Source organism: Amycolatopsis sp. lyj-90 (genome assembly GCF_046549035.1).
Lineage (GTDB): Bacteria > Actinomycetota > Actinomycetes > Mycobacteriales > Pseudonocardiaceae > Amycolatopsis.
Map to the genome: position 1 here is coordinate 57,672 of NZ_JAJPWP010000008.1, position 444,928 is coordinate 502,599.

361 protein-coding genes, 1 tRNA gene, 1 rRNA gene, 3 pseudogenes and 1 riboswitch (1 of these 367 running past the window's edge) are annotated in these 444,928 nt (G+C 69.0%); of the genes and pseudogenes, 197 read left to right on the forward strand and 169 right to left on the reverse strand.

What is annotated here, in order from left to right; all coding sequences use genetic code 11:
• Positions 1-77: the end of an EamA family transporter gene (locus ACLJPX_RS29350; RefSeq protein WP_410603589.1), read on the forward strand. Its footprint begins 847 nt before the window's first position; only the last 77 of its 924 coding nucleotides appear in the window; its start codon lies off the left edge, out of view; the stop codon is at positions 75-77.
• Here the strand turns inward: ACLJPX_RS29350 and ACLJPX_RS29355 are convergent.
• Entirely contained in the window at positions 28-6,372 is a 6,345-nt protein-coding gene (locus ACLJPX_RS29355; protein ID WP_410603591.1) for an SDR family NAD(P)-dependent oxidoreductase, read from the reverse strand. The genes ACLJPX_RS29350 and ACLJPX_RS29355 overlap by 50 nt on opposite strands.
• 213 nt (positions 6,373-6,585) lie before the next feature.
• The gene (locus ACLJPX_RS29360; RefSeq protein WP_410603593.1) at positions 6,586-7,806 is read right to left on the reverse strand and encodes a cytochrome P450; all 1,221 of its coding nucleotides are present in this window, start codon (positions 7,804-7,806) and stop codon (positions 6,586-6,588) included.
• A 134-nt stretch (positions 7,807-7,940) separates the two neighbouring features.
• Here ACLJPX_RS29360 and ACLJPX_RS29365 point away from each other — a divergent pair, with 134 nt between their 5' ends.
• Complete coding sequence (locus ACLJPX_RS29365) at positions 7,941-8,876, forward strand: ATP-binding cassette domain-containing protein (RefSeq protein WP_410603595.1); 936 nt, start codon at positions 7,941-7,943, stop codon at positions 8,874-8,876.
• A 41-nt stretch (positions 8,877-8,917) separates the two neighbouring features.
• A complete protein-coding gene (locus ACLJPX_RS29370; RefSeq protein ID WP_410604056.1) occupies positions 8,918-9,667 on the forward strand; it encodes an ABC transporter permease in 750 nt (249 codons plus the stop codon).
• Here ACLJPX_RS29370 and ACLJPX_RS29375 read toward each other — a convergent pair.
• The 3 genes from ACLJPX_RS29375 to ACLJPX_RS29385 form a co-directional block, all read right to left on the reverse strand.
• Positions 9,651-12,815: a BTAD domain-containing putative transcriptional regulator gene (locus tag ACLJPX_RS29375; protein ID WP_410603597.1), complete on the reverse strand. Its 3,165-nt coding sequence runs from the start codon at positions 12,813-12,815 to the stop codon at positions 9,651-9,653. The genes ACLJPX_RS29370 and ACLJPX_RS29375 overlap by 17 nt on opposite strands.
• A 95-nt stretch (positions 12,816-12,910) precedes the next feature.
• Positions 12,911-13,468 carry a YbhB/YbcL family Raf kinase inhibitor-like protein gene (locus ACLJPX_RS29380; RefSeq protein ID WP_410604057.1) on the reverse strand — a complete coding sequence of 186 codons (558 nt, stop codon included), beginning with the start codon at positions 13,466-13,468 and terminating at the stop codon, positions 12,911-12,913.
• A 124-nt stretch (positions 13,469-13,592) separates the two neighbouring features.
• Positions 13,593-14,348, reverse strand: a complete 756-nt coding sequence (locus ACLJPX_RS29385) for an NBR1-Ig-like domain-containing protein (RefSeq protein ID WP_410603599.1) — start codon at positions 14,346-14,348, stop codon at positions 13,593-13,595.
• Between the two features lie 254 nt (positions 14,349-14,602).
• Between ACLJPX_RS29385 and ACLJPX_RS29390 the strand changes: the two genes are divergently transcribed.
• Positions 14,603-15,421 (forward strand): peptidoglycan-binding domain-containing protein, encoded by an 819-nt coding sequence (locus tag ACLJPX_RS29390; protein ID WP_101612816.1) that lies wholly within the window; start codon positions 14,603-14,605, stop codon positions 15,419-15,421.
• Positions 15,422-15,473: 52 nt separating this feature from the next.
• Here ACLJPX_RS29390 and ACLJPX_RS29395 read toward each other — a convergent pair whose 3' ends face one another.
• From ACLJPX_RS29395 to ACLJPX_RS29405, 3 genes are all read right to left on the reverse strand, one after another.
• Positions 15,474-17,030, reverse strand: a complete 1,557-nt coding sequence (locus ACLJPX_RS29395) for a PQQ-binding-like beta-propeller repeat protein (RefSeq protein WP_410603601.1) — start codon at positions 17,028-17,030, stop codon at positions 15,474-15,476.
• A 79-nt stretch (positions 17,031-17,109) separates the two neighbouring features.
• Positions 17,110-17,328, reverse strand: a complete 219-nt coding sequence (locus tag ACLJPX_RS29400; RefSeq protein WP_101612818.1) for a hypothetical protein — start codon at positions 17,326-17,328, stop codon at positions 17,110-17,112.
• A 41-nt stretch (positions 17,329-17,369) separates the two neighbouring features.
• Positions 17,370-17,987, reverse strand: coding sequence for a TetR/AcrR family transcriptional regulator (locus tag ACLJPX_RS29405; RefSeq protein WP_410603603.1), 618 nt, complete (start codon positions 17,985-17,987; stop codon positions 17,370-17,372).
• Between the two features lie 67 nt (positions 17,988-18,054).
• Between ACLJPX_RS29405 and ACLJPX_RS29410 the strand changes: the two genes are divergently transcribed.
• The 3 genes from ACLJPX_RS29410 to ACLJPX_RS29420 all read left to right on the forward strand — a co-directional run bounded on the left by ACLJPX_RS29410 (position 18,055) and on the right by ACLJPX_RS29420 (position 20,043).
• Positions 18,055-18,696 (forward strand): MSMEG_1061 family FMN-dependent PPOX-type flavoprotein, encoded by a 642-nt coding sequence (locus ACLJPX_RS29410; RefSeq protein ID WP_410603605.1) that lies wholly within the window; start codon positions 18,055-18,057, stop codon positions 18,694-18,696.
• 13 nt (positions 18,697-18,709) lie between these two features.
• On the forward strand, positions 18,710-19,615 hold the full coding sequence (locus ACLJPX_RS29415) for a PDR/VanB family oxidoreductase (RefSeq protein ID WP_410603607.1): 906 nt from the start codon (positions 18,710-18,712) through the stop codon (positions 19,613-19,615).
• Between the two features lie 131 nt (positions 19,616-19,746).
• Complete coding sequence (locus tag ACLJPX_RS29420; protein WP_101612821.1) at positions 19,747-20,043, forward strand: DUF1540 domain-containing protein; 297 nt, start codon at positions 19,747-19,749, stop codon at positions 20,041-20,043.
• A 67-nt stretch (positions 20,044-20,110) separates the two neighbouring features.
• Here ACLJPX_RS29420 and ACLJPX_RS29425 read toward each other — a convergent pair whose 3' ends face one another.
• From ACLJPX_RS29425 to ACLJPX_RS29435, 3 genes are all read right to left on the reverse strand, one after another.
• Complete coding sequence (locus tag ACLJPX_RS29425; protein ID WP_410603609.1) at positions 20,111-20,803, reverse strand: FG-GAP repeat domain-containing protein; 693 nt, start codon at positions 20,801-20,803, stop codon at positions 20,111-20,113.
• Between the two features lie 169 nt (positions 20,804-20,972).
• Entirely contained in the window at positions 20,973-23,159 is a 2,187-nt protein-coding gene (locus ACLJPX_RS29430) for an RICIN domain-containing protein (protein ID WP_410603611.1), read from the reverse strand.
• A 157-nt stretch (positions 23,160-23,316) separates the two neighbouring features.
• On the reverse strand, positions 23,317-24,201 hold the full coding sequence (locus ACLJPX_RS29435) for a helix-turn-helix domain-containing protein (RefSeq protein ID WP_410603613.1): 885 nt from the start codon (positions 24,199-24,201) through the stop codon (positions 23,317-23,319).
• 254 nt (positions 24,202-24,455) lie between these two features.
• On the opposite strand from ACLJPX_RS29435, the gene ACLJPX_RS29440 reads away from it, so the two are divergent.
• Together ACLJPX_RS29440 and ACLJPX_RS29445 are read left to right on the forward strand one after the other, a co-directional pair.
• Entirely contained in the window at positions 24,456-25,808 is a 1,353-nt protein-coding gene (locus ACLJPX_RS29440) for a hypothetical protein (RefSeq protein WP_410603615.1), read from the forward strand.
• 136 nt (positions 25,809-25,944) lie between these two features.
• Entirely contained in the window at positions 25,945-26,403 is a 459-nt protein-coding gene (locus tag ACLJPX_RS29445) for a hypothetical protein (protein WP_410603616.1), read from the forward strand.
• On the opposite strand, the gene ACLJPX_RS29450 is transcribed toward ACLJPX_RS29445, so the two are convergent.
• Positions 26,324-26,983, reverse strand: coding sequence for a TetR/AcrR family transcriptional regulator (locus ACLJPX_RS29450; protein ID WP_410603617.1), 660 nt, complete (start codon positions 26,981-26,983; stop codon positions 26,324-26,326). The two genes, ACLJPX_RS29445 and ACLJPX_RS29450, sit on opposite strands and share 80 nt — an antisense overlap.
• A 77-nt stretch (positions 26,984-27,060) precedes the next feature.
• Between ACLJPX_RS29450 and ACLJPX_RS29455 the strand changes: the two genes are divergently transcribed.
• From ACLJPX_RS29455 to ACLJPX_RS29565, 23 genes and pseudogenes are all read left to right on the forward strand, one after another.
• Positions 27,061-27,771: an alpha/beta fold hydrolase gene (locus tag ACLJPX_RS29455; RefSeq protein WP_410603619.1), complete on the forward strand. Its 711-nt coding sequence runs from the start codon at positions 27,061-27,063 to the stop codon at positions 27,769-27,771.
• A gap of 384 nt (positions 27,772-28,155) precedes the next feature.
• Positions 28,156-29,187, forward strand: coding sequence for a VanH-AOV family D-lactate dehydrogenase (gene vanH / locus ACLJPX_RS29460; RefSeq protein WP_410603621.1), 1,032 nt, complete (start codon positions 28,156-28,158; stop codon positions 29,185-29,187).
• Between the two features lies 1 nt (position 29,188).
• Positions 29,189-30,232: a D-alanine--(R)-lactate ligase VanA-Ao2 gene (gene vanA-Ao2, locus ACLJPX_RS29465; protein ID WP_410603623.1), complete on the forward strand. Its 1,044-nt coding sequence runs from the start codon at positions 29,189-29,191 to the stop codon at positions 30,230-30,232.
• On the forward strand, positions 30,229-30,837 hold the full coding sequence (vanX, locus tag ACLJPX_RS29470; protein ID WP_101612828.1) for a D-Ala-D-Ala dipeptidase VanX: 609 nt from the start codon (positions 30,229-30,231) through the stop codon (positions 30,835-30,837). Before vanA-Ao2 ends, vanX begins: the two co-directional genes overlap by 4 nt.
• Positions 30,838-33,132: 2,295 nt before the next feature.
• Positions 33,133-33,930, forward strand: a complete 798-nt coding sequence (locus ACLJPX_RS29475) for a helix-turn-helix domain-containing protein (RefSeq protein WP_410603625.1) — start codon at positions 33,133-33,135, stop codon at positions 33,928-33,930.
• A 204-nt stretch (positions 33,931-34,134) separates the two neighbouring features.
• A complete protein-coding gene (locus ACLJPX_RS29480) occupies positions 34,135-35,022 on the forward strand; it encodes a prephenate dehydrogenase (RefSeq protein ID WP_410603627.1) in 888 nt (295 codons plus the stop codon).
• A 145-nt stretch (positions 35,023-35,167) separates the two neighbouring features.
• Positions 35,168-37,114 (forward strand): ABC transporter ATP-binding protein, encoded by a 1,947-nt coding sequence (locus ACLJPX_RS29485; RefSeq protein WP_410603629.1) that lies wholly within the window; start codon positions 35,168-35,170, stop codon positions 37,112-37,114.
• Positions 37,111-46,526: pseudogene (locus tag ACLJPX_RS29490) on the forward strand (amino acid adenylation domain-containing protein). Before ACLJPX_RS29485 ends, ACLJPX_RS29490 begins: the two are co-directional and overlap by 4 nt.
• A gap of 528 nt (positions 46,527-47,054) precedes the next feature.
• Complete coding sequence (locus ACLJPX_RS29495) at positions 47,055-59,267, forward strand: amino acid adenylation domain-containing protein (protein ID WP_410603631.1); 12,213 nt, start codon at positions 47,055-47,057, stop codon at positions 59,265-59,267.
• Positions 59,268-59,293: 26 nt separating this feature from the next.
• Positions 59,294-64,873, forward strand: coding sequence for an amino acid adenylation domain-containing protein (locus ACLJPX_RS29500; protein WP_410603633.1), 5,580 nt, complete (start codon positions 59,294-59,296; stop codon positions 64,871-64,873).
• 13 nt (positions 64,874-64,886) lie between these two features.
• Positions 64,887-65,096: an MbtH family protein gene (locus ACLJPX_RS29505; RefSeq protein WP_101612835.1), complete on the forward strand. Its 210-nt coding sequence runs from the start codon at positions 64,887-64,889 to the stop codon at positions 65,094-65,096.
• A gap of 517 nt (positions 65,097-65,613) precedes the next feature.
• Complete coding sequence (locus ACLJPX_RS29510) at positions 65,614-66,789, forward strand: cytochrome P450 (protein WP_101613805.1); 1,176 nt, start codon at positions 65,614-65,616, stop codon at positions 66,787-66,789.
• 22 nt (positions 66,790-66,811) lie between these two features.
• Positions 66,812-67,969 carry a cytochrome P450 gene (locus tag ACLJPX_RS29515; protein ID WP_410603636.1) on the forward strand — a complete coding sequence of 386 codons (1,158 nt, stop codon included), beginning with the start codon at positions 66,812-66,814 and terminating at the stop codon, positions 67,967-67,969.
• Positions 67,959-69,155, forward strand: coding sequence for a cytochrome P450 (locus ACLJPX_RS29520; protein WP_410603638.1), 1,197 nt, complete (start codon positions 67,959-67,961; stop codon positions 69,153-69,155). Before ACLJPX_RS29515 ends, ACLJPX_RS29520 begins: the two co-directional genes overlap by 11 nt.
• Before the next feature lie 486 nt (positions 69,156-69,641).
• Positions 69,642-70,883, forward strand: coding sequence for a cytochrome P450 (locus ACLJPX_RS29525; protein WP_410603640.1), 1,242 nt, complete (start codon positions 69,642-69,644; stop codon positions 70,881-70,883).
• Between the two features lie 17 nt (positions 70,884-70,900).
• Positions 70,901-72,058, forward strand: coding sequence for a glycosyltransferase (locus ACLJPX_RS29530; RefSeq protein WP_410603642.1), 1,158 nt, complete (start codon positions 70,901-70,903; stop codon positions 72,056-72,058).
• A gap of 35 nt (positions 72,059-72,093) precedes the next feature.
• Entirely contained in the window at positions 72,094-73,320 is a 1,227-nt protein-coding gene (locus ACLJPX_RS29535) for a glycosyltransferase (protein ID WP_410603644.1), read from the forward strand.
• A 45-nt stretch (positions 73,321-73,365) separates the two neighbouring features.
• Positions 73,366-74,601, forward strand: coding sequence for a glycosyltransferase (locus ACLJPX_RS29540; protein WP_410603646.1), 1,236 nt, complete (start codon positions 73,366-73,368; stop codon positions 74,599-74,601).
• A 68-nt stretch (positions 74,602-74,669) separates the two neighbouring features.
• Positions 74,670-75,449 carry a class I SAM-dependent methyltransferase gene (locus ACLJPX_RS29545; protein WP_410604058.1) on the forward strand — a complete coding sequence of 260 codons (780 nt, stop codon included), beginning with the start codon at positions 74,670-74,672 and terminating at the stop codon, positions 75,447-75,449.
• Positions 75,450-75,469: 20 nt separating this feature from the next.
• On the forward strand, positions 75,470-76,609 hold the full coding sequence (locus ACLJPX_RS29550; RefSeq protein WP_410603648.1) for a glycosyltransferase: 1,140 nt from the start codon (positions 75,470-75,472) through the stop codon (positions 76,607-76,609).
• An 82-nt stretch (positions 76,610-76,691) separates the two neighbouring features.
• A complete protein-coding gene (locus ACLJPX_RS29555; RefSeq protein WP_410603650.1) occupies positions 76,692-77,516 on the forward strand; it encodes a PIG-L deacetylase family protein in 825 nt (274 codons plus the stop codon).
• Between the two features lie 43 nt (positions 77,517-77,559).
• Complete coding sequence (locus ACLJPX_RS29560; RefSeq protein WP_410603652.1) at positions 77,560-79,413, forward strand: ArnT family glycosyltransferase; 1,854 nt, start codon at positions 77,560-77,562, stop codon at positions 79,411-79,413.
• 64 nt (positions 79,414-79,477) lie between these two features.
• Positions 79,478-80,518 carry a methyltransferase gene (locus ACLJPX_RS29565; RefSeq protein WP_101612846.1) on the forward strand — a complete coding sequence of 347 codons (1,041 nt, stop codon included), beginning with the start codon at positions 79,478-79,480 and terminating at the stop codon, positions 80,516-80,518.
• A gap of 490 nt (positions 80,519-81,008) precedes the next feature.
• Here ACLJPX_RS29565 and ACLJPX_RS29570 read toward each other — a convergent pair whose 3' ends face one another.
• Positions 81,009-82,295, reverse strand: coding sequence for a PLP-dependent aminotransferase family protein (locus ACLJPX_RS29570; protein WP_410603654.1), 1,287 nt, complete (start codon positions 82,293-82,295; stop codon positions 81,009-81,011).
• 233 nt (positions 82,296-82,528) lie between these two features.
• On the opposite strand from ACLJPX_RS29570, the gene ACLJPX_RS29575 reads away from it, so the two are divergent.
• The 15 genes from ACLJPX_RS29575 to ACLJPX_RS29645 all read left to right on the forward strand — a co-directional run bounded on the left by ACLJPX_RS29575 (position 82,529) and on the right by ACLJPX_RS29645 (position 100,173).
• The gene (locus tag ACLJPX_RS29575; RefSeq protein ID WP_410603656.1) at positions 82,529-83,359 is read left to right on the forward strand and encodes an alpha/beta fold hydrolase; all 831 of its coding nucleotides are present in this window, start codon (positions 82,529-82,531) and stop codon (positions 83,357-83,359) included.
• Positions 83,356-85,089 carry an amino acid adenylation domain-containing protein gene (locus tag ACLJPX_RS29580; RefSeq protein ID WP_101612849.1) on the forward strand — a complete coding sequence of 578 codons (1,734 nt, stop codon included), beginning with the start codon at positions 83,356-83,358 and terminating at the stop codon, positions 85,087-85,089. Before ACLJPX_RS29575 ends, ACLJPX_RS29580 begins: the two co-directional genes overlap by 4 nt.
• Before the next feature lie 14 nt (positions 85,090-85,103).
• Positions 85,104-86,294 (forward strand): cytochrome P450, encoded by a 1,191-nt coding sequence (locus ACLJPX_RS29585; protein WP_410603659.1) that lies wholly within the window; start codon positions 85,104-85,106, stop codon positions 86,292-86,294.
• A 127-nt stretch (positions 86,295-86,421) separates the two neighbouring features.
• Positions 86,422-87,465, forward strand: coding sequence for a 4-hydroxyphenylpyruvate dioxygenase (gene hppD / locus ACLJPX_RS29590; RefSeq protein WP_410604059.1), 1,044 nt, complete (start codon positions 86,422-86,424; stop codon positions 87,463-87,465).
• Entirely contained in the window at positions 87,462-88,562 is a 1,101-nt protein-coding gene (locus ACLJPX_RS29595; RefSeq protein ID WP_101612852.1) for an alpha-hydroxy acid oxidase, read from the forward strand. The genes hppD and ACLJPX_RS29595 overlap by 4 nt, the downstream gene beginning before the upstream one ends.
• A gap of 14 nt (positions 88,563-88,576) precedes the next feature.
• Complete coding sequence (locus ACLJPX_RS29600) at positions 88,577-90,001, forward strand: NDP-hexose 2,3-dehydratase family protein (protein WP_101612853.1); 1,425 nt, start codon at positions 88,577-88,579, stop codon at positions 89,999-90,001.
• A gap of 1 nt (position 90,002) precedes the next feature.
• Positions 90,003-90,980: an NAD-dependent epimerase/dehydratase family protein gene (locus tag ACLJPX_RS29605; RefSeq protein WP_410603661.1), complete on the forward strand. Its 978-nt coding sequence runs from the start codon at positions 90,003-90,005 to the stop codon at positions 90,978-90,980.
• Entirely contained in the window at positions 90,977-92,086 is a 1,110-nt protein-coding gene (locus ACLJPX_RS29610; RefSeq protein WP_410603663.1) for a DegT/DnrJ/EryC1/StrS family aminotransferase, read from the forward strand. The genes ACLJPX_RS29605 and ACLJPX_RS29610 overlap by 4 nt, the downstream gene beginning before the upstream one ends.
• A 24-nt stretch (positions 92,087-92,110) precedes the next feature.
• Positions 92,111-92,728, forward strand: a complete 618-nt coding sequence (locus tag ACLJPX_RS29615) for a dTDP-4-dehydrorhamnose 3,5-epimerase family protein (protein ID WP_410603665.1) — start codon at positions 92,111-92,113, stop codon at positions 92,726-92,728.
• Positions 92,729-93,155: 427 nt separating this feature from the next.
• A complete protein-coding gene (locus tag ACLJPX_RS29620; protein ID WP_410603667.1) occupies positions 93,156-94,853 on the forward strand; it encodes a phospholipid carrier-dependent glycosyltransferase in 1,698 nt (565 codons plus the stop codon).
• Positions 94,854-95,083: 230 nt separating this feature from the next.
• Complete coding sequence (gene dpgA, locus ACLJPX_RS29625) at positions 95,084-96,184, forward strand: 3,5-dihydroxyphenylacetyl-CoA synthase DpgA (RefSeq protein WP_101612857.1); 1,101 nt, start codon at positions 95,084-95,086, stop codon at positions 96,182-96,184.
• Positions 96,178-96,840, forward strand: a complete 663-nt coding sequence (gene dpgB / locus ACLJPX_RS29630) for an enoyl-CoA-hydratase DpgB (protein WP_410603670.1) — start codon at positions 96,178-96,180, stop codon at positions 96,838-96,840. Before dpgA ends, dpgB begins: the two co-directional genes overlap by 7 nt.
• Entirely contained in the window at positions 96,837-98,063 is a 1,227-nt protein-coding gene (gene dpgC, locus ACLJPX_RS29635; RefSeq protein WP_410603672.1) for a (3,5-dihydroxyphenyl)acetyl-CoA 1,2-dioxygenase DpgC, read from the forward strand. The genes dpgB and dpgC overlap by 4 nt, the downstream gene beginning before the upstream one ends.
• Positions 98,060-98,857: an enoyl-CoA-hydratase DpgD gene (gene dpgD, locus ACLJPX_RS29640; RefSeq protein WP_410603674.1), complete on the forward strand. Its 798-nt coding sequence runs from the start codon at positions 98,060-98,062 to the stop codon at positions 98,855-98,857. Before dpgC ends, dpgD begins: the two co-directional genes overlap by 4 nt.
• 227 nt (positions 98,858-99,084) lie before the next feature.
• Positions 99,085-100,173, forward strand: a complete 1,089-nt coding sequence (locus ACLJPX_RS29645) for a 3-deoxy-7-phosphoheptulonate synthase (RefSeq protein WP_101612861.1) — start codon at positions 99,085-99,087, stop codon at positions 100,171-100,173.
• Here the strand turns inward: ACLJPX_RS29645 and ACLJPX_RS29650 are convergent, their stop codons facing one another.
• A complete protein-coding gene (locus ACLJPX_RS29650) occupies positions 100,174-100,575 on the reverse strand; it encodes a winged helix-turn-helix transcriptional regulator (protein ID WP_410603676.1) in 402 nt (133 codons plus the stop codon).
• Positions 100,576-100,603: 28 nt separating this feature from the next.
• Here ACLJPX_RS29650 and ACLJPX_RS29655 point away from each other — a divergent pair, with 28 nt between their 5' ends.
• The gene (locus ACLJPX_RS29655) at positions 100,604-101,185 is read left to right on the forward strand and encodes a hypothetical protein (RefSeq protein WP_410603678.1); all 582 of its coding nucleotides are present in this window, start codon (positions 100,604-100,606) and stop codon (positions 101,183-101,185) included.
• Between the two features lie 7 nt (positions 101,186-101,192).
• Here ACLJPX_RS29655 and ACLJPX_RS29660 read toward each other — a convergent pair whose 3' ends face one another.
• Both ACLJPX_RS29660 and ACLJPX_RS29665 read right to left on the reverse strand, forming a co-directional pair.
• A complete protein-coding gene (locus tag ACLJPX_RS29660) occupies positions 101,193-101,438 on the reverse strand; it encodes a hypothetical protein (RefSeq protein ID WP_410603680.1) in 246 nt (81 codons plus the stop codon).
• Between the two features lie 61 nt (positions 101,439-101,499).
• On the reverse strand, positions 101,500-102,402 hold the full coding sequence (locus ACLJPX_RS29665; protein WP_410603682.1) for an oxidoreductase: 903 nt from the start codon (positions 102,400-102,402) through the stop codon (positions 101,500-101,502).
• 95 nt (positions 102,403-102,497) lie between these two features.
• Between ACLJPX_RS29665 and ACLJPX_RS29670 the strand changes: the two genes are divergently transcribed.
• Positions 102,498-103,154, forward strand: coding sequence for a DNA-binding response regulator (locus ACLJPX_RS29670; protein WP_410603684.1), 657 nt, complete (start codon positions 102,498-102,500; stop codon positions 103,152-103,154).
• A gap of 1 nt (position 103,155) precedes the next feature.
• On the opposite strand, the gene ACLJPX_RS29675 is transcribed toward ACLJPX_RS29670, so the two are convergent.
• Complete coding sequence (locus ACLJPX_RS29675) at positions 103,156-103,515, reverse strand: winged helix-turn-helix transcriptional regulator (protein WP_410603686.1); 360 nt, start codon at positions 103,513-103,515, stop codon at positions 103,156-103,158.
• A 91-nt stretch (positions 103,516-103,606) separates the two neighbouring features.
• Between ACLJPX_RS29675 and ACLJPX_RS29680 the strand changes: the two genes are divergently transcribed.
• The 3 genes from ACLJPX_RS29680 (at position 103,607) to ACLJPX_RS29690 (ending at position 106,248) form a co-directional block, all read left to right on the forward strand.
• Positions 103,607-104,446 carry an SDR family oxidoreductase gene (locus tag ACLJPX_RS29680; RefSeq protein ID WP_410603688.1) on the forward strand — a complete coding sequence of 280 codons (840 nt, stop codon included), beginning with the start codon at positions 103,607-103,609 and terminating at the stop codon, positions 104,444-104,446.
• A gap of 247 nt (positions 104,447-104,693) precedes the next feature.
• Positions 104,694-105,005 carry a hypothetical protein gene (locus ACLJPX_RS29685; RefSeq protein ID WP_410603690.1) on the forward strand — a complete coding sequence of 104 codons (312 nt, stop codon included), beginning with the start codon at positions 104,694-104,696 and terminating at the stop codon, positions 105,003-105,005.
• A gap of 34 nt (positions 105,006-105,039) precedes the next feature.
• Positions 105,040-106,248: a peptidoglycan-binding protein gene (locus tag ACLJPX_RS29690; protein ID WP_410603692.1), complete on the forward strand. Its 1,209-nt coding sequence runs from the start codon at positions 105,040-105,042 to the stop codon at positions 106,246-106,248.
• Positions 106,249-106,323: 75 nt separating this feature from the next.
• Here the strand turns inward: ACLJPX_RS29690 and ACLJPX_RS29695 are convergent, their stop codons facing one another.
• Together ACLJPX_RS29695 and ACLJPX_RS29700 are read right to left on the reverse strand one after the other, a co-directional pair.
• Positions 106,324-106,734, reverse strand: a complete 411-nt coding sequence (locus tag ACLJPX_RS29695; protein ID WP_410603694.1) for a hypothetical protein — start codon at positions 106,732-106,734, stop codon at positions 106,324-106,326.
• A 115-nt stretch (positions 106,735-106,849) separates the two neighbouring features.
• Entirely contained in the window at positions 106,850-108,508 is a 1,659-nt protein-coding gene (locus ACLJPX_RS29700) for a hypothetical protein (protein ID WP_410603696.1), read from the reverse strand.
• A gap of 206 nt (positions 108,509-108,714) precedes the next feature.
• Between ACLJPX_RS29700 and ACLJPX_RS29705 the strand changes: the two genes are divergently transcribed.
• The gene (locus tag ACLJPX_RS29705; RefSeq protein WP_199193075.1) at positions 108,715-109,068 is read left to right on the forward strand and encodes a hypothetical protein; all 354 of its coding nucleotides are present in this window, start codon (positions 108,715-108,717) and stop codon (positions 109,066-109,068) included.
• Positions 109,069-109,132: 64 nt separating this feature from the next.
• Here the strand turns inward: ACLJPX_RS29705 and ACLJPX_RS29710 are convergent, their stop codons facing one another.
• From ACLJPX_RS29710 to ACLJPX_RS29735, 6 genes are all read right to left on the reverse strand, one after another.
• The gene (locus tag ACLJPX_RS29710) at positions 109,133-110,344 is read right to left on the reverse strand and encodes an amidohydrolase family protein (protein WP_410603698.1); all 1,212 of its coding nucleotides are present in this window, start codon (positions 110,342-110,344) and stop codon (positions 109,133-109,135) included.
• A 350-nt stretch (positions 110,345-110,694) separates the two neighbouring features.
• Complete coding sequence (locus ACLJPX_RS29715; RefSeq protein ID WP_410603700.1) at positions 110,695-111,546, reverse strand: hypothetical protein; 852 nt, start codon at positions 111,544-111,546, stop codon at positions 110,695-110,697.
• Between the two features lie 209 nt (positions 111,547-111,755).
• Positions 111,756-112,493, reverse strand: a complete 738-nt coding sequence (locus ACLJPX_RS29720; RefSeq protein WP_410603702.1) for a hypothetical protein — start codon at positions 112,491-112,493, stop codon at positions 111,756-111,758.
• A 135-nt stretch (positions 112,494-112,628) separates the two neighbouring features.
• Positions 112,629-113,186, reverse strand: a complete 558-nt coding sequence (locus ACLJPX_RS29725) for a hypothetical protein (RefSeq protein WP_410603704.1) — start codon at positions 113,184-113,186, stop codon at positions 112,629-112,631.
• Between the two features lie 39 nt (positions 113,187-113,225).
• Complete coding sequence (locus ACLJPX_RS29730) at positions 113,226-113,429, reverse strand: DUF397 domain-containing protein (protein ID WP_101612877.1); 204 nt, start codon at positions 113,427-113,429, stop codon at positions 113,226-113,228.
• 23 nt (positions 113,430-113,452) lie between these two features.
• Complete coding sequence (locus ACLJPX_RS29735; RefSeq protein WP_410603706.1) at positions 113,453-114,316, reverse strand: helix-turn-helix domain-containing protein; 864 nt, start codon at positions 114,314-114,316, stop codon at positions 113,453-113,455.
• Positions 114,317-114,569: 253 nt separating this feature from the next.
• On the opposite strand from ACLJPX_RS29735, the gene ACLJPX_RS29740 reads away from it, so the two are divergent.
• On the forward strand, positions 114,570-115,406 hold the full coding sequence (locus ACLJPX_RS29740) for a hypothetical protein (RefSeq protein ID WP_410603708.1): 837 nt from the start codon (positions 114,570-114,572) through the stop codon (positions 115,404-115,406).
• Position 115,407: 1 nt separating this feature from the next.
• Here ACLJPX_RS29740 and ACLJPX_RS29745 read toward each other — a convergent pair whose 3' ends face one another.
• Together ACLJPX_RS29745 and ACLJPX_RS29750 are read right to left on the reverse strand one after the other, a co-directional pair.
• Complete coding sequence (locus ACLJPX_RS29745) at positions 115,408-115,872, reverse strand: hypothetical protein (RefSeq protein WP_410603710.1); 465 nt, start codon at positions 115,870-115,872, stop codon at positions 115,408-115,410.
• A gap of 76 nt (positions 115,873-115,948) precedes the next feature.
• Positions 115,949-116,953, reverse strand: a complete 1,005-nt coding sequence (locus ACLJPX_RS29750) for a teichoic acid biosynthesis protein C (RefSeq protein WP_410603712.1) — start codon at positions 116,951-116,953, stop codon at positions 115,949-115,951.
• Between the two features lie 173 nt (positions 116,954-117,126).
• Between ACLJPX_RS29750 and ACLJPX_RS29755 the strand changes: the two genes are divergently transcribed.
• Entirely contained in the window at positions 117,127-117,444 is a 318-nt protein-coding gene (locus ACLJPX_RS29755) for a hypothetical protein (RefSeq protein ID WP_410603714.1), read from the forward strand.
• A 29-nt stretch (positions 117,445-117,473) separates the two neighbouring features.
• On the opposite strand, the gene ACLJPX_RS29760 is transcribed toward ACLJPX_RS29755, so the two are convergent.
• Positions 117,474-117,860 (reverse strand): winged helix-turn-helix transcriptional regulator, encoded by a 387-nt coding sequence (locus tag ACLJPX_RS29760; protein WP_410604060.1) that lies wholly within the window; start codon positions 117,858-117,860, stop codon positions 117,474-117,476.
• Positions 117,861-117,983: 123 nt separating this feature from the next.
• Here ACLJPX_RS29760 and ACLJPX_RS29765 point away from each other — a divergent pair, with 123 nt between their 5' ends.
• Positions 117,984-118,817, forward strand: a complete 834-nt coding sequence (locus tag ACLJPX_RS29765; protein ID WP_410603716.1) for an enoyl-CoA hydratase/isomerase family protein — start codon at positions 117,984-117,986, stop codon at positions 118,815-118,817.
• A 20-nt stretch (positions 118,818-118,837) separates the two neighbouring features.
• Here the strand turns inward: ACLJPX_RS29765 and ACLJPX_RS29770 are convergent, their stop codons facing one another.
• On the reverse strand, positions 118,838-119,404 hold the full coding sequence (locus ACLJPX_RS29770; RefSeq protein ID WP_410603718.1) for a CGNR zinc finger domain-containing protein: 567 nt from the start codon (positions 119,402-119,404) through the stop codon (positions 118,838-118,840).
• A gap of 82 nt (positions 119,405-119,486) precedes the next feature.
• Here ACLJPX_RS29770 and ACLJPX_RS29775 point away from each other — a divergent pair, with 82 nt between their 5' ends.
• On the forward strand, positions 119,487-120,863 hold the full coding sequence (locus ACLJPX_RS29775) for an MFS transporter (protein ID WP_410603720.1): 1,377 nt from the start codon (positions 119,487-119,489) through the stop codon (positions 120,861-120,863).
• 44 nt (positions 120,864-120,907) lie between these two features.
• On the forward strand, positions 120,908-122,029 hold the full coding sequence (locus ACLJPX_RS29780; protein WP_410603722.1) for an epoxide hydrolase family protein: 1,122 nt from the start codon (positions 120,908-120,910) through the stop codon (positions 122,027-122,029).
• A gap of 28 nt (positions 122,030-122,057) precedes the next feature.
• Here ACLJPX_RS29780 and ACLJPX_RS29785 read toward each other — a convergent pair whose 3' ends face one another.
• Positions 122,058-122,933, reverse strand: coding sequence for an AraC family transcriptional regulator N-terminal domain-containing protein (locus ACLJPX_RS29785; protein ID WP_410603724.1), 876 nt, complete (start codon positions 122,931-122,933; stop codon positions 122,058-122,060).
• Between the two features lie 94 nt (positions 122,934-123,027).
• On the opposite strand from ACLJPX_RS29785, the gene ACLJPX_RS29790 reads away from it, so the two are divergent.
• Positions 123,028-124,032 carry an aldo/keto reductase gene (locus ACLJPX_RS29790; RefSeq protein ID WP_410603726.1) on the forward strand — a complete coding sequence of 335 codons (1,005 nt, stop codon included), beginning with the start codon at positions 123,028-123,030 and terminating at the stop codon, positions 124,030-124,032.
• Positions 124,033-124,474: 442 nt separating this feature from the next.
• Positions 124,475-126,091, forward strand: coding sequence for an amidase (locus tag ACLJPX_RS29795; protein ID WP_410603728.1), 1,617 nt, complete (start codon positions 124,475-124,477; stop codon positions 126,089-126,091).
• Between the two features lie 46 nt (positions 126,092-126,137).
• On the opposite strand, the gene asnB is transcribed toward ACLJPX_RS29795, so the two are convergent.
• Positions 126,138-127,964: an asparagine synthase (glutamine-hydrolyzing) gene (gene asnB, locus ACLJPX_RS29800; protein WP_410603730.1), complete on the reverse strand. Its 1,827-nt coding sequence runs from the start codon at positions 127,962-127,964 to the stop codon at positions 126,138-126,140.
• A 181-nt stretch (positions 127,965-128,145) separates the two neighbouring features.
• On the opposite strand from asnB, the gene ACLJPX_RS29805 reads away from it, so the two are divergent.
• Positions 128,146-129,444 carry a polyketide synthase gene (locus ACLJPX_RS29805; RefSeq protein WP_410603732.1) on the forward strand — a complete coding sequence of 433 codons (1,299 nt, stop codon included), beginning with the start codon at positions 128,146-128,148 and terminating at the stop codon, positions 129,442-129,444.
• A 39-nt stretch (positions 129,445-129,483) separates the two neighbouring features.
• On the opposite strand, the gene ACLJPX_RS29810 is transcribed toward ACLJPX_RS29805, so the two are convergent.
• Complete coding sequence (locus tag ACLJPX_RS29810) at positions 129,484-129,936, reverse strand: SRPBCC family protein (protein WP_410603734.1); 453 nt, start codon at positions 129,934-129,936, stop codon at positions 129,484-129,486.
• 273 nt (positions 129,937-130,209) lie between these two features.
• On the opposite strand from ACLJPX_RS29810, the gene ACLJPX_RS29815 reads away from it, so the two are divergent.
• From ACLJPX_RS29815 to ACLJPX_RS29845, 7 genes are all read left to right on the forward strand, one after another.
• Complete coding sequence (locus ACLJPX_RS29815) at positions 130,210-130,413, forward strand: cold-shock protein (protein WP_044855193.1); 204 nt, start codon at positions 130,210-130,212, stop codon at positions 130,411-130,413.
• A gap of 428 nt (positions 130,414-130,841) precedes the next feature.
• Complete coding sequence (locus ACLJPX_RS29820; protein ID WP_410603736.1) at positions 130,842-132,182, forward strand: ATP-binding protein; 1,341 nt, start codon at positions 130,842-130,844, stop codon at positions 132,180-132,182.
• Positions 132,179-132,607: a roadblock/LC7 domain-containing protein gene (locus ACLJPX_RS29825; RefSeq protein WP_005153253.1), complete on the forward strand. Its 429-nt coding sequence runs from the start codon at positions 132,179-132,181 to the stop codon at positions 132,605-132,607. Before ACLJPX_RS29820 ends, ACLJPX_RS29825 begins: the two co-directional genes overlap by 4 nt.
• Positions 132,604-132,957 carry a DUF742 domain-containing protein gene (locus tag ACLJPX_RS29830; RefSeq protein ID WP_020634220.1) on the forward strand — a complete coding sequence of 118 codons (354 nt, stop codon included), beginning with the start codon at positions 132,604-132,606 and terminating at the stop codon, positions 132,955-132,957. The genes ACLJPX_RS29825 and ACLJPX_RS29830 overlap by 4 nt, the downstream gene beginning before the upstream one ends.
• Positions 132,935-133,531 carry a GTP-binding protein gene (locus ACLJPX_RS29835; protein WP_410603739.1) on the forward strand — a complete coding sequence of 199 codons (597 nt, stop codon included), beginning with the start codon at positions 132,935-132,937 and terminating at the stop codon, positions 133,529-133,531. Before ACLJPX_RS29830 ends, ACLJPX_RS29835 begins: the two co-directional genes overlap by 23 nt.
• Positions 133,528-134,907: a cytochrome P450 gene (locus ACLJPX_RS29840; protein ID WP_410603741.1), complete on the forward strand. Its 1,380-nt coding sequence runs from the start codon at positions 133,528-133,530 to the stop codon at positions 134,905-134,907. Before ACLJPX_RS29835 ends, ACLJPX_RS29840 begins: the two co-directional genes overlap by 4 nt.
• Positions 134,889-135,995, forward strand: a complete 1,107-nt coding sequence (locus ACLJPX_RS29845) for a cytochrome P450 family protein (RefSeq protein WP_410604061.1) — start codon at positions 134,889-134,891, stop codon at positions 135,993-135,995. Before ACLJPX_RS29840 ends, ACLJPX_RS29845 begins: the two co-directional genes overlap by 19 nt.
• A 75-nt stretch (positions 135,996-136,070) precedes the next feature.
• Here the strand turns inward: ACLJPX_RS29845 and ACLJPX_RS29850 are convergent, their stop codons facing one another.
• Together ACLJPX_RS29850 and ACLJPX_RS29855 are read right to left on the reverse strand one after the other, a co-directional pair.
• Positions 136,071-136,721 carry an SRPBCC domain-containing protein gene (locus tag ACLJPX_RS29850; RefSeq protein WP_410603743.1) on the reverse strand — a complete coding sequence of 217 codons (651 nt, stop codon included), beginning with the start codon at positions 136,719-136,721 and terminating at the stop codon, positions 136,071-136,073.
• A gap of 153 nt (positions 136,722-136,874) precedes the next feature.
• On the reverse strand, positions 136,875-138,461 hold the full coding sequence (locus ACLJPX_RS29855) for a helix-turn-helix domain-containing protein (protein WP_410603745.1): 1,587 nt from the start codon (positions 138,459-138,461) through the stop codon (positions 136,875-136,877).
• Positions 138,462-138,591: 130 nt separating this feature from the next.
• On the opposite strand from ACLJPX_RS29855, the gene ACLJPX_RS29860 reads away from it, so the two are divergent.
• From ACLJPX_RS29860 to ACLJPX_RS29885, 6 genes are read left to right on the forward strand one after another with little or no spacing between them, the layout of a single operon-like run.
• Positions 138,592-140,469, forward strand: coding sequence for an SIP domain-containing protein (locus tag ACLJPX_RS29860; protein WP_410603747.1), 1,878 nt, complete (start codon positions 138,592-138,594; stop codon positions 140,467-140,469).
• Between the two features lie 28 nt (positions 140,470-140,497).
• Positions 140,498-141,481 (forward strand): ABC transporter substrate-binding protein, encoded by a 984-nt coding sequence (locus ACLJPX_RS29865; RefSeq protein WP_410603749.1) that lies wholly within the window; start codon positions 140,498-140,500, stop codon positions 141,479-141,481.
• Positions 141,478-142,524 (forward strand): FecCD family ABC transporter permease, encoded by a 1,047-nt coding sequence (locus ACLJPX_RS29870; protein WP_410603751.1) that lies wholly within the window; start codon positions 141,478-141,480, stop codon positions 142,522-142,524. Before ACLJPX_RS29865 ends, ACLJPX_RS29870 begins: the two co-directional genes overlap by 4 nt.
• Positions 142,521-143,615 (forward strand): FecCD family ABC transporter permease, encoded by a 1,095-nt coding sequence (locus tag ACLJPX_RS29875; protein WP_410603753.1) that lies wholly within the window; start codon positions 142,521-142,523, stop codon positions 143,613-143,615. Before ACLJPX_RS29870 ends, ACLJPX_RS29875 begins: the two co-directional genes overlap by 4 nt.
• Positions 143,612-145,264 (forward strand): ABC transporter ATP-binding protein, encoded by a 1,653-nt coding sequence (locus tag ACLJPX_RS29880; RefSeq protein ID WP_410603755.1) that lies wholly within the window; start codon positions 143,612-143,614, stop codon positions 145,262-145,264. The genes ACLJPX_RS29875 and ACLJPX_RS29880 overlap by 4 nt, the downstream gene beginning before the upstream one ends.
• Positions 145,261-147,009, forward strand: coding sequence for an ABC transporter ATP-binding protein (locus tag ACLJPX_RS29885; protein ID WP_410603757.1), 1,749 nt, complete (start codon positions 145,261-145,263; stop codon positions 147,007-147,009). The genes ACLJPX_RS29880 and ACLJPX_RS29885 overlap by 4 nt, the downstream gene beginning before the upstream one ends.
• Positions 147,010-147,108: 99 nt before the next feature.
• Here the strand turns inward: ACLJPX_RS29885 and ACLJPX_RS29890 are convergent, their stop codons facing one another.
• Entirely contained in the window at positions 147,109-147,303 is a 195-nt protein-coding gene (locus tag ACLJPX_RS29890; protein ID WP_410603759.1) for a hypothetical protein, read from the reverse strand.
• 38 nt (positions 147,304-147,341) lie between these two features.
• Here ACLJPX_RS29890 and ACLJPX_RS29895 point away from each other — a divergent pair, with 38 nt between their 5' ends.
• On the forward strand, positions 147,342-147,863 hold the full coding sequence (locus tag ACLJPX_RS29895; protein WP_410603761.1) for a hypothetical protein: 522 nt from the start codon (positions 147,342-147,344) through the stop codon (positions 147,861-147,863).
• Between the two features lie 443 nt (positions 147,864-148,306).
• Positions 148,307-149,584: a hypothetical protein gene (locus ACLJPX_RS29900; protein ID WP_410603763.1), complete on the forward strand. Its 1,278-nt coding sequence runs from the start codon at positions 148,307-148,309 to the stop codon at positions 149,582-149,584.
• A 192-nt stretch (positions 149,585-149,776) separates the two neighbouring features.
• On the opposite strand, the gene ACLJPX_RS29905 is transcribed toward ACLJPX_RS29900, so the two are convergent.
• The 5 genes from ACLJPX_RS29905 to ACLJPX_RS29925 all read right to left on the reverse strand — a co-directional run bounded on the left by ACLJPX_RS29905 (position 149,777) and on the right by ACLJPX_RS29925 (position 154,667).
• On the reverse strand, positions 149,777-150,154 hold the full coding sequence (locus ACLJPX_RS29905; RefSeq protein ID WP_410603764.1) for a hypothetical protein: 378 nt from the start codon (positions 150,152-150,154) through the stop codon (positions 149,777-149,779).
• 314 nt (positions 150,155-150,468) lie between these two features.
• The gene (locus ACLJPX_RS29910) at positions 150,469-151,467 is read right to left on the reverse strand and encodes a hypothetical protein (protein ID WP_410603766.1); all 999 of its coding nucleotides are present in this window, start codon (positions 151,465-151,467) and stop codon (positions 150,469-150,471) included.
• A 780-nt stretch (positions 151,468-152,247) separates the two neighbouring features.
• Positions 152,248-152,967, reverse strand: a complete 720-nt coding sequence (locus ACLJPX_RS29915) for a hypothetical protein (protein WP_410603768.1) — start codon at positions 152,965-152,967, stop codon at positions 152,248-152,250.
• Between the two features lie 295 nt (positions 152,968-153,262).
• The gene (locus ACLJPX_RS29920) at positions 153,263-154,321 is read right to left on the reverse strand and encodes a TIGR02391 family protein (protein ID WP_410603770.1); all 1,059 of its coding nucleotides are present in this window, start codon (positions 154,319-154,321) and stop codon (positions 153,263-153,265) included.
• 273 nt (positions 154,322-154,594) lie between these two features.
• Positions 154,595-154,667: transfer RNA gene (locus ACLJPX_RS29925), tRNA-Ala, on the reverse strand.
• Between the two features lie 268 nt (positions 154,668-154,935).
• Here ACLJPX_RS29925 and ACLJPX_RS29930 point away from each other — a divergent pair.
• Entirely contained in the window at positions 154,936-157,089 is a 2,154-nt protein-coding gene (locus ACLJPX_RS29930; RefSeq protein ID WP_410603772.1) for an RICIN domain-containing protein, read from the forward strand.
• 104 nt (positions 157,090-157,193) lie between these two features.
• Positions 157,194-157,751 (forward strand): HdeD family acid-resistance protein, encoded by a 558-nt coding sequence (locus tag ACLJPX_RS29935; RefSeq protein WP_410603774.1) that lies wholly within the window; start codon positions 157,194-157,196, stop codon positions 157,749-157,751.
• Here the strand turns inward: ACLJPX_RS29935 and ACLJPX_RS29940 are convergent, their stop codons facing one another.
• Entirely contained in the window at positions 157,752-158,471 is a 720-nt protein-coding gene (locus ACLJPX_RS29940; RefSeq protein WP_410603776.1) for a hypothetical protein, read from the reverse strand.
• Between the two features lie 32 nt (positions 158,472-158,503).
• Here ACLJPX_RS29940 and ACLJPX_RS29945 point away from each other — a divergent pair, with 32 nt between their 5' ends.
• From ACLJPX_RS29945 to ACLJPX_RS29975, 7 genes are all read left to right on the forward strand, one after another.
• Entirely contained in the window at positions 158,504-160,159 is a 1,656-nt protein-coding gene (locus ACLJPX_RS29945) for an FAD-dependent oxidoreductase (RefSeq protein ID WP_101612919.1), read from the forward strand.
• Positions 160,156-161,577, forward strand: coding sequence for an ATP-binding protein (locus ACLJPX_RS29950; protein WP_101612920.1), 1,422 nt, complete (start codon positions 160,156-160,158; stop codon positions 161,575-161,577). Before ACLJPX_RS29945 ends, ACLJPX_RS29950 begins: the two co-directional genes overlap by 4 nt.
• A gap of 154 nt (positions 161,578-161,731) precedes the next feature.
• On the forward strand, positions 161,732-162,820 hold the full coding sequence (locus tag ACLJPX_RS29955) for a hypothetical protein (RefSeq protein ID WP_410603778.1): 1,089 nt from the start codon (positions 161,732-161,734) through the stop codon (positions 162,818-162,820).
• Positions 162,820-163,974: a toxic anion resistance protein gene (locus ACLJPX_RS29960; RefSeq protein WP_410603780.1), complete on the forward strand. Its 1,155-nt coding sequence runs from the start codon at positions 162,820-162,822 to the stop codon at positions 163,972-163,974. The genes ACLJPX_RS29955 and ACLJPX_RS29960 overlap by 1 nt, the downstream gene beginning before the upstream one ends.
• Positions 163,971-165,593, forward strand: coding sequence for a substrate-binding domain-containing protein (locus ACLJPX_RS29965; RefSeq protein WP_410603782.1), 1,623 nt, complete (start codon positions 163,971-163,973; stop codon positions 165,591-165,593). The genes ACLJPX_RS29960 and ACLJPX_RS29965 overlap by 4 nt, the downstream gene beginning before the upstream one ends.
• Positions 165,590-166,183 (forward strand): hypothetical protein, encoded by a 594-nt coding sequence (locus ACLJPX_RS29970; protein WP_410603784.1) that lies wholly within the window; start codon positions 165,590-165,592, stop codon positions 166,181-166,183. The genes ACLJPX_RS29965 and ACLJPX_RS29970 overlap by 4 nt, the downstream gene beginning before the upstream one ends.
• 135 nt (positions 166,184-166,318) lie before the next feature.
• Complete coding sequence (locus ACLJPX_RS29975; protein WP_101612925.1) at positions 166,319-167,419, forward strand: peptidase inhibitor family I36 protein; 1,101 nt, start codon at positions 166,319-166,321, stop codon at positions 167,417-167,419.
• Between the two features lie 30 nt (positions 167,420-167,449).
• Here ACLJPX_RS29975 and ACLJPX_RS29980 read toward each other — a convergent pair whose 3' ends face one another.
• The 8 genes from ACLJPX_RS29980 to ACLJPX_RS30015 all read right to left on the reverse strand — a co-directional run bounded on the left by ACLJPX_RS29980 (position 167,450) and on the right by ACLJPX_RS30015 (position 176,846).
• Positions 167,450-168,244, reverse strand: coding sequence for an LmeA family phospholipid-binding protein (locus ACLJPX_RS29980; RefSeq protein ID WP_410603787.1), 795 nt, complete (start codon positions 168,242-168,244; stop codon positions 167,450-167,452).
• Between the two features lie 46 nt (positions 168,245-168,290).
• Complete coding sequence (locus ACLJPX_RS29985) at positions 168,291-168,545, reverse strand: hypothetical protein (protein ID WP_101612927.1); 255 nt, start codon at positions 168,543-168,545, stop codon at positions 168,291-168,293.
• Between the two features lie 234 nt (positions 168,546-168,779).
• A complete protein-coding gene (locus ACLJPX_RS29990) occupies positions 168,780-169,127 on the reverse strand; it encodes a hypothetical protein (protein WP_410603789.1) in 348 nt (115 codons plus the stop codon).
• A gap of 246 nt (positions 169,128-169,373) precedes the next feature.
• Positions 169,374-170,783 carry a M28 family metallopeptidase gene (locus ACLJPX_RS29995; RefSeq protein ID WP_410603791.1) on the reverse strand — a complete coding sequence of 470 codons (1,410 nt, stop codon included), beginning with the start codon at positions 170,781-170,783 and terminating at the stop codon, positions 169,374-169,376.
• Between the two features lie 32 nt (positions 170,784-170,815).
• Positions 170,816-171,838 carry a HEAT repeat domain-containing protein gene (locus tag ACLJPX_RS30000; RefSeq protein ID WP_410603793.1) on the reverse strand — a complete coding sequence of 341 codons (1,023 nt, stop codon included), beginning with the start codon at positions 171,836-171,838 and terminating at the stop codon, positions 170,816-170,818.
• Entirely contained in the window at positions 171,839-172,510 is a 672-nt protein-coding gene (locus ACLJPX_RS30005) for a HEAT repeat domain-containing protein (protein ID WP_410603795.1), read from the reverse strand. It abuts the gene before it with no gap.
• A gap of 797 nt (positions 172,511-173,307) precedes the next feature.
• The gene (locus tag ACLJPX_RS30010; protein ID WP_410603797.1) at positions 173,308-175,668 is read right to left on the reverse strand and encodes a LuxR C-terminal-related transcriptional regulator; all 2,361 of its coding nucleotides are present in this window, start codon (positions 175,666-175,668) and stop codon (positions 173,308-173,310) included.
• Entirely contained in the window at positions 175,665-176,846 is a 1,182-nt protein-coding gene (locus ACLJPX_RS30015) for a molecular chaperone DnaK (RefSeq protein ID WP_410603799.1), read from the reverse strand. The genes ACLJPX_RS30010 and ACLJPX_RS30015 overlap by 4 nt, the downstream gene beginning before the upstream one ends.
• Before the next feature lie 294 nt (positions 176,847-177,140).
• Here ACLJPX_RS30015 and ACLJPX_RS30020 point away from each other — a divergent pair, with 294 nt between their 5' ends.
• The 3 genes from ACLJPX_RS30020 (at position 177,141) to ACLJPX_RS30030 (ending at position 181,315) form a co-directional block, all read left to right on the forward strand.
• Complete coding sequence (locus ACLJPX_RS30020; protein WP_410603801.1) at positions 177,141-178,220, forward strand: IniB N-terminal domain-containing protein; 1,080 nt, start codon at positions 177,141-177,143, stop codon at positions 178,218-178,220.
• Positions 178,221-178,346: 126 nt separating this feature from the next.
• The gene (locus ACLJPX_RS30025; RefSeq protein WP_410603803.1) at positions 178,347-180,113 is read left to right on the forward strand and encodes a dynamin family protein; all 1,767 of its coding nucleotides are present in this window, start codon (positions 178,347-178,349) and stop codon (positions 180,111-180,113) included.
• Entirely contained in the window at positions 180,110-181,315 is a 1,206-nt protein-coding gene (locus ACLJPX_RS30030) for a GTPase (RefSeq protein ID WP_410603805.1), read from the forward strand. Before ACLJPX_RS30025 ends, ACLJPX_RS30030 begins: the two co-directional genes overlap by 4 nt.
• A gap of 92 nt (positions 181,316-181,407) precedes the next feature.
• Here ACLJPX_RS30030 and ACLJPX_RS30035 read toward each other — a convergent pair whose 3' ends face one another.
• Positions 181,408-181,809 (reverse strand): PPOX class F420-dependent oxidoreductase, encoded by a 402-nt coding sequence (locus tag ACLJPX_RS30035; protein ID WP_410603807.1) that lies wholly within the window; start codon positions 181,807-181,809, stop codon positions 181,408-181,410.
• Between the two features lie 140 nt (positions 181,810-181,949).
• Here ACLJPX_RS30035 and ACLJPX_RS30040 point away from each other — a divergent pair, with 140 nt between their 5' ends.
• The 5 genes from ACLJPX_RS30040 to ACLJPX_RS30060 all read left to right on the forward strand — a co-directional run bounded on the left by ACLJPX_RS30040 (position 181,950) and on the right by ACLJPX_RS30060 (position 187,659).
• Positions 181,950-183,167: a glycosyl hydrolase family 8 gene (locus ACLJPX_RS30040; RefSeq protein WP_410603809.1), complete on the forward strand. Its 1,218-nt coding sequence runs from the start codon at positions 181,950-181,952 to the stop codon at positions 183,165-183,167.
• Positions 183,168-183,326: 159 nt separating this feature from the next.
• Entirely contained in the window at positions 183,327-184,289 is a 963-nt protein-coding gene (locus tag ACLJPX_RS30045; protein ID WP_410603811.1) for an ABC transporter substrate-binding protein, read from the forward strand.
• Positions 184,276-185,175, forward strand: coding sequence for an amino acid ABC transporter permease (locus ACLJPX_RS30050; protein WP_410603813.1), 900 nt, complete (start codon positions 184,276-184,278; stop codon positions 185,173-185,175). The genes ACLJPX_RS30045 and ACLJPX_RS30050 overlap by 14 nt, the downstream gene beginning before the upstream one ends.
• Entirely contained in the window at positions 185,168-185,935 is a 768-nt protein-coding gene (locus tag ACLJPX_RS30055) for an amino acid ABC transporter ATP-binding protein (protein WP_410603815.1), read from the forward strand. The genes ACLJPX_RS30050 and ACLJPX_RS30055 overlap by 8 nt, the downstream gene beginning before the upstream one ends.
• Positions 185,932-187,659, forward strand: coding sequence for an aminotransferase class V-fold PLP-dependent enzyme (locus ACLJPX_RS30060; protein ID WP_410603817.1), 1,728 nt, complete (start codon positions 185,932-185,934; stop codon positions 187,657-187,659). The genes ACLJPX_RS30055 and ACLJPX_RS30060 overlap by 4 nt, the downstream gene beginning before the upstream one ends.
• Positions 187,660-187,746: 87 nt before the next feature.
• Here the strand turns inward: ACLJPX_RS30060 and ACLJPX_RS30065 are convergent, their stop codons facing one another.
• Entirely contained in the window at positions 187,747-188,916 is a 1,170-nt protein-coding gene (locus ACLJPX_RS30065) for a macrolide family glycosyltransferase (RefSeq protein ID WP_410603819.1), read from the reverse strand.
• 284 nt (positions 188,917-189,200) lie between these two features.
• On the opposite strand from ACLJPX_RS30065, the gene ACLJPX_RS30070 reads away from it, so the two are divergent.
• The 7 genes from ACLJPX_RS30070 (at position 189,201) to ACLJPX_RS30100 (ending at position 195,763) form a co-directional block, all read left to right on the forward strand.
• Positions 189,201-190,754, forward strand: coding sequence for an alpha/beta hydrolase (locus ACLJPX_RS30070; protein ID WP_410603821.1), 1,554 nt, complete (start codon positions 189,201-189,203; stop codon positions 190,752-190,754).
• A gap of 144 nt (positions 190,755-190,898) precedes the next feature.
• The gene (locus tag ACLJPX_RS30075; protein ID WP_410603823.1) at positions 190,899-191,801 is read left to right on the forward strand and encodes an ABC transporter ATP-binding protein; all 903 of its coding nucleotides are present in this window, start codon (positions 190,899-190,901) and stop codon (positions 191,799-191,801) included.
• A complete protein-coding gene (locus ACLJPX_RS30080; RefSeq protein WP_184900712.1) occupies positions 191,798-192,529 on the forward strand; it encodes an ABC transporter permease in 732 nt (243 codons plus the stop codon). The genes ACLJPX_RS30075 and ACLJPX_RS30080 overlap by 4 nt, the downstream gene beginning before the upstream one ends.
• Before the next feature lie 20 nt (positions 192,530-192,549).
• A complete protein-coding gene (locus tag ACLJPX_RS30085) occupies positions 192,550-193,179 on the forward strand; it encodes a hypothetical protein (protein WP_410603825.1) in 630 nt (209 codons plus the stop codon).
• On the forward strand, positions 193,176-193,499 hold the full coding sequence (locus tag ACLJPX_RS30090) for a transcriptional regulator (protein ID WP_020634259.1): 324 nt from the start codon (positions 193,176-193,178) through the stop codon (positions 193,497-193,499). The genes ACLJPX_RS30085 and ACLJPX_RS30090 overlap by 4 nt, the downstream gene beginning before the upstream one ends.
• The gene (locus tag ACLJPX_RS30095) at positions 193,486-194,802 is read left to right on the forward strand and encodes a DNA polymerase IV (RefSeq protein ID WP_410603828.1); all 1,317 of its coding nucleotides are present in this window, start codon (positions 193,486-193,488) and stop codon (positions 194,800-194,802) included. Before ACLJPX_RS30090 ends, ACLJPX_RS30095 begins: the two co-directional genes overlap by 14 nt.
• A gap of 100 nt (positions 194,803-194,902) precedes the next feature.
• Positions 194,903-195,763 carry a hypothetical protein gene (locus ACLJPX_RS30100; RefSeq protein ID WP_410603830.1) on the forward strand — a complete coding sequence of 287 codons (861 nt, stop codon included), beginning with the start codon at positions 194,903-194,905 and terminating at the stop codon, positions 195,761-195,763.
• Here ACLJPX_RS30100 and ACLJPX_RS30105 read toward each other — a convergent pair.
• The 5 genes from ACLJPX_RS30105 to ACLJPX_RS30125 all read right to left on the reverse strand — a co-directional run bounded on the left by ACLJPX_RS30105 (position 195,760) and on the right by ACLJPX_RS30125 (position 201,064).
• On the reverse strand, positions 195,760-196,824 hold the full coding sequence (locus ACLJPX_RS30105) for a glycoside hydrolase family 88 protein (RefSeq protein WP_410603832.1): 1,065 nt from the start codon (positions 196,822-196,824) through the stop codon (positions 195,760-195,762). The two genes, ACLJPX_RS30100 and ACLJPX_RS30105, sit on opposite strands and share 4 nt — an antisense overlap.
• A gap of 88 nt (positions 196,825-196,912) precedes the next feature.
• Positions 196,913-197,560: a FadR/GntR family transcriptional regulator gene (locus tag ACLJPX_RS30110; protein WP_410603834.1), complete on the reverse strand. Its 648-nt coding sequence runs from the start codon at positions 197,558-197,560 to the stop codon at positions 196,913-196,915.
• On the reverse strand, positions 197,557-198,555 hold the full coding sequence (locus ACLJPX_RS30115; RefSeq protein ID WP_101612949.1) for an ABC transporter permease: 999 nt from the start codon (positions 198,553-198,555) through the stop codon (positions 197,557-197,559). The genes ACLJPX_RS30110 and ACLJPX_RS30115 overlap by 4 nt, the downstream gene beginning before the upstream one ends.
• Complete coding sequence (locus ACLJPX_RS30120) at positions 198,552-200,084, reverse strand: sugar ABC transporter ATP-binding protein (protein WP_410603836.1); 1,533 nt, start codon at positions 200,082-200,084, stop codon at positions 198,552-198,554. The genes ACLJPX_RS30115 and ACLJPX_RS30120 overlap by 4 nt, the downstream gene beginning before the upstream one ends.
• Before the next feature lie 20 nt (positions 200,085-200,104).
• Positions 200,105-201,064 (reverse strand): substrate-binding domain-containing protein, encoded by a 960-nt coding sequence (locus tag ACLJPX_RS30125; RefSeq protein WP_410604062.1) that lies wholly within the window; start codon positions 201,062-201,064, stop codon positions 200,105-200,107.
• A gap of 322 nt (positions 201,065-201,386) precedes the next feature.
• Between ACLJPX_RS30125 and ACLJPX_RS30130 the strand changes: the two genes are divergently transcribed.
• On the forward strand, positions 201,387-202,523 hold the full coding sequence (locus ACLJPX_RS30130) for a CapA family protein (protein WP_410603838.1): 1,137 nt from the start codon (positions 201,387-201,389) through the stop codon (positions 202,521-202,523).
• 71 nt (positions 202,524-202,594) lie between these two features.
• Here ACLJPX_RS30130 and ACLJPX_RS30135 read toward each other — a convergent pair whose 3' ends face one another.
• Positions 202,595-203,620, reverse strand: a complete 1,026-nt coding sequence (locus tag ACLJPX_RS30135; protein WP_410603840.1) for a family 2 encapsulin nanocompartment cargo protein polyprenyl transferase — start codon at positions 203,618-203,620, stop codon at positions 202,595-202,597.
• An 11-nt stretch (positions 203,621-203,631) separates the two neighbouring features.
• Positions 203,632-205,020 (reverse strand): family 2B encapsulin nanocompartment shell protein, encoded by a 1,389-nt coding sequence (locus ACLJPX_RS30140; protein ID WP_410603842.1) that lies wholly within the window; start codon positions 205,018-205,020, stop codon positions 203,632-203,634.
• Positions 205,021-205,493: 473 nt separating this feature from the next.
• Between ACLJPX_RS30140 and ACLJPX_RS30145 the strand changes: the two genes are divergently transcribed.
• The gene (locus ACLJPX_RS30145) at positions 205,494-206,258 is read left to right on the forward strand and encodes a hypothetical protein (protein WP_410603844.1); all 765 of its coding nucleotides are present in this window, start codon (positions 205,494-205,496) and stop codon (positions 206,256-206,258) included.
• A 13-nt stretch (positions 206,259-206,271) separates the two neighbouring features.
• Positions 206,272-207,492 (forward strand): DUF6923 family protein, encoded by a 1,221-nt coding sequence (locus ACLJPX_RS30150; protein WP_410603846.1) that lies wholly within the window; start codon positions 206,272-206,274, stop codon positions 207,490-207,492.
• Position 207,493: 1 nt separating this feature from the next.
• Here ACLJPX_RS30150 and ACLJPX_RS30155 read toward each other — a convergent pair whose 3' ends face one another.
• A complete protein-coding gene (locus tag ACLJPX_RS30155; protein ID WP_410603848.1) occupies positions 207,494-208,510 on the reverse strand; it encodes an autoinducer 2 ABC transporter substrate-binding protein in 1,017 nt (338 codons plus the stop codon).
• Between the two features lie 270 nt (positions 208,511-208,780).
• On the opposite strand from ACLJPX_RS30155, the gene ACLJPX_RS30160 reads away from it, so the two are divergent.
• Positions 208,781-209,242 (forward strand): DUF4396 domain-containing protein, encoded by a 462-nt coding sequence (locus ACLJPX_RS30160; RefSeq protein ID WP_410604063.1) that lies wholly within the window; start codon positions 208,781-208,783, stop codon positions 209,240-209,242.
• 564 nt (positions 209,243-209,806) lie between these two features.
• On the opposite strand, the gene ACLJPX_RS30165 is transcribed toward ACLJPX_RS30160, so the two are convergent.
• The 4 genes from ACLJPX_RS30165 to ACLJPX_RS30180 all read right to left on the reverse strand — a co-directional run bounded on the left by ACLJPX_RS30165 (position 209,807) and on the right by ACLJPX_RS30180 (position 216,945).
• Positions 209,807-211,027 (reverse strand): glycoside hydrolase family 88 protein, encoded by a 1,221-nt coding sequence (locus tag ACLJPX_RS30165; RefSeq protein WP_410604064.1) that lies wholly within the window; start codon positions 211,025-211,027, stop codon positions 209,807-209,809.
• 96 nt (positions 211,028-211,123) lie between these two features.
• Positions 211,124-212,509, reverse strand: a complete 1,386-nt coding sequence (locus ACLJPX_RS30170) for an FAD-binding oxidoreductase (RefSeq protein WP_410603850.1) — start codon at positions 212,507-212,509, stop codon at positions 211,124-211,126.
• A 143-nt stretch (positions 212,510-212,652) separates the two neighbouring features.
• A complete protein-coding gene (locus ACLJPX_RS30175) occupies positions 212,653-213,876 on the reverse strand; it encodes a hypothetical protein (protein WP_410603852.1) in 1,224 nt (407 codons plus the stop codon).
• A 117-nt stretch (positions 213,877-213,993) separates the two neighbouring features.
• Positions 213,994-216,945 (reverse strand): BTAD domain-containing putative transcriptional regulator, encoded by a 2,952-nt coding sequence (locus ACLJPX_RS30180; protein ID WP_410603854.1) that lies wholly within the window; start codon positions 216,943-216,945, stop codon positions 213,994-213,996.
• Between the two features lie 142 nt (positions 216,946-217,087).
• On the opposite strand from ACLJPX_RS30180, the gene ACLJPX_RS30185 reads away from it, so the two are divergent.
• Both ACLJPX_RS30185 and ACLJPX_RS30190 read left to right on the forward strand, forming a co-directional pair.
• The gene (locus ACLJPX_RS30185; protein ID WP_101612962.1) at positions 217,088-217,744 is read left to right on the forward strand and encodes a hypothetical protein; all 657 of its coding nucleotides are present in this window, start codon (positions 217,088-217,090) and stop codon (positions 217,742-217,744) included.
• Between the two features lie 43 nt (positions 217,745-217,787).
• Complete coding sequence (locus ACLJPX_RS30190; protein ID WP_410603856.1) at positions 217,788-219,359, forward strand: alkaline phosphatase D family protein; 1,572 nt, start codon at positions 217,788-217,790, stop codon at positions 219,357-219,359.
• Positions 219,360-219,924: 565 nt separating this feature from the next.
• Here the strand turns inward: ACLJPX_RS30190 and ACLJPX_RS30195 are convergent.
• Both ACLJPX_RS30195 and ACLJPX_RS30200 read right to left on the reverse strand, forming a co-directional pair.
• Positions 219,925-220,929, reverse strand: a complete 1,005-nt coding sequence (locus ACLJPX_RS30195) for a winged helix-turn-helix domain-containing protein (protein WP_101612964.1) — start codon at positions 220,927-220,929, stop codon at positions 219,925-219,927.
• Between the two features lie 49 nt (positions 220,930-220,978).
• The gene (locus ACLJPX_RS30200; RefSeq protein WP_410603859.1) at positions 220,979-222,163 is read right to left on the reverse strand and encodes a glycoside hydrolase family 105 protein; all 1,185 of its coding nucleotides are present in this window, start codon (positions 222,161-222,163) and stop codon (positions 220,979-220,981) included.
• A gap of 158 nt (positions 222,164-222,321) precedes the next feature.
• Between ACLJPX_RS30200 and folP the strand changes: the two genes are divergently transcribed.
• Entirely contained in the window at positions 222,322-223,188 is an 867-nt protein-coding gene (gene folP, locus ACLJPX_RS30205; protein ID WP_410603861.1) for a dihydropteroate synthase, read from the forward strand.
• Here folP and ACLJPX_RS30210 read toward each other — a convergent pair.
• On the reverse strand, positions 223,185-224,705 hold the full coding sequence (locus tag ACLJPX_RS30210; RefSeq protein ID WP_410604065.1) for a sensor histidine kinase: 1,521 nt from the start codon (positions 224,703-224,705) through the stop codon (positions 223,185-223,187). The two genes, folP and ACLJPX_RS30210, sit on opposite strands and share 4 nt — an antisense overlap.
• A gap of 258 nt (positions 224,706-224,963) precedes the next feature.
• Here ACLJPX_RS30210 and ACLJPX_RS30215 point away from each other — a divergent pair, with 258 nt between their 5' ends.
• From ACLJPX_RS30215 to ACLJPX_RS30235, 5 genes are all read left to right on the forward strand, one after another.
• The gene (locus tag ACLJPX_RS30215; RefSeq protein WP_101612967.1) at positions 224,964-226,025 is read left to right on the forward strand and encodes an ABC transporter substrate-binding protein; all 1,062 of its coding nucleotides are present in this window, start codon (positions 224,964-224,966) and stop codon (positions 226,023-226,025) included.
• 16 nt (positions 226,026-226,041) lie between these two features.
• Complete coding sequence (locus ACLJPX_RS30220) at positions 226,042-226,824, forward strand: ABC transporter ATP-binding protein (protein WP_410603863.1); 783 nt, start codon at positions 226,042-226,044, stop codon at positions 226,822-226,824.
• The gene (locus tag ACLJPX_RS30225) at positions 226,811-227,713 is read left to right on the forward strand and encodes an ABC transporter permease (RefSeq protein ID WP_410603865.1); all 903 of its coding nucleotides are present in this window, start codon (positions 226,811-226,813) and stop codon (positions 227,711-227,713) included. The genes ACLJPX_RS30220 and ACLJPX_RS30225 overlap by 14 nt, the downstream gene beginning before the upstream one ends.
• Before the next feature lie 27 nt (positions 227,714-227,740).
• A complete protein-coding gene (locus ACLJPX_RS30230) occupies positions 227,741-228,757 on the forward strand; it encodes an iron-siderophore ABC transporter substrate-binding protein (protein ID WP_410603867.1) in 1,017 nt (338 codons plus the stop codon).
• Between the two features lie 116 nt (positions 228,758-228,873).
• A complete protein-coding gene (locus ACLJPX_RS30235) occupies positions 228,874-229,803 on the forward strand; it encodes an acyl-ACP desaturase (RefSeq protein ID WP_410603869.1) in 930 nt (309 codons plus the stop codon).
• A gap of 90 nt (positions 229,804-229,893) precedes the next feature.
• Here the strand turns inward: ACLJPX_RS30235 and ACLJPX_RS30240 are convergent, their stop codons facing one another.
• Positions 229,894-231,540 carry a DEAD/DEAH box helicase gene (locus ACLJPX_RS30240; protein ID WP_410603871.1) on the reverse strand — a complete coding sequence of 549 codons (1,647 nt, stop codon included), beginning with the start codon at positions 231,538-231,540 and terminating at the stop codon, positions 229,894-229,896.
• Between the two features lie 300 nt (positions 231,541-231,840).
• Here ACLJPX_RS30240 and ACLJPX_RS30245 point away from each other — a divergent pair, with 300 nt between their 5' ends.
• Positions 231,841-233,166 carry a serine hydrolase domain-containing protein gene (locus ACLJPX_RS30245; protein WP_410603873.1) on the forward strand — a complete coding sequence of 442 codons (1,326 nt, stop codon included), beginning with the start codon at positions 231,841-231,843 and terminating at the stop codon, positions 233,164-233,166.
• Between the two features lie 25 nt (positions 233,167-233,191).
• Positions 233,192-234,922: an acyl-CoA dehydrogenase gene (locus ACLJPX_RS30250; RefSeq protein WP_410603875.1), complete on the forward strand. Its 1,731-nt coding sequence runs from the start codon at positions 233,192-233,194 to the stop codon at positions 234,920-234,922.
• A 69-nt stretch (positions 234,923-234,991) separates the two neighbouring features.
• Here ACLJPX_RS30250 and ACLJPX_RS30255 read toward each other — a convergent pair whose 3' ends face one another.
• Complete coding sequence (locus tag ACLJPX_RS30255; RefSeq protein WP_410603877.1) at positions 234,992-237,382, reverse strand: Tex family protein; 2,391 nt, start codon at positions 237,380-237,382, stop codon at positions 234,992-234,994.
• Between the two features lie 162 nt (positions 237,383-237,544).
• On the opposite strand from ACLJPX_RS30255, the gene ACLJPX_RS30260 reads away from it, so the two are divergent.
• Positions 237,545-239,044 (forward strand): chitinase, encoded by a 1,500-nt coding sequence (locus tag ACLJPX_RS30260; protein ID WP_410603879.1) that lies wholly within the window; start codon positions 237,545-237,547, stop codon positions 239,042-239,044.
• A 62-nt stretch (positions 239,045-239,106) separates the two neighbouring features.
• On the opposite strand, the gene ACLJPX_RS30265 is transcribed toward ACLJPX_RS30260, so the two are convergent.
• The 3 genes from ACLJPX_RS30265 to ACLJPX_RS30275 are packed head-to-tail and all read right to left on the reverse strand — an operon-like array spanning position 239,107 to position 243,394.
• Positions 239,107-240,759 carry a GMC oxidoreductase gene (locus ACLJPX_RS30265; RefSeq protein ID WP_410603881.1) on the reverse strand — a complete coding sequence of 551 codons (1,653 nt, stop codon included), beginning with the start codon at positions 240,757-240,759 and terminating at the stop codon, positions 239,107-239,109.
• Complete coding sequence (locus tag ACLJPX_RS30270) at positions 240,756-242,213, reverse strand: flavin-containing monooxygenase (RefSeq protein ID WP_410603883.1); 1,458 nt, start codon at positions 242,211-242,213, stop codon at positions 240,756-240,758. Before ACLJPX_RS30270 ends, ACLJPX_RS30265 begins: the two co-directional genes overlap by 4 nt.
• A 53-nt stretch (positions 242,214-242,266) precedes the next feature.
• A complete protein-coding gene (locus tag ACLJPX_RS30275) occupies positions 242,267-243,394 on the reverse strand; it encodes a winged helix DNA-binding domain-containing protein (protein ID WP_410603885.1) in 1,128 nt (375 codons plus the stop codon).
• A gap of 80 nt (positions 243,395-243,474) precedes the next feature.
• Between ACLJPX_RS30275 and ACLJPX_RS30280 the strand changes: the two genes are divergently transcribed.
• Positions 243,475-244,503 (forward strand): AraC family transcriptional regulator, encoded by a 1,029-nt coding sequence (locus ACLJPX_RS30280; RefSeq protein WP_101605709.1) that lies wholly within the window; start codon positions 243,475-243,477, stop codon positions 244,501-244,503.
• Here the strand turns inward: ACLJPX_RS30280 and ACLJPX_RS30285 are convergent.
• Positions 244,430-245,095 (reverse strand): TetR/AcrR family transcriptional regulator, encoded by a 666-nt coding sequence (locus ACLJPX_RS30285; RefSeq protein ID WP_410603887.1) that lies wholly within the window; start codon positions 245,093-245,095, stop codon positions 244,430-244,432. The two genes, ACLJPX_RS30280 and ACLJPX_RS30285, sit on opposite strands and share 74 nt — an antisense overlap.
• Positions 245,096-245,220: 125 nt before the next feature.
• On the opposite strand from ACLJPX_RS30285, the gene ACLJPX_RS30290 reads away from it, so the two are divergent.
• Positions 245,221-245,499 (forward strand): hypothetical protein, encoded by a 279-nt coding sequence (locus ACLJPX_RS30290; protein ID WP_410603889.1) that lies wholly within the window; start codon positions 245,221-245,223, stop codon positions 245,497-245,499.
• A 280-nt stretch (positions 245,500-245,779) separates the two neighbouring features.
• Here the strand turns inward: ACLJPX_RS30290 and ACLJPX_RS30295 are convergent, their stop codons facing one another.
• Genes ACLJPX_RS30295 through paaI form a run of 3 tightly spaced genes read right to left on the reverse strand, consistent with a single transcriptional unit; the run spans position 245,780 to position 248,039 of the window.
• On the reverse strand, positions 245,780-246,373 hold the full coding sequence (locus tag ACLJPX_RS30295) for a TetR/AcrR family transcriptional regulator (protein WP_101605712.1): 594 nt from the start codon (positions 246,371-246,373) through the stop codon (positions 245,780-245,782).
• Positions 246,370-247,659: a phenylacetate--CoA ligase PaaK gene (gene paaK, locus ACLJPX_RS30300; protein WP_410603891.1), complete on the reverse strand. Its 1,290-nt coding sequence runs from the start codon at positions 247,657-247,659 to the stop codon at positions 246,370-246,372. Before paaK ends, ACLJPX_RS30295 begins: the two co-directional genes overlap by 4 nt.
• The gene (gene paaI / locus ACLJPX_RS30305; protein ID WP_101605714.1) at positions 247,656-248,039 is read right to left on the reverse strand and encodes a hydroxyphenylacetyl-CoA thioesterase PaaI; all 384 of its coding nucleotides are present in this window, start codon (positions 248,037-248,039) and stop codon (positions 247,656-247,658) included. Before paaI ends, paaK begins: the two co-directional genes overlap by 4 nt.
• A gap of 220 nt (positions 248,040-248,259) precedes the next feature.
• Between paaI and paaZ the strand changes: the two genes are divergently transcribed.
• Genes paaZ through paaE form a run of 6 tightly spaced genes read left to right on the forward strand, consistent with a single transcriptional unit; the run spans position 248,260 to position 253,923 of the window.
• A complete protein-coding gene (gene paaZ, locus ACLJPX_RS30310) occupies positions 248,260-250,290 on the forward strand; it encodes a phenylacetic acid degradation bifunctional protein PaaZ (protein ID WP_101605715.1) in 2,031 nt (676 codons plus the stop codon).
• Positions 250,287-251,228, forward strand: coding sequence for a 1,2-phenylacetyl-CoA epoxidase subunit PaaA (gene paaA, locus ACLJPX_RS30315; RefSeq protein WP_410603894.1), 942 nt, complete (start codon positions 250,287-250,289; stop codon positions 251,226-251,228). The genes paaZ and paaA overlap by 4 nt, the downstream gene beginning before the upstream one ends.
• Positions 251,228-251,512: a 1,2-phenylacetyl-CoA epoxidase subunit PaaB gene (paaB, locus tag ACLJPX_RS30320; protein WP_101605717.1), complete on the forward strand. Its 285-nt coding sequence runs from the start codon at positions 251,228-251,230 to the stop codon at positions 251,510-251,512. The genes paaA and paaB overlap by 1 nt, the downstream gene beginning before the upstream one ends.
• 1 nt (position 251,513) lies before the next feature.
• Positions 251,514-252,371: a 1,2-phenylacetyl-CoA epoxidase subunit PaaC gene (gene paaC, locus ACLJPX_RS30325; RefSeq protein ID WP_410603896.1), complete on the forward strand. Its 858-nt coding sequence runs from the start codon at positions 251,514-251,516 to the stop codon at positions 252,369-252,371.
• Positions 252,365-252,853 (forward strand): 1,2-phenylacetyl-CoA epoxidase subunit PaaD, encoded by a 489-nt coding sequence (paaD, locus tag ACLJPX_RS30330; RefSeq protein ID WP_101605719.1) that lies wholly within the window; start codon positions 252,365-252,367, stop codon positions 252,851-252,853. The genes paaC and paaD overlap by 7 nt, the downstream gene beginning before the upstream one ends.
• Positions 252,853-253,923, forward strand: coding sequence for a 1,2-phenylacetyl-CoA epoxidase subunit PaaE (gene paaE, locus ACLJPX_RS30335; protein WP_101605720.1), 1,071 nt, complete (start codon positions 252,853-252,855; stop codon positions 253,921-253,923). Before paaD ends, paaE begins: the two co-directional genes overlap by 1 nt.
• 52 nt (positions 253,924-253,975) lie before the next feature.
• On the opposite strand, the gene ACLJPX_RS30340 is transcribed toward paaE, so the two are convergent.
• Together ACLJPX_RS30340 and ACLJPX_RS30345 are read right to left on the reverse strand one after the other, a co-directional pair.
• The gene (locus ACLJPX_RS30340; RefSeq protein ID WP_410603899.1) at positions 253,976-255,541 is read right to left on the reverse strand and encodes an ABC-F family ATP-binding cassette domain-containing protein; all 1,566 of its coding nucleotides are present in this window, start codon (positions 255,539-255,541) and stop codon (positions 253,976-253,978) included.
• A gap of 212 nt (positions 255,542-255,753) precedes the next feature.
• Positions 255,754-256,420 (reverse strand): annotated as a pseudogene (locus tag ACLJPX_RS30345) (HNH endonuclease); the annotation flags it as partial.
• A gap of 179 nt (positions 256,421-256,599) precedes the next feature.
• Between ACLJPX_RS30345 and ACLJPX_RS30350 the strand changes: the two are divergent.
• Positions 256,600-257,688 (forward strand): dihydrofolate reductase family protein, encoded by a 1,089-nt coding sequence (locus ACLJPX_RS30350; protein WP_410603901.1) that lies wholly within the window; start codon positions 256,600-256,602, stop codon positions 257,686-257,688.
• Between the two features lie 200 nt (positions 257,689-257,888).
• Here the strand turns inward: ACLJPX_RS30350 and cobN are convergent, their stop codons facing one another.
• From cobN to ACLJPX_RS30375, 5 genes are all read right to left on the reverse strand, one after another.
• Entirely contained in the window at positions 257,889-261,470 is a 3,582-nt protein-coding gene (cobN, locus tag ACLJPX_RS30355) for a cobaltochelatase subunit CobN (protein WP_410603903.1), read from the reverse strand.
• Positions 261,471-261,523: 53 nt separating this feature from the next.
• Positions 261,524-261,599, reverse strand: a riboswitch (cobalamin riboswitch).
• A gap of 397 nt (positions 261,600-261,996) precedes the next feature.
• Positions 261,997-262,662: a Clp protease N-terminal domain-containing protein gene (locus tag ACLJPX_RS30360; RefSeq protein ID WP_410603905.1), complete on the reverse strand. Its 666-nt coding sequence runs from the start codon at positions 262,660-262,662 to the stop codon at positions 261,997-261,999.
• Positions 262,659-262,904, reverse strand: coding sequence for a helix-turn-helix transcriptional regulator (locus ACLJPX_RS30365; protein WP_101605726.1), 246 nt, complete (start codon positions 262,902-262,904; stop codon positions 262,659-262,661). The genes ACLJPX_RS30360 and ACLJPX_RS30365 overlap by 4 nt, the downstream gene beginning before the upstream one ends.
• A 3-nt stretch (positions 262,905-262,907) precedes the next feature.
• Positions 262,908-263,759 carry an ABC transporter permease gene (locus ACLJPX_RS30370; protein WP_410603907.1) on the reverse strand — a complete coding sequence of 284 codons (852 nt, stop codon included), beginning with the start codon at positions 263,757-263,759 and terminating at the stop codon, positions 262,908-262,910.
• A complete protein-coding gene (locus ACLJPX_RS30375; RefSeq protein WP_101605728.1) occupies positions 263,756-264,664 on the reverse strand; it encodes an ABC transporter ATP-binding protein in 909 nt (302 codons plus the stop codon). Before ACLJPX_RS30375 ends, ACLJPX_RS30370 begins: the two co-directional genes overlap by 4 nt.
• Positions 264,665-264,762: 98 nt before the next feature.
• On the opposite strand from ACLJPX_RS30375, the gene ACLJPX_RS30380 reads away from it, so the two are divergent.
• From ACLJPX_RS30380 to ACLJPX_RS30390, 3 genes are read left to right on the forward strand one after another with little or no spacing between them, the layout of a single operon-like run.
• Complete coding sequence (locus ACLJPX_RS30380) at positions 264,763-265,860, forward strand: precorrin-3B synthase (RefSeq protein ID WP_410603910.1); 1,098 nt, start codon at positions 264,763-264,765, stop codon at positions 265,858-265,860.
• Positions 265,857-266,480 (forward strand): precorrin-8X methylmutase, encoded by a 624-nt coding sequence (locus ACLJPX_RS30385; protein ID WP_101605730.1) that lies wholly within the window; start codon positions 265,857-265,859, stop codon positions 266,478-266,480. The genes ACLJPX_RS30380 and ACLJPX_RS30385 overlap by 4 nt, the downstream gene beginning before the upstream one ends.
• Positions 266,477-267,982, forward strand: coding sequence for a precorrin-2 C(20)-methyltransferase (locus tag ACLJPX_RS30390; RefSeq protein ID WP_410603912.1), 1,506 nt, complete (start codon positions 266,477-266,479; stop codon positions 267,980-267,982). The genes ACLJPX_RS30385 and ACLJPX_RS30390 overlap by 4 nt, the downstream gene beginning before the upstream one ends.
• Here ACLJPX_RS30390 and ACLJPX_RS30395 read toward each other — a convergent pair.
• Positions 267,973-268,602, reverse strand: coding sequence for a LuxR C-terminal-related transcriptional regulator (locus tag ACLJPX_RS30395; protein WP_233224285.1), 630 nt, complete (start codon positions 268,600-268,602; stop codon positions 267,973-267,975). The two genes, ACLJPX_RS30390 and ACLJPX_RS30395, sit on opposite strands and share 10 nt — an antisense overlap.
• A 94-nt stretch (positions 268,603-268,696) precedes the next feature.
• Between ACLJPX_RS30395 and ACLJPX_RS30400 the strand changes: the two genes are divergently transcribed.
• Both ACLJPX_RS30400 and helR read left to right on the forward strand, forming a co-directional pair.
• Entirely contained in the window at positions 268,697-272,368 is a 3,672-nt protein-coding gene (locus tag ACLJPX_RS30400; protein ID WP_410603914.1) for a hypothetical protein, read from the forward strand.
• Positions 272,369-272,476: 108 nt separating this feature from the next.
• Positions 272,477-274,654, forward strand: coding sequence for an RNA polymerase recycling motor ATPase HelR (gene helR, locus ACLJPX_RS30405; RefSeq protein WP_410603916.1), 2,178 nt, complete (start codon positions 272,477-272,479; stop codon positions 274,652-274,654).
• Between the two features lie 64 nt (positions 274,655-274,718).
• Here helR and ACLJPX_RS30410 read toward each other — a convergent pair whose 3' ends face one another.
• Entirely contained in the window at positions 274,719-276,767 is a 2,049-nt protein-coding gene (locus ACLJPX_RS30410; protein ID WP_410603918.1) for an RICIN domain-containing protein, read from the reverse strand.
• Between the two features lie 231 nt (positions 276,768-276,998).
• Here ACLJPX_RS30410 and ACLJPX_RS30415 point away from each other — a divergent pair, with 231 nt between their 5' ends.
• Genes ACLJPX_RS30415 through ACLJPX_RS30425 form a run of 3 tightly spaced genes read left to right on the forward strand, consistent with a single transcriptional unit; the run spans position 276,999 to position 282,393 of the window.
• The gene (locus ACLJPX_RS30415; protein ID WP_410603920.1) at positions 276,999-278,057 is read left to right on the forward strand and encodes a hypothetical protein; all 1,059 of its coding nucleotides are present in this window, start codon (positions 276,999-277,001) and stop codon (positions 278,055-278,057) included.
• Between the two features lie 29 nt (positions 278,058-278,086).
• A complete protein-coding gene (locus ACLJPX_RS30420; RefSeq protein WP_410603922.1) occupies positions 278,087-282,067 on the forward strand; it encodes a glycohydrolase toxin TNT-related protein in 3,981 nt (1,326 codons plus the stop codon).
• Entirely contained in the window at positions 282,067-282,393 is a 327-nt protein-coding gene (locus ACLJPX_RS30425) for a hypothetical protein (RefSeq protein ID WP_410603924.1), read from the forward strand. The genes ACLJPX_RS30420 and ACLJPX_RS30425 overlap by 1 nt, the downstream gene beginning before the upstream one ends.
• A gap of 84 nt (positions 282,394-282,477) precedes the next feature.
• On the opposite strand, the gene ACLJPX_RS30430 is transcribed toward ACLJPX_RS30425, so the two are convergent.
• Genes ACLJPX_RS30430 through cbiE form a run of 5 tightly spaced genes read right to left on the reverse strand, consistent with a single transcriptional unit; the run spans position 282,478 to position 289,269 of the window.
• Complete coding sequence (locus ACLJPX_RS30430) at positions 282,478-285,597, reverse strand: arabinosyltransferase domain-containing protein (protein ID WP_410603926.1); 3,120 nt, start codon at positions 285,595-285,597, stop codon at positions 282,478-282,480.
• A gap of 33 nt (positions 285,598-285,630) precedes the next feature.
• Positions 285,631-286,377, reverse strand: a complete 747-nt coding sequence (locus ACLJPX_RS30435) for a cobalt-precorrin-6A reductase (protein WP_410603928.1) — start codon at positions 286,375-286,377, stop codon at positions 285,631-285,633.
• Complete coding sequence (locus ACLJPX_RS30440; protein ID WP_410603930.1) at positions 286,374-287,369, reverse strand: Gfo/Idh/MocA family protein; 996 nt, start codon at positions 287,367-287,369, stop codon at positions 286,374-286,376. Before ACLJPX_RS30440 ends, ACLJPX_RS30435 begins: the two co-directional genes overlap by 4 nt.
• The gene (gene cobM, locus ACLJPX_RS30445) at positions 287,366-288,127 is read right to left on the reverse strand and encodes a precorrin-4 C(11)-methyltransferase (RefSeq protein WP_410603932.1); all 762 of its coding nucleotides are present in this window, start codon (positions 288,125-288,127) and stop codon (positions 287,366-287,368) included. The genes ACLJPX_RS30440 and cobM overlap by 4 nt, the downstream gene beginning before the upstream one ends.
• On the reverse strand, positions 288,124-289,269 hold the full coding sequence (cbiE, locus tag ACLJPX_RS30450) for a precorrin-6y C5,15-methyltransferase (decarboxylating) subunit CbiE (protein WP_410603934.1): 1,146 nt from the start codon (positions 289,267-289,269) through the stop codon (positions 288,124-288,126). Before cbiE ends, cobM begins: the two co-directional genes overlap by 4 nt.
• A 59-nt stretch (positions 289,270-289,328) precedes the next feature.
• On the opposite strand from cbiE, the gene ACLJPX_RS30455 reads away from it, so the two are divergent.
• Genes ACLJPX_RS30455 through cobC form a run of 4 tightly spaced genes read left to right on the forward strand, consistent with a single transcriptional unit; the run spans position 289,329 to position 294,247 of the window.
• On the forward strand, positions 289,329-291,293 hold the full coding sequence (locus tag ACLJPX_RS30455; RefSeq protein WP_410603936.1) for a putative cobaltochelatase: 1,965 nt from the start codon (positions 289,329-289,331) through the stop codon (positions 291,291-291,293).
• Complete coding sequence (gene cobO, locus ACLJPX_RS30460; protein ID WP_101605739.1) at positions 291,293-291,907, forward strand: cob(I)yrinic acid a,c-diamide adenosyltransferase; 615 nt, start codon at positions 291,293-291,295, stop codon at positions 291,905-291,907. Before ACLJPX_RS30455 ends, cobO begins: the two co-directional genes overlap by 1 nt.
• Positions 291,901-293,235 carry a cobyrinate a,c-diamide synthase gene (locus ACLJPX_RS30465; protein WP_410603938.1) on the forward strand — a complete coding sequence of 445 codons (1,335 nt, stop codon included), beginning with the start codon at positions 291,901-291,903 and terminating at the stop codon, positions 293,233-293,235. The genes cobO and ACLJPX_RS30465 overlap by 7 nt, the downstream gene beginning before the upstream one ends.
• Complete coding sequence (gene cobC / locus ACLJPX_RS30470; protein ID WP_410603940.1) at positions 293,228-294,247, forward strand: Rv2231c family pyridoxal phosphate-dependent protein CobC; 1,020 nt, start codon at positions 293,228-293,230, stop codon at positions 294,245-294,247. Before ACLJPX_RS30465 ends, cobC begins: the two co-directional genes overlap by 8 nt.
• Here cobC and ACLJPX_RS30475 read toward each other — a convergent pair.
• Positions 294,228-295,112 carry an NAD(P)-dependent oxidoreductase gene (locus ACLJPX_RS30475; RefSeq protein ID WP_410603942.1) on the reverse strand — a complete coding sequence of 295 codons (885 nt, stop codon included), beginning with the start codon at positions 295,110-295,112 and terminating at the stop codon, positions 294,228-294,230. The genes cobC and ACLJPX_RS30475 overlap by 20 nt on opposite strands.
• Positions 295,113-295,175: 63 nt before the next feature.
• Here ACLJPX_RS30475 and ACLJPX_RS30480 point away from each other — a divergent pair, with 63 nt between their 5' ends.
• Both ACLJPX_RS30480 and ACLJPX_RS30485 read left to right on the forward strand, forming a co-directional pair.
• Positions 295,176-295,574, forward strand: a complete 399-nt coding sequence (locus ACLJPX_RS30480) for a MerR family transcriptional regulator (protein ID WP_101605743.1) — start codon at positions 295,176-295,178, stop codon at positions 295,572-295,574.
• A 59-nt stretch (positions 295,575-295,633) separates the two neighbouring features.
• A complete protein-coding gene (locus ACLJPX_RS30485) occupies positions 295,634-296,254 on the forward strand; it encodes a hypothetical protein (protein WP_410603944.1) in 621 nt (206 codons plus the stop codon).
• Positions 296,255-296,264: 10 nt separating this feature from the next.
• Here ACLJPX_RS30485 and ACLJPX_RS30490 read toward each other — a convergent pair whose 3' ends face one another.
• The 3 genes from ACLJPX_RS30490 to ACLJPX_RS30500 are packed head-to-tail and all read right to left on the reverse strand — an operon-like array spanning position 296,265 to position 298,636.
• On the reverse strand, positions 296,265-297,011 hold the full coding sequence (locus ACLJPX_RS30490; RefSeq protein WP_410603946.1) for an adenosylcobinamide-GDP ribazoletransferase: 747 nt from the start codon (positions 297,009-297,011) through the stop codon (positions 296,265-296,267).
• Positions 297,008-298,021, reverse strand: a complete 1,014-nt coding sequence (gene cobT / locus ACLJPX_RS30495) for a nicotinate-nucleotide--dimethylbenzimidazole phosphoribosyltransferase (protein WP_410603948.1) — start codon at positions 298,019-298,021, stop codon at positions 297,008-297,010. The genes ACLJPX_RS30490 and cobT overlap by 4 nt, the downstream gene beginning before the upstream one ends.
• 9 nt (positions 298,022-298,030) lie before the next feature.
• Positions 298,031-298,636: a bifunctional adenosylcobinamide kinase/adenosylcobinamide-phosphate guanylyltransferase gene (locus ACLJPX_RS30500; RefSeq protein WP_410603949.1), complete on the reverse strand. Its 606-nt coding sequence runs from the start codon at positions 298,634-298,636 to the stop codon at positions 298,031-298,033.
• Positions 298,637-298,672: 36 nt separating this feature from the next.
• Here ACLJPX_RS30500 and ACLJPX_RS30505 point away from each other — a divergent pair, with 36 nt between their 5' ends.
• Together ACLJPX_RS30505 and ACLJPX_RS30510 are read left to right on the forward strand one after the other, a co-directional pair.
• The gene (locus ACLJPX_RS30505; RefSeq protein ID WP_410603950.1) at positions 298,673-299,605 is read left to right on the forward strand and encodes a cobalamin biosynthesis protein; all 933 of its coding nucleotides are present in this window, start codon (positions 298,673-298,675) and stop codon (positions 299,603-299,605) included.
• Positions 299,602-301,059 (forward strand): cobyric acid synthase, encoded by a 1,458-nt coding sequence (locus ACLJPX_RS30510; protein WP_410603951.1) that lies wholly within the window; start codon positions 299,602-299,604, stop codon positions 301,057-301,059. The genes ACLJPX_RS30505 and ACLJPX_RS30510 overlap by 4 nt, the downstream gene beginning before the upstream one ends.
• A 33-nt stretch (positions 301,060-301,092) precedes the next feature.
• Here the strand turns inward: ACLJPX_RS30510 and ACLJPX_RS30515 are convergent.
• A pseudogene (locus ACLJPX_RS30515) lies at positions 301,093-301,653 on the reverse strand (TetR/AcrR family transcriptional regulator); the annotation flags it as partial.
• 60 nt (positions 301,654-301,713) lie between these two features.
• Here ACLJPX_RS30515 and ACLJPX_RS30520 point away from each other — a divergent pair.
• Positions 301,714-302,523, forward strand: coding sequence for an SDR family NAD(P)-dependent oxidoreductase (locus ACLJPX_RS30520; protein ID WP_410603952.1), 810 nt, complete (start codon positions 301,714-301,716; stop codon positions 302,521-302,523).
• Here the strand turns inward: ACLJPX_RS30520 and ACLJPX_RS30525 are convergent.
• A complete protein-coding gene (locus ACLJPX_RS30525; RefSeq protein ID WP_410603953.1) occupies positions 302,520-303,311 on the reverse strand; it encodes a CbtA family protein in 792 nt (263 codons plus the stop codon). The two genes, ACLJPX_RS30520 and ACLJPX_RS30525, sit on opposite strands and share 4 nt — an antisense overlap.
• A gap of 14 nt (positions 303,312-303,325) precedes the next feature.
• Complete coding sequence (locus ACLJPX_RS30530) at positions 303,326-303,532, reverse strand: CbtB domain-containing protein (RefSeq protein ID WP_101605752.1); 207 nt, start codon at positions 303,530-303,532, stop codon at positions 303,326-303,328.
• A 286-nt stretch (positions 303,533-303,818) separates the two neighbouring features.
• Between ACLJPX_RS30530 and ACLJPX_RS30535 the strand changes: the two genes are divergently transcribed.
• Positions 303,819-304,712: an ROK family protein gene (locus ACLJPX_RS30535; protein WP_101605753.1), complete on the forward strand. Its 894-nt coding sequence runs from the start codon at positions 303,819-303,821 to the stop codon at positions 304,710-304,712.
• On the opposite strand, the gene ACLJPX_RS30540 is transcribed toward ACLJPX_RS30535, so the two are convergent.
• The 4 genes from ACLJPX_RS30540 to gltB all read right to left on the reverse strand — a co-directional run bounded on the left by ACLJPX_RS30540 (position 304,702) and on the right by gltB (position 313,435).
• The gene (locus ACLJPX_RS30540; protein WP_410603954.1) at positions 304,702-305,487 is read right to left on the reverse strand and encodes a DeoR/GlpR family DNA-binding transcription regulator; all 786 of its coding nucleotides are present in this window, start codon (positions 305,485-305,487) and stop codon (positions 304,702-304,704) included. The genes ACLJPX_RS30535 and ACLJPX_RS30540 overlap by 11 nt on opposite strands.
• 296 nt (positions 305,488-305,783) lie before the next feature.
• Entirely contained in the window at positions 305,784-307,196 is a 1,413-nt protein-coding gene (locus ACLJPX_RS30545; protein WP_410603955.1) for a Dyp-type peroxidase, read from the reverse strand.
• Between the two features lie 253 nt (positions 307,197-307,449).
• The gene (locus ACLJPX_RS30550) at positions 307,450-308,901 is read right to left on the reverse strand and encodes a glutamate synthase subunit beta (protein WP_410603956.1); all 1,452 of its coding nucleotides are present in this window, start codon (positions 308,899-308,901) and stop codon (positions 307,450-307,452) included.
• Entirely contained in the window at positions 308,894-313,435 is a 4,542-nt protein-coding gene (gene gltB / locus ACLJPX_RS30555) for a glutamate synthase large subunit (protein WP_410603957.1), read from the reverse strand. The genes ACLJPX_RS30550 and gltB overlap by 8 nt, the downstream gene beginning before the upstream one ends.
• Positions 313,436-313,994: 559 nt before the next feature.
• Here gltB and ACLJPX_RS30560 point away from each other — a divergent pair.
• The gene (locus ACLJPX_RS30560) at positions 313,995-314,669 is read left to right on the forward strand and encodes a YigZ family protein (RefSeq protein ID WP_410603958.1); all 675 of its coding nucleotides are present in this window, start codon (positions 313,995-313,997) and stop codon (positions 314,667-314,669) included.
• Positions 314,670-314,908: 239 nt separating this feature from the next.
• On the opposite strand, the gene ACLJPX_RS30565 is transcribed toward ACLJPX_RS30560, so the two are convergent.
• The 3 genes from ACLJPX_RS30565 to ACLJPX_RS30575 form a co-directional block, all read right to left on the reverse strand.
• Positions 314,909-315,481 (reverse strand): GNAT family N-acetyltransferase, encoded by a 573-nt coding sequence (locus tag ACLJPX_RS30565; RefSeq protein WP_410603959.1) that lies wholly within the window; start codon positions 315,479-315,481, stop codon positions 314,909-314,911.
• A gap of 40 nt (positions 315,482-315,521) precedes the next feature.
• Complete coding sequence (locus ACLJPX_RS30570) at positions 315,522-315,791, reverse strand: hypothetical protein (protein WP_410603960.1); 270 nt, start codon at positions 315,789-315,791, stop codon at positions 315,522-315,524.
• A gap of 131 nt (positions 315,792-315,922) precedes the next feature.
• Positions 315,923-316,402: an Lrp/AsnC family transcriptional regulator gene (locus ACLJPX_RS30575; protein WP_410603961.1), complete on the reverse strand. Its 480-nt coding sequence runs from the start codon at positions 316,400-316,402 to the stop codon at positions 315,923-315,925.
• A gap of 111 nt (positions 316,403-316,513) precedes the next feature.
• Here ACLJPX_RS30575 and ACLJPX_RS30580 point away from each other — a divergent pair, with 111 nt between their 5' ends.
• Positions 316,514-317,572 (forward strand): Glu/Leu/Phe/Val dehydrogenase dimerization domain-containing protein, encoded by a 1,059-nt coding sequence (locus tag ACLJPX_RS30580; RefSeq protein ID WP_410603962.1) that lies wholly within the window; start codon positions 316,514-316,516, stop codon positions 317,570-317,572.
• Here ACLJPX_RS30580 and ACLJPX_RS30585 read toward each other — a convergent pair.
• The 7 genes from ACLJPX_RS30585 to ACLJPX_RS30615 form a co-directional block, all read right to left on the reverse strand.
• Entirely contained in the window at positions 317,514-318,764 is a 1,251-nt protein-coding gene (locus ACLJPX_RS30585; protein ID WP_410603963.1) for an ABC transporter substrate-binding protein, read from the reverse strand. The genes ACLJPX_RS30580 and ACLJPX_RS30585 overlap by 59 nt on opposite strands.
• Positions 318,761-319,918 (reverse strand): branched-chain amino acid ABC transporter permease, encoded by a 1,158-nt coding sequence (locus ACLJPX_RS30590; RefSeq protein WP_410603964.1) that lies wholly within the window; start codon positions 319,916-319,918, stop codon positions 318,761-318,763. Before ACLJPX_RS30590 ends, ACLJPX_RS30585 begins: the two co-directional genes overlap by 4 nt.
• The gene (locus ACLJPX_RS30595; protein ID WP_101605764.1) at positions 319,911-320,789 is read right to left on the reverse strand and encodes a branched-chain amino acid ABC transporter permease; all 879 of its coding nucleotides are present in this window, start codon (positions 320,787-320,789) and stop codon (positions 319,911-319,913) included. Before ACLJPX_RS30595 ends, ACLJPX_RS30590 begins: the two co-directional genes overlap by 8 nt.
• Entirely contained in the window at positions 320,786-321,562 is a 777-nt protein-coding gene (locus tag ACLJPX_RS30600) for an ABC transporter ATP-binding protein (RefSeq protein ID WP_410603965.1), read from the reverse strand. The genes ACLJPX_RS30595 and ACLJPX_RS30600 overlap by 4 nt, the downstream gene beginning before the upstream one ends.
• Positions 321,559-322,368, reverse strand: a complete 810-nt coding sequence (locus ACLJPX_RS30605; RefSeq protein ID WP_410603966.1) for an ABC transporter ATP-binding protein — start codon at positions 322,366-322,368, stop codon at positions 321,559-321,561. Before ACLJPX_RS30605 ends, ACLJPX_RS30600 begins: the two co-directional genes overlap by 4 nt.
• 179 nt (positions 322,369-322,547) lie before the next feature.
• Positions 322,548-323,189 carry a response regulator gene (locus ACLJPX_RS30610; protein ID WP_174720380.1) on the reverse strand — a complete coding sequence of 214 codons (642 nt, stop codon included), beginning with the start codon at positions 323,187-323,189 and terminating at the stop codon, positions 322,548-322,550.
• On the reverse strand, positions 323,159-324,328 hold the full coding sequence (locus ACLJPX_RS30615; RefSeq protein WP_101605767.1) for a GAF domain-containing protein: 1,170 nt from the start codon (positions 324,326-324,328) through the stop codon (positions 323,159-323,161). The genes ACLJPX_RS30610 and ACLJPX_RS30615 overlap by 31 nt, the downstream gene beginning before the upstream one ends.
• 86 nt (positions 324,329-324,414) lie before the next feature.
• Between ACLJPX_RS30615 and ACLJPX_RS30620 the strand changes: the two genes are divergently transcribed.
• The gene (locus tag ACLJPX_RS30620) at positions 324,415-327,189 is read left to right on the forward strand and encodes an FAD-binding and (Fe-S)-binding domain-containing protein (protein ID WP_410603967.1); all 2,775 of its coding nucleotides are present in this window, start codon (positions 324,415-324,417) and stop codon (positions 327,187-327,189) included.
• 266 nt (positions 327,190-327,455) lie between these two features.
• Here ACLJPX_RS30620 and ACLJPX_RS30625 read toward each other — a convergent pair whose 3' ends face one another.
• Complete coding sequence (locus ACLJPX_RS30625; protein WP_101605768.1) at positions 327,456-328,001, reverse strand: hypothetical protein; 546 nt, start codon at positions 327,999-328,001, stop codon at positions 327,456-327,458.
• A gap of 51 nt (positions 328,002-328,052) precedes the next feature.
• On the opposite strand from ACLJPX_RS30625, the gene ACLJPX_RS30630 reads away from it, so the two are divergent.
• Positions 328,053-328,613 (forward strand): TetR/AcrR family transcriptional regulator, encoded by a 561-nt coding sequence (locus ACLJPX_RS30630; protein ID WP_410603968.1) that lies wholly within the window; start codon positions 328,053-328,055, stop codon positions 328,611-328,613.
• 76 nt (positions 328,614-328,689) lie between these two features.
• Positions 328,690-329,892, forward strand: coding sequence for a cytochrome P450 (locus ACLJPX_RS30635; RefSeq protein ID WP_410603969.1), 1,203 nt, complete (start codon positions 328,690-328,692; stop codon positions 329,890-329,892).
• Here the strand turns inward: ACLJPX_RS30635 and ACLJPX_RS30640 are convergent.
• Together ACLJPX_RS30640 and ACLJPX_RS30645 are read right to left on the reverse strand one after the other, a co-directional pair.
• Complete coding sequence (locus ACLJPX_RS30640) at positions 329,873-330,787, reverse strand: phosphotransferase family protein (RefSeq protein ID WP_410603970.1); 915 nt, start codon at positions 330,785-330,787, stop codon at positions 329,873-329,875. The two genes, ACLJPX_RS30635 and ACLJPX_RS30640, sit on opposite strands and share 20 nt — an antisense overlap.
• 41 nt (positions 330,788-330,828) lie before the next feature.
• Complete coding sequence (locus tag ACLJPX_RS30645; RefSeq protein ID WP_101605772.1) at positions 330,829-331,395, reverse strand: TetR/AcrR family transcriptional regulator; 567 nt, start codon at positions 331,393-331,395, stop codon at positions 330,829-330,831.
• A gap of 113 nt (positions 331,396-331,508) precedes the next feature.
• On the opposite strand from ACLJPX_RS30645, the gene ACLJPX_RS30650 reads away from it, so the two are divergent.
• Genes ACLJPX_RS30650 through ACLJPX_RS30665 form a run of 4 tightly spaced genes read left to right on the forward strand, consistent with a single transcriptional unit; the run spans position 331,509 to position 334,969 of the window.
• Positions 331,509-332,699: a cytochrome P450 gene (locus ACLJPX_RS30650; RefSeq protein WP_410603971.1), complete on the forward strand. Its 1,191-nt coding sequence runs from the start codon at positions 331,509-331,511 to the stop codon at positions 332,697-332,699.
• A 2-nt stretch (positions 332,700-332,701) separates the two neighbouring features.
• Complete coding sequence (locus ACLJPX_RS30655; RefSeq protein ID WP_410603972.1) at positions 332,702-332,917, forward strand: ferredoxin; 216 nt, start codon at positions 332,702-332,704, stop codon at positions 332,915-332,917.
• Between the two features lie 53 nt (positions 332,918-332,970).
• Positions 332,971-334,191: a GNAT family N-acetyltransferase gene (locus ACLJPX_RS30660; RefSeq protein ID WP_410603973.1), complete on the forward strand. Its 1,221-nt coding sequence runs from the start codon at positions 332,971-332,973 to the stop codon at positions 334,189-334,191.
• A 58-nt stretch (positions 334,192-334,249) separates the two neighbouring features.
• Complete coding sequence (locus ACLJPX_RS30665) at positions 334,250-334,969, forward strand: nuclear transport factor 2 family protein (protein WP_410603974.1); 720 nt, start codon at positions 334,250-334,252, stop codon at positions 334,967-334,969.
• On the opposite strand, the gene mtnA is transcribed toward ACLJPX_RS30665, so the two are convergent.
• Positions 334,941-335,906 (reverse strand): S-methyl-5-thioribose-1-phosphate isomerase, encoded by a 966-nt coding sequence (mtnA, locus tag ACLJPX_RS30670; RefSeq protein WP_410603975.1) that lies wholly within the window; start codon positions 335,904-335,906, stop codon positions 334,941-334,943. The genes ACLJPX_RS30665 and mtnA overlap by 29 nt on opposite strands.
• A 48-nt stretch (positions 335,907-335,954) precedes the next feature.
• Between mtnA and ACLJPX_RS30675 the strand changes: the two genes are divergently transcribed.
• Complete coding sequence (locus ACLJPX_RS30675) at positions 335,955-336,362, forward strand: RidA family protein (protein WP_410603976.1); 408 nt, start codon at positions 335,955-335,957, stop codon at positions 336,360-336,362.
• Positions 336,363-336,884: 522 nt separating this feature from the next.
• Here ACLJPX_RS30675 and ACLJPX_RS30680 read toward each other — a convergent pair.
• The 4 genes from ACLJPX_RS30680 to ACLJPX_RS30695 form a co-directional block, all read right to left on the reverse strand.
• Positions 336,885-337,343: a YfbM family protein gene (locus ACLJPX_RS30680; protein ID WP_410603977.1), complete on the reverse strand. Its 459-nt coding sequence runs from the start codon at positions 337,341-337,343 to the stop codon at positions 336,885-336,887.
• 9 nt (positions 337,344-337,352) lie between these two features.
• Entirely contained in the window at positions 337,353-338,147 is a 795-nt protein-coding gene (locus ACLJPX_RS30685; RefSeq protein ID WP_410603978.1) for a PIG-L family deacetylase, read from the reverse strand.
• A gap of 73 nt (positions 338,148-338,220) precedes the next feature.
• A complete protein-coding gene (locus ACLJPX_RS30690; RefSeq protein WP_410603979.1) occupies positions 338,221-338,913 on the reverse strand; it encodes a dienelactone hydrolase family protein in 693 nt (230 codons plus the stop codon).
• Positions 338,910-339,794 carry an arginase family protein gene (locus ACLJPX_RS30695; RefSeq protein ID WP_410603980.1) on the reverse strand — a complete coding sequence of 295 codons (885 nt, stop codon included), beginning with the start codon at positions 339,792-339,794 and terminating at the stop codon, positions 338,910-338,912. Before ACLJPX_RS30695 ends, ACLJPX_RS30690 begins: the two co-directional genes overlap by 4 nt.
• 74 nt (positions 339,795-339,868) lie before the next feature.
• Here ACLJPX_RS30695 and ACLJPX_RS30700 point away from each other — a divergent pair, with 74 nt between their 5' ends.
• A complete protein-coding gene (locus ACLJPX_RS30700; protein ID WP_410603981.1) occupies positions 339,869-341,221 on the forward strand; it encodes a TrpB-like pyridoxal phosphate-dependent enzyme in 1,353 nt (450 codons plus the stop codon).
• 80 nt (positions 341,222-341,301) lie between these two features.
• Here ACLJPX_RS30700 and ACLJPX_RS30705 read toward each other — a convergent pair whose 3' ends face one another.
• The 3 genes from ACLJPX_RS30705 to ACLJPX_RS30715 all read right to left on the reverse strand — a co-directional run bounded on the left by ACLJPX_RS30705 (position 341,302) and on the right by ACLJPX_RS30715 (position 345,802).
• Positions 341,302-342,516: a GGDEF domain-containing protein gene (locus ACLJPX_RS30705; RefSeq protein WP_410603982.1), complete on the reverse strand. Its 1,215-nt coding sequence runs from the start codon at positions 342,514-342,516 to the stop codon at positions 341,302-341,304.
• A 139-nt stretch (positions 342,517-342,655) separates the two neighbouring features.
• Positions 342,656-343,867 (reverse strand): MFS transporter, encoded by a 1,212-nt coding sequence (locus ACLJPX_RS30710; RefSeq protein ID WP_410603983.1) that lies wholly within the window; start codon positions 343,865-343,867, stop codon positions 342,656-342,658.
• A gap of 81 nt (positions 343,868-343,948) precedes the next feature.
• Positions 343,949-345,802, reverse strand: a complete 1,854-nt coding sequence (locus tag ACLJPX_RS30715; protein WP_410603984.1) for a VanW family protein — start codon at positions 345,800-345,802, stop codon at positions 343,949-343,951.
• 288 nt (positions 345,803-346,090) lie between these two features.
• Between ACLJPX_RS30715 and ACLJPX_RS30720 the strand changes: the two genes are divergently transcribed.
• Both ACLJPX_RS30720 and ACLJPX_RS30725 read left to right on the forward strand, forming a co-directional pair.
• Entirely contained in the window at positions 346,091-346,594 is a 504-nt protein-coding gene (locus ACLJPX_RS30720; protein ID WP_410603985.1) for a metallophosphoesterase family protein, read from the forward strand.
• An 18-nt stretch (positions 346,595-346,612) separates the two neighbouring features.
• Positions 346,613-347,605, forward strand: coding sequence for a PHP domain-containing protein (locus tag ACLJPX_RS30725; protein ID WP_410603986.1), 993 nt, complete (start codon positions 346,613-346,615; stop codon positions 347,603-347,605).
• A gap of 47 nt (positions 347,606-347,652) precedes the next feature.
• Here ACLJPX_RS30725 and ACLJPX_RS30730 read toward each other — a convergent pair whose 3' ends face one another.
• Positions 347,653-348,504, reverse strand: coding sequence for a chitosanase (locus ACLJPX_RS30730; protein WP_410603987.1), 852 nt, complete (start codon positions 348,502-348,504; stop codon positions 347,653-347,655).
• A 106-nt stretch (positions 348,505-348,610) separates the two neighbouring features.
• Positions 348,611-349,567, reverse strand: a complete 957-nt coding sequence (locus ACLJPX_RS30735) for an ArsR/SmtB family transcription factor (RefSeq protein ID WP_410603988.1) — start codon at positions 349,565-349,567, stop codon at positions 348,611-348,613.
• Positions 349,568-349,713: 146 nt separating this feature from the next.
• Here ACLJPX_RS30735 and ACLJPX_RS30740 point away from each other — a divergent pair, with 146 nt between their 5' ends.
• A complete protein-coding gene (locus ACLJPX_RS30740) occupies positions 349,714-350,103 on the forward strand; it encodes a hypothetical protein (protein ID WP_410603989.1) in 390 nt (129 codons plus the stop codon).
• A 3-nt stretch (positions 350,104-350,106) separates the two neighbouring features.
• Here the strand turns inward: ACLJPX_RS30740 and ACLJPX_RS30745 are convergent, their stop codons facing one another.
• Complete coding sequence (locus ACLJPX_RS30745) at positions 350,107-351,288, reverse strand: saccharopine dehydrogenase family protein (RefSeq protein ID WP_410603990.1); 1,182 nt, start codon at positions 351,286-351,288, stop codon at positions 350,107-350,109.
• A 19-nt stretch (positions 351,289-351,307) separates the two neighbouring features.
• Positions 351,308-351,949, reverse strand: a complete 642-nt coding sequence (locus ACLJPX_RS30750) for a GOLPH3/VPS74 family protein (RefSeq protein ID WP_101605788.1) — start codon at positions 351,947-351,949, stop codon at positions 351,308-351,310.
• Positions 351,950-352,151: 202 nt separating this feature from the next.
• Here ACLJPX_RS30750 and ACLJPX_RS30755 point away from each other — a divergent pair, with 202 nt between their 5' ends.
• From ACLJPX_RS30755 to hrpA, 6 genes are all read left to right on the forward strand, one after another.
• Positions 352,152-353,624: an APC family permease gene (locus ACLJPX_RS30755; protein ID WP_410603991.1), complete on the forward strand. Its 1,473-nt coding sequence runs from the start codon at positions 352,152-352,154 to the stop codon at positions 353,622-353,624.
• On the forward strand, positions 353,621-354,181 hold the full coding sequence (locus ACLJPX_RS30760; protein ID WP_410603992.1) for a GNAT family N-acetyltransferase: 561 nt from the start codon (positions 353,621-353,623) through the stop codon (positions 354,179-354,181). The genes ACLJPX_RS30755 and ACLJPX_RS30760 overlap by 4 nt, the downstream gene beginning before the upstream one ends.
• Before the next feature lie 49 nt (positions 354,182-354,230).
• A complete protein-coding gene (locus tag ACLJPX_RS30765) occupies positions 354,231-354,542 on the forward strand; it encodes a hypothetical protein (RefSeq protein ID WP_410603993.1) in 312 nt (103 codons plus the stop codon).
• A gap of 41 nt (positions 354,543-354,583) precedes the next feature.
• A complete protein-coding gene (locus tag ACLJPX_RS30770; protein WP_101605792.1) occupies positions 354,584-355,801 on the forward strand; it encodes a cation:proton antiporter in 1,218 nt (405 codons plus the stop codon).
• A 13-nt stretch (positions 355,802-355,814) separates the two neighbouring features.
• On the forward strand, positions 355,815-356,978 hold the full coding sequence (locus ACLJPX_RS30775; protein WP_410603994.1) for a lactate 2-monooxygenase: 1,164 nt from the start codon (positions 355,815-355,817) through the stop codon (positions 356,976-356,978).
• A gap of 69 nt (positions 356,979-357,047) precedes the next feature.
• The gene (hrpA, locus tag ACLJPX_RS30780; RefSeq protein WP_410603995.1) at positions 357,048-360,929 is read left to right on the forward strand and encodes an ATP-dependent RNA helicase HrpA; all 3,882 of its coding nucleotides are present in this window, start codon (positions 357,048-357,050) and stop codon (positions 360,927-360,929) included.
• A gap of 164 nt (positions 360,930-361,093) precedes the next feature.
• Here the strand turns inward: hrpA and ACLJPX_RS30785 are convergent, their stop codons facing one another.
• Complete coding sequence (locus ACLJPX_RS30785; RefSeq protein ID WP_410603996.1) at positions 361,094-362,791, reverse strand: bifunctional 3'-5' exonuclease/DNA polymerase; 1,698 nt, start codon at positions 362,789-362,791, stop codon at positions 361,094-361,096.
• Between the two features lie 150 nt (positions 362,792-362,941).
• Here ACLJPX_RS30785 and ACLJPX_RS30790 point away from each other — a divergent pair, with 150 nt between their 5' ends.
• Positions 362,942-364,576 carry an acyl-CoA synthetase gene (locus tag ACLJPX_RS30790; RefSeq protein ID WP_410603997.1) on the forward strand — a complete coding sequence of 545 codons (1,635 nt, stop codon included), beginning with the start codon at positions 362,942-362,944 and terminating at the stop codon, positions 364,574-364,576.
• Here the strand turns inward: ACLJPX_RS30790 and ACLJPX_RS30795 are convergent.
• Complete coding sequence (locus ACLJPX_RS30795; RefSeq protein WP_174720381.1) at positions 364,573-365,523, reverse strand: hypothetical protein; 951 nt, start codon at positions 365,521-365,523, stop codon at positions 364,573-364,575. The two genes, ACLJPX_RS30790 and ACLJPX_RS30795, sit on opposite strands and share 4 nt — an antisense overlap.
• Before the next feature lie 261 nt (positions 365,524-365,784).
• Between ACLJPX_RS30795 and ACLJPX_RS30800 the strand changes: the two genes are divergently transcribed.
• The 5 genes from ACLJPX_RS30800 to ACLJPX_RS30820 all read left to right on the forward strand — a co-directional run bounded on the left by ACLJPX_RS30800 (position 365,785) and on the right by ACLJPX_RS30820 (position 370,534).
• Positions 365,785-367,035, forward strand: coding sequence for a S8 family peptidase (locus tag ACLJPX_RS30800; RefSeq protein WP_410603998.1), 1,251 nt, complete (start codon positions 365,785-365,787; stop codon positions 367,033-367,035).
• A gap of 100 nt (positions 367,036-367,135) precedes the next feature.
• A complete protein-coding gene (locus ACLJPX_RS30805; protein ID WP_101605798.1) occupies positions 367,136-367,888 on the forward strand; it encodes an SDR family oxidoreductase in 753 nt (250 codons plus the stop codon).
• The gene (locus ACLJPX_RS30810) at positions 367,885-368,949 is read left to right on the forward strand and encodes a phosphotransferase family protein (RefSeq protein ID WP_410603999.1); all 1,065 of its coding nucleotides are present in this window, start codon (positions 367,885-367,887) and stop codon (positions 368,947-368,949) included. Before ACLJPX_RS30805 ends, ACLJPX_RS30810 begins: the two co-directional genes overlap by 4 nt.
• Positions 368,950-369,606: a histidine phosphatase family protein gene (locus ACLJPX_RS30815; RefSeq protein ID WP_410604000.1), complete on the forward strand. Its 657-nt coding sequence runs from the start codon at positions 368,950-368,952 to the stop codon at positions 369,604-369,606.
• A 10-nt stretch (positions 369,607-369,616) separates the two neighbouring features.
• Complete coding sequence (locus tag ACLJPX_RS30820) at positions 369,617-370,534, forward strand: SMP-30/gluconolactonase/LRE family protein (RefSeq protein WP_410604001.1); 918 nt, start codon at positions 369,617-369,619, stop codon at positions 370,532-370,534.
• Here ACLJPX_RS30820 and ACLJPX_RS30825 read toward each other — a convergent pair.
• Entirely contained in the window at positions 370,526-370,996 is a 471-nt protein-coding gene (locus ACLJPX_RS30825; RefSeq protein ID WP_101605802.1) for a VOC family protein, read from the reverse strand. The two genes, ACLJPX_RS30820 and ACLJPX_RS30825, sit on opposite strands and share 9 nt — an antisense overlap.
• A gap of 62 nt (positions 370,997-371,058) precedes the next feature.
• Between ACLJPX_RS30825 and ACLJPX_RS30830 the strand changes: the two genes are divergently transcribed.
• Positions 371,059-372,009 (forward strand): helix-turn-helix transcriptional regulator, encoded by a 951-nt coding sequence (locus tag ACLJPX_RS30830; RefSeq protein ID WP_410604002.1) that lies wholly within the window; start codon positions 371,059-371,061, stop codon positions 372,007-372,009.
• A gap of 30 nt (positions 372,010-372,039) precedes the next feature.
• On the opposite strand, the gene ACLJPX_RS30835 is transcribed toward ACLJPX_RS30830, so the two are convergent.
• Genes ACLJPX_RS30835 through ACLJPX_RS30850 form a run of 4 tightly spaced genes read right to left on the reverse strand, consistent with a single transcriptional unit; the run spans position 372,040 to position 375,777 of the window.
• Positions 372,040-372,867: an enoyl-CoA hydratase family protein gene (locus tag ACLJPX_RS30835; RefSeq protein ID WP_410604003.1), complete on the reverse strand. Its 828-nt coding sequence runs from the start codon at positions 372,865-372,867 to the stop codon at positions 372,040-372,042.
• Complete coding sequence (locus ACLJPX_RS30840; protein ID WP_410604004.1) at positions 372,864-373,556, reverse strand: SDR family NAD(P)-dependent oxidoreductase; 693 nt, start codon at positions 373,554-373,556, stop codon at positions 372,864-372,866. Before ACLJPX_RS30840 ends, ACLJPX_RS30835 begins: the two co-directional genes overlap by 4 nt.
• Positions 373,553-375,055, reverse strand: coding sequence for a benzoate-CoA ligase family protein (locus ACLJPX_RS30845; RefSeq protein ID WP_410604005.1), 1,503 nt, complete (start codon positions 375,053-375,055; stop codon positions 373,553-373,555). The genes ACLJPX_RS30840 and ACLJPX_RS30845 overlap by 4 nt, the downstream gene beginning before the upstream one ends.
• A complete protein-coding gene (locus tag ACLJPX_RS30850; protein ID WP_410604006.1) occupies positions 375,052-375,777 on the reverse strand; it encodes a creatininase family protein in 726 nt (241 codons plus the stop codon). Before ACLJPX_RS30850 ends, ACLJPX_RS30845 begins: the two co-directional genes overlap by 4 nt.
• Before the next feature lie 48 nt (positions 375,778-375,825).
• On the opposite strand from ACLJPX_RS30850, the gene ACLJPX_RS30855 reads away from it, so the two are divergent.
• From ACLJPX_RS30855 to ACLJPX_RS30870, 4 genes are all read left to right on the forward strand, one after another.
• Entirely contained in the window at positions 375,826-376,647 is an 822-nt protein-coding gene (locus ACLJPX_RS30855; protein ID WP_410604007.1) for a PaaX family transcriptional regulator C-terminal domain-containing protein, read from the forward strand.
• On the forward strand, positions 376,644-377,426 hold the full coding sequence (locus ACLJPX_RS30860; RefSeq protein WP_101605809.1) for a tryptophan 2,3-dioxygenase: 783 nt from the start codon (positions 376,644-376,646) through the stop codon (positions 377,424-377,426). The genes ACLJPX_RS30855 and ACLJPX_RS30860 overlap by 4 nt, the downstream gene beginning before the upstream one ends.
• Entirely contained in the window at positions 377,423-378,613 is a 1,191-nt protein-coding gene (locus ACLJPX_RS30865; protein ID WP_101605810.1) for a kynureninase, read from the forward strand. Before ACLJPX_RS30860 ends, ACLJPX_RS30865 begins: the two co-directional genes overlap by 4 nt.
• 117 nt (positions 378,614-378,730) lie before the next feature.
• Entirely contained in the window at positions 378,731-379,801 is a 1,071-nt protein-coding gene (locus tag ACLJPX_RS30870; RefSeq protein ID WP_410604008.1) for a Glu/Leu/Phe/Val family dehydrogenase, read from the forward strand.
• A gap of 86 nt (positions 379,802-379,887) precedes the next feature.
• Here ACLJPX_RS30870 and ACLJPX_RS30875 read toward each other — a convergent pair whose 3' ends face one another.
• Both ACLJPX_RS30875 and ACLJPX_RS30880 read right to left on the reverse strand, forming a co-directional pair.
• On the reverse strand, positions 379,888-380,076 hold the full coding sequence (locus tag ACLJPX_RS30875) for a DUF5302 domain-containing protein (protein ID WP_076164687.1): 189 nt from the start codon (positions 380,074-380,076) through the stop codon (positions 379,888-379,890).
• A 76-nt stretch (positions 380,077-380,152) separates the two neighbouring features.
• Entirely contained in the window at positions 380,153-381,118 is a 966-nt protein-coding gene (locus tag ACLJPX_RS30880) for a winged helix-turn-helix transcriptional regulator (protein ID WP_410604009.1), read from the reverse strand.
• Between the two features lie 131 nt (positions 381,119-381,249).
• Here ACLJPX_RS30880 and ACLJPX_RS30885 point away from each other — a divergent pair, with 131 nt between their 5' ends.
• Positions 381,250-382,722 (forward strand): carotenoid oxygenase family protein, encoded by a 1,473-nt coding sequence (locus ACLJPX_RS30885; RefSeq protein ID WP_410604010.1) that lies wholly within the window; start codon positions 381,250-381,252, stop codon positions 382,720-382,722.
• Positions 382,723-382,866: 144 nt separating this feature from the next.
• Positions 382,867-384,090: an acetyl-CoA acetyltransferase gene (locus ACLJPX_RS30890; protein WP_410604011.1), complete on the forward strand. Its 1,224-nt coding sequence runs from the start codon at positions 382,867-382,869 to the stop codon at positions 384,088-384,090.
• Here the strand turns inward: ACLJPX_RS30890 and ACLJPX_RS30895 are convergent.
• Both ACLJPX_RS30895 and ACLJPX_RS30900 read right to left on the reverse strand, forming a co-directional pair.
• Positions 384,006-384,404 carry a hypothetical protein gene (locus tag ACLJPX_RS30895; protein ID WP_410604012.1) on the reverse strand — a complete coding sequence of 133 codons (399 nt, stop codon included), beginning with the start codon at positions 384,402-384,404 and terminating at the stop codon, positions 384,006-384,008. The two genes, ACLJPX_RS30890 and ACLJPX_RS30895, sit on opposite strands and share 85 nt — an antisense overlap.
• Before the next feature lie 92 nt (positions 384,405-384,496).
• Complete coding sequence (locus tag ACLJPX_RS30900) at positions 384,497-385,366, reverse strand: alpha/beta fold hydrolase (protein WP_410604013.1); 870 nt, start codon at positions 385,364-385,366, stop codon at positions 384,497-384,499.
• Positions 385,367-385,427: 61 nt separating this feature from the next.
• Here ACLJPX_RS30900 and ACLJPX_RS30905 point away from each other — a divergent pair, with 61 nt between their 5' ends.
• Positions 385,428-386,165 carry a TetR/AcrR family transcriptional regulator gene (locus tag ACLJPX_RS30905; protein WP_410604014.1) on the forward strand — a complete coding sequence of 246 codons (738 nt, stop codon included), beginning with the start codon at positions 385,428-385,430 and terminating at the stop codon, positions 386,163-386,165.
• Positions 386,166-386,264: 99 nt separating this feature from the next.
• Here ACLJPX_RS30905 and ACLJPX_RS30910 read toward each other — a convergent pair whose 3' ends face one another.
• Together ACLJPX_RS30910 and ACLJPX_RS30915 are read right to left on the reverse strand one after the other, a co-directional pair.
• Positions 386,265-386,897 (reverse strand): TetR/AcrR family transcriptional regulator, encoded by a 633-nt coding sequence (locus tag ACLJPX_RS30910; protein ID WP_101605817.1) that lies wholly within the window; start codon positions 386,895-386,897, stop codon positions 386,265-386,267.
• Between the two features lie 200 nt (positions 386,898-387,097).
• Entirely contained in the window at positions 387,098-388,468 is a 1,371-nt protein-coding gene (locus tag ACLJPX_RS30915; RefSeq protein WP_410604015.1) for a sensor histidine kinase, read from the reverse strand.
• Between the two features lie 77 nt (positions 388,469-388,545).
• On the opposite strand from ACLJPX_RS30915, the gene ACLJPX_RS30920 reads away from it, so the two are divergent.
• The 3 genes from ACLJPX_RS30920 to ACLJPX_RS30930 are packed head-to-tail and all read left to right on the forward strand — an operon-like array spanning position 388,546 to position 390,829.
• Positions 388,546-389,061, forward strand: a complete 516-nt coding sequence (locus ACLJPX_RS30920; protein ID WP_233224295.1) for a lipoprotein ABC transporter ATP-binding protein — start codon at positions 388,546-388,548, stop codon at positions 389,059-389,061.
• Positions 389,058-389,717 carry an ATP-binding cassette domain-containing protein gene (locus ACLJPX_RS30925; protein ID WP_410604016.1) on the forward strand — a complete coding sequence of 220 codons (660 nt, stop codon included), beginning with the start codon at positions 389,058-389,060 and terminating at the stop codon, positions 389,715-389,717. Before ACLJPX_RS30920 ends, ACLJPX_RS30925 begins: the two co-directional genes overlap by 4 nt.
• On the forward strand, positions 389,714-390,829 hold the full coding sequence (locus ACLJPX_RS30930; RefSeq protein ID WP_101605821.1) for an FtsX-like permease family protein: 1,116 nt from the start codon (positions 389,714-389,716) through the stop codon (positions 390,827-390,829). The genes ACLJPX_RS30925 and ACLJPX_RS30930 overlap by 4 nt, the downstream gene beginning before the upstream one ends.
• Here ACLJPX_RS30930 and ACLJPX_RS30935 read toward each other — a convergent pair.
• From ACLJPX_RS30935 to ACLJPX_RS30955, 5 genes are all read right to left on the reverse strand, one after another.
• Positions 390,826-391,527: a response regulator transcription factor gene (locus ACLJPX_RS30935; RefSeq protein WP_101605822.1), complete on the reverse strand. Its 702-nt coding sequence runs from the start codon at positions 391,525-391,527 to the stop codon at positions 390,826-390,828. The genes ACLJPX_RS30930 and ACLJPX_RS30935 overlap by 4 nt on opposite strands.
• A 76-nt stretch (positions 391,528-391,603) precedes the next feature.
• Entirely contained in the window at positions 391,604-393,088 is a 1,485-nt protein-coding gene (locus ACLJPX_RS30940; RefSeq protein ID WP_410604017.1) for an apolipoprotein N-acyltransferase, read from the reverse strand.
• Positions 393,089-393,157: 69 nt separating this feature from the next.
• Positions 393,158-393,964, reverse strand: coding sequence for a sugar phosphate isomerase/epimerase family protein (locus ACLJPX_RS30945; RefSeq protein ID WP_410604018.1), 807 nt, complete (start codon positions 393,962-393,964; stop codon positions 393,158-393,160).
• The gene (locus tag ACLJPX_RS30950; protein WP_410604019.1) at positions 393,964-395,115 is read right to left on the reverse strand and encodes a dihydrodipicolinate synthase family protein; all 1,152 of its coding nucleotides are present in this window, start codon (positions 395,113-395,115) and stop codon (positions 393,964-393,966) included. Before ACLJPX_RS30950 ends, ACLJPX_RS30945 begins: the two co-directional genes overlap by 1 nt.
• A gap of 78 nt (positions 395,116-395,193) precedes the next feature.
• Complete coding sequence (locus ACLJPX_RS30955; RefSeq protein ID WP_410604020.1) at positions 395,194-396,234, reverse strand: LacI family DNA-binding transcriptional regulator; 1,041 nt, start codon at positions 396,232-396,234, stop codon at positions 395,194-395,196.
• Between the two features lie 38 nt (positions 396,235-396,272).
• Between ACLJPX_RS30955 and pip the strand changes: the two genes are divergently transcribed.
• The 3 genes from pip (at position 396,273) to lpdA (ending at position 399,959) form a co-directional block, all read left to right on the forward strand.
• Entirely contained in the window at positions 396,273-397,685 is a 1,413-nt protein-coding gene (gene pip, locus ACLJPX_RS30960; protein WP_410604021.1) for a prolyl aminopeptidase, read from the forward strand.
• Positions 397,686-397,748: 63 nt separating this feature from the next.
• Positions 397,749-398,522, forward strand: a complete 774-nt coding sequence (locus ACLJPX_RS30965) for a lysophospholipid acyltransferase family protein (RefSeq protein ID WP_410604022.1) — start codon at positions 397,749-397,751, stop codon at positions 398,520-398,522.
• Positions 398,523-398,573: 51 nt separating this feature from the next.
• Entirely contained in the window at positions 398,574-399,959 is a 1,386-nt protein-coding gene (gene lpdA, locus ACLJPX_RS30970) for a dihydrolipoyl dehydrogenase (protein WP_410604023.1), read from the forward strand.
• Positions 399,960-400,020: 61 nt separating this feature from the next.
• Here lpdA and ACLJPX_RS30975 read toward each other — a convergent pair whose 3' ends face one another.
• On the reverse strand, positions 400,021-400,251 hold the full coding sequence (locus ACLJPX_RS30975; protein WP_410604024.1) for an AMED_5909 family protein: 231 nt from the start codon (positions 400,249-400,251) through the stop codon (positions 400,021-400,023).
• Between the two features lie 122 nt (positions 400,252-400,373).
• Between ACLJPX_RS30975 and ACLJPX_RS30980 the strand changes: the two genes are divergently transcribed.
• Entirely contained in the window at positions 400,374-401,117 is a 744-nt protein-coding gene (locus tag ACLJPX_RS30980) for a DUF5919 domain-containing protein (protein ID WP_410604025.1), read from the forward strand.
• Between the two features lie 10 nt (positions 401,118-401,127).
• A complete protein-coding gene (locus ACLJPX_RS30985; RefSeq protein ID WP_410604026.1) occupies positions 401,128-401,598 on the forward strand; it encodes an NUDIX hydrolase in 471 nt (156 codons plus the stop codon).
• On the opposite strand, the gene ACLJPX_RS30990 is transcribed toward ACLJPX_RS30985, so the two are convergent.
• From ACLJPX_RS30990 to ACLJPX_RS31005, 4 genes are all read right to left on the reverse strand, one after another.
• On the reverse strand, positions 401,595-402,968 hold the full coding sequence (locus ACLJPX_RS30990) for a hypothetical protein (protein ID WP_410604027.1): 1,374 nt from the start codon (positions 402,966-402,968) through the stop codon (positions 401,595-401,597). The two genes, ACLJPX_RS30985 and ACLJPX_RS30990, sit on opposite strands and share 4 nt — an antisense overlap.
• Positions 402,965-404,803, reverse strand: a complete 1,839-nt coding sequence (locus tag ACLJPX_RS30995; RefSeq protein WP_410604028.1) for a hypothetical protein — start codon at positions 404,801-404,803, stop codon at positions 402,965-402,967. Before ACLJPX_RS30995 ends, ACLJPX_RS30990 begins: the two co-directional genes overlap by 4 nt.
• A gap of 1,068 nt (positions 404,804-405,871) precedes the next feature.
• Positions 405,872-406,243, reverse strand: a complete 372-nt coding sequence (locus tag ACLJPX_RS31000) for a PH domain-containing protein (RefSeq protein WP_101605830.1) — start codon at positions 406,241-406,243, stop codon at positions 405,872-405,874.
• A 28-nt stretch (positions 406,244-406,271) separates the two neighbouring features.
• Positions 406,272-406,748 carry a hypothetical protein gene (locus ACLJPX_RS31005; RefSeq protein WP_410604029.1) on the reverse strand — a complete coding sequence of 159 codons (477 nt, stop codon included), beginning with the start codon at positions 406,746-406,748 and terminating at the stop codon, positions 406,272-406,274.
• 78 nt (positions 406,749-406,826) lie between these two features.
• Here ACLJPX_RS31005 and ACLJPX_RS31010 point away from each other — a divergent pair, with 78 nt between their 5' ends.
• Positions 406,827-407,597 (forward strand): hypothetical protein, encoded by a 771-nt coding sequence (locus tag ACLJPX_RS31010; protein ID WP_101605832.1) that lies wholly within the window; start codon positions 406,827-406,829, stop codon positions 407,595-407,597.
• Here the strand turns inward: ACLJPX_RS31010 and ACLJPX_RS31015 are convergent.
• The 3 genes from ACLJPX_RS31015 to ACLJPX_RS31025 form a co-directional block, all read right to left on the reverse strand.
• Positions 407,590-407,886, reverse strand: a complete 297-nt coding sequence (locus tag ACLJPX_RS31015) for a hypothetical protein (RefSeq protein WP_101605833.1) — start codon at positions 407,884-407,886, stop codon at positions 407,590-407,592. The two genes, ACLJPX_RS31010 and ACLJPX_RS31015, sit on opposite strands and share 8 nt — an antisense overlap.
• A gap of 76 nt (positions 407,887-407,962) precedes the next feature.
• Positions 407,963-409,048 carry a winged helix DNA-binding domain-containing protein gene (locus ACLJPX_RS31020; RefSeq protein WP_410604030.1) on the reverse strand — a complete coding sequence of 362 codons (1,086 nt, stop codon included), beginning with the start codon at positions 409,046-409,048 and terminating at the stop codon, positions 407,963-407,965.
• A 1-nt stretch (position 409,049) separates the two neighbouring features.
• The gene (locus tag ACLJPX_RS31025; RefSeq protein ID WP_410604031.1) at positions 409,050-410,186 is read right to left on the reverse strand and encodes an epoxide hydrolase family protein; all 1,137 of its coding nucleotides are present in this window, start codon (positions 410,184-410,186) and stop codon (positions 409,050-409,052) included.
• A gap of 63 nt (positions 410,187-410,249) precedes the next feature.
• Between ACLJPX_RS31025 and ACLJPX_RS31030 the strand changes: the two genes are divergently transcribed.
• Entirely contained in the window at positions 410,250-411,203 is a 954-nt protein-coding gene (locus ACLJPX_RS31030) for a helix-turn-helix transcriptional regulator (RefSeq protein ID WP_410604032.1), read from the forward strand.
• Here the strand turns inward: ACLJPX_RS31030 and ACLJPX_RS31035 are convergent.
• Positions 411,181-411,642, reverse strand: coding sequence for a GNAT family N-acetyltransferase (locus tag ACLJPX_RS31035; protein ID WP_410604033.1), 462 nt, complete (start codon positions 411,640-411,642; stop codon positions 411,181-411,183). The two genes, ACLJPX_RS31030 and ACLJPX_RS31035, sit on opposite strands and share 23 nt — an antisense overlap.
• A gap of 100 nt (positions 411,643-411,742) precedes the next feature.
• Here ACLJPX_RS31035 and ACLJPX_RS31040 point away from each other — a divergent pair, with 100 nt between their 5' ends.
• Complete coding sequence (locus ACLJPX_RS31040) at positions 411,743-412,654, forward strand: NADP-dependent oxidoreductase (RefSeq protein WP_410604034.1); 912 nt, start codon at positions 411,743-411,745, stop codon at positions 412,652-412,654.
• A 50-nt stretch (positions 412,655-412,704) separates the two neighbouring features.
• On the opposite strand, the gene ACLJPX_RS31045 is transcribed toward ACLJPX_RS31040, so the two are convergent.
• Genes ACLJPX_RS31045 through pstC form a run of 4 tightly spaced genes read right to left on the reverse strand, consistent with a single transcriptional unit; the run spans position 412,705 to position 417,249 of the window.
• Positions 412,705-414,270, reverse strand: a complete 1,566-nt coding sequence (locus tag ACLJPX_RS31045) for a substrate-binding domain-containing protein (protein ID WP_410604035.1) — start codon at positions 414,268-414,270, stop codon at positions 412,705-412,707.
• Entirely contained in the window at positions 414,267-415,085 is an 819-nt protein-coding gene (locus tag ACLJPX_RS31050) for a phosphate ABC transporter ATP-binding protein (RefSeq protein ID WP_410604066.1), read from the reverse strand. Before ACLJPX_RS31050 ends, ACLJPX_RS31045 begins: the two co-directional genes overlap by 4 nt.
• 23 nt (positions 415,086-415,108) lie before the next feature.
• Positions 415,109-416,260 (reverse strand): phosphate ABC transporter permease PstA, encoded by a 1,152-nt coding sequence (gene pstA, locus ACLJPX_RS31055; protein WP_410604036.1) that lies wholly within the window; start codon positions 416,258-416,260, stop codon positions 415,109-415,111.
• Positions 416,260-417,249, reverse strand: coding sequence for a phosphate ABC transporter permease subunit PstC (gene pstC / locus ACLJPX_RS31060; protein ID WP_410604037.1), 990 nt, complete (start codon positions 417,247-417,249; stop codon positions 416,260-416,262). The genes pstA and pstC overlap by 1 nt, the downstream gene beginning before the upstream one ends.
• 257 nt (positions 417,250-417,506) lie before the next feature.
• On the opposite strand from pstC, the gene ACLJPX_RS31065 reads away from it, so the two are divergent.
• From ACLJPX_RS31065 to ACLJPX_RS31075, 3 genes are all read left to right on the forward strand, one after another.
• Positions 417,507-419,861, forward strand: coding sequence for a hypothetical protein (locus ACLJPX_RS31065; protein WP_410604038.1), 2,355 nt, complete (start codon positions 417,507-417,509; stop codon positions 419,859-419,861).
• Positions 419,858-420,784 (forward strand): sortase, encoded by a 927-nt coding sequence (locus ACLJPX_RS31070; protein ID WP_369862503.1) that lies wholly within the window; start codon positions 419,858-419,860, stop codon positions 420,782-420,784. Before ACLJPX_RS31065 ends, ACLJPX_RS31070 begins: the two co-directional genes overlap by 4 nt.
• A gap of 199 nt (positions 420,785-420,983) precedes the next feature.
• Complete coding sequence (locus ACLJPX_RS31075) at positions 420,984-422,876, forward strand: S8 family serine peptidase (RefSeq protein WP_410604039.1); 1,893 nt, start codon at positions 420,984-420,986, stop codon at positions 422,874-422,876.
• A 65-nt stretch (positions 422,877-422,941) separates the two neighbouring features.
• Here the strand turns inward: ACLJPX_RS31075 and ACLJPX_RS31080 are convergent, their stop codons facing one another.
• Together ACLJPX_RS31080 and ACLJPX_RS31085 are read right to left on the reverse strand one after the other, a co-directional pair.
• On the reverse strand, positions 422,942-424,033 hold the full coding sequence (locus ACLJPX_RS31080) for a substrate-binding domain-containing protein (protein ID WP_410604040.1): 1,092 nt from the start codon (positions 424,031-424,033) through the stop codon (positions 422,942-422,944).
• Positions 424,034-424,190: 157 nt separating this feature from the next.
• Positions 424,191-424,598: a DUF1508 domain-containing protein gene (locus tag ACLJPX_RS31085; RefSeq protein ID WP_101605845.1), complete on the reverse strand. Its 408-nt coding sequence runs from the start codon at positions 424,596-424,598 to the stop codon at positions 424,191-424,193.
• Positions 424,599-424,819: 221 nt separating this feature from the next.
• Between ACLJPX_RS31085 and ACLJPX_RS31090 the strand changes: the two genes are divergently transcribed.
• Positions 424,820-425,560: an SDR family oxidoreductase gene (locus ACLJPX_RS31090; RefSeq protein WP_410604041.1), complete on the forward strand. Its 741-nt coding sequence runs from the start codon at positions 424,820-424,822 to the stop codon at positions 425,558-425,560.
• Here ACLJPX_RS31090 and ACLJPX_RS31095 read toward each other — a convergent pair.
• The gene (locus ACLJPX_RS31095; RefSeq protein WP_410604042.1) at positions 425,557-426,591 is read right to left on the reverse strand and encodes an SDR family oxidoreductase; all 1,035 of its coding nucleotides are present in this window, start codon (positions 426,589-426,591) and stop codon (positions 425,557-425,559) included. The two genes, ACLJPX_RS31090 and ACLJPX_RS31095, sit on opposite strands and share 4 nt — an antisense overlap.
• A 71-nt stretch (positions 426,592-426,662) precedes the next feature.
• Between ACLJPX_RS31095 and ACLJPX_RS31100 the strand changes: the two genes are divergently transcribed.
• Positions 426,663-427,562: a LysR family transcriptional regulator gene (locus tag ACLJPX_RS31100; RefSeq protein WP_410604043.1), complete on the forward strand. Its 900-nt coding sequence runs from the start codon at positions 426,663-426,665 to the stop codon at positions 427,560-427,562.
• On the opposite strand, the gene ACLJPX_RS31105 is transcribed toward ACLJPX_RS31100, so the two are convergent.
• Entirely contained in the window at positions 427,542-428,987 is a 1,446-nt protein-coding gene (locus tag ACLJPX_RS31105; RefSeq protein ID WP_410604044.1) for an ABC transporter substrate-binding protein, read from the reverse strand. The genes ACLJPX_RS31100 and ACLJPX_RS31105 overlap by 21 nt on opposite strands.
• Positions 428,988-429,087: 100 nt before the next feature.
• Between ACLJPX_RS31105 and ACLJPX_RS31110 the strand changes: the two genes are divergently transcribed.
• The 3 genes from ACLJPX_RS31110 (at position 429,088) to ACLJPX_RS31120 (ending at position 432,020) form a co-directional block, all read left to right on the forward strand.
• Entirely contained in the window at positions 429,088-430,425 is a 1,338-nt protein-coding gene (locus ACLJPX_RS31110; RefSeq protein ID WP_410604045.1) for an LVIVD repeat-containing protein, read from the forward strand.
• Positions 430,426-430,439: 14 nt separating this feature from the next.
• Positions 430,440-430,880: a hypothetical protein gene (locus ACLJPX_RS31115; protein ID WP_410604046.1), complete on the forward strand. Its 441-nt coding sequence runs from the start codon at positions 430,440-430,442 to the stop codon at positions 430,878-430,880.
• Between the two features lie 66 nt (positions 430,881-430,946).
• The gene (locus tag ACLJPX_RS31120; protein WP_410604047.1) at positions 430,947-432,020 is read left to right on the forward strand and encodes a hypothetical protein; all 1,074 of its coding nucleotides are present in this window, start codon (positions 430,947-430,949) and stop codon (positions 432,018-432,020) included.
• Here ACLJPX_RS31120 and ACLJPX_RS31125 read toward each other — a convergent pair.
• The 7 genes from ACLJPX_RS31125 to ACLJPX_RS31155 all read right to left on the reverse strand — a co-directional run bounded on the left by ACLJPX_RS31125 (position 431,986) and on the right by ACLJPX_RS31155 (position 441,018).
• Positions 431,986-433,455, reverse strand: a complete 1,470-nt coding sequence (locus ACLJPX_RS31125) for a sensor histidine kinase (protein ID WP_410604048.1) — start codon at positions 433,453-433,455, stop codon at positions 431,986-431,988. The two genes, ACLJPX_RS31120 and ACLJPX_RS31125, sit on opposite strands and share 35 nt — an antisense overlap.
• Positions 433,452-434,141: a response regulator gene (locus ACLJPX_RS31130; protein WP_410604049.1), complete on the reverse strand. Its 690-nt coding sequence runs from the start codon at positions 434,139-434,141 to the stop codon at positions 433,452-433,454. Before ACLJPX_RS31130 ends, ACLJPX_RS31125 begins: the two co-directional genes overlap by 4 nt.
• Positions 434,142-434,246: 105 nt before the next feature.
• Positions 434,247-434,795, reverse strand: coding sequence for a DUF4232 domain-containing protein (locus tag ACLJPX_RS31135; protein ID WP_410604050.1), 549 nt, complete (start codon positions 434,793-434,795; stop codon positions 434,247-434,249).
• Between the two features lie 26 nt (positions 434,796-434,821).
• Positions 434,822-436,600 carry a choline/carnitine O-acyltransferase gene (locus ACLJPX_RS31140; RefSeq protein WP_410604051.1) on the reverse strand — a complete coding sequence of 593 codons (1,779 nt, stop codon included), beginning with the start codon at positions 436,598-436,600 and terminating at the stop codon, positions 434,822-434,824.
• Entirely contained in the window at positions 436,597-437,445 is an 849-nt protein-coding gene (locus ACLJPX_RS31145) for a class I SAM-dependent methyltransferase (protein ID WP_174720382.1), read from the reverse strand. The genes ACLJPX_RS31140 and ACLJPX_RS31145 overlap by 4 nt, the downstream gene beginning before the upstream one ends.
• Positions 437,446-437,461: 16 nt before the next feature.
• On the reverse strand, positions 437,462-438,313 hold the full coding sequence (locus tag ACLJPX_RS31150; RefSeq protein ID WP_410604052.1) for an arpA protein: 852 nt from the start codon (positions 438,311-438,313) through the stop codon (positions 437,462-437,464).
• Positions 438,314-438,462: 149 nt separating this feature from the next.
• Positions 438,463-441,018 carry a bifunctional FO biosynthesis protein CofGH gene (locus tag ACLJPX_RS31155; RefSeq protein WP_410604067.1) on the reverse strand — a complete coding sequence of 852 codons (2,556 nt, stop codon included), beginning with the start codon at positions 441,016-441,018 and terminating at the stop codon, positions 438,463-438,465.
• A gap of 194 nt (positions 441,019-441,212) precedes the next feature.
• Between ACLJPX_RS31155 and ACLJPX_RS31160 the strand changes: the two genes are divergently transcribed.
• Entirely contained in the window at positions 441,213-442,754 is a 1,542-nt protein-coding gene (locus ACLJPX_RS31160) for a transposase (RefSeq protein WP_410604068.1), read from the forward strand.
• Between the two features lie 36 nt (positions 442,755-442,790).
• Here the strand turns inward: ACLJPX_RS31160 and ACLJPX_RS31165 are convergent, their stop codons facing one another.
• Positions 442,791-443,549, reverse strand: coding sequence for an SDR family oxidoreductase (locus tag ACLJPX_RS31165; protein ID WP_410604053.1), 759 nt, complete (start codon positions 443,547-443,549; stop codon positions 442,791-442,793).
• Positions 443,550-443,557: 8 nt separating this feature from the next.
• Positions 443,558-444,355 (reverse strand): alpha/beta fold hydrolase, encoded by a 798-nt coding sequence (locus ACLJPX_RS31170; protein WP_410604054.1) that lies wholly within the window; start codon positions 444,353-444,355, stop codon positions 443,558-443,560.
• Between the two features lie 471 nt (positions 444,356-444,826).
• Between ACLJPX_RS31170 and ACLJPX_RS31175 the strand changes: the two genes are divergently transcribed.
• Positions 444,827-444,928, forward strand: a 16S ribosomal RNA gene (locus ACLJPX_RS31175); the annotation flags it as partial.

The window sequence follows — 444,928 nt, forward strand, 5'->3', positions numbered from 1 at the left end:
TCGCCGTCGCCCTCTCCGCCTTGACGCTCAGCCAGACATTGACCGCCGTTCGCGCAGGAGCCCGGCGAGTTCGATGACCGTCGGGTGGTCGAACAGCACGCGTGCGGGCAGTTCCAGCCCGGTCAGGTCGCGGAGCCGGGTGCGCAGGTCGATGACGGCCAGCGAGTCGAGCCCGAGGTCGGTGAACGGTTTGTCCTCGGGGATCGTGTCCGGATCCTGGTGGCCGAGGACTTCGGCGAGCTCGACGCGGAGCAGGTCTCGCAGTTCGTCCTCCGAGGGTCGCTCCGGCCAGCGCCGGTCCGGCGAGGGCGGCGCCGGTCTCGACGCGGGGCGTCCGAGTCCGTCGGCGATCGGGGGCAGGTCGGCGGCCGTGGGGTCGAGCCGGGCGGCGATCAGGACCGGTTCGGCATGCCCGATCGCGGCATCGAACAGGGCCAGCCCCTGCTCCAGGGTCAGCCCGGCCACCCCGGAGGACTGGATGCGATGCCTCGCCGCGTCGGGAATCAGCGAGCCGAGCCCGGCCTCCAGATCCCAGAGGCCCCAGACGATCGACGTGGCGGGCAGGCCTTCGGCGCGCCGTCGGACGGCCAGCGCGTCGAGAGAGCGGTTCGCGGCGGCGTAGTTCGCCTGCCCGGCGTTGCCGAAAGTGCCTGCCAGGGAAGAGAACAGCACGAAAGCCGAAAGCGGGAGATGCCGTGTCGCCTCGTGCAGGACCTGGGCGGCGTCGGCCTTCGGGCGGAAGACGGTCTCGAGCCCCGCGGTCGTCTGCGCGGTGAACGCGGCGTCGGCGACGACCGCCGCGGAGTGCACGACGGCGGTCAACGGCGGATCGCACGAGTCGACCAGATGCCGGACGACAGCCGGATCGGCGATGTCGCCGTCGACGATCCGCACGTCGGCGGGCAGCCGGAGGAGCTCTTCCGCGCCCGGTGCGGCGAGGCCGCGACGGCTGACGAGCAGCAGATGCCGGATACCGTGCGCGGACACGAGATGGCGGGCCAGCGCCGCGCCGAGCGCACCGGTGCCGCCGGTGATCAGCACGGTGCCCGCCGGATCGATCGGCCGGGCGGACGCGGGCGCGGTCCGGGCGATCCGCAGCGCGTGCGGTACGCCGTCCCGGATCGCCAGCTGGGGTTCGGGGTTGCCGCCGACGAGTTCGCGCACCTTCTCCACGGGGACTTCGGCGCCTGCTTCGACCACGGTGACCAGGCTGCGGTACTCGGTCGAGGCGGCCGTCCCGAGCCCGAAGACCGCCGCTCCCACCGGATCGGTCGCGGTGCGGGTGACCACGACCGTGCGTTCCCCGCGCGGGACCGTGTCCTGCAGCGCGGTGAGCACGGTCCGGACGTCGTCACCGTCGATGATCCGGACGTCGTCGGCGCGCGCGGCCGGGACGGGGACCCAGTGCGGGCGGTAGAGCATCGTGCTCTCGGCGGGAAGTGGCCGGGTGAGCAGGGATTCGACCACCGCGACGGGCATGCCATCGGGGTCGAAGAGTTCGACGCGGGCTTCGCCGGGACCTGTCCGTACACAGTGGACTCGAACCCGGCGCACGGCGGGGGTGAAGACGTGGACGCCGCTCCAGAGGAACGGCACGCGCACCTCGGCGTCCGCCGGTTCGGCCAGCGCCAAGGTGTGCACGGCCGCGTCGAGCAGCACGGGATGGATGCCGAACCGGCCGTCGACGCCCTCGGGGAGCGCGACGTCGGCGAACAGTTCGTCGCCGTCCTGCCACAGGCCCGTCACCGCGCGGAAGGCGGGACCGTACTCGCGGGCCGCGTAGGCCCGGTCCAGATCGACGGATTCGGTGGCGGGAGGCGGCCACTCGCCCTTCCACGGCTGCGCGAAGACGTCGGACGGGCACAGGCGGCCCGTGGCGTGACGCGTCCAGTCGCCCTCGTCCTTGGCGTAGATGTCGATCCGGGTCCCGTCCACGACCACTTGGAGCGCGACGTCGGCGGTCTTGCCGAGCCGCAGCGGAGCCTCGATCGTCAGCTCCGCCACCCCCGCTTCGCCCGCGTGCAAGGCGATCTCAACGAAAGCGGTGGCGGGGAACAGCGTCGTGCCGCCGACGACGTGGTCGGCGAGCCAGCCGTGCGCGCGCACACCCGCCGAGCCGCCGTGCACGATCCTCGGCGAGTCGGGTGCGAGCAGCGCCGGGCCGAGCATCGCGTGCCCGCCGTCGTCCGGGCTCCGGCGCGGTTGCGGGTCGAGCCAGAAACGCTCGCGCTGGAAGGGATAGGTCGGCAGGGTGAGCAGGCGCGCACCGCCGCCGAACACCGCTCGCCACGAGACCGGCACTCCCGCGGTGTGCAGTTCGCCCACCGCCTCCAGTACTCCCTGCTCGGTGTCCATAGTGGACACCGCGGGGAGTACCGCTCCCGCGATCCGGCTGAGCGTGGCCGACGGGCCGATCTCCAGGCAGATACCGGTTCCCGCCGCGGCCACGGTGTCCAGCGCGTCGGCGAACCGGACCGTGTCCCTGGCGTGCCGCACCCAATGGTCCGGGCCGAGGCCGGTGATCGCGCGGCCGGTCAGCCCGGAGACCAGGGTGGTTTCCGGGCTCCGGTGGGTCAGCCCGGCGGCGACCTCGCGGAACTCGGCGAGCATCGGATCGATCAGCGGCGAATGGAACGCGTGGCTGACGCGCAGCCGCGTGGAACCCGGCCACTGGGCCGCGATCGCTTCCGTCACGCTCTCGGTTCCGGACAGGACAAGGGATCGGGGACCGTTGACCGCGGCGATCGCCACCTGGTCGGCGAATTCCCCGACCAGCGGCGCGACCTCGTCCTCGGCCGCCCGGACCGCGATCATGACGCCCCCGGGTGGCAAAGCGGCCATCAGACGGCCGCGCGCGGACACCAGGATCCCCGCGTCTTCGAGCGACAGGACACCGGCGACGTGCGCGGCGGCGATCTCCCCGATCGAGTGCCCGGCGACGACGCCCGGCCGGACACCCCACGATTCCAGCAAGCGGAACAGGGCGACCTCGAACGCGAACAGCGCGGCCTGCGCGTGGTCGGTCCGGTTCAGCGCGTCGCCGCCGTCGAACGCGACGTCGCGGACCTGCCCACCCAGCGCCTGGCAGGCCGCGTCGAACGCCGCGCGGAACACGGGGAAGCCGTCCGACAGCACTTTCCCCATTCCCGGGCGCTGTGCGCCTTGCCCGCTGAACAGGTACGCCGCGGTCGCCGGGGCGCGCACGGTCCGGCCGCGGCGGTCACCCGTGACGAGCGCGTGCAGTGCGGTGAGATCGCCGGACGGGACCATCGCGCGGTGTTCCAGTGGGGTGCGGGTGGTGAGGGTGAACGCGATGTCGTTCGCGTCCCGGCCGCCGGCCGTCGCCAGCAGCCCTGAGGCGACCGCTCGCAGCGCGCCCTCGTCGGCGGCGCTCAGCAGCCACGGCGCCGTAAGGGACGCCGCGTGTCCGGTCTCGATCGGCGGTGGCGCTTCCGTGACGACGACGTGCGCGTTCGTGCCGCCGATCCCGAACGCGGAAACCCCCGCGTGCCGGGGTTTCGGTCCGGCGGGCCAGTCCTGAGCTTCCGCGAGCAGGGTCACGTCACCCGCGGACCAGTCGACACGAGGACTCGGATCTTCGGCGTGCAGCGACGGCGGCAACTGCCCGTGCCGCAGCGCTTCCACCATCTTGATCACGCCGGCCACCCCGGCCGCCGCCTGGGTGTGCCCGATGTTGGCCTTCACGGACCCGAGCCACAACGGCCGGTCGCGTCCGCCGCCGTACGCGGCGATCAGCGCCTCCGCCTCGATCGGATCGCCGATCGGGGTGGCGGTGCCGTGCCCTTCGACGGCGTCGACGTCCATCGCCGACAGGCCCGCGTCGGCCAGCGCGGACGCGATCACCGCCCGCTGCGCCCGCCCGCTCGGCGCCGTCAGCCCGTTCGACGCCCCGTCGGAGTTGACGGCCGAGCCGCTCACCAGCGCCAGGACCGGATGCCCGTTCCGGCGGGCGTCCGACAGCCGCTCCAGCAGCAGGACACCCGCCCCTTCGGCCCAGGCCGTGCCGTTCGCGCCCGCCGCGTAGGAGCGGCACCGGCCGTCCGGGGAAAGGCCACGCTGGCGACTGAATTCGAGGAACGTGCGCGGCGTCGACATCACCGTGGAGCCACCCGCGACGGCTAGCGAGCATTCCCCGGCCCGCAGCGCGCGCACGGCCCAGTGCAGCGCGACCAGCGAAGAGGAGCACGCGGTGTCGACCGTGATCGCGGGGCCGGTCAAGCCGAAGGTGTAGGAGATCCGGCCGGACGCGAGCGCGTGCGAAGACCCGATGCCCAGCCGTCCTTCCAGCTGGTGCCCTTCGAAGCGGCTCGCGTAGTCCTCGTGCATCACCCCGACGAACACGCCGGTGTCGCTGCCCCGCACCGTGGCGGTGTCGAGACCGGCGCGTTCGAACAGCTCCCACGACGTCTCCAGCAGCAGCCGTTGCTGAGGGTCGGTCGCCAGGGCCTCGCGCGGGGACATGCCGAACAGGGCGGGGTCGAAGTCCGCTGCGTCGTAAAGGAATCCGCCGCGGCGGGTGGTGGACCCGCCGATCCGGCCCGGGTCCGGGTCGTACAGCGCCGCCGGGTCCCAGCCCCGGTCGGCCGGGAAGTCGCCGGTGGCGTCGACGCCGCCCGCCACCAGGTTCCACAGGTCTTCGGGCGAGGTCACGCCGCCGGGGAACCGGCACGCCGTCGCGACGATGGCGATCGGTTCGTCGGCGCGAGCGGGCGTGGTTTCCGTGCTGGCAGGGCGGATTTCCCCGGACAGCAGCCGTTCCAGTTCGGCGATGACCGCCGCCGGGGTGGGGAAGTCGTAGACGAGCGACTGGGGAAGGTCGCGGCCGGTCGCGTCGGCCAGCCGGTGCCGCAGGTGCACGCCGCCCACCGACGTCAGGCCCAGTTCGGCGAAGGGCCGGTCACGCCATCGCTCGCCGAGGTCGTCCTCGCACAGTTCGGCGGTCGCCTCGCGCACCAGCGCTTCGACGTCGTCGGGCCGGGGGACCCGCAACGCGTGCCGCTTCGCTTTCCCTGACGGCGTCCGGGGAAGGCTCTCCATCCGGTGGAAGGCCACCGGGACCTTGAAGGGGGACAGCCGGCGGTGGCACAGGCGCCGCACCTCGCCGAGGTCCAGCTCGGCGGAGCCGGAAACGAGGAACGCCACCGGTACCGCCCCGAGGACCTCGTCGGGTCTTCCCGTCACGAGAACGTCGTCCACGTCCGGGAATTCGGCGATGACCGCTTCGATCTCGGTCGGGTGCACGTTCTGGCCGCCGCACACGATGACGTCGTCGGCCCGGCCGTCGATCGTGAGCCGCCCTCCGTCGAGCCTGCCCGCGTCACCGGTCCGGTACCAGCCGTTCACTCCCGCGGCGCTCGGCGCCACGCCGGGACCCCGCACCTCGACCTGCCCGTCGACGACGCGGATCTCCATCCCCGGCAAGGGAGTCAGCTCGTCCTCGCCGGGGAGCTGGACGGCGATCTTGCCGCTGGTCTCGGTACTGCCGTAACCGTCGAGGACGGGGATGCCGAACAGTTCCCGCACAGCGGCGCGGACCGGCGGGGTGCAGGGCGCGCCCCCGGAGAGGCACAGGCGCGGCGCGGGCAGGGAATCCCGGATCTCCTGCCGCAGGTTCAGGAAGGTCGCCGGGACACCGGCGAGGACGCTGCCGGGATGCGCCGCGAGCGCTCCCGGCAGATCGTGGCCGACGATCCTGGTGTGCGTGCCCAGCGCGATCGTCCCGGCGAAAGCCAGCGACAACGCATACGCGTGGTGCAGCGGAAGCGGCCACAGAACGGTGTCGGCGCCGGAGATCCCGTACATCGGGCCGTAGCAGGCCGCCGACGACCAGAGAACCGCACGTTGCGTCGTCAGCACGCCCTTGGGGTGGCCGGTCGTGCCCGAGGTGTACAGCAGCCAGGCGGGTTCGTCGAGGCCGAGGTCGTCCCGCGGCTCACCCCGGGCGGGTGCCGGCTCGTCCTCGGCGAACACCACCCGCAACAGCGGCCGCTCGGACTGAAGCTCGCGCACGATCGCGGCGTGCCTTTCCTCCGTGACCAGCAGACCGGCGCCGGAGTCGTCCACCAGCCGCGTCAATTCGGCCGCCGTCGACCGCGTGCTCACCGGAACGCCGATTCCGCCCGCCCGCAGCACCGCCAGGCAGTATTCGGCGAATTCGACGCGCCCGCCCAGGTGCACGAGTACCCGGTCGCCGCGGGCGATTCCCAGCCCCGTCGCCAACCGGCCGCTCGAGTCCAGCAATTCCCCGGAAGTGAGGGTCCGGTGCGCATCGGTGAACACGGGCCGATCGCCCGGCAATTCCTTCAGCAACGTCACCAATGGCCGCAGCGGCCCGCCGCGAATCTCGGTCATTACACGAAGGTATAGCGGCGTTGCCGCACGCTGGTCCGAACGGACGACGCCGCGAACGCGACGAAGTCCTTTCGTGCCCGATCGTGCAGCATCCGCCGACGAATCGCGCAGGGTCCGGGTCACTGCGGCTGCGGAGGGCGATCACGTAGTCCGTGAAGGCCTCCTTCACTACCTTCAGGGTAGGCAAGGAGGCCTTCACGGACCTGCGACCACCTACCGGTCCGATTCCCCCCAAGTGACCGGCAATTCGTGCACGCCGTAGATGTTCATGTCGGTCTTGAGCTTGACCTCGTCGGCGGGGACGGCGAGCTCGAGATCGGGGAAACGCCGCAGCAGCCCCTCGAAACCCGCGCGCATCTCGATCCGCGACAACTGCTGGCCGAGGCATTGGTGGACGCCGTGGCCGAAGGACAGCAGGCCGCGGGCGTTGCGGTGGATGTCCAGGGTGCCGGGGTCGGTGAAGCGCCGCGGGTCGTGGTTGGCGGCCAGCAGCGACACGACGACGGTCGATCCCGCGGGGATCGTTTCGCCGCCGAGTTCGAGGTCTTCGGTGGCGTAGCGGAAGAAGATGTCGGCGACCGACAGATACCGGAGGAGTTCCTCCACGGCACCGGGGAGCAGTTCCGCGTCGGCCCGCAGTTCGGCCAGCTGGCCGGGGTTCTCCAGGAGCGCGAAAGTGCCCAGCGCCAGCATGTTGGCCGTGGTCTCGTGACCGGCGAGCAACAGCAGGAACGCGGCGCCCGCCAGCTCCTCGATGGTGAGGTCTTCGTAGCGGCCGAGGTCGGACAGGATGTCGTCGCCGGGTGTCTCGCGCTTGCGCGTGACCAGTTCGGTGAGGAAGGTGTTCATTCCGATGAACGCGGCCATCTTCTCTTCCATCGTCTGGTCCCTGACCATGAGCTGGGCGGAGTCGGCCTGGAAGTTCTCCCGGTCCTCGTAGGGGACACCGAGCAGTTCGCAGATCACCAGTGACGGCACCGGTAGCGCGAACTCCTTGACCAGATCGACCGGCGGGACGAGGCCGGCCATCGCGTCCAGCTGCCGTTCGGTGATCTCGATGATGCGCTCTTCGAGCTGTTTCATCCGCTTCACGGTGAAAGCGCCGGTGAGCCGTTTCCGCAGCCGGCCGTGGTCCGGCGGGTCCATGGCGACGAACATGCCGGGCATCGGCGGGGAAGGTTCGGTCTGGGCGGGCATCCCCGGTGTCTCGTAGGGCAGGTGGAGGATGCCGATGTCCTGGCGGGAGCTGAACCGGGTGTCGGCCATCATCTGCCGGACCTCGTCGTAGCCGGTGACGAGCCAGCCCTCGTGGCCGTCGGGGAACACCATGGGACTCACCGGGCGGGCGTCGCGCAGCCGGGTGATCTCGCGGGGCGGGTGGAAGGGACCCGCGTCGCGCTGCATCGGGAGGCCCTGCGGGACGGTCTGAGTCATCGGGTTCGCCTTTCGTGGTGGTTGTGACGACCACCTTTCGTGCGAGGCCTGACACGTGCCTGACACGGCGCTGACACCACCCGTGTCAGCGCCGTGGCGGGGGCGTGTCAGCCGGGCCGCCCACAGTGAGACCCATGAAAGATTCAGCGATCACGGTCTCCGGGCTGCGGAAGACCTTCGGCGACAAAGTCGTGCTCGACGGCATCGACCTGGATGTCCCGGCGGGCACCATCTTCTCCCTGCTCGGCCCGAACGGGGCGGGCAAGACGACGACGGTGAACCTCCTGACCACCCTGATGAAGGCCGACGGCGGGACGGCGATGGTCGCCGGGCACGACATCACGACCGGCGCCAAGGCGGTGCGCGCGGCGATCGGCGTCACCGGCCAGTTCGCGGCGGTGGACGAACTGCTGACGGGGCAGGAGAACCTGCAGCTGATGGTGGACCTGAACCGGCGGGCCTCCGGCGGCAAGCGGGTCGTGACCGAACTGCTGGAGCGGTTCGACCTGGTGGAGTCGGCGCGGAAGCCGGCGTCGACCTACTCCGGGGGGATGCGCCGGAAACTGGATCTGGCGATGACGCTCGTCGGTGATCCGCGCATCATCTTCCTCGACGAGCCGACCACGGGGCTCGACCCGCGCAGCCGCCGCACGATGTGGTCGATCATCCGCGAGCTGGTGGACGGCGGCGTGACCATCTTCCTCACCACCCAGTACCTCGAGGAAGCCGACCAGCTCGCCGACCGGATCGCGGTCCTCGACGGAGGCCGCCTGGTCGCCAGCGGCACCCCCGCCGAACTCAAGCGCCAGATGCCCGGCACGCACGTCCGGCTCCGGTTCACCACGGTCGCCGAACTCGACGCGGCGGCACGGATCTTCCCCGGCTCCACGCGGGACGACGAGGCGCTCGCCCTGCGGGTCCCCAGCGACGGCGGGACGAAATCCCTGCGCTCGCTCCTGGACACGCTCGACGAGCACGCGATCGCGGCCGAAGAGTTCTCCGTCCACACCCCTGATCTCGACGACGTTTTCCTCGCCCTGACGGGCCACAGCACGGAGGCAGCCAAGTGACCACCCGGACCGCGACCACCGAGACCACGACCACTCACACCATGAGCGCCAAATCGCCTTCGCTGGTGATGTTGCGCCGCAACTTCAAACATCTCACCCGCAACCCGACCTCGGTCTTCAACGCGATCCTGATGCCGGTCGTGATGATGCTGATGTTCGTGTACGTGTTCGGAGACGCGTTCAGCGTCGGCGTCGACTACATCGACTACGCGACGCCGGGCTTGATGCTGCTGGCCGTCTGCTACGGGCTCGGCGCCACGGCGACGGCGGTGAACTCCGACATGACGAAGGGCATCATCAACCGCTTCAAGGTCATGGACGTCTCTCGCGGCGCGGTGCTGACCGGGCACGTCATCGCCAGCGTGCTGACCAACCTGGTCGCCATCGCGGCGCTCACCGGAGTGGCCTTCCTGCTGGGTTTCTCCCCTGCGGCGGGTTTCCTCGAGTGGCTCGGCGTGGTCGGGATCGTCGTGCTGCTCGGTTTCGCGGCGGGCTGGCTCACGGTCGCGCTGGGCTTGGCGGCGAAGTCCCCGGAAACCGCGGGGATGGCCTCCGTACCGCTGATCATGCTGCCGTTCTTCAGCAGCGCGATCGTGCCGGCCGAGAAGATGGGGCCCGGACTCCGGGAGTTCGCGCAGTACCAGCCCTTCACCCCGATCATCGAGACCCTGCGCGGCCTGCTCAACGGCGCGCCGGCGGCGGGCGACGTGATCCCCGCCCTCGGCTGGTGCGCCGGGATCGCGCTCGCCGGCTACCTGTGGGCGTCCTCGACGTTCAAGAAGCGAGCGTGACCTCGACCAAGTGCTTCCAGTCCATCCGGCTTCCCTCCTGCGCCGCCTCCGCGAACTTCGCTTCGCCGAGGCGGCGCAGCACTGTGCCCTCGATCCTCGTCACGTCCGGGTGGGAGCGATCCGGCAGCCCGCGCAGCTCGTCGGCCGCCCCGAGCAGCCGCGCGGCCTGCTCGGGCTCGTCGCGGCGCAGCGCGAGGTCCGCGACGCCGACGAGCATGTGGGCGATCAGGGGCACGTGCCGTACCTCGGCCGCAGCCTGGCAGGCCGACTCCCGGTGCGCGCGGACTTCCTCGAGATCGTCGGAGAGATACCCCAGCAGGTCGTGGGTGATGGCGCGGACGTGCCCGAGGCCCGCTTCCTCGCCCATCACGCTCGTCGCGAGGGTGAGCTGCTGCTTGGCTTCCTCGGTTTCCCCGCGCCAGTAGGCGAGTTCCGCCCGGGAAAGGGCCAGCATGCCCAGCGCCCCCGGCCAGGTGACCCGTTCGGCGTACCGCTCCGCCTCGGCCGCGGCGGCCGCGCCGGCGTCCGCGTCGCCCAGCAGCCAGAACAGCTGCGCCTGGCGTGACCGCAACCGGATGAGATCCTCGACGGAACCGACCTCGGCCACGACCGTGACCGCCTGCTCGTAGTACTCGCACGCGGTGGCGAACTCGCCGCGCGTGGCGAGCCGGTCCGCCAGTTCGGTCAGGGCGAACGAGATCCCGAACCGTTCGCCGATGGCGCGGAACTCGGCGAGCGCACGCTCGAGATACGTTTCCGCGTCCGGTCCGGGGTGGCCGAGCGTGATCCGCATCTTGCCGAGGTGCAGCCTGCCCAGCGCGCGGACCCAGGCGTTTTCGTCCTCCAGCACCGGTTCCCAGGCGGACAACGTCTCATCGCCCCGCAGCATGCGTTCCAGCGGGACGATGAGACCCAGCAGCGGGTGATTCGCTTCGGTGGTCCGGCTGAGCCGGTACGACTCGTGGATCCATTTCGCCGCGGTGTGTTCGTCGGCGAAACCGGAACTCACGAACAGCGAGACGAGTCCGTACACCACGGCCCCGACCCCGTCGGGTACCTCGCCGGGCGTTTCGACGGCCGCGCTGACCAGCTCCATGCCTTCCGCCCGGTGCCCGCTGAGCCACCAGTACCAGCCGCAGGCCGCCGCGAGCCGCATCGCCGACGGTGCGTCACCCGCCGCGAGCGCGCCGCGCATCGCGGAACTGATGTTGTCGTGCTCGGCGTTGAGCTTGGCGAGCCATTCCAGCTGCTCGGTACGGCGGAGCATCGGCTCCGCGGCCTCGGCGAGCTCGGTGAAGTAGGCGAGATGCGCCTCGCGCGCCAGCGCCGTTTCGCCCGCTTCGGCGAGCCGGTGTTCGGCGTATTCCTTGATCGTGCCGAGCATCCGGTAGCGCGGCGCTTCGTCGCCCGCGGCGACGAGCAGCGACTTTTCGGTCAGCGCGGTGAGCAATTCGAGCACCTCGTACTGCTCGACGGCCTCGCTCACGCAGACCCGCTCGGCCGCTTCCAGGCTCGCCCCGCCCGAGAACACCGAGAGCCGGGACAGGACCGTCCGTTCGGCTTCGGTCAGCAGCTCCCAGCTCCAGTCGACCATGGCGCGCAACGTCCGGTGCCGGGGCAACGCGGTGCGGCTGCCGCCGGTCAGCAGGCGGAAGCGGTCGTCGAGCCGGTTGGCGAGCTGGTCGATGGACATCGTGCGCAGCCTCGCCGCGGCCAGTTCGATCGCGAGCGGCATCCCGTCGAGCACCCGGCACACCCGGGCCATCGTGGCCAACGTGGTCTCGTCGACCACGAGATCCTTGCGCACCGCGCCCGCCCGGTCCCGCAGCAGCTTGACGGCGGGGGAGGATTCGATCTCGCCGGGACCGGCGTGCCGGTCCGGTACGCCCAGCGGCACGACGGGCCACAACGCCTCGCCGGTGATGCCGAGCGGTTCCCGGCTGGTCGCCAGGATCCGCAGCCGGCGGCATTCCCCGAGCACCCGATGCGCGAAGGCCGCCGCCGACTCGATCACGTGCTCGCAGTTGTCGAGGATCAGCAGTACTTCCCGCTCGCGGATCGCGGCGATGACCCGTTCGGTGGGTTCGGCGTTCGGCGAGTCGCCGAGCAGCGCGTCCCGCAGCCCGAGCCCGGCGAGCGTCGCCTGGGCGATGTTCTTCCCGCCCCCCTGCCCTTCGGGCCCGCCCCCCTGATCCCCGTCCGCGCCGATGGCCGCGAGTTCCACCAGCCAGGCCCCGTCCGGCAGATCGCCGAGCAGGGTTCGCGCGGTTTCCGTGGCCAGCCTGGTCTTTCCCGAACCGCCGGGCCCGATCAGGGTGGTGAGCCGGTGTTCGGTGACGAGTTCGCGGACCGTGGCGACATCGGCGTCCTTGCCGACGAAACTGGTCAGCTCGGCGCGCACGTTGGTCTTGCGGTTCTCCTCGCGCCGTCCCAGCTCGCCCCGCAGCAGCGCGACGTGCACCGCGGACAGCTCCGGCGAAGGGTCGACGCCCAGCGCGTCGGCCAGGGCTTCCCTGGTGCGCTGGTACACGAGCAGCGCTTCGGTGTCGCGCCCTGTCGCCGCGAGAGCCCGCATCAGCGCGGCGACGAGCCGTTCGCGCAGGGGATGCGCGGCCGCCAGGTCGGTCAGTTCGGTGACCAGTTTCGCGCCGTGGCCGAGGTCGATCTCCGCGTCGAACCGGTCTTCCAGTGCCGTCAGGCGCAGCCCGTCGAGCCGGGTGACCGCCGCGTCGAACGCCTCGCTGTCTTGCAAACCCACGTCCTGCATGGCCGCGCCGCGCCACAGGGCGAGGGCTTCGCGCAGCCGCTCCGGTTCTTCGTCGCCCCGAGCCTGGCCGACGAGACGTTCGAACCGCACGGCGTCGACGGCGTCGGGCGCCACCTTCAGCCGATAGCCGTCCGTCTGTCCCTCGACGGCTCCTTCCGGTAGCACCTTTCGCAGCCGGGAAACCAAGCGCTGCAAGGCATTCGTCGCGTCGGCGGGCGGCTGTTCGCCCCAGATCCAGTCGACGAGCGTCGCTTTCGGGACCACACGGCCCGGTTCGAGCGCGAGGGCGATCAGCAGCCCGCGCAGCCGGGCGCCCGGCACGTCGGCGAGGACGCCTTCATCCGTGCGAACCTCGAAAGGGCCGAGCATCCCGATCTGCATTGGGCCGATTTTGCCACGGGTGATCAGCCCGCCTCCGGCCGCGGACTCGGGACTGATCAAGGGATGGCTCTGTGTATGCCGCCGATGTCACCGAGCTACGACTCGCCGCTGATCCTCGCCGTGCCGAGCGAGGCCGCGGTGATCGCCCTGGCGGCGGTCTGCGTCGACGAACTGGAAGTCAAGCCGGTCAGCGAAGCCCGGTCGAGCGCGTGCACGACGAACTCGTAGGTGTTCACCGTCGAGGGCGAGCACGGTCCCTGATAGCCGTAGAGACTGGCGCTTCCGCGGTAGTAGATCTGCCGGGCGCCCGCGGGCACCGAAGGCCGGTACGCGTGCTCGACGTTCTGGGGGAGCGAGGTCGCGGTCACCGGGATGTCGTAGATGACCCAGTGGATGAGGTTGGCGTTGTCGAGGTCGCGCATGACGATCGCGTAGCTCTTGGCCGCCGCGGGAGCGCCCGACCAGGCCAACGGTGGCGACTCGTTCCTCTTGGCAGGATCCTGCCCGCCGCCGCTGGTGCACTCGTGGACTTTCGGCATGACGCCGCCGTTGGCGAAAGCGGTACTGGACAAGGTGAACGCGTTTTGTCCCGCCGACGCCGCCGTGGCGGGCGCGAGGCCGGTGGCGCCGAGGACGACCAAGGCGCAGAACACGATTCTCGTTGTTCTCACTGGAGACTCCCGAGGCATTTGGGTTCCGGTGCGCAGAATTCAGCGTAGGCAGCCCGGAATGCGGCGGCTAGCGCACTTTCCCGGTCGAACGAGGTGTTTTCGGCGCTCAAGCGCGGACGAGGACGGAGAAGTAGATCGGCTTGTTGGCGGGGAACAGTTCCCGGTCCTGTTCGTCGACCATCTTCCAGAAGATCTTGCAGTCGACCGGGGCGGTCGCCGGAGTGCTCACGGTGACCGTCACCTGCACGTGCCCCTGCGGCGCGGTGTCGTTGACCGGGATCCGCTCCGGGGTGCGGCAGGTGCCCGGCGCGACCGGGAGGTCGGTGCGGCGCAGGTACCGCTTCCGCCATTCGACCGTGCCGGTGTTCTTGATCTCCCACACCTTCACGAACTGCGTGCCCGGCTTGACCGCGGTGTCGTCGGGGATCGTCACGTCGGTGATGAAGCCGGCCGAGTCACCGGGATGGGGTGGCCGCGCGTCCTGCTCACCCGGCAGCAGGATGACGACGACGGCGGCGATCGCGGCGACGAGGACGAGGGCCAGCGGCGCCAGGACGCGTTTGGACCGCCATCTCGGCGCGGCGGGCGCGGGGGCCGGTTCGCGGCCGGCGGACAGCACGAGCTGGACACCCTGCCAGCGGGCGTGCCATTCCTCTTCGTCACCGTCGCAGGCGCGGACGAACTCGCGGACGGTCTCCCACGGCTGCAGCCGCCTGCCGGTGACGGTGAGGTGCAGGGTCGCGTGGGAGACGGCGCCCGACTTCGCGGCCATCTTCCGGAACGACGGCTCGCCTGCCCGCGTCCGCAGCTTCCGCAGCTCGGCCATGAACGCTTCCAGCTCCGGTGTCCGTTCTCCCGGCACGCTCCCCCTCGCGATCGTGTCAGACGTGACAACGATTTTCGTCACTCTGCGCGGCCGGGTAACTATATCGCGAACTCCGCTCCGATCGCCGCGCCGACCAGCGGGATCAGCCGGGCCGTCACCCTGTCAAACGCTGTCAACCTGCGGTTTTTGACGTCAGACGATCCGTACAGGTGGTTCCGGACGACCCCTCCGGCAGGCCAGTGTCGAACACGAGCTGTTCACAGGGAGCAGCACCGAGTGAAGGAGCAGTCATGCGCAAGGTGGCAACCGCCGCGATGTTCACCGCTCTGGCCGGAGCCGCGTTCGGGATGACGGCGGGACAGGCCGCGGTGGCGGCACCGTCGGTCAACATGGAGGCCGTGGTCAAGGCCGCCATGTGGGATCCCTACAAGGCCGACCAGGCGATCACGCCGGGTTCCGGTCCGAGCGTCAAGGTCGTCGAGGAGGCGCTGGCGGCGAAGAACCTGCTCGACAAGAAGCAGGTCGACGGGCACTTCGGCACTTCGACGGTGAAGGCGTACGCGAAGTACCAGAAGTCGCTGGGGCACAGCGGCCTGGCCGCCAGTGGTCTGCCCGGTAAGGGCTCGCTGGCCGAACTGGGCAAGGGCCGCTACACGGTGACCGCGCCGTTCGGTGTCGGGGCGAAGACCAGCCTGGACGGCAAGACGGTGAACAAGCGCACCGCCGACATGATCGCGGCCGCGGAGAAGAAGGCCGGGGTCAAGTTCACCGTCACCCAGGGCTCGTACAACGCCGGCGGGGTCGGCGCCTCGGGCGGGACGCACGACGGCGGTGGCGCGGTCGACATTTCGGTGAACAACATCTCCAACAAGACCGCCGCCGTGAAGGCGCTGCGTGAGGTCGGGTTCGCCGCTTGGCACCGCACCCCGAGCCAGGGCAACTGGGCGGAGCACATCCACGGCATCGCGATCAGCGACACCGACATGTCGCCGCAGGCGCAGGCGCAGGCCGGTGACTACTTCAAGGGCCTCAACGGCCTGGCGAGCCACGCCAAGGACGACGGCCCCCAGGTGAAGAAGGTGACCTGGGAAGAGTTCAAGCGCGGATGACCTCGCGGTCGGTTCGAGCACGTGAAGGCCCCCTTCCTCGCGAAGGGGGCCTTCACCCCGTCGCGGGGAAGCCGAACACCGGGGCGTCACCGCCGCGCGCCGCGACGAGGACGCCGGGCGCGGGGACGAGCGCGTGTCGTGCCCTGCTCGACAGCAGGCCGATGGTCGTGTCGTCGGGGGACGGCCAGTCGACGGGGAGGCTCGACGCCGTCGACCCATCGAGTTCCTGGCGATGCACCACCAGCTTGCCGCCGGGGTCGGCGCACAGGCGCAGGTACGCCGTCCGGGTGGTGGCGTGCGCCCGCCGGTCCGGGCAGGCGGCGAGATCGACGGCCACCCCGCCGTCCAGCGTGGCCGCGGTGATCTTCCCGTTCTCGTCGCGTTCCGAGACGGCCACCGGGCCGAGCGTGACCCGCTTCGGCGCCCTGGGGTCCATTGTGGACACGATGGTGCCGGTGGCGGCGTCGAGCACGACGTCGGTGTTGTCGCCGGTGGCCAGGCCGGAGTACCGCAGGGCCAGGGAAACGGTGCCGCCACCGGGTGCGGCGTGCAGGTAGTAGTCGGCCTTCTCATCGGACGGCCGCGTCACCGGTAGCCGGTGCTCCCAGCGCGGTGTGCCGGTCCGTTCGTCCAGGCCGAGCACGCTGAGCCGGTCTTGGCACAGCAGCGGCGCCAGCACCACGTCACGGCCGCTCGCGGGCAACGCGAACGGCGAGACGCAGCCCGCGGGCGCCTGCCACGACCACCGTGTGTTCCCGCCGCGCAGGTCGAGGGCGTCGACACGGAAGTTGACGTCCCCCAGATGCACGAGCGACGGCAACACGGCGGAGGTCGGTGCGAGCAGGTCCGCGCCGTGCACGTCCTCGATCAGCTTCTCCTGGAGCGGAACTCCGGTGAACGCGTCGAGAACGGTCAGGTGATGGCGGTCCGTGCCGCCGCCGGAAGGGGCGTAGACGGCCAGCAGCAGAAGCCTGTCCGGCGTGGGGACGAGCGCGCGGACGTGGGCACCGGGACGGGCGTAGGTCCAGCGCACCGCGCCGGTCGGCCCGTCGAGCGCGGTGATCTCGCCGCCCGAGCCGGCGACCGCGACCCCGGCACCCGCCGCGACCACGTCCAGCACCTTGGCGGGCGACGTCCACTTCCACGGTGACGTCGCCACCTTGTCGGCGAGCGGGGGTGCCGCGACGGTCGTCGCCGTCGTGGATCGCACCGCCAGCGCGGGGACGACCGTCACCGCGGTCACCGTTCCCGCCGCGAGCGCCACCACCAGCGGGACCGCGAACCACCACCGGGCAGGCCGGGGGAGTGCGGCCGCCACCAGCGAGACGACGGCGGCGACCACGAGCACCGCCGTCGAACTTCCTGGTGTGCCGCTGCCGAGATCGGTGCTCAGGCAGTAGATCGCCCAGCCCGCGGCGCCCGCGGCGCAGACCAGCGCGGAGATCTTCGTCCCGCGGGACTTTCCGAATGCCAGCAACGCCGCCAGTACCAGCGCCGCCGCGACCAGTGTCACTTCGAGATCCGGCCGGTCCGGGCGGACCGCGTCACCGGAAAGGAAGACCGCCAGCACCGCGCAGCCCGCGGCGAGCGCCGCGACCACCGCCCCCATGTCTTTCGCCCCTCAGCCGCCTGCCCCTACCGGTGCATCGTCACCCGGCCGGATCCGGTGCGGGACCGTGGAAATGACGTCATGACCCGGCGTTCGTGCGACGCCGGGTGCGCACGACGCCGATCCACAGCAGAACGGAGACGACGGCACTCGGCACCGCCGTCAGATAGACCGGCCAGGCACGGAACCCCGACACCCACAGCATCGCGGCCAAGCCGACGGTGATCAGCGTCCAAGCCAGCGCGAGAGTGTCACCTCTCCGTTTCCAACGTGCGATGTGTCCGCGTACCGGGGTCATGCTGGTGGGTACCCGCTTTTCGCCTGGTCAACCCCCGAAAATCAGGTGCGGAGGTAACCGGTGATCATCGCCACGAGTTCGTTCTCGAGCCGGGTGGTGTCGATGGAGCCGGGCGCGGCGATGAGCTGATGCACGGTCAGTTCCACAGTGGACGCGACGAGCCTCGCCGCCGTGTCCTTGTCCTGAACGCGGACTTCGGGGTGGCCGTCGAACAGTTCGCGCAGGTCACCGATCATCTCCCATTCCAGCCCGGTGACCCGCTCCAGCACTTCGCTGGAGCGGGGTGCCTGCTCGATCATGATCCGCAGCAGCTGCGGATCGTCGAGATGGTTGTCGATCACCGTGTGCACGAACTCCCTGATGATGGTCTCGAGTGGCTCCTTTGCTTCCTTGTGCCGTCGGAGCGTCGCGCTGGCCTGGTCTCCGTCGAGGTGACGGGTCAGCAACTCGGCCAGGATCGCGTCCTTGTTCGGGTAGTACTGGTACAGCGAGCCGATCGAGATCCGCGCCCGTTCGGCGATCCGGTTCGTCGTCCCCGCGGCGTAGCCGAACTCGGCGAAAATGTGAGCAGCGGCGGTGAGGATGCGCTGCCTGGTCAGCTCGGCCCGGACCTGGCGCGGCTGTTTACGTGGCTTGATCCGTCGTTGCTCCGACGTCATGGCACTCCCCGTGAAGCGGCCTGAAAGCGAGTAGCGAACAGACTGAACAATTGCTCATAATTGTGCCATGACCAGCAGTGATCTCGTGAACGAGACGCGTCCGCGCCGGATCTCCTACGAGGAGGTGCGTGCCAGGCTCGGGGAACCCGAGGCCATGATCAAGGCCAAGGTCCACGACCGCGTCGACCGGCACGGCCACCGGTTCATCGCCCATTCCCCGCTCGTCGCGATGGCCACCGCGGACGCGACGGGCCTGCCCGACTGCTCACCTCGCGGCGACTACCCGGGCTTCGTCAAGGTGCTCGACGAGCACACCCTGGCGATCCCCGACCGGCCGGGCAACAAGCTCGCCGACTCCTTCCGCAATCTCGCCGAGAACGACGGGATCGGCTTGATGTTCGTGATCCCCGGCATGCGGGAAGTGTTCCGGGTCAACGGGCGCGGGTATCCCACCGACGAACCGGACGTGCTCGCCCGGATGCGGACCGAGGGCAAACCGGCGGAACTGGCGATCATCGTGGAGGTCGAAGAGGCCTTCTTCCACTGCGGACGCGCGCTGGTCCGATCCCGGATCTGGGATCCCGCGAGCCAGGCGCTCGCCGAAGAACTGCCGGGCGCCGGCGCGATCGCCGTCGAGCAGATGGGGCTCGACCTCGATCCGGCGGTACTGGAGAACATGCTCGAAGCCAGCTACCGGCAGTTGTACTGAGGTGATCTCGTTGATGCAGCGGACGATTCTCGATCACGTGGAGCCGGTCGCCGAAGGCACCGTCTCCCTGGTCCTGCGCGGTGCCGAGGGCCCGCTGGCCCCCTGGGAACCGGGGGCGCACGTCGATCTGGCGTTGCCGAACTGGCTGACCAGGCAGTATTCGCTGTGCGGGGATCCGGCCGATCGGGGCCGCTACCGGGTCGCCGTCCGGTACGACCGGCTCAGCCGGGGCGGCTCGGAGTACATCCACCTGTTCCTGCGCGCGGGTCGTCCCCTTGAGGTTTCGGTGCCGCGCAACAACTTCCCCTTGCTGCCCGCGCCGGAATACCTGTTCGTCGCCGGTGGTATCGGCGTCACGCCCCTGATGCCGATGCTGGCCGCGGCGGTCGAGGCGGGCGCCGCGGCCACGCTGGTGTACGTCGGCAGGTCGACGGCCACCATGCCGTTCGCCGCCGACCTCCGGGCCGCCTACGGAGACCGGGTGCGCGTCCACGCGACCGAGGAGCACGGCAGGCCCGATTTCGCCGCACTGGCGGCCGGACTCGGCCCGCGAGCGCTGGTTTACTGCTGTGGCCCCGCGTCCATGCTCGACGCGGCCGAGGCGGCGTTTCCCGCGCGAGGACTGCACCTCGAACGCTTCCAGCCGGTGGTCAAGGAGTTCGCGCCGAACGAACCGTTCGAGGTGCGTTGTGTCCGATCAGGACGGACGGTGCCGGTCGCGGCGGAAGAGTCCCTGTTGAACGCGTTGAATCACGCGGGCTATCCGATACCGTCCGGTTGCCGCGAAGGGGTTTGCGGCAGCTGCGAGATCAGTGTCGTCGGTGGCGAACCGGAGCACCGCGACGACATCGGGGCGCCGCCGGGACGGATGTACTGCTGCGTCTCGCGCGCGTCGTCCCGGCTGGATCTCGACCTCTGACATGGGAAACACCCCGGGCGGCCCGGTAGCTTCCCCGGGTGGTCATTCCCGTCTCGAATTGCCGGTGGCACGAGGCGGTGTAACCCTGGTCATACCGAACGACACCACCACCACGAAGCACAGGAGTCGTTATGACCACCACCGAAATGCCCGCTGTCCACGAATGCACGGTCAGCGGATGTTCTTACAACCACGACGGTTGTCACGCTTTCGCCATCACGGTGGGCGGAGGCAATGGATCCGCCGATTGCGGAACGTTCGTCCCGCTCAACACCAAGGGTGGACTCGATCGGGTGACCGCACAGGTCGGTGCCTGCTCCCGGTCCGATTGCCGTCACAATTCCTCGCTGGAATGCACCGCTTCGAGTGTTCGCGTCGGACCCGGTCAGGGCGACCACGCCGCGAACTGCCTGACCTACGCGCCGTAGCTCGCGTACTCGTGAGTGGTAAGGACGGTTCTAACCGTCCTTACCACTCACGAGCATTCGACCCAGGTCAGCTGCCGGTCTGGCCGCAGGTGGCGGCGTCGGTGCCGAGGATCGGGTCGGTCACCGGGCGCTTGCTGATGGTCTGGGTGTTCTGGGTGGTCAGCGCGCCGTCGCGCAGGGTGTAGGTGGTGCGGGTTCCGCTGTAGGTGAGCGGTTCGGCGCTGACGTCGTCGGCTTCGGCGGCGACGACCTCGAAGGTGCGGCCACCACCGTTCAGCGGGGTGCACTGGTAGCCGAGGTGGGCGGCGACGCCACCGCCTTCGGCGATCGACAGCGGCTTGCTGTCGTTGTCGACGACCTGGCTGAGGTTGCGGCCGTCGTAGTGCAGGGCGGTGAAGAAGGTGGTGTTCGCCCCGACGGACTGGGTGACGATGAGCTCGGCGCGGCCGTCGCCGTTGAGATCGGTGACGCGCGGTGCCTCGAGCGGTACGGAGCCGTCCGCGGGCAGGTGGATCGAGGTGAACGCCCCGTTCACGGTGGCGGAGATGACCTGGTCGGTGGCGCTGGTCAGCTGCGCGGTGACGGTCTCGATCTCGCCATCGCCGTCCAGATCGGCCACCGTGGTGACCGGGTCGTTGGCCGGGGCGGCGGCCAGCGGGTTGCCGAGCGGGTGCGCCAGCGCCGGGGCGATGGCGGCGAGGCCCAGGGCCGCGGCGATGCCGGTGATGGTGGCGGTGCGGATGATGCCGGTGTGGTTCATGATCTCTCCCTCCACGCTTACGGTGATCTTTTCACCGAAAGTGTTCTCATAAGGGGAGACGGTCACGGGGCGGGGAAGTGCAGTGAGCGTGTGATGTGCCACACAAGCGCAACCCGCCTCGAAACGCCGTATGGCCCACCCCGGGCAGGGGCGGGCCACACGAGGGCGCCTAGCTGATCGCCCACAGTTGGAGCGCGGAGCCGGTGTCGGCCCGTTGCGTGACGGCGGCACCGTCCGAAGTGGACGCCGTGGTCAGTAGCAGACCTGACCGGACGCTGGTGAGCTTGTAGCTCCCACCAGGCTGTTTCGCCGCGGTCCAGCGCTGGTTGGGACCGCCGGTGCACGTCCATTGGATGACGCGCGCCCCTGCGGTGGCGGCTCCGCCTTCGACGTCGGCGCACAGTTTCGAATGCGTGTTCGTCAGCGTGTAGGAACCGTCGGACTGCCTGGTGAACAACCATTTCTGGTTGGCGCCGTTGTTCGGCGCCCAGGTGACAAGGGGAGTCCCGGTGGCCGTGGACGAGTCCGGGTCGTCGAGGTTCTTGCCGGACGCGGCCAGGGTGCGGACCCCGTCGAGCGTGCCGGTGCCCGCGCCGGCGTCGGTGAACTTCAGCGTCTGCTCGGCCGCGGTCCGGCCACCGCCGACGGCGCTTCCGGTGGTGTCGGTCCAGGACCGGAGCGGGGTGGTTTCCGCCAGGCGTGACGTCTTGCCGGAAAGGCCGAGTACGAGCCCGCTATAGCGGTTCACCAGCCGGAAGGTCCCGGCGGTCGAGGTGGACGGGATGACGAACCACTGCTGTCCGACCGTCGAGGAGGAGGTGACAGTGGGTTTCGCGCCCCAGGCCCGGCCTGCCTGCACGGCGTCGACGCCGAGGAACTGGCCGGTCGCGGCGTTGACGACGCGGTACGAGCCGTCACCGTCGGCGGAGAACTGCCACGCCTCGCGGTCGGAGCCGGTCGTGCCCGCGACCGACGTCGTCGCGCTTCCGGTTCCCTGCGCGAGAACGCGGCCGTCACCGAGGCCGACGCGGTACTTGCGGGAAGTGTCCACAGGGGACGGTGCGGGAGCGGAGGACGTGATGGTCTGGGTCGTGTACTCGCCGCCCGCGTTGCCGGAACACGCCACCGCGCAGTAGGACCGGAACTGCTTGCCGATGATGGTGGAGTTCGTCTTGTTCGCCGCGTCGACGAACCAGCGGTACCAGGACTGGTTGGTGTAGCTCCCGGTGTCGCCGATCAGCCGCCACTTCTGCGTCGTCAGATCGTCGGTCACGTAGTACCGCTGCGGGACGACGCTGTCGACGGCCTCCGGCGCGCCGATGTAGAGCCCGAGGTGTGCGTTGTAGGCGATGTTCATGATGAACAGATCCGATTTGCGCGGCAGCTGCCCCGCGGCGATCTGCTGGCTGACGTTGCCGGTGTTGGCCGGGTCGTAGTCGTCCGCGACGGGCGTGTAGCCCTTGTCGCCCGCCGAAGAGGCGGGAACCATGTTGCTTTCGCGGCCGCCGACGCCGGGCTGGGTCCAGCCGCCGTCGAACCACTTCTGCCACGAACCGGACGACATCTTGCCCGAGATCGGCGCGCGGGCGACGTGCGCCAGCCCGGTCATCGGGCCGCCGGCGCCCGCCTTCGGCACGATGCGCGAGCCGTAGTAGACGTAGAAGTACCCGGACGCGGTGTCGACGAACAGGCGCGGGTCGCCGTCGCCGTAATCGAACGTCTGGTGGGGGAAGGCCGACGTGTCACCGCGTTTGGTGCTGTAGGGCGAGGTGATCGCGTGGTCCTTGATGGCCCAGGTCTTGCCCTGGTCCTTCGACACGGCCCAGTCGATCGCGTCGTAGTGGGAGAACGAGTACGCGCCGAACGGCTCGGGGGTGAACTCGTTGTGGATCAGGCCGTACCAGTCACCGGTGTCCGGATCGACCCAGGTGCCGACGAGGTCGCAGAAGTTGCGCTGCGAGTAGCCCGACCCGGCGGGCGGGTCGGTGGATTCCTTGCCGGTGGGGCTGTTGTTGCAGCGCCAGGTCGTGTCGTGGTTGCGGTCGGCGGGGTTCGCCGGATTCACCGCGTCGCTGATCGGGTTCTTGGTGAAGCTGTCGAAATCGCGCCCGCTGAAGAACTCCCACTCGCGCGGCTGGTCCGCGCCGTAGAGCGCGGCCGCCTGCTGGAAGTAGAACGTGCCGTCCTTGTCGACATAGGTACTCGCCGGGGTGTCGGTGGTCGGGCTGAACGACTTCTTGGCGTCGACCGTGATGGTGTACGTCGCGTCCGGCGGCGCGGCGTCGGACGACACCGGTACCACCATGGTCGCCGCCACGGCCAACGCCGTGGCGCCGAGAAGAGGCAGGGTCCGCATGACTCTCTCCCAAGGGTGACCCGCACCACAGTTGGCGGGGCGGTCGCCGATGTTATGAACGTTATTGCGCGTAAGTCAACGCTTTCACTCAACTTCACGCGTTGGTCATGCACTTATTGCGCGGAAAGTCCAAGCGGTGCCGAGCGGAAGTCCAAGGTCAGTCGTCCGGCACCAGCGGCGGGTCGTCGGGGGAGGGGATCTGCGAACTCCAGCCGCCGGGGACGGCCTGGACGCGCGACTCGCGGAACCGCCCGGGGGAGACGCCGACCCGGCGGGTGAAGAGACGGGTGAAGTAGGCGGCGTCCTCGTAGCCGATCGCCTGCGCCACCCCTTGAATCGGCAACCGTGTGGTGGCCAGGAGTTCCTTCGCGCGGTTGAGGCGGAGCGTCAGCAGGTGATCCTTCAGTCCCGACTCGGTGCTCCGGCGCACGGCCGCGCGCAGTTCGGGCAGCGTCATGCCGCGGCGGGCCGCGATCTCGGCGACGCTGATCGGCAACAGGGCGTCGCGCGCCAGTGCCTCCAGCAGGGAACCTCCGCTGGGCGTGCGGTCGGCGCGGGCCCGCCGCAGTGCCACCAGCAGGTGGTGCACGGCCGCCGAGGCGTCGACCTGGGCCAGCGGGCTGCCGCCTCGCGCGCAGCGCACGATCCGGCTCACGACGTCACGGACGACCTCGACATCGCTCAGTGGCACCACCGGCGCCTCGGGGGTGACGTAGCCGAGTTCCACGTACGCGTCCACGGCACTGCCGTCGAAGTCGACGAAACAGTCTTCCCAGCCCTGCGCGGGATCGGGCGCGTAATGGTGCCCGACCTCGGGAACGAGCCACAGCAGGGCGGGCGCGACGACCTCCTGCCGTTCCCCGCCCGCCACGGCGAACCAGCCGCGTCCCTTGGACACCACGACGGCCACGTAGTGGTCGAGCACGCGCGGTCCCACGGCGGGCAGGACGCCGTGCTGCAGTCCGACGCCGAGGCACACCAGGCCCAGTCGTCGATGCACGGCGGACGGTGTGAAGTACCGCATCCAGGTCCGGTAACCCATCCCCGCATCTTCGCGCACCGTGCGAACACGAACACGGTGAGGGATTGAAGTGAGAGACGGACGGCTCGGATAAGCGAAACATTTTCGAGTGCGCGGATGATCCGAAAAAGGGGATTTCGCTCACCGGGGCCGGTGATCACGGCGAAATCCATCGCCGCGCTCCGGCGTCTGCGGGACCTCGGGAATTTCAGGTATATGTGGAAGGGACAGCGCCGCCGGGGAGGACGGCATGGCGCGTCAGGCAAGGGGGATTCATGTTCGACGCACGTATTTTCGCCGATCAAGTCAGTCCGGCGGCCAAGCCGAAGATCAGGGTTCTGTTCTACACGGATCTCATCGGTTTCAGCGGTAACGGCGGCTTCTCGCTGGGTATTCTTCGCGATCTGATCTTGGCGAACCAGCCGTTCTTCGCGCAGTTCCAGATCGATCTGATCAATCGGCACGAGGGCGGCCACGCCGCCAAAAAACTCACTTCCGCGGTACTCGGCGGATATGAGCAGGTGTGGTTCTTCGGTCTGCTGCAGAGCAATATGCCGGGAGAACCGGAGAACGAGCTCGTGGACGCGGAGGTCGCGGCGCTGCGCACCTGGATGGACGCCGGCGGTGGCGTGCTGATCACCGGCGACCACTCCAACCCGCGTCCGCCGGGAGCGGATCCGTCGCTGCCCGACTACCTGAACCTCGGGCGGGCGCTGGGGCACCGGGTCCCGCGGGCTGGTGAGCTGCGGGTGTGGAACGACCGGCCGGATTCGAGCATCGAGTTCAGCCACAACACCCACCAGCCCGACCCTTGGGGCAGTGACATCAACAACCCGATCCCGAACGACCTCGACCCGTACCCGCAGGAGCTGATCCTGCGGAAGCGGCTCGGCAGGCCGCATCCGTTGTTCCAGGGCAGGCGCGGTCCGATCACCATCTTCCCGGACCACATGCACGAGGGGCAGTTGCTCATTCCCGAGCGGTTGCCGGTGGAGGTGTGGCCGACGGGTCGCGGTGGGCAGCCGAAACCCGAGATCGTCGCGCACGGCACCGACAAGCGCAACGGCCAGGTCTACGGAGTGTGCAGTGTGTACGACGGCGCGGCGGCCGGGGTCGGGCGGATCGTCGCGGACGCCACGTGGCACCACTACTTCGACTTCAACCTGTGGGGTTTCGAAAAGGACGGTGAGGTGCTCGACAGACTCACCGAGTTCTACGTGAACCTCACGCTGTGGCTGACGCCGAAGCCGGTCAAGCTGGAGGTGAACGCCGAGCTGCTGTACTGGCTTTCGCGGAGCTTGAGCGTTCGCGCGGTGTTGCCGGAGGGCTTCCGGGTGCCGGGGATCACCGCGGCGGGCCTGGTCCGCGAGGTCGCCGGGCAGGGTGTGCTGGACGACCTCGTCTGGCCGCTGGAAGGTACGCCGTCGGTGCCGGAGGAATTGTTGCTGGGCGCCGTCGTCAAGGAGTCCGTCGCCGCATTGGGCGATGGGGACTTCGAAGCGTTCGACACCGCCGGTGTCGTCGAACGGGGTCTGCGGGCGGGGGCCGAGGAGTACGCCGCCGAGTTGCGAACAGCGCTCGGCGACGTCGAAGGCCTGAGCGAATTCATTTCGCAGGGCATTCGCTGACCTGAGTGGGGGCTCGTGAGTGGTAAGGACGGTTAGAACCGTCCTTACCACTCACGAGACGTCGTTCACTCGATACGGTCAAAGCGGCGTCGTACCGCGGCCGGTGGGTATTCCTCTGAAAACGGAGGAGACAACCATGCCCGACAACGAACTTCCGGGGTTCCTGATCATCGGCCTGATCTTCGTCGTCGCGGACGGCCAGATCCTTTATCGCGGCGCCCGCCGTTCTTTGAGCGGGCCGGACGGCGGCGGATCGGTGGCCTGGATGGTGGTGACCGTTTTCCACCTGGTCGCGTTCGGGATGCTGGCGCTGCTCGCGGTCGTGGCCCCGGAGTGGTCCGGATCCACTTCCGCGTTCATCGGCAGGCTGGGCGTCTTCCTGCTGCTCATGGCCGTGGCCCACGTGCTCACCCTGTCGGTGCTCGCCGGCAGGCGCCGGGATCGCGCCGTCGAATCCGGCTATCGCAAGACCACCACCGGGCCGGTGACGACCGACGCCGCCGCGCAACCGACGGTCACGCCGGTGCCGGGGCAGGAGGGCCGTCCTCCGCGGGTGAGCCCGGATCTCGGGGACCGCGGTCCGTATCAAGCCTGAGCGCGAACCGGAGCTGGCGCGCCCACCAGCGCACCTGGGGGGCCGGATCGTCCGACGCGGCGCCCGCCAGCCCGGCGCTGCGCCGGAAGGCGCTTCCGTAGAGGGATTCCATCGCCATCGCCTGGTGCAGGGCGGCGACGGCGAGCCGGGTGTCGTCCAGTGAACTGCCGGGTGGGCGAAGCCGGTGGAGGGCGTCGACGACCGGGGCGAGCATCCCGCTGCCGGGATCCCGCCATCCGGCCGTGTGCAACGCCACCGCGAGTTCGCCGTAGCCGTGCCGGTACAGGTCATGGAGCGCCTCGACGAGGTCGAGCAGGTCGGCGTCGTGGTCCAGCCATCCTGCGAGGAGCTCCTGAAGCGCGTCTCTGAGGCGCCTGCCGCCGTGCCGGAGCAGTTCGGCGAGCAGCTTCTCGCGGTTGCCGAAGTGATGGGCGACCCCGGCGTCGGTCATGCCGACCCGCGCGGCCACCGCGCGCATCTGGACGGCGGCCAACCCGGACTCGGCGAGCAGGGAAGCCGCGGCGTCGAGGATCAGCCGCCGGGCCTCCTCGGGAGTCCTTCGTGCTCGGGGGGTCGTCACGATCGGGATCGTACCTTGATGCACCAAGGTAAGTGCGCTACCTTGGCTGCTCAAGGTAATCGGGGTGGGAGAAGGCGATGACCGAAATCAGTCTCGACCTGGGGGAAGTCACCTTGCAGGGCACGGTGACCGGCACCGGCCCGACGGTTCTGCTGCTCCACGCGGATGGGGAGCGACGTGAGGTTTGGGCGCCGGTCGCGGCGATACTGGCCCGCCGCGGGCTCCGGGCGGTGGCCTTCGACCTGCGCGGTCACGGGAGAAGCTCCGGTAGGGCCACCACGCTCCGGACCCTCGCCGACGACGTGGTCGCGATGATCGACAGCCAGCCGGGACCGATCGTCCTCGTGGGCGCCTCGATCGGCGGGCTGGCCGCCATCGCCGCCCTCGCGGACCCCGCCGTCGCGGACCGCGCGGCCGGACTCGTGCTGGTCGACGTCGTACCCGATGTACCGCCGGCCCGGGCGCGCTCGTGGCTCGACTTCCACGGACTCGGCGGCCGCTACACGCGTCTCGTGGACGACGTCCTTGGATCGGGCGCCGCCCTGTTCGCGACGGCGGGGGCCCTGGACCTGCCGATCCTCGTGGTGCACGGCGGGCAGGGATCCCCGCTCGAAGACTCCGACGTGCGGCGTCTGCGCGCCGCCAACCGCCGGGTCACCGTCGCCCGGGTCCCGGCCGCCGGTCATCTCGTGGCTCGCGACGCCCCGGACGAGCTCGCGAGGCTCGTGTCGGCCCACGCCCTCGCGTGGCGAAGTTCGGACAACCGACCGAGTGAATACGCAGAGTGAATGCGACCCGGGGGAATTCTTCGCTCCGGCAAAGCCGCTTTCTCGGGAATCGCCGAATCGCGCGTTTCGGGCATCGAACGGTGCTAAGGTCTGCGGCACTGGTCAGGCGGGGGTGGGCGGTGCTCGGGGCTGAGGTCTTGATCACTTTCCGGCCTGGATCTGTGGTACCCGTCACTGGCCGGTTTCGGTCCGGCGGCCGGGCGGGCAAGATCAGTCCTCAGGTGGCCGCGGAGCAGGTGGGGAGCGCGGACGGGCCCTTCGAGCAGGGGCTCACCACGGACGATCGACACGGCGTGCACACGGCGCTACCAAGCGGTAACATATTGTCGGCGCCTCGAAAACCCCATCTGAGTCGGCAATACCGTGCTGCCTACAATGTCCGGCATGACCTACAGCGAACCAGCGCGATCAGCTGCCCCCCGCACCGGATCGCTGGCGTCCGCGTCCTCCTCGGCCGTCTTGGCGAGGGGAATCACGATTTATGGATGTGGACAGGACGAGGCCGCTCTCTTTCGGGAGATGGCGCCTCGTTTCGGTGTAACGCCGACCATCGTCGAGGCGCCGGTATCCGAGGCCAATCTCGAACTGGCGATCGGTAATCGTTGCATCAGTGTCGGTCATAAGACCCCGATCTCGAATTCCCTTCTTCTCGCGCTCGGCAATGCCGGAGTGGAGTACATTTCCACCAGGAGCATCGGTTTCAACCACATCGACGTGGAATACGCCGCGAGCATCGGGATCTCCGTCGGCAACGTCGCCTACTCGCCGGACAGCGTGGCCGACTTCACGCTGATGCTGATGCTGATGGCGGTGCGCGACGCCAAATCCATCATCCGCCGCACCGAGGTGCACGACTACCGGCTGAACGAGGTGCGCGGGAAAGAGCTGCGCGACCTGACCATCGGGGTGGTCGGGACGGGGCGCATCGGGGTCGCGGTCCTGGACAGGCTGCGCGGCTTCGGCTGCCGGGTGCTGGCCTACGACACGCTGCGCACCGCCGACGCCGATTACGTTTCTCTCGATGAATTGCTGCAGCAGAGCGACATCGTGACCCTTCACGTACCGCTCAACACGGATACGCGCCACCTGCTCGACGCCCGGAACATCGAGCAGATGAAGGACGGCGCGTACGTCATCAACACCGGACGTGGTCCGCTCATCGAAAACGAGGCCCTCATCGCGGCCCTGGAAAGCGGAAAACTGGGCGGCGCGGCACTGGACGTCGTCGAAGGAGAAGAGGGCATCTTCTATGCCGACTGCCGGAACAAGGCCATCGACGGCAAACCGCTGCTGCGGTTGCAGGAACTGCCGAACGTGCTCATCAGTCCGCATACCGCCTACTACACCGACCACGCTCTGAGTGACACCGTTGAAAATTCCATCATCAATTGTCTCAAATTCGAAAGCGGGAAGTAGCATGGATAGGTTGAAAATCGGAATTCTGTTCGGCGGGCTTTCCGAAGAACACCCTATCTCCATCAAGTCCGCGCAAGAGGTCGCGAAGAGCCTCGATCTCGAAAAGTACGAGCCGTTCTACATCGGGATCACGCTGAGTGGTTCCTGGATGCTGTGCGACGGCCCCTCGCCCGACTGGGAGCAGACCGGCAACTGCCGTCCGGCCGTCCTGTCGCCGGACCGCGGCGTGCACGGGCTGCTGGTCCTGGACGAGGGCAAGTACGACACGATCGCCCTGGACCTGGTGCTGCCCGTCCTGCACGGCAAGTTCGGTGAAGACGGCGCGATGCAGGGCCTGCTGGAGATCTCCGGCATCCCCTACATCGGCTGCGACCTCCCGAGCTCCGCCATGTGCATCGACAAGGCGCTCACCTACTCCGTCGTCCGAGGCGCGGGCATCGCGACGCCGAACTTCTGGATCGTCACGTCGGACAACGACATCGACGCCGACGAGCTGAACTACCCCGTTTTCGTGAAGCCGGCCCGCTCGGGTTCGTCCTTCGGCGTCAGCAAGGTCTCCTCGAAGGAAGAGCTGCCCGCCGCCCTGGCGGAGGCGCGTCAGTACGACGGCAAGATCCTGATCGAAGAAGCCGTCATCGGCAGCGAGATCGGCTGCTCCGTCCTCGGCAGCGGCGAGGACCTGATCACGGGCGAAGTGGACCGGGTCGCGCTGACCCACGGGTTCTTCAAGATCCACCAGGAAGAGAGCCCCGAGACCGGTTCCGAGAACTCGAGCTTCATCGTTCCCGCGGACATCCCGGAGGCGTCGAGCACGCTCGTCAAGGAGACCGCGAAGGTCATCTACCGCGCGCTGGGCTGCAGTGGGCTCGCGCGGGTCGACCTGTTCCTCAAGGAAGACGGAAGCGTCGTCCTCAACGAGGTCAACACCCTCCCGGGCCTGACCTCGTACAGCCGGTACCCGCGGATGATGGCGGCCGCCGGCATCTCGCTCGGTGAAGTGATCGACAGGCTGGCGACGCTGACCCTGGCGGGGCGCAACGGATGAAAGACGATTTCGTCTTCGTAGACGAGGTTGTGTCCGGAGTCCGCTGGGACGCCAAGTACGCCACGTGGGACAACTTCACCGGCAAGCCGGTGGACGGCTACCTGGTGAACCGCGTCGTCGGCACGCGCGCCTTCTGCGCGGCGCTGGAGAAGGCGCGGGACAAGGCCGAGTCCCTCGGCTTCGGTCTGCTCCTCTGGGACGTATACCGCCCGCAGCGCGCCGTGGACGCTTTCATGCGCTGGGCGGAACAGCCCGAGGACGGCCGGAAGAAGCTCAGGCACTACCCGAACATCGACCGGCCCCAGATGTTCGAGCAGGGCTACGTGGCCACCAAGTCGGGCCACAGCCGGGGCAGCACGGTGGACCTGACGCTGTTCCACCTGGCGACCGGCGAGCTCGCCGACATGGGTGGTGACCACGACGTGATGGACGTCGTGTCGCACCACGGCGCGGCGGGGATCGCGCCGGAGCAGGAGAAGAACCGCGAAGCCCTCCGTTCCGTCATGGAGGACAGCGGCTTCGGCTTCTACGAGTGCGAGTGGTGGCACTACAGCTTGAAGGACGAGCCGTATCCGGACACCTACTTCGATTTTCCGATCGAGTAGTCGAGCCGGCAGGCGATGAAGATGCCGCGGGTGCCTCAGGGCGCCCGCGGCATCTTCGTGTCCGGGCAGGCCGGTTGGACAGCACGGTGAGGGGTCGGCCGGGTGGGTCGTGAGTGGCGGCCGTGGCGATCATGAAGGTAGTGAAGGCCTCCATCCCTACGCTCAAGGTAGGCAAGGGGCCCTTCACGGCCCGGACCCATGAAAGACCGCAGCCAGAAGTCGGTAGGTGACCAAGACACCCGTGGCCCTAACCCGAATCGCCACTCACGACGACCTGCACCGACACCTCACCGTGCCGTCCAACCCAAGTACGTGAAGGCCCCCTTCCTTGCGCTAGACGCCAGGGTCCCGGCAAAGTGGGCTATCCGTTGGTCGCAGGGGCGAGGAGAGCGGGCTCGTCAGCCGTGGCCTGACACGCTCCTCGAATGTTCACAAAGGACGCCTCTGGCGTATCTTTTGTCATGATTTGGGTGTTTTGCGAGGAGGTCGTGAGTGGTAAGAGTCGTTCTAACGCTCTTTATCACTCACGACCCTCATGCGAAACCACGCGAAGCGCTCGAATCGGGCATGAGGACCCGCCCCGCAGCCCCTTGCGGACAGTCGCACCCCACAATGCGACAACCAGCCCGCTGGAACCCTCGAAACCTGACTCGTGCGGATAGCCGTCCAACCCAAGTACGTGAAGGCCCCCTTCCTTGCGCTAGACGCAGTGAAGGGGGCCTTCACGTACTTGGGGGAGGGGGCGAAGGCGTCCTTCGCTGCATCGGACGCGGCGAAGGGCCCCATCGCCTCACCGCAGACCCGCGCCAAGTTGGACAGCTCGCGGAAGCGTCGGCAAAAGCCTCGTGAGTGGTAAAGGCGGTTAGAACCGTCTTTACCACTCACGAGGACCGCGACGCTGAAGACAATGTCCTAACGTCGGATGACTGGGTCGCCAAGGCGGCGACGGCCGGGTATTCCGTGTCGGCCATTTCCGGTAATTGAGTTCCCGTCCGGCGGGATCGTCTTCCTTAGTACCCGAATGGCCGTTTGACGCACTCTGAGTGGCTCTTTCAAGCACAGGTTCGGTCATCCGGTTGAACAAGCCGCTTTCATGGCGCCCTTTCCCTGCGCGACCGAGCCTGGCGATCAGTGCACGCGGAAACCTCCTCTCGATCGGCCGGTAGGTACCACGACGGCGCGGATGGCCCGGGGCTCGCGCCCACCATGGCACCGCCCGCTTTGTTTTCGGGGCCCCGCATGTACGCCGGTGTCGCGCCCGCGCGACACGTTCGGCCCATCGCGCGGGAAAGGGCGGTCGACGGTCGACCAACTAATGAGATGTCGGCTCGGCCGTTCGTGTGAACAAGTGTCGGGGAGCGGAACAGGCCGGGAGTGCGCGGTGATCTTCCCAGTAGAAGTCCGAGCCATACGAATGGTCTAACCGGGCCTGCGAACAGCCTAGCCGGGGACGCCTGGACAAGCGTGTACGTGGGCGTATTACTTATGTTCCGCAGGCGAGTCAATAGTGGATGCGAAGTTTCGGATATTGATCTTGAGAGGCTACTTCGCTACGAAAATCACACTGTTCGTCAATTGCCGACATGGATTGTTCATGCCATGCTGCGTTGGTGCGGACCGACTGGGGCTGACAGGGTGCGCGCTCACTGGGGACTGAGGGGGGTGCGACGGTGACTCGCGACCACGAGGCATTCATAGATTTCACCCGGTGAACCCCTGATCTGTGCCGGTATGGAGAACATAGGATCGGACCTGTCCGAGACCTCGCGCTGTAGCGGGTGTCGGTCTTGTCGGGCTGACCGGGTGTCGGCCTCGCCGGACTGAAGCCGATGAGCGGTTGTCTTGCGGAGATCATCGTCGGGGCGATGGGAGGAAGCCCTGCAGCTTCGGTAGTTCGTCGGAAAGCGCATCACCGGTCATCTGGGAGACCGTGGAGGCGGCTCGCACGCATGCGGGTCTGCCCGGTGGTGCCCGAGGGATCCTCACCGTCGAGGACACCCCGCCCCGCGGCCGAGGCCGGCGCTGGACGGGTTCATGGTGTCCAACCACCGAAGCCGAACACTTGGACGGTGGGGTTCCGTGCCGTATCGCAAAAGTCGATTAAACAAAAGATTCAATGGGGGCTAGGTGGATCCGACGAGAGTTGACCTATTCGCTCTCCCTGTCGTCGAAATCGAGCTGTCCCGGCTGTCTTCGGCATGTTCGCCACGAACCTCGGGCGAGGATCCGGAGCACGTCGAGACGCTGTTGTCGGCGGAGTGGGAGCTACCGCCCATTCTCGTTCACCGACCGACGATGCAGGTGGTCGATGGCCTGCACCGGTTGAAGGCGGCACGAGTCCGAGGCGACACGAAGATCATGGCGAGGTTCATCGACGGCGCCGAGTCCGACGCCTTCGTCCTTGCCGTGGAAGCGAATATCCGGCATGGCCTGCCGCTTTCCCTCGCGGATCGCAAGCGGGCGGCCGTCCAGATCATCGGGACGCATCCACAGTGGTCGGATCGGCGGGTGGCTTCGGCGACCGGGATCTCGGCCGGCACGGTCGCGGATCTGCGCAAACGTGGTGGAGAAGGCGGGAACGGGGCCAGGATCGGCCGGGACGGGCGGATCCGTCCGGTCGACAGTTCGGAGAGGCGGCGGCTCGCCGCGGACCTCATCCGCAACGATCCCGGCCTTTCGCTCCGGCAGGTCGCCAAGCAGGTCGGCATCTCCCCGGAGACGGTCCGGGACGTGCGGGGCAGGCTGGAGCGTGGCGAGAGCCCGACCCCGGACGGCACGAGGAGATTGCGGGCCAAGCCGGATCCGTTGAGCCTGACGGAATCCGACCTCGGCCACACGCTGGACCGGGAGCGTCTCACCGTGCTGGAGCGGCTCAAGGCCGATCCCGCGCTGCGGTTGAGCGAGGTCGGCCGGATCCTGCTGCGGATGCTCGCCATGCACTCCATGGACGGGCAGGAGTGGGAAAGGATCTTGCACGGCGTCCCGCCGCATCTGTACGGCGTGGTCGCCGGATTCGCCAGGGATCACGCCCGGGTCTGGGCGGGTTTCGCGGATCATTTGGAGAACCGGGCGACGGACCTGGCCGCACGATGATCGCGGACGACATCGGGTAGGCATGGTACTCGTCGCGAAGGGGGCTTTTTCCGCTGCATGCGGGGAAAGTCCCCTTCGTCTCATCGGGAGGACTGTCCAAAAGCTTGCTCGTCCCCGCGGGTTGGACAGTCCATCCGGCGGCGAACCTCGCGGTGCCCAGCCCTGCGGCTCGACATCGCGAGGAGAGCCGCCTAAGAAGTAGCGGTGACCATCGAGAAGGCGCTTGTCGTCGGCACCGGACTGATCGGTACTTCAGCCGCATTGGCCCTTCGGGAGAAGGGCGTGACGGTCCACCTCTCCGACCTCGACGCGCACGCCGTACAACTCGCGTGTGAGCTCGGTGCCGGCCGGGAATGGACCGGCGAGGAAGTGGATCTGGCGTTGATCGCCGTACCGCCGCACCTGGTGGGGGAGCGGCTGGCCGAACTGCAGAAGCAGGGGGCCGCGCGGACCTACACCGACGTGGCCAGCGTCAAGGTCGATCCGATCGCCGACGCGGAGCGGCTCGGCTGCGATCCGACCTCTTACGTACCGGGGCATCCCCTCGCCGGCCGGGAACGGTCCGGCCCGGCGGCGGCCCGTGCGGATCTGTTCCTGGGCCGTCCCTGGGCACTCTGTCCCGACACCAGGACGGACGCGGATGCCTTGCGGCTGACGCGCGAACTGGTGTCGCTGTGCGGGGCGAAGGTGGTCACCGTCGGTGCGCGCGAGCACGACGCGGCGGTGGCGCTGGTGTCACACGCGCCGCATGTGGCGGCCTCGGCGGTGGCGGCGAGCCTGGAGAGCTGCGACGACGTCGCGCTGAGCCTCGCGGGGCAAGGCCTGCGTGACGTGACCCGGATCGCGGCCGGGAACCCGTTGCTGTGGCAGAAGATTCTTTCCGGGAACGCGCTGCCGGTGGCGGAGGTGCTCGACCGGATCGCGGCCGATCTCGCCTCGGCGGCCTCGGCGCTGAGGTCCGGTGACACCGATGGCGTGGCGGATCTGCTGCGGCGAGGTGTGGACGGCCACGGCCGGATCCCTGGCAAACACAGTGGTCCGGTGCGTGACTTCGACGGCGGGCACGTGCCACCGGTGCCCGCGGCGCTCTAAGCTCGGCCGAAAGACTGTCGCTTGTGGACGGTGCGCGTCGTCGTGCGTTCGCGTACCGGAGATGTTCGCTTGGCACCACTCGTGGACATCGACACGATTCAGCACGATTGAGATCGCCGACTTCGTGTGTGAGAGGGATCCCCAAATGGAAGTAATGTTGCGCTTCGGGGCGTCGCCCAAGAGCGATGACGACCCCGATCCCTGGTCGAACCGGGTCCGTCCGGGGACGGTGCGCAGGGTCCTCACCTATTTCCGCCCGCACGTCGGCAAGGTGTCGATCTTCGTTCTCATCGCCGCGATGGAGGCGTTCGTCGTCATCGCGACTCCTTTGCTGATGAAGGAGCTCATCGACGGCGGCATCCTCAAGAACGACTTCGGGGTCGTGATCCTGATGGCCGTCCTGACCGCCGGGCTGGCGATCGCGGGCGCGCTGTTGTCGCTCCTTTCGGCCTATGTCTCCGCGAAGATCGGGGAAGGGGTCACCTACGACCTCCGGGTGCAGGCGCTCGATCACGTCCGGCAACTGCCGATCGCGTTCTTCACCCGCACCCAGACCGGTGTGCTGGTCGGGAGGCTGCACACCGAACTGATCATGGCGCAGCAGGCGTTCGGGCATCTGCTGATGGCGGCCACCAGCGTGGTCACGGTCGTGCTGGTGCTGGCCGAACTGTTCTACCTGTCCTGGCTCGTCGCCCTCGTCACGCTGGTGCTGGTCCCGCTGTTCGTCCTGCCCTGGATCTGGGTGGGGCGGATCATCCAGCGGCGCACCGGAACGCTGATGGAGACGAACGCCGGCCTCGGCGGGCTCCTCCACGAGCGGTTCAACGTCCAGGGCGCGATGCTCTCGAAGCTCTTCGGCCGCCCGGACGAGGAGATGGCCGACTACCGCGTCCGCGCCGGGAAGATCCGCAAGATCGGCGTGAGCATTTCCATCTGGGCCCGGATGTCCTTCGCCATGATGGCGCTGATGGCGTCGGTCGCCACGGCGGTCGTCTACGGCGTCGGCGGCGGGCTCGTGATCGAAGGGGCGTTCCAGCTCGGCACGCTCATCGCCATCGCCACCCTGCTCGGGCGGCTGTTCGGGCCGATCACCCAGCTGTCCGGGCTGCAGGAGACCGCGCAGACCGTCGTGGTGAGCTTCTCCCGGATCTTCGAGCTGCTCGATCTGAAGCCGCTGATCCAGGAACGCCCCGACGCCGTCGCGCTCAAGAAGGACGAGGCGCCGGACATCGAGTTCGACGACGTCGTGTTCCGGTACCCCACCGCGGACGAGGTCTCGCTGGCCTCGCTCGAACACCTGCGGACCAAGCGGGAACAGGGCGAAGTGGCGGCGGATGTCCTGCGCGGCATCAGTTTCCACGCGCAGGCCGGAACCCTCACCGCGCTCGTCGGCCCGTCCGGGGCGGGGAAGAGCACCATCACGCACCTGGTCTCGCGGCTGTACGACCCGAATTCGGGAGCCGTCCGCCTCGACGGGAAGGACCTGCGGGACCTCAGCTTCGACTCGATCCGCGGCACGGTCGGCGTGGTCAGCCAGGACGCGTACCTCTTCCACGACACGATCCGGGAGAACCTGCTCTACGCCCGCCCGACGGCCACCGAGGAAGAGCTGATCGAGGCTTGCAAGGGCGCCCAGATCTGGGATCTGATCGAGTCCCTCCCGCGCGGGTTCGAGACCGTCACGGGTGATCGCGGCTACCGCATGTCGGGTGGCGAGAAGCAACGGCTGGCCATCGCGCGGCTGCTGCTGAAGGCGCCCACGGTCGTCGTGCTCGACGAAGCGACGGCGCATCTGGACTCCGAGTCGGAGGCCGCGGTCCAGCGGGCACTCAAGACCGCTCTGCGAAGCCGGACTTCGCTGGTCATCGCCCACCGGCTCTCCACGATCCGCGAAGCCGACCAGATCCTCGTGATCGACGGCGGAGGGGTCCGCGAACGCGGGACGCACGACGAGTTGCTGGCCGCGGGCGGTCTCTATTCGGAGCTCTATCACACGCAGTTCGCCCGGCCGGAGAACAACGCGCCCAAGCCGGAACCCGAAGAAGAAGAGTTCGAGCCCGAGCCGGTGGACACCGTGGTCTACGGAGGTTGACGATGAGTTCCGCAGCGCAGGCCAGTCCGACGGTGTTGGATCTTTTCGCCCGGCGAGCGGGCCGGACACCCGGCGCGGTGGCCGTGTCCGACGGGGAACGGGTTCTGACGTACCGGGAACTCGACGAACTCGCGGGCAGGCTGGCCGGCCGGTTGACCGGCCGGGGCGTCCGCCGTGGCGCCCGGGTCGCGGTCATGCTGGACCGGTCGGCGGACCTGCTGGTGGCGCTGCTGGCCGTCTGGAAGGCGGGAGCGGCGTACGTTCCGGTGGATGCCGCCTATCCCGCGCCGCGGGTCGCCTTCATGGTGGCGGACTCGGACGTCTCCCTGATGGTGTGTTCGGCCGCGACGCGAGACGCGGTCCCCGAGGGGATCGAGTCGATCGTCGTCGCGGACGAGGAACCGGGCGACGAGCCCCCCGCTGTCACGGCGCGCCCGGAAGATCTGGCGTACGTGATGTACACGTCCGGCTCGACGGGCACCCCGAAGGGCGTGGCCGTCCCGCACCGGAGCGTGGCGGAACTGGTGGGGAATCCCGGCTGGGCGATGGAACCCGGCGACGCGGTCCTCATGCACGCGCCGCATTCCTTCGACGCGTCCCTGTGCGAGATCTGGGTGCCGCTGGTTTCGGGTGCCCGGGTGGTGATCGCCGAGCCGGGGCCGGTGGACGCCCGGCGCCTGCGGGAAGCGATCGCGGCCGGGGTGACGAGGGCGCATCTGACCGCGGGCAGTTTCCGCGCGGTGGCCGAGGAATCGCCGGAATCGTTCGCGGGACTCGTCGAGATCCTGACCGGCGGCGACCTGGTGCCCGCGCACGCGGTGGAGCGGGTGCGCGACGCCGCGCCGGAAGCGCGGATCCGGCACCTCTACGGCCCGACGGAAACGACGCTGTGCGCCACGTGGCACGTGCTCGAACCGGGGGACGCGCTGGGCTCGGTGCTGCCGATCGGTCATCCTCTCCCCGGCCGGAAGGCGCACGTGCTCGACGCGTCGCTGCGCCCGGTGGAGCCGGAGATGATCGGCGATCTGTACCTCTCCGGCGACGGTCTCGCCGACGGCTACCTCGACCGGACGGGGCTGACGGCGGAGCGGTTCGTGGCGGATCCGTTCTCGCCGGGCAAGAGGATGTACCGGACCGGGGACCTCGCCCAGTGGACGACCGACGGCGAGCTGCTGTTCGCGGGCCGGGTCGACGACCAGGTGAAGATCCGCGGATTCCGGATCGAGCCCGGTGAGATCGAAGCCGCGCTGACCGCCCAGGCGGACGTCCACGAGGCCGTGGTGGTGGCGATCGACGGGCGGCTCATCGGTTACGCGGTTTCGGACGTGGCTCCCGCTCTTCTGCGCGAACGTCTCGAGGCCGTACTGCCCGAGTACATGGTCCCGGCCGTCGTGATCACGCTGGACACGCTGCCGCTGACCGGCAACGGCAAGGTGGACCGGGCGGCGTTGCCCGCGCCCGATTTCACGGCGACGGCGGGCGGCCGCGAACCGGCCACCGAGACCGAACGCGTCCTTTGTGGACTGTTCGCCGAAGTTCTCGGTATGGACCGGGCAGGTGTCGACGACGGCTTCTTCGAGCTGGGCGGGGATTCGATCCTCGCGGTGCGCGTGGCGGCCCGGGCGGCCAAGGCGGGCCTGCTGGTGACGCCGTCGGACATCTTCGGCGAGCAGACCCCCGCACGGCTGGCCGCCGTGGCGCGTGCCGTCCCGGCCGAAGAACTCGCCGACGGTCCCCTGATCGACTTGACCGCGGAGGACGCGGCGGAACTGGCGATCGCCGTCCCGGACGCCGTGGAGGTCTGGCCGCTGGCGCCGCTCCAGGCGGGGCTGCTGTTCCAGACGACCCTCGACGACCAGGGTCCCGACATCTACCAGACGCAGTGGATCGTCGAGCTGACCGGACCGCTGGACGTCGTCCGGCTGCGGGCCGTGTGGGAGTCGGTTTTCGCGCGGCACGACGAACTCCGGCTGACTTTCCACCGGCTCGCGTCGGGCAAGGCGGTGCAGGCCGTCGCCGGCCACATCGTCCTGCCGTGGCGCGAAGTCGATCTCACGGACGCGACCGACCTCGACGAGGCCGTCAAGGCCCTGTCCGCGGAAGAGCAGCGCGAGCGGTTCGACCTCGCCAAGGCGCCGCTGTTCCGGCTGGTGCTGATCCGGGTCGCGCAGGACCGGCACTGCCTGCTGGTGGTCAATCACCACATCCTGACCGACGGCTGGTCGGTGGCGGTCATCCTCAACGAAGTCTCCGAGGCATATGCCTCGGGAGGACACTTCCCGGACCGGACGGGGGCGGCGTCCTACCGGGACTACCTGGCCTGGCTCGACCGGCAGGACAAGGAAGCGGCGCGCGCGGCCTGGCAGGCGGAACTGTCGGACATCGACGTGCCCGCGCTGGTCGCCAAGTCGGACACCGGGACGGGCTACGACTACCGCGTCACCCAGCTTTCGCCGGAGCTGCACACCCGGCTGACCGGGTTCGCCCGCGATCACGGGCTGACGCTGAACACGGTGGTGCAGGGCGCGTGGGCGCTCGTGCTGGCGCGGCTCGCGCGGCGGACCGACGTGGTGTTCGGCACCACGGTCGCCTGCCGTCCCGCGGAACTCCCGGGTGTGGAGTCGATGCCGGGGCTCATGATGAACACGATCCCGGTTCGCGTGTCGCTCGACGGCGGGCAGCCGGTGGTGGACCTGCTCACCGAGCTGCAGCGCCGTCAGGTGGCCTTGATGCCGCATCAGCACTTGGGGCTGACGGAGATCCAGAAGACGGCCGGACCCGGCGCGATGTTCGACACGCTGCTGGTGTTCGAGAACTACCCGCGGGACTTCGCCGACCAGTTCACGTATCTGGGCACTGTCGAGGGAACGCACTACCCGGTGACCGTCGGGGTCATCCCGGGAGAGCGGTTCAGGATCCAGCTCGCCTACTGGCGCGGGCAGATCGACGAGGCCGTCGCCGATGCGCTGCTGGACTGGTTCGTCGGTGCCCTCGGCTCGGTGGCCGACGCTCCGTCCGGGCTGGTCGGCCGGGCCGACATGGGCGAGATCCCGTTGCCTCCCTGGAAGCCCGCGCTGGTGGCGGGGGAACCGCTGCCGTCGTTGATCGGGCGGATGGCGGCGGAGCGGCCGGACGCGGTGGCGGTCGCGGACGGCGCCGGTGACCTGACGTACGCGGAATTGTGGGACCGGGCGGAGAAGTTCGGGGCCTTCCTGCGGGCTCGCGGGGTCGAGCGGGAGCGTCGCGTCGGGCTGGTGGTGGGCCGGTCCTCGTGGTGGCTGATCGGGATGCTGGGGGTTTCGCTGGCGGGCGGCGTGTTCGTCCCGGTGGATCCCGCGTATCCGGCCGAGCGCGTGAAGCTGATCTTCGGCAGCGCCGATCCGATGCTGGTGGTGTGCCAGGGAAAGACCCGCGACGCGGTGCCGGAGGAGTTCTCGGACCGGATCGTGGTGCTCGACGAACTGGATCCGGCCGGGGCCCCGGACGCGGTGCTGCCGCGCGTGGGGATGCGTGACGCGGCCTACGTGATCTACACGTCGGGGTCGACGGGAACGCCGAAGGGCGTCGTCGTCACGTACTCGGGCTTGGGCAATCTGGCGCTGGCGCATATCGAACGGCTCGCCGTGACGCAGTCTTCCCGGGTCCTGCAGTTCGCGGCGCTCGGCTTCGACACCATCGTGTCCGAGGTGATGATGGCGCTGCTTTCGGGCGCGACGCTGGTGATGCCGCCGGACGAGGACCTGCCGCCGCACGCTTCGCTGACCGACACGCTGGAACGGTGGGACATCACGCATGTGAAGGCCCCGCCGTCGGTGCTGGCCACCGTGGACGCGGTGCCGGACCGGCTGGAGACGGTGACCGCTGCGGGCGAACTCTGCCCGCCGGGACTGGTGGACCGCCTGTCGGCGGGTCGCCGGATGATCAACGCCTACGGGCCGACCGAGACCACGATCTGCGCGACGGTGAGCTTCCCGCTGGCGCCGGGCGGGGAGGTGATCCCGTTCGGGGGACCGATCGCCGGGGTCCGCGGTTATCTGCTGGACGCGTTCCTGCGGCCGTTGCCGCACGGGATCACGGGTGAGCTGTACCTAGCCGGGATCGGAGTGGCGCGCGGGTATCTCGGCCGTTCGGCGCTGACGTCCGAGCGGTTCGTCGCCGATCCCTTCGTCCCGGGCGAGCGGATGTACCGGACGGGCGATCTGGCGTACTGGACCGACGACGGCGAGCTGGTCTCCGCCGGACGGGCCGACGACCAGGTCAAGATCCGCGGGTTCCGGGTCGAACCCCGCGAGATCGAGTTCGCCCTGTCCAACCGTCCCGAGGTCACCCAGGCCACGGTGACCGTCCGCGAAGGCCGTTTGGTGGCCTACGTTTCGCCGGGTGACGTCGATCCGGAGGCGCTGCGGAAGGAACTCGCGGCCCGGATGCCCGCGTACATGGTGCCCGCGGCGGTGATGGCGCTGGACGTCCTGCCGCTGACGCCGCACGGGAAGATCGACCGGAAGGCGTTGCCCGAACCGGACTTCTCCTCGAAGACGGTCGGCAGAGAGCCGTCGACCGAGACCGAACGAGTCCTGTGTGGAGTGTTCGCCGAGGTGCTCGGGCTGGACCGGGTCGGGGTCGAGGACAGCTTCTTCGAGCTGGGCGGCGACTCGATTTCGTCCATGCAGGTCGCTTCCCGCGCGCGTCGCGACGGGATCTCGCTGACCCCGCGGCAGGTGTTCGAGCACCGGACCCCCGAGCGGCTCGCGCAGCTGGTGGCGGAAACGCCTGTACCGCAAGAGGATCGTCCCGCGATCGAGGACGGCACAGGCGAGGTCGTGCTGACGCCGGTGATGCGGTTGTTCGGGGACGGGGTCGCGGGAGCGAAGTTCGCGCAGTGGGTCGTGCTGGGCGCGCCCGCGGATCTCACGGAAGAGACGCTGGCCGCGGGGCTGGCGGCGGTGCTGGACACCCACGACATGCTGCGGGCGCGGGTCGTCGACAGCCGGCGTCTGGTGGTCGGTGAGCGCGGCTCGGTGGTCGCGGCCGGGGTGGTCACGCGGGTGGCGGCCGAGGGCGGCTCGCTGGACGAGGCCGCGGCGGACGCGGCACGCGAAGCTGTCGGCAGGCTGGATCCCTTCGCGGGGGTGATGGTCCAGGCGGTGTGGTTGGACGCCGGGCCGGAGCGCGTGGGACGGCTGGTCGTGGCGGCGCATCACCTCGTGGTCGACGGGGTCTCGTGGCGCGTTCTGGCGTCGGACCTCCGAGCGGCGTGCGAGGCCGTGGCCGCGGGGCGGAAGCCGTCGCTCGAACCGGTGGGAGTGTCGTTCCGCCGGTGGGCGGGCCTGCTGGAGGAGTGGGCCGTCTCCGCCGAGCGGGTCGCGGAACTGCCTGTGTGGCAAGCGATTCTGGGACAAGAGCGGCAGCCGGAGCGGGCTCCGGCGGGGTCGGTGCGTTCCCGGTCCTGGGTGGTTCCGTCGAACGAGACCTCGGTTCTGGTGGGGCGGGCTCCGGTGGTGTTCCACTGCGGGGTGCACGAGGTCCTGCTGGCCGGACTGGCGGGAGCGGTGGCCCGGTGGCGTGCCGCGGACACCGTGCTGGTGGACGTGGAAGGCCATGGCCGCCATCCCGTCGAGGGAATGGACCTGTCCAGGACGGTGGGCTGGTTCACCAGTTCGCATCCGGTCCGGCTGGAGGTGGCCGGGATCGACCTCGACGGGGTGCTGGCCGGCGACGCGGCGGCCGGGACGTTGCTGAAGGTGGTCAAGGAACAGTCGCGGGCGGTGCCCGGTGACGGCCTCGGCTATGGACTGTTGCGGTACCTCAACCGGGAAACGGAACCGGTGCTGGCGGCCTCGCCGTCGGCGCGGATCGGGTTCAACTACCTCGGCCGGTTCGTCGCCGGTGACGAGAGCGACGTGCGGGCGTGGCAGCAGGCGGGCGAGATCGGCGGTTCGATGGACCCGGGCACGCGGCTGCCGCACGGCCTGGACGTCAACGCGATCGTCCAGGATCTGCCGGACGGTCCGGAATTGATACTCATGCTGGAATGGTCGGACGACTCGTTCGACGAGGCCGCGATCGAACGACTGGTCCAGGAATTGCTGGCCGTGTTGTCCGGGCTGGCCTCTCAAGCGGATGATCCCGCCGCGGGCGGGCACACCGCGTCCGATTTCGGCCTGCTCGAACTGGATCAGGACGAGATCGAGGGCTTCGAAGCACTAGCAGCGGAACTCAGCGAAGGCCGGGCATCGTGAACACTTCGACCAACTCCTCTGGATCGGCACTGACGGAAGTCTGGCCGCTGTCCCCGATGCAGGCGGGAATGCTCTATCACGCCTCCTTGGACGACGAGGCGCCCGATCTCCACCTCATCCAGCAGTCGCAGATCATCGACGGCCCCTTGGACACGGAGCGGTTCCGGAAGTCCTGGGAGACCGTCCTCGACCGGCACGCGGCGCTTCGGGCGAGCTTTCACCGGAGGAAGTCCGGCGAGACGATCCAGCTGATTCCCAGGACGGTGAAGCTTCCCTGGGCCGAACGCGATCTGTCCGACCTGTCCGAAGAGGACGCGCTGGCCGAGGCGACCGTGATCGCGGAGAAGGAGCGCGCCGCGAAGTTCGACCTCACGCGGCCTCCCCTGCTGCGGCTCATGCTGATCCGGCTCGGCCCGGACAAGCACTGCCTCGTGACCACCAGCCATCACCTGCTCATCGACGGATGGTCGCGGGCGGTCATGGAGGCGGACCTCCTCGAGATCTACGCGGCCGGCGGAGTGTCCGCCACCCTGCGGCCGGCGGGCTCCTACGGGAACTACCTGGCCTGGCTGGGAAAGCAGGACAAGGAAGCCGCCAAGGCCGCCTGGCGCGAAGAGTTGGACGGCGCCGACGGATCGGCGCTCGGGCTCCCGGAGACCCCGGGAAGGGCGCCGGGGCTGCCGTCCGGCGAGGTGATCCGCCATTCGCCGGAGTTCACCACCGCGCTGGCCGAGTTCGCCCGAAGGCACGGGCTGACGCTGAACACGTTGGTGCAGGGCGCGTGGTCGCTGGTGCTGGCCCGGCTGGCCCGCCGTCGTGACGTGGTGTTCGGCGCGGTGGTCTCGGGGCGTCCGGCCGAGTTGCCCGGCGCGGAGCAGACCGTGGGGCTGTTCATCAACACCGTGCCGGTGCGAGTGCGGTTGGACGGCGAGCAGACCGTTCTCGAGCTGCTGACGGAACTTCAGGGGCGGCAGTCCTCGATGATGGCTCATCACCATCTCGGGCTGCCGGAGATCCAGAAGCTGGGGGAGGCGAGTTTCGACACGATCGTCGTGTTCGAGAACTACGCCGACCCGGCGGCGAAGTCGGCTTCCCCGTCCGGTCTCAGCCTGACCCTGAGGGACTTCAACCAGGCGACGCCGTACGCGATCACGCTGGGTGTCATGCCGGGCGAGAGCCTCGAAATCGAACTGCAGTACCACGCGGACGTCGTGGGCGACTCCGTCGCCAAGGCGGCGCTCGACGGGCTCACCCTGGTGCTGGAGCGCGTGATCGCGGACCCGAGGACTGCGGTCGGCCGCCTCGACGTGCTGGGTGACGCCGGGCGTGAGCTGGTGGTCGAACGGTGGAACCGGACGGACGACACGGTGGACGCGGCGTCGGCGGTGGAGTTGTTCCGCCGTCAGGTGGAGAAGGCCCCGCACGCGACGGCGGTGCAGGCTGGGGACCAGACCTGGTCGTTCGAGGAACTGGACGAGTGGTCCGGCAGGCTCGCGACGGTCCTGATCGACCGGGGTGTACGCCGGGGCGACCGGGTCGCGGTGGTGCTGGAGCGGTCGGTGGAACTGCTGGCCGCCTGGCTCGCGGTCTGGAAGGCGGGAGCGGCGTTCGTCCCGGTCGACCCGGACTATCCGGCGGATCGGGTGGCGTTCATGCTGGCCGACTCCGCGGTCACGGCGGTGGTCTGCCGGGCGGAGGCCGCGAGCGCGATGCCGGCCGGGTACGCGCAACTCGTCGTGGACGAACCCGTCGAGGGTGAGGTTTCCCTGGTCCCGGTCGGCAAGGACGATCTGGCATACGTGATGTACACGTCCGGCTCGACCGGGACGCCGAAGGGTGTCGCCGTCTCGCACGGCGGCGTGGCGGCGCTGGTGGGCTACGCGGTGTGGGACCTGCACCCCGGCGACGCGGTGCTGATGCACGCGCCGCACACGTTCGACCCGGCGCTGTACGAGGTGTGGGTGCCGCTCGTGGCGGGTGCGCGGGTGATCCTCGCCGACCCGGGCGTGATCGACGCGCAGCGGCTCGCCGCCCACGTGGCGGACGGTCTCACCTCGGTGAACTTCACCGCCGGGCAATTCCGCGCGCTGGTCCAGGAAGCGCCGGAGTCCTTCGCGGGGCTGCGCTACTTCCAGACGGGCGGGGACGTGGTGCCGCTCGGCGCCGTGGAGCGGGTGCGGCAGGCGTGCCCCGAATTGCGGGTCCTGCACACGTACGGCCCGACGGAGACCACGTTCTGCGCGTCGTGGAAGGTGATCCGGCCCGGTGACGAGCTGGGGTCGACGCTGCCGATCGGCAAACCGCATCCGGGACGGCGCTTGTACGTGCTGGACGTCTTCCTGCGCCCGCTGCCGCCGGGCGTCGCGGGAGATCTGTACATCGCGGGCGCCGGGGTGTCGCACGGCTATCTCGGCCGGACCGCGCTGACGGCGGAACGGTTCGTCGCGGATCCCTTTACGCCCGGCGAGCGGATGTACCGGACCGGGGACCTGGCGTACTGGAACGACGAGGGCGAGCTGGTCTTCGCCGGCCGGGCCGACACCCAGGTCAAGATCCGCGGTTTCCGCGTGGAGCCGGGTGAGATCGAGGCGGTGCTGGCGGACCAGCCGTGCGTCGACCAGGCGGTGGTGGCGGTCCGCGACGGACGTCTGATCGGCTACGTCGTCTCCGGTTCCGGGGCCGATCCGGTGCGGCTGCGCGAGCGGCTCGCCGGACTGCTGCCGGAGTACATGGTGCCCGCGGTGGTGATGGCGGTGGCCGCGCTGCCGGTGAACGGGAACGGAAAGGTCGACCGGAAGGCGTTGCCGGAGCCCGATTTCAGCGGGCGGGCCGCCGGACGGGATCCCGTCACGGAGATCGAGCGGCTGTTGTGCGAGCTGTTCGCCGAGTTGCTCGGTCTGGACCGCGTCGGCGCGGACGACAGTTTCTTCGAGCTGGGCGGGGATTCGATCATCTCGATGCAATTGGCGGCGCGGGCGCGCCGGGACGGGATGACCTTCGGCGCGCGGGAAGTGTTCGAGTACCGGACACCGGCGGGACTCGCGTCGTTCGTCGAACTGGGAGAGGAACCGGCCGATTCCCCCGACGAGGGGAAGCCCGCCGCCGATTTCGAACTCGTGGACATGGACAAGGGCGAGATCGACGAATTCGAGGCGGAGTTCGACGCCGTATAGCGGACTTTCGCGTCAGCGCGTCCGCATGAGTAGTACATGAAGGCCCCCTTCCTTGCGTCTAGCGCAAGGAAGGGGGCCTTCATGTACTGCCGGTGGGCAAGTTCGGCGGTACCGAGTCGGTCGTGAGTGGCGCGGGTTCCATTGAGGGGTAAGTCAAAGGTGTCCTTCGCCGCGTCCGATACCGAGCGGCCGTGTCGCGAAAGCCACTTTCGGGACATCAGACGTCGCGAAAGTGGCTTTCGCGACATCGGTGCGGCGGTGAGGTGTCGGTCCAGGTGGTCGTGAGTGGCGTTTCGGGTTCTAACCCGAAACGCCACTCACGACCACGGTGACCCACCACGCCACTCGACATTTTCTCCCTGGCCCGTTGGACATGTTGTCCGGGTCGTCCCTTCGGGCGACGATTCTGTGGGGGGACATGCCGCATTCGACGTCGGCTCCTCGACTTGGACCGGGACGGGATCGAGGAATTCGAGGCTTGGTTCGACGACGAACTTCAAGCCCCTTCGCTGATCGAGGGAGAAATTGATGGCTCAGTCGCGGATCGAGGACATCTGGCCGCTGTCGCCGTTGCAGGCAGGGCTGGTCTTCCACGCGGTCTACGACGGTGAAGGGCTCGACGTCTACATTGGACATTGGATCCTGGAGCTGGACGGACCGGTGGACGCGGCCAGGCTGCGCGCGGCCTGGGAGGCGTTGCTCGCGAGGCACGCCTCGCTCCGGGCTTGTTTCCGGCAGCGCAAATCGGGCGAGACGGTGCAGATCATCGCCAGGCAGGCGGAACTGCCGTGGCGCGAGGTCGACCTCTCGCACCTCGACGACCCTGATGCCTCCGGCGAGGCCGTGCGGGTGCTGGCCGAAGAGGACCGGACGAAGCGCTTCGATCTCGCGACGGCGCCGTTGCTGCGTCTCACTTTGATCCGTCTCGGCGACGACAGTCACCGCCTGGTGGTGACCTGCCATCACGCGATCATGGACGCCTGGTCGCTCCCCATCGTGTTCGACGAGCTGGCGGCGCTGTACGCGGCCGACGGCGGTCCGCTGGAACTGCCGGAAGTGACGTCGTACCGGGAATACCTCGCTTGGCTCGGCCGTCAGGACAAGGCCAGGGCGCTTTCGGCCTGGGCGGCGGAACTGGGCGACGTCGAAGAGCAGACGCTGGTGGCGCCCGCGGATCCGGGACGAGCGCCCGGAATCCCCGAGAGCGTCACGGTCGAGCTGCCGGAAGGTCTCACCCGCTCGCTGGAGGAGCTGGCCCGCGGGAACGGGCTGACGCTGAACACGGTGGTGCAGGGTGCGTGGGCACTGGTGCTGGCGCAGCTGGCAGGCCGGACGGACGTCGTGTTCGGCGCGGTCGTCTCGGCCCGCCCGCCGGATCTCCCTGGTGTGGAAGGAATGGTGGGGCTGTTCCTCAACACCGTTCCGGTACGGGTGCGGCTGCGCGGTTCGGCGCCGGTCGTCGATCTGCTGGCCCAGCTGCAGCGACGGCAGTCCGCGCTGATCCCCGACCAGTTCGTGGGGCTGGCGGACATCCAGCAGGCGGCCGGGCCCGGCGCGGTCTTCGACACCATGATCGTCTTCGAGAACTTCCCGCGCGAGCTCGGCGTCTCGGATTCTCCCGAAGCCTTCGCCATCCGCGTGAACCAGGGCCAGGAAGCCGCGCACTATCCGCTGACGCTGGTCGCCGTCCCCGGCGAGTCGATGCTCGTCAAACTCGACTATCTGACGGATCTCTTCGATCAGGACGCCGCGCTCGCCATCGTCGAGCGGTTCACGGGGGTGCTGCGTCAGCTGACGCGGGCGGGCGACCTCACGGTGGCCGACGTCGAGGTGACGAACCCGGCCGAACGCGAGGTGGTCGGCCGCTGGGGAGAGGCATCCGGTGCGAAGCCGGACCGGCTGGCGCTGGAACTCTTCGGCACCCAGGTCGAGCGTCGTCCCGAAGCGACGGCCGTCGTCGAGGGTGACCGGACGCTGTCGTACGGGGAACTGGCCGAGCGCGCGGAGCGGCTCGCCGGGTACCTGAGCGGCAAGGGAGTCCGGCGCGGGGACCGGGTCGCCGTGGTGATGGACCGGTCGCCCGAGCTGATCGCGACCCTGCTCGCGGTGTGGAAGGCGGGAGCGGCCTACATCCCGGTCGATCCCGCCTATCCGGCGGAACGCGTGAAGTTCATGCTGGCGGACGCGGAGCCGTCGGCGGTGGTGTGCACGGAGGCGCACCGGGACTCGGTGCTGGACGGCGGGCTCGAGCCGATCGTCCTCGACGAGCCGGAAACCCGGCGGGCCGTGGCGGAATACGCCCGCCTGTCGACCGGTGCGACCGCCGATGACGTCGCCTACGTGATGTACACGTCGGGCTCGACGGGGATGCCGAAGGGCGTCGCGGTGTCGCACGGCAACGTCGCGGCACTGGTCGGTGAGCCGGGCTGGGGCGTGGGTCCCGGCGACGCGGTGCTGATGCACGCCTCGCACGCGTTCGACATCTCCCTGTTCGAACTGTGGGTGCCGCTGCTTTCGGGCGCCCGGGTGGTGCTCGCCGGATCGGGCGCTGTCGACGGCGAAGCGCTGGCCGGTTACGTGGCGGCCGGGGTCACGGCCGCGCACCTGACCGCCGGCAGTTTCCGGGTGCTGGCCGAGGAGTCGCCGGAATCGGTCGCCGGGCTGCGCGAGGTGCTGACCGGTGGTGACGCGGTGCCGCTCGCGGCGGTGGAGCGCGTGCGGCGGACCTGCCCGGACGTCCGGGTGCGGCATCTCTACGGGCCGACCGAGGCCACGCTGTGCGCGACGTGGTGGCTGCTCGAACCCGGCGACGAGACGGGATCGGTACTGCCGATCGGCCGTCCGCTCGCGGGACGGTGCGTCCACGTCCTCGACGCGTTCCTTCGACCGGTGCCGCCGGGGCTGCCCGGTGAGCTCTACGTCGCCGGAGCCGGTGTGGCGCAAGGCTATCTGGGGCGTTCGGCGTTGACGGCCGAGCGGTTCGTCGCGGACCCGCATCTGCCCGGCGAGAGGATGTACCGGACCGGGGACCTGGCGTACTGGACGGAGCAGGGCACGCTGGCGTTCGCCGGGCGGGCCGACGACCAGGTGAAGATCCGCGGGTACCGGGTGGAACCCGGCGAGATCGAGGTGGCCCTCGCCCGGCTGCCCGGGGTCGGTCAGGCCGTCGTGATCGCCCGTGACGAACAGTTGATCGGCTACGCGGTCGCCGAAGCGGGACAGGCCCTCGACCCGGCGGTGCTGCGCGGACAGCTCGCCGAAACGCTGCCCGAGTTCATGATCCCGGCCGCGATGCTGGTGCTGGACGAGTTGCCGCTGACGGTCAACGGGAAGGTGGACCGCCAGGCGCTGCCCGAACCGGACTTCTCGTCGAAGTCGGCGGGCCGGGAACCGGAGACCGAGGACGAGCGAGTCCTTTGTGGAGTGTTCGCCGAGGTGCTCGGGCTGGACCGGGTCGGGGTCGAGGACAGCTTCTTCGAGCTGGGCGGCGACTCGATCTCGTCGATGCAGGTGGCCGCCCGTGCACGTCGTGAGGGAATCTCCCTGACGCCGCGGCTGGTGTTCGAGCACCGGACCCCCGGCAGGCTGGCGGCGCTGGCCGCGGAAGCACAGCCCGCCCAAGCATCCACAGTGGACAGTGGCGTCGGCGAGATCCCGATGACGCCGGTGATGCTGGCCCTCGGTGAGAACGCGGTGCGCCCCGGTTTCGCGCAGGCGCGGGTGGTCGTCACCCCGGCGGGCTTCGACCAGGACACACTGGGCACGGCCCTGCGAGCGGTGCTGGACGCGCACGACGTCCTGCGGGCGCGGGTGGAGTCCGGCGGACGGCTGCTGGTGCCCGAGCGGGGCGCGGTGGACGCGGCCGGCCTGGTGACGCGGGTCGAGGCCGGGCCGGGGAACCTCGACGAGATCGCCGAACGCGCGGTCAGGACGGCGACGGGCACGCTGGACCCGGCGGCGGGGATCATGGTGCGGGCCGTCTGGGTCGACGCGGGGAACGCCGAGCCGGGCCGGTTGGCGCTGGTGGCGCATCACCTGGCGGTCGACGCGGTCTCGTGGGGAATCCTGCTGCCGGATCTGCGCACGGCCTACGACGAAGCGAGCTCGGGCGGGACTCCCGTCCTCGACGCCGCGACGACGTCGTACCGGCAGTGGGCGCGGCGGCTGGCGGAGCAGGCGCTCAGCGAGCGCACCGTGGCCGAAACCGATCGGTGGGCCGCCCTCCTGGACGGCGCGGACACGGGATTCGAGCAGGGCACCGGGAAGTCGCACTCGTGGTCTTCGACGGTGTCCGGCACCGCGGCGAGCGGGTTGCTGGCCCGGTTGCCGGGCGCCTTCCACTGCGGGATCCAGGACGTCCTGCTGGCGGGCCTCGCGGGTGCGGTGGCGCGGGTGCGGGGTACTGACACTGGGCTGCTCGTGGACGTCGAAGGTCACGGCCGCGAAGCCGCCGACGGCGAAGACCTGTTGCGCACCGTGGGCTGGTTCACCAGCGTTCACCCGGTCCGCTTCGACCTCGCCGAGGTCGATCTCGACGCCGTGGCGGCGGGTGACGCGGCGGCCGGGCGATTGCTGAAGGCCGCGAAGGAACAGATCCGCGCCGTCCCCGGGGACGGACTCGGCTACGGGCTGCTGCGCTACCTCAACCCCGACACCGGGGCGAGGCTGGCCGAGCTGCCGTCCGCGCCGATCGGCTTCAACTACTTGGGCCGGACAGGCCTTTCCGTCAAGGACAGGGCATGGCAGCAGGCGGGCGAAGGGCCGCTCGGTGGCGGCCCGGACATGATCCTCGCCCACCCCGTGGAGGTCGGCGCGGAAGTCCAGGACACGCCGGAAGGGCCCCGGCTCGCGCTCGCCATCGACGGACAGGACCTCGACCCCGCGACGGTCGAGCGCCTCGGTGAGGCCTGGCTGGAGATGCTGACCGGTCTCGCGGCCCTCGCCGAAGATCCCCGTGCGGGCGGGTACACCCCGTCCGACTTCGGCCTCGTCGCACTCGCGCAGCGCGACGTGGCGGAGCTGGAAGCCGCGACGCCGGGGCTGACGGACATCTGGCCGCTTTCGCCGCTCCAGGAAGGAATGCTCTTCGAACGGGCGGTCGCCGAGGACGACGTCGACGTCTATCAGAGCCAGCGGATCCTGGACCTCGACGGACCGCTCGACGCGGAGCGGCTGCGCGCCGCGTGGAACCAGGTGGTCGCGCGGCACGACTCGCTGCGGACGAGCTTCCACCAGCTGGGCTCCGGCGAAACGGTGCAGGTCGTCGCGGCCGAGGTCGAGATCCCTTGGCGCGTAGCGGATCTGTCGCGGCTCGATGAGGCCGCGGCGGCCGAGGAGATCGAACGGCTGCTCGCGGAGGACCAGGCGAAGCGGTTCGACGTGACCGAGGCGCCGCTGCTCCGGCTGCTGCTGATCCGGCTCGGCGCGAACACGCACCGGCTCGTCCTGACGTCGCACCACGTTCTCCTGGACGGCTGGTCGACACCGCTCGTCCTTGGCGAGGTCTCGATCGCCTATGCCGGTGGACAGGGCCCGTCGAGGTCACCGTCCTATCGGGACTACCTGGCGTGGTTGAGCCGCCAGGACGAGCAGGCGACGCGGGAAGCGTGGCGAGCCGAACTCGCCGGGTCGGACGAACCGACCGTCGTCGACGCCGATGCCGACAAGGCGATGGTGGTACCGGGTGAGCACGCCGAATGGCTGCCCGAGGAGGCGACGCGGAACCTCACCGGTTTCGCCCGCGGCCACGGCCTGACGCTGAGCACGATCGTGCAGGGTGCCTGGGCGCTGGTGCTGGCGCGGCTGGCGGGCCGGACGGACGTGGTGTTCGGGACGGTGACGTCGGGGCGGCCCGCCGAGGTGCCGGACGTCGAGCAGATGGTGGGGATGTTCATCAACACCATCCCGGTCCGGGTCCGCCTCGACGGCGGCCAGCCGGTGCTGGACCTGCTCCAGGACCTCCAGGCACGCCAGTCCGCGTTGACGGAACACCAGTACTTGGGGCTTTCGCAGGTCCAGAAGGCGGCAGGCGCGGGCGCGGTCTTCGACACCATCGTGATGATCGAGAACTACCCGCACGACGCCGCCGGTCTCGGCGACGACGGCGGTGTCGCGATCAGCTCGGTCCGCACCCGGACCGGCACCAGCTATCCGCTGGCCATGAGCGTTTCGCCGGGGAAGACCCTGCAGATCCGCGTGGCCTACCGGCCCGACCGGATCGGCGGGGAAACGGCCGCCGAGATCGCCAGGCAGGTCGTGCGTGTCCTGGAACTGGTGGTGTCGGAGGCTTCGCGTCCCGTCGGCACGCTGGCCGTCACGAGCGAACCGGCGCGCGCGTCGGTCGTGGAGCTCTGGAACTCGACCGGTGAAGCGGTGAGCGGGACGACCGTGCCGGAGCTGTTCCGGCGACAGGCGCGGAAGTCGCCGGACGCTGTCGCGGTCGTCGACGGGGAACGCACGCTGTCCTACGCCGGACTCGACCGGGAATCCGACCGGCTGGCCGGGTATCTCGCCGGGATCGGCGTACGGCGCGGTGACCGGGTCGGCGTGGTGATGGAACGCGGCGCGGACCTGCTGGTGGCGCTTCTCGCGGTCTGGAAGGCGGGAGCCGCGCAGGTCCCGGTGAACGTGGACTACCCCGCGGAACGGATCGAACGGATGCTGGCCGATTCCGGTGCGGCGGTGGCGCTCTGCGTGGGAGCGAGCCGCGGCGCGGTTCCGGACGGCGTCGAGCCGGTGGTCGTGGACGCGCCGGAGATCGCGGGAACCTCTTACGAGGCACCGGTTTTCACCGCCGGAGCACATGACGTGGCCTACGTGATGTACACGTCGGGATCGACCGGCGTGCCCAAGGGGGTCGCGGTGCCGCACGGCAGCGTGGCGGCCCTGGCGGGCGACCCCGGCTGGTCGCAGGGCCCCGGCGATTGTGTGCTGCTGCACGCTTCGCACGCGTTCGACGCGTCACTGGTCGAGATCTGGGTGCCGCTGGTGGGCGGGGCCCGCGTGCTGGTCGCGGAACCGGGCGCGGTCGACGCGCAGCGGGTGCGGGAAGCGATCGAACGCGGCGTGACCACCATCCACCTGACGGCCGGGACCTTCCGCGTGGTGGCCGAGGAAGCACCGGAGTCCTTCACCGGCTTGCGGGAGATCCTGACCGGCGGGGACGCGGTGCCGCTCGCCTCCGTCGCCCGGATGCGGCGTGCCTGCCCGGACGTCCGGTTCCGGCAGCTCTACGGCCCCACCGAGATCACCTTGTGCGCCACCTGGCTCGTCCTCGAACCCGGGGCGGAAACGGGGAGCACCCTGCCGATCGGCGGACCGCTGGCCGGCAGGCAGGCGTACGTGCTCGACGCTTTCCTTCAGCCGGTGGCCCCGAACGTGACCGGTGAGCTGTACCTCGCCGGAGCCGGTCTGGCGCACGGTTATCTGGGCGCCGCCGGAGCGACGGCGCAGCGATTCCTCGCCAACCCGTTCGCGGCGGGCGAGAGGATGTACCGCACCGGCGACCTGGGCCGCTGGACCGAGCAGGGCGAGCTGGTGTTCGCCGGACGGGCCGACTCCCAGGTGAAGATCCGCGGTTACCGCGTCGAGCCGGGCGAGATCGAGGCCGTGCTGACCGAGGTGCCCGACGTCGCGCAGGCTGTCGTGGTCGCGAGGGAAGAGCGCCCCGGTGAGAAGCGGCTGATCGCCTACGTGACCGCGGAATCGGGACAGGCGCTGGAATCCGGCGAGGTCCGCGCGTCGCTCGCGGAGCGGCTGCCGGAGTTCATGGTGCCCGCGGTGGTGCTGGTGCTGGACACCTTCCCGTTGACCCTCAACGGGAAGATCGACCGCGCGGCCTTGCCCGCTCCCGAATTCACCGCGAAGTCCGCCGGTCGCGAGCCGCGCACCGAGGCCGAGCGGGTGCTGAGCGACCTGTTCGCCGAGATCCTCGGACTGGACCACGTCGGCGCCGATGACAGTTTCTTCGAGCTCGGCGGCGACTCGATCCTCTCGATGCGGTTGGCCGCCCGCGCCCGGCGCGAGGACTTCGTCTTCGGCGCGAAGCAGGTCTTCGAGCAGAAGACGCCCGCGGGCATCGCGGCGGTCGCGGAGCGCGGCGGTGAGATCGACGCCGTCCTCGACGACGGTGTCGGCGAAGTCCCGTGGACGCCGGTGGTGCGTGCTCTGCTCGAACGCGATCCCGGCGCGCTGACCCGGGGCGCCTTGGCGCAGTGGGTGACCGCGGGAGCGCCCGGTGACCTGTCGCTGGAGGCGTTGACGGCCGGTTTGGGCGCGCTGATCGATGCCCACGACCTGCTGCGGAGCCGGGTCGTCGAGACCGGGGGAGAGCCTCGGCTGGTCGTGGCCGAGCGGGGAACGGTCGACGCGGCGACGCTGGTCGAGCGGGTCGAAGCCGGTGCCGGAGACCTGGACGAGGTCGCGGACCGCTGCGCCCACGAAGCGGCCGGACGGCTGGACCCCGCCGCGGGCGTGATGCTCCGGGCGGTGTGGGTGGACGCGGGACCCGGCCGCGTGGGACGGCTCGTGGTGGCCGCGCATCACCTCGCCGTCGACGTCGTGTCGTGGCGTGTCCTGCTGCCCGATCTGCAACTGGCCTGTGAAGCCGCGGCCGCGGGCCGGGAACCCGTGCTCGACCCGCCGCCCGTTTCGTTCCGGCGCTGGGCGCGGACGCTGGCCGATCAGGCGGCGATCCGGACCAGAGAGCTGGAGACCTGGACCGGGATCCTCGACGGCGCGCAGGCGCGGGTGGGCGAGCTCGACCCGCGGCTCGACACCATCGCGACCTCGGGACGCCGGTCGTGGACCCTGCCGCGGGACCGCGCGAGCGTGCTCGCGGAGAAGGCCACTTCGGCCTTCCACTGCGGCGTGCACGAGGTCCTGCTGGCCACCCTGGCCGGCGCGGTGGTCCAGTGGCGCGGCGGAACCTCCGTCGTGGTGGACGTCGAAGGCCACGGCCGTCAGCCCCTCGACGAGATGGACCTTTCGCGGACGCTCGGCTGGTTCACCGATGTCCATCCGGTCCGGTTGGACACCACCGGGGCGGATCCGGCCGACGCGATCGCGGGCGGCACCGCGGCCGGTCGCCTGCTGAAGCAGGTCAAGGAGAACGTGCGGGCGGTGCCCGACGGCGGGCTCGGCTACGGGATGCTGCGGTATCTCGACGCCGGGACCGGGAAGGCACTGGCGGCGCTGCCGACGGCGGAGATCGGGTTCAACTACCTCGGCCGCTTCTCACCGCGGCCCGACGGTGACGCGGAGCCTTGGCAGCTGGCGGGAACCATCGGCGGGGTGGCGGAAGAAGATCTGCCGCTGCGGCACGTCGTCGAGATCGACGCGGTGGTGCTGGACGCCGAGGACGGCCCCGAGTTCACCCTGACCGTGACCTGGGCCGGACGGCTGCTCGGCGAGGCCGAGGCGGAATCGCTCGGGAAGGCCTGGCTCGACCAGCTGACCGGCCTCGCCACCCACGTCGCCGCCGACGACAGCGCCGGGGGACACACGCCCTCCGACTTCCCGCTCACCACGCTGACCCAGCGAGAGGTGGCGGAGGTCGAGGCCGTCGTCCCGAGCCTGCACGACATCTGGCCGCTTTCCCCGCTTCAGGAAGGCCTGCTGTTCCACGCCGTCGACGAGCGCGGCCCGGACGTTTACGCCGGTATCCGCGACATCCTCCTCGACGGCCCGATGGACGTCGCCCGGTTCCGGGCGTCCTGGCAGACCCTTCTCGACCGGCACCCGGCCCTGCGGGCGAGTTTTCACCAGCTCGGGTCCGGCGTGGCCGTCCAGGCGGTCGCCAAGGACGTGGCGCTGCCCTGGGTGGAGACCGACCTGTCCCACCTGCCCGAAGACGAGGCGCTGGCGGAATTCGCCCGCCTCGCGCAGGAGTCGCACGCGGAGCGGTTCGACCTGACGAAGGCGCCGCTGCTGCACCTGCACCTCGTGCGCTTCGGGGACCGCAAGCACCGGATGATCCTCAGGTCGCATCACATCTCGGCCGACGGCTGGTCCCTTCCGGTCTTCCTCGTCGAGGTGATGACGGCGTACGAAACCGGTGGCGACGGCAGGACCCTGCCGGTCCCGACGTCCTATCGGGACTACCTCGCCTGGCTCGCCCGCCAGGACAAGGAAGCCGCCAGGGAGGCGTGGCGGACCGAGCTCGCGGGACTCGACGAGGCGACCCACGTCGTGTCCCCGGACGCGATCGCCGTGCCCATCGAGCCCGACCGCGTGCGCTTCGAACTCGACGACGCGCTGAGCCGTCGCCTGGCGGAGTTCACCCGCGGGCACGGCGTGACGACGAATACGCTTTTCCAGGGAGTCTGGGCGCTTTTGCTGGCGCGGTTGACGGGGCGCGACGACGTCGTCTTCGGCACCACGGTGGCCGGGCGCCCGATCGACATCCCCGGCGTCGAGTCCGCGGTCGGCCTGTTCATGAACATGCTGCCGGTCCGCGCTCGCCTCATCGGCGACCGGCCGTTCCTCGACATGCTGACGGATCTGCAGGAACGCCAGGTCGCGTTGATGCCGCACCAGCACGTGGGGCTGACCGAGATCAACCAGCTAGCCGGTTCCGGAGCGGCCTTCGACACGATCGTGGTGTTCGAGAACTACCCGCCCCCGCCGCTCCCGTCCGACGACCCCGAAGTCCTCGCCCTGCGTCCCGCCGGGATCCCGGACGACACCGGGCACTATCCGTTGTCGCTCCGCGCGTCCGAAGGCGGCGGCGTCCACGGCGAGGTCATCTACCGGCCGGACGTGTTCGACCGGACCCGGATCGACGGGTTCGTCGCGTCGATCGTCCGGGCGCTGGAGCAGGTCGTGGCCGAACCGCGGATCCCGGTGGGCCGGGTCGCGCTGATCGGCCCGGAGCAGCGCCGCCTGGTGGTGGACGACTGGAACCGGACCGAGGAGCCGTTCGAAGCCGAGGCCCTGCCGGTGCTGTTCCGCAGGCAGGCCGAGCGGTCGCCGGACGCGCCGGCGGTGGAGGACGCCGCCCGGCGCCTGTCGTTCGGCGAACTGCTCGGCGAGGTGGAATCGCTGGCGCGGCTGCTCGTGGGGCTGGGTATCCGGCGCGAGACCCGGGTGGGTGTCGTCGTCGGCCGCTCGGCCGAACTGGCGGTGACGCTGATGGCGGTGTCCTTCGCCGGCGGGGCGTTCGTCCCGGTCGACCCGGACTACCCGCGTGAGCGGATCGAGCTGATGCTGGAGAGTTCGGCGCCCGAGGTGCTGGTGTGCACCAAGGCGACCCGCGCGGTCGTGCCGGAGAAGTTCGCGGGCACGGTGCTGGAGCTGGAAGACCTGCCCGCCGCCGATCCGGGCGTGGCGTTGCCGCACGTGGCCGCGAGCGACGCGGCGTACGTGATCTACACGTCGGGTTCGACCGGGGTGCCCAAGGGCGTCATGGTCACCCATTCCGGGCTCGGCAACCTGGCGACCGCGCATATCGAGCGGATGGGCGTGACGTCCTCGTCGCGGGTACTCCAGTTGTCCGCCATCGGTTTCGACGCCATCGTCTCCGAGTTGTTCATGGCCCTGCTGGCCGGAGGGACGCTGGTGCTGCCCGACGCGGAGAGCATGCCGCCCCGGGTGACGCTGGGCGACGCGCTGCGCCGGTGGGGGATCACGCATCTGACCGTTTCGCCGAGTGTGCTGGCGGTCGAAGACGACCTGCCGGACACCCTGCGGACCGTGCTCACGGGTGGCGAGGTGCTGCCACCCGCGCTGGTGGACCGCTGGTCGCCGGGCCGCCGGATGATCAACGCCTACGGCCCGACCGAGACGACGATCTGCTCGACGATGAGCGCCCCGCTCTCGCCGGGACACGACGTGGTCCCGCTAGGCGGCCCGATCCGGAACGTGCGGCACTACGTGCTCGACGCGTTCCTGCAGCCGGTGCCGCCCGGCGTGGCCGGCGAGCTCTACATCGCGGGAGTCGGACTCGCCCGCGGCTACCTCGGGCGTCCGGGCCTGACGTCGGAACGGTTCGTCGCCGATCCGTTCTCGCCGGGCGAGCGCATGTACCGCTCCGGCGACCGGTTCCGCTGGGCCACCGACGGCCAGCTGATCTTCGTCGGCCGGGCGGACGCGCAGGTCAAGGTGCGCGGCTACCGGGTCGAGCCCGCCGAGATCGAGGCCGTGCTGGCGGAGCATCCGGGGGTCGCCCAGGTGGTGGTCGCCGTGCACCGGGACGGACCGGGTGACAAGCAGCTGGTGGCGTATGTCGTGCCGTCGGCGGACGCTCCCGCGGAGCTGACGTCCGTGCTGCGCGAGCTGGCGGCGGAAAGCCTGCCGGAGTACATGATGCCCGCGGCTTTCGTCGCGCTGGACCGGATGCCGCTCACCCCGAACGGCAAGCTCGACCACCGGGCGCTCCTCGCCCCCGATTTCTCCGGAATGACTTCCGGGCGGAATCCGCGCACGGCGATGGAGTCGAAGTTGTGCGGGCTGTTCGCGGAGGTGCTCGGCCTCGACCGGGTGGGTGCCGACGACAGCTTCTTCGAACTCGGCGGCGACTCGATCATCTCGATGCAGCTGTCGGCGCGGGCACGCCGGGAGGGGCTGGAACTGAGCCCGTGGCAGGTGTTCGAAGAGAAGACACCGGAACGGCTGGCGACGCTCGTCAAGGAGATCCCCGCCGAAGACGAGACCACTCCGGAGCCGGAACCCGCCGGGGGCGCGCTCGTCGCTCTTTCCCTTGACCAGTTGGAACAACTCGAGGCCGGGTTGGCCGGCGAATGACCCCGCTTTCTTCTAAGGAGCAGATCGTGACCGTTGACGACACCCGCGCGAAGCCGCGTTCCAGCGTGGAGGACGTCTGGCCTCTTTCCCCGCTGCAGGAAGGAATGCTCTATCACACCGCCCTCGACGACGACGGTCCTGACACCTACACCGTGCAGACCGTCTACGGCATCGACGGCCCGCTGGACGCCGCGCTGCTGAGGGCGACGTGGCAGGCTCTCGTGAACCGGCACGCCGCGCTGCGGGCCTGTTTCCGTTACGTCAGCGGCGCGCAGATGGTGCAGGTCATCACGCGGGACGCCGAAATCCCTTGGCGGGAAACGGATCTCTCCGGGCTGCCGGACGAAATCCTCGAAAGCGAGGTGGACCGGCTCGCCGCGGACGAGCTGGCCGAGCGGCTCCGCATCGAGGTGGCGCCGCTGATGAAGCTGCACCTGATCCGGCTCGGCCCGGACCGCCACCGGCTCGTGCACACGCTCCACCACGTGCTGACCGACGGCTGGTCGATGCCGATCATCCACCGCGAGCTCGCCGCGATCTACGCGGCGGGCGGAGACGCCTCCGGGTTGCCGCCCACAGTGTCCTATCGGGACTATCTCGCCTGGCTCGGCAAGCAGGACAAGGAAGTGGCCAGGGCCGCCTGGCGGGAAGAGTTCACCGGGCTGGACACGCCGACCGCGGTCGCCCCGGCCGATCCGTCCCGGGTGCCCGACATCGACACGGCGGTGGTCGAGCTGTCCACCGAGGTGACGGACGGGCTGGCCAAACTGGCGCGCGGGCACGACCTCACCCTCAACACCGTCGTGCAGGGCGCGTGGGCCGTCGTGCTGTCGCAGCTCGCCGGCCGGACCGAGGTCGTCTTCGGTGCGACCGCCTCGGGGCGTCCCGCCGAGCTGGCGGGCGTGGAGTCGATGGTCGGCCAGCTGCTCAACACGCTGCCGGTGCGGGTCCGGCTCGACGGCGCGCGGCGGGCCGTCGACCTGTTCGCCGAGTTGCAGCGCGACCAGTCGGCCCTGATGGCCCACCAGCATCTCGGCCTGCAGGACGTGCAGGCCGTCGTCGGACCCGGCGCGGTCTTCGACACGCTCGTCATCTACGAGAACTTCCCCCGCAAGGGTCTCGGCCAGGAGCACGGCGGCCTGACCCTGCGCCCGGTCAAACGCGGCCGCAACTCCTCGCACTACCCGTTCACCCTGGTCACCGGCCCGGGTGAGCAGATGCCGCTCATCCTCGACTACGACCGGGGTCTCTTCGACCGGACAATGGGCGAGTCGGTCGTGGGCGCGCTCGCCCGTGTCCTGGAGCGCCTGGTCGCCGAACCCGAGGTCCTCGTCGGCCGCCTGACGCTGCTGAGCGAGGCCGAGCGCGCCCTGGTGGTGGACGACTTCAACGCGACCGCGGGCCCGGTGCCGGGTGATTCCGTGGTCGAGCTGTTCGCCCGGCGGGTGGCCGAGGCGCCGGACGCGGTGGCGATCACCGACGCGGCCGGGTCGAACCTCACCTACGCCGAGGTCGACCAGGCGTCGAACCGGCTGGCCGGACATCTCGCCGGACGCGGTGTCACCCGCGGCGACCGCGTCGGGGTGGCCATGGAGCGGTCCCCGGACCTGCTGATCGCGTTCCTGGCGATCTGGAAGGCGGGCGCCGCGTACGTCCCGGTCGACGTCGAATACCCGGCCGAGCGGATCGCGTTCCTCCTCGGCGATTCCGAGGTCTCGGTCGTCCTGTGCACCGAAGCCACCAGCGGAGTCGTGCCCGAGGGCGCGATCGTCCTCGACGCTCCGGAGACGCGTGCCGCCGTGGCCGCCACCGCCGCGACGGCGCCGTCGGACCGGCCGTCCGCCGACGACCTGGCGTACGTCATGTACACCTCGGGATCCACTGGCTTGCCTAAGGGCGTGGGGATCCCGCACGGTGCGGTGGCGGGCCTCGCGGGCGACTCGGGCTGGCAGATCGGCCCGGGCGACGGCGTGCTGATGCACGCGACGCACGTCTTCGACCCTTCGCTCTACGCGATGTGGGTGCCGCTCGCCACGGGCGCCCGGGTCCTGCTCACCGAGCCGGGCGTGCTGGACGCGGCCGGGGTGCGGCAGGCCGTCTCCCGTGGCGCGAACTTCGTCCACCTCACCGCCGGAACCTTCCGCGCCCTGGCGGAAACGTCCCCGGAGTGCTTCGAGGGCCTGGTCGAGATCGGCACCGGCGGGGATGTGGTTCCCGCGCAGTCCGTGGAAAACCTGCGGCGGGCCCAGCCCGGCCTGCGGGTGCGGAACACCTACGGACCGACCGAGACCACCCTGTGCGCGACGTGGCTCCCGATCGAGCCCGGCGACGTGGTCGATCGGGAACTGCCGATCGGTCACCCGATGACGAACCGCAGGATCTACCTCCTCGACGCCTTCCTGCGCCCGGTCGCGCCGGGAGTGACGGGCGAGCTGTACATCGCGGGGACGGGGCTGGCCCGCGGATATCTCGGCAGCCCGGACCTGACGGCCGGTCGGTTCGTGGCCTGCCCGTTCCTGCCGGGCGAACGCATGTACCGCACCGGCGACCTGGCCCGCTGGACCCCCGACGGCGAGGTCGTGTTCCTCGAACGCGCCGACGACCAGGTGAAGATCCGCGGTTACCGGGTCGAGCTCGGCGAGGTGGAGTCCGTGCTGGCCGTCCAGCCGGGAGTGGTCGAAGCGGTCGTCATGGCGCGCGAAGACCAGCCGGGCGAGAAGCGCCTGGTGGGGTACTTCGTCTCCGACGGCAGTGACGCGGGACCGGAGGAGATCCGGCGGCAGCTGGGCTTGGTCCTGCCCGCGTACATGGTCCCCATGGCGGTCGTCGCCCTGCCCGGGCTGCCCGTCACGCCCAACGGCAAGGTGGACCGCCGGGCACTGCCCGCCCCGGATCTCGCGGGACGCGCGTCGGAGAAGGCGCCCGAGAGCGAGTCCGAGAAGGTCCTCTGCGAGCTGTTCTCCGAGATCCTCGGTGTCGACCACGTCGGTGTCGACGACGCTTTCCACGACCTCGGGGGCAGCTCGGCGCTGGCCATGCGGCTCATCGCGCGGATCCGCGAGGTGATCGGCGTGGACCTGCCCATCCGGCAGCTGTTCTCCTCGCCGACGCCCGCCGGTGTCGCCAGGGCGCTCGCGGCGAAGTCGCGTCCCGCGCTGGAGGCCGTCGAACGGCCGGACCGGGTGCCGCTCACGGCCCGGCAGCTCCGTGCCTGGCTGCTGGCCAGTCCCGGGGAAGAGACCGCCGGTCTGCAGGTCGCGGTCGCGCTGCGGCTGCGCGGCAGGCTCGACGTGTCCGCGCTGGCGGCCGCGCTCGGCGACGTCGCGGTCCGGCACGAAGTCCTCCGCACGACCTTCCCCGGTGACGCGCAGAGCGTTCACCAGCAGGTCCACGAGGCCTCCGCGATCGAGCTGACCCCGGTCCCGGTCACCGAGGACGAACTTCCCGCGCTCCTCGCCGAGCGTCGTGAGTCGGGCTTCGACCTCACCCGTGAGGTGCCGTGGCGGTGCGACCTTTTCGCGCTCTCGGAAAAGGAACACGTCCTGCAGCTGCGGGTGCACCGGATCCTCACCGACGACGACTCGCTGGACGTGTTCTTCCGTGACCTGGCGGCCGCGTACGGTGCCCGGCGCTCGGGCCGTGTCCCGGAGCGTGCGCCGCTGGCCCTGCAGTTCGCCGACTACGCGCTCTGGGAGCAGCGGCTTCTCGACGACGGCCGGGAGCAGGGCAGCCTGATCGACGAGCAGGTCGTCTTCTGGCGGGACACCCTGACCGGCATCGACGGCGAGACGGTGCTCCCGTTGGACCGGCCGCGGCCCGCCGTCCCGTCGCGCAAGGCCGGCACGGTCGCGCTGCGGCTGGACGCCGGTCCGTACAACCGGTTGACCGAAGCGGTGGAACGGCTCGGCGCGGAGACGATCCAGGTCGTGCACGCCGCGCTCGCCGTGCTGCTGGCCAAGTTCGGGGCGGGCGAGGATCTCGTGATCGGCACGACGCTGCCGCGGGACGAGGACCTCATCGACCTCGAGCCGATGATCGGCCCGTTCGCGCGGCCGTTCGCCCTGCGGACGGATCTCTCGGGCGACCCGACCTTCCTGGAGGTCGTCACCCGGGTGCAGGAGGCGGTCCGCGGCGCGCGTCCGCATCTGGACCTTCCCTTCGAGCGGATCGTCGAGCTGCTGGACCTGCCCGCCTCGCTCTCGCGTCACCCCGTGTTCCAGGTGGGACTCGAGGTGAACGAGGAGGACATCGGCGCGTGGGACGCGGCGGAACTGCCCGCTCTGCGCACCAGCGCCGAGCCGGGCGGGGTCGAGGCCATCGAGCTGGATCTCGCGTTCACGCTCACCGAGCGCCTCGACGAGGACGACAACGAGGACGGCCTTGCAGGCACCCTCCGGTACGCCGCGGACCTGTTCGACGAAGCCACGGCGGAATCGGTGGCACGGCGGCTGATCCGAGTCCTGGAACAGGTGGCCGAGGATCCTCAGCGGCGGATCAGCGACCTGGACCTCTTCCTGGACGACACCGAACGCGGCCGTCCGGCCATCGCGCCCGCGCGCTGGTCCGGCGACGTGCCTTCGGTGGTCGCCGCGCTGGCCGAGGACGGTCCGCTGGGCGCGCTCGTGCTCGACGACGCGCGGCGTCCCGTCGCTCCGGGAGCGGTAGGCGATCTCTACGTCACCGGCCCGGCTGTCGACGCGGGCAAGTCAGGACGGCCGAGCGAACCTTGCCCGTTCGGGGACGCGGGGCACCGGATGCTGAACACGGGCCTGCTCGCCCGCAAGACCGCGGCCAAGACCCTGATCGTGGTGGGCGAGCGGCGGCGATCAAGCACCGCGGTGAAGACGGGTGACTACGAGATCCTGCTGCCGCTGCAAGCCGGTGGCGACCGTCCGCCGCTGTTCTGCGTCCACGCGAGTGGTGGCCTGAGCTGGAACTACGGGCCGCTGCTGCGACACCTTCCCGCGAACCAGCCGGTCTACGGGGTGCAGGCGCGTGGCCTGGCCCGGACCGAACGGCTTCCCGAGAGCGTCGAGGAGATGGCGGCCGACTACCTCGCGCACATCCGCGCCGTGCAGCCGACCGGGCCGTACCACCTGCTCGGCTGGTCACTCGGCGGACGGATCGCGCAGGCGATGGCCGCCTTGCTCGAGGCGGACGGGGAAGAGGTCGGCCTGCTGGCCCTGCTCGACGCCTACCCCGTCTACATGGGACGGAACGCGACCGGCACGGTGACCGAAGAAGCCTCGCGCGACGAAGACGGCCTGCAGAAACGGAAACAGCAGGACCTGGAACTCGCGGGCGGAATGGTGCAGGGACCCGGTGCCAAGGAACGGCTGGAAGCGGTGATGCGGAACCTCTGGAAGGTCGGGCCGCAGCACACCGCCACGCCGTTCAAGGGCGACATCCTGCTGTTCGTCGCTTCCGAGGACCGGCCGGCCCATCTGCCCGTTTCCGAGGCGATCGCCGGCTGGAAGGACTTCACCAGCGGGGCCATCGAACCCCACGAGATCCCGACCAACCATTACGACATGGTGCAACCCGCGGCGCTGGTCCAGATTGGGTCCATCGTCGCCGAGAAGCTCCGGCCCCGGCCGGGTGCGTGAAAGGACACAAACCATGACCAACCCCTTCGACAACGAAGACGGTTCCTTCTTGGTGCTCGTCAACGACGAAGGCCAGCACTCCCTCTGGCCGACCTTCGCCGAGGTGCCCGCCGGCTGGACCCGCGTGCACGGCGAGGCCTCGCGCCAGGAATGCCTGGCCTACGTGGAGGAGAACTGGACCGACCTCCGGCCGAAGAGCCTGATCGCGGAAGTCAACGGCTGAGCTGAAGTGTCCAGCCGCTCAAGGCGGACGGTTGGACGAGCCCGGCGGCCGCTTTCGCAGATGACGCGAAAGCCACTTTCGCAACCTTCACCGTTGTGAAAGTGGCTTTCGCAACAGGCCACCCTTGCCCACCCCGACAGACCGTCGTCGCCGCTCCCGAGCTTCCGGCGACCGTGTCGCGAAAGCCACTTTCGGGACATCTGACGTCCCGAAAGAAGCTTTCGCGACACGCCACCGGCGCGAAGGGCTCAGGAACAGGTGCGTCCCACCCCTGATCCGGATGGCTGGACGAGCTCGGCGGCCGCTTGCGCCGATGACGCGAAAGCCACTTTCGCAACCTTCACCGTTGTGAAGGTGGCTTTCGCAACGCGCCACCGGCGCGGCACCGGCGCGACGCGCCCCGAGAACAGAAGCTCCCACCCTTGCCCACCGGCCGGTTGGACGAGCTCGACGCTCGTCCGGCCGGCCGGGAACATCACTCCGCATGCCCCGGCTGGTCGAGGCGAAAGGATCTGCCGTGTTCGAAGAGCTCAACGTCGTCCGGGGCTTGGAAATCCACCGGAGGGACCGATTCGATCCGGGTGCGGAACTCCTCGCCTTGATGGACCAGGGCCCCATTTCCGCTTTGGGCACCGAGGATTCCGGGGAACGCCGGACCGCGTGGCTCGCCACCGGGTACGACGAGGTCCGGCAGGTCCTCAGCTCGGACAAGTTCAGCGCACGGCTGATCTACGGCGGGACCGCGGCCGGGATCGCCTGGCCCGGTTTCCTCACCCACTACGACCCGCCGGACCACACCCGGCTGCGACGGCTGGTGACGCCTCCGTTCGCCATCCGGCGGATGCAGGGGTTCCGGCCGGAGGTCGAGCAGATCGTCGAAGACGTCCTCGACACCATCGAGGACATGGGCGGCCCCGCGGACTTCGTCCCGCAGTTCGGGTGGGCCGTCGCCACGACGGCGACCTGCGACTTCCTGGGCATCCCGCGTGACGACCAGGCGGATCTGGCGCGCACCTTGCACGCCAGCCGGACCGAGCGGACGGACAAACGGCGCAACGCGGCGGGCAACAAGTACATGACGTACATGAACAAGGCCGTGGCCCGCGTCCGCACCAACCCCGGTGACGACCTGTTCGGTGTCGTTGTGCGCGAGCACGGCGACGAGATCACCGACGCGGAGCTGGCGGGGGTGGCCGCGTTCATCATGGGCGCGGGCGGCGACCAGGTGGCCCGGTTCCTCGCGGCGGGCGCGTTGCTGATGGCCGATTTCCCGGAGCAGTTCGACCTGCTCCGCGAAAAGCCGGACACCGTCCCGGACTGGCTCGAAGAGCTGACCCGGTACCTCACCACCGACGAAAAGCTCCACCCGCGCATCGCGAAGGAGGACGTGCTGATCGGTGACCGCCTCGTCAAGGCGGGCGACACCGTCACGTGTTCTTTGCTGGGCGCGAATCGCGGGAAGTTCCCGGCCCCGGAGGACGAGTTCGACATCACCCGGGAGAAGGCCCCGCACGTCGCGTTCGGGCACGGTATCCACCACTGCCTCGGCAGGCCGCTGGCGGAGATGGTGTTCCGGGTCGCGATTCCGGCGCTGGCCCTGCGTTTTCCCAAGCTGAGGCTCGCCGAGCCCGACCGCAAGCTCAAATTCGGGCCGCCACCGTTCGACGTGGAAGCCCTGCTGCTCGACTGGTAACGCCAGAAGCCTGAGGAGAATCATGGTAGTTCCCTTGCCGCATCAGCGGATCCGGCTCGATCCGGTGCCGGAGCTCTGCGCGTTGCAGAAGGAGGGGCCGCTCCACGAGTACGACACGGAGACGGGGCTGAACGGCCGCAAGCAATGGTTGGTCACCGGCTACGACGAGGTGCGGGAGATCCTCGCCGACGCCACCCGCTTCAGTTCGATGCGCCCGGTCGACGACGAGGCGGACCGGGCCCATCTGCCGGGGATCCTGCAGGCCTACGACCCGCCCGATCACACCCGCCTGCGCGGGACCGTGGCGGGGGCGTTCAGCGTCCGGCGGATCGAGCGGCTGCGGCCCCGCGTCGAAGAGATCCTCGAAGAGGGCTTGGACGATCTCGAGAGCATGGGCTCGCCGATCGACTTCGTCCGGTACGCGGGCTGGCCCATCCCGGCGCTCATCGCCTGCGAGTTCCTCGGCGTCCCGCGCGACGACCAGGCCGACCTGTCGCGGATGATCCGTGACAGCCGGGAGAGCCGGATTCCCAAGCAGCGGGCCCAATCGAGCCTCGGCGTCGTCCACTACTGCGAAAAGCTCGCGGCCCGCGAACGCCGCGATCCCGGCGACGAACTGATCGGTTTCATCGTGCGCGAGCACGGGGACAAGGTCAGCGACGAAGAACTGTCGGGGCTCGCCGAGGCGATCCTGATCGTGGCGGTCGAGCAGATGGCCGCCCAGCTGGCGATGGCGGTGCTCCTGTTCGCGACCAACCCCGCCCAGCTGGCGCTGCTCCAGGAGCGCCCGGAGCTGGTGAACAGCGCGACCGAGGAAGTCCTTCGCTACCCGACGATCGTCGAGGCTCCTTCGCCCCGGACAGCGCTCGTCGACCTGAACATCGCCGGATACGACATCCGCGCCGGTGACGTGCTGACCTGTTCGATGCTGGCGGTCAACCGCACGCTCGGGGACAAGTTCGACATCACCCGGGAGAACTCGCCGGGGCACCTGGCCTTCGGGCACGGCATCCACCACTGTGTCGGCGCTCCGCTGGCCAGGCTCGAACTGCGGGTGGCGCTGCCGGTGCTGGCCCGCCGGTTCCCGTCGCTGCGGCTGGCGGTCCCGGAAGAGGAACTGCGGTTCGTGGCGGGCAAACCGGCCCCGTTCAACATCGAGGAGCTTCCCATTGAGTGGTGAGGACACGCGCCCGCTCCACATCCGCAGGCAGGACCTCGATCCGGCGGACGAACTGCGCGCCGCCGGACCACTGTCGAGGGTCACCGTCGGATCCGGAGCGGACGCCGAAACCATCTGGATGGCCGCGGGACATTCCGTCGTGCGGCAGGTCCTCGGCGATCACAAGCGGTTCAGCACGCGGCGCCGTTGGCACAAGCAGGACGAGATCGGCGGGGAAGGCATCTTCCGGCCGAACGAGCTGGTCGGCAACCTGATGGACTACGACCCGCCCGAGCACACGCGGATGCGGCAGAAGCTGACCCCCGGGTTCACGCTGCGCAAGATGCGGCGGATGGAGCCGTACATCGAGCAGATCGTCACCGAACGGCTCGACGCCATGGAGGACGCGGGATCTCCCGCCGACGTGATCGAGCTCGTCGCCGACGAGGTGCCGGGGGCCGTGCTGTGCGAGCTGATCGGCGTTCCCCGAGACGACCGCGCCATGTTTTTGAAGCTGTGTCACGGACATCTCGACGCCTCGCTGAGCCAGCGGAGACGGGCGGCCGCCGGCGAGGCGTTCTCCCGCTATCTGCTGGCCATGATCGCCAGGAACCGGAAGGACCCCGGCGAAGGACTGATCGGGGCGGTCGTCGCCGCACACGGCGACGAGGCCACCGACGAGGAGCTGAGGGGCTTCTGCGTTCAGGTGATGCTGGCCGGTGACGACAACATCTCCGGCATGATCGGGCTCGGCGTGCTGGCGCTGCTGCGGCATCCCGAGCAGCTCGAAGCGCTGCGAGGCGAAGGCCAGGCGGCGGACCGCGCGGTCGACGAGCTGATCCGGTACCTGACGGTGCCGTACGCCCCGACACCCCGGACGGCCATGGAGGACGTCACCATCGGGGAGGAGGTCATCAAGGAGGGGGAGACCGTCCTCTGCTCGCTCCCGATGGCCAACCGTGATTCCGCGCTGCTGCCGGAACCGGACCGCCTCGACCTCGCGCGCGAGCCCGTCCCGCATGTGGCGTTCGGGCACGGCATCCACCATTGCCTCGGCGCTTCCCTGGCCCGCCTCGAACTGCGGACCGTGTTCACCCTTCTGTGGCAACGTTTTCCCGAGCTGAGGCTCGTGGATCCCGCGAAGGACACCATGTTCCGCCTGACCACCCCGGCCTACGGGCTCACCAGCCTGATGGTCGCTTGGTGAGGCGCCACTCCAGTGGGTCGCGAGTGGCGTTTCGGGTTATTGAGGGGAAAGGCAAACGTGCCTTGGTCGTGGACGCGTTGCGAAAGTGGCTTTCGCAACGGTCAAGGTTGCGAAAGAAGCTTTCGCGACACCCGGACCACCACGCAGCCAAGCGATCACCCGCGAAACGTTTGCCTTACCTCTCAAAATAAGTCCGTACGTGGGCGAGCGCGAGGTGTCGCCGAGGGTGAGGGGTGTGTGGAAATAGGGACGTTCAACGTCCCTATTTCCACACACCCCTGGGGTCGGCTGGGTCACCGGGCTGTCGTGACCGGACGGGTCACGGCAGACTTTGTGGATTTCTGGTCATCCAACGCAACCCGAATCGCCACTCACGACCACGTCCATGGCGGCGCGCTGGACCTCCCGCCCGATCGCGGATGAAGATGGCGATGCGGCGCGCAGCCGGACCGCAATTCCTGGTCTATGAAGGAGCTTCCACTCGGTATGGAGCACGCAATCGACGAGGTCGCGCCGGCCGTGGAGCCGACGGCGAACTACATGATGAGAACGCACTGCGATCCGCATGCGGACATGTTCGCCCTCCGCGAGAAGGGCCCGCTGGTCCGGATTCTCGGGGACGCGTCCACGCAGCTCGGCACGGGCTACGTCTGGCAGGCCCTCGGCTACGACGTCGTGCGGAAGATCCTCGGTGATCACGAGAACTTCACGACGCGCCCCCGGCTGACCGAGGCGGAAGCGGCGAGGACGACCAACGGCGAAGACGTGCCCATGGCGCCGCAGTTCGTCGGGCAGATCTCGACCTACGACCCGCCGGAACACACCCGGCTGCGGAAGATGCTGACCCCGGAGTTCACCGTCCGGCGGATCCGGCGGCTGGAGCCCGCGATCCAGGAACTCATCGACGATCGTCTCGACGAGCTGGAGGCGGAGGGACCGGGCGCGGACGTCCAGGGACTGTTCGCCGATCCCGTCGGCGGCGGGGTTCTCTGTGAACTGCTGGGCATTCCGCGGGACGACCGGAACGAGTTCATCCGCCGGATCAGGCGGAACGTCGACCTCAGCCGCGGATTCAAGGCGAGGGCGGCCGACAGCGCGGCGTTCAACCGGTATCTGCTCAGCCTCATCACCCGGCAGCGCCAGGATCCCGACGAAGGGTTCCTCGGCATGCTCGTGCGCGAGCACGGGGACAACGTCACGGACGAGGAGCTGAAGGGCCTCTGCACGGCGCTGCTCCTCGGCGGTGTCGAGACCGTCGCGGGGATGCTCGGTTTCGGGGTCCTCGCACTGCTGGATCACCCCGAGCAGAAACAAATGCTCTTCGAAGGCCGCGAGGAAGCCGATCGCGTGGTCAACGAACTGCTGCGGTACCTGTCGCCCGTGCAGCAGCCGAATCCGCGGATGGCGCTGCGGGACGTCGTCGTCGGCGGACAGCTGATCAAGGCGGGGGACTACATCCTGTGCTCGATCCTGATGGCCAACCGGGACGAGGCGCTGACTCCGAACCCCAATGTCCTCGACGCGCGGCGCCCTTCGGTTTCGGACGTCGGATTCGGGCACGGAATCCACTACTGCATCGGCGCGGCGGTGGCGAGGACGGTGCTGCGGATGGCTTATCAGGCGCTGTGGCGACGATTCCCCGACATGAGCCTGGCGGTCTCCGCCGACGAAGTGAAACTCCGGAACGCCTTCATCGACTGCCCGGATCAGTTGCCGGTCACCTGGTAATGCAGAGGGGAAGCGAAATGCGCGTGTTGTTGTGGGCGTGTGGATCACGCGGGGACGTCGAGCCGCTGGTGGCGCTGGCGGCTCGGCTGCGGGAATCCGGCGCCGAGGTGCGGATGTGCGCGCCGCCGGACAGCGCGGAGCGGCTGGCCGAGATCGGGGTTCCGCTGGTGCCGGTCGCGCGCCCGGACCGCGGGATGAACGACGGCGAGGGACGCGACCCCGCCCTCGCGGCGGCCGGGATCGCCGAGCAGTTCGACCAGATGCCGTCGGTCGCCGAAGGCTGCGACGTCGTGGTGGCGACCGGTCTGCTGTCCGGTGCGGTCGCCGTACGCTCGGTCGCCGAGAAGCTCGGGATTCCTTACCACTACGTCGCTTTGTGCCCGATCCACCTGCCGAGCCACCTCGAAGCACCGCAGCGGGTGATGTACAACCAGGGTGCCGACGGGCTGTTCGGTGACGCGCTCAACGCCAAGCGCGCCGAGATCGGCCTGCCGCCGGCGAAGAACCTCTTCGACTACTGCTCCACCGACAAGCCTTTGCTGGCCGCGGATCCCATCCTCGCCCCGCTCGAACCGCGGCACGAGGCCGTGCAGACCGGCGCGTGGATCCTGCCCGACGAACGCCCGCTTTCCGCTGAGCTGGAGGCGTTCCTCGCCGCCGGGCCGCCGCCGGTGTACGTCGGTTTCGGCAGCTCGTCCGGCACCGCCGACGCGGCGAAGGTCGCCATCGAGGCGAGCCGCGCCCAGGGGCATCGGGTGATCCTTTCGCGCGGCTGGGCCGATCTCGACCTGCCCGACGCGGGCGCTGACTGTTTCGCCGTCGACGAGGTGAACCTCCAGGAGTTGTTCCGCCGGGTCGCCCTCACCATTCACCACGACGGCACGGGGACGACGCACGTGGCCACCCGCGGGGGCGCTCCCCAGATCGTGGTGCGCTCGATCGTCGGCCAGCAGTACTACTCGGACCGGATCGCCGAACTGGGGATCGGTGTCGCCCTCGAGGGCCCGGCCCCGTCTTTCGAGGCCATGTCCGCCGCGCTCACCACGGCACTGTCGCCGGAATCCCGGGAGCGGGCGATCGCCGTCGCCGACACGATCCGCGAGGACGGGACGACGGCCGCCGTCGAACTGCTGCGTGAAGCGGTCAGCCGGGAAAAGCCGTCTGTTCCCGCCTGAACCATCACAGAACCTAACGAACGGGGAATCACGGAATGCGCGTGTTGCTGGCGACGTCCGGAAGCCGTGGGGATGTCGAACCGCTGGTGGCCTTGGCGGTGCGGCTGCGGGAATCCGGCGCCGAGGTGCGGATGTGCGCGCCGCCGGATTCCTCGGAGCGGCTGGCCGAGGTCGGCGTACCGCTGGTGCCGGTCGGCAAGTCGACCCGGACCGCGATCAAGGGGGCGAAGCCGCCGTCGCCCGAGGACGGGCCGCGGCTCTCGGCCGAGGCGATCGCCGTCCAGTTCGAGCAGGTCCCGGCGGCCGCCGAGGGCTGTGACGTGGTGCTGGCGACCGGGATGCTGGCCACCGCGGTAGCCGTGCGGTCGGTCGCCGAGAAGCTCGGCATCCCCTATTTCTACGGCTTTTACTGCCCGCGCTTCATTCCCTCGCCGCATTACGCGCCGCCGCCGCCTCTTGGCGAGCCGCCCGCACCCGAGGGGACCGACAACCGGGCGCTGTGGAACAGGAACAGTCAGAGCGCACTCAGGCGATTCGGTGAGCCGCTCAACGCCCAGCGGGCTTCGATCGGCCTGCCGCCGGTCGAGGACATCTTCCGGTACGGCTTCACCGATCACCCGGTGCTGGCGGCCGATCCGGCGTTGGCCCCGTTGCAGCCGACGGATCTCGACGCCGTCCAGACCGGTGCGTGGACCCTGCCCGACGAACGCCCCCTCGCGGCCGACCTGGAGGCGTTCCTCGCCGCTGGGCCGCCGCCGGTGTACGTCGGTTTCGGCAGCATGCGCGCGCCCGAAGAGGCCGCCAAGATCGCCATCGAAGCGGTCCGCGCCCAGGGCCGCCGCGTGATTCTTTCCCGCGGTTGGGCCGATCTGGCCCTGGTCGACGACCGGGGCGACTGCTTCGCCGCGAGCGAGGGCAACCACCAGTTGCTGTTCGGCCGCGTGGCCGCCGCCGTGCACCACGGTGGCGCGGGGACGACGACCACGGCCACCCGGGCGGGTGTTCCCCAGGTCGTGGTCCCGCAGATCGCGGACCAGCCGTACTTCGCGGGCCGGGTGGCCGAACTGGGCATCGGGGCGGCGCACGACGGCCCGACCCCGACCTTCGATTCCTTGTCCGCCGCGCTCGCCACGGCGCTCGCCCCGGAGACCCGGGAGCGGGCAGCGGCCGTGGCGGGCACGGTTCGCACCGACGGGGCCGCCGTGGCCGCGAAACTCCTGATCGACGCGGTCAACCGCGAGAAGCCGTCCGTTTCCGTGTGACCACACGGTCGTGTGACCACACGGTCCGAAAACAGGGGATGCGAAATGCGTGTGTTGTTGTCGACGACCGGACTCCGCGGAGACGTCGAGCCGGTGGTCGCACTGGCCGTGCGGTTGCGCGAGCTCGGCGCCGAGGTGCGGGTGTGCGCGCCGCCGGACACCGAGGAGCGGCTGGCCGAGTTCGCCGTTCCGGTGGTGCCGGTCGGCCAGTCCTTGCGCGCGATGATGCGGGGGATGTCGGAGTCGGCGGAGGGGCCGGAACCCCGGAGCCCGGCCGAAGAGCTCGGCGAGCAGTTCGACCAGGTCCCGGCGGCCGCCCAAGGCTGTGACGTGGTGCTGGCGACCGGTGTGTTGTCCGCCGCCCTCGGGGTGCGGTCGGTGGCCGAAAAGCTGGGTATCCCGTACTTCTACGCCGCGTACTGCCCGATCTACCTGCCGTCGCCGTACTACCCGCCGCCGTTGTCACGTGGCGACGGCCGTCCGCCCGAGGAGGCGATGGACGACAATCGCGCGCTGTGGGACTTCTACGACGAGGTCTTCGCCAAGCGGTATGCCGCCCCGCTCAACGACAGGCGCGCGGCGATCGGCCTGCCGCCGGTGGGGAATCTCGTCGAGTACGGCTTCACCGAGCAGCCCTGGATGGCGGCCGATCCGACCCTGGCCCCGCCGCGGCCGGAACTCGGCGCCCTGCAGACCGGCGCGTGGATCCTGCCCGACGAACGGCCGCTTTCCGCCGAGCTGGAAGCTTTCCTCGCCGCCGGCCCGCCGCCGGTGTACGTCGGTTTCGGCAGCACGTCCGAGACCGCCGGCACCGTGAAGCTGGCCATCGAGGCGATCCGCGCCCAGGGTCATCGGGTGGTCCTTTCCCGTGGCTGGGCCGATTTGGCGCTTCCCGACGACGGGGCCGACTGCTTCGCCGTCGGCGAGGCCAACCTGCAGGCGTTGTTCGGCCGGGTGGCCGCCGTCGTCCATCACGCGGGCGGGGGCACGACGACCGTGGCCGCGCGGGCGGGCGTTCCCCAGGTCGTGCTGCCCCAGATCACCGACCAGCCGTACTTCGCCGAGCAGGTGGCCGCACTGGGCATCGGGGTGGCGTTCGAGGAGTACGGACCGGCCCCGACCTTCGATTCCCTGTCGGCCGCGCTCGCCAAGGCACTGTCCCCGGAGATCCGGGAGCGGGCGGCGGCCGTGGCGGGCTCGATCCGCACCGACGGCACGACGGTGGCCGCGGAACTCCTGCGTGACGCGGTCAGCCGGAAGAAGCCGGCTGTTTCCGTTTGACCATCGTGAACCTAACCAGGGTGAGGAAAATGTCCGATCTGGCTGCTGCACCGCACGAGAACCGGGAAATGGCGCAATGGTTCGGCCTCGACGCCGAACGGTACGACCGCGCCCGGCCCAGCTATCCCGAAGCACTGGTCGACCGGGTCGTCGGCTTGAGCCCTGGCAAGAACTTCGTGGACGTCGGCTGCGGTACCGGTCTTTCGTCGCGTCCGTTCCAGGCGACGGGCTGCACGGTGCTCGGCGTCGAACCGGACGCGCGGATGGCGGAGGTCGCCCGCAGGCGTGGCCTCGACGTCGAGGTCGCCAAGTTCGAGGACTGGGACCCGGCGGGCCGCACCTTCGACGCGGTCGTCTCGGGGACCGCCTGGCACTGGGTGGATCCGTTCGCGGGCGCGGCCAAGGTGGCGGGCGTGCTGGCCCCCCAAGGTCTGCTGGCGTTGTTCGACAACGGTTTCGAACTCCCGCAGGCCGTCATGATGGCGCAGGGGGAGGCGTACCGCCACGCCATGCCCGACCTGAAGTTCGAGCCACCGTCCGAAAAGGACGGTGAAGAAGACGTCGAAGAGTACGCCAAGCAGATCTACGCCAAGCAGTACGTGAAGGCCGCCGAGGGCATCCTCAAGACCGGGGCGTTCAGCGAGCCGGAGGAACTGCGGTTCGCGTGGTCGCGGGTCTGTACCCGCGACGAATGGCTGGACCAGATCCCGACCCAGGGCGGTCTCAACCATCTCGCGGAGGACGCGCGCGCCCGGTTCCTGACGTATCTCGGCTCGGCGATCGACGAGCTGGGCGGCTCTTTCACCATCAACTACGCCACTGTCGGCATCGCCGCGATCCGGCGCTGAAGTACTCCAGGGGATACGAAATGCGCGTGTTGTTTTGGTCGTACGGAGCCCGCGGCGAGGTCGAACCGCTGGTGGCACTGGCGGTGCGGTTGCGGGAAGACGGAGTCGAGGTGCGGATGTGCGCGCCGCCGGACTACGCCGCACGCCTGGCCGAGGTCGGTGTGCCGCACGTCGTCGTCGGCAAGCCGGTGCTCGAAGGCGCGGGCGCGCTGGGCGGACCGCCCGAGTCGCCCGAGGCCGCTGTCGCGGGGATAGCCGAGCAGTTCGAGAAGATCCCCGCCGCCGCCGAAGGCTGTGACGCGGTGGTGGCGAGCGGTCTGCTGTCCGGCGCGATCGGGGTGCGGTCGGTCGCCGAGAAGCTCGGAATTCCCTATTTCTACGCCGTTCCTTCGCCGGTCCTGTTGCCGTCGCCCGAGCACCGGGCCATGTACAACCAGGGCGCCGACGGGATGTTCGGTGAAGCGCTCAACGGTCTGCGGGCCGGGATCGGCCTGCCGCCGGTGAAGAGCCTTTACGACTTCAGCTGTACCGATCAGCCCTGGCTGATCGCGGATCCGCTCCTGGCCCCGCGGCCGCCGGGCCTGGACGCGGTGCAGACCGGCGCTTGGCTCCTGTCCGACGAACGGCCTCTTTCCCGTGAGCTGGAGGCGTTCCTGGCCGCCGGCCCGCCGCCGGTGTACGTGGGCTTCGGCAGTTCACCCGCGCCCGCGAACATCGCCAAGGTGGCCGTCGAGGCCATCCGCGCCCAGGGGCACCGGGTGGTCCTTTCCCACGGCTGGGCGGGTTTGGACCTGCCGGACGGTGCGGCCGACTGCCTCGCCGTCGACGAGGTGAACCTCCAGGTGCTGTTCGGCCGGGTGGCCGCCGCCGTCCACCACGGCGGCGTGGGCACGACGCACGTGGCCGCTCGCGCGGGCGTTCCCCAGGTCGTGGTCCCGCAGATCGCGGACCATCCGCACTTCGCGGCCAAGGTGGCCGAACTGGGCATCGGGGTGGCGCACGACGGCCCGGAACCGACCGTCGAGTCCCTGTCCGCCGCGCTCGCCACGGCACTGGCCCCGGAAACCCGGGAGCGCGCGACGGCCGTCGCCGCGACGATCGGCGCCGACGGGACGACGGTGGCCGCAGGACTCCTGCGTGAAGCAGTGGGCTCCGCCTGACCAACTGTCCGTAATGGACGCTTGGTCTTCTGTCCAGTCCGCACTGTTGTAGCGTCGTGACGAGGTCATCAAAATCATGTCCATGCTTCAGAATCCCGGGGAGACCCGGCTGCTGGCGATCTCCCCCCATTTGGACGACGCGGTCCTTTCGCTCGGGGCCGGTCTCGCCCAAGCCGCGCGGGACGGCGCGAAAGTGCTCGTCCATACGGTCTTCGCCGGTACCGCGCCCCCTCCCTATTCCGCGGCGGCGGAGCGAATGCACGCCGTCTGGGGCCTTTCGCCCGAAGACGACGCGCCGCTCCATCGGCGGAACGAGGACATCGCCGCCCTCGACGGCCTGGGGGTGGCCCATCGCCACGGCCGGTTCCTCGACTCCATCTACCGCCGGTTGCCCGACGGCCGCTGGCTGACGGATCACGTGGCAGGCGGGCAAAAGCTGGCGATGAACCAGGATTCGGCCGACGGCGACGACGGTCTCGTCGCCGAGATCAAGGCCGACCTCGAGACGGTCATCGCGGAGTTCGCTCCCACCGTGATCGTCACGTGCGCGGCCATCGTCGACCATCCCGACAACGAGGCCGCGCGAGACGCCGCCCTGTCCGCCGCGCGCGAGAAGAACATTCCGATACGGCTGTGGGAAGACCTTCCCTACTCGATGTTCAAACCGGGCAAGATCGAACTCCCGCCGGGATTCCGCCTCGGTTCTTCCGAATTCCACTCCGCGACCGCGGAAATCTGGAAACGGAAAGTCGAGGCCGCGGAGTGCTATTCTTCCCAACTGGCGATGCTCAACGGCCGCAACAAGAATCTGTTCGCCCGGCTCGACGAGCACGCCCGGAAGAACTCACCCCATGGCGGATATGGCGAAACCACCTGGCCGGTTCTCCTCGACGAAGATCCCCGCTGAACCTCCCCACAATCGACGCCGTATCACGCCCGGAGGTACCGGAGTGTCCGCAACACTCACCCATCTGCCGTCGCCGCCCTCCCAGGACCCCGCGCCCGAAAGGGCGCGCAGCCGCTGGGCGTTCTGGCGTTCCCCCGCCGATCAGCCGCAGTGGGCGAGGCCGGCGCTGCTGGGCATCGCGTTCGTGGCGCTGGTGCTCTACGCCTGGAACCTGCCGCGCGTCGACTTCGCGCCGCTCTATTCGGACGCCGCCAAGAGCATGTCCGAGAGCTGGAAGGCGTTCTTCTACGGCGCTGTGGACCCGGGGGCGACGTACACACTCGACAAGCTCGCCGGATCTTTCGTGCCGCAGGCCCTCTCGATCAAGATCTTCGGTTACCACGAATGGGCCGTGGCGTTGCCGCAGGTGATCGAGGGCGTGATCTCGGTACTGGTGATGTACCGGGTCGTGCGGCGCTGGGCGGGCGTGGTGCCCGGGCTGCTCGCCGCGGGCATCTTCACCCTCACCCCGGTCCTCGCGTCCATGTTCGGGCACAGCATGCAGGACGGCCTGCTGACGATGTGCCTGGTGCTCGCCGTCGACGCCTATCAGCGCGCCGTCCTCGAAGGGCGGCTCCGGTCGCTGGTCTGGGCCGGTGTCTGGGTCGGGATCGGCTTCCAGGCCAAAATGGTGCAGGCGTGGATGATCCTGCCCGCGCTCGCGATCGGCTACCTGCTGACCGCTCCGGTCGAAGTGCGCCGCCGGGTGAAGCACGTGGGGATCGCCGGGGTGGTGACGCTCGCGGTGTCGCTGTCGTGGATCGCGCTCTACACCTTCACCCCGGCCAGCGCCCGGCCGACGATCAGCGGCACCACGAACAACAGCGCGTTCGCCATGGTGTTCGGCTACAACGGTCTCGGCCGCGTCGGCATCCACATCCCCGGCGCCGAGGACCCCAACGGCCGCGGCGGCCTGCCGTCGCTCGGCCCGGGAGGCGGCCAGGAGGGCGGTCCGCAGGGTGGTCCCGGCGGTGGCCCCGAAGGCGGTCCCGGTGACGGTCCGCAGGGCCAGGAGGGCGGCCCGGAAGGCGGCCCCGGAGAGGGTCCTGGCGGCGGTCCCGAGGGCGGTCAGCCGGGTCCGGACGCCCAGGGGAACTTCGGCACGAAGCACCAGGACGAACAGAACGGGGACTTCGGTTCCAAGCACCAGGACGAACAGGACGGGAACTTCGGTCCGAAGGCCGAGGGCGGCCAGCCGCTCGGGCCGGGCGGACCCGAAATGGACCAGTCCAAGATCGAAACCCGGGCGGACCCGTTGGGAGCGACCAAACTGCTCGACGGTCACCTCGGCGTCGCGATCGCCTGGCTGTTCCCGCTCGCGTTGCTGTCCCTGCTGTGCGGGCTCTGGTGGTGGCGCCGGGCCGAACGGACCGATCCGGTTCGCGGCGGACTGGTGATGTGGGGCGTGTGGCTGGTGACCTTCGGCTTCGTCTTCAGTGCGAGCGCCGTCGCGCACACCGCGTACGTGGCCTCGCTCGCTCCCGCGATCGCCGCGCTCTCCGCCCTGGGCATCGTGACCTTCTGGCGGGCGTACCGAAGCGGTGGCAAACAGGCCTGGATCCTGCCGGTCGCGATCGCGGCGAACCTCGCGTGGGGTGCCTGGCTCTGGTCCCACTACCCCAACTTCCTGCCGTGGGCGAAATGGGGGACGCTCGCGCTCGGCGTCGCAGCCCTCGTCATGCTGATCCTGGCGCGGCTGATCAAGTCCGCCTCCTCGGGCCTGGTCACGGCCGGACTCGTCATCGGCGTCGTGGCCATGCTGGCCGCGCCCGCCACCTACGCCGTCTCCGTCCTTGATCCCGATTACTCCGGCAGCTCCTTCGACGCCAACGCCGGACCGGCGTCCGGCTCCTTCTGAGGTGAGCCGGTTGTCGTTCTCATCGTCTGCGGAAGACTCCGCCGGCCGGAAAGGAAATCTGCAGATGCAGGAATCGCTCGACTCCACCGAGGTGCACCGTCGTTTCCAGCTGATCGCCAACGGACCCGCGCTGTTCAACGCGGTGGTGTCCGGGATCGAGTTGGACATCTTCGACTTCCTCGCCGAGAAGGACGGTGCCGACGCGGCTGAACTCGGTGCCTTCACCGGCCTGGAGCCGCACAAGCTCCGGGTGCTGATGCTCGCGCTGGCCACCACCGGCCTGATCGAGAAGCGCGGCGTCGACTTCGTGAACCACCCCGTCGCGACCGAACTGCTCGCCGCGAGCGGTCCGGAAAGCTGGCGGCACATCCTGCTCAGCTGGAAGACCATCTACTACCCCGCGTTCGCCCGGATGACCTCCGCGCTGCGCGCCGGCACCAACGAGGCCCTCGACGCCCTCGACGGCCCCGGCGACACGCTGTACGCCCGGCTCGGCAACGACCCGGAGAAGGCCAGGATCTTCTACACGGCCATGTCGGCGTTCTCGCTGCAGACGATGCCGGGACTGCTGGAGCACATCGACGTCAAGTCGTCGCGGCACCTGCTCGACGTCGGCGGCGGTGACGGCACCACGGCGGCGGCGCTGCTCAAGGCCAACCCCGGCCTCAAGGCCACCCTGCTCGACCTGCCGAGCAGCGTGGCACTGGCCGAACAGCGCGTGCCCGCCGAGATCGTCGACAGGCTCACCCTGCACCCGGCCGACCTGCTGACCGACCCGTTCCCCACCGATACCGACCACGCCCTGTTCAGCCACGTCCTCGACACCTTCACGGCCGAGCAGTCGGTCATGCTGCTGGCCAAGGCGTACGAGGTGCTGCCGTCCGGCGCGAAGATCTCGATCTACGGCTTCGCGGCCGCGGACGACGAGACCGGCGGCCCGCTCTCCGCGCGGCTTTCCTTGTACCTCAACATTCTGGCCACCGGACGCGGAATGGCCTGGCCGCAGGCCGAGGCCGCGTCCTGGCTGAAGTCGGTCGGCTGCGTCGACGTCCGCTCGGTCGAGCTGCCGTTCGAACACGCCTTGGTGACCGGCACGAAGCCCTGACACAAGGTCCGTGAAGGCCTCCTCGCCTACTCTCAAGGTAGGGAAGGAGGCCTTCACGGACTTCACGAACTGACGGTGGTGTGCCATTAGTAGCGGCATCGCCAGTGACCCATCGGACAGTACGTGAAGGACCCCTTCATTGCGTCTAGCGCAGTGAAGGGGTCCTTCACGTACTTGCGGACCGATGCCGGTGAAGGCCTCGTCGGCGGGACGAGCAGTCGGACCTGGAGAGGCTGTGTGGAAATAGGGACACTCAACGTCCCAATTTCCACACAGCCCTCACCTTGAGCGACACCCACTCGGCTTCGCGCGGTCGGGCGTGCCGATGCCCCCAATGGCGCATTGGAGACACTGAGCGTCTCCAATGCGGCATTGGGGGCATCGACGTCGAAGCAGTCGCGCGAGACCCGGCGCACGGTGTACTTCCGCCCCCGCACACGAAAAGAGCCCCTGGCCGCGATCGCGGCCAGGGGCTCTAGTCATGAAAAGGTCAGGGAAGCCGCGGAACAATGAGCGCGGCCAGCCGCGCGACGCCCTCTTCGATCAATTCCGGCGTGAGCAGGCTGATCGAAAGCCGGAGCTGGTGGAATCCGCCCTTTCCGCCATAGAAATGATGCATCGGAGTGAACAGCACACCGTGATCGCGCGCCGCGCGTTCCAGCAATTCGTCATCGACGACGAACGGCACGGTGACGGTCACGAAGAATCCGCCCGTCGGGGTGTTCCAGCTGACTCCCGCGCACCCGCCGAGCCTGCGCTTCAATTCGCCCAGCGTGAGATGCAGGTTGCGCTGGTAAATGGAGATTTCCCGGGTGTTCGCCTTGGTGAGGCTGAAATCGTTGAGCAGGAGCTTTCCGGCGATCACCGCCTGGGCGATGGGGGAGGTGTTCACCGTGAGCATGCCCTTGAGCTTCGAAAGCTGGTCGGCGAACAGGCCGCCACCGGCCATCCGCTGGTCCGCGACCGCGTAGCCGACCCGGGCGCCGGGCATGCCGGTCTTGGCGAAGGAGCCGAGGTAGACCACCGACCCCGACCGGTCGAGGGACTTCAGCGAGGGCAGCCGCTCGGATCCGAACAATCCGTACGCGTTGTCCTCCAAGAGCAGGATGCCGTGCGCCTCGGCGACGTCGAGAAGACGGTGCCGCGAGGGCAGATCCATGCTGGTGCCGGTGGGATTCGCGAAGTTCGGGGTCACGTAGCAGGCCCGGACCCGCTTGCCCTGTTCGTCGGCCCTTTTCAGCTGGAGCACGAGGTCTTCGGGGTCGATGCCGTTCTCGGTGGACCGGACCGGCCAGACGGGGGTGTCGGTGAGCAGTGCCGCCCCGGTCAGGCCGACGTAGGTGGGCGCGGGGGCGAGCAGCACGTCCCGTTCGCCCGCCCGCAGCGTGCGGAGGACGAGGAACATCGCTTCCTGGGCGCCCACGGTGACGACCACCGATTCGGGGGCGGCGTCGATGTTCTCGTCTTCGGCGAGATTCCGGGCGATGAGATCGGCGATGACGCCTTTGGTGGTGCCGTATTGGAAGAGGGTGCGGGTGACCCCGGCCTCGTCCAGTTTCCGGTCGCGCCGGAGATGGTCGCAATAGGCGTCGATGTACTGGTGGATGAGGCTGATGTCGAAGAACTCTTCGTACGGCCGGCCTGCCGCCATGGAAATGGCCACAGGGTATTCGTCGATCAGCTCGTTGAGCAGATTCATCGACGAGATGGCCGGATCGGTGAGCGATCCGTGCAGCGTTTCCACGTTCAAGTGGGTGGACAGACCGTTTGAATCCATGAATACTAGGATTTCCATCCGCCGTTGAGGTGTCAAGAACAGTCCGTGGACGCCGGGACTATTCCCGGTTTTGCCCGACTGTCCATCGCCGAATCCTCCAGACACTCGTTCCCTGAAGGTACGGTCGACTCCGTGCCACCGCACCTGGGGAGGACGGAACCGTTGAGGGGAAACACTTCCGGCGGCCTCACCACCGAATCGCGGCGTAGCAGCCACACTCCCGGAGGAGCATCATGCTGATGACAACCGAGAACGGGATCCGGTTGTCCTACAACGATTGTGGTGACGGTCCGCCGGTACTGCTGCTGACCGGCACCGGGGCGCCGAGTTCGGTGTGGGACCTGCATCAGGTACCCGTGCTCCGCGCCGCCGGTTTCCGGGTGATCACCATGGACAACCGCGGGATCCCGCCGAGCGACGAAGGAGCCGACGGCTTCACCGTCGATGATCTCGTCGAGGATGTCGCCGCCCTGATCGACTATCTCGACGCCATGCCGTGCCGCGTGATCGGCACGTCGATGGGTTCGTACATCGCGCAAGAACTGGCGCTTGCCCATCCGGAGCTCCTGGACTCGGTCCTGCTGATGGCCGCCTGCGGCAAGAGCAGTCTCGTGCAAAAGGTGCTCGCGGAAGGCGAAGCGAAGCTGATCGAACTGGGCACCGAATTGCCGCCAGACTTCCTCGCCGCCACGCGCGCCCTGCACAACCTGGGGCCCGCGACGCTCGCCGACGACGACCTCACCGGAGACTGGCTCGACCTGTTCGCCGCGTCGGGAACCTGGGGGCCGGGTGTCCGGTCGCAACTACTGCTGAGCGCGCTGCCCGATCGCCTCGACGCCTACGGCTCGATCAAGGTGCCCTGCCACGTCGTCTCGTTCGAGCGGGATCTCGTGGCGCCGCCGGAAGCCGGGTGGGAGCTGGCCGCCGCGATCCCCGGGGCGACGCATCGCACGGTTCCCGGCTGCGGGCACTTCGGCTACCTGGAGAACCCGGAAGCGGTGAACCGCGAGTTGCTCCGGTTCCTCCGCACCGAGTCCCGCGAGACACTGGGAGAGACCGCATGACCGCCCTTTCGGCAGCCACGACGCCGGCCCTGTTCGAGGCGACCGCAGCCGTCCTGCCGGACAGGCCCGCGGTGGCGATGGACACCACCACACTCACCTACGCCGAGTTGAACGGCGAAGCCAACCGGCTCGCCCGCCGTCTCGTCGCGCACGGGGTCGGCCCGGAGCGGCTGGTCGCGCTGGCGATGCCGAGGTCGATCGAGTTCGTCATCGCGATCCTGGCCGTGCACAAGGCAGGCGCCGCGTACGTGCCCGTCGATCCGGACTATCCGGAGGAACGCAAGCGTCAGATGCTGGACGACACGGCGGCGCACTGCCTGCTGTGCCTGCCGGGTCAGGACGTGACCGGTGCGCCCGTCGTCCTGAGCGTGGCACGGGAGCCGGGGCAGTCCGAGCCGAACCTGGACGACCAGGACAGACTCAGCCCACTGCGTTCCGACCATCCCGCGTACGTCATCTACACCTCGGGTTCCACGGGACGGCCGAAGGGCGTGCTGGTCACGCACCGCGGGATCCCGAACCTGGCCGACGACTACGTGCGCCGCCAGAAGCTGGTGCCGGAGAGCAGGTTGCTGGCCTTCGCGTCGCCCAGTTTCGACGCCGCGGTCGCCGAGTTCTGGCCGATCTGGCAGGCCGGTGGCTGTCTGGTGCTGGCTTCCGCACCGGACCTGGTTCCCGGCGAGCCGCTCGCCCGGCTGGTCCGCGATCAGGGCATCACCCATGTCACGTTGCCGCCGTCCGCGCTGGCGCCGCTGGAGGAGGCGGGCGGCCTGCCCGCCGGGTTGACCCTCCTGGTCGCCGGTGAGGCGTGCCCGGCCCCGGTCGCGAAACGCTGGGCCGTGGACCGCGTGATGATCAACGCCTACGGCCCGACCGAGGTCACCGTCGCGGTGACCGCGAGCGAGCCGCTGACCGGGGAGGACACCCCGCCGATCGGCAGGCCGATCACCGGTGTCCGCACCTACGTGTTGGACGAACTGCTGCGCCCCGTCCCGGACGGGGACGTGGGTGAGCTGTACACGGTGGGCCCCGGTCTCGCCCGCGGTTACCTGCGAAGACCAGCCGCGACCGCGGAGCGGTTCTTGCCGGACCCGTTCGGCGGCCCGGGTGAGCGCATGTACCGCACCGGCGACAGGGTCCGGACGCGTTCGGACGGCCAGTTCGTCTTCGTCGGCCGCGTCGACGACCAGCTGAAGGTCCGTGGCCACCGGATCGAACCCGGCGAGGTCGAGTCCGCCCTGCTCGCGGTGGACGGGGTGGCCCAGGCGGTGGTGACCGAGCACGAGAACAGGCTCGTCGCCTACGTGGTCGGCATCGCCGGCGCGCGTGTCCCGGCCGAAGATCTCTTGCCTCCGCTGCGAAAGCAGCTGCCCGGCTATCTGGTGCCCGACGTGGTCGTCAGCTTGCCGAGCCTGCCGGTCTCGCCGAACGGCAAGATCGACCGCGTCGCCCTGCCCACTCCCGAAGAGGAGCACGCCGGGCGCGCGGCGGGACGGGCACCGCTCACCCCCACGGAGATCATCCTGGCCGAGTTGTTCGCCGAAGTGCTCGGCGTCAGCAGCGTCGGTGTCGAGGACAGCTTCTTCGAGATCGGCGGCCATTCCCTGCTCGCGACCCGGCTGGTGAGCCGGATCCGTGAACGGCTGAAGATCCGGCTGAGGGTGCAGGCCTTCTTCGACGCGCCGACGGTGGCGCGGCTCGCCAAGGTGCTCGACGGCGCACTCACCTGACCTGGAGATCATTCATGCAGACGACGGCAGCCGTCGATCTCGGCAATCCCGATCTGTACACGACCTTGGACCGCCACGCCCGCTGGCGCGAGCTCGCGCTGGAAGACGCGATGGTGTGGAGCGAGCCGGGCAGTTCGCCCACCGGTTTCTGGTCCGTGTTCTCGCATCGGGCGTGCGCCGCGGTGCTCGGGCCTTCCGCCCCGTTCACCTCCGAATACGGGATGATGATCGGGTTCGACCGCGACCATCCCGACAACTCGGGTGGCCAGATGATGGTCGTCTCCGAACAGGACCAGCACCGCAAGCTGCGCAAGCTGGTCGGGCCGCTGCTCTCTAGGGCGTCCGCGCGGAAACTCGCGGAGCGGGTGCGGGCAGAAGTCCGCGGCGTGCTCGACGAAGTGCTCGACGGCGACGTGTGCGACGTGGCCGCCGCGATCGGCCCGCGTATTCCCGCCGCGGTCGTCTGCGAAATCCTCGGCGTTCCCGCGGCGGACGAGGACATGCTCATCGACCTCACCAATCACGCGTTCGGTGGTGAGGACGAATTGTTCGACGGGATGACGCCGAGGCAGGCGCATACCGAGATCCTCGTCTATTTCGACGAACTGATCACCGCACGACGGGCGAGCCCTGGCGAAGACCTCGTCAGCACGCTCCTGACCGATGACGAACTCACGGTCGACGACGTGGTGCTCAACTGCGACAACGTGTTGATCGGCGGCAACGAGACCACCCGGCATGCGATCACCGGCGCGGTGCACGCTTTCGCCACGGTGCCGGGACTTCTGGACCAGGTGCGCGACGGGAGCGCGGACGTCGACACCGTCGTGGACGAGGTGCTGCGCTGGACCTCGCCCGCGATGCACGTGCTCCGGGTGTCGACGGCCGAGGTCACCCTCAACGGCCGCGACCTGCCCGCCGGTGCGCCGGTGGTCGCGTGGCTGCCCGCCGCGAACCGGGATCCCGCCGTGTTCGAAGAACCCGACACGTTCTTGCCCGGCCGGAAACCCAATCGGCACATCGCTTTCGGGCACGGCATGCATCACTGCCTGGGGTCCGCGCTCGCGCGGATCGAGCTGGCGGTCGTGCTGCGCGAGGTGGCCGAACGGGTGTCGCGAGTGGAGCTGGTGAAGGAACCCACCTGGTTGCGCGCGGTCGTCGTGCAGGGATACCGGGAGCTCCCGGTGCGGTTCACCGGGCGGTGACTGTCAGTCCTAAGTGGACTCCTGGTGCAGAAGTGTCAAGCGGACACCATTGATGCCGAATTGCCATGGAGTCATCCTGTAAACGAGCAGCGAATCTATTTCACGGAGGAATATCGTGACTCCCAGCATGCAGAAGTTCGAGATCGACTACGTGGAAATGTACGTCCCGAATCTCGAGGTGGCCGCGTCCGGCTGGATGGACAAGTACGGTTTCGCCGTCGACGGCACGGACCGCTCGGAGGACCACCGGAGCATCACGCTGCGGCAGGGCCCGATCAGACTGATCCTCACCGAGCCGACGTCGGACCGGCACCCGGCGGCGACGTACCTGCAGACCCACGGTGAGGGCGTGGCCGACATCGCGCTGCGCACTCCGGACGTGGCCGCCGCCTTCGAGGCCGCGGTGAAGGCGGGTGCGGAGGCCATCCGCGAGCCGGGCGAGCGTGCGGACGCGGTCGTCACGGCCACCGTCGGCGGTTTCGGCGACGTCGTGCACACCCTGACCCAGCGCGAAGAGGCCCCTGACTCCAAGGAAGCCCCCCGCGGACGGGGCGGCGTGGACCTGCTCGCGATCGATCACTTCGCGGTCTGCCTGAACGCGGGCGACCTCGGCCCCACGGTGGCGTACTACGAGCGCGCCCTCGGGTTCAAGCAGATCTTCGAAGAGCACATCGTGGTCGGTGCCCAGGCGATGAACTCCACCGTCGTGCAGAGCGCGTCGGGCGAGGTCACCCTCACGCTGATCGAGCCGGACAAGACCGCCGACCCCGGCCAGATCGACGACTTCATCAAGGAGCACCACGGTTCGGGCGTCCAGCACATCGCCTTCACCAGTGCGGACGCGGTCCGCGCGGTCAAGGAGCTTTCCTCGCGAGGGGTGGACTTCCTGAAGACCCCGGACACCTATTACGACCTGCTCGGCGAGCGGATCGAACTGGAGACGCACTCGCTGGACGATCTGCGGGAGACGAAGCTGCTCGCCGACGAGGACCACGGCGGCCAGCTGTTCCAGATCTTCACCGCCTCCACGCATCCGCGGAAGACCATCTTCTTCGAGATCATCGAGCGGCAGGGGGCCGGCACCTTCGGCAGCTCCAACATCAAGGCCCTGTACGAGGCCGTGGAACTGGAACGGACCGGGCAGAGCAAGCTCGGCCCCGTTCGGCGATGACCCACCACCTCTGCCTGGACGACCTCGAACGTGCCGCCCGCGAAGTCCTCCCCGGCGAGATCTGGGATTTCCTCGCCGGGGGCAGCGGCACCGAGGCGTCGCTGGAGGCCAACCGCGCCGCGCTCGAGCGGATCTTCGTGATCCCCCGAGTACTGCGCGAGGTGGCCGAAAGCACCACCGAGGCCGAGGTGCTCGGCCGGCGTGCCGCGCTGCCGATGGCGGTCGCGCCGGTCGCGTACCAGCGGTTGTTCCACCCCGAGGGGGAACTCGCGGCGGCACGCGCGGCGCGGGACGCCGGTGTTCCGTACACCATCTGCACCCTGAGCAGTGTTCCGCTGGAGGAGATCGCGGCCGTCGGTGGGCGGCCGTGGTTCCAGCTGTACTGGCTGCGCGACGAGAAACGATCGCTGGAACTCGTCCGCCGCGCGGAGGACGCCGGCTGCGAGGCGATCGTGTTCACCGTCGACGTGCCGTGGATGGGACGACGGCTGCGGGACATGCGCAACGGCTTCGCGTTGCCGGAATCGGTGACGGCGGCCAACTTCGACGCCGGAGCGGCCGCGCACAGCCGGGCGGGCGGGCAGTCGGCGGTGGCCGAGCACACCGCGCGCGAGTTCGCCCCGGCCACTTGGGAATCCGTGGAGGCGGTCCGTGCGCAGACGGACCTTCCCGTGGTGCTCAAGGGGATTCTCGCGGTCGAGGACGCCACTCGCGCCGTCGACGCGGGGGTCGCCGGGATCGTGGTGTCCAACCACGGAGGCCGTCAGTTGGACGGTGCCGTACCAGGACTCGAAATGCTGGGCGAGATCGCCGCGACGGTCTCCGGGGGCTGCGAAGTGTTGCTGGACGGGGGAATCCGGAGTGGCGGGGACATCCTCAAGGCCGCCGCCCTCGGGGCGTCGTCCGTCCTGATCGGACGGCCGGTGATGTGGGGGCTGGCCGCGGCGGGGGAGCAGGGCGCGCGGCAGGTGCTCGACCTGCTCGCCGAAGAACTCCGGAACGCACTGGGCCTGGCGGGCTGCGACTCGATGGGCGCGGCCCGCCGTCTGGGCACCAGGGCCCCCGGCTACGACCCGAGAACGGCGCGACGGTCATGACAAGGAGTCCTCTGATGCTGCCTTGCCTCATCCCGCGGAACGCGGTGCGTCCCCGTGACGACCGCGACCACGCGGACCGCGTCGCGCTGTCGGCCGCGACCACCGACGGCGTGCACATGCGGACCGAGGACGTCCGCGCCTGGATCGCCGAACGCCGTGAGGCCAACGTCTTCCACGTCGAACGCATCCCGTTCGCGGATCTGGACCAGTGGTGGTTCGAGGGCGTGACCGGCAATCTCGTGCACAGCAGCGGAAGGTTCTTCACCATCGAGGGCCTGCACGTCGTCGAGCACGACGGCCCGCACGGCGACGGCCCTTATCGCGAGTGGCAGCAGCCGGTGATCAAACAGCCCGAGGTGGGCATCCTCGGCATCCTGGCCAAGGAGTTCGACGGTGTCCTGCATTTCCTGATGCAGGCCAAAATGGAGCCGGGGAACCCCAATCTGGTGCAGCTCTCGCCGACCGTGCAGGCCACCCGCAGCAACTACACCAAGGCGCACGGCGGGACGAACGTCAAACTGATCGAGTACTTCGCGCCGCCCGACCCCGAGCGGGTCATCGTCGACGTTCTCCAGGCGGAGCAAGGCTCGTGGTTCTTCCAGAAGTCCAATCGCAACATGATCGTCGAGACCGTCGACGACGTGCCGATGTGGGACGACTTCTGCTGGCTCACCCTCGGCCAGATCGCGGAGCTGATGCACGAGGACGAGACGATCAACATGAACGCCAGGAGCGTGTTGTCGTGTCTTCCTTACCACGACACGGCTTCCGGCGCGTTGTTCTCCGACGTCCAGCTCCTTTCGTGGTTCACGAACGAGCGATCGCGCCACGACGTGCGTGCCCGCCGCATCCCGCTCACGGACGTCTGTGACTGGAAGCAGGGCGTGGAGGCGATCGAGCACGAGGACGGCCGCTATTTCAAGGTCCTCGCCGTCGCCGTGAAGGGCAGCAACCGCGAGAAGATCAGCTGGACCCAGCCGTTGCTCGAATCCGTCGGGATGGGTGTCGTCGCGTTCCTGGTGCGCGAGATCGACGGCGTGCCGCACGTGCTGGTGCACGCCCGCGCCGACGGCGGTTTCCTGGACACCGTCGAGCTGGCTCCGACCGTCCAGTGCACGCCCCACAACTACGCGCACCTGCCCGCGGAGAGCAGGCCGCCGTTCCTCGACTTCGTCCTGGACGCCCCGCGGTCGCGGATCCGTTACGAGGCGATACATTCCGAAGAAGGCGGCCGGTTCCTCAACGCGAGGGCCCGCTACCTCGCGATCGAGGCGGACGAAGCGGCCGAGACCCCGCCCGGCTTCGCCTGGGTCACCCCGGCCCAGCTCACCGCGCTCACCCGGCACGGGCACTACGTCAACGTCGAGGCCCGCACGCTTCTCGCCTGCCTCAACGCCGCTACCGCACAGCCTCAAGCCCAGTCTCAAGGAGTCGCCTGACATGAAGCTGATCACCGTCCTCGGCGCGTCGGGCTTCGTGGGCTCGGCCGTCACTCGCGCGCTGGCGCGGCAGCCGATCCGCCTGCGCGCGGTGGCGCGCAGGCGGTTCACCCCCGAGCCCGGTCGAGCCGAAACGACCGTCGTCACCGCCGATCTCACCGACCGTGCCGCGCTCGCCGACGCGGTCGCGGGATCGGACGCGGTCGTGTACCTGCTCCTGGCGGACGGTGGCTGGCGGGCGGCCGAGACCGAAGAAGCCGAACGCGTGAACCTCGGCGTGATGCGGGACCTCGTCAACGTCCTCGGCGACGCGGGCGGGCCGCCCCCGCTCGTGGTGTACGGCGGCGCCGCTTCGCAGGTCGGCGTGCCCCCTCGGGAGCCGCTCGACGGGAGCGAGTCCGACGAGCCGGCGACCCCGTACGACAAGCAGAAGCTCGCGGCGGAACAGGTCCTCAAGAAGGCCACGGCCGACGGCGTGGTGCGCGGGCTGAGCCTGCGCCTGCCCACGGTGTTCGGCGAGACCGCGACAGCGGGGGCGAACCACGACCGCGGGGTCGTGTCCGCCATGGCCAGGCGAGCCCTCGAAGGCCAGGACCTCACCATCTGGGGTGACGGCACCGTGCGCCGCGACCTGGTCCACGTCGAGGACATCGCGGCGGCCTTCACCGCGGCACTGGCGAAGCCGGATTCCCTCGTGGGCGGCCACTGGCTGCTCGGCGCGGGCCGGGGCGATCAGCTGGGCGAGGTCTTCCGGCTCGTGGCGAAGGAAATGGCCGCGCAGACCGGGCAGGACCCGGTGGAGGTGACGTGCGTGGAACCCCCGTCGCACGCGCCCGCGACGGATCTTCGCAGCGTCACCATCGATTCCACCCCGTTCCGGGCGATCACCGGCTGGCGCCCGGAGATCTCACTGCCCGAAGGAGTGCGTCGCACCGTCGCCGCATTGACGACATCAGTTCACGGAAAGGCTCGCTCATGACCACGCGTGTTTGGGACTACCTGGCCGAATACGAGACCGAGCGGCTCGACCTGCTGGACGCGGTCGAGACGGTCTTCAACTCGGGGCAGCTCGTGCTCGGCGCGAGCCTGCGCGGGTTCGAGTCGGAATTCGCCGCGTACCACGGGGTCGACCACTGCGCCGGTCTCGACAACGGGACGAACGCGATCAAGATCGGCCTGCAGGCGCTGGGCATCCGGCCGGGCGACGAGGTGATCACGGTGTCGAACACCGCCGCCCCGACCGTGGTCGCCATCGACGGCACGGGCGCCACCCCGGTCTTCGTCGACGTCCGCGAGGACGACTTCCTGATGGACACCGGCCAGGTCGAAGCCGCGATCACCGAGCGCACCAAATGCCTGCTGCCCGTGCACCTGTACGGGCAGTGCGTGGACATGGCCCCGCTGAAGGAACTCGCCGCGAAGCACGGACTGTCCATTCTGGAGGATTGCGCCCAGGCGCACGGGGCCCGGCAGCACGGCAAGATCGCGGGTTCGACCGGCGACGCGGCCGCCTTCTCCTTCTATCCCACCAAGGTGCTCGGCGCGTACGGCGACGGCGGCGCGACCATCACGTCCGACGAAGCCGTGGCGCACAAGCTGCGCCGGCTGCGGTACTACGGCATGGACGAGACGTACTACACCCTGGAGACGCCTGCCCACAACAGCCGCCTGGACGAGGTGCAGGCCGAGATCCTGCGGCGCAAGCTCAGGCGCCTCGACGAGTACACGGCCGCCCGCAGGGCCGTCGCCCAGCGTTATGTCGAGGGCCTCGGTGACACCGAGCTGAAGCTGCCCCAGACCGTCCCCGGCAATGAGCACGTGTACTACGTGTACGTGGTGCGGCACCCGCGGCGTGACGACATCCTCGAACGCCTCAAGGCGTACGACATCCACTTGAACATCAGCTACCCGTGGCCGGTGCACACCATGACCGGATTCGCCCACCTCGGCTACGAGAAGGGTTCGCTCCCGGTCACCGAGAAACTGGCGGGCGAGATCTTCTCGCTGCCGATGTACCCCGCGCTTTCCGCCGACCTGCAGGACAAGGTCATCCACGCGGTCCGCGAAGTGCTGTCCACCCTCTGACCACACCGAGCACAGGAGCAAGCCGTGCAAGCACGCAAACTCGCCATCGAAGGCGCGATCGAGTTCACCCCGCGCGTCTTCCCCGACGACCGGGGCCGGTTCCTCTCGCCGTTCCAGGAAGAGGCCTTCACCGAGGCCCACGGCGGCCCGCTTTTCCGGGTGGCGCAGACGAATCACAGCGTGTCCAAACGCGGCGTGGTGCGGGGCGTCCACTACACCGTGACACCCCCGGGCGTCGCGAAGTACGTCTACTGCGCACGGGGCAAGGCCCTGGACATCGTCATCGACATCCGGGTCGGCTCGCCCACGTTCGGCAAGGTCGACGCGGTCCTGATGGACCAGGAACACCACCGCACGATGTACTTCCCCGTCGGGGTCGGCCACGCGTTCGTGGCGCTCGAGGACGACACCGTCATGTCGTACATGCTCTCCGGAAGCTATGTGGCGGAACAGGAACTCGCGCTCTCGGCGCTGGATCCGGCGCTGAACCTGCCCATCGACGACGGCATCGACCCGATCGTGTCCGACCGGGACCGGGTCGCCCTCACCCTCGCCGAGGCGGAACAGCAAGGGCTGCTTCCGGACTACGCCACCAGCGTCGAGCTCGAGCGGCAGCTGTCCGGAGTGCCGCTCTCCGCCTGATTTCCCGTCGCCTGAGCCCTGCGCCGACGATCGCCATCACGGAACCCGACACCGTGATGGCGATCGTCGGCGTTTTGTCGCGCCCGGCCGGAGTGCGACTCGGGCGTTGTGCACGGCCGCCGTCCCTGAGGTTGCGAAAGCCACTTTCGCAACCTTCAACGTTGCGAAAGTGGCTTTCGCAACACTCGCCCTGAGACCGACACCGAGGGACGGCCCGAGACGCCACCCCCCAGACCAAGTTCCGCCCGTGGACCGGATCAAGGGCGAAGATCATAATGATCAAGCTCTCTGAGTGACTGTCCCGTTACTGACCGATGGGTGAACCGGCGCCGCCGGTTCACCGGGGGAAGGACGCCTCTTGACGACCAAGGGCATTGACGCGCCATCGGAGCTTCCAAGCCCGCCGGAACCGGACCGGTTCGGCTGGGTGAGACGAAACCGGCGATGGCTGCTCGGGTTGGCCGTGTTCGCGCTGCTCGCCCAGATGGCGATAGCGATGATCACGACGGCCGTGGAGCAGTCCCCGACCATCGACGAACCGGTCTACGTCGGCACCGCGGTGGTCTACCTGGACCAGCACAGCCTGCGGTACAACCCCGAGCATCCTCCGCTGGGCAAGCTGATCATCGCCGCCGGAGTGGTTTTCACCGACCCGAAGATCGACCCGGCCTTCAATGGCCACGAGTGGGAACTCGGCAAGCACGTCGTGTACGAAGCGGGCAACGACCCGGAACAGCTGATGCTGGCCGCCCGGCTGCCGGTGATCCTGCTGACGCTGTTGTTCGGGCTGGTCGTGTTCGCGTTCGCTTCCGACTTGGCCGGCCGTGCCGGCGGGCTGGTGGCGCTCACCCTGTTCACCTTCTCGCCCGACGTCATCGCGCACGGATCACTGGCCACGCTCGACGTCCCGGTGGCCGGTTTCCTGCTGACGTCGGCCTGGCTGGTTTGGCGTGCGAGAAGCCGTCCCGCCCTCTACCTCCCGCTCGCCGGGCTCGCCCTCGGCGCGGCCACGGCCACGAAAGTCCTTTCCCTGGTGGCGGTTCCGGTCCTGGTCCCGCTGGCCGTCCTGTCCGTCTGGCACGCCCGCCGCGCCCGCGGCCTCGACCTGAAGAGCCCGGCCCTGCTGATCGGACGCGGCCTGCTGGCGTCCGCCGGGATGGCGCTGATCGCGATCGCCGTCGTGTGGGTCTCCTACCTGGTCGTGGATCCGGGTCTGCACTGGGAGACGCCGGAGGGAATGCAACCCCTGCACGGGATGCGGACCCTCGTCGAGTGGTTGCCGTTCCCTCAGCCGTTGAAGGACGGCATGCGTTTCCAGTTCGAACTGGAAGACCACGTGTGGCACAACTTCCTGTTCGGCAGGCATTACACGGGTTCGCTCTGGTACTACGGGCCAGCCGCGCTGCTGGTGAAGACGCCGCTGGGCGCGCTGGCGATCTGGCTGGCGGGCGCCGCAGTGATGCTGTCGGTTCGCCGGTTGCGCCCAGCGGCACCGTATGTGCTCATCCCGACGGCCGTGCTGATGGCCACGGCCATGGTCATCGTCCGCGACAACGGCGTCCGGTACCTGGCCTTCGCGCCGATGTTCCTGGCTGTTGCGGCGGCCGCGGTGGTCGTCCTCCGGCGGCGGTGGGTGAAGGTGGCCGCGACGGTGCTGGTGGCCCTCGCCGCGGCCAGTTCGCTGCTGACGTTCCCTTACTACCTCCCTTATTCCAACATGGCGTTCGGCGGCCCGGCCAACACGCATCGGTACCTGCTCGACTCGAACGTCGACTGGGGCCAGGACCTCGGTCGCCTGGCGGATCGCCTGAAGGAGCGCTACCCGGGCGAGCGGACCTGGCTCGTCTACCAGGGCAGCGCACTCCCGTCCTACTACGGCATCGACGCCGCGGACCCGTTCAGGGTGCCCGTGGACCAGGTGCACGGGCTGCTCGCGGTGTCGGACTCCGCGATTCTCGGGGACTATGACGACAGTTCGGGCGGAGGCGGCGGCGTCGGCGGTCTCGGCGCGGGCGGTGAGGTCTCCGGGGTTTCCGGTGCCACCGGCCGACTGGCCGTGCTGCTCGACAGCAGCACGCCGATCGACACGGTGGGCCACTCCATCACGATCTACCGGCGGCCGTAGGGCACGTCGTCAGTCCACTTGAGACGTTCCGTCGGCGGTCATTCGTCCGAATCGTTCGTCCGTAACCGGAATCCGGCTGGGAACGGGCCTTGGACGATTGACCGCCGAGTTCGGCGAAGCCTAATTTCAGGAATGTTCACTCGAGATCCGCGAAAGGTGAGATCGATGCCCGCTGCGCAGTTCAAGCAGCTGTTCCGTAGCAAGCTGAGAACATGGGGGTGGATGTACCGATGACTGCCATTGCCGAACCGGCCGAGGACCTTTCCGTTTTCACCGGGCTGACCGAGATCACCAGGTTCGCCGGGGTGGGGACCGCCGTGTCCGCGTCGTCCTACTCGCAATCCGAACTCCTCGAAATCCTCGACGTCGAGGATCCGAAGATCCGGTCGATCTTCCTGAACAGCGCGATCGACCGGCGCTTCCTCACACTTCCGCCGGAGGGTCCCGGCGGGCAGCGAGTCTCGGAACCGCAGGGCGATCTGCTGGACAAGCACAAGAAACTCGCGGTCGACATGGGATGCCGGGCGCTCGAGGCCTGCCTGAAGTCGGCGGGAGCGACGCTTTCGGACCTGCGTCACCTGTGCTGCGTCACCTCGACCGGTTTCCTGACCCCCGGCCTCAGCGCGTTGATCATCCGCGAACTGGGGATCGACCCGCACTGCAGCCGTTCGGACATCGTGGGCATGGGCTGCAACGCGGGCCTGAACGCGCTCAACGTGGTCTCGGGCTGGTCCGCGGCACATCCCGGTGAGCTCGGCGTCGTCCTGTGCAGCGAAGCGTGTTCCGCCGCTTACGCCCTCGACGGCACCATGCGGACCGCGGTGGTCAACAGCCTCTTCGGCGACGGATCGGCGGCCCTCGCGGTCATCTCCGGCGACGGCCGGGTGCCCGGCCCGCGGGTCCTGAAGTTCGCGAGCTACATCATCACCGACGCGGTCGCGGCGATGCGCTACGACTGGGATCGCGAGCAGGACCGGTTCAGCTTCTTCCTCGACCCGCAGATTCCTTACGTCGTCGGCGCGCACGCCGAGATCGTGATCGACAGGCTGCTGTCCGGTACGGGACTGCGCCGCAGTGACATCGGCCATTGGCTGGTGCACTCCGGCGGCAAGAAGGTGGTCGACGCGGTCGTCGTCAACCTCGGCCTGAGCCGGCACGACGTCCGCCACACCACCGGTGTGCTCCGCGACTACGGAAACCTCTCCAGCGGCTCCTTCCTCTTCTCCTACGAGCGGCTCGCCGACGAGGACGTCACTCGTCCCGGGGACTACGGCGTGCTCATGACCATGGGGCCTGGCTCCACGATTGAAATGGCGCTTATTCAATGGTGACGCGTAACGAAGTGAACGGCGAACTGGTGCTGCGTTTCGACGGGGACCGGCCGCTGTCGGCCGCGGCGGTCGAGGAGATCGACGCGCTCTGCGATCGCGCCGAGGACCACCGGGGAACGGGACCGGTCACCATCCACGTCACGGGCGCCCCGCCCGCGGGCTGGGCGAACGGACTCGCCGTCGGCCTGGTCAACAAGTGGGAACGGGTCGTGCGCCGGTTCGAACGGCTCGGCAGGCTCACGGTCGCGGTGGCGTCGGGGGAGTGCGCCGGAATGGCGCTGGACCTCCTTCTCGCCGCCGACGTCCGGATCGCCGAGCCGGGCACGCGGCTGCGGCTCACGTGGGCCGGCGGCGGTGCCTGGCCGGGGATGACGATCTACCGGCTCACCCAGCAGGCCGGTGCGGCGGGGATCCGGCGGGCCGTGCTGCTGGGAACGCCGATCGAGACCGATCGCGCGCTCGCCCTCAACCTCGTCGACGAGGTGACCGCGGACCCGGCGGAGACGCTGGCCGGGCTCGCCGATGCCACGGACGGCGCGGAGACGGCGATCCGCCGTCAGCTGATCTTCGAAGCGGGTTCGACCACCTTCGAGGAGGCGCTCGGCGCTCACCTGGCCGCGGCGGACCGGGCCTTGCGACGGGAAGCCAAGTCGTGACAACGGATTCCGTGACTCTGCCGCCAGGGCTCGATCTTCGGGCCCTGGCGGGGGAGGCCCACCGGGTCGACGACGGCGTCCGGGCGATGCGCGCGGACTTCATGGAGGCGCACGCCGAGGAGATCTACGCCGAGCTCACCGACGGCCGGACCCGGTACCTGCGCATCGACGAACTCGTCAATGCCGCCGCCCTCGCCTTTCCCGGCCTGGTGCCGACGGAAGCGCAGATGGCGGCCGAGCGCTCGCGGCCACAGGCGGAGAAGGAAGGGCGCGAGATCGACCAGGGCATCTTCCTGCGCGGGATCCTGCGTGCCCCGAAGGCCGGTCCGCATCTGCTCGACGCCATGCTCCGGCCCACTTCCCGGGCGTTGCGGTTGCTGCCCGAATTCGTCGAGACCGGTGTCCTGCAAATGGAAGCCGTCCGGCTGGAACGCCGCGACGGCGTCGCACACCTGACCCTGTGCCGGGACGACTGTCTGAACGCCGAGGACGCGCAACAGGTCGACGACATGGAGACCGCGGTCGACCTGGTGCTGCTCGATCCGTCCGTCCGGGTGGCGCTGCTGCGGGGCGGGGTGATGAGCCACCCCCGGTACCGGGGCCGCCGGGTGTTCTGCGCGGGGATTAACCTCAAGAAGCTGAGCGCCGGCGAAATCCCGCTCGTCGACTTCCTGCTGCGGCGGGAAATGGGCTACATCCAGAAGATCTTCCGCGGCCTGTACACCGACGGCTCGTGGCACTCGCGGTTGACCGACAAGCCGTGGATGGCGGCCGTCGATTCCTTCGCGATCGGTGGGGGAACTCAGCTTCTCCTGGTCTTCGACCACGTGCTGGCGGCGTCCGACGCATATCTCAGCCTCCCCGCGGCGAAGGAGGGGATCATCCCCGGCGTCTCGAACTTCCGGCTTTCCCGGATCGCCGGGCCGCGGGTGGCCCGCCAGGTGATCCTCGGCGGCCGCCGGATCCAGGCGGCCGAGCCGGACGCCCGGTCGATCGTCGACGAGGTCGTCCCGCCGGAGCAGATGGACGCGGCGATCGAGGGCGCACTGGCCCGTCTCGACGGAGAAGCGGTGGTGGCCAACCGGCGCATGTTGAACCTGGCCGAGGAACCGCCTGAAGAATTCCGCCGGTACATCGCCGAATTCGCGTTGCAGCAGGCATTGCGCATCTACGGCGCGGATGTGATCGGCAAGGTGGACGGCTTCGCGGTGGGGTCGCGATGAGCGAAACCCGGGTGCGGTACGAGAAAAAGGACCACGTCGCCTACGTGACGATGGACCGGCCCGACGTGCTGAACGCGATGGACCGGCGGATGCACACGGAACTCGCCGGGATCTGGGACGACGTCGAGGCCGACGACGACATCAGGGCGGTGGTCCTTACCGGCGCGGGGGACCGCGCGTTCTCCGTCGGCCAGGACCTCAAGGAACGCGCGCGGCTGACCGAAGCGGGCGTGGAGGCCTCGACGTTCGGCAGTGGCGGTCAGCCGGGTCATCCCCGGCTCACCGACCGGTTCACGTTGTCCAAACCGGTGGTCGCCAGGGTGCACGGATACGCGCTGGGCGGCGGTTTCGAGCTGATGCTCGCCTGCGACATCGTCGTCGCCTCCGAGGACGCGGTGTTCGCCCTGCCGGAGGTCCGGCTCGGATTGATCGCCGGTGCGGGCGGCGTTTTCCGGCTGCCGCGGCAGTTGCCGCAGAAGGTGGCGATGGGGTATCTGCTGACCGGGCGCCGGATGGACGCGGCGACGGCGCTTCGCCACGGACTGGTGAACGAGGTCGTCCCGGTGGCCGAGCTGGACCGGTGCGTCGCCGAATGGACGGACGATCTCGTCCGTGCCGCCCCGCTTTCGGTCCGCGCCATCAAGGAGGCCGCACTGCGGTCGCTCGACCTCCCGCTCGAAGAAGCGTTCACCGCCTCGTATCCGTGGGAAGAACGCCGCAGACGGAGCGCGGACGCGAGCGAGGGCGCCCGTGCCTTCGCCGAGAAAAGGGATCCGATCTGGACGGGCCGGTAAAGTGCGGACGGCGCGCGGAAACAGGGTTGGACAGGGCTTTTTCCATTGTTTTGAGTGACGGATGGTGGGAGATTTCGACGTAAGAGAAATCTCCGAAAATTCCTCATCGCTTGCGTGAAGCCGGGCTTTCCCAGCCTGTTTCTTCGTTCACCCGAGACCGCCGCCCAGGCCGGGAAATCCCGGCTTTCCCTGACGCCCGGTGCCGGCAGAAACCCTGGATATCTGTGATGACAACCATCGCCGCCGTCGATCTCGACAACCAGCGCATCGACCGCATGGTCCCTCTGGTCACGCCGGCCTTGCTGCACCACGAACTGCCGCTCAGCACCACCGCGGCGGACACCGTGCGGCAAGGCCGCGAAACCGTCGTCCGCGTCCTCGACGGGACGGACGACCGGCTGCTCGTGATCGCCGGACCCTGTTCCATCCACGATCCCGCCGCGGCACTCGAATACGCCGACCGCCTGGCGTCGGTCGCGGGCCGATTCGTCAACGATCTCCTGATCGTCATGCGCGTGTACTTCGAAAAGCCCCGTACGGTCGGCGGCTGGAAAGGACTCATCAACGACCCGCACCTCGACGGCACCGGCGACGTCAACCGCGGCCTGCGTATCGCACGGGACCTCCTTCTCGAACTAGCCGAAGGCGGCCTGCCTGCCGCGTGTGAATGGCTGGACACCACCATTCCGGCTTATCTCGCCGACACCGTCTCGTGGGGCGCGATCGGCGCCAGGACCGTGGAAAGCCAAAACCACCGGATGCTGGCCAGCGGCCTTTCCATGCCCGTCGGTTTCAAGAACCGCCGCGACGGCGATGTCACCGTCGCCGTCGACGCCATCCGTGCCGCCGAAGCACGCCACGTCGTCCCCGGCGTCGACCCCAGCGGGCTGCCCGCCATCCTGCACACCGTCGGCAACCCCGACTGCCATCTCGTCCTGCGCGGCGGGAACTCCGCGCCCAACCACAATCCCGCGTCCGTCCGCGCGGCGCTCACCGCGCTGCAGACCGCCGGTCTGCCGCGCCGGGTCGTGATCGACGCCAGCCACGACAACAGCCGCAAAGACCATCTGCGGCAGGCCATCGTCGCCGACCAGATCGCCGACCAGATCAGGACCGGCCAGCGCGGCATCGTCGGCGTCATGCTCGAATCCAACCTCCAGGCGGGACGGCAGGACCTCCACCCCGACCGGCCGCTCACCTACGGACAGTCCATTACGGACGCTTGTATCGACATGGCCGCCACCCAGGAGGTCCTGCAGAACCTCGCCACGGCGACCGCCGCCCGGCGACGGCAGGGCAAGTCGGGCGCGAAGTGACTACCTGATCGCGCCGGCGCACTCCATCGCCGGATTCGGCGCGGCCTCGCCGCCGGTGCGCTCGAGGTGCGCCTCGCCCCAGACCCTGACCGCTTCGACCACGGGCAGAACCGTGGTCCCGTAGGGCGTGAGCCGGTAGAGGACGCGCGCCGGGACCGGCCCGGTCTCCACGCGTTCGACGAGTCCGTCGGCCTCGAGTTCGCGTAGCTGCTCGGCCAGCACCTTGGGGGTGATGGGGGTGCCGCGGCGGCGGAGGCCCGCGAAATGGGACTCGCCGTGGGCGAGCCAGTACAGCAGGGTCAGCTTCCATTTCCCGCCGAACGCGGCGAACGCCGCGGCCATCGGGCAGCCGGGCAGGGGGTTGGGGCGAGAGGGGTTACCCGCAGGTGCCTTCTTGTCCATGGCCGGACTCCACTCGGATAGTCGGACCATGACCGTGCCATACAAACGAATCCTGACGGTGGGCCTCGCGGCCTTCATGCTGATCGCGACGGCGGTGTCGGGCGACGCCTCGACGCCGCCCGTGTCCTCGACGGGCGCGGACGGCCAACGAGCCTTCGACTGGGAGATCGGCACCTGGCGCTCCACGGTGCGGGTCCTCGCCGAGCCGCTTTCGGAGACGGCCGACGAGTGGCTGCACTTCGCGGGCACGAGCACCGTCCGCCCCCTGCTGGACCGGCGGGCCAATGTCCTCGAATTCGAGGTCTCGGGGGCGAACGGCCGCATCGAAGCCCTCAACCTGCGGCTGTACGAGCCGCAGGCGAAGCGGTGGAGCCTGACTTTCGTCAACATCCGCGACGGTCTGCCCACCCCGGCGGTGTACGGCGGATTCCGTGACGGCGTCGGCGAATTCCTCGGCGACGACCAGTACGGTGGCCGTCCGATCAAGGTGCGCTTCCGTGTCGTCCGCCCGAGTCCGGACGAAGCGAGGTTCGAGCAAGCGTTCTCGGCGGACGGCGGGACGACCTGGGAAACGAACTGGGTAGCCGTGGATCACCGCATCCGGCGGTGAAGTGCGGTCACCTGCCGGCATCCGCCGGGTCGTCGGCCTTTTCGCGGGTTTCGATGACCTCTGTCGCGCCTCGTTTGCTGAACGCCGCCCAGAGGTTGAACCCGATGATGCCGATCCCGACGGCGAGCCACAGCCAGAGAAACCCGTTGTTCCGCCCGATTCCGCTGAAGAGGCCGAACAGGAGAATCGCCGCTCCGAACACCGCGCCGAAGATCGCCATCGGTTTCGACGGTTTCACGCTGAAAGAGGTCACTCTTTGACACTCCGATCGTGTAGTTCCCCCATGCGGTCGGAGTGCCCACCGGCCTGCTCCGTCAAACGCCGCCCGCGATGCCTTCGAGCAGGGCCAGTTCCTCGCCGCTGAGCCGGAGACCGCCCGCCGCGACGTTCTCCTCCAGATGGTCCGGGTCGCCGGTGCCGGGAATGGCGAGCACGTGCTCCCCGCGGTGCAGGGTCCACGCGAGCCGGATCTGCGCCGGGGTCGCGTCGTGAGCCGCGGCGACCCGGGCGACCTCGGCCTGCCCCGGCACGGCACCGGGAGCGGCGCCCGGAATCGAGGTCGTGACGGCGAAGAACGGCACGAACGCGACGCCGTGTTCGGCGCACAGGTCGACCAGGGCGTCGTCCTCCCGGTCGGTCAGGCCGTAGCGATTCTGCACGCAGACCACCGGCGCGATGGTCCTCGCTTCGGTCAGCTGGTCGGCCACGACGTTGGAGATACCGAGATGGCGGATCAGGCCCGCCTCGCGCAGGTCCGCGAGCGCGCCGAAATGTTCGGCCACCGAACCAGGTTCCTTGCCCATCCCGGCGCCCCAGCGCAGGTTGACGACATCGAGGTGGTCGAGGCCGAGCTGCCGGATGTTCTCCTCGACCTGGCCGCGGAGCTGGCCGGGACGCGCGAACGAGAACTCGCCGTCGCGGGAACGGCCCGCGCCGACCTTCGTGGTGAGCACGAGGTCTTCGGGATAGGGCTGGAGCGCGGTGCTGATCAACTCGTTCGCCGACCGCGTGGGGGTGAAGTAGAACGACGCGGTGTCGATGTGGTTGACGCCGAGCTCGATCGCCCGGCGCAGGACGGCGATCGCGGCGTCGCGGCTCTTGGGCTTCTCGTCCCAGGGCATCCCGGTCAGCCGCATCGCGCCGAGACCGACGCGGTTGACCGTGCGGTCACCGAGCCGCCAGGTGGCCGGGGGAGTGCTGTCGCGGAGGTTCGTCATACCCGTCAGCGTCGCGACGGGCCCGCCGGAGGTCAGGAAATGGCAACAACCTGCCACCTGGTCGCGGGCGGCGAAGGTGGGGCAATATCGATCCCATGCGGACGAGTGATGCGGTCACGGTCGTGCACGGCGAGGAAGAACTGTTCCGCCGGGTCGGGCACTTGTTCTCGACGGTGACCGACCTCGCGTGCGCCGCCAACGACCTCGCGACCTGGGTGGCCGATCGCCGGTCGGACGAGCTCACCGCGGCGGCGGAGCGCCGGACCGGCGACCTGCGGATCCGCAAGATCTACCGGGCGGGCCTGCTGCTCGATTCGGTGTCCGCGCAGGAGCTGGCGAGGATCCGCGACCGGTTCGGGGCGCAGATCCGGATCTCCGCCGAAGACGTCAACGAAACGATCATCATGGACGGCAGGCTCGTGATCCTGGCCGGCGACCTCATCGCGGGGCGGCGCGGCTACAGCGTCATCACCCAGCCCGAAACCGTGCAGGGAGTGATGTCGCTGTTCGAGACGGCCTGGCGCTCGGCGACCGATCTCGCCGTCTACGACGCGCGGGTCTCCGAGATCCGCCGTCTCGCGCCCGCGGTGCTGGACCTGCTCGGCAGCGGCGTCAAGGACGAAGCCGCCGCCAGGACCCTCGGCCTCGGCGTGCGGACCTACCGGCGCCGGGTGGCCGAACTGATGGCCGCGCTGGGCGCCGAGTCCCGCTTCCAAGCGGGCGTCCGGGCACGCGAACTCGGCTTGGTCTAGGTCAGCCGGACAACCGCGCCGTGATCCGGTCGAACAGCTCCGTCAGCGGTTCGCCGACCTCCTGGCCGAACTCGGTCAGCCCGTAGGTGACCTGGGGCGGCGTCGTCGGTTCGACCTTCCGCCAGACAAGGTCGTCCTCGACCAGCGCGCGCAAGGTCTGGGCGAGCATCTTCTCGCTGATGCCCCTGATGCTTTCGCGCAGTTCGTAGAACCGGAGGTCGGTGTTCCGCAGGGAGATTAGCACCCAGACACCCCACCGGCTGGTCACGTGGTCGACCACGTCGCGAGCGGGACAGTCGGTGTGAAACACCTCATACGGGCGCCCTGACCCGGTCTCCTTGAGCTGTGCGCCTTCCGCCATGCCATGAGCTTACCTGGAGGTATGTCCTTACCAAAAGTTAGCTCGGCTCCTAGCGTTCCGGCCACCGAAGACATCGGACGAGGAGCTGTTCATGATCGTGGTGACCGGGGCTACCGGAAACATCGGCAAGCCGTTGACGCAGACGTTGGCCGAGAAGGGGCAGGAGGTGACGGCGGTGTCGCGGCACGCCGCCGCGGTGCCGGACGGTGTCCGTCACGTGGTGGCCGACCTGGCCGACCCCGCCGGGCTCGAGCCGGTGCTGGCCGGGGCGAAGGCGTTGTTCCTGCTGTTGTCCGGCGACCTGCACGCCGCCGGGGCCGGCCCGGCCGACGTCATCGGCCAGGCCGCGGCGAGCGGGGTCCGCCGGGTCGTCCTGCTGTCGTCGCTGGGCGTGGCGACCAGGCCCTTCGGCTCGACGCGGATCGCGCTGCGCGAGGTGGAGGACACGCTGCGGGAGTCCGGGATGGACTGGGTCATCCTGCGTCCGGGCGGTTTCGCTTCCAACGCCCTGTGGTGGGCCGAGTCCGTCCGTGAGCGGCAGGTGGTCGCCGCGCCGTTCGGTGACGTCGGGGTGCCGGTCATCGACCCGGCGGACATCGCCGACGTCGCGGCGGCCTGCCTGCTGGACGACCGGCACACCGGCGGCGTCTACGAGCTGACCGGCCCGGAGGTGATCACACCGCGTCAGCAGGCGGAGGCCATCGCCACCGCGATGGGCTCGCCGGTGCGGTTCCACGAGCTCACCCGCGCCGAAGCCAAGGCCGGCATGGCCGAGACCATGCCGGCGGAACTCGCCGACGACACCTTGGACATCCTCGGCTCCCCGAAGCCGGAGGAGGTGCGCGTCAGCCCCGACGTCGAGCGGGTCCTCGGCCGGGCCCCGCGCCCCTTCTCCGACTGGGCGGCTCGCGCCATCGCCGCTTTCCGCTGATACCGATCCGCCACCAGGCGCCCCGGAACCGATTCCCGGTTCCGGGGCGCCTGGCGTTTCGGCCAGGGCGAATGCGGATACCGACGCGGTAAGATCCTCCCGCCGACGTGGGGAACCAAAGCGCGGCCGGATGCGTCGGTGTACACGAATGTGGTCATCCGCGTTTCGGGAAACGGTGCGCACAGGTGACTGTGAGCTCATAGGCTGCGCGGTAGAGCAGCGTGGGACAGCAAGTGAGGGAGCACTCATGACTCGCCGATTCGATCCAGAGCAGATCGCCGCGCTGGCCAAGAAGGTCGGCGGGCTCAAGGACGGCTTCAGCAAAGCGGGCAAGGACCTGGGCGACGGCGACCCCGGTGGCGCGTTCGGCGACCTGAGCAACGCGGCCAGCACGGGCAAGACGGTGAAGGGTTTCCACACCGGCGTGAACGCCCACCTGGCCGCCGCCGAGAAGCTCGTCGACGCCGCTTCCCAGGCATTGGCCAACGCCGCCCAGCGCATGCGTAACGACGAGGCCGCGGGTGTCCACACCCTCGGCGGCAACCGCGACCGGTCTTGATCGGACTGAAGACGGGGACCAGGGGGATTTACCGATGACCACCGCGGAACGTGACCAGCGCGCGCTCGACGACCCGGCGCACGACCGGCCGAAGTCGCTGGACGCCATCGACAAGCACGCCCAGCAGGCGCAGAAGCTCAACGCCGGTGCCGTCAACGATCAGGCCGCGAAGGTAGGCGGAGCCGCCACCCGCGCCAATGATCTCGGAGACGATCTCAAGCTCTTCCGCGACGACGTGCTGCGCGAATGGGAAGGCAAGGACGCCGACGCCGTCGCCGACCACCTCGAAAAGCTCGGCAAGGCCAGTTACAAGGTCAGTGACAAGGCCGAAGCCGCCAAGAACATTCTTCAGCGCGTGTCCGAGATCCTCGACGACACCAAGAAGAAGGTCGCCCAGCTCGCCCAGGAAGCCAACGACAAGGACGCGGACAATCGCGCCCTGATCGGCGCGGCCCGGAAGCGGAAGAACAGTTCCGACGACGAGAACGAGATCGCCGCCGCCGCGTCGGACATCGAGCGGCTCCGGCAGCTCAACGAAAAAGACTCCAACGGCAAGAAAGACGAGATCGAGCGGGTACTCGACGCCGCCGAGAAACAGATCGACGACCTCCTCAAGCCGCTCGGCCTGGAAATCGAGAACGGTTTCCTGGAATTGGTGCCCGCCGACACCGGCCAGACCACGGCATCGAGCGTCAAGGCCAGCCCTGTCGATTCCCGCATCAGCCCGACTCCCAGCTATGGCGGCGGGGACGGCGGCGGTGGTGGCGGAGGCGGCGGCGGTGGTGGTGTCGCCGGGGTGCAGGGTGACGGGCGGCCCGCCAAGCCGATCGACGCGCAGGGCGACAACCCGGCCAAGATCGCCGAGCAGTTCCTCGGGCGCAACGCCGGTGACCTCAAGCGCAGCGGTGAGCTTCCCGCGATGCAGTCCTGGGTGCCCAACAACGTCAACTGCGCGAACTTCGTCTCCGGCTGTCTGGAGGCTTCCGGCCTGATCGACAAGGGCCAGGCCAGTGCCTCCGTCGCGGGCCTGACGGCCAACCTCGAAGCGGACGGCTGGAAGTCGGTCCCGCTCTCCGAGGCGAAGCCCGGCGACGTGGTCATCTCGAACAACGGCGGGCACGTCGTGCTGTACGCGGGCGATGGTCAGTTCATCGGCTCGAACAACGTCAACCCCGACGGTTCCCAGAAGATCAGCATGGGTGGTGGCGGCGGTCTCGTCAAAATCCTGACCCCGCCGACCTGATCCGCTTCACCTCGTGAGTGGTAAGGACGGTTAGAACCGTCCTTACCACTCACGAGGCTTGAGCTTGTACCGAAGTCAGAACCCGAACAACGTCCGCGGCGCTTCGTGGTCGTCGGCCCAGGTCAGCCAGGCGACGTCGGTCGGGCCGATGGCGTAGGCGGACAAGCGCCAGGACCGCGCGTCGTTGTCGGCGGCCGCTTCGTCCCGCTTCTTGAGCAGGGCGACATAGACGTCGGACATGACGCCGTCGGCCCGGCGTGCCTCGTAGACGGTGCCGTCGTAGTACGGACGGCCGGCTTCGGTGCCGCGCATCGTCCCTTGCAGGAACACCCAGGGCCCGACGCGGTCGAGCTGTTCCACCTCCACCCGGACACGATCGCCGAAGTACTCGTCGAGTCGTGCGGTGGCGGCCTGGAGTACCGCTTCCCGGACCGGGTCACCGGGGGTCAGCGACACCGGAAAGGACCGGGCGGACGGGCTGTACATCGAGCTACCTCCCAAGAGCGGAACAGCGATCCGGCCGACCGTGGCGACCGTATCTGCTGGCTCCGGTGATGCTACAGCTTCGTCCCTGCCCAGTCCTGGCTTCGGCGACACGCGGTCACCAGCAGAGCGCCAAGGCCTGTCTCCGTTCCCGGACGGCCAGCGCGACCGAGGCCGCGGCCAGTCCGCTCACGACCACCACCGCGGCCGCCAGCCGTCGAAGCCGCCACGCGGATCGGTGCGCCCGGGCCGTCTCTTCTTCGCGGGCCTGGATGCTCGCGTCGAGGAACTGGTGTTCCCGGAGGGTCAATCTCGTCCCTCCGGCCAACGCGATCGCTTCATCGAGCTGGCTGCCCCGGTAGAGCGGCGCCGGGTCGCGGTCCGCGCGCTCCCACACCCCGGCGGCCTCGGTCAGCCGCCGATGCAGATACAGGGCGCCACGGCCGGTGGACAGCCAGCTCCGCAGCCGCGGCCATTCCCGGATGAGCGCGTCGTGCGCGAGCTCCAGCCCGTCGGCGCCCGCGGTCACGAGCCTGGCGTCGATCAGCCGGGCGACCACCGGCGCGGCGGCCGGCTCGAGTTCGTGCGCGGGGACGCGCCGCCGGGTGTCGTGGCCTTCGGCGCTCAGCGTGGTCAGCCGGACGAACACGTCCCGCGCCTGCTGTCGCCCGAGCTCGTCGAACTCGCCGAAGACCTCCTCGGCTGTGTCCGCCAGGGCACGCGTTATCCCGCCGGCAGCCTGGTACGCGGCGAGGGTGAGCGTGGCGCCGTGAGGGCGTTGCCAGGTCCGGCGCATCGCCTGGGAGACGAGCGGGAGAACGCCGTGCCCGCACGCCGTCTCGGCCATGACCGTGGCGACCAGCGCGCCTTCCAGCTGGTGCCCGGCGGCGATCGCCGGGCGCATGATCGCCGAGCGCAGCTGCTCAGCGGTCATCGGCCCGGCGTCGACCCGGTTTTCAGGCCGCAGCGCCGCGGCGAGCGCGGGCCACCTGTCGCAGTGTCCGATGAAGTCCGAACGCACACCCACCACGAGCCGGATCCGGCTGTCCGGCTCCTGGACGGCGTGCAGGAGCACCGCGACGAAGGCGTCACGCTCTTCCACGGTCCGGCAGTGGGTGAAGAGCTCTTCGAACTGATCGACCACGAGCAGCAGTTCCGCGTCCTCATGTCGCCTTGCCAGGAGCTGACGGACACGCAGATGCAACGCCGCCGGATCCGCCGTCAGCTCCCCGTGCAGCCGGACCGCCGATCCGCCGCTCACCGCGGCCAGCTGGATCGCGCTTTCCCGGAGCGGATGCGGCCCGGGAGTGAACCGCAGGATCGTCCGATCCCGGCCGGATCGCCGGACCGCCGCGATCAGCCCGGCCGCGAGTAAAGAAGACTTGCCGGATCCCGAAGCGCCGGAAACCGCGAGGAGTCGCCGTTCGGTGACGTGGCGCGACAATTCTTCGACAAGGCGCTCGCGGCCGAAGAAATAGTCGGCCTGGTGCGCCCCGAAAGCGTTGGGACCCGGATAGGGGATCTCTTCGTCGATTTCCTCGGTCTCCGGGACACGGTTCATCGCGGCGGTCCCGTACCAGCGCTCCTCCCACTCGGCGACGTCACCTTCACATGCCCGGACATAGGCCAAGGTCACCGCCAGAGTCGGCAGTTTCCGGCCACCCGCCGCGTCGGACAAGGTGCTCGCCGCGTAGTGGGCCCGCTTGCTCAATTCCCGGTACGGCGGGCTTCCGGCGTTCTCGCGCAACCGTCGCAGATCCCCCGCGAACTGTGACAACGAATCTTCTTCCGTAACGAATGGACGTTCATGTCGTGGCATCAGCCACCCCCCAGGTGTCTGCTTTTCCCCATTGTCCGGAAGTTTGTCGTTCGCTGTCCACTCCCCGGCACAGAACACTGCCGGCGCACTAGACAGGTGACAGCGGGTGCCGTGCTTCACGCGGCTCTCGCTCTCGAAAATCGGAAATGATCACTGGAGGGGAAATGAAAAACGTGGGGATCCGCGGAATCGCGGTGGCGGCGGGGGCCGTCGCACTCACCGGGGGCATCCTGCTGGCAGGTGCCGGCTCGGCGTCCGCCGATACCGAGGTGAAGCATCACTCGGCGATCGGCGGGGAGGTCGGCACCAGTCACGTGGGCAGGTGGACGACCACCTACTACGACGGCGTCGCCTGGAACGCCACCGTGTTCGTCGACTACGGCCGCAGCGGCGCCTACACCAAGTGCTCGGACGGCCACCGGGTCTACGGACCGACGGTGGGACCGGGAACCTGGCTGTGGGGCGGCGATTGCTACAACCACGGCAACATCGTCGACTACGGCTCGTACGAAGGCTGACAACAGCCTGAACGGCGGCCCGTTCCCTCCTTGGGGGCGGGCCGCCGTCACCCGTCCGGGTCGATCAGAGGTCCACCACCGACAGTCCGTCCGCCACGACGACGCCGTCGTGCAGGACCGTGCGGTCCTTGCCGCGGTCCATCACCGCGCTCGTCGGGGTTTCGCCGTCCACCAGCAGCAGGTCGGCGCGGTCGCCCACGGCCACGCCGGGACGGTCGGCGATGCCCGCCAGCCGCGGGACGTCGTGTCGCATGATCGACGCGCCGCCCATCGTCGCGACGGCCAGTGCCATTTCGATCAGGTCGTCGCGGCGGAAGCCGTGCGTGAAGGCCAGTTGCCAGGTGCGGTCGAGCAGATCGCAGTTGCCGTACGGGCTCCAGTAGTCCCGCTGGCCGTCTTCCCCCAGGCCGACGCGCACGCCCGCGGTCGTGAGGTCCGCCAGGGACAGCTGGCCGTCGACGGACGGCGCGACGGTCGCCATCGCGATGTCCAGCTCCGCGAACGTGTCGATCAGGCGGCGGCTCACCGACTCCGAAATCGAGCCCAGCTCGTACGCGTGGGACAGGGTCACCTTGCCGCGCATGTCCAGCGCGCGGACCCGCTCGATCACCAAATCGGTCGAGAACACGCCCGGATGCCCCGGCTCGTGCAGGTGGATGTCCACCTCGACGCCGTACTTCTCGGCGAGGCCGAAAACGACGTCGAGATGGCCCTTGGGGTCCTTGTCCAGCGAGCACGGGTCGATCCCGCCGACGACCGTGGCGCCCGAACGCAGCGAGGCCTCCAGGACGTCCACGGTGCCGGGCTCGCGCAGGATTCCGGCCTGCGGGAACGCCATCACGTCGACGTCCGCGTGCCCGGCGAACCGCTCCTTCGCGGCGAGCACGGCGTCGAGCTTCTCCAGCCGGCAGTCGACGTCCACCTGCGCGTAGGTGCGCACCCGGGTGGTGCCGTTGGCGATCATCCGCTCCAGCGTCCCGGCGACGCGCTCGGGCAGCGGCACCTCGGCGTCACGCCAGTTCTCACGGTCGTTCAGCATCATCGCCCAGACGCCCGGCGCGCCCGTATGCGGCCGGAACGGCAGGCCGACGCGAGTCGAGTCCAGGTGGACGTGCACGTCGCTGAACGACGGGAACAGCAGCCGCCCGCGCCCTTCGACCGTGCCGGGCGACGGCGCGGCGGCGGGATCGTGCGCCCGCACCGCGGTGATCCGGCCATCGGCCACTTCGACGTCACTGTGCTGTCCACCCCACGGGCGGACGTCACGGATCAACACGGAGAGCACCTTTCTCGACGAGGTCCCGGCGGCTCACTTTGGCATACCAAACTGCGGGGACTCGAGAGAGGCGGCGCTTAGGCGCGATCCTTCAGCCACCGGTCCGCCGTTCGCCAGACGACCTGCGGATCGAGGTCGGCGGCGTGCCAGGTGGTGCCGCCGTCGCAGCGGTTCGGCCCACAGCCACTGGCCGATCGCGCCGGGTAGCCGCGGCCACTCGCGGCTGAGCGCGTAGCCGGCCCGGTAGGCGCCCGGTGTCCGTCGAAAGTCGTCCAGCGTCAACTCGGTGACGCTGACCAGCACGTCGCCCGCGACGTCCGCCGCCGGGCCGGTCGTTCGCCTTCCGAGGTTCAGGGGCGGTAGATCTCCTTGACCGTGGCGATCCGGTCGTCGCCGTTCACGGTGATCTGCGCGAGCACCGGGTTGCCGTCCTTCAACTGCTGGATCAGCTGCTCCTGGCCGCACGGCCGGCTGCCGAAGCCCTGGTCGTCGATGGTGACCGAGTCGCTGGGGCACAGGGTGGCCGCGCTGAACACCTCGCCGCCCTTCTGCAGCGGAAGCCGGTAGGTCCTGCCGTCGACCGGCGAGTCCTGGTGCGTGACCAGCTTGAAGCGGACCATCCGCGTACCGGCGTCGTATCCGGCGAACTGCACCCGCTGGGTGGAGTTCGGGAACTTGCCGCCCCGCCCCTCGGGCGCCTCCCCGGAGGGCCTGGTTTCCAACTGCAGGGAGCTGTTGGGCACGCCGCAGACCACCGCGCCCTTGGCTCCGGCCGAGCCCGCCTGACGAGCACAGGTCCACTTCCCCTGGACGTCGAGCACCCGCTCGCCGGGGCCCTCGGCCTGCGGCAACTTCTGGTAGTACTCGGCGATCACGGTGAACGCCTCGGTGCAGCCAGGCTTGGTTCCGTCGGTGGCGGCCACCGCGATCAGGTCCATCTTCGTCCGGCCGGGTGCGCCGACCGGGCCCCCGTACTTGCTGCAGTCGACGTCGCCGTTCGCCGCGGCGCCGGAACCGCCGGTGGCCGCCCCCCGGCCGCCGCCTTCGGGCACTTGCCCGACGGCCGCGGTCTCCGCCGCGTTCCGCACCGGAGAACCATTTCCCGCGACACTGTTCCCACTGCACGCGGAAAGGAGTGCGGTGGCGGCGACCGCCCCGCCCACAATGGCCATTTTGATGGTCTTCTTAGTGGTGAATTCCATTTCGGTGCCCCTCTCGCAGCCTTTGTTCGAAGCTATGTCCGGAAGACGTCAGGACCGGAATGGGGTTGCTTCGAAAGGTCGTCATGGCGCAGGGGTGCCCGAAGGTCCGATCCGCCTTGCCCCCGCGGGCAGAACCTCGGGAGGCTTCGCAACCCGGTGCGCCGGCAGGGTGAACCCCGCCGGCGCACCGGTGATCGTGCGGTGGCGGGTTACGGGATGACGCGGTTGCGCAGGTTGAACGGGTACGGGCCTTCGCCGTGGATGCTCAGCTCGGCGCGCACATCGAAGCTGTAGAACGGGTGCGAATTGAAATAGCTGTCCAGATTCGTGCCACCGAAGCAGATCAAATCCGCGCCACCACCCGAATTGGGACCGTTGCACAGGCTCAGTGTCGGGTAGCGGAACGAGTCCAGCGGCCGGAAACCGGCGCCGCCGGGGCCGGGAACGGGCAGGTGACCGATCAGTCCGCCGGGATCCCCCGGCCAGTTCGACTCGACGGGCTGCCGCCGCCCGTCGGCGAAGAGCACGCCTTGGATGTTGCGCCCGGGCGGTTCGGTCTCGAGTACGGTGCCCGCGACGAGGGCGCCGAGGCTGAACCCGACGATGTACACCTTGGTGTCGAGGTCGCAGCCGTAGGTGACGTAGAGGTTGTAGAGCGCGGTCCTGAGGTTGGCGACACCGGCGTCGACGTCGGCGTAAAGGTTGATGTCCCCGGCGCTGTTCGGGTACGGGATACGCACCGGGTCGGCGCCGCCCGGCGCGAACGCGCGGTCCAGCAGTTTGAAGGCGCCTCCGTCCTGGTATCCCGGCACGACGAACATGACCGGCCCGCACGCGCCGTCAGGCCGGGCGGCCGCCTGCGCGGCCCCGGCACCGGCGATCGCGCTCGCCAGGGTGACGACGGACAGGACGGCGGTCGTGAGTAAGCGGAATCTGGCTCTTCTCATCGGTTTCTCCCCACTGTCGAATTGCGGGCCGAACGCTAATGAGCGCCGATGAAATATCGATGAAATGCCAGGGCACGCCTGTGCTGTGCACACGATGGAGTGAAGCGGTCTTGACATGAGTGAAAACGGCACCGGCTACGAGAGCGGCCAGTACGGCCGGGCCTTTTCCGCCGCGTGCATGACGGCACTTCCGTCGAGAACCGCAGGAGTGGCGTCGATTCCTCTTTTTCGCCACTCGATGACGAACTCGAAGGGGCCGGGCGGTGGAAGCGGCCAGAGCCAGAGGCGTTGCTCGCCCTGGTAGTACCGGTCGTCGCTGCTGAAACCGCCACCCGCGTCAACGAGCCTGGGCGCTTCCGGTCGTTCGGCGGGATTCGCCCAGCCATGGAAGGCGTTGCCGACCGTGGTGGCTTTCGAGCCGTCGGGAAAGCGGACTCCGAACTTCAGGTCGGCGTCGGTCGGTTCGGGAGGGAAACCTCTTGTCGAGTGCCTGTCGGTCAGGCCTTTCCAGGTCGTCTCGTCCGCTGACCCCCGCCGGACGGCCACCTGCAGGGTGAAACAGCAGCCCTCGCGAAAGGCGAGGGCGTGCTGCAGCGCGACGACGGTGTCGTCCGTCCTGACCACGAACTGCTCGATGGGTACGGGGTGGCCCAAGATGTCGTGGGGCGGTCCCTGCCAGGCAGCTGTCTGCATCCGCCCACGGTAGCCTGCGAAGATGACCGCCTGTGCGAATCAGGCGGGCTTCGTCGCCGAGCTCTCTTTGAGAGAATCCAAAAAGAAGCTCCAGCTTTCAGAATTGACCCTGATCGTCGGCGGGTTCGCCGAGCGGTCCTTGCTGTCGCGCAGCAAGATGGAATCGTTCAGCAATTTTACTTCCACGCAGCTGCCGGTAGCACTTGAGTAGCTGCTCTTGAACCAGCCTCCTCGGGTCTTCATTGTCGATGGCGATTTAGCGTCGTTCAATCTAGTTCCCTGGCATAGTGGTGAATCATTTCCAGTGATCGTTGCTCATCCAGGGCTTGCCCGAATGCGTCACTGTATGTCATTGTCAAGTCGCGGATCCGCGTCGAGTCATCGATGATGTCGTATTTTGTGACAGTTTCTTGCCAGGCGACGGTGGGCAATCTCGGGTTGTCGAAATCGATCATGTGCACGGTGGACGCACCGAAAAGTCCGCATGCTTTCGTGCTGAACGGAATGATGCGGACTTTGATCCGTTCGGGATGATCTTCGATCATGCCCGCAAGATGGTCGAGCTGGCAACGCAAAATGGCCGGTCCGCCGATCTGCTGTCGAAGTGCGGCTTCGCTGATGATCGCAGTGACGTGAAGTGGGTTTTCACTGGTGAGTCGCTGCTGCCTCTGCAAGCGGACCTCGACACTCTGGTCGACTTCTACTTGGCGAAGAACGACAGCCGGCGTCATGATCGCCCTCGCGTAATCCGCGGTCTGCAGTAGTCCGGGAATGATCAGACTTTCGTAGTCGCGGACCCCCTGGGCACCCAGTTCGAGACCGTACATGCGTTGAATCTCGCTGCCCAGCAAGCTGGAATACCTGGTCCACCACCCCCGTTCCTTGGCCAGTTGTCGCAGATCAAGTAACTCCTGTCGTTCGCTGTCGTCGAACTCGAGAAGCCCCAGAAGTCTGGTCAGGCTTTCTTCAGAGAGAATTTTGCGTTCGTTTTCGACGGCGGACCAGTAGTTGCGCGAGAAGCCCAGTGCGGCGGTGATGGTCTTGACGTCGACGTTCAACTGATCGCGGCGTTCGCGGAGCCGAAGAGCGAGCTCCCAGGCCGCGACCACCGGAGAGGTCGGTGGTGGCACTTCTCCTCCCTTCGGGTTCGGTCACCCGATATGCACGAGCTGGTTCATGTGCACGGTTACGGTAACCGCACAATAGTCCGGGCACCGTAGCCGGGGAGTGTAACTCCACCTTATCGTTCAAAGCGATCTGGCAAGCTCAGCCGCCAGTCAAGCTGCATGTCGTGGTCGCGAGGGCCCGTCAACCCCAGTCCGACGTCTGGCTTCTCGGCGGTGGCACCGCAGTGATGCCGCACGTCAACGGGGAGGAAACCAGATGTCGACTCCTGGTCAATACGGGTTCGATGCCCATCCTGAGCCGCCCATCGCGGGCGGCCACGTGCTGTCGGCGGGATCGCCTCAGGAACCCGAAACCGCCATGCCGGACGATGCCCCGCGGTCGCCGGTGACACTGAGTCTCGACGTCGGCCGCTCGGTGGCTCGAGAGTCGGCCGGCCGGGCTGCGATCCACTGCACGATCGTCGCGGTCGACATCGAGGGGTTCGGGCAACATCACCGCAGCAACGCGAACCGGGTGCGCATCCGCCGCGGGCTCTACGAAGCGATGCGGACGGCGTTCGAAGGCGCCGGAATTCCCTGGCATTCCTGTCATCGCGAAGACCGCGGTGACGGCATCTTGATTCTCTCTCGCGCCGAGACGCCAAAGGCTCTGTTCGTCGACTCTCTTCCCTATACCCTCGCGCTGGAACTGGCCAGGCACAACTCGACTCATCCGCATGAAGAGCAGATGCGCCTTCGGCTCGCCCTGCATGCGGGAGAGATCAACTACGATGAATACGGGGTCACGGGCTATTCGATAATCCATGCGTTCAGGATTCTCGACGCACCCTCGCTCAGGATGGCGCTCGCGGGCAGCTCGGCGGTTCTGGCCATCATCGGATCCGAATGGTTCTTCGACGAAGTGATCCAGCACAGCGAATCCAGCCATGCGGCGTCCTATTTCCCCCTGGAGGTCAAAAGCAAGGAGACGGAGACGCGAGGGTGGATGCTTCTCGTCAGTACTTCCGCCACGTCTCACCGCCCGGGCATGGGTTCGCGAACCCCGCGTTATGGCTCCTGTTCGCGAACGGCGCGACGGGGCCCGAGGCGATAGGTTACGGGCCGCCCACCAGGTCGTATGTCAGGTAACAGTCATGAGAAGCCTCGACGATGACCCTCGTCGCCGTTTCTCCCCGCGGGACGACGCCGGCTGTGAAAACGGCGTGCGAAGATCCGAACAGGGTGAAGACGTCATCGACCTTCATCAGCCCCGTTTCGCGAACGCTTTCCCCTGAGTCAGGCGTGCAGTAGGACCTCGTTCGCTGTTCAGGTGTCTTTTCGTCTTCGCACCATCGCGCGCCGGCACACGTCAGGACGTTGCGGTAGTCCCTGTCGTTGTAGTGGACCTGGTACGGAAGTCCCCGCTCGCCCGGCAGGGCGTAGCCGAAGTGGTTCGCCACCTTGGGGACGAACGTGGCACCAAGTGTTCCGGCAACGACCAGTGCCGCGATCGACACCATCACCGCACGCCGGCGGAACCGGGACGGCACGTTGGTGCTCGCGAGCGTCAAGGGTGACATGCCTGCCTTTCGCTGCACCGGCCGGACCTTGTGGCGTGCGTCCCGATCCTACGCGGCGAACATGACGTACATGGCCTCAGTCGATGAGGACGTTCTTGTAGAACAGGTTCGCGTACCGGTTGATGTTGCCCATGCTGCTGCGTGACCCGAAGCCCATGTACAAGCGGGTTTCCCCGGCCAAGCTCCGGTAGATCCCGAGGCCCTCCGGCTCGCGATACACCAGTGACTTCCCCGCCTTGGTCAGCGCGCGGCTCTTCACCTTGCCGGTGTTCATGTCGATGCACGTGACGTAGGAGTTGATGTCGGCGGGGTTCTCGTGACCCTCACCGTCCAATGTGTACAGATATTGGCCGTAGATGGTGTATCCCTGGAAGGTCACCTTCGTGTCGGCCAGCGCGGGCTGCGGGAAGTGCGCCAGCGGCGAGCTGAAGTCGCCGGCCGCGGCGGACGCGAGCGGGTAGACGCTGATGTGCATCTTGCCGCCCTCCTTGCGGCGTACCGCGATCCGCTTGTTGATCGGATCGGTGGCGCAGGTGATCGTGTCGCTGCCGGTGAGGAACTTCTTCACCGAGGGCGTGCCACCGTTGACGAACTTGAACCTGGCCAGCGCCGTCCCGCGACCGTCGCCGGTGGGCCCGTTCGAGTCGCATTCCATCCAGATGTAGGAGTCGGTGCCCACCGGTTCGACGCCGATCGACACGCCGTGCCCGGCGTTGTCGAGATGCATCGAGCCCAGGATCTCCCCGGAGAAGTTGACCTGGGTGACGCACAGGTCGTCCCCGGTCCCGCCATTGCGGGCGTTCACGATGAAGATGCGCACGTTCTGGTTGTCGAAGGCGAAGCCCTGCATCACGTGGTGCGACTCGTGCAGGAGCTTGCTGCGGAACTCGTCGTAGGACGGTTCGGTGAGGTTGAAACGCTTGGACGTCGGCAGCGCGGTGATCGCGGCCGAAGCCGGTCCGGCGAACGTCGCGCCGGTGCCGAGCAGTGCCGTCGTCGCGGCGAGACCACCGCCGGCGCGCAGCAGCGAACGTCGGGAGAACGTGGATCGGACGAGGTCCGGGGGCACTTGCTCGGGCATGAGTGCTCGCCTTCATCGAGTTTCGCGGTCCGACCGAAAATTCTTCAAGCTCGTACAAGATTCGTACAAACATCACCGACCGGCTCACGGCGGTGTGGTGCGTTCGACCGACAGCACGCGGACCCGCCTGCGGATATCTTTTGGCCTGACCACTCAGCATCCGAAGGAGCACCATGACGACCACCCGGCGTGTTCTCGCCGTTCTGGCCACCGCAGGTCTGGTCACCTCGGTCTTCGGCGCAGGTACCGCCTCCGCCGCGACCAAGGGCAAGATCTACATCTCCAACAACTGCGGCAAGGCGGTCCCCACCACGATCCACCGCACCGACGGCTCGATGATCGCGGGCACCGGCGCCGCCCCGGCAGGCAGCTACTTCGGCTACCCGGTCAATCCCGGCACCTATCAGGTTCGCGTGCCCGCCGGTCAGCGGGACGTGAAGATCCTCGACCTCGGCGGCAAGGCGCACTCGGTCATCGTCAAAGCCTGCTGACGCTCGGCCACTCGGTACCGGTTGGCGACCTACGTTCGTTCGGCCTGAAGGTGTTCGTCGTAGCTCTGCTGGCAGTTCTGGATCTCGTCCGCGTGGGCGGTCGTCCAGTCGTACAGGTGACCGAAGGGTTCGCGCAGGGATTCGCCGAGCGGGGTGAGGGAGTACTCGACTCCGACCGGTGAGGTCGGCAGCACGCGCCGTTCGATCATCCCGTTGCGTTCCAGGCGGCGCAGGGTCTGGGTGAGGACCCGCTGGGTCACGCCTTCGAGGCGGCGCTTGATGTCGTTGAACCGCCGGGGCCGGTCGAGAACGGTCATCACCATCATCGACCACTTGTCGGCGATCTGGTCGAGGATCGGGCGACTGGGGCAGTCGGCCCGGTAGACGACGTCCGTGTCCGTGCCGGGAGTGTCCATGTCGGTATCCTCCACGATCCTTACGATGCCGAAAGTGCGTTATTGACGCCGGTCTCCCGTCGCTTCAGCCTAGGTATACATCAGGAACTTAGCTGCCTGACAGGTACCGATCGGAGATTCTTCGTGCACCACGACGCCTACGCGACCCTGCGAGTGAGCCATGAGGCAGGCATCGCCCGTGTCACCCTCGACAACCCACCCGTCAACGTCCTGGACGTCGCCCTCATGGCCGACCTGCGGCGGCTGTTGACCGGTTTGCGGGACGACGACTCGGTCCGGGTGATCGTGTTCGACAGCGCCGATCCGGACTTCTTCATCGCCCACGTCGACATGTCGCTCGTCGACGCGCCGGACGCCTTCGACGAAATCGCGGCCGAAACACCCGACGGTGTCAACGTCTTCCAGGCCCTCGGGGAGTTGCTCCGGCACCAGCCCCAGGTGACGATCGTCAAGCTCGCCGGCCAGGCCCGTGGCGGCGGGGCGGAGTTCGTCACGGCGGCGGACATGACCTTCGCGGCGATCGGTCGCGCCGGGATCGGCCAGGTCGAGGCCCTCATGGGCATCGTCCCCGGGGGCGGCGGCACCCAGTACCTCGCCGATCGGATCGGCCGCAACCGCGCTTTGGAGGTGGTGCTCGGTGCCGACCTGTACGACGCGGAGACCGCCGAACGCTATGGCTGGATCAACCGGGCCGTACCCGCCGATGAACTCGACGACTTCGTCGACCGCCTCGCCCGCAACATCGCCGCGCTGCCCGAGGGCGTGGTGGCCGCGGCCAAACGCGCCATCGTTCCCACTGACCTGGCCGAGGGCCTGCTGCGCGAACACGACGCTTGGGCCGGCCAGTTCGTCCGGCCCGCGGCTGAACAGTTGATCCGGGGCGGACTGGCTTACGGCGCCCAGACCCGCGACGGCGAACGCGATCTGGAGAGCCTGCTCCGCAAGCTGGCCGGCTGATCCACGACAAGCGCCGGGACTCAACCCGGGCTTTGCCGGCTCCGGTAGGCCGCGACGCTGGCCCGGTGCGCGCAGTTCCGCGTGCAGTACTGCTTCGAGCCGTTGCGCGACAGGTCGACGAAAGTGGCTCGGCAGTTCATCCCGGCACAGACGCCGAGCCGAGTCGCGCCGAGGGTGGCGATCACGGAGGCCAGTGCGCTGAGCGTGGTCGCGGCCAGGTGTGCCGAGCAGCGGTCGGTGTCGGAGGTGACCTCGGTCCACCAGCGGTCCTGATCGTGGCGCAGCACGGGCGTGGCGCGGTTGTCACGCAGGCCGTCATTGATCAGGGCCGCGGCCGCCGCCGCGTCGGTGCTCGCTCGTTCGAGGACGGCGCGCACCGTCTCGCGCACCGCGCGGACCTCGGCCAGGTCGGTACGGGTGAGACGCTGCGGGCCGGTCCCTCTGCCCGCGTCCGGCGAATGGTCGTCGAGGAAGTCCCGGAGCTGCTCCACCGTCTCGAGCGCGTCCTCACCTTTGATCGGCCTCAAGGTGTTGGCAAGAGCGACGGCCGTCTCGACCGCCGATGACCTGTAACACGCATCGGTCATTTGACGTGTCTCCTCCATGTTCCGTAGCGTGACACCCATAGTAGCTGTCACGTGTCACGCCACGCTGTGGAAGGAGACGACGATGCCGCAGACGATCCCCGCCGTAGGAGCCCCCAGCGGGGGATCGGACCACGCCCCGGACGGGCGGCGGCTGGGTCTGATCCTGGGGATGCTGGTGCTGCCGATGTACGTGGCGCTGGGGGCGCCGTCGGTGGCGCTGCCCGCCGTCGGCCGTGCGCTCGCGGTGCCGTTCGGGGCCACGGCATGGATTCTCGCCGCGTGGTCGCTGACCTCCGCGCTCGCGATGCCGGTCGCGGGCAGGCTGATGGCCCGGTGGAGCCCCCTCCGGGTACTCGTCGCCGGAGTCGTGGTGCTCGCCGCGGGCTCGGCGCTCGCGGGAGCCGGCCCGACACTGCCGGTCGTGATCGCCGGTCGGCTGATCGGTGGCGCCGGGGCCGGTGCGACCGTGATCGCCGTCTTCGCCGTGGCCACCGCCCTTCCCGGGCGGGAAAGGATCCGCGCGCTGGGAATCATCGCGGCCGCCAGCGCGACGGCGTCGGCGTGCGGGACCCTGCTGGGCGGGGCGGTCACCGCTTGGCTGGGGTGGCGTGCCGTGCTCGCGATCCCGGTCCTCGCGCTGCCCCTGCTGCTGCTCGCCTTGGCGCGCAGGCGCACGTTCACGCGGATCGCCGGCGGTGAGCCGGACGGCCCGGCCGGGCGGTTCGACCTCGTCGGCGCGGCCGTGCTGTCGGTACTCGCCGCCTCGTTGATCACGTTGCTGCAGGCACACTCGGTCGGCCTGCCCGCTCCGGTCACGCTCGCCGTGGCCGCCGCCGGAGTGCTCGCCGCCGTGGGACTGTGGTGGCGCGTGCGGCGCACGCCCGACGGGTTCGTGCCTCGGCGGGTGATCGCGGCCCGCGGCTTCCTGCCTGCCGGGCTCATCGGCGGGACGATCTTCGCCGGTTACTACGGGGTGCTGTTCGTCGCCCCGTCCCTGATCGAGCAGGCCACGGGCGGTGGCGCCCTCGAAGCCGGCGCGATCCTGGTCCCGGCCGCCGCCTGCTCGGTGCTGGCGGGGCGGCTGGTCGGCACCTTGACCGACCGGTTCACCGGCTGGCAGGTGTCGGCCGGGCTTGCGGCACTCACCGTCGTCGGCGTGCTCGTGGTCGCGGTCTTCGACGGGCCGATCCCGGTCGTCGTCGGCGCGGCGCTGACCGTGTGCGGCTTCGCCGGCGCGCAGGCCGTACTGGTGGGCCTCGCACCGGAGCTGGTCGCCGCGCGCGACCGCGACACCGGACAAGGCCTGTTCAACTTCATGACCGCCCTGGGCGGCGGAATCGGCCCGGCCGCTGTCGCCGGCCTGTCCGGCATCGCGTCGGTGCCGGTGGCCCTCGCCGTGCTCGCGGCACTACCTCTGGCCGGACTCGCCCTCACCCTGACCCGGCGCCCAGGCGCGTGAACCGATCTGTCCGACTACACCTGAACGAGGAAGGAAGCACCGTCATGGCCGCAGAACCGTTCGAGGTCAGCATCACCGAAGCCGAGATCGCGGATCTGCGTGAACGGTTGCGCCGGACGCGGTGGCCCGAGGCCGAGCCGGTGGACGACTGGTCACAGGGTTTGCCGCTGGCGTACGCGCGGGAGCTCTGCCGCAGCTGGGCCGAGGACTACGACTTCGGGTTCGCCGGGCGGCTGAACGCTTTCCCGCAGTACCGTGACACGGTCGACGGGCTGGGCATCCACTTCCTGCACGTCCGCTCGCCGGAGCCGGACGCGTTCCCGCTCGTGCTCACGCACGGGTGGCCGGGTTCGGTGCTGGAGTTCCTGGAGGTCCTCGGCCCGCTGACCGATCCGCGCGCGCACGGCGGTGACCCGGCGGACGCGTTCCACGTGGTCGCGCCGTCGTTGCCCGGGTACGGCTGGAGTGACAAGCCGTCGACGACCGGGTGGGGCATCACGCGCATCGCGCGCGCCTGGGACACGTTGATGGTTTCGCTGGGCTACGAGCGCTACGGCGCGCAGGGCGGTGACTGGGGTTCGGCGGTGTCCGGCGCGCTGGGCGAGGTGGCACCCGAGCGGGTCGCCGGTGTGCACCTGAACCTGGGATCCGTGGCTGCGGGCACGTTCGACGATCCGACGTCCGCGGAGCTGGCGAACCTCGCGGCCGAGAAGGAGTTCCAGCGCACCGGCCGGGGATACTCGGCGCTCCAGGCGACCCGGCCGCAGACGCTCGGCTACGGCCTCACCGACTCCCCGGCGGGGCAGGCCGCCTGGATCGCCGAGAAGTTCTGGGCGTGGACGGACAACGACGGCCATCCCGAGAACGTGTTGTCGCGGCAGACGATCCTCGACGAGATCTCGGTCTATTGGTTCACCGCGTCGGCCACGTCGTCGGCGCGCCTGTACTGGGAAAGCTTCGCCGACTTCCGGGACAAGGTGACCGCGCCGTCCGGGCTGTCGGTCTACCCGCGCGACATAACCCGTCCGTCGCGGCGGGAGGCCGAACTGCGGTTCACCGACCTGCGCTGGTTCGAGGAACTGCCGCGAGGAGGCCACTTCGCCGCCCTGGAGCAGCCGGAGTCGCTGATCGAGCAGGTGCGCGGGTTCTTCCGTCTCTTCCGCTGACCGTCCGTTCCCTCTTCCGGAAGGCCCGCTAGGAGCGGCTGTCGGTGAGCCTGTCGCGCAGGCGGGCGGCGTCGCGCATCGGCGGCAGGCCGTAGGCGCGGCGGTATTCCCGGGTGAACTGGGTGGCGCTGGCGTAGCCGACGGCATCGGCGGTGTGCGCGGCCGTGGTGTCGCCTGCCACCAGCAGGCGCCGGGCCTCCTGGAGTCGCAGGTGCTTCTGGAACCGCAGCGGGCTCATGCCGGTGGTGGCCTTGAAATGCCGATGCAGGGTGGCCGGGCTCATGTGCGCGACCGCCGCGACCCGCTCCACGGTGATGGGCTCGGTGAAGTGGGCGGCGATCCAGTCGGCTGCGGCGCGCACCCTGGTCAACGCCGAGCCGGTGGCCGCGAACTGGCGCAGGGTCGGGCCGAGTGCGCTGCCGAGCAGGCGGTAGAGGATCTCGGCCTCCACGCGGGCGGCCAGCGGCCGGATGTCGTCGGGGGTGTCGAGCAGCCGCACCCAGCGGGTGACGGCGTCGACCAGTTCCGGGGTCATCGTGGCGGAGACCTGGCCCGCGGCCGGGGTGGCCGGGGCCTCGCCGTCGAGTTCGAGCAGCAGGTCGGCCAAGGCCGGGCCGTCGAGGTGCAGCACGGCAGAGCGGTACGGCACCTCCTCGAACACGGCGGTGACCGGCAGGTCGAGCGAGTTGAGGAACATGTCGCCGCGGCGGGCCGACAGGCTGTGTTCCCCCGTGATGGTGCGCTTGGAGCCCTCGGCGATGAAGCACACCATCGGCTCGTAGCGCAGGTCGAGAGGGTCGACCACCTCGTCGAGGGCGACCACGGTGAGCCGGGGCACGGCGGTGGCGCCGGACCACAGGCCGTTGCGGTGACGGCCCACGGCCGCCGCGAGCTGGTCGAGCACGGGCTGCTCCGAACAGGATGGGTGAGAGGATCAGGCAATCCTATGCGGTTCACCGCTCATGTCGGCGCGACGAGTGCGCTCTAGCGTCGAAGGTATGACACAGCTGCAGAACCTGCCCACACGCGTGCTCGGCACGCAGGGCCTGGAGGTCGGCGCGATCGGCCTCGGCACGATGGGCATGACGATGGCGTACGGCGCGGGCGACGAGGCGGGCGGCATCGCCACCATCCGCCGCGCCCACGAGCTGGGCGTCACCCTGTTCGACACCGCAGAGCTGTACGGCATGGGCACCGGCAGCAACGAACGGCTGCTGGGACGGGCGGTGGCCGGGTTCCGGGACGAGGTCGTGCTCGCCACGAAGTTCGGCTTCGACCTGACCGACCCGGCGAACGTGGGTGCGAAGCTCGACAGCAGGCCCGAGCACATCCGCGAGGTCACCGAGAACAGCCTCCGATACCTGGGTACCGACCACGTCGACGTCCTCTACCAGCACCGGGTGGATCCGGACGTGCCGATCGAGGACGTGGCGGGCATGGTCGGCGAGCTGGTCGCCGAGGGCAAGGTCCGCTTCTTCGGGCTGAGCGAGGCGGGCCCGGACGTGCTGCGGCGCGCGCACGCCGTGCACCCGGTGTCGGTGCTGCAGACCGAGTACTCGGTGTTCGAGCGCGCGGTCGAGGTCGAGGTGCTGCCGGTGGTGCGGGAGCTGGGCATCGGGTTCGTTCCGTACTCGCCGCTGGGCCGCGGGTTCCTCACGTCCGCGGTGAAGCCGGCGGCCGAGTACCCGGCGGACGACATGCGCAGCTGGGACGACCGGTGGCAGCCGGGCAACTACGAGCGCAACGTCGCCGCGGTCGAGGCGCTGACCGCGCTGGCACGGGAGAAGGGCGCGACGGTGACCCAGCTCGCGCTGGCGTGGCTGCTGGCGCAGGGCGACGACGTCGTGCCGATCCCGGGCACGCGCAGCCCGGGGCGGTTGGCCGAGAACGTGGCGGCGGCACACCTGGTGCTGACGGCGGACGACCTGGCGCGAGTGCAGGAGGTCCTGCCCAGGGGCGCGGCCGGCTCCCGCTACCCCGAGGCGATGATGCCGACCTGGTGAAGTGTTCGGCCCGCAGAACCGGCCATGCCGCCGAACGAGGAGTTCTGAAGGCCGCCGGGCAGCTCGATTTCTTTTGCTCGCAGATCAGCCCGCGAGGAAATGTGCCCGGTTCGTTCAATTCGACGAATTGCACCGGTCGTTCTCGTGTCCGGTTACGAACCCTCGTCGCTCGCGCTTGAACTGTGGTTCCGGCCCCGGAATGGTGGATCACCCGGCTGGATGACCCGGCTCGCGTGTTGCCTGGTCAACGGGTTCCATTGTGGACAGGGTGGGGTTAACCCCACCCCGACTGGGCAGCAGGTGCCATCGCCTCACGCTGTCGGACGGCTTAAAGTTCGGTTATCGGACTTGGAGCCGGTCCACGCGGCAGGAAATCGATCCCCGCGTCAGAAAGTTCACCATTTCGGGGCACCATGAACGGTGCTCGAACAAGGAGGAAGAAATGCGTTCGTCAGCTCGAACACGACGGCGTGGGATCGTGGCGGCACTGACAGGCGCCTGTCTTCTGCTGCCCGCGGCGGCGCACGCCGACGATCGCACGACCTCGTTCCAGGCCGCGGACATGAGCACCGTGCTGGACCGGCTGACCATTCCGGATCTGCAGCGGGCCATGGATGGCAGGCTGCTGAGTTCCGAGCGGCTCACGCGTGGCTACCTCGAGCGCGTCGACGCCCTCAATCCGCGTCTGAACGCGGTGGTGCAGACGAATCCGGACGCGCTCGCGCTCGCGCGCCAGAGCGACAGCCGTCGCCGCGCCCACCAGGCGCGGGGACCGCTGGAAGGGATTCCGATCCTGCTGAAGGAGAACATCGACACCGCGGACCGCCAGACCACCACCGCGGGCTCGACAGCGTTGCGCACGGCGAAACCGGCCAAGGACGCGTTCCTGGTGCGGCGTCTGCGCGATGCCGGTGCGGTCATCCTCGGCAAGGCGAACATGTCCGAATGGGCCAACTTCTACGGGTCCAGGCAGATCCCGGGCTGGAGCGCCGTCGGTGGCCAGACCCGCAACCCCTACGTCCTCGATCGCAGCCCGTGCGGTTCGTCCAGCGGTTCCGCGGCCGCGGCGGCGGCCGGGCTGGCGACGGTGACGATCGGCACGGAGACCGACTCGTCGATCGTGTGCCCGTCCGCCGCGACGTCGACGGTCGGTATGAAGACCACGCTGGGGGTGGTCAGCCGCGGCGGTGTCGTGCCGATCACGAACCAGCACGACACTCCCGGCCCCATCGCCCGCACGGTGACCGACGCGGCACTGACCCTCGCCGTGATGGCGGGAGCCGACGCGGCGGATCCGGCCACGGCACCGGTCGCGGGCGCCCTGCCCGCCGACTACCGCACCCTGCTCGACCGCGATTCGTTGCGCGGCAAGCGAATCGGTGTCTGGCGCAAGGGACACGAGGGAATCGACCGCGACGTCGACCGGGTCTTCGAGTCCACTGTTCAGCGGCTCCGCGCCCTGGGCGCCACGGTCGTCGAAGGAGCGGATGTCCCCGACGTCATCGGAATGGTCCAGCCGCATTTGCTGCCCGCCGTGCTGACCGAGTTCAAGCACGACCTCAACGGCTATCTCGCGGCGACCCCGGGCGGGCACCCCAAGAACCTCACCGACCTCATCGCCTACAACAAGAGGAACGCCGCGATCGAATTGCCGGGCTTCGACCAGGACCTGCTCGAGATGGCCGACAAGACCGACGGGAACCTGAACGATCCGACCTACCGCGCCCACCGGGCGGCGGCGACCGGACAGGCCCGGGACTCGATCGACGCCGTCGTGAAGAAGTACCGCCTCGACGCGATCGTGACGGCCACCGACCTGCCCGCCCCGCCGATCTTCGGGGGCGGCGGTAGTCCCTTCGTCAGCAGCACCCGCAGCACGTCGACAGCCGGGTATCCGCACATCACCGTTCCTGGAGGCTTCGCCAGGACGGGGCTCCCGATCGGCATCTCGTTCCTCGGCACCCGCGCGACCGACGCGTCCCTGCTCGGTTACGCCTACGCCTACGAGCAGGCCACCCACGCCCGGAAGGCGCCGCACTACCTGCCCACCGCACGCTGACTCCAGCGAAACGACCGGCCACACCCCTCGGCGGAATCTTGTGTGTTCAGACCGTGTCCGCCGATGGGGTGGCCGGGTGGATCGTCCGCAGCCACAGGTCGAGGTTGAGGGCGAAGTCGATGCCCGCACGAGTGGCTCGGTCGGCCACCGGGCGCGCGAGCCGATCGCGAAGTCGTCGTGGGTCGAGGAAAGTCCACACCGGCGCGGTCGGTGTCGCCGCCAGGTCGTATGCCTGATCACGGATCACGCTGTCGTAGGCGGGGTCCTGGGTGATGGGGTACGGGGCTTTGGCCCGGGTGGCGACGCCGGCCGGGAGCAGACCGGCGGTGGCGGCCCGGAGGAGGGATTTCTCCCGGCCGTCGAAGGTGTGTTGTGCCCACGGTGTGTTGAAGGCGTACTCGACGAGGCGGTGATCGCAGAACGGTACTCGTACTTCCAGGCCGACGGCCATGCTCAGCCGGTCCTTGCGGTCGAGCAGGTCGGGCAGCCATCGGGTCAGGTGCAGGTGGAACACCTCCCGCATCCGCCTTTGGACGCCTGTTTCCCCTGGCAGCACGGGAACTTCCGACAGAGCCTGCCGGTAGTGGTCCGCGCGATGGGTGGTGATGCCGAGCGCGGCGGCGACGTCCTCGCGCAGCAGGGCCTGGTAAGTGCCGCTGCGGCCGGTCAGGTACCGCCACGGGTAATCGTCGGAGACCAGCGCGGCCGGTTCGTGGAACCACGGGTAGCCGCCGAAGACCTCGTCGGCGCTCTCCCCGGAGATCACCACGGTCGCATGGTCCCGGACCGCTTGGAACAGCAGGTAAAGCGACGTGTCCATGTCGCCGGTCGCGGGCGCGTCCCGGGCGGTGACCACCGCCTCCCGAACGGCCGGGTCGGTCAGCATCGCCGAGTCGAGCACGATGTCGCGATGGTCGAGCCCGCAGTGCCTCACCATGTCCCGCACGTAGGGGGCGTCGGGGGTGGCACGGAGCCGGTCCGGGACGAACTCGCCGGTGAAGTCGACGGAGAACGTGCGCAGTCCGCCCCGCGCGGCGCGCCTGCCCAGCGCGACCAGTGCGCTGGAGTCCAGCCCTCCCGACAGCAGTGCGCCGAGCGGGACGTCGGCGCGCACGTGCCGCTCCGCGATGTCTTCCAGCAGTTCGCGTACCCGGTCCACCGAATCCGGTACGGCGTCGGTGTGCGGGCGGGCCCGCAGTTCCCAGTAGCGGCACTCGCGGATTCCCCGGTCGTCGACCACCACCATGGTGCCGGGCCGGACCTCGCGCACGCCTTGGAAGAGGCTGCCGCCGGGAGTCCGGACGGATGCCAGGAAGTCGCGTAACCCGTCTTCGTCGACAGCCGGGGCGATGACTCCGCTGGCGAACAACGCTTTCGGCTCGGAGGCGAAGAGGACGCCGTGGCCGTGGCGCGCGTAGAACAAGGGCTTGACGCCGAGCCGGTCGCGCACGAGCAGCAGCCGTCCTCGCCGCGCGTCCCAGGCCGCGAAGGCGAACATCCCGTTGAGCCGTTCCGCGGCCCCGGTTCCCCATTCCAGGCAGGCGTGCAGGACGACTTCGGTGTCGGTGTCGGTGCGGAACTTGTGGCCGAGCAGTTCCAGCTCCGCCCGGAGCTCGGGGTGGTTGAACACCTCGCCGGAGTAGCTGATGACCATGAGCGGAAGATCCCGGTCATCGTGGAGCGCCATGGGCTGTTCGCCGTGTTCCGGGTCCATCACCGCGAGCCTGCGGTGGCCGAGTACCGCGTTCGCGCCCGCCCACACGCCCTCGCTGTCCGGCCCCCTGGCGGCCAGCGTGCCTGCCATCGCGCGGACCGGGCGGACCTTGTCGTTCAGTGGGCGGGTCGGATCGACCCAGCCCGCGATACCGCACATTGCCGAAGGCCTCCGGGACCCAGCACGAGACGCCGGACGCCGGCGCCGAAAGCGACCCGGGTGACTACCCGGACGGCGCGAATGATCACATAGAGTGCAAAGATTCGGCGGACAAGTGCCTGCCACCAATGAGTGTGAGCCAGGTCATAGCCGGCTGCGGCGCACACGCGAGGCGGGATTGATGGCGTACGACCCGATCGCGATCATCGGTATGGGCTGCCGGTTTCCCGGCGCGCCCACCCATGGTCGGCTCTGGGAGCTGCTCGGCGAGCGAGGTGACGCGGTCGCGAGGTCGGCTCCCGCCGGCCGGATCGACACGGCGGAACTCTACGACCCGACCCCGCGCCGGTCCGGCCACCTGGTCAGTCGTGCGGGCGGTTTCGTCGACTACGCAAGCGATTTCGATGCCGCGCTCTTCGGGATCACCGAACGCGAAGCCGTCGTCGTCGATCCACAGCACCAGGTCCTCCTGACCACCACGCGCGACGCCCTTCGTGACGCCGGCCTCGACGCGGAAGTGCTTGCCGGGCAGGACATCGGCGTCTTCATGGGGCAGAGCACCGGAGAACACTGGGACGCGCTCCGCACGAAGGCGACAGTGGACATGTACGCCATCGCGGGCGCTGCCGCGCGCAGCATGGCTTCGGGCCGCATCAGTCATGCCTGGGACTTGCGCGGTCCCTGCGCGACCGTGGACGCGGCGTGCTCATCGGGCACCCTCGCCGTGCACCTGGCCTGCCAGAGCCTGCGCACCGGTGAGTGCGATACGGCCGTGGCCGGCGGGGTCAGCCTCGTCCTGGGCACCGATCACACCGTCGGCTATTCCGCCGCGGGCATGCTGTCGCCCTCCGGGCGTTGCCGCTTCGCCGATGAAGACGCCGACGGGTTCATCCGCAGCGACGGTGCCGGCGTCGTCGTCCTCAAACGACTGGCGCGGGCACAGGCCGACGGCGACACCGTTCACGCGGTGATCCTCGGCAGCGCCCAGGCCAGCAAGGGACGGACGGCGAGGGCCATCATCGCGCCGTCCGCGGAGGGCTACCTCCAGGTCATCGACCGGGCCTGCGCCAACGCCGGTATCGCGCCGGAACGGATCGGTTACGTCGAGGCGCACGGCAACGCCGCTCCCGCCGGGGACACCATCGAACTGCAGGCGATCGGCACCGCCATCGGACGCCATCGAGAACCGGGGAAGCCCTGCCTGGTCGGCTCGGTCAAAACGAACATCGGGCATCCGGAGGCCGCCGGCGGACTCGCCGGCCTGATCAAGGCCGCTCTCATCGTGCGGCACCGCAGTATCCCCGCCAGCCTTTACGGCGATCGGCCGACTTCCAGCGTCGACTGGACCGGACTGAACATCGCCGGTGTCCGCGACCGGCTCGCCTGGCCCGATCCCGGCGCGGCGGTGGCCGGAGTCAGCACGTACGGACTGTCCGGCATCTTCGTTCACATCGTGCTCGGCGAACCACCGCGCGACTGAGTCGTTTCCGGCATCGTGCTCCAGAACTGTTCCAGGGAATCAGTGTGCGGGGCTGCCGGTGAGGGCGGTGCTGGCCGTGTCGAGGATCCTGCCGAAGACACGGGCCACCACGGGCCTGGCGACCCGGCGGATGAGCGCGTCGCCGAACGGCACGGGCAGTCCGACTCGGGTGGTCCACACGACCCGGGTGCCTCCCGGCACCTCGGTGAAGGTCATCCGGCCGAGTTCATGGCGGGTCGGGGGAAAGCTGCGTTCGACGACATAGGAGAACTCGTACGGCGGCTGGTAGGCGGTGATGCGCTCCCGGAACCAGCCGATGAGCCAGGTGTGCAGCCGGATGGCGCCGACACCGTACGGCGCGCCCTGGCCATGGCGAGCCAGGCGTGCGCGCAGCACGAGCGGGCTGCGGGTGTAGTTGGTCGTGGTGGCGCACCAAGCGAAGACCTCGCCGATCGGCGCCGCGATCACTCGCTGCACGGTCACGGTTTCCATGTGTCGGCTCCGTTCTGCCCTGGCCTGCCCTCCGGCCCGGCCAAAGGAAGGACACCTGACGGACGTCGGATGTGACAGCGATGGTTGTGCCGTCGGTCACAGCACTGATCTCTGCCGAAGGTGGTGCTTGCCGAGGCTCGATGGCCCAAGTGGTGGTAATCGCGCCGGCCTCGGCTCCGACGGGTGCACAGATGGGCCGGCGCCTGAGAGTATGGCTCTTGAGATCAGGGCATGGTCAGGGCTCTGACGCACGATGAAGAGCGGGTAAAAAGTATGGCTCAGGGCAGTGTGAAGTGGTTCAACAGCGAAAAGGGCTTCGGCTTCATCGAGCAGGATGGTGGCGGGCCGGACGTGTTCGTGCACTACTCGGAGATCCAGGGCAACGGCTTCAAGTCCTTGGATGAGGGACAGCGTGTGGAGTTCGAGATCGGCCAGGGCCAGAAGGGCCCTCAGGCCCAGCGCGTCACCGCGGTCTGACGTCTCGTCGGCGGAGGTCCTTGCCCGATCGGGCAAGGACCTCTGTGCTTTGAGGAAAGGATCCAGGCGAGTCGGCCGGAGCTTGTCGAGTTGTCTCGGTTCGTCCCACGCCGGTCTCGGTAAATCCGGCGGCGTCGAGGAATTCGCTGCAGGCAAAGCGTTGGTGACGGTCGCTCCCGGATGCCGTTCCGGTGCGTACTGAACATCCGCGTCGGCAAAGCCGCGCCGCCGGTGACCTCGCGGCCCGGACCGCTCGGCTTACCCTGCGCAGAACCACTTTTTCTCGCGGGAAGCGGCTGCCGCTCACGGCGTGTTTGCGCTACGGTACTCGCTGCTGATGACGTCCTTCGATCCCCGATGCCGTGGAGCTGCCGCATGATTCCCCGGCTCGGCCCAGGCGTCCTTGCCCTGTCGATCGTGAGGATTCCATGGAGTACCCCCTGCTGACGGCGGCGCTGGTCTGTGTCTCGCTGCTCGCCGCGGCCTTCGCGCTGTTGCTGGTGCGCCAGCGCCGGGTCACCGTCAACACCGGCCGTCGTGGTGAGCAGTTGCTGGCCGAACTCCGCGCCCGTGAAGAGGAAGACCGGCACCTGCTGCACAGGCGGCTGCCCGCGATCGTCGAGGCGCAGACCAACCAGGCCGTGGCCGTGCCCGGCCCTTTGCGTGCCTTCAACGGCGAAGACCCGCACCGCGAACTGCTCGTGGTGATCAGCGAGCTGACCGGTCAGACCCGCCGCAACGCCGCCGAATCCGCCGCAGCCACCCTGCGCGCGATGATGCGCACGGTGCAGAACCTCGCGGGGGAGCAGCAGGTGCTGATCTCGGCGATGGAGGAGCACCACGACAATCCCGACGTGCTCGACGGTCTGCTCGGTCTGGACCACGCGAACTCGCAGCTGGGCCGCCGTGCTCAGGCGACCGCCGTGCTGTGCGGTTCGTGGCCGGGCCTGCAGCGTTCCGCCGCGACCCTGACCGACGTGGTGCGCGGGGCCACCGGCCGCATCCGTGACTACGCACGCGTCCAGATCCCGGCGCCTTCGGACACCGCGGTGGTCAGCCAGGCCGTGGAACCGGTGGTGCTCGCGGTGGCCGAGCTGCTGGACAACGGCGCCCGCCACTCGCAACCCGGCTCACCCGTGCAGGTCACCTTCCAGCAGGCGCACAACGGGCTGGCGATCGTCATCGACGACGCCGGGGTCGGCATGACGGTGGAAGCGGTGCAGCGCGCGGGCTGGCTGCTGGAAGGCCACGGCGGTCAGGACATCGCCGCGCTCGGTGTGCCGCCGCGGATCGGGTTCGCCGTCATCGGCGTGCTTTCCCACCGCTACGGCTTCCGCGTCTCGGTGGACATGCGCTCGCCCTTCGGCGGGGTGCGCGCGGTCCTGTTCCTGCCGAGCGAGCTGCTCACCCGCGCCGCCGCCCCGGCGCCGGTACCGCAGGAAGTCCCGTCGCTGGCCGCGCCCGCCAGCCCGGCCGCGATCACCCCCAGCCCGACCCCGCCCGTGCGCGTTCCCGCGCCGGAACCACAGCCGGCCGAACCGGCCGGGGAACTGGGTACCACCGAGCACGGCCTGCCCCGCCGTCGCCGTCGTGCCCCGGTGACCGGGGCGGCCACCACCACGTTGTCGGTTCCGGTGCCGCAGCCCGCCGCGCCGGAAGTGACCGAGTCCCCGGTGAACCACAGCCCGGTCGCCACGGCCACGGCCTGGCAGCGCGGCACCCGCCAGGGCCGCGCTTCTTCCACCGATGACGAAAGGGATTTCCAGTGAGCAGCTCCGTCACCACCAACAACCGGTTGGGCTGGATGCTCGACCAGGCCCTGCAGATGCCGGAGACCATCTCCGCGGTGCTGCTCTCGGCCGACGGCCTGCTGATGGCCCATTCGCAGGGAATCACCGTGGAGGACGCCGAGCGCACCGCCGCCGCGGTCTCCGGGCTCCAGTCGCTCGCCCGCGCCACCGGCGAGTTCTGCCGTCAGCCGCCGGAGCAGTGGCGGCAGACGCTGATCGAATTCGACGGCGGGTTCGTCTTCCTGACCTCCGCCGGACAGGGCGCCTACGTCGCGGTGTCCACCACCGGCCGGGTGGACATCGAGGGCGTTTCCTCGCGACTGCAAGAGCTGGTGCAAAGACTCGGCCAGGAACTCACCGCGCCACCACGCTTTCCGGCCGAGGGACCTGGCAACCCGGCATGAGCGGGCAGCGGCGGGAACGGGCGCTGGTCCGGCCGCACGTGGTCACCGAGGGCCGGGCCCATCCGACCCGCAACACCCTGGACGTGGCCACCGTGGTGCTGGCCACCTGGGCGCCGGTGACCGGGCTGAGCCCGGAAAAGCGGCGGGTGATGGAGCTGTGCCGGGGCGGCGCGCTGGCCGTCGCGGAGGTGGCGGCGCATCTCAAGCTGCCCACTAGCGTCACCAAGGTGCTGTTGTCGGATCTGCTCGACAGCGGGCACATCGAAGCACGGGCCGCGGTGCGCGAGACCGAAGTCCCCGACCAGCAACTCCTGCAGAAGGTACTCGATGGCCTCCGTGCTCTCACCTGACCGATACGTTCCCGCCACGGTCCGGACTTCGGTGAAGATCCTCATCGTCGGCCCGTTCGCGGTGGGGAAGACCACCTTTGTCGGCACGCTCTCGGAGATCCGCCCGCTGCGCACCGAGGAGCGGATGACCCAGGCGGGCGCGCTGGTCGACGACCTGTCCGGTGTGCGCGGCAAGGACACCACCACGGTGGCCATGGACTTCGGGCGCCTGACCCTGAGCGACGAGGTGGTGCTCTACCTCTTCGGCGCCCCGGGCCAGCAGCGGTTCACACAGATGTGGAAGGACTTGGCCCACGGCGCGCTCGGGGCGCTGGTGCTGGTCGATCCCAGCCGCCTGCAGGACTCCTTCGACGTGATGGGCCTGCTGGAGGAACTGGACCTGCCCTACGCCGTGGCGGTCAACCAGTTCGACGGCGCGCCGCGTTTCCCCGATGCCGAGCTGCGCGAGGCGCTCGATCTGCTACCCCAGACCCGGTTGGTCACCTGTGACGCCCGCGATCGCGCGTCCGCCGCCTCGGCGCTGATCAGCCTGGTCGACTACCTGTTCACTCCCGGCCGCCAGGAGCATCCGTGACCGTTCCCGCCATCCCGCCCGTAGGTTGTCCCGCGCACGCCACGCGCACCCCGCTCTACGACGAGGAGTTCGCCGCGAACCCGGCGGGGGTCTACGCGCGGATGCGCAAGGAACACGGCCACGTCGCGCCGGTCGAGCTGGCGCCGGGGGTGAACGCGAGCCTGGTGCTGAGCTACGAGGCGGCGCTGGACGTGCTGCGCTCCCCGCAGACCTATCCGCGGGACCCGCGCCGCTGGCAGGCCACTCAGCCGCCGGACAACCCGGTGATGCCGATGATGGGCTACCGGCCGAACTGCCTGTTCACCGACGGCGCGGTGCACGCGCGCTACCGCAGCGCGGTCACCGACAGTCTCTCGCGGGTGAACCCGCACGCCCTTCTGGACTATGTGGAGAAGGCCGCGCGGGAGCTGATCGCGAAGTTCTCCCGGACCGGCCGGGCGGACCTGCTCACCGAATACGCCGGAACCCTTTCCCTGCAGGTGTTCAACCACCTCTTCGGCTGCCCGCCGGAACTGGGCGAGCGGCTCACCGCGGGAATGCGCGGGATCTTCGACATGGTGGATCCGGAGCGCGCCAACGCCGAGCTGACCGCGGCCATGCTGGACCTGCTGGCGCTCAAGCGGCGGCAGCCGAGCCAGGACGTGCCCTCGTGGATGATGGCGCATCCCTCGGGGCTGACCGACGAGGAGATGCTGCACCAGCTGGTGCTGCTGATGGGCGCGGGCACCGAACCGCAGCAGAATCTGATCGCCAACGGGCTGCGGCTGCTGCTGGTGGACGAGCGCTTCGCCGGGGACCTGGCCGGCGGCAGCCTGCACGTGGACGACGCGCTGGAGGAGATCCTCTGGAGCGACCCGCCCATGGCCAACTACTCCGCCGGTTACCCCTATCCGGCGGCCGACCTGATGGGCGCGCGTCTGCCTGCCGACGAGCCCGTGGTGATCAGTTTCGCCGCCGCCAACACCGATCCCGAGCTGGGCGAAGCGCAGCGGGCCGGCAACCGGGCGCACATCGCCTGGAGCGCCGGGGTGCACTCCTGCCCGGCGCAGGGCCCGGCGCGGCTGATCGCCACCACCGCCATCGAGACCCTGCTCGACGCGCTGCCGGATCTGCGCCTGGCCGTGCCGGACGCCGAACTGCGCTGGCGGCCGGGCCCGTTCCACCGCGCGCTGGCCGGTCTCCCGGTCCTGTTCACCCCCGTCGTCGCACCGGCCAGTCCCGTTCCCGACCCGACAGGAGAGCACCCATGGCACCAGCCCGCCCGTTCGTCCTCGATCCCAACGGCCGTGACATCCACACCGAAGGCGCCGAACTCCGCGCCCGCGGAGCCGCGACGCTGGTGGAACTCCCTGGCGAAGTGGTGGCGTGGTCAGTAACCCAGCCGGACCTGCTGCGGAAACTGCTGTCCGACCCGCGGGTGTCGAAGAACCCGAACCTGCACTGGGCGGCCTACCGCGACGGTGAGATCCCCGAGGACTGGCCGCTGCGGATCTGGGTCTCGGTGCAGAACATGTTCACCGCCTACGGCGGCGACCACCGGCGGCTGCGTTCGCTGGTGTCGAAGGCTTTCACCCCGCGCCGGGTGGAAGCACTGCGGCCGTGGGTCGAGGAGCTGACCACCGGCCTGCTGGACCGGCTCGCCGCCGGGCCGGATTCGGTGGACCTGAGGGAGAACTTCGCCTATCCGCTGCCGATCGAGGTGATCTGCCAGCTGTTCGGCGTGCCCGAAGAGCACCGGCCGGAGCTGCGGCGCGCGGTGGACGGGGTGTTCAACACCTCGCTCAGCGCCGAGGAAGCGCAGGCGAACGGCGTGCTGATGTACGGGATTCTCGGGCAGCTGGTGGCGAACGGGCGGGTGAACCCCGGTGAGGACCTCGCCAGCGGCCTGATCGCCGCGCGGGACGAAGACGGTTCGGTGCTGGAGGAGGCCGAGCTGATCGACACGCTGATCCTGATGATCTCGGCCGGGCACGAGACCACGGTGAATCTGCTGCACCACGCGATCCTGGCGCTGCTGACGCATCCGGAGGAGCTGGCGAAGGTGCGCTCCGGAGAGCACACCTGGGCCGAGGTGATCGACGAGACCATGCGGTGGCAGGCGCCGATCGCGAACCTTCCGCTGCGGTACGCGGTTGAGGACATCGAGATCGACGGGGTGCACATCAAGGCGGGCGAGGCGATCCTGGCTTCGTACGCGGCAGCGGGCCGCGCGCCCGAGGCGCACGGTTCCGACGCGGACGAGTTCCGGCTTTCGCGGGAGTCGAAGAGCCAGCACCTGTCGTTCGGGCACGGGGTGCACTACTGCCTCGGCGCGCCCTTGGCGCGGCTGGAGGCGGAACTCGCACTACCGGCGCTGTTCGAACGGTTCCCCGATCTGGCCCTGGCGGCGGAGGTTTCCGAACTGGAGAAGATGCCGTCGTTCATTTCGAACGGGCACACGAGTCTTCCGGTACGCCTCAAGTGAATGCGGTGAGGGTGGCTTTCACCGCATTCCGCGGTGAAAGCCACCCTCACCGAGCCATTCCGGGTAACCGTCAGTTCATCGCTCGTCGCCTCCGGGGACGTAGAACGCGGTGGTGGCCTCGACCGCGGCCGCCACGTGAACCGGATCGCCACCCGCGGCCAGGTGGGCTTCGCCCCATGCCGCGGCGCTGCGCCTGGCGAACTCGCGTCCTGCGGGCGAGGTCTGGAACTCCTCGTGATCGAGCGCCTCGCCGTCGGCCAGAAACCGGGACAGCGTAAGGAGATGCAGGTCCCAGCCCACACCGCCGGCACCGGGGCCGTAGGTCGGGAACATGGGCTCCCCAACGGCCGCCGCGTGGACCAGTTCGAACTCGGTATCCCCGGCAGGGCCCGCGGACAGGCGCACCTCGACCTCGCTCGTGCCCGGCCATTCGTCGGCGCCCGGCCCGAAGAGCCAGGACACCCGTAGCCGCCGGGGCGGGTCGCAATGGAGGATCTCGCCGTGTTCGCCGCCATCCAGCTCGAACGACCCGCCGAGTCGCAGGTCTCCGGTGACCGGCTTCAACCAGCGGCCCAGGCGCTCAGGATCGGTGATGGCGTGCCAAACCTCGTCGACCGACGCGTCGTAGCGACGCCGCAGCTCCATCGTGTAAGCGTCGCCGGCGGGCAGGGTGGCCGCGCCCATGGTCCTGCGGGCAGCGGCCAGTTCGTCCAGTATGTCCTTCAAGTCATGTTCCTTACGTCGAGTTCACGCCGTCCGTCGGGATCACCCTGCCCGCGCCGCGCGAGCTCGCCGAGGATGTCGAACGCCTGCACAAACCGGACCGTAGCAGGCGTGACTTATATAAGGAAGAACTGGTATTTGGGAGGGTCCCGTAGGTCAGGGCCTCCTGGTCTCACGCTCCTGGTAATCGCGCGGTGAAAGGCCGTGGAAGCGGGTGAAGGCGGAGCTGAAGGTCGGAAGGTGGGCATACCCGAGGCGGCGGGCGACGGCGCTGGGTTTGGCGAAGCCGGCGAGCATGTCGCGGGCGATGCGCATGCGGGCGGCGTAGCGCCACCGGGAGAAGCTCATACCGGTCTGTTCGCGGAAGGTCCGGTGGACGGCGGCGGGCACGTCGGGCCCTGATCCGCCGGAAGTACCGATGCGGCGGAGGTAGTCGATGGCGGCTCCCCGTGCCAGGGGGTCGGTCGGCATCGGCAGCGACAGCGCTCGCTGCGCGGCGACCTGGTCGGCGAACAGGTCGAGGACATGGCCGGGGTCATAGCCGTCCGGCCGCATCGGGGTGCGCGCGATGATGGAGCAGAACAGCAGGTAGTCGTCCCAGTCGGGCGAGAACTGGACCTGCAACGGCTCGGTCAGCCGCAGGTCGCCGGCATCGGCGTCCCCGATCGGCAGCGAGATCGAGTCCTGATGCACGCCCGTGACGTGCTCCACGCCCGCCGGGATCCAGGTCGCGACGCCCCGGCCCCACTCGTAACGACGTTCGCCGATGCCCAGGTATCCGCTGCCGCGGTACGCCCAGCAGAGCACGTGGGAGTCGTTGGCGTGCGGGATCGTGCGAGTCGCGGGAAGCAACCCGGGTGCGTCCGGCGCGACCCTGCCACCCCGCATCATCGTCACGAGGTCCTCGGCCTGACGCACGGCAGCCGTGCGCCGGGAGTGGTCACCGGCGGCAGGGTGCGCGGAGAGCGTCCGGCTGAACTCGTACGGAGTCGACCCGAACTGCTGCCTGAACGCGCGGGTGAATCCGCTGCGGCTGGCGAAGCCCACCCGCGCGGCCACCTGGTCGACGCCGAGCCCGGCGGCCAGGAACTCGACGGCCGCGCTCAACCGGCAGCGCAGCCGCCACTGCTCGAAGGTCAGCCCGGTGTGGGCGCGGAAGTCGCGGAGCAGGGTCCGCGGGCTGGACAGCACCCGTGCCGCCCACTCGTCGACGGTGAAGTCGAGCGCGGGATTCCGCAGCAGCTCGTCGGCCACTTCCCGGGCCCCGCCGGCTCTCGGCATCGACGGCGGATCGACCCCGTCCGGCCGGGTGTCTTCGCTTCGCGGCGGCGGTCGCCGTCCAGCGCCGCGAAGAAGATCGACGAGCGCGTCCTGGGAGTATCCGTGGCCGGTCAGCGGCGTGACCATGAGGTTGAAGTGCTGGATCAGCCAGTCCTGCCAGCCGTCGGGAACCACGAACCGTCTCGGCTCGGCAGTGTTCTCGGAATGGGTCTCGGCGGCGAGACTCGGATGCGTCAACAGCGGGAAGGCGACCGTGCCCGGTTCGGTGACGAGCGTCCACTGGTTGCCGGGATTTGCCGGAATCCAGACACCCTCACCGCCGGTTAGCCGGCACTCCGGGCTGTCCTCCATCCGGAGGCACGCCGAGCCCGTACGGACCCAGAGCAGGAGATGCTCGGGCTGGTCCCATGAGCCGCTGGACCGCACCCGGGGGATCGACGGCGGCCGGACATCCACGCCCATGGCGTCCTAACTATGTGGCGATCCACGCACACCGCGAGGAGTAAGGATTGCCTAACATTAGCGCCGCCCCCCTGTCGATGGTGGAGGGCGCCTCGTCACCTTCGTCCCGTTCGGAAGGGCTGTTCCCCGCATGCCGAAGACCTCACGCCGGATCACCGTGCGCCCCTTGACCCTGCGGGAGGTCGAGGTCGTCCGCGTGCGGGACCTGACGCCGGGGATGCGGCGGATCACGGTGGCCGGTGCGCAGCTGGGCGAGTTCACCTCGGCGAACGGCTTCGCCCAGCCGGCGTTCGACTCGACCGGTTTCGACGACGACATCCGGTTGGTGTTCCCCTATCCCGGCCAGGACCGGCCGGTGCTGCCGGTGCAGCAGGAGAAGGGCCTGGACCTGCCGAGAGATCCGCGGCCGTTGACGAGGCTCTACACCGTCCGTCGCTGGGTGCCCGAGACGGGCGAGCTGGACGTCGACGTCCTCAAGCACGGTATCGGCGTCGGCACCACCTGGGCGTACCGCGCCCAGGTCGGCGATCGCGTCCACTTCTTCGGCCCGAGTTCGTCGCGGGCGCTCCCGCAGGACGCGGACTGGCTGCTGGTCGCCGGGGACGACTCGACGATCCCCGCGATCGCCCGCCTGCTCGACGAGCTGCCCGAAGGCTCGAGGGCGCAGGTGTTCATCGAGGTCGCCGAGGACGAACACCGCCAGGAGCTGCGTGAACTGCCCGGCGTCGAGGTGACCTGGCTCGTGCGCGACGGAGCCGAGGCCGGTACGACCCGCCTCCTGGTCGACGCGGTCAGGAACTGCGCCTGGTGGGACGGCAGGCCGTTCACCTGGCTCGCCGGGGAACAGGCGGCGGTGCGCGACCTCCGGCGTCATCTGGTCGAGGACAGGGGACTGTCCAAACAGGACATCGAGTTCAGCGGGTACTGGCGTCGCGGCGAGGTCGTCGCGCTGGAGACCGACGGGGCGGTGCCCGATCCCGCGAAGACGAGGACCCCGCTCGAGAAGCTTCACGAGCTGACCGAGCTGATCGCACCGATGGCGATCCGCACCGCCGTCGAGCTGGACCTTCCCGAGCTGATCTCCCGCGGCGTGACCGCCACGGCGGACCTGGCGGGCAAGGCGGGCGCCGACGAGCGGGCGCTGGGCAAGTTGCTGCGCTACCTGCACACCCTGGACATCCTGACCGAGACCGAACCCGGCCACTACGACCTGACGTCGGTGGGCGAGGTCCTGACCGTCGACTTCATGGCCGACTTCCTGCACCCCGCCGGGGTGGCGGGGCGCGAAATGCTCGGCATCCGCGGGCTCACCGAGTCGATCCGCACCGGCCGGCCCGCCTACGCTTCGGTCGCCGGGCGGACCTATGCCGAGGTACGGGCCGAACAGGACTACGAGGACCGCTACCTGGAACGACTGGCGAAGTTCCAGGCCACGCTGGCCGAGCCGATCGCCGCCTCCGACATCCTCTCCGGTGTCCGGCACCTGGTGCTCCACTCCGGCGGTGCGGGCGCCCAGGCCGCCGAGTTCGTCGCCGCCCACCCCGGCCTGCGGATCACGATCTGCGCGTTGCCCGCGCAAGCCGACTGGCTGCGCCGCGACCTGCCCGACACCATCCCCGACGAGCGGCAGCGCGCCCGGGTCGGCGTGGTCGAACAGTCCGTCTTCGAACCCGGCCCCGCCGCCGACGCCGTGTTCGTCATCCGCGCGTTCAAGAACCTGGCCGACGCCGATGCCGCCCATGCCCTGCGCCGAGCGGCCGAGAACCTCCTCCCCGGCGGCCGGGTCCTGCTGGTCGAAGACCTCTTCGACACCGACGACCTCGACGAACACGACGGTGAAGCCGATCTGCTCGCCCTCACCGTGCACGGCTCGGGGCTCCGCACCGCCGACGAGCTCGACGCCGTCATCGCCCGGGCAGGGCTCGAACGGAGCGTGACGCACACCGTCGGCTGGGGCACCACGGTCCACGAACTGACGCGCCCCGACACCCACCCCGACACGTACTGACCTTTCCCCGAAACGAAGAAGAGAAGACATGACCCCTCTACGACGACGTGGCGCCGCCCTGGCCGCCGCCCTGGTGAGCACGGCGCTCGTCCTCACCGCGTGCGGCGGAGCCGGCACCGAAGATCCCGCCGGCTCGTCCGCCGAGACCCGCACCGTGCAGGCCGGCAATGGCGCGGTCAAGGTCCCGGTCGCGCCCCAGCGTGTCGCCACCCTCGGCAACACGACCCTGCCGTTCATCGACCTCGGCGGGAAACCGGTCGGCGTCACGGCGGAGTCGGACTCCGACGTCGCACTGTTGTCCCCGGACGAGCAGGCGAGGTACAAGTCGGCCACGATTCTCGCGCCCAGCGCCGACCAGGTCGACATGGAGAAGCTCGCCGGTCTGAGGCCGGACCTCATCCTGGTCCAGATACCCGAGCCCGAGTTCGAGTCGATCAAGGCGCAGCTGACGGTGATCGCCCCGACCGTGTTCTTCGGCCTCGACACCGAGTGGAAGGCCCTCGCCGACGGAGTCGCGCAGGCAGGCAACATCACCGGTGCGCTGAGCGAGCAGAAGGCGGCGTTCGAGCAGCGCCGTGCCGCGGTACAGGCGAAGTACCGCGGGATCATCGACCGCACCTCGTTCGTCGACGTCATCCGCTACTCGTCGTCCGATCCCGGGACGTTCGCCATCGCCGACATCGGTTGCTCCGAGATCGCCAGGGACGAGGTCGGCATGAAGTTCCCCAAGGCGGCCGAAGGTGCCGATCCCCTGGCCTGGACGGCCTTGCCGTTCGAGCAGATCGGTGAGCTGTCGAAATACGACGTGATCACCTACCCCGTCGACGCCGCGGGCCGGCCGACGGAGCCCTTCAAGCCGGTGGTCGAGACCAACACCTGGAAGGCGCTGCCCGAGGTGAGCTCCGGTCACGCGCTCGGGGTCTTCTGCCCCGGCAACAACTCCTATGGATCCGTCATCCGGTACCTGGAGTCGCTCGACCGCGCACTGGCGACCCTTCCGGCCACGGGGTGACAGCCCTCGCCCTGCGGCGGGACGGTCCGGGCACCGTGGGGGTGGTGCCCGGACCGCGTCGTCGTGTGCTCGGGCTGGTCGTCGCACTGGTGGCGCTGGCCGTCCTGCTGGTGCTGAGCGTCATGATCGGCTCGACGGCGATCGCGCCGTCCGTGGTGTGGGACGCGCTGGTCCACTCTTCGGCAGGCATCGACCAGTTCGCGATCCGCGACTACCGGCTGCCGCGCACGATCGTGGGTCTGGTCGTCGGCGTCGCGCTCGGCCTGTCGGGCGCGTTGATCCTGGCGCTCACCCGCAACCCCCTGGCCGATCCGGGCATTCTCGGCGTCCACGCAGGCGCGTCCTTCGCGGTGACGGTCGCCGTGGGTCTGCTCGGCGTCAGCGACGTCCACGGCTACCTGTGGTTCGCGTTCGCGGGCGCGCTGATCGTCACGCTCATGGTGCTCGCCATCGGGTCGACGCGGCAGGGCTCCTCACCGGTGGTCATGGTGCTCGCCGGGGTCTGCGTCGGCGCGGTGCTCGGGGGTGCCAGGGAGGCGCTCCAACAGACCAATCCGGCCGCGTTCGACGCGATGCGGAGCTGGAACGCCGGTTCGACGGCGGGTCGCTCGCTCGACGTGGTGTGGCCGGTCCTGCCGTTCTTCGCGGTGGCGCTCGTCCTGGCCGTCGCGGTGTCGGGTTCGCTCAACGCCATGGCTCTGGGTGACGAGATGGCGGTCGCCCAGGGCGTCGCCCTGGCGCGCACCCGCGTCCTCGCGATCGTCGCGATCACCCTGCTCGCCGGGGGTGCGACGGCCATCGCCGGACCGATCGCCTTCGTCGGGCTCATGGTGCCGCACGTGGCCCGCTGGATCGTCGGCCCGCACCAGCGCTGGATCTTCGCCTACAGCGCGGTGCTGGGCCCCGTCCTCCTGCTGACCTCCGACATCCTCGGCAGGCTCGTGATCCGGCCCGGCGAGATCCCGGTCGGGGTCGTCACCGCCTTCGTCGGCGCCCCCGTCCTCATCGTGCTGGCGCGCCGGAAGAAGGCGAGCGGACTGTGAGCACAGGCGTGTCGTCACGGTCGGCCCGCGCCCGCCCGGCGCCCGGGGAGCGGGTGGACTCCGGGCGACGGGTGCTGACCGTGCGGTGGTGGCGGGTCGCCGTACGGCTCGACCTGCGTTCGGTCGTCGTCTGCCTGGTTCTCGCGCTCGTGATCGCCTGCACCGCGGTGCTCGCGCTGATGACCGGCTCGTACCTGCTCAGCCCCGGGCAGGTGGTCTCCGCGCTGGCCGGCGGGCAGACCGGACTGGTGAACGACATCGTGGTCGGGTGGCGGCTTCCGCGGGTGACCGCCGCGCTGGTGTTCGGTGCCGCGCTGGGGGTGAGCGGGGCGATCTTCCAGTCGATGTTGCGCAACCCGCTCGCGGACCCCGCCGTCATCGGCTTCTCCGAGGGCTCCTACACGGGCGCGCTGGTGGTGATCCTGGTCGCCAACGGCACGTACTTGCAGCTGGTCGGCGGGGCGCTGCTGGGCGGCATGGCCACCGCCGTCGCCGTGTACCTGTTCGCCTTTCGACGCGGAGTGCAGGGCTTCCGGCTGATCATCATCGGCATCGGCGTCTCGACCTTACTGGCTTCGCTGAACACCTGGCTGATCCTCAAAGCCGACCTGAAACAGGCGATGGCCGCGGCGGCCTGGGGCACCGGGTCGCTCAACGGCGTGTCCTGGAACCAGGTGACCATCGGCGGCGCGTGTGTTCTCGTGCTCCTGCTGCTGGCGGGGATGTCGAGCCGTCCGATGCGACAGATGGAGCTGGGTGACGACGCGGCCGCCTCCCTCGGGGTGCGGGTCACTCCGGTGCGCCTCGGCCTGGTCGTGGTGGGCGTGGCGCTGACGGCGACGGTCACCGCCGCGTCGGGGCCGATCGCGTTCATTTCCCTGGTCGCGCCCCAGATCGCCCGCCGGCTCGCCCGCACCGCGGGGATCACCCTCGCGCCCGCCGCCGTCGTGGGCGCGCTGCTGTGCCTGTCCGCGGACTACATCGCCCAGCACGTCGCGCCCACCCCGCTCCCGGTGGGGATCATCACCGTCGTGCTCGGTGGCGGCTACCTCGGCTGGCTGCTTTTCACCGAAGCCAGGAGACGTCTGTGAACACTCCGCCCAGCACGCCGGCGGTACGGCCGTTCGCCGTCGGGCCGGAGACGACTCCCGGCCGGTTCGTGCTGCACGTGATCGGATCGGTGCGGCGGAGCACCGTCCCGGCGATGCTGCTGGCGATCGTGTGGCAGGTGGGTGAGTCGGCGGTACCGGTCGTGATGGGCGTCGCGATCGACCGGGCACTCGCGACCGGCGACGCGGGCCAGCTGGGGCTGTGGCTCGGTGTGCTGATCGGGCTGTACGTCGTGTTGACGGCGGCGGCCGGGCTCTCGTTGCGGCTGACCGTCTCCTCGGTCCAGCTGGTGCAGCATCGGCTGCGGGCCACCCTCTCCGCCCGGGTCCTGCATCCCGTCGGCGGAGCCACCCGGGCACCGGACGGCGAGGTCGTGTCGGTCATGACCAACGACGTCGGACGCCTGTCCAACGGGACGTTTCTCGCGATCATGCCGATCGCGAGAATCTTCACCATCGGGTTCATCGCCGCCTCGCTGCTGGTGACGCACTGGCTGCTCGGGCTCGTGGTGCTGGTCGGGGCGCCGGTGTCCGTCTGGCTGATGGGACTGTTCAGCGAGCGGCTGTCCCGGGACACCCGCGAGTACCAGGCCCTGCTCGCCTCCACGGTCGGGCGGGCGACGGATCTGGTCGCCGGCTACCGGGTGATCAAGGGGGTGCGGGCCGAGACCGAGGCCACCACGCGCTATCGGCAGGCCAGCGGGGCGGCCCTGGTCGGCGCGCAGCGCAACGCCGGGCTGCTCGGGCGGTTCCTGCTGGGCTCGGGCGTCGTCACCGGCGTGTTCGTCCTCGCGGTGACCGGACTGGCGGGCTGGTTCGCCGTGGGCGGGCAGCTGAGCGTCGGCGGGCTGATCGCCACCGTCGGCCTCACCCAGGCGCTGCTGCCACAGGTGGAGTCGATCGCGAGACTCTCCATCCCCAACCTCGCGGGCTCCCGCGCCTCCTCCGCACGTCTGCTCGATGTCCTGCGGGGTGCGGACGGGCCCGCACCGGCCGACGGCGACCGATCCCCGGTGTCCGCGCCGGCGGTGCCCACGCTGGACGTGGTCGGTGCGGGCGTGCGTGTCCAGGTCGAGCCCGGTGAGCTCGTCGGAATGCGCGCCGACGCCCCGACCGCCGCACGGCTCGCCGAGGCGCTGCTGAACCCGGAGGGCGACCGGGACATCGAGGTACGGCTCGACGGACTCGCGGTACACGAGCTGAGCCCGGCCGGGTACCGCTCCCTGGTCACCGTCGCACCGCACCGGGTCACGCTGTTCACCGGCACGATCCGCGACAATCTCACTCCCACGGGCGCCGTGCCCGAGCGCCTGGACGCCGCGGTGCGGGCCGCGGCCTGCGACGACTTCGCCGCCGACCTCGACGATCCCGTCGGCGAGAACGGCAACCGCCTCTCCGGGGGCCAGCGCCAACGGGTCGCGCTCGCGCGTGCCCTGGCGACCGACGCGCCGGTACTGGTGTTGCACGACCCGACCACCGCTGTCGACTCGGTGACCGAGCAGGTGATCGCGGGGAGACTCGGTGCCGTTCGTACCGGACGCTCGACGCTGCTGATCGCCTCGTCCCCGGCACTGCTGGCCGGCTGCGACCGCGTCGTGGACCTGCTCGCCGACGTCTCGGAGGCCACATGACCGCGACGACGACCGCCGACGATGCGTTGCGCGTCGCCACCGGACCGGAGACTGCGCGCGAGGTGTGGCGTACCAGCCGTGGGCTTCGGCTCCGCATCACCGCCGTCGTCGTGGTGGGGATCGCCGGCTCCGCCGTCGACCTGGCCGTTCCCGTGGCCATCGGCTTGCTCGTCGACCGGGTGCAGGGAGGCACCGCCGATCTCGGCACGGTCCTGATGCTCACGGCGGTCATGATGGGCTCGGCGGTCCTCGGCGCCGCCTGTGCGGCGGTGACGATCGTCCTGGTCACCCGCGTCTTCCACCGCATCCTGGCCGAGCTACGGGAACGGCTCGTGGAGCGTGGCCTGAGGCTCCCGCAGCACGTCGTCGAACGCGCCGGCACGGGGGACCTGATCTCCCGGTCCAGCGACGACGTCACCGCCGTGGCCGATGCCGCCCCCGCGGTGATCCCGGCTCTCACGGTCACCGCGTTCACCATCGTCGTGTCGCTCGCCGGGCTCGCGGCGCTGGAGTGGCCCTACGCCGCCGCGCTCGTCGTCGTGCTGCCCGTGTACGCCCTCGCCCTGCGCTGGTACCTGCGCACCGGACCGGGGGTGTACCGCGCCGAACGCGCGGCGATGAGCGTGCGCGCCCAGCAGATCGTCGAGTCCCAGCGCGGCTACGCCACCGTGCTCGGCTTCGGACTCGCCGAGGAGCGGCACCACGCCGTGATGGCCGCCTCCTGGCACGTCGCGGTGCAGGCGCTGAGGGCCCGGACCGTGCAGAGCAGGTTCAACGTCCGGCTGAACCTCGGTGAATGTCTGAGCCTGGCCGCCGTGCTCGTCGTCGGCTTCGTCCTCATCGACGCCGGAGCCTCCACCGTCGGTGGCGCCACCACCGCCATGCTGCTCGTCCTGCGCCTGCTCGGGCCGGTCAATCAGCTGATGTTCGTCCTCGACACCCTCCAGTCCGCCCTCGCCTCGCTGAACCGCATGGTCGGCGTCGTCACCATTCCGGCCGACACTGCGGAGGAGGAGCAGCGATCGGCGACGGAGGCGGGCATCGCCGTACGGCTCCGCGACGTCGCGTTCCGGTACGACGACGACGCCCCGCGTGTGCTCGACGGCCTGACCCTCGACATCGCCACCGGTCAGCACGTCGCCGTCGTCGGCGCGTCCGGGGCGGGCAAGACCACGCTCGCGGCCGTGATCGCCGGCATCCGTCCGCCCACGGCCGGAACGGTGACCCACCCGGACCGCACCGCGGTCGTCACCCAGGAGGTCCACGTATTCGCCGGGACCCTGCGCGACAACCTCACCCTCGCCGCTCCGTCGGCCACCGACCATGATCTCAGCACGGCACTCGACGCCACCGGCGCCACCGCGCTCCTCGACCTGACTCCCGACGGGCTGGACACCCTCGTCGGCGTCGGCGGGTATCCACTCACCGACGCCCAGGCGCAGCAGCTCGCCCTCGCCCGCCTGCTGCTCGCCGACCCAGAGCTGGCGATCCTCGATGAAGCGACCGCCGAAGCCGGCTCCACCCACGCCGGTCTGCTCGACCGAGCCGCCCAGGCCGCTCTCGAGGGCCGAACCGCGCTGGTGATCGCCCACCGGCTCTCCCAGGCCGCCGCGTGTGACCGCGTCGTCGTCATGGAGCACGGGCGGATCGTCGAGGCCGGGACGCACGACGAACTGGTCGCCGCGGGTGGTGTGTATGCCGGGCTCTGGGCCGCGTGGTGGGACGGGCAGCGGCTCGGCGGATGATGGCGTGCTTCTACGGCAACGTGGCCGGGGAGAGGCTCCGGGACATCGCGAGCGAGCGACGCAAGCTGGAGTGGCGCCTCGAAACCGCGAACGCCGACCTCACTGACAGCGCCCCAGCTCATCAACGCCAGTCTCGCGCTGCTCGAACAGCCCGAGAAGCTGTACCGGTGCTGCAACGACCAGCAGCTTGCGGATCAGGTGGCCGCGAAGTACGGAACTGGGGGAGCAGTCCTCGTAGTCACCGCTGCCTGGACGGGGGCGCGATGGGGCGAGCTCGTCGGGTTGCAACGCCACAACCTCCACCTCTACGACGACAACACCGAAACATCGTCGTGGACCCCGACTTCGGCGCGCTCCACGAACCCAACAAAGGCCCCCACTTCCTCGGCCCACGGGAAACAGAGGAATCCGCACGGACCATCACCCTGCCGCCCTTTCTCGTCTTCTTGCTCCGCGCGCACCTTGCCAGCCACCGACACCGGCATGTGTTCGTCACGCCGCAAAGTCAGCTGCACCGACGCAACAACTTCAGTCGCCGCGCGTTCCGGCCGGCAGCGAACGGCAACCTTTCCATCGCCAACCCAGAAATCCGGCTACAGCCCGTCAAACCCGGACTTACCTTCCACGGCCTCCGACATAGCCACAAAACCTGGCTGATCTCCGACGGCGTGCCGCGAGTCGCCCAGTCGCCTCGTCTAGGGCACGTACTTGCCGACAAAGTCGAGGAAACATACTCTCACGTAGCTTCTGCCGTTGAACAACGTCTCATTGATGCGCTGCAACTCCGCTGGGCGAAAGCCGTCGCTGATAGTGGCGCGGCACCCGAGGAAACCAGTTGGCGTGCAGCCGCGTAGAACGCCCGGACTACTACGTGCCTTAGCTCGAAACCAATACTGGGTAACTCGAGCGAGACTCGAACGTTGTGCGCCCACGAGCAACTCGCGGTGACGGTAAATCGCAGACTGCGCGGTGAATCCTTGCGGTGGCTCCAAGTCGGTTCTTGGGTCTTGCAACATCTGAACTTGAGAATCGGCATGTTGCGAGAGCCTCCCGCAGTTCGAGGTTTACGTTGGTTCGCATGACTGCCTCGTCCGCCCGCCCGGCGAGGCTCGTGCCCATCCATGTGGGACACCCGGAGCCCTCGCCGTCGATACAAACTCCGCCACCCGTGATCCTTGGCAGCGGGGGCGGCTCCTCACGAGGCGTAGCTCATCGGCCAGAGCAGCTACGCCTGTCGCCACCAACGGCTGCCAGCGTCGAGTGGGCGAAGTATGGCCTTGAGCCACGATGGGTGGGGATGGAAAGCGCAGACTGTGCCGTCGCGGTACAGCCAAGCATCTACTTCAAGCCCGGCGCTAACGAGCTGGAGAGGTTCATCGCCGGAGCTGTCAACCGGGATGAGATCGCTTTGGTGGTAAGTATGGTCGGGTTCGCGCACGACGAGGCACCGACCTCGGTGTTCCATCATTCTGATGACTCGTTCTCTCTACCTGATCTTCAGGGAAATATCGGCGGCAGTCGCCTGCTCTCTGGTACGCGCCCCAAGCTCGTCCCGGGTCTGAATGCTGCCGACCGCGATCTCGGCTTGCGGCTTCTCAACCGTTCCTCTAAGGCTCCTTGGTGGTCCCTGCAACTGAGAGGAATCACCTCGTACCCGGGCGGTGGCGGGCCTCCGAAAACACATGAAGCGGACGGTGAACTCCACCCCATCCTCATCGACGCGCTTGGTATGCCCGTCGTCGCCGTGTACGTGCCGTCGAATGGACGGCAACGGTGGTACGTCATCCCGGACCAACTCGACTGGAACACTGTCCTTGACTGGATAGTCCACAAAGGCTTGCCCGCCTACGCTCCTGGAGTCCTTCGGCGGCTACGGGTTGCCTCGTATGTCGACCCAGAGCTGCAAACCCCTGCTGAATCGGTCGCCCGTCAAGACCTCGCTGATATGGAAATTCGCCATGCCGAGGAACGAACGCAACTGGAGGCTGACCTCTCACGCGCGGAAAACGAGGCGGAGACAATACGCTCTGGCCTCTTATATGGGACCGGATCCGAGCTAGTGGACGCTGTCGCGGCTGTACTTCAAGCCGCTGGATTCACCACGGTCGATCTCGACGCAGAGCTTGGCGCGACTAGTTCGGCGGACCTGTTGGCCTCTCTCGGGCAACGCCACTACCTGATCGAGGTCAAGTCGCAAGGTGGAAATGCTGCTGAGTCCCTCGTAGGGGATCTTCTGCGACACCTCGGCACCTGGGGTGGACTCCGGCCAAAGCTGCCTGTAGACGGAGGTGCTCTGGTGGTCAACAACCAGCACAAGTTGACGCCTGACCTGCGATCACGCCGCGTTTACAGCCGACCGGAATTCGTCCAATCTCTCACAACGCCGGTCGTCGGCACCCGTGACCTGTTCGACTGGTGGCGGCAATCCGACTGGCAGGCGATCCAACATGCGGTGATGGGCACGAAGCCATACACGAACAAGGCCGATGGACCCACTGCTGCAAACGACCGCAGCACAACGCCATTGTCACCCCTGTGGTCTTCGAGTCGGTCATGGTTTAGAAGGAAAACTTAGGTCGACTCCTCTGTGAGTGGACCGGCATGCGCGGGCAGTTGCACTAGTCGCGATCCCGGGTGTTCCTATACGTCAAAGGACGCAGAGGCCGGGTAGTCGGCGATGATCGACGGTGCATCGTGGTGCCGGTGCGCGCCTAGCTTGCTGGGATGTTCGGCTGCGGATTTAGCAATGCTAGATCGACACGCGCTGTTAGGCGTACGTTGCTAGCCAGCGGCGAAGAAGGGCCGCCGCGTATTCTTGTTGTTCTACCAGCGTCAGGGGGATCGGTGTATCGTCGTTGGCATGCCTGCCGCCTTTCAGTGGCGAAAGTTTGTTCGCCGACCGTGTCAGCCGTGCCTGCCAGTTGCTCGAAAGGCCGAGAGCGGACGATATCCCTTTTGTGCCAATGAACTCGCGCTCCGCGTACTCGTAAATCATGTAGACGTCAGCAGCTGCACGGTTGGCGCGGCCATTCAGCCATAAGGCGTTTCTCAGGTTCTGGCTGTTATCGATACCGCGTGCAGCGGTGGAAGCGAACGCGTTGATTTCACCCCCAACTGTGCCATAGCCAACCACGGTGCCGACCATGATCCACTGGTTGCCAAGTTCGTCGCGAACAGCGCCCTCGCCGAGCCCGTGAAGCCCCTCAGATCGCAGCTCTCCTGCGCTGGGTCTCCAAGCCCTCAGGACACCAAGTCCGGTTTGGAACTTTGCGCGAGCAGCTTCACGCTCGACCGTCCCAGTCGGAGACCCCTCAACCCATATTCGCAGGCCATTCTCACCAGGCGTCCGCTGCACGCAGCCGGGAAAGATGACGGCGCACATCTCCATCAAGACGTCTTCGTCTGCGCCTTGACTAAGTGCTGGAGCAGGAAAGGAGATCAATCTAAGCTCCTGTCAGTCTAAACGTCGTGGGCGACGAGCTTCAGGAAGTCACGAGCCTCTTGGATGAGGACTGGCACCTCGGTCTGCAGGTTCAATGAGTGGGTGCTGTACGTGATCTGATCCTTTGCGAGAAGGTCCTTTTGTTCGAAGATGGTAAGCGCATCCGCGTGCGGTTTCTTGCGCACCTGGCCCAGGGCGCGATCTTCGATGTGTTCGTAGGCGTTTCGAATCTCGACTACCGCAGGCCGCTTCGCGTGTACCGTGGCCGGTACCTCGACGACCACACCCAGCAGCGCAGACGCTTGCATCACCATGTCGAGAACCCTACCCAGTGCCACCACGGCCAACTCCACTGTCGAAACCAGTGTGAAGACGGTCCGCCGGATGGCGGGACCAGCTAATTTCTCGTCATCGAGAAGGATCTTGAGTTTGCCGACCTCCTCAAACAGGGTGTTTGCCGCATCAAGGCGGCGGGCAGCAGCCAGCAGATAGCGTCCCTTTACGGCACCTGCGTCTTTGGTGAAGCGAAGCCATGTCCAAAGTACGGGGGTCAATGGCACGTAACCAGTTTTATCCTGGTGTTCGAAGGCGTCGATTTCCTCGAGTTCGACGACTATGGAGCCAGCTTCTAGCTGGAGGTCATCGCCGGGGCGCACATGAACCCGGTCCCCATTATCGGCCTCTCCATGTCGCAAGGTTCTTGCGAAGACTCGTCCGTCCTGGCGACGTACTGGTACTACGCGTGAGGCAAAGAGGTATCCTGTCGTGTCACCTACCTCGGGAGACAGTTGGTGGCTTAGATGGGAAATTGCTTCCATGACGACGAGCTCGTCGCCTTCGTAGATAGGCACTCGTGCTGGGTTGTCGGCGTCGCCTGGGTCTGCTTGGCGGACGAAGACTTTACTGCCGTCTCTCCAGTCGAACACCACACGAACTGATTCGCCTGTCCTGGCGAGAGTCACGTCTTGTAGCCAGCCGATAGGTTCCTTGTCAATGTTGCTCGCCGACTCTGTCATGGTGGGATTGTTCCACGATGCGCTACGTTATGGCCTAACCTCAAATAGGGCGAAGGTGTCAAGATGTCACGAACTGGTGGCGTATGTCGTGGGCTCACATCCGCCTTCAGTGTCGTGATCAGGACCCAGTGGGACGTGGCCTGACTCCCGCGCCTGGCTGCCACGCTGGCGGAGGCAACATGACGGGGCGCCCGCGGGCATATTCGAGCCGCCTGTGCGATGGCGGCACTAATCACCAATCCACTCGCGGTGTCGCCGCAGAGGCTTAAGCGTCAGGTTCGTGCGCTCGACTGTCACTGGAGGCCACGGGCAATGTGGCCGGCCGCCGCGGTCATGACACCGCCGAAGGAGAGCCGGTCTCGGGGGACCGTGCGGAATATTAATCGAGCTTGAAGCCGTCGAAAGCGTCGACCCGATCGCCGAGCCGTTCCGCACTGTCCTAATCGAGCGCACGAACTCGCAACGATTCCGAGCTGGAGATCTGCTCGCCGTCGCCCGGTTCTGGCACAGCGGGCGAGGACGACGCCGTCGTTCACCACCAAAGAGATCGGCGAGTTTGTCCGCGACTACGGGCTATGCCTGTCCGCCGTGGAATGCCTGATCAAGCTCGCCGGGCGGCAGTCGACGCTCGCCGGGCGCCGACGTGCCAGAGAAGGTCAAAGGCAACCTCAAACGCCGTGGTTACCGATGTGGCGGTGCGGATGTGGCAGGCACAGGAAGGAACGCGGGCGAAGTGCCTGAACTGGTTGAGGGCGACGTTCGTTCTTGACGGCCGACTCTTCAGGCACGAGCAAGCTCGCCGTTCGGGTGCCGCACCCATCTAACGTTGTTTGCGTCGCTGAAGGCGAACGTGATCGATGCTTGGCTGATGATCATCAGCATGGCTTCGATTACGAACCGATCGTCGAGCAAGATCGGAGCCATTCCCGGCGGTAGGTCGTCAAGGGAGGCTTCGACAAGCTGAGCTTTTAGGAGCGTTCGCTCCTTCAGCAGAGCTGCTTCGAGAATTTGGTGAAAAGTCTCAGGCGTTCGCTCGAAATCCTCAGGAGTAGTGGTCGGGCGCAGCATTAACTGCGTGTCGATGTACGGGGCCGGGCCATTAGGGAAAGTCACGGTTGCTTCGGCCTTATAGATCGGCATACCGCCGCCGTTGATGTACTTCAGCACGAAGCGTGCGGATGTGCGTACAAGCTGCTCTGGAGACTGAACCGTCTGCTGGTTCCGCTGGGCTTCGGTCTGCTCGATCCAGAGGGCAACCTTCGATGCAAGTTCGCGTTCCCGCATCTTCTTGGCGTCGAGGTCACTTCGTCGCCAGCCCTCGACTGCGATCCATACGGCGACACCAGCGGCGCCGATCGATCCAGCCCCTCCGACCCACTGGCCCCACGCGGACCACCAGTCGGCGCCTTGGCGTAACACAACACTCACGATGATCAACAAGGAGAAGGCGAGCGCAAGCACGGCGCCGAGGTAGCGTACGTCGATCTTTCCGAATCGCATGGGGCGAAGTATCGCGCATCCGTTTCTTTAGGGAAGGTTCGATGCGGATCTTCTACTGGCTCGCTGGGCTACTCCGGCTTTCGTCGTTGACTGAAGTTAGGGCACCGATGTGTCCCACGTGGCGGTGGACCAGGTTGACCAAGGGATAGGACAGGTCCATTTACGGTGACCTGTCCAGCAGAGCAGCGCGTCGACGTTGAGGTCTCCGCCGCGAGTGGGTGAGGCCCGTCGCCGGCCACCTGACGCTCCACGCGTTGACCGCGCGGACTGCGCTGCAGAACGCCGGATGACGTTCTTACTCGGTTAAGGAAATTGGGGCCTCGACGATGTCGCATTCGTCGACCCAACGGGCCAGGAGGCTCAGCGCGGACAGTCGCTCGAGGGCTGCTTGCTCGTCCAGTTCGCTGAGGCTGTGGGCAGCGCTGTTCCGGATTGTCATCTGCATACCGGGAGCGAAGGAGAGTAGACCGGAGTTCATGGTCTTGACGTCTTGGTCGTTCGGGTCGCCGGGCCAGCGTAGCCGCGGCTGCCCAGGGCGAGGGTCCTTGTCCGAAAAGGTTTGCCTCCACAGGTCCGTGGCGGAGACGTCGTTGCGTTTCGTGCGGGCCTTTACCATCGCGACGACGGACTCGGATGCGGCGGCCACCGCTTCCCGGAAGTGCCCGTCACGCCATAGCCGAGCGATTGGCCCCCATGCCGCTGGATGCATGGCCTCTGCGCCTACGGTCGGTGGAATCTCGGCCTCGGCTCGCAGGATCAACTCCTCGAGCTTGCCGAGGGCGTAGTCGCATGCGCTCAAGACGTCGACGCTCTCCAACATCGGCTTGGGGCGCGTGATCGTCACCCAGTTCATGAACGGGTCGACCACGTCGCTGCCCATCGGGCCTTGAACGGAGATGGACGTCGCCGTGAGTTGCGCGGCAGCAGACGCGCGGCCGGCCAAGCGAGTCACCTTTTCCCGGCGTCGCGTGATCTCGTCTGGATCAGCCTCATCGAGTGGTATGACCGCAGGGGCGATTCCCGGCGCCAGCGAGCCGAAGCCTTCGTTGATCACGTGCAGCTCGAGGAACTCGACCAGCGCGGCGCGGAACTCTTGAACGGCCTTTGCTACCGCCTTCAGGTAGTTCGGGTTCTTACGAGCTTCCATCGCTTGATCGTCGCACGGCGTCCAGCGCTGGTAGGGAAGCTGGCCCGTGTCGGTTGTGGACGATGGGTAGTGACCGAGTTGTAGGGCCGCGACACCCATCATCGGATTCATTAGACGGCACACCGCCCAGGAGAGCTGATGACTCGGCTGGTCACGCCGCTCAGCGGGGACCAAGTCCGCGCGGGCGCTCAGGATGTCATCGAGCACGCCCGCCAGAATGGCACCGCCCCAGCGTCATTGCGGTCGCTCGTCGGCTGCAGGCCGCAGATCTACCTGAGCGGCATAGATGCCCCTAAAGGATCACCCAGCTGGGGTACTGGCCGGGGACAATTTTGGTGACCCCATTTGAAACGGGGTCATGGCATTGCCCCAGTCTTGCTCCAGTTGCTGAAGTTCGGCGCGGCATTTCTCAAAGTGAGGCCCAACGAAAAAACCGCCCTACCTCGGCGGATCTGCCAGGTGGGCGGTGTTTCGTCACTGTGGAGCTAAGGGGACTCGAACCCCTGACCCCCTCACTGCCAGTGAGGTGCGCTACCAGCTGCGCCATAGCCCCGGAGCGAAGTTGTACTCCGCATCTCGTGTGTCCATACATTACACCGCCCGCGCGGGTCGTTCGCGAGGGGGTCGCTCTCGGCGGTCTCGATCGCCAGAAGCGGCGCTGACCTGCATCTTTGAGACTTATTTTTAGACGTGTATTGACTCCGCGTGTGACCGCCGTTACGTTTTCGACCATCGTGACGCCGAGGTCCCCGCCCGCTACGCCGCGTCTCCACTGGGCTCCGCCTCAGCTCGCCCTGCCCCATGACGCGGAGGAGGTCCTGATGAGGGCCAGAGCAGCCTTGATAGCCCTGTTTTCGCTGGTCGGAGCGCTGATAGTGGTGGCTCCGGCGGCGCAGGCGGCCATCGTTCCCGATACTTGGTACACGGTGACGGCCGGCAGCGGGAAATGCGTGGACGCGCGGGCCGCCGGGTCGGCGAACGGGACGGTCGTCCAGCAGTACGCCTGCAACCAGACCTTTTCCCAGCAGTGGCAGTTCCAGCCGACCTCGGGCGGCTACTACCGGGTCAACACGCGCAACAACCCGGCGCAGGTGTGGGACGTCGCCGACGTGTCGACGTCCGATGGCGGGCTGATCCATCTGTGGGCTTACGGCGGCGGGAACAACCAGCAGTGGCAGCCGGTCGAGGAAGCCGGTGGCGCGTACCACTTCGTCAGCCGCAACAGCGGCAAATGCCTGGACCTTCCGGGTCTCTCCACTCAGGACAGTGTTCAGCTGCAGCAGTACGCGTGCAACGGCTCGAGCGCGCAGTCCTTCCGGCTCACGCCGGTCACCGGCACCGCCAACCCCGACCTCGGGCCGAACGTGCTCGTCTTCGACCCCGGCATGGCGCAGTCGGCGATCCAGTCCCAGGTCAACAGCGTCTTCTCGCAGCAGGAGACCAGCCAGTTCGGCTCGAACCGGAAGGCGCTGCTGTTCAAACCGGGTTCGTACAACGTCGACGTCAACGTCGGGTTCTACACGCAGGTGCTCGGGCTCGGGCTGTCGCCGGACAACGTGACGATCAACGGCGCGGTGCACGCGGAGGCCGACTGGTTCCAGGGGAACGCGACGCAGAACTTCTGGCGTGGCGCGGAAAATCTCTCCGTCAACCCCGCGGGCGGCACCGACCGCTGGGCCGTTTCGCAGGCCGCGCCCTACCGCCGGATGCATGTCCGCGGCAACCTGCAGCTCGACGACGGCGGCTGGTCCAGCGGTGGCTGGATGTCCGACGTCAAGGTCGACGGCCAGGTCCGGTCCGGTTCGCAGCAGCAGTGGATCTCGCGCAACTCGCAGTTCGGCAGCTGGAGCGGCTCCAACTGGAACATGGTGTTCGCCGGGGTCAACGGCGCACCCTCGACCAGTTTCCCGAATCCGCCGTACACCACGGTGAACACGACGCCGGTGGTGCGCGAGAAGCCGTTCCTCTACGTCGACAACGCCGGCGCGTACCAGGTCTTCGTGCCCGCCACGCGCACCAACGCGTCAGGCATCACGTGGGGCGCCAACCAGCCGGGGGCGTCGCTGCCGATCAGCCGGTTCTTCATCGCGAAGCCCGGCACGACGGCTTCGCAGATCAACGCGGCGCTCGCCGAGGGCAAGGATCTGCTGATCACGCCGGGCGTCTACCACCTGAACGAGACGCTGCGCGTGACGCGGCCGGACACCGTCGTGCTCGGCCTCGGCCTGGCGACGCTGATCCCGGACAACGGCATCACCGCGATGACGGTGGCCGACGTCGACGGCGTCAAGGTCGCCGGTGTGCTGATCGACGCGGGGACCACGAACTCGAACACGCTGATGGAGGTCGGCCCGGCCAACTCCGCCCAGGACCACGCGGCGAACCCGACTTCGCTGCACGACGTGTTCTTCCGCATCGGCGGCGCGGGCGTGGGCAAGGCCACCACCAGCCTGGTGGTCAACAGTGACGACGTCATCGGCGACCATCTCTGGATCTGGCGCGCCGACCACGGCAGCGGCGTCGGGTGGAACACCAACACCGCCGACACCGGCCTGATCGTCAACGGTGACGACGTCACGATGTACGGCCTGTTCGTCGAGCACTACCAGAAGTACCAGACGATCTGGAACGGCAACCGCGGCCGGACGTACTTCTACCAGAACGAAATGCCTTACGACCCACCGAATCAGGCCTCCTGGATGAACGGGTCGACGCGGGGTTACGCGGCCTACAAGGTGGCGAACTCGGTGACGAACCACGAGGCGTACGGGCTCGGTAGTTACTGCTACTTCAACGTGAATCCGAGCGTGGTCGCCGATCGCGCGATCGAAGCGCCGAACAATCCGAACGTCCGGTTCCGCAGCATGGTCGCTGTCTCCCTCGGCGGGAACGGAACCATCAGCCGGGTCGTCAACGACCGCGGCGGACCGGCCAACTCGGGATCGACCGTGGCGAACCTCGTCGCGTATCCCTGATGGACCCCGGTGCGCGCCGTGATGGCGGTCGCGGCGCGCACCGGCCTTCACCCTGACGAGTGGTGTGCCGCGCGCTCTCCGTCCGGCGCTTCGATACTCGGGGCATGCCTCTCGCCGGTCTCACCGTCGTCGAACCCCGCCTGGCCTGGCCGCTCGCCGCCGTCCGCGGGGTTTTCGCCATCCTGTTCGGCGTGCTCGCGCTGATCTGGCCGGGAGCCACCGTCCTGGCCCTCGCGATCATCTACGGCGTTTACGCGATCATCGACGGCATCGGCGGCCTGATGCAGGCCTTCCGGCCGGGTGACGCCGCCCATCGCGCCGCGTACGGAATCCTCGGCGCCTTCGGCATCATCGCCGGTGTCCTGGTCCTGCTCTGGCCGGGGATCACCGTGCTGGTGCTGGCCTTCCTGGTCGGTTTCTGGGCGATCTTCACCGGCATCGTCGAGATCGTCGCCGCGATCCGGCTACGCAAGCAGATCGAGGGCGAGGCCTTCCTCATCGCGGCGGGCGCGCTCTCGCTGATCGCGGGCATCGTGATCGTGTTCAACCCGCTGGCCGGCGCCTACGGGATCGCGCTGCTGGTCGGGATCTACGCCCTGCTGTACGGCGTGATGCTGCTCGTCCTGGCGTTCCGCCTGCGGAAACTCGCTCAAAGCGCCTGATCACCGCCAGGCCTGCCTCGCGTAAACCTCGGCTCCGGCGCGGCGCAGGTTCGACAGGCTCGGCGAGCCCTCGACAGCGGTCGCGACGGCGAAGCGGTGCCCTTCGCGGGCGGCCGCGGCGAGACCGTGCAGCAGCAGCCGTGCCTGCGCGCCCTTGCCGCGGTGGGCCCGCGGCGTGGCCGAGCCGCCGAGGAGGACGCCAGGACCGTGCGAGCTCAGGGCTGCCGCCGAGATCGGCACGCCGTCCTCGACCAGCAGCGACCGCCGGATCCGCGGATCGCGGTGTTCGGCGGCGATGAACTCCGTCACGGCGCCGCCGCTCTCGTAGCCGTCGAGCAGGATGCGGAGGAAGACGTCGATGTCGGGTGAGTCGTCGACGTCCGCCTCCACCGGAGGGAACTCCGTGAGCGGGAGGACCGCGATCGGGCGGACGCCGTCGGATGCGAAACCCGCACCTGGGGTCAGGCCCGGCGGGAGCACGAGCGCCGGCCGGTCACCTTCCCAGCACGAAGACCCGGCGAGCCGGACGGCCTGTGTCAGGTTCACCTCGGTGACGCCGGAGATCGTGCGCAGGAACCGCAACTCCGGAGCCGTGGCCAGAACCGCGAGCAGACCGTCTTCGCGCCACGCCTCGAAGGAGCCGGGGAGCCCCGCCGCGGTGGCCGCTTCGCACGCGACGACGGCACGGTCGTGGATCACTTGTTCGGCTTCGGCCAGCATGACCCGAACGTAATAGGACGTAGGCTGATCCGGTGAGCCAGCCGATCCTGTTGACCGTCGACGACGATCCCGCCGTATCCCGTTCGGTCGCCCGCGACCTGCGCAGACGGTACGGAAAGGACTACCGGATCATCCGGGCCGATTCCGGGGCCGACGCGCTCGAAGCGCTGCGCGAGATCAAGCTGCGCGGCGACGCCGTGGCCGCGATCCTCGCCGACTACCGGATGCCGCAGATGGACGGCATCGTCTTCCTCGAGAAGGCGATGGACCTGTTCCCGAACGCCCGCCGCGCGCTGCTGACCGCGTACGCCGACACCGACGCCGCGATCCAGGCGATCAACGTCGTCGACGTCGACCACTACCTGCTCAAGCCGTGGGACCCGCCGGAGGAGAAGCTCTACCCGGTCATCGACGCGCTGGTCGAGACCTGGCGCGCGGTGGGGGAGCGGCCGGTCGACGAGATCAAGCTCATCGGCCACCGGTACTCCTCGCCGTCGTTCCACCTGCGCGACTTCCTGGCGCGCAACGCCGTGCCGTACCGCTGGTACTCGGTCGACGACGACGAAGGCCGCCGGATCCTGGAGGCCGCGGACGCCGCGCCGCACGACATCCCGGTGCTGGTCACCCCGGACGGGACGGTGCTGCGCCAGCCGTCCGGACCGGAACTCGCCGACGCCGTCGGCCTGTCCACGCGCCCCGCGCAGGAGTTCTACGACCTGATCGTGATCGGCGGCGGGCCGGCCGGGCTCGGGGCGGCCGTGTACGGCGCGTCGGAGGGCCTGCGGACGGTGATCGTCGAGCGCAAGGCCACCGGCGGGCAGGCGGGCACCAGCTCCCGGATCGAGAACTACCTCGGCTTCCCGGACGGCGTTTCCGGCGCGCAGCTCACCGACCGCGCGCGGCGGCAGGCGTTGAAGTTCGGCGCCGAGGTGCTGACCACGCGCGACGTCGTGGGCCTGGAGGCGCGCGGTTCGGCGCGGGTCGTGCTGTTCGGCGACGGGACCGAGATCGCCGCGCATTCCGTGGTGCTGGCCAGCGGCGTCACCTACCGCGCCTTGGAGGCCAAGGGCATCGCCGAGCTCGCCGGCCGCGGCGTCTACTACGGCTCGGCCGCCACCGAAGCGCCCGAGTGCAAGGGCGAGCACGTCTACATCGTCGGCGGCGCGAACTCGGCGGGCCAGGCGGCGGTGTTCTTCTCCAAGCACGCCGCCGAGGTCACCATCCTCGTCCGCGGCCAGTCGCTCGAAGCGTCGATGTCGCACTACCTGATCGAGCAGATCGCCGGCATCGGGAACATCCACGTCCGCACGCGGACCACCGTGGTCGAAGCGCACGGCGACGACCACCTCGAATCGCTGACCCTGTGCGAGAACGGCGGCGCGACCGAGACCGTGCCCACCGGCCACCTGTTCATCTTCATCGGCGCGGCACCGCGCACCGACTGGCTCGGCACGGAGATCCAGCGCGACGACCACGGTTTCGTGCGGACGGGCCCCGATCTGCTGACCGAAGGCGACCGGCCGCCGGGCTGGCCGCTCGACCGCGACCCGCACTACCTCGAGTCTTCCGTCCCCGGGGTGTTCGTGGCGGGAGACGTTCGCGCCGCTTCGGTGAAGCGCGTCGCGTCGGCCGTCGGCGAAGGCGCCATGGCGGTCACCCTGGTTCACCGGTACTTGGAGGAGCAATGAGCGTTCTGCCCAGGGAGGAACTGCGCGGGCTCTTCCTTTTCGAGCACCTCAGCGAGGAACAGCTGGACTGGATCGACGAGCACGCCGTCCTCGAGCAGTACACCGGCGGCACCACGATCATGCGTGAGGGTGATCCGGCGACCTGCTTCTATCTCCTGCTGTCCGGCGCGCTGCGGATGACGCGGCTCGTCGGCGGTACGGAGGTCGAGACGATCCGGTCCGACCAGCGTGGCGCGTACTGCGGCGCGACACAGTTCTTCGTGCACCAGGAGAACGAACACCACTACGGCGCTTCGGTACACGCGGTCAGCGACCTCACCTTCCTGACCCTGCCCGCGGCCGAGTTCGCCACCGAGTTCCGCCGCTGGTTCCCGATGGCGACGCATCTGCTGGAGGGCATGTACCTCGGCTGGCGCAACAGCGACACGGTGATCGGCTCGCGGCGGCGCCTGCTCGCGCTCGGCGAGCTTTCCGCCGGGCTGACCCACGAACTCAACAACCCCGCCGCGGCCGCCGTGCGCGCGACGGCGGCGTTGCGGGAGCGGGTCGCCGGGATGCGGCACAAACTCGCGATGCTGGCGAAGAAGAACGTCGACCCGACGTTGCTGGAGCAGTTGCTCGAGATCCAGGAACAACTGGTCAAGCAGGTCGCCTCGGCGCCGAAGCTGACCGCGATGCAGCAGTCCGACCGCGAGGACGAGATCGGCGACTGGTTCGACGACCACGGCATCGACCAGGGCTGGGACCTCGCCGACATCTACGTCCGCGCGGGCCTGACCGTGCCCGATCTGGACCGGCTGCTCGACTCGGTCGGGGAGACCTTCCTCGACGGCGCCGTCCGCTGGCTGGCGTACGCGCTCGAGACCGAGATGCTGATGGGCGAGATCGAGGATTCGACGACCCGGATCTCGGTGCTGGTCGGCAAAGCCAAGCAGTACTCCCAAATGGACCGCGCGCCGCACCAGTGGATCGACGTCCACGAAGGGCTCGACTCCACTCTCGTGATGCTCGCGGGCAAGATCACGCCCGGGATCCGCGTCGTGAAGGAGTACGACCACGAGATGCCGAGGATCCCGGCGTACGCGGCGGAACTGAACCAGGTGTGGACGAACGTCATCGACAACGCGCTCGGCGCCATGGGCTCCGAAGGCACGCTGACCCTGCGGACGTCGCGGGTGAACGATCACGTGCACGTCGAGATCGGCGACACCGGGCCGGGTATCCCGGCGGAGATCCGGCAGCGGATCTTCGAGCCGTTCTTCACCACGAAACCGGTCGGCCAGGGGACCGGGCTCGGTCTGGACATCTCCTGGCGCATCGTCGTCGAACGGCATCAGGGCGACCTCCGGGTCGACTCGGAGCCCGGTGACACGCGGTTCACCGTCTGCCTGCCGGTTTCGGAGCAGTCGGTGATCTGACGGCACCTGCGCCGATTTTCCTTCTGCCCCAACGTTTCGCCAGTAACTGACGACTTCTTCCGTTCATCGATCGTTCACTTCGAAATGGCTCGCCCGCGCGTCAAATGAGGTGAACGGGCTGAAGGATCAGGCCTGTGAACGAGGGGGTGGGCCGGTGAAACGCCGTCTGTCGATCGGCCTGGCAGTGGTGCTGCTGCTGGCCGTGGTCGCCGTGATCGTCTGGGGCCGGGGCGGTGACGACGACACCGCGCAGGGGACCGGCCTGACCACGGTGCGCGGGGTCATCGGTTCGGAGAAGCTCGCGTTCTTCTCCGACAAGCGGGTGGCGGACGCGTTCGCCGAGCACGGCCTGAAGGTGGACGTCGACACCGCCGGTTCGCGGCAGATCGCGAGCATGGACCTCGGCGCGTACGAGTTCGCGTTCCCGTCTTCGTCGCCCGCCGCGCAGCGGATCCAGCGCGACCACAAGGTGACCGGCGTGCACACGCCGTTCCAGTCGCCGATGGCGATCGCGACCTTCGAGCCGATCGTGAACCTGCTGGCCGCCAACGGGATCGTGCGCAAGGGCGCGGGCGACTACCAGGTGCTCGACGTCGCGAAGTACCTCGAACTCGCGCAGAAGGGCACGCGCTGGGACCAGCTTCCCGGCAACACCGCCTTCCCGGCGCGCAAGAACGTGCTGGTCACCACCACGGATCCGCGTGAGTCGAACTCGGCGGCGATGTACCTGTCGATCGTTTCCTTCGTCGCCAACGGGAACAACGTGGTCAGCACGCCGGAGGCCGAAGCGAAGGTGCTGCCCGGGGTGTCGAAGCTGTTCCTCGACCAGGGTTACACCCAGAACACCACCGAAGGCCCGTTCGAGGACTACCTCGCGGCGGGGATGGGCAAGACGCCGATGGCGCTGATCTACGAATCGCAGTTCGTCGACAGGCTGGTCCGCGCGGACGGTTCGATCCGGCCGGACATGCGCCTGCTCTACACGGCGCCGACGGTGTACTCCAAGCACACGCTGGTGCCGCTGAAGCCGAACGGCGATCAGGTGGGCAGGCTGCTGGCGACCGATCCCGAACTGGGGAAACTCGCCGCCACCTTCGGTTTCCGCACCGGGGACCCGCGGTTGTTCGCCGACGTCGTCGCCGCGGCCAAGGCGCCGGTGCCCGCGGATCTGGTGGACGCCGTCGAGCCGCCGTCGTTCGAAACCTTGGAGCGTCTGCTCGACGCCGTGAAGAAGCAGTACTGATGGACGATTTCACGCTCACTCCACCCGAACCGGTGGAGGCGATCCCGGCCGAGCGGGCCGCCGGTCTGGTCACCCTCGGCCCGGAGGTCCACGCCGAGATCGCCGGCCGCGCGGAGAAGTTCGCCGCGCGGCTCGAAGCGCTCGACGTCCGATCACCGGAGTTCACCCGTGTCCTGGACGAACTGCTCGCGGTCGGCGAGTCCGACATGCGCGCGGCGGCCACCGTCGCCGGTGCGCTGCTGGACCGTTCGACGCGGGCGCTGGCGGAAATCGCGTCACCGCAACAACAGGCGACGGTGAGCTTGGCCGGGCTCCGGCGGACCGTGGCCGAGATCGACCCCGCGAAACTGCCGATCACCGGCCGCAAGCTGATGGGGCTGATCCCCGTCGCGGGCAGCGCGAAGAAGGCGCTGGACCGCTACCGCGCCGCCAACGAGCCGGTGAACGCGCTGGTACTGGACCTGCGTGCGCGACAGGACGTCCTGCGCCGGGACAACGCCGCGCTCAAGGGTGAGCGGGAGCGGCTGTGGGGGACGCTCGGCAAGCTGTCGGAGGCGGCCGCGTTCGCCGAGGCCGTCGACGCGGCGATCGACCGGCAGGTGGGGATCTTCGACCTGACCGACCCCGCGCGGGCCAGGTCGCTGCGGGCCGACGCGCTGCATCCGATCCGGCAGCGGCATCAGGACCTGCTGACCCAGCTCGCGGTGAGCGCGCAGGGTTATCTGACACTGGATCTGGTGCGGCGCAACAACGACGAGCTGATCCGCGGGATCGAGCGGGCGGTGTCGACCACGGTCGCGGCGTTGCGGGTCGCGCTGCTGGTGAGCGGCGCGCTCGCCGGGCAGCAGGACGTCCTCGACGAGGTCCGGGCCGTGCGGGCGACCACCGACGGGCTGATCCGGGCGAACGCCGAACTGCTGGAGCTGCGCAGCGCCGAGATCCAGCGCGCGGGCAGTGATCCGGCGGTGGCGGTGGCGACGATCCGCGAATCGTTCGAGCGGATCTACCGCAGTATCGACGCGATCGACGAGTTCAAGGCGGGGGCCGTCTCGACGATGGCGGCGACCGTGGAGGCGCTGTCCGGGGAGATCCGGCGGGCCGAAGACCATCTGCGCCGGTCTCACGAGACGGCGACGGCCGAGGGGGCATCGTGAAACGCTGGACGGTGGTCACGCTGGCGGCGATCTGCGCGCTGTCACTGGTTTCCTGCGATTCGGGGGAAGGCGCGACGGGACTGGGGGAGGCCGAGGCCGGCACTCTGCGCGTCCTCGCGGGAAGCGAGCTGGCGGATCTGCAACCGTTGCTGGAGCAGGAAGCGGCGGCGACCGGGGTCAAGGTCAAGTTCCAGTTCACCGGGACGCTGGAAGGCACCGAGTCGCTCGCGAACGGTAAGGCGGACGGGCAGTACGACGCCGTCTGGTTCTCGTCGAACCGCTATCCCGCGGCCGTTCCGGAGGCGGCGAAACGGCTCGGCGAGCAGGTGAAGATCATGAGCTCTCCGGTGGTGCTCGGGCTTTCCGCGTCGGCGGCGCAACGGCTCGGCTGGGCAGGGCGGCCGGTGGGCTGGGGCGAGATCGCCGAGCAGGCCGGGAAGAAGGCCTTCACCTACGGCATGACCGATCCGTCGGCGTCGAACTCCGGGTTCTCGGCCCTCGTCGGGGTCGCGTCGGCGCTCGCGGGTGCCGGCAACGCCATCGACGCACAGCAGATCGCTTCCGTCACGCCGAAACTGACCGAGTTCTTCAGCGCGCAGGCGATGTCCGCGGGTTCGTCCGGCTGGCTTTCCGAGGCCTACCAACGGCGGGCGAGCGGTCAGGATCCCGGCAAGAAGGTCGACGGCCTGATCAACTACGAGTCCGTCCTGCTGTCGATGAACGCGAGCGGGAAACTCCCCGAACCGCTGACGCTGGTGTACCCCTCCGATGGCGTCGTCACCGCCGACTACCCGCTCACCCTGCTGCAGAGCGCGAATGCCGACGCGCGGGACGCGCACCGCAAACTGGCCGATCGGTTGCGCACGCCGGACACGCAGCGCAAGATCATGGAGACCACGCAGCGCCGCCCCGTTGTTCCAGGAGTCCCATTAGGACAGCAGTTCGCGCGGAAGGACCTCGTCGAACTGCCGTTCCCCGCGACACAGCAAGCGGTCGACGCGTTGCTGGGCGCCTACTTCGACAAGATCCGGCGTCCGTCGCGGACGCTGTACGTGCTCGACACCTCCGGTTCCATGGCGGGGGACCGGATCGGGTCGCTGCGCACCGCGCTGATCGGGCTGACCGGCGCCGACGGTTCGCTGACCGGCCGCTACCGCCGGTTCCGCAGCCGCGAAGAGGTCACGATGCTGCCGTTCGACACCGTTCCCCGCAGCCCGGAGACCTTCGCGGTGCCGGAAGGCGATCCACAGCCCACGTTGGACAAGATCAAGCGGTTCGCGGAAGACCTCGACGCGAACGGCGGCACGGCGATCTACGACAGTCTCCAGCGCGCGTACGACATCATGGGCCCGCTGGTCGCGCGCGACCCCGACCGGTTCACCTCGATCGTGCTGATGACCGACGGGGAGAACGTGAGCGGCTCCACCTTCGAGGACTTCCAGCGAAAGTTCCCGTCGCTGCCGGAGCCGATGCGGCAGATCCCGGTGTTCACGGTGATCTTCGGCGAGGGCGACTCCGCCGAACTCGGCGAGGTCGCGAAACGCACCGGCGGCAACGTGTTCGACGCTCGGGGTGACGTGCTGCCCAAGGTGTTCCAGGAAATCCGCGGGTACCAATGACCCGGTACTTCGGCTCCACGAAGAACCTCGCCGGTTGCGTCGGCGGCCTCATCGGGCTCGTGCTGTACCTGACCGGTGTGGTCGGCGGGCTGTGGCCGGTGGTGGTCGCCGGGCTGTACGCCGTCTTCGCCCTGCTGGCGCCGCCCGAACGGGTCCGGCTGGTGCCGGTGGACGCCGTCGCCGAGGCCGGGCAGCTGCGCGCGGACCTCGACTCGTTGGTGGGCAAGGTGACCGCGCAGGCACAGCGCATGCCGGAGTCCTCTGTGGATGGTGTGCGGGGGATCGTCGAGGTGCTCGACGACATGCTGTCCCGGACGGAGCGGTTGTCGGCCAACCCAGACGTCCAGCATTCCGTGACCAGGCTGGCGCGGACGGATCTGCCGCTTTCCGTGCAGACCTACCTCAACCTGCCGTGGTGGTTCGCCGCCAAACGGCGGGCGAGCGGCGAGCCGAGCGCGTCCGAAGAACTCCTCGCGCAACTGGAGCTGCTGGAGACCGAAGCGCACCGGGTCGCGGAGCGGTTCTACGCCGGCGACGTCCACCAGCAGGCCGACCACACGCGATACCTGCGGGACCGGGGCGAGGCCTGAGGCGGTCCCGATCAGCGGCAAGCGGGAACCAGTCTGCCGGTCGTTCTGCATGGGCAAGCCGGGGTTCCCTGCGCTGGACTGGGCGACGCCGACCCGGTCGAGGTCGGTATTCCGTCTCTCCCAGGGAGCTCAGACGTGCGTAAATACAGACTCGGAGCGGCCGTCCTGGCCGCGGTCATGGTGTGTCTCGCCGGTGGTGTCCCGGCGAACGCCGAGCAGCGCGGCGACCACTGCGTCGCCGACACGGCGACCGGCGCGATCCGGTGCTTCGACAGCGTCAGCGAGTCCCTCGCCGCGGCGTCGGCCGGAAAGGTCGGTGCCTCCGCGACGGTGATCAGCGTGCTGTACGAACACGGCAACTTCGGCGGCGCCAGCCTGGCCGTCACCGGGTCGCCGTGCGTCGAGGGAACCAATCAGACCCTCGGCTTCCTCGGTGACTGGAACGACAAGATCTCCTCGTTCCAGACCTTCAACAACTGCTACATCACGATGTACGAGCACGCCGAGTACCAGGGCGAAAGCCAGGAGTGGTACGCCAACGACAGCGCCAACTACGGGTCGAACATGAACGACCGCGGCAGCTCCGTGGTGTATTCGCGCGGCCCCTCGCGCGCCGAACTGCTCAAGGACTGCGGCCGCGCCACCAAGAACTGCAACGCCCACGTCGACCAGCGCGGCCAGGACTTCTACGGCAGCTGGGGCCGGGTCGACACGGTGTACAACTGCAGTGCCAACAAGATCACCCAGGTGATCGGCAAACGCGACACCCGCAGCGGCAAGAACACGGTGTCGAACGAGATCAGCGTGACCGCGGGCTTCCAGTTCCTCGTCGACTGGTCGGTCGCCTACAAGCGCACGTGGGGCCAGGAATGGGGCTGGGAGACCAGCGAAAGCGTCGAGACCCGGATCGAGGTGAACCCGGGCTACTGGGCGGGCCTGGACCGTTCACCGGTGATGCGGATGGCCAGCGGCTCGTACGACATGTGGTTCGACAAGCGCAAATGGGGCCATCACCAGTGGTACGTCTGGAACTTCAGCGGTGAAGGCCCCGCTCCCGGTGTCGTGGGCCAGACCAGGACGGTCGGCAAGAAGATGACGTCGGACGAGAAGAAGAAGGTGTGCGGGAAGTCGGCCGGGCTCGTGCGGTCCTCCGCCGGTACCCAGGCGGAAAGCGCCGCGGCGGCGACGCCTGCCGCGCCCGCGGTCCGCGTCGCGGAAGGACGACTGCACAGCTGATCCGTTCGGCGGCCGATGGTCACGCGCTGACTATCGGCCGCCGAGCTTCGGCAGGGTCAGCGTGGTGACGGCCGTCATCACCCAGCCCAGCAGGTCACCGAGCGGGATCGTGGACAGCTTTTCTGGCCATTCCTCGGCCAGCGCGTGCAGGACGAGGTGACCGTCGTGCGCTTCGACCGCGGTGAGCCGGACCCCTTGCGGGAGTTCGGGCAGGGGCAGCACGATCGGCTTGAGCCGCGACGGCGGGCCGAAGCGGCGCCGTCCGATGTGGACGGCCATCGGCCGCAGGACGACGGCGTCGTCCTCCACGGTGGACTCCAGCACGAGATGTCCCCAACGGGGCCGCTTTTCCCAGCGGACGTGGAAATTCCCGTCGTCGCCGGGGGTCACGATGATGCCCGGCCGGGCTTCGGCGACCCGTGCCCGCAGGATCTCGGGCGCCACCCGGATCGCCATCTTCACCTGGTCGGGGATGGCGGCGGGGGACGGGAGCGAGCGGAGCCGGACGTTCGACGCCAGCACGGTGATGCGTTCCAGCGGCGTTTCCGGCCAGTCGACGTCCTCCACGACGATGCGGACGTCGCCGATCCGGCCGGTGGCGGCCAGGCTGAGGCTGTCGGCCTGGTAGTCGAGCCCGGTCAGGGTGAGCCCGACGTCGTGCCCGTCCACCTTGGTCGTCAGCCGCCGCCCGACCAGCTGTTCGGTCACGGTCTTGAGCACCGCGGCCGGGGTCACCGGGACGTTCGGCAACAGCGCCCGCCCGGCGGCTGCCAGGCCGAACAGCTCGGGAAGGGGGTTCAGCTCGAACCATCTGCCTTCGCTCATCCGACCAGTGTCGCCGAACGGGACGCCGATTGCCGCCGCAGGGGGGTCAGCGGGCCGCGAAACGGGCGATCACGCCCGCCAGGATCACCCAGAACGCCGCGGCCAGACCGTAGTCGAGGATGACCGCGAGATTCGGGTCACTCACCGGGAACAGCCCCGGCCAGAACAACGCCAGAGGTCCGGCGAGTGCCTGGATGAAAATGAAGAAACCGTTACCCGCGTTGGCTCCCGCGAGAACCATGACCATGTACAGCAGCTCGATGAAAGCGAACAGCGCGCCGATGCCGGTGATGACCCGCACGGCCGTGTTGCTCCTACTGGTGGTTCGCCATCTGGACATGCCGAAAAAGTTCCCAGATTCCGCGACGGCAAACGCTTCAACGGCCAAGTTGCGCCGATCGGCCGTATCCACCTACTCCCCGTAGGAACTAGCTGACTTTCAGGAACCCCCTGGTCGACGCGTCCGGGGCCCGAACTCACGTGCCTGAAGACGGAACTCGCGTGCTTGGAGGCGTGACTCGCGTGATCACGTGAGTCACGCAAAGGGGGCACCTTGCCACTGCCAGCCCGCGCGGGACGGGCGTCCGGGAAGTTCCACGCGGTCCGTGGCCCACAGCAACGCGGTCCAGGGATCGAGGCCGTCGGCGTCCACCTCCGGGAACATCCGCGCGAGGACCCGTGAACAGACGTCGCGGGGCGGATCGAGGGTGACGTCGAGCCCCCTGGCCATGTCCTCGCCGTGGACGAGGGCCTCGACGCACCCCATTCCGGCGAAGCCTTCGAGGTCGGCGCGGCCGCTCGGGTGGTACGCGCGGACATCCGGGGCCACCGTGCGCAGCGTGGCGCCCAGGATGCCGCCGCCGACCGTGACGAACTCCAGCATCTCGGACGGAGTCGCGGCGCTGTCGGCGACGGCTTCGAAGCAGACGAACCGCGGCGTCGACGGCCGCGCGATCAGCAGCCCGGCATAGGAGACGAGGCAGTCACCGAGGTGCTCGGCCGTCCGCCAGGCGTTCAGTTCGCCGGTGCCGGAGGCCGACGACCAGTCGTGGTCGGCCGCTTTCGCAGGTCGCTCACCACGCTGGTCACCGCCGCGTCGAGATCGCCGGGCGTGATCGTCATCAGGGCCTCAGCTCAAGGGTGTCGGAAACGCGACCGGGCCGCGGCGGCCGTTCTTCCCGACCGCGCGCACACCGAAGAACACATTGTCCTTCGACAGGTCGACCTTAGCCTCGGTCCGGTCGCCGACTCCGATCACGTGCGTCCATTCGGCCTCCGTCGTCTCCCGCCAGACGACCTCGTAACCGGCGAGATCCGGCTCGGTTCCGCGCCGCCACACCAGATCCGTGTCGTTCGTCAGCTGGTTCGTCCGGATCCGGACGTCCTCGGGGGCGCCGGGCGCGGTCGCGAGCGACCACAGCGTGGCGGCGTTCACCCGGGCGACCCTGGCGATGAACGGGAAGTCGCAGAACTCCGGCAGATCGCCGAACTGCTTGCCGTTCTCCACCCGGACGTCCTGGTGCTGGTGCGCGAAGTCCTCGTGCGGTTCGGTGAACCGCGCGGCCGGATATCCCTGCTCCAGGAACGGGATGTGGTCGCCGCCCCGAAGGTAGCGGTCGCGCCGGTAGATCACCCGCACCGACATCCCGGTCGCGTCGTTCTCCGCGACCGACCGTACGAACCGGGCCAGCTGACGGGACGGCGAATCGTTCTCGCCGCCGACGGCGCGCCGGATGTCGGCCTGCGCGGGGGTTTCCGACGTCGGCACGCCCTCGGCGAACAACCGGATCGTGCGCGGATCCCTGGTCCCGTCGTCCGCCCGGCTCGATCCGACGATGTCGTTGGTGAACATCGCGCGCACGTTCGTGCCCGCCGTTTTGTAGAGCGTGGCCAGATGCCGCGCGCCGAACAGGCCCTGTTCCTCACCCGCGACGGCCACGAACACGATGGTCGAGGCCGGGCGGCGGGTGGCGAACACCCGGGCGAGCTCCAGCGAGACGGCGACTCCGGAGGCGTCGTCGTCGGCACCCGGCGCGTCTTTGACGGCGTCGAGCGGATCCGAACACCGCGAGTCGTAGTGACCCGACACGACGTGGACCTGTTCGGGCGTGGTGGATCCGCGCAGGGTGGCGACGACGTTGGTGATCGTGGTGGCGACGGGGATCCGGGGCGGGGCGGGCGGCTGCACGTACGACTGCAACTCGACCTTCATCCGGCCGCCCGACCTTTCCGCGGATTTCGTCAGCTCCGCGAAGATCCAGTCGCGGGCGGCGCCGATCCCCCGGACGGGATCGGTCTGCGAAGACAACGTGTGCCGCGTCCCGAAGGCGGCGAGCCTGCGGACGGTGGCCTCGATACGGTGTTCGTCGATCTCCCGCAGGATCGCCCGGAGTTCCGCGTCGGGCCGTTGCGGGGCAAGGGATCCGCCGGGCCCGCGATCACCCGGCTGCTCGGCACCGGCCGGGACGCCGGTGAGGGCGACCGCCGACAGCGCGGCCGACGTGGACAGGAAAACTCGTCTGGACCTTTCCTCAGCCATCCTTCGTTCCTACGCGCGCGGGCATCGGGCGTCTACCCGCGAAAAGGATGAGCACGAGGTTCGAGTACTCCCGCGAGGGCCGAGGCGAGGAGGGCGACGGTGCGATCGTCGTCTCCGGCCAGGGTCCGCAGGACGCCCAGCGCCGGTTCCGGCGGCATCTCGACGAGGGCCTGGGTGAGGCGGATCCGCGTCGCGGGGTCCGCGGTGGGTGCGGCGAGTTCGCCGGTCAGGGCGCTCATGATCCGGTCCGCGCAGCCCGCGTCGCGGGCCAGGGTCCCGAGGACCTCGGCCGCCTCGACGTCGGTCGTGCCCTCGGCCACCATGCGGACGAGGGCAGGCACCGCGACGGTCTCGCCCCGCGAACCCAAGGCCAGCGCGGCACGGCCGCGGACGGCCGTGTCCGGGTCTTCGAGTACCTCCGTCAGCACCGCGGTCGCGTCGTCACCGGGCATCCCGGCGATCGCGAGGACCGCGCGCCGGCGGACCTCGACGTCCTCCGAACGCGTACCGGCCGCCAGACTCGCCACACCGTCGCCGCCCGCCCGCGCGAGAGCCCACCGCAGGGCCCCGGCGACGTTCGGATCGGCTTCGGCGAGGACCGCCCCGGCCAGTAGTTCGGTGGGCACCGGCACGTCTTCGGCCGGAGCCAGGACGGTCTGCTGCCGTCGCGCCGCGTGGGGCGAGTTGAGCCCGCGCAGGAGCTCGACGATGCGCAAGACGCCTTCCCAGCCGAAGGGCGCCGAGGCGTCGACCGCACGGAGCCGATCGAGCAACTCCTGTTCCCGCGCCAGGCGTTCCTCGGTCCGCCGGATGAGGTCGCCGACCAGATCGGACGGCTCGAAGGCCGGATCCTCCAGGGCACGCCCGATCTGGCGCAGCGACAAGCCGAGGGACCGCAGGCTCTCCACGTGGAAGATCCGGCGGATGTCCTCGTCGGAATACTCGCGGTAGCCGCCGTAGGTGCGGCCCGTCGGCCGCACCAGCCCGAGGGTGTCGTAATGCCGCAGCATCCGGCTGCTCACCCCCGAGCGGCGCGCCACCTCACCGATCAGCATTCACGCTCCTCCTGCTCGTTCCGGTCCGAGCGCGACGATCCGTTTCGCCTCGTCGACGGACGGGTCGAAAGCGGCCTCCGGGTCACGCAGGAGCCGCTCTGTGGCGCGGGCGTGCGCACGCACCTCCGGGTCGGCACTCGCCATGCCCGTCCGCAGGGCGGGCTCGATCTCGTCTCCCAGCGCGACGAGCGCCCTGCTGAGACTCAGCCGCACCGCCCGGTCGCCGCGGCCGAGTTGTGCCGCGAGGTCCGCGGCCAGCTCCTTCCGCTCCCCGTCGGGGACGAGGACGACGGCGGCACGCCAGGCGCTTCGCGCGACCTCGTCGTCGGCGTCGTGCAGCAGCGACCGGGTGATCGCGGGCCACGCGGTGACGTCACCGATCTTGGACAGCGTGTGCAACGCCTGGCTCCTGGCCTGGGTGACCTCGGAACCGAGCTCCGTCACGAGCGCAGGCACCGTGTTCTCCGCGGGCAAGCGGGTCAGCGCCCAGGTCAGCATGTCCCGTACGAAGAAGTCCGGCTCGATCGCGCACCGCGTCACCAGCGGCTCGACGAACCGGGCCTCCGGGTACGTCCCGGCCGCCAGGGCCGCCTGGAGCCGCGCCGACGAGCTCTCCGAGCTCAACGCGTCGAGCAGCCGCATGTCCGGCGAAGTCCTCTGTGTCGTGTCCATGGGGATCACCTCCTGCCCACAGTGAAGACCTTGTCACGATGTCAAGGTCAAGCACGGAGCCCGGACTTCTATCGGGTGAGGCGGCCGAGGCGCGGCCGCGCAGGGTGGTCGTGAGTGGCGATTCGGGTTCTGGTGGACCCGTATTTGCCTACCTACTGGATCCTGATGTCATCTCGGTGGCTTGTAGAGCTTGTTCTGGATGCCGATGTGGCGAGTGGGGAGGATTTGGGACGTTCAACGTCCCAAATCCTCCCCACTCGGCTGCCGTTCGCCGGGGTTGCGTGGTGGCTCGGTCTTGATCGACGGAGGATCGGGGACGTTGAGTGTCCCCGATCCTCCGTCGATCAAGTACCAAGACCGGAGCGACCCCCCGACGATGAAGGAATCGGGACACTCAACGTCCCAAATCCTTCATCGTCAACGCCTGGCACACGCGTGAGTCGCCACCCCAGCCGAGCGTGGAGGATTCAGGACGTTGAACGTCCCAAATCCTCCACGCTCGAACCTGCCGCGGTGAGAGTCCGGTGTCATCGAACTCCGAGACCGGGACCGACCCCCTCGACCCTCTTTGCCACTCACGACCTCCGCGAAACCGCACATCTAGCCATCAATCGGACATTCAGCTGTCAGGTAATGTCCCTTGTGGACACTCGGGAAAGGTTGGCGCCCGCTTGTCAGCCCGGAACCATGCCGCGAAGGCCACCTCGACCTTGAGGCTGGCGAAGGGGTCCTTCATCACAGAGGCTGGTCACGCCACCTGTGCCTTTTCCCGCCGCGAACCACCGGCCGCTAGGGCTTCACATCGCTTCGGGGGCGGTCGCGGGCAGCAGCTCCCGCAACATGGCCAGCAGCTCCCGCCGGTCCCCGGCCCCGAGCTTCCCCCGGATCCGCGCCATGTGGTGTTCCACGGTCTTGCCCGAGATGAACAGCTTGCTTCCGGCCTGCTTGTAGGTCAGCCCGTCGACGACCAGACGGGCGACCTCCAGTTCCCGTTCGCTCAGGGTGCTCAAACCGGTGGCCGCGACGGGCTCCGGAGCGCGGCCTTGGAACTGCCGGGCCGCTTCGAGCAACTGGACCATCGCCTTGCGGTCCGAAGTCCGGATCGCCGCCTGTCCGGCCAGCCGGGAGGCGTCCCAGCAGAGCCCGAGTTCGTGCAGTTCCGACGCCGCCGCGGTGATGACTTCGGGATCGAAGTTCCCGGTCAGGACCGCGAGCCAGCCGCTCGCGGCGGCGGCGAGTGCGGCCGGGTAGCGGCCGCAGGGCGCGAAAGCGTTGAGCGCGGCCAGGTGGTCCCCGGCCGAAGAGTGATCCTCGACGGTGATGGCGGCGTGCAGTTCGTGCCAGCGCAGGGTGGCCGTCCACAGTGGAGGGTTGCCGAGCGCGTCGAGGACGGTGTGCGCCCGTTCCAGGTGCCCGGCCAGTTTGGCGCTCGCGCCGCCCCGTGCGGCCGCGATCGCGAGTTCTCCCAGCGGCAGCAGCGAATACAGGTCCGGCTGCTGGCGCATCGTCGCCTGGTAGGCGCGGTCCCAGGATCGTTGCATCCCGGGAAGGTCGCTCGACCGTCGCGCTAAGCCCAGTTGCAGGGTGGCGGCGAAGAGTTCGTCGCGGGCTTCGAGGCCGTCCGGTGGCATCAGGGCTTCGGCGGCCGTCTTGAGGTCGCCCGCGGTCATCGCGACCCAGCCGAGCAGCAGCCGGTGCCGTTTCGCGAGCAGGTCGCCGCCGATCCGCCCGGTGACCGCGCGGCTCAGCACCGATTCGGCCAGCGCGAGTTCGCCGGAATGCAGTCCCACCAACGCCGCGAGGGCCGCCGGGCTGTCCGGGAGCGGTGCCGGTGCCCCGGCCGATTCCAGCATCGATGCCGCGCCGAGCAGGGCCGACAGGGTTTCGGCACCGCAGCCGGACACCGAGCCGGTGATCGCGCGCGCCGTCCGTGAGGCGGCGTTCGCGAACAGGGTCGGGACTTCGGGGGTCTCCAGGACACCCTGGGCGGCTTCGAGTTTTCCGGTGCCCAGCAAGGCGATCGCGGCGAACGCCTTCGATCCGGCCCGGCCGGACCATTGGTACAGCTCGGCGCTGTGCGCCAGTTCGCCGCGATGCGCCAGCACGGTCGCGGCCACTTCGGCGCCCGCGGCCCTGGCGTCGGTGTCCGAAGTGCCGCCGAGCATGCCGTCGCCGAGGCGGAGTGCGGTGTCGAGGTCTCCGGCCAGCGCCGCGGCGTGCGCCCAGCCGACGGTGAGCGCCGCGCCGCGCCCACCGGCCTCGGACGCCGCTTCGTAGAACCGCGCCGCGAGTTTCGTGTCGTCGGGCATCGCCTCACGCGCGGCCGCCTCGAAGGCGGCCGCCGCGCTCGCGCCCGAACTTCCCGTTCCCAGCAGGGAACGAGCGAGGTCCAGCACCGGAAGTCCGTCGCGCAGCTGGAGTTCCACCAGCCGTTGCAGCACCGTCAGCCGTCGTCCCGGTGACCCCCAGGCGCGGACGGCTTCCGCGGCGATCGGCAGCAGGACGTCGTCCTCGCCGAGGAGCCCGGTCGCCCTGGCGTCGTCGAAGACCTCCGGCAGGCCTTCGCGATCGCGGTTGAGCAGTGCCGCCAGGAGATCGAGATTCCGGCCCGCGCCTGCCTCGGCCGCGATCAGGTAGCGGTGCACGTCCTCGTCCAGCTGCTCCAGCTCACCGCGGAAGTCCGCGAGCCCGCCGGTGACCGCGCGGAGCACGAGCCCCGGCACACCACCGGTTCTGGCGTGGACGTCTCCGGCCGTGGCCCCGTCGCCACCGGCGTACTCGACGAGCCGCCGGACGTCGTCGAGGCCGAACGCGCCCAAGGACACGGATCTGCCGAAGGAATCCGCGAGCGCGCGCAGCGCCTTGGTCCGCCCCGTCGTTCTGCAGGCGAGTACGACGGGCACGGCCGTTTCCTCCGCCCGTGCCTTGATCTTCGCGATCTCGTCTTCGCCGAGCTGGTCGGCGTCGTCGACCAGCAGGGCCTCGACACCGGCACTCGCGTAGTGGCGTCCGAGCAGGCCGAGCAGATGGGTCTTCCCGTGCCCGCCGGGGGCGACGACGGTGAGCCGCACCGGGAGTTCCGGGGCGGCGGTCACCTCGTCGAGCAGACGCCGGGCACCCGGATGGATGATGCCGGGCTTGTCGAGCAGTGCGTTCAACAGCGACCTTTGGTGGAAGCGGCTGGGGAGGGAGAAGGGGGATCAGCCGGGTTGGGAGGATCGGACACAGTGGTGGTGCCGGGGGTGGGCGGCGCGCACGAGGTCGGCGTGGTGGGAGGGGCTTCGGGACCCTTGTCCGCGGTGGCTTCTCGGGTGGTCAAGGTGAGCAGCAGGGCGGTCGCGGCCAGCACCGCGACCGCGGTCCCGGCGACGAGGGGCTTGCGACGGCTGAGCAGTTTCGCCGCCCCGGTGCGTTCTGGCAAGGGGAACGGGGTGATGTCCACCGGCGGCCGTTCGGGCCGCTCGGTGAGCTCCGGAGTGTCGTCGACGCGGGGGAGCAGGGTGGTTTCCACGGTCGCCACGGCATTCACGGGTTGCGGAACGTCACGTCGCGCGGCGATGTTGGCCGCGCCGGTCGCCACCGTCAGGACCGGATCACTCGAGGCGAAGACGGGGCACGGCGTCCGGCCGGGAACCGGCGGGGCCTCGCCGCAGAGCACGATGCCCGCCAGCGCCTGCGGCTGGATCCCGGCGCCGTGCGCGAGTTCGAAGACCTTGCCGATGGCCTCGCCGGGGTCGACGCCTTCGACCGTCTTGACCGGCAGCCAGCCGTTGATCCCGGCGGCGGCGATCGTGACCACCGCGCCGTCCGGGCCGAATTCGCAGACACCGGCGGTGACTTCCCCTTGCGGGGCAAGGTACGCGTGCAGCGCGGCGACGGGCGCCGGGACCAGCATGGCGCGGGGGAAGCCGGCTTCGGCCAGTGCCCGGCGCAGCAGGTCACGGCGGAACGAACCCCAGCCGACGGGATGCGTGAGCACGATGTCCCGCGGTTTCTCGCCGAACCGCTCGGCCGCCTGATCCACCGCGGCGTCCACGAGGACGGCGCTGAGGGATTCGGCCGGAAACCGTTCACTGCCGACGATCACGGGGACGTCGTCGCCGATCCGCTCGTGGAACCCGGTCAGCAGCCGGGCGGGCGCGGACCGGCCCGCTTCGACGGCGGCGTCCCCGGTGAGCAGGTAGCCGTCGTCGTCGAGGAACACCGCGGACGCCGCCGACGGGCCGCGCGCGCCGAGCCACGACGGCTCCGGCACGCCCCAGCCGTCGCCCTGGTTCACGCAGGTGGCGGCGGTGGTCCGGGTCGAGGCGATATCGATGCCGAGGACGTAGGGCAACGAGCATCCTCCTTCGCTTGACCAGCCCCTAAGGACCTAATAGGGCCACTCACCCGAACGGCTTGACCCATCCGGGTGAGGGTTGGCATTAAACCCAACCGGATGCGTCTCGGTTAAGCCCCTAACGCCCTAACGATGTCATACCGATCCCCTATTGGCTGAGTGGGCGACGACCAGGAGTGATCCCCGATGTGCTGAGAGGTACCGGCTCACTAACTTCGGTGACCTGCGCTCAGCCGTGCCCTCCGGCCGCTGCGCCAGCCCCACCGACTAGACCACCAGGAGAGTCCTTCCATGGGTTCCGTCCAGACCCTGCACGACTTCACGCTGAACCTGCTGAACGACACCGCCGCCCGCGCGGCCTTCGCCAACGACCCGCAGCAGGTCCTCGCCGACGCCGGCCTCGGTGACATCAACGCCGCCGACGTGCACGAGGTCGTCCCGCTGGTGCTCGACTTCGTCCCGGTCGACACCGCCACCGACGTCACCGGAACCGCCGCGGCGACCGCCGACAACCTGGCGGGCTTCGGCGGCGTCGCGAACGTCGTCAACGGCACCGACGGCGAGTGCGCCGACGGTGTCCAGGGCGCGATCGACCAGCTCACCGCGCTGACCGCCGGCCTGCCGGTCGCCGTCCCGGGTGCCGGCGACCTGCCGAGCCTCCCGAGCCTGCCCGACGCCGGTCTCCCGGGTCTGCCGGAGCTGGGCGGCCTTCCCGCGGTCCCGGCCGTGCCCGCCGTGGGCGACCTGCCCGTCGACCTCCCGGGCCTGCCCGCCGTCCCGGCCGTGTCCGACGTGACCGACGTGTCGAACGCCGCCGCCGGCGTGACCGCCCTCGCGCAGAACACCATCGGCAGCTTCGGCCTGACCGGTGACCTTTCGGAGCTCGACGCCGTCTCCGCGGGCCAGGCCGGTGGCCTCGCCAACGGTGCCGTCGACACCGCGACCGACCTGGTCCACGACGTCCCGGTCGTGGACGCGGTTCCGGCCGTCGACTCGGTCCCCGCCGTCGGTGACCTGAACAGCGACCTGCCCCGCGTCGACGGTGTCGCGGGCGGTGCCCCGGACTTCCTGTCGACCGTGGGTGACCTGACCAGCGTCATCGGCCAGGTCGGTGTCGCGGACGTCACCACCAAGGTGCACGACATCGCGGGCAAGGCGCACGACATCGGCAACGGCAACATCGCGAGCGACGTGACCGACAACGTCGCGACCGACGTCACCGACAACGTCGTGAACGACGTCGCGAACCACGCGGGCGTCAACGACGTGCACGACGTCGTCTCCGGGGTGGCCAACAACATCGGCCACGTGGGCGACATCAACCTCGGTGCCGGCGACATCGCCTCGCACAACGACATCCACATCGGCTGAGCTGAATATCTTTCATCTCTTGCCGTGTGCACGGGCCCCGCGATCGCACCAGGTCGCGGGGCCCTCGCGGCATGTTGGCCCATGCCACATTGATTCCGTGCTTGGTTAAGGGAACACTGCATCCCCGTGACAGCCCCCGCCTGGCTCGACGTGCTCAACGAGACCTTGGACGCCTGTGCCGCCCACGGCCGCGCCGACCTGGCCGAACGCCTGCGGCGGAGACGGGACCAGCGGGTTCCGGGCACCCGGATCGCGGTGGTCGGCTTTCCCAAACAGGGCAAGGGATACCTGCTCAACGCGCTGCTGAACGCCCCGGTCTGCGCGGTCGGGGACGCGAGCACCCCCGCCGTCCCCACCGAGATCGGGTACGCCCCCGACGCGGCCGCCACCCTGGTCGGGCACGCCAGGGAAAGCGTGCCGGTGGCCGAGCTCGCCAAGGAACTCGAGATCCGGCCGCCCGGTTCCCTGCGCCGGGTCGAGGTCGGCCTGCCGCGTGAGCTGCTCGGCACGGGTCTGGTGCTGGTGGACACCCCGGCGATAGGGGATCCGCGCTCGCCGCGCACGGCGGCCACCCTCGACGTCCTCGCCGACGCGCACGCGGTGATCCTCGTCTCCGACGCGACGCAGGAACTCCAGCCCGCCGAACTCGCGCTGGCCCGGCACATCCGGACCTGGTGCCCGGCACTGGTGCTGGCGCTGACCAAGATCGACGTCAGCCCGGACTGGCGCGAACTCGCCGCCCGCAACCGCACCGCACTTTCCGAGACCGGCGTCGTCGCCGACGTCTTCCCCGTGTCCGCGACGGTGCGCCAAGCCGCCGCGAAGGCCGGTGACGCCGGCCTCAACGGACGGTCCGGTTTCCCGGAACTCCTGAACTGGGTGGGGGAACAGGCCTCGCGCCCGATCGAACGCACCCGGGCGCTCGCCGCGGCGGTGAGCGTCCGCGCGGCGGCGGTCGAGCTGGTCGAGACCCTGCAGACGCGACTCAACGCCGTCTCACAGGACAACGGAGTCGACCAGGTCACCCTGCTGCACCAGGCACAACGGCGCACCGAGGAACTGCGGCGGCAGAACGTCCGTTGGCAGAACCTGCTGTCGGACGAGATCACCGATCTGGTGTCCGACGCCGAATACGACCTGCGCGAGCGGACCCGGCAGATCGTGCGGCATATCGACCGCACCTTCGACGAAGGCGACCCGGTGCAGATCTGGCCGGATTTCCAGACCTGGCTGGAAGAGAACCTCGCCGAGGCCGTCGAGACGAACTACAACTGGGTGTCCGACCGGTCGACGTGGATCGCGCACGCGGTCGCCACGAGTTTCGGGCCGCGCTACGGCCAGGCCCCGGAGCTGCCGCTGACCGGATCCGGGGTGGACTCGATCCCCGAGGTCGGCGCCCCCAAGATCGAGCGGTTCAAGATCGGGCAGAAACTCTTCACCGGCTTGCGCGGTTCCTACGGCGGCGTGCTGATGTTCGGCCTGGTGACCAGTCTCGCCGGGCTGCCGCTGATCAACCCGGTGTCCCTCGGCGCCGGTGTCGCGTTCGCCACGAAGAGCGTGCGCGACGAAGGCGGGATGCGGTTGCAGCGGCGGCAAGCGCTGGCGAAGGCCGCGGCGCAGCGTCACGTCGACGACGTGTTCATCCGGTTCAGCAAGGAGATCAAGGACGAGATCCGCCAGGTCCAGCGGCGGCTGCGCGACCATTTCGCCGCGCTGTCGGACGAGCTCGCGGAAGAGCTGACCCGCCAACGGGAACTGATCATCGCCGGATCCGCCGAACGGGACCGGCGCACCCAGCGGGTCAAGAAGGAGATCGACCGGCTCGCCGCCCTGCACCGGAAGGCGGGCGCGCTCGGCAGCGGCGCGGCGCCGCGCCGGGAGCTCTCGGCGTGACCGCTCTCGATGTCCGCGAGCTGGTGACCGAGGCCGCGGCGCTCTACCGGGACCGCCCGCACGCGGTGGCGATGCTGCGCGAATGCCTGGAGCGACTGGAAGAACCGCTGCGTGTCGGCTTCGTCGGCACGCCGGGGACCGGTAAGTCCACTTTGGTCTCCGCGCTGTCGGAATGGCCGACGCGGGCCCTGCGTGACCTCGACCTGTTCGACACCCCGGCGCTCGCCGAACACGTCGACGCGACGGTGCGCCTGGTGCGCCACCTCGAACCCGACGAACTCGCCGGCGCCCGGCCGGTGGGCGGTTCGGCGTTCGCCCGGCAGAGCGCGGTGAACTCGGTGCTGGTGCTCGGCAGGGCCGACGAGGTCGGCGCGGGCCGGATCGACGCCTTGCTCACCGCGAAACAGCTGGCGCGGCGGGCTTGGCGCGAGGATCCGAACTGCGCGGGGTTTCAGGGAGTCCTCGCCGTCGCAGGGCAATTGGGCTACGCGGGGCGGGCGCTACGGGACGACGAGTTCGCGGTGCTGCGCGCGCTGGCGACGGTCTCCCGTCAAGAACTGGAACGGTATCTCCTGTCCGTGGATTCCTTTGTGGACGATCCGTTCCCGGTGGGGGTCCCGCCGGAGTCGAGGAAACATCTGGTTTCGCGGTTCGGGCTCTACGGCGTCCGGCTCGCGATCACCCTGATCCGCACGGGCTGTGAGAGCAGGCTGAAGCTTTCGGCGGAACTCGTGCACCGCAGTGGTCTCGGCGATCTGCGGGACACGCTCGCGGGATGCTTCGTCGCCAGGGCCGAAGCGTTGAAGGCACGCACGGCGGTGCTGCGGCTGGAAGGCCTGCTCGCCGCCGAACCGATCCCGCACGGCGACCGGCTGGCCGCACGCGTGGAGCGTTTCGCCGCGGCCGCGCACGACTTCCGGGAACTGCGGCTCATCGCCGACATCCGCGGCGGCCGCACGGCGTTGTCCGGGGAGATCGCGGAGGAGGCCGCCCGGCTGCTCGGCGCGCAGGGCCTCGCGCCCACCGAGCGGCTCGGCCTCGAACCCGGCGCGGACCCGGCCGAGATCCACGCGGGTGCCGAAAGCGCGCTCGCCGGATGGCGGCACGAGGCGGAACGGGCCGACGCCGCGCATGCCGAACGGGCCGCGGCGCGCGTGATCGTCCGCTCGGTGGAAGGACTGCTCAGCCTCTTCGTGGGCTGAAGGGGCCTTTCCCCGCATGGGATGAGGGCAAAGCGCCCTTCGCCGCATGTGACGAGGGGAAAGGCCCCTTCAGCTCCGGGGCTGGTCCCGCGTCAGGCGTTGCCGAGCACCCGGGTCACGGTGATCTCGATGACCACGCGGTCCGGATTCGGCTTGGGCTGCCGATAGCGCGCGGCGTAACGGTTTTCGGCGTCGCGCACCGACTCCGGATCCTCGCGCAGCACCGCGCGTCCCTCCAAAGTGGACCATCGCGGGCCGTCGATCTGGCAGGCGGCGACCGGAATGCCCTTTTCGTCCGCTTCCTTGATCATCCGGGCCTTCTTCGACGAGCGGAACGTGATCACGCGGGCGATCCCGGTCTCGAAGTCCACGGTGACGCCGACGGCGACCACGTGCGGGGTCCCGTCGGGACGGACGGTGGTCAGGGTGGCGAGATGCCGCTCGGTCCAGAATTCCCGGAAGGTCTCGCCGCGCGCGCTCAGGTCGATCGTCATGTGCTCACGCTAGGCCACCGTTCACGTAAGCGTCATTTGAGGTAATAGTAAGGAAACTTTCTTAACTCTCTTGTTTTTGGCCGACCCGGATGTCACCCTCGAAAAGCGCCGCCGCCACCAACGACGTTTCCGGAGGAGCCATGAGAAAGACCGTTCGGACAGTGCTGGCCGCGGCCGCGCTGACCGCCGGGCTGGTCGCCACGACCGCCCCCGCCACCGCGGCCACCGCTCAAGGAACCCCTTACCTGCCAGGCGTTCTCCGCCCGTCGGTGTCCCAGGCGACGCAGGACGCGGCACTCGCCAAGTACTACGACTTCTGGAAGAAGAACTTCCTCACCACCAAGTGCGGGACGGGCACCTACGCGGTCAAGGCGCCGGACGCCGACCACGCCTTCGTCGCCGAGGGTCAGGGCTACGGGATGACCATCGCGGCCATGATGGGTGACAAGGACTCGCAGGCCCGCACCGTCTTCGACGGCATCCTGAAGTTCGTGAAGGCGCACCCCTCGTCGATCGACAAGGACCTCCACGCCGCCGAGCAGGACGCGAGCTGCAAGAGCGTCAACGGCACCGACTCGGCGACCGACGGCGACCTCGAAATCGCCTACGGCCTGCTCATCGCCGACAAGGTCTGGGGCAGCGGCGGTTCGGTGAACTACAAGGCCGAGGCGCTGCGGATCATCAAGGCGATCAAGCGCAGCGAGGTGCACCCCACCACCAAGTTCATGCGGCTGGCCGACTGGGCGGACAGCGGCAAGTACATCAACAGCTCGCGGTCTTCCGACTGGATGCCGGGTCACCTCCGCGCGTTCGAGAAGGTCACCGGCGACTCGTTCTGGGGTCAGGTCCGCACCCGGCAGGAGCAGGCCGTCACCCAGCTCCAGCAGCAGTACGCGCCGAATACCGGGCTGATCCCGGACTTCGTCGTCAACACCAACTCCACGCCCAAGCCCGCCCCGGCGGACTTCCTCGAAGGCAAGGACGACAAGTACAGCTACAACGCCTGCCGTGACCCGTGGCGCCTCGGCGTCGACGGCATCACCGTGTCGGGCAGCCCGGCGCAGGGCCAGGTGAAGAAGATGAACACCTGGATCCAGCAGAACACCGGCGGCGACCCGGCCAAGATCACCACCGGCTACACGCTGTCGGGCTCCAAGATCTCCGGCGAGTCGGGTCAGCACCCCTGCTTCACCGCGTCGTTCGCCATCGCGGCGATGAACGACCCGGGCAGCCAGGCCTGGCTGGACAAGCTGTGGACCCGCGTCACCACCTGGACGCCGAACGCCACGGACTACTACGGCACCGGCATCACCGTGCAGGTCCTGCTCATCCTCTCCGGTAACTACATCGCTGTCTGACCTCCTCCGTGAAGGCCCCCTTCTCCCGGCTCAGCCGAGGGAAGGGGGCCTTCACACGCGATACGGACATCCATCGGACAGGATTTCAACTGTCAGTTGACCTCTTCAACAGGCAGTTGTAGCGTCGGCGACCACCCAAGGCACCGTGGAGGTCCCCTCATGCCGTCGACGCCGCACACCCTGACCCGAACCTGGCGCTTGGCCGTGCTCACCGGCCTGGCCGCGCTCGTCACCGCGGCCTGCGGAGGCGGTCCCGACGGGGCAGGCGGCCAGGAACCCGCGGCACCGGGGGCGCCCGCCGCGATCCCGGACACGACCGCCCTGATCGAGGCCGTCCAGAAGGACTCCGCCGTCGCCCTGCCCGCGAAATACGCGCAGGCCGGGATGCTGCACCTGGCGTCGAACCTGCAGTCCGCGCCCAACAACTTCTACGCCGCCGACGGCAAGACCCCGATCGGCTACGAGGTCGACCTCGCCAAGGCCATCGGCAAGAAGCTGGGCGTCACCGTCCACCACCAGGACATGGCGTTCGGTTCGCTGATCACGAGCCTCCAGTCCGGCCGCGTCGATCTCACGATGGCCGCGATGAACGACACCAAGACGCGTCAGGCGCAAATCGATTTCGTCGATTACTTCTCCTCCGGAATCACGATCATGGTCCGCAAGGGAAACCCCGACCGGATCTCCGGCCCGGACACCTTGTGCGGCAAGAACGTCGCGGTCGTACAGGGCACGAGCCACCAGAAGTTCGCCGAAGAACAGAACGGCAAATGCACGCAGGCCGGCAAGCCCGCGCTGACCGTGACCGCGACGGACAGCGACACCCAGAACCAGAACCAGCTCCGCACCGGGCGGGTCGCCGCCATCCTCAACGACCTGCCCAGTGCGGTCTACATCTCGCGGACCGCCGGCGAGGGCAAGTTCTTCGAGGTCGTCCCCGGCGAGCCGCTCAACGGCGGGCCGTACGGCATCGGCGTCAACAAGGAGAACAAGCCGCTGGCCGAGGCCGTCCAGAAGGCGCTGCAGTCCCTGATCGCCGACGGCGGCTACGGCAAGATCCTCCAGGCATGGGGCGTCGAGCAGGGCGCGGTCAAGGAGGCGAAGCTCAATGGTGGAAGCTGAACCGCTGCCCATCGTCCGGCTGAAGCACTGGGGCCGCTGGGTCAGCGCCGTCGTCATCCTCGTGCTGCTGGTCCTGCTCGGGATCGCGCTCGGGAACGCCCAGATCCAGTGGGATTCCGTCCCGGAGTTCCTGTGGTACCGGGTGATGGCGGTCGGTCTGCTCAACACCGTGCTGCTCGCGGTGATCGCGCAGGGTTCGGCGATCGTCATCGGGATCGTGATCGCACTGATGCGCCGGTCGGCGAATCCGGTGGCGCGCTGGTTCGCGGCAGGCTACATCTGGCTGTTCCGCGGGCTTCCGGTGCTGCTGCAGATCCTGATCTGGTACAACCTGGCGCTGGTCTTCGAGTTCATCTCGATCCCGCTGCCGTTCGGCGGTTACCTGCTGCACGAGCAGACCAACGTGCTGATCACCGCGTTCACCGCGGCGCTGCTCGGCTTGGCGCTCAACGAAAGCGCGTACATGGCGGAGATCGTCCGCGCCGGGCTGAACAGTGTCGACAGTGGACAGACGGAGGCGGCGAAGTCGATCGGGATGTCGCCCGGCGCGACACTGCGCCGGGTGGTGCTGCCGCAGGCGATGCGGGTGATCATCCCGCCGACCGGCAACGACTTCATCAACATGCTCAAGGGGACGTCGATGGCGTCGGTGATCGGCGTGACCGAACTGATCCACGCCGCGAACAACATCTCGTCCAACAACCTGCTGGTGATGGAAACGCTGCTGGCCGCCGCGGTCTGGTACATGGTCGTGGTGACCGTCGCCGGGGTCGGGCAGCACTACCTGGAACGGGCCTTCGACTCCGAAGACCGGTCGCGAAGTCCGTTTTCCCGTGCCGCCAAGGCTTTGCGCACCGCGCCGCTGGTGAGGAGTGAACGTGGCTGAGCCGCTGCTCAAGGCCGTCGGCGTCCGTAAGAGCTACGGCCACACCGAAGTGCTGAGCGGGGTCGACCTCGAAGTCCACAAAGGACAGGTGGTCTGCCTGCTCGGCCCGTCCGGCGCGGGAAAGAGCACGTTCCTGCGCTGTGTCAACCATTTGGAGACGATCGACGCCGGACAGGTCTGGGTCGACGGCGAGCCGATCGGGTTCCGGCTGAAGAACGGGAAGCTGTACGAGCTGAAGGAACGCGAAGTCGCCCGGCAGCGGCGCGACATCGGCATGGTGTTCCAGCGGTTCAACCTGTTCGGGCACCGGACGGCGCTGCAGAACGTCGTCGAGGGGCCGGTGCGGGTACTCGGCGTCCCGGCCGACGAGGCCCGGGAACAGGCACTCGACCTGCTGGACAGGGTCGGCCTCGCGCACCGTGCCGACGCCTATCCGGCACAGTTGTCGGGCGGGCAGCAGCAGCGGGTCGCGATCGCCCGGTCGCTCGCGATGAAACCGAAGCTGATGCTGTTCGACGAGCCGACTTCGGCGCTCGACCCGGAACTCGTGGGCGAGGTGCTGGCGGTGATGGGTACGTTGGCCGCGGAGGGGATGACGATGGTCGTGGTGACGCACGAAATGGGGTTCGCGGCCGAGGCCGCGGACGAGGTGGTGTTCATGGCCGACGGCGCGGTCGTCGAGACCGGCCCGCCGGGGGAGATCCTGAGTTCGCCGAAGCACGAGCGGACCAGGCAATTCCTGGCGCGGGTCCTCGCATGACGCGGATCTCGCCTCGGTACCTGCTGCAGTTCGGCGAACCGGCCGGGTACCTCGACTTCGCCCGGTTCGGGCCGCCGTCGCACGCCGTGCTCGACACGACGGCGAGCCTGCTCGACGCCTCGACCAAGGCCGGACCGTCCACTGTGGACGACCTGATGCGGCAGGAGACCCGGGCCAAGGCCGCCGCCGCGCGGCTTTCCGGCAGCGACACCGACCACACGGTGTTGTTGCCGCACACCAGTCTCGGGTTGTTCCAGGCCGCGTTCAACGCCCCGGGCGGCGAGGCGCTGGTCTCGGCGTCGGAGTTCCCGGCCAACACGTACCCGTGGGCGCGGGCCGAACAGGCTGGACGGCTGACAGTGCGCCGGCTGCCGCTGGGGAACGTCACGGCGGACGCGGTCAAAGCGGCCCTGACGCCGGAGACGTCGCTGGTCAGCGTGAGCGCCGTCGACTTCCGCACCGGATACCGCGCCGATCTGGCGGCGATCCGCGAGGCGGTGGGGGACAGGCTGCTCGTCGTCGACGGCATCCAGGGCTTCGGGGTGACCGAGGCGCCGTGGGAGGTCGCGGACGTGCTCGTCGTCGGCGGCCAGAAGTGGCTGCGGGCGGGCTGGGGCACCGGCTTCGCCGTCCTGTCCGACCGGGCGCTGGAGCGGATGGAACCGATTCTGTCCGGCTGGACCGGCGCCCGTGACCCCGGCCTGTTCGACGACGAGATCCATCCGGCCGACGACACCGCGGCCGCGTGGTCGATCTCGAACCTGAGCCCGATCACCTCGGGCGCGTTCGCGGCCGCGCTGGAACTGGTGGAAGAGGCGGGTGTCGCGGCCATCGCCGGGCGGATCGCCGAACGCGTCGGCGAACTCGAAGAGGTCGTGAAATCCGTGGGCGGCGAGGTGGTTTCGGCCGTCGAGCGGCGGGCCGGGATCCTCGCGTTCACTGTGCCCGGCCACGCCGCAGAACAGGTCGGCTCGGCGCTGGCGAACGCCGGGATCGCCGCGACCGTACGGCCGGAGCACGTCCGGCTGTCCCCGCACGCGTCGACTCCGGCGAGCACGGCGGAACTGGTGCGCTCGGCGCTGGAACGCTTGACGAAACCGGTCAGTGTTTTCGAGGCACCTGTCGTCGCGTCGGCGGCGTCGGGGGACTTGCTCACCGCGCTCGTCCCGGCGGTGCACGCGCTCGCGGCGATGCTGGGGCCGGGCAACGAAGTCCTGCTGCACGACCTGAGCAGGCTGCCGGACTCGATCGTCGCCATCGCGGGTGACCTCACCGGCCGGACGGTCGGCGGTCCGATGACGGATCTCCTGCTGGGCCTGGTCCGCCGCGGCACCACACAGGACCTGACGAACTACGAAACCCACGGCCCCGACGGACGTGCGATCCGGTCATCGACGGTGTTCCTGCGGGACGCCGACGGGGTCGCGATCGGCTGCCTGTGCGTCAACCGGCTGACCGACGGGGCGCCGAAGGCCAACGGGCACGAACCCGAGACGTTCCCGCCGGACGTCGACAGCCTGCAGCGGTTCCTCGTCGGGCGCGCGGTCACGAAGGCCGGGATCCCGGTGGACCTGATGAAGAAGCGGCACAAGGCGGCCGTGGTCCGGGAACTGGACGAGGCGGGGTTCTTCCTCATCAAGGACTCGGTGGACCACCTCGCCGGGGAACTCGACGTCACGCGGTACACGATCTACAACTACCTGAACGAGATCAGGGGCACCTGACGCTTCCGCGCGCGCTATGAAAGGCCCGTTACTTGCAAAATTTGCAAGTAACGGGCCTTTCATAGCATTGGTGAGGCGGTACAGGAGCTACTTCAGGAAGGACTCGACGGCATCCGCCGCCCGCTCGATCCCGCCGTTGCCCCGGGTCTCAGCCCGGACCTCGGCTAGGCGAGCCGCAACCGAAGGCGACCCGGCCACCCTCTCGACAGTGGCACGCAACACGGAAGCCGTCACGTCCGAGGCCGCGAGTTCCTCGCCGACGCCCAGTTCCGCCAGCTTCGCCGCGTTGCCGAAACCGTCGGTGGCCAGCGGGATCGCGACGGTCGGCACGCCGTACCACAGCGATTCCGTGCTGCCGCCCATGCCGGCGTGCGTGATGAACGCCGACGCGGCCTCCAGCACCGCGAGTTGCGGGACGAACGGGTGCACCTCGATGTGCTCCGGCAGCGGCCCGAGGTCGGCCGGATCGGTCTGGCCGATCGAGATGACCACGTGCCAGTCCGAATCGCGGAACCCGTCCACGCACGCGCGGAACAGGTCGAGCTGATCGGTGAACGCCGTGCCGAGGGACATCAGCAGGACCTTCTTGCCGCTCGAAGGCGGCGTCCAGCTCCGGTCGGCGAGGCGTTCCGGGTCCAGCGCCGGGCCGATGAACCGGACCGACGGCGGCACCCGGTCGACGTTGGGCTGCATCGCCCTCGGCAGCAGCGCGAGCACCTGCTCCGGATGGGAGATCCAGTCCCAAGCGTCGGCTTCGATCCCGTTCTCGTTCAGCCACCGGGTGAAAGTGGCGAAATAGTCCTTTCCGGACGGTGAGCTCCGGATCGAGGTCAGGATCTCGGCCAGGTCCTCTTCGTAGCCGTCCCAGGCGACATACGTCGGGGACAGCTGCACGGCCGGGACGCCGTAGCGCCTGGCCAGGATCGGCGCCGGGAGACCGCCGATGTCGTACAGCAGCAGGTCCGGGCGGTTCTCGTCGTAGAAATCGGTCAGCACCGGCATCGCCTGGATGCCTTCGTCGAGGAAGACCCGCATCTGGGACCCCGGGTCCTCCGGCCACGCCGACTGGTCGCCGAGCGGGAGGATCGACGGATGCGCGACCACCTCGGCGCCGGTCGGCTCGATCAGCCCGGTGAGCGGTTCGCCGACGACGTAGCTGACCCGGTGCCCGCGAGCGACCAGCTCACGGATGACGGCCAGCGAGGGGTAGATGTGGCTCGGCGCGGTGCAGCCGATCATCGCGATGTGGTTCTGCATGAGATCCTGTCTGAGATCGTGACGTCAGACGGCGCGCAGAAAGGGGGCCTCCCGATCGCGGGGGCCCTGCGGTCACGCCGTCTCAGGCGGTGCGCATGCGGATTCGGCAGATCATGATCGACAGCCTAGCGCCCACCGTGCGGCCTCCCAACCGATTAACCGGTTGCCCGGTTTGCCGCGATCGGGACCCGCCGTTGGTAGGGACCTTCGCCGAAGGGCTTCCGCAGGTCATGGACGTGGATAGGGTTTCGGGGCTTTCACCTTTGGAGGGAAAGGGAAAAACCTTGAGACGTGTGCTCATCACCGCGCTGGCCGTCGCCACGCTCGCCTCGGTCGCGGTGACCGCGCCCGCCGGTGCGGCGGAAGCGGCGCAACCCGCCGAGACCATCACCTGGGGGGCGTGCACCGACCCGACGTTGATCAACGCCGGCGCCGAGTGCGGCTACCTGTCCGTTCCGCTCGACTACTCGCGCCCGCGCGGCGAGAAGATCCAGCTCGCGCTCAGCCGCGTCAAGCACAAGACGCCCGAAGCGCAGTACCAGGGCGTCATGCTCACCAACCCCGGTGGCCCCGGCGGTTCCGGGCTGCTGCTCGCGACCCGCGGCACGCGCGTGCCGAACCACGCGGGTGACGCCTACGACTGGGTCGGTTTCGACCCGCGCGGCGTCGGCTCCAGCAAGCCCGCGCTTTCGTGCATCCCGAACTACATGGACTACAACCGGCCGGAATACGTGCCGACGACGCGGCAGCTGGAGAAGACCTGGTTGCAGCGCTCGAAGTCCTACGCCGACGCGTGCGCGAAGAACAACAGCCGCGCGCTGCTGGAGAACATCAAGACGACCGACACGGTCAAGGACATGGAGAGCATCCGCAAGGCGCTCGGCGCCGAGCAGCTGAACTTCTACGGGTACTCCTACGGCACCTATCTCGGCCAGGTGTACGGGACGCTGTACCCGCAGCACGTCCGCCGGATGGTCCTCGACTCCACTGTGGACCCCCGTAATGTCTGGTACCAGGCCAATCTGAACCAGGACCTCGCCTACGACGTCAACCTCAACATCTGGTTCGGCTGGGTCGCGTCGCACGACGACGTCTACCACCTCGGCAAGACGCAGGCCGCGGTGAAGCAGGTCTTCGACGAGCAGCTGAAGAAGCTGCGCGCGGTCCCGGCGGGCGGCTACGTCGGGCCGGACGAGTTCCTCGACGTTTTCAACCAGGCCTCCTACTACCAGCTGCGCTGGACACTGCTCGGTGACGCGCTCGCGAAGTTCGTCAACAAGGGTGACTGGCAGACGATGAAGGGCCTGTTCGAGAACTTCGGCGGCCGCGGTGACGACAACGGTTACGCCGTCTATCTCGCCGTCCAGTGCTCGGACGTGAAATGGCCGCAGAGCTGGCAGCAGTGGAAGCACGACAACTGGCGTACCTACCAGAAGGCGCCGTACTTCACCTGGCAGAACGCCTGGTACAACGGCCCTTGCCTGTACTGGCCCGCGAAACCCGGCAAGCCGGTCAAGGTCGACGGCAAGAAGGTGCCGAGTGTGCTGATGATCGGCGAGACGCTCGACGCGGCAACGCCGTACGAAGGCAGCCTCGAGGTGCGTAGCCGGTTCCCCGGCGCTCGCCTGATCGGTGAACCGGGCGGCACGAGTCACGCGATCACTCCGCGCGGCAACGCCTGCGTCGACAACAAGATCGCCGACTACCTGGCCACCGGTGCGCTGCCCGCGCGCAAGCCAGGGCGGACGGCCGACGTCGAATGCGCGCCGCTGCCGCTCCCGGTGCCTCCTCCGGTTCCGGCAGCCGCTGAGGCGGCCACCTCCCGGGTGCCCGCCTAGCTCCAAGTACATGAAGGCCCCCTTCCTTGCGCCTAGGTACAGGAAGGGGGCCTTCATGTACTCCCGGGGTTTCCAGGGCAGGGGACTTTGTGTTACAAAGTGCATATCGACTTTGTAGTTCAGAGTGCTCGAAGGGGGAAAGTCATGGCGGACGCGTTCAGCCTCGAAGGGCTCGTGAAGCGCTTCGGCGACGTCCTGGCCGTCGACGACGTCAGCGTGCGGGTCGCACCGGGGGAGGTCGTGGCGCTGCTCGGGCCGAACGGCGCGGGCAAGTCGACCACGATCGACATGCTGCTGGGCCTGACCAGGCCTGATGCTGGTCAGGTCCGTGTCGCCGGGCTCAGCGCGGCCGAGGCGATGGACCGGGGGATGGTCGGCGCGATGGCGCAGAACGGGACGCTGCTCAGGGACGCCACGGTCGCCGAACTCGTCGGCCTGTTCGCCTCGCTGCACCGGAATCCGCTGCCCACCCGCGAGGTGCTCAAGCGTGCCGGCGTCACCGAGTACGCGAACCGCCGCTGCGGGAAGCTCTCCGGTGGCGAGCAGCAGCGAGTGCGGTTCGCGCTCGCGCTGGTCGGCGATCCGGATCTGCTGGTGCTCGACGAGCCGACCGCGGCCATGGACGTCGACGGGCGGCGCCGCTTCTGGGCGGCGATGCGCGAGTACACCGAGACGGGCCGCACAGTCCTCTTCGCGACGCACTACCTCGCCGAAGCGGAGGACTACGCGGACCGTGTCGTGCTCATGCGGCACGGTGGGGTCGTCGCGGACGGGCCGGTCGGCGAGGTCCGGGCCGCGGTCGCCGGCCGGGTGCTGCGCGCCGCCGTCCCGGATGCCACCGAGGCCGCGCTCGCCGCGCTGCCCGGGGTGTCGCGCGCGGTACTGCGGGCCGGGCACGCGGAACTGAGCTGCGCCGATTCCGACGCCGCCATCCGCGGTCTGCTGCGTGAGTTCCCGCTCGCCGCGAACATCGAAATCACCGCCGTGGGACTGGAAGAGGCCTTCATCGCGCTGACCGCCGATGCGGCCGAAGGAGCTTTGAGATGAACCTGAGTTACCTCGCGCTGGAGATCAAGCGCATCGTCCGCAGCCCGCAGTTCGCGCTGTTCACCATCGGTATGCCGCTCGCGATGTTCCTGTTGTTCGGCGGGATCTTCGGCGCCCGCGAGATCGCTCCGGGGATTTCGACCGCGACCGTGACCATGGTGAACATGGCCGCGTACGGCGCCATGACCGCCGCGCTGTTCACCGGCACGCGCGTCGCCACCGAGCGCACCGACGGCTGGCAGCGCACCCTGCGGCTGACCCCGATGCGGGCGCCGGGCTATCTGATGGTGAAGGTGTCGGCGGGGTTGTTCGTCGCGCTGCCGGTGCTGCTGGTGATCTTCGCGGCGGGCATGATCCGCGGCATCCGGCTCGAAACCGGCCAATGGCTGACGATCTTCGGCGCGCTGTGGCTCGGCGCGCTGCCGTTCGCGGTGCTGGGCCTGATGATCGGGCTGTTCGGCAAGGGCGACACCGTGCAGGCGGTGACCGGTGCGCTGATGCTGCCGCTGGGCATGTTCGGCGGACTGTGGATCCCGCTGCAGATCCTGCCCGGCTGGATGAACACCGCCGGGCACATCATGCCGACGTACTGGCTCGGCGAGATCGGCCGCGCGCCGGTGCTGGGCGGGTCCGGCGCGCTGACCGCGGTCCTGGTGCTCGCGGCGTGGCTGGTGGTGCCCGCGCTCGTGGTGATGGCGAGGTTCCGGCTTGACACGGCGCGACTGTGAACCCGTGTTAGTTTTCCGAAGTGGTGGAGGATGAACGAGACGACGACGCGCGGCCGATGACGCCCGAGGAGTCGCTCGCGCTCATCGCCAGGCAGACGGAGGACACCCGGCGTGAGATCGGGCCGAATCCGGCCGTGCTGCTCGCCGTCTGGGGACTGGTGTGGCTGTTCGGTTTCGGGCTCGTCTACGTCTCCGCGCCGCCCACCGCCCTGATGCCGTTGTGGGTCGCAGGCGCGATCGCCGCCGCCGGTTTCCTCGGGGCGATGGCGTACTCGGCGATCTACGGGATCCGGGCGGGCCGCGGTGTGCGCGGGCCGTCCCGGCTCGTCGGGGCGATGTACGGGTGGAGCTGGATGATCGCGTTCGGCGGGCTGACGGTGGTGAACACCGCGCTGATCCGGCTCGGCCTCGACACCGAGCTGATCCCGTTGCTGTGGTCCGGGACCTCGCTCATCCTGACCGGCCTGATGTACCTCGCCGGCGGAATGCTGTGGCAGAGCAAACTGCAGTACGGCCTCGGCGTGTGGATCATCGCGTGCGGCGCGGCGAGCGTGCTGGCCGGGGGACCGCACAACTTCCTCGTGCTGAGCCTGGCGGGCGGCGGTGGCTTCCTGGTGGCGTCGCTGGTCTTCCTGGTGCGGTCGCGATGAGCGAAGACGGGCTGCCCCAGCTCGATCCGGTGATCCACGCGCAGGCGCGGCTGCGGGTCACCGTGGCGCTGTCGAGCCTCGGACCGGGGGACCGCATCACCTTCCCGCGGCTGCAGCAGTTGCTGGACATGACGCCGGGCAACCTGTCGACGCATCTGCGCAAACTCGAGGACGCCGGCTACGTCGAGATCACCAAGGCGTTCGAACATCGCACGCCGGTGACGCTGGTCGAGCTGACCACGCGGGGCCGGGCGGCGTTCGAGGAGTACACGAAAGCCTTGCACCGTCTTCTCGAGGTACCGGGCGATGGGCGGGCATGACCGGTGGGTCATCCACCTCGACATGGACGCGTTCTATGCCTCGTGTGAACAGCTGACCCGGCCGACCCTGGCCCACCGCCCGGTCCTGGTCGGCGGCGCGGGCCCGCGCGGCGTGGTCGCCGGGGCGAGTTATCAGGCGCGGGAACACGGCATCAAATCGGCGATGCCGATGTCACAGGCCCGGCGGCTGTTGCCGCCCAACGGGGTCATCCTGCCGCCGCGGTTCAAACTGTACGAACTGCTGAGCACGCGGGTGTTCGACCTCGTCGCCCAGTACGCGCCCGTGCTGGAGCGGATCTCCCTCGACGAGGCCTTCGCGGAACCGCCGTCGCTGGCCGGGGCGTCGTCGGCCGAGGTGCGGGAGTTCGGTGCCCGGCTGCGGGAGCACATCCGGTCCGAAATCGGGCTGGTGGCGTCGATCGGAGCGGCGTCGGGGAAGCAGGTCGCGAAGGTCGCGTCGGATCTGGCGAAACCGGACGGGCTGCTCGTCGTCGACCAGGGCACCGAACGCGACTTCCTCGCGCCGCTGCCGACCAGGGTGCTGTGGGGGATCGGCCCGGTGGCGGAAGGAAAACTGCGGGCGATCGGCGTCCGGACGCTGGGCCAGCTGACCGCGCTCTCCGAGGCCGACGCGGTGTCCACTTTGGGCAGTGTGGTCGGACGGGACCTGCGGCGCCTGGCCACCGGCGCCGACGACCGGCCGGTGTCCGGCCGCGCGGAGCTCAAGCAGGTCAGCGCGGAGACGACCTTCGACCGGGACCTGATCGACCTGGCGAGCCTGCGGCGCGAGGTCCGCGACCTCGCCGTCCACGCGCACAAACGGCTCGTCAACGCCGATCGGGTCGCGCGGACGGTGGTGGTGAAACTGCGGCACACCGATTTCAGCACGGTGACGAGGTCGGAGACGATGGCTTCGCCCACCGACGAATTCGACCAGCTCGCCTCGATGGCGGAACGGCTGCTCATCGACCCGGCCGAATTCGGCGGGGTGCGGCTGGCCGGGGTCGCGTTCTCCGGGCTTTCGGTACCGCATCAGGATCCGCTGTTCACCCTCGCCGTCCCGGCTCCCGAGGTGCCCTTGGTCGAGCGAGCGCCCGCGCCGGAGGTCGTCGTCTCCTCGACCTGGCGGCCCGGGGACGACGTGGCGCACGACGAGTACGGAAGTGGCTGGGTACAGGGGGCCGGGCACGGCCGGGTGACCGTGCGCTTCGAGACGCGGTCCAGCGGCCCGGGCGTCGCGCGGACCTTCCTCCAGGACGACCCGGCCCTCCACCGAGGCGACGCTGGCGACTGCCTGGCCTGAGGCCGCAACGAGTTCCGCTCGCGAAGCGATTCGGGTATTCTCCAGGCAGGTGCGCCGGGAAGTCTGGTCGGCATGTGTTCGTCGACCCCAAAGGAGTCCCGTGGCCACCCAACCTTCGGTGCCGATGCAGCTGGACCGGCGACGGATGTTCTACCTGGCGACCATGGTCGGGGTCGTAGTCTTCCTTGCCGCCGGCGTCATGCTTTGCCTCGGCTTGGCCGGGGACGGCGGCATCGCCTGGGCGGGAAGCGTCGAATTCGTGGCCACTGTCGTGGCCATGTCGGTCGCGCCCCTCGCCGCCGGGATCGCGTGCGTCATCGCTCTCCAGTACGGCCGCAAGTTACGCGGGGCCGCGGTCGGCACCTGGCTTCCCACGGAAACAGGCGTCGCACAGGAGTCCGGGCTCGAGGCGCAGTCCCGGCGCTTTCACACCATGAGCCTCCTGTCCATCCCGCTCTCCGGTTTCTGTGTCGTGACGTTCGGTCTCGTGGTTTGGCTCTCGGTGGCGTTTCGTTCACCGGGACTCGTGATTGTCTTCGGCATTCCACTGGCTATCGGGAGTGTGGGCGGTTTGACCGCCTGGGCCGGCTGGAGCAGAAGAGCCAGGTCGGTGCGGAAGACCGGCTGGTACACCGCGAAAATCGTCGATGTCGAAGTCTTCGAAGGACGCTTGGCCCCCCTGCCGCTGATCTCGATCGGCTTCGAAGACGGCAGCACGATCCGGCTCCGTCCGATCATGTCGACCTACGGAGCCGCGTATCAGGCGGGACGCCGCACTGCCGAGGCGTGGGTCGGCGGCGAAGACACCGCCATGGTCGTCTTGTTCGAACACGGCCGTTTCCGGAAAGGCCTCTATCCGGTACCGGTGAAGGCCATCGGTCCCCGTACGTTTCCGCGGAGTCCGGCGCCTCCTCGTGGCCGGGCCGACGGTCCGGGCTGGGTCAAGCGGGTCGGGCGCTAGCAGCCAGGGGTGAGGCGGGCCACCTGCTGCCCGGCGATCAGGAACGCCCCGACCCCGTGAGCGCCCGTGTCACCGGCTCGCGCGGGGCCAGGGCCGGAAGCGACCGGCTGGACGTAGCCGAGGAACCCGTCCGCCCGCAAAGCCTTGGTGGACAACGCCTTCCAGGCCCGGTCGACCGTGTGCCGGTACTTGCCCGCGTCGAGGATCCCGGCGTTGACGCCCCAGGCGAGCCCGAACGTGAACAGTGCCGTCCCGCTGCTTTCCGGCCCGCCGTGGTGCCACGGCCGCAGCAGATCCGTGTTCCAGAAGCCGTCCCGCCGTTGCAGGAACCACAGTGTGTTCGCCATCTTCTTGAAGACTCGCAGGTATTCCGGCCGCCGCGGGTCGTCGGAAGGCAGGACCTGCAACACCTTCGCCAAACCGGCGAGCGCCCAGCCGTTGCCGCGTGACCAGTAGGCATCGCTGCCCGCATCACGGCGCCAGAGGCCCAGCCCGTCGTCGAACAGCGTCTTTTCCGCCGAGCGGAACAGTTTTTGCATCGCCGCCAGGGTCGGTTCACTGCCGTCCATGACCCCGATCCGCGCCAGCGAGGGCATCGCCATGTTCAGCGCGTCGACGTACTTCCAGTAGGACGTGTTGCCCTGCTCCACACTGGCGACCTCGTCGGCGATCCGCTTGCGGACGTCGGCGATCACGGGAGCGTCGGGATGGAACGAGTACAGGTCGAGATACGCCTCGCCTGCGGCCTGGAAGTCCGGGAAGAACGGCCGCTTCGGATCACTTTGCAGCAGGTACTTGTTGTCCTGCGCCCAGGGAAGTGTCTTGTGGTTCGAGACGCCCGTCGTACGCACGAGCGCCAGGTTCCCGACGTGGAAGGTGCCGTTCTGCCACGAGTTCGCCGCGAGGTCGGTCCCGTTGGCGACCCAGTGGTCACCGGCCGCGATCATCGGCGCGGCCACCGGACACTGCTCGGACGCGACGGCACCGGGCGCGGTCAGCAGGCCGGCGCCGAGTGCCGCCGCGGCGAGCAGGGTGATCCGGCGAATTCCGGGGAAACGCATGAAGCGTCCTCCTCAAGCACTTCGCGGCGGCGGTGAGCCTCCGTGCCCGGAAACCCGGAATCGAGAATGGTGTGTACCACTGAGGGTGTCAAGATGCCGGTGAGCGGTACGGCACAACGGTTTCCAGCAAGTGCCGCGTCGCCGATTCCGCGCCGTCGGCGTTCTTTTCGAGCACCATCGCCACCACCCGCGCATGGGCGGCCAGCACGCCGTCGCCGGGAACCTCTTCGAGCGCGGCCACGGCCGGACCCCGCAATTGCGCGATCAAGGCGTTGCCCGACGCGCGAAGCAGGGCCGCGTGGAAGGCGCGGTCGGCCTCCTGGAAAGCCGGGAGGCCGACCGCGTCCACCATCAGGCCGTACGTCGCGACGAGGACCGCGAGCTCGTCCGGGCGCCGGTGCCACGCGGCCATTCTCGCCGCTTGCGGTTCGATCGCCAGCCGGAGTTCGAACAGTTCCGCCAGCTGCCGGGAACGCTCGGGTCCGGCGGCCCGCCAGGCGATGACGTCCGGATCGATCGCGTTCCAGTGTTCCGGTGGCCGCGTCCAGGTGCCGACGCGTGGCCGCGCCGCGACCAGGCCCTTGGATTCCAGTACCCGCAACGCTTCCCGCACCATCGTGCGCGACGCGGAGAACCGGCGCCCGAGGTCTTCGGGGACGATCGGCTGCCCGGCCCCGAAGACACCGGCGACGATCAGCCTGCCCAGTTCGTCGACGATCCGGGCATGCCGGGTCATACGGGCAGGCCGACTCGGCGTTCCCCGCTGCGGACCTGCTGGAGCACGACGGCGACGACGAGCAGGGTCCCGGTGGCCATGTTCTGCCAGAACGGGTTGACGCCGAGCCCGGACATCCCGTTGTTGAGCACGCCGAGGATGATCACCGCCAGCACGGTGCTGATGATGGATCCCTTGCCGCCCTTGAGCATCGTGCCGCCGAGCGCGGCGCCGGTGACGGCGAGCAGTTCGAGCCCCTCGGAGCCGGACGTCGGCTGGCCGGAGCCGGTGCGCGCGGTGATCAGCAGCCCCGCGATCGCCGCGACCACGCCGACGAGCGCGTAGACGCCGATGATGTAGCGGTTGATGTTGATCCCGGCGAGCCGGGCGGCGGTGTCGTTGCCGCCGATGGCGTAGATGTTGCGGCCGATGTCGGTGTAGCGCAACAGGAAGTGCAGCACCGCCGCGACGATCAGGAACACCCACAGCAGCGTCGGCAGCCCGGCGATGGATCCCTTGGCCAGGAAGATGAACAGATCGTCGGCGCCGGTGTAACCCTGCGCCTTGCCGTCCGAGATCACCTGTGCGATGCCTTTGTACGTCGCCAGCATCGCGAGCGTCGCGACCACCGGGTTGACCCGGCCGAAGATGATGATCATGCCGTTCACCAGGCCGCACACCACGCCGACGCCGATCGCGGCGAGGGTGCCGACAGCGGAGCTCCCGGTGGAGGTGAACACCATCGCCGACACCACCGACGCGAGCCCGGCCATCGAGCCGACCGAGATGTCCAGCGCGCCGAGGATGATCACCAGGGTCTGCACCAGCGAGAGCAGGCCCATGATGGTGATCGCGCTGCCGATCAGCAGCAGGTTGTTGGTACGGAGGAAGTTCTCGTTCAGCGAGCTCATCAGGATCACCAGCGCGATCAGGGTGAGCAGCAGGCTCGAGTTCTGCACGCCGATCGCGGTCACCGTCCGGCGGAACGGGGACACCGGGTGGGCGATGGTCGTCACGAGGCGATCTCCTCAGTGTCTTCGGTGGCCGGGATGGCCAAGGTCAGCACGGCTTCTTCACTCGCGTCGTCACGGCCGAGCTCTCCGGCGACCCGGCCCGCGCGCAGGACGACGATCCGGTCGGCGAGGCTCAGCACCTCGGGCAGATCGGACGAGATCACCAACAGGGCGATGCCCTCGGCGGCGAGACCGTCGATGATCCGGTAGATCTCGGCCTTCGCGCCGACGTCGACCCCGCGCGTCGGTTCGTCGAGGATCAGCAGTTTCGGGCGCCGCGCGAGCCAGCGGGCGAGGACGGTCTTCTGCTGGTTGCCGCCTGAGAGCTTGCGGACCTCCTGCTCCATCGACGGCGTCCGCACGCGCAATTCGCGCACGTATTCGTCGACGAGCTCGCGTTCCTTGGCCCGCCGCACCACCCGGAACCGGCTCAGCCGGTCCAGCACCGCGATGGAGACGTTGTCCCGCACGGACCGCTGCATCAGCAACGCGTCGGTCTTGCGTTCCTCCGGCGCGAAGCCGATCCCCGCCTTGACCGCGTCGCCGGGAGTGCGGGCGCGCAACGGTTTCCCGTCCAGTTCGACGGTTCCCGAGCGCACCGGCAGATCGCCGACGATCGCGTGCGCGAGTTCCGAGCGCCCGGCGCCGACCAGTCCGGCGAGGCAGACGACCTCGCCCGCCCGGACCTCCAGGGAGATGTCCGTGACGTCGTCGGTGGTGACGCCGTCGAGCCGCAGCACCACCCGGCCGGTCTCCTGCGCGCTCCGGCGCTCCAAAGTGGACAGATCGCGGCCGATCATCATGCGCACCAGCCGGTTCTCGTCGGTGGACGCCGCGTCCTCGACCCCGATCAGGGTGCCGTCGCGCAACACCGCCACCCGGTCGGCGAGCTGGAAGATCTCCTTCATCCGGTGTGAGACGTAGACGACCGCCACCCCGCTGTCCCGCAGCCGCCGGATCAGCGCGAACAGCGCGTCGACCTCGTGCTCGGACAGCGAAGACGTCGGCTCGTCGAACGCGATCACCTTCGGCGGTGTCGCGGCGGTGAGCACCCGCAGGATCTCGACCAGCTGCCGTTGTGCGGGGGACAGCCTGCTCCCGAGCGTCGATGGCTGCAGCACACCCTCGAACCCGTACTCCCGCAACGCGTCCTGCGTCATCCGGTGCAGGGTCCGGCGGTTGACCAGCCGCCCCCGCGCGGGCAGCTCGCCGACGAAGACGTTCTCCGCCACCGAAACGTGCGGGATGATTTCCGGCTCCTGGTAGATCACCCGGACTCCGGCGGCCATCGCGGCCCGCGGGGAGTCGAACAGCACCGGTGCGCCGTCGATCAGCAGATGCCCGTCGTCGGGACCGTGATCGCCCGACAGCACCCGCAGCAGGGTGGACTTGCCCGCGCCGTTCTCGCCCATCAGCGCGAGGACCTCGCCGGGCCGGAAGTCCAGGGTGACGCCGTCGAGCGCGGTCACCCCGGAGAACCGTTTGCTGATCCCTTCGGCGGTCAGCACCGCCGCGGGTTCGGATGTGGCCATGGGAACGCCTCCACGCGGGATCAGATGCAGTTGACGCCGGCCTGCTTGTAGTTGTCCTTGGTGACGATCTGGGTCTTCGCGATCGTCTCCGGGGGCAGGTCCTTCGAGTTCTTCACCTTGTCCACGAGCAGCTGGATCGCGGTGCGGCCGACCTCGGCGCCGGAGATGAACAGCGCCGCCTTGTTCCCGGTCTCCTTGCCCGCGGCCCAGTCCTTGCAGGTCAGGTAGGCACCGAGACCGACGCCGATGATGTCGGCCGAGGCGACGCCCGAGTTCGCGAGCGCGGTGACCGCACCGGTCTCGTTCTCGTCGTTGCAGCCCCAGACCACCCAGTGCTTGACGCCCGGGTTCGAGCCGATCACCGCGCCGGTGCGGTTCTGTGCGTCCACCGGGGTGTTGTCGGTGCCGACCTCGATCACCGGCACCTGAGCTCCAGCGTCCTTGTCGAAGGCGGCCTTCGCGGCGGAGACGCGGTCCTTGCACACCGTCAAGTCCTGCTTGTAAGCGCTGATGATCTTGGTGTCGGCCGCGGTCCAGCCTGCCGCCTTGAACAGCTTCGCCGCCTCCTCGCCGACCGAATCGCCCATCTGGGAGCCGTTGAAGCCGACGAACGGCGACTTCGTCCCGCCGCCGTCCTTGATCACGTCGTCGGAGGCGATGATCGGGATGCCCGAGCTCTTCGCCTTGTCGAGCACCTGCGGGCCGATGGCCTGGTCGGGGACGACGATCGCGATGCCGTTGGCGCCCTGGGCGACCGCGGCGTCGAGTTCGGTGATCGCCTTGTTGGCGTCCTGCCCGAGATTGACGACCTTCAGTTCGACGCCCAGTTCCTTCGCCTTCTCCTGCGCGCCCTGCGCCTGCTCGACGAAGTACTGCTGGTCGCCCTGTTTCTGCAGGTAGAACAGGGTGATCTTGCCGCTCGCGGGCGCCTGCTGCTGCGGCGCGGCGGTGTCTTTGCCGGACGAGCAGCCGGTCAACACGACACCGGCAATCAAACAAGAACCAACAAGGCGCCAGGGCAGGGACTTGTGTGAAGCTGTGGACATCGAATGCTCCCAGGACGAAGCGGAAGAGTGTGACTGGTATTACTAAACACTCTTCCGGGTGACGTCAAGGCACGATCACGGCACGGTCGACGGCTGTGGTCGTACTAATCGCACGTCGGGAGCCTGCTTCCGCAGCGAGCGGTCCTGTGGAACTTGTCCGAACTCTGTCCGATCGTTGTTGTTGACTTTGGTTGAGTGTCGCGGGCAATCACCGTAAGGCAGGATGAAAGGGACAGTCACCCGATCGAGGGAATCCATGTTCAGCTCCCGCGCCCGTCAGACCACCGCGCTCCTCGGCGCGGCCCTCCTGCTCACCGCGTGCAGTTCCACCCCCGAGCAGCAGCCGCCCGCCGCGTCCGCCGCGTCCGAGGCTCCGGCGACGGCGGGTCAGGCACCCGGCGGTGCGTTCACCGTGGTGGCGACCGGCGACGTGCTGATCCATCCCGCGCTGACCGACCAGGCGAAGGAGGACGGTGGCGGCAAGATCGACTACCGGCCGCTCCTGGCCGGGATCAAACCGCTGATCTCCGGTGCCGACCTCGGCATCTGCCATCTGGAGACCCCGCTCGCGCCGAAGGGCGGGCCCTACAGCGGCTACCCGTCGTTCAGCGCGCCGCCGGAGATCGTCGACGCGCTCAAGGACACCGGCTACGACAACTGCTCGACGGCGTCCAACCACACGATCGACCAAGGCGTGGACGGCGCGACGCGGACGCTCGACAAACTCGACGAGGCGGGGATCAAGCACACCGGCTCGGCGCGCTCGGCCGAAGAAGCGAAGAAGCCGCTGATCGTCGACGTCAAGGGCGTCAAGGTCGCCCAGATCTCCTTCTCCTACGGGTTCAACGGGATCAAGGTGCCCTCGGGGAAACCCTGGCTGGTCAACCAGATCGACGCCGAAGACGTGATCGCCCAGGCCAAGGCGGCGCGGAAGGCGGGTGCCCAGGTCGTCCTCGCGAGCCTGCACTGGGGCACCGAGTACCAGCACGACCCGACGGCCGAACAGCGCTCACTGGCGAAGAAACTCCTCGGCGACGACTCGATCGACCTGATCATCGGCCACCACGCGCACGTCGTGCAGCCCTTCGAACAGATCAACGGCAAATGGGTCGCCTACGGCCTCGGCAACAGCGTCGCCCGGCATTCGGAGCCGAAGGGCTCGACCGAACAAGGGGCGGCCGCGCGGTTCCGGTTCGTGCGGGACGGCGAACGCTGGAAGGTCGACAAGGCCGAGTACGTCCCGACACTGGTCCAGCTCGGTCCGCCGATCCGGTTGCTCGACCTGACCGCGGGGCAGAGCGGGAACGCCGGAGCGGACGCGCTCAAGGCCACCGACGAGGTCGTCCTCAGCCGTGGCGCCGGCGATCAGGGGTTGACCCGCCCCGGTCGCTGAGCTTCCGGCAGGGACACGGATGGGCCGGGCCCTTCGTTCCGGCCCACCCGTGCCTTTCTCCGCGCCCGACTTCAATATCGTCGCCGCACCACCAGTTTCGCGAGGGCCGCGAGCTCGGTGCCTGGGCGGGGCACCGGGTTCGAGACGGCGAGATGGTGCAGCGCGCCGGTCAGGAGCGCGTCGGCCTGCTCCTGGCTCCACGCCCGGCCGCCCGCCCGTTCCACCAGTTCCGCCGCGTGGGGCAATTCCGCGACGTCGAGGTTTTCCTTGCGGTACAAGGCCTCCAGTTCTCGCCCGGCTTCCGTCCCGGAGTGGAGCGCGGCCACCACCGGCAGGGACTTCTTCCGGTTGGAGAGATCCGAGTGGACCGGTTTCCCGGTCACCGCCGGATCACCCCAGATCCCGAGGAGATCGTCGATGTGCTGGAACGCCAGCCCGAGTGCCCTCCCGTACTCGGTCAGCCGGTCGACCTGATCCTGCCTCCCTTCCCCGGCGAGCGCGCCGAGCGTGCACGACGCCCCGAGCAACGCGCCGGTCTTCCCCTCGGCCATCCGTACGCATTCGGCGGTGTCGACGTCACCGCGTTCTTCGAACTTCAGGTCCGCGCTCTGCCCTTCCAGCAGATCGATCACGGCCGTGCTCAGCACACGCAGCGCGGTCTGCCCGAACGGGGCCAGCAGTTCGAGGGCCCGGGACAGCAGGGCGTCCCCGGCGAGGATCGCGGCGCCGGTGCCGAACACCGTCCAGGCCGTCGGGCGGTGCCGCCGGGTGGTGTCCCGGTCCATCACGTCGTCGTGCAGCAGCGAGAAGTTGTGCACCAGTTCCACCGCGACGGCCACCGGGACGGCCACTTCGGCGTCACCGCCGACAGCCTGCGCCGACAGCAGCGCGAGCGCCGGCCGCAACGCCTTCCCGCCGTCCGAAGTGGACGGACGGCCGTGCTCGTCCCACCAGCCGAAGTGGTAACCGGCGATGAGCCGCATGGACTCGGGAAGCCCGCCGACGGCCTCGCGCAGTGCCGGGTCGAGCAGATTCCTGCTCCACGTCAGGACTTCGGCGGCGGGACGGGCACCGGTGCCGGTGTCGATGGTCGTCAACGGACTTCCCTTCAGCCTTCGCGTCCGAGTTCGGCGTTCTCCAGGATCGCCAGTGCGTCAGGCACCAGCACCGCCGCCGAGTAGTACGCGCTCACCAGGTACGAAATGATCGCTTGTTCGCTGATCCCCATGAAGCGGACGTTCAGCCCGGGCTGGTATTCGTCGGGTAGTCCGACCTGATGCAGGCCGACGACGCCCTGAGTGTCCTCACCGGTCCGCATCAGCAGGATCGAGCTGGTGCTGGTCTCGGTGACGGGGATCTTGTTGCACGGCAGGATCGGGATCCCGCGCCAGGCGGGCACCTGATGGCCGTCCAGGTCGACGGCGTCCGGATAGAGACCCCGTTTGCTGCATTCCCGGCTGAACGCCGCGATCGCCCGCGGATGCGCGAGGAAGAAACCGGGATCCTTCCACACCAGGGCGAGCAGCTCGTCGAGGTCGTCCGGCGTCGGCGGGCCGGTGCGGGTGTGGACGCGATGGGAGAAGTCCGCGTTGTGCAGGAGCCCGAAGCCGGTGTTGTTGATCAGCTCGTGTTCCTGCCGCTCGCGCAACGCCTCGATGGTCAGCCGCAACTGCTGCTCGACCTGGTCCATCGGCTGGTTGTAGAGGTCGGCGACCCGGGTGTGCACCCGGAGGACGGTCTGCGCGACGCTGAGTTCGTACTCGCGCGGATTGGTCTCGTAGTCGACGAAAGTGCCGGGAAGGAGCGGTTCGCCGTCGTGGCCCGACGCGACGTCGATCCGTGCCTCACCGTGATCGTTGCTCGCCTGCGATCCGCCGGCGGAGAACGCGCCGAGGTGGTCGCGCAAGCTGTCCGAGCGATCGAGGATGTCGGCGAAAGCGGCGCGGGACAAGGAAAGCACGGTGCAGGAGGTGACCGCCTTCGCGGTGAACTCCCAGATCGCGTCGTCGTCGACCAGGATCTGCGATCCGAAATGCCCGCCGTCGGCGAGGGCGCCGAGGACGGTCTCGTCGCCGTACGCGCCGACACCGAGCTTGTCGATCTTTCCGTGCGCGATCAGGAAGACCTGGTCGGCCCGGTGGCCGAATTCCGTGAGGGTGTCGCCCGCGGACAGTTCCCGTTGGACGAACCGGCCGGCGAGTTCGCTGAGGACCTCTTCGTCGTCGAAACCCCGCAACGGCGGGAGTTCGCCCAGTTCCGGCGGGATCACCCGGACCTCGGCGCCGGCGGTGGTGAAGGCGACCCGTCCGTCGCCGACGGCGTAGCTCAGCCGGCGGTTGACCCGGTACGCGCCACCCGAAACCTGAACCCACGGCAGCACTCTCAGCGGCCATCGCGACGAGATGCCCTGCATCTGCGGGACCGACTTGGTGGTCGTGGCCAGCGTGCGAGCGGCGGCCTTGCCGAGGCTCAGTTGCGGGTTGTCCGTGATCGTCACCGAGAAATCCACCCATCGTCGTGGCGGGTATTCCCGCCCTGGTGAACTGCTGTTTTCCCAAAATCGCGGATACCCAAATCCGATGGGGAGGCGCGAAATGAACATAGCAAGCGAGAATGCCCGCACAAACACACGATCGGGTAGCCGGGTACGTTCACCTGTTTGCCGGATTGGCTCGTGCGGACGTTCCCGCAGCGGCCGTTCGGGCGACGAAGCCGCGGAGAATATCGGTATACGGCCAGGTCGGTGACGTCCCGTGGTGGCCGATCACTCGGTCGTGAAGCCGCGATCTCACAGCGGTGACGGCCCTTTTCGGCGCGTGTCGAAAATCGTTTCGCGGTATGAGAAATTGGGCCGAGACGGTGATGATCGACTTTATCCTTTCCGCCACCGGTATGAATTGATTCAACTGCTCTTCTCGGCGTACCTGGGGGTGAACTAGTTTCAGCAGTCTTCACGGGGTAAGGAGTCGAATGGGTATTTACCTGACCGGCATCGCCTGGGTCGTCGGCGCGGCGGCGGGGGCGGGGTTCGTCGGCTACCTCGTCCGCAAGTTCGGCTGGGACGAGGGGCGGCCCGACAACAACGACGCCGCCGGCCAGGTGTTCACCATCGTCGGCGGGCTCCACGCCGTCCTGGTCGCGTTCATTCTGATCTCCCTCTTCGACTCCACGAGCGCGGCGAGAGAGGGCTCGTACCACGAGGCGGACAGCCTGGTCGCCGCCGTCTGGGCCGCGGACTCCCTGGGAACCGAGGTCAAGGACGAGGTCCGGAAGCTGAGCGCCGAGTACGTCACCACGGTCGAACAGAAGGAGTGGCCGCGGATGGCCGAAGGCGGGGATGTCGTCCCCGACACCGGCTGGGCGCAACTCGACCAGTTGCGCAAGGCGGTGGACAAGGCCCCGTCGGACGACGACTGGGTCCGCGAACGCAAGGCCGAGGCGGCCGCCCAGCTCTGGCAGGTCTACGAGGCCCGGCAGGACCGGCTCAACGCGGTCGAGGGTGGCCGGGTCGGCGGTGTCGTCTGGTTCGCGCTCATCATCGGCAGCCTCATCTCGGTGCTGCTGCCCAACCTGTTCGGCGGCACCCGGCTGGCCGCGCATCTGGTGATCGTGTCCACCCTGGCCGGTACGGTCACGCTCCTGTTGTTCGCGATCTACCAGCTGCAGAACCCGTTCGGCGGCGGGGTGCGGATCCCGCCCGACGCGTTCACCGCCGCGCTGACGAGGATCGCTTGAGCCGGTGGGCACCATGGACGGCGTGACACGGGCCGCGGCGACGGTCGCCGTCGCCGGGCTGGTGGGGGCGTCGGCGCTACTGGCCCCGATGGCCGCCCGCGCCGCCGAATCCTGCCTGGTGGTGCAGGCGGAGACCGGGTCGCACGGGAAGTCGAAGCTGCGCTGGATCGATGTCGGCTCGGGGACCACCACACGGGTGACCGATGCGGGCTACCGGCTCAACGCGCTCGGTTACTCCGCGACGCGGGACCTGGTCTTCGGTGTCGCCGAAGGACTCAGCCGGGGCGCGCACGCGGTGACGATCGACCGGGACGGGGACACCCGGGACCTCGGCCCGATCACCCGCGCGGGGAACCGGCTGCCGGTGTGGAGTCCCGTCGCGGGCGTCACCGCGGGCGCGATCGGCGGGAATTCCTGGTACCTGCTCAGGAACGGCACTCTGTACACAGTGGATCTGACGCCGGGGGAGCGGTACCTGCGGGTGATCCGGACGGTGTTCCTGCGGCCGATCACGCTCGCCCACGACGTCAACGATTTCGCGTATCACAACGGACTGCTCTACGGCGTTTCCACCACCTGGCGCGGAAAAGGCGCCGTCATCACCATCGACCCGTCGTCGGGCAAGGTCCGCGAAGCCGACGACGCCCGGTTCCCGCCCGCCGACGTCTACGGTTCCGTCGTGCTCGGCCGTGACGGTGCCCTGTACGCCACGGCGAACCGGATCGGCGGGCGCAGTGTGCTGTACCGCCTGGATCGCGGTGGGCGGGTGACCGAGGTGCGGTCCGGTCCGCCGCTGGCGGGTTCGGACGCGGCGGGCTGCCTCGCCGCCCCCGAGCCGCCGAAACCCGAGCCGCCGAAACCGGAACCGCCCAAGCCGACGCCCACTCCGGTACCCAACCCGCCCACGCCCACCCCCACGCCGTCCCCGACGCCTGCTCCCGTCCCGGTTCCGACGCCGCCACCGTCTCCGTCCCCGACGTCGTCGCCGAGCCCGAGCCCCACTCCGAGTCCGACGCCCAGTCCGTCCCCGACGCCGACTTCCGCGCCCAAGGTGGTCCCGCCGCCCGTTCCGGTGCCGAAGCCGACCCGCGCGGCCCCGCCGAGGGAACGCGAGGAGGCGGCGGAGACCGATCCGCACGCCCGCACGAAGGAGAAGCGCCGGTGGGGTTTGACCGCGCTGGTCCTGATCCTCGGCGGCGGAGCCGCGGCGGGTGCCGTGCGGCGGGCCCGGTGAATCAGTACTTGAACTGGTCCACGTTCTCGCGCGTGATCAGCAGCGGGTCGCCCAGCAGGACGGTCTTCGTTGCTTCTTCGTACTTGATCGCCGGAAGTTCGAGGTTGACCTTGTTCGACGCGCCGAGCCGCCTGCCTTCGGCGATCTGCTTGCCGGCCCAGGCGGTGAGGTAGCCGAGTGATTCGACGTTCCACAGCACCGAAAGCGACGCGGAACCGTCCAGGAGGTACGGCTTGATCGCCTGCGGCGTCCCGACGCCGACGGTGAAGACGCGGCCGATCTTCTGCTGCGAGCGGACCGCCTCGGCGACCCCGGGGGCCGACGTCGTGCACTCGCCGACCAGGCCGGTGAGGTCCGGGTACTTGGCCATCAGGTCCTTGGCCAGCGTGGTGGCGTTGTCCTTGTCCTCGCCGGCGTAGACCGTCTCGACGAGCTGAGCGCTCGGATACTCCGTGGCGGTATACGCCCGCTGGACGGCGATCCACGCGTTGAGGTTCTCGGCGGTCTCGCCGCAGGAGACGATCGCGTACTTGCCCGCGCCGCCCATCTTCTTCATCAGGGCGTCGGTGAGCGCCTTGCCGATGCCCTCCGGGGTGGCCTGGTTGACGAAGAGCTCGCGATCGGTGCCGGGCGCGTCGGTGTCCGAAGTGATCACATGGACACCCTTGGCCCGCGCGTCGGTGATCGCCGGTGCCATCGTCTTGGGGTCGTTCGGGGCGATCGCGATGACGTCCACCCGCTGGTCGACGAGGCCGCGCACGATCGAGACCTGCGCGGCGGGGTCCACCGTGGCCGGTCCGGTCGAAGTCCATTCGACACCGAGCTGCTTGGCCGCGGCGATCCCGCCGGTGTTCATCGCCTCGAAGTACGGGATGCCCGCGACCTTCGGCACGAACGCGATCCGGATCGGCTTGGCCGCCATGCCGGCGGGCTCTTCGCCCGCGCATCCGGTCAGCCCGAACACCATGCCCAAAGCGAGCACAGTGGCCACGACGAGCGTCTTGGTCGGCCCTCGCATCTCCACCCCATAGTCACGGAACCACCTGAAACCAGCCGATCGGTCTTCGCGCGGTGGAGACCTCCGGCGAAACTAAGGTCTTCGGTTACCCCGGTCAACCGGATGAGCGCAAAGGGTTACGGAAGTGAGTTCATCGACCTGGTCCGATTACCGGGTCGGCCTATGGGGGTGACGGTGAGCGATCGGGAGACGCGGGTCACTGCGCCATATATACGGGTGGGGGGTATATTTCGCCGCATGAACGAGACACGGCATGGAGCAAGCTGGTCGATGGCGGCGTCGGCGACCCTGCACTGCCTCACCGGCTGTGCGATCGGTGAGGTCCTCGGCATGGTGATCGGCACGGCGCTCGGCCTCGGCAACGTGGCGACGATCGTCCTGGCCGTGGCGCTCGCGTTCGTCTTCGGCTACGCGCTGACCATGCGCGGCGTGCTGAAGTCGGGCCTGCCGTTCGGCACCGCGCTCAAGGTGGCGCTGGCCGCGGACACCGTGTCGATCGCGGTCATGGAGATCGTCGACAACGGGGTCATGCTGGTGGTGCCGGGCGCCATGGAGGCCGGGCTCGCGAGCCTGCTGTTCTGGGGCGCGCTGGCGTTCTCGCTGGCCGTCGCGTTCGTGCTGACGGTGCCGGTGAACAAGTGGATGATCGGGCGCGGTCTGGGGCACGCGAAGGTCCACGCGCACCACGGTGGCCACGAAAGCCACGGTGGTCACGAGGGCCACGCTCACTGAGCGGCCGGGTCGGGATTCGCTTGATCGCAGGTCCGTGAAGGCCTCCTTGCCTACCCTGAAGGTAGTGAAGGAGGCCTTCACGAACTCCGTGCTGCCTGGTGACCGTGTCGCGAAAGCCACTTTCGGGACATCCGACGTCGCGAAAGTGGCTTTCGCGACATCCGGGACGGCGAGCCCAAACCTCGTGAGTGGTAGGGACGGTTAGAGCGGACCGGTATTCGCCTACCTACGCGTGATCAGGGCAAGTGAGGTGCGGTAGTCGACGGGGTCGCTCCGGTCTCGGAGCTTGATCAACGGAGGATCGGGGACACTCAACGTCCCCGATCCTCCGTTGATCAAGACCATGCCACCCCACAACGCCATCCAGAACAAGCCCTACAAGCTCACCGAGACGACATCAGGATCCAGTGGGTAGGCAAATGCAGGTTCACCAGAACCGTCCTTACCACTCACGAGATTCCGGACCCGCGTCCCGGCGCGGTGGTCGGTGTTCCCAATGTCGCATTTGAGACGCTCAGCGTCCCTAGTGCGACATTGGGGACAGCAGGCGGACAGCCGCCCCGGTTAGACGCTCGAGAGGTCGATCGCCTTGTCGATCTCCTTCGGCATCAGCACCCGCAGGATGCCCTCCAGCAGGTAATAGTCGGCGTACGGCAACGAAACCTCGACGCCGTCCTCAGTCGGACGGTTGCGCGTGCCTCGCGCCACGATCGCCTCGGCGCGGGTGGACTTCGTGGTCAGGCAGGTGTCGCACAGCGCGGTGAGGATCCGGATCGCCGCTTCGCGGTAGTGCGGCCGGTTCGCGACCTTCGCCAGGTCGAGCAGGCCGCATGCCATCACGGCGCCGGCGGAGGAGTCCTTGATGTCGTGCGGGGCCTGCGGGGCGAGGTAGTCCCACACCGGGACGTTGTCCGGGGTGAGGGCGCGGAGCGCGAAATCCGCCAGGCGCTGCGCGGTCCGCAGGAACAGCGGGTCGCCGGAGCGCCGGTACATCGTGGTGAAGCCGTAGATCGCCCACGCCTGACCGCGCGACCAGCAGGACGTCGGGCCGTAGCCCTGCACGGAGTTCGGGCCGATCTCGGCGCCCGTGTCCGGGTTGAAGTCGAACACGTGCGGGGTCGAACCGTCCGGGCGCACGAAGACCCGTTCGGTGGTCTTCGCGTGGGAGACGGCGATGTCGAGGTACTTCCGGTCACCGGTCTGCTTGCTCGCGAAGGTCAGCAGGTCGAGGTTCATCATCGTGTCGACGATGACCCGGCCGGCGTTGCCCGGGGTGCCGAGTGCGCCCCAAGCCCGGATGAACCTCCCTTTTTCGTTGTAGCGCTGGATGAGTGACGACGCGGCGGTGAGCGCGCCGGTGCGCCATTTCTCGTCGCCGGTGAGCCGCCAGCCGGTCACCCACGACGGGTAGAACAGGAATCCGAGGTCGTGATCGCTCGTCTCGTACTGGCGCGGCGCGAGCTTTTCCGCGGACGCCATCGCGAGGGTCCGGAATTGCGGATCGCCGCTGTAGATCGACGCGAGCCACAATGTTCCCGGCCAGAAACCGCCGATCCAGCCGCCCTTGGCGGAATAGGTCCATTTCTCGAACCGCGTGATCTCCGGAAAAGTGCTCACGCCGGGGGCGACGGCTCGCAGCTTGGTGACCGCGTAGTCCGCCGCCCGGCGGAAACTCGTTACCCCGGCGGCTTCTTCCTCCGCCGCACTGGCGACGGAGGGGATCGCCGTCGCCGCGACGGCGGCACCGGCAGCGGTGGTCAACAGGGTTCGCCGCGAAACGCTCACAATGCCCGCCATTCGTCAGTGGGAAATGCGTCACGGGAGTTTCGCACGACGGTTACGCGCTTGTGAAGACCATTCATGGTTGTGAATAAAGAAGCCTCACTCAGCGGGACGGATGTTCGCATTGTGGTGGAACACGTTGCCCGGGTCGTACACCGCCTTGATCGCGGCCAGCCGCGCGTACTTCGCCGCGCCGTACGCCGTGCGCACCCTGTCCTCGTCGTATTCGTTCAGGAAATTCAGGTAACCGCCGTGGTTGTTGGAATGCGGCAGGAGTTCTTCCCACAGGGCCCGCGTCCAGGCGCGATCGGCGGCCAGGAGTTCCGGGGTCGGGGCCGTGGCCGCGAAACCGACGACGAAGCCGGGCGTCCGCGGGCCGCCGAACGCGGTCGCGTCGTCGTGCACCGTCGAGTACGTGTCCTGCAACGGCACGATCGGCATGATGGTCATGGGCGACGCCTTGTCCGGCAGGCGGGCGGCGATCAGGTCGATGACCTCTTCGGACAGTGAGTCGACGTAGAGCGATTTCTCATAGGCGAGGATGCCGCGGGGCGCAGTCGGATCCAGCAGTTTTTGCAGGTTGGCGTAAGGCATCGGGGAGACCAGTTCGAACGCCGTGGGCAGCCCGTCCCGGATCCGCTCGATCAGCCGGGCGTGCCGTTCGGGACCGTCGAAGCCGGTGACGACCAGCGCGAGACCCGGCACGAGGTGGTACTCGGCCGGGACGAACGGAACGGGTGGCGCGTTGAGCCCGACGAGCATGGCACCGGTGCCCGGCGGCAGCGTCGCGATCACGTCCCTCGCGAAGCGCAGCGCCTTGGGCGCGTCCTCCAGCGTCCAGAAGAACATCCCGACCTCGGCCAGGCCGACGCGGTGCAGCCGGAACTCGAATTCCGTGACCACGCCGAAGTTGCCGCCGCCACCGCGTAGCGCCCAGAACAGATCCGGATGTGTTCCCTCGGAAGCCCGCAGGATCCGGCCGTCGGCCGTCACGACCTCCGCCGAAACCAGGTTGTCGATCGTGAGCCCGTGTTTCGCGGTCAGCCAGCCGAAACCGCCGCCGAGGGTGAGGCCGCCGACGCCCGTGTCGCTCACCGTGCCGCCGACCGTCGCGAGCCCGTACCGCTGGGTCGCCTCGTCGACGTCGGCCCAGAGCGCGCCGCCGCCGACCAGCGCGGTCCGGGAGGCCGGGTCGACGGTGACCCGCCGCAGCCCGCCGAGGTCGATCACCAGGCCGTCGTCGGTGACGGCGGAACCGCTGAAGCTGTGCCCGCCGCCCCGGACGGTGATCTCGAGGCCCTTTTCGCGGCCGAAGGCCAGCGCGGTGACGACATCTTGGCGGCTGGCGCATTCGACGACCACGGCCGGGCGCCGGTCGATGTCCCCGTTCCACACGGCACGGGCCGCGTCGTAACCCGGGTCGGCGGCGGTGACCACCGCGCCGGACAGTTTCCGGCGCAACGCGGTCGTTTCAGGCGGATGCATGGGACCCCCTCAGGTCGTGGCTACCGCACAGTCTGGAGGGCGGACGACCCGGCACAAGGTCCATCCGCGCGGGAAAAAGGGCGGCCCAAAGGGCGAAGGCCCGGCGCTATGGGGTGCGCCGGGCCTTCGCGTTCAGGGGTGCCTCAGCACTTGGGTGCCACCGGCAGATCCGATCCGGTCTTCAGGTAGGTGTCGGAGACGTAGTGCCCCGGGCCGATCCGGTCCCAGATGTTGCTGGTGCCGAACTTGCCGGTGACGGTCTCGCCCTCGACGTAGCACTCGATGTTGACCTTCGCGTAGTTCGCCGCGAGGCCCTTGATCGCCGCGGTGGTGCTCGCCGACGCCCGGACGTTCATCGGGTCGCCCGCCGTGCTGATGACGCCGGTCGGGCCGGAGCCGGTCCACAGGTAGGAGACGTTGACCCAGCCGTTGTCCGTCATCTTCAGGCCGTCCCAGAAGGTGCCGTCCGCGAGGTCGATACCCGCCGGGTTGGCCACCTTGCGGCCGAACTCGTCCTTGCCGCCGTTGTAGCCGTCCTGGTACGCGGCCTGCGCTTCGGGCTTGCCCTGCGGCAGGTTCTTCCACATCTGGCGGGTGGCCGACGGGTTCCAGTAGTCGTCCTTGGTGTTCCACGGGCCGACGTCCCACACCGGCGCGTACTCGCAACGGCTGTTGTCGGTGCGGCACACGCGGACGGTGTAGTTGCCGGTGTTCTTGGGCGCCAGGCCGCGGCCCGACGGCAGGGCGACGAAGTGGTCGCGGGACTTGATCACGTGCCCGTTGGCGGTGGTGCCGCCGACGAGACCTTCACGGGTGCCGAAGACCTTGTACGTCAGCGGGGCGGCGGCCGCGCCGATCGCGTTCACCTGCGGGCCGAGCTCACCCTGGAGGGTGATGGCGCTGACCTTCGCGGTCACGCCGTCGTTCACGGTGCGCAGTCCGACGCGGACCTGGACCGTGGAGACCGAAGCGGACAGCTGGGCGGCGCCTCCTTCGGTGGGAGTCCATTCCGTCCAGTCGTTGGAGTTGAGCTTGCCGCGGACGTCGACCTCGACCTCGGTGCCCTTCGGCGCGTCGGCGGTCACCTGCGCGGTCACGCGGTTCACCGGCTTCCCGAGGTTCCGCTCGGCCAGCAGCAGGTAGCCCTGGCTGCCGATGGAGTCGGGTTTTCTGTGCCACGCGGCGTTTTCCAGGCTGAGCACACCGCCGTCGCTGCGGACGTTGACGTCGTCGCCATCCACAGTGGACAGATCGGCGCGCCAGCTTCCCTCCGCCGCCGCGTTCGCGGGGCCGGCGGCCAGCGCGGTGACCGCCCCCATGGCCAGCACGGCCGCCATCACGCGGCGGGCCTTCACGGTCCGGACCATTCCGGTCTCCCTTCGAGCACTCTCGGTTGCTACGAAGGGAGCTTCGCCGGGGCGTGTACACGATCGATACAAAAAGCGAGACGGCACCGGAGGGGGTGCCGTCTCGCTGAGTGAGGATCAGGCGGAAGCAGGCTTCCCGTAGGAGGCTTCGGCGGCTTCCTGAAGGCGCGAAGCGAGCGCGGATTCCTGCGGCCGCGCGGAGAGCTCCCGCCACAACGCCAGCGCGCGTTCCGAATAGGTCCGCGACCGCTCCGGCTGGCTCAGCGCCTCGTGCAGTTGCCCGAGCAGTTGCGACACCTCCGCCTCGGACCGGCGGTCCCCGTTGCGACGGTGCACGCTCAGCGAATTGACCAGCAGCAGTTGCGCGTGGGCGAGATCGCCGCTGTGCAGATACAACTCGCCGAGGTTCTGGTTCGCGTACCCGACGCAGTGGTCGTCGCCGAGTTCGTTGAAGATCGCGATGGCCCGGTCGACCCGCTCCCGCGCGCCGGCGAGGTTGCCCTGATGCTGCCGCAGCATCGCGAGCCGCTTCAACGCGTGCGCCTCCCGATGCCGGTCGCCGATGTTCGCCGACTGTTCGAGCGCCTCGGTGAACCAGTGTTCCGCGTCGGTGAACCGGCGCCGCGCCAGCCACACCGCGCCGATCGCGATCCGCGCGACGGCCTCGCCGTGCGGATCACCGGCCGCGGAGAACTGATCGAGCGCCGCGTGACAGTGCTCCAGCGCGACGGTGTCCTCGCCCTTGATCCGCAGCACGGTGCCGAGCCCGGCCAGCGCGATCGCCGCGCCCCGCGCGTCGCCGATCTTGTCGAACAGCAGTTGCGACTGCTCGAACGCGACCAGCGCTTCGGCGTAGCTGTCCTGGTACAGCTGGATCTGGCCGAGGTTGCGCTGGATGATCGCCTCCCCGCGGATCTCGCCGGACCGGCGGGCGGCGGCCAGCGCCACGGCGTGCGTCTGCAGCCAGTCGTCCTGGTGGCCGCGCTGGTCGAAGTACGGCGCCAGCGCGGCGGTGAGACGCCAGGCCAGCGCGTCGAAGCCGAGGTCGGCGGCCAGCGCGACGGCGGCGACACAGGTGTGCCGCTCGGCGGCGAACCATGCGGCCGGATCCTCGACCAGCCGTCCGGTTCCCCGCGGGAGCGCGGGCTGGTCGGCCGTGTCGTCCCGGTAGAGGCCGAAGAAGTGGATCGGCATCCGGTCCGCGGCTTCGACCGCGAGTGCGAGATAGCCCTCCAGCACCCGTTTCGTGGCCTCGCGCGCCTTCTCCGGGACGTCCTGCGCACGCAGTTCGAGGGCGTAGCATCGCAACAGGTCGTGCAGGCGATAGCGGGGCTCGCCGGTGCCGTCCGAGCCGATGAGTTCGACCAGGTGGGCGTCCACCAGCACGTCGAGGACGTCGTCGGCGTGCGCGCGGCCGAGCAGCGCCGCGACCACCCAGGCGGGGAACTGGACCGAGCCGAGCCCGCCGAGGCCGCGGAACGCGGTCGCCGCCGACATCGGCAGGAGGTCGTAGCTGAGCGTGACACTGGCGCGGACGGCCAGATCGCCGACCCGGAGTTCGTCGAGTCTTCGTCTCTCGTCCCGCAGCCTGTCGGCCAGGACGCGCAGCGTCCAGCCCGGCCGGTTGGTCAGCTTCGCCCCGGCGACCCGGATCGCCAGCGGCAGGTACCCGCAGTGCCGGAGGATCGCGGCCGCGCAGTCCGGCTCCGCGGCGACCCTCTCGGTGCCGACGATGCCTTCGAGCAGCTTCGCGGCCTCGGCCTCGGGCAGGAGGTCGACGTCGAACGGGGTGGCCCCGGCCAGATCCGGCATCCGCACCCGGCTGGTGACCAGCACCGCGCAGGCACCGGCGCCGGGCAGGAGCGGCCGGACCTGCGCCGCGCTGCCCGCGTCGTCCAGGACCACGCACATGCGCATGCTCGCCAGCCTGGACCGCAGCAGCGCCGCGCGTTCGGGAAGATCACGCGGCAGCCCCGCGTCGGGGACCCCCAGCGCGCGGAGCAACTCCGCGAGCACGGTCATCGGGGGCCGGGGCGAGGACGACGTCCCGGCGAGGTCGACGTGCAGCTGACCGTCCGGGAAGTCCTCCCGGACCGCGTGCGCCACCCGGATCGCGACCGAGGACTTGCCGACCCCCGGTGCGCCCGAAAGCACCGCGATCGCGGGTTTTCCCTGATCACGACGGTCGCGGAAGAGGTCGGCGAGGGCGCCGACCACTCCGTCGCGGCCGGTGAAGTCCGGCAGGTCGAGCGGGAGCTGGCAGACCGGCGTCATCGGCCGGGTGAGGGCGGCGGCCACGGCGTCCGCGGTCACGGGGGGCGTCACGACCAGCGAGGCCCGCAGTTCCCGCAGCCGCGGCCCCGGTTCGGTGCCGAGCTCCTCGGCCAGCACCTTCTCGGCCGTTTCGTAGGCCTCGATGGCGTCGGCCGTGCGGCCGTCGGCCCGCAGCGCCACGATCAGCTGCTGCCAGAGTTCTTCGCGCAGGGGATGCTCGGTGACCAGGCCGCGCAGTTCGGCGACGGCTTCGGCGGTGCGGCCGAGCTCGATCCTCGCCCGCAACCGCTGTTCCTGGACGGCGAGCCGTGATTCCGTCAGCCGGGCCACCGTCGCGCCCCAGCCGTGGTCGTGGGGGAGCCCTTCGAGGACTTCCCCGCGCCACAGCGCTTCGGCTTGATCCAGCAGGCCGAGGGCGGATTCGGCGTCCCCGTGGCCGAGCGCGTCCTGCGCGGCGGCGGCCAATTCGCCGAATCGGACGTGGTCGATCTCCCCCGGGGTGGCTTTGAGGATGTAGCCGGACGCCCGGCTGCCGATGCGTTCCCCCAGTTCCGGATCGCGATCGGCGAGACGTTTGCGGAGCGAATGAACGTAGGTGCGGATGTTCGCCGCCGCCGAACGCGGAGCCGACGAGGGCCACAGGACCTCGATCAGCAGTTCGGTGGAGACGACGACGTTGGGTTGAAGCAGGAGAGCGGCGAGCAGCAGACGCGGTTTGGGGCCGCCGAGCGGCACCACCTGTCCGTCCACCGCCACTTCGAGCGGACCGAGAACGCGAAACCCGAGAATTGTCACCTAAACCGCCAATACGGCAGGAGCCCCATATCTGCCGATAATATTGCCGTCCCGCCATGGTGGCTAGATCCATTCGCATGCAAGTGCAGACAGTGGACGCGGTTTGTACGGGTCGTGTACGAGGCCGGTCGACGCTGCAGCCATGAAGCGTTCAAGTGTCCGGCGGCTCGCCGGTTTCTTCCTCGTGCTGGCGACGGCGGGTGCTTTCGGCCTGGCCGGCGCGACTCCCGCGCTGGCCGCGGCCACCGGGACCGTCAAGACGGCGGGTGATCCGCTGAACGTGCGCCGCGCCCCGAGCACCACCTCGACCGCGGTGCGCACGGTGGCCAACGGCGCCACGGTGACCATCGACTGCCAGACGATCGGGACCGAGGTCACCGGTCCCCTCGGCAAGACGACGTTGTGGGACTACGTCCCCGCGCTCGGCGGCTACATTTCGGACGGCTACGTCTACACCGGCTCCGACCAGCGGATCGCGCCCGACTGCGGGGTCGGCACCGGCAGTGCCGAATGCTCCACCGGCGTCTGCGCCGGTGAGGGCCAGTTCCGTTCATCGGATGCTCATTTCCTGGTCTACGACAAGGACGCCGACGGCAAGTCCGCCGTGGTCGCCTACTGGCTGAAGGGTGGCGCCGGCCCGTTCTACGTCTGGGCTTCCGGCGGTAACGGCACCCACGTCGACAAGGCCGTGCCGGTCGCGAAGGGCTCGTGGGTCTATTACAAGGTCTGCGTCGCCAACGCTTCCGCGAATCCGGCCCTCGAAGCGTGTAGCGCCGGCATCACCGATTACGCCGCGTGAAATCCCTCCCCGTTCTTTCCCCACTTCGAAAGGTTGAATTCTCATGGGTCAGGTGAACCGGCGGGCGGTACTCCTCGGTGGAGCCGCGGCGGTTTCGGCGGCGGCGTTGTCGTCGACGGTGCCTTCGTGGGCGAACGCGAGAACGCTGGCGGCGGCGCCCGCCATCCGCGACCCGTTCCAGCTCGGCGTCGCCTCGGGTGACCCCCTGCCGGACAGTGTCGTGCTGTGGACGCGTCTCGCGCCCGCCCCGCTGAACCCCGACGGCTTCGGCGGGATGCCGGACGCTTCGTACACAGTGGACTGGGAGATCGCGAACGACCAGGCGTTCTCCTCGGTCGTGCAGAAGGGCACCGCGACCGCGGCCCGCGCTTCCGGGCACAGCGTGCACATCGAGCCGGTCGGGCTCCAGGCGGGACGCGAGTACTTCTACCGCTTTAAGACCAGCGGCTACATCTCCCCGGTCGGCCGGACCAGGACGGCCCCCGCCGCCGGTGCGGTCGTGGACCAGCTGAAGTACTGCTTCTCCTCCTGCCAGCACTGGGAGGAGGGCTGGTACCACTCGTACAAGGGCATGCTCGCCGACAATCCGGATCTGGTGCTGTTCCTCGGCGACTACATGTACGAGAAGAAGTCCGGCCGCGTGGCCGCCGAACGGAATCCGCGCAAACTGGCCTTCACCGACGAGGTGAAGACGCTGGCGCACTACCGCGCGCGGCACGCCCAGCACAAGACCGACGCCGACCTGCAGAACGCGCACGCGATGGCGCCGTGGATCGTGGTCTTCGACGACCACGAGGTGATGAACAACTGGAACGGCACCACCGCTCCGGCGACGGCGGAGCGCAAGACCGCCGGTTTCCAGGCGTTCTACGAGAACATGCCGATCCGCTCCACCGCCAAGCCGAGCGGTGCGGCGATCCGCCTGTACCGGCAGTTCGGCTGGGGCAACCTCGCCCGGTTCCACATGCTCGACACCCGTCAGTACCGCAACGCTCAGGTGACCGACCCGTCCGGTTCGGCGGGGCCGTCGTGCACCGACATGCGGTCGACGTCGCGCAGCATCCTGGGCACGGCGCAGGAGGCTTGGCTGCTGAAGGCGCTGGAGACGCATCCGGCGAAGTGGGACTTCCTCGGCCAGCAGGTCTTCTTCGCCACTCGTGACGGCGACGGCAACAAGGCGACCTGCGAGAGCCCCGACTCCTGGCAGGGTTACGAGGCCTCCCGCGACCGGATCGCGAAGGGGATCGTGGACCGCAAGGTGCCGAACCCGATCGTGCTGACCGGCGACGTCCACCGGCACTGGGCGGCCGATCTGCGCCGCGACTACTTCAACCACAGCGACCCGGTGTTCGGTTCGGAACTGGTGACGACCTCGGTCACGAGCAACAGCGACACCGCGACCGATCCGTCGTCGACCTGGCTGTCGAACAACCCGCACGTCAAGTACTGCCGGGGAAAGCGCGGCTACGTCCGGGTGACGGCGTCGCAAACGCAGATGCGGGCGGACTTCATGACGGTTTCGGACACCACCGAGTACGACTTCTCGAAGGTGACCCTGGCCGCGGACCGCAGCTACGTCGTCGAAGCGGGTAAGCCGGGGCTGCAGAAGGTCTAACGGTTCGGCACTCTGGTCGCCCTGAAGTACGTGAAGGACCCCATCATTGCGCTAGACGCAGTGATGGGGTCCTTCATGTACTTGGGGAAGGGCCTTCACGCATCGCGGTCGGGTGATCGCGCGACGAGCTGTTGCGAAAGCCACGTTCGCAACCTTCAACGTTGCGAACGTGGCTTTCGCAACACCGGGGATGGTGGCGTGCTGGGTCGGGGTGGTCGTGAGTGGCAAAGCGGGTTCTATTGAGGGGTAGGGCAACGGTGGCGTTGTGGCTGAACCCAAGGTGAGCGAGGGCGTGACTCGCGTGATCAGAGACGGATCTCGCGTGATCAGACGCCGAACTCCATGATCGCCGCCCGATCACGCGAGATCCGGCTTCAATCACGGGTGATCCGTCTCTGATCACGGGTGATCGCCGCCCGATCACACGTGAGCGCCCATCCCGCCTGAACACGACACGTTCGACCTCCCCCTCAATAGAACACGAAATGCCACTCACGACCACCTGGACCGAGGTCGGCCTGGTCGGTGATCGCGCGACGAGCTAACCGTCCTTACCACTCACGAGTCAGGACAGCAGGTCCACCAGCGCGTCACCGCGAGGCGTCCGGACGACGAGGACGACCTGACCCTCGCGGTGCCGCTGGATCAGACCAGCCGAGACCAACTGCTCACAGTGATAGGTCGCGGTACTCGCGGCACACGACAGGAGATTCGCGATCTCGCCCATGCGCGCGGGTTTTCCCAAGTGCCGCAACAGTTTCGCGCGGTGGGCGCCGACCACCAGGTCGAGTCCGTCGACGCCGGGGGGTGTTTCGGGCTTGCCGTTCTCGAGCAGGCCGTCCAGTCCCGGCAGCGGGTAGCCGATCCAGATGGTGTCCTCTTCGTCGAAGTTGGACACCACCGACCGGCAGCCGGCGAGCATCGGGACGAGGATCAGCTTGCGGCCCCGGGCGGTGTACCGAGCCGGTTCGGCGTCGGGCAGCAGCAGTGAGCCGTTGCTGAACCGGAAATGGGGCCGCAGCAGGCCGAGTACCGCGTCGGTCCCGCCGCGGACGGAGGCGACGCCGATGCGTTCGATCTCGCGGTCGAGCAGGGGGCGGGCCTTGGTCCACAGGTTTTCGGTCGCCAGCCGGGTCGCGGTGAAGGCGTCCGCGAGCGAGGCGACCCAGCGTCTCGGATGGTCGGCGGCCTGCCGCCACTGCGCGGGCAACCGGTCGCCGAAGACCTCTTCCAGGCCCTTGTGGACGTCGGCTTCGGTCAGGTCGCGCAGCATTTCCGTCTGCGCGGCGGCCGCGGCGTCCTCGGTGGGACTGATCGGCACGATGAAGTCCGGCTGGACAGAGGTCCCCCGGCGGGCGAGCGCGCTCGCGGCGCGGTAGCCCTGCTCGGGGATCGCCGAACCCACCTGACGTCGCCAGGGGGCGGGCAGGCCGCGGTCGTACCCGCCGACGACCTCGACGAGCATCGAAACCAGCGAGATGTGCGGGGAAACCGTCACACCTACCGAGATCGTGCTGGTGTCACCGAGTTCGAGCCGGGTATAAGAAGCCTGGGGCGGCGTCTCGCGCATCCGGTCGTCCCTCCTGGGAGTGGGCGTCGCAGCACGCGATGTTAGCGCCTCAGGTCAATACCCTGCACCGCCCGGGAAAAGCGAGTTGCTCATTCATGATGAGGAACGCACCGAGACCGTGGAAATCGTTGGTGTTGCGCTTACGCGCGTAGTAATACGCGGTGTCACCGACGTTAGTACCCTCGGAGATGTTCTTGATATCCGCCAATCCATCGGCACCGGCCGAGATCTGGGACAGGACCCCGCGGTGGCCCTTCGCGGCGACCGGCCGGTATTCCGGGCCGAGATGGCCGCGTTCCACGCCGCGCGAGAGCAGGAAGGTGTACATCGCCGACGCCGAGGTCTCCAGCCAGTTGTCCTGATCGCCGCCCCGGTCGACGATCTGGAACCAGCGGCCCGAGGCCCGGTCCTGCCACCGGGTGTAACCGGCCGCGAGGAACTTGACGACCTCCACGAGGCGTTTCCGGCGCGGATGGCCGCCGGGCAGGATTTCGAGCAGGTCGATCGCCGTCATCCCGAGCCAGCCGATCGCGCGGGCCCAGTGGAATTTCGAATGCCGCCCGTCGCCCGAAGCCCACGGTTCCGAGCCGTCTTCGTCGTAGGCGTGGTAGAGCAGGCCCGTGGCGGGCTCCTTGAGCCTGTCGAAGTAGACGATGACGTTCTTCGCGGCCTCTTCGTAGCAGTAGCCGGGATCGCCGAAGGTCTTGCCGTACAGGGCCAGGAACGGCTGCGCCATGTAGACGCCGTCCGCCCACAACTGCCCGGTCTTGCTCGTGGCGTGGAACATCCCGCCGTCGGACGTCCGGGGATAGGACGGGAACCGTCCGCGCAGCTGTTCCGCCGCGGTCTTGTACTTCGCTTGCCCGGTTTCGGTGTACAGCAAGGGGAACATCTGCCCGGAGCGCATCGCGTCCAGGTTGGTGAAGCCGCTTGCGATCCCGCCTTCGGTGACGAACCGGTCGTACCAGGCGAGGATGTAGTCGAGGTAGCGCCGCTCGCCGGTGCGCCGGTACACGAGGTACTGGCCGTAGAGGTAGAGGCCGCGGGTGTAGCCCCAGCCGCCGAGGGTGGCCGGGGTGAAGCGCTTCATCGTCGAGTCGACGACCGCGCGGGACCAGTCGACCGGAGTCGCGCTCGCCGTGCCGGGCAGGGCCAGCGCGCCGAGGGCGCCCGCGGTCCCGGCGAGCATCGTGCGCCGCGTCAGCCGGGCCGTGCGAAGAGGATCCGGGGACATGCGAGGCCCTTCCTGCGCGGGGACACCGGCTGAACTTTCCTTGCAGGACAACGTCTACCCGCCTTTTCGGTGGCGAGTCAACGGCCCTTCCCGCTGCCCGGGACGGTCCCGGTGGGCGGCACTCTCCGCGAGGCCGCCCGCTCGCCTACGATCGGTACGTGAACGAGCTGACCTTCCGCGGCCGCCGCGTCGCCCGGGACCGGGCCCTGGTCATGGCGATCGTCAACCGCACCCCTGATTCCTTCTACGACAAGGGCGCGACCTTCGCCGACCCGGACGCGCTCGCCGCCGTCGCGCGGGCGGTGGAGGAGGGGGCGGACATCGTCGACATCGGCGGGGTGAAGGCCGGTCCCGGTGCCGAGGTCGACGTCGAGGAAGAGATCCGGCGGGTGGTCCCGTTCGTCGAGCGGATCCGCGAACTGCACCCCGACCTGGTGATCAGCGTCGACACCTGGCGCCACGAGGTGGGCAGGCGCGCGGCCGAGGCGGGCGCGGACCTGATCAACGACACCTGGGCGGGAGCCGATCCGAAGCTGGCCGAGGTCGCGGCGGAGTTCGGCACCGGGTACGTCTGCTCGCACACCGGGAACGCCGTCCCGCGCACCCGCCCGTTCCGGGTGCGTTATCCGGACATCGTCGCCGAGGTCGTCGCGGAGACGACGGCCCTCGCCGAAGCGGTCGTCGCGCTCGGTGTCCCGCGCGAGGGGGTGCTGATCGACCCGACCCACGACTTCGGCAAGAACACCTGGCACAGCCTGGCGCTGCTGCGGCACGCGCGGGAACTGGCCGACACCGGCTGGCCGGTGCTGATGGCACTGTCCAATAAGGACTTCGTCGGGGAGACGCTCGGCGTGGAACTCGCGGAGCGGGTCGACGGCACCCTCGCCGCGACGGCCTGGGCGGTCGCCGAGGGCGCGAGGGTGTTCCGGGTGCACGAGGTCAAGCGCACCCGGCAGGTGGTGGAGATGGTCGCGTCGATCCAGGGCACGCGCCCGCCCGCGCGCGCGATCCGCGGCCTCGCTTAGCCGTCCATCGGGATCACAGCCGAAACCGTGCTGCCGGTACCGGGCTCGCCGAGGACGGTGAGCTCACCGCCGAGCGCGCGGACCCGGTCGCGCAGGCCGTGCAGCCCGGAGCCGCCGTCGATGTCGGCCTCTCCGGTGCCGTCGTCGTGGACGTCCACCCGCAGGCCGTCCTCCTCGACGCCGATGCGCACGCGGACCTCCCGCGCCTGCGCGTGTTTCAGCGCGTTGGTGACGCCTTCCGAGACGACGAAGTAGGCCGTCGCCTCCACGGCGCCGCTGAGCCGGGGCACGTCCGCCTCCTCGAGGTCGACCGCGAGCGGGATCCGGTCCAGCAGCGACCGGACCGCGGGGATCAACCCGGCCTCGGTGAGGATCGGGGGCCGGAGCCCGCGCGCGAGTTCGCGCAGTTCGGTGACGGTGGCCTGCAGCTCGTCGATGGTGCCCTTCAGCAGGGCCGCGACGGCCGGGGTCAGCTCGTCGCCGAGCCGGCGTTCGGCCATGCGCAGCAGCAGCACGATGCTCACCAGGCGTTGCTGCGCCCCGTCGTGCAGATCCCGTTCGACGCGCCTCCGCTCGTCGTCGGCGGCGGCCACGATGCGGGCACGGGAGGCCTGGACCTCGACGAGGCGCTCCTCCAGTTCCGCGGTGAGGCGCTGGTTGTCCAGCACCAGCCCGGCGGCGGCGTTGAGCGCGTCGATCGACCTGCTGTCCTTCCACACCTCGTCGTCCTGCACGAGCGCGGCCAGCCCCGAGCCGTCGCGTTCCAGCAGGAGCCGGATCATCTCCGCGTTGCCGACCCGCGCCCGCAGCACCCCGATCAGGAACGCCAGCGGCCACAGGCAGAACGAGATCCGGTACACGTCCAGCAGCGGTTCGGAGACCGGATGCCCGGAGCCGAGCGCGCTGCCGACCGTGGTGCTCACCGCGCCGATCACGGCGATCGCGACGACCGGGGAGAGCAGCCGCCGCTGCGGAAGCCGACCGGCGAGCCAGCGATAGAGCAGCACCACGACGACGCCGCCGCCGATCAGCGCGCCGACCAGTTCGAGCAGCCGTTTGACCAGCTGCTCGGCCTCCGGGGAGGCCGCGATCGCGGCGAGGTTCTTCGGATCGTCGTTGACCAGCAGGCCGAGTACCGCCGAGCCGAAGACCACGGCGTACGCGGAGAGGGCGAGGACACGCTCCCAGCGGGACCGGAGTTTCCCGTGCGGGAAGGCGAGCACGAGATGCGCGATCACCGGGCTGGACGCGGCGGTCAGCGCCAGGCCGGCGGTGTGCGCGAGGGGGTCCCCGGCGAACTGCAGGTCCTCGGCGAACAGCGCGAGCCCGGCCAGCGCGATCAGCAGGCCGATGGGGTTCGAGGCGCGGCGCACGTGCGCGACGGCGCCGGCGAGCAGGAAGAGGAACCCGGTCGTCGTCGACAGGGTGGTGTCGAGCACGGTGTGCGTGCCGTCGGCGATCTTGAGCGTCATCGCCAGTACGCCCAGCCCGATGCCGGCCGTCAGGACGCCCGCCATCGCGACGGTCCGAGGGTGCTTCACCACTAAGCGTGATTCGCCCGTTCGGCCCGGACCGTTACACCGGGAGGACGCCCGATCGGGCGTCACGGTCATGGGACGTCTGTCCTGACATGTGGAACACCTGTCTCGTCTGGTGTCAAGGTTTCGCAGGATTAATCCCGTCATGCGGATGGCGATGCAGTCAATCGGCCGGACATGTCACTCTCGCGGCCACCATCCGAGGCTGAGCTGTATCCCCCGAAAGGCGACAACCCCGTGAGCACCCACCACAGAACCCGCTTGCTGGCCGCGGCCTTCGCCGCCCTGACCCTGGCCGGTGGGATCGCGGGGTGTTCACGCGCGGAGAACGCCGCGGCGCCACCGGAGCAGAAGAGCCAGGGCGCCGCGGGCGAGGTGCGCGTCGGGTACTTCCCGAACGTGACGCACGCGCCCGCGCTGATCGGGGTCAAGAACGGCTTCTTCGCCAAGGAGCTCGGCTCGACGAAGCTCACCACCCAGACGTTCAACGCGGGACCCGAAGAGGTCAACGCGCTGCTCGGCAACTCGCTCGACATCGCCTTCATCGGCTCCGGACCGGCGATCAACGCCTTCACCAAGTCCAAGGGTGCCATCCAGCTCGTCTCCGGTGCGGTCACCGGCGGCGCGCAGCTGGTGGTGAAGCCCGAGATCACCACGCCCGAGCAGCTCACCGGCAAGAACATCGCGACGCCGTCGCTGGCCAACACCCAGGACGTCGCGCTCAAGAAGTTCATCGCCGAGAAGAAGCTGCCCGACGTCAAGATCACCAACCTCGACAACCCCAAGACCTTCGACGCCTTCAAGAAGGGCGAGCTCGACGGCGGCTGGCTGCCGGAGCCGTGGTCCTCGCGGCTGGTGCTGGACGCGGGCGCGAAGGTCCTCCTGGACGAGAAGACCCTGTGGCCGGAAGGCAAGTTCCCGACCACGGTCGTGATCGTCCGCAGCGAATTCCTGCAGCAGCACCCGGAGACCGTCACCGCCATCCTCAAGGGTGAACTCGCCGCCATCGACTGGGCGAAGACCAACCCCGCCGAGGCGAAGAAGGTGGTCAACGGAGAACTCAAGGCACTCGCGGGCAGCACACTGAACGAAGCCGTCCTCGACCGCGCGTTCTCCGGTATCGAACTCGGCATCGACCCCGTGGCGTCGACCTTCACCCAGCTCGCGAAGGACTCGGTGACCGCGGGCGTGGTGAAGTCCGCGGTGGACCTCAAGGGGTTCGCCGATTTCGGCCCGCTCAACGCCGTGCTCAAGGAGCAGGGCAAGCCCGGCGTGGACGCGCCCGGGCTGACGAAGTGACCGGAGGGGATCAGCGATGACGACCACCTTGGAGCCTGGCCTGTCCACCGGTGTCGCCGTGCGCCTGGACGGGGTCCGGAAGGCGTTCGGCCCGACCGGCCGCGCCGTCGTGGCCCTCGACGGAATGGACCTGACGGTCGCCCCCGGCGAGTTCGTCTGCCTGCTCGGCGCGTCCGGATGCGGCAAGAGCACGCTGCTGAACCTGGTCGCCGGTCTCGACCAGCCGACGTCCGGCTCGATCACGCTCGAAACCTCCCGGCCCGCGGTGATGTTCCAGGAAGCCGCGCTGATGCCGTGGCTGACCGCGGCCCGCAATGTGGAACTTCCGCTGCGCCTGGCCGGTTTCGGCCGGAGCGAGCGCCGCGAGAAGGCGGCCGAACTGCTCGAACTCGTTCGCCTCGGCGGCGCGGGCGACAAGCGGCCGCACGAACTGTCCGGCGGGATGCGGCAGCGCGTCGCGCTCGCCAGGGCGCTGGCCGCGACCCTGCGCGTCGGCGGTGACCCGGAGCAGTCGCTGCTGCTGATGGACGAGCCGTTCGCCGCGCTCGACGCCATCACCCGCGACGTCCTGCAGGGCGAACTGCTGCGCGTCTACCGCAGCACCGGCACCTCGGTGCTGTTCGTGACCCATGACGTCCGCGAGGCCGTCCGGCTCGGCCAGCGGGTCGTGCTGCTCTCGTCGCGGCCGGGCCGGGTCGTGCGGGAATGGCGCGACGTCCAGGCCGCCGACGCCGAAGAGCTGACGCTGGAGATCACCGGTCACCTCCGGGAGGTGATCAGTACCCATGCCGCGGCTTGACCGCCCCGACGCTGAAGTGTCCGCGGCGGAGGAGGCCGACGAAGCCGTCGGCGCGGGGCTCGACTCGCTCGACACGCCCACCGGCGAACGCCGGGAGAGCCGGGGGAAGCGGTTCCTGCGCGGGTTCGTGCCGCCGTTGCTCTTCCTGGTCCTACTAGTCGTGGTGTGGCAGATTCTTTGGGCCGCCGCGTTCTGGCCCGAGACGATGCTGCCCTCGCCGCTCGCGGTGTGGGACGAACTCGTCGACATCACGAGTACCGGCGAGATCTTCGAGTTCGTCTGGACGTCGGTGCACCGCGCCGCGCTGGGCTTCCTCATCGGCGTGGTCATCGGGACCCCGCTCGGCCTGCTGGTGGCGAAGGTCCGGCTGGTCCGCGCCGCTGTCGGGCCGTTCCTGACCGGGCTGCAAAGCCTTCCGTCGGTGGCCTGGGTGCCGGCGGCGATCCTGTGGTTCGGGCTGAACGACGCTTCGATCTACTTCGTCGTCCTGCTGGGCTCGGTCCCTTCGATCGCGAACGGCCTCGTCTCGGGCATCGACCAGATCCCGCCGATGCTGCCGAGGGTCGGGCAGGTGATGGGGGCGAGCAGGCTGTCCGCTGCCCGGCACATCCTGCTGCCCGCCGCGCTGCCCGGTTTCCTGGCCGGGCTCAAGCAGGGCTGGGCGTTCTCGTGGCGTTCGCTGATGGCCGCCGAGCTGATCGCGCTGTCCCCGGCGCTGGGCAAGGGCCTCGGCGCGTACCTGAACGAGGGCTCGTCGTTCAACAGCATGGAAGGCGTGATCTCGGCGATCTTCCTGATCCTGCTGGTCGGCGTCGGGATCGAGTTGCTGGTGTTCCGCCCGCTGGAACGTTCGGTCCTGCGTGCCCGTGGTCTCACGGCGTCCCTTTAGGACTTTGGCCAGGCTAGCCTTACCCGCATGTCCGATTTGGGTGTGCGGGTCAAGGCGATCCTGACCGCGCTGATGATGTCCTTGCTGGTGGCCGGATGCGGGTCTTCGCCGTCCGTCGACGAGACCCTGGTCCCGCCGGAGGCGCGAGGCACCTTCCCGGTGACCGTCGAGCACAAATACGGTTCGACCACAGTGGAGAAGCAGCCGTCGCGGATCGTCACGCTCGGCCTGTCCGATCACGACGCGGTGCTGGCGCTGGGGATCCGGCCGGTCGGCGCCGTCGACTGGTTCAAGGAAAGGCCGTACGGGAAGTGGCCGTGGACCCAGGCGCTCTGGGGTGACAAGCAGCCGGAGATCGTCGGCGAGCGCGACGACTACAACCTCGAGAAGATCGCCGCGCTCAAACCGGAGCTGATCCTCGCCCAGTACAGCGGCATGAAGAAGGAGCAGTACGACAAGCTCTCGCAGATCGCCCCCGTCGTCGCGCAGCCGCCGAAGTACGAGGACTACGCGGCGCCGTGGCAGGAGATGACGCGGATGGTGGGGCGCGCGCTGGGGCTCGCGCAGAAGGCCGAAGACCTGATCAAGGGAATCGACGCGCGGTTCGCCAAGGCGCGGGCGGAGCACCCCGAGTTCGCGAAGCTGTCGATGGTCGTCGCCGACACCTTCGAGGCGGGCAAGTTCTCGGCGTTCACCACGACCGACCCGAAGATGATCTTCATGACCGAGCTGGGCTTCCGGCCCTTCGAGCCGGTCAAGGCGGAGAGCGACCCGGCGAAGAACGTCGTCGAGGTCACCTCGGAACGGTTCGACCTGTTCGACGCGGATCGCCTGGTGTGGCTGAACTCCGACACCGGCGCGGAGGCCAGGGTCCGGGCGGATCCGGTGTACGGGAAGCTGAAGGTCTCGGCCGGAAAGCGGGATCTGTTCATCACCTACGACAATCCGCCGGTGGGGGCCGCGATCTCGTTCAACACGGTGCTGAGCATCCCTTACGCGATCGAGCAGCTGGTGCCGAAGCTCGCGGCGGTCCCGGCGACCTGAGGTCACACCGGACCGCCGCAGGTTGTGAGTTCACCTTCCGTGCCTGGTCCACCTACGGCACCGTAAGTTACGGTGTCGTAGGTAGACGTTTTCCGTTGTCCCGGAAGGACGAACGCATGGCGGTCCCCGAAAGCACCCGGCTGATGCTCGAGCTCGAAGGGACGGTCGAGGAGAACCTCAACCGGCATCTCGGGGTCGCCAAGGAATGGATGCCGCACGAGTACGTGCCGTGGAGCGAGGGCAAGAACTTCGCCGAACTGGGCGGTGAGCCCTGGGATCCCGAGCAGTCACGGGTGTCGCCGATCGCGCGGACCTCGCTGGAGGTCAACCTCCTCACCGAGGACAACCTGCCGAGCTACCACCGCGAGATCGAGCGGGCTTTCGGCCGCGACGGCGCGTGGGGCACGTGGGTGCACCGCTGGACCGCGGAAGAAGGCCGTCACGGCATCTGCATCCGCGACTACCTGCTGGTGACGCGCGCGGTGGACCCGGTCGAGCTGGAGCGGGCCCGGATGCAGACCATGCAGGCCGGGTACGACAGCGGCGACAAGGCACTGCTGAACGTCTTCGCGTACGTGTCGTTCCAGGAACTCGCGACGCGGCTTTCGCACCGCAACACCGGCAAGTACACGCAGGATCCGTTGTGCGAGAAGCTGCTCGCGCGGGTGGCGATGGACGAGAACCTGCACATGATCTTCTACCGGAACCTGGTGCAGGCGTCGCTGCAGCTTTCACCCGACGCGATGATGCGGGCCATCACCGACGAGGTCGTCCAGTTCCAGATGCCGGGCGCGGTGATCCCGAGCTTCGTGCGGAAGGCCGCGCTGATCGCGAAGGCGGGTATCTACGACCTGCGGATCCATCACGACGAGGTGATCTGGCCGCTGCTGCGGCAGTGGAAGGTCTTCGAGCTGGAAGGGCTCGGCGAGGTGGGGGAGAAGGCGCGGGACGAGCTCGACCAGTTCCTCAAGGGCCTCGACACCCAGGCGTCGCGTTTCGAAGAGCGCCGGGCGGCCGCCGCGGCCCGCGCCGCCGCAAAAGCGTGACTCGCGTGCCTGAACCCCGCACTAGCGTGATTGAGGCCGTAACTCACGAGTTACGGCCTCAATCACGCGAATCACGTCGTTGATCACGCGTTAGCGCGAGCGGCGGCCACCCGCGCGGGTGCCCGCGGAGAACGCGGCGGCACCGCCACGGCGGGCCGGAGCGCCGCCGGACTGAGTGCGCGACTGGGACTTCGAGGCACCGGCGGAGGCGCCACCCCGGCGCGGCTGGGAGTCGGTGGCCCCGCGACGGGCCTGACCGCCGCCCTTGGGCGCGCCTTCGCGACGCCCGGTGGTCTCGGCCGCACGACGGCCCTGACCCGCGGAGGCGCCGCCACGGCGGTCGCCTTCGGTCCTCGGCTGACGCGAACGGCCTTCCGAGGAGCCGCCACGGCCCCGTCCGCCGCCGGAAGCACCCCGGCCACCGGCCGAGGGGCCACGACCGCGACCGGTCCTGGTGCCCCGGTTGGCGGGGCGCTCTTCTTCTTCGCCCTTGCCGCGGATGGCCTCGCCACCGGCGGTGACCTTCTTCGGGCGCGTGTCCACGATCGGCCGCCGCGGCGACGCGGTGAACGAACGCTCGCCGGGCGCCAGCTTCGACAGCAGCGGGTGGCCGGGGCCGAGCTGCGTCGTGGTCGGCTTGATGCCCGCCTTGCGGGTGAGGTCGCGGACGTCGCCGACCTGCGCGTCGGTCATCAGCGTGACGACGGTGCCGGACGCCCCGGCGCGGGCCGTGCGGCCCGAGCGGTGCAGGTACGCCTTGTGCTCGACCGGCGGGTCGGCGTGGATGACCAGCGTGACGTCGTCGACGTGGATACCGCGGGCGGCGATGTCGGTCGCGACCAGCGTCTTCGCCGCGCCGGAGGCGAATGCCTCCAGGTTGCGCGTGCGCGCGGTCTGGCCGAGGTTGCCGTGCAGTTCGACCGCCGGCACGCCGGAGGCCATGAGCTTGCGCGTCAACTGCTTGGCGCGGTGCTTCGTCCTGGTGAACACCAGCGTGCGGCCCGGCGCGGCGGTGAGGTCGATCAGCACCGGCAGCCGGTGGGTCTCTTCCAGGTGCAGCACGTGGTGCTGCATGGTCGAGACCGGCGACTGGGCCGAGTCGACGCTGTGCGTGACCGGGTCGTGCATGAAGCGCTTGACCAGCACGTCCACGCCCGCGTCGAGGGTCGCGGAGAACAGCAGCCGCTGCCCGCGCTCCGGGGTCTCGGACATGATGCGCCGGACGTCGGGCAGGAAGCCGAGGTCGGCCATGTGGTCGGCCTCGTCCAGCACGGTGACCTCGATGTGGTCGAGTTTCGCCTCACCCGAGCGCATGTGGTCGGCGAGCCTGCCGGGGCAGGCGACGACGATGTCGACGCCGTCACGCAGCCGGGTGATCTGCGGGTTGGGGCTCACGCCGCCGAAAATGGTGGTGACCTTGAGACCGAGCGGCTTCGCCAGCGGCAGGAACGACGCCTCGATCTGGGTGGCCAGTTCGCGGGTCGGCGCCAGCACCAGCGCGCGCGGGCGGCCGGGACGGCGGCGCGTCGGGCCGGCGGCGAGCCGGGCGAGGACGGGCAGCACGAAGCCGTAGGTCTTGCCGGAGCCGGTGCGGCCGCGGCCCAGGACGTCCCGGCCGGCCAGCGAATGCGGCAGCGTGGCGGCCTGGATCGGGAACGGGCTGGTGACGCCCTGCTCGGCGAGTGAGTCCACGAGGGTCTTGGGCAGGCCGAGTTCGGTGAAAGTAGGTGTGCTCATAAGCGTATGGGCGCGTGTGCGCCCTGGTGTCTCCGTAAGAATAGGAACGGTTGTCCTGCCCGGCGCAGACCTCGGGGGTCGCGGCGCGTGGTCATTCGACAACGAAACGCGGCCCGAGGCAGAACTGAGCGGACCGCAACACCAGTGTACTTGGTCGTGATCTCCCGGGCTACGTGATATCGCCCGCACCCCGGTCGCGGCTAGCCGGAACCGACGAAGCGGGCGGCCGATGTTCGTCGGTTTCCACTAGTCCCCGGCCTCGTCACGGTGCCACGCTGGGCGGGACGAAAGGGGACACGGGTGTCGGACGTGCGGGAACTGCAGGGGCTGCTCGACGAGGGGGCGCGGGAAGCGGGTGTCCCCGGTGCCGTGGTGGGGGTGTGGCACCAGGGCGGAGAATCGGTGTTCGCCACCGGGGTGTCCAGTGTGGACACCGGACTGCCGGTCGACCCCGGAACGCTGTTCATGATCGGCTCGACGAGCAAGACGTTCGCCGCGGCCGCGTTGCTGTCGCTGGTCGAAGAGGGCGCGCTGGACCTGGACAAGCCGGTCGCCGAATACCTGCCTGAACTCGAGCTCGCCGATCCCGTGGCGCAGAAGACGGTGACGGTGCGGCATCTGCTCACGCATTCCGCCGGGTTCCTCGGCGACGTCGACCTCGACACCGGCTGGGGTGACAACGCACTGACCCTGGCCGTCGAGCAGTTCGGCGACCTGCCGCAGATCTTCCCGCCCGGCGAGGTCTTCTCCTACTGCAACGCCGGATTCCAGCTGGCGGGCCGCGTCGCGGAGGTCGTCTCGGGCCGCACCTTCGAGGACTTCGTCCGCACCCGGTTGCTGGAGCCACTCGGCATGACCGAGTCGTACTACCTGCCGTGGGAGGTGCTCACCCGGCGTCACGCCGTCGGCCACGTGGAGCAGGCCGTCGCGCACACCGTCGGCCTGACGCGCGCGGACAGCGCCAGCGGAGGCATGTGGTCCACCGCGGCCGACCAGCTGAAGTGGGCCCGATTCTTCCTGACCGGGGAGTCGGTGGGCGAGCCGCCGCTCAGTGCCGCGACCCGTGACCTCATGCGGGCACCGCAGCGCAAGGCGGCGCTGCGGTTCGAGGAGGTCGGACTGAGCTGGCTGCACACCACCCACGGGGACGCCCGGCTCGTGCGGCACGGCGGCAACGTCAGCAACCTGCAGCTTTCGGAGTTCGTCACGCTGCCGGAGGCGGATTTCGCGGTCACCGTGCTGACCAACAGCGCGGGTGGTGCGGCGCTGGGCCGGAAGGTCGTCGACTGGTGCCTGGAAAACCTGGTCGGCCTGCCCCCGGTCGCGAGCCTGCCACCTCGGCCGACGCCGTCGCCGGCCCAGTACACCGGCCGCTACGAGACCGGGCAGCTCGCGTTCGAGGTCACCGACCGCGACGGCGCACTCTGGGCCCAGATGGTCGCCGACGTCGAGGACTTCCCGTCGCCGCCTCCGTTCGAGGCCGTCTTCGTCGCCGACGACGCGATCGCCCCGGCCGCCGACACTCGCGCGGCCACCGCCCGCTTCCTGCGGAACGACCACGGGGAGGTGACTTCGGTCGAGTTCGGTGGCCGGACGGCGAGGCGGCGCGCTACGGTTACCGAGTAGTAACTTCGGCGACCATGGAGTGACGATGAGCGAAAAGGCGACCGCGTTGTTGCTGAACCCGGGTGGGTACGACCCACGGCAGTTCGACCCGGAGACGCGTCGCCTGCTGCGTTCCACCATCGAGTGGTTCGAACAGCGTGGCAAGCGCAAGCTCACCGAGGACTATCACGAGCGGACCTTCTACGCGGACTTCATCGAGTTCGCGGGCAAGGAAGGCCTCTTCTCGACGTTCCTCACTCCCGGCGCCAACGCCGAGGGCGACCCCGACAAGCGCTGGGACACCGCGCGGGTCGCGGCGTTGTCGGAAATCCTCGGTTTCTACGGCTTGAACTACTGGTACCCGTGGCAGGTCACCATCCTCGGCCTGGGCCCGGTGTGGCAGAGCGCGAACGAGGCCGCCCGCAAACGCGCGGCGGACTCGCTCGCGGCCGGCGGTGTCGCCGCGTTCGGACTGTCCGAAAAGGAGCACGGCGCCGACATCTACTCGTCGGACCTCGTGCTGACCCCGGACGGCAGCGGCGGCTACCGCGCGAACGGGTCGAAGTACTACATCGGCAACGGGAACTGCGCGCGGACCGTGTCGGTGTTCGGCCGCATCGACGGTGTCGAGGGCCCGGATCAGTACGTGTTCTTCTACGCGGATTCGGAACACCCGAACTACCGCGTGGTGAAGAACGTCGTGCCGTCGCAGATGTACGTCGCCGAGTTCGAGCTCAACGACTACCCGGTGTCCGAAGAGGACATTCTGCACGTCGGCGCCGAGGCGTTCTCCGCGGCGCTGAACACGGTCAACATCGGCAAGTTCAACCTGTGCTTCGGCGGCATCGGCATGTCGACGCACTCGCTGTACGAGGCGATCACGCACGCGCACAACCGTGAGCTCTACGGCAAGAAGGTCACCGATTTCCCGCACGTGCGCCGGGAATTCGTCGAGGCGTACGCGCGGCTCGTCGCGATGAAGCTGTTCTCCGACCGTGCCGTGGACTACTTCCGCAGCGCGAACCCGGACGACCGCCGGTACCTGCTGTTCAACCCGATCACCAAGATGAAGGTGACCACCGAGGCGCAGAAGGTCATCGGCCTGGTCGCGGATGTGGTGGCGGCCAAGGGTTTCGAGACCGACACCTACCTCGCGATGGCCAAGAACGACATCGACGGCCTGCCGAAGCTGGAAGGCACGGTGGCGGTGAACCTCGCGCTGATCGCGAAGTTCGTGCCCGCGTACCTGTTCGCGCCGCAGGCCTACGAGCCGGTGCCGACGCGCTCCGACGCGGCCGACGACGAATTCCTGTTCCGCCAGGGCCCCGCGCGCGGGCTGTCCAAGGTGCGGTTCCACGACTGGCGCGAGGCCTACGCCAAGGCGTCCGCGATCCCCAACGTCGCGCGGTTCACCGAGCAGGCCGAGTCGCTGGTGAAGCTGTTCACCGACGCCACACCGGACGAGGCGCAGCAGCAGGACCTCGACTTCGGTCTCGCGCTGACCGAGCTGTTCACGCTGGTCGTCTACGGGCAGCTGGTGCTGGAGCAGGCGGAGATCACCGGGATCGAGACCGAGGTCGTCGACCAGATCTTCGGTGTCCTGGTGCAGGACTTCAGCGTCGCCGCGATCGACCTGCACGGGAAGTCGTCCTCGACCGAGGCGCAGCAGGCGCTCGCGCTGGCCTCGATCCGTAAGCCCGTCGTGGACGCGGCCCGCTTCGACCACGTGTGGTCGCTGGTGCGGGACCTCTCCGGTGCCTACGCGATGAACCCGTAGTCCAAGTACGTGAAGGCCCCCATCCTTGCGCCTAGGTACAGGATGGGGGCCTTCACGTACTTCTGAGAGCTACTTGCCGTAGCCGGCCTTGCGGAGCGCGTCCGCCAGCGAGCCGCCCCCGCCGCCGGAGTTCCCGCCGCGGTTGCCGCCGCCACCGCCGCGGTTGCCGCCGCCCTGACGCTGCCCGCCCTGGCGCTGGCCGCCACCGCCCTGACCGCGGTCACGGCCGCCACCTCCGCCACCGCCCTGCTCGCGGGCGGGACGGCCGGGCTCGTCGTCCAGGCGCAGCGTCAGCGAGATCCGCTTGCGCGGCACGTCGACCTCCAGCACCTTCACCTTGACGATGTCGCCGGGCTTCACGACCTCACGCGGGTCCTTGACGAAGTTCTTCGACAGCGCCGAGACGTGCGCGAGCCCGTCCTGGTGCACGCCGACGTCGATGAACGCGCCGAACGCGGCCACGTTCGTCACGACGCCTTCCAGGCGCATGCCCGGCTTGAGGTCGCCGATCTTCTCGACGCCGTCGGCGAAGGTCGCGGTCTTGAACGCCGGACGCGGGTCGCGGCCCGGCTTGTCGAGTTCGGCGAGGATGTCGGTCACCGTCGGGAGGCCGAAGGTGTCGTCGACGAATTCCGACGGCTTCAACGCCTGCAGCGTCCGCGAGTTGCCGATCAGTGCGCGGAGGTCGGTCCCGGTCGAGGACAGGATCCGCCGCACCACCGGATAGGCCTCCGGGTGCACCGAGGACGAGTCGAGCGGGTCGTCGCCGTCCGGGATGCGGAGGAAGCCCGCGCACTGCTCGAAGGCCTTGGGGCCGAGCCGCGCGACCTCCTTGAGCCCGGTCCGCGTCTTGAACGGGCCGTTCTCGTCACGGTGCGCCACGATGTTCTCCGCGAGGCTCGTCGTGATGCCCGAGACGCGGGTCAGCAGCGGCGCCGACGCGGTGTTGACGTCCACGCCGACCGCGTTCACACAGTCTTCGACCACCGCGTCGAGGGACCGCGACAGCGAGATCTCGGACAGGTCGTGCTGGTACTGCCCGACGCCGATCGACTTCGGGTCGATCTTCACCAGCTCCGCCAGCGGGTCCTGCAGCCGCCGCGCGATCGAGACCGCGCCGCGCAGCGAGACGTCCATGCCCGGGAGTTCCTGCGACGCGAACGCCGACGCCGAGTAGACCGACGCGCCGGCCTCGGAGACGACGGCCTTGGTCAGTTTCAGTTCCGGGTGCTTCTTGATCAGCTCACCGGCGAGCTTGTCGGTCTCGCGCGACGCGGTGCCGTTGCCGATCGAGATCAGGTCGACCTTGTGCCGCGCGCACAGGGCGGCGAGTTCGGCGATCGACTGGTCCCATTTGTTGGCGGGCTGGTGCGGGTAGATCACGTGGGTGCCGACGACCTTGCCGGTGTCGTCGACGACCGCGACCTTCACGCCGGTGCGGAAGCCCGGGTCGAGGCCCATTGTGGCGCGGGTGCCCGCCGGGGCGGCGAGCAGCAGGTCGCGCAGGTTCGCGGCGAACACGCGGACGGCGTCGTCCTCGGCCGACTGGCGCAGCCGCATCCGCAGGTCGATGCCCAGGTGCAGCAGGATCTTCGTGCGCCACGCCCAGCGGACGGTGTCGCCGAGCCACTTGTCGCCGGGACGGCCTTCGTTGGCGATGCCGAACTTGTGCGCGATGCGGGTCTCGTAGTCGGTCGGCCCGGTCTTCGGCTCTTCGGACGGCTCCTCCGACTCCATCGAGAGGTCGAGGATGTCTTCCTTCTCGCCGCGGAACATCGCGAGGATCCGGTGGGAGGGGAGCTTGGTGTAGGGCTCGGAGAACTCGAAGTAGTCGGAGAACTTCGCGCCCTCTTCGGCCTTGCCGTCGCGGACCTTGGCGGCCAGGCGGCCCTGCGACCACATCTTCTCGCGCAGCTCGCCGATCAGGTCGGCGTCCTCGGCGAAGCGTTCGACGAGGATCGCGCGGGCGCCGTCCAGCGCGGCCTGCGCGTCCGCGACGCCCTTGTCGGCGTCGACGAACACCGCGGCGGCGGCCTGCGGGTCGGTGTTCGGGTCGCTCAGCAGCCCGTCGGCGAGCGGCTCCAGACCGGCCTCGCGGGCGATCATCGCCTTCGTCCGCCGCTTGGGCTTGTACGGCAGGTAGATGTCTTCGAGGCGGGACTTGGTGTCCGCCGCCATGATCGACGCTTCGAGCGCCTCGTCGAGCTTGCCCTGGCTCCGGATCGAATCCAGGACGGCGACCCGGCGCTCGTTGAGTTCCCGCAGGTAGCGGAGGCGTTCTTCGAGTGTGCGCAGCTGGGCGTCGTCCAGCATCCCGGTGACCTCTTTGCGGTACCGGGCGATGAACGGCACGGTGGATCCGCCGTCCAGCAGGTCGACGGCCGCCTTGACCTGCCCCTCGCGCACGCCGAGTTCTTCGGCGATCTTCTGCTCGACTGTCTGCAGGCCCTGCACGCTCACTCCCACGCTCCTGAAATCCGCCCTCGGGTGCTCTCGGACCCTGCATTCTGCCGCTTCCGCCGAGCCGACTTTCGTATGGCCTCCTCTAACCGAACCCTTGACAGTTGTATTGGTCTAGTCCATTTTGATGTGGCCGACATCACCCGTTCGTGGAGGCCACCTGTGAAAGTCAAGCCGAAACACGCGTTCCTCGCCCTGCTGTCGTCACTGGCCGTGTGCCTGGGGGTGACTTTCGCGGTCTCGGGCAGCGCCTCGGCCGCCAACATCCTGACCAACCCGGGCTTCGAACTCGGGACCACGAGCGGCTGGACCTGTACCGGCGCGTCCTCGGTGGTCACCACGCCGGTCCACTCGGGCAGCCGCGCGCTCAGCGCCACCCCGGCCGGTCAGGACAACGCCCGCTGTTCGCAGAGCGTGCCGGTCAAGGCCAACACGGCGTACACCCTCTCGGCGTGGGTGCAGGGCAGCTACACCTACCTCGGCGTCACCGGCACCGGGACGGGGGACAAGAACACCTGGACCCCGGGCACCGGCAGCTGGAGCCAGCTCTCGCTGAGCTTCACCACCGGCGCGTCCACCACCAGCGTCGACATCTACCTGCACGGCTGGTACGGCCAGCCCGCGTACTTCGCGGACGACGTCAACCTCGACGGTCCCGGCGGCTCGCCGACCACGACGCCCACCACGACCACGTCGTCGCCCACCACCAGCACCTCGCCGACCACGACGTCGAGCTCGCCGACGACCACGACGACCAAGCCGAACCCCGGCGACCTGCCCAAGCACGTGATCACCGGGTACTGGCAGAACTTCTACAACGGCGCGAAGGCCCTCAAGCTGGCCGACGTCCCGACGAAGTACAACGTCATCGCGGTGTCCTTCGCCGACGCGACGGCCACTCCGGGCGCGGTCACCTTCACCCTCGACTCGGGGCTGTCGAGCCAGCTTGGCGGCTACACCGACGCTCAGTTCAAGGCCGACATCAAGACGGCGCAGGCACGCGGGCAGAAGGTCATCCTGTCCGTCGGCGGTGAGAAGGGCACGATCCGCGTCGACTCCTCGGCCGCGGCGACGAACTTCTCCAACAGCATGAAGTCGCTCATCGCGACCTACGGCTTCGACGGCGTCGACATCGACCTCGAGAACGGCGTCAACGCGACCTACATGGCGCAGGCGCTCCGCAGCATCCACGCGGCGGGCGGCACGGTCATCACGATGGCGCCGCAGACGATCGACATGCAGAACCCGGCGGCGGAGTACTTCAAGCTGGCGCTGAACGTCAAGGACATCCTGACGATCGTCAACATGCAGTACTACAACAGCGGCTCGATGCTCGGCTGCGACCAGAAGGTCTACTCGCAGGGCACGGTCGACTTCCTCACCGCGCTGGCCTGCATCCAGCTGCAGAGCGGCCTGCGGGCCGACCAGGTCGGTCTCGGCCTGCCCGCCTCCGGTTCCGCGGCGGGTGGCGGCTACCAGGCACCCGGCAACACGGTCAACGCGCTGAACTGCCTGGCGAAGGGCACGAGCTGCGGTTCGTTCAAGCCGACGACGACGTACCCGACGATCCGGGGCGCGATGACCTGGTCGATCAACTGGGACGCTTCCCAGGGCTACGCGTGGTCGAACACGGTGAGCGCGGGCCTGGCCGGCCTCCCGTGATGATCCGCTAGACCGGGGCGGGTGCCGGCGTCGCGCGGGCGACGGCACCCGTCCCTTCCAGGTCAGAGGCGCAAAGCTCCCGCAGCCGTCGCGGGCACGACCGGCTTGAGCGGAGTGACGGGGGACAGCCGCCGGTAGGGCGAGCCGAGCGGCGGACGCGGGTCGGCCTCGCCCTTGTTGGGCCACAACGACATCGCGCGTTCCGCCTGCGCGGTGATGGTCAGCGACGGGTTCACCCCGAGGTTCGCCGAGATCGCCGAACCGTCGGCGATGTGCAGCCCCGGATGGCCGTGCACCCGCTGGTACGGATCGACGACGCCGGTCTCGGAGCTGTCGCCGATCGCGCAGCCACCGATGAAATGCCCGGTGATCGGGATGTTCGCCAGATCCGTCCACGCGCCCTGCGCCAGCCCGCCGATCTTGTCCGCCACCCGCCGGGTGACCTCGTGCCCGGCCGGGATCCACTCGGGGTTCGGGTCGCCGATGCCCTGTTTCGTGGTCATCTTGCGGCCGAAGAGCCCGCGTTTCGTGTACGTGGTCACGGAATTGTTCAACGTCTGCATCACCAGCAGCCCGACCATCCGCTCCGACCACCGGCGCGGGTTGTGCAGCCGCACCAGGTTCCGCCGGTTCCGCGCCAGTTCGCGCAGGCCCAGTACCCAGCGGCGCTTGCCGGGTTCGGCATCGACGAGCACCGTCGTCAGCAGGCCCATGAAGTTGCTGCCCTTGCCGTACCGCACCGGCTCGACATGGGTCACCGCGTCCGGGTGGATCGACGACGTGATCGCGACGCCGCGAGTGAAGTCGGTGTCGTCGCGCAGGGATCGCGCGGCGAGGACGGCCTCGGAGTTCGTCCTGGCGAGCAAGCCCAGCCGCGGCGACAGGTTCGGCAACGTGCCGGAATCTCTCAGTGAATGCAGAAGCCGTTGCGTGCCCAGGGAAGCGGCGGCGAACACGACCTGCCCGGCGGTGAAGGTCCGCTTGCGTTTGCGCAGCCAGCGCCCGGTCCGGACGGTGTCGACCGCGTAGCCGCCGTCGATCGGCCGCACCGACACCGCGGTGGTCAGCGGATGGACTTCCGCACCCGCTTTTTCCGCCAGGTACAGATAGTTCTTGACGGTCGTGTTCTTCGCGCCGACCCGGCAGCCGGTCATGCATTCACCGCAGTGCGTGCACGGCGTCCGCCGAGGGCCTTCGCCCCCGAAGAACGGGTCGGTGTCGCGCTTGCCGAAGTAGACCCCGACCGGCGTCGGCCGGTAGGTGTGCGCGATGCCCATGTCCTCGGCGACCTCGCGCAGTACGCGGTCGGCCGGGGTGACCAGTGGGTTCTCCACCACGCCCAGCATCCGTTTCGCCTGGTCGTAGTGCGGGGCGAGTTCGGCCTTCCAGTCGGTGATGTGCGCCCACTGCGGGTCTTCGTAGAAGGTGTCCGGGGGTTCGTAGAGCGTGTTCGCGTAGACGAGCGAGCCGCCGCCGACGCCCGCGCCGCTCAGGACGAAAGTGTTCTTCAGCAGGGTCAGCCGTTGGATGCCGTAACAGCCCAGTTTCGGGGCCCACAAATATTTCCGCAGCCGCCACGAGGTCTTCGCGAACTCGTCGTCGGCGAACCGGCGGCCCGTCTCCAGCACGCCGACGCGATAGCCCTTCTCGGTGAGCCGCAACGCGGTCACGCTGCCGCCGAACCCGGAGCCGATCACCAGCACGTCGTAGTTCATCGCGGTCCCGCCGTCCGGTAGTCGCCGAGGTCGAGCGTCTTCGTGCGACGGTCGTACTCGGTCACCAGGCCCGGCCAGTTCGTGCTCACCCGGCCGTTCTCCTGGCGGTACCAGCTGGCGCAGGCCGACCAGACACTCCGGCCGAGCCGTCGCTGGACCTCCTCGTCGTAGCGCTGCTCGACCTCCGGTACGACGTCCATATAGGACACCTCGGGCCGGGCGAGATGCTCGACGGCCTGGCGGATGTAGCGGGCCTGCCGTTCGATCATGTAGATGATGGAGCCCGCGCCGAGGTTCGTGTTGGGCCCGTAGACGCAGAACAGGTTCGGGAAACCCGGAACGGTCATGCCGAGGTACGCCCGCGCGCCGCCCTTCCACGCGTCGGACAGCGACCTGCCGCCGAGACCTTCCACCTTGAGCTCGCCGAGGAAGTCCGTCGCCGCGAAGCCGGTTCCGTAGACGATGACGTCGGCCTCGTGCTCGACGCCGTCCTCGGTGAGCACCCCGGACGGCGTGATCGCGCTGATGTGCCGCGTCTCCACGGCGACGTTGTGCTGGGCGAGCGCGGGCAAGTACTCGTTGGTGAACAGGATCCGCTTGCAGCCCAGCGGGTAGTCCGGGGTGAGTTTCTCGCGCAGCGCCCGGTCCTTGATGTGACGACGGCGCAACTGGGCCGTCCGCAGTTCGAAGACCTTGGCCAGGAAGGGATGTTCGGTCATCGCGTAGGTCGCGTACTCGGCGAGCAGGAAGATCCGGAGCCTGCCGAGCAGCTGCGTGGCCGGGAGATGCCGGAACAGCCGTTGCTGCCAGCGCCGGTAGCGGGTGTCCCGTTTGGCCATGATGTACGGCGCGGTGCGCTGGAACACCGTCAGCTCGCCCGCCTGGCGCTGGACCTCGGGCACGAACTGGATCGCGCTCGCGCCGGTGCCGATCACCGCGACCTTCTTGCCGCGCAGGTCGACGTCGTGATCCCAGCGCGCGGAGTGGAAACTGGCGCCTTCGAAGGTGTCCTGGCCGGGGATGTCCGGCTGGACCGGCCGCGAAAGCTGTCCGACGGCGGGAACGAAAACGGTCGCCTCGTAGGTCTCGCCGCCCGCGGTCTCGACCCGCCAGAGCCCGCGGTCCTCGTCGAAGGCCGCGCCGGTGACGCGGGTGCCGAAGCGGATGTGCGGTTCGAGCCCGTAGCGGCGCACCACGCGTTTGAGGTACTCGTGGATGTCGGGTTGCAGCGAGAACCGCTTCGGCCAGTCGGGATTGGGCTCGTAGGAGAACGAGTACAGCGGCGACGGGATGTCACAGCCCGCGCCCGGGTACGTGTTCTCCCGCCAGACGCCGCCCGGCTCGTCCGCGCTCTCCAGGATGGTGAAGTCGTCGAAGCCGGCGCGTTTGAGCTCGATCGCCGTCCCGACCCCGCCGAATCCCGTCCCCACGATCAGCACGCTCGTCTTGCCCATGCCGATCGAAGTTACGCAGCCCACACCCCGTCCGGAAGTACACGAGCGGCCACTCAATCGAGATTTCCGGCCACGCCCCTCCCCGCGAGTTGCACCGTGTGGGTTTCGGCGTTGGGGTGGGCCCAGGTCAGGAGGCGGTGGGCGGAGCTTTCGAGGGTGTCGAGATCGCGCTTCGGGACACGCTCGAACGGCGTGATCACCACGGAAGCGGCCTTCTTCGCCGCCTTGATCTCCCAGAAACCCTTCACGGATCCGTCGACCAGGATGGTGCCCTTGACCAGGCCGTTCTGCGTGATGACGACCTTGCGGTGCTCGTCGCTGATCACCCGGGTCCGGTCGGCGTAGGACAGCACGGTCTGGTCGAACGGCCCCAGCAGCCGGGCGGGCGCGGGAGTGTCCGGATCCGGGCGCGGCGCGTCCTCGAGGTCGAACAGCTCGCGCCCGTTCTCGTCGCGGAACGTCCGCAGCTCCGGACGCAGCCGCTCGGCGACGTCGCCGAGTTTCGTGATCCCCGCCCACGCCTGCGCGTCCTGGACACTGGCGGGGCCGAACGCGGCCAGATAGCGCCGGAACATCGCTTCCGGCGACGGCGTCGCGTCCGGTTCGGCGCCGAGCCAATCCCCGGTGGTCTGATACGTCGGCTGCCCGGACTTGCCCCACACACCCCGCGGCGGGACCTGCACGAGCGGCAGCAGCGCCCGCGCGACGTGCACCAGCGACGACGGCGCCACGCCCTCCCACTGCTTCGTCAGTTCCGCGCCGAGACCCGCCGCCGAAAGCGGCCGCTCGCTGAGCAGTTTGCGGGCGGTGCGGGCGATCTCCTGGTGGTCGAGGTCCTTGATGTCGGGGCCGAACTGGGTGTTGCCGGTCACCGAGCGGTCGTAGAGGGGCTGCACGATGGGCCGCCACGCCAGCGCGTCCGACGGCGTCACCAGATGGACCGTGCCGCGCATGAGCGCGATCCGCACGACGCTCTTGTCCAGCAGCAGGTTCGCCAGGTCTTCCTGGCGGAAGCCGTGCAGGCGGGTCCAGAGCGCGAAGTACGGCGGGTTCGGTGCCTGCGCCTGCAACCCGGCGAGATGCTCGACCGCTTCGAGCGCGGTCATCTTCGAACGCCGGAGCAGCAGCTGCCGGTCCAGCATGGCGCGGTTCAGGGCGCGCCTGCTCAACGTGTCGGACATGGGGCTCACCTTAAACAGGATCAAGGACAGTTACGGTCCTCAATGCGCCGATCGTTGCCAGGGGATCCATAATCCCGGCCATGGAACTACCGCCGCCGGTGATCCGGGACTGGGACTACCCGCGCGGCACGGCGAGCATCGTGCTCATGGCCCGCTTCGCTGCCGAGAACGGCATCAAAGGACTGGAGTCCTACGAGCACGCCCCCGTGGACGGCCAGGTCGATGCCCGGCAGGAACTCGCGGTGGTCCGTGAGCTGGCCCGCGGGCTCGGTGGCGGGGACGACATCGCGCTGCGGCTGAGCAGGCGGTACCGCGTCAGCGCGTTCGGCATCTTCGGTTTCGCCTGCATCAGCAGCCCGACATTGGGTGACGCGATGCGCTTCGCCCTGCGGTACCTGGACCTGAGTTTCACCTTCTGCATCCCGCACGTGACCGTCGAGGCCGGACGGCTCGCGCTGGCGATGGACGACAGCCGCGTGCCGGGCGACGTCGCCCGCTTCCTCGTCCTGCGCGATCTCGGTGCCATCCACACCGTCATGCGCGACATCCTGCCGGAAATTTCCCTGCGCTCCTTGGCCTTCCGGCACGACAAACCCTCCACTGTGGACGAATACGTGCGGACCTTCGGGCTGGCGCCATCGTTCTCCGCGCCGTCCCACGTCGCCACCCTGGACCCGGTCTTCCTCGACAGACCGCTGCCGCAGGCCAACGACCAGACGGTCGCGGTCTGCGCCGCGCAATGCGATCTGCTGGTGTCACGGAAGCGGGAGCGGTCCGGGATCGCCCAGCAGGTGCGGGAACGGCTGGTGCGGCTCGGCGGGGTCGACGCCGGGATGGAGGAGGTCGCGCGGCGTCTCGCGCTCAGCCCCCGGACCCTGCGACGGCGGCTGTTCGAGGCCGGGACCGGCTACCGGGCACTGCTGGACGAGGTCCGCCAAGCGCTGGCGGAGGAGATGCTCGACACCGGGGCGCTCAGCGTGGAGGACGTCGCGCTGCGGCTGGGCTACGCCGAGGCGTCGAGTTTCATCTACGCCTTCAAACGCTGGAAGGGGATGACGCCGGCGGCCTATGCCCGGCGGAACGCGTTGCGAGCACGGCCGGGTAGGTGACGCGCAGCAGGTGCAGGATCGAATCGGTGAGGAAGACCCGAAGTTCCTCCCGGTCGAGCGTGCCGCGGATCAGCCACTCGCGTGACGCGGCGCGCAACATCCCGCCGTAAGACCGGATCATCGCGCGGAGTTCCTCACGGCCTTCGGTGATGTCGCTCATCAGCGCGGCCGCGAGCACGCGGTCGGCGGCGATCTCGTCACCCTCCAGCATGATCCGCTCGATGTCCGGATCACGGCCGACGGCCTCCTGGCCGATCGCGGTCAGCCAGGCCTGCTCGTTGCGCTCGACGACCTCGATCCAGTGCCGGACGCTGATCGCGAGCCGCTCTTCGGCGGAGGTGTCGGGCAGGTTCTCGATCACCGGCGCCGGCACGATCATCATCTGCCGGACGACTTCCAGGTACAGCTCGCGTTTGCCGCCGAAGTAGTGGTTGATCAGCGGCCGGGCCACCCCGGCCGCTTTCGCGATGTCCGAGGTCGAAATCGAGGCGTACGTGCCCGCGCCGAACAGCCGCCGGGCCGCGGCGAGGATCTCGGCACGCCGGGCGGCCGGTTCGAGGCGGCGCCGCCGGGTTTCCGGATCGGTGCTCATGGGCCGAGCGTAACCGTTTCAGGTGAGCGCCTGCCGTTATTCATTCGGAACAACCCGCAGGTAACCCCTGGGGCCTTCGAGGCGACGTTGGGGGCGGGGGGACCGGGTGTCATGGGTAGGGACGAATGACCAGTGCTGAACGCGATCCGGTGCGCCGTGTCGGCCGGTGGGTCAGTGTGCGGCTGCAGAAGCGCGACGTCCTGATCGAGGGTGACAGCGGAGACGAACGCGTCTCGTACGCGGGGATCGTGATCACCAGTTTCGAGAACGGCGACGAGGTCGGCGAACGCTGGATCCCGCTCGGTGTCGATCCGTCGGAGGCCGACGACGAACAGCTCATCCAGCAGTTGCGGGACGCGCTGATCTGGCAGGCGAGGCGTCCGCCCCAAGCCGCGGGGGAGTAGACACGCTACACCCGCTCGGGTACTCGAGAGGCTTTCGCGGGCCAGCTGTGCGAATCCGGCGCAGCGTGTCCCCAATGCGGCATTGGGGACACTGAGCGACTCCAATGCCGCATTGGGGGCACTCGAGAATCCTCCACGGGCCTGCTGCGTCGCCGGTTGGCGGCAATGGCCCCAAGCCGCGGGGGAGTAGCTGAAGGGGCCTTTCCCCGCATCCGACGAGGGGAAAGGGCCCTTCACCGCGTCGCATGAGGGGAAGGGGGCCTTCAGCCCGCCTCGACGGCTACTGGGTCCGCAGGCCGTCGAAAGCGATCTTGCACACCGCGTCCGCCAGTTCCGTGCCCGCCGAACCCCGGCGCGGCCGGTACCACTCGATCAGCGAGTTCACCATGCCGTACAGCAGCCGCGCGGTGACCGCGGGATCGATGTCGGGCCGCACGTCGCCCTCGGTCTCGGCCCGTTTCACCAGTTCCGTCACCAGCCGGTCGAATTCGCGCCGCCGCGCCAGCGCCGCCCGCTCGATCTTGGTGTTGCCCCGCACCCGCAGCAGCAGCGTCACGAACGGCAGCTGCTCGACCAGCACGAGGACACTGCCCCGCACCAGATGCTCCAGCTTCTCGATCGCCCTGCCCTCGAAGGATTCCGTCTCCGCGGCGACGGCGAACAGGCCGTTCAGCGCGCGGTCGACGGCGAGCCGCAGCAGCTCTTCCTTGCTCGGGACGTGGTGGTAGATGGCGGATTTCGTGATGCCGAGCTTGCGGGAGAGGTCCTCCATGCTGGTGCCGTCGTAGCCGCGTTCGTTGAACAGTTTGACCGCGACCTGCAGCAGCGACTCGAGGTCGTAACCGGGGCGCCCCCGGCGGGCGGGGGTGGTCACCCGCGGTTCCGCTCGTCGAGGACGCGGCGCATCTTGCCCAGTGATCGCTCCAGCGTGTCCGGGTCGACGACCTCGACGCCGACGCTCACGCCGACCCCGTCCTTGACCCCGGCGACGAGCCGGGCGGCGGCCTGGTCGCGCTGCTCGGCCGTCGCGTCCGGGCGTGCTTCGACGCGGACGGTCAGGGTGTCCATCCGGCCCTTCGTGGACCGGATCAGCTGGAAATGCGGCGCGAGCGCGGGGGTGACCAGCACGACTTCCTCGATCTGCGTGGGGAAGACGTTGACGCCACGCAGGATGATCATGTCATCGCTGCGCCCGGTCACCTTCTCCATCCGCCGGTACGACGGCCGCGCGGTGCCGGGCAGCAGCCGGGTGAGGTCGCGCGTGCGGTACCGGATGATCGGCAGCGCCTGTTTGGTGAGCGAGGTGAACAGCAGTTCGCCGGTGTCGTCGACGGGTTTCTCGGTGAACGGGTCGATCACCTCGGGGTAGAAGTGGTCCTCCCAGATGTGCAGCCCGTCCTTGGTCTCGACGCATTCCTGCGCGACGCCGGGGCCCATCACCTCGGACAGGCCGTAGATGTCGACGGCGTCGATGCCGACGCGCTCCTCGATCTCCGTGCGCATCTGCTCGGTCCACGGCTCCGCGCCGAAGATGCCGACCTTGAGCGAACTCGACTGCGGGTCGATGCCCTGCCGCTCGAACTCGTCGAGCAGCGTGAGCATGTACGACGGCGTCACCATGATGATCTCGGGTTTGAAGTCGGTGATGATCTGCACCTGGCGCGCGGTCATCCCGCCGGACGCCGGAATCACCGTGCAGCCCAGTTTCTCGGCGCCGTAGTGCGCGCCGAGCCCGCCGGTGAACAGGCCGTAGCCGTAGGCCACGTGGACCTTGTCGCCCGGCCGTCCGCCCGCCGCGCGGATCGACCGCGCCATCACCGTCGCCCAGGTGTCGATGTCCTCGGCGGTGTAGCCGACGACGGTCGGCTTGCCGGTGGTGCCGCTGGACGCGTGGATCCGGCTGACCTGCGACTCCGGGACGGCGAACATGCCGAACGGATAGTTGTCGCGCAGGTCCTGCTTGGTGGTGAAGGGGAACTTCGCCAGGTCTTCCAGCGTCTTGCAGTCGTCCGGGTGAACGCCCGCCTCGTCGAACTTCCGGGTGTAGAACGGCACGTTGTCGTAGGCGTGCCGCAGCGTCCACCGGAGGCGGCTCAGCTGAAGCGCCTGGAGTTCGTCGATGGTCAGGTTCTCGGCGTCGTCGCTGAAAGTCATCGTCATGCCTTCTGGATGGTGCGGCTGCGGCCGCGGAATTCGGCGACGACCTCCGGCCCGTCGGGGGTCTCCCGGTGCACGGTGACGTCGTAGATGCCGTTGCGGCCGTAACGGGTCCGCTCGGTGGCGGTGGCGATGAGGTGGTCGCCGAGCCGTCCGGCGGCGACGAAGGAGATCTCCGCGCCGGAGGCGACGGTGACCGGGCCATGGCTGTTGCAGGCGCAGGCGAACGTCGTGTCGGCCAGCAGGAAGACATAGCCGCCGTGCGCGATGTCGTGGCCGTTCACCATCGTCTCGGTGATCTTCATGGAGGCGACCGCGTGCCCTTCGGCGGCCTCGATCAGCTCGATGCCCAGCGCGTTCGACGCCCGGTCGCCGGTGAACATCGCGTGGGCCGCGTTGGTAGTCAAGGCACCGCCTCGTGAGTTACTGACCGAATGGACGGTTGTTAAAGGGTGTCGCCAGTAAAGGCGCGACGTCGCGCAGATGTCAAGGGTCCGCCGCCGTCCGGGGGTTTGCAAGTGCCGGGGCACGAGCTACAGTGAATTACTGAACGGACGGTCTGTAATTCAGTCAAGTATCCAGTCCACCATGAAGGGTCGCCCCATGGCATTGCTGCGCAGCTACGTCTCCGGCGGATGGCACACGGCGGAAAAAGACGGCGTACCGCTGCACGACGCCTCGACCGGTGAAGAGGTCGCCCGGGTCTCGTCCGACGGCATCGACTTCGCCGCCGCGCTGGAGTACGGCCGCCGCACCGGTGGCCCCGCCCTGCGTGAGCTGACCTTCCACCAGCGCGCCGCGTTGCTGAAGGCCCTGGCCTCGCACCTGCGCGAACATCGCGACGAGCTGTACGCGCTCTCGGCGCGGACCGGCGCGACCAAGGGCGACTCGATGGTCGACATCGACGGCGGCATCGGCGTCCTGTTCGCCTACTCCAGCAAGGGCAAGCGCGAACTGCCCAACGACACCGTCTACGTGGACGGCAACGTCGAGCCGCTGAGCAAGGGCGGCACGTTCGTCGCCCAGCACATCGCCGTCCCGCTGCGCGGCGTCGCCGTCCAGATCAACGCCTTCAACTTCCCGGTCTGGGGCCCGCTGGAGAAGTTCGCGCCCGCGTTCCTCGCCGGCGTGCCGAGCCTGATCAAGCCGGCCAGCCAGACCGCGTACCTGACCGCGCGGCTGGTCGAGATCATCATCGAGTCCGGCATCCTGCCCGAGGGCACGCTGCAGTTCGTCGCGGGCAGCGTCGGCGACCTGCTCGACCACGTCACCGCGCAGGACCTCGTCTCGTTCACCGGCTCCGCGTCCACCGCGCAGAAGCTCCGCGCGCACCCGGCGATCGTGCGCAACTCCGTCCGGTTCAACGCCGAGGCCGACTCGCTGAACCTGTCGATCCTCGGCCCGGACGCCAAACCCGGCACCACCGAGTTCGACCTCTTCGTCAAGCAGCTCACCACCGAGATGACCGTCAAGGCAGGCCAGAAGTGCACCGCGATCCGTCGCGCCTTCGTGCCCGCGGACCTGCTGGACGCCGTCGCCGAGGCCGCGAGCGCGCGGCTGGCGAAGACCGTCGTCGGCAACCCCACCGCCGAGGGGGTCCGGATGGGTGCCCTGGCGAGCCTGGAGCAGCGTGAGGAGGTCCGGCGGTCGCTCAAGGCGCTGCTGGACGTCGGCACGATCGTCTTCGGTGACCCCGAGCAGGTCGAGGTCGTCGGCGCGGACGCCGAACGGGGCGCGTTCATCTCGCCGGTGCTGCTGAAGGCCGACCCGGAACGTTCCGAGCCGCACGAGGTCGAGGCGTTCGGCCCGGTGTCGACGCTGATGCCGTACACCTCGACCGAGCAGGTCATCGAGCTCGCCGCTCGCGGTGGCGGCAGCCTGGTCGGCTCGATCGTCACCGCCGACGCCGAGTTCGCGCGCGAGGTCGTCCTCGGTGTCGCGCCGTACCACGGCCGCCTGCTGGTGCTGGACGCCGACGACGCCAAGGAGTCGACGGGCCACGGTTCGCCGATGCCGCAGCTGGTGCACGGCGGACCCGGCCGCGCCGGTGGCGGCGAGGAGATGGGCGGCGTCCGCGGCGTGCTGCACCACATGCAGCGCACGGCGGTCCAGGGCAGCCCGAAGGTGCTCAGCACGGTCACCGGCCGCTGGGTCACCGGCGCCCCGCGTACCGAAGGCGACGTCCACCCGTTCCGGAAGTCCTTGGCGGAGCTGAAGATCGGTGACTCCGTCGTCGCCGGGCCGCGCGAGGTCCTGCAGTCCGACGTCGACCACTTCGCCGAGTTCACCGGCGACACCTTCTACGCCCACACCGATCCCGAGGCCGCGGCGGCGAACCCGCTGTTCGGCGGGATCGTGGCGCACGGGTATCTCGTGGTCTCGTTCGCCGCCGGCCTGTTCGTCTCGCCGGAACCCGGCCCGGTCCTGGCCAACTACGGCCTGGAGAACCTGCGGTTCCTCACCCCGGTCAAGGTCGGTGACACCCTCACGGTGACCCTGACCGCCAAGCAGATCACCCCGCGCATCGACCAGGAGTACGGCGAGGTCCGCTGGGACGCCGACGTCACCAACGCCGACGGTGACTCGGTGGCCAAGTACGACGTGCTGACCCTGGTGGCGAAGGAGCAGTCATGACGGCCACGTTGCCCGAGGAAGACCTCGAACGGCACTTCGAGCACACCATCGAGCGCGACCAGCGCGTCGAACCGCGCGACTGGGTGCCCGAGGGCTACCGCAAGACGATGATCCGCCAGATCGCGCAGCACGCGCATTCGGAGATCATCGGCATGCAGCCCGAGGGCAACTGGATCACGCGCGCACCTTCCTTGCGGCGCAAGGCGATCCTGCTCGCCAAGGTCCAGGACGAGGCCGGGCACGGGCTGTACCTGTACTCGGCCGCGGCCACGCTCGGCGCCGACCGCGCGGATCTGACCGACAAGCTGATCAACGGCAAGCAGAAGTACTCGTCGATCTTCAACTACCCGACGCTGACCTTCGCCGACGTCGGCGTGGTCGGCTGGCTGGTCGACGGCGCGGCGATCTGCAACCAGGTCCCGTTGTGCCGCAGCTCGTACGGGCCGTACGCCCGCGCCATGATCCGCATCTGCAAGGAGGAGTCCTTCCATCAGCGGCAGGGCTTCGAACTCCTGATGACGATGATGCGCGGCACCGAAAAGCAGCGCGCCATGGTGCAGGAGGCGGTGAACCGCTGGTGGTGGCCGTCGCTGATGATGTTCGGCCCGCCGGACGCGGATTCGCCGAACACCGCGCAGTCGATGGCGTGGAAGGTCAAGCGGCACACCAACGACGAGCTGCGCCAGCGCTTTGTCGACATGTCCATCCCGCAGGCCGAGGCGCTGGGCGTCACCTTCCCGGACCCGGATCTGAAGTGGAACGCCGAACGCGGGCACTACGACTTCGGCGCCGTCGACTGGGACGAGTTCAAGAACGTGTTGAAGGGCAACGGCCCCTGCAACGCCCAGCGCGTCGCGCACCGGCGGCGGGCCCAGGAAGACGGCGCATGGGTGCGCGAGGCAGCGGCCGCCCACGCCGCCAAGAAAGGGGCTTCGTGATGAAGCACGACTGGCCGTTGTACGAGGTGTTCGTCCGGGGCAAGCGCGGCCTGAACCACGTGCACGTGGGTTCACTGCACGCGGCGGACGACGAGATGGCGCTGCACCACGCGCGGGATCTGTACACCCGCCGCAACGAGGGCGTGTCGATCTGGGTCGTGCGCGCGTCGGACATCACCGCGTCCTCGCCGGACGAGAAGGACCCGTTCTTCGCGCCCAGCGGCGACAAGGTGTACCGGCACCCGACGTTCTACGACATCCCCGACAACGTTCCGCACATCTGACATGAGCTTCGACAACGCCTACGAGGCGATCACCGAGGAAAACGACGCGCGCTGGGCCTTCGGCACCGGATTCGAGGATCCACTGTCTGGAGTGGACACTTCGGTGCCGTCCGGTGTGGACGGTGCGCGGCTGGCGGCCTACTGCCTGATGCTCGGCGACGACGCGCTGATCTTCTCGCACCGGCTGCAGGAGTGGTGCACGAACGCGCCCGAACTCGAGGACGAGGTCGCGATCGCCAACATCGCGCTCGACCTGCTGGGGCAGGCGCGGCTGCTGCTCGCCCGCGCCGGCAAGGCCGACGGGAGCGAGCGCTCTGAGGACTCCTACGCCTTCTTTCGGAGCGAGCAGGAGTACCGCAACGTCCGGCTCGCCGAACTCGAAGGCGGGCACTTCGGGCACTTGATCGCGCGGATGCTGGTGTTCTCCATCTGGCGGCTCGCTTTGCTGCAGCGCCTCCAGTCCTCTGTGGACCCGGTGCTCGCGGCCATCGCGGACAAGGGTGTCAAGGAAGTCGCTTACCACCGCGACTACGCGGCACAGTGGGCCGTCCGGCTGGGCGACGGGACCGAGTTGTCCCGTTCCCGCATGCAGGAAGGACTCGACGCGGTCTGGCCGTACGTCGGGGAGCTGTTCACGGCGCACGAGGTCGAGTTCGTCGAGGCACCGTCGCTGCGGCCCGAGTTCGACGCGATCCTCGACCAGGTGCTCGCCGCCGCGACCCTGGACCGCCCTGAGATCGGCGCGCTCGCCGGGGTCTCCGGCCGGATGGGCCGCGACGGCGTGCACACTGAGCGGATGGGCTTCCTGCTGGCGGAGCTGCAGAGCGTCGCCAGGGAACACCCGGACGCGACATGGTGACCGCGTACGCCGTGGCGGCCACGGTCACCGATCCGGAACTGCCGATGCTCACCCTCGCCGATCTCGGCGTGCTGCGTGAAGTGTCCGAATCCGACGGCCGGGTGGTCGTCGCGATCACCCCTACCTACACCGGCTGCCCGGCGATGGACACCATGCGCGACGACCTCGTCCACGCGCTCACCGGTGCGGGTTACGGCGAGGTCGAGGTCCGCACGGTCCTGCAGCCAGCTTGGTCCACCGACTGGATCACCGAAGACGGCAAACGGAAACTCGCCGAAGCAGGCATCGCGCCGCCCGGAGCGGCGCCGGTCCGAACCGGTCCGATCCCGCTCACGCTGAGCCCGCCGGTGTCGTCGGTCCGCTGCCCACACTGCGGTTCCGCGGACACCGAGGAGCAGTCCCGGTTCAGCGCGACGGCGTGCAAAGCCTTGCGCCGCTGCCGGTTCTGCCTCGAACCGTTCGAACACGTCAAGGAGATCTAGTGACTGCCACTCTCCGCCGCACGGGTTTCCACACCCTGAAGGTGTCCGACGTCCAGCGCCTGTGCGACGACGCCGTCGCGGTGACCTTCGACGTGCCCGAAGACCTCGCGGAGACCTTCCGTTTCAAGGCGGGCCAATCGCTGACCCTGCGCCGCGAGGTCGACGGCCGCGACGAGCGCCGCTCCTACTCGATCTGCGCGCCCGCCGGTGCGGCGCCGCGGGTCGGCGTGCGCGAGGTGCCGGGCGGGCTGTTCTCGTCGTGGCTGGTGCGTGACGTCAAGCCCGGCGACGAGGTCGAGGTCGCCGCGCCCACCGGCAACTTCAGCCCTGATCTGGAAGCGGCCGGGCACCACGTGCTGATCGCGGCGGGCTCCGGCATCACGCCGGTCCTGTCGATCGCGTCCTCGCTGCTGAGCGATTCCGACGCGACGGTGACCGTGCTCTACGGCAACCGGCGCACGGACACGGTCATGTTCGCCGACGACCTCGCGGACCTGAAGGACCGTTACCCCGCGCGGCTCGAACTCGTCCACGTGCTCTCCCGCGAGCCGCGCGAGGCCGAACTGTTCACCGGCCGCCTCGACGCCGAGAAGCTGCGGCGCCTGTGCACCGTGCTGATCCCGGTCGAAGACGTGGCGCACTGGTGGCTGTGCGGACCGTTCGAAATGGTGACCGGCGCCCAGGAACTCCTTCGCTCGCTGGACGTCGCCGACGAGAACATCCACCAGGAACTGTTCTATGTGGACACTCCGCCGGAGCCGGTGCACCACGTCGACCCGGCCGTCGTGGGCTCTTCCAGCGAGGTCACGCTGGTGCTCGACGGCCGGTCGACGACGATGACGCTGCCGCGCAACTCCTCCCTGCTCGACGGCGCGCAGAAGTACCGCCCGGACCTGCCCTTCGCCTGCAAGGGCGGGGTGTGCGGGACCTGCCGGGCGAAGATCTGCGACGGCAAGGTGGACATGCGGCGCAACTTCGCACTGGAGAAGGCCGAAGTGGACGCCGGGTTCGTGCTCACCTGCCAGTCGGTGCCGGTGTCCGAAGCCGTCACCGTGGACTTCGACGCCTAGGACCTCGTGAGTGGTAAGGACGGTTAGAACCGCCCTTACCACTCACGAGGCTTTACCGCTCCAGCCATCTCGTGATGCCGATGTCCTTCAGGAACGGCCGGTCGTGGCTCGCCACGATCAGCGTGCCCCGATAGGCCAGCAACGCTTCGGTGAGCCGCCGCACGCTCGCCAGGTCGAGGTTGTTCGTCGGCTCGTCGAGCAGCAGCAGTTTCGGCGTGGGTTCGGTCAGCAGCAGCGCCGCCAGCGCCGCCCGGAACCGTTCCCCGCCGGACAACGACGCCACCTCACGGTCGGCCGCCTTGCCACGGAACAGGAACCGCGCCAGCCTCGCGCGGATCTCGTTGTCCGTGAGCGACGGCGCGACCAGGCGCACATTGTCCACAATGGACATAGTGTCGTCGAGGATGTCGATCCGCTGGGGGAGCAGCCTGCTGGGGACGAACAGCCGCACTTCGCCCGAGCGCGGCGGGAGCTCGCCGGTGATCGTGCGGAGCAGGGTCGTCTTCCCCGACCCGTTCGGGCCGACTAGCGCGATCCGCTCGGGGCCCATGACGTGCAGGTTCACCGGCGGGCCGAACCGGGGTTCGGCGTCGATCCGGAGCACGTCCGTTCCCCGCGCGACCGTCGTCTCCGGCAGCTCGACGCGGATCTCGGCGTCCTCGCGCACCAGCTCCTCGGCGGCCTTCAGCGCTTTGACGGCGTCCTCCAGCCGGTCGGTGTGCAGGTTCCGGTACTTGCCGGCGGCGATCTGCGCGTCCTCCTGGCGTTTGCGCATCCGTCCCTTCGGTTCGCGTTTCTGGTCCCACATCTTCTGGCCGTAGCGGGCGCGCCGGGCGAGGGTGGTCCCGGCCTCGATCAACTCCCGCTTCTGGCGTTTGACGCACGCTTCTGCCGCTCGCACGTGTCTGCGCGCGGCTTCCTGGGCGACCTCGACGGCGTGCTCGTAGTCCTCGAGGTTGCCGCCGTACGTGGTCACCTCGCGGTCGCGGACCTCGACGATCCGGTCGACCAGCCGGAGCAGTTCGCGGTCGTGGGAGACCACCACGAGAATCCCGCTCCAGCCCTCCACCTCGCGATGCACGAGTTCGCGTGCCCGCAGGTCGAGGTTGTTCGTGGGTTCGTCGAGCAGCAGCGCGGCGGGCCGCCGCAGGAGCAGGGCGGCCAGCCCGAGCAGCGTGAGTTCGCCGCCGGACAGCTCACCCGCCCGCTGGTCGAGGCGGACGGCACCCAGCCCGAGCCGATCGAGGATCGCGCGGATGCGTTCCTCGACGTCCCAGTTGTCGCCGATGGCGGCGAAGTGCTCCTCGGTGGCGGCGCCGCTCTCGACGGCCCTGATCGCCGCGCGGATCGCGGTGACGCCCAGCACGTCGTCGACGCGGCGGCCGGTGTCGAGGGCGAGGTTCTGCGGCAGGTACCCGAGCTCGCCCGGTGCGGTGACAGAGCCCGTGGTGGCCTTCAGCCTGCCCGCGAGCAGGCGCAGGAGCGTGGACTTGCCGGATCCGTTGGTGCCGACCAGGCCGGTGCGGCCGGCCCCGATGGTGAGCGAAAGGCGCTCGAACACCGGGACACCGTCGGGCCAGGTGAAGGTGACGTCGGAAAACGTCAAGGAAGAAGACATGAGACTCCCTGCGAAGGAGGTGGGATGAGGGCGCAGGTTCGTCTCAGAAGATCACCGGACCACCGTAGCCGGGCGGCGGTCCCGGTGCGACCGATTTAGCGGGGGCAGCCAGTCGGTGCCAGAGGCCGGTGGCCGTTTCGTGGCAACGGAGTCAGAACGATGGTTCCTCGGTGCGGGGTGTGTGCAGCGGCCGAGGCTTGCTGTCGTAGGCCTGGCCGGTGGCACCCTGGTCTCCGGCATTCGCGGTCGCGGACTCGGACGAACTCGTCAAGACCGGCCGTCGGTCGATACCGGTCCCGGCCGAGATCCGCGACCTGGCCTGACAGCGGGTCGGTGATGATCCGCCGCAGCACCGTGTTGGGTCCGCTCGCGATGTGCCGCGCCAGCGACGCCGGGATGTGGCCGTGTCCGGCCATTTCCGTCGGTTCGTCGTTGAGGCCGAGGTAGGTGAAGAGGTCCATATAAAGGAATACTTCGGCGCGTTCACTTTTCCCGCCGGTGCCGCCCAACAAGAGGTCGAGGGCGACGTCGGCGCGAAGCTGGTCCAGAGTGCTTTCGCGGGCCTGCTCGCAGCTCGGCATTCTTACCGGGCAACCGGTCTTCCAGCAGGGCATCAGCGGCGAGCGCGTGCTCGTCTGACAGCCACGCGGTGGCCGTGACGACTTTCATCGCGCCGAACCCGTCCACCTGACCCTTGTCCATCAAGCCAAGGGTGCGGGGCAGCCTGGTGGTCAACGCCTCGGCGGCGGCGACCAGCCGGGCGATCCCCACCGACGCCGCTTGCGCGAGGGCGACGGATTCGTTGTCTTCCAACGAATCCACGGCGGTATTGATGGCCTTCAGGTTGTCGGGGTCGGTGATTTCCTCAAGTAGCGCCACAGCGGTGGCTCGGTAAGTGTCCACCCGACGAACCTACGATCCCTCACCGACAGTTCTGGATCTTGTGGCTGCCGCCGCCGTCACCGAATTTCGGTAATCGAGGACCTGGCACAAGCCCGACGCCCGAGAGACAGTCTGTCACCTCGGCGACCCGCGACCGGCCGGGGCATACTGGCGGCGTGACCGAACGCCCCCACGTCCTGCTGTCCGCCGCGGTCTCGCTGGACGGCTACCTCGACGACGCGACCGACACCCGGCTGGTGCTGTCCAGCCAGGACGACTGGGCCAGAGTGGACGGCCTGCGCGCGGCGTCGGACGCGATCCTCGTCGGCGCGAACACGGTCCGCGCGGACAATCCCCGGCTGCTGGTCCGTTCGCCGGAACTGGTCGCCGAGCGGGTCGCGGCCGGGCGTCCGGAACAGCCGGTCAAGGTCACGCTCACCCGGAGCGGCTCGCTCGATCCGGCGGCACAGTTCTTCACCGTCGGGGACGCGGAGAAGCTGGTCTACGCGCCGCCCGGTGTCGTCACGGGCGTGAAGGCGACCGTCGTCGAACTGGCGGGCCTGCGGGAAATGCTGGCCGACCTGCACGCGCGCGGCATCCGGCGGCTGATGGTCGAAGGCGGCGGCGCGATCCACACCCAGTTCCTCACCGAGGGACTCGTCGACGAACTGCACCTGGCGGTCGCGCCGTTCTTCGTCGGCGATCCGCGCGCGCCTCGGTTCACCGGTCCGGGCGCGTTTCCTCGCGGGCTCACCCTGGTCGACAGCACTCGGCTGGGTGACATCGCCGTCCTGGAGTACCACGCGACGCCGGAACCGTCCGAAGTGGACATTCTGCGGCTGCGCGAGGCCATCGCGCTGGCCGAGAACTGCCCGCCGCGCACCTTCCGCGTCGGCGCGGTCATCACCGGCGCCGACGGCGAAGTGATCTCCACCGGTTACTCGGGCGACGGCGATCCTAACAACCACGCGGAAGAAGCCGCGCTCGCCAAACTCGAACCAGGGGACCCGAGACTGGCGGACGCGACCATGTACACGTCGCTGGAGCCGTGCAGCTCCCGGACGTCACATCCGCGGAGCTGCACCCAGCTCATCCTCGACGCCGGAATTCCCCGCGTCGTGTTCGCCTGGCGCGAGCCGTCGGTGTTCGTCGACTGCGTCGGCGCCGAAACGCTGGAAGCGGCCGGACGCCGGGTGGTCGAGGTGCCTGCCCTCGCCGCCGACGTCCGCCGCGCGAACACCCACATCCCGGGTGTCCGCCCCTGACCTACTTGCAGGCGTCGCAGCAGCCGCAGCCCTGACCGGTGCACGCCGAGCAGCAACCGTGGCGAAGCACGACCTTCAACAGACGCTTGATCATCGCTGTCCTCCCGATCGTTGTCATCCCACCGCCCTGTCACGCTAAGTTCTGCGCATACGACAGTGGTACCGCCGGGCGGGCCATGACCGCGCTCCAGCGGGTGATGTCAGGATTCGAGGTCCCCCTCCAGCGATAGGTAGACCTCGCGCAGCTGAGCCAAAAGGTCGGCGTCCGGCTCCGCCCAGAGCCCCCGATCGGCGGCTTCGTTCAGCCGCTCGATGATGCCGCGCAACGCCCACGGGTTGGCTTGGCGCAGGAACTCCTGGTTGACCTCGTCGAGCACGTAGGACTCGGTGAGCTTTTCGTACATCCAGTCTCCGACGACCCCGGCGGTGGCGTCGAAACCGAAGAGGTAGTCGACCGTCGCCGCCAGCTCGAAAGCACCCTTGTAACCGTGCTTGCGCATCGCCGCCAGCCAGCGCGGGTTGACCACGCGGGCACGGAAGACCCGGGCGGTCTCCTCGCCGAGGGTGCGGGTGCGGACCGCGTCCGGCGTGGTGCTGTCGCCGACGTAGGACGCGGGCGCGGTGCCGGTGAGCGCGCGGACCGTCGCGATCATCCCGCCGTGGTACTGGAAGTAGTCGTCGGAATCGGCGATGTCGTGCTCGCGGGTGTCGGTGTTCTTGGCCGCGACCACGATCCGTTTGTACGAGTTCTCCATGTCCTCGCGCGCGGGCCTGCCGTCGAGATCGCGGCCGTAGGCGAAGCCGCCCCAGACCGCGTAGACCTCGGCGAGATCCTTGTCGTCGCGCCAGTTCCCGGAATCCATCAGCGGCAGCAGGCCCGCGCCGTACGCGCCGGGCTTGGAGCCGAAGATCCTCGTGGTGGCCCGGCGTTCGTCACCGTGCGCGGCCAGATCCGCGCGGGTGTGGGCGCGGACGAAGTTCTGTTCGTCCGGTTCGTCCAGATTTGCGACCAGGCGCACGGCGTCGTCCATCAGGGCGATGACGTGCGGGAAGGCGTCGCGGAAGAAGCCGCTGATCCGGACGGTGACGTCGATGCGCGGGCGGCCGAGTTCGGCGAGCGAGATGGCCTCGATCCCGGTGACGCGGCGTGACGCCTCGTCCCAGACCGGCTGGACACCCAGCAGGGCCAGGACTTCCGCGGCGTCGTCACCCGACGTGCGCATGGCCGACGTGCCCCACACCGAGAGGCCGACCGAACGTGGCCAGTCGCCCGTGTCCTCCTGGTAGCGGCGGAGAAGCGAGTCGGCGAGCGCCTGCCCGGTCTCCCACGCGAGACGGCTCGGGATGGCCTTCGGGTCGACGGTGTAGAAGTTGCGGCCGGTCGGCAGCACGTTGATCAGGCCGCGCAGGGGAGACCCGCTGGGGCCCGCCGGGATGTAGCCGCCGTCGAGGGCGTGGAGCACGGCGTCGATCTCGGCGCCGGTGCCCGCCAGGCGCGGCACGATCTCGGTGGCCGCGAAGGTCAGCACGCGGGCGACGTCCTGGTGTTCCGGGACGTCGGCGACGACCTCGGCGACGGCGGCGGGGGACCAGTCACGGGCCTCCATCGCCTCGACGAGCGACCGGGCCTTCTGCTCGATGGCGTCCACTTCGGACAGTGGCGCGTCGCTGTTCTCCTTGAGGCCCAACGCGGAACGCAGTCCGGGAACCGCGCCCTGCTTGCCGCCCCACATCTGCTGGGCGCGCAGCATCGCCAGCACGAGGTTGATCCTGGCCTCGCCTTCCGGCGCGGCACCGAGGATGTGGAGGCCGTCGCGGATCTGGGCGTCCTTGACCTCGCACAGCCAGCCGTCGATGTGCAGCAGGAAGTCGTCGAACTCCGCGTCGTGCGGGCGTTCCTCGACACCGAGGTCGTGGTCGAGCTTCGCGGCCTGGATGAGCGTCCAGATCTGCGCGCGGACCGCGGGCAGTTTCGCCGGGTCCATCGCGGCGATGTTGGCGTGCTCGTCGAGAAGCTGTTCCAGGCGGGCCATGTCGCCGTAGCTCTCGGCGCGGGCCATCGGCGGGATCAGATGGTCGACGATCGTGGCGTGCGCGCGCCGTTTAGCCTGCGCGCCCTCGCCGGGATCGTTGATCAGGAACGGGTAGATCAGCGGCAGGTTGCCGAGGACGGCGTCCGGCGCGCAGGAGTCCGAGAGACCGGCGGTCTTGCCGGGAAGCCACTCCAGCGAACCGTGTTTGCCGAGGTGGACGACGGCGTGCGCGCCGAACTCCTCCTCCAGCCAGCGGTACGCGGCGAGATAATGGTGGCTCGGCGGGAGGTCCGGATTGTGGTAGATCGCCACCGGGTTCTCGCCGAACCCGCGAGGCGGCTGGATCATCAGGATGACGTTGCCGGACTGCAGGGACGCGAGCACGATGTCGCCGTTGTCGACGTAAAGCTCACCGGGAGCGGGACCCCAGTGCTCCTCCATCCCCTCGCGCAGTTCCGCTGGCAGCGCGGCGAACCACTCGCGGTACTTGTCGGCCGGGACGCGGATCGGGTTGCCGGACAGCTGTTCTTCCGTCAGCCACTCCGGATCCTGGCCGCCCGCGGCGATGAGCGCGTGGATCAGCGCGTCACCGTCGGGCTGGTCGGTCCCGGTGGGCTCGACGCCGGGGAACGGGTCCTCGCCGAGGTCGTAACCCCGGTCGCGCATGCGGCGCAGCAACTCGATCGCGGACGCCGGCGTGTCGAGGCCGACGGCGTTGCCGACGCGGGAATGCTTGGTCGGGTACGCGGACAGCATCAGCGCGATGCGGCGTTCCGGCGGCGGCGTGTGCCGCAGGCGGGCGTGGGCGAGCGCGATCTTGGCGACCCGGGACGCGCGCTCGGCGTCCGGCACGTACTTGGGGAGACCGTCGTCGTCGATCTCCTTGAACGAGAACGGGACGGTGATGAGGCGGCCGTCGAACTCGGGAACGGCCATCTGGTTGCCCGCGTCGAGCGGGGAGAGGCCGTCGTCGTTCTGCGACCAGGTCTCGCGGTCGCTGGTGAGGCAGAGGGCCTGGAGAATCGGGATGTCGAGCGCGGCCATCTCGGAGACGTCCCACGCCTCGTCGTCCCCGCCCGCCCCGACCTCGGAGGGTTTGGTGCCGCCGGCGGCCAGCACGGTCACCAGGAGCGCGTCGGCCTTGGCCAGCTCGGCCATCATCTCCGGCTCGCGGGTGCGCAGGGACGCGCAGTGGATCGGGAGCGCGCGGCCCCCGGCGTCCTCGATGGCGTCGGAGAGGCTGTGGACGAACTCGGTGTTCCCGGACAGGTGATGCGCGCGGTAGTAGAGGATCGCGATGACCGGACCCTCGGCGCGGGTGTTTTCTCGCTGGAGGACTCCCCACAGCGGCTGCACCTTGGGCGGCTCGAAGCCGTCGCCGGTGAGCAGGAGCGTGTCGCTGAGGAAGCGGTGCAGCTGGGTGAGGTTCTCCGGCCCGCCCTGCGCGAGGTACGCGTGAGCCTCGGCCGCGGTGCCCGCCGGAACCGTCGAGAGCTTCATGAGCTGCGCGTCCGGCGTCTGCTCGCCGCCGAGGACGACCACGTGCGCGCCACTCGCGCGGACCGTGTCGAGCCCCTCCTGCCAGCTCCGCTCGGATCCGAGGATCCGGACGACGACGATCTGGGCGCCGTCGAGCAGAGCGGGCAACTCGGCCAGGTCGAGCCGGGCTGGGTTGGCCAGCCGGTAGTCGGCCTCGCCGGCGCGGGCGCTGAGCAGGTCGGTGTCCGATGTGGACAGAAGCAGGATCACGGCAGTCCTCACTCGGGGTGTCCGCGCCCCGGGTCGTGCGGTCGCGACGGCCGGAGTTCCTGGCTTCCCCTCTCGTGGCTGGGAGGGGTGACAGTGGCGGGACCGCCCCGGACTCTCACCGGGTTCCTCCCTCTGCCGACGCGTGGGTTCACGCTCACTCTCCGGTGCGGTCCGGCGGGAGTCAAGGTGATGTGTCCGGCAGGTGGTGGGCTGGGGTGAGTGCTGGGTCGGCCAACCGGACCGACCCTGGTCCGGCCCTGTGGTCGCCCTGAAGTACGTGATGGCCCCCTTCCTTGCGTCTAGCGCAAGGAAGGGGGCCATCACGTACTTCGGCCAGGGGCGAGTGGGGAGGATTTAGGACGTTGAACGTCCGGAATCTTCCCCGCTCGGCTGGGTACCCGGGTTTGCGTGGTGCGGGCATGCCGAGGGCTCCAAAAGCCCGCACATTCACCACCATGGGGTGATTTCAGCAGGTAGCCACCGCTACCCGGCGCGACACCGAAACTCAGTCACCGCATTTAGTCGACTAATCGCGAAGCTCCTGAAGTCTCGCGACCTGCTCCCGCAGTGAAACGACCGCCTCGGCGAGATCCACCGGATCGACCGTCCCGGCCCACTCCCGGATAAGCCGGGACCGCAGGCGGACGACCTCCTTCTCCGCGTCGCGCACGATCGCCGCCTGGGCGTACTCCTGCGCGTCGACAGCCGCTTCCTTGCGTCGCCGGTGCTCGGCGATCTGGTCGCTGAGCAGGTCGATCTCGGGCGGCGGATCGGCAGGGCCACGAGCAGGGGAAGCCGGAGTACCCCAAACGGCGTTCTTGTCGAGCAGCGGAGCCCAGATCCGGGCGTAGGCCTCGCGAACCTGCTCTTCCGTCACACCGTGTTCGCCCAGCACGCGAGTCACTCCGCCACCGGCCGACGACAACGCGGCGAGCATCTCGAGGAAGCCGTCGTGCCGCAGCACTTCGCGGACTTCGGCGGTGACCGCGAAACCCGACTCGGTGCCCGCGGCGACGTCGGAAGCGGGCGCTTTCTCCAGTTGCCACACGAGGACATCGCGGGAAATCCCCAAGGCGCCGGGAAGTGCATACCCGACGCCATCGTCCAAAATGGCGAGCAGGAGTTCCTCCCCGCCGACCCGGTCCCGTCCCAGCCGGACGGCGTGCGCGTGCGCCCGCTCCACCAGGTTCACGCCGAACGCTCCGAAGAGGAGTCGCCGATCCGCGGGAAGGGGGCGGTGGAGAAGATGATCTCCACCGCCACCTCGAAGAATGCCGCGATCCGCAGTGCGAGGTAGAGGCTCGGGCTGTACTCGCCGCGTTCGAGATAGCCGATGGTCTGGTAGTGCACGCCCAGCGCATCGGCGAGCTCGCGGCGGGAGATGCCCCGTTCCGCCCGTAGCATCGCGATCCGGTTGTAAACGACCTCGCTCATGAACTAGCCAATTCGCTGCATCGCCTTTTCCCGTCGTGCCGCCACCGAGGACCCGGACTCACGCCGCGCCATGCGCCGAAGGACGACCGGGGCCAGTACCAATCCGATCACGGTCCACGCGGTCAGTACGCCGAGGGTCTCCCATGGCCGCCAAGACTGCCCGATCTCGATCATCACCGTCGAGTCCGGCAGCAGCGCCGAGCGCATGCCGAGGCCGAGCCAGTACATCGGGAACACCTGCCCGATGTACTGCAGCCATTCCGGCAGTGCGGTGATCGGGTAGAAGATCCCCGAGATCGCGCCGATTCCCAGGGTGGGCAGCATGATCAGGCCGATGCTGCGCGCGTTCGTGGTCAGTGAGCCGAAGATCGCGCCGATCGGCATGGTGGCGAGCAGGCCGAGCACCAGCACCCACAGCAGGCCCAGCCACGACGCCCACCCGCCGGGCGCGATGCCGTCGAACAGGATCAGGCTGGGGATCAGCACCAGCAGGATCCCGATGACCGTGCTGAAGGACACCGTGACGACCTTGCCGACGAGGTAGCCGATCATGCCGTTCGGCGTCGCCTTGGCACGCAGGAGCGTGCCGTCCTCGCGTTCGACGGCGAGGATGCCCGCCATGCCGAGCATGCCGCTGAACACGATCGACGCGCCCAGCACGCTCGGCACGGTGGCGGCGCCGAGCGAGAACTCCATGCCCGGCAGTTTCGCGTCGCGCATGAAGAACATGACGACGACGAAGATCGCCGGGAAGAGGAAGGTGTTGAACAGGTCTTCGCTGTTGGTCATCATCTGGCGGGCTTCGAGCCAGCCTCGCCGGATGCCCAGCCGCACGCTGTGCTGAACCGGGTTCATCGCGCATCCACCTCCGTGAGCGGGGATTCCGCCTGGCGGACCAGGGTCATGTAGGTGTCCTCGAGCGACGCCCGCCGGACCTCGAGGTCGCCGATGGCGTCCCCGTGCTGCTTGAACAGTTCGTGCACGTACTTCGTCGATTCCGTCGTCGAGTGCACGAACCGCTGGCCGTCCAGCGTCCAGCGCACCTCGGCCTCGCCGGCGATCTGCCTGCTCAGCGCGTCGGCGGAACCGTCGGCGACGATCCGGCCGTGGTTCAGGATCAGGATCCGGTCGGCCAGCTTCTCGGCCTCGTCGAGGTCGTGCGTGGTCAGCAGGATCGTCGTGTCGTCGTCATCGGTCAGCCGGTGCACGAGTTCGTGGAACTCGCGCCGCGCCTCCGGGTCGAGTCCGGCGGTCGGCTCGTCGAGGAACAGCAGTTCCGGACGGCCGACGATGCCGATCGCGACGTCCAGCCTGCGCCGCTGCCCGCCCGAGAGCATCCGGACCTTCTTGTCCGCGTGCGCGGTCAGCCCGACCGCGGCGACCAGTTCGTCCGGATCCCACGGCCGCTTGATGCGGTCGGTGGAATACGGCGCGTAGTAGCCGCCGAGGTGCTCCAGCAGTTCCCGCACCCGCCACTTCGCGTGGTCACGCCAGGCCTGGAGGACGACCCCCAGCCGCGCCCTCCAGTTCTCGTCCGCGTGCGCCGGGTCGACGCCCAGCACGCTGACCTCGCCTTCCGAGCGCATCCGGAAGCCTTCGAGGATCTCGATCGTCGTGGTCTTGCCCGCCCCGTTGGGACCCAGCAGGCAGATCACCTCGCCACGGTGCGCGGTGAAGTCGACGCCGTGGAGGACGTCGTTCGTTCCGTAGCGCATCCGGAGATCTTTGACGGAGATCATCACGTCTTGTGGATCTCTCATTGGTCACCCCCATCTCAGTGCTGCGACTGAATGTAGCACATCTACTACATATGATCTGAGAGGTACTCTCGCTCCAGGTCGCCATCTACAGTGAGCGCATGTCCACGAGCACGCGTGTCCGAGCCGACGCGTGCCCCGGTGTTTTCGCCACGCACGACGCGGCGGACGGTCCGCTCGCCCGGATCCGGCTGCCCGGCGGGGCCATCACGAAAGACCAGCTCGGGGCTCTCGCGGACGCCGCCGACGACCTCGGGGACGGCGCGCTCCACCTGACCTCTCGCGGCAACATCCAGCTCCGCGGCGTCACCCGTCCCGGCCTCGCGGCCAGGCTTTCCGCGGCCGGACTCCTGCCTTCGCCGCCGCACGAACGCGTCCGCAACATCCTCGCCTCGCCCCTGAGCGACGTCGCCCAACGGCTCGCCCCGGCGCTCGACAGGGCCCTGTGCGCCGTTCCCGAGCTGGCCGAACTCCCCGGACGTTTCCTCTTCGCCCTCGACGGCGGCCGCGGCGACGTCGCGGGGGAGGGCGCCGACGTCTGCTGGCGTGACGGCGCGCTGCTGCTCGACGGCGCCGACACCGGCCTGCGCGTCACCGAGGAGCACGCCGTCGAGACGCTGATCTCGGTCGCACGCGCTTTCCTCCGCATCAGGGGAACCGCCTGGCGGATCGGCGAACTTCCCGGCACACGACCACTTCTTCGGGACATCCCGGGCGAAAAGGAAGAACCGCGGGTCTTCGACACGAACCCGGGTCTGCCCATCGGGCGCATCGGTGACGCCTTCGGAGTCGCGCCGGTCTTCGGCCGTCTGACCACCGGGCAGGCGCGCGCGATCGCGAAGGCGGGCAACGCGGTGGTGACGCCGTGGCGCTCGATCCTGGTCCTCGGCACGCTGGACGACGACGCCGGTCTGATCACCGATCCGGACACGCCGTCGCTCGGGATCAGCGCCTGTATCGGCCGTCCGGGCTGCGCGAAGTCGCTCGCCGACGTCCGGGCCGACGCGGCACGGGTCGGCCGGACCCCGATGGCCCATTTCGCCGGATGTGAACGGCGGTGCGGAAAACCCGCGCGCGAGCACGTCGACGTGCTCGCGACAGAGGACGGTTACCTGGTCGACGGGGAGTTCGTCCCGGTCGGCGAGCTGGCCGGGACGTTGGCGCGGAAGGGCAGTGCCGAAGTGAAGGGAAAGCAGTGATCGACTACCTCCGGGACGGTGCCGAGATCTACCGGCATTCGTTCGCCACCATCCGCGAGGAGGCGGATCTCGCGATCCTGCCCGACGACGTCGCGGTGCTGGCCGTGCGGATGATCCACGCCTGCGGGATGGTCGACCTGGTCGACGACCTCCGCTACAGCCTGGACGTGGTGGAATCCGGCCGCGCCGCGCTCGAGGCGGGCGCGCCGATCCTCTGCGACGCCAACATGATCGCGTCCGGGGTGACCCGCAAACGTTTGCCTTCCGCCAACGAGGTGCTGTGCACGCTGTCCGACCCGAAGGTGCCGGGGCTGGCCGAGCGGATGGGCACCACCCGGTCTGCGGCCGCGCTGGAGCTGTGGCGCGACAAGCTGCCCGGTTCCGTGGTGGCGATCGGCAACGCGCCCACCGCGTTGTTCCGCCTGCTGGAACTGCTCGACGAAGGGGTCGGTGCCCCGGCGGCGATCATCGGGGTCCCGGTCGGGTTCGTCGGCGCCGCCGAGTCCAAAGTGGAGCTCGCCGAGCGGGCGCCCGCGCCGTACCTGGTGGTGCACGGACGCCGTGGCGGCAGCGCGATGGCCGTCGCCGCGATCAACGCGATGGCGAGTGAGGTCGAATGAGCGGGCCCGGGAAACTCTGGGGTGTCGGGCTCGGGCCCGGTGACCCCGAACTGATGACGGTGAAGGCCGCGCGGCTGATCGGCGAGGCCGACGTCATCGCCTATCACAGCGCCCGGCACGGCCGGAGCATCGCGCGTTCGGTCGCCGAGCCGTACCTGCGCGACGGTCAGCTCGAAGAGAAGCTGGTCTACCCGGTCACCACCGAGACCACCGACCATCCCGGCGGCTACGAAGGCGCCATCGCCGATTTCTACGAGCTCAGCGCGAAAAGGCTCGCCGAACATCTCGACGCCGGACGTGACGTCGTCGTGCTCTGCGAAGGCGACCCGTTCTTCTACGGCTCCTACATGTACATGCACGAACGGCTCGCCGACCGCTACGAGGCGACCGTCGTGCCCGGCGTGACGTCGGTCAGCGCGGCGTCGTCGGTGCTCGGCCGCCCGCTGGTGCAGCGCGACGAGGTCCTCACCATCCTGCCCGGGACCCTGCCCGCGCCGGAACTCGCGCGCCGCCTCGCCGACACGCAGGCCGCCGCGGTGCTCAAACTCGGCCGTACGTTCGGCAACGTCCGCGAGGCGCTGGCCGAGGCCGGGAAGCTGGACGACGCCTTCTACATCGAACGCGCGACCTGGCAGGCGCAGCGCGTCGAGCCGTTCGCCGACGTCGACCCGGAGTCGGTGCCGTACTTCTCGCTGGCGCTGCTGCCCAGCCCGGCCTACGCGTCCCGGCTCGCCGACGAACCGGAGAGCCCGCGAAAGACCGAAACGCACACCGGTGGCGAGGTCGTGGTCGTCGGTCTCGGCCCGGCGGGCCCCGGCTGGCTGACCCCTGAAGCGGCCGAGGAACTGGCCGCGGCGGAGCACGTCGTCGGCTACGGCCCGTATGTCGCGCGGGTACCGCAGCGCGCGGGCCAGCAGCGGCACGCGTCGGGCAACCGCGTCGAGGCCGAACGTGCCGTCGAAGCGCTGGAACTGGCCGCGAACGGCGCCAAGGTCGCGGTGGTGTCCTCGGGCGATCCCGGCGTGTTCGCGATGGCGTCGGCGGTGCTGGAGCAGCTCGCCGCCGGGCACGGCACGGGGACGCGGGTGCGGATCGTGCCGGGGGTGACCGCCGCGCAGGCGGCCGCGTCCCGGGTCGGCGCGCCGCTGGGCCACGACTACTGCGTGCTTTCGCTGTCCGACCGGCTCAAGCCGTGGGAGATCATCGAACGGCGGCTCGACGCGGCGGGGGCGGCGGATCTCGTGCTCGCGCTGTACAACCCGGCCTCCCGCACCCGGACCACGCAGCTCGCGCAGGCCCGCGACGTCCTGCTCCGGCACCGCGCGCCGGAGACGCCGGTCGTCGTCGCCCGTGACGTCGGCGGTCCCGAGGAGGACGTCCGCGTGGTCACCCTCGGCACGCTCGATCCGGCGGAGGTGGACATGCGCTGCCTGCTGATCGTGGGTTCGTCGAAGACCCGTTCCGAGAACGGGATCGTCTGGACGCCCCGCAGTTACGAGTGACGCCCGAGCCCGGCGTTGCGCGCCTGGCCGAGCAGCACCTCGCGATCGACGGTGCCGGCCTTCGCGTGAATCGACGAGACCACGTTGCGCACGGTCTTGGGAGCGAGCCCCAATTGCCGTGCCACCTGCGTGATCGTCAACCCGCCCGCCAGGAGGTCCAGCACTTCGTGCTCGCGTGAGGTCAGCCGCGGGAACATCCGGACCGGCTCGGAGGCGGCCAGCAGGCCGTAGAGCCGGTCCGCCGCGCGTTCGCCGAACACGACCGCGCCCGCCGCGACCCCGCGGATGAACCGGACCAGGTCCGCGTGGCCGGCGGTCCGCGACAGGACGCCGCGGGCACCCGCGAGCATCGCGGCGACACCGAGTTCGCCGTCGCCGGGCGGGGTCAGCGCGAGCACGGCGGTTTCCGGCACGCGCGACGCCAGCTCGCGGGTCACGGCGAGCCCGTCGAGCGCGGGCGGGTGAACGGACAGGACGAGGACGTCCGGGCGCAGCACGGTGGCGTGCCAGACCGCTTCGCGTTCGTCAGGGGTATAGGCGACCACTTCCAGTTCCGAGGACTCGGGCGGCTCGGGGACACCCGCGAAGACCACGCTCACCACTTGGGTTCGAATCGGCACGCCATCGGTTGTAGCGCAGAACTTTTGTACAGTGTCCGGCCGTTTTGGGTGAACAATGACCATTCGATAACGCTTCGACGATCAGGGGGGCCTGGTGCCGAGACGCGAGCGCCCGCTGGGGCCGGGTGACGACGTCGTCGTGAGGTTCGCGGCGGATCTTCGCCTGCTCCGCGAGAAGGCGGGCGGGCCGACGTACCGGGACCTCGCCGCTCGCGCGGGCTACTCGGCCGCCGCCCTTTCCGAGGCGGCGGGAGGCCGGAAGCTGCCGGGGCTCGCGGTGACGTCCGCGTACGTCACCGCGTGCGGCGGGGATCTCCCGGCGTGGGAGGAGCGCTGGCGCGCCGTCGCCGCCGGGCTCGCCGCGGCCGACGGCGAACGCGACGACACCGAGCTCCCGTATCTGGGCCTGGCCGCGTTCCAAGCGACCGACGCCGACCGGTTCTTCGGCCGTGAGCGGCTGGTCGCCGAGCTGACCGGCAAGCTCGCGGAACGACGGCTCGTCGGCGTCTTCGGCGCCTCGGGGTCGGGAAAGTCGTCCGTCCTGCGAGCCGGGCTGGCGCCGTCGAGCGAACGCCCGGTCGACCTTCGCACGCCTGGAGCTCATCCGCTCGAAGAGGACTGTGCCGTCGCGGGGCGGCTGCTGATCGTCGACCAGTTCGAGGAGCTTTACGCGCTCTGTCACGACGAAGGCGAGCGCACCGCCTTCATCGACGCGCTGCTGGAGCTCGCGAGCGACGAGCACGGGACCCGGGTCGTCCTCGGTGTCCGCGCGGACTTCTACGGTCACCTCTGCCGTCACGCGGGTCTCGTGGAGGCCCTCACCGACGCACAGGTGATGGTCGGCCCGATGACCGCCGACGAACTCCGCACCGCGATCGTCGAACCCGCCGTCCGCGCGGGCTGCCGGGTCGAGGCGGCGCTGGTCACGACGCTCGTCGCCGACGCCACCGGCCAGCCCGCGATGCTCCCGCTGGTCTCGCACGCGCTGCTGGAGACCTGGCGGCGGCGGCAGGGGATCACGCTGACCAGCGCGGCGTACGAGTCGGCGGGCGGGATCCTCAACGCGATCGCGCAGACCGCGGAGGCGGTGTACACGGATCTGGAGCCGGACAGGCAGGCCCTCGTCCGGCAGATCTTCCTGCGGCTGACCGCGCTCGGCGAAGGCACCGAAGACACGAAGCGCCGTCTCAACCGGCGCGAGCTCGACGAAGATCCCGCGACGACGGAGGTCCTCGGACGCCTCGCCGACGCGCGTCTGCTGGTCCTCGACCGCGACGGCGTCGAGATCGCCCATGAAGCCTTGATCCGCGGCTGGCCCCGGTTACGCGACTGGCTCGCGGAGGACCGCGAAGGACATCGGCTGCATCGTCAGCTGGCCGAGGCGACCGACCTTTGGGAGTCGCTGGATCGCGACAAGGGCAGCCTCTACCGCGGTACGCGGCTGGGTCTCGCGGCCGAATGGGCGGCCAGGGCGCCGGACGCGTTGAGCACGCGCGAGCAGGAGTTCCTCCGGGCCGGACTCGACGCGGAAGCCGAGGAGACCGCTGTCGGCCGCAAACGGACACGGAGGCTGCGAAGGCTTGTCGCGCTCCTCCACGTGCTGCTGATCCTCGCGGTCGTGGCCGTCGTGTACGCCGTCGACGCCGGGAACACCGCGACCGATGAGCGGAACGTGGCGCTCGCGCGCAAGGCCGTCGTCGACGCGAAGACGCTACGGGAGTCGAACCCGGCGCTGTCGACACAACTCAGCCTCGCCGCGTACCGGCTCGCGCCGATCCAGGAGACCCACGACGGTCTGCTCGCGTCCATGGCGGCGCCGTTCGCCACCAGGATGACCTTCGACCCCGGTGACGTCACCGTCGTGCTGGGCGGGCGGCTCATGGTCACCTCCGACTCCTACCGCGCGACGCAGGTGTGGTCCATCGCCGATTCCCGGCGTCCGGAACTCCTGTCGACGCTGCCCGGTTCGGAAGCGGTTCGCGGCCCGCTCGCGTTCAGTCGCGACGGACGGGCGCTGGCGACCGCCACCCGGGAGCACGCCGTCCGGCTCTGGGACCTGACCGATCCACGGAATCCGGTGCGGAAGGCGGACGTCACCGGGCACCGGGAAGTGGTGATCTCGGTCGACTTCGGCCCCGACGGCCGCACGCTCGTCACCGGATCCGACGACCGCACCGTGCGGCTCACCGACGTCACCGACCTCGGGGCGCCGAAACCGTTCGTGGTGCTCGGAGGGATCCCGGACGGGCAACTCGCCCGGGCCGCTTTCAGCCCCGACGGCAGCCTGCTGGCGGTCACGAACACGAACTGGACGGCGGAACTCTGGGACGTCACCACCCCGGCCGCGCCGCGGCGGCGCTCCGTCCTTTCCGGACACAAGGATCTGCAGCTCACCCCGGCGTGGAGCCCGGACGGCAGACGGCTGATCACCACCAGCTGGGATCGCACGGCCCGGCTCTGGGACGTCGCCGATCCGGCGTCGCCGCGGCCGCTGTCGACGATGACCACCCCGGCCGTGGTCTGGGCGGCCGGGTTCAGCCCGAGCGGCAGGCTGGTGGTGACCGCGGGGGACGACCAGTCCGTGCGCGTGTGGGACGTCACGGGAGCGGCGGCGAAGGAACTGCCGCCGCTGTCCGGGCACACGAACGCCATCTGGTGGACCGGGTTCACCCCGGACGGCAAGACCATCGTGTCCACCAGCGCGGACCGGACCGTCCGGTTGCAGGACGTCGGCGAACTGGCACTGGCCTCGAGCGCGGGCTGGAACGTCGGCACGTTCACCGAGCAGGGGCGGATCCTCGTCACCTCCGGGGACGACGTGCGGCTCTGGACGATGGACGACCTCCGCGCCCCGCGACAGCTCGCGAAACTCCCCGGACCGGCCACGGTCACCGCCGTCGCGCTCAGCCCGGACAAGCGCAGCCTCGCGCTGGCCGCGCACGACGGCGCGGGCGTCGCCGGGACGTTCCTGCTCCAGCGCTGGGACATCAGCGATCCGACGGCGCCGAAGCTGACGGCCTCCACCGAGGTCAAGCCGACGTATTCACTCGCGTTCAGCCCGGACGGGAAGACGTTCGCCTCCGGCCACGACGACGGGCCGATCCAGCTCTGGGACGTCGGCGATCCCCAGCGGTTCGCCGAGCCGCGGACCCTCCCGGTCGGTGACGGCACGGTGTGGTCGCTCGCGTTCACGCCCGACGGGCGGACGCTCGTGGGCAGCCAAGGTCTCAGCTCGTCGGCGGTGACCTTGTGGGACGTCGCCGATCCGAAGCGGCCGAGTCTGGTGTCGACCCTGCGGCCCGACGCCGGCGCCCTGTTCAAGATGGCGCTCAGTCCCGACGGCCGGACCGTCGCCGCGGGCAGCAGCGACCGGAACGTCTACCTGTGGGACATCGCCGATCGCGCGCACGCCGTGCGGCTGGCGAAACTGGGCGGCAACCCCGAAGGCGTCGGGCATCTCGCGTTCGGCCCGGCGGGGCGGGAACTGGCTGCGTCGGCGTTCCGGACGGTGCGGGTCTGGGACCTCGCCGATCCCCGGAACCCGGTGGAGCGCGCGCAGCTCACCGGGTTCGCCGCGACGGTCAACTCGGTGGCTTACCGGGACGACGGGCAGACGCTCGCGATCGGGAGCAGCGGTGTGCAGCTGTGGCAGACGAACACGGATCGGGTGGGCGAGGAGATCTGCCGGTTGGCGACGCCGAGGATCACGAGGGAGGAGTGGGAGAGGTACTTTCCGGGGCTCGAATACGCGCCACCGTGCGGATGACCGACTCTCTCCGTAATAAACATATAGCGCATGGGGGGACTTGCCACAAGACCCCGGTCATGCTTCAAACTCACTCGCCGTAGCCGAAACCTGGCGAAATGGGAGTCTGTGTCAACTCAGGGTCATGAAGAAGAGCTGCGGTCCGAACGCGAGTACGTCGCCGGGCTCTACACGCGCTTGGACGCCGAACGCGCGCGGGTGAAGGGGGAGTTCCAGGCCGCGCTGGGCGGAACCGGCGCGACGGCCATGGAACGCGACGTCGAGGTGCGTTCGCTGGCCAGGGAGTCGCGGCGGCTCGACGTCGTGGACAACGGCCTGTGCTTCGGCAGGCTGGACAGCGACGCGGGGGAGACCTTCCACATCGGCCGTATCGGTCTCTTCGACGAGGACAAGGACTACGAACCGGTACTCCTCGACTGGCGGGCGCCGGCGGCACGGCCGTTCTACACCGCGACCGCCGCGACACCGGAGAAGATGCGCCGCCGTCGCCAGTTCCACACGCACGGGCGTGCGGTGACCGGGTTCACCGACGAGGTGTTCGGCCGCCCCGGCGGGGACGCGGAAGGCGACGCGGCGCTGCTCGCGGCCGTCAACGCGCCGCGCGGTGAGGGGATGCGCGACATCGTCGCGACCATCCAGGCCGAGCAGGACGAGATCATCCGGCACGAGCACCCCGGTGTGCTGGTGATCGAGGGCGGACCGGGCACCGGGAAGACCGTGGTCGCGCTGCACCGCGTCGCGTACCTGCTCTACACCCAGCGCGAGCGGATGGAACGCCACGGCGTGCTCGTGGTCGGGCCGAACCCGGCGTTCCTGCACCACATCGGCCGGGTCCTGCCGTCGCTGGGCGAGACCGACGTGGTGTTCATGACCACCGGCGATTTCGCCCCCGGCAAGCACGTCACCGCCGAGGACGGCCCCGAAGTGGCGCGGCTCAAGGGTTCGCTGAAGATGCTGGACGTCCTGGCCGCCGCCGTCGCCGAACGCCAGCGGTTGCCGGAGGAACCGCTGGCGATCGACCTGTCCGACGTCACCGTCCGGGTCGACGCCGAGACCGCGGAGTGGGCCAGGGACGAGGCGCGCAAGAGCGGCCTGCCGCACAACGAAGCGCGGGTGACGTTCACCGAGATCGTCACCTATGTCCTGACCGAGCGGGCGATCGCGCGGATCGGCCGCGGCTGGCTGAGCCGGGACGACCGCGACGAATGGGAGCGGCTGCGGAAGGACCTGCTGAAGGAACTGGCGGAGAGCGAGACGTTCACCGCCGCGCTCGACGCGCTCTGGCCGATCCTGACGCCCGAGAGCCTGCTCGGGTCGCTCTACGCGTCACCGCAACGGCTGACGGCGGCCGGTGCCGACCAGGCGCTGCTGCGCGCCGACGGGGAAGCCTGGACGGTGTCGGACATGCCGCTGCTCGACGAACTCGTCGATCTGCTCGGCCGTGACAAAGCGGCGGAGCAGGCGGCGGAGAAGGCCGTCGAGCGGGAGAAGAAGGCCGAGGCCGAGTACGCCGAAGGTGTGCTCGACACGATGAAGCTGGACCGCGAGGAGATGGACGAGGACGTCCTGCTGTCCGCGGAAAACCTGCTCTTCGCCGACGAACTCGCCGACCGGTTCGTCGAGCACGACACGCGCAGCCTCGTCGAGCGGGCCTCGGCGGACCGGGACTGGACGTACCGGCACGTCGTGGTCGACGAGGCGCAGGAACTGTCCGAAATGGACTGGCGGGTGCTGATGCGGCGCTGCCCCAACCGGTCGTTCACCGTCGTCGGCGATCTGGCGCAACGCCGGTCCGAAGCCGGGGCGCGGTCCTGGGGCGCGATGCTGGAGCCGTACGTGCCGGGCCGCTGGGTCTACCGCTCGCTGGCGGTGAACTACCGGACGCCGGCGGAGATCATGGCCGTCGCGGCCTCGGTGCTCGCCGAGTTCGCGCCCGACGTCCGGGCGCCGGAGTCGGTCCGTTCCAACGGTGTCGCGCCGTGGGCGCGGCAGGTCACCGGGGATTCCCTGGCGGGGGCCATCGAGGAGTTCGTCAAGGACGAAGCGGGCCGCGAGGGCACCAGCGTGGTGATCGGGCCGCCGGGGGTGCCGGGCACGGTGCCCGCGTCGGAGACGAAGGGGCTCGAGTTCGACGCGGTCCTGGTGGTGGATCCGGTGCGGATCCTCGCCGACGGACCGCGTGGGGCGGCCGAGCTCTACGTCGCGCTCACCCGCGCCACGCAGCGGCTCGGGGTCCTCTACGGCGATGCTTTGCCGCCGGCGTTGGCGGGCCTGGCCGTCCAGTAAGCGTTGGGTCTCGTGAGTGGTAAGGACGGTTCTAACCGTCCTTACCACTCACGAGGTCACTGGCCTAGACGGTCGGCGTGACCGTCCACTGCTGCTCGTCGCCGTTGCTGTCGGCGTACTGTCGGACGAGGGCGCCGTTGTGCGTGGCGGAGTTCTCCACCGTGGGCAGGCCGCCGGTCTGAGCGTTGACCAGCTTCACCGCGCCGTTGCGCCCGGCGTAGAACACCCACTGCTGGTTCGCGCCGCCGTGGCAGTCCCACTGGCCGAGGTCCGCGCCGTTGGTCGCGCGGGAGCCCAGCACGTCGAGGCACTTCCCGGAGTTGACGTTCTTCAGCGTGTACTTGCGGTCACCCGCGTCGGCCAGCACCCAGCGCTCCTTGGGCGCGCCGCCGATGCAGTCCCACAGCTCGGTCTTGGCGCCCCGCGCGAGCGAGCCCTGGTCCGGCTGGTCCCACATGCCCGCGATCTGGAGGCAACGGCCGGACTGGAGACCCTTGAGGTAGACCTCGCCCGGCTGCATGGCCAGCGTCGCCGAGTTGTGGTTCACGTCGATGAGCCGCCACGCCTGGTTGCTGGCGTGGGTGTTGGTGTACTGCACGACCAGCGCGGCGTTCTCCGTGCCACCGCCCGCGACGGTCGCGGCCTTGCCGCTCTTGACGTTGCGTAGCTCGACCATGCCGAGGTCGCCCACCGGGAGGAACTCCCACAGCTGGGCGGTGTCGGCGGCGTTGCAGTCCCACTGCACGAGCTGGTCTTCGTTGTTCACGCCGCCGCCCGCGACGGTGAGGCACTTGAGCGAGTTGACGTTCTCCAGCTGGTAACGGCCGGTGCCGCGGTCGTGCAGGACCCAGCGCTGCTTGATCCCGCTGACGCAGTCCCACAGTTCGGTTCCGGTGCCGTTCGCGTGCGCGCCTTCACCGGGTCCCCACAAGCCCGCCACCTGCAGGCACCGGCCCGACTGGAGCCCCTTCAGCTCGATGACCATGCCCTCCTTGGGCTTGGCGAGGTCGAGCTTCGCCGCTTCGTGCTGCCCCTTGGCGAGGAAGTCGGTGAGCACCTTCAAGGTCGGGTTCTTCAGCGCCTCTTTGGCGGCGTTGACCAGGTTCGGCTGGAACCCGTCGCGTTCCGCGTTGGCCAGCACCTCCTGGACCTGGCGCAGTTTGACCTCGCGGTCCTTGGCGTTCGCGGCGTCGATGTCCCGCTGATGCGCGGCGTGCACGCCGGTGAAGATGAAGTCGCGGAGCGCCTTCGAGTCGGCGCTGTCGAGCGCGGCCCGCGCGGCCAGCCGCACCTCGGTGCCTTCGGTCTTGCGGTAGATCAGATCCACGAAATCGCGGTCGGAAAGGGCGAGCATGTTCGCGTCGGCCGCGACATTCATCGCCGCCGGTGCCGCCGACTCGCGGGCGGCTTTGTTCGCCCGCGCTTCTTCTTCCTTACGCTTGGCCTCGTCCGCGTCCGCCAATTCTTTCTGGCGATCGAGTTCGCGCAGGGCTTTGATATCGGTTCCGATGAACTTCTGCAACGCTTCCGGAGTCGCGTTTTCCGGGCGCAGCACCGCGGCGGCCCCGGTCTTCACCTGGGAACCGTCCTTCGCGTTCTGCCAGATCGCGAAAACGAAATCCTTGTCCGACATCGTGTAGATCTCGTCGCCGGGTTTCCAGCCGGGAACCTGGGTGACCGCGTCCTGGCGCAGCTTGCGCTTCGCGGCCTCGGCCTGCTCGCGCTCGGCTTCCTTCTTGATGTCGAGCAGCGCGGCCGTCCGGACGCCGGTCTTGATGAACCGGGTGGGCGCGTAGGAGTCCTCGCTGGTGAACGCCGCGAGCGCGGCACTCTTCAGCTCGCTGCCCTCTTTCGCCTTGCGCCACACCGCGACCACGAAGTTCATGTCGTTCAGCGCGAGCAGATCGCGGTTCTGCGGGATGGCGGCCCAGTCGAGCGCCTCCATCTTCTCTTCCACAGTGGACTGCTCGAGCGGCGCATCGGCGGCCACCGCCGTCGTGGCCGCGGCGGTACCGGTCAGCGGCACGGCCCCGGCGACCCCCGCGCCGAGTGACGTGACGAGCACGGCGAGTACGGCGACGCCGGTGGTCGCACGAATTCTCAAATTACGCATTCCGCGATAACTCCCCAGTTTTCGAATTCACTGAACTGCCCATCGCGATCACCCGGCAGCGCGTTACCTTGCCGGTCGTGTGAGCTGCTTCACCAGACTAAAGTAGTTCCCCGCTTGCTCGCGGAACAGTTCGTGAGGTTGGATCTGCTCGCAGTCTTCTCTGCATTTTCTTACTGGGGTCGGGGGCGGATCGGGTGATCCGCGAGAATTTCGGATGGCTAGGGGGATTCGATGACGACCAAGCGATCGTTGGCGACGATCGCGCTGCTCGCCGCGCTCGGCGCCGGGACCATGGTTCCGGCGGCGTACGCGGCCGATGCGGCGACGGCGGTGGGGGCGACCACCGCCCTGCCCGCGTGGAAACGGGATTTCGTGGTCCGGCTGACCGAGACCGATCCGCGGCCGGAGGTGGTGCTCGCCGCGTGGACCGCGTTGCGCAACGGCGATAGCGGGATCCTGGCGTTCATGGCGCCCGACGGCGGTTTCGCGAAGGCGAAAGCGCGTCATCTCGAGCAGGCGAACCGATACGACACCATCATCGCCAGGGTTTTGCGGACCACGACCCGCAAGTCCTCGCCCGCCGTCTGGCGTGCCGCCGATTTCGCTTCCCGCGGGGTGTTCAGCGACAAGGACCACTTCGTCAACACCGGCTGGGACGCGGCGATCGCGGAGGACGAACGGAACGAAAACCGCGAAGAGGAACAGGTCGCCCGGCAGGCGCAGGCCGACCGGGACTTCGTCGGCTCCCTCGCGAGCAACGATCCCGGCGCGTGGGTGCGTGCCGCCGCGACGCTGGCGGGCAAGGGCGACGCGGAACTGGCCGACTTCTTCAGGTTCGGCTGGGACACCGCCGCGCGCGGCGACACCGAGGCGCACCGCGTGCGCGTCGGGGACCAGGAAGCCGTCTGGCAGCACCGCGTGACCACGCTCCTTCGCGCGGCCGAGGAGGCCGAGACCGCTCTCGCGAACGCGGACGCCGCCTTGGTGGAGAAGGCCCGCGAGACCGCGGTGAACGCGTGGCGTGAGGTGTCCGGTCTCGCCGGGTCGGCCCAGCGCGGCTGGGACGCCGAACGGGCCCGCGCGGCCGGGCAGGCCGCGTCCTGGCGCGCCGTCGCCGACTTCGCGCGGACGGCGACCACCGCCCAGAACTGGCACGACATCTCCGAACACGCCGGGACGACGGGTACTTCGTGGGCAGGGGAGCGCGAGTGGGCCGAGGCGCAGGCGCGCCAATGGACCTCGCTGCTCGAGTCCGCGCGCGCGGCCGAAGCCCGCGTCGCCGCCGTCTGACCGTCACACTCACTGGGAGCACTTTCTTCATGTACGAAAAGAAAACCGGGCTGAGACACGCCCTCGCGCGGGTCCTGATCGTCCTGCTCGTGCTGGCGCTGCCCGCCGGGCTGGCCGGTACCGCGGTGGCCGCCGAACCGGCCCCGGCCGCCGCCGCGCCTGCGGCACAGAACCCACCGCCGCCGATCGACGAGGAAGACGCGTTCAACCGCGAACTCGTCCAGGACATCGCCGACCACGCCGAGGACGTCGAAGTCCGGGACGCGGCCCGCGCCGCGCTCGCGACCAACGACCCGGCCAAGATCCGCGAATACCTCGACACCGGTGACGCGCTGGCCAGGAAGGCCGCCGCGGACCGCAAGAAGCGGGTCGCCGCCGACAACCGGGCGCTGGTCACCGAATGGTCGAAGACCGCGGGCCCGATCGCGCGTCAGCGCGCCCTGGACGTCCTGGGCACCAACGACGACAAGAAGATCGCGGACTTCGTCGCCTTCGGCAAGGATCTCGCCGACGCCGAGGACCGCAACACCGTCGAGGACGCCGCTGCCAAGGCGGAGCGCATCAAGGCGCGCGTCACCGACATGGTCGCCCGCGGCGGGCCCGAGGTCCAGGTGCTCGGACAGGCCGCTTTGGACAGTGGCGATCCGGCCGTCATCGAAGAGTTCTTCACCACCGGGTACACCGAAGCGAACAAACGCGACGGTGAGGCCCGCGCCGCGATCGAAGCCGCGCAGACCGCGCGGAACAAGGCGCTGCAGGATCTCCAGGATCTCGCCGACCGCTCCGCGCGTGCCTCGAACGCCCGGACCCAGATCCTGAAGTCCAGCGTGCAGGCCGTGAAGTCGCTGACCGACGCGTCCAACGCGATGGGCTTCGGCAACCAGGCGGCCAAACGCGCCGACCAGATCTTCGACGAGGACAAACCCGGCCGCCCGGCCGGGAAACGCGGCCGTGCGGCCGAACTCGCCGGTCTCACCGCCGAGGCCAAGCGCCAGTTCGACGGCGCCACCGCCGCCGCCAGGGAGGCCACCACCCAGGCGGGCCTTTCGGACGCGGCCGCGCAGCAGCTCAAGGACACCGGCCTCACCCAGGGACTCGACTGGGTGCAGGTGACCAAGGCCGTCGCCGCCGCCTCGCAAGCCGCGGTCAAGGCGGCCGAGACCGCCTGGCGCGCCACGGAGGCGACCGAAGCCGCGAGCCTGGCACTCGACGCCAACGCGAACGCGCAGGCGCACGCCGACAACGCCAAGAAGTACCGGCTGTCGGCCGAGGAACACGCCCGTCAGGCCCACGATCTCGAACTCGCCGCGGCCGCGCAGGCCGCCGCGGCCCAGGCCGCCGCCGCCAACGCGCACGACGCGCGGCTCAAGGCCGAGCAGGCCGAGAGGAACGCCTGGGCGCACGCCGCCAAGGCCCGGGCCGCCCTGGACCGGGCGCGGTCGCAGCGCGCCATCGCGCGGCAGGCGATGACGAACGCGGTCAGCCAGGCCGGGCTGGCCAACGCCGCCACCCGCCGGGCGATCGGGCAGCAGGACGTCGCGCTCTTCCACGCGGGAAAGGCGATCGAGGCGCACAACAACGCCGTCGGCGCCGGGAACCGGTTCATCGACGCGGGTAACAAGGCGGCCGACGCCGCCGGCCGGGCCCAGCGGGCCAGGGACACGTTGAACTCGGCCGAGTTCAACCTGGCCGCGGCGGACGCCGCCGCGGCGGCCAAGGTGGGCACCCCCGAGGCGGAGACCACCGCCCGGGAGGCGAAACGCGCCCGCGACGAGGTCAACCTCGCCCGGCCCGCCGCGGAGAACTCGCGCTCCGAGTCCAACGCCGCCGGTGCGGCAGCGGCCGCCGCGGGCGCCGAAGCGGCACGCGCCAGTGCCGCCGCCGCGCAGGCGAGGGCCGAGGCCGCGACCGCGTCGCGCGAGGCCAAGAAGACCCACGACGAAGCCGTGCGGTCCCGCGCCGAGGCCGATCGCGCCAACGCCGAGGCCGTCAAGGCGAACACCGACGCGCAGACGACGGTCAACCTCGCCCAGGCCGCGATGGAACAGGCCGCGCAGGCCAAAACCGACGCGGAACTGACCAAGTCCGAGGCGGAGGCGGCCGCGAGCGAGTCCGTCGTCGCCCAGGTCCAGGCGAAGGTCGCGGGCCGGGCTTCGCTCAACGCCCGGGTCGCCGCGGACGGCATCGCCTCACCCGCCGCGCGGGCGCTCGATCTCGCGGGCCCGCTCGCCGAGACGGATTCCGACGCGGCGCTCGCCGCCGACGTCGCGTCCCTCGCGCTGGCGATCGGCCAGGACCAGGCCGACAAGGCCAAGAGCCACGCGGACCAGGCCGATCAGGCGGCCAAGGACGCCGCCGACGCCGCCAAACGAGCACTCGGCGAGGTCGCCCCGGCGTACCAGGCCGCGGCGGACGCGGCCCAGTCCGCGGCCAAGGCCGTCCGCTCGGCGGAAACCGCGATCAGGGCGGCCCGCCAGGCGGCCGTCGACGCCACCTACGCGCGCGACGCGAGCCGCCGCGCCGGTTACGCCGACGCGCAGGCCCGGCAGGACGCTTCCGCCGCGCACGGGGTCGCGGCCGAGGCGTCGAACGACGCGTCGATCGCCCGGCAGGCCTACAACCAGGCCTTGAGCGACGCCTCCCAGGCCAACCTGGCGGCGTCCGCGGCGGAGGGCGCGGTCAAGCAGGCCGACGACGCGGCGGCGGCCGCGGAGGGCATGGCCAACCTGATCGGCCCGATCGCGCAGCAGATGCGCGACCTCGCGACCACGCTCGAAGGCATGGCCCCGCAGATCCGCGAGGCCGAGCGGACCAAATGGGTCACCGACGTCCAGAAGTGGCTCGACGAGCACCTTCCCGGCGACACCAAGGGCGAGTTCCTCAAGGGTGTCGCGGGCGAGATCGTCAACATGGGCTTCGGGATCTGGACCCTCGCCAGCTGCGGGATGGGCCCGCAGACCGGTTCCGGCCCGGTCATGGGCAGGGAAGAAGCCTGCAAGTCCATTGTGGACGGCATCGGCAAGCTGATCGACGACCCGAAGCAGCTGCTGCACTGGGACGAGTGGGCGAAGAACCCGGCCAAGGCGCTGGGCATGACCGTCGTCGACATCGGCTCGTTCTTCATCCCGGGCGCCGGTGGCTTGAAGGTCGGCGAAGGCGTCGGCAAGGGCGCGGGCAAGGCGATCGTCGCAGTCGGCGCCGGTGCCGCGAAGACCATCGGCTCGCTGCTGATGAAGGGCATGCTCGACATCGGCGGCACCAGGTTCGCCGAGCTGGTCGGGAAGTTCGGCTCGGTCAACCTGTCGAAGGTGCTCGGCGAGGTGAGCATCGCCCAGTTCGTCAAGACACTCGACTCGGTCGGTGCCGCCTACGTCACCAAGTTCATCGCCGACAAGGGCGGGGTCGAGCTCGGCAAGCTGCTCGTCGGCAAGTCGCCCGCCGACGTAGCCAGCGCGCTGAAACTGGTGGCCGACGCGTCGGACCGGGCGGCCCTGGCGAAGCTGGTCGACGAGCTGACCACCCGCGGCAAACTCGGTCCGGACGTCATCCCGGCCAACGTGCCCGGGAAGATGCTCGACGGCTGGAAGCCGTTCGAGAAGATGAGCCGCGAAGACATGGCCAAGCTGTGGGTGCCGGACGGCGGCTGGGACAAGACCGGCGCCTGGGACTGGCCGAAGGCCGCGCCCAACAACGGCAAGGTGCCCGGCACGTCCAACCCGAACTACCAGCCCGTCAAGGGTGACGTGTGGGATCGCTTCGGCGACGCCAAGTTCGGGAAGAACCTTTCGCCCGACGGGGTGCCCTACGCCGAGCGCGCGATCCCGCCGACCAACCTCGGCGACGGTTACCATCGCTACGAGTGGATCAAGCCGTGGGACTCGAACGCGGGCGCCATCGAATCCAGCAAGGTCGCCCCCGCCTTCGGGCAGCCCGGCGGCGGGATCCAGTTCCAAACGTCGAGGACCGTCCAGCAACTCATCGACGACGGCTACCTGAGGGAGATCTTCTGATGGACGTCTGGCAGCTGCTCGCGGAGCTGGACAAGGCGGGCGTCGACCGGTCCGAGTACTACTTCCCGGGCATGCCGCCGCGGGAGAGCAACCCGGACGGCGGCACCTACCTCGAGGTCGAGGACGGCCGGTGGCAGGTCAAGCAGGCCGAACGCGGCCAGTCCTGGACGCGCGGGTCGTTCGGCACCGAGGACGAGGCGTGCCGCTTCCTGTACGACCTGCTCACCTGGAAGGCGCCCGAGCCGTACCGGCAGACGCCCGAGGAGGCCGAGGCCTCGCGACTGCACAACGAGCGCAGGCAGGCCGAAGACCGGCGGAACCTCTAGAGAGAGCTGAAGGGGCCCTTCACCGCATCACATGCGGTGAAGGGCCCCTTCGCTGCGTCCTATGCGGGGAAAGTCCCCTTCAGCTCAGCGCGTCGGGTCCTTGCCGTTCGGCTGCCTCGGTCCGGGACCTGGCGACCACCAGCCGGGGACGACCTTCTCGCCGTGGATGATCGTCGGCGCGATCCCCTCGGTGAACGGTTCGACCTGCAACAGCTGGCCCCACGACTGGCTCGGCTGGCCGATCAGGTAGCTGGGCACCTCGGGTTCGGCGGCGACCTCTTCGAGCCAGCCGATCGGACCGCCGTTGGTGCTGGACGCCCAGTTCGCCTCGTCGGCCACGGCGCCCGCGGTGATCCGGTACTCGGGCATCTTCGAGATGCCGTCGTGCGAGGTCACCGGCTGCACGCACGGGTAGACGAACGACGCCGGCCAGTCGACGTACACCGGCTTGCCCGCGATCTTCTCGGTCAGCGTGGTGAACGTCGGCACGCGGGGCGCCGAGGCGGCGATCCAGCCGTCTTCGGTGAGGTCGTTGTCGACGATGTTGATCCGCACGGACGTCGTCTCGGCGGGGAGGTCGCGCAGGTTGATCCGGGTGTCGTTCCAGCCGTTGGTCCCGGCGCCCGGAGGGAGCACGAACTGGCTCCGGACGATCTTCACGCCTTCGCCGGTGTTCACGCCGTAGTCGAGGCTGACCGACGTCGGCCGCCGCGAGGCACCCGCGGTGGCGACGACGATCTGGCCGTCAGCGGGCTTCTCGGCGAGGGCGTACCAATCGCTGCGAAGCCGTCCGGCCCGCGTCTCGGGGTCGAGGAAGCTGCTCCACATCGGCACTTCGTCGGGTTTGAAGCCGTGCGGCGGTTCGGCCAGCGGATCCTTGTCGTCGATCGCACGGGTGTGGAACCCGGTCTGCACGCGGCCGTTGTCCTGTTCCGGATCGGGCAGCGGTGGCGGGGTCTGCCCGGCGGGCGGCTCCTCCTTCTTCACCGGCACCGTCCGCTGTTCGGGCTGGGCCCGCAGGATGCTGGTCGCGGCGTCCCGTTCCACCATCACGTGGTCGGAAAGGTTGCAGCTCTTGCCGGACAGATGCCCGAAGTTCGCGGCGCCGAGGCTGTAGGAACCGGCCTGGTTGTGGATCGCCCAGGCCATGCTGACGAACTCGCCCCCGGCCATCAGACCGCAGACGACCACCAGCGAAAGCGACCCGAGCCGCAGCGACCGGCTCCGGCCTTCCTGCGGCCCGGCGGGCAGCCCGGGCCGGTGCGCGCGGACGTTCTCCACGAACGCGTAGATCCCGGAGATCGCGGCCGCGATGAGCAGGATCGTCGACAGCGGGATCCCGCCGATCGACGGCGCCACCCCGGTCCACTGCACGCCGAGTTTCGAGACGAACCAGAAGGAGTTGGGCCCGGTCGCGGCCAGCGCGCCGACCACGAGCAGCCCGGCGAGGAACGCCGCCCGGTTCCGTCTCGACCGCAGCACCGTCGAACTGGTCGCCAGCGCGGTCAGCGCCGCCATGGCCGCGCCGACCGCGGCGAACGCGCCGAAGTGGTGCGTCCACTTGGTCGGGGTCAAGGCCAGCAGGAGGAAGAAGAGCGCGACCGTCCCGATCAGGCGACGGCTGGGGCCGAGCGCGGCACCCGGGATCCGGCCGCGGCGCAGCAGCACCACCAGGCAGGTGCCGGTGCACAGCAACACGAGCAGGACGGGGAAGCGGCGCGGCATCGAGCCGTCCGGCAGGCTTTCGAAGAGCAATTGGTAGCGCGCGAGCTCCTGGAACCACGACAGGTTCGGGCCGACCTGGGTACGGATCCGGGTCGCCTCCTGCACGGTGGCGAAGGTCTGGTCGGCGAAGACCACGATCAGCACCAGCAGCCCGGCGGCCAGCACCGGCGCGAGCACCGGCAGCCAGCCGTTCTCGGCGCGCTGGCGGACCAGTTTGAACAGCGGGCGGGCGGCGACCAGGAACGGCGCGACCGCGATCAGCCCGGTCGGCGTCGCGGCCAGGGTGAACCCGGCGGCGGTGAGGCCGAGGGCCAGCGGCAGCAGACGGCGCGTCACGAGCGCGCGCTCCACGGCGCAGATCGCCAGCAGCGAGCCCAGCGCGGCGACCGGTTCCGGCCGGACACCGTTGTTGAACGGCATCCACCAGACCAGGAAGACCGCTGCGGCGGCCCAGCCGGCCGCGCGGCTCGTCCGGACCTGGGTGCCGAGGCGCGGCATGACCTCGCGGCTGATCAGCAGCCAGCTCAGCACGCCGAGCACGAACGACGGGAGCCGGATCCACGGCGGCACCGTGCTGACGTGCGCCATCAGCTGGAACACGTGGTAGAACCAGCCGAACGGCGCTTCGGCGACGCCGAACCAGCGGTGGTAGTTGGTCATGTAGCCGGTGTCTTCGGCGACTCTGGACATCGTGAGGATGTAGCCGTCGTCCGAGGTGACCGGGCCGATGAAGACCCACGCGCCGAGCGCGATGATCACCGTCGCGTCGCGGGCGGTCAGCCGCCACCAGCCGACCGGCGCCCAGCGGGGCGCGCGGCGGGCGAACCCGGAGTCCATCCGCCACACCGCGATCAGGCAGCCGATGAACGACAGCGCCGCGATCAGGCCGACGATCCACTTCAGCACCGTCGGCGAGGTCTGGTAGCGGGTGTCCGGGACGACCGAGACGTGCAGCCCGGCGATCGGGTCCTTGCCCGCGTTGATCGACGAGTAGATCCCGACCAGCCGCGGCCGGACGTCGCCCTCGGCGTGGAAGACCACGGTCTCGGCGACGGTCAGCGTCATCTGGTTCGCGTCCGCACGGAGCTTGACGTCGCAGTTGGCCGGTGACGCTGACTGCGGAGGCAGCGGTTGCTGCACGATCTGCTGGCCCTGGCTGGACGCGAGCAGCACCCCGTTGTCGATGCGCAGCTGCAGGCCGACACCCTTGCCCGCGCGCGGGTCGGTGCGGCCGTCGGGCACGGTCGAGAACAGCAACGCCTGGCCCTGTGAACGCGCGTCCAGTGACCGGACGGTCGTGCACGGCAGATCGACGCGCAGGTCCTGAGCCCAGTACCCGGTCAAGGGCGCGTTGACGGAGCGGGTGTCGCCGCCCGTTGGCCAGACGACCTCCGCTGTGTCCTGCACCACCGGCAGGAAGGGGAAAGCCAACGCGCACAAGGCGGACAGCAACCCCAGCGTGACAGCGATCAAACGCATCGGCGCAACGCTAACGGGTCTGGTCCGAACGGCTTACGCAGGGCTGCCCTTGGTCTCGGCGTCGAGCCAGGTTAAGGCGTCCTGAACCGTCGTCACGCTGGCGGTTTCGGGGCGCCGCGGCCGCCGGACGACGACCACGGGGAGGCCGAGTTCGCGGGCCGCGGTGAGCTTCGCGGCGGTCATCGCGCCGCCGCTGTCCTTCGTGACGAGCACCTCGACGCCGTGCCGTTCCATCAGCCCGCGTTCCTTGTCCACCGTGTACGGACCGCGGTCCAGCAGGACTTCGCACCGTCTGGGGAGCCGCACCTCGGGTGGATCGACGCAGCGGATCAGGAACCAGAGGTGGTCGAGCCCGGCGAAGGCTGCGAGACCTTGACGGCCGCTGGTGAGGAACACGCGTTCGCCGAGAGCCGGGAGCAGCCGCGCGGCGTGGTCGAGGTCGTCGGCCCAGTGCCACGTGTCGCCGGGCTGTCCGGTCCAGCCAGGCCGGGCGACCCTGAGCAACGGCGTGTTCGTTTCGCGCGCGGCTTCGGCCGCGTTGGCGCCGATGCGTTCGGCGAAGGGATGGGTGGCGTCGATCAGCGCGGCGACGTCGTTCTCGGCCAGCCAGCGCGCGAGACCTTCCGGGCCGCCGAAGCCGCCGACGCGGACTTCACCGTCCGGCAGTTTCGGTCGCGCGACACGGCCCGCGAGCGACGACACGACGTGTTCGCCGCGCGCCGCCAGCTCCTTCGCCAGCTCCCGTGCTTCGCCGGTGCCGCCCAGGATGAGCACTCTCATCGGGCTACGGCGGCACGCCAGCGTTCGAGGGTGCGCAGGTTGGCGAGCGTCTCCGCCCAGGTGAGTTCGGGTGCTTGACGGTCTTCGAGGTGCGTGGCGACGTGGTCGGCTTCGCGGGCGAAGAGGCCCTGCGTCGCCTCGACTTCGATCACCTCGGGTTCCCCGCCTTCCGGCGTGAGGATGATCTGCGAGGTCTTCGGCTTGCGCATTTCGTGGATCCACGCCGGCTTCGGCACGTACAGCTGTCCTTGTGAGCCGTACACGCGGATGTGGTCGTCCTGCGTCAGCTGGAAGCCGCAAGCCAGTTGCGCGAGGATCCCGCCCGGCAGCCGCAGCAGGCCGAACGCGAACTCGTCGATGCCGTTCTCGTCGAGCCTCGCCATCCCGAGCACTTCTTCGGGCTCGACGACGTCCTGCCCGGTCGCGGCCTGCGAGACCAGCCGCGAAAGCGAGGTGCAGTAACACCCGACGTCGAAGATCCCGCCGCCGCCCAGCGCGGGATCGGTGAGCCGGGGGACGGCGAAGTTGTAGCTGAAGGCGACGTCCACGGCGCGGACCTCGCCGATGGCGCCGCAGGAGATCAGCTCGGCCAGCCGCCGGATCTGCGGATGCAGCCGGTACATGAACGCCTCCATGAGGAAGACGTCGTTGACGCGGGCCGCTTCGATGACCTTCTCGGCTTCGCTGACAGACACGGTCAGGGGTTTCTCGCACAGGATGTGCTTGCCTGCCTCGGCCGCGCGGATCGCCCATGCGCCGTGCAGTGGATGCGGCGTCGAGATGTAGACCGCGTCGACGTCCGGATCGGCGAGCAGATCCTCGTAGGAGCCGTAGCACTTCGGGATCTCGAAGCGGCTCGCGAACTCGGCGGCCCGGTCGCCGGACCGTGCGGCGACGGCCTCCAGCACGCCGTGCTTGCTCTCTTCGACGCCCGCCGCGAACTCGGCGGCGATGGTCCCGGCGGCCAGCAGGCCCCAGCGAAGGTTCTTCACAGTGACTCCGGTTGATTCGCGCGATCACGGGTGGCCGAGTACAGGAAACTGTCGGGAAACCCTTCGGCGGCAAGGACTTTCCCGACGAAGATCATCGCCGCGCGGCTGATCCCGGCTTCGCGGGACTGGGCGGCGATGGTGCCGAGAGTCCCGCGCAACACCTGCTCACCGGGCTGACTCGCCAGCGCCACCACCGCCGCGGGGCAGTCCTCTTTGTAGAAGGGCAGCAATTCGTCGACCACCTGCTCGATGCGGTTGATCGCCAGATGCAGCGCGAGCGTGGTGCCGGTGCGCGCGAAGTCGGCGAGCGTTTCCCCCGGTGGCATGGCCGTGGAGCGTGCCTGCGCCCGCGTGACGACCAGGCTTTGGCCGACCTCGGGCACGGTGAGTTCGCGGTTGAGCAGCGCGGCCGCGGCGGCGAACGCGGGAACGCCGGGGGTGACGTCGTAGGGGACGCCGGCCGCGTCGAGACGGCGCATCTGTTCGGCGACCGCGCTGTAGATCGACGGATCCCCGGAACAGAGCCGCGCGATCTCGTGGCCGTTGTGGTGGGCCTCGACCATGCGCTCGACGATCGCGGGCAGGTCGAGGTTCGCGGTGTCGACGAGGTCCGCGTCGCCCGGGCAGTACGCCAAGAGCGCCGTGGGCGTCATGCTGCCGGGGTACAGGCAGGTTCCGCAGCGGGCGAGCAGGTCACGGCCCCGCACGGTGATGAGGTCGGCGGCGCCGGGACCGGCGCCGATGAAGTGCACGGTCAAGGTCTGCTCCGATAGCTCCACTGCGTCACGGCTCGCGCCGGGGTCCAGCCGGTGAATCCGCCCAGCGGCGCGGCCTGTTCGACCCCGACGCGGATCAGCTCGCCGCCGTGTTCGGTGTACGCGCGGGCCAGCGCTTGTTCGGATTCGAGGGTCACGCCGTGCGCGACCAGCCGTGCGCCGGTCGCCAGGCAGGCGTCCAGAACACCCGGAACGGTCAACCCGCCACCAAGGAAGATCGCGTTCGGCTTGGTCAGTCCTTCGAGTGCTTCCGGGGCCGCGCCGATCACCACGTCGAGTTCCGGGACGCCGAGCGTGTCCGCGTTCCGGGCGATCCGGGTGGCTCGTTCCGGGAGGCGTTCGATCGCGATTGCCCGGTTCAACGGATGCACCCGGGACCACTCGATCCCGACGCTGCCCGCGCCCGCGCCGACGTCCCACAGCAGTTCGCCGGGCGACGGCGCGAGCCTGGCCAGCGCGGACGCGCGGAGGTCGCGTTTGGTGAGCTGTCCGTCGTGCTCGAAGGCGTCGTCCGGCAGGCCGGTCAGCGGCAGCGCGGGACCGTCGGCCTCGACGGCGAACACGGTCAGCGAGCCGGGGCCGATCCGCTCGTCCGGGCCGCCGAGGTCGGACAGCGCGGTGACGCGGCTCCGTTCGTATCCGCGGGCTTTGAGCAGGTCAAGCAGGTCTTCGGCGTTCGCGCCGAGCACGAGGACCTTCCGGCCCGGCGCCAGCGCCCGGCTCACCCGGCCGATCGCGCGGCCGACGACGGTGACCACCTCGGTCTCCTCCGCCGCCCAGCCGAGCCTCGCGCGGGCGAGCGTCACGGAGGAGAGCGCGGGCAGGATCTCGACGTCGTAGCCGCGCCGGAGGAGCGTCGTGCCGATGCCGGACAGGAGGGGGTCGCCGCTGGCCAGCACGCAAACCCGGCCCTTGCCCGCCAGGAAGCCGTCCAGGGCGGGGAGCAGGGGACTGGGCCACGGCTCGGATTTCACCTCCGAGGGCAGGTACGCGAGTTGCCTCGGCGAGCCCACGGCGACGTCCGCGCGCAGCACCGCTTCCCTGGCCTGCCCGGACAGGCCGGACCAGCCGTCGGCCCCGATCCCGACGACCGTCAGGGGTGATTTTTCGCGCACGCTCGTCACGCTAGACGACGGATTTCCTGTGCGATGATCGGCCGGACGTCGTCGACGACAGGAGAGCTGTGAAGCCGTACCCGTTCACCGCCGTTGTGGGGATGCCGGATCTGCGCCTGGCGCTGGTGCTTTCCTCCATCTCACCCGCCGTCGGCGGGGTGCTGGTGCGCGGGGAGAAGGGCACGGCGAAGTCGACCATGGTGCGCGCGCTGGCCGGTCTGCTGCCCGGCGTCGACGTCGTGGACGCGTGCCGGTTCTCGTGCGATCCCGTCGAACCCGACCCGGCCTGCCCGGACGGCCCGCACGCCGAGGGCTCGCCCGCGCACCGCCGTCCCGCGCGGCTGGTGGAACTGCCGGTCGGCGCGGCCGAAGACCGCGTGATCGGCTCGCTGAACCTGGAACGCGCGCTCGCCGACGGCGTGACCGACTTCCAGCCCGGCCTGCTCGCGTCGGCGCATCGTGGCCTGCTGTACGTCGACGAGGTCAACCTCCTGCACGATCACCTGGTCGACACGCTGCTCGACGCCGCCGCCATGGGGCGCGCGACCGTCGAGCGCGAAGGTGTCTCGGTGTCGCACGCCGCCCGGTTCGTCCTGATCGGCACGATGAACCCCGAGGAAGGCGAGCTGCGGCCGCAGTTGCTCGACCGGTTCGGGCTCACCGTCGAGGTCGCGTCCAGCCGGGATCCCGAACTGCGCGTCGAGGTCGTCCGGCGGCGGCTCGCCTACGAGGCGGATCCTGACGGTTTCGCCGGGCAGTACGCGGCGGCCGACGCCGGACTGGCGGCCGACATCGAGGCGGCGCAACGACTTCTGCCGTCGGTGAAGCTTCCGGACGACGCGCTGCGGCAGATCGCCGAGGTCTGCGCGTCCTTCGAGGTCGACGGGATGCGCGCGGACATCGTGACCGCGCGGACCGCCGTCGCGCACGCCGCCTGGGCCGGGCGGACCGAGGTGACCACCGAGGACGTCCGGGTCGCGGCCCGGCTCGCGCTGCCGCACCGCCGTCGCCGGAATCCCTTCGACGCGCCCGGAATCTCCGAGGAACAGCTGGAACAAGCACTGCAGGACGCCCAGCCGGAGGATCCCGGCCCGGAAGACGACGGGCCCGGCTCTGGAACCCCGCCGGAGGGCGGCGAGACCTCGGGTCCGCCCCCGTCGGAGGGCGGCCAGGAACCTTCGGGCGGCGGCAAGAGCGGCGGTGACCAGAAGCCGGTCGGAGCCGGGGAAGCCTTTCGTGCCCGGCGTTTCGAGGTGAAGGGCACCGGAGAGGGCGCGGCCGGGCGGCGGTCTCGCGCGATCACCGACAACGGCCGGACCATCGGCGTCCAGCCCGCCGGGAGCAAGGACGGTCATCCGCATCTGCTCGCGACCGTGCGCGCGGCCGCGCCGCACCAGCGTTCCCGCGGACGCAGCGGCGCCGGGCTCGTGGTGCGGCCACAGGACCTCCGGTTCGCGCGGCGGGAAGGGCGCGAGGGCAACCTGGTGCTGTTCTGCGTCGACGCGTCCGGCTCGATGGGCGCTCGCCAGCGGATGCGCGAGGTCAAGACCGCCGTGCTGTCGCTGCTGCTCGACGCCTACCAGCGCCGCGACAAGGTGGGCCTGGTGACCTTCCGCGCCTCCGGCGCCGAACTCTCGCTTCCGCCGACGATCAGTGTCGACGCCGCGGCGTCCCGTTTGGACGGTCTCGCGACCGGCGGCCGGACGCCGCTGGCCGAGGGACTCCTTGAGGCGGCGAGGGTGCTGCGGATCGAAGCGGTCCGCGATCCGCTGCGGCGCCCGCTGCTCGTCGTCGTCACCGACGGCCGCGCCACCAGCGGTGCCGACGCCGTCAAACGGGCACAGCAGGCGGCCGGGCTGCTGGCCGGGAACGTGACTTCGATTGTGATGGACTGCGAGAGCGGCAAGATGCGCCTCGGGCTCGCCGCGGAACTGGCGGAACACCTGGGCGCGGAACACGTCCCGGTCGCCGAAGTCGCCGCCGACGCCCTGGCGGGCGCCGTCCGCACCCGGATCTCCGGAAGGGCCGCGTAATGCCCCAGGGCAAACCGGAAACCGTGCCCGCAGACGGGCTCACCACCCGCCAGCGCCGCAACCGTCCCCTGCTCGCCGTGCACACGGGTGAGATGAAGGGGAAGTCCACGGCCGCGTTCGGGATGGCGTTGCGCGCCTGGAACCAGGGCTGGTCGATCGGGGTGTTCCAGTTCGTCAAGTCGGCGAAATGGCGCGTCGGCGAGGAAGCCGCGTTCCGCGCGCTCGGCAAGCTGCACGAAGACACCGGCCAGGGCGGCCCGGTCGAATGGCACAAGATGGGCGAGGGCTGGAGCTGGGCTCGCAAGTCCGGCACCGAGGAGGATCACGCCGTCAACGCCCGCGAGGGCTGGGCCGAGATCAAACGCCGTCTCGCCGCGGAATCCCACGACTTCTACGTCCTCGACGAGTTCAGCTACCTGCTCAAATGGGGCTGGCTCGAGGTGGACGACGTCGTCTCGACGCTGACCTCGCGCCCCGGTCACCAGCATGTGGTGATCACCGGCCGGTACGCGCCGCCGGAGCTGATCGAGGCCGCGGACCTGGTCACCGAGATGACCAAGGTGAAGCATCCGATGGACGCCGGGCAAAAGGGCCAGCGAGGCATCGAATGGTGAGTCGCGTGGTCATCGCCGCACCCGGCTCCGGGCACGGCAAGACCACGATCGCCGCGGGCCTGATGGCGGCGTTGCGGGCGCGAGGTCTGGAGGTGTCCGGGCACAAGGTCGGCCCCGACTTCATCGACCCGAGCTATCACGCCCTCGCGACCGGGCGGCCGCCACGCAACCTCGACCCGTTCCTGCAGGGCGAGGAGCAGCTGATCCCGTTGCTGCTGCACGGTTCCGCCGGGGCCGACATCGCGATCATCGAAGGCGTGATGGGCCTGTTCGACGGCGCGCTCGGCACCGAGGGCTACGCCTCGACGGCGCACGTCGCGCGGCTGCTGGACGCTCCGGTGGTGCTCGTCGTGGACGCCTCGGCCGCTTCACGCAGTGTCGCGGCGACCGTGCTCGGATTCGCGCAGTACGACACGCGCGTCCGGCTCGCGGGCGTCATCCTCAACAAGCTGGGCTCGCAGCGGCACGCGGACGAGATCGTCACCGCGCTGGAAGCGACCGGTGTCCCGCTGCTGGGAACGTTGTACCGCAACGAAGAGATCCACGCGCCCAGCCGTCACCTCGGCCTGGTCCCGGCGGCCGAGCGCGCGAGCGAGTCGGAACGGCTGCTGCCGCAACTGGCCGGATGGATCAGCGAAGGTGTCGACCTCGGCGCCGTCGTCCAGGTCGCTCGCTCCGCCTCCCGCCTCTCGGGTGAACCCTGGCGGCCTCCGCTTTCGCATGACGGCCCGCGCACGGTCGTCGCGGCCGCCGCCGGTCCGGCGTTCACCTTCCGCTACACCGAGGCCGTCGAACTGCTCGCCGCCGCCGGTGTCGACGTCGTCGAGGTGGATCCGTTGCAGGACAAGGAACTTCCCGAGGGCTGCGCCGGACTGTACTTCGGTGGCGGCTTTCCCGAGGTGCACGCCGAAGAGCTGTCGGCGAACGTCCCGCTGCGGACGGCGGTGGCGCGGGCCGTCGGCGACGGTATGCCCGTCGTGGCCGAATGCGCCGGACTGCTGTACCTGTGCCAGGACATCGACGGGTTGCCGATGACCGGCGTCCTCGACGCCTCGGCGACCATGACCAAACGCGGGAAACTCGGCTACCGCAAGGCTTTCTCGCCCGCGGACACCCTGCTGGCCGTCGCGGGCCAGCGCGTCACCGGCCACGAATTCCACCGCACGATCGTCGAACCCGGCAGCGGTCCGACGCCCGCCTGGGGCTGGGATCGCACGCCCGACGGCTTCGCGTCGGCGACGCTGCACGCGTCCTACCTGCACGTCCACTGGGCGGGCTACCCCGAACTCGCCGAGCGCTTCGCAGCCGCGGTACACGCCCATGGCTGACTACGACCTCTGGCACCACGGCGACCGCGAGGTCGGCGAAGGGCTCGTCGACCTCGCGGTCAATGTCCGGCTCCCGGCCCCGCCCGCCTGGTTGCGCGCCGAACTGGCGGCCGCCCTGGACGACCTGGCCGCGTATCCGGACGTCACCGCCGCGGTGACGTCCGTGGCTAGGCGACACGGGTTGCCTGAGTCCCAGGTGCTGGTGACGTCGGGTGCGGCCGAGGCTTTCACCTTGCTGGCCACGGCTTTGCGGCCGTCGCGGGCGGTGGTCGTGCATCCGCAGTTCACCGAACCCGAAGCCGCTCTGCGCGCGGCAGGTCATCCGGTGCACCGCGTCCTGTTGTCGCCCGACGACGGTTTCCGGCTTCACCCGGTCCCGGACGACGCGGATCTGGTCTTCGTCGGCAACCCCACGAATCCGACCTCGGTGCTGCACCCGGCCGCGGACCTGCTCGCCCTCGGCCGCCCGGGCCGCCTGGTCGTCGTCGACGAAGCCTTCCTCGACGCCGTCCCCGGCGAGACCGAAACCGTTGCGGGACAACCGGGTTTCGTCGTCCTCCGCAGCCTGACGAAGACCTGGGGGATCGCCGGGTTGCGCGCCGGCTACGTACTGGCGGAGGAGTCCGTTGTGGACAGTCTGCGCGCGGTGCAGCCTCCGTGGTCGGTGTCGTCGCTCGCCGCCGTCGCCGTGGTGGCGTGCTGCCGCCCGGCGGCGCTGGAGGAGGCCGAAAAGCTGGCGGTGGCGGCGGAATCGGACCGGGAGTACCTGGTTTCCGGCCTGACCGACCTGGGCGTCGACGTGCTGGGGGAGCCGCGAGGGCCGTTCGTGCTCATCCGGCTTCCCGGCGCCGACCAAGTCCGGGAACGGTTGCGAGAGCACGGTTTCGCCGTCCGGCGTGGGGACACCTTCCCGGGGCTGGACTCGCGGTACCTCCGGATCGCCGTCCGGGACCGGGACACGGTGGACGGGTTCCTGACGGCACTCGCCGAGGTCAGGCGGCTCCCTTCTTGAGGAGTTCGATCACCGACGAGTAGCTGCTCTGGCCGAACCCGGCGGCGATGGCCTTCTCGGTCAGTTCCTTGTTCCTGAGCGGGATCTCGGCGTCCACGCCCTGCTCCTCGCTGGTGTCGACGATATGCCTGAGCGCCGTGAGATTCATTTCCAGAGAACCGAAATCGCCGGGATACTCGCCCTTGTCGATGGCGGGTGCCTCGGCCTTCAAGATCCCGTCGACCACCGAGGACAGGAACCAGTCCACGGCGAGTTTCGTGAACTCGGTCGCCGGGACCCCCGCGCTGCCGACCAGGGCGGCGGCGTGCAGGAAACCGTTCATCGACGAGTACATCAGGCTCAGCAGAGCGGTGTTGTACAGCACCGCGAGGCCCGGGTCCGTTCCCAGGTAGGTCGCGTCGCCCAACGCGGCCAGCGTCCCCCTGTGCGCGTCGAAGACCTCGGCCGAGCCGCTGTAGAGGAACACCGAACCCGGCTGGCCGACCAGTGCCGGCGGGACCATGATGGCCCCGTCGAGGTAGCCGATCCCGCGATCTCCGGCCCAGCGCACGGTTTCGTGCGCTTCCTTCGGCGTGCCGGAATTGAGATTCACCACCACCCGGCCACGCAGCGCTTCTTCGGCCGGTGCCAGCGCGGAGTACAGGGCGTCGTAGTCGGCGAGGCAGACCACGGTCACCTCGCTCGCGGACACCGCGTCCGCGATGCCGTCCGCCTCTCGCGCGCCTTGGGCCACCAAGGGCGCGGCCTTGCCGGGGGAACGGTTCCACACGGTCACCTCGTGGCCGTGGTCGAGTAGTGCCGCCGCGAGCGCCGCGCCCATCGGGCCGAGCCCGGCGACGGTGACGGAGGTTTTCTTTTCGGTCATGGAGAAAGGCTAAAGTCTCTCATCGGTGTGAGAGTCAACTCCCGATCGTGTAAAGGTTGTTCCATGCGGATCGGTGAGCTGGTGCGGCGGACGGGCGTGCGGGAGCGCCTGCTCCGCTACTACGAGGAACAAGGTCTCCTGCATCCGGTGCGAAGGCCGAGCGGGTACCGCGAGTACTCCGAACAGGACGTCGGGCGGGTGCGCAACATCCGGACGCTGCTGTCCGCGGGGCTGGGCACCGCCACCATCGCCGGGGTGCTGCCGTGCATGGTCGATCTGGGGAACGGCCTCGCGCCCGCTTGTGCCGACCTGTTGCCCGAGTTGTACCGGGAGCGGGAGCGGATCAGCACGGCGATCGACGAGATGACCGCGACGCGGGAGGTGCTGGACGGCATCATCGCCGCGACGGTCCCGCACGCCGACGAGGTCGCCGTGGCCTTGGCACGGCAGGCCGCGGGCTAGCGGTGTGAGGCCCGTGCGCGATCTTTGGTCTTCCCCAGGGCAGGTGGTTGGATGAGCCGGTGAACTTCGTGATCGGCGTCTTCGATCTCTTCGCCTACACCATCCCCGGCGCGCTCTACGTCGCGTTCTTCGGCTACCTCGGGGTGAAACTCCACCTCCTGACGGCGGCGTCCATCGGCGGGGTGCCCACCTTGGTGGCGGTGGTGGTGATCGTGGTGCTGAGCTTCCTGCTGGGCTATCTGGCCTATCCGCTCGGCGACGCGCTGGAACGGATCGTGCCGCGCAGGCGGGAGCGGAACGCCGCCGAGGAGTTCGTCCGCCGGATGCCGGCGGCCGAGGACCGGCCGTTCCTCAAGGAGAACACGCATCTCCTGCTGTGCGCGCTGCAACTGCACGACAAGGAGGTCGCGAGCGACGTCACGCGGCTGCGCGCGTCCGGTCTCATGGTGCGCAACTGCGCGCCGCCGTTGCTGTTCGGAGCGATCGCGGCGATCGTCGAGATCTTCGCGGGCAAGCACCCGTTCATCGCCGCCGGTCTCGCGGTGCTGCTTCTGCTCGCGTCGCTCACGCTGGTTTCGCAGGGCCGCAAACTCGGGCTCTGGGCGGGGATGAAGACCCTCGAACTGTGCTTCTGGCTCCCGGAAATCGACGAGAAACTGGCGACGGACAAGGCCGCTTGACTCGGTCGCCTCAGAACGACAAAGCCAGCAGAACCCCCGCGACGGCGACTTCGACACAGCCGCCGAGCACGTCTCCGGTGACTCCGCCCAGCCGTTGGACGCACCGCGCCAGCAGCGCCGACGCGGCCAGATAGCCGAGCGCCACCGCGATCAGGCCTTGCCACCAAGGCAGCACGAGCGCCGCCGAACCGGCGAGCACGGCGAACACCACCGCGGCCGCCCACATCGGCACCGAACCGGCGACGGTCGCACCCAGCCCCTCGGGCCGCGCCGAGGGGACGCCACGCGCGCAGCACAGCGAAAGCACCCCGCGTCCGGCGATAACCGCGATCGCGGCCGCCGCGATCCCGTGTCCGGCGGAGATCGCCCCGGCCAGCGCGCCCGTCTGGACGAGCAGGACCAGCACCAAGGTCGCGATCCCGGTCGGCCCGGAATCCCCGCGCCGCATCACTTCCAGCGCCCGCGCGCGGTCGTAGGAGGCACCGAGCCCGTCGGCCGTGTCGGCGAGCCCGTCCAAATGGAGCCCGCGACTGCCCATCGCCACCGCGCCCAGCGCCAGCGCGGCCGACGCGAAAGCGGGCAGTCCGACCAGTTCACCCACGAAGACGATCGCCGAAGCGACGGCCGCGAGCGGGACGACGGCCAGCGGGGCGAGCACCATCGCGCCGCCCGCCACCCGTCGGTCGATCACTCCAGGGGCGGGCACCCGGACCGTGGTCAGGGTGCCGACGGCCATCTTCAGCGCGTCCGCGATCAAGCGAGATCCGCCAGCAGGCCCATGTCCGCGATGATCGCCCGCGCCGCCCTCAACGTCGGTACCGCCTGCACGGCGCCGCTGCCCTCGCCGAGCCGCAGCCCGAGATCGAGGATCGGCTCCAGTCCGAGCGCTTTCAGCGCGTAGGCCTGCGACGGCTCGGTCGACCGGTGCCCGGCCTGCCACCACTGCTCGGCGCCCGGCGCGATCTCGCGGGCGACGAGCGCCGCGGCCCCGGAGAACACGCCGTCGAGCAGCACCGGCACCCCGCGAACCGCCGCCTGCACGAGAAAGCCCGCCGTCGCGGCGAGACAAGCGCTGCCGAGCACGGTCAGCAGCGCGAAGGGGTCTTTCACCGCATCGGCCCTGATCAAAGCGGCCTCGACGACCGCGAGCTTCCGCGCGCGCCCGTCCTCGTCGATCCCGGTGCCCGTACCGACGACGTCTTCCGGGAAAAGGCCGAGCACCGAGGCGACGACGGCCGCGCAGATCGTCGTGTTGCCGATCCCCATGTCTCCCGGGATGAGCAGATCCGCGCCGCCGTCGATCTCCTCGTCCGCGATCGCCAGCCCGTGCTCGAACGCCGTCCGCGCTTCCCCCGCGGCGAGCGCGTCCTCGACGTCGATCGAGCCGGAACCCCGCCGCACCTTGTGCGCGGTGACCTCGGCGGGAACGTCCGCGCCGTCCCAGTCCACGGCGATGTCCAGCACGCGCACCTTCGCCCCGGCGAGTCCGGCAAGCACACTGACGCCGCTCTTCCCGGCGAGGAACACCCGGACCATCGCCGCGGTGACCTCGCGCGGATACGCCGACATCCCGGAAACCCCGTGGTCCCCGGCGAACACGACCACTCGGACGTCGTCGAGCGGCCGTGGCGGCACGGTGCCGTGCGCGGCGCAGAGCCAGGCGGCCAGGTCTTCGAGCCGTCCGAGCGAACCCAGCGGCTTGACCAGGCCGTCCAGTCTCACGCGCGCGGCGGCTTCGGCGGCGGCGTCCGGAGTGGGGATACGCATGGTTGCTCCCTAAGGCAGGTCCAGCATCCGTCCGGCGACGACCAGCACGGTCCGGTCGGAGACGGCGGACACCCGGTTGTTCAACGCGCCCAGCACATCACGGAACACGCGCCCGGACACCGTCGCGGGCACCACACCGCTGCCGACCTCGTTGCTGACCGCGATCACCGGCACGTCGGCCTGCGCCCACGCGGCCAGGAAGTCCTCCAGCCGGTCGTCGAGCCGCCGTTCCCAGCCCTTGCGCTGTTCCCAGGCGCCGACCTCGTCGAGCACGCGGGCGATCCAGGTGCCGAGGCAGTCGATGAGCAGCGGATGCGTCGCCGTGCGCAGCACCGTGGCCAGGTCGGTGGTCTCGACGGTCTTCCAGGTGCTCGGCCGCCGCGCGCGGTGCGCGGCCACGCGAGCGGCCCATTCGGGATCGTCGGCGCTCGGGGGCAGCCCGGGCGCGAGATAGGTCAGGTGCGGGTGACGGGACGCGAGCCGCTCGGCGTGGTGTGACTTCCCAGAGCGGACGCCGCCCAGGATCAGCACCTTGCCGTCGTCGCGCGAGTAGCGGCGAAGTGCCCGCGCGAGAGTCTCCAGAACCCTCGCGAGGCGATGCGTCAGCTTGGTCATACCCCGCATTCTCGTGCACGCGCTACCGTTCGCCACGTGCCACTCCGACAAGCCGCCACCGCAGCCGGACTCGTTACCGGTTACGTCGCCGACGCCGTGTTCGGAGATCCACGGCGCGGGCATCCGGTCGCCGGCTTCGGCCAGGCCGCGCAAGCCCTTGAACAGCGGTTTTGGGCCGATTCGAAGGTCCGGGGCGTGGCGTACACCGCCGCGTGCGCGGGGACCGTCACCGGATTGGGGGTCGCCGCCCAGATCTTGACCCGGAAGCGCCCTTTCACCCGGTTCGTCCTCACGGCGGCGTCCACTTGGGTGGTTCTCGGCGGACGGGGGCTCGCCGCCGAAGGCACGCGGATGGCCGGCCTGCTCGACGAGGGCGACCTGCCCGGCGCACGGCGGCGGCTCTCGCACCTGTGCGCCCGCGACGCCACCGGCCTCGACGCAGGACAACTCGCGCGCGCGACCACCGAGTCCATCGCCGAGAACACCTCGGACGCCGTCGTCGCGCCGCTGCTGTGGGGCGCGGTCGCCGGAATTCCCGGCCTCCTGGGGTATCGCGCGCTCAATACCCTGGACGCGATGGTCGGCTACCGGTCGCCGAAATACGCCAACTTCGGGTGGGCCTCGGCCAGGGCGGACGATCTGGCCAATCTGGTGCCCTCCCGTGTCGGCGCGGCGCTGACCGTGGCCTCGGCACCGCTGGCGGGCGGCTTCGCCAAACCCGCGTTCCGGATCTGGCGCCGCGACGGGAAGCACCACCCGAGCCCCAACGCGGGCCAGGTCGAATCCGCTTTCGCCGGCGCGCTCGGCATCCGGCTCGGCGGAACGAACAGCTACGGCGGCCGCGCCGAACGCCGCGGCGTCCTCGGCGACGGGCGCGAGCCGGAACCGGTGGACGTGCGTCGCGCGGTCCGGCTCTCGCGAGCCGTCGGCCTCGCAGCGCTGGCCGTCGCGGTGGCGGTCACGCGATGAGCGGCCTGCTCGTCGCGGGGACGACGTCGGACGCGGGCAAGAGCCTGGTCACCGCCGCGTTGTGCCGCTGGCTCGCGCGCCAGGGCGTGCGGGTCGCGCCGTTCAAGTCCCAGAACATGTCGAACAACTCGATGGTGTGCGCGGACGGCGCCGAGATCGGCCGCGCGCAATGGCTGCAGGCGCGGGCGGCCCGCGTCGAACCCGAGGCCGCGATGAACCCGGTCCTGCTGAAACCCGGGAGCGACCGCCGCAGCCATGTCGTCGCGCTCGGGAAACCGTTCGGCACGCTGGAGGCGGGGGAGTACGCGACCGGCCGGGCCGGGCTCGCCGAGATCGCCTTCGACACGTTCTCTTCGTTGCGACGCCGCTTCGACGTCGTGCTGTGCGAAGGCGCGGGCAGCCCGGCCGAGATCAACCTGCGCGCGGGCGACTACGTCAACATGGGGCTGGCGCGGCGCTTCGGGCTGCCCGTGGTCGTCGTCGGCGACATCGACCGCGGCGGCGTCATGGCCGCGATGTTCGGCACCCTCGCTCTCTTGTCGGCCGAAGACCAGGCGCTGGTTTCGGGATGGCTGGTCAACAAATTCCGTGGTGACGTGGGCCTGCTGCGGCCCGGTCTGGAGACGCTGGAGAAGCTCACCGGCCGCGAGGTCTTCGGCGTCCTGCCCTGGCTCGACCAGGTGTGGATCGACTCCGAGGACGCGCTGGCCGCCGCGGGCTGGGGCGCGACCGGCGGCTCGCTGCGGGTCGCGGTCGTACGCTTTCCCCGCGCCTCCAACGCGACCGACGTCGACGCGCTCGCCGCCGAGCCCGGTGTCTCCGTCGCGCTGACGGCCGATCCGGATACCGTCCTTTCCGCCGACGTGGTGATCCTGCCGGGTTCCCGCGCGACCGTGGACGACCTGGCGTGGCTGCGTTCCCGTGGTTTGGCGGCCGCCGTACTGGCGCGGGCCGAAGCGGGCCGCCCAGTGCTGGGCATCTGCGGCGGCTATCAAATGCTGGCCGCCGAGATCGAGGACGACGTCGAGTCCGGCGCCGGACTCGTCCCCGGCCTCGGCCTGCTGCCGACGCGTGTCTCGTTCAGCGCCGACAAGGTGCTGGCACGCCCGACGGGTGCCTGGCGCGGCCAGCCCGTGGAGGCGTACGAAATCCACCACGGCGCCGTGACCGCCACCGGTCCCGCCGAGTCCTTTTTGGACGGATACCGGCAGGGGGCGGTGTGGGGCACCATGTGGCACGGTGCCTTCGAGAACGACGGCTTCCGCCGCGCCTGGCTGGGCGAGGTGGCGGACTGGTCACCGGCCGCCGGGGCGCAGGGTTTCGGCGCGCTGCGGGAGAGCATGCTCGACAGACTCGCCGACGCCGTCGAGGACCACGTCGACACCGTGGGACTCCAGCGTCTGATCGAAACCGGCTGCCACGTCGACCTGCCCTTCGTGCCGCCTGGAGCCTGAGCCCGGCGTCAGCGCGCGCAGCACCAGCCGGACCACCGACTCGCCGAACTCCTCGGTGAGCGGCCCGGTCCGCAACAGCCACCGGTAGTAGACCGCTCCGTAGTACAGGTCGACCGCGGCGTCGATGTCGGCGCCGTCGATCTGCCCGGCCTCGGCACCGGTCCGGAATCGTGCCCTCGTTGCCTCCAGCCACGGCTTCATCAGCCGTTCGTCGAGTTCCGCCGACAGTTTCACGTCACCCTGGATCGCGGTCAGCAGCGCGCGGTAGAACGCCTCGTAACCCGTGTCCGCCAACGGGTCCACAGTGGACCGGAGCACCGTGCGCAGATCCGCTCCGAGATCACCGGTGTCCGGGAAGCTCAGCTCGCCCGCTCCCTGGACCAAGGTCAGGTACGCGTCCAGCACCAGCGCGCCCTTGTCCGGCCACCACCGGTAGATCGTCTGTTTTCCCACTCCCGCCCTCGACGCGATCGCCTCCACCGCCAGCTTCGGGTAGCCGACTTCGCCGAGCAGTTCGGTGGTCGCCGTCAGGATCGCCTGCCTCGAACGTTCGCTGCGCCGAGTCGGATCCGGGGACTTGACGTTTCCAGCCATGCCGGTACTGTAACACAACGAGACGAGACGGTCCGTCTCGCAAAATCGAAGGAGTCGGAAATGCGTACTTGGTTCATCACCGGTGTCAGCCGCGGGTTCGGTCGTCTCATCGCCGAGCACGCGGTGAAGGCGGGGGACAACGTCGTCGGCACGGCCCGCCGGCCCGAAGAGCTGGACGAGCTGGTGGCCGCGAGCGAAGGCAGGCTGGTGATCCTGCCTCTCGACGTCACGGACAGAGCCGCCGTCTTCGAGACGGTCGAGAAGGCGGCCGAAGCGTTCGGGCGGATCGATGTCGTCGTGAACAACGCGGGCTTCGGCCTGATGGGCGCCGTCGAAGAGGTCGGCGAGGACGACGCGCGGGCGATCATGGAGACGAACTTCTTCGGCGCGCTGTGGGTCAGCCAGGCCGTGCTCCCCGTGCTGCGGAAACAGGGGGAGGGTCGGATCCTGCAGATGTCGAGCGTGAGCGGGCTGATGGCCGTGCCGACCATGGGGCTCTACAACGCGAGCAAGTTCGCCCTCGAAGGTCTCAGCGACGCGCTCGCGCAGGAGGTCGAAGGCTTCGGCATCCACGTGACCCTGGTCGAGCCGCGGATCTATGCCACCGACTTCATGGGCGCCAGTCTCAAGATGTCGCCGATGCGCCCGGCCTACGATCCGGTGCGCGCGGCGCTGATGGCGAAGTACGCCGACGGCGTCCCCGGAGACCCGGTGAAGGTCGCCGAGGCCGTCCTCGAACTGGTGGCCAGTGACGCGCCGCCCCGCCGCCTGCTGCTCGGCGACGGGGACTTCGACGTCATCGTGGACCTGCACCGGGACCGCGTCGCGGAATGGCGCTCGTGGGAGCCGGTCAGCCGGGCTGCGGGCTAGGCGTCCTTGCGAACCAACGATTTCTCGGTCAATGCTTTTTCCGACAGGGCGCCGAAGGCCAGGCCGAGCACCGTCCACAGCACCACCTGAGTGCCGACCGAGGCCAGCCGGAAGGTCCACAGGGTGGAACCGGGGAACTCGGCGGGGACCTCGTCGATCGACGGCAGCAGCGCCGCCGCCACCGCGATCAGCACGACGTACCCACCAGCGGCGATCAGACCGCCACGCCAGGCGCCGAGCTTGTCGGCCAGCTTCCGGCCGAACGCCGCCGCGAGAATGCCGATCAGCAGCGAAAGCGCGACGAAACCGAAGTACAGGGACGTCCGGCTCCCGATCGTGCCCGCCTGCCCGACCGCGGGGGGATTCGCCGGATACTTCAGGAACGGCACCAGGAACACGACCACGAACGCGCCGCCGGCGAGCAGGGCGGCGGTCACCCGCGGCCGCAGGGTGCCGAGCCGTCCGTAGACGAAGGCGAACGCGAGAGAGAACAGCCCGCCGACGGCGACGCCGTACAGGCCGACGCCGGTCAGCAGACCGACGGTGCTTTGCACACCACGTGTGACGAGCTCTTCCTCTTCGCCCTCGGCCGGAGCGGGCTCGTGGGCGGCCGGGTCATGGGCGGCCGGATCCTGAGCGCCGGCGTCGTGATGGGAGTGAGCCGCGGTGCCTTCGAGACCGATGGCGGTCTCGACCGAGGGCTCACCGAAGAAGTACGCGAAAAGGGTCGCCAGGACACCAGCGACCAGGCCCGCGAGCATGCCGCGGACCAGCAAGGACCTCATCATGGGGCGCGTGCCGCTTAGTGGCAGGGGAAGGCCAGCAGGTGCCGGCCGTCGTGGACGAACTCGTGGACGTACGAATTCGCGAACACCGACACCGCACCCTGCTCGGCGCTGATGAAGTACAGCGTGATCAGCGAAAGGAGGATGACGAGCACCGCCCAGGGCAGGATCTCGCGGACGGGGATCCGGATCGGGACGGGTACTGCGGCTACCGCTTGGGACATGGCGGTGGGACCTCCTCGGGCTAGCGCGGCCTCTTCAGGGGTGACACGACGGCTCCGGGTCTGGCTTCCCCGAACCGGCTGGTTCGAGGTCACAGTGGCGCGACCGCGCGGAATTTCACCGCGTTCCGGGTGCCGTCGTCTGGCCGGTCGAGAGTAGGTCGCCGTGAAGCGTCCGGTCAATGTGACCGAACCCAATCGGCGCAGGCTTGTTACGGCGACCCGTCGCGGCCGGAATCCCTGCCGCCCGCGGCGGGGGGCATGCCAAAATCCAGCCATGACACCTGCGGTGGCGGCACTCGATGTCGGCGGAACGTCCATCAAGGCGGCCTTGTACGACGCCGAGCTGAAAGACCTGGCCAGCTTGCGCGAGCCGACGGCGCGCGGAGCGGACGGAGAGGCGCTCGCGGACCAGGTCGCGCGGATCGTGGAGACGCTGGGCGAGAAGGCGGGCACCGGTACGCCGGACGCCGTCGGCGTGGTCATCCCGGGCATCGTCGACGACGTCGAGCGCGTGGCCAGGTTCTCGGCCAACCTGGACTTCCGGAACGTCCCGTTCGGCGAGATGCTCGACAGCAGGCTGGGGCTGCCGTTCGCGTTCGGGCACGACGTCCGCGCGGGCGGGCTGGCGGAGTTCCGCGTCGGCGCGGGCAAGGGCTGCACCGACGCCGCCTTCATCCCGGTCGGCACCGGGATCGCGGCCGCGCTCCAGCTCGACGGGAAGCTGTACGCCGCGGGTGGCCAAGGTGGCGAAATCGGCCACATCGACGTCGGTCACCGGCTGCCGTGCGGCTGCGGCGCGACAGGGTGCCTCGAGGCGATCTCCTCCGCGTCGGCCATCGCCCGCCGCTACAGCGAGCACACCGGGCGTCCCGCCGAAGGTGCCGAGCAGGTGGTCGACGCCGCCCGGCACGGCGACGAGGCCGCGATCTCCGTGGTCAACGACGCGCTCGAGGGGCTCGGCCACGGCATCAAGACCCTGGTCACCTTGCTGGCGCCCGAAGTCGTGGTCCTCGGCGGCGGCCTGTTCACCGCGGGCGACTACGTCCTCGAACCGGTGCGGGCCTGGCTGGCGGCGAACCTGCAGTTCCAGCGGATGCCCGAACTGCGGATCGCGCAGCTCGGCGACGAGGCGGGCAGGCTCGGCGCGGCCCTGCTCGCGCTGGACCGGCTCAAGCCTTGACCACCCGCACGCCTTCCTCCTCGAAGGCGTGCACTCGCTCGGGATCCGCGCGGCCGTCGGTGACGAGCACGTCGACGTCGGTGGTCGCGCAGATCTTCGCGAAGGCGTGACCACCGAGTTTCCCGCTGTCGGCGAGCACGACGACCAGCCGGGCGCGGGCCGCCATCAGCCGGTTCGTGCTCGCGTCGCCTTCGTGGTGCGCCTGCGCGCCGTGCACCGGGTCGAACGCGTCCACCCCGAGGAACACCAGATCCAGCGAGATCTGGTCGAGGAACAGGTGCGACAGCGGTCCGGACAGGTCGAACGACTGCTGACGGGCGACCCCGCCGGTCACCACGATCTTGATATTGGGCCGCACGGCGAGTTCGTGGGCGATGTTGAGCGCGTTCGTCACCACGGTGAGCAGGGGGCCGCCGCTCGGCTCGCCCATGTCCGGCCGGGTGGCGAGCGCGCGGCCCACCTCGGTGCTCGTCGTGCCGCCGTTGAGGCCGACCACCATGCCCGGGTCGACCATTTTCGCCGCGGCCGCGGAAATCCGTTGCTGTTCCGGGGCGTTGCGCGCCGCCTTGTGCCGTAACGGAAGGTCGTAGGCGACGTTGCTCGCGACGGCGCCACCGCGGGTGCGGACCACGAGGTTGCGGCCCGCCAGATGATCGAGGTCCCGTCGGATCGTCGCGGGGGAGACCCCGAGTTCGCCCGCCGAGACTTCGACGTCGACTTTCTCCCGCTCACCGACCATGTCCAATAAAGCCGTCAGCCGTTCATGCCGATTCATCCGAGCTCCCTCCCCGAAGCGCGACATCGCTTACCGCACCGGACAAAGTACTACGCGTCGCGATACGTGCGGAGAGAAGCGGCAGGTTTGGGAAGCAGGGAGAAACGGTAAGAGCGGGCGCCGGCCACCCCCAGTGTGACCGGCGCCCGTCCGATGGCCGGTACGCCCAGGACCGGCCCGCCTTGAACGCTATCGCCGCCGACTCCGGACTGATATCCGGTTTGCGTCCATTCCGGTGACGTTTACCGGATAATTCGCCACTCGATCACCGGAACCGGCCACGGTGCGTGAGAAAATCAGCCCTTCCCGCCCAGTCCCCGCAGGAATGCGAGCGACGGCATGAAGAAGTAGTCGCCACCCTTCAGCGTGACCGCTTGCGGGAACGGATCCGCGGTCACCGTCCGCGTACCCGCCCATTCCTGGGTGTAGGCGGATTCCGGGCGCGGGCCCTGGCCGATGACCGGATCGAGGCCGGGCGGCTTGACCCCGTCGGGCGGCACCGGGAACCCCGGGTTGTTCGCCCAGATCGCTTGGGTGAACTCGAACTGGTCGCGCAGTTCCGCGTTGAACGCCATGAACAACAGTCCGACCCCGCCGCTCGGCCGGGCCGACGGCGGCAGGTCGGCGTTCGGGTCGTCGGCTCGTTCGCCGTAGGGCACACCCCGCCGCACCATCAGATGCCGTCGCTCCCGAGGGGGTGGCTCCGCGCCGCCGCTGCCCCGCGGATTCGTCTTCCGGATGTGCGCCTGGAAGGGGCATTTCGCGCCCGCGGCGTCACTCTCGTAGTCGAAGTTGTTCGGTACCGGGCTTTCGACGCCGTCTTCCCGTTGCGCGGTCAGCGGCGTGCCGTCCTCGAACCGGCCGACGACCATCGCGCCCGCGCGCTCCCGATCTTCGCCGATGAGCCCCAATTGATCCGCCAGGGCCTCCTCGGCCTGCTTGAATCTCCGCACGTTCTGTTCCAGTTTACGGAAAACGAGGTAGCTGCCGAAATGCACGGTGGGATCGGGAGCGGCGTGGTCCGGGACGAGTACCCGGTCCAAGGGCGCCGACGGATCCCAAGTGGTGATGCCATCCGTTCCGGATTTCTCCGCGCGAATGTCTTCGACCAGGAAAAGCGGCTGGCTCCGGCCGTCGACGTACCCGAAATGTTCGATCCCCTCGCCGTGGGCATTCACCCTGCCGAGTCCGATTTCCTCGGCGACGACGGAAATGGCCGACGGAATCAGCGCGAGAACCTCGTTCCGGCGCAGGGTCATCGGCGCGTCGGCGGCATCGGCGATGATGACGACAGCGTGGATCTCCTCGTGGTATCCGCTGTCGAAGGTGGAGCGAGGCGGGTCGTTCAGCCTCTCGCGCGTGTCCTGCGAGCGCATGCCGAGGCGGAAGGAATCATCTTGGGGCACATCGATTTTCAGGAACCGGTAGCCCGCCGCGGTCAGCCCGGCGCCGACGTAGGGCGACCCCTTCGCGCCCTCGGCCTTGAAGCGCTCGACCTCGGTCAGATGGGTTTTCGCGGACTTCATCAGCGGGACGAGTGCCGCGAGGAACTTCTTGGCGCTCGCGGACTCCGAAAAACGCAGGAAAAGGGCGGAAAAGTGATCGCGGGCGTGTGCTTTCAGGATGTTCGGCTGGAGCTGGTCGAGCATCTTCGCGGCTTCGCCGGTCGCGGTCTTCCATTCCAAAGGCGTGCTCAAGTCGATCGTCATATCAAGGAATCCCCTCGTCGGGAAACCCGTCCGGCGGCCCCGGCAGGTCTTGCCGGTCCCCACCGCCGTACGGTTCTTACCCTTGATATAACCGATACCGAAATCGCGCCGTCATCACCCGCAAGTACCCTCTTTCGGCGGTTTTATCACCCGAAAGAACCAACGGCACGACTACGCCCCGCATTTAGTCCTCTACTTGCGATAGTTGCACGCGCAACCACCGCATCGAGAGGACTGAATGCGGGGCGGTGCGTCAGGTGAGGGGCCGGTCGGTCGGGGCGATCGGGGCGGGCAGGACGTCCCGTCCGGTGAGGAACGCGTCGACCCCGGCCGCGGCGGAGCGGCCTTCGGCGATCGCCCACACGATGAGCGACTGGCCGCGGCCCATGTCGCCCGCCACGAACACGTTGTCGACACTGGTCTTGAACGCCTTGTCACGGGCGACGTTGCCGCGCTGGTCCAGCTCGACGTCGAGCGCCTCCAGCAGACCTTCCTTCTCCGGGCCGACGAAGCCCATCGCGAGCAGCACCAGCTGCGCGGGCAGTTCCTTCTCGGTGCCCTCGACCGGGACGAACTTGCCGCCCTCGTTGCGCACCTCGACCAGCTTCAGCGCGCGCACCCGGCCGTCGGCGTCGGCGGCGAACTCCTGGGTGTTGACCGAGTACAGCCGCTCGCCACCCTCTTCGTGCGCGGACGAGACGCGGTAGATCATCGGGTACGTCGGCCACGGGTGCGCGTCGGCGCGCGAAAGCGGCGGCTTCGGCATGATCTCCAGCTGCGTCACCGACTTCGCGCCCTGGCGGTGCGAGGTCCCGACGCAGTCCGCGCCGGTGTCGCCGCCGCCGATGACGACGACGTCGAGGCCCTCGGCGCTGATCGGCGAGACGTCCAGCTCGCCCGCCGCGACGCGGTTGGCGTGCGGCAGGAACTCCATCGCCTGGTGGATGCCCTGATGCTCGCGGCCCTCGATCGGCAGGTCCCGCCACGCCGTCGCGCCACCGGCGAGGACCACGGCGTCGTACGACGACTTCAGCTCCTCGACGGTGAGATCGACGCCGACGTTCACCGAGGTCCGGAACTCCGTGCCTTCGGCCCGCATCTGGTCGAGGCGGCGGTCGAGCCGGTGCTTCTCCATCTTGAATTCGGGGATGCCGTAGCGCAGCAGCCCGCCGATCTTGTCGGCCCGCTCGAAGACCACGACACTGTGGCCCGCGCGCGTGAGCTGCTGCGCCGCGGCGAGTCCCGACGGGCCGGACCCGACCACGGCCACCTTCTTGCCGGTGCGTGCCACCGGCTCCTGCGGCGTGACCCAGCCTTCCTCGAAGGCCCGGTCGATGATCGAGATCTCGACCCGCTTGATGGTGACGGGATCGTCGTTGATCCCGAGCACACACGCCGTCTCGCACGGCGCCGGGCAGAGGGTCCCGGTGAACTCCGGGAAGTTGTTGGTCGCGTGCAGCCGCTCGGCCGCCTCGCGCCAGTCGTCGCGCCAGGTCAGGGTGTTCCACTCGGGGATGAGGTTCCCGAGCGGGCAGCCCTGATGACAGAACGGGATGCCGCAGTCCATGCAGCGTCCGGCCTGCTTCTGCAGTTTCGTCGTCGCGAAGTCCTCGTACACCTCGCGCCAGTCCATCAGGCGCAGGTCGACGGGACGGCTCTTCGGCGTCTCGCGAGTGGTGGTCAGAAAGCCCTTGGGGTCAGCCATGTGCGGCCTCCATGATCGCCTCGTTCACGTCGCGCCCATCGCGCTCGGCCTTCGCCTGCGCCGCGAGCACCCGCTTGTAGTCCTTCGGCATGACCTTGCCGAACCGGTCGACGGCGGCGTCCCAGTCGGCGAGCAGCGCACGCGCGACCGCGGACTCCGTTTCGTTGTAGTGCTTTTCGAGTGCCTCGCGCAGGAAGTCCACATCGGACGAATCCAGCGGGTCGATGTCGACCATCTCCGGGTTCGTCCGGTGCGCCGGCAGGTCGAGCACGTAGGCGATGCCGCCCGACATCCCGGCCGCGAAGTTGCGGCCCACCCCGCCGAGCACGACCACCTTGCCACCGGTCATGTACTCGCAACCGTGGTCGCCGACGCCTTCGACGACGGCCAGCGCGCCCGAGTTGCGCACGCAGAACCGCTCGCCGACCTTGCCGCGGATGAAGATCTCGCCGCTGGTCGCGCCGTAGCCGATCACGTTGCCCGCGATGATGTGCTCTTCGGCGTCGTACCGCGCCACCTCGGGCGGCCGCACGATGAGCCGTCCGCCGGAGAGGCCCTTGCCGACGTAGTCGTTGCCGTCGCCGTAGAGCCGCAGGGTGATGCCCTTGGGCACGAAGGCGCCGAACGACTGGCCCGCGGTCCCGGTGAAGGTGACGTCGATCGTGTTGTCCGGCAGGCCTTCGCCGCCCCACCGCTTGGTGAGCTCGTGGCCGAGCATGGTGCCGACGGTCCGGTTCACGTTGCGGACCGGCAGTTCCAGCCGGACCTTGTCCCCGGACGACAGCGCGCCCTCGGCGAGCTGGATCAGCGTGTTGTCGAGCGCCTTCTCCAGCCCGTGGTCCTGCACCGTCTGCTGGTGCCGCCGTCCGGCGGGAGCCATGTCGGGCACGTGGAAGATCGGCGTCAGGTCCAGCCCGGCGGCCTTCCAGTGGTCGATCGCCTTGCGCTTGTCGAGCATCTCGGCGTGGCCGACGGCCTCGGCGATGGACCGGAAACCCAGCTCCGCCAGGTACTCCCGGACCTCCTGCGCGATGAACTCGAAGAAGTTCACGACGTACTCGGCCTTGCCGCTGAACTTCTCACGCAGCTTGGGGTTCTGCGTCGCGACGCCGACCGGGCAGGTGTCGAGGTGGCACACGCGCATCATGACGCAGCCCGAGACCACCAGCGGCGCGGTCGCGAAACCGAACTCCTCGGCACCGAGCAGCGCGGCGATGACGACGTCGCGGCCGGTCTTGAGCTGACCGTCGGTCTGCACCACGATCCGGTCGCGCAACCGGTTGACCAGCAACGTCTGCTGGGTCTCCGCGAGCCCGAGTTCCCACGGTCCGCCCGCGTGCTTGATGGACGACAGCGGGGAGGCGCCCGTGCCGCCGTCGTGCCCGGAGATCAGCACGACGTCGGCGTGCGCCTTGGACACGCCGGCCGCGACCGTGCCGACGCCGACCTCGGACACGAGCTTCACGTGGATGCGCGCGGCCGGGTTGGCGTTCTTGAGGTCGTGGATCAGCTGGGCGAGATCCTCGATCGAGTAGATGTCGTGGTGCGGCGGCGGCGAGATCAGCCCGACGCCGGGCGTGGAGTGCCGCGTCTTCGCGATCCACGGGTACACCTTCGCGCCGGGCAGCTGGCCGCCCTCGCCGGGCTTCGCGCCCTGCGCCATCTTGATCTGGATGTCGTCGGCGTTGACCAGGTACTCGCTGGTGACGCCGAACCGGCCGCTCGCGACCTGCTTGACCGCGCTGCGGCGCTCGGGGTCGTAGAGCCGGTCCGGATCTTCGCCGCCCTCACCGGTGTTCGACTTGCCGCCGAGCCGGTTCATCGCGATGGCCAGGGTTTCGTGCATCTCCGCGGAGATCGACCCGTACGAGATCGCACCGGTGGCGAACCGCTTGACGATCTCGGAGACCGGTTCGACCTCTTCGATCGGCACCGCGGGCCGCTGGCCGATCTTGAAGTCGAACAGCCCGCGCAGCGTGTACAGCTTCTGCGCCTGGTCGTCGACGGACTTCGTGTACTCCTTGAAGACCTCGTACTTCCCGGCGCGGGTGGAGTGCTGCAGCTTGAACACCGTCTGCGGGTTGAACAGGTGCGGCTCGCCCTCGCGGCGCCACTGGTAGTCCGCGCCGGTCTCCAGCTCGCGGTGGTTCGCGCGGAACCCGTCGCGCGGGAACGCCCGACGGTGCCGTTCGGCGACCTCCAGCGCGAGCGTATCGAAGCCGACCCCGCCGAGCCGGGAAGTGGTGCCGGTGAAGCAGTTCTGGACGACCTCGTCGCCGAGCCCGACCGCCTCGAAGATCTGCGCGCCGGTGTAGGAGGCCACTGTGGACACTCCCATTTTGGACATCGTCTTGCGGACGCCCTTGCCCAGCGCCTTGATCAGGTTCGCGGTGGCCTGCTTGGCGGTGGCACCGGCGATCAGGCCCTGGTCGGCCATCTCCTCGACGGTCGCCATCGCCAGGTACGGGTTCACCGCGGCGACGCCGTAGCCGATCAGCAGCGCGATGTGGTGCACCTCGCGCGCGTCGCCGGCCTCGACGATGAGGCCGACCTGCGTGCGGGTCTTCTCGCGCACCAGGTGGTGGTGCACCGCGCCGGTGAGCAGCAGCGACGGGATCCCCGCGTGGTCTTCGTCGATCCCGCGGTCGGAGAGCACGATCAGCCGGGCGCCCTCGGCGATGGCCGCGGACACCTCGGCGCGGATCTCGTCGAGGCGCCGCACGAGCGCCTCGCCGCCGCCGTTGACGTCGTAAGTGCCCTGCACGGTGACCGACTGGAATTCCGGCAGGTCGCCGTCGTCGTTGACGTGCACCAGCTTCGCGAACTCGTCGTTGTCCAGCACCGGGAACGGCAGCACGATCCGGCGGCACGACGACGCGTCGGCCTCCAGGAGGTTCGGCTCCGCGCCCAGCTGGGTGCCGAGCGAGGTGACCAGTTCCTCGCGGATCGCGTCCAGCGGCGGGTTGGTCACCTGGGCGAAGAGCTGGATGAAGTAGTCGAAGAGCAGCCGCGGGCGGCTGGACAGCGACGCGATGGGGGAGTCGTTGCCCATCGAGCCGATCGGTTCCGCGCCGGTGCGGGCCATCGGTTCGAGCAGGACGTCGAGCTCTTCCTCGGTGTAGCCGAAAGCCTGCTGACGCCGCACGAGCGCGCCGTGCGGCGGGATCTCGCGCTCACGCTCGGGAAGCCCTTCGAGCGGCAGCAGGCCGTCCTCGACCCATTCGTCGTACGGGTGCTCGGTGGCGAGCTGGTTCTTGATCTCCTCGTCCTCGACGATCCGGCCGGCGGCCGTGTCCACGAGGAACATGCGGCCCGGCTCCAACCGTCCTTTCCGGACGATCGTGGACTGGTCCAGCTCCAGCACGCCGACCTCGCTGGCGAGGACGACGAGACCGTCTTCGGTGACCCAGTACCGGGCGGGACGCAGGCCGTTGCGGTCGAGGACCGCGCCGATCTGGGTGCCGTCGGTGAAGGACACCAGCGCGGGGCCGTCCCACGGCTCCATCAGCGTCGAGTGGAACTCGTAGAACGCGCGGCGCGCGGGGTCCATCTCCTGATGGTTCTCCCAGGCCTCCGGGATCATCATCAGCACCGCGTGCGGCAGCGACCGGCCGCCGAGGTGGAGCAGCTCCAGCACCTCGTCGAAGGACGCCGAGTCGCTGGCGCCGCGTGTGATGACGGGGTGGATCCGCTTGAGGTCGCCGGGGATCAGCTTGGATTCGAGCAGCGCCTCACGCGCGTCCATCCAGTTCCGGTTGCCGCGCAGCGTGTTGATCTCGCCGTTGTGGGCGACGTACCGGTACGGGTGCGCCAGCGGCCACGACGGGAAGGTGTTGGTGGAGAAACGGGAGTGCACCAGGCCGATGGCGCTGGTGACGCGCTCGTCGGTGAGGTCGGCGAAGAACTTCTCGACCTGCGGCTCGGTGAGCATTCCTTTGTAGACGATCGTGCGCGAGGACAGGCTCGGGAAGTAGACGTCGTCCTCGACGAGCTCGTGCTCGGCGCGCTTGCGCACCACGAACGCGGCGCGTTCCAGCGCCAGTCCGGACAGGGGCTCCTGCCGTCCGGCCAGGAACAGCTGGCTGAAATGCGGCATGGTCTCGGCCGCGCCGGTTCCGACGTGTTCAGTGTGGACGGGAAGGTCCCGCCAGCCGAGCACGCTCAAGCCTTCTTCGGCGGCGACGCGCTCGATGGTGGTCATCGCCAGGCCACGCGGTTTTTCGTCCTGGGGCAGGAAAGCCGTTCCGACGGCGTACGCGCCGGGCTCGGGCAGCTCGAAATCGACGACGGCGCGATAGAACTCGTCGGGGACCTGGATCAGGATCCCGGCGCCGTCACCGGTCTCCGGGTCGGCGCCGCGGGCCCCTCGATGCTCGAGGTTCCGCAGCGCGATCAGCGCTTTGGCGACGATGCCGTGATCGCGTTTACCGGAGAGGTCTGCGACGAAGGCGACACCGCAGGCGTCGTGTTCGAACTCCGGGTCATACAGGCCTTCGGGGGCCTTGCTGCCCTTGTAGCTGGCATGGTGGGTCACGGCTGGCCGCCTCCCAAGGCGTCGGCGCGACCGGCAGCACTCCGTTCGGGTGGTTCACAGGTGAACCAGTTAACGAAGTGGTCCGGGACCGCGATGGTCAGTCGAGAGGGAACGATCCTGCCCGCGAAACGGGGGCAGGCCTCGTAGAGCCGCACTGCACTGGGCGGCCGATGCGCTTGTGTGTCTCTTGTGTACTGCCGTGCGCCGGGTGCCGCCAGACCGTTGTGGTGGATGGCAGGCGGGGCGCACGTGTTACTCCCGGGTTCGCCGGTCTTATGACGATAGTGTGAAATCGCTGTTATCGACATACGTCGCTTGGTCGGGGTGGGAAATGCCACGCTGGCGTTGACTTCAAACATCATCTGCCCACTGGCTGGAATGACATGTCCACTGAGTGGAGCACCAGTGCGCTGACCTGCGTAAACGATCGCTCACGTCACTCTATGGTGTGACTTGGATCGCGCATTGGAGTGAGTTTCGCCGGTCTCGCGGTGACCTGGGGTGACCGTCGAATCGCCCGAACGGCAGAGCGGCCCGCCCGGTTTGAGAGGCTTGGCCGATGGCGGATCGTTATCTCACCGTGGCGGGCACCGGGGTCCACGAGATCGAAATCCGGCGTTCACGCTTCCTCTGCGCGCTCGCCCCGGTCATCTCGGAAGAGGAGGCCCGCGCGGTGATCGCGGCCAGGAAGAAGGCGGATCCGGCGGCCCGGCACCACTGTCACGCGTTCGTGCTGGGCGCCGACGGCCGCGCCGGCTCGATGGATTCTCGGCGGGAAAGCGTGCCTCGAATCGAGCGCTCGAGTGACGACGGCGAGCCCGCGGGGACGGCGGGCATCCCGATGCTGGAGGTGCTCCGGCGCCGGGAGCTGACCGACACCGTCGCGGTGGTGACCCGCTACTTCGGTGGGGTGCTGCTCGGGGCCGGCGGCCTGATCCGCGCGTACGGGCAGGCCGTCTCTGAGGCCGTCGACGTCGTCGGTGTGCAGGAGTACCGGCGGCTGCGGCTGGTGGAGGTCGTCGTCGACTACGACCGGGCCGGACGGCTGGAGAACGACATCCGCTCGTCGCCGTACCTGCTGCACGCGACGCGGTTCGAGGACGTCGCGCACTTCGACGTCGGGCACGCGCCGGACGAGGGGGACACCTTCCGCGCCTGGCTCGCCGACCTCACCGGTGGTGAGGCCCTCACCGAGGACGCCGGAGAGACCTGGCTCCCCACCGGCCGCGTTTAGTCCTCTGAACGCGACCTGGACGAGCGGGTTGCCGTGAGCGGAAGGTGGCTTTGCCCGCGTGAGATGAGGGAAAGGGGTCCTTCGCCGCACGGCATGAGGGGAAAGGGCCCCGCGGGGTGGACGGTCGCTGTCGTGAGCGAGGTCTTGAAGGGAACCCTTGAGACGTTCAGCGTCGCAAAGGTGGCCTTCGGGACGCCATGGAGGCCGAGGCCGCCGCCCGCGCTCCCCACCGGCCGCGTTTAGTCCTCTAAACGCGACCTGGCCTGCCACTCCTCCAGCGTGATGGCGTACTCGACCTCGCCCTCCTCGGTGCCGGGGATCGGGTCGTCGAAGGTCTCGTGATAGGTCCGGACGTGCCGCATCCCGATCTTCTCCATCACCCGCCGGGACCCCAGGTTCACCGCCATGGTCGCCGCCCAGATCCGCCGCGCCCCGAATTCGGTGAAGCCCTTCTCCAGGAGCGCGAGCGAACCTTCGGTCGCATATCCCTTGCCCCAGGAAGATCGGTTCAGCCGGTAACCCAGTTCGGGGTCGTCGGTGTGATGACCGCGCAGCGGGCGGAAATGGAACCATCCCAGGAAAGCCCCGCCGGATTTCTCGATCGCCGCCCAGAACCCGTAACCGGGGAAACGCTCGTAGTAACCGAGAAAGGCGGGAAGGTCGAGGTTTTCGATCTCCGCCCGGTCGGCGGGTTTGCCCCCATTGAGGTACCGCATGACTTCGGGGTCGTCGTAGAGCGCGAACAGGTCGTCGGCGTCGGCGCCGGTGAACTGCCGCAGCAGGAGCCGCTCGGTCTCCAGGAAGACACGCATCGGCACAGCGTGGCGGCCCGGGGACGCGTGGGCAACCTGTTTACGCGGCCACCTCGGGGCTGACGAGGCCTCCCAGCGCCACCGCTCCCGCCTCGGTGAGCAGGGCGGGAACGCGTTCGCCCCAGCGGCCGCCCCGGGAGGGTGCCACCAGGCCGAGATGGGCGAGGCGGTGCGCGGTGTGCTGGTCGCAGCAGGCGAGACCGTCGACGAACAGGTCCGGCTCGCAGCTGCAGCTGATCTCGGCGTGGCCCTCGGCCACCGCTCTCAGGGTGGCCCGCTCACGATGGTTCAGCTCTGTCCGAACGTCCATGGCGTGCCTCCTTTCTGTTCCGCTGTGAACAGTCAAACCCATACCCCCGACAGTTTCCGTCTTCTCCGGTGCGAAGTCTTGGATTTCGGGCGTACTCAAGGGTGGTGTGTCGGGTATTCCAGGGTGAAGACCTAGGGGTTGTCACCTGGTATTCGCAGCGGAAGCGATTCCAGCTCGGTCTTGCGCAGATGCCGGAAAATGATCGAACTCCGGAAACCCACGATCTCCTTGCGCTTCGACAAGCGATCCACCAGGAATGAGTGGAGCTGTTCGACGTCCTGTGCGGCGACGTGGATCAGGAAATCGTCGCTCCCCGCGGTGACGAAGACCGAAAGGACCTCCGACAATTCCGCGACCGAGCGCTGGAAGGAGTCGATCACCTCCCGGCTCAGCGGCCGCACCTGCGCCGACACCATCGCCTGCACGCCGCGGTTGAGGCTCCGCAGGTCGATGTCCGCGTGATAGCCGCGGATGACGCCGCGTTCCCGCAGCAGCCGCGTGCGTTCGAGGCAGGTCGACGGCGCGACGCCGACCTTGCGGGCGATGTCGCGGTTCGACTGCCGCGCATCCGCCTGGAGTTCCCGGATGATCGCCGAATCAAGTTCGTCCACGCCTGCCCCTTTCCCCGGCATGCCGAATATCGTTCGGCAAAGCCCCCGTAAGCCTGATGAACAGCCTAACTTCGGCGCAACCAGTCGACTAAATGCGCAGGAGGAAGCAGGATGTCCGTACAAGAGCTGGTCGTCCGGCGGGGGCGCCGGTCCGGGGTGACCACGATGGTCGCCGTGCATTCGCGAGTGCTCGGCCCGGCCGTCGGAGGCTGCCGGTTCAAGGTCTATCCGGAGCTGGGCGACGCGATCGACGACGTCCTGAGGCTGTCCGCGGCGATGACCCGCAAATGCGCCGTCGCGGGCCTGGACTTCGGCGGAGGCAAGAGCGTCGTCGCACTCGAACGGGTGCCTTCGCCGGAGCAGCGGCGCGACATCCTGCTCGACCACGCCGACCTCATCGCGTCACTCGATGGGGCGTATCTCGCCGGTCCGGACGTCGGCACCGGCCCGGACGACATGCTCGTGCTGCGCGAGCGGACCCCGCACGCGTTCTGCGTGCCCGAAGAGCACGGCGGCACCGGCTCGTCCAGTGGCCCGACCGCCGTCGGGGTGCTCGCCGCACTGAGGGCAGGGGCGAAGACCGTCTTCGGTGAGACCTCGATGCGAGGGCGCGAAGTGGTCATCAGCGGGTACGGTTCGGTCGGCGAACACCTGGCCATCGCCTTGGCCGCGCAGGGCGCCGAGGTCACCGTGTCCGATGTGGACGAACAACGGCTACGGGCCGCCGCGGGGCTGGGGCTGCGTCGCGTCGCGCCGGACCGGGTACTCGGCATCGAGGCCGACGTCCTGATCCCCGCGGCCGTCGGCGGGGTGTTCAGCCCCGCCGCCGAGGTCAGCGCGCCGCTCGTCGTCGGCCCCGCCAACAACCAGCTCACCGACGACGCGGTGGCGGACGACCTCGCCGCCAGGGGTGTCCTGTGGATCCCGGATTTCGTCGCGAGTGCCGGGGGAGTCGTCTACACGCTCGGCCGGGAGAAGGAGAAGCTCACGCACGACGAGGCGCTCGCCCGCGTCGAGACCCTGGAGGAGACCACGCGAAGGATTCTCGACGCCGCTTCGGCCAACGGCACGACACCGTTGGCCGAAGCGAACGCACTGGCCGAAGCGAGACTCACTTCTGGTGCGGAGCCACGTACTCCTTCGCCTCGGGAGCCTCGAACAGCGGCTTGACGTAGCGGACCCCGCCCTCGGCCGACGCGTCCGGTGTCGCCGCGTACACCTGGCGTGTCGCCGGGGTGCCCGCCTTCGAGAAGTCCAGCGCCGCCACCAGGTCCTCCGTGCTCGCCGACGTCGTCTGCTTCAGCGCCGCGGCGATGCCGTCCCGGGTGAGGTCCTTGTTCTCGCAAGCCTTCTTGAGCACCGCGCCCCACACTTCGCCGACCGCGTAGCCGTAGGGGATCCCGCCGTTCGGGGTCTCCTTGTACGCCGCCTTGTACTTCGCCGCGACGTCCTTGGCCTTGGGGAGGTCGGCGGAGAACGGGACACTGCTGGCGACGATCGTCAGTTTGTCCAGCGCGTTCGCCGCCGGGCTCTTCAGCAGCACGGGATCGAACACCGGGTTGTTGCCGAGCACGGGCACGTTCAACCCGAGTGCCTTGTTCGCCGCTAGCGCGGAACCGGTCTGGGCCGGCGTGGTGGTCAGGACGATCGCCTTGACGCCGTCACCCTTGAGCCCGGTGACGATGTTGGTCAGGTCGTTGTCGGTCGAGGTGATCTTGACTTCCTTGACGGTCAGATTGTGCTTCTTGGCGTAGAACTGCGAGCCGCGCAGGCCGTTCTTGCCGTACTCGCCGTCGATGTAGACGTGCCCGATCGTGTCGCCGTCCTTCACCAGGCCTTGTTCCTGGAAATAGGAAAGGCCGTCGATGATCTCCAGGTCGTAGGTCGTCCCGACGATCATCACGTACGGGTTGTCGAGCAGTTCCGAAGACCACGACGCGGGTGCGGCGACGGTCTTGTCCGAGGCGATGTTCTGTTTCAGCGCGGCCACCACCGGCGAGCCGAGCAACTGCACGAACCCGAGCACCTTCGGCTCGATCTGCGGGTACAGGGTTTTCGCCGTGTCCGCCTTGTAGCCGTGGTCGACGGTCTCCAGTTTGACCTGGCGCCCGCACGCCCCGCCCGCGGCGTTGAAGTCCTTGGCCCACAGCTCGTTCCCTTGCGTGATGCCGAGTCCGAGGTTCTTGAAGACCCCGGTCTTGTCGGTCATCACGCCGAGGGTGATCTCCGAGGCCGTCACTCCCTTGCCCGCCTTGACGCCCGAACCGTCCGCCCCCGAGGACCCCGAGTCGCCCGCTTTCGTACTGCACGCCGAGAGGACGAGGACCGCCGCCAGCGCGGCGGCCGGATACATGCGTTTCATTTTCCTTGCTCCTCCGGGAGATGACGTTTCTTCGAGGGGGTGATGCGGCGGCCGATCGCGGCGAGCCCGCCCGGTTCGAAAAGCACCACGAGGATGATCGCGGCGCCGTAGACGAACGAGCTGACCAGGATCGGGGTCAGTGCGCCGTCCCCGGTTCCGGAGAACCAGCCGAGATCGGCGGAATACAGCGAAAGCACCTGCGGCAGCCCGTTGACGATCAGCGCGCCCACCAGCGCGCCGGGCACCGAGCCGAGTCCCCCGATGATCACCATGGCCAGGAAGGCGATGGAGATGTTGATGCCGTACGTGCCGAATTCGCTTTCGTCGGGTTTGAGGATGTCGAACCACAGCACGGTCATCGCGCCCGCGAGTCCCGCGTACGCCGAAGAGACCGCGAACGCGCCTGCTTTGGCCCTCGTGACGTTGACGCCCATCACGGACGCGGCGGCTTCGTTGTCCCGCACCGCACGCCACGACCGGCCGATCCGGCTGGAGACCGCCGCGCGGGCGACGACGAAGGCGAGCACCGTCAGCAACAGGAACAGGTACCAGGTCCGTTCCGCCTGCCTGATCGGCACGCCCATCAGCGCGATTTCGGGGCCGTCGTTGGTGAACGGGAAGCCGAACAGGGAGAACGGCTGGGGTGTGCGCCCGGTCGACGTCCCGCCGGTCAGCTTCTCGGCCGACTGTCCCAAGTAGAGCCCCAGGAACACCAGCGACAACGACGCGACGCCGAGGTAGATCCCGCGCAGGCGGCCGGAAACCGGGGCGAAGGCCAAGCCCAGCAACGCGGCGATGGCCACCGCGCCGACCAGCGACAGGCCGGGGTCGAGGCCGAGCCCGAACACACGCTCGTCCCCGGTCGGTCCGGAAAGGACGGTGTACCCGGTCGCGCCCGCGAGCAGGAAGAACGCGTGCGCCAGCGACAGTTGCCCGGCCTGCCCGACCAGCAGGGTCAGCCCGATCGCGCCGACCCCGCCGATCATCATGTACTGCCCGGCCTTCAGCCAGGCGGCGTCGAGATACAACGGGATCGCCAGGAGGACGACGAGCAGCGCGATCCACAACAGGGCCTTGATCAGCCGTGTCCGATCACGCTTCGCGGGCGGTGCCGGCGGGGCCGGGGCGGGGGATTTCACAGCGGTGTCAGACACGTGTGCTCTCCCTCGTCCCGAACAACCCCGACGGCCGCACCACCAGGACCACGAGCATCACCAGGAAGACCGCGCTCTTGGAGAAGTCGAACGACACGTACTGCGCCGAAAGCGCCTCGACGAGGCCGACGACCAGCCCGCCCACCACCGCGCCCGCGGTCGAATCCAGCCCGCCGAGGATGGCCGCGGGGAACGCCGCGAGCGCGATGGAGTGCGTGCCGCGGGACAGGCCCGCGCCCGAGAAGTCCTGGGTGGCGATGAACAGCACCGCGACCCCGGCGAGTACCCCGGCCACCACCCACGCGGTCGCCGTCACCCGGGAACTGCGGATCCCCATCAGCGCGGCGGCCTCGCGGTTCTCGGCCTGCGCCCGCATCGCGACACCCCAGTTCGAGTACTTGAACGCGAGGGTGAACGCGGTGATCAGCACGGCCGCGACGAGCAGCGCGACCAGATGCGTGCGGAACAGCGTGATCCCGCCGATCTGGAACGGTTGCGCGTCCCAGGCGTCGCCGAGGAACGGCAAGGTGACGCCGAGCCGTCGCACGATCTCCTCGGTGATGATCACGTCGACACCTATGGTCAGCAGCGCCAGGCTGTTCGCGTCCGCGTGCCGCGAGCGGGACAGCAGCAACCGTTCCAGCAGGAGAGCGAGCAGCCCGGCCGAGACGATGCCGACCAGGGAAGCGCCCGCCCAGCCGAGCGATTCGCGGGTCACCACGACCAGGTAGCCGCCGAAGAGCACGAGTGAGCCGTGCGCGAAGTTGACCACTTCGGTCGCCTTGAAGATGATCACGAAACCCAGCGCCAGCAACGCGAACACCGCGCCCTTGCCGAGTCCGTTCACCACGAGTTGCAGGAAAGTGTTCACGCCGTGGCCTCCGTGCCGAGGTATGCCCTGATCACGTCCGGATCCGACTGGACCTCGGCCGGGGTGCCGTCGGCGATCCGCCTGCCGAAGTCCAGGACGGTGACCCGGTCCGCGATGCCCATCACCAGCCCCATGTCGTGTTCCACGAGCAGGATCGAGATGCCGAGCGCGTCGCGGACGTCGCGGATCGTCCCGGCCAGCTCGGCGGTCTCGGTCGCGTTCATCCCGGCCGCGGGTTCGTCGAGCAGCAACAGGACCGGTTCGACGGCGAGCGCACGGGCGAGGTCGACGCGTTTCACCGCCCCGTACGGCAGCGCCCCGACCGGGAGGTCGACCAGCGCGCCGATCCCGAGGAAGTCGCAGATCTCCTTGGCCCGCGCGGAATGCCGCCGTTCGGCCCGGGTCGTCCACGGCAGCCGGAGACCGCAGGCGAGGAATCCGCCCTTGGTCAGCGCGTGCCGCCCGAGCATGACGTTGTCGAGCACGGTCGAGCCGGGGGAGAGGGCGGCGTTCTGGAACGACCGGCCGACGCCGAGCCCGGCGAGCCGATGCGGCGCGAGTCCGGAAAGGACGGTGTCACCGAGCCGGACGCTGCCCGCGTTCGCCCGGTAGAGACCGCTGATCACGTTGAAGCAACTGGACTTCCCGGCACCGTTCGGGCCGATGAGCGCGTGCAGCGAACCGGAGGCGACGGTGAAGGAGACGTCGTCCAGCGCCCGGATCCCGCCGAAGCGCAGGGTCACGTTCGTGACGTGCAACTCGGGCGGCGTCATCCGGCCCACCTCGAAAGACTCCGGCCCGCGAGGTGCTCGCGAGCGTCCGCGGCCTCGGCTTCGGCAGTAGCCTGCGACTCGGCGTGGCCGCCCAGGTAGAGCCGTTGGACGTCCTCGCTCGCGATGAGTTCGGCCGTCGTCCCGGCCAGCGCGACCCGGCCCACTTCGAGGACGATCGCGTGGTCGGCCACGCGCAACGCCATCACCGCGTTCTGCTCGACCAGCACCACGGCGGTGCCCTGATCGTGGATCTCGCGGATGATGGCGCCGATCTGTTCGACGATCTTCGGCGCGAGGCCGAGCGACGGTTCGTCGAGCAGCAGCAGCCGCGGGCCGGACATCAGCGCGCGGCCGATCGCGAGCATCTGCTGCTCACCGCCGGAAAGCAGGCCCGCGCGTTGTTTGGCCCGCTCGGACAGGACCGGGAAGAGTTCGTCGACGCGTTTCCTCGCGGCGGCGCGCTGCCCGGGGGAGCGGGCGCCGATCCCGCCCGCGCGGAGGTTCTCCTCGACGGTCATCCGCGCGAAGACCTGACGGCCTTCGGGAACCCCGACGACGCCCAGCCCGACGATGCGGGCCGGATCGAGCCTGGTCAGCGACTTGCCGTCGTAGCGGACCTCGCCGGCGGAAACCAAGCCGCGGTGCATGCGCAGGGTGCCGGAGACGGTCCGCAGCAGGGTCGATTTCCCGGCGCCGTTGCTGCCCAGGACAGCCAGTACTCCATCGGGTGAAACATCGAGGTCGACCCCGTGCAGTGCGGCCACCGATCGGCCGTACCGCACCTGAAGATCACGGACACTCAGCAAGCCGCCTCCTCCGTCCGTGTGACGCGAGTCACGATCGGTGGCGGTCATCCTGCGTGGGCACCCTCCGCCGCGTTACCCCCACTTGGAGACCCACCCGGCTACAAAACGGACACGGCGCAACTCGTCCTCTGGTTGCGGTAGTTGCACGTGCAAGTACCGCAACCAGAGGACGAAACGCGTCAGAGGAGGCCGGCTTCGGAGGCCTTGCCGATGGCTTCGACGCGGTTGCGGGCGCCGAGTTTGTGCAGCGCGGACTGCAGGTACGTCTTCACCGTGTTCCGCGCCAGCCCGGTCGATTCCGCGATCTCCGGATTCGTCTGTCCCTGCGCGGCCAGCCGCAGGACCTCGTACTCGCGCCGCGTCAGGCCGCTGCGGGCCAGCGCGTCGGACCGCTGGCCGTCGTCGGGGAAGATGCGCGGATCGACGACCCGGTCACCCTTCAGCACCTGCCGCAACGCGGCCACCAGATCCGTCCCGGCGACGTCCTTGAGCAGGCAGCCGTGCGCCCCGGAGTCCAGCGCGGCCCGCACGCCCTGATGGTCGCCGTGCGCGGTGAACACCACGATCCGCCCGGCCGGGTGCACGCGCCGGAGCTCGGCGATGACCTCGGGTGCGAGCATGTCCGGCAGCCGCAGGTCCAGCAGGATCAACACCGGTTTCAGCTCGCCCGCCCGCTGGATCGCGGCCCGGCCGGTCTCGGCCGAACCCACCACGGTCATCGCCGGGTCGTAGCGCAGCAGCAGGCTCACCCCGTCGCGGACCACCGGATGGTCGTCCACGACGAGCACGGTCACCGGCGACGGCACGGTTCCGGCACCCAAGCGCGCAGTGTGCACCCGTCGTCCTCGTCGTGGACCAGGCTGACCCGGCCGCCGAGCCGCGCGGCGCGTTCCGCCAGCGCGCGCAGGCCCATCCCGGTCCCCGGTTCCGGTTCGTCACCACGATGACCGGTCCCGTCGTCGGCGACGACCACCTGCACGCCCTCTTCGCTGGGCAGCAGGCTGACCACGACCGACAGCGCGTCGGCGTGTTTCTCGACGTTGAGCAGGCCCTCCCGGACGGCCGCGACCAGCAGTCCGGTGCGTTCGGCGTCCAGTCGCGGCACCGGCGCGAGCTGGACGAACCGCGCCGGGACGCCGCAGCGGGCCTGGAACGAGCGGCAGTGCTCGGCCAGTTCCACCGGCAGCGCGCGCTCCGGACTCGACTCCGACAGCGCCAGCAGCGACTCGCGCAGTGCCCGCGACGCGGCCGACACGTCGCCCTCCAGCCGCCGCAGCCGCGATTCGAGCGCCGGGTTGTCGCTGATGTCCTCGTGCAGGTTCCGGACCTGGACACCGATGGAGAACAGCAGCGCGCCGACGGAATCGTGCAGCGCGCTCTGCATGCGGAGCCGCTCGGCGGACAACGCCGTTTCGCGGTCGGCCTCGGCGACCGACGCCAGTTTCAGCGCCCGGCCCGCCTCCCCGGCGATCTCTACGAGGGATTGGACGGCGTCGTCGCCGAAGTCGCGCGGCTCGCGCATGGCGGCGTACGCGATGGCGACGGTTTCGGTCCCGTTGACGATCGGGACGGCGATCATCGCGGCGAGGCCCTCGCCGCGGACCTGCGCGTCGAACTGGTGGGTGATGCTCGGCGAGCTGACGTAGTCGTTGACCCGCACCGGCCTGCCCAGCGCCAGCACGCGGCCACCGATGCCCTGGCCGATCGGCACGGCGAGGTCCTGCAGTGCGTCCGTGCGGGTGCCCGACATCCAGCGGATCACCGCCTGTTCGGGTCCGGTCAGCTCGGCGACGAAACCGGAATGCGTGCCGATCGACTCGCGGATCAGCCGGGCGGTGCCGTTGAGCGCCGCGACCCTGTCGAGGGTGGCGAGCAGCGCTTCGCGCTCGCGCAGAAGCCCGCCGAGCACCGCGCTGTGCTCGGCGGCGAGTTCCGTCGCGACCTGGCGTTTCGCCGTCACGCGCTCACGATCGCACACCGGACGTGGTTTCCGACACACCCGTCCGGAGAGGTTCGCCGATGCGTTCTCGCCCCCGGTTGTCTTGAATGGACTCCGTGGAGATCCTGGCCGACGCCGCGACACTGGCTCTGTACACGACCGACGCCTCCAACTACCGGCACGTGCCCCAGGGCGTGGTGCTGCCGCGGAGCGTCGACGAAGTGATCGCGGCCGTCGCCGCCTGCCGGGAGGCCGGGCTGCCGGTGATCGCCAGAGGCGGCGGCACCAGCGTCGCGGGCAACTCGTGCGGGCCGGGCGTCGTGATCGACCTGTCGCGTCACCTCGGCGGGGTCCTCGACCTCGATCCCGGGGCGCGGACGGCGCGGGTGGCGCCCGGGACCGTCCTCGACGACCTCCAAGCGCTCGCCGCGCCGCACGGGCTCCGCTTCGGCCCCGATCCGTCGACGCATTCGCGCTGCACGATCGGCGGGATGATCGGCAACAACGCCTGCGGTTCGCATTCGGTCGCCTACGGGCGCACGGTCGACGTCGTCCGTGAACTGGACGTGCTGCTCTACGACGGCACCCGGCTGACCGTCGGGCCCACCTCACCGTCCGAAGTGGACGAGCGAGCGGCCAAGCCCGGTACGGAAGGCCGGGTCTTCTCGGAGTTGCGCGCGCTCGTCCGGGACAACCTGGCGTTGCTGCGCACCGAGCTGTCCTCGTTCAGCAGGCGGGTGTCCGGGTACGGGCTGGAACACCTGTTGCCGGAGAACGGTTTCGACGTCGCCAAGGCGCTGGTCGGCAGCGAGGGCACCTGCGTCACCGTGCTGGGGGCGACGGTCTCCCTCGCCGAGGTGCCGAAACGCAAGGTGCTCGCGGTGCTCGGCTTCGAGTCCGACATCGCCGCGGCCGACGCGGTCCCGGCGATCCTGCCGTGGTCGCCGCTGACCGTGGAAGGGGTCGACGCGGACCTCGTCGCACTGCTGGAGCCGGGCCGTGCCGACGGACTCCCGCCGGGTGGGGCCTGGTTGTTCGTCGAGATGGAAGACCCGGACAAGGCGCGCGACCTGATCGCCGGACTGCGGGGCGCGCTGACCGGATCCGCGCTGCTGGACGACGCGGCCGCGCAGAAGCGGCTGTGGCGCATCCGGGAGGAGGGCGCCGGTCTCGCGACGCGCCTGGCCGGTGGCGAGGAAGCCTGGCCAGGCTGGGAAGACGCCGCCGTCCCGCCCGCGCGGTTGGGCGCCTACTTGCGCGAGTTCAAGGAACTCATGCGGAAGCACGGCCGCAAGAGTGTCGTCTACGGCCACTATGGCGAGGGCTGCCTGCATCTGCGACTGGACTTCGATCTCCTTTCCCCGCACGGGATCGCCGGGTTCCGGTCGTTCCTCGAAGAGGCGGCCGACCTGGTCGCCGCGCACGGTGGTTCGCTGTCCGGCGAACACGGCGACGGCCAGGCCCGCTCGGAACTGCTGTCCCGGATGTACAGCCCCGAGATCCTCGCGCTTTTCGCGCGGTTCAAGGGGATCTTCGATCCGGCGGGCAGGATGAACCCCGGCATCCTCGTCGATCCGAGGCCGGTCGACGCCGATCTCCGGGTCCGCCGGGCACCGCTCGCGCTGGAGGACGTCACCGCGCTCGCGTACCCGGAGGATCAGGGGAGCTTCGGGCAGGCGATGCGGCGCTGCGTCGGTGTCGGGAAATGCCGCAACACCACCGGCGCGGGCGTGATGTGCCCGAGTTATCGCGCCACCCGCGAGGAAAAGCACTCGACACGCGGGCGCGCGCATCTGCTCGCCGAGATGGTCAACGGCGAACTGATCACCGACGGCTGGCGTTCGGAAGAAGTCGCCGAGGCGCTGGATCTCTGCCTTTCGTGCAAGGGCTGTCTCTCCGACTGCCCGGTCGATGTCGACATGGCGACCTACAAGGCGGAATTCCTGCACCAGCACCACAAGGGGCGGGTGCGCCCGGCGTCGCACTACTCGATGGGCTGGCTCCCGGTGTGGCTGCGCGCGGCCTCGCTGGCGCCACGGCTGGCGAACACGATGTCGCGCCGGTTCTCCGGCCTGCTGAAGAAATTCGGCGGGATCGCACCGGAACGCGAGCTCCCGACGTTCGCCCGGACACCGTTCACGCGACGCCGCGACGACCTCAAACGCTGGGCGACCGGCCCCCGGCGCGTGGTGCTGTGGCCCGATTCTTTCAACAACTACCTCACTCCGGACGTCCTCGACGCCGCGGCCGAGGTGCTCACCGCGGCCGGCTACGACGTCGTCCTGCCCGATCGCGGCGTCTGCTGTGGCCTCACGTGGGTGTCCACCGGGCAGCTCGACGTGGCGAAGAACGTGCTGCGCCGCACGCTTTCCGTCCTCGAGCCGTACCTGCGGTCGGGGTATCAGGTGGCCGGGCTGGAGCCGAGTTGCACGGCTCTCTTCCGCGGTGATCTGGAGGCACTCCTGCCCGGTGACCCGGTGGCGAAACTGCTCGCCGCGCAGACCCGCACCTTCGCCGAATTGATCGAGGACTCACCGCTGGAATTCCGGTCGTTGGACGTCGAGGCGCTCAGCCAGGTCCATTGCCACCAGCACGCCGTGCTCGGCTTCGGCGCCGACGAGGCGGCGATGCGCGCGGCGGGTATCCACAATTCCACAATGGACTCCGGTTGCTGTGGATTGGCTGGCAACTTCGGGTTCGAACGCGGCCACTACGACGTTTCCGTCGCCTGTGCGGAAGACCGCATGCTGCCCGCGATCCGCGCCGCGGCCGAGGGAACCGAAGTGGTCGCGGACGGGTTCAGCTGCCGGACGCAGATCGAGCAACTCGACGGACGCAGGGCCGTGCACTTGGCGGAGCTGCTCCGGCGAGCTCTGCCGTAGTGCGTCGCAGGACGGTTCTCTTGAGGGGTAAGCCAACGGTGGCGTGCTCGTTCCGTCCTTCGGCGCCGGTCGCGGGGCAGGTGTTGCGAAAGCCACTTTCGCAACGTTGAAGGTTGCGAAAGTGGCTTTCGCAACACCGTCGGCCCGGGCAGCCCGTGCCTGAACAAGAGCGGGGCGTCGTTCGTGGCGAAGGGACCCTTCAGCGCCGGACCGCGTGGGTCGAGTTGGTCGTGAGTGGCGATTCGGGTTCTAACCCGAATCGCCACTCACGACGTGCGTTGCGCCAGAGCGTCGCGTTCGGCGTACTTCTTCAACGTCAGCAACTGTTTCCGCATCATGATCAGGTCGCCCCAGCCGAGCAGGAACTCCTTGAGGCGGCCGCGGAACCCCTGAGAAGTCACGACGATGCGGCACAGCATCCGGCAGGATCGCTCGTCGATCGGCTCGACCGAGTAGGTGGCGGCCACCGGGCCGAACAGGTTCTCGGACTTGGCGAAGGTGCGCCCGGTGAGGCTGTGCCCCCGCTCCACCTCGGTCAGCTCGAACACGATCAGCGTGTCGCCGGGAGCGAGTTCGTCGGCGCCGGGAGTGAGGGTGCGCGGACTGCGCTTGCCCAGGTTGTCGAGCAGGTCGTAGCTGTAGGGCGCGACCGAGATCTGACAGAGCCAGCGGTAGGCGAGCGCGGCGGGCGCGTGCACGGTGACGGCGCGGTCGAAGAGCGCGACGGGGCCGTCGAGCAGGGTGTCCGCCGGCTGCGCGCGCCGGCGTTCGTCCGGGGTCGCGCCCCAGTTCGCGGGTGATCCGAAAGGCATGGCCGCCTCCGTACGGTGCCGTATGGTTTTCCGTACGGTAGCGTATGCAAGGTGGCCGCCAAACGGAAGCTCGCCCGTGAAGATTGGGCCGACGCGGCGCTCGAAGCGCTGTGCGAAGGCGGGGTCGCCGCGATCGCCGTCGAGCCCATCGCCGCGAAGCTCGGGACGACGAAAGGCAGTTTCTACTGGCATTTCGCGAACCGGGACGCCCTGGTCGAAGCCGCCGTGCGCCGCTGGGTCGAGCAGGACACCGAGGCGCTGATCGCCCTCCTGGACGGGATCTCGGATCCGGTGCGACGGCTGCGCGAACTCTTCGAGCTCGTCTTCGGGGCGAAGGACGAAGAACGGGCCGAGCTGGCCCTGCTCGCCCACGCCGGCGACCCGGTGATCGGCCCGCTGCTCGCCGAGGTCACCGCGCGCCGCGTCGATTTCATCGTCCGGTGCTTCCGGGAGATGGACTGCCCCGAAGCCGAGGCCCGGCATCGCGGCCTGTTGGCCTACACGGCCTTCATCGGGTTGATCCAGGCGCAGCGGGCGAGCGGTGGGACGCTGCTGTCCTCGGCCGAGCGGCCGGACTACCTGGAGTTCCTGCGCGGGATTATCACGCGGTGAGAAGGATCTTCGGCTCTTCGGGCGGGTGATCGGCCGGAGTCTTCCGGCGGTGCTCCCCGCCACTCATCATCGGCCCATGACAGCCACGTATCCCGCGGCCAAGAACCACGCCGCGACCCCGATGGGCGAGATTTACGCGGAGTATCCCCCGATGTCCCGGGTCGTCTTCCCCAGCGGTTGCGAAGGCTGGCTGGTGACCCGGTACGAAGACGTCCGCCTGATCTTCTCGGACACCCGGTTCTCCCGGAATCTGCTCGCGCCCGGCGCGCCGTGTCTCATCGAGCCGGGTGATTTCTCCACCGGTGACCACAGCATCCTGAACATGGACCCGCCGGATCACACACGGCTGCGGAAGCTCTCGGCACCGGCCTTCACCGTCCGCCGGATCGCCGGGCTGCGGCCACGGATCCAGGAGATCGCCGACGGCCTCCTGCACGCGATGCGCCGGCACGGTCCTCCGGTGGATCTCGTGGAGATGTTCGCCTTCCCCCTGCCCACCGCGGTCATGTGCGAGATCCTCGGCGTCCCGTTCGAAGGCAAGGAACGGTTCCGCCAGTGGTCGCGGGTGATCGTCACGCCTATGGCGTACACGCCGGCGGAAGTGGCGCAGGCGCGGCGTGACGGTGCGGACGACATGGCGGCACTCGTCGCCGTCAAGCGGGCGAATCCGGGCGAGGACCTGCTGAGCGTCCTCGTGCACACCCGCGACGAGGACGGTGACCGGTTCACCGAGGCCGAGTTGATCGACCTCGCCACCCAGCTCCTGCTGGCCGGGCACGAGACCACGGTCAGCCTGATCGCGACCGGGATCGTGCTGCTGTCGGGGAATCCGGAGCAGCTCGCCGCGCTGCGCTCGGATCCCGGCCTGACAGCGGGGGCCATCGAGGAGATCATGCGGTTCGACGGACCGGCCGACGCGTCGCTGCTCCGGGTCGCGCTGGAGGACGTCGACCTGAGTGGCGGCCTGGTCCGGCGCGGTGAGGCCGTGCTGGCGCACACCGGCGCGGCGAACCGTGACGAGTCCGCCTTTCCCGGCGCTTCGCGGTTCGACATCCGGCGCCGGAACGCGCCGCAACTCGGCTTCGGGCACGGACTTCACTTCTGCCTCGGCGCGGCACTCGCCCGGCTCGAAGGGGAGATCGCGTTCCGGACACTGCTCGACGGCCTCCCCGGACTGGATCTCGCCGTGCCGCTCTCGGAAATCGCGTGGCGGCCGCCGCTTTCGCTCCGCGGTCCGGAGGCCGTGCCGGTGACCTGGGCTACCACCAAGCGCGGCTGAGGCTCTCCAGCGTCGGTTCTTCCGGCGCCGGGAGAACCTTGAAGTACCACGTGAAATTGCTGTAGACGTGCAAAAGCGCGTACGCGAGGCAGCGGCGCGAGAACTCTTCGTCGGGTTCCGCGCCGTACCCGGCGAGCAAGCGCCGCAGGAAGTCCTTGTCACCGCCGGAAACGAACAGGCCGACGGCGACGAAGTCGTACTCGGCCGCGCCGCGCATCGCCGGTTCGAAATCGAAGAGCCCGGTCAGTCGCGGGCGTTCGCCGTCGTGGGTGACCATGACGTGGTCGCGCATGAACTCGGTGTGCAGCGGGACGACAGGAGGCGAGCCAAGGTCGACGGAATCGAGGAACGCCGGGATCTGCGCGATCCAGGCCTCGTCGAGGCCGGTCCGGCGGTGATGTTCGACGGCGTTCGCGCGCTGCTCGGCCACGAACGCGGCCCAATCCGGCGGATCCAGCGTGTCCAGCCGCGGGTCGCGCAGGGAATGCAGCGTGGACAGCGCCTCGCCGAGTTCGGGGGCGAGCCGGTGTTTGTCCTCTGTGGACAGTTTCGGCCAGGCGTCCTTGAGCGTTTCGCCGCGCAGACGTTCCATGAGCACGTAACCCCAGCCGTCCCGCTCGCCGACGTCGTGCACGGCGGGCGTCGGGATCGGCAGCTTCCCGTGCAGGACTTCGAGCATCGTCCGCTCGGTGGGGAGTTCGTCGAGGTGTACCGACGGGAACAGTTTGAGGACCAGGTCTTCGCCGACGGCGTAGACCGGCAGCGAGCCCTCGGTGAACGGGACGGCTTCGCCCAGGCCGAGCGATCCGGTCAGCGAGGTCACGGCCGGAAGAAGATCCTGCCTGGTCAAACTGTCGAACTCGGCTTCGGTGCCGGCGGGCGGGAACGGGATCACGCGACCGACCGTAGAACAGCGGACCGCGGATGGCGACGTGATTACCCGCTGCGCTCCAGCAGCGTCCGGGCCGCGCCGAGGACGAGGCGGCAGACGTCGTCGGGATCCGCGCTGGCCAGGGGTTCCTTGCCGGTGATCTCGCGGACCAGGCCGATCCCGAGCAGCCAGGCCAGGATGAGGTCGGCCCGCAGATCCGCGTCGTCGGCGTCGGTCAGCGTGGCGAGCACCTTCGCGTACTCCTCGCCGAGCTGCCGCCGGACGGCGCCCGCCGCGCTGTCGTGCCCCGTCGAGCGCAGGTAGGCGTCGAGGGTGCGGTCGCGGCCGGTGTCGGACTCCAGCATGCTGCGCAACGCCGTCCCGAGCAGTTCGTCCGGCGGTGTGGTGGCGATCTGCTCGCGTCCGCCGCGCGCCAGGACCTCTTCGAAGAGCGCGTCCTTCGACCCGAAGTAGCGGAACAGCAGCGCTTGATTGGCTCCGGCGAGCTTCGCGATGTCGCGCACGGTCGTCCGGTCGAAACCGCGCTCGGCGAACAGCGCCGCCGCCGCGTCGAGCAGGGCCGCCTTCGTCGCGGCCGCGTCGCGCTTGCGGACCTGCGGTTCTTCCGTCATCGGGCACAGGCTAGCCGGACGTCGCACGGTAGGCGCATTGACGCTCACCGTGATCGTGGTTAGCGTTGTAAGCAGTTGCTTACAAACCGCCGAGCCGGGGGGTTTCCGGACAAATGACCACCACAGACGCCGAATTCATCGCCTACCCGTTCAACCAGGACACAGGACTCGAACTCGACGAGGCCTACGCCACCGCCCGCGACACCAAGGGCATGCTCCGCGTCCGCCTCCCGCACGGTGAGCCGACGTGGCTCGCCACCCGGTACGCGGACGCGCGGTTCGTCCTGGGCGATCGACGGTTCTCCCGCGCGATGGCCACGGACAAGGACGAGCCGCGGATGGCGCCGGGCAGGCGGCCCGGCGGCATCCTGGCCATGGACCCGCCCGACCACACCCGGTTGCGCACGCTGGTCGCGAAGGCGTTCACCATGCGCCGCGTCGAACTGCTGCGGCCGCGCGTCGCGGACCTCTCGGCGGGCCTGATCGAGGACATGAAGGCCAAGGGACAGCCCGCTGACCTGGTCGAGGACTACGCGCTGCCGATCCCGGTCGCGGTGATCTGCGAACTGCTCGGCGTCCCCGTCGAGGACCGGCCGAAGTTCCGCGTGTGGAGCGACGCCGCGCTGTCGACCAGCCCGTTGACCACCGAAGAGATGATGGCCAACCAGGAGGAACTGCGGGCGTACATGCACGTGCTCGTCGAAGAGCACCGCGCCCGGCCCCAGGACGACCTGATGACCGCGCTGATCGAAGCGCGCGACGTCCGCGACAGGCTGAGCGAGCTGGAACTGGTCGACATGTGCATCGGCATCCTGATCGCCGGGCACGAGACCACCGCCAGCCAGATCCCCAACTTCGTCTACGCGCTGCTCGAGCAGCCGGAGCAGCTCGCCCGCCTGCGCGCGGACCTGGACCTGATCCCGGCCGCGGTCGAGGAACTGCTGCGGTTCGTCCCTCTGGGTGCCGGAGCCGGGTTCGCCCGCTACGCCACCGAAGACGTCCAAGTGGGTGACGTGCTGGTGAAGGAAGGCGAGCCGGTGATGGTCGCGATCGGTGCCGCCAACCGGGACGCGCTCCAGTTCAGCTCGGCGGAAACCCTCGAATTCGGCAGGGAAGCCAATCCTCACCTCGGTTTCGGGCACGGCGTGCACCACTGTCTGGGTGCTCCGCTGGCCAGGCTGGAACTGCAGGAGGCGTTGAAGGCATTACTGCGGGATTTCCCCGGACTGCGCCTCGACGGCGATATCGTGTGGAAGACGCAGATGCTGGTGCGGGGGCCCCGCTCCATGCCGATCGGATGGTGAGCATGAGCTGGAAAGTCGAGGTCGATGGCGGTACGTGCATCGGCTCGGGGATGTGCGCCGCCCTGGTGCCGGAGGTCTTCGAACTCGAAGGCGCCACGGCGAAGGCGGTCACGGGAGAAGTGAACCCGGACGAGATGGTGCTGGACGCGGCGGACTCGTGCCCCGCGATGGCCATCGAAGTGCTGGAAAAAGGCGAGGTGATCGGGCCGCGGCCCTGATGTTCGCTCGTTAATGCGTGGCGGTCGTCGGTGAACAGGCGTAGGACGACTGGGTGAGTGATGACGATTTGACCATCCGAACCCTGACCACCGACGATCTGCCCGCGTTCTCGGAACTGCTCGCGGGCGCTTTTCTCACCGATCTCACTGAAGGATTGAAACACCGCGAAGAGCTGGTGTTCGAGCCGGAGCGTACGCACGGTGTGTTCGACGGTGACGACATCATCGGAGCGGGTGAACTGCTCACTCGCAAGATCACCGTTCCCGGTGCCCGCCAGACGCCGCTGGCCGCGGTGACGTCGGTCGGTGTCGCCCCGGGGCACCGCAGGCGGGGCGTGCTCACCCGGATCATGCGGGCGCAGTTGCACGGTCTGCACGAGGACGGCGCCGAACCGATCGCAGCGCTGTGGGCGTCCGAGGCGGTCATCTACTCACGGTTCGGTTACGGCCTCGCGGCGCAGTTCTACCGCGCGAAGGTACGCGCGAAGTCCGTGTTCCGGCCCGGCGTCGAACTCGAAGCCGAGCGGGTGCGCGAAATCGGGCGCGAGCAAGCGATCCCGCTGATCAGGGCGATTTACGAAAAGGAAGCGCCGCAGCGGGTCGGCGCGCTCGACAGGCCCGATTCGACCTGGGAGTTCCTTCTCGACGACCCCGAATACCGGCGCCACGGCGCGACCGCGCTGAAGTTCGCCGTCCTGCCGGACGGCTACGTGATCTACCGGGTGAAGAACGACTGGAACGAAGAAGGCCCGCAAGGCACGTTGACCGTGCAGGAACTGGTCGCGACCACGCCGGAGGCTTACGCGACGCTGTACCGCTTCCTGCTCGACTACGACCTGGTCGTCACGGTGGAGGCCTTCGCCGCCCTCGACGAACCGCTCATCCACCTGCTCGCCGACCCCCGCAAAATGACCCGATCCGCCGGTGACTCGCTGTGGTTCCGGCTCGTCGACGTCGACCGCGCCCTGGTCACCCGCCGCTACGGCGCTCCGGTGGACCTGGTGTTCGGTGTGCACGACGCGTTCTGCCCGTGGAACACCGGGAACTGGCGGCTCACCGCCGATGCCGAAGGGAACGCCGAGGTCACCCGGGTGGCGGACTCGCCGGATCTCGAACTGGACGTGATCGACCTCGGCGCGATCTTCCTCGGAGGGACGCGGCCGAGCACGCTGGCCGCGGCGGGGCGGATCAAGGAGCGGACCGCCGGGGCGGTTTCGCGGGCCACCGCGGCGTTCGCCACCGACCGCGAGCCGTCCTGTGTCGAATCCTTCTAGCGCGGCATTACCTGGCGGGTAATCGACTCGGTACGGCCTCGCTTGCCAGAGTGACCGAGTGCGAAAAATCCTGGAGCAGCTGGGCGATCGGGTCGAAGGCACGGTTTCGCCGGGTGCCTGCGCCTTCATCGCCAAACAGACGGAATTCGGGGCGATGCGGTCGGACACGCTGGAAGAGCGGGAAGCCCGTGTCCGGCTGTACGGCACGATCTTCGCCGCCGACGGCACCTTGGCGGAATCGGGAAGTGCTCCGCCGGTACGCGGCAGGACGAACATCGAGGGCAACCTGCGCACCCTGCTGGGCGCCTTCCCGACCTTCCGGTTCACGCCGGTGAAGATCGTGGTCAGCGGCGAGACCGTGTTCTACGAAGCGGCCAACGAAGCGGTGATCCGCGGCGAGTTGGTGCGCTACCCGGCCGTGTACCGCGTGGTGCTCAAGGACGGCGAAGTCACCCAGGGACGTCGCTACCACGATCGGACGGAATGGTTCCGCCCCATCGAAAAGGACGCCCTCCGCTACCTCGGCAGGCTCTCGGAGGCGATGACCGACGTCCGGCTGAAGCCCGATCAGGCGGCGGCCGGTCCGCACACGAGGTTCCAGGAGTACCGCGGAACCGTGCGGGCGAAGGGGCGGACGATCGACTTCGGGATGATCGTGCGCACCGGGCAGGGCACGATCCGCCGCTACTTCGACACGCTGCCGCTGAACTACGACGACGCGGAGACGGCCGCCTTGTTCACCGAGCTGCTCACGGGCGCAGCACGCCCTGCTCGGTAACCACCGCGGTGACCAGCTCGAACGGCGTCACGTCGAAGGCCGGGTTGAACACCTCCGCGCCTTCGGGGGCGACCTTCGTGCCGCCGAAGCTCAGGACCTCGCCGGGATCGCGTTCCTCGATCACGATCCCGGCGCCGTCCGGCATCGCGGTGTCCACAGTGGACGAAGGGGCGACGACCACGAACGGGATGCCGTGGTGTTTCGCCGCGATCGCCAGCCCGTAGGTGCCGATCTTGTTGGCGACGTCGCCGTTGGCGGCGATCCGGTCGGCGCCGACGAGGACGCAGTCGACCAGGCCGCGGCTCATCGCGGCGGCGGCCGCGCCGTCGGGCTGGATCCGGTACGGGACACCGGCTTCGGCCAGTTCCCAGGCGGTCAGGCGGGCACCCTGCAACAGCGGCCGGGTCTCGTCGACCAGCACGGAATCGACCAGGCCGCGAGCGTGCAGGTGCCAGACGACGCCGAGCGCGCTGCCCCAGGCGACCGTCGCGAGGTGGCCGGCGTTGCAGTGGCTGAGCAGCCGCAACGGCCGTCGCCCGCAGTGTTCGAGCACCACCGCGGCCGCCAGCCGGGAGGCCTCGTGATTGATCCGCTCGTCCTCGTCGAGGATCGCCAGCGCTTCGGCGAGGACGGCCTCCGCCCCTTCCGGGAGCTTCGCGAGTGCGCGGGAGACGCCCCAGCTCAGGTTGACCGCGGTCGGGCGGGCCTGGGCGACGCGCTCCGCCGCTGCCTCGACGTCACCGCCCGCGCGGGTCGCGAGCACCACGCCGAGCGCCCCCGCCGCGCCGAGCGCCGGTGCCCCGCGGACCGCGAGCCGCTGGACGGCGTCGACGAGTTCGCCGACCGTGCGCAGTTCGAGCACGCGGTACTCGCCGGGAAGCGCGGTCTGATCGATGATGGTGACCGCGTCGCCGGTCCAGTCGATCGTCCTGCGCATGGCTCTCCCGTGAAATCCGGTTGTCCGGCCGCGGCCGTCTCGGTGAGGATGCGGCCCGTGACCATTCAACGCCACCATCCGCCCGGTCTGCACCCCACGCCCACCTACCACCACGTGACCATCGTCGAAGGGCGGCGGGACGTCCACCTCGCCGGCCAGTGCCCGCTCGCCGAAGACGGCAAGGTCGTCGAGGGTGACGTGCTCGCGCAGGTCGACCAGGTGGTCGCCAACACCGCCGCCGCGCTCGCCTTCGCCGAGGCGACCCCGGCCGACGTCGTGCGCACGGTGATCTACGTGGTGACGCCGGACGCCGACGTGCTTTCGGCCGTGTGGGACCGGTTCGTCGAGTCGGAAATCGGGGAGGCCTTCACGACCGCGAGCACCCTGCTCGGCGTCGCGCAGCTCGGGTACCCAGGTCAGCTCGTCGAACTCGACGTCACCGCCGCCACGGCCTGAGCGTTTCGTCACGTGGGTCGTGAGTGGCGATTCGGGTTCTAGCCAAGGGTGCCTACTGGATTCTGCGTGCGAGTGTTCGCAAGTTCGTGCTGCCCAGGGGTCGTGTCGCGAAAGCCACTTTCGCGACACCCGGGCTGGCTGGCGCGGCCCTCGCAACGGCCCGCCACGCCACTGCCGCTCTGGCTCGCCCCTGCGGTACATGAAGGCCCCCTTCCTTGCGCCTAGGTACAGGAAGGGGGCCTTCATGTACTCGGGGAAGGTGTGAAGGTGGAGTTTCTTCGGCTGAGCCGAGGTAAGGGGTCCTTTGCGCGCCGCCGCCCGTGACTGCTGGGCTGGCGCCGCCGCCCGAGGCTGCGGAGGCGATCACGTGGTCCGTGAAGGCCTCCTTCACTACCTTCAGGGTAGGCAAGGAGGCCTTCACGGACCTGCGACCAACTCCAGCCACAAACAGCAGGTCTTCGGCTCTAACCCGAATCGCCACGCACGACCCCCCGGCTCATCGGGACCTGGGAAGCGGCGTCGTCAGGTGACGATCGTGACGACCGGATCCCCGGCCTTCGCGGCTCCGGCGAAGAAGGTCACGAGCTCGTCGTAGTAGCCGCGCACGTAGTCCAGCGCGTCGGGTTCGTCCCAGATCGACGGGTAGATGCCGTTGGCCTCGAGAGCCGAGAGTTCGACACCCCGCGAAAGCTGCTCGAACCCGGTCCGCGACAGCTCCGCGCCGACCTTCCCCACTTCTTCGGCCGTGAAGTACCGCGCCGGCCCGTCGCCGCCCTCTTCCCCCAGCAGCGTTCCGCCCAGTACGAAGTCGACCTCGATCCCGGCTCGCTCGGCCAGGAACCACAACGCGTGCCACGCCTTGTCGATGTCCACGGCCCGCTCGGTGTCCCTGGTCTTCTCCGCGTAGTCCCAGTACCGATCGGGCTCCTCGATCAGCTCGCGCAGTTCACCGGACGTGACGCGAAAGTACGCACCGCACATGCCCATCGTTCAGAGACCCGCCATCAGATCGGTCTCGGTGATACCCGGCCCCTGGCCCGCGCGGATGAACCACTCGATGCCGAACGCCTGCGCGAAACCCTCGTCGGGCATCGCGAGGAAGAACGAGTCCTCGCTGATCTGACTGGCGTGCGCGCGCATCGCGGCCCGCTTCTGGGGCAGGTACTCGTGGACGTCGACCCTCGCGGTCAGCACCGCTTCCGGCTTGCCGAACTCCGAACCGTCCTCGAAATCGGGCAGGTCTTCGGCCTTCATCTGCCCGGTTCGCACCGCCTCTTCCATCCCGCGGCGCATCTCGTCACTGTTGCTCGTCGCCTCGTAGACCCGCGGCGTGCCCGCCAGCTCGGCCGCGCGCATGCCGACGCGGTGCACCTGGATGTGGTCCGGATGCCCGTAGCCGCCGTTGTCGTCGTACACGGTCAGGACGTCGGCCTGCTCCTCACGCAGGATCTCGGCCAGCCGCTGAGCGGCCTCCTCGACGTCGGCCTGCCAGAACGTGCCGGGCACGTCGTTGCGCGGCTCGCCCATCATGCCGGAGTCGGTGTACCCCAGGAACTCCACGCGCTTGGCCCCCAGCACCTCGGCCGAAGCGTGCGTCTCCTGCACGCGGCGCTGCCACAGCTCCTCTCCGTCGTCGAGGAACCCGTCCGGCACCTCGCCGACCTCCCCCCTGGTCGCGACGACGAGCACGACACGGTGGCCTTCCTCGAAGGCCTTGCGCATGACGCCGCCCGCGACGATGCACTCGTCGTCGGGGTGGGCGTGAAAACTCACCAATGTGGCCATGGTGGGGAAACTACCTGGGGGCACCGACATATTCCTCGTGAGTGGTGAGGACGGTTCTAACCGTCCTCACCACTCACGAGGCCGGGAAGGTGCGCCCCAGGAATTCCAGCGTCAGCGCCCAGGCCGCCGCGGCAGGCTCCGGCTGGTGGAACATCGGCGCGACATGGTTGTGGAACGCGTGCCCGGCGCCCTCGTGGATGTGGATCTCCGCACCGTCGTGAGAAGCGACCGCGTCGGCCAGGCGACGCACCCCTTCGACGGGAATGTAGGGATCCGCCCCGCCGAACTGGAACTGAACGGGGCAACTGATCTTGTCCAGCAAGGGAAGCTGGTCCGGCACCCGCGATCCGTAGTACGAAACGGCGACGTCCGGGTCTCCCTCGGCGGCGGCCGCGTAGGCCATCGAGCCGCCGAGGCAGAAGCCGAAGACGCCCGCGCGGCCGTCGGTTTCGGGCAGGGAGCGCAGCGTCGCCAGGGTCGCGAGGACGTCGGTGACCGCGCGTGCCGGGTCGAGTTTGCCGGCGACCTCCATCGACGCCGAGACGCCGGCTTCGTCGTGGGTGGCCGACCAGCCGGGGGCGATCCGCCAGAACAGTTCGGGTACGGCGACGACGTAACCGAGCGCGGCCAGGTCGGCGGCGACCGACTTGAGGTAGTCGTCGAGACCGAAGATCTCCTGGATCAGCACCAGGCCCGGGCCGGAGCCGGATTCGGGCAGCCAGAGCGGGGCGTCGAACGAGCCGTCGGCGACGGTCACCTCGGTCATCGGGTTCCTTCCAGTGCGCGCACGAGACAGTCCGCCACCAGGGCGGACTGCGTGCCGTCGGGGTCGAGGTCGGGATCGAAGATGGTCAGCTCCAGCCCGGCGGCACCGGGGATCGCGAGCAGACCGCGGAGGAGTTCGACGAGCCTGTCCGGGCTGAGCCCGCCGGGATCGGGACTGTCCACTGCGGACACGAACTCCGGGTCGAGGGTGTCGATGTCGATGTGGATCCAGAAACCGTCCAAGAGCGCGAAAATCTCGCGCGCGGCGGTCAGCGCTCCGTCGGTTCCCGACGTCATGATCTCTTGACTGGTCACGATGCGAAGCCCGGCTTCCCGCGCCTCGGCGGACTCTTCCGCGCGAACGCCGAGCACGAGGACGTCCTCGTCGCGGACGTAGGGCGAAAGGCCGTCCACATCGGCCAGTTCCGGAGCACCGCGGCCGGTCACGACGGCGAGCGCTTCACCGCCGACGTTGGCGACGAAGTCGGAGTTGCCGAGGTGCCGGAAGTCGTCGTGACCGTCGAAGTAGACGATCCCGAAGCGCCCTTCGCGACGCAGGGTCAGCATCGCGGCGAGCGCGATGGAGCAGTCACCGCCGAGGACGACCGGAAATCCGCCGTCCGCGCGGATCTTCGCGAGACGACCGGCGAGGGCCGCCGTGTAGTCCGTGATACCGGCCGCGTTCCGGACGCCGCCGTCCGGCGACCAGCCGGGCAGATACCGCGGCGGAGTGACGACGCCGCCGTCGGTCGCGCCCAATCGAGTGAGCAGGCCGTGATCACGCAGCGCGCCCGGCGCCTTGTAGCAGCCCGGGACCACTCCTTCGGCGGGTGGACGCAGTCCGAGATTCGACGGCGCGTCGAGCAGTACGAAATTCCCCATGCCCACACCGTAGTAGCGATCCCTGGTGCCGCGCCGTCCGTCCCTTTAGGTTGAAGGGAGACGGAGGAGGCTCAATGGCGGAGCGGACGAAGTACATCCTCGACGAAGCAGACCTGCCGACCCGGTGGTACAACGTCATCCCGGATCTGCCGGAGCCACCACCGCCGCCCCTGCATCCGGGCACGCGCGAGCCGATCGGCCCGGACGATCTCGCGCCGCTGTTCCCGCAGGCGCTCATCGCCCAAGAGGTCACGACCGAACGGTACGTCGACATCCCGGAAGAGGTCCTGGACGTCTACCGGCTCTGGCGTCCGTCGCCGCTGTTCCGCGCGAGGCGGCTGGAGAAGGCGCTCGGTACTCCCGCCCGCATCTACTACAAGTACGAAGGCGTCAGCCCGGTCGGCTCGCACAAGCCCAACACCGCCGTGCCGCAGGCGTTCTACAACGCGGCCGAGGGAGTCACCAGGCTGACCACGGAGACCGGCGCCGGGCAGTGGGGGAGCGCGCTCGCGTTCGCCTGCGCCACTTTCGGGCTCGAATGCGAGGTGTGGCAGGTCCGCGCTTCGTACGACCAGAAGCCGTATCGCAAGCTGATGATGGAGACGTTCGGTGCCACGGTGCATCCGAGCCCGTCCGAGCTGACCGCGTCCGGCCGCGCGATCCTGGCCGCCGACCCCGGGTCGACCGGGAGTCTCGGCATCGCGATCAGCGAGGCCGTCGAACAGGCGGCGCAGGCGGAGAACACCCGCTACGCCCTCGGCAGCGTGCTCAACCATGTGCTCCTGCACCAGACGATCATCGGCGAAGAGGCGCTCAAGCAGTTCGAGCTGGCCGGGGACACCCCGGACGTGCTCGTCGGCTGCACCGGCGGCGGCTCCAACTTCGGCGGGCTCGCCTTCCCGTTCCTGCGCGAGAAACTCGCCGGGCGGATGGACCCGGTGATCCGCGCGGTCGAACCGGCGGCCTGCCCCACGCTCACCCGGGGGAAGTACGCGTACGACTTCGGGGACACCGCGGGGCTGACGCCGTTGCTGAAGATGCACACCCTCGGTCACGATTTCATTCCCGACCCCATCCACGCCGGTGGCCTGCGCTACCACGGGATGTCACCGCTGATCTCGCACATCTACGAACTCGGGCTCATCGACGCGATCGCCATCGGGCAGGAGGACTGCTTCGCCGCGGGTGTCCAGTTCGCCCGCACGGAGGGCATCATCCCGGCACCCGAGCCGACGCACGCGCTCGCCGCCTGCATCCAGGAAGCGTTGCGGTGCAAGGAAACCGGCGAGGAGAAGGTGATCCTGACCGCGCTGTGCGGCCACGCGCACCTCGACCTCCCGGCGTACGGCGCGTACTTGGCGGGCGACATCGTCGACAACGCGCTGCCCGACTCCGTCCTCGAGAAGTCCCTCGCCGGCCTTCCGTAACCCCCAAAGCGCGCTATGAAAGGCCCGTTACTTGCAAAATTTGCAAGTAACGGGCCTTTCATAGCGCGCGCGACCCAGTGTCAGCCGGTGACTTGGTAGCCCGACGTTCGGTTCCGCCCGGTGTTCTTGGCCTCGTAAAGCGCCCGGTCCGCGACGGCGATCACCGCGTCGAGGTCGGTCACGCCCGGCCGGTCGGCCAGCCCGATCGACACGGTCACGTGCTCCGGCAGGTCATCCGCCCGGCCCGCGATGCTCGACCGGATCCGCTCCGCGATCGCGTGGGCGTGCACGGCGGGCGTACCGGGCAGCAGGACGACGAACTCCTCGCCGCCGAACCGCCCGACCAGATCGGTGCCCCGCACCTCGGTGCGCAGCGTTTCCGCGATGGCGGCGAGATACCGGTCGCCGACCAGGTGCCCGTGCCGGTCGTTGATCAGTTTGAACCGGTCGACGTCGAGCATCAGCAGACTGGTGTGCCGTCCCGCGCGCCGCGCGCGGTCGAGTTCGTCGGACGCGGCCTCGCGCCACGCCTTGGCGTTGAGCAGCCCGGTCTTGGCGTCGCTGCGCGCCTGCCGTTTCAGCTGCCGCAGCAGCACGCCGCGGTGCAGCACCAGCGTGATCCCGACAACCAGCAGCAGAACCACCGGCCAGTCCCGCAGCGCCCACGCGACGATGATGCCGAGCGCGATCGTCGCCGTCTCGAGCGCGTACTCGAACGGCTTCGCCAGCGCCTCGCTCAGCCTTTCGTGCGGAGTGCCGTAGTACACCGCGATCGTCATCAGCACGGTGTTGACCAGCAGGAACACCCCGCCCGCCGCGACCACCAGCCCGAACGAGCGGAGGTCGCGGGGGAGGACGTCGAACGGGACCGCGTACCGGGTGAGGAAGGCGTTGGCCGCGAAGCCCGAGAGCACGGTCGCCGACGTGGAGAACGTCCGCCGGAACAGCGGATTCGGCTGGCCCCGGAACCAGCGGTAGAAGAACGACACCGCGATGACCAGCGCGGCGAGCCCGGGGTGCACCAGCAGCACGGCGGCGAAGGTCCAGACACTGTCGAGCGAGATGTGCGGCGTGCCCGCGAACCGTTCCCGTACTCGCTCGACCGGCCGCGACAATTCCGTGTACAGCACGACGCTCGCGATCAGGATCGCGAAGGGGAGGGCGTCACCCGGGGTGAACGGGACGAGGAGAAAAGTCCAGGCGGATCCGGCGATCGCCGCGACGTCCACCAGGAGGACGAAGCCGATCAAACCTCGATTGGGCAGCCGCCACAGCGCCCAATTCGTTAGCGCCACGGTGACGAACGTAATCGGTTGGATACTAGGTGTCACTACGCTGTATGGGTAGGCGTGGGTGCACCACGCGTGACCGGGATCGGGACTCGGAGGGGGTGAGCTCCATGCGCGGGCAGAACTGGTGAATATCCGGTTCCGGTCAAAGGGGGTGAAGCGGGGCCACGTGGCGCCAAGCCCGGGTGGCCGGAACAGCCACTACGAGACCGGCGAGTGCGATGACCGAGACCGTCGTCGCGGGTGAATCGAGTACGCCGACGAGCAGGCCGCCGGCGATCAGCCCGATTCCCTGCACGGCGATGAGTCCCGACCCGGCGAGGCCGAACGCCTGGCCTCGTTCGGTGTCGGGGACCAACCGCATGAACGTGGTGCTCGCGGTGACCTGGTAGGCCGCGCACATCCCGGACAGCACGAGCAGTCCGGCGGCGTAGGGGAGCGACGGCCGGAACCAGAACGCCGCGAGCGGCACGATCGCACCCAGCGCCAGTATCCCGACCATCCGCAGCCGGACTTCGGGGCGCACGAGGCGGCCCAGCACGAACACCCCGAGCACGATCCCCAGCGGATGCGCGGCGAGCAGCAGGCCCGCCGTCACCGCCCCGCCGCCGATCTCCGCGGCGTAGGGCACGGCGAGCCCTTCCGGCACGATCACGAACCCCGCCAGCCACGCCAGCCCGACCAGCGCGCGCAACCGGCGGTCGTGCCAGATCGTGCGGGCGCCCGCCGAAAGCCGCCGCAGGGTCGACGTCGCCGGTCCGGCGGCTCCCGTCGCGGGCCGGGCGCGGACACCGAGCCGCAGGACGATCGCGGAGACGGCGAACGTCACCGCGTCGAGCGCGAGACCCCGGCCGGTCCCGACCGCCGCGATCACCGCGCCGCCCAGTGCGAATCCGGCGAGCTGGCCGACCTGGTTGGTGATCTTCAGCAACGACTGGCCGAGCACGTAGGAGTCCCCGCTCAGCACCGACGGCAGGACGGCGGCCTGTGCCGCGGTGAACGGCGCGTTCGCCAGCTGCACCACCACCAGGACGGCGGCGAGCACGGGCAGCGGGATGCCGGGAATGGCGAGGACCGCGACCAGCAGCGCCCGGACGACGTCGGAGCAGACCATCACCGCGCGGCGCGGGAACCGGTCCGCGAGGCCGCCGAGCAGCGGTCCGCCGATCAGGTCGGGAAGGTAGGTGAGCGCGTAGGTCAGCGCGGGCCAGGTCGCCGACTGGGTCCGCTGGAACACCAGCACCGACAGGGCGACCCTGGCCACCTGGTCGCCGAGGATGGACTGGAGTTCCGCGAACCAGATGGCCCGCAGTTCACCGACCGCGAGGATCTGCCGGAAGGTCGCCTTCGAGGTCACGAGGTGGCCACCCCCGTTCAATCGGGTCGGCCACTGAGCGTACCTCCCCGGACGCGCTCGGTGAACGCGTCCGGGTGAAAATTACTCCGTACCGCAGGTGATTTTCGGCTGCGGGTTGTAATGCACGTTCCGAGTGTGGCGCCGGACCTCGCGGCCGCTCGCGGCGTCCTTGATGACCCGGGTGTCCGAGGTGGTGAAGCCGGGCGCGCCGTTGCTGGGCTTGCAGTTCTCGGCGGGACCGGGCTTCGTCGGCGGCTCGGACGGGTTGGTGCGGCCGCCCGGGATCGACTCCACGGTGTACTTCTTGGTGCCCCACAGCCGGATCGTGATGTCCGAGGGCGACCAGATGGTCTGGATCGCGACGCCGGTGTCACCGTCGTTGGTGAACTTCAGGTCGATCACGCTGCCGCCGCCGTGGTTCTGGAACACCGTCGCCTCGCGCGCGGCGGGGTAGCGGCTGATGTAGTAGCTGTGTTCCTTGTGCTCGGTGTCCTTCATGCCGGCGAAGTACGAGGCGTTGTACAGCGTGGTCGCGAACTGCGAGATCCCGCCGCCGACCTCGCGGCCGGGCGCGCCGTCCTTGATGACCCCGGCCTCGACGTAGCCCTGTGCCGCGCCGCGCGGCCCGGTGAACCCGTTGAGGCTGAAGGTCTCGTTCGGCTTCACGATGGCGCCGTTGACCTTCTGCGCCACGACCCGGATGTTCGTCCCCGAGTCCGCGGCGAACCCGCCGGTCTTGAACTCGCTGACGACCTCCTTGATGCCGAGCTGGTTCGCCTGCTCGGTGGTCACCTTGGCGGGGGTCTTCTTGTAGGTCACCGGCAGGTCGCGGGGCCCGGTGCGCTTGAGCACGTCGAGCACCGGCTTCAGGCTCGGCTCCCAGTCGACGACGTTGGCGTCCTCGGAGGGCTGGACGGTCGGCTTGCCGCCTTCGAAGACGATCTGCGCGTCCTTGCCCTCCTTCTCGGTGGACTTGAGCTGCGGACCCGCGGCTTCGATGATCTTGTTGTTGTCGACCTTCGGGTTCAGCACGCCGCCGTCGACGGGCTCGAAGGTGAGCGCGCCCGCGATGGCGTCCGGCTTGACGATCGCGTCCTTGCCCTCGCCCTTGATCACGATCGGCGCCGCCACGGCGGGCTTCGCGACCTGCTCGAGAGCGGCGTGGACGGCCTCCGGCGAGACCTTGACCGGGGTCTGGGTGACCGCGAGGGTGAGCGGCTCGCCGCTGGCCCAGCGGTCCAGGACCGTCTGCTTGGCGGCCTCGACGTCGAGCTTCTGCCCGGTCTTCGGCTCGACGGCGACCGGCCTGGCCTCCTCGAAGCGGACGGTGCCCTCGACGGGGTCGCGGTCGATCTTGCCGCGCAGGTTTTCGAGCGCGGAGGTGAGCTTGGCGTCCTCGGTCTGCGTGACGACGCCGACCTCGGTGGTGGTGAAGAACGACGCGACCCGCGTGAACGGGTTCAGCGGCTGATCGCCCGCCTGGTCGAGGGTGGCGGGCCAGTCGAGGCGGAGGCCCGCCGCCGTCGGCGCCAGCGACTCCTCGGTGTCACCCGCGACGACCTTCACCGGCCGGGTCAGCCGCGGCTCGATGCCGCCCCTGAGCTCCTTCTCGGCGGCCGCGCGGTCCATCCCGCCGACGTCGACCCCGGCGACGGTGACGCCGCGGGGGACGCTGCCCTGGGAGACCAGCACGTCGAGGGCGTACGCGACGACCAGCAGGCCGAACACGCCGCCGCCGATGAAGGCGGCCTTGCGATAGCTGCGACGGCGTTTCGGTGGCGCGGGCTCCTGCGGCGTGGCAGACTCCGCGAACCCGGGCGCGACGACCGGGAGAATGTCCGTCTGCTCGGCATGGGACTCGGGCCAGCGCGGTTCCTGCGGCAACTCTCCACCCTCCACGGTCCGGCGAGCACGCCGGACGTCGTGATCGAACATCCGGGCCTTCCACGCGTTCCGGACGTACGTTCAAGATACGGGGCGCGTTTTGTGGGCTTGCAACTCGCCCGGTTGGGTGAGCGGGTCACTCCGTCGGGTGGTCACAGGGCGTCAGGTTCCGGGTTTTCGCTCACTCTGGCGAGAAAGTCGAAGTCACAGCACTGGTCCGCTCGCGTGATGTGTTCGCCGCACAACGCGCCGTAACCTCGTTACTCGGTGATGCCGAGCGTGGGTCCAGTGTGGACGCTCCAATTCGGACAGTTCCTCGTCACCGATCGGAGACGAATGATGCGCCTGCTGCTCATCGCCGACACGCACCTTCCGCCGCGGGCGAAGGTGCTGCCGGATCAGGTCTGGCGCGAGGTCGGCGCGGCGGACGTCGTCGTCCACGCCGGCGACTGGGTCGAGGTCGCTCTGCTGGACGAACTCGAGGCCCGGAGCAAGCGGCTCATCGGGGTCTACGGCAACAACGACGGCGCGGAGCTGCGGGCACGGCTTCCCGAGGTCGCGCGCGCGACCCTCGACGGCGTCCGCCTGGCGGTCATCCACGAAACCGGCGGCAAGCAGGGGCGCGAGCGTCGCTGTGACGAGCTGTTCCCGGACACCGACGTCCTCGTTTTCGGGCACAGCCACATCCCTTGGGACACGGTCACGCCGAAGGGGCTGCGGCTGCTGAACCCCGGTTCGCCGACCGATCGGCGCCGTCAGCCGTTCTGCACGTATCAGACCGCCGAGATCCGCGACGGCGAACTGTGCGACGTCGCTCTGCATGAGCTGCCTCTTCGCCGCTGACGGGGTAGACAGGTAGCCATGGAACCGGCGCAGGCGTTGAGGGAGATCGCGTTCCGGCTGGAGCGCGCGGGCGAGCCGACCTACCGGGTGCGCGCCTTCCGGCAGGCGGCCTCGGTGATCGCCAAGGTCAAGCCGGACGACCTGCGCAAACGTGCCGAGGCGGGGACGCTGACCGCGTTGCCGAATATCGGCAAGGCGACCGCGGCCGTCGTCGAAGACGTCCTCGCCGGGCGTCGTCCCGCGTACTTCGAGAAGCTCGGCGAGCCGAAGCTGCCCGACGGCGGTCCGATGCGGGCGGCGTTGCGCGGCGACTGCCACACCCATTCGGACTGGTCCGACGGCGGGAGCCCGATCGAAGAGATGGCCGAGGCCGCCCGCACGCTCGGGCACGAATGGATGGTGCTGACGGATCACTCGCCGCGGCTGACCGTCGCCAACGGCCTGTCGCCCGAACGGCTGCGGCGGCAGATGGACGTCGTCGCGGAACTGAACGAGACGATGGCGCCGTTCCGGATCCTGCACGGCATCGAGGTCGACATCCATCTCGACGGCACGTTGGACCAAGAAGAAGACCTGTTGGAGCAACTGGACTTCGTCGTCGCGAGCGTGCATTCGAAACTGCGGATGCCCGCGAAGGAGATGACGCCGCGGATGCTCGCGGCCGTGCAGCACCCGCGGGTGCGGGTGCTGGGGCACTGCACCGGGCGGCTGGTGATGGGGGCGCGCGGGAAGCGGCCCGAGTCGGAGTTCGACGCGGAGGCGGTGTTCACCGCGTGCCGGGACAACGGGGTCGCCGTCGAGATCAACTCGCGTCCCGAACGCCGGGATCCGCCGACGCGGCTGCTGAACCTGGCCGTGGACCTGGGCTGCGAGTTCGCGATCGACAGCGATGCTCACGCGCCGGGCCAGCTGGACTGGCTGGTCTACGGCTGCGTGCGGGCCACCGAGCTGGGGATCGAGCCGGACCGGGTGATCAACACGCGGACCGCCGAGGACCTGCTGGCCTCGTGAGTGGCAAGGACGGTTCTAACCGTCCTTGCCACTCACGAGGTGGAGCGTCAGTTGATCTCGAACGGGTCCCCGTAGACCTTCCATTTCAGCGGGGTGTGCAGGTCGAGGTTGCCCGCGTCGAGCCACACCAGCTGCGCGGTGTCGATCCGCGAGGTGTCCGCGTGCGCCTCTTCCTGCTTCATGACCACGCGCCGCGCGTCGAGGAACGCCTTGAGGTAGGCCGTTTCGTCGCCGCCCTGGGACGGCGGCCGGGCCGACTGGAGCGCGGTGGAGCGGATGCCGCCGAAGCTGTCCTGGCTGTTCCCCGGGCCGTGCATCACGATGGCGTCGTAATAGATGAACTGTCCCAGCGCACCCAGGCCGTCCGATTTCGCCTGATTCACCGACGGGTCGAAATAGACGCGGTCGCGTTCACCGTTCTGCGCCGCTTGGAAGTCCGATCGCGCGGCGGCCTCCCGCCACGCGTTTTCGAAACCGCTGCCGAGGCCTTCGTGCGAATCACTGCCGTCGACCTCGCGTAGCGCGGGAAGGTATTCCGCCAGCGGATTCCCGGGAACCGAATTCGTGTACCGCTCAACGAGATCGAGCATGTCACCGGTGCCGGAACAGAACCCGATGATGCCGGCGGTGTACCCGCGTCCGTCGCCGATGTCCTCGATGTACTGATACTGCGCTTTCCAGTCCAGTGAAGAGTTTTCCGCGCTGGAGACGATCTGCATCGCGATCTCCTTCTTCTCCGGCGAGGCGAGATCGCCACCGGAGGCGAAGATCGACGCCGTCGCCGGAGCGGGCTCGGCGGAGGCGAACGAGGAGATCGCGACCGGGCCGGAAACGGCGAGAGCGAGGACGGATACCGCGCCGAGAGCGCGGCGCATCGCGGGCCGCAGGGCGTTACTCATGAAAGGTGTCCCTTTCCACAGAGAATTGTCATTTTCTGTCAGGTGTTGCTGCGGCGTGCGGACACGATAACCACGGGTGACAGTTTCCGGCAAGGGGGTCGGGTGGTCAAAGATTCTTGCGCAGCAAGGCCGACCCCAGTGGCGTGAGGTGGTGCCGCACCGTGTTGCCGTGGCGCACGCTGAGCACGAGACCCGCTTCGCGCAGCACGGTGGAGTGCTGGCTCGCCGAGGACATGGAGATCCCGGCGCGGCGCGCGAGATCGCTGGTGCGCCCGCCGCCCGCGATCGTCTCCAGCACGGCGGCCCGGGTGTGCCCCAGCAGCGCGGACAGGGCGGAGCCCTGATCGTGGGGCGACACGTCGGGAAGGTGCTGTTCGACCGGGTACACGAGCACCGGCACCTCGTCGTTCGCGACCAGGGTCACCCCGGTCCGCCAGCAGAAGAACGACGGGATGAGCAGTAGTCCCCGCCCGCTGAGGTGAAGGTCGTGGGATACCGGGTAGTCGACCTCGAGCACCGGTGCCTTCCACCGCATCGCGGAGGAGAGCCCTCGCAGCAGTCCTTCGACGCCGTCGGAGAGAAGTACCTGTGCCTGTCTCGCCCGCTGACGCTCGAAGCACGCGAGGATGTCGTTCCACACCGGCTCGATCGCCGCACGGTGGTACGACCGGACCGCTCGCGTCAGCGCGCCGAGCGCGGCAGGGTTGGCGTCGCCGAGGTCCCGCGCCCACGGCGTCGGTCGCCGGGATCGGGCCAGCGCCGCCAGATCCCGGCGCAACGCGAAGCGCCTGGTGCCGCACAACAGCTCTAGCTGATCTTCGAGATCTTCCCCGGAAGGGGTGAGGAAATCGGGGAAGTACCCGCTGGGCGGGACCAAGGTCAACAACGGGCCCGCCGCCTTCGGGAGCCGGCTGCGGACCATGCCCCGCCATTTCCGCACCGGCAGACCGCCGTCACCACGTTGCAGCCGGTGCAGGCTCAGCGTCGTCTCCCACATCGGATCCGGCCTCGCCGCGACCCTGACCCTGGCCAGATCCTCCCCGGAAAAATGTACGCGCAGCACAAGCTTCCCCCTCCCCATCCCCCGAGGGAATTAACGCACGAACAGCGCGTCTTGGCGATGTTTCAGCCAGAACTAAAACTGCGACGGCCACTTCGGCGGGCCTGACACGGTTCGTGGGCAACGTTCACTACTGAGGGGATGAAAAGATGAACATCAAGAGGTTCGGCCTCGCCGCCGCGGGGGCGGCGGTGGCTTTCGGGTCGCTATTCGCGGCCACACCCGCCACTGCGGCGATCAGCGGCGATGTCTCGATCCAGGAGACCTGCCGGGCGGTTCCGTACAACGAGTCGACTCCTGGGGGCTGGACTCAGTACAACGTCACGTGCAACGGCAACACCGTCACGATCGCGGGCTATGTCTACGACAGCTCGGCCGACAACAGGTGCATCAGGGTCAAGGCGGTCTGGCCGAGCGAGAACCGTACGGACTACAGCCGGAAGGCATGCCCCAAGGGCACGAATCAGAGCTTCGTGTTCACGGGGCTCTATGCCGCGAACCCGAAGGTGAGCGTGTACTCGGAACCGGCTAGCGGCTAGTCGTCAGGCGACGCGGTGGGGCAGTGTCGCGAAGCGCAGGCCGGCGTCGCTCAGCCTGCCGATCAGCGCCTGCCCCATCGCGCTCGCCGTGGTCACCTGCCCGGCCGTCACGGGCAGGTCGTCCAGCGCCAGGCACAGGGCGGATTCGCCGAGCATCTTCGCGGTCTCGCCGTAGCCCGGATCGCCGCCGGACACCTCGGTCACGACGCGCTCACCGCCGCTCTCGGCGTGGAACCGCACGGAGAACCACGACCGGGCCCGCCTGGCCTCGTCCGGGCCGCCACCGGGCTTCAGCAGCTTCGACAGCGCCCGCCGCGCGGGCGGGATCTGGGCGGCGCCGAAGACGAGACCCATCCCGGCGGCACCGGCGGCCACCATCGGAAGCCGTTTGACGGCCGCGTAATGCCGGTACGTGAAGTCGGGGCCGTACGCGGGGAGCGCGGCGGCGGAGCGTCCGACGATCATCGGGTCGATGGTCGGCAGTGGTACCGCCCAGAAACCGTCGGGGCTGCGATGCGGGGTGCCGAGCGGGGCGCGCGCCCGGCGGTCCGCCGGCCGTGGTTCGGCCGCGGCGCGGTTCCGGGCGGCGCGGAAACTCGAAGGCAGCCGGGAGAACGCGGTCAGCGCGGAAAGGAAGGTGCCGCCCGACGGGAGTGCGCCCGCGCGCACGTAGCCGTCGATCCGGATCGGTTTCCCTTGGGGCAGCTGGGAAATCGTGAAGAGAACGCCGAGGTCGTGCGGGATCGAATCGAAACCGCACGCGTGCACCAGCCGCGCGCCCGTCTCGGCCGCGCGGGCGTGGTGGGCGACGTACATCCTGTCGACGAACTCGGGTTCGCCGCACAGATCCGCGTAGTCGGTCCCGGCCTCGGCGCACGCGGCGACCAACGGCTCCCCATAGTGGACATACGGGCCGACCGTGGTGGCGACGACCTTCGTGGATTCCGCGACTTTCCGCAGCGAGTCCACATCGGAGACGTCGGCCCGCAGCAGCGGCAGGGCGCCGAAGTCCGGGTTGAGCGAGAAAAGCTTTTCCCGCAACGCTTCCAGCTTGCCGGGATCGCGTCCGGCCAAGGCCAGGCGCAGGCCGGACGGCGCGGTGCGCGCGAGGTACTCCGCTGTCAGTCCACCGGTGAACCCGGTGGCGCCGAACAGCACGACGTCGTGATCACGGCCGGTGGGCATGGCGTCACCCTACCGCCGGTCACCGCCTGTCGCCGGTGTAGACGACCGCGGCCCCCACCGCGTCCACCCCCGAGATCAGCTCGGCGAGCGCCCTCGGGAGCTCCCGGTGCGTGGCCTCGGCCCAGGCCCGCAGGCCGGCGCGGTCGAGTTCCGGTTCGCAGAGATCGTCGAGACCGATGGTCCAGGCCAGCAGGGCCAGGCAGACCGAATGCGGATCCGGCCGGTCGGTGCCGAGTACCGCGGCCCTCGCCTTGCTGCGCGCGGCCGTCGACATCAGCAGATCCCGCGGCGGGTACCGGTGATTTTTTCGCATGAGCACACGGTCGGTCTCGCGGTTGATCACTCCCGCGGTGAGCAGATTGTTCGCGACCGTTTCGCCGAGATCCTGGCGGAGGTGGTCGACCCATTCCCGGACGGTGTGCCACTCGCGCTCGCCGAGGATTTCCGAGAACACCCGATCGAGTGCGGGATGGGCGAGGCCTCGCCGCGTCAGTGGCCGGATTCGCTTGCGTTCCACGGTGATCCGCTCGGCGAGGAGGAGATCGCAGAGCGCGGAACCGGCCATTCCGATGCCGAGTCCCGTGCGGCGCAGCGCGGGTTTTCCGGTGAACTCGTCGTGGGCGAGGAAGAACAGGGAATCGACCAACGTCAGCCGACGCATGAATGGCACGCCCTCCGGCGTTGTAGTGCGGGACGGCCAAAGTAGCGGTAGCCGGTGGACCACTGCGACCCGAGGTCCGTTTTTAGCCTGAACGGACGTACCTAGCCGGGTTGTCCGGCCCTAGGGTGGGATGGCTTTGACAAGATCAAGAACGCGGATCGAACGCGTTCGCAGCCAAACCGACGTCCGGGGGGACGGGTTCATGGGTACGCACAGACCGCGGCGCGGTCTCGGCCATCGGCGGCTCGGAGCCGCCCAGATCGTCTTCTTCGTGGTGGCGGCGGCGGGTCCGCTGTTCGCCATCGCGGGCGGGGTCCCGACGAACTACGCGGTCACCGGCAGTGTCGGTGTCCCGCTGTCGTTCCTCCTGCTCGCTCCGATCCTGGGACTGTTCGCGGTGGGGTACGCGGCGATGAGCCGCTACATCACCAACGCGGGCGCCTTCTATCCCTATGTCGCCAACGGCGTCGGCAAATCCACCGGCGCCGGGATCGCGTTCGTCACGCTGATCAGCTACAACGCCATCCAGATCAGCATCTACGGCCTGTTCGGCTGGTCGGTGTCGACCTGGCTCGGCACGCTCACCGGGTCCCCGCCGCCGTGGTGGCTGTGCGCGCTGGTGATGGTGGTGATCGTCGGCGCGCTCGGGGTCCTGCGGGTCGATCTCAACGCCAAGGTGCTCGGGGTGGCGTTGTGCCTCGAGGTCGCCGTCGTCGCGATCGTCGACATCGCGCTGTTCGCGAATCCCGCGGGAGGAAGCGTTTCCTGGGTGCCGCTGGAGCCGTCGAGCCTGTTCACCACCGGTGTGGGCGCGGTGTTCGCGTTCTCCGCCGCCGCGTTCATCGGCTTCGAGGGCGCGGCGACCTACGGCGAGGAGACGCGCGAACCCAGCCGGACGGTCGGCCGGGCGACGTTCGCCGCGATCGGCCTCACGGCGGTGCTCTACGTCGTTTCGTCGCTCGCGCTGGCCGTGGGCGCCGGACCCGACGTCATCGTCACCACCGCGGCCGCGCAGGGCCCGGATCTGCTGTTCAATCTGGCGGGCCGGCATCTCGGCGGCACGTTCTCCGACATCGCGTACACGCTTTTCGTGACCGGTCAATGCGCGGCGCTGCTGAGCTTCCACAACGCCGTCGCGCGGTACTTCTTCGCGCTGGGCCGGGAAGGGCTGCTGCCGCGTTCGCTGGCCAAGACCAGCAAGCGCACCGGCGCCCCGGTGGCCGGTTCGCTCGCGCAGACCGCGCTCGGGCTGGTGGTGGTGTCGTTGTTCGCGATCGCGCAGCGCGACCCGGTGACCGAACTGTTCACGTGGCTCGGCGCGACGGCGTCGACCGGTGTCGTGGTGATCATGATCGCCGTCTCGCTTTCGGTGATCGGCTTTTTCAAACGGCGTCGCGACGCCGAAAACGCCTGGCGCCGTTGGATCGCGCCGGGGCTGGCGATCCTCGCGTTGTCGGCCGTCCTCGGGCTGATCCTGGTCAACTTCGATCTGCTGCTCGGCCCGGCGGGGACCTTCCTGTTGCGCTGGGGCCTGCCCGGCCTCATCGTCCTCGCGGCGTTGGCGGGTTTCCTGCGCGCGGAAGTGCTGCGGACGAGGGATCCCGAGACCTACGCCGCGATCGGCGGCCCGCTCGAAGACGAGGAAGAACCCACCCGGCTGAGGTCCGGACGATGATCGTGCGCGCCGCCGAACCGTCCGAAATGGACACTGTGGTCGACGTGCTGTCCGAGGCCTTCCACGAAGACCCGGTCAGCGTGTGGGTCTTCCCCGGCGACGAGCGCCGCGCGGTGGCGTTGCCGATCTTCCATCGCGCGATCATGCGGGGGACGCTGGCCGCGGGCGGCCACGTCGACGTCACCGGCGACCTGTCCGCCGCCGTCCTCTGGACGCCCGGCGGTGAGGAGGACATGGACGGTGACGCGTTCGCCGGGCTCACCGGGGAAGAACTGGGCAGGCTCGCCGCGTTGTCCGAGTTGATGGAGAAGCACGCTCCCGGCGGCGAGTACCACCACGCGCAGTTCATCGGCGTCCGCAAGAGGGCTCAGCGCCAGGGGATCGGCGCACGGCTCCTTCGGCACGGATTCGACCGCAACGGCGCGGTGCCCGCGTACCTGGAGGCCAGCAGCCAGGAGAGCGCGAACCTGTACCGGCGATTGGGTTTCCGTGATCACGGCCGGGCTTTCTCGGCCGAGGGAGGGCCACCGATGCTGCCCATGTGGCGGGACCCGTGACAGATCTCTCGTCGATTTGTCTATAAAGGACTGGTAAAGTGGCGGTCAGATGACGAAGAACCGTGCCCCCGCCCCACGGCACCGTTCCGTCTTCTTTCTGCTGATCTTGCTCGTCTTCGCCTTCGTCACGCCCACCGTTCCCCACGGGCACGGCCGCGTGGCGAAGGAAGACCCCGTCGCCGTCTTCGCGACCCATCCTCTGCCCGCCTTCCACGGCGGCCAAGCCGTTCCTCTCGCCGACGTGCCCGCCGAGACGGCGACCGTCGAGCTCCTGGATGCCGGACCCGCCCCTGAGCAGGGCGAATCCGTCGTCATCAGCCGTGCGGTGCCCCAGGCGCCCGCGCGCGCACCTCCGCGCTGATCCGGTCCCCATAGCCGCATCAGCCACCATCGGAGGTCTCCATGAGTTCCGGTCATGCCTTGCTGGCCGTCGGCGGGGCGTTCCTCGCCGCCGGTGTCATCGCCAGAGCCGGCGCCCGCATCGGGCTGCCCACCATCCCCCTGTTCATGCTGGCCGGATTCGTCTTCGGCCCCAACACTCCCGGACTGTCCCTTGTGGACGATCCGAGCGAGCTCGGTGTGCTCGCCGGTCTCGGTCTCGTCTTCCTCCTGTTCTACCTCGGCCTCGAGTTCTCCCTCGACGACCTCGCCAAAGGCGGGCGCAAACTCGTCTGGTCCGGGCTGATCTACCTGATCCTCAACATCGGCGGCGGGCTCGCCTTCGGCTTCCTGCTCGGCTGGGGGACCAGGGAAGCGCTGGTCATCGCCGGTGCCATCGGTATCTCGTCGTCCGCGATCGTCACCAAACTCCTGCTCGAAGCGCGCCGGATGAACAACCCCGAATCCCGGCTGATCATGGGCATCATCGTGATCGAGGACCTGTTCCTCGCGCTCTACCTGGCGTTGCTGCAGCCGGTGCTGTCCGGTGCCGGGACGTTCGGCTCGGCCGCGGCCGACTTCGGCAAGGCCTTCGCGTTCCTGATCGTGATGGCCGCGCTCGCCCGCTGGGGCGGCCGCGTGGTGTCGAAACTGTTCGGTTCGGCCGACGACGAGCTCCTGACCGTCTGCTTCGTCGGTGTCGCCGTCATGGGCGCCGCCGTGGCCGAAGAGGTCGGGGTGTCCGACGCCATCGGCGCGTTCATGGTCGGCATGATGCTCGGCGGCTCGAAGGTCGCGCCGCGGATCCACAAACTGGTGCTTCCGCTGCGGGACGCGTTCGGCGCGCTGTTCTTCTTCATCTTCGGGCTCAGCATCGACCCGAACGCGGTCGGTTCGGTGGTCGTGCCGGTGCTGATCGCGGTGGCGCTGACGATCGTGCTGAACCTCGGCGCGGGCGCGCTGGCCGCGCGGCTGCACGGGTTCGACCGCCAGGCCGGGGTGAACATCGGGCTGACCGTGCTCACCCGAGGCGAGTTCTCGCTGGTGCTCGCCGCGATGGCGACCGCCGCCGGGCTGGATTCGCGGGTCGCGCCGTTCGTCGCGGGCTATGTCCTCCTGCTGGCCGTGATCGGTCCAGTCGCGGTCATCCGCTCCGAGAAACTCACCTGGTTGCTACCGGCGAGTATCGTCCGGAGGGGTTCGACCCGCCGAGGCCGCGAAGAGGTGGCACGGGCGACGTGACGAGGAGGCCTGGGTGACCGAACGGTTCGGCGGCTACCAGAACGAGATCTACCTGCAGGGGCTCGGCGGGATCTTCCCGCCGTGCTCCACCGACGCCACGAAGCTGGAGGACTCGGCGCGGGAGATCCTGGAGCCCGGGCCGTTCTGGTACGTCGCGGGCTCGGCCGGTTCGGGCGCCACCGCGCGCGCCAACCGCGAGGCGTTCGACCGCTGGCGCCTGGTGCCCCGGATGATGACCGGTTCGACCGACCGCGACCTGTCGACGACGGTCCTGGGGACCAGCCTTCCGGCGCCGGTGCTGCTGGCGCCGGTCGGCGTCCAGTCGATCGTGCACGAGGGCGCCGAGCCGGCGGCCGCGCGGGCGGCGGCGTCGGTCGGCCTGCCCTACATCATGTCGACGGCGTCCTCGACGAGCATCGAGGACGTCGCCGAGGCCAGTGGTGACGGGCCGCGCTGGTTCCAGCTGTACTGGCCGACCGACAACGACGTCTGCGCGAGCATCCTGGCGCGGGCGAAGGCCGCGGGGTTCACCACGCTCGTGGTCACGCTCGACACCTGGACCCTCGCGTGGCGCCCGAACGACCTCGACCAGGCGTACTTGCCGTTCATCAAGGGCGAGGGCCTCGGTGTCCCGCTGAGCGACCCGGTGTTCCGCGGTCTCCTGGAGAAGACGCCCGAAGAGGACGCGCCCACCGCGATCCTGCGGTGGATCTCGATGATCACCGGGACTGACAGCACGTGGGACCGGCTGCCGTTCCTGCGCGAGCACTGGGACGGCCCGATCGTGCTCAAGGGGATCCAGCACCCCGACGACGCGCGTCGCGCCGTCGAAGCGGGGATGGACGGGATCGTCGTGTCCAACCACGGCGGACGCCAGGTCGACGGCGCCGTCGGCTCGCTCGACGTGCTCCCGGAGATCGTGGCCGCGGTCGGCGACCGGCTCGAAGTGCTGTTCGACTCCGGCATCCGCACCGGCGCCGACATCGCCAAGGCGCTCGCGCTCGGGGCGAAGGCCGTCCTGGTCGGACGGCCGTGGGTGTACGGGCTCGCGCACGCGGGGGAGGACGGCGTCCGGCACGTGCTGCGGAGCCTGCTCGCCGACCTCGACCTGACCATGGGCCTGTCCGGTCACCGCACCCTCGCCGACCTCACGCCGGGGTCGCTCACCCGGTCCTGACCAGCTGGATGTCGCCTCCGGCATATTCGGAAGCCCTGATCGTCACGCACGGCTATCCTGGTGCCGGTCATGGCTTCCACAACTTCCCCGCTCGGCGCCCTGCGCGCTCGCCTGCCCGAACTCATGTCGCGCGACGAGCACCGCCTCCGGCGCCGGCTCGACGGTGCCCGGAAAGCGCGGAACGCCGAGGACCTCGCAGCCCGGATCGAGGCCGACATCGAGGCCGCGGAACTGCGGGTCACCCGCCGCCGCGACGGCGTCCCGAAGATCTCGTTCCCCGAAGAGCTGCCCGTCAGCCAGCGCAAGGACGAGATCGCCGCCGCCATCCGCGACCACCAGGTGGTGATCGTCGCCGGCGAGACCGGGTCCGGGAAGACGACCCAGCTGCCGAAGATCTGTCTCGAACTCGGCCGCGGGATCCGGGGCCAGATCGGGCACACGCAGCCGCGACGGCTGGCCGCGCGCACGGTCGCCGACCGCATCGCCTCGGAACTGAACACCGAACTCGGCGAGGCCGTCGGCTACAAGGTCCGGTTCACCGACCAGTCCGGTCAGGACACGCTGGTCAAGCTGATGACCGACGGCATCCTGCTCGCCGAGATCCAGACCGACCGGATGCTGCGGCAGTACGACACGCTGATCATCGACGAGGCGCACGAGCGCAGCCTCAACATCGACTTCATCCTCGGCTACGTCAAACAGCTTCTACCGCGCCGACCCGACCTCAAGGTGATCATCACCTCGGCGACGATCGACCCGGAACGGTTCTCCCAGCACTTCGGCGACGCGCCGATCGTCGAGGTCTCCGGCCGGACGTATCCGGTCGAGGTCCGCTACCGGCCGATCATCGACCCGGACGATCCGGACGCCGATCAGGACCGCGACCAGACGCAGGCCATCTGCGACGCCGTCGACGAACTCCAGCACGAAGGCCCCGGAGACATCCTGGTGTTCCTCTCCGGGGAGCGGGAAATCCGGGACGCGGCGGACGCACTGTCCAAGCAGGACCTCAGGAACACCGAGATCCTTCCGCTGTACGCCCGGCTCTCGTCGTCGGACCAGCATCGGGTGTTCCAGCGGCACACCGGGCGCCGCGTCGTGCTCGCCACCAACGTCGCCGAGACGTCGCTGACCGTGCCGGGCATCAAGTACGTCGTCGACCCGGGCACCGCCCGGATCTCGCGCTACAGCCATCGCACCAAGGTGCAGCGCCTGCCGATCGAGCCTGTCTCGCAGGCGTCGGCGAACCAGCGCAAGGGCCGGTGCGGGCGTACCTCCGACGGTATCTGCATCCGCCTGTACTCCGAAGACGATTTCGACGCGCGGCCCGAGTTCACCGATCCGGAGATCCTGCGGACCAACCTCGCGTCGGTCATCCTGCAGATGACCTCGCTCGGCCTCGGCGACATCGCGGCGTTCCCCTTCGTGGAGCCGCCGGATCGCCGCCAGGTCACCGACGGTGTCCAATTGCTGCAGGAACTCGGCGCCTTCGACATGAGCGACGGCAAGAAGCTCACCGAGACCGGCCGCAAGCTCGCGCTGCTCCCGGTCGACCCGCGGATGGCGCGGATGGTCCTGGAGGCCTCGCGCAACGGCTGTGTCCGCGAAGTGATGATCATCGCCGCCGCACTGTCCATTCAGGACCCCCGTGAGCGGCCGGCGGAGAAGCAGCAGGCGGCGGACGAGCAGCACGCGCGGTTCGCCGACAAGACGTCCGACTTCCTGGCGTACCTGAACCTGTGGGAGTACGTCAGCGAGCAGCAGAAGGCGTTGTCCAGCAACCAGTTCCGCCGGTTGTGCCGCAACGAGTACCTGAACTACCTGCGTATCCGCGAGTGGCAGGACATCTTCAGTCAGCTGCGTCAGCTGGCCAAACCGCTCGGCATCACCCTCGAGACCACCGGCCCGGCCGATCCGCAACGTGTGCACACGTCGCTGATCGCCGGGCTGTTGTCGCATGTGGGACTCAAGGATCCGGCCAAGGGCGACTACCTCGGCGCGCGCGGGGCGCGGTTCTCGGTGTTCCCGGGTTCGGCGCTGTTCAAGAAACAGCCGCGGTTCGTGATGTCGGCCGAACTGGTCGAGACGTCGCGCCTGTGGGGCCGGGTCAACGCGCGGATCGAACCGGAATGGGTCGAGCCGCTCGCCGGGCACGTGGTGAAGCGGAACTACTCCGAGCCGCACTGGGAGCGCAAGCAGGGCGCGGTGATGGCGCTGGAGAAGGTGACGCTGTACGGCGTCCCGCTGGTGGCCGACCGCCGCGTCAACTACGGCCGGATCGACCCGGAGATGAGCCGCGAGCTGTTCATCCGGCACGCGCTGGTGGAAGGCGACTGGGAGACCAGGCACCACTTCTTTCGCGAGAACCGCGCGCTGCTCGACGAGGTCGAGGACCTGGAGAACCGGGCCCGCCGCCGAGACATCCTGGTCGACGACGAGACGCTGTTCGACTTCTACGAGCAGCGCGTCCCGGCGGACGTCGTCTCCGCGCGGCATTTCGACAGCTGGTGGAAGAAGGCGCGGCACACCGAGCCCGATCTGCTGAGCTTCGAGAAGACGATGCTCATCAACGAGACCGCGGGTGGCGTGCGCGAGGCCGACTACCCCGACTTCTGGACCCAGGGCACGCAGACCTTCAAGCTCACGTACCAGTTCGAGCCGGGTGCGGACGCCGACGGTGTCACCGTGCACATCCCGCTGCCGGTGCTGAACCAGGTCACCCCGGACGGCTTCGACTGGCAGGTCCCCGGCCTGCGCGAAGAACTGGTGACGCAGCTGATCAAGTCGCTGCCCAAGGCGATCCGGCGCAACTTCGTCCCGGCGCCCGATCACGCGAAACTGGTGCTGTCCCGGGTCGGCCCGGCCGACGGGCCGTTGTTGCATGCCGCCGCCGACGACCTGGAAGCGTTGCGCGGGGTGGTGATCCCCGACGACGCGTGGCAGCTGTCGGCGGTACCCGAGCATTTGAAGATGACCTTCCGCGTGGTCGACGTCCGCGGGAAGAAGGTGTCCGAGGGCAAGGACATCGAGGCGCTCAAACGGGATTTGAGCGGCCAGGTGCGCGCGACGATCTCCAAGGCCGCCGACAGCATCGAGCGCCAAGGCCTGACGACGCCCGCTTTCGGCGAGCTGCCGAAGGTGTTCGCGAGCAAGCAGCGCGGGCACGACGTCAAGGCGTATCCGGCGCTGGTCGACGAGGGCGGCACCGTGGCGGTGCGGCTGCTGGACACGCCGGGGCAGCAGGAACAGTCGATGTGGGCGGGTACGCGGCGGATGCTGCGGCTCAACCTGCCGTCACCGATGAAGTTCATCACCCGCAACCTGGGCAATTCGTCGAAGCTTGTGCTGAACCGGAACCCGCACGGGTCGGTGGCGGCGTTGCTCGAAGACTGTGTCGACTGCGCCGTCGACGAACTGGTGGCCGACAACGGCGGCCCGCGCTGGGACGAGGCCGGTTTCGCCGTCCTGCAGGAAAAGGTGCGCGCCGGGCTGAACGCCGGGGTGCTGGACGTGCTGACCAACGTCGAAAAGATCCTGCGCGCGGCGAACGACGTCGAAACGCGGCTGGCCGACACCCGCGGTCCGGCGGATTCGCTCGCGGACATCCGGGCGCAACTGGACGGGCTGGTGCACAAGGGTTTCGTGACCGAGACCGGGCAGAGCAGGCTCAAGCACGTCGTCCGGTACCTGCGCGGGATCGAACGGCGGCTGGAGAAACTCCCGACCGAGCCGACCCGCGACATCCAGCGCACCGGCGACATCGCGTGGCTCCGCAACGAGTATCAGACCGCGCTCGACGCGGTGCCGCCCGGAACGTCGTCACCCGCGCTGCGGGAGATCCGGTGGATGATCGAGGAACTGCGGGTCAGCTTCTTCGCCCAGACACTCGGGACGGCTCATCCGGTCTCGCTGAAGCGGGTCATCAAGGCGCTGGACGACGCCGCCACCTGATCACGCCGGGGCTGAAGGGGCCTTTCCCCGCATGTGACGCGGTGAAGGACGCTTTCACTGCATAGGACGCGGGGAAAGGCCCCTTCAGCTGGCGTTGTGGCTGAACCCAAGGTGATCCGTCTCTGATCACCTGTGATCGCCCATTCCAGTCCTCTACTTGCGATTTACTTCGCGTCGGCGTAGGTGTCCACGGCGGCGATGTGCAACGGGAACCGGACCGGGCAGGCCTCCCCGAACAGCATCCGCGCCGCCTCCGTCATGCTGTCCACAATGGACTGCGAGACCTCGTCGGCGAACTCGGCGGGGGTGTGCACCAGGACCTCGTCGTGCTGGAAGAACACCAGATGCGCGGGGGAGGGGAGCTTGCCCCGCAGGGTCGCCAGCAGGACCGCGGTCATGTCCGCCGCGCTCGCCTGCACGACGAAGTTGCGGGTGAACCGGCCCCAGTTGCGGGACGCCTGGCGAGCCTTGAGCTCTCCGGCCTCGTCGTCCGCCACGCCGCCGGTCAGTGCGCGCCAGGCCTCCGACGGCGCGGGCGACGTGCGGCCGAGCCGGGAGCGGACGCGCTCGCCGCGTTCCCCGGCCTGCGCGGCACGCTCCACGTAGGACACCGCGTCCGGGAACCTGGTCCGCAGCAGCGCCAGCAGTGGTCCCGCCTCGCCGGACGTGCCGCCGTACATCGCTGAAAGCATCGCGATCTTCGCCCGGTCGCGGTCGTCACGGTCGTCCCAGGCGGGCACCGGGACGCGGCGGACCCCGGAGAACATCGCTTCGGCGAGGCTCGCGTACAGATCCGTGGCCGCGGCGACGTCGGCCAGCTTGCGGTCCCCGGACAACGCCGTCAGCACCCGCGGCTCCAGTTGTGCGGCGTCGGCGACCACCAGTTTCCAGCCCGGATCGGCCCGGACGCAGGTCCGCAGGACCTTCGGGATCTGCAGCGCGCCGCCACCCCGGCTCGCCCAGCGTCCGGAGACGACCCCGCCGACGATGTAGTGCGGGCAGAACCGGCCGTCGTGCACCCACTCGTCGAGCCAGGTCCAGCCGTTGGCCGAATGCAGCCGCGCGAGTTCCTTGTACTCCAGCAGCGGCGGGACGGCGGGGTGGTCGATGTCGCGCAGCAGGTACTTCCTGGCCGAGGTGACCTCGATGCCCTCGCGTCCGAGCGCCCGGACGACGCTGGCCGGGGCGTCCGGGTTGACCGGGCGCCCGCCGAACGCGTCGCTGATCTTCGCCGCCAGCTCGACCAGCCGCTTCGGCCGCTGCCCGGCCGGGACGCGCGGCCCGAGCTGATCGGCGAGCAGTGCGAGATGCATGTCCGCCCGCCACGGCAGCCCGTCGGCCGACATCTCCGCGGCCGCCAGCGCGCTCGCCGACTCCGCGGCGAACAACAGCCGGAGCCGCTCCGGATGATCGGTGAGCGCGACGCGCTTCTCCTGCTCGGCCAGCACCCGGCGGACCGCGTCGATCACGGTGACGCCGGACGGCAGCCGGGGGCCGCGCGTCTCGAACAGCGTCGGCTGGTCGTCCTCGGCCCAGAGGGGCGGCTCGTCGGCGGGCGCCTCCTGCCCGTTCGCCCTGGCCAGCGCGCCGTGCAGACTCCGCGACTCCTGCGGGCGGCCCTCGTGGGCCAGCAAGAGCCCCTCGGTCAACGTCAGGTCGTGACACCGCCGCACCCGGACGCCTGCCTTGATCAACGCCGGATACGTCCGTTCGACCGACGGGAACACCCAGCGTGGCGCGTGCTCCGCCTCCAGGCGCCGCACCTCGTCGACGAACTGCGCAAGCTTCAGGCCCCGCGGCGCTTCCCCGGAAATCGAGATCGCGAAGTCGCCATCTTCCTCTTGACCTGCGAACGCTTGCACGTTGCCATTGTGCTAGTTGCCACCGACATTTCTGTCACCAGCACGCTAGTGCGCCTGCGCTACCGGTCGGCTACTGTCGAGTAGCAACCCATACCGCCGGTACGTGAAGGCGGAATGGCGTCTCGCCGCAGCAGCAACGGAGGTGCCCGGATGAGAAACCCCACCGGCCTCGCCACCCTGGTGGCGGGCAAGGTGACCGAGACCGTGCGGAGCATCGACGTGATGCGCCAAGCGGGCCTGCTCCCGATCCCGCGGGTCGACGAGGGCCTGCGTTCGCTGGTCATGGTGCGGAAGTGGGGTCCGTTCGCCGGCGCGAACATGATCGCCGCCCGCCGGGACCCGACCGCGACCGGCATCATCGACGAACTCGGCCCGCTGACCTTCAAGCAGCTCGACACCCAGTCGAACGCGCTGGCCAGGGCGTGGGCCGAACGCGGCCTCGGACCGGGTTCGGTGATCGCCGCGTTGTGCCGGGACCACCGCGGTCTCGTGCTGACGATGCTCGCCTCCGGCAAACTCGGCGCGAAGCTGCTGTTGATGAACACCGGGTTCGCCAAACCGCAGCTCGCGGACGTCGCGAAGCGCGAAGGTGTCACGGCGCTCGTCTACGACCAGGAGTTCACCGACCTGCTGGACGCGGTCGAGGGCGAGGTCGACCACTACCTCGCGTGGGTCGACTCGGACACCGTGCGCCCACGCGACATCCCGGTCGTCACCGAACTGGTCGCCAGCACCGACGACCGCCCGTGGCCGGCGCCCGCCAAACCGGGTGGTTTCATCCTCCTGACCAGCGGCACCACCGGGACACCGAAGGGCGCGCCGCGGCCGCACACCTCGGCGCTCGCCTCCGCGCAGTTCCTCGACCGCATCCCGCTGCGGACCGGCGAGGCGACCTACATGGGCGCGCCGCTGTTCCACGGCACCGGGTTGTCGCAGTTCATCCTGTCCTTCGCGCTTGGCTCGAAGGTCGTCATGCGCCGCAAGTTCGTGCCGGAGGAGACGCTGCGCGGGGTCGCGGAGAACCGCTGCACCACGCTGGTCCTCGTGCCGACGATGCTGCAGCGGATCGTCGACCTGCCCGAAGAGATCCGCGCCAAGTACGACACCTCGTGCCTGCGGATCATCTTCGTCGCGGGTTCCGCGCTGTCCCCGGACCTCGGGAACCGCGCGACGGCGGCGTTCGGTGACGTCGTGCACAACCTCTACGGCTCGACGGAGGTCGCGGTCGCGACCGTCGCGACGCCGGAGGACTGGCGCAAAGCGCCGGGCACAGTCGGCCGCGCGCCGGTGGGCTGCAAGGTCGCGCTGTACGACGAGAAGGGCGGCAAGATCACCGAGCCGCACGTCACCGGCCGGGTGTTCGTCGGCAGCGGGCTGAGCTTCCAGGGCTACACGGACGGGCGGCACAAGGAGATCATCGACGGTCTCCTCTCCAGCGGCGACGTCGGTCATTTCGACGAGGACGGCTTGCTGTTCATCGACGGCCGCGACGACGAGATGATCGTCTCCGGCGGCGAGAACGTCTTCCCGATCGAGGTGGAGAACCTCCTGGTCGAACGCGAGGACGTCCTCGAAGCCGCTGTGGTCGGTGTCGAGGATCCCGAGTTCGGGCAGCGGCTCAAGGCGTTCGTGGTGCGGGCCGACGAGTCGGACCTGGACGTCGACGGGGTGCGTGAGTATGTCAAGGCCAACCTCGCCCGGTACAAGGTGCCGCGCGACGTGGAGTTCCTCGACGAGCTACCGCGCAACGCGACCGGGAAGGTACTGCGCAACAAGCTGCACTAGTACTCCCAGTCGATGCCGAAGACCCCGGGACCGAAGTCGAGCGCGACGGCGTGGACGCCGTTGTTCTGATCGAGCTTCAGGTCCCGGCGGTCCAGCGGTGAGGTGCCTTGTCTCGAATACTGCCAGCACTTCGTCGGGATGGTGTCCGGGTCGAACCGGATCTCCAGCAGGTACTCCCGGACCGGACGCCGGAACTCGCGGTAATGCGTGTTCCGGCATTCCGGGTACGGCGGGCCGGGGTTCGTCAGGGAGTACTCGATCAGGTGCGTCTCGCCGCGGTCGATGGGCCGGTCGAAGAGCAGTTCGGCCACCGTGAGCCCGTGCTCGTCGTCGACTTCGGCGCGGCCGACGTGGCAGTTGCGCAGCGTGTTCAGCACCGGCGGCCCGGCTTCCGGATCGCCCTGGGCGTAGACCAGCAGCCAGCGATCCTGCCCGTCCGCGCCCGCCTGGAACACCGCCCGCGCGGTCACCGCACGTTGCCCGCCGTCCGCGGCGATCTCGCACAGATCGTGCAGGCCGACCAGTTTCAGCTGATGGTGTTGTTCGAGCGCGTTGGGAGCGCCGACCTTCTCCAAGAGCGCTTGAAGCGCTTCGAGTGGGAAGGTCAACGGCTGTTCGGTGGTGGCCCGGCTGCGGCGTGACGACGCCCCGCGCGGCCGCGGCGGCGGCAGCAGGCTGAGCAGCGAACCGGCGGGAATCGCCAGGACCTCTTCGAGGACCCGGACGGCGGACAGCGAACTCTGCCGTTCCGGCTGGCGTTTGCCCGACTGCCAGTAACTCAACGCGGTGACGCTGACCGACGCGCCTCGGGCCAGAAGCCGGGCTTGGATCCGGTCGAGACTCAGGCCGCTGGTGGCGATGGCCGACCGCAACGCCGTGGCGAACGCGGTCCGCGGCTCCTCTTCATCGTCCGTGGTCACTCGATCCGCCGTGCTCCCCGCCACCATATGTCGCCCGACCGCCCCCGTCTGCCGTTTCTTGACACCGTCGGAGTTGATAACAACACGAATAACTTTAACAGTCTGGGGTAACACTCCAGGGGCGCCTTCTGCCAGGCGAAAACGCCTTTCCGGACGAGCGCCGTTGGTCCTTATGGCCTAGTACTGGTAACTGTGAATCATTGCCCGGCACCTGGCGAACCGGTTTGCATGGCTGCAGCAACGATCATCCTCCCGGGTGATCCGCACGGCGCGGCAGGAAGGGAACCAGTGAGCAAGTCCCGGAAGAACCTGAAGTCCCGAAAGACCCGTAGCGGTTTGGTGGCGGGAGTCGCCCTCGCCGGTGTGACCGCGGCGGTCGCCACGTTCGGTGCGGGTGCGGCCAACGCCGACCAGCAGGGCGAGATCCGCGGCGCCGGTGCGGCCAACGCGGTCGGCGGCAGCTACATCGTCGTCCTCAAGCCCACCGCGGTCGGCCAGGGCGTGGCCGCGGCGAGCGAGATCACCGCGAACGTCGCCTCCCAGGCACAGGGCCTCACCGGTCAGTACGGCACCACGCTTTCCCGCACCTACGGCTCGGCGCTGAACGGCTTCTCGATCAAGGCCGACGAGGCCGCCGCGAAGCGCCTCGCCGCCGACCCGCAGGTCGCGTACGTCGTCCAGAACAAGACGTTCAAGATCAGCGAGACCCAGGACAACCCGCCGTCGTGGGGGCTCGACCGCGTCGACCAGGCGGACCTGCCGCTCGACAACAAGTACACGTACCCGACGAAGGCCGACAACGTCACCGCCTACGTCATCGACACCGGTGTCCGTGGTTCGCACAAGGACTTCGGTGACCGCGCGACCGGCGGCAAGGACTTCGTCGACAACGACGACACCCCCAACGACGAGCACGGTCACGGCACGCACGTCGCCGGCACCATCGGCGGCACGGACCACGGCCTGGCCAAGGGTGCCAAGATCGTCGGCGTCCGGGTGCTGGACGCCAACGGCAGCGGCACCACCGAGGGTGTCGTCGCCGGTGTCGACTGGGTCGCGGCGAACGCCAAGGGCCCGTCGGTCGCCAACATGAGCCTGGGCGGTGGCGCGGACGACGCCCTGGACGAGGCGGTCAAGGGAGCCATCGGCAAGGGCGTGACCTTCGCGCTCGCGGCGGGCAACGAGTCCTCCGACGCCGGCACCACCTCCCCGGCCCGCGTCAAGGAGGCCATCACGGTGGCCGCCAGCGACAAGACCGACAAGCAGGCCAGCTTCTCGAACTACGGTTCGGTCGTGGACCTCTACGCGCCGGGTGTCGACATCACCTCGTCGTGGGGAACCGGTGACGACGCCACGAACACCATCAGCGGTACCTCGATGGCCGCTCCGCACGTCGCGGGCGCTGCCGCCCTGTACCTCTCGGCCCACCCTGACGCCACCCCGGCCCAGGTCGCCGAAGGTCTGGTCGCCGCGGCCGCCGACGGCAAGATCAGCAACCCGACCGGGGGCACCGCGAACAAGCTGCTCCAGGTGAAGTAAACGTCCTTGCGGACAGGCTGCCCCCGGCGAACTCCAGGCGCCGGGGGCAGCCACCTGTCCGAGGGGCGCCGGACTTGTTACCAACGGGTAAGCTCCAGCCATGGTCCTGCGGAAGAACATCCTGATCACCGGGGCGAGCTCCGGACTCGGCGAGGGAATGGCCAGGCAGTACGCCGCCAGAGGCCGCAATCTGGCACTGGCAGCCCGCCGTGTCGACAGGCTCGAAACCCTCGCCGCGGAACTCAAGAAGGCTTATCCCGGCATCACCGTGGTCACCCGGAAGCTGGACGTGAACGACCACGACCAGGTCTTCACCGTCTTCGAGGAGTTCCGTGAGGAGCTCGGCTCCCTCGACCGTGTGATCGTGAACGCGGGCCTCGCCAAGGGACAGCCGATCGGCTCCGGCCGGTTCGACGCCAACCGCCAGACCCTGCAGACCAACTTCCTCGCCGCGGCCGCCCAGATCGAGGCCGCCGTCGGCATCTTCCGGAAGCAGAAGGAAGGCCACCTCGTGGTCGTTTCCTCCTTCTCCGCGCTTCGCCCCTTCCCCGGCAACATGACCGCGTACGCCGCCTCGAAGACGGGCGTCTCGGCGCTCGCCGAGGGCACCCGGATCGAGCTGATGAGGACGCCGATCAAGGTCACCCAGCTGCTGCCCGGGTTCATCGAGTCGGAGATGAACGTGGACATCTCGAAGATCCCGCTCGCCGTGAAGGCGGAGACCGGCGCGCAAGCGCTGGTCAAGGCGATCGAAACCGAGAAGGCGAAGGCGTTCGTGCCGTCGTGGCCGTGGACCCTGCTCTCGAAGGTGTTCCGGTTCGTCCCGGTGTCGGTGCTGAAGAAGTTCGCATGACCCTGGCCGAGGACAAGACCGTCGAGGTGCGCGGAGAGGACTCGTTCGACCCCGCCGTCGTGCACGCCTGGCTGTCCGGACGCGTTCCGGGCCTCGGCGACGCGCCGCCCGTGGTTCGCCAGTTCCCCGGTGGAGCCTCGAATCTCACGTACCTGCTCACCTATCCGGACCGCGAGCTGATCCTGCGGCGCCCGCCGCTCGGGCACAAGGCCGCGTCCGCGCACGACATGCGCCGCGAGTTCCGCGTCCAGCAGGCGTTGCGGCCGGTCTTCCCTTACGTGCCCGAGGTTCTCGCCTTCTGCGACGACGAAACCGTGCTCGCCGGCGACTTCTACGTGATGGAACGCCTCGAAGGCCTGATCCTGCGGGGAGATCTGCCCGCGGGGCTCGACCTGACGGCCGAGAGCGCGCGTGAGTTGTGCGGCAAGGTCGTCGACCGGCTGGTGGAGCTGCACGCCGTCGACGTCGAGGCCGCCGGGCTGGCCGATCTCGGCAAGGGCGCCGGGTACGTCGAACGTCAGGTGCGCGGCTGGTCCGAGCGGTTCCTCAAGGCGCGCACGGACAACGTCCCCGACTGCGCCGAGGTGATGGCGTGGCTGAAGGAGAACCAGCCGTCCGAGGTCAAGATCTGCTTGATCCACAACGACTACCGGCTCGACAACCTGGTCCTCGACGGCGATCTCGGCATCGTGGGCGTGCTGGACTGGGAGATGGCCACCCTCGGCGATCCGCTGATGGAACTCGGCAGCACGCTGGCGTACTGGGTGCAGGACGACGATGACGACGTCATGAAGCTCAGCCGCCGCCAGCCGACGCACGTGCCGGGGATGTACACGCGCGAGGAATTCGTGCGGCGGTACGCGGAACGCTCCGGCCTCGCGATCGGTGACTGGACGTTCTACGAGGTGTACGGCCTGTTCCGGCTCGCGGTGGTGATCCAGCAGATCTACTACCGCTTCCACGCGGGGCAGACGAGCAACCCGGCGCTGAAGGATCTCTGGCAGTTCGTCGGCTATCTCGACGGGCGTTGCCGCCGGATCATCGCGAAAGGCCGGGCGTAAATGGGCGCGATCTACCTGGTCCGGCACGGGCAGGCGTCATTCGGCGCGGAGAACTACGACCAGCTCTCGCCGCGCGGCTTCGAGCAGTCCACTGTGGTCGGTGAGGAACTGTTGCGGCGGGGTGTCGAGTTCACCCAGGCGCGGTCCGGTTCCCTTGCCCGCCAACGGGATACGGCCGCGACGGCGTTGAAGGCGCTCGGTTCCGGGGTCGCCGTCGTCGAGGACGAACGCTGGAACGAGTACGACCACGTCGACATCGCGAAGTACCACGCGGCCGGTGTCCAGCAGACCGATTCGCGGGCGTATCAGGCCGCTTTGGACGGTGCGCTGAGCGCGTGGATCGCGGCGGGGGCCACCGGTCCGTGCGCCGAGACCTGGCCTCAGTTCTTGGAGCGGGTGAAGGGCGCGCTGGCGGACGTCGTGGCCGCGTTGGGCAAAGGCGAGCACGCCGTCGTCTTCAGCTCCGGTGGGGTGATCGCGACGGTCTGCGGCGCGCTGATGGGCACGCCCGAGGCGGGGCTGCTGAAACTGAACCGGGTCACCGTGAACGCGGGCATCACCAAACTGGTGTCCGGCCGCGGCGGGGTGACCCTGCTGTCGTTCAACGAACATCCGCACTTCGAGGCGGAAGCCGCGAAACTGCTCACCTACCGCTAGGAGACACGCGATGGCGTTCGGCGAGGTCACGGTCATCCCGGTCAACGGGCACGGTCCCGAAGACGTCGTGGTCGACGACCAGGGGCGCGTCTACACCGGCGTCGACGACGGGCGGATCCTGCGCGTCTCGCCGGACGGCAAGCGGATCGACGTCCTCGGCGACACCGGCGGCCGCCCGCTGGGGCTGGAGTTCTACGGCGACGATCTCCTGATCTGCGACGCCAAAGCCGGGCTGCTGACGATGCCGCTCGCCGGTGGCGACATCACCACCCTGGCGACTTCGGCGGTGGGCCTCGACTTCGTGTTCTGCAACAACGCCGCCGTGGCCGCCGACGGCACGGTGTACTTCACCGACTCGTCGCGGCGGTTCGGCATCGAGAAGTGGCGCGACGACCTGATCGAGCAGACCGGCGGCGGACGGTTGCTGCGGCGGACCCCGGACGGGAAGATCGAGCAGCTCGCCGATGGTTTCCAGTTCGCCAACGGCGTCGCGCTGCCGCCCGACGAGTCCTATGTGGCCGTGGCCGAAACCGGCGCCTACCGGGTCGCTCGCGTGTGGCTCACGGGCGACCGGGCGGGCACGCGGGACTATCTCGTCGACGACCTGTGGGGCTATCCCGACAACATCTCGACCGGCAGCGACGGACTGATCTGGATCACCGTGGCGAGCCCGAAGGTGCCCGCGCTTTCCTTGATACAGAAGCTCCCCGCGCCGCTGCGGGCCGGTGTCCGCGCGCTGCCGACGTCGCTCCAGCCCGCGCCCGCGCGGGAATGCGGGGTGCGCGGGGTGACTCCGGACGGGAAGCAGGTCCACGAACTGCGCGGGGAGATCGACGGGTTCCATGTCCTCGTCGGGGTCCGGGAACGGGCGGGGAAGCTGTACTTCGGCTCCCTGGAGGACAACGCGATCGCCGTCGCGTCAGTCTAGGCAGAATTCGTTGCCCTCCGGGTCGTTCATCACGATGAAACCGAGGCTCAGCGGCTGCTCGGGCTCAAAGCGCTGAATCCGCTTCGCCCCCAGCGCGACCAGCCTGTCGCACTCGGCCTCGAGTGCCGCCATGCGCTCGTCCCCCTCAAGACCGGGAGCGGCGCGGAGATCGAGGTGGATGCGGTTCTTGGCGATCTTGTCCTCCGGGACCTGCTGGAAGAAGATCCGCGGCCCCACGCCGTCCGGGTCCTGGAGGGCGGACCTGCTGTTGCGCTGCTCCACGGGCACACCCACCCGCTCGAGGAACTCGTCCCACGCGTCCAGCGGATCGGTGCCCTCGGGCACTTCGACCCCCGGCGGGCCGGGGTGGACGTAGCCCAGGGCGTCGCGCCAGAAGGTCGACAGGGCTTTCGGGTCGAGGGCGTCGAAGCTGACCTGGAATTCGCGGCTCTTGCGGTTCATGGGACCACTCTGACATGCCTAGCGGACAGGATCGGTCCGCTATCTCTGACAGAGTGGGTGACATGGAGGACGAGCGGGGTACGACCGAGCGGGTACTCACCCTGCTCGGACTGCTGCAGCAACGCGCGGTGTGGACCGGCCCCGAACTGGGCGAACGACTCGGCGTCACCCCGCGCACGATCCGGCGGGACGTCGAGCGGCTGCGCGCCCTCGGTTATCCGGTGCAGGCCAGCAACGGCGTCGGCGGTGGCTACCAGCTCGGCCCCGGCCACGACATGCCGCCACTGTTGCTGGACGACGAGGAGGCGATCGCCACCGCGGTCTCCCTGCTCGCCGGCGCGGGCAGCGGCGACGCCGCGCTCCGGGCCCTCACCAAACTGGACCGGGTGCTGCCGACCAGACTCCGGCACGAGGTCCGCGCGCTCTCCGGCTCGGTGGTCTCGTTCGACGGAAGCCGCGCGCCGATCGACCCCGACGTCCTCATGACACTGGCGCGCGCGTGCCGCGACGAGGTCGAGGCGGGATTCGGCTATCCGTCCTCCTCGGGTTCCACGGTGCGGCGGGTCGAGCCGTACCGGTTGGTGGCTTCGGGACGGCGTTGGTATCTCTTGGCTTTCGACCTCGACCGTGACGACTGGCGCACTTTCCGCGTCGACAAGATGACCGAGGTTTCCGCGCGATCTTGGCGTTTCCGTCCGCGTCCGGCGCCTGATGCGGCGGCTTATGTGCAGGAGAACGTGGCGAGCCGGGTCTATCAGTACCAAGCGCGGTTTTTGGTGCACGCGCCCGCTTCGGTCGTGCGGGCGCAGATCCCGGCGTCGGCCGCGGTGGTGCGGGAACGGGGCGACGCGCGGTGCGAGGTTTTGAGCGGGGCCGGGGATCTCGACTTCCTGCTGATGCATGTGGTGGTGCTGGGGCATTCCTTCGAGGTGATCGAGCCGGTGGAACTGGGCGAACGGTGCCGGGTTCTGGCCGAACGGCTACTGGGCGCCCGAGGTCCCGTTCCCGAGTGACCCGCATTTAGAGGACTAAACGCGATCCGCCTAACGCCCGGTCCATTGAGGTGAGCGTCCGGCCGCCCAGGCGGCGTAGAACTCACCGTGGTCCTTGGCCGTCATCAGCAAAGCCTGCGTGATCGCCTCGAGCTCGATGGAACTCCCCAGATCCATGTCCTGCTCCCGCGTCAGCAGCACCTTCGTCGTGCTGTAAGCCAACGCCGGTCCATCGGCCAGACGCCGTGCCAGCGAAGAAGCCGCGGAAGGCAAGTCGGAGTCCGGAACGACCTGCGAAGCCAGCCCGATGGCCTCGGCCCGCGTGGCGTCGATCTTGTCGCCCAGCATCAGCAACTCCGTCGCCCGCCCCAGGCCGACCAGCCGCGGCAGCAGGTACGCCGAGCCCATGTCCGCCCCGGCCAGCCCGACCTTCGTGAACAGGAAAGCGAACTTCGCCGACGACGCCAGCAGCCGGAAGTCGCTGGCCAGCGCGATCACCGAACCCGCGCCCGCCGCGACGCCGTTCACCGCGGCGATCACCGGGATGGGGCACTCGCGCAGCGCTTTCACCACCGCGCCGGTCATGCGGGTGAACTCCAGCAGTTCCGCGGACTCCATTTTCTGCAGTTCGCCGATGATCTCTTCGACGTCGCCGCCGGAGCAGAACCCGCGGCCGCGGCCGGTGATGACCAGCACCCGGACGTCGCCGCGGTGCGGCAGCTCGGCCAGCAGGTCGCGGAGGTCCGCGTAGATGTCGAAGGTGAGCGCGTTCAGTTTTTCGGGGCGGTCCAAGGTGACCGTGGCGACGCCATCGTCCACAGTGAACTCGAAATGTTCCCAGTTCGCCGTGATCGGCGGCGTGGCGCGGAACGGGCTCATGATTGGATCCCACCTCCATCGAGGACGAGTGTCTGTCCGTTGATCGCGGCGGCTTCGGCGGCCGCGAAGAAGGTCACCGCGTGGGCGACCTCGTCTGGTTCGAGCAGGCGGCCGAGCGGGGACGCGGCGGCGAGGGCGGCTTCCGCGCCGGCTTCGTCGCGGCCGGTCCGTTCTCGGATCCGGGCCACCGAGGCGGCCGTCATGTCCGTGCGCACGAAGGCGGGGCAGACGGCGTTCGCGGTGACGCCGGTGCCCGCGACCTCGGCGGCGGTGGCGCGCATCAGGCCGACGGCGGCGTGCTTCGAGGCCGTATAACCCGCCGTGTAGCGGTAGCCGATGTGCGACGCCGTCGAGGCGACGGTGACGATCCGGCCGGTGTCGCGCGAGCGCATGCCGGGCAGAACCGCCCTTGTGCACAGGAAAGCGCCGGTCGCGTTGACCTCGATCTGGGTCCGCCACTGGTCCAGCGACGTCTTCGCCAGCGGCGCGCTCGCCGAGATCCCGGCGTTGTTCACCAGGACATCCACCGGTCCGAGGCCGTCGAAGTACCGGGCGACGGCGTCCTCGTCGGTGACGTCGCAGTCGGCCCGGCCGGGGGCGTGCACCTGGTCGCCGGCGGCCTGGAACCGGGCGGCGATGGCCGCGCCGATCCCGCGCGTCCCGCCGGTGACGACGACGATCCTGCTCACTCTGCCTCCACCCGGCGCAACGCGCGCCGATCGAGTTTTCCGTTGGCGGTGCGGGGGAGTTCGGTCACGAACACCACCTCGCGCGGGTATTTGTGCTTCGCCAGATGAGTCCGCGCGTGGTCCTTCAGTTCTTCCGGGGTGACGGAAAGGCCTTCCGCCAGGACGACGCACGCCCGCGGGACCACCAGGCCGTCGACGGTCACGCCCAGTACCGCGCAGTCGACGACGGCGGGATGACCGATCAGGCAGTCTTCGATCTCGCTCGGCGCGACGAACACGCCGGACACCTTCAGCAGGTCGTCGGCGCGGCCGTGGTGGTGGAAGTACCCGTCGTCGTCGCGGCTGAACAGGTCGCCGGTGCGCACGGTGTCGCCGTGGAACGTCCGCGCGGTCTTCTCCGTGTCGCCGTGATACTCGCGGGCGATGGTCGGACCGGTGACCTCCAGGGTGCCGATCTCGCCGTCCGGCAAGGGATCGTCACTCTCATCGAGGATGCGGGCGGTGTAGCCGGGGACCTCGCGGCCGAGGCTGCCGACCCGCTGCGCGCCGGGCACATTGGACAGATAGATGTGGTACGCCTCCGAGGAGCCGATCCCGTCGATCACCGGGACACCGAACAGGTTGTCCCACTTGCGATGCAGCTCCGAAGGCAGCGCCTCGCCCGCCGACGTCGCGAGCCGCAGCGAACTCATGTCCACTCCTGCCGCCGAAGGATGGGCGATCATCGCGCTCATCATGGTCGGCACGTTGACCAGGATCGTCGGCCGGTGGCGCTCGATCAGCGAGAACAGCAGCTCGGCGGTGCTGCGCTGCGGGAACACGATCCCGGACGCGCCGACGCCGAACGGGAACAGCGCGGTCAGATCCCGCGCGTAGCCGAAGAACAGCTTGGGCACGGCCAGTACACGATCGTCCTCGCGAAGGCCGAGCACGCCGAGCGCGTACCGGTCGAAACTCTCCAGCGCGCTGCGCGCCGGGTGCACGCACGCCTTGGGCGAACCGGTGCTTCCGGTGGTGAACTTCCAGATCGCGACGTCGTCCAACGAAGTCGGAGCGGCTTCCAGCTCTGCGGAGGCCGAAGCGACCATCGTGGCGAACGAGTGCTCGCCGGGCTCCAAAGCGACGTCGCCGATCACCAGCAGGTTCCGTGCCCCGGCCTCGCGCAGCGCGGGCAAGGTCGCGGCATCGGCGACGACGACCACGGCCTCGGTGTAGTCCAGGTAGTACGCGTAATCCTTGGGCTGCAGGAAGGAATACACCTCGGCGGTGACCGCGCCGATCTTCTGCGCCGCGTACCAGACGGCCACGAACTCGATGCTGTCGTTCAGCGCCAGCAGGACCCGTTGTCCACTTCGGACACCGAGCTCCCGCAGCACGTTCCCGGCCCGGTTCACCCGCGCCGCCAAATCCGCGTAGGTGACTTCCTCGTCACCGCACACCAGCGCCGTGCGGGAACCGGGGAGGCGGTCCACGAAATGGGTCGCCAGATTGAAGGTCATACCAGCTCCCGGATCGCTTCGACCAGGATGTCGGTGAGCACCGAGAAGGTCTTCTCGCCTTCTTCGGCGGTCGCCTGGGCGGGGGTTCCGCAATAGGCCTCGGTCATCCCGGCCGAGGCGAAGTCGGTGACCCCGCCGCGCGCCAGGTCGACGTGGACGGCGGGCAGGTCGCGCTGGACGACGGCGTCCACGAGGTCCGGCCGGTCGGCGAGCACCAGCGACGTCTCGTACTGCCCGGCATGACACTCGCCGGAGCGGAACTCGTCGGTGAGCCGCGCCGCGTACCGGCGGCGGACCAGGTCCACGAGGCCGACGCCCGCGGTTTCCGCCACCCGCCGCAGTACGGCGAGGTGCGCGGGCTCGAAATGGTTGTTGACCAGCAGGATCCGGGGGAGTCCCTGCTCGGCGAGCGCGCCGCAGATCTCGGTCAGCAGCGCGTGCAGCGTCTCCTCGCCGATCGAGATGCCGCCCGCGAACCCGGCCGCGAACCGGGTCACGCCGTAGGGCATCTCTGGCAGGATCAGCACACGAACGCCGGGGTCGCCCGCCAGCCGCGCGGCGGCGCGCTCGCACATTCCCCGTGAGATCAGGGGATCGGTGCCCAGCGGCGCGTGCGGTCCGTGCGGTTCGACGGCGCCCACCGGCAACAGCAGCACGGGAACGCGCGCGTCGGACGCGAGCGCGGCGACCTGGCGCGAGCTCAAATCCGCGAAGTACGTCACTCGAATCAAGCTACACCGCAGCGGCCTGAGGTGTATAGAGTTGCTCGCATGCCCGAATCGGCCACACCTCACGGCGACCCAGGTCCCCAGGAACTGGTGATGACGCTGCTCGGCACCTACGTGTCGCCGCGCGAGAGCCGCCGTGTCTGGTCCGGCGGCCTGGTCGGCGTGCTCGCCGGGCTGGGCTACTCCGACGGCGCGGCGCGGATCGCGCTGGCCAGGCTCGCCCGCCGCGATCTGCTCGCGAGACACAAGTCGGGCAGGCTCGTCCACTACTCGCTGACCCGCCGCACGATCGCGTTGCTCGACGACGGCGACCGCCGGATCTTCTCCCTCGGCAGGCGCGAACGCGAGGTCGGGGAGTGGACGGTCCTGTGGCAGAGCATCCCCGAAAGCCGTCGTCAGGCCCGGGAACGGCTGGTGCGACGGCTGCGCTTCCTGGGTTTCGGCCCGGTACAGGACGGCACCTGGATCGCCCCGCACGACCGCGAGGCCGAGGTGCTCGCCCTGCTGACCGAATTGGACGTCTCCGAACACGCCGGGCTGATGCTCGGGACACCGTCGGCGGGGCTCGACGTCCGGCGGTTCGCCGGCCGGGCCTGGAACCTCGACGGCCTCGCCGCGCGTTACGACGCGTTCGTCCGAGATTTCGGCGGATATTCAGGCGACCTGCCTGACGCCGAGGCGTTCCAGGTCCGAACCTGGCTGACGCACACCTTCCGCGCCTTCCCGTCGCTCGATCCGGAACTCCCGGTCGGGCTGGTGCCCGCTCCGCCGAGCCGGGCGGCCGCGGTCGAGCTCTTCCACGATCTTTACGAGGCGCTGGCACCGGCGGCACAGCGCCACTTCGATGAGGTGACCGAACCATGAACGACACTCAGGCGGCATTGAGTTACACGTCCTACCTTTCGCTGGACGAAGTGCTGGACGCGCAGCATCCGAGGTCCGACGAACACGATGAACTGCTCTTCATCGTGATCCACCAAGTGTATGAACTTTGGTTCAAACAAGTTCTCCACGAGGCGCTTTACCTGCAGGAGCAACTCGAAGCGGGTAACACCGCTCACGCCACCCGCACGCTGAGGCGAATCCTGACTATCTTCAAGGTGGTGGTCGCGCAGATCGATGTGCTCGAGACGATGACTCCGAGCCAGTTCACCAGCTTTCGCGCGCGACTCGACGCTTCGAGCGGGTTCCAGTCGGCTCAATTCCGCGTACTGGAGGCCGTTCTCGGCCGCCGGGACGAGCGGGTGTTCGCGCATTACCCCGAGGGCGGTGACCAGCGTGCCCAGATCGCGGACGCGATGGCACGGCCGTCGCTCTTCGATTCCTTCGTCACGTACCTCGCGGTGAAGGAGTACGACGTCCCGACCGGGCGCGATGTCACCAAGCCACTCGAACCCTCTCCGGCGCTCCAAGAGGTTCTGCTGCGGGTGTACCGCGACGACACAGGGCCGTCCGTCGTGGCGGAGCACCTGGTCGATCTGGACGAAGGGATGCAGGAGTGGCGGTATCGGCACGTGAAGATGGTCGAGCGCACCATCGGAGACAAGACCGGGACGGGGGGCTCGTCGGGCGCGCACTACCTGCGTTCGACGCTTTTCTCCCCGATGTTCCCGGACCTCTGGGCGGTGCGGAGCAGGCTTTGACGAACCTCGACGAGCTACGCCGCGACCCCAACGCGCTCGCGGCGCATTACACGGAATTCGGTGTGGCGGACCGGATCCTGTTGACCGGGCACTCCCACCAGGCCTGGCCGGACGTTGCGCGGGAAGGCCTTCTCGAGGCCTTCGCCGACGCGGCCGAAGAGGTCGACACGAAATGGGACCGGGCCTTCGCGAAGGCCGACGAGCTGCGGGCCGGGTTCCGGGCGCTGCTCGGTGACCCGCACGGCGGCATCGCGCTCGGCGCCAGCACCCACGATCTGGTGATCCGGTTCCTGTCGGCGATGGACCTGCGCGGGCGCCCGCGCCTGATCACCACCGACGGGGAGTTCCACACGCTGCGCCGTCAGCTGGCGCGACTGGCCGAGGAAGGCGTGGAAGTCGTCCGCGTCCCCTCGGCACCGGTCGCCACCCTGGCTGAGCGTGTCGCGGCCGAGGTCACCGAAGACACCGCCGCCGTCCTCGTGTCGGCGGTGCTGTTCGAGACCTCCCGGCTCGTGCCGGGCCTGGCCCACCTCGCCGACGTCTGCCTCTCGAAGTCGGTGAACCTCGTCGTCGACGCGTACCACGCGCTCGGCGTCGTCCCGTTCGCGCTGCACGACCTCGGGCTCACCAACGCCTGGGTCCTCGGCGGCGGCTACAAGTACCTCCAGCTCGGCGAGGGCAACTGCTTCCTGCGGATGCCCGCGCACGCGCAGGAACTGCGGCCGGTCGTCACCGGCTGGTACGCCGAATTCGGCGCGCTCGCGGACGAGCGCCGACCCGGCCAGGTCGCCTACGCGAGCGGTTCGGACAGGTTCGCCGGGGCGACCTACGACCCGACGAGCCACTACCGGGGCGCTCGTGTGTTCCGGTTCTTCGCCGAGCAAGGGCTCACGCCCGAGTTCCTGCGGGAGGTCTCGCGGCACCAGGTCGGCTTCCTCGCCGAAGGCTTCGACAAGCTGGGCCTGCCCGAAGACGTCATCACTCGCGACCGCGAGACGCCGCTGGACCGCATCGGCGGCTTCCTGTCCCTGAAGTGCGCGGACGCCGGAGCGTTGCAGGCCGCCCTCGCCGAACGCGGGGTCCGGACCGACAGCCGCGGCGCGTACCTGCGGTTCGGCCCGGCGCCGTACCTTTCCGACGGTCAACTCGACTCCGCACTGCGCATCCTGGGCGAGATCGTCCGCTAGGTTTGCGCTGTGGCACCGTCGCCGCCGGATGACCTTCGTGCGGGGGCTGTGCCTTGTTCCAGGAACTTCGCACGTGAGCCACAAGCCGCGTGCACTCCATGACAAGGAGTCACCACAGTGACCGAAGTGTTCGGCCAAGGTACCGGCCATGAACAGGTCGTCTTCTGCCAAGACCAGGCCACCGGCCTGAAGGCCATCATCGGGATCTACTCGACGGCGCTGGGGCCGTCGCTCGGCGGGACCCGGTTCTACCCCTACGCATCCGAGGACGCCGCGCTCGCGGACGTCCTCGCGCTGTCGAAGGGCATGGCCTACAAGAACGCGCTCGCCGGGCTCGACCTCGGTGGCGGCAAGGCCGTCATCATCGGCGACCCCCACAAGCACAAGTCCGAAGCGCTGCTTCGCGCCTTCGGCCGGTTCGTCCAGTCGCTGGGCGGCCGCTACATCACCGCCTGCGACGTGGGCACCTACGTGCAGGACATGGACATCGTCGCCCGCGAATCGGAGTTCGTCACGGGCCGCTCGCCGGAGAACGGCGGCGCCGGCGATTCCTCCGTGCTCACCGCCTTCGGCACCTACCAGGGCATGCGCGCCTCCGCGGACGCCGTCTGGGGCGTCCCGGACCTCGCGGGCCGCAAGGTCGGCGTCGCCGGGGTCGGGAAGGTCGGGCACATCCTGGTCGGGCACCTGATCGAAGCGGGCGCGCAGGTGGTCATCACGGACGTCTCGCCCGCGGCGATCGAGCGCACCCGCGCGGCGTACCCGGGTGTCGAGGTCGTCGAGGACCTCGACACGCTGATGCGCACCGAGCTCGACGTCTTCGCGCCGTGCGCGCTGGGCGGTGTGCTCACCGACGAGACCGTCGCCGAACTCCGCACCAAGATCGTGTGCGGCGCGGCCAACAACCAGCTCGCGCACCCGGGCGTCGACAAGCTGCTCGACGACCGCGGCATTCTCTTCGCGCCGGACTACCTGGTCAACGCGGGTGGTGTGATCCAGGTCGACGACGAGCGGCACGGCTTCGACTTCGCGCGGGCGAAGCGCAAGACGACGGCCATCTTCGACACCACCAAGGCGGTGTTCGCGCTGGCCAAGGCCGACGGCGTGCCCCCGGCGGCGGCGGCCGACCGGCTGGCCGAGCGCCGGATGACCGAGGTCGGCGGACTGCGGTCGATCCTGACCGTGTAGGTCTCGCGTCCCGTAACGCTATGAAAGGCCCGTTACTTGCAAAATTTGCAAGTAACGGGCCTTTCATGTCACGTGGGGGCTGGGACTCAGCCGCTCTTGCGACGGAACGTGCGCTTGTTCGCGGCGGGCCCGTGCGCGTGCAGGTTCTTGCCGCCCGCGTTCTCGTGGGCCGAGCCGGAGCGGGCCTGAGCCTGCTTGCGCTCCAGCGCCTCACGGAACTTGCGCTTGGTGTCGTCCTCTTCTCCATCCGCTGGGGACGGCGCGGGTTCAGTCATTGCTACCTCCGAGGTGACGACATGTGACAAGTGCCCAGCCTGTCAGGAACCACCCCGGATGGCGAGTCGATTTACGTCACCTCGGCGGGGCGGGCAGCTGGACCGGGCCGCCGAACTGGATCCGGTTCCGCAGCAGCGGCCGCCAGCAGTGGTCGCACAGCAGGATCGGCTTCAACCGGTTGCCGCAGTCCACGTGCTCCAGCGTGATGTCGGGTTCCTGTCCCGGCACTTCGAAGCCGCGCGACCACTCGGCGATGAAGGCCAGCGCGGGGAAGAACGCGAGGCCTTTCGCGGTCAGCCGGTAGTCGTGCGCGTCGGTGCGGGTCTTCGCGATCCCGGTCCGCAGGACGCCGACCTCCACGAGTTTCGACAGCCTGCCCGAAAGCACGCTGGGCCCGATGCCGAGTTCGCGTTCGAACTCCGAGAAGTGCCGTGCCCCGAGCAGCGCGCTCACCACGAGCCCGGTCGACCATCGGTCGCCGAGGAGTTCCATCGTGTCCGGGAAGAACATCAGCGGATCGGCGGCCAGGGCCTCGGCGTCCTTGCGGCGGAAGCGTTTCCCCGCCGTCGCTTCGACGACGCCGGTGTCGTCGAGGCGGCGCGCGCGGATGTCGCGGGCGTCGACCCGGCGTTCGCAGGCGGCACAGCCGAGCGGCGCCGACGTCGCCAGTTCGCAGTCGAGGTGGATCAGCGTCGGCAGGACGGCACGCCGTCCCTCGACCCATTCCCTTTCCCAGGCCCAGATCGAGATCAGCAGCGGCCACAGTTCGAGGCCGCGTTCGGTGAGCCGGTACTCGTGCCGGGTGCGCCGCGCGTCCCGGTACGGCGTGCGGACGAGCATGCCCGCGTCGACCATTTCGCGCAGCCGCCCGGACAACGCGGTGGGGGAGATGCCGAGCCGGAGCCGGAGTTCCTCGTAACGGCGGAAGCGCAGGAAGAGGCTCTGCAGGATCAGCAGGGTCCACTGATCGCCGAGCAGTTCGAGAGCCCGGCGCAGCGGATCGCCCGCCGGCCTGACGCGGTGCGCCGTCGCCTCTGTCACGTAGTTCCCTTCGGATGGTGTGTCGCTCTCAGCGTACTACTGACTACATCAAACGAAGCCTATTGACAGCTGACTACAGAAATCATAGTGTCTCAGCCAGTCGGTCAACGCGAACCAACCGGGGAGAACCGATGACCAGCACCTCCGAGCAGCCGATCCTGGTGGCAGCCGCCACCGGGGAACCCGAGGTCAACCCGTATCTGATGGGCGTCTACGCCCCGGTCGGCGAGGAACTCGACGCGAGCGATCTCGAGGTCATCGGCAAGATCCCCGCGGATCTCAACGGGGTGTACCTGCGCAACGGGCCCAACCCCCGGTTCGAGCCGGAGGGCCGCTACCACTGGTTCGACGGCGACGGCATGATCCACGCCGTCCACCTGGAGAACGGCAAGGCCCGCTACCGCAACCGCTGGGTCCGCACCAAGGCGTTCGAGGCCGAATCCGAAGCGGGCAAGGCGCTCTGGAAGGGCGTCATGGAGTCGCCCAAGGACAACCCGTTCGGCAACACGCACGGCCTGAACGTCAAGGACAGCGCCAACACCGACCTGATCTTCCATCGCGGCCAGGTGCTCTCCACCTGGTACATGTGCGGCACGCCGTACGCGGTGGACCCGCTCTCGCTGGAGACGCTGGGCGCCGAAGACTTCCTCGGCACGCTGGTCGGCGACATGATGGCCCATCCGAAGGTCGACGAGCGCACCGGCGAGATGTTCTGGTTCGACTACGGTCCCCGGCCGCCGTACCTGCGCTACGGCGTGATCAGCGCGGACGGCAAGGTCGTGAGCACGACCGAGATCGAACTCCCCGGCCCGCGCCTGCCGCACGACATGGCGATCACCGAGAACTACGCCGTCTTGATGGACCTGCCGCTGATCCAGGACATGGAGGCGGCGCGCAACGGGCGCCACAAGCTGCTGTTCGACCGGTCGCTGCCGAGCCGGTTCGGGGTGCTGCCTCGCTACGGTAACGGTAGCCAGATCCGCTGGTTCGAGGCCAGCCCGTGCTACATCTACCACGTCGTCAACTCCTGGGAGCAGGGCGAGGAAATCGTCCTCGACGTCTGCCGCGTCCAGCGCCCGCAACCGCGCGCCGACGCGCACACCCCGCTCGCCAAAATGCTGTCGTACCTGCGGCTGGACGCCTCGCTGCACCGCTACCGGTTCAACCTGCGGACCGGACAGTGCCTGGAGGCCCAGCTCGACGACGACAACACCGAATTTCCGTCCGTCGACTCGAGGGTGGTCGGCGGCCGGAACCGCTTCTCCTACGCGGTGCACATCTCGCCGGATTCGACGCTCAAGTTCGACGGCCTGGTGTGTTACGACAATCGTGCCGGCGCCAAGACCGAATACCGTTTCGGTCCGGGCCGGTGGGGTAGTGAGGCGCCGTTCGCACCTCGCGACGGCGCGGCCGCCGATTCCGATGACGGCTATCTGGTGACCTTTGTCCAGGACGAGCGTGAGGGGCGCTCGGAGCTGGACATCTTCGACGCCGCCGATCTCACTGCCGGACCCGTGGCCAGGGTCCTGTTGCCCCAGCGTGTCCCGCTCGGTTTTCACGCGACCTGGGTCCGGGCGGACCAGCTGGAACCTTCCCGTAAGTGAGTGATCCCCTTTCGTGCCGGCCCACCGCCAGCGGTGTGGGCAGGTGCGCGAGGGCCGGAGTAGCCGCCGTCCGAGTCGCCCCTTCCAGGGGGTGGGGCGACTCGGGCACGGCACCGGCCCTGGACCTGGAGAGTGGAACGGCCGATGACGGTCTTCGTACTGGGCGGGGCACAGACCGATTTCGCGCGGAACTTCGCGAAAGAGGGCGGCGGGCTGTTCGAGATGTTCGCCGAAGTGGTGCCGGACGCGCTGGTGGACGCGCAGGTCGAGCCGAACGACATCGGTGTCGCCCACGTCGGCAACCTGGCGGCCGAGTTGTTCACCGGTCAGGCCCAGCTCGGCGGGCTGCTGGTGGCGGCCGTCCCGGATCTGGACGGCATCCCGAGCACCCGGCACGAGGCCGCCTGCGCTTCGGGCGGGACGGCGGTGCTCGCCGCGAGTGCCGACATCGAGTCCGGGCGGTACGACGTCGCGCTGGTGACCGGGCTGGAGCTCATGCGCAACACCGACGCGCGGTCCGCGGCGGGCCACCTCGGTTCCGCGGCCTGGGTCGGCGCCGAGGCGCGCTCGGCCGATTTCCCTTGGCCCGCCTTGTTCGCCGACGTCGCCGATGCCTACGACTGGCGGTACGGGCTCGATCCCGGGCACCTCGGCCTGTTCGCCCGCAACGCTTTCGCGAACGCCGCGCTCAACCCGATGGCGCAGGCGCGCGACTGGAGTTTCCCCGACGGCTCGTTCGGCCAGGACGACCGGCTGAACCCCGTCGTGGCGGGCGCGCTGCGCAAGAACGACTGCGGCCGCATCTCCGACGGAGCCGCCGCGATCGTCCTCGCCTCACCGGAATTCGCCGCCGAGTGGGCGAAACGCGTGGGCCGCGATCTCGCCGAAGTCCCGCGACTGGCCGGATTCGGTCACCGGACGGCGCATTTGTCGTTGCGGGGCAAGCTGGATCGCGCCGAAGGACAGGAGTACCTGTTCCCGCATCTGCGGGGTGCGGTGCTCGACGCGTACCGGCGCGCGAAGGTCTCCGGCGCCGAGGAGATGGACGTCGTCGAACTGCACGACTGTTTCACCATCACCGCGCTGGTGGCGCTGGAACATCTCGGCGCGGCCCCGCCGGGAGCGGCCGGACGGCTCGTCGAATCCGGCGGGATCGCGCGGGACGGCGTTCTCCCGGTGAACCCCGGCGGCGGGCTGCTCGGCCTCGGTCATCCGGTCGGCGCGACCGGGGTGCGGATGGTGCACGACGCCGCGCGCCAGGTCGCGGGAACCGCCGGGCCGCTTCAGATCGAGGGGGTGCGGAACGTGCTGACCTTGAACGTCGGGGGATCCTTCACGACCGTGGTCGCGATGGTCGTCGCCCGCTGAACCCACCGGCCGCGATACGCCGCTCCGGTGAGCGTCGCCCCGAGGAAGACCGCGGCGGCGACGCCGGTTTCGAGGGTGAACTGGAGTGCGCCGAGCGAGCCGACGGTGAATCCCGAATGGACACTCCAGGCGATCACCGCCGTCCCGGCCGCGGCGGCCGTGCTCGTCACCGCTCCGGCGATCAGCACGACGAAACCCAGTGCCGCCAAGGACAAGCCGTGATGGTCCGCCGAGCCGAAGAGCCCGGCCACCGAGGCCGCGGCGACGACGGCGACACAACCGAACGGGAAACCGAAGCACTCGGGGTTCCTCATCCGCCCAGTCAACTCCGCGTGACCGGGTGTGCGGGCAGCGTGAACGTTTTCCCTACGCGTTCGCCGGGATTCTTGACGAAATCCTGATCCCCTCAGGCCTTGCGCGCGTGCGAGGTGATCGTTTCGGCGATCGCGGGCCACAGCTGCCGCGGCAGTTCGTGTCCCATCCCGGGGAACACCACCAGCTCGGCGTCCGGGATCGCTTCCGCGGTCGCCTTGCCGCCGCTGACGTTGATCAGCGGGTCGCTCTCGCCGTGGATGACGAGCGTCGGGACGTGGACCTCGCGCAGCCTCGCCGTCCGGTCGCCCGAAGCGACGACGGCGGCGGCCTGCCGCAACGCGCCGGCCGGGTGATTCGCCCGGTCGTAGTTGCGGGTGGCCTTCATCCGCAGGTACTCGTCGTCGGAAGGGTGCCCGGGCGAGCCCACGAGCTTGAACCACGTGACGCCGTCTTCGATGGCCTGCTCACGGGTGGCGGCGGGCGGCCGGGTCAGTCCGGCCAGCGCCTCCGGCTCCGGATGCCCGACCGAGGGGTCGCCGGTGGTCGACATGATCGACGTCAGGCTGAGCAGCCGTTCCGGCGAGTCGATCGCGAGCTGCTGCACGATCATCCCGCCCATCGACGCGCCGACGACGTGCGCGCGCTCGAAGCCGAGCGCGTCGAACAGCCCGGTGACGTCGGAGGCGAGATCCGAGAGCAGGTACGGCGCCGTCGTCAGGTCGCCCGAGGCCAGCGCGGCGAGGTCCGGCACGGGAAGGCCGTCCAGATAGGACGAGAGGCCGATGTCGCGGTTGTCGAACCGGACGACGTGGAAGCCGCCCTCGGCGAGCAGTTCGCAGAAGCCGGTCTCCCAGGTGACCATCTGTGCGCCGAGCCCCATCACCAGGACGAGCGGCGGATCGGCGGGGGAGCCGAAGGTGTCGTACTCGAGCTCGAGGCCGTTCACACGCGCGCGGGGCATGGCACGATCCTGCCGGAAGCCCCCGCCGTACGACCAGTCGAATGCGGTTACGGTAGCCCGCATGCCGACTTACTCCGAAGACGCGGGTTCGCGACCCCGATCCCGTGCGGCTTCCGGACGGCCGGCGGTCACCAAGGACCGGATCATCGACGCCGCGCTGGAGCTGTCGGCCGAGACCGGGCTGGAAAACTGGACGTTGCGGCAGCTCGCGGCCGCCGTCGACGCCTACCCCGCGGTGGTCTACCACCACGTGGGCGACCGGGACACCGTCGTCGTCGCGGTGCTGGACCGGGTGGTCGGCGAACTGACCCTGCCCGACGAGACCCTGCCGTGGCGGGCCTGGTTCGACGGGTTCCTGCCCACCGTGCGGACCGTGCTGCGCCGCTATCCGGGTTCGGCGCGACGGCTGGCCCTGTTCGGCCCGTCGGTCGCCGCCGCCGTGCCGACCATGAACACCGGCATCGGCCGCCTGCTCGCGGCCGGATTCGGCACCGAGGCGCCGTTCGCCTACAACCTGCTGCTCGCCACCGCCTGTCAGTTCGTCGCGATGGAGGACGACCGCGAGAGCGCGATGGCGCTCCAGATGGACCGGTCCGAGGGCTACGCGGCGTATCGCACCCGCGAAGACCTGCCGGGGATGGCGGCGCTGGGCGAGTCGATCGCGGCGCTGGTCGCCGATCCCGATCTCGCGGCCGGCTACTACGAGCGTCTCTACGCTTACGCGGTCGAGCGCTGCCTCGACGGGCTGGAGCACCGGCTCACCCAGTTGAACGCATTCGAAAGTTTGACAGAGCCGTGACAGTGAATCGGCGTAGTGTGGAGGGATACCGGTGCTTCGTCACCGGTCCCGAAGCCCCTGGCACCCACCTCCCCCTCGAGGTGCCGGGGGCTTCTCATGTCACTGGCGCGGGGCGGCGCGCTGGATCTCGGGGAACACCTCACCGACCAGCGTGACCAGCGATTTGCTGAGCAGCGTGTGCACCTGCGAGCGGTCGAGCGAACCCCGGACGAGCCATTCGCGGCCCGCCGCCTTGACCATTCCGCCGAACGCGCGGACCAGCGCGTTCAGCTCTTGCCCGTGCTCGCTTTCGCGGGAGAGGCCGACGGCTTCGAGCACCCGGTCGGCCGATTCGCGATCGGCCTCTTCGAGAATCCGTTCGACTTCGAGGTCCCGGCCGATGCCCTCCGGCGCGATCGCGGCCAGCCACATCTTCTCCTGGCTGGTGACCATGTCCAGGAACCAGTCGATGGCGACGTCGGCGCGCAGTTCGAGCGGGCCCTCCGGCAGGATCTCGACGGCGAGGCGCGGCACGGTCAGCGCCCGCCGGATGATCTCCAGGTAGAGCTCACGTTTGGTACCGAAGTAGTGGTTGATCAGACCCCTGGCCACCCCGGCCTCCGCCGCGATGTCCGATGTGGACACTTCGGAGTAGGGACGGTCCCCGAAAAGCCTGGCGGCGCAGACGAAGATCTGCTCCTTGCGCTCGTCCGGTTCCAGTCTCCGCCATCTCGGCGCCGGCTCCGTGGTCATAGGGCAATCTTCCCACGATCGATTCAGCCCGGCCGGACGGTCGCGGGATTTCTGTGACATGTGAAAGCAAAGTGTAAGTTAATCCGGCGTGTACCGTCTGTTGGCCCGCTGGTCTTTACCGTCTTCTCTCAGGTGGCATGCCGTGCGCGCTGTCGGGGCGCGTTTGCCTCCTACCGGCCCGGCCTGGCGAGTAACCCCCCCTAGCTCGCCAGGCCCGGGCCTTCTTGATGCGGTGAAGGCCTTTCGGCGGGCAAGAGCAGCGTGAACGTCGTCGGCGACGGGCTCGTCAGCCGCAGTCGCCCGCCCTCCGCCTCGGACAGGCTCCGCGCCAGCCGCAGGCCGATCCCGTGGCCTTCCCGCTCCTCGGTCCGCTCTTCGGTCACGAACGGATCGGTCCCGTCCGGGATGGCCCCCTCGTCGCTCACGTCGATGGCCAGCGCCTCACCGGCGTCACGAGCGACGACGGTGACCGTGCCCCGTCCGTGCGTCGCCGCGTTGTCCAGCAGGACGGCGAGCACCTGCCGCACGGCCGCGTCCGCCGCCCGCGCCGGCAGGGCTTCCCGTCCGCTGATCCGCAGCGCGCGACCGCGCCCGGCGAGCAGGCCGTGCCAGGTCTGGCGGACCTCCTCGAAGAGTTTGCCCAGGTCGAGCAGCGCACGCGGCGCCCTGGTCTGCTTGGCCAGCGCCAGCAGATCGTCGATGGTCCGTTCCAGCCGGTCGGCCGAGGTGATGCCGTCGCGGATCGTGGCGTAGGGGTCGCGATCGGGGCTCTCCAGCGCCGCTTCAAGCTGCAGGCGCAGCCCGGTCAACGGCGTCCGCAGCTGGTGGGAGGCGTCGGAGGAGAAGGTGCGCTCCCGTTCCAGCGTCTCGCCGATCCGCTCTGAGGTGACGTCGAGCGCTTCGGCGACTTGGTCGATCTCGCGGACTCCGGTCCGGCGCGTGCGCACGGTGAAGTCGCCTTCGCCGAGGCGTTCGGCGGTGACGGCCAGTTCCTCCAGCGGCCGGGTCAGCCGGGTGGCGATCCGGCGTCCGATCAGCCAGCTGGCCCCGATCGCGATGAGGGCGAGCCCGGCCATCTTCAGCCAGGTCAGCCGGATCCGGGTGTCCAGCTCGGACCGGGGATGGGCGGCACGGACCACCCCGACCAGCGCCGCCCCGCTGAGCACCGGGACGGCGAGGACCACTTCGTCGCCGAGCCTCCCGGTCGCCATGTCGGTGTCGTGCGCCTCGCGGACGAACCGGTCTTCGGTCGCCGGGCCGTCGCCGGTCAGGAGCCTGCCGGTCGGCGTGTAGACCGCGACCCGGATGCCGTGGATCCGATCTTCGCCCTCGTCGGCTTCGACCGGTCTGAGTTCCGGGGTCCGGCCGTTGGCCAGTTCGCCGGTCACCGCGAGGGCGACGGTGTCGGCGGCGCGTTCGAGGTCGTGGGTGGACATCCCCTCGTGGAACCTGCCGACCGCGATGGCCAGCGGCACCCCGAAGAGGGTGATCGCCAGCACCGCGGCCAGCACGGTGAGGGTGACGATCCGGCGGCGCACGGACAGAGTGTGGCCGACGAGGACGAGGATCACCCACCCGAAGCGATATTTTGCCGTCCGTTGACCTGAGATCAAGGCGATGTTGACCCCGTTCGCCTTACCTTGGGGCCATGCGCCGACGTGCCGCCGTCATGGCAGGCCCGGGGCCCGGATCCGTCCCCCTCGTCCGGTTCGCCGTCCCGGGCGAGTGTGTGGCCGTGCTGCCCGCCGGAGGTGGGGAAACCCCCGGTGGCGGTCCCGGCGTCGGCGTCCTGCTCAGGCGCGGGAACCTCTTCGGCCATCTCACCGTCGAGCAGAACGTCTTGCTGGCGGGAAGGCTCGCCGCCCGTCGCGCCCCCGAAAACGCCGGTGACCTGCTCGAACTGGCCGGGCTGGCCGGCCGCGGTGACGCCTATCCCGGCACGCTGTCGGCGCTGGAAGGCGCGCGGGCCGGCGTCGCCGTCGCGCTGGCCGGGGCGCCCGAGGTACTGCTCGCCGACGAACCGGCGGGCGAACTCGACGGGCTCGCCGCACTCGAACTGATGGACCTGCTGTGCGCCGTCGCGACCCGCGGGACGGCCGTCGTCGTGGCGACCCGCGACCACGGGATCGCCGCGGCCGCGCACCGGATCGTGAGAGTGGCGTGACGGCACCTCTGGTCCGCACCGAAGAGCTGGCGCACACCTATGGCTCCGGGCTGACCGCGGTGGTGGCCGTGCACGGCGTCAGCTGCGTGATCGGCACGGACACCCGCGCGGTGGTGACCGGCCGGGCCGGTGCCGGGAAGACCACGCTGCTGCACCTGCTCGCCGGGATGAAGAAACCGACGGCGGGCACCATCGACTGGCCCGCGTTCGAGCCGTCCCCGCCGGGGCCCGACCTGATCGGGCTGGTCCTGCAGGACGGCGGGCTGCTGCGCGATCTCGACGTCCGGCTCAACGTCGCCCTGCCGCTGGTCCTCGCGGGCCGGACCGGCACCGCGGTCCGCGACGCCGTCGACGGCGCGCTGGACCTGGTGGGTCTCACCGGCTTCGCCAAGAAGGCACCCCGTGACCTGAGCGGTGAGCAGATCCGGCTGGCGATCCTGGCCAGGGCGCTCGCGCCCGCGCCGAAACTGATCCTCGCCGACGACCCGGCCGGCTGGCTCGACCGGCGCGAGGGGGAACGGCTCTTCGGCAGGCTCGTGCACGCGGCGGACCGGCTGGCCGCCGGGTTGCTGGTGGCCACGGCCGAACAGGCGCCGACGGACCTGTTCGGGGAGCACTGGTCGATGGTCGACGGGAAGCTGGTGCGGGACCGGTGATCGCGGCGATGGCGTTGTGGGTCGGCGGGATCGCGCGCGTGCGCCCCGCCAGGCTGGGCGTGCCCGCCGCCGGGGTCGCGATCGTGACCACGCTGCTCGCGGTGCACGGCTGGACCGGGGCACCGGCGCCGCCGTGGGTACCCGCGACGGTGCTCGTGGTGCTGCTGGCCGCCCCGTCGGAGCGTTCACTGCGGGGAGACCAGGACCTGCTGCGGGCCCGCGGCGCGACCGGCGGGCAGGTGCTCGGGCTGGCTTCGGCCGAAGCCGCGGCCGCCGGGCTGGCCGGTGGCGTGGCGGGTGTCGCGCTGTCGCTGGCCGCCGGTTTCCTGCCCGGATCGGGGTTGTCCCTTGTCCGGGAAATCGTTCTCTTGCTGCTCGGCGGCCTGGTCGTCGCGGCCCTCGCCGTCCTGCCGCCGGTGCTGCGCGAGTGGTATTTCGTCCCGGCCGACGACGGGCCGCCCTGGTGGACGGCCTACGGCCTCGACTTCGTCCTGCTCGCGCTCGCGTTCTTCTGGCCGCTGCTCGGCTGGGCGGGCGGCACGATGTTGCTGTGGCGCCTGGTGGAGCTGGGGCTGCGCAAAGGAAAACGGGCGATCGGCGGGGCGCTCAGGCCGCTCGTCTCCGGGCTCGCGGGAGTGCTCGCGCTGTCCATTTCGTGGCGGAGCGCGTTGCTGGCGCGGTCGGTGGCGCTGGTCGCGCTGGCGGTGGCGTTCGCGATCTCGTCCGCCCTCACCAGGGACGGCTGCACCGCGGCGACGGTGGACCGGGTGGCGTCACTCCTGCTCGCCGCGGCCGCGGCGGGACCGTCGTTCGGGCTGGCGCTCAACGAACGCCGCCGCGACCTGCTGATCGTCAGCACCCTCGGCGGGAAACGCCGTCAGGTGGCGACCTTCATCGCGGGCGACGCGCTGATCGTCGGCGGCGGGGGACTGATCGCCGGGCATCTGCTCGGCGTGTTGTTCGTCCTGCTCACCCCGGTGGAATGGGTGGCTTTCCCCCACGGGTACTTCGGGATGCTGGGCGCGGTCGTGATCGTTTCGTGCGTCGTGGCGTCCGCGCGGATCGCGCAGCTCGCCGCCCGCGACGAAGTGTCCGATCTTCGCGACTACTAGCCCTCGAAGGGCTGTTCGAGGCGGTAGCCGTGGCCGCGCAGGGTCGAAATCCTCGGCGCCTGCTCGGGGGTGGGCGCCGACTCGGCCAGTTTCCGTCGCAGCGCGGCGATGTGGACGTCGAGGGTCTTCGTGGAGCCGTACCAGTGCGCGTCCCACACCTCCGACATCAGGGTGTCCCGGCTGACCGCCACGCCCGGCTGTTCGGCCAGCCGGGCGAGCAGATCGAACTCCTTGGCGCGCAACGGGATCTCCCGTCCGCCGACGCTGACCCGCCGCCCGGCGGTGTCCACCCGCAGATGCCCAACGGCGATCGCGGGCCTGCTCTCCGGCGGGGCCGTCCCGCGCCGCAGGTGCGCCCGCACCCTGGCGAGCAGTTCGCCGAGGCGGATGGGTTTGGTGAGGTAGTCGTCGGCGCCGGCCTCAAGGCCGACGACGACGTCCATCTCCTCCTGCCGGGCGGTCAGGATGACCAGCACGGCGCCGGGGAGCGCCGCGCGCAGCCGACGGCAGACCTCGACCCCGTCCAGATCCGGCAGGCCGAGATCGAGCAGGACGAAGTCGATGTCGTCGGCCGCCGCGGCCGCGAGCGCGGTGCGGCCGTCCCGCTGCCAGGAAACCTCGTAGCCGTGCAGGCGAAGGGTCGATTCGAGGACGCCGCCGATCGCGTCGTCGTCTTCCACCACCAGCAATTTCGGCATGCGGGGGAGCTTAACCGTTGAACACTGTTCTTTTCGGCCAAGACGTTACGAACACCACCTCGTCCGTAACAGGGCGCTAACGTTTCCCTGTGCGTTTCCGCTGGAGTGTCCATAAAGGACAGAGCGCGGCGACGGCGAGACACAGCCAGGCGAACACGTCGCCGACACGGGCGTACACGGTCTGTGTTCTCGGCTGTACCGGCAGATCCGCGACGAGTGTCTGCTGGTCGGTGCGGAAATAGTCGGCTTTCCCGAGTACCCGGCCCTGATTGTCCACAGCTGTGGAAATACCGTGGGTGGAGTGCCGGAAGAGCGAGTAACCGTTTTCCACCGCGCGGAAGACCGCTTTCTCCGAGTGCAGTGAGCCGAATCCCTGCCAGTCGTTCGCGGGCACGAGCATCAGCGAGGTCTCCTTGTCCGCGGCCTGGCGCATCAGGCCGGGGTAGTCGGCGTCGTAACAGATGACCGTCGCGAGCCGTCCGTACGGCGAATCCGCGGTGGGCACGACTCCCGGGCCGGGCTTCATCGGTTCCATCGGCGTCGGATGCGTCTTGTCGTAGGTCCACAGCACTTCGCCCGTCGGCCCGACGAGCACGGCCAGATTCCGGATGTACGGAGCTTGGGCGGTGTAGAGCGCGTAGGCGAGCCCGACGTGGATACCCGCTTGTTTCGCTTCGGCGCCGACCCGTTTCAGCAGCTCCGCCTGGTCACGCTCCAGGACACTGGCGTGCGTTTCCGGCCAGATGACGATCTTCGCCCCCGCCGACGCCTGCTGCCGCGTCCTGGTCACGAGATCTTCGGTGACCGGCGCCAAGGCCGCGCCGACCGCGACCGGGTCCGCCGCGACGACTTCCTGTGCCCGCCAGTACTTCACGCCGATCCGCTCCAGTGCGTCGGTACTCGCCGTGTCCGCGGCCGTCGAGGGACTGATCCCCGCGATCCGGACGGTCTGCGTCGTCGGTGCGTCGAACAGCAACCGCGCGCCGCCCGCGAGGAACACCAGGCCGAGCACGCAGGCGTGGACGAGCGCCGTGCGCTTGACCCGCGGCCACCCTTCCGCCCACACGGTGTTGACCACCGAGGCGAACCACGCGAGGACGAAGGTGAGGCCGTACACGCCGGTCACGGACGCCGTCTGGAGCAGCGGCAGATTTCCGGACTGGGTGCTGCCGAGCGCGCCGAAGTCCCCGAATCCGGTGACGAGGGTGAAGAGATATTCGGCCGCCACCAAGGTCGCCGGGAACACCAAGGTCTTCAGCGGCCCGGCACGGTCGGCGATCAGGCGGTCGGCGAGGAACGCCGTCGTCTGCAGCACCGCGAGCAGGGTGAAGGCGAGCAAGGCGGACAGGACGAACGCCAGGCCGGTGGCGCCGAGCCAGAACAGTTGCCCGATCAGCAGGGACAGGCCCACGAACAGGATCGCGCGCCGGACGGGGACCTGGCGGGCGTAGCGGAGCAGGAAGACCGGGAACACCCAAGCCGCGAGCGGGACGTTCCAATCGGTGTGGACGGAGAGCAGGAGCAGCGTTGTGCCCAGCCACCAGAGCAGCCGTGGTTTCATACCGCGAACGGTAGGAAACCACGGCCGCCCGGACAGCCGACCTTGGGCAGCGGACGACCCTTACTTTCGTCAGGAAACGTGATCCCGATAGGCCTTGACGGTCTCCGCGAGGACTTCGCCACCGGGACGGCGCCAGAGCTCGGCGTCGAACACCTCGACCTCGATGGGCCCGGTGTATCCGGCGGCCGCGACACAGGCCTTCAGGTGCCGGTGGTCGATCGGGCCGTCACCGGGCAGCGCGCGGCCGAGCAGGGTGTCGGTCAACGGCACCTTCTGGTCGCAGACGTGGAATCCGGCGATCCGCCCGGCCGCCGCGGCGATCGACTCCTCGATCCGCGGATCCCACCACACGTGGAACTCGTCGACGATCACGCCGACCTGGTCGGCCGGATGCTCCAGTGCGATCGCCAGCGCCTGATCCACAGTGGACAGGACCGAACGTTCCGCGCACTGCATGGGATGCAGCGGTTCCAGACCGAGCCGGACGCCGCGCTCACCGGCGTACGGCGCCAGTTCGCCGACCGCGTCCGCGACCCGCTGCCGCGACGACGTCAGGTCGCCGTTCACCCCGCCGACGACCAGGACGAGGACCTCCGCACCCAGCGCGGCGGCTTCGTCGATCGCCTCCCGTGTCTGCGCGACACCGTTCACAGGGGACCCTTCCGGGGTGATCCCGGTGAAGAAACCGCCGCGGCACAACGACGACACGCCGACGTCGTACTCCTTGAGCAGTCGGGCGGTTTCCTCGACGCCGGTCTCGGCGACCTTGTCCCGCCACAGGCCGATCCAGCGGACGCCCGCCTCGGCGCACCCCGCCACGGCCTCCGGCAGCGACCACGCCTTGGTGGTGATCTGGTTCAGGCTCAACCGGTCCATCAGGCCACCCCCGCCGCGGCCAGCAGCGGCCGCATCCTCGCGACGGCGAGGTCCGGGTCGGCGAGCACCCCGGCGGCGTCGGCCAGGCGCAGCAGTTCGGCCAGATGCGTGATGGACCGCGCCGATTCGCGGCCCGCCACCATCCGGAAGTGCTCTTGGTGCCCGTTGAGGTAGGCGAGGAAGACGACGCCGGTCTTGTAGTTCCTGGTGGGCGCCCGGAAGATCGCCCTGGAGAGCGCGACCGTCGGGTCGAGCAGGCCGTGGAAACCGGCCTGGTCGCCTTCGTCGAGCCGGGCGAGCGCGGCACCCGCGACCTGCGCGACGGCGTCGAAGATGCCCAGAAGTGCTTCGCTGTGGCCCTGTTCGTCCCCGGCGATCAGTTCGGGGTAGTTGAAGTCGTCTCCGGTGTAGCAGGCGACGCCCTCGGGCAGCGCGCGGCGGAACTCGGTCTCGATCGACGCGTCGAGCACCGAAACCTTGACCCCCGCGATGACGCCGGCGTGTTCGGTGCAAAGCCTGCCCAGTTCCTTGGCGGCCTCACGGACGTCGCCGTGTCCCCAGTAGCCTGCCAGCGCCGGATCGAACTGCTCGCCCAGCCAGTGCAGCAGGACCGGGCGGTCCGCGCCGGAGAGCAGTTTCCCGTACGCGGCATGGTAATCTTCGGGACCGGACGCCGACGCCGCGAGCGCGCGGCTGGCCATCACGACCGGGATCGCCCCGGCTTCGCCGACGATGTCCAGCTGCTCGCGCCAGGCGTCCACAATGGACTCCGCGGTCGCGTCGCCGCCGGGAAGCTGGTCGGTGCCGACCCCAGCGACCCACGGTCGTCCCGCGGCGAGCGCGCCGGTGCGCCGGATCAGGTCCTTGGTGGTGTCCCAGTCCAGGCCCATCCCGCGCTGCGCGGTGTCCATCGCCTCGGCCACGCCGAGACCGCAGGACCACAGGTGCTCGCGGAAGGCGAGCGTCGTGTCCCAATCCAGTACCGCGCCCTCTTCGGGATCGGCGGCGGCGAACGGGTCGGCCACCACGTGTGCGGCCGCGTAGGCGATCCGGGAGGTCGGCGGTGATGCCGGTTTCGCGGGCGTTTCCGCCCCTTGCGGCGTCCACTCCGCCAGTCCGCCGTCGGCGGTGGGCAGGGCGATCAAGGTCATCGGGTCTCCGTGGCGCGGGGGTGAGAAAGCGCTTTCTCGTGCCACGGTAAGTCACCGCGTGGACCGCACACAAGGGTTTCAGCGAGCGGGGGAAGCGGTGCTGCGGCGCAGGACGACCTCGCCGGACATGCGCACCACGCGCGGCCGGGTGCCGGGCGAGGCCTTGAGTGCCAGGTCCATGGCCCGTTCGCCCAGCTTCTCCAGCGGCAACGCCACGGTGCTCAGCGCGGGCGTGAGATCGCGCACTACCGGGATGTCGTCGAAACCGGCGATCGACATCTCGCCGGGTACGGAGACGCCCCCGTCGCGCAGTGCCGCCATCGCGCCGATCGCCATCACGTCGGTCACCGCGAACACGCACGTCGGCCACTGCTTCCGCGGCCGGGCGAGCACCTTCTCCATCGCTTCGTAGCCACCGTCACGGGTGAACGCGGCTTCCGCGACGTCGTCCTCGCGGAGTTCGACGCCGTGCTCCAGCAGTTCCGCCGCGAAGCCGTCGAGCCTGTCGACAACGGTGGTCAGGCTCCTCGGCCCGGCGAGTACCGCGAACCGCCGGTGCCCCAGGTCCAGCAGGGCTTTCGCCAGTTCGGCGCCGCCACCGCGATTGTCGGGCTGGACGGTGTCCACCTTGAGCCCGCGGTGCCTGCTGACCGCGGCGACGTGCCCGCCGCCGCGCCGGTACGGCTCGAGTTCGGCGGCCATCGCCTTTTCCCACGCCTTGTCCTCGAAGGCGGAACCGATCAGCAGGATGGCCGAGGCGCGTTGGGCGCGCAGCGTGGAGACGTACGCGACCTCCTTGGCCGGATCACGGAACGTGCTCGCGAGCATCACCAGGAGGTCGTTCTCGCTCGCCACCCGCATGACCCCGCCCGCGATCGCGGCGAAATACGGGTCGCCGACGTCATGGCAGATCACCCCGACGGTGGGTTGTGAGCCACCGGCCAGGGCCTGAGCGTGGGCATTGGGGGTGTACGAGAGTTCGGCCGCCGCGGCGATCACCCGTTCGCGGAGATCTCCCCGGACGGTGGCGGTGCCGTTGAGTACGCGGGACGCTGTCGCGAGCGACACGGCCGCGGTGCGCGCCACATCTTCCAGCGTCACGTGGGGACGGGCCTTCATCGATCCTCCAAGCTGACGTTTGGGGCATAGTGGCGGACATGCTCGGCCTTTACCCGGAAATCGAACCTTACGTCCAAGGGATGTTGCCCGTCGGTGACGGCAATGAGATCTATTGGGAGGAATGCGGCGATCCCGAGGGCAAACCCGTGATCTTCCTGCACGGTGGCCCCGGAAGTGGTTCGATCCCGAGACATCGCAGACTGTTCGATCCCGACCGGTACCGGATCGTCCTTTTCGACCAGCGCGGCTGCGGGCGCAGCACCCCGAACTGCGCCACCCCGGAAGCGGATCTTTCGGTCAACACGACGTGGCACCTCGTCGCCGACATCGAGCGGTTGCGCGAGCATCTCGACATCGAACACTGGATGGTCTTCGGCGGCTCGTGGGGGAGTGTGCTCGGGCTGACCTACGCGGAAACGCATCCCGGACGGGTCACGGAACTCGTTCTGCGCGGCGTGGCCACGTTGCGGGTGAAGGAACTGCAGTGGCTTTTCGGCGGGGGAGCGGCGTTCTTGTTCCCCGAGGCGTGGTCGCGGTTCCTGGCCCCGGTGCCGTTTTCACGCCGTCAGGACAACCTGATCGAGGTGTATCACGAACTGCTGCACCATCCGGACCCTTCGGTGCACGGGCCCGCCGCGATCGCGTGGAGCCGCTGGGAAGGCGAAACGGTCAAACTGCGCCCGCAGGCCGACGTGATCGACGCGTTCAGCGATCCGTCGTTCGCCCTCGCGATCGCGAGGATCGAGAACCACTATTTCCGGCACGGCGGCTGGCTGGCCGAAGACCAGCTGCTGCGCGGCGCCGGGAAGCTCCGGGGCGTCCCGTGCGTTCTCGTCCAGGGACGCTACGACGTGGTCACCCCGGCCATCACCGCTTGGGAGCTCAGCCAGGTGCTGCCGGGCGCGGAACTGGTGATGGTCGGCGACTCGGGTCACGCGTTCGACGAACCCGGCACCCTGCACGAGTTGATCAGCGCGACCGACCGGTTCGCGTCAGACTGGCAGGGCGCCGGTACACCCCAGGACGAGGAGAGGAACCCAGACATGCTTTTCGGTGACGAGCACGTCCGTCGCTACGAAGAGACCGACGGCGAGGTGGGCCACGACTGGGAGAAGGGCGCGCCTTGTCTCGTCCTCACCACCAAGGGCCGCAAGACCGGCGAGGACCGCAAGTTCGCGCTGATCTACCAGTTCGACGACGAGAACAACCCGGTCATCGTGGCCTCCAAGGGCGGGGCACCGGAGGACCCGGGCTGGTACAAGAACCTGCAGGCGAACCCCGAGGTCAAGGCCCAGGTCAAGGCGGACAAGTTCACCGCGCGGGCCCGGACCCTCGAGGGCGAGGAGCGCGCGAAGCTGTGGGAGAAGCTCGCCGCGGTCTGGCCGGATTACAACGAGTACGCGAAGAAGACCGACCGTGAGATCCCCGTGGTGGTGCTCGAACGCGTGTGATCCGCGCCGCGTTCGCGCGTTGTTCCGGCCGAACCGGGGCGGGTTCGGCTACGAATTACGTCCATGGCGCTGAGACCCCGTGAACGCTGGACCGCACTGAGCCCCGTTTCGGGTGACTTGCTGACGTTCCGCCAGATGATCGCCTTCGGCCGGCGCTTCGCCCGCGCCGGCCGGGGGTTCTGGTTCAGCCTCGCGATCAACGTCGTGTGGCCGTTCCTGGTGCTGTTCACCCGGTTCCGGGTGCGCGGCGGGGAGCACCTGCCCGCGTCGGGCGGCTTCCTGGTCGCGTCGAACCACCTCTCGTTCGCCGATCCGACGACGGTGACGGCGTACTGCCTCGCCCACGGCCGCGTGCCGCGCTACCTGGCGAAGGCGAGCCTGTGGGACGCGCCGGTCGTCGGCTCGGTGATGCGCTCGGGCAAGCACATCCCGGTCTACCGCGGGGCGCCCACGGCGTCGGGCGCGTATCGCGACGCCGTGAGTGCCGTGCGTGAGGGTGAATGCGTCGTCATCTTCCCGGAGGCGACCTTCACGGATCACCCGGACGGGTGGCCCATGCGCGGCAAGACCGGAATCGCGCGGATCGCGCTGGAGACCGGGGTCCCGGTGATCCCGCTGGCGAACTGGGGCACGCACCACCTGCTGCCGTCGGACGCCGTCCTCCCGCGCGGCTTCCCCCGCAAGACGGTGAACCTGATCGCGGGTCCGCCGGTGGACCTCTCGGACCTCATGACATCCTCGCCGTCGCGCGAGGTGCTGGAGGAGGCGACCGAGCGGATCATGGCCGCGGTGACCGAGCTGCTGGTCGAGATCCGGGGCTCCCGGCCGCCCGCCTGAGTAGGCAGTCTCACCCTTCGGACGGTCCCGGTGAGGGGTAGGTTTCGAAGTATGAGCGCACACTATGACGTCGTTGTTCTGGGCGCCGGGGTCGGCGGTTACGTGGCGGCCATCCGGGCGTCGCAACTGGGGCTGAGCGCGGCGGTCGTGGAGGAGAAATACTGGGGCGGAGTCTGCCTCAACGTCGGCTGTATCCCCTCGAAGGCACTGCTGCGCAACGCCGAACTCGCGCACATCGTGACCAAAGAGGCGAAGTCCTTCGGGATCCAGGTCGAAGGGAAGGTCACCTTCGACTACCAGGCCGCCTTCGACCGCAGCCGCAAGGTCGCGGACGGTCGCGTCAAGGGCGTGCACTACCTGATGAAGAAGAACAAGATCACCGAGTACGACGGGCACGGCACCTTCCTCGACGCCAACACCATCGAGGTCAACGGCGAGCGGATCACCTTCGACAATTGCGTGATCGCCACCGGCGCCACCGCGCGCCTGCTGCCGGGCACCACGCGCAGCGACCGCGTGGTCACCTACGAACAGCAGATCATGGAAAACGAACTGCCGGAGAGCATCGTCATCGCCGGCGCGGGCGCGATCGGCGTCGAATTCGCCTACGTGCTGCACAACTACGGCGTGAAGGTGACCATCGTCGAATACCTCGACCGCATGGTCCCGCTCGAAGACGCCGAGGTCTCCGCCGAACTGGCCCGCCGCTACCGGAAGCTCGGCATCGAGGTCTTGACCTCCACCAAGGTCGAGACGATCGACGACACCGGCGAGCAGGTCCTCGTGACCGTGTCGAAGAACGGCGAGCAGCGCGTCCTGGAAGCGGACAAGGTGTTGCAGGCCATCGGTTTCCAGCCGCGGACCGAGGGATATGGCCTGGACAAGACCGGCGTCGAGCTGACCGACCGCGGCGCCATCGCCATCGACTCGCGCGGCCGCACGAACGTCCCGCACATCTTCGCGATCGGCGACGTCACCGCGAAACTGATGCTCGCGCACGCGTCCGAGTCCATGGGCGTCGTCGCCGCCGAGACCATCGCGGGCGCCGAGACCATGGAACTCGACTTCGTGATGATCCCGCGCGCGACCTACTGCCAGCCGCAGATCGCCAGCTTCGGCTGGACCGAAGAACAGGCCCGCGAAAAGGGCTTCGACGTCCAGGTGGCGAAGTTCCCCTTCACCGCCAACGGAAAGGCGCACGGCCTCGGCGAGGCAGTCGGCTTCGTGAAGATCCTGAGCGACGCTTCGCATGGTGAGCTTTTGGGGGCGCACCTGATCGGGCCTGAGGTGACCGAACTGCTGCCGGAGCTGACTTTGGCGCAGCAGTGGGACCTCACGGTGCACGAGATTTCGCGGAACGTGCACGCTCACCCGACGCTGGGGGAAGCGGTCAAGGAAGCCGTCCACGGTCTCGCTGGACACATGATCAACATGTAAGCGGCCCTCGTGAGTGGTAAGGACGGCTCTAACCGTCCCTACCACTCACGAGTCCGTGCGGTCAGGCCGTTGCCGACCGGATTCGCGCGGCTATCTCCTCGGCCTTGCGTTCTTCGTAACCCACCCAGTACTTGAGTTCGTGGTGGTGCCACCGGTCCACCTCGGACACTTCGCGGTACATGCGTGCGTTGACCTGGTGGAACTTCAGCCAGTCCGACATGCCCGCGTCCGGTCGAGGACGCCGGGACGTCGCGACCGCATGTGCATCGCGGAGGGTCTGTGGCTGATTCATCGATCACCTCCTCGTTGCCGCGATTCTCCATCAGTCCCCGGGACGTGATCACCTCTTGGCAGGACATCTCGGGACGTCCTTGGTACCGTCGAAGACGTCCCTACATGTCCCTGGGAGGGCGGATGCCGAACGAACGCCTGCGGGACGCCCTGCTGCGCAACGGTCTTTCGCTGGAACAGATCGCCGACGCCACCGGGGTCGATCAGAAGACCGTGGAACGGTGGATCACTCAGGGCCGCACGCCGTATCCGAAGCACCGCCACAAGATCGCCGCGATGACGCGCGAGTCCGAGACCTACCTTTGGCCGGACTCGGTGGCGCCGGAGCGCAGGGCCGAGACGGCCGCCGCTGAGGTCGTGCGCGTGTTTCCGCACCGCAACGCCATCCCGGTCGAGCTGTGGGACCGGCTGATCAAGGACGCGTCGGACACCGTCGAGGTGCTGGTCCACGCTGCGCTGTTCCTGGTGGAGCGCCCGCGGTTCATCAAGGATCTGACTGCCAAAGCGCGGGCGGGGGCCAAGATTCGGCTGATCTTCGGAGATCCCGAGGGGGAGAGTGTCGCTCTGCGCGGCGACGAGGAGCAGCTAGGCGACGGGACGCTACCGGCGCGCATCCGCAACGCGCTGGCGTCCTATCGGCCGCTGGTCGGCGTCGACGGGGTGGAGATGCGCTTCCACAACACCACGCTCTACAACTCGATCTTCCGCTTCGACGACGAAATGATCATCAACACGCACGTCTACGGTGTCCAGGGAGCCCATACTCCGTCGCTCCATCTGCGTCGGCTCTCGGCCGGGGACCTCTTCGAGACTTACTCGGAGAGCTTCGAAGCCGTCTGGAACCTCGCCAAGCCCGCCACCTTCTAGGAGGCCACCCATGGCACGCGTCGACTACTACAACGACCCGAACGCTCCGAAGGCGAACAGCATCGCGGTCGCGGTGTCCGCGTTCATCCAGGACGAGGAGGGTCGGATCCTCATGATCCGGCGGACGGACAACGACCTGTACTCGATCCCTGGTGGGCAGCTTGAACTTGGGGAGACCTTGTCGCAGGCCGCTGTGCGGGAGATTCGGGAGGAGACTGGGATCGAGTGCGAGGTGACCGGGGTTGTCGGGCTGTACTCGAATCCCAGCCATGTCATCGCTTACGACGATGGCGAGGTGCGGCAAGAGTTTTCAATCTGCTTTCGTGCGCGTAAAATCGCTGGAGCGTTGCGAGAAAGCTCGGAAAGTAAAGAGGTATTATGGGCTCCTGTCTCAGCCATCGGCGATCTGCATATTCATCCATCGATCTTGTTGCGAATTGAGCACGGCTTATTGGACTGTGCTGACGCTCGCTTTAGTTAATGGGCTCTCGCTACCCAGTAAGTTATCATTCTAGCTACCAGGGCTAGGCCGTGCTCGATCTCGTCGCCAGCAGGTCCGACTCCCGTGACTCGTCCATGGACAAGGTCGTTGCGCAACGCTCTTAGATTTGCAAGAATCTGAAACTCTTCTTCGGTCATTGGGATGCCGTCTGAAGCAATTTGTGCGCGAAGGCGTGCAAGCAAGGGTGCTGAGTTAAGCATTCCGACAAGGTCGTTAATGCGCGAAATTTGACTTTTGCTTAAATCTTTAGGAACGGATCTCCTAATTTTCTTCAGTTCGGCCTTTGAGAACTTCTCGGGTATATCCGTTTTTCCTGCGTAGAACTCAATTGCTTCCCAGATGAGAGTAACTCGACTTGGTGCGTCTACCTCATGCACTGCTCGGGTGTAAGCGTAAAGAGCCTGCCTTGCGCGTTGACTAGGAGTGCCAAGATTGCCGGGGTGCCTGAGCATAAGTTTGCTGTCGTCGAGGTCAAGTGGGTTCTCATGTTTCCGAGTGGCTGTTTCTCGTAGCCAACTACGTCCACTTAGTAGTCCGCGTACGTAAGCAAGGGGGGCGCACGATATTCGAGCTGAAGCTGTGGAACGAGACCAGGCTGGGGTGCACTCGTCGGGGAGGACTGCCAAAGAATAGTGTGACCGAGTGGTAAGCCAAGCGAGGGCGGTCAAAACTTGGGTCAGGGCAGATTTTTCTGCGTCGTACATTCGAAGTTCGGCCTGGTATGCTACTGCAAATACCTCCGACTTCTCAATCTTCTCCATGAGCGGTGCATGATTAAATTTGTTTGCCTCGCGCAGAAATTCTCTTTCGGACGTGAATAGTACATTTCCTTGCCGGAATGGCTCGGCAAGCTTACTTATTCCTGATATTGGTATAACAACCTCGAAAGTTTCGTAAGGTACACCAGTCATGTCGATGTTGATCATATCGCCAGGAGTGCCGCCATCTCTGGCTGTGGCATAGATCAGGTCGGTGCCGGCATTCCTGGTGGCTGTGTATAACCCTAGTAGAACATCGGAAAAATAAGCGGCCGTTGAGCATTCTAAAAGTATCTCGTCGCCGTCGCGGTCAACTTTGATTATATTTCCAATAAAGAGAGGCTGCGGCTGTCCATTCTCGATAATTGACGCAGATACAGGTGCTCGCCAGTCAACATACGGAATAGTCGGGTGTGCGGCGCGCAACCTTATTGAGGCTTTCGGGCGATCATTTATCGCACTGCTAAAGTTCGACTCGATTACGGCGGATGAGATGTTGATTGATCCGATAGAAAGGGATCGCGTCCATCCGATAAGTTGGCTTGAGGTAGATCCGAATGGATCTTCGAATAGCTTCGCTTCGTTATTCATTCTCCCTCCTGGTCTGGGTGGGTGAGTTGCCATTCCTGAATATTCTTGTGAAGCATCTCCATCTCTTCGGACATCCAACGCATGAAAAGGTCGTTCCAGAACCCTGCAATGCACCATAACGTTGCAAGCGAGAATTTTTCTCCGGATGCGATCGAATTAGCGATCGTGTGAACTAAATCGATCGCGTCGCGCAGGTCGTGACGTCGCGAGCGTCGAAAATCCTTCTTGTCCAGTTCTGCAACTTCTCTAGACCAGAGGTTTGCTGCTCTGCTGCAATGCACTACTGAACTCTCGATTGAGCCAGACCGTATCTCCTGCTGGGCCTTCTGTGCGTAGAAGCGCCAGGATTCGTATACTGCGTCAATCTTGATGTGTTCTTTGGCTGTTTCTATCTTTGTGGCGGCTAGCTCGTTGCTTAGCTGTGTCATCGAATCTACGAGCTTCTGAGCGTTACTGAAGGCTCCAGATGCCCACCAGGACTCAGTCTTCCCGTCGTTAAGTGTGACGCTGGAAGCCGCTGGATTGGCAAGAGAAGCGAGCGCGCTCTTCAAGTAGAAAAGCGCGTAGATTTCTGCGGTTAGTTTTCCTGATGTAGAAGACCCTTCGGTGACGTCGTTGGCGATCGCGGTAATTACCTCGACGCTGGGTGGAAAACTTGTAACCGACTGGCCGGCGTGCGCTTTCTCGAAAGCATCGCTACTATTTGCCAAAATAGACCCGGCAGCTGAAATATAGCTTTGGATCCTGCGGTACAACTTGTGATGATCTTCCGCTAAAGTGACTCCTAGTGATTGAGACCATCTCCGTTCAATTTCTTCTGGTAATTTCCGTGTTTCGGAGGCGAGTAGGGCAAGGTCTATCGGCTCGGTCAGCTGTGATTCATTTGTTTGCAAGGGAATGGCTGATTCTTCAGCCTGTGCACGGTTCTCGATAATGTCTTCATGTGGCAATTCCGAAGCCTGGGGTTTCATGGCTGATGGCACAAATCCGTGAAGGGCTTGTTCTCTAGCTTGCCCTGACCGTACGGCCAGAGATTCGCTTGCTCTTCGAACGTTAGACATTACCAACTCTGCCCCAGCAAGTGGTAACTGAGTAAGGCTCACGGAGCCGCCGCCTGTGGTCATATCTACAATATCGCTCTCTTTTGAGAGAATAGCGATTCCGTACAGGCAGTCGAGCTGTAGCTGTCGGAAGTGTCTGCAACAGTCCAGAAGGCTCTCCTTCTGTGCTATTAGCTCTGCTTCTGCAACTAGCTCTAACGTTCTCATCGCGGCATGCAAAAACTGCACAGCGTCTTGTGGATGCTCTATTTCGGCTACCCGTCGAGCCGCATCGGAGAGGGTTGCCGTAAAAGTAAATGGCGTAAGCGATTCAATGTTAAATTCAACAATGTTTTCGGCATTGCTTGCGTGAATCTTCTGAAGGTTAGCTATTGGGCTCGTCGAGGATTCGGCTTGAGAGAGAGCGTGCTGAAGGACCTCATTGTCTCTTGCAGTGGCCATCGCGTGGCAGGAATCTAGCCATTCGACTATAGTTCGCGCGGTTTCGCGAATGGCAAGATTGGCTTTTCTGACATCGGCATCATTGATTATATGCGAGGACTTATTTGAAATATTGGCGGCGTCATATACGATTTGCATGAATGAATTTGCAGCGTTTACCACTTTGGCCCACTGCCATGATGAGAAATACTTGTGGATCAGTTTTATCTTTGAGAATATCTCTTCCTGTTCGACAGGTGGAATTTGTCGAATAACTGTCAGTTCAGCCTGGATGTTACGTGCGCGGTCAGCTGGTACTTGCCGTAGAAGCAGCCAACGTTCATCTTCGGTCATTGAAATTTCCTAGTCGTTGCCGAACTTGGCTCTATGGGATCAAGGCGCGCCGCCGTCGGCGGCGCGCTGGTCACCTTGCGTCCGCGTCACGCCTGCGGGCGCACCTTGCCCGACACGGCGGGCTGCCGCTCCGCTCCGCCCACCGGCCGGGCGGCGCGCCCGCTGAAGCCGTGGACAGGTGCAGCCACCGCCAGCGGCGCGCAGGTACGCCAAAGAGCACGTCGGCCTCCTCGCTGAGACATTCGTGCCCGCAATGTCGCAAGAGGACTGACAGCTGTTACGCGGAGCCATCGCCCCGATGTCAGATCGTCACAACGGCCGTCACGCCGCGTCAAGGCGGGAAAACGTGCCTTGACCCGACGCAACGGCCGCGTGGATGGCTTCGTATCGGGGAGATGGAGGAGGAGTGGGCGAGTGCCAGGCCGTCTCCAGGCCGTCAGACGTCGGGTAGGGGTGAGAACACGCGAGAAGTGTCCAGCCCTATCCGCGCAGGTCAGCGGCCAAATCAGCGATCATCGCGAGGTCAGCGAAACCCCGGCATCAAAAGATCAACATGTAGTGCCGCGTGAGTGGTAAGGACAGCTCTAAGGAAATCGTATTTGCCTACCCGCCGATCGAGGCGTCGCCTTGAAGCCTCGGGGGCCGGGATGGTGCTGCGGCAAGGGAGCGAGTGGGGAGGATTTGAGACGTTCAACGTCTCAAATCCTCCCCACTCGACTGGGTGGGACCTTGATCAACGGAGGATCGGGGACACTCAACGTCCCCGATCCTCCGATGATCAAGACCCCGGGGCAGGAGTGGCCTCGTGACGATGTAGGAATTGGGACGCTGAACGTCCCTATTCCTACATCGTCAAACCTTGGCTGGTCCGGCATGGGCAGGCAGATACGGGACCGCTCTAACCGTCCTTACGGCTCACGCGCCGCATCGCTTTGGCGGGGCAGGAAGGCGCAGTCGGGGTCGTGAGTGGCAAATAGGGTTCTAACCCGAATCGCCACTCACGACCAACCGGACCCAAGTCCACCCGCAGCCCCCGAGCGCAAGTAGTCGACTAAACGCGCCGAGAGGCTAGAGGGTGTGGGAAGCGATCAGCTGGCCGATCGCCCGGATGTCCGAGCCCCGGAACTCCAGCCGCACGTTCCCCAGCCCGCTGAACCACAGGTCCAGCTCCGCGTCCAGATCGAACGTGCCCGCGGTTTCGATCGAGAATGCCTGGATCCTGTTGTAGGGCAGCGAAGTGAAGTCCTTCTTCTTGCCCGTCATGCCCTGGACGTTCACCGCGATCAGCCGCTTGTTCGTGAACACCACGAAGTCGCGCACCGCCTTGAACGACGAGATGATCTCTTCCCCTGGGATGATGATCGGCTGCACCGTCGGCGCGATGTCCTTCGGCTTGCATGGCGTGAGCTTGAAGACGGTGTCCTTGGAGAAGTCAATCATGGTCTCCAGGGTACGGATTTCCGTCGGATCAGGCCTCGGGCGTGAACTTCACGACCGCCTTGCCCTCCTTGACCGCGCTCACCGTGTAGCTGATCCCGTTCGTCCGGCCGGCGCTGCCGCTGAAGGACGCTCGTGCGCCGCTGGGGAGGGCGGCCGAGAGGGTGACACCGTCGTCCGACACGGAATCGACCGCGATGTAGGTGACGCGCAGCCGCGCTTCGAAGGCGATCTTGTCCTTCGGCTTCAGGATGACTTCGCAGTCGCCGTCCCGGCACGACTTCAGGTCGGTGCCCTGCGCCGCTACCAGCGGACCGTCCGGGTGGGCGACACCCGACGACGGCGGCGGAGCGACCGAAGACGAAGACGGCGAAGGTGACGGTGAAGGCGAGGACACGGGAGCGGGTGAAGAAACAGACGGTGGCGAAGCGGGCTGGGTGTCGGATCCGCAACCGGCCAGGGCCGCGGCGGACACGAGCAGGAAGCCGGCCACACGCTGAGTAGACATATGCTTAACGTAAAGCGATGCGCGGGGACCCCTCCCCGGCGGCGACTTTCATACTGCCGGGGAGCAGGAGGAGGCACGATGAAGCGGCTCACGATGGCGCACGAAAGCCTGGCGCTCGGCGTGCCCCGGTCGGCCCCCGGCGCGGTGTTCGCCCTCACGCTCGCGGGCGGCGTGTCCGTCGACCCCGATGAGGGCGGCGAGATCTCTTTCGGGCGCAACCGGCCGCAGGTCGACGTCTGTGTGGGGGAGAACGATCTGCGGGTCAGCCGCAGGCACGGGCACCTGAACTTCACCGGCGGACAATGGTGGGTCAGCAATACCGGCCAGCTGCCCATCCGCCTGCCCAACTCCCGCTGGCTCTCTCAGGGTGAGGACCCGATCCCCCTGTCGGACGGGTACACGCCGCTGTTCGTCCGCGGCTCGGGCAAGCGGGAGCACCTGCTCGAGTTGTACATCGCCGGTCCTGACGGCGGGCAGCCCGCCACCCGGCACGGCGACGTCACCGTGCCGCCCCGCCGTTGGCGCCTCAGCGCGGAGGAACGCCTGGTCCTGGTCGTCTTCGGGCAGCGCTACCTGCTGCACGACCTCAACCCGCAGCCGTTGTCCCGCCAGCAGACGGCCGAGGTGCTCGCCGAACTCCGCCCCGACGAAACGTGGACGAGCCGCCGTGTCGAGCACCTCGTCATCGACGTCCGGGCGCGGTTGTCCGCAGGCGGCGTTTACGGCCTGCGGCGCGAAGAAGTCGGCGAGCCGGTCGGAAACGCGTTGAACGACAACCTGTTGCGGGAGCTGGTGCTCTCCACCACCCTCGTCCCGCCGGACCTCGCCCTGCTCGACGCGCTCAGTTGACGCCTTCCATCGCCGCCTTCGCGACGTCGCTGCCCCTGTCCGCCTCGCCGGCGACCTTCACCAGTGCCGCCGTCGCCTGATCCCGGCTCTCCTCGGCCTTCACGCGTCCCGCCGAGGCCGCGTTCACGCCGAAGAAGGCGCCTACCACCGTGCCGATCACCGTTCCCGCCGCGGTGATCACCGCCGTGACGTCGGACGTGTTCGGGTATCGCATGACCGCCGCCACCGCGATGACCGCGAGCGCGCTCAGCCCCGCCAGCACCGTCATGAATCCGTAGTTCTTGCCCATGGCCCGCTCCCTTCAGGCTCCTTGAGGCAATGCTTCGCCCGAACGGTGCCCTTCGTTACGGCAAAAGGCCGGACCGTTATCCGCCGATGCCGAAACGGACGTCGTGACCCTGTTCCGGCACTACGAATTCCAACAGCCGCATCCCCTCTTCGGTGATCGAATCCTTGTCCCGCAAGGGTTTCCGGGACTCGATCGTCAGGGTCGCCCCTTTGATCTCCCAAACGGCCAGGAATTCACCGTCGACGAGCAAAGTGCCCCGGCGGCCTCCGGGACCCGGCGGTAGCGGCACGCGGCGGCCGTCCGGGATCAGGCGTACGCGGTCCGCGTGGGAGAGCAGGACGTTGTCGTACTCGGGCAGGAACCGAGGGGGCGCCGGGGTTTCGGGATCGGGCCGAGGCGCGTCGGGGAGGTCGAACAGCTCCTTCCCCGCGGTGTCGGTGAAAGTGCGCAGTCGCGGCCGGAGCCGTTCGAAGACCTCTTTGAGCTTGGTGAGCCCCGACCAGACCTGTGCGTCGCGGACGGTCGCCGGGCCGAACGCCGTGAGGTAGCGCAGCACCAGATCGTCGAGGGAGATACCGTCCTCGACCGGTTTGCCGACCCACTCGTCCAGCAGGGAAAACGCGACCGGTCCCTGCTGGCCCCAGAGCCCTCGCGGCGTCACGTGCGCGAGAGGGAGAAGGCTGTTGACCGCGTAGGCGAGGGTGGGCTGGTCGGCGTCGGGCCACCGGTCCGCCAGCGCGGTCCGGATCTCGGCGCGAGTGCGGGGCCGCCCGGCCAGCAGCGCCCGGCCCGCTTCGGTGACCGCGGCGAGATCGAGACCGGCGACCTCCCGCGAGTAGTGACCGAGGAAACCGCGTTCGACCACGGTTTTGATGGTCGGCCACAGGGCGAGGCAGTCTTCGGTCGTCACCAGGTGCACGGTTCCCCGCATCAACGTCGACCGGACGACCTCGCGGGCGGCCAGCGGTTTCGCCAGCTCGTCCACCTGGAAATCCCGCAGTCGCGACCACAAGCCGACGTAGGACGAGTCGGGTGCCTGCGCCTGGAGGCCTGCCAAATGCTCGATCGCGGGGACGGCGGACAGCGCGGAGCGCTCCAGCAGGAGTTGCCGGGCCAGCGTCGCGCGGTTGAGCGCCCGCGCGCTCAGGCGTTCCGTCGTCATTTCAGCCGCACTTCCGTAGGAACGTACGAAGGTCTTCGGTGAACAGTTCCGGTACCTCCATCGCCGGGAAATGGCCACCGGTAGCGTACTCGGACCAATGGTCGAGCGGACCGTCCTGAAGACTCCGGATCGTGGTGTCCCCGGCGAAGACGGCGATCCCGCGCGGGGGACCGGCCGGTGCCTCGCCGCCCTCGTCCCAGCCGCCTTGCGACAGCTGCCGGTAGGCCTCCATGCCTTCGTACATGGCGTGCGCCGAGGAGGCACCCGCGCCGGTGAACCAGAACAGGCTGACCAGGGCCAGCAGGTGATCGCGATCGACGGCGTCGTCCGGCAGTTCCTTGGCCGGATCGGTCCACTCGGCGAACTTCTCCACGATCCACGCGAGCTGGCCGGTGGGGGAGTCGTGCAGCGAATAGACCAGCGTCTGCGGCCGGGTCGCCTGCATCTGCAGGTAGCCGAGGCCGTCGGCCTGGAACCGGTTGAAGCGCTCGCCGCGTTCGCGGTCCTTTTCCGCGAGGCCGTCCAGGGCGACGGCGGGGCCGAACGGCGTCCCGGCGCTGGTGCCGGTGAGATGGACGCCGGTCACCCGGTGCGCGGCGATCATCGACAGGATGCCCGCGACTCCGGCGCCGGCGTCGGTGCCGTGGACGCCGAAGCGTTCGTAACCGAGGCGGTCCATCAGCGTGGTCCAGGCCTGGGCGACGCGGAACAGGTTGCCCCAGCCGGGCCCGTGCACCGGCGTCGAGAAGCCGTATCCGGGCAGCGACGGGATGACCAGGTGGAATTCGTCGCTCAGCTCGTCGATGACGTTCCGGAATTCGAACGGCGAGCTCGGCCAGCCGTGCGTGAGGAGCACCGCCCGCGCGTCCGGGGCCGCCGAGCGGACATGCAGGAAGTGGATGGTCTGGCCGTCGATCTCGGTGGTGAACTGCGGGAACTCGTTCAGTTCCGCCTCCTGGGCACGCCAGTCGAAGCCGTCGGCCCAGTACTCGGCCAACCCCTTGAGATAGGCGACCGGGACCCCTCGGCTCCAGTCATCGGTGACCTCGTGGGGCCAGCGGGTGCGGCTCAGGCGGTTGTTGAGGTCGTCCAGATCGGCCTGGTCGATCGCGATGCGGAAGGGCTTGATTTCGCTCATGAGGGCTACGCTAGGAGCAATTGCGGAAAGCTTCGTTCCGCGATTGCGGACAAGGTGGGACCCATGGCGGAAACTTCGGCGAGACTGCTGCGACTCCTGTCGCTGATGCAGGCCAAACGCGTCTGGACGGGCCCGGAACTGGCGAGCCGGCTCGGCGTCACGACCAGGACCATCCGGAACGACGTCGAGCGGCTTCGCGGACTGGGTTATCCGGTCGACGCCACACCCGGCGTCTCCGGCGGGTACAGCCTGGGCGCGGGTGCGGCGATGCCTCCGTTGCTGCTCGACGACGAGGAGGCCGTCGCGGTGGCGATGGGCCTGCGGACGGCCGCGGGCGGGACCATCGCGGGGATCGAGGAGACATCGGTCCGCGCGCTGGCGAAACTGGAGCAGGTGCTGCCCTCACGGCTGCGGCGCCGTGTCGAGGCGCTGAATTCCGCGACGCTCGCTGTGCGGGGAGACGGCCCCACGGTCGATCCCGAGGTGCTTTCGGTCATCGCCAACGCCTGCCGCGACCGCGAGACCCTGCGGTTCGATTACGTGGGGCACAACGGATCCGAGACGCGGCGGCAGGTCGAACCGCACCGTGTCGTGCACCTGGGCCGCCGGTGGTACCTCGTCGGCTGGGACGCCGACAGGCAGGACTGGCGTACTTTCCGCGCCGATCGGGTGCGGCCGCGGACTCCCCACGGGCGACGGTTCGAGCAGCGCGAACCTCCCGAAGGCGGCGTGGTCGAGTACCTCCAGCGCGGTCTGGGCACGGCCATGTGGCGGCACCACGCGACGATCCGGCTGCACGCCCCGGCGGCCGAAGCCGCGAGCAAGGTGCCGCCCGCCGTCGTGGTCGAAGCCGTCGACGAGCGCACCTGCCTGCTCAAAGCCGGCGCGGACACGCTGGAGTACCTGGCGCTCTACCTGGGCATGCTCGACACCGACTTCGACGTCGTCGACTCGCCGGAGTTCGCCGGGCACCTGCGCAAACTGATCGGCCGGTTCAGTCGCGCGGTGGACGCTTGACGTCGAAGACCAGTTCCGGGCGCTCCCAGGTGATCTTCGGCGGGCTGGGCGCGACGACACCCACGCGGCGTGCGCCCATCCGCTCGTAGAACCCGGTGGCGGGCGGGTGGGAAACGACGCGGATCTCGGTCATGCCGAGGTCCGCGGCCTGCCCGAGCAGGTGCTCGACCAGCCATGCACCGATGCCGGTGCCCTGGGCGGAATCGGCGACGAACAGCAGGTCCAGCTCCGCCGGATACTCGATCAGGCTGTAAAAGCCGATCACGTCGCGCTGCGCGTGGGCGACGAACGCGGGATGCGTGGCGAGGTAGTCCTCGGTGACCCGGTAGTCCTCGAGAATCGACGCGTACTCCCCTTGGTAGGCGGCGGATTCGTGCAACAGCGCCGTGACCCTGTCGGCGTCGGAAGCGCTTGCCCTGGAGATGCGGTAGCTCGTCACGCTCGAAGCTTAGAACCTCACACCGACAACTCTTGACCTCCAGCTAACTGGAGGGATGAGGCTGGGTTCCGACAGCTGGGGAACGAACTGGAGGAACAAGATGAAAGCGGCCGCGTTCACGGAAGCCGGTGGCCCGGAGGTACTGCGGGTGCTGGAGCTGGAGGAGCCGCACGCCGGGGCGGGGGAGGTCCGGGTGCGGGTGAAGGCGGCGGGGGTGCAACCGTACGACGCGGCCGTTCGGGCGGGCTGGGAACCCACGGGGCTCGAGCTGCGTTGGCCGCGTGTCCCGGGGAACGAGTTCGCCGGGGTCGTCGACGAGGTCGGTTCCGGGGTTACCGGCCTCGTCGCGGGGGCCGAGGTGCTCGGTTTCACCGCCGTTCAGGCCTACGCCGAGTACATCGTGGTGCCCGCGGAGAACGTCACGGCGAAGCCCGCGGAGATGCCGTGGGAGGTCGCGGGCGGCTTCACGGCGGGAACGCAGACGGCGTACCTGGCACTCGACGGCCTGCGGGTCGCCCGCGGCGAGACGCTGCTGATCCACGGGGCGGCGGGCGCGGTGGGCACGGCCGCGGTCCAGCTCGCCGCGCTGCGCGGCGCGCGGGTCATCGGCACGGCGAGCGAGGCGAACCAGGACTACGTCCGTTCGCTCGGCGCCGAGCCGCTGGTCTACGGCGATGGCCTCGCCGATCGGGTGCGAGCCCTCGCGCCGTCCGGTATCGACGCGGCGCTGGACGGGGCGGGCGGGGTCGCGTTCGATCTTTCGCTGGAACTGGTCGGGAATCCGGACCGCGTGCTCACCCTGGTCGACCACGCCCGCGCGCCGGAGGCGGGAGCGCGGGTGGTCACCGGGACGCGGTCGGCCGAGCGCCTGGGGATGCTGGCGTCGTTGTACGCCAAGGGGGAGCTGCGGTTCCTGGTGCGGCGGGCGTACCCGTTCGGCGAGGCCGCGGCGGCCCATCGGGAGATCGAGACCGGGCACGGGCGCGGGAAGGTCGTGCTGACCTTCCCCTGAACCTCGTGAGTGGTAAGGGCGGTTCTAACCGTCCTTACCACTCACGACCCTCAGGCCCTCCGCAGCTTCCGGATCACCCCGCGCACCACCAACGGCGTCACGATCGCCACGAACAACACCAGCGCCGCCCAGCCGCCGAAGCCACCGAAGCCGCCTTCGTCATAAGCCGCCGGTGCGGCCTCTCGCCAGTTCTTCGAGCCGCCGCCCGCCGATTCCTCGTCGGGACCGGCCGTCGCGGTCGTGACCTTGTCGCCGGTGGCCGGGCCGGTGGCCGGACCCGCCGACTTGCTCGGCCCGGAGCCGCCCGGTCCGGCGGCGGGCTTGCCGTTCGGGTTGAGGATCCCCGCGGTCACCAGCGGGTCGGGCGGGCTGGTGGCACCCGAGCCGAGGCTGCCGCGGAAGGTCGGGTTGCCGCAGTTGCCCGCGTTCAGCTGTTTCGGCGGTTGTCCGGTGAGCCGCGAGTTGGAGTTCATGATCTCCTGCGACAGGTTCGGCGGCAGTGGCGAATAGCCGATCCTGGCCATGTTGATCTGGCCGTCGCAAGCGACGTGCTCGAGGAACGCGGTCATCGTGTCGGTCTTGCCCTGGTCGCCGTAGCCGCCGCGGCAGGTGTCCCGGCCGGTCGTGCAGGGCATCATGATGTAGGAATACGCCGAAATCGGGTACGTCTTCGGGTCGGCGTTCGAGTAGACCTTGTCGAGTTTCTGGCTGAGGTCCGGGCGGAGCTCCGCGAACTTCAGTGCTGAAGCGATGTTCTCCGCGTAAGGCTGGGTGTACTGGCCCGCGCCGTTCTGCACCCACGCCGACGGCACGTTGTGGCGCTGCGCGTAGGCGAATTCGTCGTAGGCGACGGAGAACGGGATGGTCGCCTTGCCGATGGCCTGCGCGATCTGGTCCGAGTCCGCGAGCAGCCGGTACCAGTCGGCGTCCGGTCCCCGTTCGGGCAGCTGGATCGGGCGCACCCCGGAGGGCAGGCTGCCCATCCCGTTGCCGACGTTGCGGGAGACGAAGCGCTGGTAGGCGTCGGGCGCCGCATACGCGATGAAGTCGTAGAACAACGCCGTCGTCCCGGACTGCCCGGTCCGCCCCACCAGCGTGATGGGCTGGTCCGGCAACGACTTCCCGCCGTTGGTCGCGGTGATCGCCGGATCGCTCCAGCGGGTGATGTCCCGGCTGAAGATACGGCCGATCACCTCGCGCGTGAGGTGCAGGTAGTCGACCCGCTTCCCGGCCTGGTCGGTCACGTTGTACATGACGGCGACGGCGCCGGCGACGTCCGGCACGTACTGGTAACCGCGGGTCTGCGCGGTCACCCCGCCGCCGCCCGCCGCGAGGAGCGAGGAGACCTCGGCTTCGGTCCCGCCGAAGTCGACCGTGCGGTCGCCGTACTGGTTGACCCCGGCGGGCGAGTTGGTGGCCGCATAGTTGACCGGGATACCGCGCGACGTCGCGCCGTTCTGCCAGTCGGTCATCGCGACGCCGACATAGCTGGACCCGGAGCCGGTGACCCTGCTGAGCGCCGCCGCGCCGGGCGCTCCCGCCACCGAGAGCGACAACAGCAGCGCCGAGACGCCGCCCAAGACGCCCAGCCGCCGCAAGGCCTCTTTCGTCCTCATCCGAATCGCCCGTTCACGTAGTCGAAGGTGCGTTCGTCCGAAGGCTCGTTGAAGATCGTGTCCGTCGGACCGTGTTCGATCACCCGGCCGGGTTCGTTCTCGGCCGCGAGGAAGAACGCGCAGTGATCCGAAACCCGTTGTGCCTGCTGCATGTTGTGCGTGACGATCACGACGGTCACCTCGTGCCCGATCTCGGCGATCGTCTGCTCGATCCGCCGGGTGGACGTCGGGTCGAGAGCGGAGCACGGCTCGTCCATCAGGAGCACGTTCGGCTGTACCGCGAGAGAACGGGCGATGCAGAGCCGCTGCTGCTGTCCGCCGGACAGGGCGCCGCCGGGGGAGCTCAGCCGGTCACGGACCTCGCGCCACAACCCGGCGCGTTCGAGACTCTGTTCCACGAGCGCGTTCTTGTCGTCGCATTTGACGCCGGCGAGCTTGAGCCCGGCGAGCACGTTGTCCCGGATGGACATCGCCGGGAACGGGTTCGGCTTCTGGAACACCATGCCGATGCGCAGCCGGACCTGCTGGGGCCGGGTTCCGTCAGCGTAGATGTCCTGGCCGTCCAACAGGACTTCGCCGGTCAGGGACGCCGACGGCACGAGTTCGTGCATCCGGTTGAGGATGCGCAGGAAGGTCGACTTGCCGCAGCCCGACGGGCCGATCAGCGCGGTCACCTCTTTGGCGGGCATCCGCAACGACACGCCTTCGAGGACCAGCCGGTCGCCGAACCAGGCGCCGATCTCCCGCGACTCGAGTGCGGCCGCGCCGGGCGGCGGGCCGCCGGTCAAGGCGACCTGAGGCCTGCTGGTGTCCACATCGGACAATTCGGTGGTGTCGGTCACCGGTTCTCCTGTGTTCTCAAGGTCTTCTTCGAACTCTTGGCCTTGCGCTTCGATCGGTCACGCCCGACGAACCTGGCGATCGCGAACAGGCTGAAGATGAGCAGGATCAGCACGAGCGCGCCGACGTAGCCGCGCTGCTGGACGTTTTCCAGCGGCTGCTTGATGAAGCGGTAGATGAACAGCGGGATGCTCTCCTGCGGAGCGGAGAACGGGTTGGCGTTCATCGCGAGCGACCCGAACGAGGTGAACAGCAGCGGTGCCGTTTCCCCGGCCACCCTGGCGATGCCGAGGATGACGGCGGTGGTGACCCCGGTACGGGCGGTGGGCAGGACCACCGACCACACCGTCCGTGCCCGGCTCGCGCCGAGCGCCAGCGACGCCTCGCGCAGGCCGTCGGGCACCAGCCGGAGCACCACGTCCACGGTCCGCGTCACCGTCGGCAGCATGACCATCGTCAACGCCAACGTGGCCATCAAACCGTTGTAGCTGAACAGTCCCACGCCCGCCTGGATGCCGGGGATGATCAGCGCCGCGTAGATGAAGAGGCCGGCCACGATGGACGGGAGGCCGCTCATCGCGTCGACCATGATCCGCACCGGGCGGCGGAACCGGGACCGCGTCTCGTTGAGGAAGATCGCGGTGAGCAGGCCCAGCGGGACGACGAACACCAGGGTCAGCGCGGTCTGCTGAAGGGTGCCGACCACCGCGTGCAGCCCGCCGGTCGCGGTGACCGGATCGGTCGGCGCGACCGCGGACATGTCGTGGGAGAAGAAGGCCAGCCGCAGGTAGGGCGCGCCCTCGATGACGATGTAGGTCAGCAGGAACAGCAGCGGGACGAGCAGCGTGAGCGCTCCGGAGACCACGACGGTCGAGACGATCCGGTCCGACGCGGCCAGCCTGCCCAGCCTGTCGCGGGTGACCAGGTAGAGCATCGCCAGGTACAGCAGGTAGGCGACGATCAGATCCGCCAGCCAGCCGGGGGATTCCAGCAGCAGGTGCATGACGAACCAGGTGAGCAGCGTGGCCGACACCGCACAGCCGAGCGCCGCCAGCCTGTCCTGCCGCGTGGTCTCCGACGGGCGGCGCTTGACGAGTTTGCGCGGGCCGGACGTGACCGGGGGAGTCAGTGTTGTGGTCGTCGTGGTCATCAGGCATCCACTCCCGCACCGGACCGGCTCTTCGAGATGATCACCGACGCGGTGAAGTTCGTGGCCAGCGTGAAGAGGAACAGCACCAGGCCCGCCGCCATCAGCCCGGACAGGTACAGCCCAGACGCGCCCGAGTTGTTGGCGATGAACCCGGAGATGGTCGCGCCGCCGAACTGCAGGACGTGCTGCGTGATCTCCGGAACCTGGGGCAGCAAAAGGGAAACGGCGATCGTCTCGCCGAGCGCGCGGCCGAGCCCGAGCATCGAGCCGCCGATGATCCCGCCCCGGCCGAACGGCAGCATGACCGTTTTGACCATGCCCCAGCGGGTGCTGCCCAGCGCGAGCGCCGCTTCCTTTTCGCCGGGGGGAGTTTGCGCGAACACCTCACGGATCACCGAGGTCGTGATCGGGAGGACCATCAGGGAGACCACCAGTCCGGCGATGAACATGGACTGGATGTAGAGCGTGTTCTCCTTGGACTCGAACAAGGGGAACCAGCCGAGGTTTTCGGTCAGCCACTCCGAAACCGGGACGATCTGCGGTCCGAGGAAGCTGAATCCCCACAGGCCGTACAACAGGCTGGGGATGGCGGCGAGCAGGTCGACGAGGCCGGTGAGGAAACCGCGGACCCGGCCGCTGGAGTACTCGGTGATGAACAGCGCCGCGAGGATGCTCAGCGGCACGGCGATCAGGACGGCGATGAGCGCGACCACGATCGTGCCGTAGAGCAGGCCCAGGACGCCGAGTACGCCGGAGGCGGGGTCGAAGCGGATCGTGGTGAAGAAGCCGAAGCCGCTGTTGTCGAAGGCCGGGCCGGACCGATACACCAGGAAGAATCCGATGACCAGGAGGATCCCCAGCATGGTCAGCCCGGCGCCGGTGGTGACCCGGCGGAACGCCCGGTCGGCCCGGGAAAGGACTTCGGTGATCGCCCGCCGCACCGGTGCTCCCGGTGGGGACGGGTCGGGCCGGGGTGGCGCGACGGTCACGAGCGGCCTTCCTTCGTCTCGGTAAGCAAGGGAAATGAGGGCACACCACGTCGCCCCTCGATGCGGCCAGTATGTGGTGCCCGATACCGCGAAAGGTGTCCACGCGGAGAACGCCCGACGGGGCGCGTGTGAATCTGTGCCGGGGCGGGTCCGGGGACGGTTGACCCCGAATGGGCGACTCGGGGACGTTGGTTTCGGCGAGGTTCGTGAACGAGTCCCGCTCTCCGCCGTATGCCCGCGCACCTTGGGAGTCGTCCGTGTTCTTCGTCCGTGCGAGACAAGTCGGGATCTTGCTGATCTGCGGGGTGCTGATGGTCACGGGAGTGTCCGTCCCCGCGGCACAGGCGCAAGCGCCGGCAAACCCGTCCTACACGCTCAAGACCGAGCCCGCGGAGCTGTCGGCGGCCCGCAACGGCGACCCGGTGCGGATCACGGTGTCGGGATTGGCGAGTGGTGCCCAGGCGTCCCTGAAAGTCTGCCCCAAGGTCCTGCCGGACAACCTGATCAAGGTCGCCGGTAAACCGCCGTGGGCGCGGGACAACACCGTCAGCGCGCGGGTCAAGGCCTACTGCGGGGAATTGAAGGACGAGTTCATCGCGAATCCGGCGCATATGGACAGCGCCACGGGACGCCGGAGCAGCAGAACCGGCGATATCGTCATCGACACCCAGATTCCCCTCGGTGCCTCCACCCCGAAAGCGATTATCTGGGACCCGCAGTACACCACCTTCAACAAAAACGCCGAAGGCCAAGCGGACAAACCGCCGACGGTTTCCTGGGCGGACAATCCCGACGTCGTCGATCCGGCGACCGGCGCCAAGACCCGCAAGAAGTATTCCTTCCGGTGCGATGAGCAGAATCCCTGTTCGGTCGCGGTCACGATCACCGCGAAGAACGCCGACGGCGCGTTCGTGACCTGGATCGACAGCTCGATCGAATTCACGCCGACGCAGCAGGAGATCGGCGTCAAGGGCTGCAAGGGCGCCGGTCAGAACACGATCAGCGCGAGCATGCCCGAACGGCTGGGGCGGGCCGCGGTCGCGTGGAACCAGGCTCTCTGCGCGCCCACCCAGGCCGAGCAGCCGGCGAACATCGTGAGCGAGACGGAGAACGCCGGGCTGACCGCGTTCGACAAGGGCACCTCCGACCTCGTGATCACCGGCAGCGGGGGCGCGCTCGCCAGCCAGGCCGTGCGCGACCGGCAGTACATCCCGGTCGGGATCAACGCGGCGGTCGTGGCCGCGGTCGGCTGGTCGCCGACCGACAGCGACGACAACGGCAATTCGCTCAACGCGAAGTTCAACGGCACCCTGCGGTTCACCCACGACGAACTGGCGAACATGGTCACCAAGGGCGGCCAGCAACCCGATCTGGACGGCCGGGGCGGCATCTTCAGGAACGGCTCCGCGCTGGTCGGCCGCAACCCCGGGCTCGCGGCGGTGACGAGGGAGAACGAGGCGAACGCGGCCAGCGCCCGGGCCGGCGCCGAGAGCCTGGACTTCTTCGGGGTGACCGGGGAATCCGGACCGGGCACCGTGCCGCTCGCGTTGAGCAAGGTCCTCTCCGGGGCCGCGCCGACGGCGTGGGTGTTCCCGAAGAAGGGCACCGAATACTTCGGTGAGCTGGACGGGAAGTCGCCAGGGGTGATCTCCGATCTGAACGTGCTCGACCCCGGCGCCCGCTCCTTGCACAACGTCGACGCGAAGACCGGTCAGCTCGCCGTGCGCAAGACCGTGCAGAACGGCGTCGTCGGCACGGGGTTCGTCTGCACCGGCGGGTGCATGAGCTGGGTGATCACCGACCTCGCGACCGCGCGGGCCTACGGCTGGGCGCCGGTCGCGCTTCCGGACGGCAAGGGGAACTTCGTCGCACCGACCAAGGAAAGCCTGCAGCTGGCGGCGGATTCGATGCAGGTCGGGGCGGACGGGACGGTGCAGCCCGGAACCGTGACCAAGGACGGCGCGTACCCGCTGACCTTCGTGGAGTACCTGGCGGCGCCGGTCAATCCGCTGATCGACGCGACCTGCAAGCCGATGACCGCGAAGCAGGCGCAGCTGAAGGCGGTCGCCGAGATGGCGAGCGGCTACGGGCAGGCATTGCTTCCGCCGGGGATGACCCCGTTGAGTCCGGGTCTGGCCGCCGCCGCTCCCGTGCGGGCGGCGAAGATCGGCACCGGGACGGTCAAAGATGCCTGTCAGGAACGGGAAGAAGCGAAGAATCCTCCCGCGGCTGGCGGAAACGGTGCCACGCCTGCCGCCAACTCTTCGTCGACCGGTCCCTCCGGAGGGCTGGGTTCGACGGCCGGGACGTCGGGGACGGCCGCCGCCACGGGGCCCGCTCCCGCGGCCGCGCCCACCCCGGAAAGCGTGCTGGCGGCCAAGAACCTCGCCGAGTCGATCGACATCCCGAAGTTCGCGGGGGCGGGGGTGCTGGGCGCCCTCATCCCGCTGGTGGCCCTGGTGATCCTCGCGACGCTGCCGTCCGCGACGGCGTACGTCGCCGCCGGGCGCCCGGTGCCGCGGTGGCTGGTCGTGGCGCTGGCCGAGATCGGTGCCGCGTTCGCCATGCTCTTCGGTCTCCTGCGGCGTAAATCGGCCGGTGAGACGGCGTGAGCACCTCCGTCGAAGGCAGGCACGCGGCGCCTGAGCAGCCGCCCGCGCCGGAACCGGAGACCCGGTTCCTGAGCTTCGGTCCCGGCTGGATCGGCGCCGTCGTCTTCGCCTGGCTGGTCACCACGCTGGTGGCGCTGGCACTGGTCGTCTACGCGCTGGGGCCGATGCTGCAGTCGAGCGACCAGCGGAAGGCACTGGGGGAGATCCGCGGCGAGATCGCGTTGGCGCTGGGTGCCAGCCAAAGCCTGTTCGGCGCCGGCCCGCCCGCCAAACCGGTCGAGTTCGGCAAGCCCGTCGCCGTCCTGGAGATTCCCTCGCTGAAGTTGCAGCAGGTCGTCATCGAAGGCGCGTCGAGCGGCGAAACCGCTTCCGGGCCTGGTCATGTGCCGGGAACCGCCGGGCTGGGGCAGCCGGGCAACGCCGCGATCGCGGCGCGCAACGCGGGGTACGGCGGTCCGTTCGGTTCACTGGACGCCCTCGAATCCGGAGACGAGATCGTCGTCGCGACGACTCAGGGCAAGTCCGTCTACCGCGTGACCGGAAAGGCGACCCGCCCGCTCGACGAGGGGGCCGACTACGGCAAGACCGAGAACGACCGGCTGACCCTGGTGACGTCGGCGTCCTGGTGGCCGTTGGCCTCGGAAGAGGCGACCGTGGTGACGGCGGTGCTGGAGGGCAGGCCGTTCCGGCCGACCCCGCAGAACGGCAAGGCGGACGCGCAGGACGGCCGGACCGGGGACGGTGACGCGTGGGCCGGGCTCGTGCTGGCTTTCGGCGGTTTCGTGGCGGCCGCGGCCGGGGCGACGTTCCTCTATCGCCGGTGGCGACCCGTTTCCACCTACGTCATCACCGGGCCGGTCCTGCTCACCCTGGCGTCGTTGGCGGCTTTGGCGCTTTGGCGACTCTTTCCGGCCTGGGCTTAGGTCCTGAGAGGGATTTCGGTCTTTTCGGACTTGAAATCCCTCTCACGATGTGGATCTTCGCCCGATACCGACTTTGGTCGGTGGACTCCTCACTGATAGCTCTTTAGATTCTCCCCATTACACCCGGTCAGGGGTAATCCATTCGGGCGGCCGAAGGGATTCCTGTTACGGGATGTTTCGTGAAAACAGGGAGAGTTCGATGAGCAGATTCAGCCGGGTGGTCACATGCTCGGTTCCGGTCGCGGTCGGTGCTTTGCTGCTGTCGACCGCGGTTTCCGGTGCCCAGCCGTCCGAGGAGGCTCGCACGCAGGCCGGGATCAGCGCGCTGCAGAGCATCAAGAACAGCCTCACCCCCGCTGAGCGCAAGCAGTCGAGCCAGCTCGTCGTCGAGAAGCGCCTCCGCGCCGACAAGGGCCTGGCGGGCAAGCTGCCCGAGTACCGCACCGGACTGGGCGTGAGCAACGCCGGCACCGTCGCGGTGGACATCAAGGGCGCCGGACAGTCCCTGGTGGACGCCGTCAAGGCCGCGGGCGGCACCGTCCGCTACGCCTCGCCCGCCGGTGCGATCCGCGCCGACCTCCCGCTCGGCGCGGTCGACGCGATCGCCGGACGCGGGGACGTCGCCGAGGTCAAGGCCGCCTCCCAGGCGATGACCTGGAACGAGTCCGCGCCGCAGGAGCGCCGCAAGGCCACGGCCACGCAGGCCGCCGCCGCGCTGCAGGTCGCCGAGGGCGACAAGGCACACGGCAACGACACCGCCCGCACCAAGTACGGCGTCAACGGCGCGGGCCAGAAGGTCTGCGTCCTCTCGGACGGCATCAAGTCGCTCCAGGCGTCCCAGACCGCGGGCGAGCTGCCCGCCGTCGACGTTCTCCCCGGTCAGGCGGGCAGCGGTGACGAGGGCACCGCGATGCTCGAGATCATCCACGACATGGCTCCCGGCGCCGCGCTCGGTTTCGCGACCGCGTTCACCAGCGAGCAGAGCTTCGCCGACAACATCCGCGCCCTGCGGACCACCGGCAAGTGCACGATCATCGTCGATGACGTCTCCTACTTCGACGAGTCGCCGTTCCAGGACGGCCCGGTCGCGCAGGCCGTCAACGACGTGACCGCGGCGGGCGTGCTCTACTTCTCCTCCGCGGGGAACTCGGGCAACCTGACCGACGGCACCAGCGGCTACTACGAAGGCGACTTCCGCGGCTCCAGCAGCAAGATCTCCGGGATCACCGGGACGCCGCACGACTTCGACCCGAGCGGTACGACCCAGCTGTACAACGCGCTGTCGCCGAACTCGGTCGGCCGCTACGTCACCCTGTTCTGGTCCGACCCGTGGGGCAAGGCCACCAGCGACTACGACCTGTTCGTCCTGAACTCGTCCGGTTCGGTCGTCGCCTCCAGCGAGGGTTCGCAGAACGGCACCCAGAACCCGTACGAGATCGCCCAGGTCCCGGCCAGCGGCTCGGGCTTCAAGGTCGCCGTGGTGAAGTACAGCGGCTCCGACCGGTTCATCGCGCTCAACGTCATCCGTGGCCGCTTCGTCCCCTCGGGTTCGCTGAAAGCCTTCAGCACCAACGGTGTCACCTCAGGTCACTCGGCAGCCGTCAACGCCTTCAGCGTCGCGGCCGCCCCGGCCGCCGGTGCCTTCGGCCGCGCGCTCGAAACCGGTGACCCGGCGAACCCGGCGGGTCCGTTCCCCGGCCTGTTCACCGGCGCCAGCAAGTGGGAGCGGTTCACTTCGGACGGTCGCCGTCACCAGTTCTACAACCCGGACGGTTCGGTGATCACCCCCGGCAACGTGTCCTCGACCGGTGGCGCCACCCGGAACAAGCCGGACATCACCGCGGCCGACGGCGTCGCGACCTCGGTGACCGGGTTCCAGCCGTTCTTCGGGACCTCCGCCGCCGCGCCGAGTGCCGCCGCGATCGCCGCGCTGCTCAAGCAGGGCAAGCCCGCCGCGACCCCGGCCGAGATCAGGAGCGCCCTGGTGTCGACCGCGATCGACCTCGGTGCCCCGGGCTTCGACCCGGTCACCGGCGCGGGCGTGATCATGACCGGCCCGGCGCTGGCCGCGCTGGGCGTCGCCCCCAAGTAAGCAGGACAAAGGAAAACGGCCCGGTGCGCGCGAGCGCACCGGGCCGTTTCGCTGTTTCAGGAGCTTCAGGACTTGACGCAGGACAGGCCGTTCGGGCCCGAGATGGTCAGGAAGCCGTACCGCTTGATGGTGGTGGCGAGCTTGCCACCGCACAGCGGGCTGGCGGTCGCGGCCGTGTCACCGGCGGCGAAGCCGACGGCGCGCTGGGCCTGGTCGTAGCTGGGGGTCCGGGTGTCGAGCACGTTGTAGACGCTGCGCGAACCGAGGAACGCCGTGGTGAAGGCCGGGGTGTAGTTGCCGGCGGAACCGGAAACCGGGGAACCGTTGAAGCCGGCGCCGGTCAGCGGGTTGACGGTGAAGCCCGCACGCTTGTCCGCGACGACCGTGTTGCCCTGCGCGATCCACTGCGCGATGGAGAACGGGGCGATCGCCCGGGCGCGGTCGGCGGCCGGGATGGAGTTGCCGTCGTGCTCCTGGAACCGCTTGATGGTGACCGGCTTGGTGGTGGGGTCGAAGCCGAGGACGGTCGTGGTGAAGAAGCTCAGCGTGCCGGAGCCGGTCTGGGGCAGGTAGACGATGATGGCGGCGTTGGCGCCACCGACCTGGTTCCAGTTGGTGATGGAGCCGTCGTAGATGCCGCGCAGCTGCGCGAGCGACAGGGTCAGGCCCGCGCCCGAGCCGGTCGCCGAGGAGGACCAGGTGACACCGTCGGTGGCGAAGGCGTAGTACTCGAACGACGCGGGGTCGGACGAACCGCGGGGCGAGGACGACCGCGCGATGTCGATCTTGCCGTCGGCGGCGTCGCCCGAAGCCTTGAGCGCGGCCTTGCCCTGGGACGAGCCGTTCGGCGGCAGGTTGGTCGTGGTGTTGTAGACGACCTGGTCGGCGTACAGGTCACCGGGAACGGTGAAGGTCGCGCCCGAAGCGAGCAGCGGCGGGATGTTGACGTGGTTGTCGGGGTCGCTGTTCCAGGCGGCGCCGTTGGCGTTGGCCAGGATCGCGCCGGTGATGTCGACGGTGGTGTCCGAGCCCGCGGCGGCCAGGACGTCTTCGAGGCCGTTGGCCGGGGCGACCGCCGAGGCGGTACCGGTCAGGGTGAGGCAGGCACACGCGGCGATCGCGGTGGCGCCGAGAAACCGAGTGGTACGAGCACGCATCTTGTTTGCACTCTTTCTCTAGTCCCCAAGTTGTCACGGGATTCCGTGACCTGCCGCCAATACTCGCTCCGCAACACTGTCCTGCCGCGGTGCTTCGCGTTCCCGCCCGACGTCATGGTGGTTAATCTCCGGGGAACGCACTTTCCGTGATCGGCCGTCACGGAAAAGGATTCGGTGAATGTCCGGCGGAATTGCGGCGGTATTTCCGCCGCCAATCGGCTATGGTCTCGATCCCTTCGCCGATGGCGGCCTCGGTGGTGGCCGACCGGAACCGGTCGAGTCCGCGCTGCGCCTCGATACGTCGTCCGTAGGCATGGCTGGCGATCGCGACGATCCGGTCGCCCGCGTGCAGGCGCCAGCGCCATCGACCCCCGCTGAGATGACTGAAGTCGCTGGTCAGCTCGGCTATGTGTGTGTTGAGCCAGGTGATCGCGACGAGGCATTCCTCGGCTCGCGGATAGTCGTCGGGGGCCGAGCCCAGCGACACGTTGTTGCCGCCGAGCAGTCGCCATCGGATGGTCTCGTCGCCGGTCTGGACCAGCTGGAAGCGTGGATTCTTCTTCACTGTTCACCGCTCAGAAGACCCTGTGAACGGTGTGAATTCCCCCTGGGCACATCCGGTGAATCGCCGCGATGTGGTGAAGGGGTTACCGGTTTTCATGAAGGCGCGACGGCCGCCGGGTGAACGTTTTCCCTCGGCGGAGGCGCGCTAGCCTGAACGGACGCGGGTAATCGGAAAACAATCACCGAGCCGGATCGGTCCGGCACGGTCTGCGAGGAGGATCGATGGACAACGGCAGGACCGCGGTCGTCACCGGGGCGGGCTCCGGGCTCGGCAGGGAGATCTCCCGCGCGTTACTCGGCGCCGGCTACCGGGTCGCGCTCGCCGGCCGCCGTGCGGACGCGCTGGCCGAGACCGCGGGCGGGGACCCGAAAGCGCTTCCCGTGTCCACCGATGTCGCCGACCCCGATTCCGTCGCCGCGCTGTTCGAGACGGTGCGCGCGGAGTGGGGGCGGCTGGACCTTCTGGTGAACAACGCGGGTGTGTCGGTGGGCGGGACGGTCGACGAACTGTCCTTCGCGGACTGGAAACGCGCCGTCGACACCAACCTGACCGGGATGTTCCTGTGCGCGCAGCAGGCCGTGCGGCTGATGAAGGCGCAGGATCCGCGCGGCGGCCGGATCGTCAACAACGGGTCGATCTCCGCGCACGCGCCGCGGCCCGCGTCCGTCGCCTACACCGCGACGAAACACGCGGTCACCGGGCTGACGAAGTCGATCTCCCTCGACGGCCGCGCCTGGAACGTCGCTTGTGGACAGATCGACATCGGCAACGCCGCCACCGAGATGACGCTGCGGATGGCCGACGGCATCCCGCAGGCCGACGGCGGCGTCAAGGTCGAGCCGACCTTCGACGCCCGGCACGTCGCGGACGCCGTGCTGTACATGGCAGGGCTGCCACTGGACGCGAACGTCCAGTTCCTGACCATCACGGCGACCACGATGCCGTACATCGGGCGGGGTTAAGGGATCACCTTCGCCTTCTTGAACTCGTCGAACAGCCGGAAGAACATCGACGACGTCTCGGCGTACTCGTGGAAACCGGCCCGTCGCGCCTTGGACCCGTCCGCGAACATGTCGTAGTCCCAGCTGAACACGAAGTCGGCGAAGCCCCACGACGACGAGACTGCGCTGTACGGCACCTCCAGGCCGTACTTGGCCGCGAGGGAGTCCCACAGCTGCTCCTTGTCCGCCATGACGACGTCGAGGGACATCGGCAGCGGCGGCGCCACCTCCAGCTCGAAGTACGCGGCGATCTTCGGCCAGAGTTCGCTCCAGCGGAACAGGTCGCCGTTCGCGATGTTGTACGCCTCGTTCGCCGAGCCGGCGGCCCAGGTGGTGGCCTTCGCCAGCAGTCCGGCGTCGGTCATCTCCAGGAGGCTGTCGTACGCACCCGGCTTGCCGGGGAAGCGCAGCGGCAGGCCGAGTTCCTTCGAGATCGACGCGTAGACGGCGATGGCCAGCGCCAGGTTCATCGGGTTGCCCAGCGCGGTTCCGCCGACCACCGACGGCCGGATCGCCGACCAGGTCCAGGTCTTCCCGGTCTGCCGCCGTTCCAGGAATTGCTGCTGGTCGACGTTGAACTCGGGCGGCATGTGCCCGGCGTCGTCCTCGCGCGCCGGGGTCTTGAACGGGCCGAGGTGGGCGCCGTAGACCTTGTAGCCCTGCATGAGGCTGATATGGCGAAGGCCGGGCGCGGCGGGTTCGATCGCGTCGACGAGGTTGGTCAGCATCGCCAGGTTCGGCGGGACCAGTTCGGCCCAAGTCGGCTTGTCGACATAAGCCGCGTAGAACACGTGCGTGACGTCGTCCAGTCCGCCGAGCTTCGCGCGGGTGTCGTCCGCGTCGAGCAGGTCGACGGCGATCTGGCCCGGGCCGCCGCGCCGCGACAGGCCGATGACCCGCCAGCCGGGCTGGGTTTCGAGGTGGGTGATCAGGTTCTTGCCGATGACCCCGTTGGCTCCGGCGACCAGGGCGACCTTGCGTTCTTCGTTCATGTCACCGAGCCTGGCCCGGCGCCAGGGATAAGTCCAAGGCATAGATATCACCGCTCCGATAAGCTGCGTTCATGACCAGCCTGCGGCAGCTCGAGTACCTGGTGACCGTCGTCGACACCGGCTCCTTCACCCGCGCCGCGGAACTGCTGCACGTGACACAGCCCGCGCTGTCGCACCAGATGCGCGCGCTGGAGAAGGGCGTCGGCGGCCCGCTGCTCGAACGTCTGCCGCGCAGCGTCCGGCTCACGCCGATGGGCCGCGCCATGCTGCCGCACGCCCGCGCCACCCTCGCCGACGCCGAACGCGCGCGGTGCGCGGCCCGGCAGGCGTCCGGGCTGGAAGCCGGGGAACTGCAGATCGCCACGGTCTACTCGGTCGGCCTGGGTGTCCTGCCCGCGGCGTTGCGCGTATGGCGCCGGGAGCGGCCGGAGGTCGACGTCCGGCTGGTGGAGTTCCGGCACGCGGACGAGCTCCGGGATGCCATGGCGGCGGGAGAGGCCGACGTCGCGGTCGGCCCGGTCCCGCCGGGCTGGGACGGGCCGGTGCGCGAGATCGGCACCGAGGAGTTCGTCGTCGTCCTGCCGATCGACGGGCCGCGTGAGGACGACGGCACCGGCGTCGTCGACCTCGCGACCCTCGCCGACTGCGCGTGGGTGCATTACGCGCCGGGCAACGGCCTGGCCGATCTCGTCGACCAGGCGTGCGCCGCGGCCGGGTTCCAGCCGAGGGCCGCCGTCCGGACCGAACAGAGCGCGGCGGCCCCGGTGCTCGCCGCGGCGGGCCTCGGTCCCGCGCTCGTCCCGGCCAACGTGCTGCCCGCGGGCTTTCACGGCCGTGTCCTGCGGCCCGAACCGGCGATCCGGCGCACACTCGCCGCCTACTGCCGGAGCACGCCCGACCCGCTGACCTCGGCCTTCATCGACGTCGTCGCGGGGGAGTGCACGCTCGGGTCACCGCACGGAAGCCGCTGACAGGTCCACGCCCCCGAATGGCGTCGCCTTCACTTCACCCACCCGGTCCGCCCAGACGGCGTGCCCGTGTCCGGACCACAGCGGGGCGACCGGGAGATCCCGCAGCAATTGGTTCTCCACCAGCCGGTAGACCTCGCCGCTTTCGGCGGATTCGGTCTCCTCTGCCGATTTCAGCAGGTCGGCGAACCCGTCGCTGGAGTAGCCGGTGGCCTTCACGATTTCGGACAGCACCTCCTGCGGGCTCGGCGTCATCAGGTTCAGCTCGATCGCGAACGGGCCTTGGCCGGGCTCCGGGGCGAGCGGGACACCGACGGCCTTGGTGACCTGTTCCGCCAGCGGGCGCAGCCAGTTCGCCGTAGACTGTCCGAAGTGGACTGGCGTACCGGCGGGGAACTCCGCCTGGGTCACCAGGGATTTCCCGGCTCCGGCGTCGAACGTGCAGGGGCGGCAAGTGCTGCTGCGCTCGCCGGGGGCGACGGCGGGCGGCAGGAGCGACTTCGCCGGGTCCACCTGCTTGCCGAGAACGCCCGCCTCCAGCGCGGCGCGGTCGCTCGCGAGCGCGAAGCCGTGCCGGACGGTCGCGTCCGAGAAGTGTGCAGCGGTCAAGGGGAAACCGAGGTAGGCGGCGCTGGGCAGCGCCCACATCACGTGCCGCTGCGCGAAATCCGTGTGCATGGCCTCGTGGCGATCGCCGGGGACCGCCGTGGAGAGATCGAGCTTCCCCGCCTTGACCTCGTCGTACTGCGCCGCCGCGTCCCCGGTCTTCAGCTCGATCACGCGTGCCTTGCCCGCCGCGTCCGTCACGCGGACGAGTTTGCCGCCCGAGGGCTGCCAGTCCCCGTCCAAGCGGAAAGGCCCGTTGCCGACGGGGTGCCGGGTGAATCCCGCCCAATCGCGCGAAGCCAGCACCGATCCGGGGAGCGGGACCAGCGCGGGCGACGAGAGCAGCGCCGGGACCTGCCCGGACGGGCGGTCGAGGACGAGCTTGATCGTCAACGGGTCGGGCGCGGTGATCTCCTTGGCCCGCAAGAGATCCTTGACCACGCGTGACGCCTGCCAGTTCTCCTGGCCGATCGCCTTCCAGGTGTCCACATAGGACTGCGACGTCACCGGGGTGCCGTCGTGGAACTGCCCGCCGTCCTTGAGCTTGACCGTCCAGGTCGTCCGGTCGGCGCTGGTGACCGACTCGGCCGCCCGCGGGGTCGTTTTCCCTGTCGCGGGGTCGTAATCGCCCAGCGGCGTCCACAGTGCACCGGCGAGCATCCGCCCGGACTGGTCGCGGACGTCGGCGGGCAGGAGGGTCGCCGGGGCGGCCAGGCCGACGCGGAGAACGTCCGGTGCGGGCGGTTCGCCGGATTCCGAGCAGCCCGCCGCGAGCAGGGCGGCGGCGAGGAGCGGTGCCAGAAGACGCAAGCGCATGGTCATGTCATAGCAGTCTTGCCCCGACCAATGGCGGTTGTGCGGGCAAAGTGGTGATCATAAGGTGTGGGGATCAGCCTGGGAGGTTTCTGTGCGAGGAAACTGGTTGCTCCGTTCATGCCTGGCGATCACCACGGTCACGGTGACCCTGATCGCCACGGGCCTGCCCGCCGCCGCTTGCGGCGAGGAGGACAAACCGGCGAGTGAGAAGGTCCGGGTCGCGGGGGCACCCGGCGCGGTGAAGAACGTCAAGTCCGTCGGCAACGTGCCCGACGCGCAGGGCGCCATCGCCATGGGCTTCCTGCAGTACGGAAACCGCGACGTCATGGCCGTTTCCGGCGAATTCGGCCTGAAGGTCTACGACCTCACGAAGAATCCGACGGCGCCGAAGCTGATCGGCGAGGTCAGCCTTCCCGGTCTGTGGGAAACCGAGGACACCGAGGTCGACGTCAAACGCAAGCTGGTGTTCCTCGCGCGGGACCCGCGGGCCTACGGCGGCACCACCCAGACCGGCGAGTCCGGCATCTACATCATCGACCTGAAGAACCCGGACAAACCGGCCCTCCTGAGCTACACCAAGGTGCCCGCCGGGCACACCACCAGCTGTGTCGACGACTGCCGGTACCTCTGGACCGGCGGCCCGGCGAAGGCCGCGAACCAGCCGGCGGACTGGGGCGGCCGCCCGATCTGGGTGACCGACATCCGCGATCCGCGCAACCCCAAGACGTTCCCGAACCCGATCGAACTCGCGCGCAACGACGGCAAGACCGACTACGTGCACGACGTCCAGGTCGACGCCGAGGGCGTGGCGTGGGTGTCCGGCCGGGGCGGCGTCCGCGGCTACTGGACCAGCGGCCACCACCGCGATCCCGTGCTGGGCAAGGTCCGCCGTGCGACGGCGTTCGAACCGGTGCCCTACGCGGGCGGCGGGGTCGAGGAGACGGCGGCGCCGTCGAAGTTCATGCACAACAGCTTCCATCCGGCGGGACACCGTTCGGCCGAAGGCGCCGACTCGAACCGCTGGCGCGGCCGCGATCTCATCTACGCCACCGAGGAGAGCTTCCTCGACGGCTGCGCGGGTGACGGCGTGCTGACGATCTCGTCGCTGCAGAACTCGTACAACGGCGAAGGCTGGCGCTCGACGCCGGAGAAGCCGTTCCGGCTCAAGTCCGTCGGCACCTGGAGCGTGGCCGGACAGGAAGGCAGCGACCCGGCGTCGGGCGACTGCTCCGCGCACTACTTCGACGTCCGCGGCAAGGTCCTCGTGCAGTCGTTCTACTCGCAGGGCACGCGCTTCCTCGACGTCAGCGACCCGACCGACCCGAAGCAGATCGCCTACTTCCGGCCGGCGGACGCCGCCGCGTGGGCGCCGTACTGGCACAAGGGTTACGTCTACGTCGCCGACAACACTCGCGGAATCGACATCCTGAAGCTCACCGCCTGAGCGAAGATGTCCCCATGCGCACTGTGGGGAAGACATGGGTGATCACGGCCGCGGTCGTCCTGACCGCGGCCTGCACCTCGCCGCCGCCGCCCAAGGAACCGGTCGTGTCCACCGATCCGGCGCCGGTCGCCGAGGAGTTCCCCGAGGTCGGCGAGATCGTCGAGGCGTCCTGGGTCGAGGAGAGGATGGGCGTCTCCGAAGGCCGCATCGAGGCGCCCGGTCCGACAGATCTCCGGTTGTCCGCGGTGGTGAAGCTGCGTCCCGAAGCCGTGTCGAAGGTGATGACCGGCAAGAACTGCCACGCCGGTGCTCCGGTCGCACCGGAACCGCTGAAGGCACTCCTGCCCACCGGTGTCGCGTGGCTCTCCTGCGAGCTCCCCATGACCACCAAGTCACGGACCGCGTTCGTGTCCGCCGGTTCCGAGAAGGCCTTTCTGACCTACACGACGATGTAGCGAAGCCGTGCGGAACCGGTGATCTTCGGTCACCGTGACGGCATGATCCGTTCCTAGCTTGGCGTCATGACCACCTTGCTCGAACGGGCCCCGGCTCCCGCTCTGGAGAAAACCCCGCGACGGAGTCTCACGGCACTGTTCGGGATCGCCGTCGGTGTCGCCGCGTACACCGGGTTCCGGCTGCCGGGGGACTGGGCGGCGACCCTGCAGGCGGTCTCCCTCACCGACGGTTTCCACCGGCGTTTTCTCATCGGCACGCTCCTGAAGCCGTTCGGGCACGACTACCTGGTCTTCGCGATCGCGAGCTTCGCCGTCCTCGGCGCGGTGCTGGCGGCCCTGACGATCGCGTTCTTCGGCAGCCGCACCGAAAGCAGACGGCTGCTGATCGTCGCCTGGCTCCTGCTGCCGACCGGCGGCTACTTGTTCCACGAGGTCGGCTACTTCGACCAGGTGCTGTACCTCCTGCTTTTCGGGGCTCTGTGGGTGTTGCACCGGAACCGGCCGGTGCTCGCGAGCGCGCTGATGGCGCTTTCGGTGACGGTGCACGAAATCGCTTTGCTCACCGTGCTGCCGGTGTTCGGTTTCGTCCTGCTGCGGCGGTTCCCGTTCCGGCGCGCTTGCGCACTGCTCGCCCCGGCCGCGGGCCTCGGCCTGCTGATCCTCGTGCTGCCGCCCGCCGCGCCCGGTACCGTCGACCGGCTCCGGCAGGAACTGTCCACAACGGACTTCGCCTACCGCGCCGACGCGCTGGACCTGTTCGGGCGCACGCAGGCCGAGAGCTGGCGGATGTACTCGATCACCGACGTCCTGCTGTACCTGCTGCCGATCGCGATCGTGGTGGTCGGCGGCTTCCTGTACCTGCACCGCCCGACGCTCGCGGCCATGCTGCCCGTCGCCGCGATCGTGGCACCGACGCTGCTCGCGTTCGGCGGCTGGGACGACGCCCGCTGGGGCTTCCTGCTGGTGACCGACTTCGCCGTCGTGCTGTGGCTCTGGCTCGGTCGCCGCGAAGTGACGGTACGCCAGGTCGCCGTGCTGACCGCGGTGTTCCTGATCCTCACGCACGTCCCGATGCCGTACTTCGACGGCTACGCGCCACGCGGGTTCACGCTGGTGACTCCCGTGGAAGACTTACGGTGAAGACGGCGCCGCGGTCGTTGTGCGCGGTGATCTCCCCGCCGTGGATCAGGGCGTTCTCCCGCGCGATCGACAGCCCCAGCCCGCTGCCTTCGGTCGCTTGACGCGCGTGATCGCCCCGCACGAACCGGTCGAACAGGATCGGGAGCAGTTCGCCGGGGATCCCCGGCCCGGAATCGGCGACCCGGATCGTCACCGCGCCGTCGGTCCCCTCCACGGTCACGGTGACCGGGGTTCGGCCGTGCCGGACGGCGTTGACCAGGAGGTTGCCCACGATGGTGTGGACGCGGCGCGGGTCGGCGACGACGGTCGTGTCCCCGGTGCTCGTCACCTGGATGGGTGTCCCCGGCACACTGACCTCGATCGCGTCCTCGACCAGCGCGGGCAACTCGACCGGTTCGGGACGGAAGTCCGCGGACCCCGCGTCGAACCGGGAGATCTCCATCAGATCATCGAGGAGCCGCGCCAGCCGCCGGGTCTGCGTGCCGAGTAGTTCGGTCGCGCGGGTCCGGGTCTCGGGGGTGGCGCTGTCGAGCGTGTCGACCGTGGCGACCATCGAGGCGAGCGGGGTCCGGAGGTCGTGGGCGACGTCGGCGACGAACCGCTGCTGCTGGCGGTCTTTGGCGCGCAGGTCTTCGATCGCCGCGCCGACGCGATCGGCCATCGTGTTGAACGACGCGGCGAGGTCGGCGAGCTCGTCACGGCCCTTCACCGGGACGCGGACGTCGAAGGCACCGTCACCCAGTTCGCGGGCGGCGGAGGCGACGCGCAGTACCGGCCGCCGGATCCGGCCCGCGGCGAAGACGGCGGCCACCACACCGAGGACGGTGACGCCGAGCGCGATGTACACCAGCTTCCACCGCTGGACCGCCAAGTCCTGCTCGAACAGCGTGAGGTCGAAGTACTGCACCACCCAATACGCGACGAAGTTCGCGCTCACCACGAGGAGGCTGCGGCCGGTCAGCGGATCGATCGTGATCGTCGACAGCAGTTTTCCCGGACCTGTGGTCCGCAGGAGGACCACGTCCTTCACGCTTTCCAAGGCGGCCCTTCGGTCGGGAGGATTCGCGTTCCTGGTGCCGGTCGTCCAATCGAAGCTCTGTGAGGAGGACTTGACGACCTCGGGAGGTCCTTCGGGCGCCTTGAAATCGTCGTTGGTCAGCTGGGGATGGCTGGTGACGAGCATCCAGTCCGCCGCCGCCGTGTCCATGCCCTGGGAGAAGTGCTCCAAGGCAGCGATATCGCCGGCCATGAACTGTTGGAGATGGGGCCATGCCTGCCCGAACATCGCCCCGAACGACGTTTTCGCCGCGGCGGTGAACCTGTCGCGCGCGTCGTCCTCCTGGATTTTGGCCGCGGTGAAGGCCATGACGGCCGTCGCCGTCGTGGTCACCACCACGACCGCCGCGGTCACCCTGGCACGGAGCCCGAACTTCATGCGCTCACCAGCCGGTAACCGAGTCCGCGCACCGTCTTCAGCACGACGGGATTCGCCGGATCGTCCTCGACCTTGGCCCGCAGCCGCGCGACAGCCGCGTCGACGATCCGGGAGTCGCCGACGTAGCCGTAGTCCCAGACCCGTTTCAGCAGCGTCTGCCTGCTCAGCACCTGGTTCGGATGCTCCGCGAACTCGACGAGCAGCCGGATCTCGGTCGCGGTGAGCGCCAGTTCGACGCCATCGCGGGTCACGCTCATCGCGGCGGCGTCGATCTCCAGCTGCCCCACCCGCAACAGACCGGCCGACGGCCCGGGAGCGGTGACGGCGCGACGCCCGATCGCCTTGATCCGCGCGTCGATCACCCGCGGTTCGGCGGGTTTGACCACGTAGTCGTCGGCGCCGCATTCCAGCCCGGCGACGATGTCGATCGGGTCGCCGCGGGCGGTCAGCAGGACCAGCGGCAACCGGCTGCGCGCGCGGATCCGGCGGCAGACCTCGAAACCGTCCATCCCGGGCAACATGACGTCGAGCAGCACGAAGTCGAGTTCAAGCCGGTCGGTGAACAGCACTTCCAGCGCCCGCTCCCCGGTCGGGGCGACGACGACGTCGTGCCCGAGGGCCTTCAGCGCGAGTGTGAGCGCTTCGGCCAGGGCTTCGTCGTCTTCGACGAGCAGGATGCGCGGCATGGGTCCCCCAAGATCGAAAGGCTCACCGATCGTAAGGGCGCTCTGTCGCACTTGCCCGGACTCGCGGCGGAACCGTCGCAAAGCCGTGCGGTCTCGTCACAAACTTCAGTGCTTGAGCTCGGGGTTCCAGGCCGTCAGCGTGAGCTTGCCGGTCGTGCCGAGATCGGTGTCGACCGTGATCCGCTGCTCAGGATCACCCTTCGCGGCCGCGAAGGTCACATAGGCGCCCGCTTCCGGCGAACCCACCGTGACGGTGTTCGACCACGCGACCACCGACACCAGCGTCCCGCCGGGCTGGACCGTCTGCGGCGCGGCACCGGGATCGATGGCCATATAGGACGTGCCGTGCTCGACCTCGACCGCCATCGGCCGCTTTTCCTTGTCCAGCAAGCGGACTTCGGGATACCCGGTGAGCGTGCGCGGCGCCGTGCCGCAGTTGGTCAGCGTCACGACGATCGCCCGGTGCCCGAGCGCGGCTTCGACCGGGCCGGACTTCACCGTGACACCCGTTTCGAGACAACCCGCCGGTTCGACGGTCCCCGGCTCCGGTGTGTGGACGGTCGGGACCGGCGGCGGTGGTGGCGGGGGCGGGGGCGTACTGCACCCTGCCACCACCAACGCCGTCGCCACTGTCGAGATCGCTTTCCCCAGCACGGCTGAACCGTACTAGGCCGGCGAAATCAGGCGAGCAACTCCTGCAGTTCCTCGATGGCGGTGGCCAGCTCCGTCGCGAACAGTTCCATCTCGTGTGCCACGTGTTTCGGCGTGCACAGGTAGATGTTGAGACTGTCCGGCAGCAGCACGTACGCGATGCCGATGCACTGCGGGCTGGTCGAGCCGAAACCGAAGTACCGGATGTTCACCGACGGCGCCGAGCTGGTGCTCAGGTAGTCGTTGCGCATCTTCAGCCAGCCCGGTGACGAGTACAGCGCCGGTGATCCCTCGACGCCCCGCCGCTTCTGGATCAGCTGCAGCTCCCACAAATGCTGCTCCGGAGCGTCGCCCGCCTGGCACTCCTTCGCCCGCGTGACGTGCTTCGCCGCCGCAGCACGGAAGGCCGACTGACGGGTCTGCCGATCCGCGTTCGAGTCGTCCATCACGTGGGCGAACCACAGCACCTCGGGCGTCACCACGCGCATCGCCTCGGTGCGCCCGTTCTGGTACTGCCGCGTCGCGATCGACTCGTACGTCGCGCCGGTGATCCCCTTCGCGCGCTTGTGCGCGAGTTGGTACGCCATCTGCGCGAAGCCGTCGGGGGACATCCCCAGCTCCTTCGCCCGCTTCGCACCGAAGTTGGTGAAGGACACCGTCTTCGTAGCGGTCGCGTCGGCGTACGCGGCGAAGGACGCGGCAGCGGCACGCGCGTCTTCGCGCAACGCGTCGCCCAGGACGAACTCGATGACCTCGGACGCCGGGACGCCGTCGGCGGGCTGCCGCTCCAGCCGCGTTCCGCTCAGCAGCGCGTCGGTGAACCCGAGGATCGTGGTCCCGTCCAGTTCACAGTGCTCGACGTTGATCCCCGCCGTGCCGTCCTCGAACACGATCAGCGAGACGGCCTTGTCGAACCAGCGGTTGCCGCTGTCACCGTGCAGCAGCTTGTCGCACGCCTCCTGCGTGCCCGACGGCGTGAAGTCCTCCAGGCACAGGCAGAACAACGCGGTCTCGATGTCGTCGAGCGCGGCCGCGTTGCCCGCGGCGAGCAGCGATTCCCGCGTCGCCGCCCACTCCGCCCTCGCCTTGGTGGTGAAATGCCCGGCAGCGGTTTCCGGGTCCTCGACGAAGTTCCCCGACTTCACGACCGCCTGCAACCCCGCGACCAGCTGTTCGGGGGAGTACGGGCGGCCGTCGGGCGCGATGACGTCCATCCGGAACGGGGTGTCGCGGTGGAAGACCACGATGTGCCGCGCCCGCGACGGCCCCGGCCAGTCTTCGCGGTACGGCGTCCGCGCGGTGTCCTGCACGGCGCCGGGGATCCGTGTCGCCGAGAACAGGTACTTGTGCTGCACCATCGACTGCGGCTGCCCGCGCAGCACGATCGGCGGCACCAGTTCCTCGTCGAGCTTCAGCTTGTAGTCCACCGCCGACGCGGCCAGTTCGGCCGCCCGCTCCAGCTGTCCCAGCGGGGATTCGGTGAACAGGAAGAAGAAGTTCGCGTTGAGCGCGATCCGGTCGCGGCGGCCGAGGTAGCGGTACGGCCAAAAGGTGTCGAGCCAGCTTCGGACGCCTTCGCGGCTGTCGAACGCTTCGAGCGCGCTCTGCAGTTCGTGCGCAGGGCTTCCTTCCGCGAGGAACTCGGCGACAGCGCCTTCGGTCTCCGCGAGCTCACCAGGGGTGAGCAGCGGCGAGCACCACTCGAGGAACCGGCGGCAGGTGTCCTCCAGGCTGGGGACGGGGACCCGCGGCAGGACCTCCTCGTTGCCGAACGTGCGGGTGGACAGTTCCGGACTGCTCACGGTCATCCTTGATCTCGAAGGGGAAGGGTGTTCAGCGCGGAGGCGAGCCCGCCCGCCGCGCCGTTCGGGCGGGAGACGAACAGCCGCGCGTACAGCCGGCCGTCGGCTTCCAGCCCACGCGGGTCGACGCCCGCGACGGACAGGTTGTCCAGGATCTGGGTCCGTTCCTCTTCCGAAGCGAACTTCCGCTGCCGGAAGACACCGTCGACCCCGGCCGTGTCGTACTCCAGATCGGTGAGGCTCGCGGCGACCGGTTCGTAGGAGAACATCCGGAGGACGAAATGCGCCATCCACGGCCGGCTTTCCCGCGCGATCCGGACGAGGGTCTTCTCCGTGACGTAGCCGATGCAGCCGGTCGAGACGACGATGTCGACGTCGGCCAGCAGCGCGCGCTGCTCCTCAGTCGGGTCTTCGCTCTCCAGATCGGCGTGGATCGCTTCGTCGATGAAGCCCGCGGCGAGCGCGTACTCCAGGGCAGGTGCGGAGGAATCGAGCCCGATGAAGCGGACTCCGTCGCCGACGGCGAGCCTCTCGACCATCCGCCGATCGTGCGCGATCAGGTCTTCCCTGCTCAACGACTCGCCATCGGTGTAATGGTCGTACAGCCGCTCCATCGAGGTGTCACATCGGTACAGCGCCGCGTTGACGCCGTACGAGCAGCCGAGGTCGAGCACCGTCGGGACCTTGACGTCCCGCTCGGCGCGGTACTCGTCGATCAGTTTCGCGAAATAAGCCTTGGCCTGCTGGGGGATGTCGTAGTCCAGCCTGCGCAAGGTGCCGAAGAACGCGCGCGGATCGGGCTCGGTGTAGATGTGGTCGAAGGAGATCTTGCCGGTCGAATCCAAAGGCACGGGCCGGGCTCCTGACTTAGTCGAGCAGCTGATCGCCCCGGACGGCCGCTGAAGCGACGTGTTCGGGCAGGACCCGGCCGAACAGCTGTCTAGTCCGCTCCGGACTGCCGATGACCCCAGGACGCTCGCTGTAGGCGAAGATCGCGGAATGGCGTGCTGTTGCGCCTTGAACACTACTCACGCGGTGCAGGGCGAAGCGTCCGCGAAACAGCTGAAGATCACCGGGACGCAGAGTGAGCCGTCGGATCAGGTGATCTCCTTCGCCCGACAGGACGGCACGGACATCGTCGAAGTTCTCCGCCGTTTCGGAGCGGATGTTCGGACAGTATTCGAAGACACCGCCGACGGCGGCCTCCTGCGTGAGCATGCTGACGGTGTACTCGTTGGTGTCGAAATGCCACGGATGCGAGCGGCCCGGTTCGATCACGTTCAGCACCAGCCCGGACAGCGGGTCGGCGAGTTCGTGGAGCCCGGGGAGTTCGAAGCAGTCGGCCACGAACCGCTGGAACTCGCGGCTCGAGTACAGCTGCTGGATGACCGCGGTCGCCGGGATCTGGTCGCGTGCCACGAAGGCGTTGCCGCGTTCCATGATCGTGCGGCCGGGATGATCCGCCGGTAGAGGAGTGTCGATGGCGGTGTTGTAGGCGTTGACGCGTTCGACCTTCGCGTACGCCTCCGGAGCGATCTGCGCGCCTTCGTGGCGAAGGACGTCACGCAACTCCGGGCGGATGAAGTCGGCGAGCACACTGCATCCTGTTTCCCGCAGTTCGGCGCGGGTCCGGGAAACGATTTCGCGCCAGGCCGGGCTTCCCGGTTCGGACAACGGATAGCGGGCGGTGTCGGCCACCTGGACTGCGCTCGCGGTCATCGTCGTCCTCTCGGCTGCCCGGAAGTGATTCTCGGGTTTAGCACAGAAAACGCCGCAGGTCCCCGCTCCTTGTGATCGGTGACACACGCAAAGTGAAGGCCCCCTTCGCCACGCTGTACGCGGAGAAGGGGGCCTTCGCGGGTTATTCGTCAGGAAGTGACAAGCGGCAGCAGCGGCCGACGGACCGCGGTCGCGACGCCGTCCGACGCCTCGGCCGCGGCGATCCGTTCCGCCGTCGGCGTGCCGTATTCGGTGGTCCGCTGCCGCAGCGGACGCCCCAGCGGTTCGACCATCGCGCGCATGTCGCTGATCGTCTTGTACGACCCGTTGGCCGCACCCGCCATCCGGCTGATCGTCTCCTCCATCAGCGTCCCGCCGATGTCGTTGACCCCGCCCTGGAGCACCGCGCGGCTGCCCTCTTCGCCGAGTTTCACCCAGGAACTCTGGATGTTGTCGATCATCCCGTGCAGCAGCAGCCGGGACAGGGCGTGCACCGCGCGGTTCTCGCGCAGCGTCGTGCCCGCCCTGGCGAGCCCGGCGAGGTAGATCGGCGAGCTCTGGTGGATGAACGGCAGCAGCACGAACTCGCTGAACCCGCGCCGCCCGTTGCGCTCCAGGCCTTCCCGCTGCAGTTTCGCCAGCAGCTTCAGGTGCCCGACCCAGTGCGCGGGAGTGTCGACGTGGCCGTACATCATCGTCGACGTCGTCGTGATGCCGAGCTTGTGCGCGGTGGTGACGACGTTGATCCACTCCGACGTCGGCAGCTTGCCCTTCGTCAGCACCCAGCGGACGTCGTCGTCGAGGATCTCCGCCGCCGTGCCCGGCAGCGAGTCGACGCCGGACGCCTTCGCCTGGGCGAGCCAGTCCTCGATCGAGAGGTTCGTCCGCGAAGCGCCGTTGACGACCTCCATCGGGCTGTAGGAGTGCAGGTGGATGCCCGGCTGACGCCGTTTCACCTCGGCCGCGAGATCGAAGTACGCGGTACCCGGCAGATCCGGGTGGATGCCGCCCTGCATGCAGATCTCGGTCGCGCCCGCGGCCCACGCCTCGTCGACCCGGTCGCCGACCTGCTCCAGCGAAAGCGTGTACGCGTCGGCGTCGGTGCGCCGCTGGGCGAACGCGCAGAACCGGCAGCCGGTGTAGCAGACGTTGGTGAAGTTGATGTTCCGCGTGACCACGAAGGTGACGTCGTCGCCGTTCACCTCGCGACGCAGGTCGTCGGCGATCTTGGTGAACGCGTCGAGCTCCGGGCCGTCGGCGTGCAGCAGTGCCAGGGCCTCGTCGTCCGAAAGCCCGGCGGGGTTCTTTTCCGCGCTGCGCAAGGCATCCCGGATGTCGGTGTCGAACCGCTGCGGCGCGGTCTTGATGTTGCCCTTGATCTCGGCCCAGTCGCCGTAGACCGAGTCGAAGTCACTGCGGCGGTCTTCCGTCCGCCCGACGGTGTCGACCTCGACGTGCAGATCGGTGCGCCCGGCCTCCTTCCAGCCGCCGTCCGGCTCCTGCCACGGGATGCCCACCGGGATGGCCTCTTCGATCGCGAGCCCGGTCTCGGTGTCGGTGAGCGGCGCGAGATGCGCGTTCATCCGCGGGTCCAGCCACGGCTCGCCGGTCTTGACGTACTCCGGGTAGATCGGGAGCCGCTCGCGCACGGTGAACCCGAGCGCTTCGGTGCGGCGCTTGAGCTCGTCGATCTGCGGCCACGCGCGTTCGGGGTTCACGTGGTCGGGGGTCAGCGGGGAGACGCCGCCCCAGTCGTCGATGCCGGCGTTCAGCATCAGTTCGTACTGCTGGCCGATCAGGTTCGGCGGCGCCTGGATGCGCATCCGCGGTCCGAGCACGAGCCGCGCGACGGCGATGGTCGCGGCGAGCTCCTCGAGGTCGGCGTCCGGGGTCGCGCGCATCTTCGTGTCCGGCTTCGCGCGGAAGTTCTGCACGATGACTTCCTGGATGCCGCCGTAGGTCTTGGCGACCTTGCGGATGGCGAACAACGTGTCGGCGCGCTCTTCGAAGTTCTCGCCGATGCCGATCAGGATGCCCGTCGTGAACGGCACCGAGCTGCGGCCGGCGTCTTCGAGAACGCGCAGGCGGACGTCGGGGTCCTTGTCGGGCGAGCCGTAGTGAGGGCCGCCCTTCTCGGTGTAGAGCCGCTTCGCGGTCGTCTCCAGCATCATGCCCATCGACGCCGAAACCGGCTTGAGCCGCTGGAAGTCCTGCCAGGTCAGCACGCCCGGGTTGAGGTGCGGCAGTACGCCGGTCTCTTCGAGGACCCGGATCGCCATCGCCCGGACGTAGGACAGCGTGTCGTCGTAGCCGTGGGCGTCGAGCCAGTCCTTCGCCGCCGTCCAGCGGTCCTCCGGACGGTCGCCGAGGGTGAACAGCGCCTCCTTGACGCCCATCGCGGCACCCTTGCGCGCGATGTCGAGGACCTCGTCGGGGGAGAGGAACGGCGACTCGACCCGGCCCGGGACGGTCGCGAAAGTGCAGTAGCCGCAGCGATCCCGGCACAACCGGGTCAGCGGGATGAACACCGAACGGCTGTAGGTGACCACGCCGGGACGGCCGGCCGCGACGAGCCCGGCGTCACGGACACGGGAAGCGTGGTCGGACAGTGTCTTGAGATCGTCACCGCGCGCCTGGAGCAGGATCGAGGCCTCGGTGAGGTCTAGGGTCTTCCCATCGCGCGCCCTGGCGAGCGCACGGCGCATCGCCGAGGTGGTGGGGGCGGTCGCGTCAGCGGGGGATGCCATTCCCGCACGCTATGGCCGGACTCGCTCCAGCTGCCAGTGCGCATCCCGCCACCGTGTCACCCACGTGGGTATCGTCACTGTTTCCGCTGGTCAGAGCGCGATCTTGGTTGCCGATCAGTGGGCCGGAGTGTATTACCTAAAGTGTGGCTTCGGTGATCGGCAAGAAGGTCGGCGGGCGGACTTACTACTACCTCGTCACCTCCGCCAGGGTCGACGGCGAGCCCCGCGTGGTGTCCCAGCGCTACCTCGGCACGGCCGAGGAGATCGGGCGCGCGATGGACGGCGACGTCTCCGCGCCCGGCGAAGCGCGGCACCGGACCTTCGGCGACGTCGCGGCCGTGTGGGCCACTTTGCGGCGGCTCGGTTTCGTCCGCCGGGTCGACGAAGCCGTCGGAGCCCAGCGCGCCGAGACCACCTTGGGCTCACATCTCGCGCTCGCCGTCCTGCACCGGGCGACGGCGCCGGACACGGACCTGGCTTCCTGGTGGGAACACGGCGTCGCGCGCGAGTTCCTGAAGGCCGACCTGGCGAATCACTGGCGAGCACTGCAACGCCTCACCCCGGAACGGATCACGCGGATCGAGACCGCCGTCGCCGAAGCGGTGCTCTCGGCGCTGGGGACGGGGAACGCCGCGCTCGCCGTCGACGTGCCGCAGTTCGCCACCTTCACCACGGCCGACCCCTGCCGCTGCGAACTCGCAGGCCTCGGCCTGGTGGTCACCAAGGACGGCGCGATCCCGCTGGCGTCCCACATCTATCCGAGGGAAGGGGCACCGCCGTTCGCCGCGCTCGCGGACGACCTCCGGGAGCGGTACCCGGCGGGCGACGTCACGCTGGTCTTCACCGCCGGTCAGGCCGCGCAACTGGACCTCGGACGGCATTTCGTCGGCGCGCTCCCGCTTGCGGACCACCCGGACCTGCTGGCGAAACCGGCGTCCGCGCGCAAGCCCGTCGATCCGGTGCGCTTCGCCGGGCTGACCGCCTTCGACACCAGAGCCGTGGTCGGGGGCGTGCGGCGGCGCGTGATCCTGACGCATTCGGAGATCCTGCACAACGCGCAGGCCAGGGCGTTCGGCGACGAACTCGGCACCGCGACCCGCGAGCTCGCCGGCCTCGGCGCCGCACTCGCCGCGGGCACCTACCGGGGCGACCGCGGCCAAGTGAACGCCGAAATCGCGCGGATCACGCGCGGCCGCCGCGTCGAGCGGGTGCTCTCACCTTCTCTGGCGGGCACCAGGCCGGGGGAGATCCGGCTGACGTGGAAGGTGGACGACGCCGCCGTGTCCCGGCTGCGCGAGGAGTTCTTCGGCAAGCAGGTCCTGGTCACCGACCACGACTGGCCGGTGTCCGAGGTCGTCACCGCCTACCGCGCCCGGACGCACCTCGACTCGACGTTCCGCTGGCTGACCGGCTCCGCCGTCGCCGGTCCGGCCCCGCGCTGGGACTGGACCCCGCACCGGATCGCCGTCCACACGCTGGTGACGGTGCTCGCGTCGACGGTCACGCACCTCATGCGGCGCGAGGCCGACCGGGCGGGGATGAACCTGTCGGTCCGCGAGTTGATGGACAGCCTGGCGGGGATCGGGGAGACGGTGCTGCGGTATCCGTCCACCGGCGGCCGCCCTCGGACGCGGCGCCTGCTGACCGAGCGGAGCCCGGAACAGCAGGCGCTGTTCGACCTCTTCGGTCTCTAGCCCAGACCCCGCCCCACCACCACCCTCAAGGGACAGCTACTCCGAACGATGGATCTGAAGCGCGGAGAAGGTCTGCACCACCGGCATCAACTCGATGACGTTGATGTTCACGTGCTCCGGCTGCGAAGCCGCCCAGAAGACGGACTCGGCCACGTCGGCGGCCGTGAGCGGCGTCGTCCCCTTGTAGACGTTGTCGGCCTTGCCCTGGTCGCCCTCGAACCGGACGACGGAGAACTCCGTGCCGCCGACCATGCCGGGCTCGACGTTGGTCACCCGCACGCCGGTGCCGTGCAGGTCGGCCCGCAGGTTCAGGCTGAACTGGTGCACGAACGCCTTGGTCGCGCCGTAGGCGTTGCCGCCGGGGTACGGGTAGGTGCCCGCGATCGACCCGATGTTGATCACGTGCCCGCGGCCGCGCTCGACCATGCCGGGCAGCAACGCGCGGGTGAGATGCGCGAGACCCTTGATGTTCGTGTCGATCATCTGGTCCCAGTCGTCGAGCTTCGCCCGGTGGGCGGGCTCGAGCCCCTTGGCGAGGCCGGCGTTGTTGACCAGCAGGTCGACCTCGGCGAACTCCTCGGGCAGGGACTCCGGCAGTGCGGCCACCGCGTCGGCGTCGCGGACGTCCAGCTCGATCGGCAGGACGTTCTCGCCGAGTTCGCCTGCCAGCTTGTCGAGCCGGTCCTTGCTGCGCGCGGCCGCGACGACCTTGGCGCCGTCGGCGGCGAACCGGCGGACGATCTCTACGCCGAACCCCGCGCTGGCACCGGTCACGAAAACGATCTTCTGGGACATGGAGACGATCACCCAACTTCTTTCAGGAACCGTGCGAACACGGCGTCGAACTCGGCCTCGCGCTCCAGGTTAGGCATGTGGGCGGCGCCCTCGATCACCGCCAGGGTGGAGCCGGGGATGAGGTCGCGCATCAGCTCGGCGTCCGAGACGGGCGTGAACTCGTCCTCCGTCCCGACGACCACCAGGCTCGGCACGGCGACCTTCTTGAGGCTCTCCCGGTAGTCGGGCCGCTCGGCCCGTCCCCTGAGCGCAGCCGCCGCTCCTTCCGGGGGAGTCGTGCGCATCATCTGCAAGACGTGCGCCGCCACGTCCGGCATCGTGCGGACGTTCTCCGGCGAGACCATCTTCGTCAGCACCTCGTCGGCGTACCAGCCGATGCCCTCGGCGAGGACCCGGTCCGCGGTCTCGTTGCGGACGCGCTTGCCCTCTTCTGTCTCTTCTTGAGGGGAGGTGTCGGCGAGCAGGAGCCCGAGGACGCGCTCGGGGTACGTGCGGTGGAACTCCATGACGATCTGCCCGCCCATGGAGAGACCGCCGAGGACGAACCGCTCGATGCCCAGGTGATCGGCGAGGCGGGCGATGTCGGCGGCGAAGACGTCGAGGCCGGTCTTGCCGGGGACCACGGTGGTCTCGCCGTACCCGCGGAGGTCCGCGGTGATGACCCGGTAGCCCTCCAGGCTGAAGCGTTCGGCCTGGGGCCGCCACATCGAACGGTTGAAGGGGTGGCCGTGGACGAGGACGACGGGCAACCCGGTGCCGAGGTCGTCGTAGGCGACGGAGATGCCGTCGAGTTCCGCAGTGCTCATGAGACCGACGCTAATCGGAGCAATCCAGGAGTTCAATACGGTGCAATGTACTCGGAGCAATGTTTCTTCTCGGCGTTCACCTGGGGCGCTCCCGGGTCGATCGCCGGGTGATCGACCGTTCCGGGCCGGTTTCCTGCTTCTGACCTGCGGAAACGCAGTTAAGGTACCCCCCTGTTTTGGGGGGTTTCCGGCCATGTAAAGTTCTCCAAGTCGCCAGGGAAACCGGGTGGCAAAGAGAAAGACAGAGACACGAACCAAGCTCTCACCTCAGGGTGATTGAGTGGGTGGCTCACCAAAAACTGCTAGAAATAACTGCTTCGGATAAGGCCGCGTGACTGCGGTGCGATTCGGGGTGTGTTGCTTGAGAACTCAACAGTGTGCTAGTGAACTAAGCCAGTAGAGCTTATGTATTTGAACCTCGTTTGAGGTTCCTTTGAGTGCATTAAATTGCCTCGATTGAATTCGAAGACATTGTTGGAGAGTTTGATCCTGGCTCAGGACGAACGCTGGCGGCGTGCTTAACACATGCAAGTCGAACGATGAAGCCTTCGGGTGGATTAGTGGCGAACGGGT

What these genes read in the sequence shown, in the direction of transcription:
- ACLJPX_RS29355 (WP_410603591.1), bottom strand. Translation starts at nt 6,372, where the DNA reads ATGACCGAGATTCGCGGCGGGCCGCTGCGGCCATTGGTGACGTTGCTG.
- ACLJPX_RS29360 (WP_410603593.1), bottom strand. Translation starts at nt 7,806, where the DNA reads ATGACTCAGACCGTCCCGCAGGGCCTCCCGATGCAGCGCGACGCGGGT.
- ACLJPX_RS29365 (WP_410603595.1), top strand. Translation starts at nt 7,941, where the DNA reads ATGAAAGATTCAGCGATCACGGTCTCCGGGCTGCGGAAGACCTTCGGC.
- ACLJPX_RS29370 (WP_410604056.1), top strand. Translation starts at nt 8,918, where the DNA reads ATGAGCGCCAAATCGCCTTCGCTGGTGATGTTGCGCCGCAACTTCAAA.
- ACLJPX_RS29375 (WP_410603597.1), bottom strand. Translation starts at nt 12,815, where the DNA reads ATGCAGATCGGGATGCTCGGCCCTTTCGAGGTTCGCACGGATGAAGGC.
- ACLJPX_RS29390 (WP_101612816.1), top strand. Translation starts at nt 14,603, where the DNA reads ATGCGCAAGGTGGCAACCGCCGCGATGTTCACCGCTCTGGCCGGAGCC.
- ACLJPX_RS29395 (WP_410603601.1), bottom strand. Translation starts at nt 17,030, where the DNA reads ATGGGGGCGGTGGTCGCGGCGCTCGCCGCGGGCTGCGCGGTGCTGGCG.
- ACLJPX_RS29400 (WP_101612818.1), bottom strand. Translation starts at nt 17,328, where the DNA reads ATGACCCCGGTACGCGGACACATCGCACGTTGGAAACGGAGAGGTGAC.
- ACLJPX_RS29405 (WP_410603603.1), bottom strand. Translation starts at nt 17,987, where the DNA reads ATGACGTCGGAGCAACGACGGATCAAGCCACGTAAACAGCCGCGCCAG.
- ACLJPX_RS29410 (WP_410603605.1), top strand. Translation starts at nt 18,055, where the DNA reads ATGACCAGCAGTGATCTCGTGAACGAGACGCGTCCGCGCCGGATCTCC.
- ACLJPX_RS29415 (WP_410603607.1), top strand. Translation starts at nt 18,710, where the DNA reads ATGCAGCGGACGATTCTCGATCACGTGGAGCCGGTCGCCGAAGGCACC.
- ACLJPX_RS29420 (WP_101612821.1), top strand. Translation starts at nt 19,747, where the DNA reads ATGACCACCACCGAAATGCCCGCTGTCCACGAATGCACGGTCAGCGGA.
- ACLJPX_RS29425 (WP_410603609.1), bottom strand. Translation starts at nt 20,803, where the DNA reads ATGAACCACACCGGCATCATCCGCACCGCCACCATCACCGGCATCGCC.
- ACLJPX_RS29430 (WP_410603611.1), bottom strand. Translation starts at nt 23,159, where the DNA reads ATGCGGACCCTGCCTCTTCTCGGCGCCACGGCGTTGGCCGTGGCGGCG.
- ACLJPX_RS29435 (WP_410603613.1), bottom strand. Translation starts at nt 24,201, where the DNA reads ATGGGTTACCGGACCTGGATGCGGTACTTCACACCGTCCGCCGTGCAT.
- ACLJPX_RS29440 (WP_410603615.1), top strand. Translation starts at nt 24,456, where the DNA reads ATGTTCGACGCACGTATTTTCGCCGATCAAGTCAGTCCGGCGGCCAAG.
- ACLJPX_RS29445 (WP_410603616.1), top strand. Translation starts at nt 25,945, where the DNA reads ATGCCCGACAACGAACTTCCGGGGTTCCTGATCATCGGCCTGATCTTC.
- ACLJPX_RS29455 (WP_410603619.1), top strand. Translation starts at nt 27,061, where the DNA reads ATGACCGAAATCAGTCTCGACCTGGGGGAAGTCACCTTGCAGGGCACG.
- vanH (WP_410603621.1), top strand. Translation starts at nt 28,156, where the DNA reads ATGACCTACAGCGAACCAGCGCGATCAGCTGCCCCCCGCACCGGATCG.
- vanA-Ao2 (WP_410603623.1), top strand. Translation starts at nt 29,189, where the DNA reads ATGGATAGGTTGAAAATCGGAATTCTGTTCGGCGGGCTTTCCGAAGAA.
- vanX (WP_101612828.1), top strand. Translation starts at nt 30,229, where the DNA reads ATGAAAGACGATTTCGTCTTCGTAGACGAGGTTGTGTCCGGAGTCCGC.
- ACLJPX_RS29475 (WP_410603625.1), top strand. Translation starts at nt 33,133, where the DNA reads ATGCAGGTGGTCGATGGCCTGCACCGGTTGAAGGCGGCACGAGTCCGA.
- ACLJPX_RS29485 (WP_410603629.1), top strand. Translation starts at nt 35,168, where the DNA reads ATGGAAGTAATGTTGCGCTTCGGGGCGTCGCCCAAGAGCGATGACGAC.
- ACLJPX_RS29495 (WP_410603631.1), top strand. Translation starts at nt 47,055, where the DNA reads ATGGCTCAGTCGCGGATCGAGGACATCTGGCCGCTGTCGCCGTTGCAG.
- ACLJPX_RS29505 (WP_101612835.1), top strand. Translation starts at nt 64,887, where the DNA reads ATGACCAACCCCTTCGACAACGAAGACGGTTCCTTCTTGGTGCTCGTC.
- ACLJPX_RS29515 (WP_410603636.1), top strand. Translation starts at nt 66,812, where the DNA reads ATGGTAGTTCCCTTGCCGCATCAGCGGATCCGGCTCGATCCGGTGCCG.
- ACLJPX_RS29525 (WP_410603640.1), top strand. Translation starts at nt 69,642, where the DNA reads ATGGAGCACGCAATCGACGAGGTCGCGCCGGCCGTGGAGCCGACGGCG.
- ACLJPX_RS29530 (WP_410603642.1), top strand. Translation starts at nt 70,901, where the DNA reads ATGCGCGTGTTGTTGTGGGCGTGTGGATCACGCGGGGACGTCGAGCCG.
- ACLJPX_RS29535 (WP_410603644.1), top strand. Translation starts at nt 72,094, where the DNA reads ATGCGCGTGTTGCTGGCGACGTCCGGAAGCCGTGGGGATGTCGAACCG.
- ACLJPX_RS29540 (WP_410603646.1), top strand. Translation starts at nt 73,366, where the DNA reads ATGCGTGTGTTGTTGTCGACGACCGGACTCCGCGGAGACGTCGAGCCG.
- ACLJPX_RS29545 (WP_410604058.1), top strand. Translation starts at nt 74,670, where the DNA reads ATGGCGCAATGGTTCGGCCTCGACGCCGAACGGTACGACCGCGCCCGG.
- ACLJPX_RS29550 (WP_410603648.1), top strand. Translation starts at nt 75,470, where the DNA reads ATGCGCGTGTTGTTTTGGTCGTACGGAGCCCGCGGCGAGGTCGAACCG.
- ACLJPX_RS29555 (WP_410603650.1), top strand. Translation starts at nt 76,692, where the DNA reads ATGCTTCAGAATCCCGGGGAGACCCGGCTGCTGGCGATCTCCCCCCAT.
- ACLJPX_RS29565 (WP_101612846.1), top strand. Translation starts at nt 79,478, where the DNA reads ATGCAGGAATCGCTCGACTCCACCGAGGTGCACCGTCGTTTCCAGCTG.
- ACLJPX_RS29570 (WP_410603654.1), bottom strand. Translation starts at nt 82,295, where the DNA reads ATGGATTCAAACGGTCTGTCCACCCACTTGAACGTGGAAACGCTGCAC.
- ACLJPX_RS29575 (WP_410603656.1), top strand. Translation starts at nt 82,529, where the DNA reads ATGCTGATGACAACCGAGAACGGGATCCGGTTGTCCTACAACGATTGT.
- ACLJPX_RS29580 (WP_101612849.1), top strand. Translation starts at nt 83,356, where the DNA reads ATGACCGCCCTTTCGGCAGCCACGACGCCGGCCCTGTTCGAGGCGACC.
- ACLJPX_RS29585 (WP_410603659.1), top strand. Translation starts at nt 85,104, where the DNA reads ATGCAGACGACGGCAGCCGTCGATCTCGGCAATCCCGATCTGTACACG.
- hppD (WP_410604059.1), top strand. Translation starts at nt 86,422, where the DNA reads ATGCAGAAGTTCGAGATCGACTACGTGGAAATGTACGTCCCGAATCTC.
- ACLJPX_RS29595 (WP_101612852.1), top strand. Translation starts at nt 87,462, where the DNA reads ATGACCCACCACCTCTGCCTGGACGACCTCGAACGTGCCGCCCGCGAA.
- ACLJPX_RS29600 (WP_101612853.1), top strand. Translation starts at nt 88,577, where the DNA reads ATGCTGCCTTGCCTCATCCCGCGGAACGCGGTGCGTCCCCGTGACGAC.
- ACLJPX_RS29605 (WP_410603661.1), top strand. Translation starts at nt 90,003, where the DNA reads ATGAAGCTGATCACCGTCCTCGGCGCGTCGGGCTTCGTGGGCTCGGCC.
- ACLJPX_RS29610 (WP_410603663.1), top strand. Translation starts at nt 90,977, where the DNA reads ATGACCACGCGTGTTTGGGACTACCTGGCCGAATACGAGACCGAGCGG.
- dpgA (WP_101612857.1), top strand. Translation starts at nt 95,084, where the DNA reads ATGACTGCCATTGCCGAACCGGCCGAGGACCTTTCCGTTTTCACCGGG.
- dpgB (WP_410603670.1), top strand. Translation starts at nt 96,178, where the DNA reads ATGGTGACGCGTAACGAAGTGAACGGCGAACTGGTGCTGCGTTTCGAC.
- dpgD (WP_410603674.1), top strand. Translation starts at nt 98,060, where the DNA reads ATGAGCGAAACCCGGGTGCGGTACGAGAAAAAGGACCACGTCGCCTAC.
- ACLJPX_RS29645 (WP_101612861.1), top strand. Translation starts at nt 99,085, where the DNA reads ATGACAACCATCGCCGCCGTCGATCTCGACAACCAGCGCATCGACCGC.
- ACLJPX_RS29650 (WP_410603676.1), bottom strand. Translation starts at nt 100,575, where the DNA reads ATGGACAAGAAGGCACCTGCGGGTAACCCCTCTCGCCCCAACCCCCTG.
- ACLJPX_RS29655 (WP_410603678.1), top strand. Translation starts at nt 100,604, where the DNA reads ATGACCGTGCCATACAAACGAATCCTGACGGTGGGCCTCGCGGCCTTC.
- ACLJPX_RS29665 (WP_410603682.1), bottom strand. Translation starts at nt 102,402, where the DNA reads ATGACGAACCTCCGCGACAGCACTCCCCCGGCCACCTGGCGGCTCGGT.
- ACLJPX_RS29670 (WP_410603684.1), top strand. Translation starts at nt 102,498, where the DNA reads ATGCGGACGAGTGATGCGGTCACGGTCGTGCACGGCGAGGAAGAACTG.
- ACLJPX_RS29675 (WP_410603686.1), bottom strand. Translation starts at nt 103,515, where the DNA reads ATGGCGGAAGGCGCACAGCTCAAGGAGACCGGGTCAGGGCGCCCGTAT.
- ACLJPX_RS29680 (WP_410603688.1), top strand. Translation starts at nt 103,607, where the DNA reads ATGATCGTGGTGACCGGGGCTACCGGAAACATCGGCAAGCCGTTGACG.
- ACLJPX_RS29685 (WP_410603690.1), top strand. Translation starts at nt 104,694, where the DNA reads ATGACTCGCCGATTCGATCCAGAGCAGATCGCCGCGCTGGCCAAGAAG.
- ACLJPX_RS29690 (WP_410603692.1), top strand. Translation starts at nt 105,040, where the DNA reads ATGACCACCGCGGAACGTGACCAGCGCGCGCTCGACGACCCGGCGCAC.
- ACLJPX_RS29695 (WP_410603694.1), bottom strand. Translation starts at nt 106,734, where the DNA reads ATGTACAGCCCGTCCGCCCGGTCCTTTCCGGTGTCGCTGACCCCCGGT.
- ACLJPX_RS29705 (WP_199193075.1), top strand. Translation starts at nt 108,715, where the DNA reads ATGAAAAACGTGGGGATCCGCGGAATCGCGGTGGCGGCGGGGGCCGTC.
- ACLJPX_RS29715 (WP_410603700.1), bottom strand. Translation starts at nt 111,546, where the DNA reads ATGGAATTCACCACTAAGAAGACCATCAAAATGGCCATTGTGGGCGGG.
- ACLJPX_RS29720 (WP_410603702.1), bottom strand. Translation starts at nt 112,493, where the DNA reads ATGAGAAGAGCCAGATTCCGCTTACTCACGACCGCCGTCCTGTCCGTC.
- ACLJPX_RS29725 (WP_410603704.1), bottom strand. Translation starts at nt 113,186, where the DNA reads ATGCAGACAGCTGCCTGGCAGGGACCGCCCCACGACATCTTGGGCCAC.
- ACLJPX_RS29730 (WP_101612877.1), bottom strand. Translation starts at nt 113,429, where the DNA reads ATGAAGACCCGAGGAGGCTGGTTCAAGAGCAGCTACTCAAGTGCTACC.
- ACLJPX_RS29740 (WP_410603708.1), top strand. Translation starts at nt 114,570, where the DNA reads ATGTCGACTCCTGGTCAATACGGGTTCGATGCCCATCCTGAGCCGCCC.
- ACLJPX_RS29745 (WP_410603710.1), bottom strand. Translation starts at nt 115,872, where the DNA reads ATGTCACCCTTGACGCTCGCGAGCACCAACGTGCCGTCCCGGTTCCGC.
- ACLJPX_RS29750 (WP_410603712.1), bottom strand. Translation starts at nt 116,953, where the DNA reads ATGCCCGAGCAAGTGCCCCCGGACCTCGTCCGATCCACGTTCTCCCGA.
- ACLJPX_RS29755 (WP_410603714.1), top strand. Translation starts at nt 117,127, where the DNA reads ATGACGACCACCCGGCGTGTTCTCGCCGTTCTGGCCACCGCAGGTCTG.
- ACLJPX_RS29760 (WP_410604060.1), bottom strand. Translation starts at nt 117,860, where the DNA reads ATGGACACTCCCGGCACGGACACGGACGTCGTCTACCGGGCCGACTGC.
- ACLJPX_RS29770 (WP_410603718.1), bottom strand. Translation starts at nt 119,404, where the DNA reads ATGACCGATGCGTGTTACAGGTCATCGGCGGTCGAGACGGCCGTCGCT.
- ACLJPX_RS29775 (WP_410603720.1), top strand. Translation starts at nt 119,487, where the DNA reads ATGCCGCAGACGATCCCCGCCGTAGGAGCCCCCAGCGGGGGATCGGAC.
- ACLJPX_RS29780 (WP_410603722.1), top strand. Translation starts at nt 120,908, where the DNA reads ATGGCCGCAGAACCGTTCGAGGTCAGCATCACCGAAGCCGAGATCGCG.
- ACLJPX_RS29790 (WP_410603726.1), top strand. Translation starts at nt 123,028, where the DNA reads ATGACACAGCTGCAGAACCTGCCCACACGCGTGCTCGGCACGCAGGGC.
- ACLJPX_RS29795 (WP_410603728.1), top strand. Translation starts at nt 124,475, where the DNA reads ATGCGTTCGTCAGCTCGAACACGACGGCGTGGGATCGTGGCGGCACTG.
- asnB (WP_410603730.1), bottom strand. Translation starts at nt 127,964, where the DNA reads ATGTGCGGTATCGCGGGCTGGGTCGATCCGACCCGCCCACTGAACGAC.
- ACLJPX_RS29805 (WP_410603732.1), top strand. Translation starts at nt 128,146, where the DNA reads ATGGCGTACGACCCGATCGCGATCATCGGTATGGGCTGCCGGTTTCCC.
- ACLJPX_RS29810 (WP_410603734.1), bottom strand. Translation starts at nt 129,936, where the DNA reads ATGGAAACCGTGACCGTGCAGCGAGTGATCGCGGCGCCGATCGGCGAG.
- ACLJPX_RS29815 (WP_044855193.1), top strand. Translation starts at nt 130,210, where the DNA reads ATGGCTCAGGGCAGTGTGAAGTGGTTCAACAGCGAAAAGGGCTTCGGC.
- ACLJPX_RS29820 (WP_410603736.1), top strand. Translation starts at nt 130,842, where the DNA reads ATGGAGTACCCCCTGCTGACGGCGGCGCTGGTCTGTGTCTCGCTGCTC.
- ACLJPX_RS29830 (WP_020634220.1), top strand. Translation starts at nt 132,604, where the DNA reads ATGAGCGGGCAGCGGCGGGAACGGGCGCTGGTCCGGCCGCACGTGGTC.
- ACLJPX_RS29835 (WP_410603739.1), top strand. Translation starts at nt 132,935, where the DNA reads ATGGCCTCCGTGCTCTCACCTGACCGATACGTTCCCGCCACGGTCCGG.
- ACLJPX_RS29855 (WP_410603745.1), bottom strand. Translation starts at nt 138,461, where the DNA reads ATGGGCGTGGATGTCCGGCCGCCGTCGATCCCCCGGGTGCGGTCCAGC.
- ACLJPX_RS29860 (WP_410603747.1), top strand. Translation starts at nt 138,592, where the DNA reads ATGCCGAAGACCTCACGCCGGATCACCGTGCGCCCCTTGACCCTGCGG.
- ACLJPX_RS29865 (WP_410603749.1), top strand. Translation starts at nt 140,498, where the DNA reads ATGACCCCTCTACGACGACGTGGCGCCGCCCTGGCCGCCGCCCTGGTG.
- ACLJPX_RS29885 (WP_410603757.1), top strand. Translation starts at nt 145,261, where the DNA reads ATGACCGCGACGACGACCGCCGACGATGCGTTGCGCGTCGCCACCGGA.
- ACLJPX_RS29900 (WP_410603763.1), top strand. Translation starts at nt 148,307, where the DNA reads ATGGAAAGCGCAGACTGTGCCGTCGCGGTACAGCCAAGCATCTACTTC.
- ACLJPX_RS29905 (WP_410603764.1), bottom strand. Translation starts at nt 150,154, where the DNA reads ATGGTCGGCACCGTGGTTGGCTATGGCACAGTTGGGGGTGAAATCAAC.
- ACLJPX_RS29910 (WP_410603766.1), bottom strand. Translation starts at nt 151,467, where the DNA reads ATGACAGAGTCGGCGAGCAACATTGACAAGGAACCTATCGGCTGGCTA.
- ACLJPX_RS29915 (WP_410603768.1), bottom strand. Translation starts at nt 152,967, where the DNA reads ATGCGATTCGGAAAGATCGACGTACGCTACCTCGGCGCCGTGCTTGCG.
- ACLJPX_RS29930 (WP_410603772.1), top strand. Translation starts at nt 154,936, where the DNA reads ATGAGGGCCAGAGCAGCCTTGATAGCCCTGTTTTCGCTGGTCGGAGCG.
- ACLJPX_RS29935 (WP_410603774.1), top strand. Translation starts at nt 157,194, where the DNA reads ATGCCTCTCGCCGGTCTCACCGTCGTCGAACCCCGCCTGGCCTGGCCG.
- ACLJPX_RS29940 (WP_410603776.1), bottom strand. Translation starts at nt 158,471, where the DNA reads ATGCTGGCCGAAGCCGAACAAGTGATCCACGACCGTGCCGTCGTCGCG.
- ACLJPX_RS29950 (WP_101612920.1), top strand. Translation starts at nt 160,156, where the DNA reads ATGAGCGTTCTGCCCAGGGAGGAACTGCGCGGGCTCTTCCTTTTCGAG.
- ACLJPX_RS29960 (WP_410603780.1), top strand. Translation starts at nt 162,820, where the DNA reads ATGGACGATTTCACGCTCACTCCACCCGAACCGGTGGAGGCGATCCCG.
- ACLJPX_RS29970 (WP_410603784.1), top strand. Translation starts at nt 165,590, where the DNA reads ATGACCCGGTACTTCGGCTCCACGAAGAACCTCGCCGGTTGCGTCGGC.
- ACLJPX_RS29980 (WP_410603787.1), bottom strand. Translation starts at nt 168,244, where the DNA reads ATGAGCGAAGGCAGATGGTTCGAGCTGAACCCCCTTCCCGAGCTGTTC.
- ACLJPX_RS29990 (WP_410603789.1), bottom strand. Translation starts at nt 169,127, where the DNA reads ATGCTGGAGTTCGTCACGGTCGGCGGCGGCATCCTGGGCGCCACGCTG.
- ACLJPX_RS29995 (WP_410603791.1), bottom strand. Translation starts at nt 170,783, where the DNA reads ATGGCTGAGGAAAGGTCCAGACGAGTTTTCCTGTCCACGTCGGCCGCG.
- ACLJPX_RS30000 (WP_410603793.1), bottom strand. Translation starts at nt 171,838, where the DNA reads ATGCTGATCGGTGAGGTGGCGCGCCGCTCGGGGGTGAGCAGCCGGATG.
- ACLJPX_RS30005 (WP_410603795.1), bottom strand. Translation starts at nt 172,510, where the DNA reads ATGGACACGACACAGAGGACTTCGCCGGACATGCGGCTGCTCGACGCG.
- ACLJPX_RS30020 (WP_410603801.1), top strand. Translation starts at nt 177,141, where the DNA reads ATGGGTTCCGTCCAGACCCTGCACGACTTCACGCTGAACCTGCTGAAC.
- ACLJPX_RS30035 (WP_410603807.1), bottom strand. Translation starts at nt 181,809, where the DNA reads ATGACGATCGACCTGAGCGCGCGCGGCGAGACCTTCCGGGAATTCTGG.
- ACLJPX_RS30040 (WP_410603809.1), top strand. Translation starts at nt 181,950, where the DNA reads ATGAGAAAGACCGTTCGGACAGTGCTGGCCGCGGCCGCGCTGACCGCC.
- ACLJPX_RS30045 (WP_410603811.1), top strand. Translation starts at nt 183,327, where the DNA reads ATGCCGTCGACGCCGCACACCCTGACCCGAACCTGGCGCTTGGCCGTG.
- ACLJPX_RS30050 (WP_410603813.1), top strand. Translation starts at nt 184,276, where the DNA reads ATGGTGGAAGCTGAACCGCTGCCCATCGTCCGGCTGAAGCACTGGGGC.
- ACLJPX_RS30060 (WP_410603817.1), top strand. Translation starts at nt 185,932, where the DNA reads ATGACGCGGATCTCGCCTCGGTACCTGCTGCAGTTCGGCGAACCGGCC.
- ACLJPX_RS30065 (WP_410603819.1), bottom strand. Translation starts at nt 188,916, where the DNA reads ATGCAGAACCACATCGCGATGATCGGCTGCACCGCGCCGAGCCACATC.
- ACLJPX_RS30075 (WP_410603823.1), top strand. Translation starts at nt 190,899, where the DNA reads ATGGCGGACGCGTTCAGCCTCGAAGGGCTCGTGAAGCGCTTCGGCGAC.
- ACLJPX_RS30080 (WP_184900712.1), top strand. Translation starts at nt 191,798, where the DNA reads ATGAACCTGAGTTACCTCGCGCTGGAGATCAAGCGCATCGTCCGCAGC.
- ACLJPX_RS30090 (WP_020634259.1), top strand. Translation starts at nt 193,176, where the DNA reads ATGAGCGAAGACGGGCTGCCCCAGCTCGATCCGGTGATCCACGCGCAG.
- ACLJPX_RS30095 (WP_410603828.1), top strand. Translation starts at nt 193,486, where the DNA reads ATGGGCGGGCATGACCGGTGGGTCATCCACCTCGACATGGACGCGTTC.
- ACLJPX_RS30105 (WP_410603832.1), bottom strand. Translation starts at nt 196,824, where the DNA reads ATGCGTTTCCCCGGAATTCGCCGGATCACCCTGCTCGCCGCGGCGGCA.
- ACLJPX_RS30110 (WP_410603834.1), bottom strand. Translation starts at nt 197,560, where the DNA reads ATGACCCGGCATGCCCGGATCGTCGACGAACTGGGCAGGCTGATCGTC.
- ACLJPX_RS30120 (WP_410603836.1), bottom strand. Translation starts at nt 200,084, where the DNA reads ATGGCCACATCCGAACCCGCGGCGGTGCTGACCGCCGAAGGGATCAGC.
- ACLJPX_RS30130 (WP_410603838.1), top strand. Translation starts at nt 201,387, where the DNA reads ATGTTCAGCTCCCGCGCCCGTCAGACCACCGCGCTCCTCGGCGCGGCC.
- ACLJPX_RS30145 (WP_410603844.1), top strand. Translation starts at nt 205,494, where the DNA reads ATGGGTATTTACCTGACCGGCATCGCCTGGGTCGTCGGCGCGGCGGCG.
- ACLJPX_RS30150 (WP_410603846.1), top strand. Translation starts at nt 206,272, where the DNA reads ATGGACGGCGTGACACGGGCCGCGGCGACGGTCGCCGTCGCCGGGCTG.
- ACLJPX_RS30155 (WP_410603848.1), bottom strand. Translation starts at nt 208,510, where the DNA reads ATGCGAGGGCCGACCAAGACGCTCGTCGTGGCCACTGTGCTCGCTTTG.
- ACLJPX_RS30160 (WP_410604063.1), top strand. Translation starts at nt 208,781, where the DNA reads ATGGCGGCGTCGGCGACCCTGCACTGCCTCACCGGCTGTGCGATCGGT.
- ACLJPX_RS30170 (WP_410603850.1), bottom strand. Translation starts at nt 212,509, where the DNA reads ATGCATCCGCCTGAAACGACCGCGTTGCGCCGGAAACTGTCCGGCGCG.
- ACLJPX_RS30175 (WP_410603852.1), bottom strand. Translation starts at nt 213,876, where the DNA reads ATGGTCCGGACCGTGAAGGCCCGCCGCGTGATGGCGGCCGTGCTGGCC.
- ACLJPX_RS30185 (WP_101612962.1), top strand. Translation starts at nt 217,088, where the DNA reads ATGAAGCGTTCAAGTGTCCGGCGGCTCGCCGGTTTCTTCCTCGTGCTG.
- ACLJPX_RS30190 (WP_410603856.1), top strand. Translation starts at nt 217,788, where the DNA reads ATGGGTCAGGTGAACCGGCGGGCGGTACTCCTCGGTGGAGCCGCGGCG.
- ACLJPX_RS30195 (WP_101612964.1), bottom strand. Translation starts at nt 220,929, where the DNA reads ATGCGCGAGACGCCGCCCCAGGCTTCTTATACCCGGCTCGAACTCGGT.
- ACLJPX_RS30200 (WP_410603859.1), bottom strand. Translation starts at nt 222,163, where the DNA reads ATGTCCCCGGATCCTCTTCGCACGGCCCGGCTGACGCGGCGCACGATG.
- ACLJPX_RS30210 (WP_410604065.1), bottom strand. Translation starts at nt 224,705, where the DNA reads ATGGCGGGCGTCCTGACGGCCGGCATCGGGCTGGGCGTACTGGCGATG.
- ACLJPX_RS30220 (WP_410603863.1), top strand. Translation starts at nt 226,042, where the DNA reads ATGACGACCACCTTGGAGCCTGGCCTGTCCACCGGTGTCGCCGTGCGC.
- ACLJPX_RS30225 (WP_410603865.1), top strand. Translation starts at nt 226,811, where the DNA reads ATGCCGCGGCTTGACCGCCCCGACGCTGAAGTGTCCGCGGCGGAGGAG.
- ACLJPX_RS30230 (WP_410603867.1), top strand. Translation starts at nt 227,741, where the DNA reads ATGTCCGATTTGGGTGTGCGGGTCAAGGCGATCCTGACCGCGCTGATG.
- ACLJPX_RS30235 (WP_410603869.1), top strand. Translation starts at nt 228,874, where the DNA reads ATGGCGGTCCCCGAAAGCACCCGGCTGATGCTCGAGCTCGAAGGGACG.
- ACLJPX_RS30240 (WP_410603871.1), bottom strand. Translation starts at nt 231,540, where the DNA reads ATGAGCACACCTACTTTCACCGAACTCGGCCTGCCCAAGACCCTCGTG.
- ACLJPX_RS30250 (WP_410603875.1), top strand. Translation starts at nt 233,192, where the DNA reads ATGAGCGAAAAGGCGACCGCGTTGTTGCTGAACCCGGGTGGGTACGAC.
- ACLJPX_RS30265 (WP_410603881.1), bottom strand. Translation starts at nt 240,759, where the DNA reads ATGAACTACGACGTGCTGGTGATCGGCTCCGGGTTCGGCGGCAGCGTG.
- ACLJPX_RS30270 (WP_410603883.1), bottom strand. Translation starts at nt 242,213, where the DNA reads ATGGGCAAGACGAGCGTGCTGATCGTGGGGACGGGATTCGGCGGGGTC.
- ACLJPX_RS30275 (WP_410603885.1), bottom strand. Translation starts at nt 243,394, where the DNA reads ATGTCCGACACGTTGAGCAGGCGCGCCCTGAACCGCGCCATGCTGGAC.
- ACLJPX_RS30280 (WP_101605709.1), top strand. Translation starts at nt 243,475, where the DNA reads ATGGAACTACCGCCGCCGGTGATCCGGGACTGGGACTACCCGCGCGGC.
- ACLJPX_RS30285 (WP_410603887.1), bottom strand. Translation starts at nt 245,095, where the DNA reads ATGAGCACCGATCCGGAAACCCGGCGGCGCCGCCTCGAACCGGCCGCC.
- ACLJPX_RS30290 (WP_410603889.1), top strand. Translation starts at nt 245,221, where the DNA reads ATGACCAGTGCTGAACGCGATCCGGTGCGCCGTGTCGGCCGGTGGGTC.
- paaK (WP_410603891.1), bottom strand. Translation starts at nt 247,659, where the DNA reads ATGACGATGACTTTCAGCGACGACGCCGAGAACCTGACCATCGACGAA.
- paaI (WP_101605714.1), bottom strand. Translation starts at nt 248,039, where the DNA reads ATGTTCACCGGCGACCGGGCGTCGAACGCGCTGGGCATCGAGCTGATC.
- paaZ (WP_101605715.1), top strand. Translation starts at nt 248,260, where the DNA reads ATGGCATTGCTGCGCAGCTACGTCTCCGGCGGATGGCACACGGCGGAA.
- paaA (WP_410603894.1), top strand. Translation starts at nt 250,287, where the DNA reads ATGACGGCCACGTTGCCCGAGGAAGACCTCGAACGGCACTTCGAGCAC.
- paaB (WP_101605717.1), top strand. Translation starts at nt 251,228, where the DNA reads ATGAAGCACGACTGGCCGTTGTACGAGGTGTTCGTCCGGGGCAAGCGC.
- paaC (WP_410603896.1), top strand. Translation starts at nt 251,514, where the DNA reads ATGAGCTTCGACAACGCCTACGAGGCGATCACCGAGGAAAACGACGCG.
- paaD (WP_101605719.1), top strand. Translation starts at nt 252,365, where the DNA reads ATGGTGACCGCGTACGCCGTGGCGGCCACGGTCACCGATCCGGAACTG.
- ACLJPX_RS30340 (WP_410603899.1), bottom strand. Translation starts at nt 255,541, where the DNA reads ATGTCTTCTTCCTTGACGTTTTCCGACGTCACCTTCACCTGGCCCGAC.
- ACLJPX_RS30365 (WP_101605726.1), bottom strand. Translation starts at nt 262,904, where the DNA reads ATGAGCGAGGTCGTTTACAACCGGATCGCGATGCTACGGGCGGAACGG.
- ACLJPX_RS30370 (WP_410603907.1), bottom strand. Translation starts at nt 263,759, where the DNA reads ATGAACCCGGTTCAGCACAGCGTGCGGCTGGGCATCCGGCGAGGCTGG.
- ACLJPX_RS30375 (WP_101605728.1), bottom strand. Translation starts at nt 264,664, where the DNA reads ATGAGAGATCCACAAGACGTGATGATCTCCGTCAAAGATCTCCGGATG.
- ACLJPX_RS30380 (WP_410603910.1), top strand. Translation starts at nt 264,763, where the DNA reads ATGTCCACGAGCACGCGTGTCCGAGCCGACGCGTGCCCCGGTGTTTTC.
- ACLJPX_RS30390 (WP_410603912.1), top strand. Translation starts at nt 266,477, where the DNA reads ATGAGCGGGCCCGGGAAACTCTGGGGTGTCGGGCTCGGGCCCGGTGAC.
- ACLJPX_RS30410 (WP_410603918.1), bottom strand. Translation starts at nt 276,767, where the DNA reads ATGCGTAATTTGAGAATTCGTGCGACCACCGGCGTCGCCGTACTCGCC.
- ACLJPX_RS30415 (WP_410603920.1), top strand. Translation starts at nt 276,999, where the DNA reads ATGACGACCAAGCGATCGTTGGCGACGATCGCGCTGCTCGCCGCGCTC.
- ACLJPX_RS30420 (WP_410603922.1), top strand. Translation starts at nt 278,087, where the DNA reads ATGTACGAAAAGAAAACCGGGCTGAGACACGCCCTCGCGCGGGTCCTG.
- ACLJPX_RS30425 (WP_410603924.1), top strand. Translation starts at nt 282,067, where the DNA reads ATGGACGTCTGGCAGCTGCTCGCGGAGCTGGACAAGGCGGGCGTCGAC.
- ACLJPX_RS30430 (WP_410603926.1), bottom strand. Translation starts at nt 285,597, where the DNA reads ATGCGTTTGATCGCTGTCACGCTGGGGTTGCTGTCCGCCTTGTGCGCG.
- ACLJPX_RS30435 (WP_410603928.1), bottom strand. Translation starts at nt 286,377, where the DNA reads ATGAGAGTGCTCATCCTGGGCGGCACCGGCGAAGCACGGGAGCTGGCG.
- cobO (WP_101605739.1), top strand. Translation starts at nt 291,293, where the DNA reads ATGCCCCAGGGCAAACCGGAAACCGTGCCCGCAGACGGGCTCACCACC.
- ACLJPX_RS30465 (WP_410603938.1), top strand. Translation starts at nt 291,901, where the DNA reads ATGGTGAGTCGCGTGGTCATCGCCGCACCCGGCTCCGGGCACGGCAAG.
- cobC (WP_410603940.1), top strand. Translation starts at nt 293,228, where the DNA reads ATGGCTGACTACGACCTCTGGCACCACGGCGACCGCGAGGTCGGCGAA.
- ACLJPX_RS30475 (WP_410603942.1), bottom strand. Translation starts at nt 295,112, where the DNA reads ATGACCGAAAAGAAAACCTCCGTCACCGTCGCCGGGCTCGGCCCGATG.
- ACLJPX_RS30480 (WP_101605743.1), top strand. Translation starts at nt 295,176, where the DNA reads ATGCGGATCGGTGAGCTGGTGCGGCGGACGGGCGTGCGGGAGCGCCTG.
- cobT (WP_410603948.1), bottom strand. Translation starts at nt 298,021, where the DNA reads ATGCGTATCCCCACTCCGGACGCCGCCGCCGAAGCCGCCGCGCGCGTG.
- ACLJPX_RS30500 (WP_410603949.1), bottom strand. Translation starts at nt 298,636, where the DNA reads ATGACCAAGCTGACGCATCGCCTCGCGAGGGTTCTGGAGACTCTCGCG.
- ACLJPX_RS30510 (WP_410603951.1), top strand. Translation starts at nt 299,602, where the DNA reads ATGAGCGGCCTGCTCGTCGCGGGGACGACGTCGGACGCGGGCAAGAGC.
- ACLJPX_RS30520 (WP_410603952.1), top strand. Translation starts at nt 301,714, where the DNA reads ATGCGTACTTGGTTCATCACCGGTGTCAGCCGCGGGTTCGGTCGTCTC.
- ACLJPX_RS30525 (WP_410603953.1), bottom strand. Translation starts at nt 303,311, where the DNA reads ATGATGAGGTCCTTGCTGGTCCGCGGCATGCTCGCGGGCCTGGTCGCT.
- ACLJPX_RS30530 (WP_101605752.1), bottom strand. Translation starts at nt 303,532, where the DNA reads ATGTCCCAAGCGGTAGCCGCAGTACCCGTCCCGATCCGGATCCCCGTC.
- ACLJPX_RS30540 (WP_410603954.1), bottom strand. Translation starts at nt 305,487, where the DNA reads ATGAATCGGCATGAACGGCTGACGGCTTTATTGGACATGGTCGGTGAG.
- ACLJPX_RS30545 (WP_410603955.1), bottom strand. Translation starts at nt 307,196, where the DNA reads ATGACGATCGACTTGAGCACGCCTTTGGAATGGAAGACCGCGACCGGC.
- ACLJPX_RS30550 (WP_410603956.1), bottom strand. Translation starts at nt 308,901, where the DNA reads ATGGCTGACCCCAAGGGCTTTCTGACCACCACTCGCGAGACGCCGAAG.
- ACLJPX_RS30560 (WP_410603958.1), top strand. Translation starts at nt 313,995, where the DNA reads ATGGCGGATCGTTATCTCACCGTGGCGGGCACCGGGGTCCACGAGATC.
- ACLJPX_RS30565 (WP_410603959.1), bottom strand. Translation starts at nt 315,481, where the DNA reads ATGCGTGTCTTCCTGGAGACCGAGCGGCTCCTGCTGCGGCAGTTCACC.
- ACLJPX_RS30570 (WP_410603960.1), bottom strand. Translation starts at nt 315,791, where the DNA reads ATGGACGTTCGGACAGAGCTGAACCATCGTGAGCGGGCCACCCTGAGA.
- ACLJPX_RS30580 (WP_410603962.1), top strand. Translation starts at nt 316,514, where the DNA reads ATGTCCGTACAAGAGCTGGTCGTCCGGCGGGGGCGCCGGTCCGGGGTG.
- ACLJPX_RS30585 (WP_410603963.1), bottom strand. Translation starts at nt 318,764, where the DNA reads ATGAAACGCATGTATCCGGCCGCCGCGCTGGCGGCGGTCCTCGTCCTC.
- ACLJPX_RS30600 (WP_410603965.1), bottom strand. Translation starts at nt 321,562, where the DNA reads ATGACGCCGCCCGAGTTGCACGTCACGAACGTGACCCTGCGCTTCGGC.
- ACLJPX_RS30620 (WP_410603967.1), top strand. Translation starts at nt 324,415, where the DNA reads ATGGACTCCGTGGAGATCCTGGCCGACGCCGCGACACTGGCTCTGTAC.
- ACLJPX_RS30625 (WP_101605768.1), bottom strand. Translation starts at nt 328,001, where the DNA reads ATGCCTTTCGGATCACCCGCGAACTGGGGCGCGACCCCGGACGAACGC.
- ACLJPX_RS30635 (WP_410603969.1), top strand. Translation starts at nt 328,690, where the DNA reads ATGACAGCCACGTATCCCGCGGCCAAGAACCACGCCGCGACCCCGATG.
- ACLJPX_RS30645 (WP_101605772.1), bottom strand. Translation starts at nt 331,395, where the DNA reads ATGACGGAAGAACCGCAGGTCCGCAAGCGCGACGCGGCCGCGACGAAG.
- ACLJPX_RS30650 (WP_410603971.1), top strand. Translation starts at nt 331,509, where the DNA reads ATGACCACCACAGACGCCGAATTCATCGCCTACCCGTTCAACCAGGAC.
- ACLJPX_RS30655 (WP_410603972.1), top strand. Translation starts at nt 332,702, where the DNA reads ATGAGCTGGAAAGTCGAGGTCGATGGCGGTACGTGCATCGGCTCGGGG.
- mtnA (WP_410603975.1), bottom strand. Translation starts at nt 335,906, where the DNA reads ATGCGCAGGACGATCGACTGGACCGGCGACGCGGTCACCATCATCGAT.
- ACLJPX_RS30675 (WP_410603976.1), top strand. Translation starts at nt 335,955, where the DNA reads ATGCGGCCCGTGACCATTCAACGCCACCATCCGCCCGGTCTGCACCCC.
- ACLJPX_RS30680 (WP_410603977.1), bottom strand. Translation starts at nt 337,343, where the DNA reads ATGTGCGGTGCGTACTTTCGCGTCACGTCCGGTGAACTGCGCGAGCTG.
- ACLJPX_RS30685 (WP_410603978.1), bottom strand. Translation starts at nt 338,147, where the DNA reads ATGGCCACATTGGTGAGTTTTCACGCCCACCCCGACGACGAGTGCATC.
- ACLJPX_RS30690 (WP_410603979.1), bottom strand. Translation starts at nt 338,913, where the DNA reads ATGACCGAGGTGACCGTCGCCGACGGCTCGTTCGACGCCCCGCTCTGG.
- ACLJPX_RS30695 (WP_410603980.1), bottom strand. Translation starts at nt 339,794, where the DNA reads ATGGGGAATTTCGTACTGCTCGACGCGCCGTCGAATCTCGGACTGCGT.
- ACLJPX_RS30700 (WP_410603981.1), top strand. Translation starts at nt 339,869, where the DNA reads ATGGCGGAGCGGACGAAGTACATCCTCGACGAAGCAGACCTGCCGACC.
- ACLJPX_RS30715 (WP_410603984.1), bottom strand. Translation starts at nt 345,802, where the DNA reads ATGTTCGATCACGACGTCCGGCGTGCTCGCCGGACCGTGGAGGGTGGA.
- ACLJPX_RS30720 (WP_410603985.1), top strand. Translation starts at nt 346,091, where the DNA reads ATGCGCCTGCTGCTCATCGCCGACACGCACCTTCCGCCGCGGGCGAAG.
- ACLJPX_RS30725 (WP_410603986.1), top strand. Translation starts at nt 346,613, where the DNA reads ATGGAACCGGCGCAGGCGTTGAGGGAGATCGCGTTCCGGCTGGAGCGC.
- ACLJPX_RS30730 (WP_410603987.1), bottom strand. Translation starts at nt 348,504, where the DNA reads ATGAGTAACGCCCTGCGGCCCGCGATGCGCCGCGCTCTCGGCGCGGTA.
- ACLJPX_RS30740 (WP_410603989.1), top strand. Translation starts at nt 349,714, where the DNA reads ATGAACATCAAGAGGTTCGGCCTCGCCGCCGCGGGGGCGGCGGTGGCT.
- ACLJPX_RS30745 (WP_410603990.1), bottom strand. Translation starts at nt 351,288, where the DNA reads ATGCCCACCGGCCGTGATCACGACGTCGTGCTGTTCGGCGCCACCGGG.
- ACLJPX_RS30750 (WP_101605788.1), bottom strand. Translation starts at nt 351,949, where the DNA reads ATGCGTCGGCTGACGTTGGTCGATTCCCTGTTCTTCCTCGCCCACGAC.
- ACLJPX_RS30755 (WP_410603991.1), top strand. Translation starts at nt 352,152, where the DNA reads ATGGGTACGCACAGACCGCGGCGCGGTCTCGGCCATCGGCGGCTCGGA.
- ACLJPX_RS30760 (WP_410603992.1), top strand. Translation starts at nt 353,621, where the DNA reads ATGATCGTGCGCGCCGCCGAACCGTCCGAAATGGACACTGTGGTCGAC.
- ACLJPX_RS30765 (WP_410603993.1), top strand. Translation starts at nt 354,231, where the DNA reads ATGACGAAGAACCGTGCCCCCGCCCCACGGCACCGTTCCGTCTTCTTT.
- ACLJPX_RS30770 (WP_101605792.1), top strand. Translation starts at nt 354,584, where the DNA reads ATGAGTTCCGGTCATGCCTTGCTGGCCGTCGGCGGGGCGTTCCTCGCC.
- hrpA (WP_410603995.1), top strand. Translation starts at nt 357,048, where the DNA reads ATGGCTTCCACAACTTCCCCGCTCGGCGCCCTGCGCGCTCGCCTGCCC.
- ACLJPX_RS30790 (WP_410603997.1), top strand. Translation starts at nt 362,942, where the DNA reads ATGAGAAACCCCACCGGCCTCGCCACCCTGGTGGCGGGCAAGGTGACC.
- ACLJPX_RS30795 (WP_174720381.1), bottom strand. Translation starts at nt 365,523, where the DNA reads ATGGTGGCGGGGAGCACGGCGGATCGAGTGACCACGGACGATGAAGAG.
- ACLJPX_RS30805 (WP_101605798.1), top strand. Translation starts at nt 367,136, where the DNA reads ATGGTCCTGCGGAAGAACATCCTGATCACCGGGGCGAGCTCCGGACTC.
- ACLJPX_RS30810 (WP_410603999.1), top strand. Translation starts at nt 367,885, where the DNA reads ATGACCCTGGCCGAGGACAAGACCGTCGAGGTGCGCGGAGAGGACTCG.
- ACLJPX_RS30815 (WP_410604000.1), top strand. Translation starts at nt 368,950, where the DNA reads ATGGGCGCGATCTACCTGGTCCGGCACGGGCAGGCGTCATTCGGCGCG.
- ACLJPX_RS30820 (WP_410604001.1), top strand. Translation starts at nt 369,617, where the DNA reads ATGGCGTTCGGCGAGGTCACGGTCATCCCGGTCAACGGGCACGGTCCC.
- ACLJPX_RS30825 (WP_101605802.1), bottom strand. Translation starts at nt 370,996, where the DNA reads ATGAACCGCAAGAGCCGCGAATTCCAGGTCAGCTTCGACGCCCTCGAC.
- ACLJPX_RS30830 (WP_410604002.1), top strand. Translation starts at nt 371,059, where the DNA reads ATGGAGGACGAGCGGGGTACGACCGAGCGGGTACTCACCCTGCTCGGA.
- ACLJPX_RS30835 (WP_410604003.1), bottom strand. Translation starts at nt 372,867, where the DNA reads ATGAGCCCGTTCCGCGCCACGCCGCCGATCACGGCGAACTGGGAACAT.
- ACLJPX_RS30845 (WP_410604005.1), bottom strand. Translation starts at nt 375,055, where the DNA reads ATGACCTTCAATCTGGCGACCCATTTCGTGGACCGCCTCCCCGGTTCC.
- ACLJPX_RS30855 (WP_410604007.1), top strand. Translation starts at nt 375,826, where the DNA reads ATGCCCGAATCGGCCACACCTCACGGCGACCCAGGTCCCCAGGAACTG.
- ACLJPX_RS30860 (WP_101605809.1), top strand. Translation starts at nt 376,644, where the DNA reads ATGAACGACACTCAGGCGGCATTGAGTTACACGTCCTACCTTTCGCTG.
- ACLJPX_RS30875 (WP_076164687.1), bottom strand. Translation starts at nt 380,076, where the DNA reads ATGACTGAACCCGCGCCGTCCCCAGCGGATGGAGAAGAGGACGACACC.
- ACLJPX_RS30885 (WP_410604010.1), top strand. Translation starts at nt 381,250, where the DNA reads ATGACCAGCACCTCCGAGCAGCCGATCCTGGTGGCAGCCGCCACCGGG.
- ACLJPX_RS30890 (WP_410604011.1), top strand. Translation starts at nt 382,867, where the DNA reads ATGACGGTCTTCGTACTGGGCGGGGCACAGACCGATTTCGCGCGGAAC.
- ACLJPX_RS30895 (WP_410604012.1), bottom strand. Translation starts at nt 384,404, where the DNA reads ATGAGGAACCCCGAGTGCTTCGGTTTCCCGTTCGGTTGTGTCGCCGTC.
- ACLJPX_RS30900 (WP_410604013.1), bottom strand. Translation starts at nt 385,366, where the DNA reads ATGCCCCGCGCGCGTGTGAACGGCCTCGAGCTCGAGTACGACACCTTC.
- ACLJPX_RS30905 (WP_410604014.1), top strand. Translation starts at nt 385,428, where the DNA reads ATGCCGACTTACTCCGAAGACGCGGGTTCGCGACCCCGATCCCGTGCG.
- ACLJPX_RS30910 (WP_101605817.1), bottom strand. Translation starts at nt 386,897, where the DNA reads ATGACCACGGAGCCGGCGCCGAGATGGCGGAGACTGGAACCGGACGAG.
- ACLJPX_RS30920 (WP_233224295.1), top strand. Translation starts at nt 388,546, where the DNA reads ATGCGCCGACGTGCCGCCGTCATGGCAGGCCCGGGGCCCGGATCCGTC.
- ACLJPX_RS30935 (WP_101605822.1), bottom strand. Translation starts at nt 391,527, where the DNA reads ATGCCGAAATTGCTGGTGGTGGAAGACGACGACGCGATCGGCGGCGTC.
- ACLJPX_RS30940 (WP_410604017.1), bottom strand. Translation starts at nt 393,088, where the DNA reads ATGAAACCACGGCTGCTCTGGTGGCTGGGCACAACGCTGCTCCTGCTC.
- ACLJPX_RS30945 (WP_410604018.1), bottom strand. Translation starts at nt 393,964, where the DNA reads ATGGACCGGTTGAGCCTGAACCAGATCACCACCAAGGCGTGGTCGCTG.
- ACLJPX_RS30950 (WP_410604019.1), bottom strand. Translation starts at nt 395,115, where the DNA reads ATGACCTTGATCGCCCTGCCCACCGCCGACGGCGGACTGGCGGAGTGG.
- ACLJPX_RS30955 (WP_410604020.1), bottom strand. Translation starts at nt 396,234, where the DNA reads ATGAAGGCCCGTCCCCACGTGACGCTGGAAGATGTGGCGCGCACCGCG.
- pip (WP_410604021.1), top strand. Translation starts at nt 396,273, where the DNA reads ATGCTCGGCCTTTACCCGGAAATCGAACCTTACGTCCAAGGGATGTTG.
- ACLJPX_RS30965 (WP_410604022.1), top strand. Translation starts at nt 397,749, where the DNA reads ATGGCGCTGAGACCCCGTGAACGCTGGACCGCACTGAGCCCCGTTTCG.
- lpdA (WP_410604023.1), top strand. Translation starts at nt 398,574, where the DNA reads ATGAGCGCACACTATGACGTCGTTGTTCTGGGCGCCGGGGTCGGCGGT.
- ACLJPX_RS30975 (WP_410604024.1), bottom strand. Translation starts at nt 400,251, where the DNA reads ATGAATCAGCCACAGACCCTCCGCGATGCACATGCGGTCGCGACGTCC.
- ACLJPX_RS30980 (WP_410604025.1), top strand. Translation starts at nt 400,374, where the DNA reads ATGCCGAACGAACGCCTGCGGGACGCCCTGCTGCGCAACGGTCTTTCG.
- ACLJPX_RS30985 (WP_410604026.1), top strand. Translation starts at nt 401,128, where the DNA reads ATGGCACGCGTCGACTACTACAACGACCCGAACGCTCCGAAGGCGAAC.
- ACLJPX_RS30990 (WP_410604027.1), bottom strand. Translation starts at nt 402,968, where the DNA reads ATGAATAACGAAGCGAAGCTATTCGAAGATCCATTCGGATCTACCTCA.
- ACLJPX_RS30995 (WP_410604028.1), bottom strand. Translation starts at nt 404,803, where the DNA reads ATGACCGAAGATGAACGTTGGCTGCTTCTACGGCAAGTACCAGCTGAC.
- ACLJPX_RS31000 (WP_101605830.1), bottom strand. Translation starts at nt 406,243, where the DNA reads ATGATTGACTTCTCCAAGGACACCGTCTTCAAGCTCACGCCATGCAAG.
- ACLJPX_RS31005 (WP_410604029.1), bottom strand. Translation starts at nt 406,748, where the DNA reads ATGTCTACTCAGCGTGTGGCCGGCTTCCTGCTCGTGTCCGCCGCGGCC.
- ACLJPX_RS31010 (WP_101605832.1), top strand. Translation starts at nt 406,827, where the DNA reads ATGAAGCGGCTCACGATGGCGCACGAAAGCCTGGCGCTCGGCGTGCCC.
- ACLJPX_RS31015 (WP_101605833.1), bottom strand. Translation starts at nt 407,886, where the DNA reads ATGGGCAAGAACTACGGATTCATGACGGTGCTGGCGGGGCTGAGCGCG.
- ACLJPX_RS31020 (WP_410604030.1), bottom strand. Translation starts at nt 409,048, where the DNA reads ATGACGACGGAACGCCTGAGCGCGCGGGCGCTCAACCGCGCGACGCTG.
- ACLJPX_RS31025 (WP_410604031.1), bottom strand. Translation starts at nt 410,186, where the DNA reads ATGAGCGAAATCAAGCCCTTCCGCATCGCGATCGACCAGGCCGATCTG.
- ACLJPX_RS31030 (WP_410604032.1), top strand. Translation starts at nt 410,250, where the DNA reads ATGGCGGAAACTTCGGCGAGACTGCTGCGACTCCTGTCGCTGATGCAG.
- ACLJPX_RS31040 (WP_410604034.1), top strand. Translation starts at nt 411,743, where the DNA reads ATGAAAGCGGCCGCGTTCACGGAAGCCGGTGGCCCGGAGGTACTGCGG.
- ACLJPX_RS31045 (WP_410604035.1), bottom strand. Translation starts at nt 414,270, where the DNA reads ATGAGGACGAAAGAGGCCTTGCGGCGGCTGGGCGTCTTGGGCGGCGTC.
- pstA (WP_410604036.1), bottom strand. Translation starts at nt 416,260, where the DNA reads ATGACCACGACGACCACAACACTGACTCCCCCGGTCACGTCCGGCCCG.
- ACLJPX_RS31075 (WP_410604039.1), top strand. Translation starts at nt 420,984, where the DNA reads ATGAGCAGATTCAGCCGGGTGGTCACATGCTCGGTTCCGGTCGCGGTC.
- ACLJPX_RS31080 (WP_410604040.1), bottom strand. Translation starts at nt 424,033, where the DNA reads ATGCGTGCTCGTACCACTCGGTTTCTCGGCGCCACCGCGATCGCCGCG.
- ACLJPX_RS31090 (WP_410604041.1), top strand. Translation starts at nt 424,820, where the DNA reads ATGGACAACGGCAGGACCGCGGTCGTCACCGGGGCGGGCTCCGGGCTC.
- ACLJPX_RS31095 (WP_410604042.1), bottom strand. Translation starts at nt 426,591, where the DNA reads ATGAACGAAGAACGCAAGGTCGCCCTGGTCGCCGGAGCCAACGGGGTC.
- ACLJPX_RS31100 (WP_410604043.1), top strand. Translation starts at nt 426,663, where the DNA reads ATGACCAGCCTGCGGCAGCTCGAGTACCTGGTGACCGTCGTCGACACC.
- ACLJPX_RS31105 (WP_410604044.1), bottom strand. Translation starts at nt 428,987, where the DNA reads ATGACCATGCGCTTGCGTCTTCTGGCACCGCTCCTCGCCGCCGCCCTG.
- ACLJPX_RS31115 (WP_410604046.1), top strand. Translation starts at nt 430,440, where the DNA reads ATGCGCACTGTGGGGAAGACATGGGTGATCACGGCCGCGGTCGTCCTG.
- ACLJPX_RS31120 (WP_410604047.1), top strand. Translation starts at nt 430,947, where the DNA reads ATGACCACCTTGCTCGAACGGGCCCCGGCTCCCGCTCTGGAGAAAACC.
- ACLJPX_RS31125 (WP_410604048.1), bottom strand. Translation starts at nt 433,455, where the DNA reads ATGAAGTTCGGGCTCCGTGCCAGGGTGACCGCGGCGGTCGTGGTGGTG.
- ACLJPX_RS31130 (WP_410604049.1), bottom strand. Translation starts at nt 434,141, where the DNA reads ATGCCGCGCATCCTGCTCGTCGAAGACGACGAAGCCCTGGCCGAAGCG.
- ACLJPX_RS31140 (WP_410604051.1), bottom strand. Translation starts at nt 436,600, where the DNA reads ATGACCGTGAGCAGTCCGGAACTGTCCACCCGCACGTTCGGCAACGAG.
- ACLJPX_RS31150 (WP_410604052.1), bottom strand. Translation starts at nt 438,313, where the DNA reads ATGACCGCGAGCGCAGTCCAGGTGGCCGACACCGCCCGCTATCCGTTG.
- ACLJPX_RS31155 (WP_410604067.1), bottom strand. Translation starts at nt 441,018, where the DNA reads ATGCGCCGTGCGCTCGCCAGGGCGCGCGATGGGAAGACCCTAGACCTC.
- ACLJPX_RS31165 (WP_410604053.1), bottom strand. Translation starts at nt 443,549, where the DNA reads ATGTCCCAGAAGATCGTTTTCGTGACCGGTGCCAGCGCGGGGTTCGGC.
- ACLJPX_RS31170 (WP_410604054.1), bottom strand. Translation starts at nt 444,355, where the DNA reads ATGAGCACTGCGGAACTCGACGGCATCTCCGTCGCCTACGACGACCTC.